This is a genomic window from Kovacikia sp. CALU 1929 (assembly GCF_056784235.1).
Window position 1 is genome coordinate 1 of the sequence record NZ_JBXBCF010000065.1, and the last position, 461,373, is coordinate 461,373.

A 461,373-nucleotide genomic window follows, 5' to 3' on the forward strand; every position below is an offset into this window, starting at 1 on the left:
TGCCATAAGCCAATTTTGCGCCAGTGGTAAAACCGTCCAGAAACAGTTGACCACGACCCCTAGCGACTCGGCAAGTCGCGCCAGGGGGCACCCGTTCTGAGAATCCACAAGATGCCATTGATGATGGTGCGATGGTCTTTGGCAGGACATCCAGTAGGCGGTTTTTGGGGGGCAGCAGGGGTTTGATCTGATTCCACGGCTGATCAGTCATTTCACCCCGACGGATCTGCTTTTGTGGTGGGAGAATCATGGAAATTACTCAGTACATCTGCACTATCTCCATGATGCCAAAAGGTTTTAAAACACGCCCTAGTAGAGCTTGGCGTAAATCTACCTACTATTCCTGACACCTAGCACCTGACACCTTTACAAGAGTTGCCAAACTTACGCCGCAGTACATTACTCCCTATCCCCTAACTCCTGGCTTCTGATACCAATTTGAATTGCAACCACAACAGATCCCGGTACGGGCTTGGCAGTGCCAAGCCCCTCCTGAACTTTGATGTGCCCACCAATCCGTTTAAATCGGTATGACCTTGAGTGGCAGGTTAACCGTAAACGTAGTGCCCGTGTCAACATCGCTCTGCACCGATAGGGTGCCATGATGAATTTGCACCGATTGATAGACGATCGCCAGTCCCAAGCCAGTGCCGGGAATTTTACCCACATTGCTGCCTCGATGGAATGAGTCAAACAGTTGCTCTAAATCGGTTTCAGGAATCCCAATGCCTTGATCCTGGATTTGAATGGTGATCCACTCTTGCTGGCGAGTCAGGGTCAGGTTAACCAACTGATTGTGGGGAGAGTACTTGATGGCATTGGACAATAAATTGATCAGGATGTGCCGTAGCAGGAGTTCATCCATACAAGCAATAATTTCTGGTTCTGGGCAGGCAAACCGGATGGTATGTCCACTATTTGTAGTTGAATGCATTTCCTCAATCAGTTCCCGACAAAACTGAACCAGTTCCATTGACTCCGGCTTAAACTCCTGTTTGCCCATCTCTGTTTTGCCTAAAAATAGAACATCATCCAGGAGCTGGGTCATCCGTTTAGCGGCGGCTTGAATTCGTTCTAAATAGAGGATTCGCTTTTCCTCAGGAGCAACTTTGTGAAAGCGTTCCAACAATCGGGCTGAGAGGACAACCACACTCAGCGGAGTCCGGAACTCATGGGACACCATTGAGACAAACCGAGACTTTAAATCATTCAGTTCTTTCTCTTTTTGCAGTGCTTTGTGGGTTTCTTCTGCCTGCTTGCGATCGGTAATATCCCGCGAATTGACAACCAGGCTGGCACTACCATCCGGTTCTACAAATTGCTTGCCCACGGCTTCTAGTACCCGCCAGGAGCCATCTTGATGGCGAAACTTAAACTCTGCGGTGACAGCTCGCCCTGGACTTTGAATGGTTGCCTGAAAAGCGGCAAGGATAATTTCGACATCGTCGGGATGCACATAGTCAAATGCCACGCTGCCAACCAATGTTTCGGGCGCATAACCTAAAATCCGCTCAATGGAAGGGCTGGCATAGTGGATCGTGCCGGTTTCATTCAACACGGTGATGATATCGAGAGCATTTTCAATCAGCGATCGAAATCGGTTTTCGCTGTCTCGCAGTGCCCGTTCTGCTTCGCGCCGTTTCTGGCGTTCTTCAGCCTCTCGCAGTTCTCGCTCGACTGCCGGAACCAGCCTTGCCAGATTATCCTTCATCAGATAGTCGTGGGCACCTGCTTTCATAGCAGCAACCGCGGTATCTTCCCCAATGCTGCCCGACACAATGATGAAAGGTAAATCCAGCCCTTGTTCTTGCAGTAATTTCAGAGCATCCAGGGCATCAAAGTAGGGCAGGTTGTAATCCGCAATAATCACGTTCCAGGACTGCTTTCCCAGGGCAACCCTCATGTCTTCACGATTATCTACCCGCTCATAGGTCAAAGCATAGCCATTGCGCCGCAGTTCTCTGACAATCAGGATTACGTCATCCTCAGAGTCTTCAATAATTAGAACCGCCAATGCTCGATTGGTGGAGATGGACGCATCAGCGGTTAATGGTTCGTTTGTTGATACGCTCTGCAACGACTGGTGTTCCATCTGAGAAGCCGCAGAGGGTATATCCTTTCCGTGAGACTCTGGAACTGACTGAGACATAGCTAATGAAGTTCTTTAGCTTGATGAAGGGAACCTGATCAGAAAACAGGACCAACGACTGAACGGTCACTCCTTGGATTAAGGATTCACTGAATCAGGTTAAAAATGGCGATCGCAACCCTCCAGCCTCCAGCCTAATCTTTCTCAGCTCTTAGTCAGGCTGATGATTAAGCACTACAGAGTGCTCGCAACAGCACTCTCAGATGAAGCCTGGGAAAGAGTTTGGATTCAACATATAGCGTTTTTGAATCCAGTGAGGTACAGGGGTAGCCGTAGAACCCTTGAATCAAACAGATGAGATGTACCTCACCCAGAAAGGAAACGCTATAGGGTTTCCAATAGACTGTTAACGAGAATACCGTTCAGAAATGAGCGAAGGTGTTGAGAAATGCTGAGTTTTTTGAAGTAGCTTTACACAGTTTCTTCCTGACGCTTCATTTGCTGTTTCCACCATGCCAGCACCAGATGAATTTCGTCGTAACCGTAGCGGGCTTCCAGATGGTCATAAATGGTGCGGCGGGAGGCAGTTCCCACTGCCTGAATGGCTGCCACTATTTTTTCGCGGCGATCGCTTGCCACCAAGTCTTCCAGATCAATGTCATATCCCATTTCCACCAGCTCAACCAGGTGGCTCAAGATCGTGCCAATCCGCAGGTTGCGCTGTTCGGCAATTTCTGCCGGGTTTATCCCTTGCTGGAAGAGTTCTAGAGTTTGGAGTTGGGTGAAAGAGGGGGAGTTGGGGAGGCGAGGAGCAGGGGAGGCAGGGGGAGCGGGGGAAGCAGAGAGACCATGTTCTTCACAGAAGTCGCGGATTTCGGTGAGGAAAATATCTCCGTATTGGGTTAGTTTGCGGCTGCCAACGCCAGTAATTTCGGTAAACTGGGCACGGTTTTGGGGGCGTTTGCGTGCCATTTCACGCAGACTGGCATTGGCAAACACCACATAGGGGGGAACGGATTGTTCATCTGCCAGTCGTTTACGCAATGTTTGCAGACGTTCAAACAGAGCTTCGACTTCTTCAGTGTCCTGACTGGTGGAGGCAGTGGCGGCATCGGGTTTGGTGGTCGTGACCGCGATCGCCACCTGCCGTTGCTTTTTCAAAACTTCCCAGCTTAAGTCATTCAGCTTTAGGACTGAGTAGCCATCACTGGCTTCGTCAATCAAACGTTGATGGATCAGCGATCGCGCCAGCATTCGCCATTCATCTGTACTCCGGTCTTTGCCAATGCCATAGGTAGAAAGCTTGTCATGGCCATTCTTGAGTACCCGCTCGTTTTTAGAACCCCGCAACACGTCAATCGTATGCCCAATGCCAAAATTTTGTCCCCGCTGGGCAAATCGGGCAACACAGGAGAGAAACTTTTGTGCCTCGATCGTCCAGTCTGCAATGGGTTTTGGGTAGCGGCAGTTGTCGCAGCGATCGCAGTTGCCAGGAAACGCTTCCCCAAAGTAGCCAAGCTGAATGATACGGCGACATTCCGTGGCTTCGGCGTAATTCACCACTCGGCGCAACTGTTGGGTGGCAATCCGCTGCTCGTCTTCTAACGGATCATTCGTTGCCGGATCAACTTTCTGGCTGATCAGAAATTCGACGGTTTTAATATCACCGGCACCAAAGTAAAGCGTGCAATGGGCAGGTTCCCCATCCCTCCCGGCTCTGCCCGATTCCTGGTAATAGCCTTCAATGTTGCGTGGCAGATCGTAGTGAATCACGAAGCGAACATCAGGTTTGTTGATGCCCATGCCAAAGGCGATCGTGGCAACCATGACCTGCACATCATCCCGAATAAAGCGTTCCTGGTTTTGTTTACGAACCTCGTTGCTCAGTCCAGCATGGTAAGGCAAGGCTGAAATGTTGTCATGCTGAAACTTGTAGGTCAGTTCATCGACGCGCTTGCGGCTGAGGCAGTAAACAATGCCCGATCCCTTACTCTGGCGGATTTGCTGCACCATTTCGGCATAGGTAGTTTTGCGCTTGGGGCGTACTTCGTAATACAGGTTGGGGCGGTTGAAGCTGGCAAGATGAACCCCCGGATTGCGCAGGTTGAGTTGTTGAATAATGTCCTGGCGTACCCGCTCTGTCGCTGTGGCAGTCAGTGCCAGCACAGGCACATCCTGGCAGTGCTGCCGTAGGTGGCTTAACTGGCGATACTCTGGGCGGAAGTCGTGCCCCCACTCGGAAACACAGTGCGCCTCATCAATTGCGATCGCAGACACTCCCACCCGCTCACACACCTGGGGCAAAAATCCCTGCAAAAATTCTTCACTCAGCAACCGCTCTGGTGCGACATAGAGCAGCTTGATTTTGCCATTCAGCACTGCCTGCGATCGCTCCCGCACCTCCGTCGCCCCTAAACTGCTGTTGAGAAACGTTGCAGAAATTCCATTATCCTGGAGCAACTGCACCTGGTCTTGCATCAGAGCAATTAACGGCGACACCACAATCATCAAACCCGGTTTCAGCAGTGCCGGTAGCTGGAAACAAAGCGACTTACCGCCCCCGGTCGGCATGACCACCAGCAAATCCCGGTTTTGTAGCGCTTCTTCAATAATCTGGCGCTGTCCCAGACGAAAGCTGTCATAGCCAAAGTAATGCTTGAGCGCCTGTTCAAGCGAGTCAAATTGAGTCGTGAGAGAGAGGCTGGCAATCATAGAACTGAAAGTCAAAATGCACTTTCCTTAAAACAATAGTCTGGACACTTTTGCGCCGAACCGCCCTCATCCCCCAACCCCTTTTCCCCAAAAAGGCTACGGTGTATACAGATCTCGGCTTCGTTAGAAACTGGCTCTGGGGGACTTCCCCCCAGTCCCCCGCCTTTTGGGGTCCTAACTCCCCCAAACCCCCCGAAAGGGTCTAGCGTTGGGGCTTCAAGTCTAGCGCGACGAGAATCAGTCAAAAATGCCTCAAACTTCAAAGACAACCGCTCCCCTTGCCACCCGTTTGCCCTTGCTTGAAGACACAGTAGGATGAAGGTTGCCATTCACGCCGGGATTACATCGTTTTGGAGGGGGTGCGGGGGACGCAACCGTCCCCTGCAACGGGGGGTTTGGGGGGCAGCCCCCCAAGCAGGGTTTTGGCATTCACCGTTGACTCTGCGATCACCTACCGATTCAACTTTTACACTTGTGTATACACAGTAGCCCCAAAAAGGAGAAGGGGAGCCGGATTGAAGTCCCTCTCCCAAAACGGGAGAGGGATTAGGGTGAGGGGCAAGGGTTTTCAGCATTTTCACAAAAACTGTCCGAAGTATTGCTAAAAGTTCTCTGAAAGTTTAGCAAGGAAAGGAAATGGAATGGGAAAAGGGGACAGGTGGAGGGGTGGATGAGTTGAGGGGGCTTATTTATGCAAGGGGAAACGGCTGTAAAACTCAAAGCCCTGACGTACCTTTTTCTCCAGGTTCCGCCTGGGAACGAGATCGACGGATCATGGGAACGTGCTATCACTTCTGTGTTTTCAGTGTTATCGGGTTTTAGTTTGGCGGATTTTCTGATTCAATAATTAGTGCAAATGTCCTAGTGGTTAATCATACTTCTTTCGGGCAAACTATAGCAGGTTCTAGAGTAGAGTGCCGGTTATTAGGGTGCCAGCTACGATCAGAATCACCACCACAAATTTGGAAAACCCCTAACTCAAAACTCAAAATTCAAACCTCTCAACTCAAACCTCAAAATTCAAAATCCTCAACTCAAAACCCAGAACCCCTACCTCTCAACTCAAAACTCTCAACTCAAAACTTTTCCCCTCCCCCTCATGGAAATCCTCTCCATTTCGCTGAAAAACTTTAAGCGGCATAGCGATCGCCATTTCACGTTTCAACCGGGCATCAATGCCATCTTTGGCGAAAATGGGGCAGGCAAGTCAAGCATTCTGGAGGCGATCGCCTGGGTAATGTTTGACTATACGGGCGACTACACCAAAGAAGACTTGATTCGGAATGGAGCCTCCAGTGCGCAGGTTTCTGTCGCTTTTATCTCCACACGGGATGGGCGCACTTACGAAGTCCAACGCTGTACCACAAAGGGCTATACCCTCTACGATCCTCAGATCAATGAGCGGCTGTCCTATTCCCGCATTCGTGAAGAGGTATTACCCTGGTTACGGCAACAGTTGGGCGTAGCACCGGGCACCGACCTGGGCAAATTGTTTGCCAGTACGATCGGGGTTCCCCAGGGCACCTTTACCGCTGACTTCTTACTGACAAAGGAAAACCGCAAACCGATCTTTGACAAAATCTTGAAGGTCGAGGAATATCAGCAGACCTGGAAAAAGATGAGTGACCTGGAAAAGTACGCTAAAAGCCAGGTCGAAGGACTGGAACGAAATATTGCTGGATACGATGAAGCGCTGCAAGAACTGGAACCTTTGCTGCAAAAACGGCAACAGCAACAGCAGGAAATTGAGCAAGCAGAGTGGGAATTGCAGCAACTCCAGGCAACCCTTACCCAACTGCAAACCGAGCAAACCGAACTGACTGCCCAGGCAACCCAAATCCAGCAATATGAGTCTCAGGGTGAACGGTTGCAAGAACGAATTCAGGGACAGACTGAAACCATGACCCGGTTACAGGCAGATCTGCAACAGGCAGAGCAGGCAGTAGCGATCTGCACCGGACATCGGGAGTCCTATCAGGCGTATTTGCAGGCAGAGGAAGCATTTCAGCAACTCCAGCAGCAGTGGCAGGTGGAACAACAGTTGCTAAAGCAAAAGCGCCAGTATGAAAAACAGTTGGGCGATCGCCAATCCCAACTCGCAACCCTGACCCGTCAGCTAGAAGAGCTTGCAGCGGCTGAAAAAACAATTGAGCAACTGCAACCCCAGGTGGAGCAGCAGATTGAACTGGAGCAAGCCCAGCAATCGATCAGCCAACAGCTTCAACAGTGCGTGAACTGGCGGCAAACGGTCAAAACCCAGGAAAAGCAGCAGGCAGAACGACAAAAACGGTATGCCCAGCTAGATCAGGATACAACTCGGATTCGTGCCCTGGAATCCTCTGTGCAGCAAATTCCTGCTCTGGAACAACAGCAGCAGCGGTTACAGCAGCAGCTTAATCGAATTGAGGCAGCAACCCAGTTTGAAGCCGATTTACGGCAGATCATGGATCAGGCAAAGGGGCGGGGCGATCGCTACCTGACTCAGGCACAGCAGGCAGAAGACACCCTGCGCCAGTTACAGGAAACCGTTCCCCTGTGGACAGATCCGCTGGATCTCGCCATCCAGGCTCTGCACAACGGCACAGATTGGCAAAAAGAGTTCACCGCAGCCCTGCACGAAATTTTGAGTGACCTGGCAGAACAAACATCCCCTACGAAGCTAGAAAAACAGCTTGAGGCAATTCAACAAACCTTGCAGACTGCCCGCCAGCAGCAGACAGAGTTTTTTACTCTGGCAAGCCTACTGCAAAGACAGCAGGAGTTAGCGACTGAGATCACAGACCTGCAAACCAGCCTGACTGAACTGCAAGCTCAGTTAGCCGCTGAACCCTTGCTAAAAAGCCAGCAGGCGCAGATTCAGCAGGCTGCGCAGGTGCTCAACGATCCGCGTGGTCAAATCCGTTTGCTCGACCAGAAACTTCAACAACAGCCAGACTTGCAGAAGCAGGCTGAAAAAATGCAGGTGGCAATGGTTGAGATTCAGGCACAGGTGGCTGGTATTGATCAGCAACTCGCCCAATTCACAGACCTGACCGACACCATGCAGACCCAGCAAGCTATCAAAGAACAGCATCGAGAGGCATATCAGGAATACCTGGCATACCGGGAACTGGCAAACACCCGTAAGGAACGCCAGAAACAGATTGAGAATGTGACCATCCAATTGCAAGCTCTCGAACAGGAAGCGGCACAGGTTAACCAAGCCCGCGATCGCCTCATCCAGTCCTTTGATCTGGTTCATTTTCAATCCGTTCAGGCTGCCTACCAGCAAGCAAATACTCAGCAAATTGCCCTCAGTGCTCGCCTGCCAGACATGCAGAAATATCAAGCAGAACTGGAGCAACAACTGACGCGATTGCAAGCGATTCAGGAAAAACGCATCCAGGCACAAACAGAACTGGAGCAAAAACGCAAGGTTGAGAAATTTATCAAGTTTGCCCGCAAGGCATACAAAGATGCCGGACCCCGCATCACTGAACGTTATGTACAGAGCATTTCCAAAGAAGCCGATCGCCTCTTTCGGGACTTGCTAAACCGTCCGAATGTCAGCCTTGACTGGACCCGAGACTACGAAATTATTGTTCAGGAAGGTGCCCATTCTCGCCGTTTGATTAATTTATCCGGTGGAGAGCAGATGTGTGCAGCACTGGCAGTCCGACTGGCATTACTCAAGGTTCTGGCAGACATTGATGTGGCATTCTTCGACGAGCCGACCACCAATATGGACAGACCCCGCCGGGAAAGTTTGGCAGACGCGATCGCCAACATCAAAACCTTCCGTCAACTTTTTGTCATCAGCCACGACGATACCTTCGAAAAAGTGACTGAGAATATTATTCTGGTCGAGCGGGAAACGGACGCTTGAAGTAGTTGTTAGTTGATGGTTGTTGGTTGTTAGCGATCCAGGCGCGGGGGTTCCAGTCAGGAAGACCGCAAAAATGTTGCCTGTAGCCATAGCCTTGTCGTTTAGAACGGGGTGCGGGAGATCTATCCGGCTGAGGTCGCAGCCGTTCTGCTCCCGGTGTCCTGCGTCAACGTCAAGCTCAGCCCCCTACTTCCGCCAGACGACGAGAATAACCCCACAAACAATAAAACCTAAACCAATCGCGCGACTGACTGGGATAGATTCTTTAAAGAAGAAGTAACCCATCAGGACTGAAGCAACGTAACCGATAGAAACGGCTGGTCCGGCAACACTGAGATTCACCCGCGTTAGTAGCAGGATATAGAGAATAGCGCTAAAACCATACAGCGAAAGCCCGATCAGGAGTTCTGGCGTGGTTAGCATTGCCACTATGTGGCTGAGGGCATTATTACCAGTCACCCGACCCAGCTTTAGCGCCCCTAGTTTGAGAAGAAACTGCCCTGCCAAAGCGGTAAACACGGATATTAATAGCAGACCAAACTCACGTATAGTCACGAGATCCCCTTAGCATGATTATTTTAGTTCTTCAGTTTACAGCTTAGTCAGACAAATTAAAGGCTAAAATCGACTCGGAACGTGGTGTCAATTGAATGGACTCCAATGACTAACACGACGCAATCTCCCTACACGAACGCCCAAATCTCCGTCTGGTTCCGGGGGCTATTAACCCTTGCCTGGGCAGATGGGCATTTTGATGAGGAAGAGCAAAATCTGATTACGGCTCTAACCCATCAGGACTTAACCGTTACCGATAAGTCAGGTGCTCTAGAACCTGCCTCAGCCGAAGAAATTGCGGTTGCCTTTAAAGATGATCCTGAAGCAGCAGAAAACTTCTTGAGAACCGCTGTCATGGTTGCAGTAGCTGATGGGGCTTACTCATTCTCTGAAGATGAACTTCTCCGAAAGTACTGTCATGCGTTGGGGTTGACACTGGACATCCTGGAGGTGCTGCGCTCAACCCTATGTGATCCCGCTGCTGAGGAAAAAGCGGCTGAAGCAGGAACCTCGGTAGTCGCTCAACCCCCATTGCACCAAGAGCAACCCCCTGATGTGCTTTACCCGGTGCGGGAATGGCTGGAGCAGATGGATATTCACGACCCTAAAGTGGCTCATTTTCTTTGTAAATTGATTCCTGCCCAGTGCCCATTTGAACGGGATATTAATTTATTTGGTCGCAGGGTTGCCCATATTCCGCCGCTATGCAAACTAAATCCCCTGTATGAGCAACTGGTTAGCTTGCGCTTTCGTGCCCTTTCCTATCTGGCAGATGATTGCGGTGAGGACGTTACGCCCTACTGTTAGGTCAGCACCCAGTCTGCCATTCCCCAAATAGTGACAGCGGTTGCTGACAGAAGCAGTAGCCCCATGCCGCCCGCCAATGGTTTTTCAGATAAGCCAGTCATCCATTCGGGGTTGCGTCCGGTGTAGCTCAGAAGTTGGGCTGAGTCCAGGCTTGCCATACCCGCTATCCAGCCTGCGTGTAGCCCGATCGCTAAACCCAGGCTACCGTTGTCAACCCAACGAGCCAGCACCAGCACCATTCCCATTAACCACAATCCCGGTAATTGGGGAGTCGCTTCTTTCCCTTCCCAGACTAGATGGAGCAAAGCAAAAATGAGGCTTGAACCCGTAGCTGCCAGCCATGGTGAGAAATCTAGTTGGAGCTGATTGAGCAGAAAGCCCCGAAACACCAGTTCTTCGATCAAGCTAACCAGTAGCCCTAATAACAATGGGATTGGGAGCGCTGGGATCAACCGTAGCCAACCTCCCGGCTGCCAGGTGACCCAGCCCAACCTTTCTTCCAGGGCAAAGAGCAACCCAACGCCACCACCTCCAAGCAATAAGCCAATTCCCAGGGAAAGCAGAATAGAAAATTTCCCAGGCAACCCATAGGCTGAGAATGGAATCTCTTTCAGGTAGGCAATTCCCCACAAAACCAGGGGAACAAGCGCATATAGTGACAGAACGAGCGGAAGTTTTTGCTCAATGGTTAAGGGCTTGGGAGGATACCACTTGAGGGCGATCGCTAGCGGAATTGCGATCGGCAACCAGAGCAATACCCAAATCAGGAAAAAGATGGCAATGGTGGCGATCGGGGATTGATTTGCCAGAAACTCTATCAGTAAATTAAATGGCTCAGAAATTCCCATAAAACCTGTCGGATAGAGGTGAACAACCCACCTTTGCCCAATTCAGATTCAACCTCTTTATAACGTTTTTGAATCTAGTGAGGTACATGGATAGCCGTAAAGCCCTTGAGTCAAACAGATGAGATGTGCCTCACCAAGAAAGGAAACGCTTTAACAGATTTTGACAAAGCAAATCACATTGAACAGAAATTCATATCGTTAAAAACTTTCTAGCTGGATATTCAAATAGCTTAAGCACCAGATCGATAGCCGGAAGTATCTCTAATGCCATTCCTGCCCTCATGCTTAGCAGAACATCCCAGAGCCATGCTTAAACCGATTCAAGCAGAATATCAGAATAGCTAATAGCACTTACTTTGCTCAATAAACCTCACTGTCTGAAGCAATCCCAGCACTGAAAGAGTAGGCTACTTTAAGAAAAATTTAAAGTGTTTCCAGACCAGCTAGCTTACCTCAACAGTCCTAAATCCAGTCCTAAATCACCTGCATTCCTTATTCGCTCTTAGCGTAGGAACCGTTACTCTCACCCTTGCCCCCATCCAATTGAATCAGATGAATGTGTTTGTAACCAAGCTTAATTTCAAACTCATCCCCAGGCTTCAAGCCCATCGCTTGAGTATAAGCTGCCCCAATGACGATCTGACCATTTCTATGGACACTAACCCGGTAGGTTGGTTCACGCCCACGCCCATCTTTTGAACCCTCAGGGCTAAGCGGAATCCCCCTCGCAGCCAGCACCGCATCATAGAAATCGGTAAGATTAACGCGAGTCTGATTATTTTTTGTAACAGTATAGTAGCCACAGCGCTTTGCTGTTTCACGACGTGGCAAATGGGAAAGTTCTTTGACTTTTTGAAGCAGGGCTTTTCCTGTCAACGGAGATGTGGCGGTATCACTCATCTTGATAACCTGAGAATTCCAGGGAATGAAGGGCGACGAACAAATTTAGGACTGTTGTCTTAGCATTATAAAAAATATATCCTTTAATCCCTCTTGTTTGACAATAATTTTTTGCAGCAATTTCTTGCTGCTTTTTCATTATTTACCAGAAGTCCTATTTCCCCTTTGCTTGGCTTTCTGTTCTTGCCTGATTTGAGAATTGATGAGGGAGAAATATACTTAAACAAACGGGGTAGTTGCGCTATATCATGCTGATTGCCCTTAGACTAGAAATATCAATCTAAGTGCTATTGAGAATGCAAGTTCGCTTCAAAGTTATTCGTCAAGAACAAACCACTTCTCCAAAAGTTCAAACTTATACGCTAAATGTTGACCCCAGTTCCACAATCCTGGACTGTTTAAACCGGATCAAATGGGAGCAGGATGGGACTCTAGCATTCCGCAAAAACTGTCGCAACACAATTTGCGGTAGCTGTTCAATGCGAATTAACGGGCGTTCAGCATTAGCTTGCAAGGAAAATGTAAGAGGAGAACTAACTCGGCTGAACCAGATTTCCTCAGGTGTAATAGCAACTGAAAATTTTCCATCTGAAAATCCTGCTCAAACGGATTCGGATGGGATTCCAGAGATCGTACTGGCACCCATGGGCAATATGCCAGTGGTTAAAGACCTGGTTGTCGATATGCAGAGTTTTTGGGCAAACTTGCAGGCAGTTGATCCCTACGTCAGTACGGCTGGACGACGGGTGCCTGAGCGGGAGTTTTTGCAGACCCCAGAGGAGCGATCGCGACTCAACCAATCAGGCAACTGTATTCTCTGTGGTGCTTGCTATTCCGAGTGCAATGCCCGTGAAGTGGATGCCACTTTTGTAGGCCCCCATGCCTTAGCCAAAGCCTATCGGATGGTTGCGGATTCCCGCGACCAGCAAAAGGAAGAACGCCTGGAAAAATACAATCGAGGCACTGAAGGAGTTTGGGGCTGTACCCGCTGCTACTATTGCAATGCAGTTTGTCCAATGGGAGTAGCACCCCTGGATCAAATTGGCAAGATTAAGGAAGAAATTTTGGATCGCAAGGATGCTCAGACAAGCCGCTCTATCCGCCATCGCAAAGTTCTGATTGAATTGGTCAAGCAGGGAGGCTGGATTGATGAGCGTCAATTTGGGTTGCAGGTGGTGGGAAATTCCTTCCGCGACCTCAAAGGCTTGCTCAGTCTGGGACCGTTAGGGCTGAGAATGGTGGCGAAGGGTAAGTTTCCACTCAGTTTTGAGAAATCCGAGGGAACTGAAACGGTGCGATCGCTGATCGAATCCGTTCAAAACCTCGATCCCGTCCAGCAAGTTGAAGATACGACAACGAGCACTCCCGAACCCGTAGGTGGCTGATTATGAGTTCTGAGACCTCCGAGAAAAAAACCATTGAACCCAGTAACCAACCTGAACCCGCCTTTGGCTGGACTCCCTATGCTGAACAGATCAATGGGCGATTTGCCATGCTTGGGTTTGTTGCCCTGGTGGTACTGGAGTTTTTTACCCATCAGGATTTGATTACCTGGCTGGGGCTGAGATAAGGGAGAGGAGCTATTGGTTGTTGGTTGTTGGTTGTTAGAGGGGTAGGGGAGAGGGTTCAGTAGTCATTGGTCATTGATCTTTGCAGATGACAAATAACCAATGACTAGGGACAAAGGACGAACTATTTCCCACTACCATTTAACCTTCAACTCTCAATTCTTAACTCCTAACTTCCCCCTTACCTCCTCACTCCTTCCAATAAAACATCAGTATCCTGAAGATAGATCGTGAAGACGAAAGTCCAGAGAAACCATGACCACGCAAGCAGAGGTTGTTCGGCAGAGTGAGCTACTCCACCAGCTAGTCATCAACCGCGACAGTATGGAAGAACTGGGGCGGGTTGAGGTGGTATGGATGTATGCCCCATCCCATCGAGTACTGGGGTTCGTCTGCAAATCTGGCTTATTAAACTCCAAGAAAAAGGCGTTCAAACTTTCCCAGGTGACTACGCTGGGAACCAATGGCGTTCTGACCCATTCCCAACCGGAAGAAACCGATGCTAACAAAGTATCTAAGCTTGAAAGTGTAATTAACAGTGAAGTTTGGAGCGATTCCGGCAAGAAAATTGGCAAAATCACTGACTACATTTTCAACCTCAAGACTGGTGAGATTTCTAAATACCTTCTGGTTTCTAGCGGGTTGGGGGGCGTTACGGGGGAAGTTTATGAATTGTTCCCCAGCCAAATTTTAAGTATTGGGCGCAGGCGCGTGCTTGTTCCCGAATATGCCCTGACAAGCCTTTCGATTTACCGGGCTGGGATTAAGCAAAAACTGACGAAAGCCGGAGAGTTTCTCAAAGAAGAGAAGGAACAGGTCACTCAAGAGCTTAGAACACTCACCCAACGCGCCCAGGAAACGACTCAACAGACTAAGGGACGGTTGTGGAATCTGACGGAACAATTGAAAGAACGGGCACAGTCCCTATCCCACGAGGCACAAGAGAAAATTCACGCTCTCAGTGATCAGCTTAAAGAGGAAAGTTACACGCTGGTTGATCAGGCAAAAGAAAAAAGCAATGATTGGCTGGAACAGATGCGAGAGCAGACCCATACATTCAGCGAACAAGTTGAAGACGGGATCCAGACTCTGACCGTTCAAGCCAGAGAAATTCTCGATTCTGATGAAGATGGGGATGAAGATTTTAACCAACCCTCATCTTTTACAGGTACCGATGATCCAGAAGATTTTTTTGATGCCCTCTTCAAAGATGAAGCAGAGGCATCTCCCTCTGTTCCCCCCGCTCCGCCAACTCCATCTCCACGTCCGGAGGTTAGTAGCCCTGCTCCCGCTCCGTCCGATACCGTTACCTCTGATCCCATTCCCGCTTCAACTAATCCCAGGGCGGCGATGGATACTGAGGACGCGATCGACTCCTTCTTTGACGATTTGTGGGATGACCCACCTACGCCTCCTGCTGCGCCGATTGCAACCCCTACTCAACCCGTTCAGCCAAACCCAGAAGTACCCAATACCGCTCCCTCTGAATCTGTCACCCCTGAATCTGTTAATTCAACCGCTGTTGACGATGACGACGAGTTCTGGATTTAGAGCAAAGATTACCAATGCACGCAATGGGCGACAATCTCCAGATTCCCGATGTCTGGGAGATTATGCGGTTAATTCAATTAAGCTCAACGAGACACCAGGAATTTTAGCTACCAAGTTGCACCTGACGCAATGCGCAAATGTTGCTGGTTAGAGCCATCAGTGCTGCCCCATCCCCAACACTTAAAACCTACCACCTGCCCCCTTACCCCCTGAAATGCCCCTCACTGTCGCTACTTTCTACAAATTTGTCCAGTTACCGGACTTTGCTGAGAAACAGCCGTCTTTGCTGGCTTGCTGTCATCAAGCAGGCATTAAAGGCACGATTTTACTGGCAGCAGAAGGGATTAATGGCACGATCGCCGGTTCCCGTGAAGCCATTGCTGCCGTCCTCTCTTTTTTGCGTTCCGATCCCCGATTGGCAGACCTGGACCATCGAGAATCTACGGTTGAGTCTTTTCCGTTCGATCGGATCAAAGTGCGCCTGAAACGGGAAATCGTGACCCTGGGCATGCCCGAAATTGATCCCAGCCAGCAAGTTGGTACCTACGTCAGCCCCCAGGACTGGAATACCCTGATCTCAGACCCGGATGTGGTTATCCTGGATATACGCAATGACTATGAAGTGAGTATTGGCACCTTTCAGGGAGCGCAAAATCCCAAAACGGAGTCATTTCGGCAGTTCCCAGAGTACGTTCGCCATCATTTAGACCCGACGAAACATAAGAAGGTCGCCATGTTTTGCACTGGCGGCATCCGCTGTGAAAAAGCCTCCTCGTTGTTGCTGGCACAGGGGTTTCAGGAGGTGTATCACCTCAAAGGCGGCATTCTCAAGTATCTAGAAGAAGTGCCCGCTACAGAGAGTCTGTGGCAGGGAGAATGTTTTGTGTTTGACCAACGGGTTGCCATCAGCCACGGACTGGAGCCTGGAACCCATGAGATGTGCTTAAGCTGTGGTCATCCCATTTCCGATCAAGCCAAGAATTCGCCCTACTACGAAGCAGAGATTTCCTGCCCCCATTGTTTTGCAGACCTGACTGAAGAAAAGCGCCGCCGCCAACTGGCTAGACAGCAGCATGGAAAGGGAAGGGGAGTTGAGAGTTGAAAGTTAAGCGGTCATGGGGAATAGTTCGTCCTTTGTCATTCGTCCTTTGTCATCTGTAAATACCAATGACCAATAACCAATGACCAATGACTACTGAACCCTCTCCCCTCTCCCTCCTATAACGCCTGAAACCCTTTCTTAGGTTTCTGACCACTCTTGGCTTTCGATTTTGACTTATTCACTTCTGTCAGCGCTTCCTGAAACAGGTCATGCAGATGGACAGGCACACTGGCAATCTCTGGCAGTTCTGGCTCCAGCGGTTTATTGTATTCCTGCAAAAGGGCATCCAGGTCTTGGGAGAGGTTCAGGTCTGGACGGTTCAACACGGTTTGTAGAATCGTCTTTAGCTGGGTGGGATAGTCTGCCACCAGTCGCCGCCAAACAAACGCATTGATAGTCGGGTCTTCCAGATATTTGCGCACCAGGTTGTCTGATCCCTTAACGCTTTGCCAGTCTTCCGTTTCCAGCAGGGTTCTGAACTGGGTGTAGGTGGGCAAAATCATCTGTCCCCAACGGGGATGGGCAAGCACAGTCACGCTTTCCGCTTTCTTCAAGTCTGGTGGCAGTTCCACCTTGGGTGCCACCATTTTGGTCACCGCCTCTTTGCTCTTGAGGGTAGTGGAGAGGGTCTTGCTATCAACCCCCATTGACTCAGCCATCTCCTCAATGTCCTCATCCTCCATCCCGGCTTCGGCTGCCAGATCCGCCATTGATTTAGAGTCATCAATTCCGGCTCTTTCCAGTTGCTTTTTGGTCAGAACTTCCTGAAACTCGGCAATTTTCTTGCCTAGCTGGTAGCCAGACATGGTGATCTCGTCACTTTCAAAGAAGTCGAGAAAGTCCTGGTGGTAACTTTCAACCGAATTCCAGGCTTCTTCTAAGAGGACAGGCGCGTCACTGTAAAGAAAGGAGCGGTACTGATCTTTGAAATTGCCGATCGCCACTGCCAGCTTTGGCTTGCCCAAATTGCCCATCAGGCTGAGGGGACCGGAAAACGTCCAGTATTCCTCTGTCACGGGGGCAATCCGTCCCTGAATAATTTCGCCTAATTTTGCCCGCTCTAGTTCCCTGGCATTGGCGGGATCAGCAGGTCTGACCCTATAGGGTTTTGCCGTCAGCCAGTTCATCACTTCAAACCCGTCTGGCAGAATTTGCTGAACGGCAAACAACCCGATGAAGGTGCGGTGCCAGCTTTGCAAAAGGGCGCGATCGCTCTTGGACAACTCCTTTGAATGGCTATCAATAAACCACTCAATCGGTGATTTGCCGTTTGCCTTTCCTTCAGTGAGAAAGCGATCAATGACCAGGTTTTGCTGCTGAGTGCCCTGCTGGGGTAACTTTGCCAACTGCGCTGCCGAAAAGGTTTCCAGCGCGGTTGCCAGTTCTCCCTCGGCATCCAGCACAAAATCGACGAGGGACTGCTTTAACTCCCTTACCCGGTTTAGGATTGCATCCACGGCTTGTCCTCTATGATTATCCTTGCCAGGATAAGCCTTTGGGAGGGCGATCGGCAAATCCGTCAAGACAGATTTTTAATTAGAATCAGCCTGTGTTTCGCATTCCGGCAGCAATCCCGTTGATAGTGAGCAGCGCCCCCCGCAACAGTTCGCCTTTGCTATAGCGCGATCGCACTGCTCCAGTCAGGGCAGCTTCTGTCTTGTGCTGGCGCAGGCGCTTTAACAACGAGACTTGCAGGAAGCCCAGCGGAACGATGGTGCCGTTCCGGAGTTGAACTGATCGCTGGAGATCGGGATCCCCATCCAGCAATTTCTTGTTCCCTGTAATGGTCAGTACCATTTCGCGGGTCAGGTAATACTCATTGGAAATCTGTTCCATCAACGGCTCAAACCGGGCCCGATCTTCAGGATGCGCCAATTCACTGACATAGTGTCCGGCGATTTGCAGATCGACCTTAGAGACGGTCATCTCAACCTTGGAGATGATGACCTTAAAGAAGGGCCATTTAAAGTAGAAATAGCGCAGTAGCTTCAGATGCTCTTCCGGGTGTTCTTCCAAAAAGTCCCGCAGAGCGGTGCCAACCCCATACCAGGCAGGCAGCAGGAAACGGCTCTGGGTCCAGCTAAACACCCAGGGAATTGCCCGCAGACTGCTGAGATCTTTTTTGCCACTACTACGGCGGGCAGGACGGGAGCTAATTTGAAGCTGACTGATTTCTTCAATCGGTGTGACTTGCAGAAAGAAATCAATAAAGTCTGGTTGCTCATAGATCAGCGCCCGGTAATGGGCACGGGATTTAGCCGCCAGTTCTTCCATAATTTCGTGCCAGGGCTGAATATCATCAAACCCGGTACGCAACAGACTGGTCTGGATGACAGCCGTTGTCACGGTTTCCAGATTATAGAGGGCCAATTCTGGCAGGGAGTACTTCGATGCCAGCACTTCCCCTTGCTCGGTAATTTTAATCCGCCCGTTGACGCTACGCCCCGGTTGCGCCAGGATTGCCTCATAGGCAGGACCGCCCCCGCGACCTACCGAACCACCCCGACCGTGGAAAATTCGCAGCTCGATGCCATAGGTTTCAGCAATACGCTGGAGTGCCTGCTGCGCCTTATGAATTTCCCAATTGCTACTTAGGAAGCCAGAATCCTTGTTGCTATCCGAGTAGCCCAGCATCACTTCCTGGAGATTAGGTGTCAGGGGGGAGGCGGGAGGTGTGGATTCTCCCCGATATGTCTGGTAGCCGCCTGCCAGCATTGCCCGGTAAAGAGGCAGTTCAAACAGATTAGTCAGAACAGAGGGGGCTTTTTGCAGGTCGTCTACTGTCTCAAACAGGGGGACGACATGGAGGGCGCTGATCCCCGTTGCTGGGTCGTAAAGTCCGGCTTCCTTTGCTAATAGCAGCACCTCTAGCAGATCGCTGACATCATGGCTCATGCTGATGATATAGGTGGTGCAGATCTCAGGACCAAATTCCTGCTGGAGTTTCCGCACCGTGCGGAGGGTCTGGATTGCCTCGCGGGTTTTGTCAGAGAAGGGCAGCTCCGCCGGAATCAGGGGACGGCGGGTTTGCAGTTCGGTTGCCAGCCAGAGCGATCGCTCCGCTTCTGAGAGTTCGTTATAGGGTTTGTGCAGAATTTGCAGGTATTCAGCCACTTCATTCAAGGTATCGGAGTGGCGCAAGCTCTCCTGCCGAATATCCAGATGTGCCAGATTGAAGCCAAAGATCTCCACCTGACAGATGAGGGCATCCAGATCGCGGCAGCTTAACCCGGTTTCCTGCAAATTGCGCTGAATCAGCCGCAGTTCCCCCAGAAAGTCTTCGCCAGAGCGGTAGACCGTGGTTGAACTGGGTTCGCTGAAATCCAATTGCAGATGGTCAGTGTTGTAAAGCTGGGAGTTGCGATCGCGGGTATTTTCCAACCGCTGCTGAATATAGGACAACTTCAGCCGATAGGGTTCCTGGCGATAGCGAATGGCGAGGCGATCGTAGACCTCTGGCATTTGTAGCTGATCCTGCTCCAGCGACTCCAGCAGATCGGGCAGAACATCGCTCCAGTGCAGGGAAAGGCTGAGCAAATCTGTCAGGCGATGCACCGAATTCAGGTACTTATCCAGAACTAAACCCCGCTGGTAGCAAGCAGTTTGCCACGTAATTTGGGGCGTAACTGAAGGGTTGCCATCCCGATCGGAGCCAACCCAGGAGCCAAACTTACAGAAGTTATAGCTGGGTGGCTTCATGCCGGGAAACGATGTCTGCATGGACTGCTTCAGGCGATGGTAAAGATGGGGAATAGCATCGAACAACACTTCCTGGAAGTAGTGGAGAGCATAATCCACCTCGTCCAGAACGGTCGGCTTGAACTGGTGTAGTTCATCCGTCCGCCACCAGAGCCGAATCTCTTCCATCAGTTGCTCCCGCAAAACCTCGGCATCCCAGGAGGCAGAGGGTAAGCCCAAAGCAATCAATCGTTCCTCAACCTGATCCAATTGACGCAGAATTTTGGCAATTCGCCGCTGTTTGTCCCGAATGGTGTGGCGAACAATCTCTGTGGGGTGAGCGGTAAAGACGAGACGAATATCCAGTTGGTTGATCAGAGTCTGGATGTGCTGGGGTGGCACATTCAGGCTGCGAAGCTTGGGAAACAGCCAGTGGAAGGTTCCCATTTCTTTGCGGGCTTCTGGGTCTTGCAGACTTTTCTCCAACAGGTCTGCTTCCAGCCTGCCGTGGGGGGTGGAAGATTCGCCGTTGACTTCCATTGGTACCTGGCTGCTTTTCTTGCGGGCGATCGCTGTCGAAGATGCCGTATCCCGCCCCGCCCGGTACTGCTGCTGTTGATCCCGTTGCTCGTAATGCTGTTCAACAATATTGATCAGCTGAAAATAAAGGGCAAAGGCACGGGCAGCCCGAATTGCCTCATTCAAATCCAGCTTTTCAATCACCTTGAGGACTTCTGACTCAATCGATGTGGGAGCCTGCCCCTCCGGAGAACACATGTCCCGCAGGCGGTTGAGAAGATCCACCAGTTCTTGCCCGCACTCCTGCTGCAAAACGGCTTCCCACAGGTCTTCAATAATTTTGAGGCGATGACGCAAAAATAAATCGGAGGTTGTAGACGTGATAGCCATTGCTGCGGATGATCTAGACTCTGTCGCTGTCCCAGAACATAGCCCATCATCTGACGAAGGTCTTGTCGAACTCATGGAGTCTGCTCTTGCCAAAGATATTTCAATAATTCTAGGGGTTAATCTCTTGTTTTGGAGGTTCAGAGCGTACTAATTATTGCGACCAAGTAGCCTTGTCACTAAACTGATTCGGGATTGTCCGGATCAGGTTCCGGATTAACTGGAAAGTTGAGCAGTGGGAGGCGATCGCCCCGAAAGATCTCTTCACTCAACACACCCATCTCTCGAATGGCTTCTGACAAGGCTTTACCGCCGATTAGTCCTAACAAGAGAGGTGCGGTGGCTAAGCTGATCAGGATGTCTGGAGCAATCAGATCCGTCCGCTTTGTCCCCGATTGGGACGCTGATTTTGGGGAAGAATCCATGATTCGTATTTCCTATATTTTTGTGAACGGTCACTGCGAAGCGTAAATGAGGGTAAACGGTTTGAGGCAGGGATTAGCGATTAGAATCGAGGCTCGATCGAAGTTTCAGCATAAACGATGGACTCAACATTTATATGCTCAATATTCCCAGAGTGTGCTATTCCTATGAGGCAATAAATGGCTCAACTTTGTGGTTTGTTTGAAGTTCAGTAGCAAGTGCCAAGGCTCCCATGTCGGATAATCGTGGACATAACCTATCTGCCGCGCCTAAAGTGCCTTCCCATCAGAAGGTCTGTGGGGTATCGCTAAATCAGTGGGTATACCAGAATGTGGGCATTAATCGGGGACGGGTCAGTAGCCGACTGCGGGGGAATAACCTGCACATTCTGATCGAAAGTCCCGCCTGGCCCAATCCATCTACCCTGGTTCCCAAGCTTTCCCAGGCACTGGCAGCGGTTCCCCTGGATCGTCTGTTACCACCCGATGCACCTCAAATCTATCGAGTGATTGTGTATGGTCGGCAGACTGAGCAGGCAAAACCCGCCTGGACACAGTCATTCTATCTCAACCAGTCAGCCCAGGGCAGGCATGGCAAGGGGACATCCGCCAGGCAGGCAGCCCAGGAAACCAGCTCGAAGCCGCTGTCTGACAGTTCTGGTGCGCTGGTGCCACTGGTTGATCTGGCTCGCCTGGGACAGCCGGAGGCGATCGCCCGTTACCTGAGCAGTGGCTTCAGTGAGATAGATGTGGCGGTGCGAGCCAGGGTAGAGATGATTGCCAGGGTTGGCAAAGCTGAGACCGTTGAGGAATCTCCCCTGGCTAAAATCGAACATTCAAAGCCGAAGATTCCTTCCCTCAAGCGCCTTTACGTGATTTGCGAGTCTGCGTATAGCCCTGACTTGCTTGTCCTATCTGAGCCAATTTCCCAGCGGCTACGGCAACTGGAACTTCACGGGTTCCGGGATGCAGTGGTGTTTGGACAGGTCAGCGGTGAGGCAAAACCAGAATGGCTGCTCAGGGTAGACTTAACCCCGGCGGATGAGATTTTGAGGGAGTGGGGGCATTGGGGGGATGTGCAGGCAATCACCTGTCTATTGAACCGAATGCTTGCCCCAGAAAAGATGCAGGTGTCTGCATTGGTCAAAGACTCAACGCTACACCTATCCTGTGAGCACATCCAGTCTACGGTTCCTGATCAGCGGACGGCGATCGCGGCAGTCTCGTCTGCGCTGGCATCCCTTTCACCCCAAGGACTCCAGGCAGCCGCGATCTATGGAATCTCTAAGGAATCGCCTGGAGATTCTGCTCTGCCATTTTCCCCTGCCACTCCGGTGGCTACCGCTGCCGCCTCTCCCCACTGGGTTCACTGGCTGAATCTTCCGGCTAGTGAGCAACCCGATCAGGCAAAGACAGTCCTGGATCTGGCTCAGGCTGGTAATTTGGGTGCCATTTCGTTTTTGCTTACCCGATTGCTGAATCCCAATCTAGAGCGGATGCTGGCAATCGGCGGCATTCGGGTGCAGGTGCGGCAGAAAGAAGACCTGTTGCACATCATGGCAGATGCACCCACCTGCCCCAGCCAGAGTCAGGTTGGTCCTGCGATTAGCCGGTTTCTGAAGCCGTTGTTCATCCCTGGGGTAGCGGGCGTCCGGATTTATGGTCGCCGTGCCGGGCAAAAGCAGCCGTTCTGGAGCTATGGGGTGGATTTCACCTCCCGCGATCGGCTGGTGCCAGAGGCAACTCCAGAGTTTGCGGCTTCTGATATGTACGTGAATGATCTGCTGGAGCCACCGGGGGCACTGGTTCTCCGTTCCGATCTGCCCGCCACAGATCTGCGTTCCGTGCTGGCGCGCTGGCTGGAAGCATCCATTCAAAAGGTGCAGCGATCGCTGGTTCAGTCTCAACTATTTGTACCGCTGGAATCGTTGGCAACTAGCTCAGATCTGATCACGACTACCCCGCCCCTGGTGGCTGACCCAAGTCACTACCGGGGAGCGAAAGTAGCCCTGGTCTGGGGTACCGTCGGACTACTGATGGTGGTTCAGGCGGACTGGTTACTGGGTCAAATGTTGCGTCCCGCTCCCCCCGCAAAACCAGCCCCTGCGTCAGTCGCTTCCCCAGATCCGCTAGCTTCCCCAGTTCCCGCCAAACCCACGCCCCTACCCCAAATTCCCCTTAGCAAAACGCCCACCGCTGATCCCGATGCGTTTAATCCCGGCGGCTTTACCCAACCGGGAACGGTTGTGACAGTTCCTTCTCCCAGGCAGGAGGGCAGTGCCGATGGGGATGATTCCCCTCTCCCTGGTCCGATAGAGTTGCCAGCATCCTCCTTACAGCCCAAAGCATCCCTGCCGACTAACCGCTTCCCGACATTTAATAGCCGCCAGTTAGATGAAAAGATTGCCCTTTACCAGCAGTATGTCACCGATCATGGGGTTCCAGATGTTCTGGTCATTGGTAGTTCTAGAGCCTTACGGGGGGTAGACCCGACCGCTTTACAAAAGCAACTGACCGAACAGGGCTACCCAGGGGTTAAGGTTTTTAATTTTGGTATCAATGGAGCGACCGCCCAGGTCGTTGATCTGATTTTGCACCAGATGATACCCCAGGAGAAAATGCCTAAGATGATCCTGTTTGCAGATGGGGCACGGGCATTTAATAGCGGCCGGTTGGACATTACCTACAACGGGATTGTTGCCTCTGACGGTTATCGAATGCTGGTTGCTGGCAGATCTCCCCTACCAGGTACGACGCTGGCTCAGGCAGCGAAGACAACCCGTGGGCAAAACCAATCGGAGTCTGCGATCGCTATGGGCGAGGGAGCCGGTGCCCCGGTCAATGGCTATCAAGCCGTAAACCGGGTATTAGACCAACGATTGGGTGCGCTTTCCCAGCTTTATGCCCAGCGCGATCGCCTCAAAATTCTTCTCAGCGAACAGGTTTCTTCTTTATTACCAGGAAAGCAGTCCTTTCTTGCCCTGGGAAAAAAAATCTCACCCAATGAGTTGAGCGACGCTACCAGTCCCGCTGCTTCAGCTTTCAATGCGCCCCAATCAGTCTTGACGGAAGGCGGCAGCGTCGATGTGAATGGCTTCTTACCCCTGCCTAATCGGTTCAACCCGGTGACCTACTATCAAAAATATGCCAGGGTTTCCGGTGATTATGACTCTGACTATGATTCATTTAGCCTGGAGGGCAAACAGACGGAGGCAGTGATTGCGATCGCTCAGTTTGCCCAAACCCGGCAGATTCCTTTTGTGTTTGTCAATTTGCCCCTCACTTATGACTACCTCGACCCTATACGCAAGCGCCATGAGGAGGAGTTTCAACAGCAGATGCTGCAACTTTCCACTCAACTTGGGTTTACCTATCGGGATCTGAGTACAGCATTTGCCAGCCAACCTGACTATTTCTCTGACCCCAGTCACCTGAACCGTTACGGGGCATACGAGGTTTCCCGTCGTCTGGCAGACGATGTGATGATTCCCTGGCAGGCGGCGAAGTGAGAGGAAGTTGTTGGTTGTTATTGGTCATTGATCATTGGTCATTGGTACTTACAGGTCAATGACACTGACTTAAAACTGAAAGCCCTCACTTACCTTGTTCTCCAGGCTCAGCCTGGGAACACTGACTGAGAGGCTCTGCCTCTAGCGCTGAGGCAGAGCCTCCAAGGTTGTCGTTCCAAGGCAGAGCCTTGGAACGAGAGGGATGGATGATGGGAACGTGCAGTCACTCGCATGTTTCCGCTTATTTCAGTGCCATTGACTTACAGATGACAAAGGACCAATGACAAAGGACCAATGACAAAGGACGAAACTATTCCCCATTACCGCTTAACTTTCAACTCTCAACTTTCGGTTTCTTTTTGGCGATCGCCATGACCACATAGTAATAGACGGTAAACAGAATTCCTGAAAAAATTTGTCCGCCCCAAACGCCGTGCCAGAAATCGAAAGCAGTCTTACCCCAGCGGGCTTCGGCGATCGCCATTAACATGATGCGTGGAATGTTGAATAGCAACGCCAGCACAACTCCAATCACCATCATTTGCACAATCCTGAACCAGCGTAGTTTCAAAAAAACACCCAGAACCAGACTGGCAACTGCCATAATGGTTGCCATATCAAAACCGCTACATCCCCAGGCAACTTCCACTGTGCCACCGGGCATCGTAATCAAAACGCCATTCAACTCAGCCGACTGACCCACTGCTCGTAACCCTAAAACCCCAGTCCATGCCATCAACCGTTCAAGCCCTTTCGGAGGCATAAACGTTTCCCAGAGGGACTTCCCCACTGCCGTAGGGCTGGGAAAAATTCCCATAAAGATGAGAAATGTAGACAGGGGAAAAGCTCTAAAAAATCCGATTCCCCAGGAACTACACGCAATCCCAACCAGAATAATCATCCAGATCAAGCGCTGTGCCCACTCACCCAGCGTAAACCCGAATGGGCATAGCAGCACTCCGCTCAGAATCAAAACGTGCCCTAGTAGCACATCCTCATCGGAGGCGGTCAGGTCTGCCAACTGCTGCTGTTGTGTCCAAATTCGGTGCAATCCGATGACAATAGCAACCACCATCAGGACACTTGCAGCACCATGCAACGTCCCAAATACCAGGTCACTCACCCAAAATGGCAAATACAACGCACCTGCCAATAAACCACAGGTGACAATCCGGTTGTGGTTGGTTCTCACACTTTCCCTCAGCAGATTATGGGAAATCTGCTTCACCTGTTTCCATTTCATTGCAGCAATCTTTATTTACTCTTGCGTAAACGCATTCCAAACCGACCCAGACTAATCAGACCTAAACCCACGACCACCAGGTTGCCGATGCTGGCAACGCTAGTTTTTAATACCGTCGTCTTTGCTGTTTGCTTCAGCGCATCTGCTTGAGTATTAATTGCTTTAGAAGCTTGCTCTACCCGTTCTGGGCTAATGTTCACTTTAAGTTCTGGATTTTTCTGTGCTCTCTGAATCTGAGTTTGAGCCTGGGATGCCTGGTTGCTGATAGTACTGATTGCCTGCTGCTGGAATGCTAGGCTATCTCGGATAACCACCAAACTAGACAGTAGAAAAACCACGCCAACTAACAGGCTAAGCGTGGAAAGCTGTTTCAATAAGCGACGACTTTCTAGACCAAATAGGGTAGCCGCAGTCCCAATTAGTAGAACAATACTGCGATCGGCAACCTGTTGCATGATCCCAATCCGCCATTCCACACTGCCAAGATTAGGCGGCATCAATCGGACTGACATATCAATTAAAAACCCAGCTAAACAAACAAAACCAACAATCTTGCAAATTGCTTTAGCGCTATAAGCACCAGCAGGACTAGGGGTAGGAGGAGATATAGATGCCATGGGGTTGTTAGTAACAGGTCGTGGACAATAACACCTTTCTGTCGGAAGAAGCAAAACCCGGATTAATCAGGGATTTGGGAAGAGGCATCTTCAGACCCTTGTGCCATAGAAAGATGCGATCGCAGAGAACATTTCAGGATAAAAATGTCTCAGGATCTCTTAGCTTTACGCGGTCCCACCTACGAGTCCCGGATCGCTTGTTTAAAGAGATGATGAGGGTGCGATCTCATTTCCCCTAACTCCCCTACCCCTAACTCCCCTACCCCTAACACCGCACATAAAAAAAGCTTCGGATCAATAAATGACCCGAAGCCCCATCACGTTTTTGTTGACGATAGATGCACGAGGAAACTTAAGACTCAGTCGCTTCTTCAAACTCTTCCGGCTTACGCTTCGTGTTGAACTGGGCAAGCTACCGAAGTCTATGAGGCTCTTAAACTCTTCAGCGTTGGTATTGCCAAACGGATAGTCTGTAATAAAAGTATATACAGACTGGTTGCTTAACTCATGGATCAGGCATCGCCTGTCTTGGTAACTCAGTAATGCACCATCAATAGAAACGAAGAACTCGACATTACTGATTCCAGGGATGAATTAGGAGTTGTATGGATTGAAACCTCTTCCCAATTCATACTGCCATTTAGCATCACCAGAACTGACTCTAAAATTTAATGGTAATGCAATTTCTGGTAATGTAACTGCTTCTAGCAGTAAAGCTTCTCATTTGTACCCATTAGGAAAGCAATCAATCATCTGGAAACTGCCAGCAGGCAATGTACTCCACATCTTTGCTGCCACAGGAACAGGCAGCATGATCGGAAGCGACCCATTCCTGGTTGCAGCGGCGACAATGACAGAAAATGTTGTGTCGGTTTGCTTCTTGAATGCTTGATTGCCATGCCCGTAATTCATCGAGGCTCAATTGAGGGCGGGGGTCTGTCATTGGTTAACAGCTTGATGGGTAATGGGTTGTTACGGGATAGGCAGCGACTTTCAAATTCCCGGTTTCTGGTGATGTCCCTGGTTAGTAGACTGTGGCGGAAGGGCGGCAACCCTGGCTCAGACGGTGCGGAGTGGGGAGTCGGTCAGGGTATCCAGATTTTTGCCTGTGAGTCCTAATCCTGTGCCGCCTGATTTAGGGATGAACTGACCCATCCGGCATTTTAACACCTGCTAACGTTGCTTCCTGTAAATTGGCACAACCATTTAACTTGAAGTTTAGGGTCGCTCCCTTCTCACCAGCGTTGAGGGTAAAGTTCATTTGGGTTTCTCTACTGCTGCCGGTATTGGGTGTGGAGTTGAAGTCAACGCCTATATTGGTATTGTTCTCGTCTGCCCGCAGTTTTAGACTCATCTGGGTGCAACCAAGATCAGCACGGTTAAGATTTGCCCCGGTTAAATTCGCCTGTTTCAAGTTCGCACTTCCCAAATTCGCGCCTTCCAGGTCTGCCCCTTCCAGATTTGCTCCTTCCAGATCGACTCCCTGGAGGTCGAGTTGGCTTAAGTCTGCTCCGCTTAAATTACAGCCCCGGCACTGTCTGGACTCTAGCAATTGTTTGACCGATGCTGGTTTGGCTAATTGGGGGAGGTAGGCGATCGCAGCAGTCCCCAGTACCAGCAAGGCAACGGTAGAAATCACAATCTGGCGTTTCCCCATTTCCCATTCCCCATTCCCGACTAAACCTACAGCGGTTTTCAGACGAGTGCCACACAGACGATGCCTTTAGATGAATGCTAAACAATGGATCGGTGTGGCATACACAAATGAAAATGGCTGTAAATACTTACTCTTGTAAAGTGACGCTCAGAAAACCTGTTTTGTTGCAAAATGCCTGGTTTACGCGGTGTGACAACTCTCAGATCCCCGATTTCTGGGCGGGTGATGGGGTGAATTGAATCAGGTTCAAGAAACCGGGGATCTTGACTATATCGCTTACACTGTGACAGATGGACGACTGACGGTAGCCAATGCCTCAACTAAACTGCGTACCGCTGCAATCATTTCAACTTCACTGTTCAGCTTGTTAATGGCAGAACCCACACCAATACCAGAGGCACCAGCGGCGATCGCCATTGGCGCTGTCACATTGGACAAACCCGAGGCACACAGTACTGGAACTGAAACAGCGCGAGAAATCTCATAAGCCGCTGCCAGGGTAGGAGCCGCCTTTTCAATCAATCCCAGGGTGCCAGAATGAACAGGCTGACTGCTGGTGCCGCCTTCGGTTTGAATCAAGTCTGCCCCAACTTTGACCAGTTCTTCTGCCAGTTGCACTTGCTGATCCAGCGTCAGAATGTGGGGCACCGTCACTGACAGGATGGTGTTGGGTAGAAGGCGACGGGTAGCCTGGGTCAACGCCAGCACTTCATCCGCTTCAAACCGGCGACCCTGGACATAAAAGCTATCAAAGTTGCCAATTTCAATCAGGTCTGCACCAGCTTCTACCGCAGCCACAAACTTCTCTGGCTCAACCGCAGACACACACACCGGCAGATGAATTAAATGCTTGACCATCTGTACCAGTTCAGGGACTGCTGCAATGTCAACGAATGTTGCTCCCCCAAGTTCAGCCGCCCTGGCAACTGCCGCCACTCGATCCGCATCAAAGTTGGTCAAACCGCTGATGACTTTCAGGGCATGTCCCTGGGTCAAGGCATTTTGGAGCGAGGAAAGGATAGTCATGGTGCTTCTCAATTAAAACATAACGTCCATTTTGCCATTCTCAGGGGTAGGGCAAATCAGCAACGTCGAAGCGTGGTGTAGAAAATTCAAGGAAATAGCTGGAATTATCGGGGTGTAGCTAGGTGAATTCGCTTCCGACAGGCTAAAACGGGAGTAGCACTTGCTATCCCCTCTCCCCATGCTTCAGCCAGACCAGATTCTCCAGAATCGTTACCAGATCAAACAGGTACTTGGACACAATGCCGGACGGCAGACCTGGCGGGCAGAAGACCTGAAAGCCCACAAGCCTATAGTTGTTAAGCTGCTGACCTTTAGCGATCGCGTGCAGTGGGATGACCTGCGCCTGTTTGAGCGAGAGGCACAGGTACTCAAACAACTCCACCATCCCCGCATTCCCCAATACCAGGACTATTTCAGCATTGACGATCGCCTGCTCTGGTTTGGGCTGGTGCAGGAGTATATTCCAGGGCGATCGCTCAAATCTGTCTTGACGGACAGTCACCAGATGACTGAAGACGAGGCACACGCGATCGCCAGAAATGTCCTTAAGATCCTGATTTATCTGCATGGGTTGAACCCTCCCGTTCTGCATCGGGACATCAAACCCAGCAATCTGATCTGGGGCAAAGACGATGCTATCTATCTGGTTGATTTTGGCGCTGTGCAGGATCGGGCGGCAAAGGAGGGAGCCACCTTTACCATTGTCGGCACCTATGGCTATGCACCCCTGGAGCAGTTTGGCGGACGGGCAACCCCCGCTTCCGATCTCTATGCCCTGGGTGCCACCCTGATCCACCTGCTGACGGGCATTCCCCCCGCAGACCTGCCCCAACAGGACTCTCGCCTGCAATTTGCCCATCTGGTTAACCTGAATCCTGGCTTTGTCCGCTGGCTGGAATGCCTGACAGAACCCAACCTGGAGCGCCGCTTTTCCAGTGCCCGCGAAGCACTGACCGCCTTAGAGAAGAACGAGGCAACCAGTTCGGCGATCGCACCGTTCAAACCTCTAAAATGCTCAATCCAACTGAGAAAAACCTCGGAACAGCTACAGATTAAAATCCCACCAGGGGCAAACAAACGCTTTACCATTCCTGTTATTTCAGGAATTTTGCTGGTTACGTATTTTTCACTTCTATCCTTGGGATCTCTCAGCTATATCAATTGGCGGAGCCTCATGTGGATGGGAATTGGAGGACTGGTAGCCATCTGGATGATCGTAATTTCTGCCAGTACCACAACCGTTACCTTTAACAGTCAGCAGTTTGAGATCCGCTGGCAACTATTTGGCTTCTGCTTGCAGCACCAGAAAGGACTGGTTTCTGAGATTGACCATGTATTTCAAAATGAAACCCTGGGCGGTTCCTTTTCAGAAATTATTCTGGCGGCGGGAGTGCGGGAATATGGATTCAGACAATTGGGGAAAGCCCTAACCCCGGATGAATGCCAGTGGTTGGTGGGTGAAATCAAAGGCTGGCTGGGTCTTCAGTAATCAGGATGAGGGTAACAACCAATGCCACACACTGAGCAAATTCTGAATCAACGCTATCGGCTCCAAACCCAGCTAGGGCAGGATGCCAGTCGTCAAACCTGGTTAGCAGATGACCTGGAAACGGGGGAGCCGGTTGTCGTCAAACTCCTGGCACTCAGTCCCCAAATGCAATGGGATGAGTGCAAACTGTTTGAGCGAGAGGCACAGGTTCTGCAACACCTGGACCATCCCCGCATCCCCAGATACCGGGACTACTTTACGCTGGAAAATCTATCGGATTCCCGGTTTTCCTGGTTCGGTCTGATCCAGAGTTACATCCCCGGTTCTTCCCTGCAACAACGGCTGGATCAGGGGATTCGCTTTACCCCAGACCAGATTGAAAAAATTGCGATCGAAGTCCTCAGTATTCTGGTTTGTCTGCATGAATTGGAACCACCACTGCTGCACCGGGACATCAAACCCAGCAATCTAATTTGGGGAGAAGATGAACGGGTTTACCTGGTCGATTTTGGCGCAGTGCAGGATCAGGCAATGCTGGAAGGGGCGACCTTTACCGTCGTAGGCACCTATGGCTACGTGCCAATGGAGCAGTTTGGTGGACGGGCAGTACCTGCCTCTGACCTGTATGCCCTGGGCGCAACTCTGATCCACCTGATTACAGGGGTGGCACCAGCAGATTTGCCCCAGCGGGATGCCCGCTTGCAATTTAGCGATCGCACCAGCCTCGACCTGGGATTTATCAACTGGCTTGGCAAACTGACTGAACCCAACGTGGCTGATCGGATCAGTACTGCCCGTGAAGCACTCCAGACGTTAGAAAACCGTCACGCCCTCACGCCACCTATCACCAACCGCCCACCCAATGGCAGCAAAATCCAGGTTAAAAAATCCGCCAATCAACTAAAAATTAGTCTCCCCAGCCGAGGACGGCAGGCATTCCGACTTGTTTACCTGGGAGCCATTCTCATTTCTTCGATCTGGTATCTGCCCAACCTGCTGAATATGCTAATTGATGGGATTGTAGCTGCCTTCACCCAGGGAAGTGTGCTGGGTGGGTTATGGGTCACCTTCTGGGTAATCGGGCTACTGCTGATTATCGGTGTAATTCTTCTGAAGCCCGTTTTTGAATACACGGATTTGTATTTTGATCGGCGGGATGAGGAGCGCGATCGCCAGTATTTTGAAATCCGTCAGAAGCTGTTTGGCATCACTTACAAGCGGCGACGGATCAAACTCTCAAAAATCCAAAGTATTTCCGAAGAAAAGGTAGAGCGTGCTGGCAAACCAAAAGGGGTCTCCTTTGAAATTAGTAAACATGGGCACAAGCTCACAACCAACCCACTTTCTACCGTAGAACGGCACTGGCTGATTGCCGAAGTTGGAGATTGGCTGGGGGTAGAGCCTGACCCAGAACTTGTCTGTGAAACCCTGGCGATTCGTAGTAGCGATCCGTTAACCAGCCCTTAAGGGACTCGCAAATTAATAAAGTCCCAACGTCATTCCCGCGCAGGCGGGAATCCATTGTGGGGCAGATTGTCTAGCGGGTACTTTATTTTGGGGCACATCCCTAAGCTGTGTAAGGATTTAGCAATAAGCATTGGCTGGAAGCGTTACACTGGGATTTTTCACCAGACCAGACCTATGCAATTTGCAAAACGTTTAGCCCCCCTCCGCTCCAATGTGTTTGCAGATATGGATCAGGCGAAAGCCAGAGCCAGAAACGCTGGTCAGGAAATTATTGATTTGTCGCTGGGTTCGTCTGACTTGCCAACCCAACCCCATGTTCTGGAGGCGATCGCCCAGTCTCTGACCGACCCCACCACCCACGGCTACTTGCTGTTTCATGGCACCCGCGCCTTTAGGGAAGCCGCCGCTGCCTGGTATACCAATAAATTTGGGATTGCCGTTGACCCCGAAACTGAAGTGCTACCGCTGATCGGTTCCCAGGAAGGGACGGCTCACCTGCCTCTGGTGGTAATGAATCCGGGTGACTTTGCCCTGCTGTTAGACCCTGGCTATCCGTCTCATGCCGGGGGGGTTTACCTGGCAAGTGGGCAGATTTATCCCATGCCGCTTCTGGCAGAACGGGGGTTCCTGCCCGTGTTTGCTGACATTCCGGCTCCGGTGCTGGCGCAGTCGCGGCTGATGGTCTTGAGCTATCCCCACAATCCCACCACGGCGGTTGCGCCGCTATCGTTTTTCCAGGAAGCCGTTGCCTTTTGTCAGCAGCACAATCTGGTGCTGGTCCATGATTTCCCCTATGCTGATCTGGTCTTTGACGGTAGCCACCCGCCCTCCGTGCTACAAGCCGATCGAGAGAAGCGTGTTTCGATTGAATTCTTTACCCTGTCTAAGTCTTACAACATGGGTGGGTTTCGGGTCGGGTATGCCATTGGCAACCCGGACCTGATCCGGGCATTACGCCAGGTCAAAGCCTCAATTGACTTTAACCAGTACCGAGGGATTCTGAATGGGGCGATCGCGGCACTCGCCGGTCCCCAGGCGGGAGTGCAAACGGTGATCGAAACCTTCCGTCGTCGTCGAGATGCTTTTACTACAGCGCTACATGCCATTGGTTGGGAAGTTCCCGTCCCTGCTGCCACGATGTATATCTGGGCAAAACTGCCCGAACCCTGGAGCCAGCGATCGGTCGAGTTTTGCACCCGTCTGGTGGAGGCAACTGGGGTTGCCGTTTCTCCCGGTGCTGGATTTGGTAAATCCGGTGAAGGCTATGTCCGGTTTGCGTTGGTCCACGAACCGCCTGTGCTGGAAATGGCAGTCAGGAAAATAGCGCAGTTTTTATAGCCGGTGTTAGGGAGAAGCGGGCGGAGTCTGCGACTTGTTCCTCACCCTGCTATAGACCCTGGTGTAATATGATTGACCTGGGATTGCAGGATGGATCGGCACCGCTGCAACCGTTATCATCCTTGTTTTAATCATCAGCACGCTTCATGCTTAATCGCTTCAAAATTGGGACTCGGATTGGTGGAGGGTTTGCGCTAGGGCTGGCAATTTTAACGGCAATTGGCATCGCATCTTACCAGACCACTACCAGTTTGATCGCGAATTCTCAACGGGAAAACCGAACCTATCAAACATTGAGCCAATTAAGCCAACTGGAAGCCGAGCTAGTCAACGCGGAAACTGGACAACGGGGTTATATCATCACCGGGCAACCCCGTTATCTGGATCCCTACGATAGTGCGCTGAAAGTCATCGATCGCAATTACGAACAACTGCGCCAATTGACACGGGATAACCCCGAACACCAGCGCCGCTTAGATAGCTTGCAGCCTGTGATTGAAAGAAGGTTGGCAAGGCTGCGGGAAGGGATTCGACTGCTAGACAGTGAGGGCTTTGCCGCTGCCCAGAAGTTTACCCTGTCAGATGAAGGGCGACGGCTAATGGATCAGATTCGGGCTGTTGCCAAAGCCATGCAAGCAGAAGAGCAGGAGATGCTGCGGCAGCGGACTGAACAGGCACAACTTGCCGCTCAGCAAACCATGAGTACGTTGGTTTATGGGATTCCTGCGGCATTTCTGTTTCTCTCTTTGGTGGGTTTGTGGCTGTCCCGCAATATCTCTATACCGTTGAAACAATTATCCACAACCGCCGAGAGAATTGCCGATGGAGATCTGTCAGCCCGGTTGCCGGAAAGTAATGCTCAAGATGAGACCGGCATACTAACCCGCACCTTTAGCCAAATGGTTGCTAACCTGCGGGAAACGATTCAGACGAATGAAGATCAGCGCTGGTTGAAATCGAACCTGGCAGACCTTTCCCAGTCCCTTCAGGGGCAGCGAAATCTAGAGTTGGTTGCGGAGGATGTGTTAAGCAGACTGGCTCCGTTGGTTGGGGCACAGCAGGGTGTTTTTTACATCCTGGACGCGGCAAGCAACCCGCCCATACTCAAGCTGCTGAGTAGCTACGCCTATCAGGAGCGTAAGCATCTGGCAAACCAGTTTCGGTTAGGAGAAGGCTTAGTCGGGCAGTGTGCTCTGGAGAAACAGTCCATTCTGTTGACGGATGTTCCAGCCGATTACATTCGCATCACTTCTGGACTGGGGGAATCGTCTCCCCTGAATATTGTGGTGGTGCCTTTGTTGTTTGAAACCCAGGTTAAGGGTGTGCTGGAACTGGCTTCCTTACAGCGGTTTAGCCACTTGCAGTTAGCGTTTTTAGAGGAGGCAAGTGGCTTAATTGGGGTGATGGCTAATGCGATCGCTGCCTACAACCAGACCCAGGAATTGCTGGAGCAGTCCCAAATTCTGACGGAAGAGCTGCGCCACCAGCAGGAAGAACTGTTACAAAGCAATCAACTGCTAGAAGAACGGACTCAATCTTTACAGGAGTCGGAATTGCTCCTGCAACAGCAACAGGAGGAATTACAGCAATCGAACGAAGAGTTACAGCAGTTAAATGAGGAATTGGAGGAAAAGGCAGAACTGCTGGAATCCCAAAAACAACAGGTTGAGTATAAGAATGCAGCGATTGAACGGGCGCGGCAGGAGCTAGAAGAACAGGCAGAACAACTGGCGTTGTCATCAAAGTACAAGTCTGAGTTCCTGGCGAATATGTCCCATGAGCTACGCACTCCACTCAACAGCCTGCTAATCCTGGCAAAACTTTTAAGCGAAAACGGCGAAGGTAATTTATCCGATAAGCAAGTGGAGTATAGCCGCACCATCCACTCTGCCGGAACTGACCTGTTGCTGTTAATCAATGACATTCTTGACCTGGCAAAAATTGAGTCGGGGACGATGTCCGTTGATGTTCAACCTGTGTCTCTAACCACCTTGCGAACTGAACTGGAACGGACCTTCCAACCCCTGGCATTCAGCCGCGGGTTGGAGTTTGCGATCGCCTTAGACGAGCAGCTTCCCAGCACTCTCTCCACCGATCCTAAACGGCTCCAACAGATTTTGAAGAATCTTATTTCCAACGCCCTGAAGTTTACCGAACAGGGCGGTGTCACGATTCAGATTCACAACGCACCTTCTGAGCAAATTGCCTTCGTTGTCAGCGACACTGGCATTGGCATCCCAGCAGATAAACAGCAGATTATTTTTGAGGCATTTCAGCAAGTAGATGGTACTACCAGCCGTCGCTATGGCGGCACAGGGCTGGGCTTGTCGATTAGCCTTGAGTTAGCCCGCCTGCTGCAAGGCAGTATTGAGCTGGTCAGTCAACCGGGACAGGGGAGCACCTTCACACTCTATCTGCCTCAGCATTACTCCGGTGTCCCCTCTGCTGAGGTTGAAAGTCGCTCCGTTGCCACCCAACCCCGACAGGCTTTTCCCAGCATCACCTCTGGGGTATTTTCATCTGCGCCAGTAGACAGTCCTCCCGTTCCTCTGCGATCGCTGCCACCACTTCCACCCGGGATTGAAGACGATCGCACCAACCTGCAACCGGGCGATCAGGTGCTGCTGGTCATTGAGGATGACCTCAGCTTTGCCCGAATTCTGCTGGACATGGCTCACAAGCAGGGGTTTAAGGTGCTGATTGCCCTCCAGGGGCAGGCGGGTCTGCTGCTGGCACAGCAATGCCTGCCGAATGCCATTACCCTCGATCTGCATCTACCCGATATGGAAGGGTTAGTCCTCCTGGAGCAGTTAAAACGCACCCCCACGACCCGTCACATTCCCATTCACATTCTGACCGTAGAGGACCAACAGCCGCAGGAGTTTCAAATGGGAGCGATCGCCCATATTCAGAAACCAGTCTCCCCTGAAGTGCTGACCCAAACCCTGGTAGAAATCAAACGCTTTATTGAGCGCGAGGTCAAGCATCTGCTGGTGATTGAAGATGATCGGGTTCAGGCACAAAGCATGATTGACCTGATCGGGGGTGAGGATGTGGAGAGTAGGTCGGTGGACACCGGAGCCGCTGCGCTGAAACTTCTCAAATCCCAATCCTTTGACTGTGTCGTTCTGGATCTGGGACTGCCTGACATGAGTGGCTTTGACCTGATCGAACAGATTAAGCAAGAACCCAATCTGGCAGCACTGCCCATCATTGTTTACACGGGCAAAGAACTGACCGAAGCAGAAGAAACCCGCCTCCGACGGCTGGCAGAAACCATCATTGTCAAAGATGTGCGATCGCCCGAACGATTGCTGGAAGAAACTGCCCTTTTCTTGCACCGGGTTCAGGCAAAACTGCCCCCATCCAAACGCCGGATTCTAGAGCAGTTGCAGCAGACGGATCCTGCCCTGGCTGGCAAAAAAGTGTTGATTGTGGATGACGATGTGCGCAACATCTTTGCCATTACCAGCCTGCTGGAGCAGTATCAGATTGAAGTGTTGTTTGCTGAAAACGGCAGTGCAGGCATTGAAAAGTTGCAAACCTATCCCGACATCGACCTGATTTTGATGGATGTGATGATGCCAGAGATGGACGGCTACGAAACTACCCGTAGCATCCGACAGCAAGAGCGGTTCCGCTCCCTCCCCATCATTGCCCTGACCGCCAAAGCCATGCAGGGCGATCGCGAAAAATGCATCGAAGCCGGAGCCTCTGATTACATCCCCAAACCCGTAGACACCGAGCAATTGCTAACCCTGCTGCGGCTCTGGTTGTACCGCTAAACCCAGACCTATCTTTGGGTTGAACAAAAATCTACTTCCTGAAGGATCTACTCAGCCATTGTGTAGCAGAAAATAAAATTGATAAAAACAGTTGCCCTGGCTAGGGGATGGGTGGATGGCTACTCCCTAACTCCCTGCATTCTCCCCTTTCTCTCCCCCTCTCCCCCCTATGGTTCCGACCACCGCCGTAAATCCTGAGGACATTGAGGTTCAATTGCTCATAGAGGGCATTTATTATCACTATGGCTATGATTTCCGCAACTATGCCCCCGCTTCCTTAAAGCGGCGGATCCGTCACTTTCTCAATTTAGAGGGGTTTTCCACCATCTCTGCTCTGCAAGATCGGATTCTGCGCGATCGCACCTGTGTGGAACGGCTGCTCCTGAGTCTAACCGTGAACACAACGGCGATGTTTCGTGATCCCGGTTTCTACATCGCCTTTCGAGAGCAGGTGGTTCCCATCCTGCGCACCTATCCCTTCATTCGCATCTGGCACGCGGGCTGTTCCACCGGGCAAGAAGTCTATTCAATGGCAATCTTGCTGCAAGAAGCGGGAATTTATCATCGCTGTCGGCTGTATGGCACAGATGCGAATGAACAGGTGTTGCAAGCGGCTCGTACAGGAATTTATCCCTATAAGCAGATGCAGGAATACACCCACCTGTATCTGAAAGCGGGGGGGCAGCGTTCTTTTTCGGAATATTACACAGCCAATCATGGCAGCGCTATTTTTCGTCCCTCGTTGAAGGAGCATATTGTTTTTGGTCAACACAACCTGGTGACCGATCGCTCTTTTAATGAGTTCAATGTCATCATCTGTCGCAATGTGCTGATTTATTTCAACCAGACCTTGCAAAATCAGGTTCATGAGTTGTTCTATAACAGCCTTTGCAATTTTGGCATCTTAGGGCTGGGCAAACAGGAGACGATTCGGTTTACTGCCTATGAAAAATGCTATGAGGAACTCGCCAAATTAGAGAAGCTCTACAGGAGGCGCAGCTAGTGGCATTTGAGCTAGTCGCCATTGGTACTTCTCTGGGAGGATTATCCGCCTTAAAAATTGTGCTAAAAAGTTTAACGGGAGGATTTTCACCCGCCATTGCGATCGCTCAACACCGTCATAAAGAGTCGGATACTACCTTGAGTTCCTTTCTGCAACGATTTACAGAGCTTCCTATCCACGATGTTGAAGATAAGGAGAAAATCCTGCCGGGGCATGTTTATATGGCTCCAGCGGACTATCACTTGCTGGTGGAGCCGGGTCACTTTTCCCTATCGACCGATGAACCCGTTTCCTATGCCCGTCCGTCCATTGATGTTTTGCTGGAATCCGCTGCCGATGTCTATGGCAATCGCATGATTGCCGTGATCTTGACGGGGGCAAACGAGGATGGTGTTCAGGGGTTAGCGGCTGTTAAAGCGCGGGGAGGATTCACCATCGTGCAGGCACCCGAGACTGCCGAAAGTGCCATTCTGCCAAAAGCCGCGATCGCGGCTGTCCAGGTTGATTCTATTCTGCCCCTACCTTCCATTGCTCCCTATTTAGTCCATCTCTGTAATTCGGCTGGCTGGTGATTCATGGTGACTGAGTTTAGCGTCAACATCCTTCTGGTTGATGATCAGCCAGAAAACTTGCTGGCGTTGGAGGCAATCCTGGAGGAGTTGGGCGCAAATCTGATCAAGGCGGTGTCTGGGGAAGAAGCGCTCCGACGTCTGCTCTATCAAGATTTCGCCGTGATTTTGCTGGATGTGCAAATGCCCGAGCTGGATGGGTTTGAGGTTGCCACCCTGATCCGTCAACGCCAGCGATCGCAGGAAACCCCCATCATCTTTCTAACGGCATTTAGCACCAGTGAGCAGTTCATGTTTAAGGGGTATGCCCTGGGTGCGGTGGACTATTTGATGAAGCCGCTCGCAGCGCCCATTTTGAAGTCAAAGATTACCGTTTTTATTGATCTATTTAAGAAAACGGAAGCGTTGAAGCAAAAAACCGAAGCCTTGAAGCAAAAAACCCATGTGTTGCAACAGCAGACCGAACGGCTAGTTGCCCTCAATGCGGAACTCCAGCACAGTGAAGAACGGTTCCGCCTGTTAAGTGATTGTTCGCCCTTAGGGGTGTTTGTGACAAACCCTGACGGACAGTGCGTTTATACCAACCCCCGATTTCTCACGATCTGTGACAGCAACTCGAATTGGCAAGCAGACCAGACCTGGTTACAAGCGGTTCACGCGGCTGACCTCGCCGATGCTGAAACAACCTGGACTGCTTACCTCCAGAACGCGCAGGAATATTCCCAGGAGTTCAGGTTTCAACTCGATGATGGCAGTATCCGTTGGGTTCATATTCGTTCTGCCCGTATGCTGTCTCAGCAGGGCAAATTTCTGGGGCATGTGGGCACCCTGGAAGATGTGACTGGGCGCAGGCAGACAGAAGCCGCCAATGCTCAAATCATCCACGAGCAGTTGGCAAGGCAGGAGGCAGAAGCCGCCAACCGGATGAAAGATGAGTTCATTGCGATTCTGTCCCACGAACTGCGAACTCCGCTCAATTCTATGTTGGGTTGGTCCCGTCTGCTGCGTCACCGCAAATGTGATGAAATGACCACTGCCCGTGCCATTGAAACGATTGAGCGCAATGCCATTTCCCAGGCAAAGCTGATTGAAGACATTCTGGATGTTTCCCAGATTGTCCGAGGTCAGTTGCAACTGACTTGCCTGCCGATTAATTTGCGCCCCATCATTCAAGCGGCGCTGGAAACAGTGCAACCCCTGGCAGACGCAAAGGCGATCGCCCTCAAGGCGTACTTTACGGAGTCCTCAACTTGCCAAGTAATGGGTGATTCTGTCCGCCTGCAACAAGTCATCTGGAACCTTTTGACCAATGCCGTGAAATTCACCCCTGAGCAGGGAGTGGTTGAGGTCCGCCTGTCTGTGGTTGAGAACTTATCCCGCTGTGAGACTAACTGTGAGACTGAACCACCCATTCCTCAGCGCTATGCCCAAATCCAGGTCAGCGATACGGGCATTGGCATCAGTCCCGAATTTCTGCCCCATGTGTTTGACCGCTTTCGTCAGGCAGACAGCACCACCACTCGAACCTACGGAGGGTTGGGATTAGGATTGGCGATCGTCCGTTACCTGGTAGAACAGCTACAGGGAATGGTCAAGGTAGAAAGCCCTGGTGTTGGGCAGGGAACCACTTTCACCCTCAAATTTCCGTTATTGCAGATGGATAGTCAGAAAAGTAAAGGCAACGATACGAATCAGTTGCCCATTCTGCCTGCGACTCTACCGTTGGATCATATCCAGGTACTCATCGTTGATGATGATGAAGATACGCTGGGATTTCTGAGGTTTTTGCTTCAGAATCAAGGCGCGGTGGTCACAACGGCTACTTCTGCGGTTGAAACTTTATCAAAACTAGTCTCGCTCCAACCAGCTATTCTACTTTGCGACATCAGTATGCCGGATATGGATGGCTACACCCTGATGCATAAGATTAGAACGCAGCTACCTGACCCTCAGGCACAAATCCCAGCGATCGCCCTTACCGCCCACGCTGGACTATCTATCCAGGAACAAGCCCTTGCTGCTGGGTTTCAAAAACATTTACCCAAGCCCATTGAGCCAGAAACCTTAATCCAGGAAATCCTTCAATTAGTGACAACTTCAAACGAGTTGATGTCAGGTGTTGGGTGTTAACTTGCCCAGTCCCGCCTCAAACAACGACGGCTTCCCTAACTGCCAATGTCCGCAACTTTTGAGTATTCTCAACCAGACTTTCGGCAAAGGCATCCAATCGCTTAGAAAGATTTTCATCTCGCAGAGTGCCATCTTGCTCAAAGGCATTCCAAGCCTGACCGATCGCGACCTGCTCTGGAATCGTCCAGGCATGAATCCACCGCATAATCGTCCGCAAGTCGTTTAAGGCGTTGCTGTTAGATTGCCCTCCCAGCACACTGATAAAACCAGTCACTTTGCCCGTAAACTCTTCAAATCCCATCAGATCGAGGGCATTCTTCAGCACACCACTGATGCTGCCATGATATTCAGGGGTTGCCAAAATAATTCCATCTGCCCCCAGAACCGTCTGCCGAAGCTTTTCCACATCAGGATAGTCAGGATATTCCTTACTCCCATCACAGAAGGGAAGATTAAGCGTCCGTAAATCCACAATTTCAACCTCCGCTCCCAGCGCTTTAACACGCTCTACGGCTACTTTCAAAGCCTGATAGCTGAAGGAACCTGGTCTCAAGCTTCCAGCAATACCAATAATCTTGATCATAAGTCGAGGTCCTCATTCCGTTGGATTCATCTTGTTTGATCTTAAGTATAACTAATTCGTACCCGTTATGAGTATGACTTAGGTGAGGAGGAGGAGTGAGGAATACGGAGTTAGAATTGGGAGTTCAGGACGAAGGACGAAGGAAGCTGACACCTCACACATGACAACCTCATACCTGACACCTGACACCCGACTCTATGGAGAATCCTGCGACTCCACATTTAGCCGCCCAACGGGCGATTCGACATCAGGACCCGCATTGGGAGCAGCAGGCTTTGAGAACAGACCAAACAGGGGACCTAAGACCGCTCCAAAGGCAAAGCCGCCTGCGTGTGCCCAGTAAGCAATCCCACCCCCTTCCATGCCAACCATCGTCGGGGTGTTGAAGCTGGCGAAACTATAGAGTGCTTGTTGCACAAACCAGATGCCTAGAAAGACAACGGCAGGAACCTGTACGGTGGTAAAGAAAATAAAAATAGGAAGCAAAGTCAGGATTCTAACCTGGGGAAATCTCAGGATGTATGCGCCCATGACCCCTGCGATCGCCCCACTGGCACCTAACGATGGAATATCTGAGTCCGGTGCAATGTACCACTGGGCAAGGGAAGCTAAAACACCGCAGAGTAAGTAGAACAGCAGGTATCGAACTCGCCCCATCTGTTCTTCAACGTTATTGCCAAAGATCCAGAGGTAGAGCATGTTACCGCCCACATGGAGCAACCCTGCATGGAGAAATTGGGCAGTAATCAGGGTGCTGCTCTCTCGCAACACTGAAAATCCTGGATCGCCGTGGAAACTGGCAGTAAGCTGAGCCGGAACCACAGACCAGGTTCGGATAAATTCTTCTAAATGGGACGAACCCATCAAACTGGACTCAAATAGAAAAACTAGAATATTGATAGCAATCAACCCATAAGTCACATAAGGCGTAATCCGGGTTGGGTTGGCATCACGTAAAGGAACCACTGGCGTTCTCTCCGCTAATAGTCATTAACCATACTGAATGGACGGTATCCTATTCCAACCCAACCTTACGTCTGACCTGCGACAGGTTTTGCTCAAAAAAATTAATCGCCCGAATCCTCTGGGCTATTAGGTTGATAGCGAATTTTCAAGATCAGAATGATCAATGCAAAGATAAATGTCACCACATTAGCAAAAATGAGCGGGATATCTTGCTCAATCACTCCGTAAATCAGCCACAAAATGATTCCAATACAAAGGACGATCAACATGCTCCAGGAAAGATCATCGGCTGATTTGGTTTTCCAGGTTTTAATCAATTGCGGCAAATAGGCGATCGTCGTTAAAACGCCTGCGGTCAGCCCCAGCGTGGTGATGAAATTGATTTCCATCTCATAGGTCTCCTATCGGTCCTTCGTTGTCCAGATGTTGGTGAACATCATCAGCATTCCACCAAAGAAAACGGCGATCGCAAGCCCAGCAGGAACCGCCGTCATCCAATCAATGTTCTCCATCGTTCTCCTGAATTTAAATTAGGGACTTTGAATTTGAGGCTTCCATCATGCTATAGCGTTTTTGAATCCAGTGAGATACATGGATAGCCGCAAAACCCTTGAGTCAAATAGATGAGATGTACCTCACCCCGAAAGGAAACGCTACACAGCAACCACATAGAATTATTGCAGTAGCCATAGGCTTGAGATTAGCAATCGCAAAACCTCGTCACGTCTTTCTTTCACCTACTACCTGACCCCTGCTATCTGACACCTACTCATCCAACCACCATCACCAACTTTCCAATCATGCCGCCTGCTTCCAGCGTGCGGTGAGCATTGGCGGCTTCTGCCAGGGGAAAGATCTCGCTAACGTGAATTTTGAGTTCGCCTTTATCAATCAGTTGGGCGCACTGATCTAGGATTTTTGCCTGTGCCTTTTGCGCCTCAACCAAATTTTGCAGCATGGGGGTCAGCATCAATTCCAGGCTGATGCGCTGGTTGCGGGTGCGGGCGACTTTCCAGGGGGTGGATGGGTCCGGTTCCAGGATAGTGACCAGGTCGCCATAAATTTGAGTGGCGGCAAAGGATTTGCTTAAAGTATCACCCCCTACGGTGTCAAAGGTGACGGCAACGCCCTGCCCATTTGTCCAGTCGAGGGTTGCCTGCACAAAGTCAGTGGTTTTGTAGGGAATGGCTAAATCGGCTCCCAAACTGCGGACAAAGCCAACTTTGTCTGGGGTGCTGACGGTGGTACACACAGAGGCTCCCTGCACCTTTGCCAATTGGATAGCGACATGACCAACCCCACCTGACCCTGCATGGATTAGAACCCGCTGTCCGGGTTGAAGGCGGGCGCGATCGTAAAGCGCTTCCCAGGCAGTGATTAAAACTAAAGGCGCGGCGGCTGCCTCTGCAAAACTAATGGATGCCGGTTTACGGGCAGCAAATGCTTCATCCACAATCGCCCACGTCGCATAGTTTCCCGGATGTCCTCCAATACCGCCATTGCAGAAATAGACTTCATCCCCAGGACGAAACTTTTGGACAGCAGAACCCACCGCTTCCACAACACCTGCCCCGTCACAACCCAGGATGGCAGGCATCTGTTCTGGGAAGAAAGTGCCCCTTTGGCGAAGCTTGGTATCAATGGGGTTAATCCCTGCTGCCTTGAGCCGCACCAATACATCCGTGCTCCGACGTAGAACGGGATCTGGCACTTCTGCTATCTGCAAAACCTCTGGACTACCAGTACCCGTCATTAAAACAGCTTTCACAGTAGTTCTCCTGGTGCAGTGGAAGGTGGAGTAGGTGGTAGGGAAGAAGAGGCAAAAGGCAAAAGGCTTTTATTACCCGACCCCTGACCCCTCACTACTCCTGATACCCAATTGTGACAGGTTGATGAGGGTTATGCTCAACAGTCAAGCCCAATTAGAGGGCAACAGTCGTTGATAGGGAGAGCTATCATAGAATGCGCCCGCCGTTGACCGCCTTCTCCAAAAACCCTATCCCCTATCCCTTACCACCTGATACCTGACACCTATTAATGAAACTCCAACGAACTCCCCTAATTCTGCTCCTGGCTGCCCTGATTCTGGGTGGTGGGGTTCTCATTTATGAAACTCAAATTAGCCCGAAGCAGGAGGATGCTAAGGAAAACACGAACAAGTTGTTTTCTTTTAGGGAAGAGGATGTTCAGTCCTTGAGCCTGAAGACCCGCCAACAAACTCTTTCCTTTGAGAAGAAATCGGCGACAGAACTGACGACCAAGCCTAAAGAGTCAAAACCATCTTCCCCAGCGATCGCAAATGCGTTTGTTTGGAAGATGGTTGCACCAACAACTGCAACAGCAAATGATGCCTATGTTTCCTACCTGCTCAACCTGATGGCAACGGGTAGACCGGAACAGGCAATAACAGCCCCAGCGAAACAGAGAGCAGAGTTTGGGTTTGACCAGCCAATGGCGATCGCCGAGGTTAAACTCAAAAACCAGCAAACTCACTCGCTGGTACTGGGCAAACAAAATTTTGATGGTAGCGCTCTGTATGCCCAGGTGGACCCACCGACGGACCCTAATCAAGACCTGTCAGTTGTGCTGGTACCGACTGACTTTGAAAATGCTATCAACCGTCCCCTTTCTGAGTGGCAGGCTCCAGCAACAAAGCCAGACAAGAAGGAGTAATCACTCAACGAGCCGTGTCTCACAATGCCAAGCACAATTTGCCCTCATCTCCACCCCTCTCCCCAAGGAGAAGGGCTTTCAGACATTTACTGTCCCCTCTCCCATTGGGGGAGGGCTAGGGTGTAGCTTGCTTCCTGAAGGGTGGGCAGTTCTTGCAGGCACTTCAGCTAAGTCGCACATCGCATTAATAGCTAATACCAATTCTCTTTGAGGCTGCATAGAAGAAAGCCCGCTTAACAAAGAGTTTAAGTCCCTTGTTGAGTGCAAACTCATATTGAACTGGTATAACTTGCACTGTAGTATCAATTACCTGTAGCCCTATCTGTCAGGAAAAGAGACTTAAGTCCCTGGTTGCCTACGACTGGTTATCATGTTCTAATCTGATTGTCCGTAGCTTCAGTTTGGCTATTTTTTTAGGAATAACAACCCTTCAAATTTTGATTCCAAAAACCTGTAGGAACAAAACTACATGAAAAGTAACAATACAGAGCCAGATTCACTTAAGCAAGTCTTCGGATTAACTACACTCGTAATCTATGGTGTAGGCGATATTCTTGGGGCTGGCATCTATGCCGTAGTCGGTAAAATCGCAGGAATCTCTGGTTCTCTGGTTTGGCTATCTTTTCTGGTTGCTATGGTTGTCGCGGCGCTAACAGCCTTAAGCTATGCCGAACTCGGCAGCCGATTCCCTAAGAGTGGAGGGGTTGCTTACTTTGTGCAGAAAGCCTTCAAAACGGATTGGCTTTCCCTACTCGTTGGCTGGCTGATGTTTTGTACGTGCGTTGTTTCAATGGCAACGCTCTCAAAAGCCTTCGCTGGCTACCTTAATACGTTTGCTCCAGCGCTCCCACCCAATTTAATTGTGATTGCCCTGTTTGCGGCACTGGCATTTGTCAATTTTCGGGGGATGGAGGAATCATCAGCCCTCAACATATTTTGCACGGTACTTGAAGTTTCGGGGTTGCTGATTGTCATATTCGTATCAACTTTCTTCTTGTTAGGGGGCGCAGACTCCAATAATGCTGCAACAATAGCTGCACCCCTGTCTTCCTCAGGAAATGTTTTGCTCCCCGTCCTTCAGGGAGCAGCACTTGCCTTCTACGCATTTATTGGGTTTGAGGACATTGTCAATGTTTCAGAAGAGGTGAAAAACCCTGGGCGCACAGTGCCAAGAGCTATTTTGTTGGCTTTAAGCATTGCTGGAGTAATTTATATTGTGGTTTCCTGGCTGTCAGCTCAGGTGTTAAGTCCTGCTGAACTTCAGGCTTCTCAAGCACCTTTGCTGGATGTGGTAAAGCGTGCCCAACCTAACTTTCCATCCTTGCTCTTCACTCTCATTGCACTGTTTGCAGTCCTCAACACAGCACTGCTCAATTTCGTGACCGCTTCACGCTTACTGTTTGGCATGGCGCGAGAAGGGTTACTACCCGCCTGGTTGGGGAAACTACATGCCCGTCGCGCAACTCCCTACCGTACTTTGCTAGTAATTCTGCCGATTGTTATCTTGCTTGCGCTTTCGGGGACGCTCCAATTTCTTGCAGGGACTACCGCAACTTTGATTCTTTTAATGTTTTGCCTGGTCAATATATCCTTAGTTGTGATTAAGCGCCGAGAACACCAAACGGAAGGGTTTCGTGTTCCTTCTTTTATTCCACTCCTGGCACTTGTTTCTAATCTTACTTTGATGGCGGTTGCTACACGCGAGAGCCATTTACTGGCATCAGGTTTTGTGGGTGTAGGCTTACTTCTTGTCTTAATTCATCAAATATTAAGCAACCGTATGAAAAGAGCTTAAAAGCGTGGTACATCTTGATGCCTTCGCGGTGTCTTCTCAACCAACTCAGTAGCTCGGCGTAAGTTCAGCAACCCTTGTTCAGCCATGCTCAGAGCCATGTTCAGACCGTGAGGAGTATGGAAGAGTAAGTTCGTCCGGGAAATAAGAACAGATGTTTGAACAACTCCCTATTTTCCAACAGGTCTATAATTAGCCCGCCCGCACTAATAGTCTGCCAAGCAGATTTTGAAGGGTTTGCAACCCTTCAAAATCTCGCAAATTGGTTTTTCTAGGTTTAGATTACCTGGTAAAGTTCCTTTGGTGAGCCGCTAGATGAAATCAACTATCCATTAGCTATTATCTAGTTAGCCAACTGAAGCTACTATCCGGGTTTCCTCTTCCTTCGAGATCAGGCGACCTTCATCTTCAAATCCGGTAATCTGGTCAAAGTTGAGGTACCGGTAGAGGTTGGCAGCAAACGGATCAATTTTCCGAGTGACAATCTTCTTATACTCTTCTACTGTGGGAATTCTTCCCAGAAGGGCGCAGACTGCTGCCAGTTCTGCCGAACCCAGATAAACCTGTGCCCCTTTGCCCATACGGTTATTAAAGTTACGGGTCGAAGTTGAGAAAACAGTCACGCCATCTGCGACCCGTGCCTGGTTGCCCATGCAAAGAGAGCATCCTGGCATTTCGGTTCTGGCTCCAGCGGCGGCGAAGATGCCGTAGTAGCCTTCTTCTCGCAGTTGCTTTTCGTCCATCCGGGTGGGGGGACAAATCCACAGACGTACCTTTGCTGGTCCGTCACCCTCCAGCACCTTAGCGGCAGCACGGTAATGCCCAATATTAGTCATGCAGGAACCAATGAAAACTTCATGGATGGGATCCCCGGCACACTCAGACATCAGCTTGATGTTATCTGGATCATTGGGAGCCGCCAGCAGCGGTTCTTTAATCTGATCCAGATCCACTTCAATCACGTCGGCATATTCCGCATCGCGATCGCCAGCCATTAAAGAGGGATTTGCCAACCACTGCTCCATTTTGGCAACCCGACGCAAAATTGTGCGGGCATCCCCATAACCACGGGCAACCATATTTTTTAGCAATGCCACATTAGAGCGCAAATACTCAGCAACGGTGTCAGTGCTGAGTTTGATTGTACATCCCGCTGCCGATCGCTCCGCTGTAGCATCCGTCAATTCAAACGCTTGCTCCAGCTTCAGGTCAGGCAACCCCTCCATCTCAATGATTTTGCCGGAATATACGTTCTGCTTGTTTTCTTTGGCAACCGTCAGCTTGCCCTGCTGCATGGCAACGTAGGGAATTGCATTCACAATATCCCGCAGGGTGACACCCGATTGCAGGCTCCCTTTGAAACGCACCAGCACAGATTCGGGCATATCCAGCGGCATCACACCCAGAGCTGCCGCAAAAGCCACTAAGCCAGAACCAGCCGGAAAAGAGATTCCTAATGGAAAACGGGTATGGGAGTCGCCACCTGTACCGACCGTATCCGGCAGCAGCATCCGGTTAAGCCAGGAGTGGATGATGCCATCTCCAGGGCGGAGGGAAACACCGCCACGGGAATTGATGAAATCAGGAAGATCTTTGTGGGTATTGATATCTACGGGTTTGGGGTATGCCGCTGTGTGGCAGAAGCTTTGCATCACCAGATCGGCACCAAAACCGAGACAGGCAAGTTCCTTCAGTTCGTCGCGGGTCATCGGTCCAGTCGTGTCCTGGGAACCGACGGTAGTCATGACGGGTTCGCAATAAGTTCCAGGACGTACACCCGGTAGACCACAGGCTTTACCCACCATTTTCTGTGCCAGGGTGAAGCCTTTACCCGTATCAACGGGCATCTGAGGACGGGTGAAAATTGGGCTGGGTTCTAAGCCCATGACTGCGCGGGTTTTATCGGTGAGAGTGCGCCCAATCAGCAGGGGAATTCTACCGCCTGCCCGAACTTCATCCAGGATTGTATCTGGCTTCAGCTTGAAGGTGGCAATCACTTCACCAGTTTGATTCGTGATTTCGCCTCTGTAGGGGTAGAGGGTGATCAGGTCCCCCGTCTCCATCTGAGTGACATCACACTCAATTGGTAGAGCACCGGAGTCTTCAGCGGTGTTGAAGAAGATGGGCGCGATTTTACCGCCCAAAATATAACCCCCTGTACGTTTGTTAGGGACGCAGGGAATGTCTTCCCCAATGTGCCAGAGGACTGAGTTAATCGCTGATTTGCGGGAGGATCCAGTTCCTACTACGTCGCCCACATAGGCAACGGGATACCCTTTGGTCTTCAGTTCCGCAATCGTGTCTAGACCTCCCGGCATCCGGGTTTCCAGCATGACGGTTGCGTGGAGGGGAATATCTGGGCGGGTGGTGGCATGGGGAGCAGGGGACAGGTCATCGGTGTTGGTTTCCCCGATCACCTTGAACACTGTGACAGTAATCGATTCGGGTAGTTCGGGGCGACTGGTAAACCATTCCGCCTCTGCCCAGGAATTCATCACCTGTTTGGCGTAGGCATTCCCCTGCTCTGCTAGTTCCTGAACATCGTGGAAGGCATCATAGACTAATAGAGTTTTGCTTAAAGCCGCGATCGCCGTCTCTGCCAGTTCCCCATTCCCAGTCTGAAGCAATTCAATCAGCGCGTGGACGTTGTAGCCACCCATCATGGTGCCCAGGAGTTCAACGGCATATTTAGGGGAAACCATGGGGCTAGTGATTTCACCTTTCGAAATTGCTGTTAAAAACCCTGCCTTCACATAGGCTGCCTGGTCTACGCCGGGGGGGATGCGATCGCACAGTAGCTCAACCAAAAATGCTTCTTCCCCAGAGGGTGGCTGTTTTAGCAACTCACACAGATCAGAAGTTTGCTGGGCGCTGAGGGGAAGGGGGGGAATGCCTAATTGGGCGCGATCGGCAACATGTTGGCGATAGGATTCAAGCATAGTAGGGTCTCGTTTTTGATGGATAGCTTCCAGTTAGAGATGTTAGTGATCGAGCATTTGCATCACCTGCATAAGGTACTTCCGCTGAACCGTGTTTGCGGTTGGGAATGATACCTAATTGACGCAACCTTGAGTTTACAGCGTCAGGCTAATCTGGCAAAACCTCAGCCAAAGCACCTGTTCTGTAGGGTGCATTGATGCCTTTCTGATTGCTCCTTCACCAACTCCAGCCGATCGCCCTAACATCCTGCAATTGCTGGTATCCCTCGATCAGCGATCGCTCTTACTCATTTAACCTCTGCAATTCATCGAAAGCCTCCTGGAGGATAATGCAGCACCAGCGATGTTCCCTAGAGCAGAGTGACTACTTACAGGCGAAAATTGGATAGGCTGACCGACTTTGCCCTCCAAACTCCGCTCTGCCTCAACCAGGGGTGCCAAACTTAATCCCCTGTCCAATAAGGCTTTACCAGGATTAACCAAGACTCAACCCTTAATCGGAAAAGGCTCTGGATAGGCTGTAAGACTAAATCTAAGAGTCATCCCGCTCTGTTAAGGAGTCCTCGTGGTTTGTCCATAACAGCTCATTGTTAGAAGGTTCTGATTCTTCTTCTGGACTGGTATCGAGCGACTGAGTCACAAATGGCAAAAAGGCACCCTTAAGCCCCCGTTTGATGCGATCAGGCGTTCCTTCAAACACAACAAACAGTGGGTAAATGTTGTCTGCTCCTTCACTCAAAATGTGGCGGTAACGCAGAGGCATGTTCCATTCATAGCCTTGACTGAGCGAAACTTGAGTTTGTCTCCATCGCCCTAATAAATCAGAAAAGTCTTCTTCAGGACGATGGATAAAGATAAAAATCTCCACTCCTGTCTTTATCTTCCACTCAGGATCACACATTAAGATGGCAATGTCGCAAGCGAGGCAAAGGCTCTCACTAATCGAAGTACCAGCTCTGCCCTGCCCAGGTTGGGCAACGGAGCTACGGCGCTTGATGATCGGTAGGGGAATCGTGATCAGGCTTTCCCCAGGACGGCGCATACTGGGTAACAATTCCAGATAAGGACGATACCGCTTCAGCAGGGCGATGGCCGCCTCAGCGTTACTGTACTCAGCCAGCAACTCTTCATAGTGGTTTTGCTTGACCGACATGCTTATTAACCCAACTTCTCAAACACAGCGAACATGGGCAGATACATTGACAGCAGAATCGAACCCACCATTCCTCCTAGGAAAATGATCATGATGGGTTCCATAATGCTGGTTAGGGCTTTCACTGCCTGCTCTACTTCATCTTCATAAAAGTCCGCCACTTTCATCAGCATCTTATCGATTTCCCCGGTTTCCTCACCAATGCTAATCATCTGAATCGCCATCAGCGGGAAGACCTGTTCCTTCTGTAGGGCAATACTGATCAAGCCCCCAGTTTGAATTTCGCGCCGCGCTTCATCGACCGCATTCGCAATCACCTGATTACCTGCCGTGTCTCGTACAATTTCCAGACAAGTCAGAATGGGAACCCCCGAACGGGTCAATGCTCCAAAGGTGCGGCAAAAACGAGCAGTTGCTGTTTTTTGAATCAGATCGCCAAACAAAGGCATTTTGAGAAACAGACGATCCATCGTCTCCCTACCCGCTCGCGTTTTGTAGTACTGTCTGTAGGCAAAAATCACAACGGGAATCAGAATAATCAGGATCAGGACATTTGGACTTCGGAGGAATTCACTGATGTTCAACATCATCTGTGTAAATGCCGGAAGTTCCGTCCCAATCTCCTTAAAAATGCCAGCAAAAACGGGCAGCAGAAAGATTGTCATAGCAAGGAAAATAACCGTTGCCAGGAAGCCAACCGTTATTGGGTATGCCATTGCAGACTTGATCTGGTTTTGCAAGCGGGCAATATCTTCCAGTAGTTTTGCCAGACGGTTTAATACTTCATCCAGCACCCCACCCACTTCGCCTGCCTGAATCATGCTGGTGTAAAGGTTGTCAAAGCATTGGGGGTGTTTTCGCATGGCATCGGAAAGGTTCATCCCCTGTTGCACATCAGCACTGATGTCCATCAAGGCATTTTTCAGTTTAGGGTTCTGGCATTGCTCAGAAAGTACCCCTAAACCCCTTACCATAGCCACCCCAGCATTCACCAGTGCGGCGAACTGACGCGAAAAAACGGCTTTATCCTTCACAGTGACCGAAGTCATGGAAGTCTGAAACTTCTTCATATCGAAGTTCATGGACAGACCTTCATCCTGCTTCAGCTCTTGGATAAAAAGCCCTTTCTCGCGCAGAGCAGTCCGTGCGTCCGAAATGGTTTCAGCAACGATTTTCTCTCTCCGGGCATTCCCTTTAGCGTCTTGAACGCGGGCAACGAAGGTAGGCATAGCAGATACCTGGATGGAACGAATGAGTGACCTGGAAGATCCAAAACAAAAGTTAAATGTCAAATAAATGAGGGACTGGGAACGCAATCAATGGTTGGTTATGGGTGCTTAGAGCTTTGACGAATCGCCATTCAATCACGGATTTAAAGAAACTAAATCAGCTCTAAAGGCAACTGTGTCAAAGCAAAGGCGACTCATCAATTGTTCTATCATGCACACTAAAACGGTGTTGGCGAATAGTGTAAAGAATTGTAATCAGACTGGTACTATCGCCTTCTCAAACAATGTTCTTAAGCATCCCCCCGATCTTTCCGCCAGAACCGAATGCTGGGTTAGAAAGATCGGGGGGGATTGCTCTAACGTCTTGCTGCCATACCTGCTTGAGCGGCTCCCGCCGGAGATCCCCCAATCAAGCGCTGGAGTTCATCGGGGCGTGAAGTCTTAGACATGGCTGACTCAAAGGTAATTAGTCCTGCCTTGTATTGGTCAGATAGGACTTTCTCCAAGGTCTGCATCCCTAACTTACCGCCGGTCTGAATAGCAGAATAAATTTGAGCTGTTTTCCCTTCTCGAATCAGGTTAGAGATAGCAGGGGTCACAATCATGATTTCCTGAGCCATAATTCGACCGTACTCACCCGGTTTCGGATTTTTCTTGGAAACCAGGGTTTGGCTGAAGACTGCCACCAGGGAGTTAGAAAGCTGAACCCTTACCTGGGTTTGCCGTTCAGCCGGAAACACATCAATCATCCGGTCTACGGTTTGAGCGGCTGAACTGGTGTGCAATGTACCAAAGACGAGGTGCCCTGTTTCTGCGGCAGAGATTGCCAGTGAAATGGTTTCCAAGTCACGCATCTCACCCACCAGAACGATGTCGGGGTCTTCCCGCAGTGCTGCCCTTAGAGCGTTCGCAAAACTTTTGGTGTCTTCTCCCAGTTGGCGCTGGTGAACCAGGCTTTTGATTGGCTCGTAAACGAACTCAATTGGATCTTCAATTGTGAGGATATGCTCTGCCCGGGTGCGATTGATCAGGTCGATCATGGCAGCCAGGGTTGTAGTTTTACCAGAGCCGGTTGGTCCGGTTACTAGAATCAAGCCTCTCGGTTTTTCAGACATTTCCCGAACCACATCGGGAAGCCCCAGCTTATCGAAGTTAGGAATTTTGGAACTGAGTGCCCGCAGACAAGCAGCATAGGTGCCCCGGTCTTTATAAACGTTGACCCGGAACCGAGCCAAACCTCTGACGCCGTAGGAACAGTCCAGTTCCCAGTTTTGCTCCAGGTTTTTACGCTGGGTATTGTTCAGCATGCTGAAAATGAGTCTCTGGCATTCCTCGGCGGTGAGCGACTGATCGCCGATCGGCTGCAAGTGACCACTGATCCGGAAGTAAGGCGGAAGACCGGCTGTCAGGTGCAGGTCGGAGCCGCCCATTTCAATTAGCTGCTCCATCAGGTCTTCAATCATTAATTCCATGAGGCTTGCTCCTTTGGCGATTGGGTATTCAGAATGCTGTTTTGGCTAATACTGTTTTGGCTAATAGTATAGATAACCGACTACATGATGATGGAGGATTGGCTGCACTGCCGGACTCAGGACTTTAAAACCTTAGTCTACCCAACCGAGCTTGGGTCGTTTCAGGCGGAGCGATCGCCATAAATTCGGGGTCTATTGCCATCTGACTGACGATATACCTGATCCTGCTATGCCTAATCCTGGAAACGGGGTGTCATACAGTAGGGGCAATCTAGCCATTCCTGCTTCAGATCGGCATTGCAGGTTTTGCAGGAAAGAGAGGATTTCCGTTTTGCTCTTAATTCAGATTCCAGTCCAGTATCGGTAAAGGTGACTCGTTCAACCTCCTCCAACGTGCTATAGCCAGTCCGAACCAGGTTCAGACTGTATGCCAGCAGAGTTTGCATTCCTTCCTCAACCGCCACTTCTTTAATATTGTCGGTGGGGGCACCCTGGTTAATCATGGTTTGCAGACGTTCTGTAACGCGCATGACTTCGTAAACCCCACAGCGTCCTTTATAGCCAACTCCGCCACATTTGGGACAAAGCTCGTTTTTAGCTCTTGCTTCTTGAACCTCATTGGGTAAGAGGGTATTGGCTTTGTAAAGCGTGAGTTCACCATCTCTCGCAGCAGACAGTCCAAATCTAGCCAGTTCTTCTCTAGAGGGGCTGTAGGGGATGCGGCACTCATCGCACACCCGCCGCACCAGACGTTGGGCAACTACACCGATCAGCGCCCCGGACACCATGAAGGGTTCAACGCCCATTTCGTCCAGACGGGCGATCGCCCCAGCGGCATCATTTGTGTGCAGGGTCGTCAAAACCAGGTGTCCTGTGAGGGCTGCCTCAATCGCTGTTTTTGCTGTCTCCCGGTCGCGCGTCTCACCCACCAGAATCACATCCGGATCTTGCCGCAGGAAAGCCCTCAAGATAGCCGCAAAGTCCAGTCCCTTTTCCCGGATAACTTGCACCTGGGTCAATCCTGGCAGGGTATATTCAATTGGGTCTTCAGCGGTACTGATGTTGACACCTGGATCATTTCTTTCCGCCAGAGCAGAGTAGAGCGTTGTCGTTTTACCAGACCCTGTTGGACCCGTCACCAGAATCAGTCCAAACGGTCGGCGCACCATTTCTTGAACAATTTGGAGTGATTCTGGGTCTGCAATCAGCTTATCTAAACCAAGCTGAGTCGCTGAGTTATCCAAAATTCGGAGTACCACCTTCTCCCCATAACGGCTGGGAAGGGTGTTAACCCGGAAATCAATTTTGCGTCCGTCGTAAATTCGGCGAATTCGTCCATCCTGGGGCGATCGGCGTTCAGCAATGTCCAGTTGAGCAATGATTTTGAAGCGGGCGGTCACGGCAGGGATGATCTTTTTAGGAAATGGATCAAAGGCTTGTCGCAATACCCCATCTTTGCGGAACCGAACCCGCAGGTACTCTTCTTGAGGTTCAATGTGGATATCGGAAACGCCCTCCTGAAGGGCTTTAATCATAATCTTGTTGACGAGGGCAATCACCGGAGCCGCTTCAGCATCCGCAACATCTAAGTTGGCATCGGCTTCATCAGGGGCATCTTGCAAATCAAGGTAGCCTAGCTCTTCCAGATCCGATTGAACGTCAACCTTCTCCTCCTGCTCTTTTTGTCGCTGGCGCTCAACTTGCTCATCTAGATAGCGGTTAATTAGCCGCTGAAAGTCTTCAGACGTAATCACGAGACGTTGTAGGGATAACCCTTGGGGACGCAGAATCCGATTCAGATCATCCTGTGCCCCCAGGTTATCTGGGTCAACCATTGCGACCAGCACGCTACGGGCTTCATCGTTCTTTGAGAGGGGAACCAGACGATAGCGACGGCACAGATCAATGGAAATCAGGTTATCAATCAACTCACTGACCTGGCTGGTCGAAATTTGACTAATTTCCGGATCGAGCGACTCTACGCCGTAAAGAATTTTGAGTTCAAAAAGTTGTTGCTTCTTGTACTGGCGGAGCAGATCGGGCGGTAGTTGCTGCCCGGTAATAGACTCCAGTACATCAGTCAAAGACTTACCGGTCTTACGACTTTCAATCAGAGCCTGCTGCATCTGCTCGTTATTGACGTAGCCAGACTGAATCAGCTTATTGCCGAACGGAGAAAAATTGTTCTGGACGACAAGAGCGCGACGCGACGATGAGGAGTTAGTCATAGCGGAGGTATAGAGTAATGCCGTTTTACTAGAATATTCCCAAAAAATCCAGAAAGAACCGTCTTGCCTTAGAGAAGCTCAGTACTCTATGGCAGGGTAGCGGATGAAAAGGTCTTAGCCTAAAGGATAGTCGAACTGAAATCACCATGAACGACCAAAACTCTAGCAATTCTCAAGTAAGCGGAGAACAGCCCGGTCAAGTCAAGAAGTAGTGGAAACCAGGGTGTGCCGCCGTTGAGTGAAAACCGCTGTCAATTGGCTAGGCTGTCAATCGCATATTAAAGAATGTTTGAGCTTTTCCCAAGATGATAGCTTCCGAAGACGGCTGCTTCAGGTGTTTGAGATACAAATCGTTGCCTACGGATGGGTTTTAGGAGATGGGCAGAGCTTTAGAATGGCCACCTTTGACGAGTGTTTTGGAGAATTTAAGGTAACCTGAAGGTTAAATGATAAACGATGGCAATTAACTGGCTGAAGCGGGTTTCTTAATCCTTGCGATCGCTTCATTCTGAGAACGTATAGGATAGGTTTGGTAATGCAATCAGCAGATACAGAGTTTGGGAATACATCAGGATGATTGACGAAGAAAACCAATTGGAGAGTACGCAAAATTCAGCCGCAGAATCCCGGGAAGGCATTCAGGAAACGGGAAGCGCCCCCCTGGAAGGGAATACTGGTGTAGAAGCCGTGTCAGAATTCCAGGTTTCAGGAGGAGTAGAGGGAGATGCCTCAGGAGCGGCAGAGGCTATCGAGGCGGATGCGGCTGAATTGGGTGCCGATCAGGTGGATGAGTTTGACTATACCGCTGCGATCACAGAGCTGACCAATGAAATCAAATCCCTCAAGCTTCAGGTAGAAGATCGAACGGGGCAATGTGTTCGGATTGCTGCTGACTTTGATAATTATCGGAAGCGAACTCAGCGAGAACGGGAAGAGCTAGAGCAGCAAATTAAATGCTCCACTATCAATGAATTGCTACCGGTTGTTGATAATTTTGAACGCGCCCGTTCTCAAATTAAGCCACAAACTGAGCAAGAAACGAGCATTCACAAAAGCTATCAAAGTGTTTATAAGCAGTTAGTTGAATGCCTCAAGCGAATTGGGGTTGCCCCCATGCGCTCTGAAGGGAAAGAATTTGACCCCAACCTGCATGAAGCGGTCATGCGCCAGCCCACCGATGAACATCCTGAAGGCACTGTGCTGGAGGAAATGCAGCGGGGCTATATGTTAGGTGAACGGGTTCTACGTCATGCTTTGGTCAAAGTTGCTACGGCTCCAGAGCCAGTGGTAGCTACTGAAGAGGGAAATCAGGGTGGTTCGGAGAGTTAGGTTTTGAGAGCAAAACTTTTTTTGCTGTCTGCCGTTTTTTTATTCAGGTGCGTATGTTTTCTGTTTGAGTTTGGGAACATTGGGGATTAGTTGATTCAATTGGACAATTAATCGTGACCTACTCGCAGTTAGTTTTCTATTGCAACTAGTTACCCCCATCCACTTCATTCACTCACCGCCACTCGCTATGGGAAAAGTCATTGGTATCGACTTAGGGACGACAAATAGCTGTGTTGCTGTCTTAGAAGGCGGCCAACCGATCGTCATCTCCAGTTCGGAGGGCGGACGGACCACCCCCAGTATGGTTGGCTTTGGTAAAGCGGGCGATCGGCTCGTCGGTCAACTGGCTAAACGCCAGGCTGTTACAAACGCTGAAAACACCGTCTTCAGCATCAAACGGTTTATTGGTCGCCGTTGGGACGAGACTGAAACTGAACGCTCCCGTGTTCCCTACAATGCCATCAAGGGTAAAGACGATACGGTGAATGTGCAAATTCGGGGGGATATCTACACTCCTCAAGTAGTCTCTTCCATGATCCTGCAAAAACTGAAGCTGGATGCTGAGAATTATCTGGGTGAACCCGTCCTCAAGGCAGTGATTACCGTACCAGCTTACTTCAGCGATGCCCAGAGACAGGCAACTAAAGACGCGGGCACGATCGCTGGCTTAGAGGTGATGCGTATCATCAACGAGCCAACCGCGGCGGCTCTTGCCTATGGACTGGACAAGCAAGATCAGGAGCAATGCATTCTGGTGTTTGACCTGGGGGGGGGAACCTTCGATGTCTCCATCCTGCAAATGGGAGACGGCGTGTTTGAAGTTAAAGCCACCTCTGGGAATAACCATCTGGGGGGAGACGATTTTGATGCCCGCATTGTTAGCTGGATGATTGATAGCTTCAAGGAGCAGGAAGGAATCGATCTATCGATTGATAAAATGGCACTCCAGCGGCTACGGGAAGCCGCCGAAAAAGCCAAGATCGAACTCTCTGGCACCCTCTCAACTTCCATCAACCTGCCGTTCATTACCGCCGATGAGACAGGACCTAAGCATCTGGAAATGGAACTGACCCGTGCCAAATTTGAGGATCTGGTCAAGAGTCTAGTTGAAAGTACGATTGAACCAACCGAGCAGGCACTAAAAGATGCGGCTCTGACGGTGGAAGATATTGATCGGATCTTATTGGTGGGCGGTTCCACCCGCATTCCAGCCGTCCAAAAGGCAATTACAGACTACTTCAAGGGCAAAGCTCCCGATCGTTCGGTCGATCCGGATGAAGCGGTTGCCCTGGGAGCCGCCATTCAGGCTGGTGTGTTAGGCGGCGAGGTGAAGGACTTGTTGCTGTTGGATGTCACCCCTCTTTCTTTAGGAATTGAAACGTTGGGTGAAGTCTTTACCAGAATCATTGATCGCAATACGACGATTCCCACCAGCAAAACCCAAGTTTTCTCAACAGCCACAGATGGACAGACCTCGGTCGAAATCCATGTTTTGCAGGGTGAGCGGGCAATGGTCAGAGATAATAAGAGCCTGGGTAAGTTTCAGTTAAATGGCATTCCGCCTGCTCCCCGTGGAGTGCCTCAGATTGAAGTGTCGTTTGACATTGATGCTAACGGGATTTTAAAAGTGTCTGCCCGTGATAAAGGAACAGGTCGCGAACAGAGTGTCGCGATCACCAATACAGGCGGTTTAAGCCAGACTGAGATTGAGAGGATGAAGCAAGAAGCAGAGGTCTTCCGGGAAGAAGATCTGCGGCGGCAGAAGCTGGCTGAGCTGAGAAACCAGGCAGATGCTCTGTTTTATAGTTATGAGGACGTGCTCAGGGATAATGGCGAATTCATCCCAGATGAGCTAAAAATTCAGGCGGTGGAAAAAGTTGCTGAATTGAAGGCAGCGATCGCAGACCCGTCGATTTCAGTTGAGGAACTACGGGATCGGCTGGACTCCCTGCAACAAACGTTGTTTACGATGGGCACATCCGTTTATCAACGAGCCGATCAGGACTCGGACGATGAAGACCTGGGTGCCAGTGGGAATGTCGATGTCACAGTACAGTACGACCCAACCGAGCTATCGTCTGAACCTGATGAGACCGAGTACAGTTTTGACAATGATGCGACGGTTACGGCTGATTATGAGGCTGTAGATTAGTTAAGGTATAGGGTGGTAGGCGGTGGGTGAAGATGAGGGCTGATTGTCCAAGTTAAAGCCCTAACATTTAGAATGACCCTAGTGCTCAAAATCCCTTTACCCTTCAAAGTAGCAATCTATGGCTCGTGATTATTACGAAATCCTTGGCGTTTCTCGTGATGCAGACAAAGAGGAAATTAAGCGTGCGTATCGTCGTCTAGCCCGCAAATATCACCCGGATGTGAATAAGGAAGATGGGGCTGAGGAGCGCTTCAAAGAGATTAATCGTGCCTATGAAGTGCTTTCGGAACCGGAAATCCGTGCCCGCTATGACCGATTTGGTGAGGCAGGCGTTAGTTCGGGGGCGGGGGCTGCTGGGTTCCAGGATTTCGGCGATATGGGAGGCTTTGCCGATATCTTTGAAAGTTTCTTCAGTGGTTTTGGCGGAGCACCTGGTCAAGCTACCCGTAGGCGAACGGGTCCAGTGCGGGGAGATGATTTACGCCTGGATCTAAAGCTGGAATTTCGGGAAGCCATTTTTGGTGGTGAGCGTGAGATTCGGATTAATCACTTAGAAACCTGTGCCACCTGTAGCGGAACGGGAGCTAAGCCAGGAACTCGTCCACGGACTTGTTCGACCTGTAGCGGTTCAGGACAGGTGCGGCGGGCAACTCGTACCCCCTTCGGTAGTTTTACTCAAGTTTCGGTCTGCCCTACCTGCAATGGTTCTGGGCAGATGATTGAGGACAAGTGTGAGTCCTGTGGAGGTAACGGTCAGCGCCAGGAAACGAAGAAGCTGAAGATCAATATCCCAGCAGGGGTCGATAATGGAACCCGTCTGCGTGTATCTGGCGAAGGAGATGCTGGTCAGCGGGGAGGTCCAGCAGGGGATCTCTATGTTTACCTGTTTGTCAATGAAGATGCTGAGTTTCGCCGGGAAGGGATTAATGTTTTATCGGAGCTGAAAATTAGCTATCTACAAGCTATTTTAGGTAGCCGTCTGGAAATCAATACCGTAGAAGACCCCGAAGAACTAGTGATCCCACCCGGAACTCAGCCTGGAAAGGTGCTTACCCTGGAAGGGAAAGGGGTGCCCAGGTTAGGGAATCCGGTCAGTCGGGGCGATCATTTGATAACAGTTCAAGTTGATATTCCGACTAAGGTTTCGGCTGAAGAGCGAGAGTTGCTGGAAAAGCTGGCAAAGCTCAGGGGCGATCGCGTCGGTAAAGGCAACATTGAAGGTATTTTTGGCAAGATGTTTGGCGGATGAGTCCATTGAATTCTCCCTCAGTTACTCCAGATGCCCAGCTTGATCTGCGGGGAACTCCCTGCCCGATCAACTTTGTGCGCACAAAGCTACGACTGGAACAGATGGAACCTGGTGCGCTGCTAGAAGTCTGGTTAGATCCGGGTGAACCGATCGAGCAAGTCCCCGATAGTCTGATTATGGAAGGCTATGGCATTGAGCAGATTGAAGACCGCTCTGACTTTTTTGCCGTTAGAGTTCGGTGTCCGGCAGCAAGTGCCGAGTGATGAGTATTGAGTTATGAGTGCTGAGTTACCAGATCTTCTGAAAAACTCAGGCATAACCACTTTGGTTGGAACAGTGCTGGCAATTCAAGCAAACTATTATCAAGTTCGGCTTGAACTACAATCTTCCCCTCTCCCCCTTTCCCCTTCTCCCCCTGCCACGCTCCTCTGCACTCGTCGATCGCGCCTGAAAAAGATTGGACAGCGGGTGATGGTAGGCGATCGGGTGGAGGTGGAGGAGCCTGACTTGGCAGGGGGACGGGGGGCTATTTCCCAGGTCTTTCCGCGCAAGTCGGAACTGGATCGTCCGCCGGTTGCAAATGCAGAGCAGATTCTGCTGGTGTTTGCCTTGACAGAACCTGACCTGGATCCTCATCAGTTAAGTCGGTTTTTGGTGAAAGCAGAATCGACGGAGTTACAGGTGTGCCTGTGTCTCAATAAGAGCGACCTGCTGAGCGAAGCAGACCAGGAACGGTGGTTCAGTCGCCTACAACAATGGGGGTACAATCCTCTTCTGATTAGCGTTCAGACCAGGGTCGGGCTGGATGCCTTGCTAGTTCGTCTCAGCCACCAAATTACGGTTGTTTCGGGTCCATCAGGAGTTGGTAAATCTAGCTTGATTAACTGGCTGATTCCCCAGGCAAATTTACGGGTTGGGGCGGTTTCAGGCAAGTTAGCCAGGGGAAGGCACACCACTCGCCATGTGGAGTTATTTGAACTGCCCCAGGGTGGGCTACTGGCAGATACCCCTGGCTTCAATCAGCCAGAACTGGATTGTGCGCCAGAGGAGTTAGTTGCCTATTTCCCAGAGGCACAGGAGCGTCTGGCAGTTGCTGACTGTCAGTTTAGTGACTGTCTGCACCGGAATGAACCAAATTGTGCGGTGCGGGGAGATTGGGAACGGTATACCCATTATTTGAGCTTTTTGGAGGAAGCGATCGCCCGTCAGGCAAAGCTCGATCACACGGCGGATAGGGAGTCTACCCTGAAACTGAAAACCAAAAGCCACGGTCGTCAGTCTTACGAACCGAAGCTAGAGACCAAAAAGTATCGTCGTCCCTCACGCCGGACTCAACAGCAGGAGTTGCAGGGTTTGACTGAGGAGTTGGAGGAATAGGTGTCTAGTTGAAGGAAATATATTTCAAGAATCTCTTTTTGAAACTATATTGGCACCTTCATTGCAGGTAATTGAAATTAATCCCCCCTTCTCGGATGACCTGAGGTGCAGGATGAATGATAAAGAACGTTCCCAGAAGGGGTCATGAATAATGCAGGTATTGGCGGCAACAGCGGCGATGTCACTATGACAGCGGGAGGGCCCATTTCCACGAAGCAACAATGGAGGGGCGAGATCGGTCGATCGCAACCGAACTGCCGGTTTCAGTCGCCCCATGTTCATATAAGTCCACTGAGGATCAGGTATCGGGTTGCTCGATCGCCCGTACTAATCGCTCTAGCGCATCGCTGACTCTATCCAACCGCTTCAGAGACTCTTGCTGAACTTCTGTAATGGTTTGTACGGCATCAGTCAGGGCAAAATTTTGGTAGCCCTGTTGCTGAACCTGGTTAACCAATGCATCCATGCGATCAGAGAGGCGATCGATGGTGTCTGTAGTTGCCAGAACAGCTTCTCCAATTTGTTGAACAATCGACTCCAGGGAATCTAGACGATCTTGAACGTCCACTCTCGAAACCTTTATTTGAAACTGAAAAGGTGTTAGGTGCCAGGTGCCAGGTGTCAGGGGGTGACTTCTAAAAACCAACCACCAACCAACTCCCTTCTTTACTTCACCTGAATCATGCTTAGCTCGGTGTTCTGGTAGTAGTGCATCAGAATCTGCTTGTAATTGCGCTTCTGCATAGCCAGACTGTAGGCACCCCATTGACTCATTCCCAACCCATGACCAAACCCACGACCTTTGATTTGAAACGCCGTTGGGATTTGAGCTTTTCCTTTTGTAGATCTCTGGACTGTAGGAACCACTTCAAACAGCGTGCTCCTTAAGCCTAAAGCAGTGCGTAGACCCTCACCCGTGATAGTTCGCTTACCGGCATCTCCCGTTACCTGCATGGAAACAATCCGCCCACATTTTGTAGTTGTTTTCTCTGGCGTGAGAGCCAGAATGTTTCCAACTCCTGAAATGCGCTTGCTCAGCTCGCTGCGAGAAAAAGTTTCGGTCCATTGAGCAACAGGTGAACTGGTGTCAAAATCCTGAACGGAGCGCAGATAGGGCAGTGGTTGAGTCCAGACTTCTTCGACATTATCAGTACATCCACCCGCCGATGAATGAAAGACAGCTTCAATAATTTCCCCTTTAAAAGTTAACACCTGACCGGCAGTGGCATTGACTGCGGTTTGGGTTCCGGCAGCCTCAGCCGCAATGCCGGTGTAGACTTGCCACGCCTGGGTATTACCAATATCGAAGGCTTTACCGGCAGCACGGTTACGCTGATAAAGGGCATAGGAGCGGGCTGCCACTGCCTGAGCTTTCAACGCTTCCTGGGGCCAGTTACCATTCATTTCGCTGCCCAGTACGCTGTAGAGGTACTGCTCTAAATTGACGTAGTTGATGGCAGTTAGCCCTTTACCATTGGGTACCACCTGGGTGCGTCCCCGATACCAGCGATCGCCAATAAAAACATAGCCTCCGGCACTCGGCTCAACCCAAAACTGTCCCGCTTGCCAGCGATCCATCGCGATTTTGCCTTTTTGGGGTTGAGCGATGAAGGCGTTCATGGCGGCAATTTCACCCAGGGGACGACCGGCTCCATCTCTTACGACTGCCTGGGTCGAACTCCCCACGGTCACCTGGCTCACACCGTCTTTAACCGCAACCCTTAAGTCTACTGAATTTGACTGAGCAGAAGCGATCCCGGTGAAAAGGTGGGGGAAGACAGCCAAACAAACAGCCAGTCCCATCCACCAACTCCGTCTGCCTGATTGGGATAGGGATTTAAGCTGAGCCAGCAGCGAAAAGGAGAAGCGTTCCAACGACATCTCTAAAAACTCCTCACAGGTTCAATCAATAACAGTTGAAGACATATCTAAAGACAGATCGTAGCGCCGCGATCTGAGGCGATCGCAGTCAGTCGCATTCTCGTATGATTACCGACGCTTAATATAAGTCAAATTTCCCGAAATCAAACCAATCATTTCCTGTCTTCCTTTCTTAATACGCCAGATGTGCTGCTAAAAATAGAAGTAAACGCGCTGTCAACAATGTATGTAGTGTTTTGATGATTTTATTAAGTTTTCTAAAAGACGAACCCAGAAGAACCGACTCCCTCCTCCTCTAGTTTCTTTCCGCTTGTGTCAGTATAGTTTCAGGAGAACGATTAGCTGGGATTGTTGAGTTTTGCAAATCACGTTTCTCGGAACCAGTTCCGGTGTGCCCACTCGGATACGGAATGTCTCAGGGGTTGCCCTGCGCTTACCTCAAAGAGCAGAATTTTGGCTGTTTGACTGCGGGGAAGGCACTCAACACCAAATTCTTCGGAGTGACCTCAAAGTAAGCCAGTTGACCCGCATCTTCATCACTCATATGCATGGAGACCACATTTTTGGGTTAATGGGACTACTGGCAAGCTGTGGACTGGCAGGAAATGTGCAGCGAGTTGACATTTATGGTCCCCCCGATCTAAATGATTACCTGAAGGCGTGTCGTCGTTATTCCCAAACCCATTTTTCCTATCCAGTCAAAGTTCACACGGTTCATCCGGGTTTAGTGTTTGAGGATGAAGAGTTTACCGTTAGCTGTGAGTTGCTAAAGCATCGGGTGCCTGCCTTTGGCTATCGGGTGACCGAAAAAGACCGTCCTGGGCACTTTGATGCCAAACGGGCAGCCGCCATGGGGATTCTACCGGGTCCCATCTATGGCAGGCTAAAGCAAGGTGAGGTGATTGTTCTGCCAGACGGTCGGCGAGTCAATGGGGCAGATTTGTGTGGTCCAATTCAAGTGGGGCGTAAACTGGCATACTGCACAGATACCATCTTCTGCGATGCAGCCGTTGATCTGGCGCAGGATGCAGATGTGCTGATTCATGAAGCAACCTTCGCCCATCAGGATGCAGAATTAGCTTATCAGCGGTTGCATTCTACATCGACAATGGCGGCTCAGGTGGCACTGGCTGCCCAAGCGCAGCAGTTGATTATGACTCACTTTAGTCCCCGCTATGCCCCTGGAAATGACTTAGAAGTCAAGGATTTGCTGGCGGAAGCCCGCGCTATTTTCCCTAAGACCGAGCTTGCGTCGGACTTTTGGACTTACAATATCCCTCGCCGCGAGTTAGCAGAACTGGCGAAGGTTTAGAGAGGGCAATGACTGTCTTCTACTGTCCGCTGGCTTTACGGAGGCGATCGCGAATTTGTAAAAGATGCGCCTGGTTGCTGACCGGAGAACGGGGTTGGGGAATTTCATTATTGGGCCAGCCAGGTAGATCAAAACAGGGGCAGTCGGATGAGTCGGGTACCCCTACGGACCGAATTGGCACTGGCATAGAACAGCGACTACAGGGGAGAACTTCCCAGGCAGGACTGAGCAAGTCGGCGATCGTTTGACTGGTGCCCTCTATGTAACAATCACCGGCATAATGAGAACGAATCTGCTGCCAGCATTCCTCAAACTCCTGGCTGTAGCGATTGCCTTGAATGACGGGAGACGGTAGTAGGGTTTGCTCACCCCCTCGAATCAGAACGCGCTTCCCAAGTTGAAACCAGTAAGCGAGGTACTGTCTAGTCTGTTGTTCAGATGCCATAGTCTTTAAGATTCAGTAACTTCAGAAAGCAACCGTCGCCTTTGGATGAACGAGCGAATTTAGGGATGATCCCCTCTTTGTTAGCTCTATGCTACTGTTTTCATTGCCAGCCCTGGTGAACCCAAATCTGTAACTAAAGTTAAATTCAGTGGAGTCCAGACTCTTATTAACTTTGATTAATCAAACGGGCAGTTGGGCGAACGAAGACAGTAAGGCAATTTTACTTTCAAGGCAAGGGTGTTCCCAGAGCGCTTAGGTTAAGGATGTGCCCAGCGGTGACAAGATAAACCGGATTTGCGATCGCCCCCACTTGACGGGTGAGAGAACCGAGGCGATCGCGAAACGTCCGTCCCAGGGGATAGGCAGGAATAACGCCCCAACCGGTTTCTTCAGTCACAAAAATCACATCACAAACCGTATGTTCCAGGCTTTCCAGAAGCGATTGAACCGTCTTTGCCCAGATAGCATCATCCTGCTCCAGCCCATTTGCCAGCCAGGTGCCAAGGGAATCCACCAGCAGACAACTATTTTTAGATGCCGCCTCTAGCATTTCAGCTAACCCCGTTGGGTTATTGGTTGAAATATCCGATGTTTGCCAGTTAGAAGGACGTCGCCGTTGATGCTGCGCAATCCGAGCCTGCCACTCCACATCCATGGGGTCAACTTGGGCTGTTGCAACGTAAGTTACGGCTTTCCCAGAACGGAGTGCGAGCATTTCAGCCCATTCACTCTTACCACTGCGGGCAGGACCAGTGACCAGAATGATGTTGCTGACAGGTGGTTGGGGTTTCATGTTCCAGAGAACAGATTCAACGTTAAAAATCGAAGCAAAAAATTGTAGCAGAATGGCTATGTCGCAATAGAATACTAGGGCATTCCTGCCGGAAGCAATATGATTAATGCCTTGCTTGACGTTTTGGGGAGTCTAAACTGACGATGAAACGAGAACTGAAGCGGATTGAGGCGGCACTGCACCAGTTAGCGGACCAGCATTCCAGCATATCTACGGTTCCCTTTCCCTCCCGCGAGCTTTCGGCTCAAGCACTAGCCAATTCTCCCGTAGGCTTCTCTGTGCCAGAGGTAGCAAAGGTGAGTTTGCCAGCATTACCCATCTTGCCAATGGTTGAAGCGGACGCTACCGCTACTGAGACTACTACTGATGTCGTTACCGGGGCTGGCACTGAGGCTGAGAATGTTATCCCCAAAGAGGCGATCGTCGAATCCCTATCGACCAGCTTAAACGAAGTTAAAGTGCCAGCTTTGCCCCGGCTTAAAACTCCCAGCTTTAGCAGCCATCGCAATGCCGCCAACCCTACCCTGGCAATGGGGCTTTTGAAGGAAATGGAAACAACGGTTGTAAGCTGGCAAGAGGAGCTACAACAGGTGTTGCGGCAGATTCAAGATCTTTATATCGAGGGGCCGATTGTCGATGGGTGGTTAGAGTCCTATGCCCAGCAAGATGGGGAAGCCCCGCAGTTTCGTCATGCAGATGTCGATTGCCTGATGAACTACGTTGAAAAAATGAAGGCTTCTTCCCAACAAGATTCCCCTCCAGTCCCATCGTTGTCCGAGGCAGCCAAGCTCCCTCAGGACGTGAATGCTGCTGGGTATCGTCTTTGTGGCTTGAATGAGGATGGGCAACTGTGGTTCCGCCATTGTCCTGCTGAACAAGTCCCTGCTGTCGGCATGGCGATCGCCCGTTATCAACGCCTCCGTCTGCTACTTTCCCGCAAGCAATATTTGGAAACCCGGTTGGGGCAACTGGCAGAGACGTTAGTGATGGTGCATGGGCGGCTAAACGCTTAACCAGCCTACCGCTTAACTCCACAGCAAGTCTCGTTTGCAGCCGTTTCCTCTTGCATAAGCCACCCACCCACTCATCCACTCATCCACACGCAATTGTGGTTTACTCATCTGAAAATCGCAGTAAATCCCCATCCGCTTGGTTAAGGTGCGGGCTGTAGTTAATACAGATTGAGTCTGCTGTAAACTCAAATCCTGGTTTGAGACGCTTGCCTGTTATAAAGAATTAATACAGCCATTCGATTAACCAGCGGAATTCCTTGAAGCTCAAGCGTATAGGAATTTATTGTTCACCTACTCCCACTGGTTTCAGTCTATATTTAGATTTTTAGCCCTCCCCAGCTTCTGCTCAGGGATGTAACGCGAGTTAGAGGTAAATTCAGTTGCTCTGGTTTGATTTCTGCCGCTTAATATAGTCATAACTTGGGCGCGAGTTTCTGGAACTGCCTCCAGCTAACCACCTGTCGGATGTAGTGGATTAGTGGATTGAGCGTCTTTACTCTTCCTGTCGCGATTCAAGTTCCTAGTTACTCTGGAAACCATTTTCTATGACCGCCATTAAGGTTTCAGAAGACCACACCGCATTTGATGAGTCTGCGTCGATTCGGTTCATTATCCAGGATGCCTATGATCGGGGCGCAACCGCCCTGTATCTTCAGCCCGGACGACCTCCCTTCTATCGATTGAATGGCAAACTGCTGCCCCAGGATCACATTTCTCCTCTAACACCAGAGCAGTTCCGCCAGTACCTTCAAGAGGTTTTGAACCCAAAGCAACTTAAGTATTACCTGGAGCACCGTAAGCTAGATACCGATGCCCGGATTCCTGGTTTCATGCAGTGTCGGGTTAACTGTGGACCCACTGCCCAGGGAACGGAGGCGATGAGCTTAAACTCAATCGCGATCGATGGTCCTGGACTGGAAATTCAACGTCAGGGAACGGTTCGGGCGTTGGTTGAAGATGCGTTTTCCCAGGGGGCTTCCGACATTCACCTCCAAGTTGGGGAACCTCCGCGTTTCCGCATTCAGGGCAAGATGGCGCAGCAGGACTCCTATGGGCGAATCACAGCTCGCCAGTTTGATGACTTTCTTGCGGAAGTTCTGATGCCGGTTCAACTGGAACAGTTTCGAGCACGGCAAGAATTAGATACCGCCGTTCTCTATGAAGGACTTGTCAGATGTCGAGTGAATTGCGCTCAGTCAATTATGGGCGGGTCAATGGTTCTGCGATTGATTTCGCTCAAGGTGCCAACCCTGGATGAGTTGGGGTTGCCCGATATTTTGGGCTACCTGGCAGAAGAAAAGCAGGGGTTGATTCTGGTGACAGGTCCCGTTAACTCTGGTAAATCAACGACTCTGGCAGCCATGCTGCGATACCTTAACGATACCCTACCCCGTAAAATTGTCACGATTGAAGACCCCATTGAATATGTCCATGTATCCAACCGATGTTTACTGACTCAGCGGGAAGTGGGGCTGCATACCCAGGAGTTTAAAGACGCGCTAAGGGCATCTTTGCGGCAAGATCCGGATGTAATTTTAATTGGGGAAATGCGCGATCGCGAAACCGTAGACACTGCCATCCGTGCCGCAATGACGGGACATCTAGTGCTGGGCACTTTGCACACAAAGGGGGCAGTCAATGCATTCAAACGCCTGCTCAACTTCTACACTCCCGAAGAACAGGACACGATTCGAATTCAGATTGTCGATGCTCTCCGAGCGGTGATTGCCCAAAGCCTGGTCCCAACGGTTTTGGGAGGGCGGACTGCCGCCCTTGAAATTATGCTGAACACCGATGCTATTCGGGATTACCTGCAAAAAGGCAACGCTGAGGACATTTATCTTCTGATGGAAGAAGGCAGTGATGGTAGTCAGACGATGAACCAGGCTTTGTTTGACCTGTATGAAGCGGGGGTGATTAATGCTAATGATGCTCTCACGGCTTCACTGATACCAGAGGATTTGCATTACATGCTGAAAAACCACACCCGCCGCTCCAGTCGTTCTGGTTTAATGTCATCAGAGTATTTTAGTCGGTAGAAGTCTATCCCTAGAACTAAAACCAATGGGGTTTGCTGAGTTAGAATAAAAACCTATTCCAAAAGCCTTACGAGCTAAAGTTAAATCTCAGCTTCCAAAAGCTTTTGAATCGGCTCTTAAAAGCTACCGTCAAAAGCTCCGATCTCAACCCCAGAAGGTTTTGGATAGGCTCTAAAGATAACTTAATCTTCACTTCCTATAGAGCACCTACTTGATGCTGATTTTGTCGTCGCACAAACAAGGAGTTCCCGCCTGAATGCGTGAATCCTTTCGTGTTCTGCATTCACACCTTCCTCAAGACGTCAGGCACTCGCAGACGGTCTACTCATCCGAAAGTCTGCCTCCCAATCGAACTGACTTATCTGAGATGGAGCGCGATCGCGTTTTGCACTGGCTCCGTAAGAACGTACCCGATGCTCGTCTTCAACACATTCTGAGGGTTGAGGAAATGGCATCTAAGCTTGCTCGCCATCACAAGTTAGATGCAAAGAAAGCAGCTCAGGCAGGGCTACTCCACGATCTGGCAAAATTCTTTAAACCCAAGCGGCTTTTAAAAATAGCGAAAGCCAATGAATTGGAGCTAGACCCGGTTGAAGAAGCTAATCCCCATCTGCTCCATGCAGAGGTTGGGGCGATCGTTGCCAGGGAGGAATTTGGCATCCGTGATCAAGCGGTCCTTCAAGCCGTGCGAAATCATACTCTGGGGTGTCCCGGAATGAGTTCTCTTTGTTGTGTCGTCTTTTTAGCGGATAGCCTGGAACCTGGGCGAGGAGACACCACAGAGTTGGAGTATTTGAGACAGTTAAGTTGTCAAAACCTTTACCGGGCAGTTTGGCACACCTGCGACTACTCTCTCCGCCATCTGGTAGCATCCCACCATCTCATCCACCCCCGTGCGGTGCTAACTCGTAACTGGGCAATGGAGATGGCAAAGGGAAAGGATAAAGGAAGGAGAAAAGATGAAGGCTAAAGAAGAAAAAAGAGGATTTTTACTATCTCCCACCTATTTCCTTACCCCGATCCCCCCCTTAATAAGGTAATAAGGTTTTTTCCTGTGTGAGGAGTTTTCCAAATGGATTCGATTTTTTCATTCCCTAACCATTCGAATGCTGGATTAATGACTGTTTATTAAATATGTAAGGAATTAAACACTGCATGCCAAATTCTTCTCAGGTATCATCTTCTACCCCTGTCGTAACTACCGCCAATGGGGGCAATACGCCCATTGACCAGCAAGACCCCAGTTTACGGCTGGCATTGACGATCGCCAATGCTGCTGAAGAGCGAAAAGGAGCTGAGATTGCCCTTCTACGGGTCACAGAGGTTTCCTCCCTGGCAGACTATTTTGTCATTGTGACGGGATTTTCAAAGGTACAGGTGCGGGCGATCGCCCGCTCCATTGAAGAAAAAGTTGAAGAAGAGTTACACCGCCCCCCGACTCGGATTGAAGGTCAGTCAGAAGGCACCTGGATCTTACTGGACTACGGAGATGTCATTGTTCACACCATGTTGCCCCAGGAGCGAGAGTTTTATAGCCTGGAGGCATTCTGGGGGCACGCTGAACGGCTCAATTTGGCAGCTTTTGTACAGTGACTTTTTAACTGTCGGCGTGCCAAATTCTTGTCCTTGGGTTCTAATCCTTATATGACAGTCGCTTCAGCGATTTTCCTCCTTTTTTGGAGGCGCTGTTGTGTAGCGTTCTTGTGACAAATTGGCTAAGAGTATGAGAGGGGGGAGTGAGCTAGGGAAGTAACCAAACCCTTGCTCCGATCGCCCCCTTTCTCATAGAACGATCGCTTACATTCGTAGAAAAACGCTGCCTTTGCGCTAACTGTTGTAATGAAGCAGCCCATCCAAAGCCAGACAAATCCACATTCGACAAGCTGAAGGAACCCTACCAATTTTCATTCTGACGGGAAGTGGAGGGTACGGTCTTTACTGACTGGCAATGAATAATATTCCCAAAGCCCTAATTTCTTTTTGCTTTTCGGCAGCAACAGCAGCATTAACGGGGTTTCGGGAAGGTTGGATCAGCACGATTCAGGAGCGAATGAAAGCGCGGGGACAGGGATCAGCGGAAGCTGCCGATAAGTCCTATTATCTCTAGCTGAGTATTGTTCAGACAATTGTGTGGACAGAATCTCTGAAAGAGTTTCCTGAAGCGTAGTTAAGTGTTTAAAAAAGATAAGCCATCAAAAAGCCTTCTGCCAAATTGGATGTCGCTTTTCCTGCTGCTGTGGTAAATTACTATCACTAAATAGTACTAGAGTACTTACATGCTGGACTCCTCCACTCAAAGTACCCCATTGCCAACTGATTCTACTGCTGCTCTGCTGCAAAAGACTGAGCCGACTGAACCAACAGAATCCGGCACTATTATCAGCGAAATTCCTGCCGAGGCTCAACTCAAGTTAGAGGTCATCCAAACTCTGATTGAACCGTGCGATCGCACCAGTTACGGAGAAAAACTGAGGGATGCCGCCGAAAAATTAGGTATCTCGGTGCGATCGGTGCAGCGATTGGTCAAACGGTGGGACTTCAAAAGATTCCAGACTTCCGGTCTAAACCCGACTATCCCCTTTGGGTCGTATTGCTGCTGGTGATTATGGGAACCATGAGCGGGGACTCAGGCTATCGTCCTTTGGCTGAGTTTGTCAGTCGTCATCAAGCGGAACTGATAGAACTCCTCCAGTTGTCCTCCAAACGACTCCCCAGTTTCTCGACCATCCGCCACATCATGGTTCGGGTTAACTTTGTCGTCTTTGCGGCGGACTTGAATGCGTGGGTCCAGGAGGAATTCGGGCAGTTGACAGTTAGTCCACGCTCAGATGGCGACAGACGCTAAAGGCATCAAAGTCAGTGTGCACGATTACGACCAGTCCTTTCAAGACGTTGTCGCCTTAGTCTAACGACTATCTGATTGCGGTCAAAGGGAACCAACCCAAGTTATTGGAATCTCTCAAGACTCCGTTTGAGCAACAGGCGGCTCACCGTGTACACGACTCGTTCGAGCGCAGTCATGGTCGGACGGTTGAACGACGGGTGAGGGTCTTGGATACGGTGGCGGCGATTGCCCCACACTGGACGGGGTGCAACGGATCCTCCAAGTCAAACGATGGGGCACCCGATGCAATAAACCCTTTCGCGAAACAGTGTTTTACATCAGTTCCTTAACCCTTGATGCGGCGGGTTTTGCCGAGCGGATTGGGCACCACTAGCACATTGAAAATCGGTTGCATTGGGTTAAAGATGTCGTGCTCAAAGAAGACCACACGCCGGTGTGTGATGCAATGCCTTGGTCAATTTTGCCATTGTCCGAATGATCGTCGTCAATCTGTTTTGGCAACCCGGTGGATGACTCGATTACTCAAGTCATCCACCGGGTTGCCCATGATATCCTCGCCTTTTTTCCTTCTTTCAATAGATCCCTGCCCAAGATTGGGGGACTGGGGGGAAGTCCCCCAGAGCCAGTTTCTAACGAAGCCGAGATCTGTATACACCGTAGCCTTGCCAAGGGGAGGTGCCGCAGGCGGTGGGGTCATCTGTAGTGATACGTTTAAATCGGTATGACACCGGACCTGTGAGCATCTGTCCCTGCAATTGGCGCAAAATGACAAGAAAAATCTGCCGATTTTGCTGAAGATAAGGAGCATCCGCGATTACGGATACTCTTAGATCACAGCCATGCTTAGGAACATGGATTAAATAACACCGAATTCTCGATTGAACTGGACTCTCCCCGTGCCGTAGGCAGGATGAAGTTTCTGGAGTGATATCATTCACAATCCTTAGTCAATCTTCCATTTAATGATGGAACTTTATTTATAGCGTTTTTGAATCCAGTGAGGTATATGGATAGTCATAGAACCCTTGAGTCAAACAGATGAGATGTATCTCAGCCAGAAAGGAAACGCTATAGGTTAATTTAGAAATACCCAAAGAAATGAGGGCATCTACTTGATCAATCCTTGCTCAGTAGAAGGGTCTAACTACAGCGATTTTTAGGTGTTTAATGGTAACCATTGACTTAGCACAGGTGTTGTAATGCTTAATACAAGTGTTGTAATGGTGCATGGTTCATAACAAACAAACTGTGAGCTTGCCGATTGTAGATCGAGAAGTTTGTAACTGTGTGAGGCTATAGCAAATGATTAACTTATTGATTCAAAAAAACTGGCTATTCAATTCCGTATTTTGGGGTTCGATTTTATTGGCAGTACCAGCCGCGATCGCGCAAGAAGTTATGCCCTCCCCCAGTTCGCAGAATCTTTTAGAAGCATCTGTTTCAACTGATTTGGGGCTTCCAGACTCTACCCGTGAGTCCGTTACTGATTCGACTTCATCAAGCCTGAAGAGTGAGCAATTCACAACATCTGCATCAGATTTAATCCCCGTTGAGTTAACCACTCAAACATCAAACCTGACTGACGCAACTCTTATAGATGTCCTGAGGGCATCCGAACTTCAAACCAGTCAATTCGCAGCATTAACTGAAGAAACATCAAAAGCAGGAGAATCCCTTAATTCTCTCCTTTCAACGATACCCACTGATTCAGAAGGACAATCAACCTTCCTGATGCCGACCTGGGCTGCGGACGAGAAGCTCAGGAGTTCCGATTCGACTGATTTGGAGCTTGCCCAGGTTCGCCCTGCCGCCAGCGGAGTTTCGGGTCCACCCGTGCCAAGCTACCCTGCCTTAACAGCCCCCAGCACCCCTGGGACACCCACAGAATCTCCCGTCACTACAGAGGAGCCTCAAGCCACTACGCAGGCAAACAAGTGGCATTTCCTGTTTCAACCCTACGTTATTGCCCCCCTGAGTATCTATGGAAATGCAACCGTTAGAGGGTATAGGGCAGATTTCAACGCTGGACCCAGCAGCATCTACTCTAATTTTTTCGATACCTTTCAGTTCGGTTTCTTCGGTCGAGTGGAAGGCTGGACACCCGACTACCATTGGGGGTTTTTGCTAAATGGGGATTACCTGAAGCTAAGACAACAAAATAGCTTTACCCGACCGAATCCCAATCGCCTGCTCAATCTTGCCATTAACCGTGTTGCCAATCGCATTCAGGGGCGGGTTGATGACACTCTCAGGCAACAGATTGCTGACTTTCTTGCAGGGAGACTGGATGGCACCATTAAAGACCAGATTGAGGCTCGTCTGGGTGCAAAGCTTGAAACGATTATTCCATCTTCATTTAAGTCAGATGTCACGATCCAAATCTGGAATGTTGATCTGGCAGGTTCCTATCGTTTCTATAACCAATCTCAGGTCAATCCCAAGGGAGTGGCGACCGAATTTGATTTGGGACCCTACGTACTCGACATCATTGGTGGAGTTCGGATTGCTGGCGTCAGTGCGGATCTGAATGTAACAACCAACCTGGGTGGGGAGGGAGATTTCAGCAGCAGCATTACAACTGCACAACCACTGCTGGGAACTCGCTTTCGGTATAACTTCTCGCCTTATCTGGCTGGGGTGATTGCCGGATCGGTGACTGGCTTCAACATTGGTTCCTTAGGACTGACCTGGCAAGCCTTGGCTGGACTGGACTGGATGTTTTCCGGCAATACCTCCGTTGGGTTGGGTTATCGCTTTGCTTACACCGGCTACAAATCGGGTGATTTTAATGTGAACGTCTATAACAATGGACCCTATCTAACGTTCACGTTCCGCTTTTAGAGCGTGCCAGGTGACGGCTAAAAGCATCCAGCAGACTAAGAATTGTGGATCGGGCAACTTACAGCAGTCTTCAGATGCGTAGACCACAGAAAAGACGGGGAGTACATCGTGTGGCTTAACCAAATGAAAATCGCTGTAAGATGCCTGGATGAACTCTCCAATTAATTTAATCCACAATCTAGGTTTTTGACTCATTTATCCAATTCAAGTAGACATGAAAATAGCCCTGTTGAAGCCATTGCCTAATCATCTTGCTTCATTACAACTGCGTCATCACCTCAAGCGCGGTCAATTGGTAACCTTAGGACTCTTAACGGCTTTGCTGACTGCGATGCCAGTAAGAGCGGCGGAGAAAGTTACTTTTCTCTACGGTCCATTGGTGGAGTCATTACAGGTTAATTCACTCAGAACCTTTGCAAAAGATGGTACGGTTGCACCCGATCTAAGTTTTTATTTCAAACTGGCTAAAGCCAATGGAGAAACCAAGCAAAAATTCCGGGAAGCCTTAACAAAGCGGATAGACATCAATCCAATTCTTCTATCCCGGTTCTTTTATAGCGAACTGGGTGAAGAAATCCTGAATCGCTTTGGATTATATCTTCAGATACCCAACCAGGGGAACGGAATGCATGCCCTGCGCTCTGCTTTGGTTTTGTCAGCATTGGATTCTCAAGGGTTGACGCTGCTCAATTTTTTGGAAAAGTATCCAACCAATCTCAATATTGATGTGGGGTTGTCTCTAAAAGCATTTGAGCATTTGGAAGGGATCATCAAAGCAACCGAATTTTTTGTTGGCAAAATGGGTCAAATTTCTGCTCAGGAAGCAGCAGAAACGAATACGGATTTTTCCGCCATGCCTGATTTGCGCAAACCAGGTTCGTTTAGCACTAAGCAACAACGCTGGACGTTGATGGATGCGAGTCGCGATCGCCCACTCTATGTCATTGTGATCAAGCCTGAGCGGTTAAGGGCTGAGAAAACTCCGGTAATTATTATTTCTCACGGACTGGGATCCAGACCGGAAGATTTTGTGGCAAGAGCGCAACATCTGGCATCCTATGGCTTTGTGGTAGCGCTGCCCCAGCATCCAGGGAGTGACATTGAACAGGTACAGAAGCTTAGGAGCGGCTTGTCTGGCTCCTACTTTCTGACCAGTGAGTTTGTGAATCGCCCACGAGATATCAGCTACACAATTGATGAGTTGGAGCGGCGAAATCAGGCGGAGTTTGGTGGAATGTTAGATCTTCAATCGGTAGGGGTTGTCGGACATTCCTTTGGTGGGTATGGGGTGTTAGCCGTTGCAGGTGCGACCATCGATTTTGAGCATCTTCAGCAAGAATGCGATCGCCCGTTTGCCTATCAGGATGTTTCCCAACTGTTGGAATGTCGGGCATTGGAATTGCCCCGCCAAGCTTATGATTTTCGGGATGAACGAGTCAAGGCTGTGGTTGCTGCCAATCCAGTTAATTACAGCATTTTTGGACCGAAGGGACTGGCTCAAATCCAAATTCCAGTGATCATCGTTGGGGGTAGCGATGACCCGGCAGCACCTGTTGTCTTTGAGCAAGCCCGGTCGTTTCCGGCACTGTCATCACCGACCAAGTACCTTGCCTTAGCAGAAGGGCAAGCACACATTAACCTTGCCAACCTGGATGCAGGGATGACCCGTATGCTGGATTCGATTCCTGGTTTGTCCCTTGCCAGTCCCGATCTGCTTGGGAACTATGCTAATGCAATGTTTCTGGCATTTTTTGAAACTCACCTGGTTGGGAATGAAACCTACCGTCCCTATATGCAATCGTCCTATGGGGCGTATTTGAGCCGGGATCAGAAGTTCAAACTGTTTCTGATCAGCAATAAGTCCGAGGAATCTTTCAATCGGGCGATCGCTGAGTTTAGAGCCAACCAGTAATGAGAAATATCCGAGTTGTATAAAAGAGATGAGGAACGCAGATGCTTAAAAAATTATCCATTGCCGCTCTGGGGTTGTTGATGGCACTTTCTTTGCCCCAGAACGCCAAAGCAGAAACTGTATTTGATAAAGTTGCCCGAACAGGCGTTCTGACCTTTGGCACACGGGCAGACATCATCCCCTATGCCTACGTCAATGATAAAGAGCAACTGGTAGGGTTATCGGCTGATGTGATTGAACTGATTCGGCAGGAACTCCAGCGCAAGCTCAATCGTCCAATCGCTATTGAGTATAAAGTGATTAATGATCCCAATGAACTCATTCAGCAAGTCATTAAGGGAGACATTGACATTAGCTGCACTACCCAATTTACCTGGCAACGAGAAGATTTCGTTGACTTCTCAATCCCTTACAGCTTATCGGGCATTCGGCTACTGACCAAAAACAACAGTAACTTAACCGGCACACCAGAGTCGCTATCGGGTAAACGGGTGGGAGTAGTACCTAACTCAATGGGCGAAGTTACGATGAAAGTGATCCAACCCAAAGCGGTTCTGGTGCCCTTAAAAGGGTCAGAGGAAGGGGTTGTAGCCCTCAAAAATGACAAAATTGATGCGATCGCAGCCGATACCGTTATCCTGGCGGGAACAAGCTTGAAATTCAATCCTGAAGCCTATACGTTAGTACCCGTGCAGCCCTATGCTCGCTATGGAATTGGCTGCATGGTGCCAGAAAACAACTCAATGCTATTGAATTCAGTCAACCGGGCGATCGCCAAAATGATGCAGGGCTATCTCATTGGGGACCAAAAATACGTCAACATAGTGAACCAATGGTTTGGACCAGAGGGACTGGTAGAGCTTCCAGAAGTCATCATTCGTGCCTATTTTGAGTCGGTGATCATCAGCCGTGAGCAGATTCCATTGACAAACACCCCTCAGGCACAAAAACAACCTAAATAGCGGTGGTGCTGAACAGCAGTATGAATTGAAAGTCTTCAATTTATATAACTCTCAATTCATACCCAAAATCAGCCACGCCCAAATAGCTATGTTTGCATTGTGGGATGAGGGATGACCGAATTTTAGTAAAGGTGCGTCTTTTACCTATCCAAACACTTCAGAATTTCATTTGAATTACAGGAGCAAGACCTTTGAATATCACTACACGCACAGGTTTAGTTGGCTTTTTCTTAGCCCTCTCTGCCCTCCAGATCCCAGGCGCAACGGCTGCAACCAACCAACCGGATGCCCCAACCGATCAGCCTCACCAGATTGAAACCCGTTTAGCCCGTCTAACAGCGGCAATTCGGGAACGAGAAAACAATCTTTCCAAGGAGGCATCCCTACCGATAGAAGTGTTAATTGCCAGAGGAGCTTGGGGAAATGGAGGTGGGGGTGGTTTTGCCAATCGTGTGGGCGGCGGCGGATTTGTCAACGGGGGGGGGGGGGGCGGATTTGTGAATGCACGTCCCTGGGTTAACGGGGGCTGGGTCAATGGGGGCGGGTTTTTAAACTACCGATGAGTTCCGTTGCAAATGGGGTGGCTGTTGTCTGTTTCAAATCATGTGATATTTCCTGAGCATCAATTATGACGATTTCTAATGCAGAACCTGTCATACAGGTAAAAGATCCCTTGAAACACAGGACAGAGGTTAAGGATCTTCCTACCTTTGGACCAATCAATCTAATTGTGATTCAACCCACCCCCTTCTGCAACCTGGACTGTGATTACTGCTATCTGCCCGATCGCCAGATCCGACGGCAACTTTCCCTGGACTTAGTAGAACCAATTTTCAAAACTATCTTTACCAGTCAGTTTTTCCGGCAAGATGCGACAGTTTGCTGGCATGCGGGTGAACCTCTTGCAGTTCCAATCTCGTTTTATGAAGCGGTTTTTGAACGAATTGAGGCTATCGATCGCCAATACAATTCAACACCTTACAAACTCAGGCAGTCTATTCAGACCAACGGCACACTGATTAATCAAGCCTGGTGTGATCTGTTTAAGCAATACAATGTCCATGTGGGTGTCAGTATTGATGGTCCAGCCTTTCTGCATGATGCCCATCGCAAAACCCGCAAAGGGCTGGGAACTCATGCCGCAACCATGCGAGGCATCGCCCATCTGCAAAAGAACGGCTTTGAATGTAACGCGATCGCCGTGCTGACCGAAGACTCTCTCGACTACCCCGATGAAATCTTCCACTTTTTCAACGCTAACGGCATTACCAATGTCGGGTTCAACATGGAAGAAACCGAAGGTGTGAATACCACTTCATCCCTGGATCAATCGGGTATAGCAACACGCTATCGTGCATTTATGCAACGGTTTTGGGAACTGGTGGCACAAACCAATGGGGAATTTAAACTACGGGAATTTGAATCAATTTGCAGTCTGATCTATGCCGATACTCGACTGGAACACACCGACCTGAACCACCCATTTGTGATTGTCAACATTGACCATCAAGGAAATTTTGCCACCTTTGATCCAGAGTTGCTGTCAGTGGAAACCGATCGCTATGGAAAGTTCGTTCTGGGAAATGTTCTGAAAGACACTTTTGAATCAGTCTGTCACACCGAAAAGTTTCAGCAGATGCACCAGGACATGACCGGGGGAGTCGAGTTATGTCGTCAAACCTGTGAGTACTTTGGATTGTGTGGAGGTGGAGCGGGAAGTAACAAATATTGGGAAAACGGTACATTTAACTCGGCAGAAACATGGGCTTGCCGTTATCGCATCAAGCTCATGGCAGACGTGGTATTGGAAGGCTTAGAACGCTCAATGGGACTAATGCCGCATGGAAACAACTGCCCTTGACCAGTCAACCTGCACCGTCTGATGCCACTCCGACTGTTTCCTACTCAGCGGTAGAAGACAGTCGGAGTCAGTTAAATCAATACTTCGGACAGCTTTTGTGAAAATGCTGAAAACCCTTGCCACGCCGTCAATTTGCCCCTCACCCTCATCCCTCTCCCTAGGGCTACGGTGTATACAGATCTCGGCTTCGTTTGAAACTGGCTCCGGGGGACTTCCCCCTAGTCCCCCGCCTTTTGGGGTCCTAACTCCCCCAAACCCCCCGCAAGGGTCTAGCGTTGGGGCTTCAAATCTAGCGCGACGAGAATCGGTCAAAAATGCCTCAAACTTAAAGACAACCGCTCCCCTTGCCACCCGTATGCCCTTGCTTGAAGACCCCATGGGATGAAGGTTGCCATTCACGCCGGGATTACATCGTTTTGGAGGGGGTGCGGGGGACGCAACCGTCCCCTGCAACGGGGGGTTTGGGGGGCTGCCCCCCAAGCAGGATTCTGCTACCCACCGTCAACGCTGCGATCGCCTGTCGATTTAACTTTGGGGACTTACGTATATACGGTAGCCCAAAACGGGAGAGGGACTTCAATCCGGCTCCCCTTCTCCTTTTTTGGGAGAAGGGGTTGGGGGATGAGGGCGGTTCGACGCAAAAATGTCCAGGCTATTGTTAAATAGTCCCCTCGGTTAGGTATCCCAGGAGTTTTGTCATGATGGATCATTTTCCCTATCGCCAATTGTTAACAGTGCTGCTGGTTGGAACGACCATGACGACGGCAGGCAGTGCACAGAGTCGGGCGATCGCAACCATGTCACTCTGCTTAACCGAACCCTGTAACCACGGAACCTTCGGGGCATCTTCTCCTGCTAGCAGCATCCTGGCACAGGGAGTACTCCGCCCTCAAATGGACTTTTTTGACATCGGGCAGCGAAAACTGGAGCAAGAAATCCTCCGCATGCAACAGCAACCCCCCAGCCCCGTAGTGACTGTGAGTCCATCAGGTGGTTCCTGGCAGCCCATCATTTCTAAGGCAGGCAATTTCTCGATTTGGATGTCACCCGGAACGCTCTCTGAAGAAACGAAAGAGTTAGACACGACGGTCGGCAAACTTCAATTTAAAGTGCTCGCCTCTAATTCCGGTGGCGATCGCACCGTTGTTGCCTATACAGACCTGCCTCAAAGTGTGATGGCGCAATCACCAGATACGGTATTGATGGCTATTCAGAATCGGCTCAAATCACGCACATCCTATACCCTCAATGGTGAGCAATCGATTTCCCTGGCATCCTATCCTGGTCGGAGCTTAACGTTCAGTGGTTCTGGAGAAATTATCACAGTCCGATACTATCTGGCGAACCAGCGCCTCTATTTGATTGCGGCAAAACACAAAGGCAACGCTGTGAGCCAGTCTGCAACCACATTTCTCAATTCATTCCAATTTTTGGCTCAATGATCCGTTTGACTCAGTGGTCAGGATAAACCTGACCTCCGCTAACCTTTCGCCATCATCGCTATACTCATCATTTGCGCCACTATACAGAACCTCCATGGGCGAACATCCTGGACTCTGGAGTTATCGCATTTGGAAACCCTCTGAATCGGGGTATAGAGCTTGCTTCTGGCGCAAGATGACAAGAAAATCAGGTTTTCCTTGAGTATTATCAGCAGAAGTTTGAGAAGACACCCAGCAATCCTATCTAAATTGTGAAAGTCTGGATTGTGAGAGAGTTTTCCCAACAGGGAAAGGCTTTGGGAGAGTGGAGTAGCTTACAAAGGGTGTGTCTATATAGCCAATCACTGCAATACCCAAAGAGGTAATATCTAGCAATCACAGTTTTGCAAAACAGATTTATGTAAGACAATCGAGGTCATCATTCGAGGAAACCTATGGAAACATTAGCCTACATTTACATTTGCGTTAACTATGAAGATCCCAATCCCGATCCCCAGCTAAAAGTGCTTGAGAATCTGGATACGAGAATTGCGAGTACGGCTATCATGGGAATTGCCAGTGCGGTTGTGGCGGCATCTGTTTTGGGTGGGTCTGCTGAAAAGGGAATGGCTGCAACGCCACTGCTTAGTCCTGGCAGCACAGGAGCAGAAGTGCAAGCGGTTCAGAAAGCCCTGGGAATTCCTGTGAATGGAAAGTACGAATCGAAAACTGAAATTGCCGTTACCGATTTTCAGATCCGCCAGGGTTTAAAAGAAATTGATGGGATCGTAGGTAAGGAAACGGCTAAGGCTCTGGGTTTGGATGAGCAGTATCGCCCCATTGGTTATGTCGATACTTACTACGGTTCTGGTTTAAACATCCGCAGTGGTCCGGGACTTGGCTACTGGAGAATTGGGGCTGCACCAGATGGAGCCTACCTTTACCAAAACTACGAAGTTGTTGCCTACAACGATGGTTATGCCTGGACACCCCTAGCCAGTGGCGGTTGGGTTGCGGCTGATTACACTACCGGGGGTTACTACCCTGTAGGCTACTACGGTGGCTATGGTGGTGGCTATGGTGGCTACCGATCCACTCGCTACTATGGTGGCTATGGCGGTGGCTATGGTGGCTACCGATCCACTCGTTACTACGGTGGTTATGGTGGCGGCTACTACCGACCCACTGGCTACTATGGCGGCTGTGGCGGTGGCTATGGCTACGGTTACTATTAACCCGGATACTGATCCACTGTGAGTTCAGCCATATCTCAGTTTTAAGTGTAGAGACGTAGTATTTGGGCAGACAAATCTTGAGCTTGAGATCGTTGCACAAAAGCTCAAATACTACGTTTCGGTTCTCCTATTACTCCAATTTTTTAATTTAAATAACCTCTTCCTCTTGCACTCTATGCCATCCAAACCCCGCACTTTTTCATTACTGTTGGTTCCGTTATTGGTCACAGGAGCGATCGCGGTTCCATTACAACATTCGGCGATCGCACAAGTTTTTGAACCGGGAGAGACTTCTGCTCAGATTAAAAGTGCTCAAACGGTCACTCAGCAGTTTTTCACATCTCTCGTAGAACAAAAATTTGAACAGTCCCGGCAGTATGCGGCTCCAGGCTTGCGTAATAGTTGGACAGCATCGCAACTGCAACAACAATGGGAAAAACTACTCAAGATTACAGGTCCTTTTGTCCAAGTTCTGGCAATCAATCCTGGAGAAATCATTGGCGGCTATTCAGTCATAGCCACCATCAAGTTTAAGAACTCAACAGAAGATTTTTTACTTATCCTGAATCCTAACCAGCAAATCACAGCGGTCAATTTCCTTTGGTTAGGCAACATTCAAACCAATGCAGAGCAGTTTGTAGGCGCACTCAGCAACGGGAACTACGGGACGGCTAGATCGTACCTGGCTCGTAACTTGAAAGAAACCTTCACGCCAGAAGTACTCAAGCAGCGATGGCAAGCAATCGTGGCAACCATGGGAGGATTTAAGCGACTGGCGGGTTCCCGTGTGGTCAGAGGCTCATCAGGAACCGATGCTGTGATTGTGAACCTTGAGTTTGAGAAGTACACAGGAAACTTCATCATTGTCTTTGATCCTCTATCGCAAATCGTGGGCGTGAATTTACCCAAAAAGCAACCTTAGCCCAGTGCCCTACTCGCACAAGGTAGGAAATAGCCGCTCATGCCTGCCCCTCTGTCTGTGGATTTACGGCAACGAATTCTCGCCGCCTATTATGGTGGTCAAAACTCAAGCCACTGTTGCGCTCAGCGAAGGCTTGAACGCAGGAAGCACTCGATCAAGCTTTAACCAAGATTATCAACGAATCTATTTCCGATGATGATGTGCTTGGTTGGTTCGCTCACTCTGGCTTATTCATCTGAGAATCGCTGGAAATAGCCTATGAATGCTGGCTCTAAAGATGCTTCAGGAAAACATTTCGCTGGAAATTATTGTCCGCATCACTGAATTTGCATAGCTTGCTTCCCGCAGTGCCAAAAGGTTGAGGCAACCGTAAATGCATTAGCTGTAGATAATTTGCCTTCCCATACCCCAGTAAAAAAATTACACTTGGTTAGACTATGTATCATTCTCCCTTTCCATCCAATGCAGACTGCGGATTTCCTTTCTCTTCTCCAGTTTCCCTTTATGCAGCGGGCGATCGCTGCGGGAGTCCTGATGGGACTTCTGTGTGGCTTGCTGGGGAGTTTTGTCACTCTCCGGCAGTTGTCCTTTTTCAGCCATGCGGTGGGTCATGCGGCACTGGTTGGAATTGCAATGGGAGTGTTATTGCAACTGAACCCAACCTGGATGTTGCTGCCGTTTACCCTCCTGTTTGGGGTGGCGGTTCTGTACCTGATTGACCACACAGACCTGTGGAGCGATAGCGTACTCAACATCGTGCTATCGGGGGCATTGGCGATCGGGGTAATTCTCACCAGTTTCATTCAGGGCTATCGGGGAAACCTGATGGGGGTGCTGTTTGGGGATATTCTGGCAGTGAATACAACCGATTTGTGGTTGACCTTTGGACTGCTTTTCGTCAGTGGGAGCATCCTATTTGCAACCCTGCGGCAGCAAATTCTGTTGACCCTGAATCAGGCAGTCGCCAGGGTACAGGGGATAGCTGTGGAATTTCACCGCTATCTGTTTGTCGTCTTACTATCCTTGACCGTAGCCGTCTCCATTAAAGCCGTGGGTATTTTGCTGGTCAACGCCTTTCTGGTGATTCCAGCAGCAACCTCAAAGCTGTTGTGTCACCAGTTCTCTCCCTATCTAGCACTCTCTATGCTGCTGGGGGCACTCAGCAGTATTGCTGGAATGACCGTTTCCGGCATCTTTAACCTCCCTTCGGGTCCCAGTATCGTGCTGGTGCAGTTTGGGCTATTTCTACTGGTCTTTAGTGGAGTTAAGCTTTGGCGATCGCCCTTCAAACAACCGCTAATGCATCCAAATGAGACGAGATAACGTAAAAATACCAATGACCAATGACCCATGACCTGCACCCAAGCCCAACTAAAATGGTCATGAATTATTTGCAGTCTGCTATGTAGCGTTTCCTTTCTGGGTGAGGTACATCTCATCTGTTTGACTCAAGGGTTCTATGACTATCCATGTACCTCACTGGATTCAAAAACGCTATATACTGCTGTCGGTTAGTGAACTAAAAACTATTGGTGTGGGATGTGAGCGGGAATGGACAATGGCAGGTCGCTTCGACTCAAGATTCACTCCTGGCGGATTTGAACATTGCGCTGGTGCATGAGTGGCTGACTCCCCTGGCAACGGGTGGCTCGGAACTCGTGGTGGAAGAAATTTTGCAATGGCTGGATGCCGATCTCTATGCCTTAATTGACTTTGAGTCAACGAATCCAGAAAGTTACCTCTTCAAACGCAACATTGGTACCACATTTTTGCAACATTTCCCCTGGGCGCGAAAAGGGGTACAGAAGTACTTACCATTTTTACCCCTGGCGATCGAGCAGATTGACCTGCGGGGATACGATATCATTCTTTCGTCGTCTCATCTCGTGGCAAAAGGGGTGCTCACTGGAGCACAGCAGCTTCACATTTGCTATTGTCACGCTCCCATGCGCTATGCCTGGGACCTCACCTTTGATTACCTGGCAAATAGCCGCATGGGCAAGGGGCTACCGGGCTGGCTCACCCGCTACCTGCTGCATCGTTTGCGTCAGTGGGATGTACTAACTGCCAATCGAGTCGATTATTTCATTGCCAATTCCAAAAGCACGGCGCGGCGAATCTGGCGCTGTTATCGCCGTTCAGCCGAGGTAATTTACCCCCCCGTAGACATCGATCGCTTTACATTTCAACCCCAAAAACAAGACTTTTATTTGACGGTATCTCGTTTAGTTAGCTACAAAAAGATCTCGCTGATTGTGCAGGCATTCAATCAATTAGGTCTGCCGTTAGTTGTGATTGGAAGTGGTCCAGAGTTGAACCAAATTCGCCAGCTTGCTCGCCCCAATGTTCAGATTTTGGGATGGCAATCAGATGCGGTTGTGGAGCAATATATGGGACAGGCAAAGGCATTTGTTTATGCTGCCTTTGAAGATTTTGGAATTGCTCCAGTAGAGGCACAAGCCTGCGGCACACCCGTGATTGCTTACGGGGCTGGGGGAACCCTAGAAACCATCCGTGACGTTCGTCAGGCGGGTGAGAACGGAACCGGAATCTTGTTCAATCAACAAACAGAACCGGCACTAATTGAAGCCATTAACCTGTTTGAACAGTATCAAAAAGTACTGAATCCAGAGGTGTTGCGATCGCACGCCCTTTCCTTTAGTCCAGAGATCTTTAAAAATCACTATCTCTCCTTCCTAGAACAATGCTATGAAGAGTTTCAGGACACAACTTAAGCATAAGAATTTCTCGCCATTTGACCCATTGCCGATGAAATCTTTGACCAAATTGGAACTAAATCCTGCGTAGAAGTGGTCAGTGGCTTTATGATGAGGACTGTGTGGTGTGGATGTGAAGGAGTAAGATGACTGCCGAAAGCCAACTCATCTCCGGCAAATCTGTTCGTTCGTTTATTCGGCGTGGGCTACTCCCCGCGCTTTCAATTGCTCTAGACGGAGAATTTTCTAAGCGGCTGTTTGATGTTCTGTTTTCATTAACAGTTCTGATCATCTTTTCTCCGGTGTACCTGTTTTTGATGCTGGTGATTGCCTTAAGTTCCCCCGGACCTGTTTTCTATGTCCAGGAACGGATGGGGCAGGACTTTAAACCGTTTGGCTGTATCAAGTTCAGAACAATGGTTCAGAATGCGGATGAAGTTCTGTACGAAATTATGGAAACTTCGCCCCGCCTGCGTCAGGAATTTCGGAAGAACTTCAAGCTGAGGCGTGATCCCAGGATCACCTGGATTGGTCGATTTCTGCGAATTACAAGCCTGGATGAATTTCCCCAATTTCTAAATGTGCTGAAGGGCGACATGAGCGTCGTCGGTCCTCGCCCAGTCGTGTATGAAGAACTAGAACGGTATGGCAAACACGCAGATAGGGTATTCAGCATTCGACCCGGAATTACGGGTCTCTGGCAAGTCTCTGGGCGCAATGATATTCCCTATCCCCGGCGGGTTCAGATCGACATTTACTATGTCAACTTCCGCAGCTTCATGATGGATTTGTGGATTGTCTTTAGAACGATTGGGGTCATTATTTTTCCCAAAGACAACGGTGCCTATTGAGCAATCCTGCTTGTATTTCAGTCCAGTTTTTTAGCTCCAGGTTAGCTTTGGCAGTTTCCCTGACCTCGCCTGCTTTCCTACAATTAGTCGAGGATTAGTTGAGGGCGTAACCAGGAGACGCTGCATCCATGAAGCCCGTAAGCGTTGTCCAGTCGTTTCAGCAGCTTCTGAGTCCCAAGCGACTGGCGATTCTGGAAGCTGTTGTGATTGGGTTTGTGGCGGCGATCGCCGCCGTTTGCCTGAAGCAGGGTGTCGATTGGTTAGGCGCATGGCGGTTGCGGGATTCATTGATTGCCCCCGCCTGGCTTTTGCTGCCAACGGTAGGTTTGATCGGTGGTCTACTGGCAGGGTTTCTAGTTGACCGGACTGCCCCAGAAGCTTGTGGCAGTGGTATACCACAGGTGAAGGCGGCTCTGGCACATGTACCGATCGCCCTCAACCTGCGGGTTGCCCTGGTAAAACTGGTCACTACGCTGTTGACCTTGAGTAGTGGCTTTGTGCTGGGACGGCAGGGCCCCACGGTGCAAATTGGTGCTGCCCTTGCCGCCCAACTTAGTCGGTGGGTACCCGCTTCACCCGATCATCAACGCCAGTTGATAGCGGCTGGAGCCGCCGCTGGCTTAGCGGCTGGGTTTGATGCCCCAATCGCTGGGGTCATGTTTGTGATTGAGGAACTGCTCCAGGATGTTTCTAGCCTGACCCTGGGGACGGCAATCCTGGCATCCTTTACGGGAGGAGTGGTTTCCCGTGTTCTGGGTGGTCCTAGCCTGAGGCTGGGATACAACCCTCTAGAACACAAAACAGTTTTTGCGCCGGAACAGATCCCTTTTCTGCTGCTACTGGGTATTCTGGCAGGCGTTTTTGCTGCCCTGTTTAATCGCGGTATTGTTGCGACTCTGCGGTTTAGTCGGCGGCAGGTGCCCCTCAGTCTACCAGTCAAAATTGGCTTGGCTGGGTTAATTTCTGGGTTGACGGCTGCCCTCTTGCCTGCTGTTTTTCGAGACACAAATCACTTGCAGATGTTCCTGACCGTAGGGGATGCGGACTGGAAGCTGACCGTGGGTGCATTCGTGTTTCAATTCGTTCTAACCCTGGTGGCTTGCAGTGCCGAGACCCCCGGTGGGTTGTTTATCCCCAGCCTGATTTTGGGAGCCGCCCTGGGACATTTGGTTGGTATCGCAGAGGATACCCTCCTGGCAGGACAGGGACAGCCCGTGCTCTATGGGTTGACAGGGATGGGGGCGTTCTTTGGTGCGGTTGCCAAGGTGCCAGTGACGGCAATCGTGATTGTGTTTGAGATGACCACCAATTTCAATATGGTGTTGCCGTTGATGATCGCTTCCGTCACGGCGTATCTGGTGGCAGAGTGGTTGGCTCCGGGTTCCCTGTACACCCATCTGCTGGAACTGAAGGGAATTCACCTGGAACTGGGAACCGTGAGTGATGGGCTATGGGCACGGCTAAAGGCAACCGACGTGATGCAAAAGTCGGTAGAAACCCTTTCCAGCCAGATGAGCCTGAATGAAGCATTACAGGCATTTTCGAGATCGCACCATCGTGGCTTTCCAGTCGTGGATGAGGGCAGGTTAGTAGGCATTGTCACCCAGTCAGACCTAGATAAGGTGGTTCAACGGAAGCTACCAGGGATCGCTCCCCTGGAGGAAATCATGACTCTGCACCCGATTACGGTGCATTCAGGCGACACTTTAAGTCACGTTCTTTACCTGCTATCCCGTTATAAGCTATCCCGGTTACCAGTGGTGGATCACCGTCGGCTGGTGGGGATCATTACCCGCAGCGATATTTTACGGGTAGAGTCTGATAAATTGCGGGGTGGACCGGATCAGATCAAACCACGGGCAGAGCCATCCTATGTGGTCTACCAGACGAGATCGCCTGCCACAGGACAGGGTAAAATTTTGCTCCCCCTCAGTAATCCCCAGACGGCACCAGGCTTGTTAAAGCTGGCGTTAGCGATCGCCCGCGAACGGAACTACGAAGTGGAATGTTTGCAGGTGCTTCTCGTCCCCCGCCACAGTTCTCCCGCCCAGGTCGAAGTGAACACTGCCCTCAGCCGCCGCCTTTTGTCCCACGCTGCCAGACAGGCAAAAACCTGGCGAATTCCCTTCCATACTCAGATCCGGGCAACCCATAGTGTGTCGCAGGCAATTTTAGAAGCCATCCAGGAAGAGCATGTTGATCTCGTGCTGATGGGCTGGAAAGGCAATACTTCCACCCCCGGTCGCATCTTTGGCGATGTGGTAGATACCATCATTCGGCAGGCTGCCTGTGATGTGATCCTGGTGAAGCTGGGAGACGATTGGACAGTGGTTGAGGAACCGTCTGCTGATAAGGATGCTCCATCCCAGGCTTCGGTCCATGCCCTGATGCATTGGATGCGGTTACAGCGCTGGTTGGTTCCAGTTGCCGGTGGACCAAATTCTCAATACGCGATTACGCTCTTACCCGCACTGGTTTCACTCAGCCAAAACCCGGAGATTCGGCTGTGTCAGATATTCCCCCGATCGCAAAATAGGCAAGATATCCATGTTTTAGAGGAAGCTGCCGCTTTTCTGCGCCAGCGACAGCAAACGCCTGTAACTATGATTCCGGTCTGTTCCAACTCCGTCTCAGATGCCGTGATTGACATGGCGCAAAAGGATCAGTGTGATGTAATTGTGCTGGGAGCCAGTCGGGAAGGGATGCTTCAGCAGGCAATTCATGGCAATATCCCAGAGGCGATCGCTCGCCACTCCCAATGCACGGTCATCCTGGTCAGGAAGGCAATTGCTTGATAGTACGCCCTAGCCCATGATGGGACTACCGTGATGATGCACCAGGTACCACTGTTGAGCCATGCACTCAAAAACATTGGTGGCGATCGACAGTGCCTTCACCCGTCTGCCTCCACCGCCTACTTGAAGTACGTTTTCAAGCAAGACGACGTAGGCAAGATTCCCATTCACTTCCGTAGAGATAATTTCCGTATCGATTTCCAGATGGTTGGCATTCCGAAAAATCTTTTCCCAGGAACGGCGAATCTCATCCCATCCTTTAATCGCGTTTCGCCCAGGATGAACGCACAAGCTTCCTGTCCCTTGCGACCAGACCGCTGCCATTGCCTCCATATCTTTTTTCTGAAATGCCTGGTAAAAGGCTGCATTGGCAGCAAGGATCGCTTGTTCGGACATGCCCTGCCCTCCATATTTTTTCTCCCTCTCACAATATCGCATGCGCTCAACGCTTGTCCCTGCTTCAACCGTTATAGGTATCAATGGAACCAGCTCGTTCATCTAAACGGCTGGAATATAGACTTCACCAGGTTCAACCCAAGCTAGTTTGTGGGCGGATCCCTCTGGACATCCCAGAGCGTTTAGTGGGTAGCCATTGATACGCTTTATGGCAACCAGCCTGTTCTATTCTTTAACATCTGATTGTTTGATATCGATTCTTTAGCACCTGAAATAGATTTCCCTTGATATGAGCTTTACCCGCATTCCCGTGATTGATATTGGAGGCTTGCGGTCTAAAAAACTGGAGGAACGGCAGGCAGTTGCCCTTGAAATTCGTCAGGCATCCCATCAGGTAGGTTTTTTCTACATCACAAATCACGGGATTTCGGAGGTGACGATCGCCCAGGTGTTTGCCGAAACCGAACGCTTTTTTAAGCTGCCACCAGAGATGAAAAATCAGGTGGCGATCGCCCACTCCCCTATCTCACGCGGGTATGAACCGATTGGATACCAAACGCTGGATACCAATGCCGCTCCTGACCTGAAAGAAGGCTATTACATTGGGGTTGAACGGGGTGCAGAGGATCCTCTGGTGCAAGCAGGCACCCCCAATCATGGTGCTAACCAGTGGTTATCCGGTTTACCGGGTTGGCAGAGCCAGATGGAGCAATACTTTGCCCTGATGATGAATCTATCTCGGCAATTGCTGCGAGGGCTGGCGCTTTCCCTGACAGTGGAAGAATCCTACTTCGACGCAATGGTGGACAATCCCATGGCAATCTTGCGTCTGCTCCATTACCCCCCCCATCCAGCTAACGCTCAACCCGATCAACTGGGATGTGGCACCCATACGGACTGGGGCGCTCTGACCATTCTTCTGCAAGATCCCGTAGGTGGATTGGAAGTTCGCACAACTGATGGGGACTGGGTGCAAGCCACTCCCATTCCAGGCACATTTGTCATTAATCTGGGGGACATGATGGCGCGGTGGACCAATGACTATTACCAATCCACCCCCCACCGGGTGATCAATCGTTCTGGGAGAGAGCGCTATTCCCTTCCCTTTTTTTTTGATGCCAACTACCATGCCCTGGTGGAATGCATTCCCACTTGCCAAAATCCTGCAAATCCTCCTAAATACCTTCCCATCACTGCCGGAGAACACATCATGGAGATGTATCGCAGAACCTATGGAGTAGTTGTTAGTTGTTAGTGAGGGAGGGGGAGTTGGGGAGCAGAGGGGAGGGGGGAAAGTTGATTCGTGGTTGGTTGTCGTTTCTTGGTTTATAGGTATAAATCTCTGTGGCTACTCTGCTGGTTAAAAACATTCATACTCTGGTAACGATGGACGCTGCCAAGCGGGAAATCCAGAACGGTGCAGTATTCGTGCGTGACCATGTTATTGAGCAGGTGGGGCTGACCGCTGATCTGCCTCAAAGTGCAGATGAAGTGCTGGACTTGCAAAACCACCATATCGTGCTGCCTGGACTGGTCAATACCCATCATCACTTCTACCAAACTCTGACGCGGGTAGTTCCAGCGGCACAGAACTGTGACTTGTTTAATTGGCTGACGACGCTTTACCCAATCTGGGCAAATTTGACCTCAGAGGGAGTTTATATTAGCGCTCAGATGGCGGCGGCAGAGTTAATTCTGTCGGGTTGTACGACTGCCAGCGACCATCTCTACATCTTTCCCAATGACTGCACACTGGACCGTGAAATTGAGGCGCTTCAGGACATTGGGATGCGCTTCCATGCCAGTCGGGGTAGCATGAGTGTCGGCGAAAGCCTGGGAGGTCTTCCCCCAGACTCTCTGGTAGAAAAGGAAAGAGATATCCTGAACGACTCTCAACGGCTGATTGAGCAATATCACGATGACGCTCGCCATGCCATGCTGCGAATGACGCTGGCTCCGTGTTCGCCCTTTTCAGTGTCCCAAGATTTGATGCGAGAGTCCGCTGCAATGGCGCGGGCATATCCAGGTGTGCGGTTGCATACCCATCTGGCAGAAAACAAATCTGATGTGGAGTATAGTCTGGCAACCTTTGGGTTGATTCCGGGGGACTATGCCGAATCAGTAGGCTGGTTAGGGGAGGATGTGTGGCATGCCCACTGTGTTCAACTCAGCGATGATTCCATTGCCAAGTTTGGCAGAACGGGGACCGGGGTAGCCCACTGCCCTTGCAGCAATATGCGACTTGCCAGTGGGATTGCCCCGATCAGAAAAATGCTGAATCATCAAGTCCCTGTGGGTCTGGGGGTAGATGGATCTGCGTCTAACGATGCTGGAAATTTGCTTCAGGAAGCGCGATCGGCGTTTTTGGTTGCCCGTGTGCGAGATTGTGATGCGGCAGCAATGACCGCACGGGATATTTTGGAGTTGGCAACGGTGGGAGGTGCCAGGGTATTGGGGCGAGATGACATTGGAGTTTTGGCTCCGGGAATGTCCGCCGATTTTATTGCCATTAACCTCGATCGCCCTCAGTTTGCCGGTGCCCTGCATGACCCGGTTGCCGCCCTCATCTTTTGCCATATAGACTCCGTTGACTACAGTTTTATCAATGGCAAACGGGTAGTGGATCGGGGACATTTGACCACGGTTGATTTACCCATTCTGGTTGAAAAAGCAAACAAATATGCGCTTCAAATGCTGGATACGCCTACAACGAGGTAGGAAGGTAAGGGGGAAAAGAGGTCAATAATCAGGTGGTAGGTGGTAGATGACCAGTTGTTAGTTTTTAGTGATTAGAGGTTCAATCGAACAACCGTTCGGCTGAGCGCTCACGTCGAAGCCAACAACTCACAATTATTGACTACCCGTATAAACCCAAATGGCTTTAGGTTTCCAGAAAGAATTTGGGTCTTTTTTGTGGCTTTGATGAAGTCGAAGCCTTACCTTTCTGCAAAAGACCCATGAGCCGTTTATGCTCCTAATTATGTCAAACTGTCTCAGAAGATCTTTGACACGCTTCCCCACTAAGACTCCCAATCAGGCTCCTCATGGCTAAACTTTCAACCGAGTTTCACCGCTTCTTCTTTGAAGAGGAGCGATCGCCCCAAGTGACGCTGGCAGATATCCTGTTACTGGCAGAAGAGCGCATCTTTGGTTTTCTGTTTGTCGTACTTTCTTTCCCTTCTGCACTGCCCATACCTGCACCGGGCTATTCCACACCCTTCGGGTTTTGCATATTTCTGCTGGCGGTTCAGATGATCATTGGGTCCAGAGTTCCCTGGTTGCCAAAGCGCTTGATCACCCAACCAATCGAACTGGGGACTGTTCAAGGTGTTTTGAAAGCAGGGTTACCCTGGCTACGGCGGATCGAAACGCTGGCTCGTCCCAGACTCACGCCAATCTGTGTTAGCTTGCCAGGTCGGGTTGGGATTGGGATTGCGATCGCCTTAATGGGCATCTCAATGATGATTCCCATCCCTGGAACGAACACCCTACCAGCCATGGGCATTTTTGTAACCGGGTTTGGATTGATGGAAGACGATGGAGCCATCAGTCTGGCTGGGCTGGTACTTTGCCTGATAGGCGGCATTTTGTCTATTTCCATCCTGCTTGCCGTGCTTTGGGGTGGCTCCAGTCTGCTTGATCTATTAAAGGAATGGCTACGTAGTGTTAAAGGTTAATTTGCGATGCCTTTTACCATTTCTGAGCTAAACCAGATGAGTCAGGAGGCTTTTGCGAAAGCTCTGGGAGCGGTGTTTGAAAGTACGCCAGCGATCGCCCAAAAAGCCTGGAAAGCTCGCCCATTCAACGACATCGCTGACCTGCACCAGAAAATGGTGGATGTCGTCGAGTGGATGCCTCCAGAGGAACAACTGGCGCTGATCCGGGCACACCCTGACCTGGGTAGCAAAGCCAAAATGGCAGATGCTTCTGTTCAGGAACAGGCTGGAGCAGGATTAGACAGCCTGACACCGGAAGAGTATAGCCATTTTCATTCTCTTAACCAGGCGTATCAGGAGCGGTTTGGCTTTCCTTTCATCATTGCCGTTAAAAACCATACGAAAGCCAGTATCCTGGAAGCGTTTAAGCAACGGTCAAAACATACGGTTGAGGTTGAAAGGGAACGGGCAATCACAGAAATTACCCAGATTGCATGGTTCCGCCTGCTCAATTTGATTCAACAGCCATAACCAAAAAAGAACCCGGCAGCCCCCCTGCCGGGTTGAAACATTCGTACTTGAGGAATGTATATCTTCATAAGATACCCAGCGAGAAGGACGCTCTAACTCCCCCGTGTGCGCTATCTTACCAGGTGATTCTTGTGCCACCTGATTGGGTGGTTAGGTAGGGTCAGGACAAGCAGCTTAAGCCTCTTGTTACCATACGGTTGGCTATTGTGTCCTGAGCCGCTTGTTTGTAGCGATCACTTTAATATTGAGGGTTTCCATGCTGATTCCGCCCGGTTTTTGCCAGCGTTCCGTCATCACCCAGCTTGGGAACATGGTTTATTACACGGCTGAGGCAGGATTTTGGTTGGCTGAGATCGATGATGCCTCAAACTCGTTGCCAACCCTGGTATTTCTACATGGCTTTGGTGGTGGCTCCTCTGCCTATGAGTGGTCAAAGGTTTACCCAGCCTTTGCTTCCGAATATCGAATTCTGGCACCCGATCTGATTGGCTGGGGACGCTCCGAGCATCCTGCCCGCAGCTACCAGGTGACCGATTACATTACAACCATCACAGAGTTTCTGGAGAAGACCTGTGGTGAACCCGTTCCTGTCATCGCCTCTTCCCTGACGGCAGCCATTGTGATTCGCGCTGCGATCGCCCGTCCAGACTTGTTCAAATCCCTGATTCTAACCGCCCCTGCCGGACTATCAGACTTTGGCGCAGATAGCCGTAGTTTCTTTGCCCAACTCATCAGCACACCGATTCTGGATCGGTTGCTTTACAGTGTTGGAATTGCTAACCCCGCTGGGATTCGGAGCTTTCTAGAACAGCGTCAGTTTGCCCATCCAGAGCGAGTCTACGCCGAAATTGTCGAGGCATATCTGGAGTCTGCCCAACAGCCCAATGCTGAGTACGCCGCGCTTTCCTTTGTCCGCGGAGATTTATGTTTTGATTTATCGTTTTATATCAACCAGCTAACAATCCCAACCGCGATGATTTGGGGTGAGCGATCGCAATTCACCAGTCCCGAAATTGGTCAGCGACTTGCGACTATGAACCCTGAAGCAATTCGCGCCCTGCAAATCCTGGAAGAGGTCGGCTTAACCCCTCAACTTGAACTGCCAGCCGTCACTATTGGGCTAATCCGAAGATTTCTGGCACAACTGAGTCAGTAGAGACAGGATCCGGGGTATCGGGTATCGGGACCCAACCTACCACCGTATCGCTCGTCAGTTGCCTGCTTTAAAGTAAAAGTGGATCACCCTAGCCACTATGAAACGGTTTACCCAACTTTTCCAGCAGGTTGATGCCACAACCTCCACCAATGAGAAAATCAGAGCGCTCCAGCAATATTTTCAGGAAGAAGAACCTGCCAATTCCGTCTGGGCACTGTATTTGCTATTAGGAAAGACTCGCAGACGGTTGATCACCTCCAAAGTGCTGCGGGATATTTTTCTGCAAATTTATGACATTCCCGAATGGCTGTTTGCTGACTGCTACGCTCACGTAGGTGATTCAGCCGAAGTTATTGCCCTGTTGTTACAGGCGACCCCACTCAAAGCTGAGCAGGCTCCCCCCTATTCCCTGAGGGAATGGATGGAGGATGTTATTCCCCAGGTAAAGGAGGTCAAGTCAGAGGAGGCTCTAAAAGACCGGGTTCTGTCCTGGTGGGCTTCTCTGGAACAGATGGAAGTGTTTGTGCTGAACAAAGTATTGACTGGGGCATTTCGGGTGGGGGTGTCCGAAAAACTGGTGATCAAGGGGCTATCTGCGGCGTGTGGCGTGCCTGAACCCGTGCTGGCGCATCGCTTGATGGGCGACTTTACCCCGACAGAACAGTTCTATACTGCTTTGACTCAATTAGAGCTGGGAGAGCCGCAATCGCCGAGTCAACCCTATCCCTTCTTCCTTGCCTCTCCCATTGAAGAAGAAAAATTTCAGTTAGAAACCTTTTCCCAGTGGCAGGCAGAGTGGAAATGGGACGGCATTCGTGCCCAAGTTATTCGCCGCGCTGGGGAAATCTTCATCTGGTCTCGCGGCGAAGATCGGGTGACAGAGCAATTTCCCGAACTGGCAGAGTATTTTTTGACCATACCCGATGGTCTGGTGTTTGATGGTGAAATTTTGTGCTGGCAGGACAACCGACCTTTGAGCTTTAACCATCTTCAAAAGCGATTAGGGCGAAAACGGGTGCCCCAGAAAATCAGGGAGGAAAACCCGGTTCACTTTATTGCCTATGACCTGCTAGAGCACAATGGGCAGGATATTCGTGAGCAACCTCTGCGCGATCGCCGCACCCACCTGCTCCAGATTGTCAATCAACTCGATTCTACCTACGTCACTGCCTCGACCAGTCTGCCGTTTGAGTCGTTTGAGGACTTGCGATCGCTAAGAGCGCAGTCCCGCCAGCAAGGAGCAGAGGGACTGGTGATTAAGGCAAGTGACAGTCCCTACCTGGTCGGTCGCAAACGGGGCTACTGGTGGAAGTACAAAGTCGATCCCATGACCCTGGATGCCGTACTCATCTACGCTCAAGCAGGCAGCGGCAAACGCGCCAACCTGTTTACCGACTACACGTTTGCCCTGTGGGATGGGGAACAGCTTGTCCCCTTTGCCAAAGCCTATTCCGGCTTAGACAATGACGAAATTAACGAACTGGATAAGTGGATTCGCAAACATACCGTCGAAAAATTTGGTCCTGTGCGTTCCGTTGAACCCTACCACGTTTTTGAAATTGGTTTTGAAGGGATCGCCCAATCCAATCGCCACAAGTCCGGAATTTCAGTCCGGTTCCCTAGAATTCTCCGCTGGCGCAGAGATAAACCCGCGATTGAAGCTGACACACTTCAGAATGCTTTGATGCTGATGGAAGGGGAGGGGGGAGGGGGGAGGGGTGAGGGGTGAGAAGACATTCAATTCGTCGGGTTTAGACCTCGGAGGTTTTGAAAACCTCCGAGGTCTGGCGGCTCTGCCAACAACTAGCAACTAACAACCAACAACCTTCCCTCCGCCCCCCTGACCCTCTCTTCCCGTCCTGGTAAACTTTTGTAAATTTGCTTTGTTCGGCTTGTCCTTTTGCTTCATTCCATCAAACTATGGTAGAAGAACCCTTTTGCAGCAGGCTATGTCGCTTAGACAACCATCCTCTCAGCAATCGTCACTTAAAAATTGCAACGGGAAATTAACTTCAACTGTCGCTGATCAGCCATCCGGGAAAAATCAGTTTCTTTCTCCTATTTTTGAACAGGCGGCTGATGCGATCGCCCTGGTGGATGATCAGGGAGGCTTTATAGAAGCCAATGCTGCTGCTCGTAGGTTTTTTGGGCTAACTCAAGAGACTTTGCTCAAAAAAAACCTGACTGATTTCATAGCCACTCCACTCCACCATCAAAAGTGGCAGGAAGATCGAGCGGGAAATCCACTGCCCCAGGAACTTTTGCTGTCCCGTGCGGATGGGCTTCAACGAAATGTAGAGTACACCCTGACCCCTAACGTAGCTCCTGGCAGGCACCTCCTGATTCTGCGAGACATTACCGAACGCAGAGACCGTATCCAGGACGAACTGAAACAGGAACGGCAGCGAGTTGAGTTAGAAGTGAATCGCACCCTGCAACAGGAAATCAATGACCGGGTTCAGGTAGAAGAAGCTCTGCGCCAAAGTGAAGCACAATTGCGCTTGATCACCAATGCGCTGCCAGTACTGATTGCCTACGTGGATAATCAACAGCAGTATCGATTTAATAACCAGGCTTATCAGGACTGGTTAGGGCAGTCTCCTATTGAGATTAATGGATGCCATCTCCAAACCGTCTGGGGAGAAGACTGCTATCAACGGATACAAACCCATGTAGAGGCAGCTTTAGCGGGGCGGGTTGTCACCTACGAAAATGAAATTATCGTCAAAAACGGTACCCGACGTGCGGTTGATGTCACCTATATTCCTCACTTTGATGAGCAAAAGGCAGTCCAAGGTTTTTTTGCCCTGACCAGCGATATTAGCGATCGCAAAGCAATTGAACGGATGAAAGATGAATTTATCTCCGTTGTCAGCCACGAACTCCGCACTCCCCTGACATCCCTCCACAGTGCTTTGAAAATCCTCGCGACGGGACGACTGGGCACCCTCTCCAGGGATGGCAAGCAAATGCTGGAAATCGCAGACGATAATACAGAACGTTTGGTTCGGCTGGTCAATCACGTACTCGATCTGCAACGGATTGAATCTGGCGATGTCACGATGGAGAAACAAGCCTGCAACGCCGCCAACCTGGTCATCCAGGCAACAGAATCGATGCAGTGGATGGCACAACAACATGAAGTTACCCTTGTAACCAGACTGACCAATATCCAGATCTGGGCAGATTCTGACTCCATCCTGCAAGTATTAACCAATCTGATTAGCAATGCCATCAAGTTTTCACCTGCTGGGGGCAGCATTTGCCTGACTGTAAAACCCCTTGCTTCAACAGCGCTGTTCCAGGTGCGTGACCAGGGACAGGGCATTCCGACGGACAAACTGGAAAGCATTTTTGAGCGGTTTCAACAGGTAGATTCCTCTGACTCACGCCGAAAGGGAGGGACGGGTTTAGGGTTAACGATTTGCCGCAAAATTATCGAGCAACATAACGGCAAAGTTTGGGCAGAAAGTAAGCTGGGGAAAGGAAGTACATTTTGTTTTACCTTACCAGCTTTGAGTACATGAGCCATCGATCCTATGACTACCAGATGCCTTTTAATCATCGATGACGAAGAAACGATTCAAACCGTGGTTCAGTTTGGCATCCGCATGGCAGCCGGTTGGAAAGTGCTCACTGCCAGTTCGGGTTCCAACGGGATTCAAACCGCCCAGGTCGAAAAGCCCGACGTGATTTTGCTGGACGTAGTGATGCCTGACATGGATGGAATCGACACCTTCAGGGCACTTCAATCTCACCCTGAAACCGAGGAGATTCCGGTCATCTTCTTAACGGCAAAGGCACAGGCAACCGAAAAACGCCAGTTCAACGATCTGGGAGTCAGCGGTGTGATTACTAAGCCCTTTAACTCGCTGGACTTGCCGGAGCAAATTTCCAAGATTTTGCATTGGTGACGCGGTTATGAAAATCTTACTGATCGAGGATGATGAAGCCATCATTGCAGCCTTAACCAAGAAACTGACTGACTACAATTTTGTGGTGGATGTAGTCAAAGATGGAGAAAACGGTTGGACTTACAGTTCAACGTTTGAGTATGACCTGATTTTGCTGGATATCATGTTGCCCAAACTGGATGGGATCAGTTTATGCCAGCGCTTACGGGCAGAGGGATATACCACCCCCATTTTGTTCTTGACCGCTGAGGACACCAGCACCGCTAAGGTAAAGGGACTGGATGCCGGAGCCGATGACTATGTGGTAAAACCCTTCGATATGGCGGAGCTAATCGCCCGGATTCGGGCCCTCCTGCGTCGGGGGAGCAACAATCCTTTTCCCTTACTGGTGTGGGGCGATTTGCTGCTCAACCCAAGCACCTGCGAGGTGACTTATAACGGTCAACTCCTGAACGTGACGACTAAGGAATATGAACTGATAGAACTGTTACTAAGAGACAGCCACCATGTCTTTAGTGCCGAAGAGATTTTAGACCGTCTCTGGTCTTCAGAAGATTTTCCAGCGGAAGCCACCGTGAGATCGCACGTCCGGCGGTTACGTCAAAAGCTCCAGGCAGCAGGTGCCCCCCATGATTTCATTACCACTCTGCATGGGCGGGGGTACTATCTCAAAGCACCCATGCAGGAGGCTGTGCCCCAGTCTAAGATGGCGTTTCCCTACAGCACTCTCTCAGGCGATCGCCCCAGCAGCAAGCTTGATCCATCGGGTGCCTCCCTGTCTGGTGACCAGCAAGATGAATACCTGGCATTTCTCAACGAAACCTGGTCAACCACACAAAAAACTAGCCTGGAGCAGTTAGCCACCCTGGCAAAAGTCGTTAAGGATTTAAAGGCGCTATCCCTCAGCCGTCAGCGCCAGGAACAGGCACAGCAAACAGCCCATAAGCTGGCAGGAACGTTGGGTATCTTTGGGTTGGCAAAGGAAATGCAAATGGCACGACATCTGGAGCATTTGCTGAACAGCGCCACTCCCCTACAACCCAAATATGCTCCCCTGATTGAAACGCTGATACAAGACTTGCAGCGAGAGATTCGCAAAACGACTTCAATCCATTCATTCCACCTTATTTCTGAGCATTCAGCACTATTATTGTTGGTTGATGCAGACCCTGGTTTGATCCAAGCCTTGACAGCGGTAGCAGCAAACCGGGGAATTCGCATCGAGATCGCCTCAACCATTCTCGAAGCAGAACAACGACTAATGGAAGAATCTCCTGACGCAATTTTGCTACGCTGGTCTTCTATCCCCTCCCTGGAGTTGTTGCAGACAGTCTCCTCCCATTACCCCACCCTACCGATTCTGGTACTGGGACAGCGGGGCGAGTTTACCGAACGCCTGGAAGTCGCACGGCGGGGAGGCAAGTTTTTGCTGGAAGAGTCTGTTACACCAGAGCAAATCATGGACTGGGTGGTGCGATCGTTCAATAGCCCAGAGGTAGAACCTAAGATCATGGTGGTGGATGACGACCAGGACTGGCTTCAGACCCTACCTGCCCTGCTAAAACCCTGGGGATTTAAGATTACGACCCTGGCTGACCCTGAACAATTCTGGGTGGTTCTGCAAACAGTCATGCCAGATGCCCTGGTGCTGGATGTCAACATGCCCCAAATCAATGGGTTTGAACTTTGCCAGGTCTTGCGTAGCGACCCCCACTGGCAGCGGCTACCTGTATTATTTCTCAGCATTCTGACCGATCCTAAAACCCAGAATCAGGCATTTGCAGTAGGTGCCGATGATTACCTGTGTAAGCCTGTCATGGGCTTCGACCTGGCTAAGCGAATTCTAAATCGCCTCCAGCGCACGAAAGTATGGGCAAGCTAACCCTGCACACGCTTTGCATGGGGCATACACCAATGTAAGATAACGATTCTCTGCCTCAAAATTCCACCTGACTCTCGCCCAACTAGTGTTGCAAACACTAAATTTTGCAACATGGGGGTTTGGGGGCTTCGCCCCCAAGAAGGGGTTCCACCCCTTCACCCCTTACAAAATTTTCGTTTTGCTGTACTAGTGGTCTGTCAAAGGGCGAGGGAACAGGCTTTCTACCTCCCTTCTCCCTGGGGAGAAAGGTTGGGTCTGATCGTTCGGTTGCCCCCTACCACTTACCACCTACCCTCCTACTATGCCTAAATCCCCTGAGACATCCCTACGCGAACAACAACAACCTCTGATTCATAAACTGGCAGACTGCATAGAGGAAACCTGGAAACAGAACCTTGAACTATCTCCCTATGCTGTACCAGAGGGCTTGGGTTACGTTGAGGGTAGCCTGGAAGGCGATCGCCTGGTGATTGAAAACCATTGCTACCAAACTCCTCAATTTCGGAAACTACACCTGGAATTGGCTCAAGTTGGCAATTCCCTAGATATTCTTCACTGCGTCATGTTCCCCAATCCAGAGTATGCCCTACCCATTTTTGGGGCAGACCTTGTGGGTGGACGGGGCACGATTAGTGCCGCCATCGTCGATCTTTCCCCCGTTAACCGCGATCGCGCCTTGCCAGAGAATTATCGTCATTCCCTTTTGGCATTACCAGCGGTGAACTTTTCCCAACCCCGTGATTTACCCCCATGGGGCGACATCTTTTCAGAATTCTGCCTGTTCGTGCGTCCGGTCGGCAGTGAAGAGGAAGAAGCCTTTCTTCAACGGGTTAGGGAGTACGTAACACTTCATTGCCAGATTGCCAGGGCAGAACCCCCCCTCGTTTCTCACCTGGAAGTCGATAAAGTACTGGCAGGACAGCGGTACTACTGCATGAAACAACAACAGAATGACAAAACCCGCCGTGTTCTAGAAAAATCCTTTGGCTCTGAGTGGACTGAGCAGTACATGACAACGATGTTGTTTGATTATGTGGCTTAGAGAAGTTAGGTGTCAGACTTCGCCATGATCTCAGCCGCAAAGAGGCAGGTGCCCTCCCCCTCTCAACCTTATTTTGTAAACATCTCTCAGCAATCTCTCGTTTAATTAGCAACAAGACATTAACAAAATTAAAGATTCGCGTCTTTTGTTAAGAAAAGTAACTCAAAGTAAAGAGAGGTTACAAAGCCAGGAAATTGATAAAAACCTGGAAACGCAATCTGCCAAAGGTTTTTCCTGGGCTTGTAACACTTCTTAATCGACTTTTTTCTAATAGGCTTTTTATTGCACAAGATTTGCACAATTAGGTTGCTTTAATCATGGTGGTTCAAAAGGCACTGGATCCTTGCCTTAAACCCAAGGGTTCAGATTTCTCGAAACTTATTGATGGCTTTTTTATATTGCCAAGCTGATGAGTTTTGGTTCGCTGTTATAGATATTTAATGTCTTGGGCTGTAAATTCACGCTGAACTGGCAAGTAGTATTAGGACTGAAATCCTCTGATACGGAATCAAACGAGAGCTAATCTCATGGTTTTGCTTGTTTGCTTTAGCAACATTTACGGTTCAATGTCTAGGGCAGTGTTCTTCTTTTGAACCAATTATGCTCAACCAAAATGATTAGGAGATTTTGGAATGCTAGACGCGTTTACTAGAGTGGTTTCTCAAGCAGATACCCGTGGCGAATACGTAACCGATTCTCAGATCGATGCGCTGAAAAATATGGTGTCTGAAGGCACCAAGCGCCTGGATGTTGTGAACCGGATTACCGGCAGCGCTTCTGCGATTGTTGCTGATGCCGCACGGGCACTGTTTTCAGAGCAGCCCCAGTTGATCGCACCCGGTGGTAATGCTTACACCAACCGTCGGATGGCTGCTTGCCTGCGCGACATGGAAATCATTCTGCGCTACGTCACCTACGCTATCTTCACTGGCGATGCCAGCGTTCTGGATGATCGCTGCCTCAATGGCTTACGTGAAACCTATGCGGCTCTGGGTGTTCCCGGTGCTTCTGTGGCAACAGGTGTCAACAAGATGAAGGAATCTGCTATCAGCCTCGCCAACGACCCCAACGGTGTTACCCGTGGCGATTGCAGTGCTCTGATGTCTGAACTGGGCAGCTACTTCGATCGTGCTGCTTCAGCCGTCGGTTAAATTCCGATTCGTCATAGTCATTCGTGATTGAGTGTTAACTCCTGACCAATGGCAACTGGCGAGTGACAAATGGCAGATAACACATCCTATTCGTCAACTTTGCACAATCATTGAGGTTCATTCAGTATGAAAACCCCTTTAACAGAGGCCGTCGCAACCGCAGATTCTCAAGGACGTTTCCTCAGCTCTACCGAAATGCAAGTTGCTTTCGGTCGTTTCCGTCAAGCTGCTGCTAGCCTGGATGCTGCTAAGACCCTGAGTTCTAAGGCTCAATCCCTGGCTGACGGAGCCGCTAACGCTGTTTACCAAAAGTTCCCCTACACCACCCAGATGCAGGGCAACAACTACGCTTCTACCCCCGCTGGTAAAGCAAAGTGTGCACGTGACATCGGCTACTACATCCGTATGGTCACCTACTGTCTGGTTGCAGGCGGTACCGGTCCTATCGATGACTACCTGATTTCTGGTCTGGCTGAAATCAACAGCACCTTTGAACTGTCCCCCAGCTGGTACGTTGAAGCGTTGCGTTACGTCAAGGCTAACCACGGTCTGAGTGGTGACCCTGCTGTGGAAGCAAACTCCTACCTCGACTACGCTATCAATGCCCTGAGCTAAGGGTTTCCTTTTGCCCAGAACAGCAGAATCCTGTTAATGCTGTACTTCCTGTATGAGCAGAGTTCTGAAGTTCTGGGCACCGTTTTGTATTGGGCATTATGATCTCAGAAATGGCAAGTTCTATGGCGGATTGGTAGCTAGAATTTGAACCATTTATCCGCGCATACCTTGTCGAAACTATGGGCAAATTGGTGATTAGCTGGAATATTTAAGTAAAGCTTTGGAGAAGCGATCGCTCCCGATTACCAGGAGGGTTGAAAATTTTACCAAGTTCTCAACGTTGGGCGTAGACTGGCTGGCAATACAGGTGATGATCGAGCGTGACTCCATTCGGGTAAGGGGACGCAGGCAGATAGCGGACGGACACCCTTAGATTGGGCGCAGCAAGCTTCAACGGCTTAATCAACGGGGTAGTCGGGTGGTCAACGTTTCTGTGGTTTGATTACGGTAATGGTGCTCCGTCGGGTGAAGTTGTTTAGCCATCAGGCTAAATCTCAGGGCGCTAAAAGCTGCGCTATTGGTGCGTTTATGTCGCGTAATGCACCCTACCTTTTATAGGTAATAAATTTGTTTTGAAGGAGAGTTATTTGTGGCAATAACAACGGAAGCTTCACGTTTGGGAACCGATGCCTTTAGCGATGCCTGCCCAATGGAACTGCGTCCTAACTGGACATCTGATGATGCCAAACAGGTCATTCAGGCGGTCTATCGCCAGGTGTTGGGTAATGACCATTTGATGGCATCGGAGCGCCTCACCAGTCTTGAGTCACTGTTGTGCAGTGGTCAACTTTCTGTGCGCGAATTTGTGCGGGCGGTTGCCAAATCAGAACTGTATAAGACCAAATTCTTTTACCCCAATTTCCAAACGCGGGTCATTGAATTGAACTTTAAGCACCTGTTGGGTCGCGCGCCCTACGACGAGTCTGAAGTGATCGAGCATCTAGATCGCTATCAGAATGCAGGCTTTGAAGCAGATATCGATTCTTACATTGACTCTGCCGAGTATGAGGCAAATTTTGGCGATGCCATTGTGCCCTACTATCGAGGCTTCTCAACTCAAATGGGGCAGAAGACGGTTGGGTTCCCTCGGATGTTCGCGCTCTACCGGGGTTATGCGAATAGCGATCGCTCCCAACTGGCTGGCTCAAAATCTCGCCTTGCGACCTCCCTTGCGAAGAATAGTGCATCGCCTGTAATTGCCCCTTCCGGCGGCAGTGAAGGCTACGGCTACCTGCCATCAGCCAAGGGAACTACCCCCACCCGTGTATTTGGTCGGGCAACCCCTGGAACTTCTGCTCGCTTGTATCGCATTGAGGTGTCCGGTGTTAGCCTACCGAGATATCCCAGAGTTCGCCGCAGCAACCGGGAATTCATTGTTCCCTATGAACAGCTATCCACCACCCTCCAGCAAATCAACAAACTGGGAGGGAAAGTAGCAAGCGTGTCTATTGCCCAGTAACCGAGTTAGAGCGGCGTGATAAGACTTACGCCGCAGTCTACTAGTGGTTTGTCAACTTTGTGTTGGTGAGTCTGGGATAGGAAAGGGGTTATTATTTTGGGGTTTTCAACTCACAAACTAATTCTTGACAGACCACTAGTGCTTGTCTCTGTCCATTTCAGAATTTACGATTCAGACTACTACAGGAGATTTTTTAGCCATGAAAGGACAATCTGCCTTAACAGCAGCATCGGGTTCAGCCTCTAACAACCGTGTCTTCGTCTACGAAGTTTCGGGTCTAAAGCAAAATGACCAAACCGATAAAAACACCTATCCAGTTCGCAACAGCAGCAATCTTTTTTTCCAGGTTCCTTACAGCCGCATGAACTATGAGATGCGCCGCATCACCCAATTAGGCGGCAAGATTGTCAGCATCCATCCTCTCAATGCAAACGGTTCAACCGCTCCTAAACCGACTAAAGCTGAAAGCAGTGATGCTTAGTAGAAGGTGAATAGCAAAAGTCGATCCCAACTGTTGATGCAAATGAACAGGATAGAATTTCATCAAACCCTGAAGTCTATTTAACCCCTGCTTTGGATTGAGTCGCAGATTTGCAGGCGTTTTCCAGATAGGCTTAAAAGCGGGTACACTGTCGTTGAGTATGTCTCAAACAGGTGCCCGCTTTCTGTCGATTACCCGAAACCGCTTTCAACTTCAGCATTCAACCTTTGAGAAGGGCGATCGCCATCCCTCAATAGGTGAGATATCATTCCAGCTATCTAAAAGCCGGTGGGAAATTACAGTTAGCATGACTTTTAAATAAAACCTTGAAATCTGAGAACTTGGGTTAACCCAAGACCCTATACTCAATATTTGGGATGTCAGAAGATCACCCATTTTCTCTCCCTAGCACGACCTAAACTCGTTTAAGAAAATGCAAACCTACCACTATTTGCTTGCCAGCCAACGCTTTTTGACCGAAGAAGAACCCCTGGAAGAAGTTCTGCGAGAGCGTACCCGCTACTATCAGGAGCAGGAAAAAGAAACCGATTTCTGGCTGGTCAACCAGCCTGCTTTTCTAGAAGCGCCAGAAATGAAAGAAGCCAGGGCAAAGTGCCCCCAACCTGCGACTGCAATCATTTCCACCAATGCCCAGTTCATTACCTGGCTCAAATTACGGTTGGAATATGTGATTACCGGCGAATTTCAGGCTCCTTCTGAAACCATTCCTCAACCGTTAGCATCCTTAACAACTGCATCCTGATCGGTTGGGGAAATCTTCAGTAGAATAGTGCTTCAAAACTCTCCAGGAAAAAAGGGCTATCTACTGTCCTCAGACCCTGAAAGGAAGGTCCCATGCACCAAACTACCCAAGCGTTGAAAGGTTTAGTGCGGCTTACACTATTTACAGCCGCAGGGCTATGCTTTGCTCCAGGGGTGGCATCCCAGTTTCCACTCCCCCCTTCTGATCCCAACGATCCTGCCTCTGCCCAAATTTCGCCCTATCCAACCTGTCAACCGCCAAGCCCCGGAGAGTACCTCCTTTTGGTTAAAAGTAGTACCGTGGAGAGCCAGGATCAAGTACGCCGGACCTTGCCAACCAGTGCCCGCTCCAATGTTTGTAACTACCTGGATGATGTAGTGACTCGTGTTAGCGGCTTCACTACGGTCGATACCGCCAACGCCTGGGCGCGTTACTTAAATGAATCGATTGGGTTATCTGCTTTTGTCGCCCGTCCATCAGAAGGGGGACCTGATCATGCCATGCCCGTTTCAGCAATCCCAGTTCAACCAGCGGGCACCGATGCACCGTCTGATGTTGCCCTCTCTAAAACGCCCACTCAGTCCACTGCGGCTTCTCAGTTTTCTCCCAGCTTCACCCCCAGGTCCTTAGGAGCAGGTTATGCGGTTTTAGTGAATTACTTTAACCGCCCAGAATTATCACTTCAGGTCCACCAGATCCTCAGCCAGGATGTTGGATTGGTGTCCTATGGGCAGCGCCCCTATTTACTGGCAATCCATACAACTGACCAGGCTTCTGCAAATGCCATTTTACAAAAGCTTACCGATCGCGGTTTATGGGCAATGGTGGTTGATAGCCGACGAGTCACGCTGCTACGTCAGGCAGTCAATGTGAAGCAGCCAACGGCGCAAAATTGATCCAGTCCTTGTTGTAGACAGCGGCGCAGATGGAAAATGAAACCCTGGGGGATCGATCTTAACCATTTGTAACCCATTCAGTGATAAGCTTGTCTGTGGAATTTCAAGAGCTATCTTGAACTCAAAGCTATCAAGAGTGATCTTGAACTCAAAGCTATCAAGAGTGATCTTGAACTCAAAACCACCATAGCGAATCACAGAGTAGGGCGTGAGCATGGTCACCGCAGAGAAGACAAGTACTGGTTTTGTTACACAAATTATTGGTCCCGTTGTGGATATTAAGTTTCCCAGCGGTAAGATGCCAGAAATTTACGACGCATTGAGGATTGAAGGGATTAACCCAGCAGGGCAACAGGTTGAAGTCACCTGTGAAGTGCAGCAGTTGTTAGGCGATCGCCAGGTGCGAGCAGTCGCCATGAGTTCTACCGATGGCATGGTGCGGGGCATGGAAGTTTCCGGCACAGGTGCTCCCATCAGCGTCCCCGTGGGCACTGCAACTCTCGGTCGGATCTTTAATGTCCTGGGTGAACCTGTGGACAACAAGGGTCCAGTAGACATGTCCAAAACCATGCCTATTCACCGGGAAGCACCCAAGCTGACCGAACTGGAAACCAAGCCCTCCGTGTTTGAGACGGGCATCAAAGTGGTCGATCTGCTCACCCCCTACCGGCGTGGTGGCAAGATTGGTCTGTTTGGTGGGGCAGGAGTTGGCAAGACCGTCATTATGATGGAATTGATTAACAACATTGCGACCCAGCATGGTGGAGTGTCTGTATTCGGCGGAGTGGGTGAGCGTACCCGTGAAGGAAACGACCTCTACAATGAAATGATTGAGTCTGGGGTAATTGATAAGGACAACCCTGGCAACTCTAAGATTGCGCTGGTCTACGGACAGATGAACGAACCCCCCGGTGCCCGGATGCGTGTGGGTCTGTCTGCGCTGACAATGGCAGAATATTTCCGGGATGTAAACAAGCAGGATGTGCTGCTCTTTATCGACAACATCTTCCGGTTTGTGCAAGCGGGTTCTGAGGTGTCTGCGCTACTGGGACGGATGCCTTCTGCGGTAGGATACCAGCCCACTCTGGGTACAGACGTGGGCGACCTGCAAGAGCGGATCACCTCTACCCTGGAAGGTTCCATCACTTCGATTCAGGCTGTCTACGTGCCTGCGGATGACCTGACCGACCCCGCCCCTGCCACTACCTTTGCCCACCTGGATGGAACTACAGTACTATCCCGTGGTCTGGCTTCAAAGGGCATTTATCCGGCGGTTGATCCCCTCGGTTCTACCTCTACCATGCTTCAGCCCAGCATTGTGGGTGACGATCATTACGGTACTGCCCGTTCGGTACAGTCCACTCTTCAGCGCTATAAAGAACTGCAAGACATTATTGCTATCTTGGGACTGGATGAACTGTCTGAGGATGACCGTTTGACCGTTGCCCGCGCCCGCAAGATTGAACGTTTTCTGTCCCAACCGTTCTTTGTGGCAGAGGTGTTTACTGGGTCGCCTGGTAAGTATGTGGCTCTGGACAAAACCATTGAAGGCTTTCAGCGCATTCTTTCCGGCGAACTGGATGATATGCCAGAGCAAGCCTTCTACATGGTGGGCGACATTGATGAGGCGATCGCAAAAGGCGAGAAGCTGAAGGCAGAAGCTAAATAAGGGAATGGGGAATAGGGAATGGGAAATGGGGTTTTCAAAAGTCTACTCCCAATTCCTGACTCCCCATGTAGACAATTCATTTTCCAACGCTCCATTCAAAAACTATGGCTTTAACTGTTCGCGTTATTGCTCCCGACAAGACTGTGTGGGATTCAGAAGCGGAAGAGGTGATTCTTCCCAGCACCACCGGGCAATTGGGCATTTTGTCGGGTCATGCTCCTCTGTTAACGGCTCTTGATACCGGCGTAATGCGGGTTCGCTCTGACAAAAATTGGCTCCCCATTGCGCTGATGGGTGGGTTTGCAGAAATTGAAAATAACGAAGTAACGATTCTGGTTAACGCGGCTGAACGGGGCGAAACTATCAATAAAGAAGAAGCCCGTGCTGCTTTTGCAGAGGCAGAGGCAAGGTTCAACCAGGCGCAGTCTACCGACGATCGCCAGAAGCGAATCCAGGCAACTCAGGCGTATAAGCGTGCCCGTGCCCGTTTTCAGGCAGCCGGTGGCATGGCTTCGTAGATTCTGCAAGCTGGATCTTCAGTAACATTGACGAATGATTTTATGGCGATTGCCTCATATTAAGGGGGCGATCGCTTTTTTATGTCGGAAAGGGCTATCGTGCCTTTAGAGAAGAGGGAAACGCTCAGACTGGTAAACTCAGGAATCGCAAAAACCACTAAGATAGACAGAGCAAGGCTAAATATCAACTCATCAGACCATGAATGACTCCATCCAGAGTGTGAATGTTTCTGAGCAAACCTCCGAATTGCAACAGGCGATCGAACTGGTAGAAACTTTACCCATAGAAGCTCAGGAAGTTCTGGTAAAAATCATTCAAAAGCGACTACACCAGCGGCGAAGAGCAGAGTTGCTACAAACTGTTTTAGAGTCTGAACGAGATTACGCCGAGGGTAATGTTCACCGTGGAACTGTTACAGATCTTATGGCGGAGCTAGATGATTAATGGATTTAGTCTGGACTCCTGCCTTTAGCCGAACCTTTAAGCGGTTGATCCGACAAAACCCACAACTCCGACCTCAAATTGAAGCTGCTCTTGAGCAATTACTTGAAAATCCCTTTCATCCGACTCTAAAAACACACAAACTTAAAGGTGATTTGCAAGGACGGTGGTCATGTTCTATCGATTACAACAATCGGATTGTTTTTGAGTTTGTCACTAATTCTGAGTCTGGTGCAGAAGAAATTTTGCTTTTGGCTCTTGGCTCTCATGATGAAGTTTACTAAGTCATAGGGATCGATTTCTGAGAGAGATCGCCCCTTTTCCACCAGGATCCCCTTTTTCTGCTGGAAAGCGGATCTTGTTACATTTGTCCTCCCTCAAGAATTTCTTAAGGGTTGGGTACCAAGCAAGCGTAAGATAGGGGAGGTGTGACTTAACCACTGAACCGTGAAAGCAATCTCTCTCCTTGGCTCCACCGGGTCGATTGGTACCCAAACATTGGATATTGTGACCCACAATCCTGACCAATTCCGCATTGTGGGACTGGCAGCGGGGAGCAATGTAGAAATGCTGGCACAGCAGATTCGCCAGTTTCGTCCGGAGATCGCGGCAATTTGCGACACCGAAAAACTCTCTGATCTGAAAGCAGCGTTAGCAGATCTGGCTCCCCAACCCACTCTTTTAGCGGGCGAGGAAGGGGTGATTGAGGTTGCCCGTTACAGTGAAGCCAATGTAGTTGTCACCGGGATTGTGGGCTGTGCCGGGTTGTTACCGACGATTGCGGCGATCGAAGCCGGGAAAGATATTGCTCTGGCAAATAAGGAAACCTTGATTGCCGGGGGACCCGTCGTACTGCCCTTGATTCAGAAACATGGCGTTAAGCTTTTACCGGCAGACTCAGAACACTCTGCGATTTTTCAGTGTCTTCAGGGAGTGCCTGAGAAAGGTTTGCGTCGGATTTTGTTAACGGCTTCCGGCGGGGCATTTCGCGATTTACCTGTAGAAAAGTTAGCGCAGGTTACGGTTGCTGATGCACTGAAACATCCTAACTGGTCAATGGGACGCAAAATCACCATTGACTCTGCCACCCTGATGAATAAAGGGTTAGAAGTTATTGAAGCCCACTACCTGTTTGGAGTGGACTATGACCAGATTGAGATTGTGATTCATCCCCAGAGCATCATTCACTCCATGATTGAGTTGCAGGATACTTCTGTCCTGGCACAATTGGGCTGGGCAGATATGCGTCTACCCCTACTCTATGCCCTTTCTTACCCAGAGCGGATTTACACCAATTGGGAACCTCTGGATCTGGTCAAAGTGGGGAGCCTCACCTTTCGTGAACCTGATCATCAGAAATATCCCTGCATGAAACTGGCATACGCAGCGGGTCGCGCAGGAGGCTGTATGCCTGCGGTACTGAACGCCGCCAATGAGCAAGCAGTTGCGCTGTTCCTGGAAGAAAAGATTCAATTTTTAGATATTCCCCGACTAATTGAGCTGGTGTGCGATCGCTACCACTCCCATAATCGTTCCAATCCTTCCCTGGATGACATCATTGCTGCCGATCAGTGGGCACGCCAGGAAGTGCTAACTGCCAGTCAGATGGGTGTAGGGTGTGGGGTATAGGGTGTGGAAATCATTCTATTTCTGGCAGCGATCGCCGTTGCTTTTATCATCTTCACCTGGCTCGTTAAAATTGCCAGAGCAACCATCAGCACAGCGCTGACGATCGCCATCATTGTACTGGTGTTGCTTGCCTTTGGTATTGGTCCCGCCCAGCTCTGGCAAGAACTGACCCAACTATTTCAATCATTCTGGAATTTGATCACAGGCAGCAAATAAATCTTATCCCGCTGCTAATTTTGCCAATGCTTCCCTAACGGGAGGTGGCAATTGACGCAGGATTTTACCTTTTTCCTGGTCCACAGCCACCAGTGAAACCCGTGCAGTGACAAATAGAATTAGCCCATCCAGCGATTGAATCTGGTAGTCCCAGTTGATTCGAACTCCAGTCATTTCTGCTATGCGCGTCTTGACGATCGCACTCATACCCATCAAGACTGCCTGATGGTAACGGATGGAAAGCTCAACCACAGGCATCTCACAACCCATTGTCACCAGGTTTGCGTAATCAACCCCAATCGAACGCAGGCACTCAATCCGCGCCTCCTCCATCCAGGCAACATAAGCCCCATGCCAAACTACGCCAGCATAGTCCGTATGATGGGGATGTGCCGTAACCGGGTATTCAAACCAGTGAATCGAAGAAGCCTGGAGCGCATTTTCGATCGCCACCGTTGGGGGAAGTTGGGGTTGATTCTGGGGATTACTTGCCATGTCATCAATGAATATTAAAAACCGTAACTTTATATTAATGCTTACATTAATGGTTTACTTTATTTAAGTTGCTGAGTGAACTAATTTTAGTCAGGTTTTGAATGGACTATAAAAACAGTAATCTACTGATACAAATTAACCGTTTTCCTGAAATTTAGCTGTCTGACAGAGTTCTATTGAGTGAATGAGTGTAATAAAAATCGTTACAATTCACTTTCGTGGGGGTAATGATTTTAACTGGGAAATATGAGGAAGATGTGAGGAAAATACTGGACATTTTTGTATGATTCTAAATGGAATAAGCAGTATGAAAATATCGTTTGTTGAACACAGGTGAACGTATAATTGCTGATTAGAAACATCTGCTAAGGTATGCGCTGAAATGAGTGGTGTGAGCGACTGTATTGCACATTGAATGTATTACACATCCTAACGTTACTTACTTCGGCAGAAGTTTGAACTCTGAAGTTTGAACTTTAAAATTCAAACCAGTTCGGCTTGTTTTAACGAAACTCAAGAGGCAAAGCGATGATAGAAAAAATTCTTCTGGCTGATTCCGGCACCGGACACTCCGAAGAGATGCTCAAAGCCTTGATGGAAATTCCTTCGATTCAGAGGGCGAACGTCACTGTCCTGCATGTGGTTCCAAGCCAGGTTACTGCGGATGCAATGACAGAAAAATGGGAAGCTGGGGGACGTTTTCTAGCCAACGCGATCCAGTCCCTCCACCTGGATCCCAGTCACGTTAATGCTGTTCTGCGCCAGGGAGAACCCAAAGACATCGTTCTCAAAGTCGCAGATGAGATTGATGCTGACCTGATTATTATGGGTTCCCGGGGTCTGGCTCGTATCGTTTCAATTTTGGAAAACTCCGTCAGCCAGTATGTATTTCAGCTATCTTCTCGCCCCATGTTGCTGGTCAAGGATGATATCTACGTGAAGCGGATCAACCGCATCATGGTGGCAATGGATAAATCTGACTCGGCGAAGGAGTGCCTCAAGCTTGCCCTGTTCATGCTGAGAGATATTAAAGGTGGGCAACTGATTCTGTCGCACGTCGATGCCGATCAGGGGAGTAAGCATCAAGAGCTGGCAGGGGCTGAGGCAGAGCGTGATCCGGTGCTATCAACGGCTGTTGCCGAAGCTAAACGCCTGGGAGTGGGCTACCGTTGCATCAGCAGCACAGGTAGACCCGGTGAAGAAATTTGTCGAATTGCCGAGGAAATGAACGTAGACTTGCTGATGCTGGGTTCTCCCGATCGCCGCCCCTCGATCGCCAAAGTGCTTCCCGACCTGGATCGGTTGTTAGGGGTTTCGCTTTCAGATTATGTGCGAGTCCACGCGAACTGCCCTGTCTTGCTTGCCCGCACAGAAGCCTCATAGGGAGGTGAATAGGTGGATGGGTAGATAAGTAGATGAGTGTTATATCTACCTCCTAGCCCCTGCCCATCCACCCCTTCCTAGTACTCTGTCAAATTCAATTTGGTAGGTAGCGAATACCCAGGAATTCAATGATGTCTAAATTTTGAGGGTCTACGACCCGTCAAATTTTTCCTGACGGAACACTAGTTCCTGGCTTCACAAAAAGTCGTTATGATGAAGCCCGCAAGCTAGGAATTTCTGGTATGTTTCCTTTGATTTCAATCCCCGTTTTAGCTCAAGCTACTCCTGCTCCCACCCCTACTCCCACGCCTACCCCTCAAGAGATTGTGGTTCCCCAAACCGTGCGGGCACTACCGGGACAGTTAGACTCTGTTCTGGTGTTTAATAGCAACAGTCCAGAACTGGTTCAAGAAGAAGGGATTCTGCTTTCGACTTTTCCGGCACAGGGAATGAGCACCCCTTCAGCTCATCTGAATTTGGCGTTTCGTGACCGTTTTGATGTTTTTGCCCACCACATTGCAAAGGCAAAGACCCCGGAGGATTTACGGACTCTCTACCTGGGCATTCTGCTCCACAATCCGGGATCCCAACCCGTTACGGTTGATATTTTGAATGCAGCCAGCTACCTCAGCCAGCCGGATGCACCTTTCATTGAGCTACCAGCTTATGTGAATAACCCGCTGGGTAAGGTTTTTGCTGGACCAGGTAGCCGCGCCACCGATGATGTTCTGCGAGGTAAGCGCCAGTCAGACTTTCCGGCTCAAATTGTGGTTCCACCCGGACAAAGTGCCATGCTGTTGAACCTGCCGATTCCAGTAAAAACGCTAGACCCACCCATTAATGGACGTTCTACTGTAATGCGTCTATGGAGCAGTGGTCCGGTCTATGCTGCCAGCTTGGCAACGTTTGCCGCCCAAAATGCCGATGGGAGTGAACAGGCTCCTACCCTGGAAGCGTGGCAGACCTTGCTGGAAACGGGAAAACTGGCGGGACCCCGCGATAAAGCCCCTACCCCTCCGGAGCAGACCACCGGGCAGATTATTTACGGTCGGGTTGCCGGGGTTTCCAGAGGCTCCCAGTGGCAAACCCAAATTGTGGATAATCCCAAAGCACCCATTTCAGACTGGTATCTCAGCATTCCCAAAGCTGGGCAAGCGTTTTCCTATGGACTCAGTACGCTAGTCGGTGGCAGATTGGGCACGGGGCAAGTGGAAACCGCTCCGATGATTGCCCGTTATCCAGATACGGCTTACCAGGCACACGGAAACTATGCCATAGAGTACAGTCTCACCTTACCCTTGCGGAACACAACGGATCAGACGCGGACCGTTGCGATCGCCCTCGAAACCCCCATCAAGGAAGACCAACTCTCTAAAAATGGACTGCGTTTTTTTGAACCCTTACCCAGGCAGGTGTTTTTCCGGGGGACTGTGCGAGTCCGTTACACCGACGACCAGGGTTTACCCCAGACCCGCCATGTCCATCTGGTGCAACGGCGGGGACAGCAAGGAGAACCCCTGGCATTGATGACCATGCAACCGGGCGATCGACGTCTTGTCCAGTTCAACTTTCTCTACCCACCCGACTCAACTCCGCCGCAGATTTTGACGGTTAGAACGGAAGGATGAAGGATGGAGGATGAAAGTTGAGAGTTGGAAGTTGAGGAATGGGTATTGTTTGTCATTCGTCCTTTGTCATCTGTCATCTGTAAGTACCAGTGACTAATGACCAATGACCAATGACCAATGACCAATGACCAACAGCCCCTCACCCCTCACTCACTTTCAACGCCAGAGTTAATCCATCTCCAATGGATACCTGACTAACCATGACGCGCTGATCTTGATGAAGTTTTTGGTTAAAGGCGCGGATTTTGTTAGTGCGATTGTCCTGGACAGTTGGATCGGCTACACGCCCTGACCAAAGTACGTTATCGATCGCAATCAGCCCCCCTGACCGCACGAGTTGCAGCGATCGCTCGTAGTAATGGTCGTAGTTGCTCTTATCGGCATCAATGAATGCAAAATCAAAAGTGCCAGCCTGCCCAGTTGCCAGCAGCCAATCCAGGGTTTCTAGGGCAGGTGCAAGGTACAGGTCAATTTTGTCGGCGACTCCTGCCTGTTGCCAGTAGCGACGAGCGATCACGGTGTCTTGCTGATTCACGTCACAGGCAATCACTTTGCCATCAAGCGGAAGCGCGATCGCAACTGACAACGTGCTATAGCCTGTAAACACCCCCACTTCCAGCGTTTTTTTGGCTCCCATCAATTGCACCAGTAGTGCCATAAACTGTCCCTGCTCTGGTGCAATCTGCATTCTGGCTTGAGGGTGCCTTGCTGTCTCCTGCCGAAGCTGACTCAGCACTTCCGACTCTCGCAGAGAAATGGACAGCAGGTAATGGTAGAGATTTTGATCCAATCCAATGGTTTGATTTGTCAAGCAGGGAGAGAAGTTTGAGTTAAGAGTTTTGAGTTTTGAGTTGAGAATTAAAGGGGGTGAGTTGGACTTTAGCGATTCAAAAGTTTGCCAGGTTTCAGCCGCATCAAGGTTTCATGGAATGACCAGGAGTTAAAGTCCGATGATGGATTTGAGGTGTCCAGATTTACAGCAATTTTCATTTGTGTATGCAACACAGAACGTTGGTTGTGCCTTAATATAACGGCATTCATTGTGTGGCACTCGTCTAAAAACTGCTGTAATTCAGACCTCCGAGGTTTTTGAAAACCTCGGAGGTCTTGGGTGGTCTGAAAGTTACATTGACTAAAGTCCAGAAGAATCAGAAGTGCAAGGCGACTGAGCATCGTTTCCACTACAGCCCCTTTTCGTCCCTTATCCTAACCCTTCGGGAACGGCAGAGCCGTACATTCTTCATTCTCAACTCTCAACTTTCAACTCCGTCCCTCCCTTCCACAGTAAGCTGATTTAGGTGACTTGAAGCAATCCACTATGGCAACTATCAACGACAACTATCTCAAACTCAAAGCGGGCTATCTGTTTCCCGAAATTGCGCGGCGGGTAAATGCGTTTGCAGAAGCGAACCCCAGTGCCAGCATTATTCGGTTGGGCATTGGAGATGTGACAGAGCCGCTACCGGAAGCTTGCCGCATGGCAATGATCAAAGCGGTGGAAGAAATGGGCGATCGCTCCTCTTTCAAAGGTTACGGTCCAGAGCAGGGGTATGCCTGGTTGCGGGAGAAGATTGCAGCAAGTGATTTTCGGGCAAGAGGCTGCGAAGTGGATGCCTCTGAAATTTTTATCTCCGATGGCTCCAAGTGTGACACGGGTAATATTCTGGATATTTTTGGTGATGACAATACCATTGCGGTGACTGACCCGGTTTATCCCGTTTACGTCGATACCAATGTCATGGCAGGACACACTGGAGATGCCAATGACAAAGGCGAGTATGGCGGCTTGGTCTATTTACCCATCACAGCAGAAAACAACTTTACGGCAACGATTCCCTCCCAAAAAGTCGATCTCATCTACCTTTGTTTTCCAAATAACCCTACTGGCTCCACCGCTTCCAAAGAACACCTCAAGGCGTGGGTAGACTACGCCCGTGCCAATGGTTCCATTATCTTCTTTGATGCGGCTTACGAAGCCTTTATTACCGATCCAGCGATTCCCCATTCCATCTATGAAATTGAGGGTGCGAGGGAGTGTGCGATCGAGTTTCGCTCCTTTTCCAAAAATGCAGGCTTTACCGGCACCCGCTGCGCCCTGACCGTGGTACCCAAAAGCCTGACAGCAAAAGCTGCTGATGGATCTGATGTTGAGCTGTGGAAACTCTGGAACCGTCGCCAGTCCACAAAATTTAATGGCGTATCCTATATTGTGCAACGGGGAGCCGAAGCCGTTTATGCTCCTGAAGGACAGGCACAGACCAGAGCGCTGGTCAGCTTTTATATGGAAAATGCCTGCATTATTCGAGAACAACTAACCGCTGCCGGACTTTCCGTTTACGGTGGCACCAATGCTCCCTACGTCTGGGTAGAAACGCCCAGTGGTCTCTCCAGTTGGGACTTTTTTGATAAGTTGTTGCATACCTGCAACGTGGTGGGAACTCCTGGTTCCGGTTTTGGTGCCGCTGGTGAGGGCTACTTCCGCATTTCTGCCTTCAATAGCCGCGAAAATGTGGAAGAGGCGATGAAACGGATTACGGAAAAGTTCAAAGTGTAGTTCAGAAACCGCAAGATTAAAAGCAAGATAGCGGTTCCAACTCTGCTGAGGGACATCCCATACGCCCCATCCCTGTTTAACAAGACGTATCTCCCTTAGGGATGTGCCCCCAAATAAAGGACCCGCTAGACAATCTGCTCCACGATGGATTCCCGCCTGCGCGGGAATGACGTTGGGACTTTATTAATTTGCGAGTCCCTTAAGCGGGAACTGCGATCGCGATCGCCCTCTAGCGATTCCATACAGATTGTGAGAAAGGATTGCACAGACATCCTTTCTCACAAATTTTCCTGTTCTCACAAAATCATCCAAAATTCCTCGATCAGCAAGAACAATCGGCAAACGCTGACGTTTTAATCAGCAGTCGCGCCCAACCAACCCCTCCCCGATCGCGTTTCCTTGCTGGGTGAGGTCCATCTCATCTGTTTGACTCAAGGATTCTACGGCTACTCATGGACCTGACTGGATTCAAAAACGCTATATCCCAATACGGTAGTGAATTACACCACACGAAAGTAACGAACGTCATTAATTAAGAAAGTATGAGCAGGCTTCCAGGTTTGCTGATTGGGTCAAGCTAAATGGCACTCATTCAAGCATAAAACCTCTGCCGAGATCCCCGAAATGTCCAAGATTCCAGGGATTTAACAGCTTCTTATTTCAGTGACATGGGAGCGTCGGTGAGTTTCCTTGCAGGCATCAGGAGACATGATAAAAACCATTCTGGTGATTGAGGATGAGGCACAGACCCGCGATATTTTTGTGCGATCGCTGGCGTTTGAGGGGTTTCGCGCCCTCAGTGCAGAAAGTGGCTCAATTGGGGTGAAACTGGCTCAGATCCATTTACCCGACCTGATTGTGTGTGACATCATGATGCCGGATCGGGATGGTTATGAGGTGCTTTCCACTTTGCGGCAGAAAAAGGCAACTGCCGCCATTCCCTTCATTTTTCTGACTGCCAAAGTAACCATGACCGACCTGCGGCGAGGAATGGAATTGGGAGCCGATGATTATTTGACTAAACCCTGTACTGTAGAACAATTTTTAGCCGCGATCGCCACCCGTTTAGAACGTCAGCAGACCTTAGAACACTGGTATACCAGCGACTCAAGTAAAGTTAGCCGTGCTGAACCACCAGAACCCCATTCGTCCCTAGATCCAGCCGAAATTTTTCCAGCCTGCCCGAAACTGGAGCCGGTCTTTCACTTTATTGAGACCCACTATCCCCAACCCATTAGCCTGAGAGACGTTGCCCAGGCAGTTGGTTATTCGCCTGCCTACCTGACCAATCTGGTGCAAAACCTGACCGGGCGCACCGTCAAGCAATGGATCACCGAACGCCGCATGGTACAAGCGCGTGAATTGTTGTTGAAATCTGCCCAGTCCATTGGGCAAATTGCCGAAACCGTTGGTTATGCCGATGCCAGCTACTTTATCCGTCAATTTCGCCAATTTCATGGAGTTTCTCCTCAAGTCTGGCGCAATACATCAACGGCAACCGTTGAGTATCAGGCGGGTTAAGGGGAGTGGGGAGTTGAGAATGGGGGACATCTTCCGAAAAAAAGTCCTACTTTATCAAAAACTTCTCTAATGGTTTTCCCGAAAACGCCTGGTACCTTACAAGCAAGCTAAAACTTTCTCCTATGGAATCGTTTAGGGTTTTGAGATTCCACTCATCTAGAAAGGCAACGCGATAGGAGCGATCGCCTCCACCCAATTGCAGCACTTTTAACCTGTTCCACCTGACCTGAATTTGGATTCTTCTATGGCAGTTCAAACGACCGATTCATTCGAGTTAACGCCGACTGAGTTACGCTGTCCATGCGGGGGAAGCCACCTGCCCCAAGATCACTGGCAATTTACAGAAGGGATGCCTTCGGATCCAGTCGATTACATTGATGATCTGGTAAAGATGGGGATCTATAAACCAGATGCCCTCACCCTGGCAAATAGTTTGGCTGGGGCAGAATTTCGGAAAGAGCTATTTTTACAAAACATTTCCGGGGGCAACGAGGTCAGACGCAAGTTCTGCGAAGAATTGATTCAGGAAGCGGGAGGACTGGAAGAGGCATTTACCGCTGCATTTGGACCCCATGCAGCAGAGTTTTTTGGCAACACCATGAAGCGGGGCAGCTACAGCCGCCGCGAATTCATGAAGCGAGTGGTGGTGTCAGCCGCGCTGGTGGGAATGGCAAGCTGTGCCACTAATCAGGAATCTTCGACCACCCAATCTTCTCCAACGGCGGGCGGTGGCAGCGGTTTAGAGAAGCAAGAGTTGACGATCGGGTTTATTCCGATCACCTGTGCCACGCCAATCGTAATGTCTGAACCATTAGGGTTTTACGAGAAGCATGGGCTAAAGGTAATTGTGAAAAAGATGCCTAACTGGGCAGCGGTGCGTGACTCTGCGATCGCCGGGGAACTGGATGCCTACCACATGCTCTCTCCGATGCCGATCGCCATCACCATGGGGCTGGGTTCTGCCGCTTTCCCCATCAAGCTTGCCAGCATTGAAAACATCAACGGGCAGGCAATCACCATTGCGATGAAGCACAAAGATGCGGTGAAAGGACCCGCAGACTTTAAGGGTTTCACGATCGGGGTGCCCTTCCCATTCTCAATGCACAACTTATTGATCCGCTATTACCTGGCAACCGGCGGACTGGACCCCGACAAAGACGTGCAGATCTTCCCGGTTCCCCCGCCAGACAGTGTGGCAAAGATGTCTGCTGGAGACCTCGATGCCATGCTGATGCCCGACCCCTTCAACCAGCGAGCCGTCTACGAAAAGGTTGGGTATATTCACATGCTGACCAAAGACCTGTGGGATGGACATCCCTGCTGCGCCTTTGCCGCCAGCCAACAGTGGATTGATGCCAATCCCAATACCTTCCGGGCAGTCAATAAGGCGATCGTCGATGCCGCAGGTTATGCCAATGACCCCGCAAACCGGCAAAAGATTGCTGCCGCATTGATTGAGCGCAAGTACCTGAACCAGCCCCTCCCCGTTGTGGAAGCGGTTTTGACCGGTAAATTTGAAGATGGACTGGGCAATACCCTGGATGTGCCCGATCGCATCGGTTTTGACCCCTACCCCTGGAAGAGCTTTGCCAAGTGGATTTCCAGTCAACTGGTGCGCTGGGACTTGATGACCAAAGACAAGGCTGACTATGACAAGATCGCCAACGAAATCTTTCTCACGGATGTCGCTGCCGAGTTGCAGAAAGAACTGGGTCAAACACCTCCGACAGAAGTGCAGCGGGTTGAGACCTTGAAATTTGACACCTTCGACCCCCAAAGTCCGACGGCTTATGTCGATGAGCAAATCAAGAAGTTTAAGGTTTGAACCTATGACTGATCACTCCATCCAGCCTGCGATCGCAGCCCGACCCCGATTGGCTGGGCTGACCGTCAATCAGAAAGCGGGTTTGCTATTTGTCCTCATCCTGGCAGTTTTCCTGATCGTATGGGAGGTGGGGGTCAATCTTAAGTTGTTCCTGCCCATCATGCCGTCTGCCAGTCAGACGTTACAGGACTTTTGGTTCTGGGTCACGAACCCCTTCTTTGACTATGGTCCCAACGATCGGGGGATTGGTTGGTTGTTGATGACCAGCCTCCAGCGAGTAATTGTGGGATTTTTAATCGGCTCGGCGATCGCGATTCCGGTCGGAGTTTTAACCGGGCTATCCCCCGTGGTTTCTAAGGCGGTTGACCCATTTATTCAAATACTTCGTCCGGTTTCACCCCTGGCATGGTTGCCGCTGGGGTTGGCACTGATGAAGGATTCTGAAAAGACCGCTCTGTTTGTGATTGCCATTTCCAGCATTTGGCCCACCCTGGCAAACACTAAATTTGGTGTCAGCAATGTCGATCCAGCCTACCTGAACGTTGCCCGAACCCTGGGGGCTTCCCGTTGGCGCACAATTCGTAAGGTGATTTTGCCTGCCGCTGCCCCCAGTATTGTGGCTGGTCTGCGGATCAGCTTTGCGATCGCCTGGTTGGTCATCGTTGCCGCTGAAATCCTACTCAGCGGTGGAATTGGTTACTTCATCTGGAACGAATGGAACAACCTCAAAATCACCAGCATCATCACCGCCATTTTGGTGATTGGCTTGGTTGGCTTAGTTCTGGACTGGTTGTTTGGTCTTTTGCAAAGCTGGGTCTCCTTCGGGCAGAGGTAACGGAAAGAGGTAATCACCATGCAAACTATTAACCCACTCACAAAACCCGTGGAAACAGCAGATCATCTCTCGATCCAGGGCATCTCCAAGGTTTTCCGAGGCAGACAAACCTGGATGGATAAGGTCAGGAAACGAACCTCCCAGGACTTTGTGGCGATCGCAGACATTAACCTGGAAATTGAACCCAATACCTTCGTTTCCATCATCGGTCCTTCCGGCTGTGGCAAATCTACCCTGCTCAATATTATTGCCGGACTGTCCAAGCCCTCTACTGGCTTCATCACTCTTGGTGGAAAACCGATTACCGCACCCGGGCCCGATCGGGGCGTAGTCTTCCAAAGCTATGCCCTCATGCCCTGGATGACAGTTGCCGAGAACGTTCGGTTCGCCCTGGAAACCGTTTACCCCATCATGCCCCTGGCACAGCAAAAGAGTATTGTTCACGAATTCATCGACCTGGTGGGTTTAACCGGAGCCGAACGGAAGCATCCCCATGAGCTTTCGGGTGGCATGAAGCAACGGGTCGGCATTGCCCGCGCCCTGGCAATCAACCCCCAAATCCTGCTAATGGACGAACCATTTGGGGCACTGGATGCCCTCACTCGCGGCTTCCTACAGGATGAAATTGAGCGCATCTGGGAGCAACAGCGCAAAACCGTGGTTCTGATTACCCACAGCATCGAAGAGGCACTCCTGCTTTCCGACAAGATTGTCATGATGACCCGTGGACCCGCCGCCAGAATCGCCCAGGTCCTGGACGTGCCCTTCCCCCGCCCCCGCAAACGCGAAGAACTGGATCGCTACCCCGCTTACCACGAAATCAAAGCAGAGATGGAACATCATCTCTCCCGCGAAACCCGTGCCGTAGAAGAATCGCGGATTCAGCAAACAGTGGTGTGAGGAGTTGAAAGTTGAAAGTTGAGAGTTTTACAGATCGCAGATACCGTGCGAAGGCTCAAGGCTAAGAGGAAAAGGATAATTACTTACTACCCAACTTTCAACTCCTAATTCTCAATTTTCAATTCTCAACTCTCAATTTTCAATTCTCAACTTTCACCTCCCACCTCCCACCTACCCAAGGAGCCACCATGTCAAACGTTGAACTACTTGAAATCACTGAACATCTGTTAGCCGCTAAGAAAGCCAAAGGGGTGAGCTTTAGCGATCTGGAGCAAGCCGTTGGACGAGATGAAATCTGGATTGCAGCCGTTTTCTACCGGCAGGCAAGTGCCTCTGAAGATGAAGCCAGCAAAATTCTTCATGCCCTTGATCTGAGCCAGGATCTAATTCCAGAGTTAACTGCCTATCCTGCCAAAGGATTGGGTCCGCTGGTGCCGACTGACCCGCTAGTCTACCGCTTCTACGAAATTATGCAGGTTTATGGAATGCCGATGAAGGAGATTATTCATGAGAAATTTGGCGATGGCATTATGAGTGCGATCGATTTCACCCTGGATATTGAGAAAGAGGCAGATCCCAAGGGCGATCGCGTCAAGGTCATCATGAACGGCAAGTTTCTGCCCTATAAGAAGTGGTAAGCCATTTCAATAACGGGCACACTTAAACCAGGTTTTGCGTCAGCAGGGAGTAGAATTGTCCGAGGACAAATGCTCCCTGCTTTGCGTTGAGCGGTTCACCAAACTCCTACACGAATGCATCATCACTCCATTGACTGTCCCCACCATGTCCACAGGGATTTGTCTATCGATCCCAAAACCAAGCAGACCCAACTGGCGATCGCCGTCCTGTTAATTGGCACCTTTGCCATCGCAGAATTTGGCATTGGGCTGGTCAGTCATAGTCTGGCACTGGTTGCAGAGTCGGGGCATATGGCATCGGATAGTCTGGCACTGGTGTTGGCACTCCTGGCAACCTGGATGACCCAACTACCCAGACTGGGAGTTGCCAGTAAGCCCGATTGGGAAACGGGGGCAGCCCTGATTAATGGCGTCGCCTTAGTGCTGCTGGCTGGCTGGATTGGGTGGGAAGCGATTGAACATTTGCAACTGCCACCAGCAGAGATCGCCAGTCTGCCGATGTTACTGACTGCCTGTGCTGGAACGGTTATCAACGGTATCAACATCGCGCTTTTGCATCGGGGTAGCCGCCATGATCTGAATCTGAAAGCCGCTTTTCTACACGTTTTAGCTGATACTGTCAGTTCAATTGGAGTTGTGGTGGCAGCGATCTCGATCGCGCTGCTTCACTGGTTTTGGGTAGACGGAGCCATCAGCCTTTTCGTCGCCGGATTAATTTTCTTGAGCGCTGTACCCCTGGTGCTTGAAAGCCTGAAAACCTTACTGCAAACTAGCAAGAAAGAGCGTGAAAAGGAGTTGAGAGTTGAGAGTTGAGAGTTACTAAACTTCATCCCTCATCCTTCATCCTTCTCTCTTCCCCCTCCCATTTTCCCTACAACCGTGCAAAACTTGAGACATCAGGGCACCCTAGCGAAAGAATGCCGCTCCTTCCAAGGTTTATTGTCTAAACCTGCTTAATTTTTATCTAATTTGTTAACCTAAACGCGGTTTTTTCATCCTCACACCTCACACCTCACACCTATCCCTCTTACTTCCCCAACCCGTGCATCTACCAGCGCTGACCTCCCAGGCTGAATCTGAAACGACCTGAACTCTGTTTGCCAGTACAACCCTAATGGAAAACGATCTGCTGTCATCAGAACTAAAGGGACACCGTACACTGGCAACGGTCGTATTTACCGATTGTGTTGGTTTCAGCGCTCGCATGTCAGTCAATGAGGATCACACCCTGGACCTGATTCGGCGTGACCTCAAACTGATGAAACAGGTCTGCGATCAGTATGAGGGGCGTGTCCTCAAATCGACTGGAGATGGCTTGCTGATGTGCTTTATCAGTGCCGTCAAAGCGGTTGAGTACGCCATTGAAATTCAACATCGTCTGATTGAGAAGGCAACCCAACGCCCCCCGGAAGATTCTTTACAGCACCGGATTGGAATTCACCTGGCAGATATCTTCATCAACGAAACGGATGTCATGGGCAATGGTGTCAATATCGCTGCCCGCTTGCAAACCCTGGCAGAACCCAGTGGAATTTGCATTTCCCAAACGGTCTATGATGTCGTGAAGGCTGGGATGACCCTGGAAACCCGGTATCTGGGTCCTCAGGAACTCAAAAACATTCGGGAGGTCGTCCCCACCTACAAGATTATTCTGGACTCCAGTGCCGAGTCTGCCGATCCCTACGCCGACACCATTCGTAGTCTGGAACAGCATAAAGATTTTTTGCGGATCAAAAAATTACTGGTTTATGCCTGCAAAAACGCCTGGGAAGGTGACTCAAACCGTCTGGCAGCCATGAATTTGCGAAACCTGCTGCAAGACGTTCTCAGGCTTGCCCCTACGCCAGAGCGGTTGCAGCATTACCTGGAAGCAGCCGTCAAAACCTTAAGCAAGCCAGCCGAGTATAGTTTGGTTGCGAATACCGTGGTCGAAGAGGTGAGCAAGCTTTATTTCAACTTGCAGCAACAGACGCAGTCGAGCGAGTCTAACTCCCAGCCCGTTACGGATGCGATCGCCCCCCTCGGTCGCCCCAACACCAATCACTTGATTTCCCTTTACGAACGAGTTGCCCAGGAGCTTGAGCAAACGGGCAACCAGCAGCGGATTAAAAAGTTAATTTATTACATCTGCCGTAGACGCTGGGAAAATGACACCGAGCAGTTAGACCGGGTGCGGCTGCAAGACCTGGTTGCCGAACTTTACCAACTCGTTCCGACCGCCGATCAGTTACGCAACACACTCAACGAATTCATCCACACCCTGAGCAAGCAAGCAGAATATACGCTGGTTGGCAATGCAATTACCAGCAAGTTCCAACGCCTTTACCTGGCAACGGAAACCAGTGACCTGACTCAAGCCAATCCCGCTCCCATCCCGTTGACTGAGGAAACCGTTTTCAATATTCCCGATGGAGCCTCAGCACTTCAACCTGCGCAACAGTTAGACTATACCGAAATTGCTGCCAGACTGGAGCAAAACCCCAACGCTATTCGGATTAAGAAGCTGATTCTTTACGTCTGTCGGCGGCAGTGGGAAAGTAATCCAGCAACGCTGAATGGCTATCCCTTCGACGAACTTCTGGAAGAGCTGTTTCATCTAACCCAAACCCGTGAGCAGCTTGTGCTAGCGCTGAATGCGGTTGCCCGCTCACTCAACAAACGGGAAGAATATGCAGTGATCGCCCGGGCGATCGTGCATCAGATGAGCCATCTATATCCTGACCATGAGGAACCCGAACCCGAACCGCTACCAGAATCAGCCCTCATACTTGAACCTGGAACTACGCCCCCTCCTGTAGCAGAAGTCAGTTCCACCACTTCGCCCCCAGTAGACCTGGAAAATCTGGAGGATTTAGCAGGCTTGGGAGAAGGACAAGATGCCATAGAAGGGCAAGATGCAATAGAAGGGCAAGACTCGGAAGATGGGTCAGACTCCCATTCTCCCGATCCCTCGCTTAGTGCGGTCAATTTAGAAAATCCCTTAGACAATCCTCAAAAAACCTTCACTAGCCTGTTTGACTATCGGTTGGGGATTATGAAGTACGCCAACCCGTTACGGGCAAAAATTCTCCTGTTCTCCGCCCTTCATGGCGACTTTGGCTATAGCAATCAGGACTGGCTCAACTTGAAAATGCATGAGTTAGATGGACTCATGCGCCATCTTTTGAGAACCTGCAAATTCTACACAGACCTGGAAGCGGTTCTCTATGGCACTGCCCGACGGCTGAGAGAACCTGAAGAAAACATTCAGACAGCAACCGCAGTCATTCGCTGCCTTCGTCCCCTTTACCTGTTTCGCCATTCAAGCCAGGACATCAATGATCTCACGGATGAAACTGGCATTAGTCTCGATGACTTTGAGGAAACTACGCTGGAAATCGCCCCTGCCAATGATGAGGATGAGTTTACCTGCCAGATACTAACCTCTGCCAATAGTCCAACTCATATTACTGAGTCGCCCAGTGCTGAAACTTCCAAACCACCATTCACCTCAACCAATAAAGCGATCGAGTCCCGTAGTACTCAGTCACCATCCAGCATTAGCCAGCCTGAAAAGGACACCCCAACCCAAACCATTTCCAACTAAGCTTTTCTCCAATCGCCTTCAACTCAGGGAACCACAGATTAAACTTCTTACAGAAGTCAGTTGAGGGAACGAATGGACGCGAGTGAGCTACTGCAACGCTATCAAGCAGGGGAAATCGACTTTCGAGGAATCAACCTCAATGGTGCTGACTTAAGCGGTGCTGACTTGATTGGCGCAGACCTGAGCGGTGCAGATCTGGCAAACGCAACGCTGATCTTTGCTTACCTCAACCGGGCAAACCTGAGCAAGGCAAGCCTGATGGGAACCAGGTTAAGCGGTGCAAACCTGAGTCAGGCAGACTTACTGAATGCCAAGCTGCGAGATGCCGACCTGCACGGTGCAAACCTGTACGGTGCAGATCTGCGGGGAGCCGACATTACTCTGGCAAATCTGCTAGATGCCAATCTGATTACGGCTGACATGAGGAGTGTTAATTTGAGTGGGGCAAACCTGCGGGGTGCCTGCCTGCGAGGGGCAAATCTGCGGTTTGAAAAGCGTTGCTATGCTGGGGCAAACCTGCGCGGCACTGACCTGCGTAAAGCAGACCTGCGGGGCGCAAACCTGACCGGAGCAGACCTGACCAAAGCCGATCTGCGGGGCGCAAATCTGAGTGAAGCCAGCCTGCGGGAAACGAATCTGACGGGGGCAAACCTGACGGGAGCCTTCATGAAAGGAATCTTTTTAACGGATGCGGTATTGACCGAGGCGCACCTGAGGCAGGCAAACCTGGTGGATGCCAAGCTAGAACGGGCAAATCTAACGGAAGCCAATTTGGCAGCCGCTGACTTGACTGGGGCAAACCTGACCAATGCTATTCTCAGCAAGGCAACCCTGACGGAAGCAACCCTCAAACAGGCACGGCTAAACCGGGCAGATCTGAGCCGGACTGACCTGCGACGGACTAATCTGATCAGTGCAACTCTAATTGATGCTTACCTGGGGCGGGCAGATCTGCGGGATGCTGACCTGACAGATGCCAACCTGGCAAAAGCAGAACTCAGCAGCGCCAACCTGAAGGGGGCAATACTTCAGGGGGCGACAATGCCGGATGGATCGATTCATGAATAGGGACAAGTATCGTTGTCGCCGGTCTATAGAACAAAAAAGGAGGCTCCGGGGAGCCTCCTAAAACTCAGGTGAAGAAAAATTAGCGTTGCGATAACCGTTTAAATCGGTTTTAGAATGAAAAAGTTGTCCGAATAACACCAACAAACTGGGTAGCGTTGTCGTTGTTATGTTCTGGATTCAGAAGCACAATGATGCCTGGCGTGATTGCGATATTTGGAGTTACCCGAAAACGATATAAGCCTTCCAGATGGATTGTAGTATCGTTATCCTCACGGGTAGCCAAATCGTTGTCGATGACTTTGGGAGGAACACCCACAATAATGCCGCCCAGGTTGCCCTTCTTACCCAGGTCAGGGAAGGCTAAGAATCCAGCCCCATTTAGGAGCGTTGCGTCATTATTACCATTTTGCTGAGTTGCCCAGGAGTAGCCAAACCAGCCACCTACAATGAACTGGGGACTGAGTTTCCACTGGAGTTGAGCGGAAACGGTATCTGAGGAGGTGGGTCTACGAAGGGTTGCACTTGAACCAAAGGGATTGGCAGCAAATCCGCTACCAGTACTGGACGTAATATTGACCTCGTTGCCAGGGAAGTAGTCGCGGGTATAGGTAAACGCCAGGTCGATGGTTTTGGTCGGCTTGATCACAACCTGTCCGAGAGCTGTAAAGGCACCATTAAACAAACCATCTTTCGGACTGGGTACGTTGCTGTTTGTATCAGCAATGTACCCCCCCTCAAGGGTAAGAAAGCTACCGAACTTATAGGCAAAGGTAAAACCTGCTCCAGCCGCACTGCTCCGGTATATCGGGTTGAAACGCCCAAACCGAGATAACGCACCACTGCCACTGCTTGCAAAGGGGCTGAGCGTGCTAACCAGTCCATTGTAAAACTCGTTCCCGGTCGCATCTACCTGAATCCGAAGATTGTCGCCAACCGGGAAGCGGTAGTAGACCTTGCTAACGTCAACCTGGTTATTATTGTCGCCATCAAACCCCAGGCGGGTCATGTTGGTTCCTGTGAAAGCACCAGAAAAGGGCGTGACATTGCGTGCCTGCATCCGGATTCTTAACGTATCCTTGCCGGTGAAACTGCTATCCAGGTTGAGTCGAACCCGATTAACAAAGATCGGTTCAGTTTGGTCATCGCGTAAGCGTCCTTCGTTACCAGCATTAATTCCACTTAAAAATCCATCGCTACCATTGCGAGTAGCACGATCGCCGAAAGTGTCAGCGACCGCAAACACCACTTCACCCACTAGCTTGGTTGTGGTAGAAAACTGCTGTCTTTCTAGCGTGGCAGTGCGAACTTCCAGTTGATCCACCCGACCGCGCAGGACTGCCAGTTCAGCCGCGAACTCTTCCTGAAGCTTTTGCAATGCCAACAGGTCTTCTTTTCGTACCAGGTCAGCCGTTGCAGCAGTAATCAATTCATTGATCCGGTCGAGGCAGGCATTGACCCCAGCGGCAAACTCGTAGCGGCTGAGGGCACGATTGCCGCGGTAGGTGCGATCGGGATAGCCAACAATACAGCCGTAGCGCTCAACCAGGGATTGTAATGCCTGGAACGCCCAGTCTGTAGGTCTGACATCGGTCAATTGGGAAACAGAGGTGACCTGACCCGATACGGTCTCAAATTCGTCGCTGCTGTAATCGGCAACCTTCTCCAGGGTAGACAGATTGGTGGACAGCGTTGAGGGAGTAGCAGAGTCTTGATTGACCAAACCACTTTCAGCTTGTTGTGCCAAGGCAGAGTTAACAAATACCGTTGCCCCTAAAATTGCCGGAGCAATGAATAAGGTGCTGCGTATTACACGATGCATGTTTCTTTCCTCACATCCAATAACTTCTAATACTGCTTCAATTCGGTAAGCTCTACCAAGTAAAAAGCCTACTTTTCCAGCGATCGAATAGAAAGCTAAAACAACAGAAAAGGGCTAATCAGCCATCTTGTAAATGGATACACTTATAACCCTACAACCAGAGCCGTTAATTGAAAACAAACAGAAAAATAATCAGCCGTTAAGGACAGTTAAAGATAAGGTTAAATCGTAATTTGTGGCTGGATTTTCACAAAGCTATTGGGGATTTTGGAGACACCGACTCTTCCTCTATACTGCCCTGACAATTTTTAGCTAAAGCTGTAACCGACTTCCCCAAGGGAATTAAAGACAAGTCAGGACACTTTGACTTCAGAGAGTTTTGTTATTCAGGTTTTATTTGAAAATCATCACACTTAAATAGGATCTAACTGGATTAGTACATTCAAATAAAAATCCCCTACTAAGATTCGTGCAGACAAAGGGGAGTAGGATGGCTTGAAGTCTAAACCCCTATTTCTTTACCATTTGACGACAATTTGTTAACTAAAGATTAACCTTACTATATTATTTTTACCCCGTATAAGCTTTTACATCACAGACTCTTAACCTTGGGCATGTATCGTAACTAAGTTGACATTTCTTACGCATGTGTAGCTTCACGGAGTAGATGGTTTATGGCAATTAACGCACTGAAATCTAAGCTCAATCGCTTTACGGTTCTGGGTGCGATCGCGGCATCAGCTACGGCAGTTGGTCTTTCTGTACCGGCGGTTCAGTCCCAAAGCATCGTTAAAGTTGACGGCTCCAGCACCGTTTACCCAATTACCGAAAGAATTGCAGAAGGGTTTCAGAAGACCGGAGCAGCGAAAGTTACTGTAGGTGTTTCCGGTACAGGCGGTGGCTTCAAGAAATTCTGTAGTGGGGACACAGATGTTTCCAATGCTTCTCGCCCCATCCTGGCAAAGGAAATGAAGGTGTGTGCCGAGAAAGGCATTAAGTATATTGAACTGCCCGTGGCATACGATGCTCTGACCGTTGTGGTTAACCCCGCGAATACCTGGGCAGGCACCCTGACGATTGCCCAACTGAAGAAAATGTGGGAACCAGCCGCTCAGGGTAAGATCACCCGCTGGAACCAGGTTGAGCCAAACTGGCCCGATGCACCATTAAAACTATTTGGTCCCGGTGCTGATTCTGGAACCTTTGACTATTTCACAGAAGCAGTCAACGGAAAGTCTAAGCAGAGCCGGTCTGACTTTACGGGTAGTGAAGACGATAACGTACTGGTGCAGGGCGTTTCCCGTGACAAGAATGCACTGGGTTACTTTGGTCTGGCTTACTACGAAGCAAACAAGAGCCGTTTGAAAGCTGTGGCAGTGGTTGATCCCAAAACTGGAAAAGCGGTTTTGCCCTCCAAGCAAGCAGTCGAGAATGGCACCTATTCACCCCTGTCTCGTCCTATCTTCATCTATATCAATGCCGAGTCTGCAAAGAAACCCGAAGTCAAGGCATTCGTCGAGTACTACATGAAGAATGCCCAGGCAGCCGTCAATGCGGTTAAGTACGTCCCACTGACCTCTGGAGACTACACCAAAGCATTGGCTCGATTCCAGAATAACCAAGTTGGCACCGTGTTTGGTGGTAAGGAAGAGATTGGAGTGAAGGTAGGAGAAATTTTGAGCCGCACTCCTCAGTAGGGAAGTTTCCGAGCTTGGGCATCAGCTTGGTGCTCAGTCAGTTATCCTCGCACCGATTAGTGTCTGACCCAGAAGTCGGTTTCTGTGACTGGCTTCTGGTTTATTTTCTCAATCCTTACTGCGATCTCAATTACCAGAGTGGTTTACGTCAGTTGGCATCACTGCAATCAATCCCTATAGCTTTCTCATTCCTGACATCTATCATCTGACACCTATCACCTGACACCTCTTCCATGACCGATCCCTCTCTACCCATTGCCCGATCTACCCTGTTCGCTGAACGCAAAGTAAACCGTGAACTGAGGGAACGGGCGATCGCCACTGTCCTGTTCCTTGCCGCTTTCACATCGGTAGCAACGACAGTCGCGATTATGTGGATTCTGGTCAGCGAATCCGTCCAACTGTTCCAGCACATTTCCCTATGGGAATTTCTTACTGGTACCGAGTGGGCACCCCTGTTTGATCCGCCCCGCTACGGCATTTTGCCCCTGGTGTGTGGAACGTTAGTCACCTCTGCGGTCGCGCTGTTTGTTGCCATACCCCTGGGAACGATCGCCGCCCTTTACCTGACGGAATTTGCCTCTCCCAGACTGCGTGAATCCGTTAAACCGATTCTGGAACTATTGGCAGGCATTCCCACCGTGGTCTATGGCTACTTTGCGCTGCTGTTTGTCACCCCCCTGTTGCAAATCCTGCTACCTGAACTGTCGGGCTTCAATATGCTGAGTCCGGGACTGGTCATGGGTGTCATGATTACCCCCTCCATTAGTTCCATCAGCGAAGATGCGATGCGAGCAGTTCCCATTGAGTTGCGCGAAGGCTCCTACGCCACCGGAGCAACCCGATTTCAAACCGCCTGGAAAGTCGTGTTTCCAGCGGCTATTTCGGGCATTTCAGCCTCCTACATTTTGGGTATTTCGCGAGCAGTGGGGGAAACCATGATTGTGGCGATCGCTGCCGGACTACAACCCATCATCACCCTCAATCCCCTCGAATCCGCTGCCACCATCACTGCGTACATCGTCCAGGTCAGCCTGGGTGACACCCCCCACGGCACCATCGCATACCAAACAATTTTTGCCGCCGGTCTAACCCTGGTTTTGATTACCTTGACCTTTAACATCATCGGCTACTTCTTAAGCAGACGTTTTCGAGAGAAGTATTAGAGGGGAATGAGGTATCAGGTGAGCGGATGAGCGGGTGAGCGGGAAATACCATCAACTCAAAACTCAAAATTTTCAACTCTCAACTCTCAACTCTCAATTCTCAACTTTCAACTCTTCTCCCCCATGACCGCAGAGAATTTACAAGAACAAAATCAAGCGCGAGATTTACAGGAACTGCGAGCTGACATTGATCGCCGTAAGTTGTTTAGTGCCCTGTTTGCTGTGGTGGGATTGTTATCCATTCTGGTGGGGTTGATTGTGATCCTGGCACTGGTGCTTCAGTTAGCGGTACAGGGGGTGCCCCGTCTTTCCTGGCAATTTTTTACTTCATTTCCCAGCGGCGACCCGGAGATGGCAGGGATTCTGTCTGCCTGGGTCGGAAGTTTTTTGGTGATGCTGGTGACAACCACGGCGGCAGTGCCCTTAGGAGTGGCAGCGGGTATTTACCTGGAAGAGTATGCCCGTAAGGATTGGTTGTCTGCTCTGATTGAAATCAATGTCACCAATCTGGCAGGGGTGCCCTCGATTGTCTATGGTCTGCTGGCGCTGGGGTTTTTCAACTACATTCTGAACCTGGGTGAGAGTATTCTGACGGCTGGGTTAACCCTGGCGCTGCTGATTCTGCCCGTGGTGATTGTGACCACCCGCGAGGCACTACGGGCAATTCCTGATAGCCTGCGTGAAGCGGCTTATGCATTGGGAGCAAGCAAGTGGCGGATGATTTGGGATCACGTTCTGCCCTACTCGGCTGGCAGCATTCTGACGGGAGTGATTATTGGCGTGTCGCGGGCGATTGGGGAAACCGCTCCCCTAGTGACGATCGGTGCCCTCACCTTTATTGCCTTCCTGCCCCCTGCCCCCGTTCAGCCAGAATTTCCATTCATCTCTCTAGAGTGGTTGAAGTCGCCCTTCACCGTCATGCCGATTCAAATGTTCAACTGGGTCTCTCGCCCTGAAATTGAGTTTCAGGTTAATGCTGCTGCCGCTGGTGTGGTTCTGATTTTTATGACCCTGTCCATGAATGGTCTGGCAATTTACCTCCGCTATCGTTTTCGGAAAGGGATCAAATGGTAGAAGAACTGTCCAAATCGTCACACCGCCTGAGCGCAATTCAACCCAAAGCCCAGGTCAAGGATCTGAGTTTTTACTACGGCGGCTCGGTTGGCATTCTAAAGCACATCAATTTGAAGGTTGCTAACCATCAGGTAACTGCCCTGATTGGACCGTCAGGGTGTGGCAAAACCACACTGCTGCGATGCTTTAACCGGATGCATGACCTCTATCCCGGCAACCGTTACGAAGGGGAAATTCTGCTGGACTCCAATGTCAACATTCTGGATCGACGGGTTGACCCGATTGAAGTCCGGATGCGAATTAGCATGGTGTTTCAGCGTCCAAACCCGTTCCCCAAGTCAATCTATGAAAATGTGGCTTACGGTCTGAGGGTGCGGAATGAGCGCAGACGGGGAGCGATCGACGAAAAGGTGGAACAGTCACTCCGGCTGGCTGCCCTCTGGGATGAAGTCAAAGACCGTTTGAAAGAGCCAGCTTATAACCTGTCTGGGGGGCAACAACAGCGGCTCTGCATTGCCCGTGCCCTGGCAACCGATCCCGAAATGCTCTTGTTTGATGAACCAACCTCGGCGTTAGATCCGATCGCCACTGCCAGCATTGAAGAATTGATGAGCAATCTCAAGCAACACGTCACCATCTTGATTGTGACGCACAGTATGCAGCAGGCGGCGCGGCTTTCAGACTACACCGCATTTATGTTTTTGGGTGAACTGGTGGAGTTCAATGATACGAAGGCTCTGTTTAACCATCCCTTAAAGAAACAGACCGAAGATTACATTAGCGGGCGTTTTGGCTAGAGGTAGGAAGTTGAGTATGGCTAATTTACTGCCTTTAAAAGCCAAAAAACTGCCATTTACCTTTGGTTTTTTATGGCGACCAATGCTGGTTATTGCCCTGGGATGCCATGCCATGCTTCTGTTTGCGCCCCTGGGGGAGCAGAAAAAAGCACCCCCCCAGGCGGATGAGAAAGCGGTTAAAATCACCCGCATTCCCAAAACAAAAACAAATCTGAACCAGCCTCCAAGATCGGCTGCAAAAACCAGACCCGTGGTGAAACGGCGGACAACTCCGGCTCCACCTCCGGCAATTGTAGCCAAACCTTCCCCCACTCCTTCGCCAACCGCTAGCCCAAACCCAACGGGTTCTCCCACCGCCAAGAACGATAAACCTGGTGGAGCGGAAGGACCTAAAGTGGATGAGGTGACGGAAGCATTTACTGAGCCTTTTACCGAATTTGTTGTGATGCGGACTCAGGTTGATGGGAGCGAGATCCCAGAACCCCTCCGTGCCCCAGCCGATGCTCCCGTAACGGCTGAACTGTTCCCCGATCCCAATGCTTTTTTCTCTGATCCGGTCAAATTAACGAAGCGGAAAGGGTTGGTGGCGTTCGATTGGTTCAGTCCAATCAAGCCCGATATCCTTTTCTATGAACATATTGAGCGGATCTATAAGGCGAAAGGGTACACGCTGACGCTGAAGGGAGAGTATGGCGGTGGGGAGGTGTACGAGTTGAAAAAGGGAACCGATGTTCGCTACTTAAACATCGTGCCCACGGGGGACAAAACCGGGACACTGATTATGGTGTGGAAGGATTCACCTGTGCAATGATTTTCACCTGTGGAACTATCAATGATGGATACCCAAATGTCTGTTGCAACCAAGAATCCACCTTCTGCTTTCAGTATCCTCTGGCGACCGATGCTGTTCCTGGCATTGGGTTTGCACGCTTTTTTTCTGTTCGTGCCGCTGGGCGGCGCTCAGAAGGAGTTGCCTCAGGTAACGGAGCAACCCGTTAAATATAATCGGCTACCAGATTTGAAGCCCACAACTCAGAAACCTGCTCAGAAACCCGCCCAGAAAGCGGTCACAAAGACAAGTCCACCCGCTCAGCAGAAAGCGATCGCCCCAGTTCCACCTCCTTTGACACCCCCCAACCCAGCACCCCCCCCGTCCTATCAGGCACCGGCTGCTGAAGCTTCGCCCTCCGTTGAACCAAGTAACTCAACCGATTCAACGAATTCTGAGGAGGCAACTCCTTTGGCACGGGTAGGGTCTACTCCCATACCGGGAAGTTCTCCAACGGCTGAACCAACAGACGCTCCAGACTCTGATGCTTCAAACACTGACTCTACGGTAGCCGCCAGCCAACGCCGAGGTCTTGACTCGGATACTCAAGCGATCGTGGAACGATTGCAAAATCTGGAGAATGGTCGCCAGATTACGGACAAAGATAAGGTTGAGGACTTATTTGCTGATGGGGAAGCAGCCAAATTTTTCACAAATCCGGAGAAAAAAGAAGGTAAACAGGGCTTAATCGGAGTGGAATATTTACTGCCCCAAAATCCCGCTGAGGTAGTTGAGAGCCTGACCCAGCTTTACTCCGATTTCACCTTAAAAAAGGTGGGAGAGTATGGCGGTGGTCCAGTTTATGAAGTCAGGCGGGATGACTACGTGCGATATTTCAATTTGGTCAAAGGTAAGGAAGACAAAAGTACTTTGATTGTTCTGTGGAAGGACTCACCCGCTAAAACTCATAGCAAAAACCCTGCGGCAGGCAATATTTAGGGCAATCAGGCGATCGCACTTTAGGGACTCGCAAATTAATAAAGTCCCAACGTCATTCCCGCGCAGGCGGGAATCCATCGTGGAGCAGCTTGTCTAGCAGGTACTTTATTTTGGGGCACATCCCTTACGACTTTTGCTCTACGGCAAGGGAAACGCTGTCGCCCCCAATGTCTCGCATAATTTCTAGCAGACTGGCAACTTTGGCGTAATCTAGCTTCTGGTCTGCCTTGAGAACAATGATGCCGTTGGGATGGGTATCCAGATAAGCAGACATTTGCTCCGCCAGTTGGTCAATGGTGGCGGGTTGCCCCTGTACCAGAATTTGCCCCTGGCTATCCATCCCGACGATCATCATATCCGTTGCTTTTTGTTCCTTCACGCCCAGTTGGGCAGAGGGTAGGTCAACCTTAACTGCTGACTGCTGCCCGGTGAGGGTCATGGAAATGATGATGAAAAAGGTTAAAACTGTCATCAGCACATCCATCATCGGCACCAGATTAACTTCTGGTATCCCTGCATTGAGTTGCTGTCTTCGCCTCATATAGCGTTTCCTTTCTGGGTGAGGTACATCTCATCTATTTGACTCAAGGGTTTTGCGGCTATCCATGTACCTCACTGGATTCAAAAACGCTATAGCCATGCTTTCAGTCTTTAACCTTCCAGTGCCAGGGAAACGCGATCGCCCCCCACCGTCTGCATTTCACCTAATAATTGAACCACCTGATCATACTTGAGACTGCGAGAGGGCTGTAAAAGTACGGCTCCCTTGGGATTCTTCACCAGATAGTCCTGCATGGCTGCCATTAGTTGATCCCTGGTAACGGGAGTTTGGGCGATCGTAATTTGCCCGCTGGCGTTCAGATCCACAATCAGTGGCTCTGGCAATACTTCCTGGGGAGAAGGACTGACCTGATTGCTGGGAATCGCCACATCAACGGCTTGCAGGTTTCGCAGGGTTGCCGTAATCATGACAAAAAACGCCAGAATCCCCATCATCACGTTCATCATTGGGATCAGGTTGATTTCTGGAATCGCTCCGTACTGTTCTAGCTTTCTTCTGGATGACATCCACTACTCCGGTTCGTACCACACTTGGCGATAGATGAGTTCCAGTTCATTTCCCAGGTCAGAAAAGTAATTCATTTGCTGGGACTGGAGGGTCACAAATAGACGGTAAACCAGCAGTGCAATAATTGCCACAATCATTCCTGCTGCCGTGGTAATCAGCGCTTCACCAATACCGGCTGCTGCTTTGGTTGCCTGTTCACTAGTGCCACCGCCCCCAATGTTGAGATTGCCAAAGGTGGCAATTAGACCCGTTACCGTACCCAGTAGTCCCAACAGTGGTGCCACTGCCACAACAGTTTCCAGGAGCTTGTCGCCCTTCCGCATCTCGACAAATTCCTTGTCCCCCACAGACTCCATCGCCAGTCGAAAGGTTTCAGGATTTGGCTGATTTAACCTCAAAGGGGCAAGCAGGTAGCGCCCAATCGGCAAATCCTGGGCTTGTTCAGCAATCTTGCTAGCTTCATCCAGATCGTAACGAGCGGCTTCCAATACATCGTGGGCAATTTGAGCCTCACTTCTCAACAACCGAATCCAAAAGATTCCCCGTTCCAGGGCACAGGCAACCGTTGCTACGGATAGTCCCACAATCGGAACCATCACCGGACCGCCTTTTAATACGATGTCGAACAGTGTAGACATATCATTCTAAACATTGAGAAGGCTAGAAACACGAACGAGGCTGATGGAGGTGCCTAGACTGGAAAATTTTGCTTGTCCTACTCCCTATACTGCATAGGGAATAGAATTGGACATCCTGCTAGAATACCTGAACCACAAAAGCGATCGGTTAAGAGCAGGTAAGGAAAATTAAATCAAAATATTAAAACCATTCAATTCCTGATTAACCGTTTCCGTTAATCTACCAGGACTTCATCATCACCAGGACGGTTAGGGTCTGGAATATTTTCTGTGGTCACGGTTGGCTTCGGTTTTGGTGGGGCAGCGGCGGCAGGGGAATCATTGGCACTTGCCTTAGTTGCTGCTGGTTGTCCGGTAGGAGCGGATGCGGCTTTGGGATCTGCGCCAGCGAAGACTCGCTGCCAGTTGACATTTCCAACCAGATCAACCATGACCATGATGGTTTCGGGCTGATCCTTTTTAGGGGATGGTTTCGCACTCACCTGAGCCACAGGTTGGTTGCTTGACTTTGGTGGAGAGGGGGTTGCCTTAGCCGTTACCTGGATGCCTCGCTTCAGTACCTTGCATTCAAAGCGATCGCCTGGTTTCGCCGCCCGATAAATGCTCTTGCCACAGTCGATGGTTGCCTGCCCAACCTCTTTTTCCAGCGTTTGTTGCATGGAAGTCTGAAGATCCACCAGGTTGATCAGACCTTTCACACTGGGTACACTCCAGCGAACGGAACCCTGCTCATCCTGTTGGGTGACGGGGATGGCAAAATTGCCCTCAGGGTCTAAAACACCCACACATTCAAAGGTTTGCCCAGCTTCCGATTTAACCCTATCCGGGCATACAACCTGCTTCAGGGAAACTCCACCTTGCTTAATGATGTCATCCTGAACGGTTTCCGCAATTTTGTCAGTGTCCAACCCACGGCTACAGGCGGTTAACATGACCGCACCTGCTATCAGCACCATCTGACGAACCCAGGTTGATGTTTGTCTGCTAACCCCATTCACAGTTATCTTCTCCAGCGATCGCCCCAATCTTAAACTCAGAGCGACTAAAACTAGAGCTACTATCGCATGTTTACCAACGGTGATTAGTAAAGAAGAGGTTAAAGCGATAGGTCTTGAAAGATAATCCGGTCCGCTGCCTGCTCTTCTGGCGGCTTCGCCTTAACGCTTGCCTGGGATCGATGGGGGATCTTACCCGCTGCAACCTGCTGAGTGTAAACCTCAAGGGCACGGGCGATCGCCTTCAGTCTCCGGTGCTGGTCATGCTCAATCTGTGGTTCACTATTGCCCAACCCCGGTGCATTCCACCCATCCAGATCGGGATCCCAGTAGGACTTGACCCGCGCCCACAGCACAGCATCCTCATCTTTCAACCCCATCTCCTGAGCTTTTTTCAACCACTCCATGTATCCCGGTTGTCCCAGTGCAGCCAAAGGAGCCTGGTTTGCCAGATCAATTCCGTTTAGCTCTTCCAGCAGTGTCAGGGTAATCCTCACCGCTTCAGCCCGTTGCCGTAGCGTTTCTGCCTGTCCCTGCAACCGCTGGAGTTGATGGGCATCCGCTTCCTCTGGAGTCGAGCATTGATACTGAGCTTCCCGACAGTGCTGAAAGGAAAAGCTACCCAGGTTCCACACCCCATTACCCGGATCGGAATGTCCATAGTAGGCACTGGTTTTGCTGCCATCAGGGGCACGGGTACCTTCCGCATGTCCGACGGTTCGGGCGACCAGGGAATCGGAGTTGCCGTGGAAGAGAGAGGGAGGAACAGAGGGAGGAGAAGGGGAGATAGGGGAGATAGGGGAGGAAGAGGGAGAGGGAGGGAGGGGAGGGAAGTCGAGAATGGGGGAAGGGGGGAAATTGGGAGCGAGGGCGATCTCGTCGGGAGAGGGGGGAGGCGTTTCAGAAAGAGAATTTTCTGCGGGGGCAGGAGGTTGGCTTGCTTCGGGGTTCGCCAGAAAAGCGAGGGGATTCGCCGGAGAAGCACTTTTGGGAACCGAAAAGTCGATCGCCCCGGTACTGCTGGCGGCATGGGCATTGGATGAGATGCCCAGACTAACGGTAAAGCAGCTTAAAGCAGCCAGAAATTGTGAGACTTTCATGGTTACTGAGGCTTGGTGAGGGTACGACGGAGAATAGCTTTGGCAGGTTCGACGATCGCCCAGGTGCCGTTGGGCTGTTTACGGAGAGCAGCAAATTGCAGCGATCGCCCTCGTCCAATGGCATCCCCCTGCTTGACCATTCCTAGACGAGGACGATTTAGTCCACACAACCGAAACAGGTAGGCGGGCACCTCAGAACTGGAAAACACAATGCAACCGCGCCGCTCTGGCTTTACCTTTCCGTTAAAGGGAGCATAGACACTGCTGCCATCCAGCGCGATAGAAATATCGCCCAGTCCACCCAGTACCAACCGTCCATCAAAGCGATCGCCCGGTTGCAGTTCCCAGGTTTGATACAACTTCAAGTCAACCAGCGGTTCTGGCTTGGAGGTATGGCTACATCCCACCAGCAGTAAAGCAATCACGCCTGTAACCGCCCCTGCCCAATGAGTCGTTTTAGTCATCCACGCTAGAAACCTGTCAACCATTCCTTGACACCTAATACCTAACCCCTGACCCAATCAATGCCGAAAACTAAACGAATAGCCCGCATACTGGTCATCTTCATACAGAACAACCAACCAGGTCTGGGGGTCAAACGCCAGTGGATACGCCTCCCGTTGAGAAACTTCACCAGCTCTTAATTGCAGAGTTTGGAGCTTACAGTAAGGCTCTCTCACCACCTGAAGCACCTGCTCTTTGCCAGAACCTTCCGGGACAGTCAACAATCGGGATAACTGCTCCCTTGATAACACCGTCCGCGACTGCACTATCTCCTGGCAAATATCTTTAGTGGGGGCAACCTGGGGTAGTAGCCCGCTGGGGTCAATCAACATGCCAAAAGCGGCAACCACTGACCCACCTGCCAGCATATATTTAACATTCGCAGGGTGAGATTTACGACGATTCATCATGGCTAATCCTCGAAAAATCACTAAACATTCCAGACTCAAGACAGGGCAAGCCGGGACTGTCCCATGCCCACCAGAAAAGGTCTAACTCCCCAGGCTCTAACGAATTTAAAGGTAGCGATCCGCAGTGTCAGTCAAGCAACTGGGAACCTGACCCATTTAACGAAATCCGCTCCGGTGACAAAGGCATCCGCCGAAGACAGTGAATTTAGGGGAAGAAAATCAATCTATCGATATGGTACACTAGTACTATAAAGTTGGCAAAAAAATCGCCTCTTTTACCTAAAATCTTTCCTACACAACAATCCCTTGTAGAAATACTCAGGCAGAGCATCTTTACAAGGGATTTTTCTCTATACCGATGTTTCTGGAACCTTAGTATGCAGCTTGATACTCAGGGGCGATCGCTGTTTTTTTCTTAGTGTAAATTTCCTTCAAGTGACGCTTCACCGTATTAACTGTAATAAATAGTTCACCCGCAATCTGCTGATAACTAAAACCAGCACGGCGCAGCAACCATACTTCAGCCTGCCGGGGAGTCAAATTGTAGAGGAGTGCTTCCGCCAGTGCCCGATTTTGGGATGATTGGCAACGATCCTCAAGCAAAACAACCAGGTAAGGACGTTGGGGATCTTCCAGCATCAACCATCGGACTCGAATTCGATAAACTCTAGACTGGCTCAGAGTAACCTCAGACTCAATCACAACCGGCTGATCGGAATAAACATCACGGCTGTCAATCAATGCCTGACAGTTCCGCCAAATTTCTGCGGGAATTGCCTGAGCAACAGGTTTACCCGGATTCATTTTTTGGCAAACGCTATGGGCATAGTAGTTGTGATAGACCAACTCACCTTCATCAGAAAGAATCATAATGCCATCGGTCATTCCTTCCAGTACCCCTTGTAGCAACATGGGATTCATTGGGGTGGTGGGTTCAGTTCGCTCTAGTTGACTCAGCATGTTTCCTGGGGGGCTAAACAACAAACCAAGTGATGATCAACTGGGTCGCCAGGTAGGGGATAGCTTCAGCAATCCAGGCAATCAAAGGGAAAAAGAAGAAAAAAACATCCAGGAATGACCTCACAAGTTCTAGTACGTGCAGCAGAAGTTCTTCCTGGATGTGTTGAAACTTTATTAAGTTAATTAGATCGTATAGAGATGGCTCATTTATTTCATCATCCCTCTCTGCAAATTTAATTACCGACAACCGCTAAACAGGATTGCTGTTTTATGCAATCCCCATTGCCATTAGCCCTCTGATGCCACCGCAGACAAAACATTGCCGCAGGCTATAGGCAAGTTCCGTCTGTGTAGTCGCACCTATCCTACGGGAACGCTTTGCCAACAGTCGCCAATACTACCTGGGTCTGAACCTTTAAAGTACGCTCTAGAAATGCTTTAAACGGCTGAAAACTTTCTCAAACAAATCGTTTCAACCGCTGAATCAATTGCTCGGCTGACAGTACGCCCTCAATTCGCTCAACAGCTTGTCCTTGCTTAAACAGAACCAGCGTTGGCAAAGCATGGACCTGATAGGTAGATGCTAATTGGGGATATTTCTCTGTATCGATTTTGACGACCTTTAATTGATTTTTCATCTGGCTGTTTACCTGCTCAAGAATGCTTGCCATCATCTGGCAGGGACCACACCAGGTTGCATAGAAATCAACTAAAACTGGCAAACTAGAACCTGCTAACATTTCCTCAAAGCTGCCAAATTGCTTTTTAATGATCATCTTTGTACCTCTGCTAACGAACCGATTCACCTAATACTCTTATGCTAATCGGAGCTAGATATCTCAGCAGAGGTCGGGGTCAGGGGGCAGAGAATCTTAGATGATAGGCTTTGAGGTAACCACTCAGCCGAACGATAGTAAGTGGTAGGGCGCAAGCCAGTAGTTGAGTGGGCAGTGGCAGTGGTCGGTAATCTACTGTGCTACTTTTGATTTGCCAAAAAATAGCCGCCCTTTTACTAAGGACGGCTACGGTTATCAGTAGTCACAAACGGAAATCTGGATACAGTAACCTACTTTGCACTTCGCACTTCACACTCCGCCCTGTCTGATTAGACATCGTAGTAGAGCGCAAATTCGTAGGGGTGAGGACGAATGCTCATTGGAATCACTTCGTTGTCTAGCTTGTAGCTGATCCAGGTGTTAACGAAGTCCTCAGTGAAAACACCACCAGCGGTCAAGAACTCATGGTCAGCTTCCAGGTTCTTCAGCGCATCCATCAGTGAACCGGGTGTAGAGGGCACTTTTGCCAGTTCTTCAGGGCTGAGATCGTAGATATCTACATCCAATGGAGAACCCGGATCAATCTTGTTTTTGATCCCATCAATACCAGCACACAGCATTGCAGCAAATGCCAGGTAAGGGTTACAGGAAGCATCGGGACAGCGAAACTCTAGACGCTTGGCTTTGGGGTTATCGCCAGAGAGTGGAATCCGGATAGATGCAGAACGGTTGCCTTGAGAGTATGCCAAGTTCACCGGAGCCTCAAACCCAGGAACCAGACGCTTGTAGGAGTTAGTGGTGGGGTTGGTCAGCGCCAGCAATGCCGGAGCGTGCTTCAGCAACCCACCGATGTAGTGCAGGGCTGTTTCGCTTAGATCTGCATAACCGCCTTTGCCATAGAAGGTGGGTTGACCATTGCTCCAAATAGACTGGTGGCAGTGCATGCCGGTACCATTATCGTTAAATAACGGTTTGGGCATGAAAGTTACTGATTTTCCATACTTCTTAGCAACGTTCTTGATGCAGTATTTGTAGGTCATCAGATAGTCAGCAGCATTGACCAGGGAAGCAAACCGGAAACCTAGTTCGCATTGTCCACCAGTGGCTACCTCATGGTGATGCTTCTCAATGGGCACGCCACATTTTGCCATTGTCAGCAACATCTCAGTTCGGATGTCCTGCAAGGTATCGGTGGGTGCCACTGGGAAGTAGCCTTCTTTATACCGGGGTTTGTAGCCCAGGTTGCCACCGGGTTCTTCTCGACCAGAGTTCCACCGTCCTTCAACGCTGTCTACAAAGTAATAGCCTGAACTTTGGGTCTGGTCAAACCGGACATCGTCAAATACGAAAAACTCTGCTTCAGGTCCAAAGTATGCTGTGTCGCCAAGCCCAGTTGTTTTTAGATAATCGAGCGCTTTCTGGGCAATGGAACGGGGGTCACGGCTGTAGGGTTGACCTGTACGTGGCTCTACGATGCTGCAAATCAGGCTCAGAGTTGGCTCTTCCATGAAGGGATCGATCCATGCAGTGTTGGGATCGGGCACCATTGCCATATCTGAGTCATTGATGGCTTTCCAACCCCGGATACTAGATCCATCGAAGGCAACACCATCCGTGAAGCTGCTCTCATCGATCATGTCGTGGTAGAGCGTCAAATGCTGCCAGATCCCTGGCATGTCGATGAACTTCAGATCGATCATCTGGATACTATCTCGCTTGATCCATTCCAGAATTTCCTGCGGGGTTGTCATGAATTACTCCTTGAGTGCTGTACGGTCTCTAGTCTTTAAAACAGGGATAGAGACAGAAGACAATCTTTATCTGAACGCTTTAACCCTGAGGGGATGGCTTGTATTGAGGAATTCACTACCTCAGTAAAAATACCCCTGGGAGTTGCAGTGTGATTGTATCTGAATCATCCTAGAGACAGGTTTAAGCAGATTTTGTATCAAGAACTACAAAATTTCCCTCTGGCAAGCCAGACTTAAACTTAGATTTAGGGTTGGTGCTTGGGTAGATTAGCAGATTCTAAATTTTGGGTTTGCTGCGATCGCCACATCCCCAAATCAGAATTCCAAATTCCAAAACTGTTGACAGATCCATCCATCGCTACGTGGTAAACTGATGCTTGCGACTGGAGGCGACAGATCCCCAACTCTGCGATTTGGATTCGCCTGCAAAGTCAACCAAGATAGCCAAACTGATTTTATAGAGGACTAGTGGGAGAAAAATTCCATGCGGGATGCAGTAACAAGCCTGATTAGAAACTATGACGTTACAGGTCGGTATCTGGACCGTGACGCGATGGATAACCTGAAGTCCTATTTCAATACAGGTATGGCACGGGTTCGTGCTGCCGCCGTTATTAATGCCAATGCAGCGGATATTGTGAAGCGGGCAGGTTTACAACTGTTTGATGAACAGCCTGAATTGATCCGACCGGGCGGTTACGCTTATACCACTCGTCGGTATGCGGCTTGTTTGCGGGATATGGATTACTATCTCCGCTACGCAAGTTATGCCTTGGTAGCTGGGGATACGGATGTTTTAGATGAGCGAGTTTTAGAGGGCTTGCGGGAAACCTACAATTCCTTGGGTGTGCCGATTGGTCCAACCGTTCAAGGCATCCAAATTATGAAGGATATTGTCAAAGAACTGGTGACAGAAGCTGGGATTGACAATGCGGCAATTGTAGATCAGCCGTTTGACTATATGACCCGCGAGTTAAGTGAAAAAGACCTGTAATTGTTTTTGACACAACACTGGAAATAGGTCTTAAAAAACTGAGTGGACAGGGGCGATCGCCCCTGTCCACTTGTTTTTAAGGAATAACCTATTTCTCAAAATATATCGGGAATTCTACCCAACAGGCTGAGCCTCTGCTTCGCGGACCCAGATAGCATCCCCCTTTTGGGTTTTCGTAATAATGGTGGCATCTCCCCGCCGCCCTAACTTAGCGGCAAACTCCAACGCCTGCTGGCGCGTCTCTACCACCTTAAACAAGCCATAGTATTGACCGTCCACTAAAACCGCCTCCAAGCGATCGTCGAGGTCGGGAACACGAATTTCACAAATCTGATAGCGGCTCTGGTCACTCAGAATTCGACAGGTTGGCGGAGTCACGGACTTGTGAACAGGCTGAGCAGAAGCGCCGATTGACATTTCTGGGACAGCCTCTGGTTCAAAAACCCAGATAGCATAGCCTTTTACAATTTTTGTAATCAGAATTTGATGACCTTTCATGATCAACCGCCGAGAGATTTCGAGCGTCTGTTGTCCAGTTTGGGCAACCTTGACCAGGCTGTAGTACTTCCCCTCAACCAAAATGGCAGCCATGCGATGGCTGTCTCCCGGTAAACGGATATGACAGGAACGGTATTGGCTGCGTGATTCTAGAAGCCTGGGATTTAATGAAGATTTTTCGGTTGACTGGGGGAAGGTCGAAGGCAGCATGGGTAACCTCAGAAATAGCAGAGAGACTCAGTTCTTTAGTAGTCAGAGCTGATGCAAAGGATGAAACGAACTGGTAAATGGGTGATTGGTAACAGGTCATTGGTCATTGGTCAAAGCCGCCGTTGACGATAGACCGATGATTGATTACCTGCACCAGCCTTGATTGTTAAAAAACTTAATGTTATCTGTATTCATATTGTCGGAATCTCCTCCTGACTAAATCCGTGATTTCGCGCATTCTGGACGCATTGGTCGTTTAGACTTTAGAAGTTAAGATTAATTCGCTTCAGGAGAAAGGCACAAACACTTTTTCCTGGGATTTCTACTGACCCTTTACCAACCCTTACTTCACCTCAAAATGGCTCATCCCTGTCACATTATTGTCGCAGGCAACCCGGCAATTATCTATGCCAGTAGGGGCGGCACCCCTGACAAGATTCTTCCCACCCTCAGACGATTCCTTGACAAGTTCTGGCAGGAACGTGACACCTCTGGGGAAACTAGCGATACTCCTGATTGCCTGGTTGCTCAAATTATTGTTCGATTTGGCTTTGAAATTTGCGAGGATGACTTTTCTAATTTGAGAGTGGGTGTACGATACGACCCAAATGTGGAATATCTTTACTGGATATCTCCTGAACGTCAGATTAGCGTTTGGGTACCAGGAGATGCCTATCGAAAAAATTCAGACCTGGGGTTGGATGGCTGCCACAATCTAGCAGAGGTGAGGGGTGAAGGGGGGAGTTAGGATGTGAGGTTAAGATTTACAGCAGTTTCCAGATGAGTAAACCACCATTGTCTGTAGATGAGTGGATGAGTGGATGAGATCCCTCCCCTCCCTCTTCCGCTCTCCGCCCCACTCCAGTCAAACCCTTTAGAATGAGATCAGAGGCACTAGGGCACTCAAACATGGATATTTTGTGGTCACGGCTATTGAGAGTGATTTATCGGAAAGAACCTATTGTTGGGTTTGTAGCAACGGTGGGTGTAGTGGATGCGGCGATCGGTGGGTTAACTGAACACTGGTCATTGCTGGCGGTCGGGGTAGGAACTGTAGGAACGGCGATCGCCCTACGGCTATGGCAGATCCAACGTCGTCAGGTAATGGAGACGGTGAGCCAAAACCCCGTTTATATCCTTCCCCCCGAATCATCTCGCCCCAGTTTGCCTACGCTAACGGCGGCTAAGAAAAATCCTCCTAGAAAATTTTAGAGAAACAAGGATCCGCACCCCGTAACACATGATAGAAACCACGATCGCCAAACCCCTGCTAAAGATTGGTGAAGTTTCCAATCACAGCGGATTGCCAGTCAAAACGATTCGCTACTACGAAGAGATTGGGCTGTTAACACCGACAGTGGAGCGATCGCAGACAGGCTACCGCCTGTTCAATGAACAAATCACAAACCGACTGGCGTTTATTAAACGGGCACAGTCCCTTGGTTTAACCCTCAACGAAATTAAAGATATTTTGCATGTGCATGACCGAGGAGAGCTTCCCTGTGGTGAAGTGAAGCAACACCTCCAGGATAAGGTGGGTGCCATCAGCGAGCAGATTAGAGCACTGGAAACCTTACGGTCAGAACTTGAAGGCTTACTTTCTGGCTGGCAGGAAAGTCCTCCTCCGGGACTGATTTCGCAGACCATTTGCCCGAATATTCAGAAAAAGGGATGAAAGGAGAGGAGAGAGAATATAAGAAACGGCTCCAACTGCGCTCTCAATTTTGGCAACGATAGCGTTGTGCCAGCACAGTCGCGCCATGCCCAAGGTTGCACAAACAATCAGGGCTTGCCTGCTCTTCCATTATTGCCAGTTGCAACCTCTGCTAATTCTTTGACTATCTCCTAACTCTCTGTACAAATACGGCTCTCCTGTTTTCTCTTACTAGATGTTCGTATCAATCTTTAACATCTTCTAATCACAGCCAGGGCTAACCTGAGAATCTAAATTTCAAGTTGTAGAGTAAGAAATGCCTTTTGAGCAGCATTTCTTGCGACTTCTAGCCATCGTCTGATCGGATAAAACAACACTTTTGTTCAAGAAATGTATAAGAACTCACAGATCGTTAAATCTGTAAGCTAGACTGAATTTTACCAGGGAAATCTCCACTGAAAGGCGCAATACTCTTTCAGTAGGGTTTCATGAGTTGAGGAGTAAAACTCAACAATAGACGGTAGCCCTGAAAGCTTTAGACAATAGGTCTGCCGTTGATTCATCAAAGGTAAGGAGCAAGGAAAAAACAGAACTCAAATGTTCAGAAGTCGCATCTAAACTGTTTCATGAGTTCTCTGTTAACCTGTTTTGTTTGTCATGTACAACTGGTCATTTAACTATGACTCAAGATAGATGGCAAATATTATTTTCAAGTGTATCCAAAAGAACCTTGGCTGCTGCATTGAATTGCCCCCTTCATTTCAGTGCTTCTGTCAAACCTTTAGTGACTGATGTCTTAGAAAAACCAAAAGGGTTGCTAAAAAGCAGGATGAATTGAAACGAAGTTTCAAGCTTCCAGTAATCTTTTCACCCTCAAAATCAGCAACGCCGAACCAAAAATAAACTATTAGTGAGGAGAAGAGTATTAGCTCTTCTTGAGGAAGATGGTATGGATTGAAAAGACTTACCAGGCTCCCCCGAATTCCGGAGAAATATTTTTAGGGCGAACATTGCCTTCCTTGCTTGATGAAGGATGTAGTGATGCGCCTAATGCCCAGGCATTTAATCAGTGGACTGAAGCAGGCTGGAAGCCCCTTTCCAATCAAATGTTTCAGTCTGCGGTTGAGGCGGTTGCCTTGGGACTGTTGGAACTGGAATTAGAAAGGGGGAGCCGCATCGCATTGTTAATGCACAGCGACACCAGCTTCTGCATTGCAGACATGGCGTGTTTGCTGGCAGGACTGGTCAATGTGCCAATTGATCTAACCCAAACCCTGGAACATATTCTGTTTGTTTTGCAGCACAGTGAAGCGAGGGCGTTAATTATTTCTAATCAGGATTTGCTCGATCAAATTGTGCCATACCTGCACAATGCCCCTGACTTACAGCAGATTATTGTTGTTGAGGTTCCTTCAAACTGGCAGGCGGCGAGTATCTCTGCGTCTTCGCGTCTTGGTGTTTCTTCGCCACTGGAAGTACTTTCCCAACGGGTGAATCCCGCTACCCTTTCGGAGTCTGCTTGCCTGGATATTCCAATGCTGCTCCACCCAGCCCATCCTGAGCATCCCCATTCCCTGCTGCCCCAGTGTGTCCAGATTTTTTCCCTGGATGACATCCGTGCCAGAGGAGAGGTTCGGGTTTCAGAAGCGCGATCGCAGCAACTAAGGACAGCCTTAACACCTGATCAACTCGCTACCCTGATCTATATTCCCGATCAAGCGGGGCAGCTTCAGGGTGTGATGTTGACCCATGAAAACCTCTCAGCCAATGCCCTAGCCTCCTTTTCCTGCATTGAGAATTTGCAAAGAGGCAACCAGGAAGTGGTGCTTTCATTTTTACCGTTGAATCATGTGCTGGCGCGGTGCATGATTTATGGGCATGTGAGTTATGGGCACAGCATCTACTTTTCAACCCCAAATCGCATCACCAAACATTTAAAGGAACTTCAGCCGACTATTCTGACTACAGTGCCGCTGCTGTTGGAGAAGGCATACGGCAAAATTCTAGAAAAAGGCAACAAATTAAGCTTATTGAGTCGCATCATCTTCCGCTGGGCGCTGCATCTTGCCAGTCGATATGAGCTAGGGCGGCCACCCAAAGGGCGATATGCATTGCTGCTAAAGCTGGCAGACTGGTTGGTGCTGTCCAGGTGGCGGGATGCTTTTGGCGGTCGGCTCAAGTATCTGATCTGTGGCGGTGCCGCCTTAAAAGCTGACCTGGCAAATGCTTTGGCTGCCGCGGGTATTATCCCCATGCATGGATATGGTTTGACGCAGGCAAGTGCGGTTGTGTGTTTCAATCGCGGCAATTATAACCGTGCCGGAACTGTGGGAGTTCCTGTTCCAGGGGTTGAGGTGGAGATCGCAGCGGATCAGGAAATCTTGCTGCGGGGTCCCTATATGACTCAGGGCTACTACAAAAACCCTGAAGCAACTCAAGAAATGATTGATGCCCAGGGATGGCTCCACACAGGCGACCTGGGCACTTTCACGGAAGACGGGTTCTTGAAAATCACCGGGCTGAAAAAAGCCCTATTCAAACTCTCCACCGGCAAATATATTACACCGATTCCCATCGAACAGCGGTTGAAACAGTCCCCCCTGATTACGCAGGCGATCGCCGTCGGTTCTGAGCAAAAATTCTGTGCTGCTCTAATTTTCCCCAATCTAGAAGCGCTGCATAGTTATGCTCTAGAAACAGGAATTGATTTACCACCGGATGCTTTACTCAAACACTCCTGCATCACCAATTTATACCGGGCATTAATTGATGCTGCAAACTGCCATCTGCCCTACTGGGCAACGGTAAAAAAATTCCAATTGATTAATACTCCACTAACGCTTGAAAACGAATTGCTAACAGTTACCGGAGAAATAAATCGTAACCAGATGATCAAAGTTTTTGCCCCGGAAATCAAAGCCCTCTTTAGAGACGAAACCCGCAAAGACAAACTCACTCAAGAACGGGAAATTCTCGGAAAAGCGCCTGTCGAATTATGTCCTCCTGTCCCAGTGTCATCCTGCCCCACCTACGCGCGATCGCTAAATCCCCGCCTGACTACACTGGGGCTACTGCTTGCCAGCCATTGGGCGCTAATTGGTAGTCATGTAGGAACGGGGTAAGAGGAAAGGATGAAGGATGAAAGTTTGAGATTCGGAGTCGAGAGTTGAGTGGTAATCGGTAATTAGGTTGTTGTTTGTCATTGGTCATTTGTCATTTGTAAACACCAATGACCAATGACCAATGACCAATACCCCACCCTCCCCTCACCCCTCACCCCTGACACCTCACCCTAATTAACCCAATGGAGAACTTGAACCATGCACAAACCGTTTCGCACAGCCGCTGTTCTGGGTGCTGGAGTGATGGGAACCCAAATCGCTGCACACCTTGCTAATGCTGGTCTTACCGTGCATCTGTTGGATTTAGCTGCTAAAGAAGGTAACAAAAATGATTTCGTTGAAGGCACCTTCAAAAAAGCACTGAAGCAATCGCCGCCGATCTTTTTTACAGAAAAAACTGCTCGTCGTGTGATTCTAGGTAATTTTGATGACCATTTCCATCGGATTGCTGAAGTGGATTGGGTCATTGAGGCAGTAGTCGAAAATTTGGACATCAAAAAGCAATTGATGCAGCGGTTGGAAGAAACTATTCGAGAAGATGCCATTATTTCAACGAATACGAGTGGATTACCGATTCATGCGATCGCCGAAGGTCGTTCAGAAGCCTTCCGCCAGAGGTTTTTAGGAACCCACTTTTTCAATCCTCCCCGTTATCTCAAACTGCTGGAACTGATACCAACCGCCGACACCGATTCACAGGTTTTGGAACAGATACAGTGGTTTGGGGAAATTCATCTGGGTAAGGGAGTGGTGGTGGCAAAAGACACGCCCAACTTCATTGCCAACCGGATTGGCATGTTTGTCACGATGCTGGGGGTTAAAGCCTGGACAGAGCAGGGTTACACCATTGAGGAAATTGATACCCTGACTGGGACGATCGCCGGTAGACCTAAATCAGCTACCTTCCGCACTGCCGATCTGGTAGGGCTGGATACCTTAATGTATGTGGCATACAACCTTTACCCGGCAATTCCCAACGATGAAAGTCGGGAGATGTTCCGCGTTCCTAAAGTGCTGAAGAAATTGGTGGAAACAGGCACCCTGGGCGCAAAAACAGGGCAGGGATTTTACAAAAAACAAAAGGGAGAAATTCTCTCGCTCAACCCAGGAACAATGGCGTATGAGTCTGCCAGACCGATGAATTTGGGGGACATTGAAGCCATTGGAAAGATACCTGATTTGGGCGATCGCCTGCGTGCCCTCTATGCCGATGCCAGTCGTGCTGGCGCATTCTTCCGCCAGTCTACCCTGGCAATTTTGAATTACAGTGCCAACCGGATTCCTGAAATTGCCGACTGTGTCGCTGATGTCGATCGCGCTATGCGCTGGGGCTTTGGTTGGGAAATGGGTCCGTTTGAACTTTGGGATGCCCTGGGGTTTGAAACGGTGCTGGCAGACATGAGATCGGCGGGTATGTCAGTCCCTAAGTGGGTAGAAATCATGCAGCAAATGTGTGCCAAAAGTTTCTACAAAAACCACCATGTCTACAAGCCAGAACTACACTACACACCTCTAGAAATCTCCTCCGACGAAATCGATTTGACCGCTATCAAAGCCGATCCAGAAAGAGTTCTCTGGCACAATCCTGAAGCGGCTCTGCTGGACTTAGGTGATGGCGTGGTTCTGTACGAATTTCGTTCCAAGGGCAATACCCTCAGCTTGAACGTAGTCAGCGGTTTAGAAGAAGTGCTGAACCTGTTGGAAACCCACGCTTTCAAAGGTATGGTCATCGGTAACAGTAGCGCTCACTTTTCCGGTGGCGCAAACCTGGCAGAAATGGGAATGATGGCGCAGTCCGGTAATTTCGATGCCCTGGTGAAACTAATCATCCAGTTTCAAACCCTGATGCAGCGGATTCACTATTTCCCTAAACCGATTGTCGCTGCTATTCAGGGACGGGCATTAGGTGGTGGTTGTGAACTGGTGATGGCGTGTCCCCATGTGGTTGCAGCGGCTGAAACCTACATTGGTCTGGTTGAACTGGGAGTAGGGTTAATTCCCGGAGCCGGTGGCATCATGCGGATGGTGGCACGGGCAACGGAGCGGGCAGCTAATGAAACCTTGAGTCAGATTCAGCCCTTTATTCAGAAAACCTTTGAAACCATTGCCACCGCAAAAGTATCGGGCAGTGCCTACGAAGCACAGGAATTAGGCTACTTGCCCTGCCATGCCCGAATTGTGATGGATGGAGAACGTCGCCTCGCGATCGCCAAAGCCGAAATCCTTCACCTGTCCTACGTCGGCTACACGCCACCGTTCGAGCAAAATTCCATCATGGTGCTGGGTCGTCCCGGCAGGGCAATGCTGGAGCAAGCCGCTTACATCTTCCAACAGGGCGGCTACGCCAGTGAATACGATCGCTACCTCGCTGGTCGCCTTGCCTACGTCATGACCGGCGGCGAACTCACTGCCCCCTCCCTCGTCCACGAAGACTACCTGCTGCAACTGGAGCGGGAAACCTTCATCCCCCTGTTGGGGCAAACCAAAACCCAGGAGCGGATTGCCCATATGTTGAAGACGAAGAAACCGTTGAGGAATTAGGGAAGGCAGAGGGGGAGAGGTCATTAGGTCATTGGTCATTGGTCATTGGTATTTACAGACAACAAAGGACGAATGCCAAATGACCCATTCTCCATTCTCAGTAACAAGACTAAACAGGTTGAAAATTAACTATGAATGAAGCTTACATTGTTAGCAGTGTGCGGACAGCGGTGGGGAAAGCGCCGCGTGGAACCCTTCGCAATATGCGTCCCGATGATATGGGGGCGATCGCGGTTAAAGGTGCGATTGAAAAAGTTAAGGGGCTGGAACCGGAAAAAATTGATGACCTTATCATCGGCTGTGCCTTTCCTGAAGCCGAGCAGGGCTTTAATTTGGGACGGGTGATTGGTCAGCGCGTTGGCTTACCATCAACGGTGGCTGGGGTGACTGTGAATCGGTTTTGTGCCTCTGGTTTGCAAGCGATCGCCATGGCAACCCAGGCAATAATGACCGGACAGGCGGAGGTGATTGTGGCGGGGGGAGCGGAATCTATGAGTCTGATTCCGATGGGGGGAAATGTACTGGCACCGAACCCCGATTTGGTAACAGAATTGCCCCAAGCTTATTGCACGATGGGTCTAACCGCAGAAAATGTTGCCCACCAGTTTCATGTTTCCCGTGAGGACCAGGATGCCTTCGCGTTGCGATCGCACCAGCGGGCGATCGCGGCAATCCAGGCAGGTCGGTTTGACGAAGAAATCATTCCCATCACGGTTCACGAAACCCTCTACCTGGACGGCAAGCCAAAGACGGTTGAAACCTTATTCAAGGTTGATGAAGGACCCCGCCACGATACCAGTCTAGAGGCACTTGCCAAACTACCTGCCGTGTTTCGGGTCGGGGGTAGCGTCACAGCGGGCAACTCCTCCCAAATGTCCGATGGGGCTGCCGCCACCGTTGTGATGGCTAAACGAATGGTGGAGGAATTGGGCATTCAACCCATGGGGAAACTCTTGGGCTTTGCCGTTGCGGGTGTGCCGCCTGAAATTATGGGCATGGGTCCCGTGGAAGCCGTTCCCAAAGTGCTGAAACAGGTTGGGTTAACCCTGAATGACATTGGACTGATTGAACTCAACGAAGCCTTTGCTGCCCAGTCCCTCGCCGTGATTCGTAAGCTCGGTTTGAACGAAGACATCATCAACGTCAACGGTGGCGCGATCGCCCTTGGTCACCCTCTCGGCATGACCGGGGCAAAACTGACGGCAACGATTCTGCACGAAATGAACCGGCGCAACATTCGTTATGGCTTGGTGACGATGTGCGTCGGGGGTGGCATGGGTGCCGCTGGAGTGATTGAGAATTTGATGCTGTAGGTGGCTTGAGGCAGAGCCGAGACTTTCCCAGCCAGAGGCTCCGCCTCCCTTCATGGGGTTAAAAATCATTGCTTTTGGTAAACGATTATGGTTTCAATTCTATTGGCGATCGCCATTCCCAGTTCATTTCTGGCCCTATTGATATTCGGTTATTTGGGCGTACCTTTATGGCTGTGGACAATTGCTTTTGCCGCCATCTTGGGAGTATTTCAGCCACCCATCTGGGTCTGGGTTATCTTCGGTTTTATCGCGGCGGCTCTCAACATTCCCTTTCTCAGGCAGGGAATGATCACAGCCCCTTTGATGAAGGGCATCAAAGCGCTCAATCTGTTGCCGAATATTTCAGACACCGAAAAGGCGGCGATCGAAGCCGGAACCGTTTGGATCGACGGAGAATTCTTCTCCGGATCGCCCAATTTTCAACGGATGAACCAGGAACCCTATCCAGCCACAACCCCCGAAATTCAGGCATTTCTGGATGGACCCGTGGAACAGGTTTGCCGCATGGCAACGGACTGGGAAATCCATCGCCGTAAAGACCTGCCCCCAGAGGTGTGGGACTACCTCAAACAAGAGCGTTTCTTTGGCATGATGATTCCCAAAGAGTACGGCGGCTTAGGCTTCTCTAACCTGACCTATAGTTCCGTCATGGTCAAGCTGGCTTCCCGCTCCTTTACCCATACCGCAACCGTAGGTGTGACCAATTCCCTTGGTCCCGCCAAACTGCTGCTCAACTACGGCACCCAGGCGCAAAAAGACTACTACCTGCCCAGATTAGCCAGGGGCGAAGAAATCCCCTGCTTTGCCCTGACCGAACCCCACGCCGGGTCCGATGCCGCCAGCATCACCTCAGAAGGCGTGGTGTTTAAGGGGGAGGATGATCGGCTGTATATTCGGCTCAACTTCCGCAAGCGGTATATTACCCTGGGGGCGATCGCCACCCTGATTGGGCTTGCCTTCAAATTGCGCGACCCCGAAAACCTGCTGGGTCAAGGGGAAAACGTCGGTATCACCTGTGCTCTGGTGCCTGCCAATACCCCCGGTGTGATTCTCGGCAAACGCCATGATCCGATGGGAGTGCCATTCTACAACTCTCCGGTTGAAGGGCGGGATGTCGTTATTTCCATTGACCAGATCATTGGTGGGGCAGAACAGGCAGGCAATGGCTGGAAAATGCTGATGCAGACCCTTGCCGCGGGTCGGGGAATTAGCTTCCCAGCGACCTGTACTGGCGTTGCCAAACTGGTGGCTCGTGTCACCGGTGCCCATGCCGTTGTGCGGCGGCAGTTTGGGCTTTCCATCGGACGATTTGAAGGGATTGAAGAACCCCTTGCCCGTATCGGTGGCTTAACCTACCTGCTGGATGCCGCTCGCATCTATACCTGTGGTGCCGTTGATAACGGTGAGAAACCCTCCGTCGTTTCTGCGATCGCCAAATACGAATTCACCGAACTTGCCCGCCAGATGATTAACGATGGTATGGATATCGTCGGTGGGGCTGGCATCTGCCGGGGACCGCGAAACCTGCTGGCAAACATTTATACTGCAATTCCCATCCCGGTTACGGTCGAAGGAGCAAACATCCTCACCCGCACTATGATGATCTTTGGTCAGGGTGCGATTCGTTGTCACCCCTATGTTTATCTGGAAGTGGAAGCGCTCAGCCAGGGAGATGTCTCCGCCTTTGATTATGCCCTCTGGCACCATTTAGGTTTGATGGTACGAAATAGCGTTCGTTCCATTCTCCTGAGCCTATCCCGTGGTTATCTTGCCCGTTCGCCTGTCACAGGTCCTACTGCCCGCTACTATCGCAAACTCGCCTGGGCATCTGCCACCTTTGCCACCCTTACTGACCTTGCCCTAATTGGTTTTGGTGGCTCCCTCAAGCGACACGAAAAGTTAACTGGACGGTTTGCCGATGTCCTCTCCTGGATGTACCTGGGGATGGCGACCCTGCGCCGATTTGAAGCAGAAGGACGGCAACCCGAAGATTTGCCCCTGGTTGACTGGGCAATGCAATACACCTTCACCCAAATTCAGCAGGCATTCGAGGGCATCTTCAGTAACTTCAATCTCCCACTGGTAGGAACCATTTTGCGGGCACCTGTTTTAACCTGGTGGCGATTGAATCCCATCGGTGGGATGCCAACGGATGAGTTGGGTAGTCAGGTTGCTCAGCGATTGCAAACCGTTGGCGAAGGGCGCGATCGCCTTACGATCGGTATCTATATCCCCTCCCATCCCGATGAAGCACTGGGTCGGCTGGAACAGGCATTCCGACTTTCCCTCCAAGCAGAGGCAATTTTCAAAACCATCAAAGCTGCCAGCCGCGACGGAAAACTACCCCCAGGGAAACCCGAAAAACTGGTGGATATCGCCCTAATTGCCGGAGTGATTACTCAGGAATCTGCCGAACTGATTCGGGAAGCCGAAGCCGCCCGCAACGAAGCAATCCAGGTCGATGCCTTTACCCTGGAAGAGTACCAGCAGGGTAGCCAATCCACCCCCCACCCCGCTAGGGCACTCATGCAACATCCGACGGTTAATGTTCTTCTTCAGAGCTAAAGAAAATGTAGTGGAATAGCACTGATTTACATCGATTTTTAGATGAGTAAACCACGATGGTGTAAATGAGTGGTTGAGTGGATAAGTACGCCTTTGGCTTAGGCAAGGAGAAATATAGCCATAGCCACCTGATTTAGGACGGGGTGCAGGGGTGGAACCCCTAGCTGGGGGCAGCGCTCCCACACCCCCTTTAACCCCCAATTTACTAAGCAACCTGGCGATAGCTATAGTTGTAAGCAACAAAACCTTTGCCCAGCCGCGCAAATCTTTGAGATTTTGGGGGCTAAAACTTGTTAGTTCAGCGCTGTGCAAATATAGTGTGATTTGGTTTCCCTACTCCCTACTTCCCATTTCCCCATGCGGACTCTCCAACTCCTTTCTGGACAAACCGTTCCCGTTCTTGGTATGGGAACCTGGCGCATGGGCGAGAGTGCCAGGAACCGTCAGACTGAAATTGACGCTCTCCGCCACGGGTTAGATCTGGGTTTATCTCTGATTGATACTGCCGAAATGTATGGGGAGGGTGGAGCAGAGGAAGTCGTAGCGGAAGCGCTTCGACCGGGGAAAAGTTCGACTAGTGCCAATCGTCGTTCAGAAGTTTTTTTGGTCAGTAAGGTCTATCCCCCTAATGCTTCCCAGCGAGGAGCGATCGCTGCCTGTGAACGCAGCCTCAAACGATTGAATACAGACTACCTGGATCTTTATCTGCTGCATTGGCGTGGTTCTGTTCCCTTGGTAGAAACCCTGGAAGCCTTTCAGACGCTTCAAGAAGCAGGCAAAATTCGCAGCTATGGGGTGAGTAACTTCGATGTAAAAGACCTGGAGGAAGCCGCTGCCTTAAAGGGGGGAAATTCTATCGCAACCAATCAGGTGCTCTACAACCTGACCCGCCGGGGGATTGAGTTGAATTTACTTCCCTGGTGTCGGCAACGCAACATTCCCATCATGGCTTATTCCCCGATTGAGCAAGGGCGGTTGCTGAATCACCGGACACTCCAGGCGATCGCTCAAACGCGCGGAGTAACGACGGCTCAAGTTGCGATCGCCTGGTTATTGCATCAACACAATGTCATCGTAATTCCTAAGTCCAGCCACATTAGTCATGTAGAACAGAATCATGCTGCCCTGAATCTAAAATTGAGCGCTGAAGAAATGGCAATTCTGAACGTCGCCTTTCCCCCACCTGCTAAACCGGTCCCTCTAGAAATGTTGTAATTCCTGCCCTCGGTGGGGTGTTCACCGAGCCACCAAGTATTAGCAGTTAGACTGCTAGGGTTGCATCACTTGCCGACTCAGCGGTTGCCCAGAGCGATTGTACAAAACCACATCCCACTGTCCGGCAGCACTGGACTGGAAAGCAATGATATTACCATCGGCGCTGATGGTGGGATGACGGACATCAGCTTTCAGGGTTTGGGTTAGATTGCGAAGTTGGCGGGTATCGCGATCGTGCAGGTAAATATTGGACTGCCCTTCACGGATGCCCATGAAAACAATGAAACGCCCATTCTCAGAAATCGCTGGGGTTGAAGCCAGCATATCAATGGCATTCAGCCCAGGAAGTTCAATCAGAGAATGGGTCACCGTGTCGTACAGGTAAATATCCTGGCTACCCCGGCGATCGGATGAAAAAACCAGATATCGTCCAGACAACCTGGGGTTGGACTCCGAAAAAAGGCTATTAAGGCTACGTCCGCCTGGATCAAAGGGAAAACCGATCAACCGGGGACTGCTACAACCACTCAGCAGGGAAGGGAGGAGAAACAGAGGTAAAAAACGGCGGTGGGACACGGTAAGACCTCTCAAGGAGATGCCCCCGGAGCAGGACGAGATCGCTGAAAGTCGGGAATATCGAGTTCCACATTAGGTCCCCGATCTAGCACCTCAATATCCCACTGTCCACGAGTGCTGGTTTCAAACACAATATAGCGCCCATCAGGACTAATGCTGGGGTTACGAAACCAACCCCGGTAGCCGATGGTAAGAATCTGGGGTCGCTGGGTTGCGCGATCGTAAATTTCAATTTCGGGTCGAGCGCTATCGCTGGCAATATAAACAATGTAGCGTCCAGTGTAACTGAGGCTGGGAGACTCGGCGATTGCATCGCGACGATTTAACCGAGGCAAATTTACAAACTGCCGTTGCCTCAGGTCATACACCAAAATACTACGGCTCCCATCCCGATTGGAAACGAAAGCGACATAGCGACCATCTCCGCTCAATGCTGGCTGTTCATCGTTGTAACGGCTATCCAGTTCAGTCGAAGTTGTCGGAACCTCTGGCTGGCTACAAGCTGTAATCAACCCTACTAAGCCAAAACCAGCAACCCAACCCAACCATTGCCAGTTTCTCTGCCAGCTTGAATGGGTAGAGGTTGGCATCAATCTGCCTTGTCTACCATCCTTCATAGCTTATCCCTGCCCCTCGCCATCTGGAATCGTTAGCAATTACGCTAAACCAATTGCAAACTAATATTCGCTCCAGTTATCGTCCTCGTTGTCTACCGGACGGTAATCAACGTACTCAGAAGAAGACACTTCGGCATCCATGCCGCGATTACGGGATGGAGCAGACTCTTCATTAGGGGATGGGCGAGAACGTCGGGGGCGGCTAGAACTAATGGATGGATCACTTGAACGAGGAGAACTACTACGGGGACGAGGGGGTCTGTCCTCTCTAAAGTCAATCTCATCAGGAATGTCAGAATATCCTGTCGAACGCTCAGGGCGGGGACGGGGTCTACTGTTATTACGACGGGAACGCTGGCGCAGCCTATCCTCTGAAGATTCGGCTGGTCCTAATCGTTCTTCACCACTACGACTAGAGCGCCGGGGGCGAACATCTTCGTCATACTCATCTCGTCTGGGGCGTGGCTCACGACTACCGGGAATCCGGCGTGTCACTGGACGCTCATCATAGGGGTTCAATTCTTCAAATTCTGCCTGATAGCGATAAACCTGGCTCACCGGGCGTTCATCATCCACAACGGGAGCACTGCGTTTTGCCTGTTGAGTGGTAACACTCCGCAAACGGATGCCATCGTAGGCGTAAAAAATAGCCGAGCCAGCTAGCAGATATTGCAAGAATTGCAGAATGGGGTCAAGCCGCCATCCCTGAAAAAACAGGATGCCACCACTCAGTAATGAAATAGCTGCAAAGAAAATGTCGTGGTCCCGAGCAAGCGCTGGACGCTGAGATCTTAATAGATAAAGGGCAGCGCCTGCCACTGCAAGCACAATCCCCAAAAAGCTGCCCGGATTCAGCGCGAAGTTTACCATCCCATCTCTCCCCTTAAGTACTTCCTATAGTAACGAGTGAAGCCCCGAATCTCCAAGTCTATACAGGCATACACTCGCAAAACTGACTGGGTACTGCCTTCCCTTTATACCCAATAAACAGACTGACAGAAAAAGGATAACCCATCCATTTCAGACTTTTACTCAAAGCATTCCCAAAATAAGCCATTCGATAATACAAAAACCTCAGCCAGATGCTTTAAAGATAGACGAAGCCATCTTTTGCCCGACTGAGGTTTCACGCATAAATTGATTATCGAGAGTTGGAGCATCAGTAATAAATCCCATCCAAGTTGAGAACTGGAGATTTTTCCCAGGAAAACCTACAGGTTTCTAAATTGGTGAGGTTTAAGTCCATCGAGATGAACCTACTGAGGCTTAAAGTCCATGTAAAAAGCCTTAATCGTCAAAACCTGGTTTATTGAACCCAATCAACTGAACCCAACGAAGTTTTCAGATAAGGCTCTTAGAGAGAACGTCTAACTTTATCCTTCTGGCTGATAAATACCAGCGCGGTCACAATTGGTCCAACCACAATCACGAACCCTAAAAGCAGGCTCCACAAGAAATTTGCTAAAGACGGAGTCATGGATTCCTTTGCCTCTATCAACAACCGTTTGTCCTCATAATTTTAACGGTCTGTTACGCACTTGAGAAGCGGGGAGGCAAAGGATTTTAGAAAGGGGGGGAGGGGAGGGGGGAAGAGGGTTGTTAGTTGTTGGTTGTTACTGGTTAGGGAGGGAGGCGAGAAGGGCAGAAGAAGGGAGAGGGAGAAGATGAAGGGAGGTAGAATAGGTAGGGTAGACCTGTTTACATGACTTAAAGATTGAGGGATTGGTTATGGATGTTCTGGCGATCGCTTCCTGGACGTTGGGTCCCTTGCTTGCACTGATGACACTACTCTTCATCTTTCGGATTGTGCTGGCATGGTATCCCCAGATCGACCTGGCGCAATTTCCCTTCAACCTGATTGCGATCCTAACGGAGCCTTTACTAGCACCTTCTCGAAAAGTCATTCCTCCCCTGGGTGGAGTGGATATCACCCCTATCATCTGGGTTGGCATTGTCAGCTTGCTGCGGGAGATTTTGCTAGGGCAACAGGGGTTACTAAAGATGATGTTTTAGCCTCTGGTTTACTATGCTCAAAGCTCCCCAGACCTCCGAGGTTTTGAAAATCTCGGAGGTCTAAGCTTGCTATATTCTTCTAGCAACTAAAACCCAACAACCAATAACTAACAACCCCTTCCCCCTACTCCTCCTGCTTCATCATCTGCTCGACAAAGTTCGTATACACGTCTCCTCTTTGAAAGTCTGGGTTTTCCAGGATCTTTTGATGGAAGGCAATGGTGGTCGGTAAGCCAGTGATGGCACATTCGCGCAGGGCGCGGCGCATGCGACGAAGGGCGGCAGGGCGATCGCTGCCCCAAACGATCAGTTTGCCGATCAGGGAGTCGTAGTAGGGGGGAATTTCGTAATCCGTATATACATGGGAGTCCATTCTGACACCGGGGCCACTGGGTGGCAGATAGCCGCTGATCCGACCAGGATTTGGGCGAAAGTTGTGGTCGGGATCTTCAGCGTTAATGCGGCATTCAATTGCATGCCCCCGAAGCACGACTTGATCCTGAGTCAGGCTCAATCGTTCTCCCTGAGCAATCCGAATTTGCTCGGCAATCAGATCTAAGCCAGTGATCATCTCGGTAACGGGATGCTCAACCTGAATGCGAGTATTCATTTCCATAAAGTAAAATTCACCAGATTGATCCAGCAAAAATTCGACGGTTCCCGCACCGACATAGCTGATTGCCTTTGCCGCCAGCACAGCAGCAGTGCCCATCTTCTCCCGCAGGATTGGGGTCAGGGCTGGGCTAGGGGCTTCTTCCAGTAACTTCTGATGCCGCCGCTGAATCGAACATTCCCGCTCACCCAGGTGAATGACGTTGCCGTAACTATCTGCAAGGATTTGAAACTCGATGTGACGTGGTTTCTGGACAAACTTCTCCAGGTAAACACCGGGATTACCAAAGGCGGCTTCTGCCTCTCCCTGGGCAGCGGCAAACAGTTTGCTCAGATCCCCCTCTTCATGCACCAGGCGCATCCCCCGTCCGCCGCCGCCAGCAGTTGCTTTGATGATGATGGGGTAACCAATTTTATCGGCGATCGCCCGTGCCTCTGCTTCATCGGTCAGCAATCCAGCACTACCGGGCACGGTAGGCACGCCCACTCGCTGCATCGTTTTTTTCGCCGTGGATTTGTCACCCATAGCGCGAATTGCCTCAGGGGAGGGACCAATAAAAACGATTTGATGATCCGCGCAAATCTCGGCAAAGCGGGCGTTTTCTGCCAGGAATCCATAACCTGGATGGATAGCGGTAGCATTGCGAGTCAGGGCAGCCGCAATAATGTTTGGGATGTTGAGGTAACTTTTGCTACTGGGAGGTTCACCAATACAAACCGCTTCATCTGCCAGTTCTACATGAAGGGAATGGCGGTCAATGGTCGAATGGACAGCAACGGTAGCGATCCCCATCTCCTCACAGGTACGGAGAATCCTTAAAGCTATCTCTCCGCGATTCGCAATCAAGATTTTTGAAAATTGCATCTTTTATTCATTCATTCCGTATTCAGTAGAATAGACGGTTCCGAGGATCGCTTGGAAGGGGATTGGGCAAAATGATGCGGGATCAGGGGTGAGAAGGTGGTGTAGGGGTGAGGGGTGTTAGGCTTCGACGTAAGCGCTCAGCCGAACGGGGTGAGGAGGGGGACTAAAACTCAAAACTCTTAACTCTAAAACTCCTTTGCCCCTCTGCTCTCTCCTGCCTAAAGTTCTACTCTTCACATTGACAGTCATCCTGTAGGTGAAACATAACGGCAGGCGCGAGTCCGCCCCAGAGGGGGGTATTCACATTTGCAGTTCTGAGGGCATCAGCGGTCCAGGAGTTGCAGGTCTTAAACATGGAGTATTTGCCGTTGGCGGCATAGAAGCCGCTCTCACCATCCTGTCCGTTTCCCAGGCGGAGCTTTTTACCCTGGGAATCTGCTTCAAAGGAAGCCTCTATATATTTCATGAGTGCCAGGTAGTCAGTCTGGCTGAGGCTGAGACATTTGAGCTTTTCACCGGCATAGTGGGGAACAGTGGAATGACCTTTAACGAACATGGCGGAAGGATTTTGCAACAACAATGCTCGGAGGGCGCTGGTGTAATTCATTTCTGACCAGGAAGGCGTTTCCATGTAAAAGATACGATCGCCCCATCCAAATTGGAGATAACGGTAATCTCTGGCTGAACGATTACCCACGTTGTCCAGATCCAGGTGTTTACGCCAATCGAAGGCATTAGAGGACACCGGGACAATCAGGTTTGTATGCATCACATCGCCGGAGACGTAGATTTTAAGTCCGCAGTCTCCTTGGGGTGGAAGGCTACCCCACTTGCGGGGGGTGATGGCTGCGATCGCCAGCACAACCAAAACCGTCAAAATGCTACCAGACACGTACAAACCAAACCGCCTTAGAACAACTGCGTAGTCCATCCACAAATTCTTTTACATGAATCCATCATGCAGCCTGAAAAGTTGATTTCTGCATTACATAAAATTAACTTCTGTATAAAGCTTTTGAGGTGAATGGAACAGAGACGCAGAGTTCTATGTGCTGATAAGGGTCAAATTCAGCACTTACCAGACTAAGTAATAGTGGTGCGAAAGCCAAATTTGCCCTCTCGCTGCCCTCTACCAAGGGGACAAGAAGCAAGAGTTGTAGCTCACTTTTTCTACAAAAAAAGAAGTCAGTTTAAAAATCCCTCTCCTGTGGGAGAAGGATTTGGAGTGAGGATAAACTGATTCACAAGGGTTGCAATGCTAATCAAGAGGCAAATCTACAGCAAGCAAATTTAATTGGAGCAAACCTCCAGTCAGTCAGATCTGTGTGGAACATTTGAGCCAAGAATTCTGCTGGAAATGGCGCTTGCCCTCACTAACTAACAATTCGACGCTCAAGATACTGCCCAATCATTTGCTCTTCACCGGCACGGGAAATGATTGTCTGTCGAGTTCGGTATTTGGTACCTATTAGCTTAATCTCTTCTTCAAATGTCGATCCGCTGTACTCGGTTCTTAAGCGCATGGTGTTTTGATCGGGGAAGGTGAATAGGGCAGTGATGGGTTTAGTGGTTGCAAAGCCGCGATCGCGATACAGCTTCTCACCCAGCACTCCAAACACCGTAGAACCCGTCAGTTGCTTCTTGCTAGGTCCGGCATAGTTACTTTCCCAGGTGGTTAATGCTCCGCAGACCATTGCCGCCTGGTCAGTTAGCTCGTGCACTTGAGCAAGACGTATTAATTCAGCGTTTCCCTGCTCCAGGAAGCGAACAGTCAACGAGCTTACAACTTCCTGGGTTTCGCCATTATGCAAGGTGTAATAACGCCGCTCAGAATGCCAGTCACCCTCCGATCGCCGGAAAAAATCATTTACCAGAGCTTCTAAAGATGTCTGTGTAGGCTGAATCGGGAAAGACATGGACATGAACCTCATGAGAGTAGTAGTGACATATCAATCAATGCACCTAGTCAAGCTGGGTACAAAAAACGTTACATTTCCGATACCATACTACCTTTTTTCCAGGAATTGAGAAGACTATACCGCCTGTCTTTATTCTAAAGAAGGCGCAATAGGTTGCACACCCTTGGAGATCTTGAGTGGATCCGGCAGAATAGATTCTGGAAACTCCATACTCTGGAAACCGCAGACGCTGGAAATTTCACCATTCAATTTAGGATCGCTATAGCGCCTGCTCAAGTAAACACTCTGGAGGTCTTGATGGACTCCATTCAACAGTTTCAGCAATTTTTTGATGCCTGCGTGGGTACCTGGATTACCGAACGTACTTACCACTACTTGACCGATCAAGTGGTTGAGCGATCGCATACCGAGTTTGTGATTCAAGCGATTACTTCAGACATTAAAACAAAAGTTTTGTCAGATAACGGGTACGCGATGCCTGCCAAAATTGATAGTCTGCCAGGGTATCACCTCGCCTTTGAAACGGTATCCGAAAAGGGTGAAAAAGCTGCCCATGCGCTGAACATGCTATTTGTTTACCAGCCGTCTGGTTCCCTGATTTTAGAAGGGGACTATCTGCGCGATCGCGCCTATGAAGAATCTCGACCGATGATTGCCCGGTTTCGTTTCGATCCAGAAAAGCGAGAATTGCTGATGACCACAACTTACACCCGTGTGGTGTCAGTAGACTCTATTACTCTGATTAATCCCCATTTACGTATCCGCCGAATCCTCAACTACCGTCGTCCAGATACCGGGCAACCATTAGAGGAAGTTGTTCTGGTAGGCTTTGGAGTTGAACAAAAAGCAGCCTGAAAGCGCCTGATCACCCATTTTCAAATAGCTATGGTTGGGGCGTATTGATTTGATCAGATAGCTCCTCAATCATAGAATGAAACGTTACTCTACTGGTCTTGCCTGATGCGTAAGGTGATTCTTTTCATTGCCTGTAGTTTAGATGGCTACATTGCCAGAACTTCCGGTGAAGTAGATTGGCTGTTTACAGATCAGGACTACGGGTATAACGAATTTCTCAAGCGGATTGATACAGTCATCATGGGACGACTCACCTACGAACAGGTGTTAACCTTTCGTGAGTATCCCTATAAGGATGCTGAAGGATGGGTCTTTTCCCGATCGCGCAACGGAGGAAATCGGGATGAACACGTACAGTTTACCTCAGACAATCCGACGCAGTTGATCACTCAGTTGAAGCAACAACCGGGAAAAGACATCTGGCTAGTCGGTGGGGCTGAACTAATTCAGTCCTTTCTGCAACAGAATTTGATTGATGAGTTTATCATTTCAATTCTCCCCATCATCCTGGGTGACGGTATTCCATTGTTCCGTGCGCCTCTACCAACCCTGAACCTGAACTTTCAGCAAGCTGAAACTTTTGATACTGGACTAATCCAGCTTACTTATCACAATAGTCCCAAGCGCTACACGGCTAAATAACGACGCAGGAAGCTTTCCAAGGTTTCTAGCTGGAAGCCAAAAACAGACTCTAAATGCTCAGTCTCTGCCGCTGAACAGAAAAACTCATTTGCCAGTAAAGTCCGCAGGGTGCCTAAGGATGTCCGTAATTTGGGATTAAACCATCCGATCGTTCCCCGCACTCCATCAAATGCCAACAGGGGCGGATTTAGAATCAGCGGATCCCGATTAAACACCCGGCTAAAGATTTTCGGAATTTCTCCCCGTTTTAAGATTTCAGGACCCCCTACGGGCAAAATTTGGTTTCGTGCGCCTTCCTTATAAACTGAATCGATCGCAATTCGTGCCAGATCGTCAGTGCTAACAATGGATGAACGGTTCTGCGGATCGCCAATCAACAGATAGATACCCGTCTGCCGGAAGCGCTCCGCCAGCGGCAGCAGGTTAGAAGCAAACCCAGAGGGACGCAAAATCGTATAGTTCAAGCCACTGGCTTGCAAATACTTTTCCACTGCCCGCTTTGCTTTAAACACTGGGGCATCCTCGTATCCTCGATCGGCTCCTAGAACAGAGATAAACACAAAGTGCTGCACCCCTGCCGCTTTCGCCTGGTCAATCAACTCAATATTTGCCTGGTAGTCGAGCGATTCCGCATCGCCGCCAGAGGTCTCATTAGAGCCGTGGGCACTGATGACATATTGCACACCCTGGCAGGCTTTTTCGATATCGCGATCGCGAAGCAAATCCCCAATAAAAATCTCTGCGCCCCGATGCTCCAGTTCTGCGTGATGAGATGTAAGCCGGACAAACGCCCTTACCGGCAATTCCCGCTCACGCAGTAACCGCACCATTCGACGACCCAGCCCTCCGGTTGCTCCAGTAACTAAAAACATGGTTGTTAGTTGTTGTTGATTGTTGGCTGCTATCTAAAGCTAACAATTAACTCCCACAGATTGCACAAAAGTTAGTACTTGAGATGTAGGTTTAGGTGGGGCAACAGAATAAGTGTGATATAAAAAGAAATTCTTCCATTTCAACTCCAATCGAGGAGTTCATTTCGTACCAGGAACTATCGTTCCGATACTCATCTTTTTCCCATCTCTGTTTCCATGCCGGAAATCCGCTTTCAAATTTAGTGGCCCGACGGGTCCTCAGGACATCTGCTATTCGCCTTCCCTAGTGGTTGAAGAATATTTCACACCGGGCAATCAGTATGCATTAGAGGATTTCGTCGAGCGATCGCAGGCAGCACTCCGCATTGCCAGCGATCGGGTTCAGGCAAAGTATGAATTTCCCTGTGGATTGGCGTTAGGGCAGTGACAGACAATTGAGGCAAAAGCAACCCAATATCGCCAATTCTCCCAACCCGTTGTGCAGTTTATCCATTTTCTTAAATAGGCACAAGCCTTCAATCTTAAGAAAAAGCCTCGCTCTACGGAGTTCTAACCACCAGCGGACAGTCTCTCTTCCAATCCAGATAGGAACGCTAGGTACATCTGCATAGATAGCAATTCTTATTCAAATGAGGCAAAGCCCGTTGGCAGAGGATCGGGAATGTACCTCATACCTGGGAAAACCACTTTACAGCAGTTTGGGGAAATTCTTCAGGTTGTTTGATTGCCCTTAATAGAGCGGTGAATAAGCCGGCAGGGCCACAGGAACGCCCCACAAAGACTAACTCCTGCAATGACGGCAACCACTTGCCATTCCCCAGGGGATGGTTCATCCGCGGATGAAGAATGCGCCTCTGCATTGTCATCTAATTCTGATACAGAACGAGATAGCTGACTGGCAGCATTCACCCCCTCAATCACGGCTCCGATGAAATACGCTATCAGGGCAATGCCTAGCCAGTGGTTCATGATGAGGTTAGCATCCGGGGGGAAATCTGGGAAAGGGCGATCGCTGACTATATATTAACGACTGCCCTGCTCAATGGTTAGTTTCCCTTCAGCAATATCACGAATCAAAGGAAGTTTTGCATGGATGTAACGATCAAGGCTATGGGCAGCCTGGGCATCAATCGCCTGCTGAGTTTTGAACCGATTGAGAAGCAATTGGACTAAGGCAGAGTCATCAAACTGAAGCAGGGTGCTGACTTGTGTAGACTCGATTACAGCCCAAAGCTGTTGCATCATTCTGGCAGTCACCATGAGTCTTTCCTCTTAAGGATTTCTTTATATTCCCATCCTTCCCCAAATTAGGATTAATTTCTGTCCTATCTGTTATGAATCAACACACTCTTTCAGACCATTAGATTCAGACCATTAGATACTCACGCACTTGACCCCGGTTTCGACGCAGGCGAGTCAAAGCTTGATTCTCAATCTGGCGTACCCGCTCACGGCTCAACCCCAGGCGTTGACCAATTTCCTGTAAACTTTGTGCCTCGTTGCCCGCCAACCCAAAACGTAACGTAATCACTTCCTGCTGACGCTGGGGTAACTCTGCCAGTAATTTTTGGATATCCTGGCGGAGTGCCTCAGTCGTTGTGTAATCCTCAGGGGTGGGGCTGTCATCTTTCAACCATTCCACCAACTCTGTTTCCTGATTCTCCCCAAATCGAATCTCCAGCGAAATGGGTTGGCGGGTCAGGACCAAACATTCTCTAACCTTAGAGATCTCCAACTCTAAAGCCGTAGCAATTTCTAATGAGGTTGCCTTCCGCCCAAATTGTTGAGACAGGTGTCTTTGAGTCTGCCGAATTTTGCTCAGCCGATCATAAACATGGATGGGGATACGGATGGTTCGACCCTGTTGGGCGATCGCGCGGGTTATTCCCTGACGAATCCACCAGTAAACATAAGTCGATAATTTATAACCTTGTAGAGGATCAAACTTTTCGATACCCCGCTCCAAACCCAGGGTTCCTTCCTGAATTAAATCCAAAAGCTCAACACCTCGTCTCTGGTACTTTTTGGCGACAGAAACTACCAGGCGCAGGTTTGCTTCAACCATTTTGCGTTTTGCCCGCTGTCCACTCGTCAGAACGGAGGTTAACTCCTGCTCCTCCAGGTTAGCTTCCTGTGCCCATACAGCAGTGCTGGGTTCACAACCCGCTGTTTCTGTCAGGGTGTCGCGCATCCCCCTTAAAGCCATCATTTGCTGAACTTGCTTACCATAGGTAACTTCCTGGTCTTTGGTCAGTAAAGGGATTTGAGCAATTTCAAGCAGATAGGTTCGGACCATATCTTGGCTTACATTCACAGTCCAACCTCTCTTCTTTGAAGGAACTTTTCTCAAAAATGGGAGCTTGCTAGGCAGACAGTCCCTCGATCCACTCGGCATCTAGATTCACTACCCCAAACAGAAAGCGTGAATACATTGAGCAGGTGCCTTCATTATGAGCGATATTGCAGCAATTCAATCGATCGCCGATCTCGACGGTAGTCTTTCATAGATCCTGTGCTAGGCTACTATCACAGATTATTTTCGGCTGTGTAATTCGTTTTTTAAGCGTTTCTCCGAATCTAACTCTCTGCACGCTCTGATTCTGGAGATAATTCATGTCTATTTACGTCGGAAATCTGTCCTATGAGGTCACCCAGGATGATCTCACCCAAGCTTTTGGAGAATACGGAACCGTTAAGCGGATTCAATTGCCTACTGATCGGGAGACAGGGCGTTTGAGAGGGTTTGCTTTTGTAGAAATGGAGACTGAGGCAGAGGAAGAATCTGCGATCGAAGCCTTAGACGGAGCCGAATGGATGGGGCGTGACCTGAAAGTGAACAAAGCCAGACCCCGCGAAGAGAGAAAGCCTTCAGGCGGTGGGAACTGGTCAAACAATAATCGATCTTCTCGGCGTTACTAGCGGCTGGAATCTAAGGATTGTAACTCTGTAGTCTTGGAGGGCAGGCGAAGAGTCTGCCCTTTTTTTAGGGTTTGCACAACCCTTATTAATGCGATCGAAGTTCAGTTCATTGACGAGGAAACAGGATGGCTCAAGTAATTCTGGGCGAAGACGAAGGAATTGAGTCAGCTTTACGGCGGTTCAAGCGAGTCGTTTCTAAAGCGGGGATTTTTCCAGACATGAGGAAGCATCGCCATTTTGAAACACCAATTGAAAAGCGCAAGCGAAAAGCCATTGCCAAGCATAAGCAGCGCCGGAGGCGGTCTTAATGAATATCCAGGAGCTTCTGAGTCGGTATGCTGCTGGGCAAAGAGATTTTAGAAATCTGAATCTGATGGCTGCCAATTTGAGGAATATGAATTTAAGGGGTGCCAACCTGAGCGGTGCCAACTTGACTAAGGCAAACTTGACTCGCACCAATCTGGCAAATGCAAATTTGACCGAAGCGAACCTAACCGGAGCAAACTTAACCACCACCAATTTGAGTGGGGCAAATTTAACCAAGGCGAACTTAAGCGAGGCGAACCTGGATGAAGCGATCCTGAAGCACGCCTATCTACAAGGAGCGATTTTACCAGACGGGATCAATTATGCTGCCATCTCCGATCGCCTCAGAACGTCTTCTTGAAAACCAGGGAACCAAATTGGTTCTTCCAGCCAGGGGCAGCTCTGCCATCGCGGCGGCTTCAATTGTCAGAGCAACCAGGTCTTCCCGCTCCAGGTGGTGAACGTTTTGTTTTCCGCAAGCGCGAGTGATGGTCGTCAGTTCCATCGTTAAGGTCTGCAAATAGATTTTGAGATGGCGAGCACCTACTTCGGGGATCAAACGCTGCTCCAGTATGGGATCTGGGTAGTGATTCCGACCGGGCATTTGTCCGCGTGGCAAGGGTGACAGTAACCCGGTGCCGTTGCGATCGCGGCATAATCCTCAATCGCAGAATGGTACGCACCATCCTTTAAGTGGGGAAGTTTTTTCTTGGCACCCAGTCCACGAATTTCATAGAAACTGTGGGCAGCAGCGTTGTGGATGTAGTTGAGGATGGAGCGATCGTAACCAGCCGATTCTTCGAAAGAAAGGGATTGATTGGGTTGAGGATTGTGTGTACTCATAAACAGATGCAAACCAGAACTTTTATTCAGCCAACCAGCACAACTCTTCGCCGATTCCCTGTTCCTTGCTGTATAAAACGTCTCAAAACCTTCTGCCACTGGCAGGGTTTCACGATATTCTTGACTTAAAGCCTATCGAAACCTTCCTGGGTTCAGTTCTAGTAGTCTGCCAAGCAGATTTTGAAGGGTTGCAAACCCTTCAAACCACCGCAAATCGGTTTTTCTGGGTTTAGATTACCAGGCAAAGTTCCTTTGGTGAACCACTGGGCTTTGACCGTTAAGGATTTTTAGATAGGCTTTTAGCCTGTCCCTAGCAGCGTATGGAGAAAGCAAATGCAGACAACGGCAGAAGAGAAAACGAATCCTCTTGCTGGCAAACCTGCTCCTGAGAATATCCTGATTGACGTTGAGAAGCTTTTAGACGAGTATTACACGATTCATCCCGATCCTGAGAATCCCCTCCAGCAAGTTAGTTTTGGCACCTCAGGACATCGTGGCTCATCTGCCAATGGAACATTCAATGAAGATCATATTCTGGCAGTTTCTCAGGCGGTGGCAGAATATCGCAAAAGCAAGGGGATTGATGGTCCGCTCTATATGGGAATCGATACCCATGCCCTCTCCATCCCTGCTCAAAAGTCAGCTTTAGAGGTTCTGGCAGCTAATGAGGTCGAGGTCTACATTGCCGCTGGGGAAGGGAACGCTCAGTTTACCCCTACGCCAACCGTGTCCCATGCAATTCTGACCTATAACCGAGGTAGAGTGGATGGTTTAGCCGATGGCATCATCATCACTCCTTCCCACAACCCCCCGGCTGATGGTGGCTTCAAGTATAATCCTCCCTCTGGGGGACCCGCGGGGACAGAGATTACCAAATGGGTACAGGCTCGTGCCAACGAGTTGATGGCAGCCAAAAACCGGGATGTCAAACGCATTCCCTATGAGCAAGCGCTCAAGGCTTCCACCACCCATCGGTTTGACTTTATTACGCCCTACGTCAACGATCTGGAAACGGTTGTGGACATGGAAGCCATTCGTGCAGCGGGGATTCGGATTGGGGTTGACCCCTTGGGTGGCTCCAATATCGGTTACTGGGAGCCGATCTCCGAACGTTATGGCTTAAACATTACCGTTGTCAACCAGGTCGTTGACCCCACTTTTCGCTTCATGACCGTTGATTGGGACGGCAAAATTCGGATGGACTGCTCTTCTCCCTACGCGATGGCAAGCCTGGTGAAGATTAAAGATGAGTATGATATTGCGTTTGGTAACGATACGGATTCCGATCGCCACGGCATTGTCACCCCTAGTGTGGGCTTGATGAACCCCAACCACTTTCTCTCTGTTGCCATCTGGTATCTGTTTACTAACCGCAGCGGCTGGTCATCCACTAGCGCGATCGGTAAAACCCTGGTCAGTAGTAATATGATTGACCGGGTTGCGAAGGAGATTGGGCGGCAAGTCTGTGAGGTGCCGGTTGGCTTTAAGTGGTTTGTCGAGGGGCTGCTGGATGGCTCCTTTGGATTTGGTGGTGAAGAAAGTGCCGGGGCTTCCTTCCTGCGTATGAATGGCACCGTCTGGACAACCGATAAAGATGGTCCAATTATGGATCTGCTGGCAGCCGAGATTACCGCCCGAACCGACAAAGATCCTGGTTTGCACTACCAGGACTTAACAGCAAAACTGGGCAAGCCGTTTTACAAACGTATTGATTCTCCAGCAACCCCTGAACAAAAATCTCGTCTGGGTAAACTGTCCCCAGAGGATGTCAAAGCAGTGACCCTGGCGGGGGATTCGATTACTGCTCGGTTAACCAATGCACCTGGCAATCAGGCGGCGATCGGAGGCTTAAAAGTAACCACAGAAAACGGCTGGTTTGCCGCCCGCCCATCGGGTACAGAAAATGTGTGCAAGGTCTATGCCGAAAGCTTCAAGAGTGAAGATCATCTGGAGCAGATTTTGCAAGAGGCACAGGAGATTGTTGCGAATGTGGTTTAGTTGGAAGGAGTCATTGGTCATTGGTCACTGGTAGAGCAATCTAGAAGTTTCGCAACGTAGATTGGGTAGAGCACCAGCGAAACCTAACGCTTCCAATGCCTTGATGTTGCAAAATTAAATGTCCACTACAACTAGTGGTCTGTCAAGAATTACTTTGGGGGTTGAAAACCTCCAAAGTAATAACTTCTTTCTAAATCCCAGACTCAGAAATTCAAGGCTGACAAGCCACCAGTCAGTAGTCGTGCGAATTTTAAGGAGTTAGAAGCCCTAAGGTTGCTTATCTTACGGGGTTTTTGACTCCTTTTTCAGGGATTGAATCTATTTACGATTCCTGCTCCCTATGCTCTACCACCCTCCGCCCAATTCCTGACACGATCCCCTTCGCTACAAACCATTAAAAACCTTAAGGAAACATAAAAATCCTGGAGAAAACCTGAAATTTTGTTACTTTCCTTAACAGGAAAGGTTATAATTGTTAGATATCCTTAATATATTTTTTGGGCATATGTCCCAGCAGATTGTTCTTGAAAAAGTTCCTTCGACGACCTTGCAACAGTTGCAGGCTGAAAACCTTGAGCTTCAGAAATATTCTTCTGCTCAAAGGTCTGTGATTGAATCCCTGGAACGCCGAGTGGGGCGATCGCTGCAAGCTATTAAAAATCACCTCAGCCCAATTGGCGGTTCGCTACAAGACTATGCTGGTTGGGATACGCATTTGGGTTTGATGCAGCATGAAATCAATAGTTTGTGCGATCTGATTGCAGATGCGATGCTATTGCAAAAGCTAGAAGCTGGCAGAGTAGACGTTCGGCTTGAACCGATTGATCTTTATCCCTTGCTAGAATCCGTCACCCGCCATTTACTTGACTCAAGGAATGGCAGCACAACGCGGCTCATTTGTGAAATTGCTCCAATATTGCCCTTCATCCTCACCGACTGGGAATTGACCGAAGCCGTTTTAACCGAGCTGTTAGCCAGAAGTCTGAAATATTCCGATTCCGACTCTCTGGTGGTATTAGCAGTAGACTCGGCTGAGGAACAGGTACTTTTGCGTGTTACGGCTCAAAGATTTGCGCCCCAGGGCGATCGCGACTTTGCAACCGAAGTGCTTCTCTGCTGTCGCCAGATTGAAATCCAGAACGGGCAAGTTACCTGTCAACATCATGCCAATGGTTTACAAACGGTTGTTGTGACTCTCCCAGCCGCTTGATAGGTGATAGATTACACCTATCACCTATCAAGACTACCTAAATTTTCACCCCTTCCACCACACTGACAAAAGTTGCTGTTGGTACAATGCGCGTCAAGCGGAATCCAGCAGCCTTAAACAGTTCTTGATATTCGGCTTTGGTACGTTCTTTGCCGCCTGGACACATGACCAACATATTCACATCCAGCAGCTTGCCCATAAATGGGGTGTTGCCAGGGGGAATTACCTGTTCAACCACCAGTACTCTGCCGTTTTCGGTCATTGCCCGGTGACAATTTTTCAGGATGGTGATGGAACGCTCATCATCCCAGTCGTGAATGATGTGCTTCAGCAGATAGGCATCAGCTCCAGCAGGCAACGATTCAAAGAAACTGCCGGTTACCAGTTGGCAACGATTTGCCACACTCTGCCCAGCAATCATGGGCTTGGCTCTTGCAATCACCTCCGGCAGATCAAACAAAACGCCTTCCATGTGAGGATTGGCTGCCAAAATAGCGGTTAACAAACTACCATGCCCACCTGCAACATCAACGAGCTGAGTAATTGAAGAGAAATCATAACCAGCAACCACAGCGGCAATTTCTGTACTGGAAAAGCTGGTCATTGCCCGGTCAAAAACCATTGCTGGCTCAGGATTTTGAGCGTAATACTCAAATATATTCATGCCAAACAGGTTTTCAAAACCGCTTGCTCCAGTCTGAATGCTGTGCAAAATATTGCCCCAGCTATTGTAATGTTCGCGATCGCCCATCATGATGGACGCATCCTTGACGGAATCGGGAACATCGCTCCGCAAGCAGTTAGCCAATGGGGTCAGCTCAAACTGCCCGGTTTCGGTTTCCGCAAAAACGCCCACACTGGCAAGCGCACGCAACAGACGGTAGAGAGCTTGAGGATTCGTTCCAGACTCAGATGCCAGTTGATTGCAGCTTTTGGCACCATCCTTTAACAAATCGGCAATTTCCAACCTGGCAGCCGCATAAATCGATTGGGCAACCCAATAACTGGTGATCATCTGCATCATCACCATTGGAGGTGGTGGCATATCCACAGGTGGGAGATTCGCAGACATCGTTTCAAGTTCAGGAAAGCTGGTGTGCATAGGGTAATTTGAGTGGTTAATTTGAGGCTGATATGAAGGTGATGAGACAAGAATGAAGCGAAATGATGGGTTATTGAGCCGGAATCACAGTTTGAGTTTGGTATTCTCGAATGATGCGATCGCGTTCTGACAATCGGTTTTGAATATTTGCGTCCGTCCTACGAGCCTGCTGATTGGTTGGGGCTGGCTGGGTCTGATTGCCATCTTTGGCGGCAGGTTGTGTCGAATCGTTAGTCGTTAGTTGGTTTGATTGAGTTAGCTGCAACTGTGCCTCAATGCGGGTTTTGGCGGTTGCATTGGGAGCAATCAGTGCCGATACGAGCAGAATAGAAAGTCCGGTAACAAGTGTGCGTTCCATGATTTGATCTCCTGATTGGTGGCGAATGAGTGGTGATGTATGCAGGTAAACCGCGCTCATCCAGAAAGCCGTCTTTGTTGCGCCCTATCCCTTAATCTCCAGGGATTGTGAGGTGAGGCTGATAGTTTTAAGAGTAGAAATCAATCGGGAACAAATCGGGAAGAGAAGGTCATCCCATCGGGTGAAAAAAGCCGAAAGCCCCAGCTTCTTTAAAGAAGCTGGGGCTTTGAATCGGGGAACCAGGGATTTGAGCGAGTTTTAGATCAATGATTACATTCGCAGCCAGTATGCCCACAGCCCTGTCCATTGGGATGTCCATTGGCACAGGCTTCCCCACAGTATGCCTTCCCCTCTTTCATCACGGCATCCGCCACAGAAACTACACACAAACAAGATTCACAAGCGCATTTCATTTGAGTCACGGTAGTCATAGGTTTTATCCTCATTCTCTATTATTCACATTAACATATGAACAGCTATTCATATATTGACAGGCAAAATTCTTAAGGATCATCGGCGAAAGGCTGCTTCAAAAGTGTTTGAAGTCCTCAACGATAAGCAAGCCTTTAACTGGCTACCGATCGCCAAGACTCCCCAGGCGATCGCATCGGGCGATCGTGGAAAATTCAGCCCCAGTGCGTTGCAACTATGTCGATCGGAAAACGATCCACCAGTGCTTTGAGCATGGCAGTTCGGCTCTGGGAGTGCCAGGTGTCAGATAGCGAGTTCTGATGCAGTTGCAGCGGGAGGGCGGTGCATGTCAATCAGTACGGCGAACAAGGATAAACATGAAAAGAAGCTGATTTATCAGAGTCGGATGCGGGTACCGGAATATTTCTGGTATGACCCGTTTAATACTGAGGATTGGGCAGGGTTTCGCCTGCGGGGGGGAACCTATCAGTCCATTCCACTTAATCCTCAAGGAGTACTGGACAGCGAGTTGTTGGGGTTGACTCTGGTTCGCTGGCAGGGAACTTTTAAGACCGTTGAGGCGACATGGCTGCGCTGGACATATCCAAATGGCACCCTGTTGCTGACGGCTGAGGAACAGGAACGCCAGCGGGCTGAACAGGCGGAGAACCAGGTACAGCAAATTGCCCGAAATTTGTTGCAAACTGGATTTCCCATAGAGCAGATTGCCCAGATTACCGGGTTAGCGATCGCCCAAATCGATCTACTCAACGAATAGGGTTGTTGCTAACGATAAAATATAGCCAACATCATAGGTGGACACGTTTGAGCATCACCTGATGACTCAATCTAAACAGCGCTTTCTTAGCTTTGACGAGTGTCTGTCCTTATACCCCAGCCCAAATTTTTGCCGCAGCCGGGTAGTCAATTGTTTCATGCTTAGCAGTGCATAATCCAGTGAAATACAAATGGCTGTGGAAAATTCTTACTGTTGCCACGATCTACTTCTATTGCTTCGCGGCTCAGGCATATCCCCTCCCTGCCCCTCCTGTTAACCCATCCAACTTAGGGGCTAACATCCAGCGCACAATGGCACTGATGGCAAATAGCAGCCCTCACCATCGAAATACAGTCCGCATCCTTTTTTATGGACAATCGATTACGAAAGATGAATGGTCACGGGTAGTCGCTGATGATTTACGTGCCCGGTTTCCCCAGACTAATTTCGTGATTAAAAATCGGGCGATCGGAGGGTGTGCTTCCCAATGCCTGATCGCTCCAGCAGAGCATGACCTTTATCCCTTTTACCCCGACCTGCTCATCTTCCATGTCTACGGCTCCCATATTGATTACGAGAAGATTATTCGTAAAGTCCGTGAAACGACTACCGCCGAAGTCATGCTGATGACGGATCATTACACAGGACCCGATGCCTGGAGCGATCGCATGTCCTATGAATTCATTCCTAAATTTGCAGCAGACTATGGGTGTGGTTTGGTGGATATTCGGCGTTCCTGGCTGCAATATCTGCGTGACCATTCCTATGTGCCAGGCAAGTTGCTGGTGGATGAAGGACACTTGAATGCCCACGGTAACTTTCTGATGGCTGAGTTGGTTAAGCAGTATCTCATCTACAAACCAACTGAGGAATCCGACCCCAATCAACTTGTCAAAACCTACCTGATTGGTCAGGATATCTCCTTTGAGCACGGGAACCTGACATTGCCATTTACGGGCAATCGCATCGATATCATTTCGTCTTCCTCAAATCCGACTGGTGCAACCGGCACAGTTCGCATTGATGGACGCAAACCCTCTGAGTTTCCAGAGCTTTACAGCATCACCCGTCCCAATGGTCAGTTGGCTGCCGATTGGATTGAGTCGCCGGATACAGGGAAGGACTGGCCCTGGGAAGTGGGAGCAATTATGCGAGTTCGTTCTCAAGCAAAATTGCAGGTAGAGGATTGGACTGTAACCCTGACTAATGTTCGATCTGGTACTGACTTCGATTTCACGGTGGCAGGCAGTGTTACTGGAGAAGACGGTTCCGGTTCCTATGCAGATAACCCATTTGTTTCTCGGTCTGAACGAGTTGTCATCGATCAGGCTGACTGGTGGCTTGCCTCACTCAAGAATGTTTCTATTACCAACGGATTTAAGATTACCTGGTCCGTTGTGCCAAATTTCGTCGATACCTATGTCCCCCACCGCAACCCAGACCCAACGATTGAACAAACAACCACTCTGGCTCAGGGATTAACCAATGGCAGGCATACGCTTGAATTGATTTCGAGTGATGGACGCCCCTTACCAATCCAAGGAATTCGAGTTTATCATCCGGCGATCTGGCGATCGCTAAAAGGTGACCCCAGGGCAACCGAATAATTGCAACCGTTGCGCTCAAAAAAATTTCGGATTCAGTTCAGCCCCGATCAGTTGCGCTATTGCTACTTTTTTCTTTCTTCACTCTCAACTCAAAACTCTTCACTCTCAACGCTCAACTCCATCTCACCATGCATCGAGTGTTGTCATCCAGAACCTGAGTTACAACGACCTGGACCCATAGGCTAAACTTGTCTCATCCTTCTACTGTTGGGTCTGTAATGACAACAACCCAAGAAAAACTAGCATCCATTGCCGCAGACTCGGATGTGGTTCTGCCGCCAACCGATTTATGGAGTGACGAACCCACGTTGGAATCGGACTTTCATCGTGATCAAATCGATTTACTGATCCGGTTGCTCAAGCGTTATTGGGCTTCCCGCAATGATTTCTATGTCACAGGTAACTTAACGATTTATTACAACGAAAAGCAGCTTAAATCCCAAGACTTCCGTGGTCCTGATTTTTTTGTGGTGTTGGACACAGCGCTAAAGGAACGCAAAAGCTGGGTGGTTTGGGGTGAGGGTGGCAAATATCCTAATTTAATTGTGGAGATTTTGTCCAAAAGCACCGCCAGGGTGGACAAGGGCGAAAAGAAAGCACTCTACCAAAACACATTCCGCACTCCAGAATATTTTTGGCTCGATCCAGACACGTTGGAGTTGACTGGCTTTCGGTTAATGGGCAAGGCTTACCAGCCCATTGCTCCCTCCCCAGAAGGGAGGTTGTGGAGCGAACAGTTGGAACTATATTTGGGCATCGCTAACCAGCGGCTCCGGTTTTTTACCCCTGATGAAGCTTTGATTCTCACCGCGGAAGAAGCAGAACTGCAAGAACGGCAACGGGCTGAACAAGAACGGCAACGGGCTGAACGTCTGGCAGCAAAGTTGCAAGAGCTAGGGATTGACCCATCAGACATCTAACACGCTGGTGCTTGCTGCGCCCGGAGTGCGATCGCCCCATTGGCGCAGCATATAAACGGCTGCATTTTAGCCAAATTGCTTGTTCGATGACGATTCCAGGTTGAACAGCATGGAAAGAGTTTGCATGGCTGCACGTCGGGCTTCAATGTCCTGCTGGGTGCGGAGTTGCACCATTGGATCATGCAGAATCTTGTTAACAATGCCGCGAGTCAGCGCTTCAATTACTTCCTGATGCTTCTCGGCAAACTCAGACCCCAAACGGGAAAGGGCTTTTTCAAGTTCCTGGGTGCGAATCGTTTCTACTTTATCCCGCAGGCTGTTGATCGTGGAAACGGTTTCCAGCGATCGCCACCACAAATCAAAGGTCTCAACTTCTTCATCCAGTAGCGCTTCGGCTTCCATTGCCATCTGGCGGCGGGCTTCCTGGTTTTGCGCCACCACTGCCTTCAGGTCATCCACATTGAACACATGCACATGGGGGAGGTCATTGACATCCGCATCCACATTTCGGGGGACTGAAATATCAAATAGCATCAAGTGTTGACCGGGAGCCAGAACCATTTCGAGTTTGGCGCGATCGAGTAAGGGTTCAGTGGACGCTGTGCTGGTGAATACTAGATCAGAGTTGGCAATTACTGTCATCATGTCTGACAGGGGATGCAGGTGCAATTCAGCATCAGGGAACTGCTTTGCCAATTCCTTAGACCGCTCCTGCGATCGATTCAGGATAGAAATGTGGGTAGCGCCTTTGGCTAGTAAGTGCTGCACCAATAGACGGGACATTTTGCCAGCCCCAACGATCGCGACCCGGTAGGCTGCTAAATTCTGAACCTTGATTTGTGCCAGTTCTACGGCAGCGGAGCTAATTGAAACCGCTCCAGTTCCGATACTGGTTTCCGTCCGTACCCGCTTACCGGCACTGATGGCTTGCTTAAACAGTTGATTTAGAATCCGGCTTACTCCCTGATGCTGCTGCCCCAGCTTGTGGCAGTTCTTCACCTGCGCTAGAATTTGCCCCTCGCCCAGCACCAGACTGTCCAACCCAGCCGATACGCGCATCAGATGCATCACAGCATCCTGGTGCAACAGCGTAAACAGATAGGGACGCAGACTAGAGACAGGTAGTTTACTATGGTCGGACAAAAACTGGCAAACTTCGCGCACCCCATGCTCGGTTTCGGTGGTGACCAGATAGATCTCTAATCGGTTGCAGGTGCTAAGGATAGAAACTTCTTCAATGTGGGGGTAGCTACAAAGCTGGGCGATCGCCTGATCGCAAATATTTTCAGGAATACTCAGCTTTTCTCGAACGTCAACCGGCGCAGTTTTGTGGCTTAACCCGACAACGGCAATGTTCATATCTGACAATCTAAATGGAGGTTTCTTAAACAAAGGATGAAGCAGAAACCGTCAGCGATCAGCCCTCAAAAGGCTAATTTTAGTTGCCGATCGCTGACAGGCGAGAATTTAGTGCAACTGAATGCTCTTGGGCTTGTCAGTCATGTGGATGGTATCCACAAACCGAGCCGTCTTGGATTGGGTGGAAATAACCAGGGTTTGAGTTCTCGCTCCACCACTGAAGAAACGGACTCCCTGAAGCAGGTTGCCTGTGGTAATTCCTGTGGCAGCGAATAGCACCGTTTGACCGGATGCTAATTCATTGGTTTCATAGACCTTATTGCCATCGGTAATATTCATTTCCTTCAAACGAGCCAGGTTTTCTTCCTTGGTCTTGTTTGCCCATTCCTTTGTCTGAACAACTTCGGGATCATAAACCAATTGACCCTGGAAGTGCCCGCCCAGTGCCCGCATGGCAGCAGCAGTAATGACCCCTTCGGGTGCAGCACCAATTCCCATGAGAGCGTGGATGTTGGTTCCAGCGAAGGCGCAGTTGAGAGCAGCACCCACGTCTCCATCAGTAATCAGCGCCACTCTAGCACCCGCTTCCCGGATTTCTTTGATCAATTCATTGTGGCGATCGCGCTTCATCACCACCACGACCAGTTCCCCAATCCCCCGACCTAAACATTCAGATAAAATCTTAAGATTTTCAGTCGCAGATTTATTGATATCAACTTTGCCCTTAGCAGCCGGTGGAGCTGCCAGCTTCTTCATATAGAAGTCGGGAGCGTTAAACAACCCGCCTTTTTCAGAGATTGCCAGCACTGCCATAGAACCAGGCTGACCATAGGCAACCAGGTTGGTGCCTTCACACGGATCCACTGCAATATCAATCTCAACCAGCTCATCTGGGTTGCAGTAAGTTTTAGCATCTTCACGAGTACAAATACCCACTTCTTCACCGATGTAGAGCATGGGAGCTTCGTCCCGCTCCCCTTCTCCAATCACAATCCGACCCCGCATGTAGATGTTGTTCATGCGTTCCCGCATTGCCTCTACAGCAACCTGGTCAGCGGCGTTCTTGTCGCCCTTGCCCATCCAATGAGCAGACGCAATTGCAGCTTGTTCAACAACCTCAATAATCTCTAGACCAAGCGTGTTTTCCACGAAGCAAGACCTCCCAACTGCTGATTTGCGCGATTTCTGAAATATTGAACCTCAGTGCTAAGTCTACCAAAAGGCGGAGCCGCCCTTGAAGACGATTGCGGATTTCGGTCGTGTTAAGTTTTACTGAGAGCCAGACTGTCCGGGGGGACACCTTGAGATCTTGAGGATACTTCCACGGTTCACTTCTATGTACCAGATTTTATGGATTGCGATCGCCTGGGTCGCTGGCACCTGGGCAATTTTGGGTAGTCTCATGGCACTGGGTAGCCTGTTGCTCTGGCTAGCGCCTGCCCAATCTGCTAGATCCCAAAAACCCAGGGAGCAGCCTAAAGCCGTGAATGTTCTTTCATTCTGGCAGAATCGCCTGAAGTTATTGACATTTTCGGTTGCGATCGCCCTTCTCGGAGGCGGTCTATTAATTCTGATTCCCTTTCCCCAATTAGGATCGGGCTGACCAATCGGGACGAACGATTGATGATAGTCATGGGAAGTTGGTACTCAAAGGGATTGGATCCACCAGCCAAGTAGAAGCGGATCCCCACACTAAGGCGATTTCCAAGAAAAACCTGCCCATACAGCGGAAGGGCAAAGGGCTTGGCACGGGTTCATCGCAAGCATTGCTCAGGTATCGTCTACGAGAAGGCTTTGCGAATAACAGCCGCCAATGCTCCGGGACTTCCAAAACACCCTCTCACCCCTCACTCCTCACCCCACCCTGCGGGAACGCCAAAGGCGAACACTCCTCACCCCCCTAATCCCACTAAATCGGTCAAGATACAGGGGATTTTTGCTTGCTTTTTACAGAACAGGTCTGTAGAATCGGAAGTCAGTCATAAATACGGTATTCCTACTGCTATACCGTAAATTAGCGGAGTCAAGGACATGAAACTGTGGCAGTCTGTCGGGAAACTTGGGGATCGTGCGATTCGACAGGTCGCGATCGGGCTTAGGTTAAATTCGTTTAACGGGTTCATTTCGCTATTTTTAGTGGGAGCCTCACTCACTCTGGCAGTGGCTGCCTGCTCCCCAGGAAACAATACCGCTTCAACCGATGCCAGCCCAACCGGGGGAGCCAGTCCCGCATCCGCGCAGAAGCAAGACGTAGAGCTAACCCTGGTTGGCTATGCAATTCCTAAGGCGGCTCATGATGCAATCATCCCCAAATTCCAGGAGCAGTGGAAGAAAGAGCATGGGCAAACTGTCAGGTTTAGTCAGAGTTATGGCGGCTCAGGGACCCAAACCCGTGCCATTATTGATGGGTTGGAAGCCGATGTGGTTCACCTGGCAGTAGGCGTGGATGTGAACAAGCTGGTGTCTGCCGGATTTGTGAATGAAGATTGGCAGAAGCGAGTGCCTAACAATGGCACCGTGGGCGCAACCACCGTGGCAATTGTTACCCGTGTAGGGAACCCGAAAAACATTAAATCCTTTCAAGATCTGGTGCGGGACGATGTCAAGTGGGTCACGGCTGACCCGAAGACTTCTGGTGGTGCCCGCTGGAACTTCCTGGCACTGTGGGATCATACCCTTAAAACAGGGGGCGATGATGCCAAGGCACAGGATTTTGTCACCCGGGCATATCAAAATGTTGCGGTTCTGGCGAAGGATGCACGGGAATCCACCGATGCTTTTAACAAACAGGGACAGGGAGATGCGCTGCTGAACTACGAAAACGAGGTGATTCTGGCAAAGCAAAAGGGCGAAAAGCTGGATTATGTGGTGCCTGAAATTAACTTTGCAATTGATACTCCAGTGGCTGTAGTAGACAAAAACGTGGACAAGCATGGCACCCGCGAGGCGGCTGAGGGCTTTGTCAAATTTCTTTTTACTCCAGAAGCGCAGGAAGAATTTATTAAACTGGGTTACCGACCTTTAGAAAATGATGCTGCCAAGTTGAAAGAGCTAAATTTCCCTGCTGTAAAGACCCTGGGTAATGTTGAAGAATTTGGCGGTTGGAATCAGGCTCAAGAAAGATTCTTCGCGGATGGTGCAATCTTTGACGAAATCCGCTCCAAGCTCGGCAGGTAACTTACGACAAGAAATAGATTTCAGGTGAACGTTGCAATGAATAGGTAACTAAGGAGATTTCCACCAAACAAAATACCCCACCGCCTACGGCACCTCCCCTTGGTAAGAGGAGGCTGGGAGGGGTTCAACGGGGTAAAAATATTCCTGGAAAGCACCTGACATCCTGCTATGGGTGGGCATTGCCCACCCTACGACTTCTGTTTCTGAACCACAACCTTTCTAGTATTTCAATTCAATGGCTGTTTCCCCTCCTATTCAAACGACTCCCCAAGGTGCTTCCTGGTGGAAGATTTTTCTGCATTCCATCATCCACATGCCGTGGACGTGGCGGATCATGCTGGGCTACCTGTTCTTCATGCTGTTTCTGCCGGTATCCGCCATGCTTGTGAAGTCAAGCACGTTAGGTCCAGGCGAGTTTTGGCGGATTGCCACCAGTCCCATTGCGCTGTCTACCTATGATGTCACCTTCACAACCGCTCTGATTGCCGCTCTGATTAATGGGGTATTTGGGGTTCTCATTGCCTGGGTACTGGTCCGGTATGACTTTCCCTTCAAACGCATCATTGATGCCACCATCGACCTTCCCTTTGCTTTGCCAACGGCGGTTGCTGGTTTAACCCTGGCAACGGTTTACAGCGAGGTTGGCTGGATTGGCTCTCTATTCGCTCCGTTTGGCATCAAGCTTGCCTTCAATCGCTTTGGGGTTGGCATTGCAATGATGTTTATTTCACTGCCGTTTGTGGTGCGAACCGTGCAGCCGGTGTTGATGCAAATGGAGAAAGAAACCGAAGAAGCTGCCTGGTGTCTGGGAGCCTCTTCCGGGCAGACGTTCTGGCGCGTGGTTTTACCCCCTTTATTTCCGGCAATTTTGACTGGGGTTGCCTTGGGTTTCTCTCGGGCTGTGGGTGAGTACGGTTCAACGGTCATTATTGCCTCCAACACCCCGTTTAGAGATTTGATTGCACCAATCCTGATATTTCAGCGCCTAGAGCAGTATGACTATGCTGGGGCCACGGTGATTGGCATGGTGCTATTGATTATCTCACTGCTGATGCTGCTGGTGATTAACTTCATTCAAGCCTGGGGGAAACGCTATGACTGACAACATTATTGGACCCTCGTTGCAAACCTCCGAAAACCCAGTCCCAAAGCCTGCCGTAGAAAAGAAGAGTTGGGTGCCTGCGGTATTAATTGGGATTGCGATCGCTTTTTTGGGTTTGGTGCTCTATATCCCAGCCATCAATGTTTTCTATGTGGCATTTCATCGAGGCTTTGGTCCTTTTCTGCATAACCTGACTGAGCCAAATTTCATTGCCGCCGTTAAGATGACCGTGTCACTGGCAGCGATCGCCGTTCCCCTCAATGTCATTTTTGGATTGGCAACTGCCTGGGCACTGGCAAACAAACGGTTTCGGGGACGCACCCTACTCCTAAGTATTGTGGATCTGCCCTTTGCCATCTCACCCGTGGTTGCGGGTTTGATGATTGTGCTGCTCTACGGGCGGCTGGGGTGGTTTGGTCCTTTTCTACAAGAGCGTGGGATTCAAATTGTGTTTGCTTTTCCGGCAATGGTACTGGCAACGCTGTTTGTCAGCATGCCCTTTGTTGCCCGTGAGGTCATTCCGGTACTGGAAGAAGAAGGGATTGATCAGGAGGAAGCAGCCTATACGCTGGGAGCAACCCAGTGGCAAACTTTCTGGCGCGTGACCGTGCCCAATATTCGCTGGGGCTTGCTCTACGGTGTGCTGTTGACAAACGCCAGGGCAATGGGTGAGTTTGGGGCAGTTTCGGTGGTGTCTGGCAACATTGCTGGTAAAACTCAGAGCTTACCCCTGTTTGTAGAAGAAGCTTACAAGGGCTATGACACCGAAGCGGCTTACTCTGCGGCGGTATTACTCGCCCTTTTAGCCGTGGTCACGCTGGTGTTGAAGGAAATTCTGGAACGAAGAACCGGTGGACATCGCAAGAAAGTGCATTAACTGGGCAAACTATTGGAGCAAACTATCATGGCTACAACCAATCGGCTCACCCTGAGGCGCATCCGGCTCCGAATTCCCAAGTCCTATCATCAAGAACCAGTTATTTCCCATCTGGTGTCCCATTATCAAGTCACCGTCAATATTACGGCGGCGATTCTGGGTGCAAATGCCAATGGCGATGGCTGGTTCGACCTGGAACTGCGGGGGACGGAAGACCACATTCACCATGCCCTGGAATATTTGAATGACCTGGGATTAGAGATCTGGCAGGAAACTGATGCCGATGGCTGGTGATGTGCCGCTGTAAGTTGAGCTTGTTTCAGAGCCATTCTGCTACAGGTAAATCTGAGTGACTGCGATGCGTCCGGAGAAACAAACTTCTACATCACTGCCGGGATCACGGCGACGCTTCTGGTACTCACCGGCATAACGAAAATAGTCTCCTTCCACCTGGTAGTCAGCGGGTAGGGGTTGAGTACAGGGTTTACAAAAGACAATTTCGGGCATAGGTGCTTCTGGCTCCAGGTGGGGCAGGTTGACATTCCAAAAAGCTGCCGGTTCAACTGGACGGGCAACTAGATCTTGCAGCACTTTTGCCGTCAAGTAAGCTGCCAGGTTCCAGTCAATTTCCCGTTGCCTTTGCTTGTAATGGGAGATGGCGATCGCCGGAATCCGGTGTAAAGCGGCCTCCCGCACCGCTGCCACGGTTCCAGAAATGTAAACATCCGAGCCTAAATTACCTCCCGCATTGATACCAGACAGCACCCAGCCCACCTCAGAGCAGAGGTGGCTGAGCGCTATTCGGACACAGTCTACGGGCGTGCCTGCAATGGCATATTCCAATTCAGACCGCTTTTGCACCAGGATTGGGGCAGTGGTTGTCACCTGATGCCCACAACCGGACTGATGCTCCAGTGGAGCTGCAATCATTGGTTTGGTGTCAAATGCGCTGACTGCCTCCAGTAATGCCCGAATTCCTGGTGCTTCGATGCCATCGTCGTTAGTAAGCAGTAAGGTCATGGTCTCCCAGGTAAATGCCCAGTCCCTTTGCAGTTTTGACCAGAACGCCTTGAGGATTGACCGCAGCATACCCCGCGATCGCCTCACTAATAGGCACACTGACTACCTGGCGATTCTGCCAGGTCACCACATGGTCATATTTGCCCTCGGCAATCAAGTCCACCGCTGCCACACCAAAAGTCGCCCCCAGCAGGCGATCAAGGTAGGAAGGGGCACCTCCCCGTTGGGTGTACCCCAGCACTGTGACGCGGGTTTCTGCTCCGATGCGATCGCAAATTTGTTGAGCCAGGTATTGCCCAATCCCGCCTAACCTGCACTGTTCCAGCCCTTTAGAGATGGAAATGGTGCTGCCTGCTTCCGTTCGCACTGCCTCTGCCACAATCACCAGGCAGTAATTTTTGCCTTGCTCCTGATGTTGTTTAATCGTGCGGCAAATTCCGTCAATCGAGTAGGGAATTTCTGGAATCAAAATCACGTCTGCGCCACCGGCAATTCCGGCAGTAATGGCAATGTGTCCCGCATCTCGCCCCATCACTTCCAAAATCATTACCCGGCTATGGCTGGCAGCCGTAAAATGCAGGCTATCAAGGGCTTCGGTGGCAATCCTGACGGCACTGTCAAAGCCGATGGACATTTCCGTAACGCCCACATCGTTGTCAATGGTTTTGGGAATCCCCACCAGTCTCAGGTTTCCTTGCGATGCCAACCGTTGAAGAATCGCTAAACTACCGTCGCCACCAATTCCAATCAGCGCATCCAGACCCAGCAGATGATATCCGTCAATAATTTCGTTGGAGCGATCGCGCAAACTGCCATCCGACATGGGAAAAGCAAACGGGTCCCCCTTATTAGTGGTTCCTAGAAATGTGCCGCCTGCGGTCAGGTAGAAGTTGACCTTATCTGGGGTCAGGTTACTGGCTGCCGGGGGGCGCACCATTAACCCATGAGTCGCCTGATGGATGCCAAAAACTTCCCATCCATAGGTGTTGACCGCACGGTGAACCACAGCGCGGATGGCAGCATTCAGACCAGCGCAATCTCCACCACTGGTCAAAATACCAATTCGTTTGATTTCTCCCATAGCAAGTGCCTGTTAACTATACGGTGGCTATCCCCCTGCAACGCCCTTTTGTTTCCCAGTAAGCTAGAGTGTTTTGGAGGCTGTTCTGACTTTAATCTGTTCGGGGTACCAGAATAGCTTAAGCAGGGTTAAAGGATATTGCGAATAGATCCCATGAGCGACATTGAAGATCATCTCTCTCCTCCAGTTGACATTGGGATCATCCCCCATTCCCCAGAGGGGTTTCGCTCTGGTTTTGTGGGCATCATCGGGCGTCCCAATGTCGGTAAATCAACCTTGATGAACCAACTGGTGGGTCAGAAAATCGCCATCACTTCACCCGTTGCCCAAACCACCCGTAACCGTTTGCGGGGAATTTTGACCACCTCAACCGCTCAGTTAATTTTTGTAGACACCCCCGGTATTCATAAGCCGCATCACCAACTGGGTGAAGTACTCGTTAAAAACGCCCGGATTGCCATTCGGTCAGTCGATGTTTTGCTGTTTGTGGTGGATGGTTCTGTAGAAGCCGGGGGTGGCGATCGCTTCATCGCTGACCTGCTGAAAGACATAGAAATCCCTGTGATCCTGGGTATCAATAAAGCTGACCAACAGACTGAGGCAGAAGGACAGAGGGGCAGAGGGGCAGAGGGGCAGAGGGACAGGGGGAGTAGAGGAGTAGAGGGAGTAGAGGGAAATTCCTCACCAACAACCAACAGCCAAAAACTAATAACTAATAACTCCACCCCCCTCCACCCCCTCGACCAGAATTATCAAGCCCTGGCGAAAGAACACGGTTGGGCGATCGCCAAGTTTTCTGCCCTTACGGGTGAAGGACTGGAACCTCTACAGGAACTTCTAATTCAAAACCTGGAAGCCGGTCCCTATTACTATCCACCCGATCTGGTAACAGACCAACCCGAACGGTTCATCATGGGCGAACTCATCCGAGAGCAGATTTTGCTGCTGACCCGTGAGGAAGTGCCCCACTCCGTCGCCATCACCATTGACAAGGTAGAAGAAGCGCCCACCATTACCCATGTCTGGGCAACCATTTCGGTGGAGCGGGACTCGCAAAAGGGCATTGTGATTGGCAAAAAGGGCGCGATGCTGAAGGAAATTGGCACTGCTGCCCGGCAGCAAATTCAAAAACTGGTGATGGGAAATGTCTACCTGGAACTGTTTGTCAAAGTGCAACCCAAGTGGCGACAGTCTCGCACCCGACTGGCAGACTTAGGCTATCGGGTTGAGGAATGACAAGGTTTGGGTTGGAATACGGAATTCATTGCAGGCTCTTACAGCGATTTTCATTTGGTTAAGCTATGCGATTCCCTACTCCCCACTCCCTACTCCCCGTTTTTGCTGTGGTCTACGCATCTGAAAGCTGCTGTAAATCAGGCGAACCCAAGTTCTATTAGTTTATCTCTGCGCTCTTCAAGTTGTTGCCGCCGTTTCTCGATTCTACCAAAACCTTTACCCATCAATGGACCTCTCTACCCAGACCACCTCTAGCTTGAAACAGTTCTTGCCGGATCCTCCCATTTGACATGAATTCTTTCTATGTTTCGAGGTGCTCAGTAGAGAATTGCTATAATTCGCTGACAATCCCAAAATTAGGTTGAAATGCAACTTATGGAAGCATTATTTGGCATTCTTGGAACACTTCTTGGTTCGTTCATTGCATGGTTAACTTCTGATAGAAACGCCAAGATGCAACTGACGCTTGAGCTACACCGAGAATTTAATTCAGGTGAAGTGCTCAAATCTAGAAGACCTGCCGATAGAGTTTTTGCTCAATACATGGATAAAACCTATGACCAGTTTTCTTCATTGCTAGATGCAGATGAGTATTCCCATATTTGGAATGTGATTAATTTTTATCAACGACTTTGGATTGCACTTAAGCATAAACAACTGGTTAATAACATGATTCCCGATCTGTTTGGAGAGGTTTTTATGCGATGGTATATTCCATACTTTGAGAAGATGATTGTTCCCTATCCCCAGGGTTGGAGTACGGGAAATAATATCAAAGAATTAAAGAATTGGTTTGAGAGCCACTCTGACAAAACCAGCTTTGAGAAATGGGTTGAGTTGGGGCGGCAAGATCGGGAAAATATTATGAAACGTGTGGGATTAATTCTGGATTAAACTGCCAGGTTCTTAGCTTTACTCCAGAAACTCGGTTTAATCCTTACCCTATAGCAAAATTGAGTTTGCAATCCTGATTAAGCTGGGTTGAGGTGTTTGGTCAGGCGATCTCAATCAAACCATTGCAGTGATGAAAGTAGTTTATAAAGTTACCTATCCTAATGGGAAAATTTACATTGGACAGGATTTAACAGATAGCATTAATTACTTTGGAAGTGCCGACAGTAAGCTTATTGAAAAAGATTTTACTAGAGAGCAGAGAAGAGACTTTACAATCAGGAAGCAAATTCTTTGGGAGTCTGAAACAGCTTCTAATCAGGAAGTTAATCTTAGGGAGGTTGAGTATATTCTTTTGTTTAAGTCAAATGATCCTTCCATTGGCTATAATCGACGCCCAAAATTCAATGAATAAGGCTCATTTCAATGTTTCTTACTGAGTTACATGATGTACGACAATCTTCACATCTCCGGTGTCTGGAAGGATTATGCAGTAATTTAGTGAATCTCAACTAGATACTGGGGATTTGGCTTCCAGATTATGTGTTGCGTTAGTTAATCGAGTCATCAGTTCAGTTCATGAAAATCTTGATGGGTTTCAATTATTAGGAGGCTTTAGCTGAGAATTTTAGCGGTGAACCGTAGCCAGGTTTACAGTAAGACCAATAACGAGGTTTAGGTGGAGCAGCGTATCCAATGGGGAAAACATCTCAATACGTGTTTAGTGGTACTCAATATTTCAGTGAACTTGAACGATTGCAAGCGATCGAGCAAGTATTTGATCCAGCAAGTCATCAGCGAATTCAATCAACTGGAATTGCAAGGGGTTGGCGGTGTCTGGAAGTAGGCGCAGGGGCAGGTTCGATTACGCGATGGTTAGCAGAAACGGTTGGGGATAGCGGCAAAGTAATTGCGATCGATCTGGACACTCGGTTTGTCGCTAGCCTCAGCCTGTCAAATGTAGAGGTGCTGGAGGCAGATATTCGGCATCTCCCCCTTGAAAATGGCTCCTTCGATCTGATTCATGCCCGTTACGTTCTCATCCATATTGCAGACTTCCAAGTCGCGTTAACCAGAATGATAAAGTTACTCAAACCTGGTGGGTGGCTAGTGCTGGAAGAGCCTGATTTTTCGGCTGCAAGAGCAGTTGTTGGAGAAACAGCAGCCTGTCAGTCAATGGATCGGGTCAATCAAGCTATTTTGCAAATGTTTGAAAACCGGGGGATGGACTACGCACTAGGAATTAAATTGCCTGCTATCCTTCAAGAATTTGGTTTGCAGCAGCTATCTGTAGAGAATGATACCCCCTTATCCAATGGTGGTTCAGGTGTAGCAACTGTAATGAAGATGTCTGCTTTGCAACTGGCAGAGAAATATATCGCAACCGGTAGAGTAACGGAAGAGGACATTAAAAACTATTGCCTGTTTGCCAATGATGAACGGGCATGGGCTATCTACTATGCAACGGTGGGAGTAATCGCTCAGAAAGCAGCTACATAATCGCCATCTGTAAATTTTCCATTGCTAGCCTAAAGTATTCGAAACGGGACAAAGTATAGAGTAGAAGTAGGGGTCTGTATGAAACCAAAATTGAGGTAATTATTCGCGATTACCAAAAGCTTATTTGAGCAAATAACCAACGGCTAGTGCTCGATAGGTTGCCAGTTGCTTCTGTTGCCAGTCTTCGCTGAAACCCAACTCTTCCGCCAGGATAGTTGCAACTCTGGGGGCAGCTTCCATGCTGGCGGCGGCATCGAGCAGGAGCGATCGCGTTCTGCGGGATAACACATCTTCTACGGTACGAGCCATTTCATAGCGTGCTGCCCAGCGCACTTCTGCTTCTGTATAGGGCAAGCGGGAGTGCAGCAAACAATCAGCCCCAGGGATCTGCTGAATCCTGCTTGCGTCGCTGCCATAGACATCCAGCGGTGCAGCAGCCGGAGTTTGAGTCCAGCCATGCAGTTTCAGGGTTGCGGTTACGGAGGGTTGCAGGGGAAGTTTGCCTTGTTGTATTGCCTGGGCGATCGCATCTTCGCCCATCTTGCGGTAGGTTGTCCATTTACCACCTGTAATGGTGAGTAAACCAGAGTCAGAGATCCGAATCGTGTGTTCGCGGGAAAGGTTAGCGGTTGAGGTCGTGCGATTTGTTTTGACCAGCGGACGTTGTCCCACAAACACACTCAGCACATCTGCACGGGTGGGGGCAGGGCTGAGACATTGGGCGGCGGTTTGGAGAATGAACTCAATTTCTGCTTCCAGGGGACGAGGCTCGTAGTCTGGATGATCTACAGGCGTGTCAGTGGTACCCAGCAGTGTCTTACCATGCCAGGGCAGGGCAAACAGTACCCGCCCATCTTCCGTTTTGGGAATCATCATGGCACTGCCGCCAGGAAGAAACCGCTGGTCTACCACCACATGCACACCCTGACTGGGAGAAAGCATATTTTGAGCAGAGCGATCGTCCATCCGCCGCACAGCATCGACAAAAACCCCCGTGGCATTGATCACGACCTGACCTCTAAGGTCAAACGTTTCCGCCGTTTCACCATCCTCTGTCCAAACTCCAGCCACTTTCCCATCCGTCTTAATTAAACCAGTGACGGCAGCATAGTTAAGAGCAACGCCACCCTGAGCAATCAGGGTTCGCATCAAGGTTATGGCTAAACGGGCATCATCAAACTGACCATCGTGGTAGAGAATGCCACCCCGCAGACCTTGCCGCTTTAGAGTCGGCACCTGCTCCAGGGTAGCCTGTTCATTCAGAAACCGACTATGACCAAAACTTAGCCGCCCAGACAGTAGATCATAAAGCTTTAGCCCCACTCCGTAGTAAAGCTGGGACCACCAGGCATAGCCAGGCACAACAAAGGTCAGATCTTTAACCAGATGGGGCGCGTTGCGGCGCAACAGTCCCCGCTCATGCAAGGATTCTCGGACTAAAGGCAGATTGCCCTGTGCCAGGTACCGTACCCCACCATGAATCAGCTTCGTTGATCGGCTGGAGGTACCTTTAGCAAAGTCGTACTTCTCCAGCAACAGGGTTTTATAGCCTCGACTGGCAGCTTCAACAGCCGTCCCTAATCCAGTGGCACCGCCCCCAATGACAATCACATCCCATTCTTTGGACTGACGCAGTGTATTCAGGATGTTTTCTCGAATCAAAAATGTATTCATTAGGTATTCATAGAAACTCCTGAGGCAATTTCGGCTTCAGGTTGTGGGATGTCCCCCATGCCTAACGCCGAGCTTGAGATACAGCTCGTTTCCAGGCATTTCGTAAAGTTTGCCGCTGATCAGCACTGATAGCTGGCTCAAAGCGCCTATCCATCTGCCACAGTTGGATAATTTCCTGTTCGCTTTCCCAGTAGCCTACCGCCAGACCTGCCAAATAAGCGGCTCCCAGGGCAGTGGTTTCAGTCACCCTGGGTCGCACGACGGGTACGCCTAACATATCTGCCTGAAACTGCATCAGCAGATCATTACGGGATGCACCCCCATCTACCCGCAGTTCCGAAAGGTTAAGTTTGGAATCCTGATGCATGGCATCAATCACATCGGCAGTCTGGTAGGCAATACTTTCCAGCGCGGCGCGGGCGATATGGGCAGCGGTTGAACCGCGAGAGAGTCCCACGATCGCCCCACGAGCGTAGCTGTCCCAGTAGGGCGCACCCAGCCCGACAAAGGCAGGCACAAAGTACACACCACCGTTATCGGGCACACTGCAAGCTAGAGGTTCTACGTCTTCACTGCGTTTGATCATTCCTAACCCATCCCGCAGCCATTGCACCACGGCTCCTGCGATAAAAACGCTCCCTTCTAAGGCGTAGTAGGTGTGCTGCTTAATTCGCCAAGCTACGGTGGTTAGTAGCTTGTGGTGAGAGGTCGTTGGCTTTTCGCCTGTGTTGAGCAGCATGAAGCAGCCGGTGCCGTAGGTGTTTTTTGCCATACCCGTTTGCAGACAAGCCTGCCCAAAGGTGGCTGCCTGCTGGTCTCCGGCAATGCTTGCGATCGCAATCTGAGCACCAAACAACCCTTCGGTGGTGCTTCCGTAGACTTCAGAGGAACTGCGAACTTCTGGTAGCAGGCTAGGGGGAATGTGCAACAGGTTCAGGAGTTCCCCATCCCAGCCGCCTGTATGAATGTTGTAAAGCATGGTGCGGCAGGCATTGGTCACATCAGTAATGTGGAGTGCCCCATTGGTCAGCTTCCAGACCAGCCAGCTATCGACGGTACCAAAGGCAAGTTCCCCGCGATCGGCTTTTTCCCTGGCACCCGGAACATGGTCCAGCAACCACTTCAGTTTAGTGCCGCTAAAGTAGGCATCAATCACCAGTCCCGTCTTACTTTGAAACAGTGACTCATGACCGGCTGCTTTCAGTGCATCGGCAAAGTCTGTAGTGCGGCGATCCTGCCAGACGATCGCATTGTGAATCGGGCGACCTGTTTTTCGATCCCAAACAATGGTGGTTTCTCGTTGGTTTGTAATGCCAATCGCCGCAATATCACGGGCAGCAATCCCAATGCGGGCAAGCGCTTCATTCGCAACCCCAATTTGAGACGACCAGATCTCATCCGCATCATGCTCAACCCAACCTGACTGGGGAAAGATTTGCTGAAATTCTTTCTGAGCAAGGGAGAGAATGGTGCCCTGGCGATCAAAAACGATCGCGCGGGAACTCGTGGTACCTTGATCAAAGGCAAGAATATATTGAGTCATGGGATTGTCCTGAGTGACATTGGCTGAAGTTGGGGAGATGGGGGAGACGGGAGCGAGGGAAAGGGGAGCAGAGGGGATTTGTCCCTACTCTCCCATCCTACGGGGCTAGTTGAGCTTGGCGTAAATCTGCCTCATATTCCTGACTGCCTACTATACTTGGCACCATTCGGCTGCGCGCTCAGGTCGAAAGCTCACGTCGAAGCCTGACACCTAACACCTGACACTTGCTATATGAACTTCAATCAGGCTGAGTTTGATGTGCGGTGTGAGTGGGGCGAGAAGGGCGTTTTACAGTTGGCTCCCATTAGTGATGTGATTGTTATCGTCGATGTACTTTCATTTTCGACTTGTATTGATATTGTGAATAGTCGAGGAGCGATCGCCTTTCCCTATCCCTGGCAAGACGAATCTGCTAGAGCCTTTGCCCAGTCCATTGGTGCGGAACTGGCAGACAAGCGTGGGGTGAGCCGTTATTCCCTATCTCCTGCTTCATTGCTCTCTATTCACCCGGGAACACGGTTAGTCCTGCCCTCCCCCAATGGTTCAACGCTAAGTCTGGCAACAGCAGGAACCCCCACTTTAACTGGCTGTTTAAGAAATTGCAGAGCCGTTGCTTTAGCGGCTATGACCTATGGACGGCGCATTGCTGTGGTTCCTGCTGGGGAGAGATGGAAAGATGGGAGTCTGCGTCCCGCCTTTGAGGATTTTGTGGGAGCAGGGGCAATTCTCAGGCATCTTGAAGGCAACTTCTCACCGGAAGCGCAGTTGGCAGTTGCAGCTTTTCAGGGTGCTGGTCAATTTCTAGCCCAGTTATTGAGGCAATGTAATTCTGGTAAAGAATTGATTGAGCGAGGTTTTGAACAGGATGTTGATCTGGCATCAAAGATAGATATCAGTGACACCATACCAACACTGATTGATAATGCCTACACAAATCAAGCAAGATAAAAGGGATTGCTGCTTTCAGAATGAATTTAGCGTTGGATAAACTGAAGTTTCATTTTCGTCGCCATCTACCGCTCTGGGTCACTCTGGGAATGGGCGTGGGACTGTCGGTGGCGGCGGCAGTTTTTGTTCAACGCTGGGAATTTGCCAGTAACCAGACCCGGTTTCAGAAGCAGATTGAAAACCTGACGACCGTGCTTCAGCGCAGCCTGAATCGGTACACGGATGTCCTGGTATCAATCAGTGACTACTACGCAGCAAACCAGTTGCAGGTGGGGCGGCAGGAGTTTGGACGGTTTGTGCAGCGATCACTCCGGTCCTACCCCGGTATTCGGGCGCTGGAATGGGCACCACTGGTGCAACGTTCTGCCCGCTCTGCCTATGAAAGCGAGATGCGCTCGGCAGGCTATCCTAATTTCCGAATTCAGGAATTAACCAGCAAAAACCAACTGATCACAGCTGGCGATCGCCCCTTCTATGTACCCGTGACTTACATTGAACCCTTTATTAGCAATGAAAAAGCATTAGGGTATGACTTGAATTCCGATCCAACGCGATCCTCTGCAATTCAAATTGCTCAAGATACGGGTGAAAGTACCGCAACGGGACGCATCCGACTGGTTCAGGAAAACCAAGACCAGTTTGGCTTTCTGGTCTTTTTACCCGTATATCAGCCCAAGCCGACCAGTTCCCCCAGTCTCACCAGTCAGCCGATGGCGGGATTTTTACTGGGGGTCTTTCGGGTGGCAGATGTGGTAGAGGAATCCTTGCAGAGTTTGAGCAATGAAATAAACTTTGCTGTCTATGACCAGAATGCAGAACCAGAGAAGCAGTTTCTGGGATTTTATGATGCAACCCGGAAACGGGTATTCGTAAAGGGAGAACAGGTCAACTCTGTAGAACACGGGCTGGTCAAATGTGCTCAAAGCGATGACTGCACCCGTCGTCTGGAAGTGGGGCAACGGCAGTGGCGAATTGTGTTTTTTCCTGCCCCAACTTCAGCCAGTAGAGCCAGCTATGGCGCGATCGCCACGCTACTGATCGGACTGTTACTCACAGGTAGTCTGGTGCTGTTTCTGCACACCCTGAATCAGGAGCTAGCCAGAACCAAAGGACTGAGTGAACTCAAGTTACGCCTGTTCTCAATGGCATCCCACGAACTGCGTACTCCACTGAGTACTATCCTGTTGTCTTCGGAATCGATGCAGGTCAACCGTGATTATTTGACGGAAGAACAGAAGCAGAAAAATATCCAGCGTATCTATCTCACTGCAAAACGGATGAGTCAACAAATCACGGATATTTTGACCTTAACCAGAGCAGAGGTTGGCAAACTGGAATTTAGCCCAGAACCATTTGAACTGGAAGCCTTTTGTGAGCAACTGATAGAGGAGATGCAATCGACGAGCAGGCGGACGTTGATTTTTGACAGCAATGGTCAACCTCAACAGGTCTCGATGGATAAAAAGTTGCTGCGATCGCTACTAACCAATCTCCTCTCTAATTCAATCAAATATTCCCTGGACGATACTCCAATCCATTTTCGATTGAGTTGTGATGATAGTGCAGTCATATTTCAAATTCGTGATCAGGGAATTGGCATTCCGGTGGAAGATCAATCCCGCATCTATGAGACATTCTACCGAGCGCAGAACGTGGGTGACATCACGGGTACAGGCTTAGGTTTGGCAGTGGTAAAAACCTGTGTTGATTTGCATCAAGGCGACATTATGATCGACAGTGAACTGGGAAAAGGGGCGATCTTCACTGTCAAAATACCCTATACGGAAACCAGTATTTGACTAATTTAGTCGTTGGCAATTCCACCCATCCACCCATCCACCCATCCACCCATCCACACGCAATTGTGGTCTACTCATCTGAAAATCGCTGTAATCGGATCAGATGGCTGCGATGAAATAGCGAATGAAATTGGATAAAGTTATAATTTGAGGCAATCGGTTTTGATCTAGAAGTATGATTACAGTAACAATTTTGCCTATCTCTGATGCGAACGGTGAAAAATTCTATCGTGCGATCGCAGGAGATAAACACTCTGTTGGTACAACAGCAGGACAAGCCTTAGATGCATTAACTGTCCAGTTGGGGGAGGTCGCTCCTGCAATCTCCGTAAAGGAACTCATATCAGCGGAACGTTGCCTGATTTCAATACCGAAGTTCGACTCTTTCAGCCCAGAGAAGATCAGTGGCGTGCGCATTTTCAGGTTGATGCTGAATCTGGAAGGATTGTGGGAGTAACGGTGATTGGAGTAGTCACCGTAGAACAATTGAAGATGAACAACCCTGCTCAGGTAGAAGCACGGCAATTATGGATTCGCTTGGGTTTGTTTCCATAACCGTCTTTTTCGGGCATTGCTGGATTGAAGTATGAATCATGGCGGAACCGGAACATCCCAGAATTTCAGATAGTGAAGTAGCAATCGAACTGAGCGTCCTAGCATCTTCACTAACTTTGAATAACCCAACGTCTTACAATGCAGTCGAGCCAGATCATGTCTGAATCGAGTGTTTTCTCCTTCCACCCAAATCATGTAGGTCTGACTGACCAGATGGTCTTCGTCTGGGATAAACAGAAGATAGACCCGGTTTCCATCTGTGACATAGAAGAAGCAAGTCCATAGCAAGACTAGATTCCATCAGGGTTCAAACGTCTGAGCACTATGATCTCCAATCACCCAGCCTAAAATTCCTCGTCTGAAGGGGTCAACCGCTGTCCACAGCCAGATTTTGTTTTTTTGAGCCGACAAACGTTTCTAACTCATCGAGTTCGCCAACCTCAGGAATGGTTTCAGGGGCGTAGGCACCCGGCAGAGGTTGCCCCCCTTGCTCAACCCAATCGAGCACCGTTGTGGGATGCCCTCCCTTAACCCGTTCGATCGCTCGAAACCCTGAACCATTGACACCCACTTTGAGGCATTCTCGCTGGAACTCATCTGGGTATCCTTTCGGAGGGTTATAGAGGACAATCAATTGGCGACCACAATCAACACAGATGTGAATTTGCTGACCTCTTTTCTTGCCATTCTTACGGATATGAGTGGAGCCGCATTCAGGACATTGCATGAAAATTTCCCCTATTCATACCCCTATTCTGCAACGCCGATGATCGAGTCATTCTGGAATGGGCGGCACAACAGTGTCGAATTCTATTAACCCATGATGTAGAAACAATGACTCGATATGCTTATGAGCGCGTACAGACAGGGTTAGAAATGCCAGGAGTCTTTGAGATTAGTCGCAGCGTCCAGTTAGGCTGGAGATCGAAGAAATCATATTGACCACGGAGGGGAGTTTTGAGGGCGAATGGGAAGGACAAGTGCAATATCTACCGCTCCGTTAAATTCCTAGCTCAATCTAACGACTCAAATGCAGCGGACAGGAGAGATCTCAATTTTTCAGAGCTTAGAGATCCCTTAGAATTGTCTAGCCAGTCGGGACCACTTCATTCTGAGGAGGTTGTAAAACCCAGTTTGAGCCTGCTGTACTCCAGGATTAACCGCTTAGGTATTCCCATAGGGAACACAGCACGGCAAAGGACTGAAGAATGGGCGCACTGTGTTGAGGCTTCCCAATATTGGCATTCCCGCGAGGTTCACGATACCATCTATGATCTCTGAATCGAGGATTCGGTTCAGCAACGCGCTGATGAGCCGAATTGATAGACCGAAGCTACCAAATAAAAAGAGGAAGAAAGAATTTAAACTCCTCTCCCTTTGTAATTCGTTAATACCCCCAGGGGAATTCGAATCCCCGTCGCCTCCGTGAAAGGGAGGTGTCCTAGGCCTCTAGACGATGGGGGCGTATCAACCAGCCGGGCTTATTAGCCAGACCTTTATTAAGGTAACTAACGGTGTTGCACCTTGTCAACTTAAATTTCTGGAAACTTTTACGATGGGGAAGCGCTCTCCCAGTGTGGCGATTACCGACACTGGGAGATAGCAGTTATGCCAGTTCCCTTGAATTCCTCAGTCGAATCAGGCGACGGCGCATTTGGGGCGACGCTTGCACCTCAGGCACTTCCTGTGCCTGTACCTCAATTTGAAGCGGTTCCATGTACTCATCGGAACCACAGGCAAAGGCTTCAATTAGCATTTCCAGGAGTTTATCGCGATCGCTCAATACTCCCTTCTCCTCAATCAGCCTGAACTTGAGATGAATCTCACATTCGTAAATGCCCACCTCCGCATTTGTGGGCTGATACTCGATGTCGTGTTTCATTGGTGGAAGCAGACCTACCTGCGCTATGAGAGAATCAAATCTGAGGAGTTAACACCAGGATGGTTCAAAAAAATCCAAAGAAGCTGGATTAAATGGAAACTCCCCATCACATTTCAAACCTAACATTCCCACAAATTAAATCAGATCCGCTAAATAGCTGAACCTGAAAACGAGTCATTTTGAAAACTGATACCTTTGGATTGAATTCGATTTCTAATGTTTCGCAGATACCCATTCTAATGTCTTCTATTGATACACAGAGCTAATGAATACTACTGATTTTTCAGGGTTGTAAGGTGGAACCACATGAATTTTTCATGAGGGCAGTTGAGCATTGTTTAAAGCAAAATTGAAGAGTCTCGATTTAATTTACAGGAGGAAAAGCAAGCCCTTGAAAAATCAGCGATGCTACTGAATAGGCAGATTGATTAAAACGAAGTTTCAATTCATACAACTTCTAATTGATTCTCAGAATCAACCACACAAATCAGCACTAACCAAAAAAATACTTTATACAACAGGTATTATTTTCCGGATCAAGGTTTTCTTCTTTACCCTTGTAGATGAATACTTAGATTTTTGTTGACAGTCACACTGTCAGGAACGAATTTGCTTGTGAGGCTTGAGCGAATCATGCCGATAGAAATTGATTGTTTTCACCAGTAAACCAGACCATTTCAGCAACAAATTCTGTCCCTTGTGTCGGTTTTTCCAGAAAATCTACTGAACTTTTCTTGATTCTTGATACATGAAGCCCTATTACGTGTTGAATCATGCCAAAGTTTTGCCATTGGTAACAATTAAATCCAAATACGCCTGAACTACGGATCTTTTATGCTTTGGTGAGCCACGCCATTTTTCACAAGGCTCAACAGCCGTAGTTAATACTGCCAGCCCCTACTAAGAAGCCTATCCGAGTAGCCTTTACGACCGAAGCAAAGCGGCTGTAAGTTAGCTAGGGTTGAGTTACAGTAAACCACTGTAGAGTAAACATGGAGCGTCAATATTGTGGATCGCGATCGCCCATTTGTCCCAGAACTGAATCTGCTATCCTCCCACAAACCCGATCTGCCTTTGCAACCATCCCCTGCCGAGACCGACGAGGTCTCTACTTTTCGCATTTCCCCGCTGATCCGTTTCACGCTTCTGAGTTTATACCTCGCGTTAACCGTAACGTTGCCCTTTTTAGCTCAGGTTGCCAGATCGGGCATTTCTCCCTATCTCCTTGGGTTGGGCGTTGGACTGGGAGGAGTGGCGTTGTATGCGGTTCTTTGTGAGCGGGTTGTGTTGGATGGGACAGGGATTCAAGTCACCTACCCCAATTGGGTTCCTGGGTTCTTCCGGCGAGGTTGGTCGCTGCCCTGGACAGAAATTAAAGCTCTGAAACCTCGTTCCACAGGTCAGGGTGGGCTGGTTTACTATTTTCTGAGCGCTTCAGGTCAAGCCTATCTACTGCCCATGCGTGTTGCTGGGTTTGCGCAACTGGTTCGTCAGGTGCAAGCTCATACAGGGATTGACACAGCGGATGTGCGCCCACTTGCCCAACCCTGGATGTATTTCATTTTGCTGGGATTTACGTGGCTGCTGTTGGCAGTGGATGGCTGGGCGATTTGGACAGCCTTGACCTAGGCGATTTAAGCCACTGGGTGAAATGGCGCAGGGATGACAAGCTTGTAAACTGAAGAAGAGTTTTGCAGTCATTGAGGGCAGCAGTTTGAACACGGCTCATTCTCACCTGCGAGTTGAGGGAGTCAGTTTTGCTCCCAGGCTGCTTTTATCTGGAAAAGCGGCGGCTAAAGTTGGGTTAGGGGCGAGTGAGTTACTGAAAAATATTTCGTTTGAAGTGTTTCGGGGCGATCGCGTTGTTCTGGTGGGGGCTTCTGGGGCGGGAAAAACATCGTTGTTACGCCTGCTGAATCGGTTGAGTGAGCCATCTGGCGGAACGATTTATCTCAACAATCAACCGCTGAACCACATTCCGGTGACCCAACTGCGTCGGCAGGTTGTGCTGGTGTTGCAGGAGTCGAAGTTGCTAGGGATGACGGCAAGAGAAGCGTTGGAGTACCCCCTGGTACTTCAGGGATTGCCGAAAAGAGTCATTCACCAGCGGGTAAATGAGTGGCTGGAGCGGCTACATATTCCATCGGAATGGCTGGAACGGACGGAGCTTCAGCTTTCGGTAGGACAACGGCAGTGGGTCGCGATCGCCCGTGCGCTGGTGCTTCAGCCTGAAATTTTGTTACTGGATGAGCCAACCTCTGCCCTGGATGTGGGACGGGGTGAGTTTTTGATGAAATTGTTGTTCGATCTAAACCAGCAAAGTCAAACGACTATCCTGATGGCAAACCATCAGCTAGACCTGGCAGCCCAGTTTTGCGATCGAGTATTGCATCTGAGTCAGGGAACACTGATTCAGAATTTGTCTACAGAGCAAATCGACTGGCATGAGCTGCGCCAGAGCCTTTTACAGTCAGAGGCGCAACAAATTGAGGAGTGGGGGTAGTCAACCCTACAACCCGTGGAGATGCCGTTATTAAATAATTGCTGCGGTACAAAAAGAGGCACCCTTGAAAATTTCGGGGAGCCTCAATGCCAATCTGGAATTTTGCATAAATCAAGTTTTTAGAGAAATTAGGAGAAAGCAAAAAGCTTACCCAAAATGCTCTGACGGCTAAATAAAGGATTCAAACCAGAAAGTTTTCGGGCAAACTTTAAATTGCCTCCAGATTTTTCTCTCCGGTCCGGATGCGGATGATTTGTTCAACTGGGCTGATAAAGATTTTGCCATCTCCAATTTCACCCGTGCGAGCAGCCACAATGATTTTTTCAACGACCATATCAACCTGCTCGTCTTCAACCACAATCTCGATTTTGAGCTTCTGCAAAAACTCAACGGTGTACTCTGAACCCCGGTAGCGTTCAGTTTGTCCCTTTTGTCGCCCGAACCCTCTTACCTCAGAAACCGTCATGCCGACGATACCAGCGTTGACCAGGGCAATCTTGACTTCATCGAGCTTAAATGGGCGGATAATTGCTTCTACTTTTTTCAAGTTCCACACTCCTTACCTTACATATTGGATGCCACACTGCTATCTAGCATGACACTTTCTACCACCGTCAAAAGCGAATCTTTTGTAGACAAAGATACACTTTTTCTATGACGCGATCGCCCCTTCCGTCAATAGGCGACCGAGACCTTGCTTGACGGATCCGTTAGCGGGGTTTTCTTCAGCTTACCGGCTAGGTAGAAGCGGACGAACAATCAAGAAGCCTGTGCCAAAAGCAGTAACCACAATGACCACAACTGCCAACACCAGCCACCAGCCTCCAACATCGGAGGAGCGAGGCGAATCGGGCTTACGCCTGGGCAGAGACGCTTGCTCTGTAAACAATGGTTTTTGTGAAGGCTTTTGTGAAGCAGGGGGTTCCGGGTGCTCACTTTTTCCCGTCTTTGGTGCAGTAGGCTGCGGCACGGGAGCGGAGGGGGCTTCAAAGTAAACTTCCAAATCTGGCTGGGGTGTATCGGATGTAGCCAGATGACCTGCGTGGTGAGCATCCGCAACCTGGCGCAGTTGCAGAGCCGATTGAACAACCCGCTCAATCTCAACCCGCAGTTGCTGGTTCTGCTGGGTTAGCTCCTGGTTTTGCAGCCTCAATGACTCCACGTTGGTCTTGACGGACTGCAACTCAGTTGCCACTTCCCGATAGATTGAAATTGGAACTGAAGGTGAATAGGGGTTGCTGGTGGAGGGTGCAGGGGATTCCGGCACTTTGGCGCTGGGTTTAGCGTTAGTTCTAGGTGTCATAGCTCGAAGGGTAGTTAGTCGGGCACAATTATGCATGAAATTGAACCGAATGGAACATTCTTCTTGTATTTAGTCAAAAAAATTACTGAAAGTTCCTGCTTCTACTGATGTTGAGTCTGAAATACTAATGGCTTCCAATAGAAATGGGGCAGGCTGTTTCAATCGCCTTGCCCCATTCTTATCAAACTATTGCAGGTAATAGTAGGTGTCAGGTGTCAGATGTCAGATGTCAGGTGTCATAAGGGAAAGGGGACGATTTGACCATATTTTGCGCTGGCTAATCGTCGTTCGCCTAATGGCTATCCCTACATGTACGCCAAACGAATCCCTAATGGATGAATTAGCGGGATGCACCGACTGGCTCTTTTCTAGTGCCGCCATCTTCTGGCTGAACAGACTCACCCTCCAGGAAGGAGCGCAGCATCCACGCCATTTCTTCATGACCTTCCATTAGCCCGGTCAAAAAGTCAGCCGTTCCTTCATCATGAAATTCCTCAGAACACTGGTCGATGTGTTCACGCAAATTGCGAATGATCAGTTCGTGGTCATAGACCAGCTTTTCGACCATGGCAGTTGCGTTCGGAATTTCTTTGGTTTCTTCTTTAAGCGTTGCTCTTTCCAGAAAACCTTGGGCACTGCCAATCGGGTAGAAGCCCAGCATCCGAACGCGCTCTGCGATCGCATCAATAGTTTCAGTCAATGCTTCGTAGTGCTCTTCCCACAGTTCATGTAGAGTGCGAAACTGGGGACCAATCACATCCCAGTGAAACTTTTTGGTTTTAATCAATAGCAAATAGGCATTTGCCAGATCGCTGTTCAACAAATCAGAAACACCTTTGCGCTGCTTATCAGAAAGCCCAATGTTTATCTTATGCATAATCTAGTTTTGGTTCATGGTACGACTCCATCTAATAGTTCAACAAATCAATAACGAATAAGCATCAACCACACGGGAGATATTTAAAACCATAGAAGGATAGAGGACAGAATCAGCCAAATTACCCAAGATGTATAGTTACAAATTGATGATTACACGACTGCTGGGGGTTGGATATGTTTGACGTGGTAGCAGCTTCTGTGAAGCCTCTTATGCTGAACTACAAAGTTCTGGAGTCAGCTTATGAGCTATACCTCTTAGCACCCCAAGGGAGCCATCCTATTATTTCCTTGAGGGAGCTATCCCGTAGAACTGGAAAAAGCTTACTAGAGTGCCGCAACGCGATCGTCGAAGCAAATCAGCTAGGGCGATTTCCGGATTGTGCATTGGAGTCTTGAGCTAACTCAACGATCGCCACCGATTGATCGCGGCTACCAGCTCAAACCGACGGAACATCGCAAAATCGCCTTCTGGTAGAAAGGTAAGTGGGTCGAATCCTTGAGTATCAATCGTTGCCATGATGCGATTGAGGATATCTGGTAGGGCTTGTTTACCGTCTATATCATGCTGCTGAAGGTGGAGCATAGTTGCTGCGATCGCCCGTAGTTGAGCGGTTTCCACAATTTGCTCTACGGCAGACAGGTCGATTTCTTCCTTTCCCAAAACGATAGTGTCAAGATCGCGCACTTTCCGTTTGGGTGGACGGTCATCTTCAGAGAAGGAATTACCCAGGCTCAGGATCCGGGGGGCAAGAGAACCAAATTGTTTCCCGCCTTCGGATACGCGCTCGGTGCTGTATTGTTGGGCGATCGCCTTTGCCTGTGCGGTCACATCCTGGGGTTGAAAGTCCTGCATGGCAATGACGATGTCAGCGACATCGAAATAATCGCCGCTACCACCCATGACCAGAATGGTTGAGATCTGGTGCTCCGTATAAAGCTGGCGCACCTTGTCGATAAAGGGTGTGATCGGTTCTTTATCTTTAGCGACCAGGGCTTGCATCCGGCGATCGCGGATCATGAAATTGGTGGCGGCGGTATCTTCATCGACCAGCAACAGTGATGCTCCCGCTTCCAGCGCTTCCACAATGTTGGCTGCCTGGGAAGTGCTGCCGCTGGCATTTTGAGTTGAAAATCGGGTAGTCGAACGTTCCTGGGGCAGATGGTTAATAAAGGGCGAAATATCGACCCCCGCAATGCTCCGTCCATCTTCTGCCCGGATCTTGACTGCCGCTGGATCAGTCAGGACAAACTCCCTGCCATCACCGGGAATGTGGTTATAGACCCCCAATTCGATCGCCCTCAGCAGTGTAGATTTACCGTGGTAACCGCCACCCACAATCAGCGTTACTCCCGCTGGAATGCCCATCCCCGTAATCTTGCCCCGATTGGGACAGGTGAACTCGGTCCTAAGCGATTCCGGTGACTGAAATGGAATACTTTCCTCTTGCAACGGACGCTTATCCACCCCACTTTGGCGGGGCAGAATCGAACCATCTGCTACAAACGCAACCAGCTTTTTTTCTACCAAATGGTCACGAATCCAGTCAGCATCTTCAGCCGTTTCAACATGGTGCTGGAGGGCTTTGGCATTGAGAGAGGCATATTTAAGAGTGCGATCGACTAGTTCTGGTAAATCATCACACAGCATTTCTGCGGCCTGAAACCCCGCAACCCGCCGTCCAAATGCGGGCAGTCCCACGACAAACCGCACTTCGACCTCTGCCTCACTGATAAAGATGGAGGTCCGCTCCAGAACAGTTTGCCCTGGTTGGGTAATGGCAATTAACCCGCTGCTGCCACTGCCACGACGTTGACGCACTGTATGGGCTGCCTGGTCAAACTGGCGGTTCAGGTAGTCGCGTAAAGCAATTTCTCGACTGCGGTTGCTGTAAAGGGGTTCAGGAAAACCGGACTCAGCCTGCCGAATTTTGACCCGGCACTGACTTGGCGATGCAAAAGGATCTCCCTGTACCCGGTCAATGATTAGCGTAAAATCAGGAAATTCGTAGCGTCCCTTCAGGTCTTTGTATGCCTTGTAGTTTTGCTGGTCAAGTTGCTGGAGGAGGAGGCGTAGGTCTGTGTGGTTCATTGGTCATTGGTCATTGGTCATCAGTCATTGGTCAGGGGATTAGGTGCAGGTCTAAGGGAAGAAAGGTGCCAGGTGTCAGGCTTCGACGTGAGCGATCAACCGAACGGTGCCGGGTGGTAGGGTTAGGGTGTACGTCAATTGGTAAACTGTTAGACCGCATAATCCCAACCTCTAAAACCTTAACGGCTGCTCCCAATTCCCACATGGCTCTAATTTACTAAACCGGTCCCCGCGCTCTTCTCCCCTTATTCTTTACCACTTTCCATGCCTAAGACTGACATCATCAAATTGGAACAATTTTTGAAACTGCTTGGAGTGGTCCAGACAGGAGGACAGGCAAAGCTGCTGATTCAAGCGGGTGAAGTGAAGGTCAATGGCGTGGTGGAGACTCGGCGGGGGCGAAAGTTGGTGACGGGCGATCGCGTTTCTACCCTGGGGGAGACCTTTCCCGTCAATCTCGCAGAATTGTAGAGTTAGGTATTGCATATCGGGTACTGGGATATTTTCTGTAAACTCTCAACTTTTAACTCTCAACTCCCAACTCTCCCCTCAAAACTCCCAACTCTCAAATCCCAACTCTCAACTCTCAACTTCCCCCTCGCTCTCCCCTTTCTCTCTTCCTGCCAGTTCTAAAATTGCCGTCACTAATGAAGTGGGTTCGATGGGTTTGGAAAGGTACATTTGAAACCCTTCTTGTAATGCCTTTTCATAGTCTTCCCGGCGGGCGTAAGCCGTGAGGGCGAGGGCGGGGGTGAAGGTGCCACGGTCTGCCTGGAGGTGGCGGACTCTGCGGATAAAGGAATATCCGTCTTCATGGGGCATGGCAATATCGCTGAGCAGAACATCAAGTTTTGGGGATTCTGGTAGATCCTGGTCTGTTACCGCCAGGATCAGGCTAAATGCCTCTGCTGCCGATGCTGCAACCGTGATGGTTGCTCCATACTGTTCCAATACGGCTTTTAGGAAGTCGCGGGCATCGGCTTCGTCATCCACCAGAAGAATGTGCAGACCCGCCAACGGTTCTGATGCCATCTGTCCCGCTGGAAATAGATTGGAACTGTCTGATGCCAGGGTGGAGTTGAGGGCAGAGTAGTCCTGATCTTGCAGCGCGGGGTGAATGTCGCTCAGGGCTTGTCGGTCAGAAACGATGCCTGCCAGGTCGGGTTGGCGATCGCCCAACAGGGGAAGTCTAACGGTAAATGTGGATCCCTGCCCTAACCCTGGACTGTCAGCCCGAACAGTGCCTCCGTGTAGCTCAACCAGATGACGCACGATCGCCAGCCCCAGCCCCAAGCCGCCATCGGCACGGGTCATGGAGGAATCGGCTTGCCGGAAGCGATCAAACACAAAGGGTAGAAAATCTGGGCTAATACCTTTACCAGAGTCAATCACCTGAACCTGGGCATACTCTACGGGCACATGGTTCTGAAGGGTGCTTTCCACGGCTTCATTGCTTCGCACCTTCGATAACCAGATTTCGACCTGCCCGCCTTCAGGGGTGAATTTAATCGCATTGGATAGCAAATTCCAAAAGACCTGTTGCAGGCGATCGGGATCCCCTAACAGTCTGCCAATTTCAGAATTCAACAGGCATTTGATTTCGACCTCTTTGGCTTCTGCTGCCGGACGCATGGCATCTATTGCGGCTTCAAGCACAGGCTCCAACTCAGTCAGGCGTGGTTTTAAACGCAGCTTGCCGCGAATTAATTTAGAGACATCCAAAATATCTTCAATTAACTGAGCTTGCAGGCGAGCGTTGCGCTCAATGGTTTCAAGCGCACGGGCAGTCATTTCGCTATCCAGTTGACGGATGCGCAACAGGCGCGACCAACCCAGCATCGAGTTGAGCGGTGTCCTTAGCTCATGGGAAAGGACGGCAAGAAACTCATCTTTCATCCGGTTGGCTTCTGCTAATTCTTCTGCCTGCCGCCGCAGAGTATGCTCCAACCGCTTACGTTCTGTTAAGTCCAGGACGAAAGCAATGAACTCCTGTCGATCGTCTCCCAGCAGTGTAAAACCCAATAAAACAGGAACCCGCCCCCCATGCTTGCGAATATATTCTTTCTCGAAGGGAGTGCAGGCACCGCTGACTCTAGCTTCAGCGATGCATTGTTGATCCATTTCGTGGTACTCGACCGGGGTAATGGTGATCCAGGATAAATGACCCGCTTCCAGGTCTTGGCGGGTGTAGCCGATCATTTCCAGGAAGGCATCATTTGCCTGCTCAATCCTGCCATCGAGATAGCCAAACACAATGCCAATGATATTTCCTTCAAAAAAGCTGGTCAGACGTTCCTGGCTCAGTTTGAGGGCGGCTTCTGCCCGTTTGCGATCGCTCAGGTCTGCCATGATTGCCATAATGCTATCGTCTTCAGCACTGCTACCGCGCAACACAGCCGTCCAAAGTCCAATCTCGATTGGGCTACCATCACGCCGTTGACGGCAAATTTCCAGCCCGTTTAATACCTCTCCCCGTAAGGTAGAAGCGAGATTTACTTGAAATTCTGCCCAGCGATCGCTGGAAACCGTGGGCATCACCTGCCCCTGTACCTCGTCCTGGTGCCAGCCAAACATCCGCTCTGCCATCGGATTCCATAGCTTCACCCGACCGACTCGATCCAAAACCGCGATCGCCAGGGGGGATGCCTGAATCAGTGCTTGTAGTGCCTGGTTAGTTTCTTGCAGCCGATTTTCTGCCTGTTTCCGCTCTGTGATATCAATGCCAGCGCTAATCACAAATCGAACAAATCCTTCTTCATCCAGTAAAACGGTATTAGACCAGGCAATCAAACGGCGATCGCCCGTGTGAGTCATCCAGGTGCCTTCGTACTCACTCGGAAAAATGCCCGCCCGCAACTTGCGAAAGGTTTCCTGGACAGGTTCTACTTCTTCAACGGGCAGAAACAAATCCCACGGGTGTTTTCCCCGCACAAGTTCAAATGAATACCCGGTTGCCTGTTCGCACGCCCGGTTAAATTCGACAATCCTGCCCTGGCGATCCAGCACCACAATCAAATTACCCGCCGTGCTGACCACCGCCGCTACCAGGTCACGCTCTGTTTGCAGCGCTTTGACTAGTCGCCGCCGCACGGCACTAAGAGAGCAAAGCAACAACGATACGAGAACAAAAATCACCAGCCGCAGTAAACCGGCAGGATCTTCAAACTGCCAGGATCCGGTCGAGGGAATAAACCAATATTTTGCTGCCACCGCACTCAGACAGATAGCAACCATACCAGGACCCAAGCCTCCATACCAGGCACTCGCCATCACAGACGCAAAAAAAATCAGAAAGGGCGATTGACCCATTGGGATCCAGGAGTTTAGCGTCAGCATCATTAGCAGCCCCAGGAGAACTGCAAGAATTGCGACCCCATACCGAACCCAGCGGGAATGCTGAGGCTTGGTCATTATTCGGGGCGCTGCATGATAGGACAGGCGTGGAAAGCGGGCGTTGCTCCAGGATGGCACTGACGACAACTCCTCTGGATGGTTTTTCCCAGTCTACAGGTGGGCACAATCGGTTGGGGATAGGAGTTGCCCAGTCGGGCAGATTGGCATAAATGATGGGAAATTTTGCATGAAAAACTTAGGTTGGCATCTACGTGGATTAGCCGGACTGGTTCTAGAAGCCCAATGTCCGCTCTGCCAGCGTTCGGCAGATCAGGTGTTTTGTCAATACTGTTTGCGTCAGGTACAAAGGGGTCAATTGGCTGAGACGGAGCAGTTACAGCCAGGGACACTACCAGTCTTTGCCTGGGGTGGCTATAGCGGAAGCTTAAAACGGGCGATCGCCGCTCTCAAATATGAAAACAGTCCCCAGATTGCCCGTCCTTTAGCTGGCTGGCTGGCACAGTCCTGGCTCTCTAGCAACTCGTTTCCCAGTCGGTTAACCGTTGTCCCCATTCCGATGCATGCCACTAAACGAAAGCAGCGGGGCTATAACCAGGCAGATCTGTTAGCAGAAAGTTTCTGTGAATTGACTCGCCTGCCCTTGGAACGTCAAGGCTTGGAGCGATCGCAGGAAACCATTGCCCAGTTCGCTCTCTCTGCCACCGAACGGGAAGAGAACCTGACAGAAGCCTTCACCCCCGGCAAAGCCTTCTGCAAGAAACAGCCCACCAGCCCCGTTCTGCTGCTGGACGATATCTACACCACCGGAGCCACTGCCCGCTCCGCTGCTCGAACCCTGAGGCGACATGGGATTCGAGTGTATGGAATGGCAGTCGTGGCGAGGGCGTTGAGGGAGAGGGGGTAGAATGAATGCAATGGTTCACCCTGGTACTCTCTTCATGAGCGAAGTTACTCAGTCCTCCGAAGGGGCAGTCGAGTCGTCTGATTCTGGTTCTAAGCTGCCGGGTCCCTGGCGTTGTTTGCTGGGGGCGATCGTGGCGGGAGTGCTGGCGATCGCGCTTTACAAGATGACCTTATCGATTGCCCATAGCTTTGCCACTAAACCGATTCACAGCGATAACTACATCGTTCACCGGATTTCCGCTGCGGTGCGTACCCTCGTCGTTGGCATGAGCGCCCTGGGAACTGGAGTGTTTGGGTTTGCCTCCCTGGGTTTATTGGGGTTAGGCATTCAGGTTGGGATTCAACGCTTAAAAAATGGCTCAGTTCCACCTGCTTCTGACAACTAAAAAATAACAACTGAAAAGTATTGAGCAATACAGCTTTTATTTCAAAGAACTAATTTTTTTATCGTTCTGTCAGCAGTTCTTAACCCAGCGATTGAATCATGCAAAAGTGAGGATGGGGCTGTTGAAATCTATGAATAGGAAAAGACGATGAATACGAATGAACAAGCCAGAGAACTAGCAACGGAAGCTCGACAACATGCAGAAAACCTTCAAGAAAATGTTTTGAATCGAGCATCTGAAGCGCTGCATTCTTCAGCCGCAACCATTCGGGAAGAAGCTCGCGAACTAGCAGCGGAGGGGCGGCAACAGGCAGAGACCCTACACGAAAACGTATTAAGTCGGGCGGCTGAGGCGTTGCAAAATACCGCAGATGATATCAAAGAAGAAGCCAGGAAGTTGGCCGCTGAGGGGCGACAACACGCCGAACACCTCCAGGAAACCGTTCATCAGCGGGTTAGTGACGAGGTGAACGATTAATTTATAGGCAGGTGGCAAGTGTTAGATGTTAGGTGTCAGGGGAGAAAGGACGGTGTGTCAAGCATTTGCGCTTCTTAGGGACTCGCAAATTAATAAAGTCCCAACGTCATTCCCGCGCAGGCGGGAATCCATCGTGGAGCAGCTTGTCTAGTGAGTACTTTATTTTGGGGCACATCCCTTAATGCAGTTTCAACCAACCGATTGTGCATAATTTGACTCTGTCTCTACCCCAACTCCTTCTCCAACAGGAGAGGGACTTTGAAAATCACTCCCTTCTCCCCAGGGAGAAGGGTTGGGGATGAGGGCTGAATGGTAGGTTGCATAACAGATTTCCTGAATATGCATTAATTTGTCTTCATCCGGATGGTTACAGCTATATCGCCAGTTCTGCGGTCAAAAAGTCTACGAACTGGCGGGCAGATCGCCCAGAACGTCCATTATGGCGGGTTGCCCACTGGAGGGCGCGGTGTTCCAGATCCGCTGTATCCAGGGAGATACCCGCCTGGGTTGCCAGGTGATGAACAATTTTGAGGTAGGTTGTCTGATCGGCTGGTTCAAAGGTCAGAGTTAAGCCAAACCGATCGCTAAAGGATAACTTTTCCTGTACCGTGTCCCAGGCGTGGATTTCTTCGCTGTCGCTGGGACGGGGGCGATCGCCAAAAAACTCCCGAATCAGGTGGCGGCGGTTAGAAGTGGCATAGACCACGACATTTTGCGGTCTTGCCGTTAAACCACCTTCCAACACCACTTTCAATGCTTTGAAGGCATCCTCATCTTCCTCAAAGGATAGGTCATCCACAAAAATAATGAATTTCTGGGGTAGGTTTCGGAGCCGTTCGGCGATCGCCGCCAGATCCTTCAGATCAGACTTAGCAACCTCAACTAATCTCAGAGGGCTGGTTCCATACTCATGCACCAGTCCCTTGACCAGGGACGACTTCCCAGAACCCCGACTGCCGTAGAGCAGCACATTCAGTGCCGGATAACCACCTAGCAAAAACTCCGTATTCTTTAACAGGGCTTGCTTCTGAGACTCGTATCCTTCCAGATCAGCCACTCTCACTGGGTCAGGATAGGCAACTCCTACCATCTCACCAGCCTGCCAGCGAAACGCTCGATACTCCCCAAACAAGCCTACGCCGTATTGACGGTAGAAACCTGCCAGCAACTCCACGGCTTCTGCCCAATCCTTTTTTGTCTCTAAGGTAGACCTTAGCTCATCCAGTACGGACGCATCCTGATGGTTCCAGGCGACAGGTGCAACCGCCAGATGGGATGCAGCTTTGACCCAATGACTAAGCTGCTCTCCACTGCATTCATACAGATTTTGCAAAATTTGAAGATCATGCTGAACTGCCGTTATCAGTGACGGAGATAGGTTGCTCCAATCGCCTTGCTGCACCTGACAGGTAAACGGATTTTCATCCCGCAAAACCCTTTGCAGCAGATAGTCCTGCCAGCTTTGTTGCGTGCTGGCTAATATCCGAAACCAGTGACCATAGGCATGGAGACAATCCAGACTTTCCGCAGCCACATTTCGCTCTGAATAGCGAATTGCTTGCAAAAGATCCAGAAACGCCCGTCCAGCGGCTCCATCCAGTACCGATTGATAAATCAGCAAAGAGGCTGCCTGACGCAGCAGGGTTTGTACCGAATTGACAATGTGAGCATCCATTGGGTTGATTAGTTTGCAGGGTCGGTGGCAGTATTCGCTGTCTGGCACTGGGTACACAACCCAAAAAATTCCAGCATGTGGTAATAAATTTTGAACTGGTAAGACTGATTTAGTTGAGCTTCCAGCTCATGCACCGGACAGCCATCGATCGGAATGGTTCCACCGCATTGCAGGCAGGTCAGGTGATGCCGATCTTCCTGTGCCAGACTGTAAAGCGCCTCTCCCCCTCCCGACACCGTCCGCATCTGCACAACTCCCTCCAACTTCAGCGCCTCTAGCGCCCGGTAGACCGTTGCCAGCCCCATACTCTGATCACGGTTTCGCAACTCCACATAGAGATCCTGTGCCGAAATCGATCGCTTCAGCGTCTTCAACACATTGAGAATTCTCTCCTGACTGCGGGTACGGTGGGTTTTCATAGCGACTGCTCCCTACCCCCTGTTAAGCTAGTTTTGCCAGGTTTCACCATCATTTGAGAATATGACTCTATCTCGTAAGTATCAGGCTCACATCTATGTTACTCTTCGACCGTCTGTTCTTGACCCTGCGGGAACGGCGGTGCAGTCTGGGCTAAAACACATGGGCTATGAAAATATCGACCAGGTCAGAATTGGTAAGTTTATTGAGATGACATTGAGTGCAGATAATGAAGAGACTGCCCGTGAGCAGCTTAACCATGCCTGTGATCAGCTTCTGGCAAACCCTGTGATTGAAAATTATCGGTTTGAGCTGCGCGAGTTGTCTACAGTAATGGGTCCAGGGGCGTAGGGGGAAGGGAGAAGGGGTGAGGTGGTGAAGAGGAGGGGTCTGAATAAAAAAGCGTTGGCTGTTGGTGTTGTCTAGGGGGTTGGGACTGTGGGGTTTAAGATTGGGTTGTTGGGGCTGGGAACGGTTGGTACAGGTACAGTGGAGATTTTGCTGAACCCGGCGCAGCGGCATCCACTGGTGCAAGAGTTAGAACTTTATCGGGTGGGGGTGCGATCGCTCGACAAACCCCGTTCTGTCGATCTACCTTCTGACCTGTTCACCACGGATCTAGAGGCGATTGTGACGGATCCCAACGTCGATATTGTCGTTGAGGTAATTGGTGGGTTAGAACCGGCGCGATCGCTCATCCTGAAGGCAATTGCCCACGGTAAGCATGTGGTGACAGCAAATAAGGCGGCGATCGCCCGGTTTGGCGAAGAAATCTTTGAAGCCGCAGCAGAAGCGGGGGTCTATGTCTTACTAGAAGCTGCTGTGGGTGGCGGTATTCCCGTCGTTGAACCACTGAAGCAGTCCCTCTGTTCTAACCGCATTCATACGGTTACAGGCATCATCAACGGCACGACCAACTACATCCTGACTCGGATGCAGCAAGAGGGAGCCGATTTTTCTGAGGTGCTTGCCGATGCCCAGCGTCTAGGCTACGCCGAAGCTGACCCCACCGCCGATGTGGATGGGTTAGATGCGGCAGATAAAATTGCCATCCTGGCATCCCTGGCATTTGGGGGACGCATCAAGCTACCAGAAGTTCACTGTGAAGGGATTCGTCAGGTGAGCGCCGCAGATATTACCTACGCAGAGAAGCTGGGATTTGTGATCAAGCTATTGGCAACGGCAAAACGAACACCACAGTCCTCACTGGATGAGCCAGAACAATTACAGGTGAGAGTCCACCCTACGCTAGTGCCCAAAGCCCATCCCCTTGCCAGTGTGAATGATGTTTACAACGCCATTCTGGTCGAGGGAGAACCCGTTGGTCAGGTGATGTTCTTCGGTCCCGGTGCAGGTTCAGGTCCAACTGCTAGTGCGGTCGTTTCGGATATTTTGAATATTGCCGCGCTGTTAAAAGTCGAACGAGGGCGGCTTACTAAGTCCGACGGAACACCGCTGCTCGATCCCTTACTTGCCTGTTCCCATCAGCACTATTGCTCCATTGCCCCGATGGAAGACCTGACTACTCGTTTCTATGCCCGCTTCCTGACCCAAGACACGCCTGGAGTTATCGGCAAACTGGGGACCTGTTTCGGCGATCACCAGGTTAGTTTGGAATCGGTTGTGCAAACTGATGTCAACGGCAATCAGGCAGAAATTGTGGTCGTTACCCATGATGTCCGTGAGGGCAACTTCCGCAAGGCTTTAGACGAGATTCGCTCAATGGACTCGGTGAGCAGTGTTGCCAGTATGCTCAGAGTTCTCTGATCAGTAGGTAATGGTGGGAGAAACCGAGGTATGTAACCGAATGTAAAGATTTCTGCTGTTCTAAAATCGAAATCGCTCAACGCTATACCGTCCTTGCTGTGTTCTTGACTCGCTTTTGCCAGCGATTGAGAGTGGCACACACTGTTTCAACATTCCAGGCAAAGCTAAACACTGACTGGCATTACTGGGTGAATCAGGGCTATGAGTTTGGGTAGGGCTTAGTGCCCGGTAGCTTTAGCCTATGCCCCAGCATGGCTCGCCTGACGGTGAGAATATTGATTTGCTGGTATGTAGAGAATGAGGTACTGATCCATTGGGAGACTACGTAATTCAGGTAAATTTCGTTGTGCTGTAGCCCGATATTGGGAAATTGAGCGATTTTGGAACATTTTGCATTCAGTTTAGAGAGAAACCGATCTGCTTGCTCCAAACCAGATTCACGGGCGATGTAATCTGCAATTTGCTCAATATCTCGGATTGCAGGTTCGGTGAGGCGAAACTGTGGAGTCATGACTCGGCAGCATGACGAGAATGTAAGTTAGAACGAATCTGCGCCATCGCCGTGGAGCCATCGACAAGTTCACCACGCTGGGCGGCTTCCCATCCAATCCGGGCTTCCTGTTGGAGTTCTTGCAGCCGCCCCTGGTAAATGCCTTCCTGCTGTTCGAGGAGTTTTGCGCCTGCGATAAGAACATCGATCGCAGTCTGATATTTACCGCTAGCCAGTTGGCGTTGCACTAACTCTTCAAGTTCGGGGGGAGAACAATTTGCATAGCACTGCATGACAGAAGTAGCTGTTTTAATTGTAGCGATCGCACTTTGGCACAGTTTTGAGCGGAAATCGCATTCACCCAATTCTCTGGAGTTGTGGGCGATCGCACTTCTGTCAGCATCTCGCCTGAGACTACAACCCAAATGTCAGGGGTCACTTTCGGCGCTAGATACCGTTCTCATCCAGATAGGCTTTAATTCCTGCTTCTAGATCCTGGAGCGCTGCTTCCAGGCTGGGGTAGCTGTCTTCGCCCTCATAAACGGTGCCGCCTAGATCGTAGGCTCGGACAAAAGCAGAAATCATCTCATCTTGTCCAATTTCAATCCGCCCAATTTCTTCAACAAAGCGATGGATGGTTGGGTATTGCTCTGCAAAAGTTTTCGCCTTTGGCATTGGTGTTTTCTGACTTGAGCGCACTGCACAATTCTACAGGGTGAAGGGCGATAGCATATTGACCAGATTTAACCTGTTTGAAACACTACCGTAGCCAGATCTGAGAAGCCGCGCGGAGGAAAAAACTGCTGGAAGCTTTACACAGCCTCTTTTTCTTGATGGCTCAGGCGGGATTTGAACCTGCGACCTTGGGCTTATGAGTCCCCTGCTCTAACCACTGAGCTACTGAGCCTTAAATATTCAGCTTTATTAAGATAGCATAACAAGCCACATCAGAGCTATTATTCATTCCCTTTAAAGCTTTTTATCCAGAGAAATGCAGCAAAATGCAGCCATTTGAGAATTGCGATAGCCGAAAAAGGGAGCCATATGGCTCCCTAAAAGCATTTAGACCAAAGATACTTAAATGGTGCTATGCCCCTGGTCTGGACAGATAAGCCATCGGGTTAACCGCTCCGTGCCCAGGTAAATGAACCTCAAAGTGGCAGTGAGGACCCGTGCTGTACCCAGTGCTACCCATTTCAGCGATTTGCTGACCTTGTTCAACTTCCTGACCCTGCCGTACCAAGATCCGGTTGTTGTGGGCATAGAGGGTGACGCTACCGTCAGCATGTTTGATTTCCACCAGGTTGCCATAGCCACCAGAGTTCCAACCTGCTGTAATGACTACACCAGGGGCTGCTGCCATGATCGGGGTGCCTGTTGGTGCCGCAATGTCGATCCCTTTGTGCATCCGTCCCCATCGCCAGCCATATCCAGAGGACAAAACACCTTTGGTGGGCCAAATGTAACCATTAAATCTGCCAGAAGCTCCGGGTAAGTAAGAATCTACAGAACCCAAAGGAGGAAGATCGGGAGAAACCATCTTACCCACGGAGGAGGGTAACAGGGGTTCATAGTTTTCGGAACCCAGAGGTGCTGCTGCCACTACTTGGGGCTGAGATGTTGCCAGAGCCGGTCTCGCAGAAGCCGATTCGGATGCATCAACCTCACGAGTTTGAACCTTGGTTTGCAGTTTGCGAACCTGCGATCTCACCGACTCCATAGGCGTAGGTGAACTGAATTCAGGATTCACTCGCGTCGAAACGGCTTCACCTCCTGTTGCAGAACCGGATGGTAAAGAAACCGCAGCAACCCGAGTACCAGACTGGGTTGTAATCTGAGAACTTACAGACGAATCTCTGTACTTCTCCCGTAATCTGACGATTTCCAAGCGCAGGTTTTCAACATAGTCATACTGCTGATCCGCAGTAGATTGGCCAGATTGAGCAGGTTGATTCCGAACAAAAGGTGCGGTGGCAACCTGAATATCGTCCTTGGCAACACTGACTGGGGTAGAAACCGTAGAAACGCCTTCGCTTGCAGAAGCTGGTGGGGCGGGTAACGAAGCAATTTTTCCTTGAAATTCGGGACCTGCTGCGGGCTGGAACCGAGATTGAGAAGCCGGAACAGAGGAGATCTCAGATCCACTATCAACGGTGATAATAGGCAACTCTGACTGGTCAGCTTGGGGCTTCAACGCGACAAGGTTTGGAACAGCAAGGGATTTATTGGCTGAACTGGTCTGCTGAGTTAGAGAAGTAGTCCCATCTTGGGGAATGACCAGCACTTGATTGACTCGAATCACATCAGGATTGGTGATGCCGTTCGCCTGTGCCAACTTTCTTTGGGAAATTCCATGTGCCCGGGCGATCGCACTCAGAGTATCACCGATGGCAACCCGATGAGTTCCTGAACCTTCAGTCAGTTGAGACTGAGGCTCTGTGGATTGGTTTAAAACTTGTGGCTCCTGATGAACAGCCTTCATCCTTGAAAGGCTGACCCGAAGGTCTTCACGCTTTTGCTTCAGTTCATCCAGGGCTTCATCCTGCCGAAGCTTCAGAGTTGCATCGCTAGGCGCAACTTCAGCGGTAGTAGCTTCAGACGTATCAGACATAACAGACGGTTTGACTTCAACTTTCTCAATCAACCCGTAATAGCTGGGAATTGGGCGCTCCGCAACTTCTGGCGTAACCGCGCTGGCTACCCGGGTATCGACTGGAAACCTCAAAACCTGACCCACACGAAGCACCGTATTAAGCGGAACCCCATTCAGAGTTGCAACGGTGACAGCGTCAACTTTGTAGGACTGAGCCAATTGCCAGAGAGTTTCACCCTCTTGAACAATATGCTCAATCAATCTAGCGCCTGCCAAACCAGAAAATTGAGCAGGGGAAGCCGCATCTTCGCCAGAGGATAAGGCGGCCAGATCAAAAGTCGAGGGGGTTGCCGCTGCGGGTTCGCTTGGTAGCGGTTCTGCTGCGATCGCCTCATCTCCTTGATGAACTAACAATAGGCTTTGAGCACCCATTGAAATTGCCGCTAATCCAATCATTGCGGCAGAGGTACGAGAGCGACGGCTGCCCTCTGAGAGAGCCTGCTTAGATTGATCTACCACCCCATCATTTTCAGTGACGTAGGGAAGAACAGGCTTAACCTTCTGCGGAAATGCTCGTTTCAAAAAACGACCTCCTAAATGTCCAGCGTTTAACTGTCCTCGAGTCATTCAAACGATTCACCTGTCAATGATATGGATCGCATGAAAAAGAGGATCCGAATCACCGAGGGTAAACACACTTAGGCAAGATTACCCTGCTTTTTCGATTTAGACAAGTTTACATAAGCGGGAAAAATCGATACCAAGCTTTAGAAAAGTCTGTGGTTGATTTTTCCTATCTCTGGTTCGCTTGCTAAATGCTTGCAGACCTAGCCCATGGCATCCGGCTGAGCATTTAACCGAAAGAGGCTGGTTAGCTTCAGTCGGGTTAAAAATCAAACCTGATAAATAGGCTGGTTGCTGCTTGGAAAAAAGCATGAGGTAAACCTGCTGGGGACAGGGTTGAAACGTCCAATCAGCCACGTTTAGCACAGCTTTATGAACGGTCCTAAGGCTGATGTAATTAAACAACTGCCTTAAGGTGGTGAAATGTAGCACAGATCTGAACGAAAGGTAAAGATTGACAGAAAGCTTAAAGAGTGCGCAGTTACTTTCTCAACGTTTCTACCGCCCATCAGGCAAAAGGGTTTGAATTTATGCAACAGCCCTGATGGGATGACCACCCACTTCTTCATCGTCTATAGGAATTTCTTATTGCAAGTTAGGATTCTGGTATCCTGGGTAACGATACTGTACTTGCCTATCAGCTATCCCCCAATCCTAAAGCTGACTGGCTCTTGACTCCTTCTTTACTCCTATTTAGGGGACGAATTGAGCCAATGAATCGTTAAAGCATTTAGAGCTATTTTTAGATGCATATATATAGATATAGTGTTCCTTCGCAGAAGCCGGAGTACTCCAACCCAACCTATACAAGTCTTAAATTGACTTAGTCCCACCTGCTTATAGCGACTATATAGATAAGGCAAATGAAAGTCGCTATAGATAGCCAAGCTGGCGGTGGGCTTCAAAAAGTCCTATGGCAACGCTGACAGAAAGGTTAAGGCTACGGACTCCAGGTTGGTTCATGGGAATGTGGACTGTGGCAGCACAGGTATGGAGTACATTCGATGAAAGCCCCGTGGTTTCACTGCCAAATAACAGCCAATCATCTGGAAGAAAGTCAAATTTTATATAGCTACAGCTTCCAGAAGTGCTGAAACCAATCCAGCGACCAGACTGAGCTTCTGAAAATGTCTGAAAGTCCTCAATGGAGTTGTGATAGCGCAGTTTAACGTAGCTCCAGTAGTCCAGTCCTGCCCGCTTGAGGTAGCGATCGCTGATTTCAAATCCCAGTGGCCCAACCAGGTGTAACTCGGTGCCAGTTGCAGCGCAGGTGCGGGCAATATTGCCGGTGTTGGGCGGAATTTGGGGATGAACAAGAACAACTCTGAGCATATTTTTTTAGACTCAATCCCGGTTAAAACGATGCCATCACCTCGACGGTCAATCCCAATAAATTGATAGTTTTTTTTAATACCCAAGGCTTCCTGGACAGACTGATTAAATATTCTGAACTTTTTTAGCCCGTTTTGCCAGAATTAGGCAAAAGGATCGAGAGGCAGGTGTCAAGTGCCAGATGATAGGTGATAGGTGCATTCACCCACAAACTCTCAACTCTCAACCCCTACGCCACCAAGGGCTGACAAAGGCTATCTTGCAGAGCTAATTCCTGTGCTTCCGTTTCCCGAATCGCTTGCTGAACGACCTGACGAACGTCCAGCCCCTGGTGATAGAGCTTGAGCCAGCGTTGAGCCTCATTTCCTTCCCTTAGAGTTTTTTTCAGTGGTAATAAGAAACAACTGAATCCTTGCTTTTTGGCAACGTCCCAGACCTCCTGGTAAAGCTGCTCAATCCATTCCCGTGCATGGATTGGACTGCCATCCTTCCAGTGGTTCAGTTTTGCATCCAGGCTGAATCGGGCAGCGGCGATTTCATTGGCATCCGTGAGGGCGATTAAGTCTTCTGAACGGGTCTCCGCTGAAAGCTGGCTCATTTGCAACGGATCGAGTTCTGGGTTCTCGATCAGTTGCAATAACCGCGCTTCTAGCAATGCAGCGATCGCCAGCAGGGAAATGGGGTCAGAGACCAGGTCACAGATTCTCAGTTCCAGGCGGTTGAGGTTATAGGGGCGGTGATCGCCATTGGGGCGCACGGAAGACCAGAGATGACGAACATTTTGCATGGTTCCCAAGGTCAACTGCTGCTCAGTCCACTGAATAAAGTGGGCATGGCTTTCAAACAGGGGAACATGGGCAGGCGTTTTAGGAAATAGCCCCCAACGAGTGGAGTGATATCCGGTTACCTCTCCATTTAAGAAGGGAGAAGACGCACTGAGTGCCAGAAATAGGGGAGCTTCGACCCGGATCAACCGACACGCCCGCAGCAGTAGCTCTGGGTCAGCAATGCCAATATTAATATGGACACTGGCGGTCACCACTTTTGTGCCGTAGGTCTGCTCAATATAGCTGTGATAGGGGTTGCCAGGATCGGAGCGATGAAAGCGATCGGTTCCTGCCAGGGCAAGGGTGCTACCAGGGGTGAGGGTAAAGTCGCCCAAATGCTTCAGATATTCCCGTAAACGAGTGCGGGGACGCACCAGGTCGCACAACAGTCGCTCATAGCGGTAGCAGGGAGGGGTTGTATATTCCACATTGCGACTATCGGGTTCCCGCACAAAGCCATCCAGCGCCGCCACAATTTTGTCAGAAAGCCCAACAATGTCGCCCTCAGGGGTGCTGGTATAGATCTCAATTTCAAACCCTTTCGACAGCATGATCTGGTCTCCCTGGAAGCGTCTTGTCGATCCTTATTTCATCATCCAGTATCAGGGATAAGTAGGGTGATCCATCTTCCCCCGGCAGGACGAGAAAGCAAATTTTTTCCATATTTCAAGGCATCGCTCCCATGAGGGCACTGGCAATCTATACTGTTTTGACCTGGAACCTTCCCAGGTTGCCTGTGTGATCGCCTGTGTCATGAGGGAGTCTTGTAATGATGGCTAAACTGACGCTTCCCAAAAAGTTAGGGAGTAGACCCCGACACCATTCTGGTTCTGCCACCCGGTGGTGGGGTGCTGGGCGGCAAAGCCCTTTCAAGCTCATGGGTAGAGAACAGAGAAAAGGACAAACTCAGCCATTGCCTCGGTTGATCCTGGCATTTAGTTTGCCGTTGATAGCAATCGGGATCAGCACTCTGCTGATCGGTTTAATGGGGGAAACCGCGATCGCCCAGGAAGTTGCCCCAGATATATCCCCAATTGATTCAGGTAATACTGCCTGGATGCTGATTGCATCGGCGCTAGTGCTACTGATGACACCGGGACTGGGGTTTTTCTATGGTGGGTTGGTGCGATCGCGCAATGTGCTCAACACAATGATGATGAGCTTGACAGCGATGGCAATTGTCGGAGTCACCTGGATTCTCTGGGGCTATAGTCTTAGTTTTTCTACCCCCCTGTCAGAGGGGCAAGCTTTTGCCTCCGGGATCTGGCAATTCATCGGTAACCTGGATTGGGTTGGACTTAATGGGGTGGCATTTGATGCACCCGACCCGATTGGCTACGCCGGAACCATTCCCCATCAGCTCTTCATGTTCTACCAGATGACCTTTGCCATTATCACCGTGGCGCTGGTTTCGGGGGCAATTGTGGAGCGCACTTCCTTTAAGGCGTTTTTCTGGTTCATCCTTCTGTGGTCTACTCTGGTTTACATTCCACTGGTACACATGGTTTGGGGCAGGGGGCTGCTGGCTTCAATCGGGGTGTTGGACTTTGCCGGTGGGACTGTGGTGCATATTGGTGCGGGCGTTTCGGCACTGGTGGCTGCCTGGGTCCTGGGTCCCCGCAAGGACTGGATGGTGAAGCCAATGATTCCCCACAATGTGCCCTACGTGCTGTTAGGGGTTGGCATCCTCTGGTTTGGCTGGTTTGGTTTAAGTGGTGGTCATGCGATGGGGGCGGGAGCGCTGACAACGGTGGCAGTGGTGGCGACAACGGTGGCGGCGGCGGCAGGGGGACTGGCATGGGCGATCGCTGAATGGCTACTAAAGAGCAAACCGACGGCGATCGGTATGGGTAGCGGTTTTGTCACCGGGCTAGTCGGTATCACGCCAGCGGCAGGTTTTGTCACCCCCCTCTCTGCCATCCTGATTGGAGCCGCCACCGCGCTTGCCAGTTACTTTGCCATCCACTTGAAAGTAAAGCTCCAGTTTGACGACTCCCTCGATACCTTCCCCATCCACGGCATTGGAGGAACGGTGGGAATCATTCTGACCGGGGTGTTTGCCACCAGAGCCGTCAATCCTGCTGGAAGTGACGGCTTGCTGTTTAATCATCCTCGTCTGGTTGCGATCCAGATTGTCGCGGCATTAGTTACCTGGTTGGTTGCCGGGGCAGGAACCTGGCTGATCCTCAAAGGATTGTCCTATTTGATAGATTTGCGCGTTTCCTATCAGGTCGAAGAGGAAGGTTTGGATATCCACTTACATGGTGAAGAGGCATATGGAGAAGACCTGGCAGGGGAGATTACTTTCTCAAAACGTCCTCTAGATTAGGAGCGGGTAAGCAGTTGTTAGTTGTTAATTGTTAGTTGCTGGTGATACTTGTGGACTCTCGGCACCCTGTCACCTTCACCCAGATCCCGGTGTCGGGAAGTACTTTACAGATGGGGAAATCGCTGTATTGTTCTACTCAAGTTTTGTCAAAGACCTTTATCAACCTCATCTCTGTAAGGGCCATAGTTTGCTCCTTATCCAAAGGCTCTCTCCTGCCCAGTTCCCCTTTCCCTGCTATAAAATCTGAGTCAAACTACGCTAGATCTAAGACGTGTACAGGCGTTTTTCTTTTCCAGGTTGGGCAATTTTGTTAGCAACTGGCAGTGGACTGTCAGCTCTATTTCTGTCAGCATTTCTGTTTTACCGCTCCAGCTTACCGGCATCTTCCCAGGTTGATGCTGCATCTCTTCAGCCAGAGTCCAGGCAGGCATCCACCCCGCCAGAACTGGGACCGCGTCATCAACTTACCTATGAACAATGGGTTGATTTGCTGCGGCGAGAGGCGAAAGTGGCAGCAGAACAGCGACCTGAGCATTTGATCATTTTGGCGGGAGATTCACTTAGCCTCTGGTTTCCTCAAGAATTGCTCTCAACTGAATCTACCTGGCTCAACCAGGGCATCTCAGGAGAGACTTCCTATGGTTTACTACGACGGTTGCGGTTGTTTGATCACACCCAACCCGCTGCCATTTTTGTGATGATTGGGATTAATGACTTGATTCAGGGCGTTCGGGAAGAAACGCTATTAGCCAACCAGCGCGAGATTGTACGCCATTTGAAAGCGGCTCATCCCCAAGCCAGAATTGTATTGCAATCGATTCTGCCCTATGGAAGTAGTTGGCTGCTCCAGCATCAGGCTCGTCTGGCAGTTCAGCAAAACCGCCAACCGCCCCTCTGGGTCGATCGCCTCAACGGTTTACCCGAACACTACATTCAAGAACTCAACGCAAAGCTGGTGGCGATCGCAAAGGACGAGAACGTGGAATACCTGGATCTGTACTCTCACTTCACCAATGCTGAAGGGGCAATGCTGCCCAACCTGACAACCGATGGCTTACATCTGAGTCACGAAGGGTATCAGGTATGGAAATCCCATTTGGATAACTATCGCTTGTCCAGGTTCCGGGGTCCAGGGTAGGGGTACGGGGGAGGCGTTTATAGTGCCCCGACCCCTGCTCCCTGAGTAGCACTTTCAAGCCGGACAGTGCCAAGATTAAAGCGAACCCTCCTTTAGATGCGCTATGCCAGAACCGACGGCATCGATCGCCCAGCACTATCACGAGCGCACCAAGTACGCTCCACAGACCATCAACGCTAAAAGTAAATCGCTGGACTGGAGCCAGCAACCGATCCCGTTCAAGGAATATAAAATTGGTCAGTCCTTTGACCTGAAGCCTTATTTGCAAGAGGAGACGGGGAAGCAGAGGCGCAGAGAGGCAGAGCGGCAAAGCGCTATCCCAGCTTCTATGTCGCCTGACCCACCCGCGTCCTCAGCGGATGCCTGGTGGCACCGGCTGTCCTGGCTACTCTACAGCAGCTATGGGCTGACCGGGATGATCCCGTTGCCCGATAATCCTCAATACCTGCGGGCGGCTCCCTCAGCAGGGGGGCTGTACCCGGCTGAGGTTTACCTGATGTCACGCGGAACCCCCCTCCTACCGGCTGGACTCTATAACTACCAGGCACGCAGCCACTCCCTGGTACATTTTTGGGAAAATGATGTCTGGACAAAGCTACAAACCGCCTGCTTTTGGCATCCAATTCTGGAAAATACCCAACTGGCATTGGTGATTACGGCTGTTTTCCTGCGTTCTGCGTGGCGTTACCAGGATCGTGCCTACCGTCGGATTTGCTTAGACAGTGGTCATTTACTGGGCAACATTGAACTGGCGTGCGCCATGAATGACTATCGCCCACACCTGATTGGCAGCTTTATGGATGAAGCGCTCAACCAACTACTGTACCTGGATGCAGACCAGGAGGGGGCGATCGCAGTCATTCCCCTGGCAGATCTACTAGAAGTCAAGCAAAATTTACCTCTGGCACGAACCATTCAACCCGCTGCCATCCACACAAGTTACCCCCGTATCCCGGACGGGCAACTTCTTAGCTATTTCCATCAGGCAACCCAGATGCCCCTGGATCCTGGTGTAAAAGTAAATTGGAAACCTCCAGCGGTGGAAGGTCAACGAGCAGACAAGTATAACTTTCCTTTCTGCCTCAAAGTCTCAACCGCGACTTCACCCATTGCCTGGGGAGATAATCTGGAAGGACTGCAAAACACCATCCTGCGGCGACGCTCTACCCGTACTTACACAGGTGAAGACCTCAGCCTGGATGAACTGAAAGCCCTGCTTGACTTTACTTACCACCCCCAGCACTACACTGACCAGAGCTTAGATGGAACGCCCGATTATTTCGACCTGAATCTCGTTGAAACTTTTATCGCCGTCTCCTCTGTAACTGGGTTGGAAGAAGGTTGCTACTACTACGCCCCCAAAGCTCAGGAACTCCGCCAGATCCGCTTCAAAAATTTTCGTAAAGAGCTACACTTTCTCTGCCTCTGGCAAGAACTGGGACGCGATGCAGCCGCCGTGCTGTTCCACACTGCCGACTTAAAAGCGGCGATCGAGGAATATGGCGATCGGGTATATCGTTACCTCCACATGGATGCTGGTCATTTAGGACAACGACTGAATCTGGCTGCCATCTATCTAGGCTTAGGAGTCAGCGGTATTGGCGGCTTCTTTGATGACGAGGTTAACGAAGTCCTGGGCATCCCTGCCGATGAAGCCGTTCTTTATATCACCACCCTGGGACGAGTACGACAAAATTGAACCTTCTTCCAGCCACTTCTGTCTAAAAAGATACGACTGATTGATTACAGTCGTTTACTAACCTAGGACATTTGATGGGTTCAACCATGACAAAAAACCTCTCTCTGATAGTGCCTGGAGCGATCGCGCTGATTCTTACCGCAACACCGATCCTCCCTTCCTTTTCTCAATCAACGGCTCCTGTTCCGGGTACTCGGACAGAGAAAACGGGTCCTCGGATGGGTAAGTGGGGTGCGAATCTGAATCTCACAGAAACCCAAAAAGCCCAAATGAAGCAAATTCGTGAATCTACCCGTGCCCAGATTGAAGCCGTATTAACTGAAGAGCAAAAGGCTCAAATGCAAGCAGCCAAACAACAGCGGCAAGCAAACCGACAACAGAGGCAGGCGGCAGGACAACAGGGGCAAACTAACCGACAACCAGGGCAAAGACGGGGCAGAATGTTTGCTTCCCTAAATCTGACTGAGGAGCAACAAGCCAGAATGAAATCCATTTGGGAAGAATCCAGACAGCAGATGGATGCCGTCTTGACTGCCGAACAGCGCCAAACACTTCAGGAAAAACGGCAACAAATGCGCCAGCGTCGTCAAGCGCAACCAGATTCGCAGCCAGGTAACTAATTGTTGTCTGAATGCAAGTGAATAGCTTTTGTTCAAAAGTTCCGAATCTGTGATGGGGCATCGTGGCGATGCCCCTTATTTTTTTAGAACCTAATATTCCTGATGCAGATCTGTTTGATCCAATATCGCGATCGCCAGCACTGGGATAGGAGCATCCGACCATCCGTGTGGCGCGTCAGTGTGAATGGCTCGAGTTAGCTCACTCCACACGGTAGCGGACGGTGGCAAGCCGTGGGCTGAGTTACAGTTATCTGCCGCCGCTGCGTTTTGCCGTTATCTGGAAAGTTTCAGTTTAATTCCCGGTTTAAGGCAATTGAACCGAAGACACCTCCAGATAACGCTATATCCGCCTCTTAACCCTTCTTAAAGGTTGACCAGCCTGCGTACTCGGCTCTGCCGCCCAATTCTTCCTCAATCCGAATCAGTTGGTTGTATTTAGCAAGCCGTTCTCCCCGGCAGGGAGCACCTGTCTTGATCTGTCCTGAACGGGTTGCAACGGCTAAATCGGCAATAAAATCGTCGGGGGTTTCACCGGAACGGTGGCTGACCATGCAGGTGTAGCCTGCACTGTAGGAAATATTGATGGCATCAATGGTTTCGGTGACGGAGCCAATCTGGTTCACCTTAATCAGGGAAGAGTTGCCTACGCCATCCGCGATCGCCTGCTTAATAATCTTGGGATTGGTAACAAACACATCATCCCCTACAAGCTGAATCCGGTTTCCCAACCGGCGGGTCAGTTCCTGCCAGCCTTCCCAGTCTTTCTCTCCCAATCCATCTTCAATTGAGACAATGGGGAACTGGTTGACCCAGCTTTCCCACAGGTCAATCATTTCTCCAGTGGTCTTGTGGCTCTTATCAGATTTGTAGAACTCGTAATAGCCCCCTTCTTCTCGATAGAGTTCGCTGGTTGCAGGGTCGAGGGCTATCACCATATCGGTTCCCGGTTTCAAGCCTGCTTTCTCAATCCCTGCCAGGATCAACTCAACGGCTTCTACATTTGCCTTCAAGCTAGGCGCAAAACCACCTTCATCACCTACGCCAGTGCTGTAACCTTTCTGCTTCAGAATGGACTTCAGGGCATGGTAAACATCTGCACCCATCCGCAGGGACTCACTAAACGTTGGTGCCCCGGTGGGAACGATCATAAACTCCTGAAAGTCCACAACATTGTCGGCGTGCGCCCCCCCATTCAAAATGTTGAAGCAGGGTGCGGGGAGTAACGTAGCGCCGTCTCCGCCCAGATATTGGTATAGCGGGGTTCCGGCTGAGGTTGCAGCCGCACGGGCGATCGCCATTGACACGCCCAAAATAGCGTTTGCGCCCAGGTTGGACTTGTACTCGGTGCCATCCAGTTCCAGCATTTTCTGGTCGATCGCCGCCTGGTCTGAAGCATCATCTCCCTTCAGCGCAGATGCGATCGCTCCCTTCACATTTTCAACTGCCTTCAAGACTCCCTTGCCACCATAACGCTTGGAGTCTCCATCTCTCATTTCCAGTGCCTCTCGACTGCCGGTAGACGCGCCCGAAGGAACGGCTGCCCGTCCCTTACTGCCATCAGTCAAAACGACATCGACTTCAACGGTGGGGTTGCCACGGGAGTCGAGAATTTCTCTGGCGGTAATGGATGCAATGGCTGCCATACGATTAGTTCCTGTGATTGAGCGTGATTCCGACAACAAATTATCCGACAATCATTGAACCAGAAGACCTTTAAAGTTTCTTGTCAAATATGAACTCTTTTAACATTTGATTGAGTAAGCGTAGTCCGGCAAAAATCTGTAACCCTTGTCTCGTAAAGGTTTTAACCAATTTTCTGGGATTCTACGTCTTTTGACGGTCAGCGCTAATTCCACCGAAAATAAATAGGTGTTCTCATCATCTGCAAGAGGATGAAGTTTGAGAACACTGCATTCGCTGTAGGCGATCGCGATAATGAAGCCATGATTGAGTAAGTTCTATTGGCTTTGCTGAGCGATCGCTTTCCCATTATTATCGTGGCTGAGAGGATTTCGGGAACACGGGGGGTGTGGGTTGATGGGTTCCAAGATGCCAGCATTCTCTGCTCTCGGTCGCCTATTTAGCGCGATCGCTCACTGTTCCGGCTAAATTTGGTGTCCTGGAGGGCATTGCCAATCCCTTTGACAATCCCGCGTCCAATTAAACCAATGCCCCGCCCCACCACATCTGTGAGCAGGTAAACCACCCCACTACCCAGAAATGAGATCGCAGACCGAAACCGGGGAGCGATCGCATCCCGTGCCTCCAGAGCCAGCGTGACCACGAGTGGAATACCTGAAAGTTCTGCCAGTTCCCCATTACGTGGGGCATAAATTGAAGCCTTAGTGATTCCTCCCTCGGTTAAAGCAAAGAGGTTAAAGCGACTCTCAAAAATCGCAGTAGGTTCACTAAAATATCGCTCCATCCGATAGCGCCAGGAGAGATCGTTACGAAACCGCTCAACTTCCCGGGTTGAGAGAAGCCGTTTGTCATAAAAGGAGCGCTTGATCGTTTCAATGTTGCCAAACCGATTCAAGACTGGCTGCATAACCGCATTGGCAAGCTGAACGGTCAGATTTTGCAATAATATTTCCATCCGCACCATTGCTTCTACTGTGCCAACGGCATAGGAGTCATCATCAATGGTTAACGGCGTTTGAAACAGTAAGTGGGTCAAAAACTCCGGCACCAAGGGAATTTTACTCAAAATTCCTGCTTGCACAATCTCAGCATCTTGAAGCAGAAAATCGACGATTTCAACGGGTTGATTATTGACTGGAATCGTGAAGTATTTACCAAAAAAATCAGTGGTTGCCGCCTGCCACAAATCCAGTAAAATAGCCACCTGCTTTCCTTCCAGGTGTTCTGGTTGAACCTGGGAAAAGCGCAAATCGTCCAGGGTTTCTTCTAGCTTACGCAGAATGCTATAAAGCAACTCCCGCTTCTTTTCCTCCTTGAGAATGTCAGTTTCCAAAGGAATGCTGGTCAGGTTGTGCAGACTGGTTTGTAAGCGGGCAGAGGTCATGTCAAACAAAGCTGCCCGCAGGGAGCGCAGAGCAGCGGGCGTAGGAGGGGCAAGGGATGCGGCAGGCGGGGAAGTCTCCTGTGCTGGTTCGGAGGAAGTGGGATCAGAGGAGCGGACGGGCAGGGGGGCATTCCTCTGTATTTGTTGAGCAGGGGGAGTACCTTCTACCTGCCTGGGGGGTGGGGGAGCAGCGGAGGGCAGGGATGCGGGGGGAATGCCTGTGGCTGATTGAGGGGGTGCCAGAAGGCGGTTGACCAACCAGCGGGCGGTACGAAGTTCGCGGTGGCGACCTGTTAAAACCAATTCTTCCAAAAGGGTCAGATTAGGGTGCTGAAGTTGAGCTTCAAGCAGGGCGATCGCCGTCTCAATCTGCTGAATTCCCGATACCCGCAGATTACGCCGCAAAACTGACAGCGGCGTTGCGGTCTCAGACAGGGCAGGCGTAGAAGGGGGTCTGGTTGGGCGGCTGGGCGGAGTCGCAGTCAAGAAACCCCCTGGCATTGCAGTTTCCCCAGACGTGCCCCCAGACGGAGATGATTGCAACGCCTGGGTAATGGTTTGCATTGCCTGGTTCCAGTAGGGCTGACCCGATGCAATCTGCCGGATAGCCGTGACTAATTCTGCAATATCAATGCCCTTGGGACAGTAACCCTCAACTCCAGCCTGCAACGCTGTGGCTAACTGGAGCGGATCAGGTCGTGAGCTGAGCAACAGGATGGGCAGTTGGGGATGGATGGTCTTAATTTGCTGGCAGACCGCTAATCCCGTATTCTGTCCGGTTCGGTACTGCCCCAGATCCAGGCTGAGGAGTACCAGGTCGGGGGCGATCGCTTCCTGCCCCCCTGCCGTTGACTCCGCAGAACGACCCGCCAGCCAATCCTGTAATACCCGCAGGGCGGAAGCTCCTGTGTCTGCTTCAAACACGACCCCCACATTAGGAACTGGCTCCAGCGCGGTGATCAGCCCCAATCGAAAAACCGGGTCATCCTCAATGAGCATCAGCCGGACTGCACGGCTACGTTGGCGGTTTGTTTCCGGTGAATTGCTCATACTCAGTTGGTGGTTCCCTGAGATATAGGGTACAGGGGGAGAGTGGGAAAGGGGAAGAATGAAGGCGAGACGGAGGCAGAAGGCGAAAGGATAAAACCGAACGGGGGAAGGAGGGAGGGAATTAAAGGATAGGTTGCATTGTAAGCTTAGTAACTCCTGGGGCAATCTGGCTTACCTCCGGAGTTACGGAATATTCTTATTGGACTTCAGTCATGTTTTCCGGATAGTCTTCATTGTTACCCGCAATTAAATTGTTAGAACTCTGGCTATTTTAGGGAAATCTAGGCTTCAAGTCTTTCCAAAGATTTTTGTGAATCAGCCGGTTGTTTTATGTCCCCCGGTTCCGCGATTCTTTTTGCCCTGTTGCCTCTCCTCCATGCGGTTGGAGATCAAAACGATTAGGAATTTTTAAACGGAGCACCTGATTATGTATCTTTCAATTCAACGATTGGGTATCGGTATTCTAGCCGTTTCTGCCCTAGAGGCTGCGATTGGTTTCGCTCAACCTTTACCCGCCAGAGCCGCAACCATTACGCTGGATGATGGAGCAACCTGCGAAGGAAACTTTAGTGGACGGAATGGAACCGGCATTTGTGTGTTTTCAGACGTTAAGCCCGGCAATCCCTACAACTACTACCGGGGACAGATCCGGAATGGCTTACCCAACGGGTCTGGAATGTTTGTTTACCAAAATGACGAGCGCTATGAAGGATCCGTCCGTAACGGGTTACCCAATGGCAGGGGCATGTATTTGTTTAACAACGGCGATCGCTACGAAGGGGGCTTTGCAAACGGTCGATTTAGTGGGCAAGGCACACTCACCTATCAAAATGGCGGGCGCTATATAGGCACCTTTAGGGGAGGCGAGTTCTCTGGCAAAGGGGCACTGTCCATGCCGAATGGGATGACCTACTCCGGTGGCGTTCGTGAGGGGCAACCCCACGGCAAGGGCACGATGAAGTTTGGTGGCAGCACCTATTCTGGAGACTTTTATCTGGGTCAGGTGAATGGGCAGGGTACTCTGGTGGATGCTGAAGGAATCCGCTGCCAGGGAGTTTTCTTTAACAGCCAGTTGAGTGGTAAGGGAACCTGCACTTACCCATCGGGCAATCCGTTTAGAAGCTACACCGGAGAACTACGGGGTGGTAAGCCTGATGGTAAAGGCGTTGTAGTTTACTCCAATGGCAAGCGATTTTCTGGGCAGTTTCGGGGTGGGCAGCCGGTTGGTCAGTAGATAGACAAGGGGCTTAAGCCCCTTGTTAAGTGCAAACTCATATTGAACTGGTTTAACAACTAACAACTAACATCCCCCCATTACCTGGTATATAGATACCTGTTAGCTGCGACCACAAAAAGGCTTATGCGTGAATTCGATGCCGATGTACTGGTGGTGGGGGGGGGCACCGGTGGAACGGCTGCTGCCCTGCAAGCCGCCCGTCGCGGTGCAAAGACGATTCTGGTCAGCGAATTTTCCTGGCTGGGAGGAATGTTGACCAGTGCGGGGGTATCGGCTCCTGATGGGAATGAGCTAATTCCCTTTCAAACCGGGATCTGGGGAGCGTTTCTGCGAGAGTTACAGCACCGCCAACCAGAAGGGTTAGATCATGGCTGGGTAAGTTTTTTTACCTACGATCCTCGTGTGGGTGCTCGAATCTTTGCTGATTGGGTGATGGAACTCCCCAATTTAGAATGGATTTCGGAGCAGGTACCTTTGGAGGTTTTGCGGCAGGGAAATCGGGTTACGGGGGTTCGGTTTGCTGAATGCACAGTTCATGCCAGTATCATCCTGGATGGAACAGAGTTGGGGGATCTGCTGGCACTGGGAGAGATTCCCTGCCGGTGGGGCTGGGAGCTAAGTACAGAATGGGCTGAACCCAGTGCGCCCTCCGCTCCCAGCCTTTTGATGCAGCAGTATCCTATTCAGGTACCTACATGGGTTGTCGTCATGCAGGACTATGGCGAGGGCACAATCGCGCCAGAAATTCCTGTGCCGCCCAATTACGCTCCAGAAAGATTTCTAGGAGCATGGGAACAGCATGGAGCGGCAGCTTTTTTGAACTATGGACGCTTACCCCGCAACCAATTCATGATCAACTGGCCCCGCCGGGGTAATGATTATGGCGAGGGGATTGGACGGTTAGTTGAATCGGAATCTGCTCGTCGTCAGTTTCTTCAGGAAGCTCGCTGGCATTCCCAGGGGTTTGCTCACTTTATTCAAACACACCTCGATCACCGGTACGGTCTGGCTGAGGATATGTTTCCGGCAGGCGCAAATTCCTTAGGTGGGGGTGGCTATGCGCTGCACCCTTATTACCGGGAAAGCCGCCGTTTAAAGGGGCTAACAACGGTTAGGGAACAGAATATTCTGCCCATCCCAGGGGGATCGGTCGCATCCTTACCCATCAGGGTTGTTGGGCAGGGTTGCACGGTAGCAGAAACGGTGTGTGAGGCGATCGCGATCGGAAACTATCCCAATGACCACCATTACCCTAGTGGTGACATTGAACTGCAACCCAAATCGATGCGCTGGGGTGGACGCTGGACGGGGACTCCGTTTACGGTTCCCTATGGCTGTCTGGTGCCGGAAACCATTGACGGTCTACTGGTTTGCGAGAAAAATATTTCAGTTTCGCACATTGCCAATGGAGCAACTCGCCTTCAGCCGATCGTTTTGGGAATTGGGCAGGCAGCAGGAATGGCAGCCGCACTCTGTATTGAGATGGGATGTCAACCGAGGGAACTAGAGGTGAGATCGCTTCAGACAGCCCTGTTAAGCGATCCATTAGCCCCGGCTGCGGTGATTCCGCTGCTCAACCTTCCTGCCAGTCATCCTGATTGGTACCAGTGGCAAAGCTACTATCTGGATCACCCGGAGGCTTATCCATCGGGGGGAAACTGCCCAGCCAGACGAGTTAATGCTGGGTCTAAATCGTCCCCCAGCCCTCTTCAACCCGGTTCTCAAAGTATTTCAGGCAAAATTGAGCAAACCGACAAGCTCAATTGCAAGCTTGTGGTAAGAGAACCAGCGGAACTGAAGGGGCAGTCGTTCCAACTTGTAACGGTGCATCCTTATGTGAATAAGGAAATGATGAAGATTCGCCAGGGAGAATCTATTACTGCCATCGGTCGGCTAAATCGAGCGGGCAACTGGGTGTTGGTTGAAAAAATCGTGCTACAGAATCACTGACTGGATTACTGAAGTTGGCTACTGAAGGCACGAGAAATACCCTGGCTACCTTGCTCCCCCAGGTCATCAGAGACCGTCAGTTTTACAGGTTTACAACGCTTCACTGAAACACTAATACCCTGTGCTCCTTCCTGTTCCAAATCGGCTAGGTATCCTGCTTTCGACGCTTCAGCGGCTTTGGCTCCCCCAAAAGGTCCGAAATAGTAAGTGCAGTGAGGTGTTTCGGTTTTAACTTCAACCCACCAGGCTAGTCCGACCAAATTTAACAGACTTGTAAAAAGTTCTTTCATGGGTCTTTGCCAATTACCAATGGTTTACTCGATCTTTAACCACGTTGCAGTTGAATTATCGGTGGTAACACTTCAAATTTTGTTATATTTCGCTACTTTTTTTCAAGATTATTGCGTTTTCTAATGAATTGAGGTGCCAGGTATTAGACCAACGTTGACGAAAAATTTCGTAAAGCGCCATCCCCGATGCAACTGAGGCATTCAAGCTGGGGGTATTGCCATGCAGCGGAATCGAAACCAGATGGTCACAGGTTCGCTGAACCAATAAACTAAGTCCTTCTCCTTCGGATCCTACGACCAGGGCGATCGCGCCCGAAAACTGGATGGTATGTAACGGCTGACTGGCATTTGCAGCCGTACCGTAGATCCAGAATCCTGCCGCTTTCAGGTCTTCCAGGGCACGGCTGAGATTGACAACCCTGGCTACGGGAAACGTTTCCAGAGCGCCTGCGGCTACTTTCATCACCGTCGATGTCACCCCTACCGCCCGCCGTTGTGGGATCACAAGCCCATGCGCCCCTAGAGCTTCCGCTGTCCGAATAATGGCACCCAAATTATGGGGATCGGTAATGCTATCAGCAATGACCAGGACAGGCTGATCAGAAGCAGCTTTAGCCCGCTCCAGCAAGTCTGAAAGTTCAAGGTAGTCATAGGGAGCAACCTGAGCAGCCACACCCTGATGATTTGCTCGGTGAGTTATCTGATCCAGACGTTGAGGCTCCACCTCATCAATGACAGTCCCGTTTGCCTTTGCTTGAATTAGTAATGAATGGAACCGGGGATCGTACCGGAGTCGAGATGTAATCCAGACTCGATTGAGATTGCGCTGATTTTCCAGGGCAGTCAGCACCGGATGACGACCATAAATCAGGTCTGCATCCTCATGATCATCTGCGCTATTGAAAGGTGCATTGTGTGCAGGCGTATAACTTGCAGGCGCATGATTTGCAGGCGCATGACTTGCAGGATTTGGCGGGCTTGAGGTGGGTGACTCAATCACCCTTGCCTGTCCATCTGATTTCTTGACCGGAGGTTTAACTGGAGAGGATGCTTTTCCTAAGCGGAGCTTGGGGCGACGGCTGCGAGAATCTGCCTGCTTTGGTTTAGGTTTTGCTGGACGATCTGGCTGGGATCGCTTATTGAAGTCGCGATTGGGTTTTCTAGGGGTCATAAAGCTCCAGTTGGGTCAGCAGTTGGTCAAGGCGCTGGGGATTGGTGAGGTACAAGTAACCAATTACAGTCTCCAAGCTAGTTGCCTGCTGGTAAGTTTCCAGATCAACTCGTTTAGGGCGTCCCGTTGCTGCATTGCGTCCTCGTCTGACAACTTCCAATTCAGCATCGGTCAGATGGGGAATCAGCGATCGCAGGTAACTTGCCTGGCTTTCTGCCCTGACCTGAGCAACAACTTGGTGATGATAGGTTTGAATACGCTTGGGTGGCAATAAATAGCGCTGGCGGACATAAAGTTCGTAAACTGCATCTCCCAGGTATGCCAGAGCTGCTGGGGAAACCTGTTGGATCTGTGCCGCTGAAAGCGTCTGCACTGTAGGCAGAACAGCCCTATCTTGACTTAGCTCCATCCCAGAATAGAGCCTCTGGCGCTCCAATGATGCATACAACTATCTGCTTGCGTGAATTGCCTGCACAACTTAATATCTCACGACTTAAATATCTTATGAGCTGTGTTTATGAACTGTAAAATCTATAAGCGACAAAAGTTAGAACCTGAAACTACTATAACGGCGATGTCACTATCGCTGATGGTTAACACAATGGCTGATGGTTAACACAATGGCTGATGTCCAACACAATGGCTGATGGTTAACACAATGGCTGATGTCCAACACAATGGCTGATGTCCAACACAATGGCTGTTGACTCAATCGAAATTGACACATTCCCCACATACCTGCAATATTGTAGCGATATTCTTTGGCTGTCACCCACTCAATTTCAGGTTGTTTGTCCAGACTGTTTGGAATCATCAATGGTGGTAGGGGCAATCAAAGCAAATATTTTTGAAAAATCAGGATGGTTTTACTCTCTCATACCAATTCTCTTTGAAGCTGAAGCTGCACAGAAGAATGCTTGGTAGACGAGGGGCTGAAGCCCTTTGTTAAGTGCAAACTCATGTTGAACTGATATAAGCTCCTGATTAGGGGAAAACCCATGTTGAACTGGTGTCAATAGGATCTCTCTTAAGAAGGAAGTAAAATTACTCGCTGTCCTGTAAACTTTCATTTCGGTAATCAAAACTATTTATATGTGAGTTAGATGAGTTCATCTTTATATCCCCATCCAGTTAACATGCATCAATCTTCCCCGTCACGGCAGCCTAAGCGCGATCGCATTCTGGTTGTAGATGACTTACCAGATAATTGTTTCCTGATTCAAACACTGTTACAGGAGGAGGGGTATCACATTGACGTTACCAATAGCGGTCGTGAAGCCCTGGCTTACATTGAAAAATCTCCTCCCGATCTATTGCTGCTGGATGTGATGATGCCAGAGATGGATGGTTTTGAGGTGACTCGGCGCATTCGCCAGAATCCCAATCTGCCATTCCTCCCGATTTTGTTGATTACAGCCTACGACCAGCCCAGCGTTGCTAAAGGGCTGGATACTGGTGCTGATGAGTTCATTCGGAAGCCGGTCGAATTTGACGAATTGGTAGCGCGGGTACGATCGCTCCTGCGGCTTAAGCATAGTGTGGATGAGCGAGATCAAATTGCCCGCCAACGGGAAGATTTTGTCTCTCGTCTAACCCATGACCTGCGCACTCCCCTAGTTGCGGCTGATCGCATGTTAAGTCTGTTTCAGCAGGGAGCTTTGGGAGAGTTACCTCCCGCGATGGGAGAAGCGGTTGCCACGATGATACGCAGCAACCAAAATTTGCTGGTCATGGTCAATACCTTGCTCGAAGTTTACCGCTACGAGGCAGGGCGTAAAAAATTGACTTTTTCTCCCGTCAATTTAGCGGAGCTGATTTATCAAGTTGTGGAAGAGTTAGCCCCTCTGGCAATGGAACAGGGACTGACTGTAACCTTTGAAAATCCTGCCCAGTCTGATGGACAGCCCGAAATGATCGTGATGGGCGATCGCCTGGAATTACGTCGGGTGATTACTAATTTGATCGGCAACGCGATTAAATTTACCGACACTGGGTTTGTCAAAGCTCGGTTATCTGTTACGTCCGCTTCGTCCAAGACCGCTGTTTTGGAGATAGAAGATTCTGGACCAGGCATCCCAGCAGAGGAACAATCCACTTTATTTGAAAGCTTTATACAAGGGAGCCACCGCAGGGGTGGAAGCGGCTTAGGGCTGCATCTCTCTCGCCGAATTGTAGAGGCCCATGACGGAGTGATTGAAGTTCAGTCAGAGGTGGGGAAAGGCAGTACCTTTACCGTTCGCATCCCAGTCAACCCAGTGGGTTAAAGGTTGGGGATGGCTTACCCTATAGCGTGCTATAGCGCTCTTCAGCCCAGGGTTCGCCCCGGTGGTGGTAGCCATTGCGCTCCCAAAAACCCAAATCCATGCGGCTAAGGAATTCCAGACCATTAATCCATTTGGCGCTTTTCCAGGCGTAAAGGTGGGGCACGATCAAACGCATCGGACCGCCGTGCTCTACAGGTAAAGGGTCGCCAAATAGGGTGTGGGCAAAAAAGTTTTCCTCGCGGAGAAAATCATTCATCGAAAGGTTGGTTGTATAGCCACCGTAGCAATGCTCCATCACATGCATCGCTTTGGGATCAACGTCCAGTGCCTTCATAAAGTCAGGCACACGCACCCCTATCCACTGCACATCCAGTTTTGACCAGGTCGTGACGCAGTGAAAGTCAGCCGTAAAATTAGTCTGGGGCATTGCCATAAAGTCTTCCCAAGTAAAGGCTTTTTCCTCCTTTACCAAACCCCAGACTTTGAATTGCCAATCTTCCTGTGTGACCTGAGGAGTTTCACCGTAAGTCAACACAGGAAACCCTTTTGCCAGATGTTGACCAGGGGGAACGCGATCGCGTAAGTCATCCCCTGGCTTTTCGAAGAATTTACCTTGCATTGTTCCCTTGCATTATTCTTCGTCTTCTGCGTCTTCGTCATCTTGAGGGTAAACAAACCCTTCCGCCCGCCCAGTCAGAATAGACTTGCCGAGGGAAAGTGCTTTTTGAGCCTGGAAGTCTGCTTTCCGCTTCCAGGTTGCCTTACGCTTATCGCGTTTAGACTTTGACGTTTTCTTCTTAGGGACTGCCATTGTAGTGGATTGGTGGATAGTTTTTAGACAACCTTCCTATTCTAAGGCATTCCTTTCATAACAGATGGATTGCCCCTGCGTAAAACCGCTGTAAATCCTGGCGGATCAAGAGTATGATTTGGTTGGCATAGACCTCCAAAGTCTTGAAGACTTCCAAGGTCTGGGTAGAGTCGCCATTGCTTGAATGCAGCGATTCAAGCGATTCAACAGATAAACCTCACCCACTTAGAAACCCGTAGCTTTTCCTGGAGAAAATCTCCAGTTCTCAATTTGGATCAGGTTTATTCAAAGATTTCTAGATAGATTAAATACTTCTCTGTGGTGTAAACTACAGTAAACCTATCGGAAAATTGGTGTTTGTGATGGGTATCGTCGTAGACAACGTATCGAAGCAGTTTGGCACATTTAAGGCGGTAGCCAATGTCAGCCTGGAAATCGGCAGTGGTTCGCTGGTGGCATTGTTGGGACCCTCTGGGTCTGGCAAATCGACGCTGCTTCGTTTAATTGCCGGGTTAGAAACTCCCGATGAGGGACGGATTTTATTAATCGGTGAGGATGCGACCTATCGCAGTGTGCAAGACCGCAGCATTGGGTTTGTGTTTCAGCACTATGCCCTGTTTAAGCACATGACCGTGCGCAAGAATATTGCATTTGCCTTAGAGCTTCGTAAAGTGCCGCCCGCGAAGGTAAAAGCGCGGGTGGAAGAGTTATTGGAACTGGTCCAACTTCAGGGATTGGGCGATCGCTACCCCTCGCAGCTTTCCGGTGGGCAACGGCAGCGGGTCGCTTTGGCGCGATCGCTGGCAGTAGAGCCTAAGGTGTTGCTCTTGGATGAGCCGTTTGGTGCCTTGGATGCCAAAGTGCGGAAAGACTTACGTGCCTGGTTACGCCGTCTGCACGATGAGGTTCATGTAACGACTGTGTTTGTCACCCATGACCAGGAAGAGGCGATGGAAGTTGCCGATGAGATTGTGGTGATGAATAAGGGCATGGTGGAGCAAATTGGCACCCCTGCGGAAATTTATGACCATCCTGCCAGTGCATTTGTGATGAGTTTCATTGGTCCGGTGAACGTGTTGCCCAGCAGTTCCCGCATCTTTGAAGCGCATGGTTTTGAATCAACCCATCCAGAGATATTTTTGCGTCCTCAAGATATTCTGGTGGAGACTTCTCCCAATGGGGCATCGGTGTCTGCTAGAGTCAGCCGAATTATTCATTTAGGCTGGGAAATTCAGGCAGAGTTGACATTGGATGACGGGCAGGTACTCACCGCCCATCTCACCCGCGATCGCTTTGATGAATTGAACCTGAAACCTCAGCAAAAAGTCTTTGTCAAACCAAAGGATGCTAAGGCTTTTCCGCTCTACTATTCGATTTAGGTGAAGGGTGAGGTGGTAAAGGTTGTTGGTTGGCAGTCAGTAGTCGGTGGTTCTCAGTCATTGGTCATTTAGTCATTGGTCATTGGTATTTACAGATAACAAATGACCAATGACGAGTGACAAACAACTCTCAACGTCTCCTTCTGCCCCCTCTGCTAAAGCTTTTTGGGCAATGCCGGGAGGGGTTCTTGGGGAGAGGGTGAGGCTGGTGGAGCGTCGATGACTTTGGGGCGAGTGGTTGAAAGGGTGGCTGAGACCAGGGCAAAGCCTAAGTAGGCAGGCAGAAGCAGCGCGACAAAAAACGCGATCGCAACTAAAAACTTGGTCCAGTCTGAGGTGGGGCCAAAGTGGGTGCGATAAGGATCGTGGGGCAGAAATTCGGGTTTAATAATATCGCGTAGGGCGATGGGGCGCTTGAAGCGGGCGCGACGATCGTCTAGCTTCTCCAACAAAATCCAGCCAGCCTGAGATTCCTCATCGCATAACCGCTTAAACACCCTGGGATCCCGAAACAGGTCTTGATTTGCCCGTACAATCTTGAACTCCCACCCAGCCAACCGCGGATCCTTAGGTGATGTTCCATACCCGTTGGGCTGAACCTCAGGGGAAGAATGGGTTTCCTTAGATTCGTAGGGAGTCAACGTTTCCTCCTCTGCCTCATGCTGTCGCTCTAAAACCACCTGTTGCCATCGTAACCAACCACTGGCAAACATTGCCTGCAAACCAAGACTGCCAGCAAACAGACTTAAGAGCTTGATTTCCACCATGCATCGGTACAGAGGGATTAGGTGAGGAGGGACGAGGAGATAGGGGAGCGATCAATTAAAAATAGGGAATCCAGGCTGAAACGGTGACATTCCTTGAGACAAGCCTTGATAGCGCGAATATAACAGGGATTTAGAGAAATGCACGGATATTTTGGTGAAAATCTTTCATTGACTACATCTCTCCTGCCTCCCTCTCACCTCTCATCCCTAGATATCCCTCCACCAAGAGATCCGAACCAACGGATCGCCACTTAACCCGCTCCAATGGCAAAGCGTGAGTCATGGCTGTTAGTCCTAAATCGCCGACAGGGCTAGGAGCAGTGCTGCCCCCGATAATTTTAGGGGCAATGAAAGCCAGAACTTTTTGAATGGAGCCATCGGCGATCGCCTGGGCTGCCAGGGTTCCCCCGCATTCCCACAGAACACTCATAAAGCCGCGTTCATACAAAAAGGTCATCAACGCATAGGGGGTGAGGGGAATCAGTTCAATCACTTCTACTCCCCGTTCCACCAGAAAAGTGCGGAATTCTGGGTTAGGGCCGGGTTCAGTCACAACCAGGGTGGGGGCAGTCGTTGTGTCCCAGAGTTGAGCGTTGGTTGGCAGGTTGAGCGATCGACTCATGACAATCCGCAGGGGGGTATGAAGTGCCTGCCGACTGGTCAGCAATGGATTGTCCTGGCGAACGGTATTGCCACCAATCACGATCGCATCACATCCGACGCGCAACTGGTGAACCTCACTCCGGGCAGCAGAACCCGTAACCCAGCTACTATGCCCGGTTGTGGCTGCAATTTTCCCATCCAAAGTCATGGCATATTTCAAGATACCGAATGGGCGATGGTGCGTGACCCGATAAACAAAGGCTTCGTTTAATGCCTGACAAGCCGCTGCTTCTACACCCACCACCACTTCAATCCCTGCCCGCTGTAACCGGGCAATCCCACTGCCAGCCACTCTTGAGTCGGGATCTATCATGCCAACCACTACTTTTTTAATCCCTGCCTCAATCACTGCCTCTGCACAGGGAGGGGTGCGCCCGAAGTGGTTGCAGGGTTCCAGGTTGACATAAATGGTTGCGCCTCTGGCGCGTTCTCCTGCCTGACGCAGGGCAAACACCTCTGCGTGGGGTTGTCCAGCAGCGGGGTGAAATCCCTCCCCTATAATTTCATCATCCTGAACCACGACCGCTCCTACTAAGGGATTGGGGGCAGTTTTCCCCAATGCCTGTCGAGCCAGTTCCAGGCATCGCTCCATCATTTTCTGGTCCGGCGATCGCCCAGTAGCCGATTTGTTCTCTGTAGAATCAGATGAAAAATTATGGGAAGAATAGTCCATAGTTGTGTAACTCTTCTTATGACTAATACCCTACAAAAATTCTGCTGCATTATTGGGATTGCAGGTTGTCTTTTAGGAACAGCCAGCGTTGGAGAAGCCGCTCCAGCTAAACAAGGCTGGGTCGAGGTCTTAACCGATCAGCGAGACAAAACCTGGTACGTGGACAGTGGCTCAATCCAGGGCAAGGGGCGCTTTCGTTATTTCTGGTCCTACATGACTGGGGGAACCCCCTATCCCGAAAATGGCAAATTAGTTCACAGTATGGCTTTCTATCTATCCGTAGACTGTCAACAAAAGCAGTTCCGTCTTCGTTATGCTCGCTCTATGGATGAGAATGCCAAAACCATTAAAGAGTTCGACTTTGGCGAAAGCCAGTCCTTAGGAAGCCCCAGATCTGGCTCTGGGGAAGCGGCTTCGATTAATTTCGTCTGTTCTCAAAGATGAGGGGAGGGGGAGAAGTTGAAAGTTGAAAGTTGAGAGTGCGAAGTTGACAATGACCAGTGACCAATGACCAATAACTGAGAACCACCGACTACTGACTGCCAACTAACAACCAACAACCTTTACCTCATCACCCCTCACTTCTTCCGCACCCACTCAGCAACGCCATCGGCGATCGCGATCGCCAGCCGTTTTTGCTCCCCTGGGTTGACGATCCACTCGTATTCCACTGGATTGATCATAAAACCCAGTTCTAGCAGAACGGTGGGAGCAACCGCCGGACGGGTGAGAGCCAGGTTGTTCCAGAAAACCCCATAGGATGGGCGCTTAAGCGTCTTAACCAGATAGTTATGCAGAAACACCGCTAGACTGTGCGCTTGGGTGTTGTACCAGAAGGTGGAGATGCCTTTGGTATTAGCAGCATCACCACTGTCAGGCAGGGCGTTGTAATGCAGACTGAGTGCAAGGGTAGGCTGAGTTTTGTTAATCAGGGTAATCCGGTCTTGCAAGGATACGTCTTTATCCTGTTCGCGGGTCATCACCACCTTTGCCCCCCGCTGGACTAACTGCTCCCGCAGCAGTTTAGAGATGGCGAGAACAACGGTCTTCTCTCGCAACCCGGTCGGTCCAACGGCACCCAAATCTTCTGGTCCGCCATGTCCGGGGTCGAGCAGGATGGTCGTCCCAGCCAGGGAGGACGATGGGGAAGTGGACTGCCTGCTGGCTGGGGGATGCCTCAAGGACAGCACCAGGCTAGTTCCCTCATAGCGGAGTTTGTAACCCCATTGCTGGCGAGTCTTCAGATTGAAGGTGTACTGCACCTGACCGGGAACCGTTTGCTGCCAGTCGAGGCGTTCAATCAGGGGGTCATCGTCCAGGCGAATAATGTCGGTCTGAGCGGTGGTGTTGTGGAGGGTGAGGGTGAAGGTGCGATCGCCCTGGTGCACACTCAGCGGCACAGGCAATTGCAGGGGAAAGATCACTTCTGTCCAACCATCCACCTGTCGCGCTCTGATACTGCGAATCAAGGAAGTAGAAGGGGCAACGCTTTTTTGGATCTGTACTTCCTGACGATTAATCCATGCGCCATAATCCAGCCTGACCCAATCGCCCTCGTAGCCAGTGACGGTTGCCTGGGTTCCTTTGGGCAGAGGCGTGAGACGCGAATAGTCGGTGCTGGGACCTGTACGAGCAGCCCCATTCTCTGCAATCACCTCAGCTACTTCTAGCTGGATCGGTGACAGAATGCGGATACTGCCAGGAGCTTTCTGGCTGACCGTTTGCCCGTCTAGGGCAAGTTGAAATTCTGGTTGTCCCAGATCCCCCAGCAGAACCGAGCGAGTACAGCCTTTGTAGTGACTGATAGTACGGGTGACGGGCTGGTTTTGCTGGGTTAAAACAGCGGCGTTGTCTGGCAGGTCTACGGTTTGAGTCGGGGAGGTGAGAGGAATGGTTTGCCCTGCCAGTTGGACAGAGACTTTGGCATTGGCAGGGGCGATCGCCCCAAAACAGAGCCACTCATCCGGTAAGCGAGCAATGTTTACCGCTGGAGCCAGCGAATCTTTAGCAAAGGCAACTCCTGAGGGAATTTCCGGTTCCGTCGTCAACCGCGTCACCGTTACATTCAATTCCTGCTGGTTATAGCGCAAGGTAAATCGATTGTCGCCCACTTTCAGCGGCAAGCTAGGGGCAAAGTGACCCGCAGGGCTGCGCGGAATGGATTTTCCGTTGATCAGCACCGTTCCTTTAGGGGGAGCCGTTCCAATCAAGAAAATCTGATGGGCACTCGTCTGATGGTTCGCCGGAGGGTAAGCCAGGTAAAGTGCCTTTTGTGCCTGAACTGGCGAAGAAAGCAAGCTGATACAGGTAGCAGCACCCAGAGCCGAGATTGGATAGAGCTTCGCCAAAGGAAAAGTCAATTGCGAGCGATCGCCCATCCTCCCTTGCTCCAGCCTGAGCCACAAACCCATACACCCGCTCACCCACTTTCCTCCAACCATCTCCCTCGCCTCCCTCATTCCCTCTCCCCTTCACCCCCTCACCCATCCACTCCACCACTCCTCCCCATCCCCCATGCCCAAACCATGTGGCAGAATGAACTGGTTACACCAGGGATTCCAGCTTCTCACACTATGACTAAGTTTGTATTTGTAACGGGTGGTGTTGTTTCGAGTATTGGCAAGGGCATTGTAGCAGCCAGCCTGGGACGGTTACTGAAATCACGGAACTACTCAGTTTCTATCCTCAAGCTAGACCCTTACATCAATGTTGATCCAGGCACAATGAGTCCTTTTCAGCACGGGGAAGTCTTCGTTACAGAAGATGGTGCAGAAACAGACCTGGATTTGGGACACTATGAGCGTTTTACAGACACTTCTATGTCTCGTCTCAACAGCGTCACAACGGGTTCCATTTACCAGGCAGTGCTGAACAAGGAGCGTCGGGGAGATTATCATGGCGGCACGGTGCAGGTGATTCCCCATATCACCAATGAGATTAAGGAACGAATTTTGCGGGTGGCTAAAAACACAAACCCGGATGTCGTCATCACCGAAATTGGCGGCACGGTGGGGGATATTGAATCACTGCCATTTTTGGAGGCAATTCGTCAATTTCGTAAGGATGTAGGAGGACGGCGCAATGTGCTCTATATGCATGTCACCCTGATTCCATTTATTCCCTCTGCCGGGGAGATGAAGACCAAGCCAACACAGCATTCGGTGAAAGAACTCCGTTCAATTGGGATTCAACCCGATATTTTGGTCTGCCGCAGCGATCGCCCCCTGCCCGCCGGATTGAAGGACAAAATCTCTAACTTTTGTGATGTTCCTGTGGAGTGTGTCATCACTTCCCAGGATGCCAGAAGCATTTATGAAGTACCCCTCACCCTGGAACAGGAGGGATTAGCCTATCAAACGATTGATCTCCTGGGGCTAGAGCAGCGAACCCCCAACCTGACCCAGTGGGCAACCCTGGTCGATCGCCTGTATGGTCCCAGCAAGCATTTAGAGATTGCCCTGGTGGGTAAGTATGTGCGGTTAAACGATGCCTACCTGTCGGTCATGGAGGCATTGCGCCACGCGGCGATCTCTTTGGATAGTGAACTCAAAATCCGCTGGATCAATTCTGAAGATATCCAGGAGCATGGTGCCGAGCGGTATTTAGAGGATGTCAACGGGGTGATTGTTCCGGGTGGTTTTGGCATTCGGGGAGTCGATGGCAAAATTGCAGCCATCAACTATGCCCGCACCCATGCACTGCCGTTTTTGGGACTCTGTTTGGGAATGCAATGTTCGGTGATTGAATGGGCCCGTCATGTTGCGAATTTAGAGGATGCCAACAGTGCTGAATTTGTCCCGGAAGCCCGCAACCCCGTGATTAACCTGCTACCGGAGCAACAGGATGTGGTAGACCTGGGTGGCACAATGCGGCTAGGGCTATATCCCTGTCGGTTAGCTCCCAACACCCTGGCATTTAAGCTCTATCAGGAGGAAGTCATCTACGAACGCCACCGTCATCGGTATGAGTTCAATAATGCTTACCGTAGTCTATTTACCGAGACGGGCTATGTCGTTAGTGGATCTTCACCCGATGGTCGATTGGTCGAAATTATCGAATTACCCAATCATCCATTTTTCCTGGCAACTCAGTTCCATCCAGAGTTTCAGTCCCGTCCCAGCAGTCCCCATCCCCTATTTCAAGGCTTTGTTGAAGCAGCATTGCAAATTCAAACAGGGCATAAAATCCCAGGTAGGGAGACAGAATTTATACCGAGCTATTTAGATGCCCACGCCAAAGAGGTTCCTCCGGTTGAAGTGCCGTAAGGGTGGAATAGGATAGAAAGCGGTAGCACCTGAATGACAGCATTTGAGGAAGGTTTGTGGCTTACTGGATCAAAATCACGTATGACCGGAACACGTATGTGATCGACCTGGACCGTGTCACCGCCTTCTGCTACGTGCCCAATGGCAGAATCTCCTTTGCCTTAATTGATGGGAATACGACGATTGTAGTGAACCAGCAAAATGATCCATCCGGGTATCAAACCATTCTGGACTACATTGAGAAGCGTACCGGGCAAAGTTTTCCCTAATGAGAAGACTCAGTGGCGAACCCAACCATTGCTACAATGACCGTTGAGGATGAAAGCTGCCTGCTGAGGGTGATGGTCATCGTTATGTCTTCAGAATGAGTTGAAAATCTAATTTCTGGCAGACGAGCAGGGTCAAGATTTTGCCTAAAACTTTGTTATAGCGTTTTTGAATCCAGTGAGGTAGATGGATAGCCGTAAAGCCCTTGAGTCAAACAGATGAGATGTACCTCACCAAGAAAGGAAACGCTATATAAATCTCACCAACTTAAAAACCTATAGTTTTTCTGGAAAAAATCTTTAGCTCTCAACCTGGATGAGGTTTAAAAGCAGGTTTCTCCTAAAAGGAGCAATAACACTTATGCCGTGGACTTATCAAGACTATCCGGCTTCGATGAAAAACCTCAGGGCAGAAGTACGACGGAAGGCGATCGACATTGCCAATGCCTTACTGGATGATGATTACGAAGAAGGAAGGGCGATTGCCATTGCGACTGCCCAGGCTGAAAAGTGGGCAAAACGGCGAGATAAACCGATCGCCAAGAAAAACTCGACGGGCACAACTGGAAAAGCGGTAGAGTCTGATACTGAGTAGGGGAGAGTCTGATACTGAGTAGGGGAATCGGGTGTGAGGTGTGAGGTGTGAGGTGTGAGGTGTGAGGGACTCGCAAATTAATAAAGTCCCAAAGTCATTCCCGCGCAGGCGGGAATCCATCGTGGAGTAGCTTGTCTAGCGGGTACTTTATTTGGGGGCACATCCCTTAGGTGTCAGGAAGGATTGATAGAGTAATGCCAGATAGTACTTACTTTTGAGCCATTTTCAAGATTTTCTTTGCTACCTCCTCTGCCACGGGCATCACGGACAGTCGGTTTCCCTGCTTGACGACGAGCAGTTCTTCTGGGCTAAAGGTTTGGCGCAGGGTATCTAAAGAAATGATTTCAGCAAATGCTTCGACAAACTCAACTTCCACGGTTTGCCAGCGGGGATTCTCTTGAGGTGATTTTGCGTCGTAGTACTTACTTTTAGAATCAAACTGAGTCGGGTCTACAATATCCGGTTGAGAAACTTTCATTAATCCGGCAATACCCAGCGGTTCTGCATTGGAGTGATAAAAAAATGCCAGATCACCGATCTGCATTGAACGCAGAAAGTTGCGTGCCTGATAATTGCGCACTCCATCCCAAATCGTAGTGCGATCGCGCTGCAAGTCTTCAATCCCGTAAGTACTCGGTTCAGACTTCATCAGCCAGTAATTCATACCTCTCCTCACTATTGCAGCAATTGATTAAATTTCCAGTCAGCATCAGCAACCAAACTCAGGCGCTGTTTACTGACTTCCTAATAACGGATGCGGGGATCAATGTAGGCATTGAGAATATCGATCGCAATACTGGCAAGTGCCACGATCGCCGCAAAAAACACAACAATTCCCTGCACGGTTGGATAATCGCGTTGGGCGATCGCCCGGTACAGTCGGTTTGCCAGTCCGGGCCACGAAAAGGTAACTTCCGTTAAAATTGCCCCGCCCAACAATGCCGCAAAGGTCAGCCCCAGAATGGTGACCACCGGAATCAAGGCATTTCTCAGGGCGTGATTCAGCAAAATTTTTGATTCGGGAATTCCTCTGGCTCTAGCGGCTTCCACGTAATCCGACTGGAGCGTTTGCTTCAAATTGACTCGCACAATTCGCTCAAAAATGCCGCTGATCAAAATTCCCAGGCTCAGACAAGGGAGGGTCAGGTAATACAGTGCCATGAAAAACTGGCTCAGGTTGCCGTGCAACAAACTATCAACCGTGTACAGCCCCGTCGGACCGTCGGGAGCCGGAAGCGTGATGGGAAAGCGCGTCCCCAAAGGAAACCAGCCTAACTGAACCGAAAAAATTAACTGCAACAACATCCCAAACCAGAACAAAGGCACCGAATAGGTAATAATGCCAAACAACCTGCCCCCGGCATCCAGCGGCGTATCTGGGTTAGAGGCAGACAGGATACCGACGGAAATTCCAACCACAAGGGCGATCGCCATACTGAAAAGCGCCAGTTCCACCGTTGCTGGAAAAAAATCCTGGATAATTTGCCACACAGATTGTCCCTGGCTGATCAGGGATTTACCCAAATCCAGCCGCAGCAACGCTCCCATATAGTCTAAATACTGCAACCAGAGGGATTTTCCCAGCCCCAACTGTTGCCTGATTTCGTCCTTAGCTGCCTGGGGTGCCCGGGGACCCAACAACGCATCTACGGGATCACCTGGCGTTGCCCGCAACAACAAAAAAACGACGGTTGTAATCACCCATAGCATCAAAGGAGCCAGAAGCAAGCGGGCAGTAATGTAGTAACGCAGGGAACTGGAGCGGGACATGCAGCAGGTGTTAGGGGAGGGAAGAGAAATCAATGGTCGGGGGTTAGCACACAGAACAGAGGAGGTTTGGCGGGGTTGTGCAGAAATAAGCCGTATTCCAGCCCTTCTACCACTGCCAGGTAGGACGCCTCCAGAATGTTGCCGGAAACGCCTACCGTTGTCCAGCGTTGGTGACCGTTGCTCGATTCTACCAGGACGCGGGTTTTGGCAGCGGTTCCGGCTTTGCCATCTAGAATCCGGACTTTGTAATCGGTCAGGTAAAAGGTTTCAATCTCCGGGTAAAAGTTGATCAATGCTTTCCGGAGTGCGGCATCCAGCGCTGAAACTGGACCATTTCCCTCAGCCGCTTCTAGAATATCTTTTCCATCGACTGCCACTTTAACGGTTGCCAGCGAGGTTGCCTGGTTTGCATCCTTTCCAGGCACCATATCGTAGTGAACCTGAAAACCTTTAATTTCAAAGGGTGCCTGCCGTTGACCTAAAGCTTCCCGCATGAGTAGCTCAAAGCTGGCTTCCGCTGCCTCAAACTGATAGCCTTCACTTTCCAGGCTTTTGAGCCGCTGTAAGATCTGGCGACAGGTGGGGTCTTGCTTGTCCAGTTCAATCCCAAAGGTGCGTGCTTTGGCGAGAATGTTACTCAAGCCGGACTGGTCTGAAATCACAATCCGGCGGCGATTACCGACCTGCTCTGGCTGAAGGTGTTCGTAGGTTAAGGGATTGCGCTCAACGGCGCTGACGTGGATACCTCCTTTGTGGGCAAAGGCAGACAGTCCGACAAAGGGCGCATGGTCATCGGGAGCCAGGTTAACCACTTCACTAACAAAACGGCTGGTTTCAGTCAATTGTGCCAGTTGTTCATCGTTGATACAGGCAAACCCCAGCTTCGCTTGCAAGTTAGGGATTAAGGAGCACAGGTTGGCATTACCACAACGTTCGCCATAGCCGTTGATGGTGCCCTGTACCATGCTCACGCCCTGCATCACCGCTGCCAGGGCATTAGCGACAGCCGTGTCAGAGTCGTTGTGGGTGTGGATACCAAGTCGGGGATGGGGGTTGAGGTTGGTTTTTGGTTTTTGGTGGTTCGTGGCTAGTTGATTTGGGCGGCTGGCGACTGGCTCTTCGCCAAAAAATTCAAAGTGGGTGACGACCTGACTTACAATCTGGCTGATTTCGTGGGGTAGGGTGCCGCCATTGGTGTCGCAGAAGACCAGCCATTCAGCTCCGGCGGCGATCGCCACTTGCAAGGTCGCCAGCGCATAGTCGGGATTGCGCTTGTAGCCATCAAACCAGTGCTCGGCATCATAAATGACTCGGCGACCCTGGGATCGCAGGTACTCAATGGTGTCGCGGATCATTTCCAGGTTTTCATCCAGGGTGGTTTTCAAGCCTTCCGTGACGTGCAAATCCCAGGATTTACCAAAAATAGTGACCCATCGGGTTCCGGCTGCCAGAATCGGTTGCAGCATCGGGTCTTGGGCAGCGGCAGTGCCCGGTCGGCGGGTAGAGCAAAAGGCGACCAGTTCTGCCTGGGTCAGCGGTTCTTCCTGAAGTTGCCAAAAAAACTGCACATCTTTCGGATTTGCTCCGGGCCAACCTCCTTCAATAAAAGGCACTCCTAGCTTATCGAGCTGGCGGGCGATTCGTAATTTGTCTTCAATGGAAAGGGACAAACCCTCCCGTTGAGCACCATCACGCAGCGTTGTGTCATAGATCCAGATTGGGCGGCTAGTATTTGCGATCATGGAGGTGAGGAATGGAAAAAAATTCAGATCAACGAAGGCAGTAAACTTTAATTGTAGGGAAAGGCTTGCAGCCTTCAGCGAAAGAAATCCTGCGATCGCTCAGAACGGCATACATCGTTTCCTTTCTGGGTGAGGTACATCTCATCTGTTTGATTTAAGGGTCCTAAAACTATCCATGTACCTCACTGGATTCAAAAACGCTATAAACGGATTTCACAGTGCAATCATCAACCAGGTGATGAATTGGTCAGCCCACCCTGCCCCAATCCTTAAGTTAAGTGAATTCCTACGTCTGACCATAACCCGTACTATGGATGAACCCCAATCAAAATAAAGTCTGTCAAAATTAAACGTAACCGTTAGGTCACCTGGTTGCTAAAAAATTAGGGCTAACTCCAGCAGGGGAAAACCGATGAACCGATTAGTGCTTGCGATTCTAATCTTGATTGCCGTCTTAGGAGGGTTACAAGTCGTCAATACATCTGCATTTCGGCAGTGGATTGCAAACCGGACAGGCAGTACTCCCCCAACCCAGACGACAGGTTTCAATGCCAATGCCCCAAAAGATATTACCCAGGATACGCCGCTCGTACCTACCTTGCCCCAGTTGCCTTCCAATCCCTCCCCTGACAATGGTGGCTCTGGGCAAAATAATGAAACGCCAACCCAACCGCTGCAACCCATCCCAGGTGGTTGGTAAAGCTGACATTCCAGCCAATATTTTCTGTCGCAGCCGTTAAGAAATAACTGCAATAGGCTATTAGCGAATAGCCAGTCAAATTTGTGAAGTTGTTTTTTACAAGCTCGTAGTAACTTCGTGCTACTTTTACAGGCATATCTACTATTCTGTCGCACGAGGGAATAGCTCAACCTTAATATTAGCCATACTTTGGACCATCAAAAGTCCATCTCAAGTTATACGGTTTTCCCTTCCCAAGTATAGATTAGCTTAGCCTGACCCACCGTTATACTGAGAGCATAAGTTGAACAAAGTATGACCTCACCGACATAGATGCAAGCAAGCGTCAAGGGTCGAAGCAAACCAACTATATGAAACATAAGCCCTGGGTCAGTCTGGCTCAGGGCTTTAGGCTGAATGCTTACAGCTATTTTCATTTGTGTAGGCTATACCGATCCACTGTTTCGCATTCATCTAAAAGGCATCGCCTGCGTGGCACTCGTCTGAAAACCGCTGTAAGGGCGAATAGGAGGCATTTCTGTGATTCGGCAATCTGGAGTGATTCCCTTTCGTGTCAGAAATGGGGAAGTTGAAGTTCTGCTCGTCACCTCCTCAAGTGGCAAACGCTGGGTCATTCCAAAGGGTTGGATCTCCCCATTCATGACACCAGAAGATTCTGCTGCGAAGGAAGCCTGGGAAGAGGCAGGAATTACGGGAAAGGTATACACGCCGATGCTCGGTGACTACAACACGCGCAAATGGAGTTATCCCTGCCAGGTGGAGGTCTTTTTGATGGCAGTCGAGACGGAGTCAACCGATTATCCGGAGGTCAGGCGCAGAAAGCGCCAATGGATGAGCATCGCCAAAGCAACTAAATGTGTGCGAGAAGCAGACTTGAAAAAACTATTGAAGTCGTTATTAAACTCAGAAAATGAAGCCTTCGCTGACATTTTGCACGCTTTGTATCTTCCACCTGGCACAATTCAATAGATAAACTTGCAATCGATAACTTGTTGCCCCCAGGGTTTTGCCATGTCCCTGGCATATCTTCTATTTTGATGTTTTCTTCTCTATTCCCTTTTCCCTATGCACCCTCCTAACCCCCTTCTGACCCTCAGCTACGAACCAGTGGTGGAATGGTTGGGAGATGATTACTACGATCGCGTAACGGCGGCTGAATTCCCCAACCATATTTTGCGGTTTCGCAATAATGATCTGTTGTCAAAGTTAGGGCTTGACCCACAGGCAGTCAGCGACGGGCATTTTATCGAAGCCTTTGGTCAGTTTCAAAACGCCCCCCATCCTTTTCTGGCGCTACGCTATCACGGCTACCAGTTTGGTGAATATAACCCGGCACTGGGGGATGGCAGAGGCTTCCTGTATGGACAGGTGCGGGGGCAGGATGGCGAACTGTATGACCTGGGTACCAAAGGCTCTGGCACAACCCCCTACTCTAGGGGTGGCGATGGCAGACTAACCCTAAAAGGGGGTGTGCGGGAGGTGATTGCCGCAGAAGCGTTACACCGGGCAGGGGTACGAACGTCTCGCTGCTTTTGCCTGGTTGAAACGGGGGAATCCCTCTGGCGGGGGGATGAGCCATCACCAACCAGATCATCCGTGATGGTGCGGTTTAGCCGTTCTCACATTCGGTTTGGCACTTTTGAGCGGCTGCATTACTTTAAGCGCAAAGATCTGATCGCCATTCTATTGGACCATGTAGTTGAACATTACTATCCCCACCTGGCAAACCAGAGCGATCGCTACACCCGTTTTTATGCAGAGTTGGTACAACGAGTCGCAGAGTTAGCGGCTCAATGGATGGCGGCTGGGTTTTGTCATGGCGTGCTGAACACCGACAATATGTCCATTAGCGGGGAAAGTTTTGATTACGGTCCCTATGCCTTCATTCCAACCTATAACCCCAGCTTCACCGCTGCCTATTTTGACCATTTTGGGCTTTACAGCTACGCCAACCAACCCGAAATCTGCCACCAAAACTTAGAGAAACTGCAACGCCCCTTGGGGTTGGTGGTTTCTCAGTCAGACTTAGATGCCGGATTGGCAAGCTTTTGGGAGACCTATCAGCAAGCCTATCAGCAACGGATGTTGAGCAAGTTGGGGTTTGAATCAACCGTAGATCCCAAATGGCAGGAACTTCTGAACCTGACGCTTCAACTTTTGCGAGAAACCCAGGTCAGCTATCATGACTTCTTTGCCGCGCTGGCTCAGCAGTTTTCACAGGACTGGCGAGAAGATGCCAGCCAGATCTTCAGAGATGCTACGCTGTCTAACGATGAACTGGCAACCCTCTGGAACCATTGGAAAATCTTTTATTTCAATCAATTGTTGGGCGTATCGGATAGTGAAATGATGCAGATCAAAAACCGATTACAAATCAATAATCCAACCACGGTTCCAGTGCGATCGCTGATTGAAGCCGTCTGGAAACCGATTACCGAAGCAGATGACTGGTCAACATTCTATGATTTGCTTGAGCGAATTCGTGCGACATGACGCAATCAGACTATGGAGTGCAGGGGTTTCCTCGCCTATCGACCCCAAGGCTGGTGATTCGCATGGCGGACTATCGGGATGCCAGCGAAATCGCCCGCTACTATAGCCACAACCGAGCATTTTTACAGTCATTTGAGCCAACTCGCCCAGAGGAGTTTTTTAGTGAAGCCTTCTGGAGATCGCAAACAGAGCATAACCTGATCGAGTTCACCCACGACCATTCCCTCAGGTTGTTTGTGTTTGAGCAAAAACATCCGAAAACCGTTGTTGGCGTTGTCAATTTCTCTCAAATCTTTAGAGACCCCTTTCATGCCTGTGTTTTGGGCTACAGTCTTGCCGAAGTCAAACAGGGGCAGGGGTACATGTACGAAACGCTCAGTGCCGCCATTGACTATATGTTTGCAGAGCAAAACTTTCACCGGATCATGGCAAACTACATGCCCCGTAACCAGCGAAGCGGCAATCTGCTGAGAAGGTTAGGCTTTACAGTCGAAGGCTATGCCAGAGATTACCTGCAAATTAACGGCACATGGGAAGACCATATCCTGACCAGTCTGACCAACCTTAACTGGAAACCCAACCCCTAACCCCTGACCCCTGACCCCTGACCCCTACTTCCACCCATCCGTCGCAATCCGCTCCTCGCCAGCATACACATTGAACCGTTCTCCTCGGAGAAACCCAATCAAAGTCATGCCAAACTCTTGGGCAAGCGCAACCGCCAAGCTACTAGGAGCGGATACGGCACAAACGATAGGCACTCTAGCCGCCAAACACTTCTGCATAATTTCAAAACTTGCCCGTCCGCTGACCAGCACAATACTCTGATTCAGCGGTAGATTGCCAGCTAACAAAGCAGAACCGATCAGTTTATCCAGAGCATTGTGCCGTCCCACATCTTCCTGGAGCGATCGCCGTTTACCCAAACAATCAAACAGTGCGGCAGCGTGCAGCCCCCCGGTTGCCTTGAACAGTCCCTGCATTTCCTGTAACTGGTCAGGCAGGGCGTAAAGGACTTCTGCCGTCACAATGGGTTGGGCATCCGGGATTTTTGCTGAGCGAACTTTCAGCGCTTCCAGGCTGGTTTTGCCACACACGCCGCAGGCACTGGTGGTGTAAAAGTGCCGCTCCAATGGTTGCAGATCAGGAGCCAGATCTGACCGCAGTTCCACATTCACAATGTTGTAGCGCTGCTGACCATCCAGATCAGGATCCACACAATAGCTGATGCGATCAATATCTTCCCGTTGCTGAATAACCCCTTCACCGTAGAGAAACCCTGCTGCCAGCTCAAAGTCGGCTCCGGGGGTGCGCATGGTGATTGCAACCGTGCGCTGGGGATGGGTTAACCGGATCTCTAAGGGTTCTTCCGTTGCCACCTGGTCAGAGCGCGATCGCCCCTGCCCCCGCTCTACAACCCAAACCCTTGTCCTAATCTTGCTCCGCTCCATCTCTGTTAGTACCCTTTTCAGTGTTCTATCCCTCGAACCCAACCTTCACAGTTGATCATTTTTAAGCCATCTGAAAGCAGCTACTTTCTCATCTTTGTTATGAAACGTAGTATTCTCTAAGTACGTTTTCCAAATAGTTCCTATGAAACGGCTCTTCACCACACTTCCTAACTGGATAAACACCCTCCAACGTCTGCTCCTGGCGATCGCTGTCCTGTTGCTGACCAGTCAGGTTTTTCCCCCCCCTGCCCAGGCAACCAGTGTTTATGAGCTTCCTGTCGCTATGCCCGAAACGTGGGTACTTGACAAAGCAGAAATTTTGAGTCGCCTCAGCGAAGGCAAAATTAGTTCAAGTTTGGATGAACTGGCAAAGAAAACGGGTTACGAGGTCCGGTTTGTCACGATCCACCGTCTTGATTATGACGAAACTGCCCAGAGCTTTGCTGACCAATTGTTTGAGCGCTGGTTTCCAACTCCAGAGGAGCAAGCGAATCAAACGATTTTGGTCATCGATAATCTGACCAACAATACCGGCATTCGCACTGGCGAGAAGGTGAAGGAAATTTTGCCGGATGACATTGCTCAAAGCGTTGCCCATGAGACTATTCTGGTGCCTTTGAAGCAGGGCAACAAGTATAATCAGGCGTTTCTGGGAGCCAGCGATCGCCTGGTTGCAGTACTCTCCGGTAGACCCGATCCCGGTCCCCCCCAGGTGCAAGATAACATCCAGGTGGAAGGAACCTTCGCCACACCGGAAGATACCAAAGCCAGCAATGCCACATTTTGGGTCGTCACTTTCCTGGTCGTTGCCACGGTTGTCCCTATGGCAACCTATTACTTTTACCTCTACATGCAGGGACGGTGAAACGACTCCGTCATCCCTTCCACGGTGGCGTTGCTGATTTTAGGTATGAATTGAGAGTTGTATGAATTGAAACTTCGTTCCAATTCATACTGCTATTCAGCACCACCCATCAATCTTGGACGTACTCCTGTCCGCTGAAAAGATCCCTTTCCGCCCGCTGGAATTCACGCCCCAAGTAGGCAGCATGATCCAGCATCGTCACCGGACAGGGCTTCACCTTTTCAAATAACTCCACACAAATCTCTTTAGCGGTTCTGCCTGTGTAGGTTCTGGTAGAAAGCCGTTCAACTTTTCGATCGCAGGAAAAGGGTTTCCCAGTTTCCGGATCACAGGCAAGACCCCGATGATCAATCACATTGGTATAGTGCTTCGCACAAATCAACCCCTCATCTCGATTCAGGTAAATAATAAAGTACCCACTCGGATCAAGGTCGATATGGCGATTTGAAAGTTTGTCATCAAGGGCAGTTGCATCTGCAATAGCCTGGTTCATAGCATGTAACTAGTTCTGATTAGATTTAGTCAACCTTCATACATATTAGACCCTTGATTAAGCTCTCACAATCAGCGGGGGCTGATGAAGGTGAAACTTGGGGTAAATCCCCTCCTATTCCTCGCACCTAACACCTATCACCTGTTACCCCCTGACTCCTTTTTAGTGGAATGATTGTAAATTGTTTGAGTGGTGTAATAACCTTTGGAACAGCAAATGGTCATACGGCAGCGCGGAACAACGGCTAGACAATGGACAGTGAGGGCAGTTTTTGTTCGTTTATGTTTGATTGGGTTGGGGGCGCTACCAGTTGCACTCAGATCCGCCCCAGCGGTCAGTGCGGAATGGCTTTACCTGCGGGCGGGACCATTAAAGCTGTCACTGCCCGTCGATTCCCTGGAACATTTTGCAGAAACGGGTGAAATTGATCGAGAACTTCAGTTTTATGCCCGCTTTGCTGGGGATGAAGCAATGGCGCAGCTACGTCCAGCGCTGAAACAGCGTTTCCGGTTAAGCTCGGTTGTGGTTTCCCGGTTGAGCTACTCTCCTTTGGGAGAAGAGGCGATTCGGCAACTGGGTGAGTTGATTCAAACTGAAGCGGGGCTGAATGGATTTTATGCCATGCGCTCAAGCTGGATTTTGTCAGCCACCAATCCGGAGGGTTTTACGCTGATTGATCTGATCCGCCGCTTTCCGACGAAGGGAATTTTATTTGATGCGAGTCGGCTACTATCGGTTCAAAGGTTGTTCACCGCACTAAGTAGTTATACCGATGCAACGGTGGCAGCGATCGCCGAGGAAGCTCAAAATGAAGCAGGTTCCAGTCCTGTCGTCGATACTAACCTGCCTGACCCCCAACAACCGGGACCGTTTAAGGTGGCTCGGCGCACCTGGCAACTAGAGCGGCAAACGTTATCAATCGCAGGAACACCTGTTCAACGCCAGTTTTATGTCGATGTTTACTTGCCAGAAGACAAGCCCCAACCCGCCCCAGTAGTGGTCATTTCCCACGGGCTGGGGTCTTCTCCTGTCGGATTTGCCTACCTGGGAACTCACCTGGCATCGCATGGGTTTGTCACAGTACTGCCAGAGCATATTGGCAGCGGTCAACGCCAGCGAGAGGATCTATTCAATGGGTTGACGGGTAGCAATGTCACCCTGACGGAGTTTGTTGAACGACCTCTGGATGTTAAGCAGGCATTGGATGAACTGGAGCGTCAGTCCCAGTCTGAGCTTGCAGGTAGACTTAATCTGCAACAAATTGGGATTATTGGGCACTCCTTTGGAGGCTATACGGCACTGGTTACAGCGGGGGCAACGTTCAACCTGTCTCGCCTATTTCAACAATGCCCAACGGCTCTGAGATTCAATTCCTCCATTGCCTTGCAGTGTTTAAACCAGAAGTTACCCTTTTTTGATGTCAACGTGCTTAAGGACTCTCGCATCAAAGCCGCGATCGCGATGAACCCCCTGAGCAGCCTGGTTTTTGGACCAGAGGGAATGGGCACAATTCAGGTGCCTACCATGCTCCTAGGCAGTTCCCGTGACATCATCACTCCCCTGGTATTAGAACAGGCGCATCCTTTTCTGTGGTTGAAAACCCCTCAAAAATATCTGGTCAATATTGCTCCTGCTGGTCATGCGGCGGTGGATGGAACGGAGGGAGAGGCAACGTCAGAACCCGGTACCGCTGGGTTTCTCCTGTCTGGAGCGGAACCAACTCTGGCGCGGGAATATGCAAAGGCATTGAGTGTGGCATTTATGCAGGTTTATGTCGGCGATCGCCCGGAATATCTTACCTACCTGAATGCGGGCTATGCCCGGGCGATCGCCCGTCCCCCGCTTCAATTAGATCTGGTCAATTCTCTTACCCCTGAGCAACTGCAACAGACCTATGGCGGTCCACCACCCGTTCCTTTCTTCCCCAATCCCATTCCAACCTCCGTGGTTGGAGACTAGTACATGCAAAACTTTCGTTTTGTAAGGGGGTGAAGGGGTTCCACCCCTTCTTGGGGGCTTCGCCCCTTCACTCCCATGTTGCAAAATTTAGTGTTTGCAACACTAGTACAGTGAGTATTTAATTTTGCAACACCTGAGCGTTGAAAATGTTGGGTTTCGCTGGCGTTCTACCCAGCCTATCATTGCAGAAATTTTAGATTGCTCTACTATAGGAGTCCTAAATCATTTGTGAAAAAGAAGAGTTGTGAAAGTCTTGCTCTGACGGGAAAGTCCGTTCACAATCCAAATAGGATCGCTATAGTTCGTAGATGCGTTAGCTATTGAAGCCTTCGTGCTATGACTCAACCATTTGCATTGCTACTCGCACAACACATTTCCCAATAAATCAATAGCGAATTATTTCACTGTACTTTGCTCGCACTATTATCTTCAAATCGAGTTTGAGCCTTAAACATTTGCTCAGTATACAGCCTTTCAATCTCTCAAGCCAGCACAGGCAAACTTGATTCATGTCATCGCGGTTTTAACCGTCAGAGGCTTTTCAAGCACCCCCTGAAACTTTTGTGAAAAAGGAGAGTTGTGAAAGTCTTGCTCTGACTGGAAAGTCCGTTCACGATCCAAATAGGTTCACTATAGTGGCGCAAAATGACAAGAATAGGAACCTTATTTATTGGAAAATCATTGGTGTTTCCCTTTTAGTGGTTACTTTCATGGGCAGCTAAGTAGGTGGAGCTAATTAAGGTTCAATAGCACTCAACAAATAAGGATTGCCTATCGCCGAGGGTATGTGTACTGATGTCTGAAATTTTATCTGAACTCTTGGGCGGAAAATTGACAGGTGGAAAACGTTTAGTATCTAAAAAGGCAACAACAATGAAAAAGAGATATATTGCACTCGCTGGCATCACCATGGCACTCATGCCGATCGCTCTGGTAGCAAACGTTCAAGATGCACAGGCGCAGCCTAAAAACTGTGTCTATCTTCGTGAAGTCAGCAGCGGGCAAATCTCGATTGAAAAGAAAGTTTCAATCAGAGCGTTGGGCAACAATGACTGGAATACGGATTTTGCAGTGCCCACAGGTACCCGGTACCGTTACTTTATGGGTCATATTTATCCCCAAAACAATGCCAACTACCAGGTCACAGTAAGTCTTAAATACAACGACAATACCTCTTCACAGGTCTACAAAAAAAGCATTCCGATGCAGCGATATGAACTTTATAGCGGCACATTTCGTCCTCCCACGGCAAAACAGCCCTATCAGGTCAACGTGAATGTAGGTAGCGATGTGAATAATGTCTATTCGGTTGCGGTTCTTGCCTGTCAATAGGGGAATTTCAGTGAGTATTTTGGGTTAAGAATCCATCAACCTGTAATTTCCGGTGGTGCTGAATAGCAGTATGAATTGAAACTTCGTTCCAATTCATACAACTCTCGATTCATACCCAAAATCAGCAACGCCTAATTTCCTGATAAAGGCACGGTCTGGTTGACTCTTGAGCCCTTACCGATTGTCGATTAGCTTCTGGATTCCTTCAACTCTCGCAGTTGTAGTAAGACAGTTTTATGTACCTCATGAGTGATTGGGTAGTGGTAGGTCAGAAACAGGGCTAGCATCATGACCATCGCTGGAATCAAGCCAATCTCTAACCGAATTGAAACCAAAACAGACGGCGGCTGAACGGGCATTGGACTTCCACCCGTAGTAGAAATAAAACCCGTCCAATTTAAGCCCTGGCTCAGGAGAAATAGGGCGATCGCCAAGCCAAACTTCTGCATTTGCATCAACAGGGAATAGAATAAGCCCTCCCGTCGTTGTCCATTTCGCAACTCATCCAGATCAATCACATCCGGCAACATTGCCCAGGGAACCAGATAAATGGTTGATAGTCCAATCCCAATTCCGATCGCGCAGCTATACATCAACCCAATTTGACCAGAATGTAACAGCGACAAACCAAGCTGTCCCCCAATTAATGCTGGAATACCCAGCAGGAATACCCCTTTTTTGCCCACCCGTTGACTCAGCGATCGCCACAGGGGAATTGACACCAATGCAGCTATTTGCATCAACACGACCATTTGAGTCACGTGCTGGACGGGTAAATTCATCCAGTTCTGAATAAAGTAAGGCAGAATCGCAATCATCCCTTGAACGGACACCCAGGACAGGACATAAATCCCCGTCACCAGTTGAAACTCGCGTTGCTTGAAGACGGTGGATACCTGGGACCAAAACAGAGGTTTGGCAGAAGATTCCCTATCATTCCTTGCCAATCGAGAGGATGCGGTTTGGCGGTAGGTTCCCCAAACACTCAGAAAGATTGCCAAAACGACGAGTGTGGAACAAACACCGGCTAAGATGAGAAACCTTTGATTTAGGTTGGGAACCCAGCCAAAGATGAGTTGAGCCAGCAGTAACACGCCAATTCCCCCTGTGATCGAGAATCCCATCTGAAAACTGGTTAAACTGGTGCGTTCATCATAGGTCTGGGCGAGATCGGGAGCCAGGGCTGAATAGGGGACAATTACAGCGGTAAAAGCCGTATCAAACAATAAGGCAATCAAGGTGTAATAAACAAAAAGGCTGAGTTGATCCAGGCGATCGCTGAAGTTGAAATCAGGCACCACCCACTGCAAAAAACTAAACACAGCCAGCGGAATGACACCGATCATCATCCACGGGTAGCGTTTGCCCCACCGGGAACGGGTGCGATCGCTCATCAAGCCCACAAGCGGATCGTTGACCCCATCCCAAATCCGGCTAATCAAAAGTACGGAACCTGCCAGGGCTGCATTTAATCCGGCAACATTGGTCAGGAAATACAGTAGAAAAACAACCCGGATGTTTTGGATGGCAGCCCTTGAAACCTCGCCCACCCCATAGGCAAGTTTAGTGCGGCGAGGCAGCCTGTCTGCGATCGGTTCTGAATTGGTGATGGACAGCATAGAAGTGACAAAGGCTGGTTAATAACTATAGAAATTAGAAATTAGGGGAATCCCTGATCTAGTTAGCAGTGGCTCATTTGGAGTACGCTGCCATTCAACTCTTTGCGATTACTTTAAAACCTATGCATTTTGACCAAAACCTCGGAGGTTTAAGCCCCGACGCTGGTCAATACTTGACTCTTGGTTAAAACCTCCGAGGTTTGCGTAAGTCCTGTACTTAAGGCTCGAAACTGGCTAGGCGTTTTCCCTGTCCACCGCCGAAAAGCGCGGGTAAAATTAGCCGCATCTGTATAGCCAAGCTCAAATGCAATTTCAAGCAAGTGAGTCGATGGCTCTTTAAGCAGGTCAGCCGCCAGATTGAAACGAACTTGATCAACCAGACGAGAATAACTGAGTCCCTCTTCAGCTAACCGTCGCTGTAAACTGCGCGTACTGGTTCCTACAATCTCAGCAGCGATTTCTACATCGGAATATCCATCTCGCAGCAATGACTGAAGCAATTGCCGCAGCGAAACTGTAAAATTTAGATCTGGGGCTGATGCTTTTAATAACTCACAATCTTGTTGCCGTTGTAATAAGTCGCATTCTCCTGAATGCTTTAGCCGCCGAATTAATAGAGCTTTAGGAAAGCAGATCGCGTTATTGGGCTGATTGAAGGAAATCTTGGTGCCAGAAAACAATTCCAGATTGACTAAGCTCTTTAGTTTACCCGCCTGGACGTGAAGTTCAGTCGGATGCCAGTCTGGACCGGTGGCTAACTGAATCGTTTTGGCATACATCATGCAGGCAAAATATTGTGACTGCTGATTTTCATAGTTAGAAGGGTTGATGAACTGGTGATGGAGCCAAATCTGATTGTTCTCCTCCGTGACCCATATCCGCAAGCCAGAGTTGTGAGTTGAGACCATCAATACCATCGTGTTGAGCAGATCGTACAACGTCAGCGATTGGCTTAGGATCTTGCCAAATAGACCCGTATCAGTATGGTGAGTTCTTTGCCCCACCACCACACCCAGGTCATCGATTCCTTCGGTTCGTGCTGCCTTTACTCCAAAGTCAAACGTTTGATACAGCGGGATCAGCGCTTGCGGGTTTTCTAAGGCAAAGATGGGTACTTTGGTCTGTTTCAGAAGCCGCTCAGTGGGAGCCCCAATTTGATTGAGAAAATTTACAAATGGTAGGACTGCGCTAGCTCGAATTAAAGGAATCGCATTCATACAGGAAAAAAAACAACGAATGAATAACGTTAAGCAGGCAATCAAGTTTTAAATTTTTGAATCGTTGGCGCAAAGGGACAAGAAATATCGATTTATGAAACAGTGTAGAGACACCCAAGACACAGTAATTAAATAGGCAAAACCATCAGAAGATGGGTTAGACGTAGGGCATGAAACTCATGTCCTACGTCTAACCTACAGTCGTTTCATCGTTAATTTGTTCCGCCTACTTAGTCCCAACTGGATTGGCTCTCTTAATCGGCACCAAAGTAAGCAGCAATCACGCAAAAGCGGATAGCGATAATAAATTAGAACCTTTGTTTTGACAACAAATCGTGATCTGTAACTGCTGGATTTTAATACAACTGGCGTTAAATGACAAGAGAACTCAAGTGTGTAAAGAATCACAGTCCAACAGTCATAGGATTTTGTACACCGATTAATCCGAGTCGTATTAGCTTGAACATGGCGATTCCGTATCAAGTGGCGATCGCCCCCCTGAGACACGTCTCTATCGCAAACTCCGAAAGTTACTGGGTGAAATCCCTGCCCAACGCCTGAAGGCGCGGGTAAAGTTAGCCGCATCTTTGTAACCGATTTCAGCCGCTATATCTGCCAGCTTATTGGTAGACTCTCTCAGCAACTGCACCGATCGCTCAAATCGAACCTGTTCAACCAGGTGAGAATAGGTGAGTCCAGCTTCACTCAATTGCCGTTGAAAGCTACGAACACTCATTCCAGCGATTTGTGCGACCGATTGAATATTGGGATAGCCCTGTCGTAAAAGGAATTTCATCGTTTGCTGTAGGGATCCAGAGAACGTTTTCACAGGAGCAGATGACCGCAAAGTTTCATAATCCTGATCCCGTTGGGCATTGCTATAGGTCTCTGAACTCTGTAACGGTAAACTCAGGAGCGATCGGGGTAAAACAATGGCAGTTGCGTCTTGGTTAAACCGAATTTTCACATCCGATAGCCACTCAACCTGTTCCAATCCATGCGAATCATTGGTTTCCAGGTGAATTTCCGTTGGCTTCCACTGAGAACCTGCCGCCAACTGAACCAGATGAATCATGATCATGATGGAATAATGAGCGGCATGGTGACGACCCACATCAAGACCACCAATAAACTTTTGGCATAGCCAGACCTTCTCCTCTCGTTCAGCCAGCCAAATTTGCTCACCAGAATTGTAGCTGGGGATTAAATGAGTCCAGGTCTGAATGGCATTGTAAAGGGTAGGAGAATGACTGAGTAATCGCCCTAAAGCACCCAGATCAGAAATTTGAGTCCGTTGCCCAACTAACAGCCCAAAATATTCAATCCCTTCTGCAAAGGCAGTCTGCTCAAAAAACTCAAAAACATACCTGAGTGGAATCAAGGCTTCTGGTTCATGCAGTAGGGAGCGGGATAGTTTTGCTTCTGTCAGCAGGCGTTCGGCTGGGGCTTCTATCTCTTCGATAAAAGCGATGGCACTATTCATGACATTCGCCCGGATTAAGGGAATGTGAGCCATGCCAAGTTACTGTGTTATGAATGTAGCTATGACTTAATTGGAGCAAAGCTACATGCTTTTTTCTGGTCATAACACGCCAGAAGGTAAAACTTTTCTATGCAAGTAACGAAATTCGCGGGGTGACACACCTGTCCAGCGCTTGAAGGCACGTGAAAAATTTGCCGCATCGGTGTAGCCCAGATCAAAAGCAATATCAATGATCTTTAGGTTTGATTCTTGCAACAAACGCACCGCTTGATCAAATCGCACTTGCTCAATCAGTAGGGAGTAGTTGAGATGGATTTCAGTCAGTCGGCGTTGCAAGCTGCGAACACTCATCCCGGCGGCATTAGCGGACAGAATCACATCTGGATACCCATCCTGCAAATGGGACTGAAGCATCTGTTGCAGCGCAGCAGCAAAGTCAGACGCACAGTCCTTTAACGGTAAGGTTGCTTCCGTTTGAGGTGAATCATCCAGGTAAAGTTTCATCATTATGGTTTAGTGGCATCCTCAATAGGGATCAGAGAAAAGCCGCGTACATGGTGTAATTGCTTGCCTGACACAGCCAAACGCCCTCTTTAAAGAAGAGAGGGTGATGCAACCTGATGATCGGGTTGAACAGTTTGGATTAAATGAGCGATCAACAAACTTGCCTCAGTTGGCTCACTAGGGGCAGCGTTGCTGATGGTGGGTATGAATTGAGAGTTGTATGAATTGAAACTTCGTCCCAGTTCATCTTGCTATTCAGCACTACCCTAAAGGCACTTGATTGACGATGATATAGCGTTTCCTTTCTTGGTGAGGTAATCTCATCTGTTTGACTCAAGGGCTTTACGGCTATCCATGTATCTCACTGGATTCAAAAACGCTATACCGAGGTTTTTAATCTCTTTATGTATACAGCCCGCTTTGCAAAAGCAAACCGCAACAGAGCGAAATTAATGCTGTTAGATCGTTGAGTTAGTTTTCCTTACATTAAATTTTGTATTCAAACGAATGGTAGATTGCTTGTTTGATTTGAGGTTTTCCAGTCTGATTATCTAGTCTGATTTGGTCTGATTGATTGAGTTTCTGTTATCTATTGTTTGTATATACTCATTGTCATGGAATGACAAGAGTGTTGACATGATTCGTTAGACAATTATCAACATTATCGAGCGGTGCAGATTGGCGGGTCACACCTGTAGTAGATGGAGGTGACATTGCCCACTTCCACTAAAATTGACCGGGGCGGCTGCCCAATCGTCTGAGGAGATTTTAGAATTTGGAATTGCTGGAATGGCGTAAGATGACAAGAAAAAAAAGTTTCTTGAGTTGATACTTAAGCCAGTTTCAAATGTTTCAGGGCGTAGTAGGGCGCATTCTCGGTTTTCGCAGCAATTTTCATTTGAATTAATCGGGTTCCTGAGGATACGCTGACCAATTGGCGATCGATGTTTGTTGACTACCTGTTTCTGTCCTACACGACCTCTACGGTGTTTAGCCCCACTGAAGCCGCGCTGCTGAAAGTTTGCGCCAAGGTGCTGATGATGCTTGAAAGCACGATCTCACTGACAACAATTGTGGTCGTCGCGTCGCGCACGATCAACCTTCTCGGTAGTTAGAAAAGGACATGCCACCATGCAAGACTTTAAACGAGATTTAAGCTCCAGACACAGGTTGTTTCTGCTGATAGGCAGTGTTATCGGTGGAGCCATCACCCTGGTCATCATCACAATCCTACCGCTGACTCAGGCATCTCTGGTGAGTGCGATCCTGTTGGCTAGCTTAATTGTGACTTGTTCATTCCTTTCAAAACCCGTGTATTGGTGGGTGTGCGTAGGGGCGATCGCGGGGATGATCGTTGGGATTGGAGGCGTGATGGCAAGCAATCTGGCTGAGGCTAAGAACCCGCTGGAAAACGAGCGGCTTGTCTTTGTGGTAGTTCAGGGCATAGCCGGGGTTATCTCAGGGGTGTTCTTGGCTCGAAGAGTCAAGAAACCTCATATGCCCAGTTTAAAGGAATTTACCTCCAGCCTCAGCGCGATAACCGCCGGGATATTTGCGGTAGTTGTGACCCACCGCTTTATCGCAGACGGACTCGAACCGGCCCGATCTCTGTCGAGCCGACTCAGTGCCAGCATCACCATTTTGATTACGATAGTTGCCATCCCCGGTGCGATCGCCTATCTTCTCGCTGAGCGCCGGACAAAAGTAGCAAATCTCAACCAATCAGATATCAGCGGAACATAAGACTCGATCTAAGGAATGGTTTTAGGCATTATACAAACCTCGGAAGTTTCAACCAAGCATCAAGCATTGTGACCAATCATCGTGGCTTAAACCTCCGAGGTTTTGGTCAAAATGCGTCAGCTCTGGCGTTTAGGAATGCGGCTGGTAACAAATATATATGCAACAACACCCTAACTCGCCATGATCTGGTTACTTGGCGCAGAATGACAAGAAAGATTTGTTTCTTAGATCGACACTGAATACAGCTTCAATGTTTCAGCGTTTAGTAGGGTGCGTTCTCAGTTTTTACAGCTATTTTCATTTGAATTAACCACACCCTACACCGCATACCCTGCCTCAATCACTATGGCTTAACCATCTGAAAACTGCCGTAAGTTCTCTCCTGGATTGCTTATTTTAGTTTCGTCCTGTTATGTCAAATGGCAATCCAAAGAAAACAGCAAACAAATCAAATTAGAAGGAGAGCAACCTTATGAGTCAGGACAATTAAGAGGTTGTTTTTGGATCCGCTCTCAGGGTGAAGGCAAAGAAGAGATTCCATCCTCCTACTCGGACCAAGCCCGGGCAGGAGAGCAAAAGGGGAGAAAGGAGGTGTTGCGACACCCCGATCAACCAGTCGCAAAATGTGAAATTGCAACCTCATTCAAGACTACCAAATAGGAGAATCATATGAGTAAAAGTACAGTGACTAAAGATGCGTTCGTTCCCCACAAAAACGCACCCGGGCCAGCCCGGTTAGAGATGGCGGTGGCTGATAACTCGGGCACCGTCAATGCCGATCCACAGTTCGTGGCAGACCGGCAGGCGATCATCAACCACGTCACTGCCTATTCGTACCTGATCGATGAAGGCCGTTGGGATGAATGGTTCGCGTTGTTCTCAGACGACGTTGCTTTCGAGAATTCCACGCCGGAACTAGGCACAGTCCTCATCAAAGGCATAGCGGCCTTCAAGGATCTGGTGGATCACCGGTACATCATACCTGGGAAGAATTCGAAAAAGGTGCGACGTCACACCCAGGGCAACGTTCACGTGGCCGAGCAAACCGCCACGACGGCGAAGGTGCGCACGTACATGCTGATATCGAGCGTACCTGCGGCAGACCATCTGCATATTCTGACCACGGGCACCTACAATGCCGAACTGGAAAAGCGCAATGGCAAGTGGATCATCACTCGCTGGTACATTGAAGCTGATGCTCCTCTGTCGCCAAGCGCATTGCCGGAAGGGTTCAGCGAGGAAGAGTTTAAATGGATCCCGGATCCGACCTTTGAACTCCCAGGCGTCGGACCTGTCGCAACTCCGGTTGAGGGGCAGGTCACGCTGGAAAACCTCCCGTTCGCCATGGGTGATCTTTACCAGAATGCCCCCGAGTGGCATTGGCGCAACATTGACGTGGTCATCATCGACCACCTGACCACTAACGACGCCGCAGCCGCATTGCTACCGGCGCATTTGACTACGCTCCCGATCCCGGAACTGCCTGGATATTCGGCTGTCAAGCAGGTATGGGCGCATTACCGCGACACCAGTTTCGGTCCATACGACGAGTTCATTCTGACGATTCCATGTCTACACAACGGCGAGCTGTATCTCTACGTGCCCTTTATCTATGTCGACAACGACGCCGCAATGGTAGGTGGCCGTGAGATCGGCGGGTGGCCGAAGAAATACGGCAAAATCAGCATGGAACGGGTTGGAGATGATTACAGCTGCACGCTGGATCGGCACGGCGAGCGGATCGCGTCGGCTAAAATGCAGGTCGGTGGCAAGCTCTTCTCAACGCCGCTGCCCGCAGACAAGCCGGTGTCTCTGCCGTACCCGTACAACATGACGATGCCGCTTCCGGCACCAACCGGAAAAGAGCAGGAAACGGTTCCGTTCCCGACATCGACCCTTAAGTGGGTTCCGGGTGTCGGCGGCAACGGTAAGGGCAATCCGACCCCTTCGTTAGCTCAGCTTATCGGTGCCCCGTGGTACATGAAGGGCACCTTCCACAGCGGCGACGGAGCCTCGACTACATACGGCAAGTCGGATCTTGATCCGATGTACAAGCTACCGAACTTAAAGACTCTCGGAGCCATGTACTTCTCGGGTGAAATGACGCTCAAGTTCAGTGATATGGTCGTTCTCGACGACCTGCTGAAAAAGTAGGCGGCAATCCTGATGGCCCTCCTCCGAAATGGCGGAGGGCCAATTCCCATCAAGATGTTCTCAACGAAACGATGGAATTATCGGAGGCAGATCATGCGAATAGTATTTGACTTGAATCGGTGCCTGGGATACGCACAGTGCATACCGCTTGCGCCGGACGACCTGAAACTGAGCGGCGAGGAGGCGGTTATGTACAACCCTAACCCCGACGACTCGCGGCGGCAACAAATCCTAAGAGCCGCGGCGTCCTGCCCGGTACAGGCGATCATAGTGGACTATGAAGATCGAGCACAGGCGCAGGAAGAGGAGGGAAAATCGTGAGCCTAGAAACCCTTGCCGAAGAAATTAAATCGTCTTTTAAGTCCACGGGCCGGATCGTCATCGTCGGAGCCTCACTTGCCGGGCTCCGTGCTGCCGAAGCCATACGCGATGAGGGCTTTAACGGCTCGCTGACCATCATAGGCGACGAGGTCCACGAACCGTACGATCGCCCGCCGCTCTCGAAGCAGATCTTAAAGGGCTGGGTGCCAGCCGAAAACACAAAGCTGCCGCGTTTGCGGCCCGTGGATGCCGATTGGCGTCTCGGCGTCGCTGCGACCAAGCTTGACCGGAAAACCAAGACCGTTCACCTGGCCAATGGCGACAAGGTGCCCTATGACCGTTTGCTGATAGCGACCGGCGTCCGCTCTCGGCCATGGTTCAACAAGGAAGAGGCCAAGCTGGACGGCCTGTTTACCGTCAGAACAGTCGAGGATGCAGGTCGCTTGCAGGCGGCGCTCGCCGCAAAGCCGCGGCGTGTCCTGATCGTCGGAGCGGGTTTTATCGGGTCCGAGATGGCATCGGTCTGCCGTGAACTCGGCCTCGATGTGACCGTCGCCGAGCGTGCCGGTGGCCCGCTTATCGGGGCACTCGGCGGTGTACTCTCCAGGGTCGCCAAGGAAATGCAGCTCGAAGCCGGGGTCGATCTCCGCACCGGAGTCGCCGTCGAGAAGTTGATAGGCGATGATGCGGGACATGTACGCCAGGCAAAGCTCTCTGACGGGACCATACTCGATGTCGATGTCGTGGTGGCGTCGCTGGGGTCGATTCGCAACGTCGAATGGCTCGAGGGTGCCGGTCTCGCCAGCGGATTTTGGGGCGTCGGCTGCGATGCCGGCTGCCGTGCCTTTGACGTCAACGGCGTGGTGACCGACAGCATCTTTGTTGCGGGCGACATCGCGCGGTTGCCGCAGGTTTTGTACGGGTACCAGTTTATCTCGATCGAGCACTGGGAGAACGCTGTCGTGGGCGCTCAGATGGCCGGACGCAACATGGTCTGCCTCGAGCCCGAACGCCTGCCGTACCTGCCCCTACCACGCTACTGGTCGGGCCAGTTCGGCGTCAACATCAGAGGCGTCGGACTGCCGTCGTTTGGCGACGAAATGATCATTACCCAGGGATCGCTCAAGGAACGCCGCTTTGCCGCCGCCTTTGGCAAGAACGGACGCATCGTCGGTGCGGTCACGTTCAATCACGGCAAATGGCTGGAGTTTTACGAACGGCTGATCAACCGATCTGCTCCGTTTCCGCCGCCGGAGCCCGGCACCGACAGGCCCGAGGAATGGAAGGTCATTTCGCCCGAATTCGGAGATCCACGCAAGGCGACGGCTCTGCCCACGGTCGTATTGACAGGCAACGACCCGACATCACGCGGAGCGGAGTTCACGTAAATCGCTGAAAGGTGGACAGAGCATCAAAAAGGAACTGCTCCAAAGCGGAAGGAATATTGCGTAAGAAATTAGGAGATGACATGACACCAGAAGAAGCCTGGGCAGGCGCTATGGCCTTTGAAAATCGCCCCAATCCATACCCATTCTTTGACGAGCTGAGAAAAACTCCGGTAGTGCACGTGGGTGACGGCGTTTATGTCGTCACGGGTTACCAGGAATTACTGGAACTCGCACATGACCCACGGATCAGTTCCGACACACGCCGCCTGAAGGCCAAAGCTTCCGGCACGGGCGGGGATGAATTGTCCGCGTATGGCGAGCACGGGACGATGATCAACTCCGACCCGCCGGAACATGACAACATGCGCCGCCAAGCAATGCGCCACTTTGGACCGCCGCATTCGCCGGACGTCATTCCGGGGTTTGTACCGGTTATTGAGGACCTTTGCAATGCCTCGCTCGACAGGATCAAGGCTACCGGCAAGACCAGGTTCGACGTCGTCGACGATTACGCCTATCCGGTGCCCGTCGCCGTGATCTGCAAACTCCTGGGCGTACCGCTCGAGGACGAAGCCCAATTTCATCTCTGGATCCACGATGCTATGGCCGGCGTGCTCACCGTGACTGCGGGCAAGAAAACGGATGAGGAGAAGGCGCTCGCGGAGAAGGGAATGGCGGGCTTTGCAGCGTTAGCGCAGTACAACGGTCGCCTGATAAAGAAGTACCTTCAGGAACCCGCCGACTGCATGTTCTCGAAGCTCGTGAACGATGACAGCGGGCCGGATGGAGCTATGTCGGAGAGAGAGGCCGCAATGAATGCGAATTTGCTCCTTGTAGCTGGTCACGACTCTACGGTCAACACCATAGCCCATTCAGTGCTGTGCATCCTGCGAAACCCCGGGACCTTTGAGCTTCTGCGGAGTCGCCCAGAATTGATTCCCGGCACCGTCGAGGAAACGCTGCGTTGCGAGTCGGCGGTCCAGTTCTTCCCGAGCCGGAGCGCCACCGACGACATCGAGATCGCCGGGGTCACGATACCAAAGGGATCCGCGGTCCATCTCATGTATGGTGCTGCGAATCGCGATCCGAAGAAGTTTCCCGACCCGAACACATTCGATCCGGCCCGTCGGAACAACGAACACATGGGCTGGGGCAGCGGCATTCACACCTGCTTCGGTGGTCCCCTAGCGCGTCTTGAGGTTAACATCGCGATCGAGACGTTTCTTGACCGCGTCGAGAACCCAAGGCTCGTCATCGACCCGCCACCGTACCGCACAAGCAGCGTCTTTCGCGGTCCGCTACATCTGGAGATCGATTGCGACGGTATCAAAGACTAGAGAAGTTAAAAGGAGACAATAATGAGTAGTATGCAAGCATTTCAATTCGTTGCAGCACAGAAACCAGCCGAGCTTCGAGAGGTGCCGGTTCCCGATCCGGGCCCCGGCGAGGTCCTGATCAAGATCGGGGGCGCCGGTGCCTGCCACTCCGACCTGCACATACTTGAAGCCCCTCCGAAGCCAGGGCCAGCCGCAGCTCCGTTCACCCTCGGTCATGAGAACGCCGGGTGGGTCGAGAAGCTGGGGCCGGGTGCGACGGGGTTCGCAAAGGGCGACCCGGTGATCGTCTACGGCCCGTGGGGGTGCGGGCTGTGCATGAACTGCCGGGTGGGTAGAGAGAACTATTGTCAGAACCCCGGAGACATCAAAGCCGGCGGGCTGGGTGCAAACGGTGGTATGGCTCCCTACTTTGTTGTCCCGTCAACGCGCTTTCTGATTCCGTTGGGGACCCTAGATCCCCGCGAGGCCGCACCGCTCAGCGATGCTGCGCTCACCAGCTACCACGCCGTCAAGCGGTCACTCGACCTACTTGGCCCCGGCTCGACCGCCGTGGTGATCGGGGCCGGCGGGCTCGGACAGATGGCCATCCAGATTTTGCGAGTGCTCAGCGGGGCAACGACCATCGTTGCCGTAGACACCTCGGCCGACAAGCTCGAGATTGCCAAGCGCATGGGCGCCGACGAGGCGCTGCTCTCGGGCGATGCGGCGGTCACCCGCATCAAGGACATGACGCGGGGACAGGGCGCTGAGCTCGTGCTCGACATGGTGGGCATAAAGCCGACCCTCGCGATGGCCGCGCAGGTAGCCCGGGTGCTGGGACACCTGACGATTGTCGGTCTCGGTAGTGAAGCCGTGCCCGTGAACTTCCACGGACCGGCGAAGGAGTGCTCGGTTGCGGCGCCTTATTGGGGATACATCCCCGAGCTGATGGAGGTGGTCAGCCTCGCCCAGGCGGGGAAAATCAAAATGCTGGTCGAGCACTTCCCGCTGGAGCGCGTGAGCGAAGCCTACGAGCTCCTGCACGATGGCAAGATTCAGGGACGCGCCGTTATCACCCCAAACGGGTGAGCCAGACTCTACCCACAGACAGTCATCAGAAGAGAGAAAAAGACTGCTCATGCGTAATTGGAGCAGATGCGCGCCGACGCTGCCCCGGATGCTCTTGAGCATTATCGTAGCGTTCGTAGCGTGCTTTCCCGTGACGACGAGGTCTCAAGGCGTGCGCGAATATCTCAACACGCCTGTAAAACAATTGAACCAACACGTGAACCAACACGGAGAGTAACCATGAAAGAGTTAGTAAATCTTCAACGAAGTTACTTCAACAGCAATGTCACTAAACCAGTTGCGTTCAGGCTGGCGCAGTTAAATAAGCTCAAAGGCATTCTTGAGTCCAACGAAGGACTGGTTCAAGAGGCCATCTATCAGGATATTGGAAAAGGTGCCTTTGAGACCTTCCTCACCGAATTCTATTTCGTCCGTGATGAACTGAAGACCGCTATTGAGGGTTTGCAGGAATGGGCGCGGGCCAAACCGGTCGACACAGATATGCTCAATGCCCCGGCGAAGAGTTATGTAATCCCGGAACCATTGGGTGTAAGCCTGGTCATTGCTCCATGGAACTATCCTTATCAGCTAGCGCTGAGTCCCGTGATCGCGGCCATCGCCGCAGGTTGCACGATTGTCCTGAAGCCGAGTGAACTCACAGCCAATTGCAGCCGTGTGCTCGCCAACCTGATCACCGAGAATTTCGACCGCGAGTATTTTGCAGTTGTCGAGGGAGCGATTCCGGAAACCACCGAATTGCTGGCCCAAAAATTCGACGTCATCTTTTTTACCGGAAGCGTTCCCGTGGGGAAGGTAGTATACGAGGCTGCGGCCAAACATCTGACGCCTGTAATACTCGAATTGGGAGGCAAGAGCCCGGCAATAATCGCGGCTGATACCAACCTGGACATAGCGGTAAGAAGGTTAATCTGGGCCAAGTTCGTGAATGCGGGGCAAACATGCATCGCTCCGGACTACGTCTGCGTGCATAAGAGCATTGAGCAGCAGTTCCTGGAAACAGTTGCCAGCGAGATCAAGAACGCCGATTACAAATTAGAGAACGGCAACTATGTGAACATTATTAATGAAAAGAATGCATCTCGGGTGGCAGGATTGATTGACGCGGATAAAGTTTATCTGGGCGGCATCTATGATATCAAAAAGCGTTTCATCGAACCCACCGTCATGACTAACGTTACCTGGGATGACAAGGTGATGCAGGATGAAATATTCGGCCCGGTTCTGCCCGTAATAGCCTACGACGATCTGGACGAAGTTATCAGGCAGATTAAGGAACGGCCCAAACCTTTGGCACTCTACGTGTTCACCGAGGATGAAAGTATTAAGGAAAAGGTTCTCCACGAGGTATCGTTCGGTGGAGGCTGTGTTAACGAAGCGGTGATGCACATTGCCAATAGCGAACTTCCGTTTGGCGGCGTCGGGGACAGTGGCACGGGGAATTACCACGGGGAGGCGGGCTTCAGAGCGTTCTCTCACTATAAGAGCATTCTGGATAAGGAGGTCACACCGGATCCGGATGTGAAGTATTCCCCTTATTCTGAAGAGAAGTTGAACATGTTGAAATCGATTGCTGGAGTCGAGTAGGCGAGGCCGCTTACTTTGAAAACCGCCGACTGAATAAAGTATCAGGCTTTGATTCGGTCATCAACACGCTCGCGAGAACCACATCGGAAACCATCTCCGTCAGTATTAACGAGTCGAATTACGGGTCAGCGGAGATGAATCACAACATCGGATGCTCAAAGTTATGCGCGGCACCGCGATCCGAAGGCAACGCGGCTAGCTGAAATAGGTCCAGCGCAGCGCTGCCAGTTCGTTTCAAACATGCAGACGTAAGCGAGGTGATTGTGATGAAGGACATAGAGTTTACGAGCCACGGGGTGACCTGCCGCGCTTGGCTCTGCCCGCCGGAGTCCGAGGAGATGTGCAACGAGCGGGGATCTCCCGCGTTGGTGATGGCTCATGGCACATCGGGGGTTCGTGAACAGCTCAAGCACTACATCCCGCGCTTCACTGCGGCGGGAATGTACGTACTCCTCTTTGACTATCGCCATTTTGGCACCAGCGACGGCGAGCCGCGCCAGCTCCTGTCCATCCGGCGGCAGTTGCAGGACTATGCCGCCGCGCTGGAGGTCATCCGCAAAGTGCCCGGCGTCGATCCTGAGCGCATAGGCGTTTGGGGCAGCTCATTGGCGGGCGGACATGTAGTGGATGTCGCAGTGACTGACGGGCAGGTGGCAGCGGTCGTCGCCCAGGCGGCGGCGATGGACAATATCGCCACGGTGCGAAGACTTGTGGAGTACGCTGGGTTCGACCAACTGTTGAAACTCACCGGGTTGGGGATCGTGGATGTTGTTCGCAGCGTCTTCGGAATGTCGCCCAAGCTCGTCCCGGTCGGAGCCGCGCCGGGTGAAGTGGGGATGATGACGACACCGGACACGCTTCCCGGGCTGAAGGCGATTGAGGCTCCGGGCTGGCGGAATGAGCTGTGTGGCCGACTCTCCCTGACGCTGGCGTTACATCGCCCGGGTCTCAAAGCGGACCGATTGCCGTGCCCCATCCTGATCGCTATCTGTGACCAGGATGCGCTCGTAGTCCCCGCAGCCGCCGAAGCGACCGCGCGCCGGGCGGGCAAGTGCGCCACGGTCAAGCATTACCCGATCGGACATTTCGACATTTATCTGGGAGAGTGGTTTGAGCGATCGGTCACGGATCAGGTGGCTTTCCTGCACGAAGTCTTCACATTAAAGAGATAGACGGGAAAACATAAAAGTGAGGAGCCTCGACACCGATGAAGAAATCATCTCCAGCAGTCCGGATCGAACCACGCTGTCCGGTTGCCCTCACGATAATCGTCGTGCTTTTTTTGCTGGCGGTATTACCCGATCGCGTCAGATTGTTCCCTGCTTAGTTTGTCTACGTCAGCGCGATCGCGGTGCTGGCGGCGATAGCTGCTGTCCATCTGACTAGCGCAACAGCACGGTGGCAGCGTGTCGAGCGCATGGTCAATCCTGTGCTTGTGAGCAATACTGTCTACTTTGGGGAGGAACCTGTAGTGAATATGGCTTGGTATAGACGGCCAATGATTCTGGCGGCACCGTTGGTACTTCTAAGCAAATTGGTAAGTCAAACTCAAGCAGCCCCAATCAGTATTCAGGCGGTAACAGAGCATCGTGATCAGGCAACGGCTCTTCAAGCCACTCCGTTGGCATCTATACCTTTGATAACTGCTGAACCTTCTATTTCTATAACTCCCCGATTTACTTTTGATAGCAACCTGAAACTAACAGGTTCAACCCCATTCCCGCCTGCACGGGATGAATGGGTGCCGCAGCAGAAAGATGCGATCGCTCAAGTCGATCCTCCAGTTTCCAGACAACCACCGATCCCTCGTTCAAAGGTTAGTCAGGCTGCCCAAGATCTATTGCCAATTAGTCAGCCACCCGATGATGCGATCACCGCTCAAGCAGAACCAACCCCTTCCGCAACCCCCACGACTCCTTCAGAAGCTGGGGCAGACGTTGCAAATCTGGCAAAAGCGGCGCAGAACCCGATCGCCAATTTGATCAGTGTGCCGTTTCAAAATAACTGGAACTTTGGCATTGGACCCTTCGATCGCACCCAGTATTTGCTCAACGTCCAGCCAGTGATTCCGGTTTCGTTGGGTCCCGGCTGGCTAGTAGTCAACCGGATTATCACGCCCATTCTGGATCAACCAGACTTGCTATCGCCTGATGGTTCGACGTTTGGTTTGGGAGATATTAACCCCCAAGTCTTCTTCGTTCCCAAAGGTACTGGCAATATTACCTTGGGGTTTGGACCCCAATTTGTGTTTCCAACCGCAACCGCCAGTGACCTCGGTGCCGGGAAGTGGAGCATCGGACCCACGGGGGCCATTGTCTGGATGACAAGCAAGTGGGTGATCGGTGCGCTCGCAAACCAGACATGGTCATTTGCAGGCGATAGCGATCGCAAAGCCGTGAGCCAATTTTTAATCCAACCTCTTGTCAACTACAACCTGCCAAAAGGCTGGTATCTCACAGCGAGTCCCGCGATTACTGCTAACTGGATGGCAGAGGATGGTAATAAGTGGACCGTTCCCTTAGGAGGGGGGATTGGTAAACTGTTCAAAATTGGTAAGCAACCGATCAATGCATCGCTCCAAGCCTACGGATATGTCGTCAAACCAGAGGGAGGACCCGATTGGTTGCTGCGGTTCCAGGTTCAACTTCTGTTTCCAACGGGAGGCAAATAGTACTGACTGCTGCAAACTCAACTAGAAAACGCTTTTATATTGTTCCATTGATGGTTTGGATCGACCAATTTCTTTATGCATCAATCCCTTTCCCGATGGCTATTGGCGATGAATGCACGCCAATACCTGCCGATCATGGCTGTTATTTTTCTGGTCGTGTTCCTATTATTGCCGGGTGGGCTGCATTGGAGCACCCGGAGCCTGATTGGCTGGGATAGCAGCATCGTTGCGCTGCTAGTTTTAGTATGGGGCAAGATTCTGATCGCAGACCCTAAGCAAGTTCAACGATTTGCCCAAACTAGACAGGTCAAATATGGGGTCAAAATCCTGATCATTTTGTTCATCGTATTTTCCAGTCTGTTTATTGTCCTCTATCTCATCGGGGTGGGCGAAAACATCCCGGTTTGGGAGAAGAAAACGGCTTTGAGGTTGGGGTTGACCGGCGTGGTAGGTTCCTGGTTAACGCTTCACTCTGCCTTTGGGATACAATACGCCCATCATTATTATCAATTGCAAAACCCCCAGATCCCCGACAGCTTTTTGAGAGGTTTAGAGTTCCCGAATGAACCAGAACCTGATTATCTGGATTTTGTTTACGTAGCGTTTGGGGTTGGGATGTCCACCCAGGTTGCTGATGTCAGTGTCTCATCGCGGTCAATGCGCCATTGGGTAACGTTTCATGGGTTGCTTTCATTTATGTTCAACACCATCATCGTGGCGCTGACGATTAATGCCGTATCGCAGTTAATTTAGCTTCTGTTGGTTTCTGGTTCAAACCCTTGGGGTAATAACTGAAGTAAATCCCATGTTCAAGATTTTTATGTTGATGGCTTTCCTATGGAAATAGCCCCTCAATCACTATTGGTATGTCAATCAATGATTGACGGGTAACCAAATTCCAGGTTATTGATTGGGGTTAAATTTTGCGGGTCTTCGACCCGTTAAAATTTTCCTGACGGAACACTATGGTTAGATTTGGCATGGGATGACAAGAAATTCATTCAAGTAGAATGGGCAAAGCTATGACTACCCATCATCATTAGAATCCTCAAACCCGATGACGATATTTGCTGACGTTTCAGCCATTGCACAGGTTCAACCAACACTACCCGCCAATCCCTTGATTGATCAATCTGGGGAAGATGCTATTTACATCGGACTTGGCATCATGGCGGTTACCATCGTGATCATTATTGGGCTATTTAGCCGCCGCCTTAGAACTGCAATTATCTTTGCTCTGTGCTTGAGTCTTCTCATTGCGGTTCTGGTCATTGCTACTTGAGCATGCGCCATTGGGTGAGGTTTCATGGCTTGCTTTCATTTATGTTCAACACCATCATCGTGGTGCTGACGATTAATGCTGTATCGCAGTTAAGAAAGTTACATGCATTAAGTAGGTGGGTGGAATCAAACGTAGGTGTTGGGTTACCCTGCGGGAACCAAGCTACGTGCCTCAACCCAACCTTGTATCTTGAGATTTAGGCAAGGTGTCCCAACCGCCCCTTGGCAAGCTACCGTGTACACACATCTCGACAACCTTGTATCTTGAGATTTAGGCAAGGTGTCCCAACCGCCCCTTGGCAAGCTACCGTGTACACACATCTCGACTCGGATACCAAAACTCTGCAAGATCCCCCTCAATCCCCCTTAAAAAGGGGAACTTCCGATCCGCTTCCCTCCTTTTTAAGGAGGGTTAGGGAGGATCAAGCCGAGCATTGGCTAGATTTGACACTTGTGTGTACACAGTAGCCTTGCCAAGAGGAGGTACCGCAGGCGGTGTGGTCATCTGTAGCGATAATCGTTTAAATCGGTATTAGAACTTAAACGTCATTCTGATTGTGGCAATAAAATCGTCAGGATTATCGTTGTCCTGGTTGGGGGCGGTTAGCCAGATCAAACCAGGTGTGAGCGAAATGTTATTGTTAATTTGATAGCGGTAAAACGCCTCAATATGGAAGGGAATGTCCGTTTCAAATGTCTGGGGATTGCCTCCCGTAAACTCAGTTAAATAGGGTTCTGCGCCAACGACCAGTCCGAGCAGATTCCCCTTCTTGAACAGATCGGGAAAGGCAAAGGTGAGGGCGTAGTTAAGGATTGTGCCATCGCCTTCGCCAATCAAACGGGCAAAGGTGGCACCAAACCAACCACTGATCACAAAACTAGGACTGAACTGGTAGGTTGCCTGCATGCCGTAGGAGTTCGTGATCACAGGTTCGGTGTCAAACAGGATTCCTGCTGTCAGTCGGCTCTGCCCTGCAAGTGTATTTGCCACGGCGGTTCCGGCAACAGCCAGCGTGTTGTAGTTGAACCCAAACCGTCCGGGTGGGAAGTAGGCATTGATGTAAGTTCCTGCGATGCTGAATTGCTGACTCGGAGTCCAGGTTAATTGGGCGAGTGCAGAATACCCGCCAGTGAACAACCCCCGGTCTGGATTGTTGGCAAACAGGGGATCTGCCAAATACGCCGCAGAAAATCTGAGCTGCGGACTGAAGAAGTAATTCAATCCAATCCCACTGCCCGATCCCAAGGCATAAATTGCGTTGCGTTCACCAAAGACAGACACTGCCCCGGTGCCCCCGTCATTGTCATCTAAAGCCGGGTTGAGGGTCGGGGCGATCGCATACAGGGTGTAACCCGTTGCTGCGACAGAAATCAGCAGCTTTTCAGTGGCGAAAAAGTTATATCCGAGTAACAGAACAGAAAACTGGCTATTCAGGTTAGCACCAAATTGGGATGCTAGCGTTCCTTCTGCACTGGGAACCTCAATCAATCCGGTGCGGGTTCCTGGGAGATCAAAACCGACTCCAAGGGAAGGAACGTTGCCTGTCCACAAACTGGTGATCAACAGATCTGTGCCGGTAAAGCTGGTCTTAAAGTCCAGGTTTGTCCGGTATTGAAACACGGTGTTGGTGTCACTGCCACTACCGCCAAACACATCTGCAATGGAGAAGATGGCAGTACCCGAAAGCTTGGTGGTGGTGGAAAATTGTTGTTTCTCCAGGGTGGCGGTGCGAACTTCCAACTGGTCCACTCGACCACGCAGAACAGCAAGCTCTGCGGCAAACTCCTCCTGTAGCTTTTGCAGGGCAATCAAATCTTCCTTTCTCACCAGATCTGCCGTCGCTGCTGCCAGCAATTCATTGATCCGATCGAGACAGGCATTCACGCCCGCCGCAAACTCGTAGCGAGACAAGGCGCGGTTGCCCCGATAGGTTTTGTCAGGATAACCTACGATACACCCGTAGCGCTCAACTAACGATTGCAGGGCTTGAAATGCCCAGTCGGTTGGCTTCACGTCTGTGAGTTGGGAAACAGACGTCACCTGACCCATGCCATCAACTGACGATACTTCGACCTCTGCATCAGGCAGCGTGCTGTCCAACGGGTCTGCTGCGTTTGCCGATGGCACAATTGCACTCAAACTACCTGCGATCGACAGTGCAAGCAACAGAGGTTTCCAAAAATATTTCAGCATGGGGCTAACAGACTCCTCACATTTCAAATGCTAAGTACAGAATAGCGGGAGTGAGAAGTCAGAATATATAAACTTATCTGAATTCTGAATTCTGACTCCCTTTGCTGTGTTTCGCTGAGTCATGATCCTTATTTCTTACCACAGACTTCTTTGAATTTGATACGAAACATCTTCTTCCTATCTGTTTCATATTTTTTGTGATATTGTCTTTGGGCGATCGCCAGATCCCCGACTTTTTTGAAAAAGCCGGGGATCTCAAGGCAGAGGTTGGTGAATTGAAATAAAAACTCGAACTACGCAATCAAAGAATTGTGATTGGATTGACTTTCTGTTCCCGCTTGAATGCGATTACTGGTGCTGCGGCGAATTCGTTCGCTTTTCCGCACACCGTCTGCCATTTTACATTCACGACTGTCTTTCCCATATCGAAAGGCAACCCCAGTTAACCTCTGATCCATCAACTCACCGATTGCTTTCTCTAACAGGGCGATTTCAGTGCCTCAATCCTGACTGACAGTATCCATCCTGCTGCCCTGATGCAGCAACCTTGTTTAGCCCTGTAACTTTGGCAACGGATGGCGTGAAATGACAAGAAAGTCTGGCTTCCAGTAGCGAGAATTGGGAGGGCATGAGGTGCGGTACCAACACTGGCTTACCGCTTTAGAACAACTATCAGCCACTGTTCAAGCCTACGGCATACTCTACGGAGCGATCGGAGACTTGAGCGAGATCATGACTTCCAAAGGCTAGTACGCCGCATTCCCGATTTTTTACGCTCTAAACGGAGATTCACTATGCCTCAGTCTCAAAGTGACGGAGTTCAACGTCAGATTCTCCCGATGCCTGATCAGACGCCTGTGGGTCTAACTACTTACGATGCCAAAGATCCAGACACCCAATATCCGCCGATCCGGGATGTGCGTCCGCCAGCGGGTGCGCCCAACGTGCTCATCGTGCTGCTTGACGATGTGGGCTTCGCCGCGTCGAGCGCGTTCGGCGGCGTAATCAACACGCCGACCGCTGAGCGGCTGGCGAAGAACGGTCTCAAGTTCAACCGCTTTCACACGACTGCGCTGTGCTCTCCCACCCGCCAAGCGCTGTTGACGGGCCGCAATCATCACTCGGTTAACATGGGCGGTATTGGCGAGATCGCAACGTCGGCTCCGGGCTACACCTCAGTGTTGCCCAAAAACAAAGCGCCGCTCCCCATGACACTCAAGCTCAATGGTTACTCGACAGCGCAGTTTGGCAAGTGTCACGAGGTTCCGGTCTGGCAGACAAGCCCGATGGGGCCGTTCGATCAATGGCCGACGGGCGGCGGCGGTTTCGAATATTTCTATGGGTTCATCGGTGCCGAAACCAACCAGTGGTACCCGGCCATCTACGAGGGTACGACGCCGGTCGAGCCGGAGAAGACTCCCGATCAGGGCTACCACTTCACTGAGGATCTAACGAACAAGGCGATCAAGTGGACGCGCCAGCAAAAGGCACTGATGCCCGACAAGCCGTTCTTTATGTACTTTGCACCCGGTGCCTGCCATGCGCCGCACCACGTGCCGAAGGAATGGGCGGACAAATACAAGGGCAAGTTCGATCAGGGCTGGGACAAACTGCGCGAGGAAATCTTCGCCCGACAAAAGGAGCTGGGGGTTATCCCGGCGATCGCCGAACTGACCGTGCGGCCTGATGAAATCCCGGCATGGGATGAGACGCCGGAAGAAATGCGCCCCGTCTACGCCCGCGAGATGGAAGTCTATGCCGGATTCCTGGAGCATGTCGATCATCACCTCGGGCGGCTGGTCGATGCGCTTCAGGATCTGGAAGTGCTTGACGACACGCTGATTTACTACATTATCGGCGACAACGGCGCGTCTGCCGAAGGCACGCTCAACGGTGCCTTCAATGAAATCTCCGAGCTGAACGGACTGTCTTCCGTCGAGACGCCCGAGTTCCTGCTGGAGAGATTAGACGACTTCGGCGGGCCGAAGGCCTACAACCACTATGCGGTCGGCTGGGCGCACGCGATGGACACGCCCTATCAGTGGACCAAGCAGGTGGCGTCGCACTTCGGCGGCACCCGCAACGGCACGATCGTGCATTGGCCCAACGGCATCAAAGCGAAGGGAGAGATTCGCAGCCAGTTCCATCATGTAATTGATGTCGCTGCAACAGTCCTCGAAGCGGCTGGGCTGCCGCATCCAACAGTCGTCAACAGCGTGCAGCAGGCCCCGTTGGAAGGTGTCAGCATGGTCTATGCCTTCAACGATGCCAAGGCCGCCGATCGGCATGAGACGCAGTACTTCGAAGTCTTCTGCAACCGTGGCATCTACCATAAGGGCTGGACAGCCGTGACCCGGCATAGCGTGCCGTGGATCGGTGCCTACGATCGCACCTTCGACGAGGATGTCTGGGAACTGTACGACACCAACACCGACTGGACGCAGGCGCACGATCTCGCGAACGAGAACCCCACGAAGCTTGCTGAGCTGCAAAAACTCTTCATGCTCGAAGCGACCAAGTACGGCGTCTTCCCGCTCGACGATCGCAGGTACGAACGGTTCAACCCAGACATCGCTGGTCGCCCGCAGTTGATCAAGGGCAACTCGCAGATTCTCTTCAGCGGCATGGGACGCCTGACCGAGAACTCGATCGTCTCGATCAAGAACAAGTCCTACTCGGTCACTGCCGATGTCGATGTGCCGGAATCGGGTGCCGAGGGTGTCATTATCGCCCAGGGCGGCAGCGTCAACGGCTGGAGTCTCTACGCTCAGGGCGGCAAGCTCAAGTATTGCTACAACCTCCTTGGCATCACCCTGACCTTTGTTGAGGCGACGCAACCAATCCCGGTGGGTCATCATCAGGTGCGCATGGAGTTTAAGTACGATGGCGGCGGACTCGGCAAGGGCGGCGACGCTACGCTCTATGTAGACGGCGGCGAGGTAGGCAAGGGCCGCGTCGAACAGACAGTAGCCATGATTTTCTCTGGTGACGAGACCTGCGATGTTGGCAAGGAGTCTGGCTCGCCTGTGTCGCCGGACTACGGTCCGACCGGCAACGAGTTCAGCGGCGAGGTGAACTGGGTGCAGATCGACCTGGAGGGTGAGGATCACGATCACCTGATTTCGCCAGAAGAACGCTTCCGCGTCGCGATGGCGCGGCAGTAAGGTGTCGCTTCGAAGCATCAGATCGCCTGATCGTGCAAGCCACTGGTGTGGCTCGCGATCAGGCGCTTGGAAAGTCATTAGTTTGAGAAAGGGTAACCTGTGAAATCATGAACAAACCAAACCTCGTCTTCATCGTGGGCGATAACGTTGGTTGGGGAGACATTGGCTGCTATGGCGGCTTGGCACCCACGCCATGCATCGATGCCCTGGCAAGCCAGGGGCTGCGCTTCAAGAACTACAACGTCGAAGCCCAGTGTACACCGACACGCTCGGCGATCCTGACTGGTCGTCTGCCGATTCGAACGGGCAATTGCAGCGTACCGCTGCCGGGGCAGGGCCACTACGGGCTTGCTCCGTGGGAGTACACCCTCGGCGAGCTATTCTCTGATGCTGGTTACGCCACCGCAGCCTACGGCAAGTGGCACGTCGGCGACATCAAGGGCAGGCTACCGACCGATCAGGGCTTCGACGAGTGGTTTGGCATCAAAAACACCTCAGACGAGTCCGGCTACAGCGCCTACCCCCTGTTTGCTGAGTCCGGTATGCCCGTACCGCAGATCTGGGAGGGGGTGAAAGGCTCATCCGTTACACCAGTAGCGGACTTCAACCTGGAAACGCGGCCGCTCCTCGACGAACAGATCGCGGCACGGGCAACTGCTTTCATCAAACGCAACGCCGAGGCTGGCAAGCCATTTTTTACCTATGTCTGCTTCACGCAGATGCACCCACCCCTGATCCACCATCCGGAGTTTAAAGGCAGGTCTGGCGGTGGCGTCTACTCGGACACCCTGGCAGAGTTAGACTATCGCACTGGACAGGTGCTGGACGCGATCGAACAGGCAGGGATTGCCGAAAACACCATCGTCGTCTGGAGCAGTGACAACCCGGCGGGCCGATCGACCTCGATCGGCGGCTCCAACGGACCGTGGCGCGGTCATTTCGGGTCTGGCTTTGAAGGCGGTATGCGTACTCCCGCGATCGTCCGCTGGCCCGGCAAGGTGAAAGCTGGCACTGTCAGCGACGAGATTCTCACCGCTGTCGATTGGCTGCCAACGCTGGCATCCCTGGTTGGAGAGAGTCAGCGCGTGCCCACCGATCGCCCGATCGACGGCGTCGATGCCTCGACGTTCCTGCTTGGGCAGAGCCAGACAACCGGACGAGATCATGTCATTTACTATGGTTCCGATGCTGGGGTGATGTCGGTCAAATGGCGAACGATGAAGGTCGTGTTTCGCTATAGCGAGAGCGCCAGCGGTCCGATCATCAAGCCCCAGTGGCCGTTGGTGTTCGACCTGATCGACGATCCGGTGGAGGAGTGGGATCTGATCGAGAAGCGTCTGGACTGTGCCTGGGTGTTTGCGCCAGTCGCCAAGTGCCTGGGTGCGCTTCAGCAAAGCGTCGTCCGCTACCCCAACGTCCAGCCCGGTGAAGAGTTCACGGGATATGCATGAATTCTGAGGGAGTGCCTGCGAGAGAGGTTGGGGTCATACTTCAACTAAGCGGATGAGAGAACCTGCGTCGCCCCAGAGCTGCGCAGATGGGTATTGCCGTCGGGGTTTGTGTCGTTACGACAACTTGTCGCGCACGCCCTGCCGAAATTCCTTGGCTGCTGCCAGCGGATTGGGGTTGCGAACACACACAGCCAGCAAACTCATATCCAGATCAGGGAGAACTTCACTGTAATTGATTGCTTCATAACCGAAGGTCTGAGCAAACTGATTGGGCACTTCTTCGCGCAGATGATCGATCGAAAACTGGTTATTTTGCCAAAACCAAACTTCGCGGACTCCCAACCGTCGATAGAGATCTAATCGATTAATGCCACCGCTGGTCACGACAACTTCAATCGCCAGATCGGGAAACTCCCGATCGGTGCCAATGCAATAGCTCTCATCAGGTTCTGTACCTGCCTGCCCTGCCTGCTTACGAAAGGTCGTGGAGCCTGTTGGAAAGTACTCGGTGTCAGTTTCTAAAAAATAAATCAGTAACAAATCACTGATGCGACTCTTCCCACTTTCATGCCGACGACTGGGAGACACAACTTCTAACACTCCATCTAAATACGTGACCCGATAGTGAGCCATGTCTCCCAAATCACAAAGCAAAGCTTCGTATTGTGACCAACTGACATTGCTGATCGTTCGCCGTTCTTCCGGATCATCAATTTGCAGACGTTGGGTTAAATCGTCAAGCAGTACCATATGCCCTCAATTCTCCTACTTGAAACCATTGTAGAGCGATCGCAAAACAGCTCTGAGGAGGACGCATCGATATTTTGTTGGTTGGGCTGCGTAACCTCCAACCCAATCCTGACTGGTAGTATCCATCCTGCTGCCCCGATTCAGCCACCTGATTGAAATATGTAATCGTGGGAACGGATGGCGTGAAATGACAAGAAAGTTTGGCTTCCAGTAGCGAGAATTGGGAGGGCATGAGGTGCCCCAGTCTACTAGTCAGCCGCCTTTCCGATTTTTTCAGTTCCTTAAACGGAGATTAACTATGTCTCAGCCTCAAGGTGACAGAGTTCAACGTCAGATCCTGCCAATTCCTGATCAGGCTCATATTGGTCTCACCACGTATGATGCTAAAAATCCGGACACCCACTATCCCCCGATCCGAGATCTGCGTCCGCCAGTGGGTGCGCCCAACGTGCTGGTTGTTTTGATTGACGATGTGGGCTTTGGGGCTTCCAGTGCCTTTGGCGGACCCTGCAACACGCCAGTCTTCGAGAAGCTAGCGGCAGGGGGACTAAAATATACTCGCTTTCATACCACGGCACTTTGTTCCCCCACCCGGCAGGCGCTCCTGACGGGGCGCAACCATCACTCGGTGGGGATGGGCGGCATCACCGAGATCGCCACGGCTGCTCCCGGTTATAACTCCCTGTGCCCCAACACCAAGGCTCCGCTGGCGGTGACGCTCAAGCTCAACGGGTATTCAACGGCACAGTTCGGCAAATGTCATGAGGTGCCAGTCTGGCAGACGAGTCCGGCAGGTCCATTCGACAAGTGGCCCTCTGGTGGCGGTGGTTTCGAATACTTCTACGGGTTTATCGGCGGGGAGAACAACCAGTGGGACCCAGCTTTGTATGAAGGGACAACGCCAATCGAGCCGCCTAAGACCCCAGCGGAAGGCTACCACCTGACTGAGGATCTGGCGGATAAAGCGATCGCCTGGGTCAGCCAGCAAAAAGCGCTCATGCCCGATAAGCCCTTCTTTATGTACTTTGCGCCCGGTGCGACCCATGCGCCGCACCACGTTCCCAAGGAGTGGATCGACAAGTACAAAGGCAAGTTTGCCCACGGCTGGGACCGACAGCGGGAAATCACCTTTGCCAAACAAAAGGAATTGGGAGTGATTGCACCCGATGCCGTGCTCACCCCGCGCCACGCCGAGATCCCGGCATGGGATGAAATGGACCCCAGGTTGAAACCCGTGCTGGAGCGCGAGATGGAAGTCTACGCCGCGTTTATGGAGCACACCGACTACCATGTTGGACGGCTAATCGATACACTGGCAGACCTGGAAATTCTGGACGATACGCTAGTCTACGTGATTGTCGGCGACAACGGGGCTTCGGCGGAAGGCACCCTGAATGGCTGCTACAACGAGATGGCAAACTTCAACGGCATGGCGGACATCGAAACCCCGGAATTCCTGATGTCTAAGCTGGATGAATTCGGCGGCGAAGGCTCCTACGGGCACTATGCCGTGGGTTGGGCTTGGGCAATGGATGCCCCCTATCAATGGACCAAGCAGGTGGCATCCCACTGGGGCGGCACGCGCAACGGCACGATCATTCACTATCCCAAGGGCATCCAGGAAAAAGGCGGCATCCGCAACCAGTTCTGCCACGTCATCGATCTGGCCCCAACCATACTGGAGGCGGCAGGCATCCCTGAACCAATGATTGTCAACAGCGTGCAGCAAAGCCCCTACGAGGGCACCAGCATGATGTACAGCTTCAATGACGCTGCCGCTCCGGAGCAGCACGAGACCCAGTACTTTGAGATGTTTTGCAATCGCGGCATTTACCACAAGGGCTGGAGCGCCGTCACCAAGCACCGTACCCCGTGGGAGATGGGGGGGCAAGTGATGCCGGCTTACGATGATGACGTTTGGGAACTCTACGACGGCAGCAAGGACTGGACCCAGGCACACGATCTCTCAAAAGAGATGCCGGAGAAGCTGCACGAGTTGCAGCGGCTGTGGTTGATCGAAGCGACTAAGTACAATGTGCTGCCGCTGGACGATCGCCAGATTGAGCGCATCAACCCCGATATGGCGGGCCGCCCCTCGCTGATCAAGGGCAACAAGCAATTGCTGTTTGCAGGCATGGGGCGACTTTCGGAAAACAGTGTCGTCAATATTAAGAACAAGTCCTTTGCGGTGACGGCGGATATTGTGGCACCAGAGCAAGACACCCACGGGGTGATGATCGCCCAGGGCGGTCGGTTCGGCGGCTGGAGCCTCTATGCCAAGGATGGCAAGGCGAAGTTCCTCTACAACGTGCTGGGCATTAAGGAGTTTGAGATCGAGGCCACCCAGCCGATTCCTGCTGGACAGCACCAGGTGCGGATGGAGTTTGCCTATGATGGCGGCGGTGTGAACAAGGGCGGCAACGTTACGCTCTACTACGATGGCAAGGAAGTGGGCAAAGGTCGGGTTGAACAAACGCAGGGATTCATCTTCTCGGCGGATGAAACCACGGACGTGGGCTATGAGTCTGGCACGACCGTGTCCCCTGATTACACCGCCCATACAAGTCGGTTCAACGGCAAGCTCAACTGGGTGCAAATTGACCTGGGTGAGGATGCCAAAGATGCCGACCACTTCATCGATCATGAGGAACGACTGCGGGTGGTAATGGCAAGGCAGTAGGGCGAAATACACCTGATAGGAGATGGAGGTGGGCATTGCCCGCTTCCACGTCCTATCAGGCGATCGGGCGAATGCCCAATTGGCTGAAGAGCGATCGCCTTTGCCCTGTTTACGACCTCATTTGTTGTTTCGGAGATCCCATTTGTTATCTCGAAGACCTCAATTACTATTTCGAAGATTCCATTTATTAGAATAATTTTTCCTGGAGCAAGCCATGAATCAAGTAGAATCTTTGCCTCCTGTCCACTTAGCAGCTCCAAAACCCGCCGCCATTGCAGGTATCGTGTTTTCGGTTTTGCTGATCACGAGCTTGACACTACTTTTAAGAACCATCCCTGCCAATCTTCGTGATGGTGGAGAGTGGCTCATCACCCATCGAGCTACGATCCTTCTGGCGCTCAACCTGGTGCCCTTCTCAGGTATTGCCTTCCTCTGGTTTATGGGAGTGGTGCGCGATCGCATTGGAGAACGGGAAGACCAGTTCCTGTCTACGGTCTTTTTCGGTAGCGGGCTGTTGTTCCTTGCCATGCTGTTCTCGTTTGCGGCGATGACGGGGAGCATCCTTCTGGTATACCAGGCTCTCTCTGACCGGGGTCTGGCGGCTAGCTATTACACCTTCGGTTACACGGTTGCCCATGAAATTATGAACTCCTACGCCATCAAAATGGAGGGGGTGTTTATGATGTCAACTTCCACCCTCTTCATCAAAACCCGCGTTATTCCCCGCTGGATGGGGTTTCTGGGCTATGCATTAGCAGGGCTGATGCTGATCAGAATCGGTCAACTCGATCGGATTACCTGGGTTTCCCTGCTGTTTCCCGTGTGGGTGCTCCTGATTAGCATTTATATCCTGATTGATAACTACCGCAGAAAGCCAGCGGCTTCGCCAGCATCGCTGTGATGGTGTCGCTTTCATCAACCCCTGAACCGTAGCGGTAACACTTAACAGACGAGGATGCCTTTGTCTGGCGCACAATGACAAGAAACTTTCGTTCTCTGAATTGATACTAAAAGCATGTTCAAGTATTTCCTGGGGATGATCCGTGACATCCTCCATTTTTAATTTGATTTAGGGAAATCGTTTAGAACCCAACTTTGTCCTTCCACAAATTTACAAAGAGTGGGTAGACCGAGCCAGGGGCAAAACCAGATTAGTGTCAATCCATCCAGCACTCATAAAATAGGACAATCATCATGACGCTTAAAGAATACAAACCTGGAACTGCCTTTACTGGGGTGATCGGGCGCACGTTTGATGTCTCCAGCCCAGCCTGGCCCGAACCGCTACGGGCGAAAGCAGGAGCACCCAACATTTTGTTTATCGTGCAGGATGACACGGGTTTTGGACAGATGGGCTGTTACGGTAGCCCGATCGAAACCCCCAACATTGATGCCCTGGCTAAAAGCGGTCTGCTTTTCAACAATATGCACACCACGGCGCTTTGTTCGCCGACGCGATCGTGCATCCTGACCGGGCGTAACCATCACTCCAACGCCATGTCCTGCATCACGGAGGGGTCTACTGGCTATCCTGGCGGCAATGGCAATATTCCGTTCGAGAATGGGATGCTCTCCGAGATGCTACTCCAGCATGGCTACAACACCTATGCGATCGGCAAGTGGCACCTGACCCCTGCCGATCAAATCTCGGCGGCTGGACCCTACGATCGCTGGCCCTTGGGGCGTGGCTTTGAGCGCTTCTATGGCTTTCTGGGTGGGGATACGCACCAGTATTACCCGGAGTTGGTGTACGACAACCACGGCGTTGAACCGGAGAAAACCCCCGAAGAAGGCTACCACCTGACTGAGGACTTGGTGGATAAGGCAATTAGCTTCATTGCCGATGCCAAACAGGTAGCCCCCAACAAGCCCTTCTTCATGTACTTCTGCCCGGGGGCGATGCATGCCCCCCATCACGTGCCAAAAGAGTGGGCAGACAAATACAAGGGCAAGTTTGATGACGGCTGGGATGCCTATCGCGAAAAGACCTTTGCACGGCAAAAGGAACTGGGCATCGTGCCGCCGGATGCCGAACTCTCACGCCACGATCCCGACGTGCCGGACTGGGACACCCTCTCGGACGGTGAGAAGAAGCTCTATGCGCGCATGATGGAGGTGTTTGCCGGGTTCCTGACTCACACCGATTACCACTACGGTCGTCTGTTCAACTTCCTGAAGACGATCGACGAGTGGGAAAACACGATCATTATGTTCATCTCCGACAACGGAGCCAGCTCGGAAGGTGGCCCAACCGGATCGGTGAACGAAAACAAGTTCTTCAATAACGTACCGGACTCGCTAGAACAGAACCTGAAGATGATCGATGAGTTGGGCGGTCCCAATACCTTTAATCACTATGCCTGGGGCTGGACCTTTGCGGGGAATACACCGTTCCGTCGCTGGAAGCGGGAGACCTACCGAGGCGGCATCAGCGATCCATTTATCGTTCACTGGCCGCAGGGCATCAAAGCGAAGGGGGAAGTGCGGACGCAGTACGCCCACGCCATTGATATGGTGCCGACGATACTCGAAGCACTGGGACTCGAAGCCCCAACCACCATCAAGGGTGTGACCCAATCGCCGATCGAGGGGCACAGCTTTGCCCATGCCCTGGATGATGCGAACGCGCCCACAAACCACATCACCCAGTACTTTGAGATGATGGGGCATCGATCGATCTACCACGACGGCTGGCGTGCAGTGTGCCCGTGGCCAGGGACATCCTTCACGGAAGCAGGTCTGTTCTTTGGTGCGCCCATTGATAAAGACAAGCTGACCGAACTGGATGCTAAGGGTTGGGAGTTGTATCACATTGAAAAAGACTTCGCCGAAAACCATAACATTGCGGCGGAAAATCGCCCGAAACTGATCGAGATGATCGCCACCTGGTACGTCGAGGCGGGCAAGTACAATGTCTTGCCAGTGGACAGTCGCGGCACGCTGAGATTTGCCGATGAACGACCGCAGCTTGCGATCGCCCGTACCAGCTACACCTACTATCCCGGCACCCAGACGGTACCAATTAACGCCGGACCGACGGTGCTGAACCGTCCCCACAGCATCACGGCGGATGTCGAAATTCCCCCAGGTGGCGCAGAAGGAGCGTTGCTCTCTGCGGGTGATGTTCAGGGTGGCTTTGCCTTCTACGTGCAGGGTGGCAAGCTCCACTATGTCTACAACTACGTCGGCGACCAGTTCTTCCATGTTGAGTCAAACGTCCCCGTGCCGGAGGGTCATCACGCCCTGCGGTTTGAGTTTGAGGTAACTGGCAACCCCGACATCAAGAACGGCAAGGGTGCGCCAGGTCGCGGGCAGCTTTACATCGATGGCAAGCTGGTCGGGCAGGTCGAGATTCCGCTCACAATGCCGCTGTCCATTGGGTTGGGTGGGGGCATTGTGTGCGGTGCCGATACAGGCTCGCCTGTTTGGGACAAGTATCAGCCCCCATTCAGGTTCACGGGTACCCTCTACAACACGATCGTGGATGTCAGCGGCGACCTGATTCAAGATACAGAAGCCGAAATGCGGATGGTAATGGCACGACAGTAAGTCCATTTAGAGATCGGCAGCCTCAACTGGGCTGCTGGTCATGGGTCTGGTTAAACCAGATTCAACACAGCTTAGAAAGATAAAAGGTCATGACAACTACAACCCTAGCAATCAGCTCCACAGAAGTCCGCGCGATCGCTAAAGAAGCCTATATCTATGGCTTCCCAATGGTGGACAGCTACCGCATCCAGTACGCCTACTTCGTTGATACCAACAATCCCGAATACAAAGCACCCTGGAATCAGATCCGCAACATTCCTCGCGTCTATACGCCAGATGATAAAGCGGTACAGACTCCCAACTCAGACACGCCCTACTCCATGATCGGAATGGATTTGCGGGCGGAGCCGATCGTGCTCACCGTGCCACAAATTGAAAAGGAACGTTATTTCAGCATCCAACTGATTGATCTCTACACCTTCAACTTTGACTACATTGGTAGTCGCGCTACGGGTAACGATGGCGGTAGCTTTCTGATTGCAGGTCCCAGTTGGCAGGGTGACATCCCTCGTGGGATTACGAAAGTAATTCGATCGGAAACTGAATTAGTGATCGGTGCCTATCGCACCCAGCTATTTAACCCTGCCGATTTGGATAACGTGAAGCAGATCCAGGCGGGATATCAGGCGCAGCCGCTCTCGGTCTTCCTTGGTCAACCGTCACCGCAAGCCGCCGCCGCGATCGATTTCATCCAACCGCTGACACCTGAAACCCAAAAGACTTCCCTAGAGTTCTTCAACCTCTTAAATTTCGTATTGCAGTTTTGCCCAACCCATCCATCAGAGAAAGCCCTGAGGTCGCGATTTGCCAAGATCAATGTTGGCGCGGGGATGACCTTAGACGCGGACGCTCTCTCAACTGAGTTGAAAGCCGCGATCGCGCAGGGCATGGCGGATGCCTGGGGAGAATTTGCAACGCTGAAGAAACAGGCCGATGCGGGGCAAGTGACCTCTGGCGATCTGTTCGGCACCCGGGAGTATTTGCAGAATAACTACCTCTATCGGATGGCTGCCGCAGTTCTCGGCATCTATGGCAATTCTAAACAAGAAGCCATGTATCCCTTCTATTCTGTGGATGCCGATAAACAACCACTGAATGGAACAAACCGTTATACCTTGCACTTTACTCCGGATCAATTGCCGCCCGTCAATGCGTTTTGGTCACTGACCATGTATGAACTGCCCACAAGTTTGCTGGTGGCAAACTCGCTGAACCGATACCTGCTGAACTCACCGATGTTGCCACAGTTCAAACGCGATGCTGATGGGGGCATTACATTCTACATTCAACACGAGTCACCCAATACCGATCTGGAATCGAACTGGCTACCCGCACCTAAGGGACCATTCTTCTGCGCCTTGCGCTTGTATTGGCCCAAGCCTGAAGCGCTCGAAGGGAACTGGCAACCGCCATCAATGCAGCGGGTGAAATAGGAAAACGGACATGAATGAACAAACCATCTCATTCCGTAACTAAGGTTTTACTTTAAGAGACTAATGATGAAAAAAACAAGATTGACGGCCCGAACTAGGGGGCTTTGGCTGGTATCGGCGATCGCGCTCAGTATTGGTTTAACCACTAATCCGGTTAGTAGTGCGGATAACATTGATCCTGAGGCGACCAAAATCCTACAATCTATGTCCTCGTATCTGGCGCAGACGAAGACATTCAGCGTCAACGCGGATATCGATTGGGAGGTGGTTGCCAAAAGTGGTCAGAAGTTACAACTCAGCAGCTTTGCCGCCGTTGTCTTGCAACGACCCGCGCAATTTTATATCCAGCGAAGAGGTCCCATCGCAAACGCTGAGTTTATTTTTGATGGCAAAACACTGACCCTGTATGGCAAGAAAAGCAATGCCTATGCCCAGATGAATGTTCCGGGCACCATTGATGATGCTATCCGGGCGTTTGAGATGGAAACCGGGTTTCCGGCACCTGGCGGTGATCTATTATTTGCCGATCCCTATGCCATTCTCTCGACGGGAGTTGAGAGCAGCACCTATCTCGGCACCGCTTATGTCAACGGCATCGAATGCCACCACCTGGCATTTCGGGAAGAGGAGGTGGATTGGCAAATCTGGGTTCAGACCGGCGATCGACCGTTGCCCATGAAATATGTCATTACCAGCAAATGGCAAACGGCGGCTCCCCAATACGAAATCAGGCTGCGGGACTGGGTGACCAATCCCCCGATCAAGGCGAACCAGTTCACATTTTCAGCACCGCAGGGAGCCACGAAGCTGCAAACCCTGCCCGCTAGCGCATTGGATGAATTTACATCTACAGAGGAGGGACAGCGATGAAATCAATGGCTCGGATCGTCGTCACAGCCTGTGCGCTGCTGGCGGCTGGCACGGTAATGGATGGTTTATGCAACAGCGGCATCGTGACCCAGCAAGCGGCAGCGGTATTTGGCAGACCCTTGACCCCAATCAGTGGAGCTGGGGTTGCTCGCCGCACCACTCGCCGGGTGATTCGCCGATCGACCATTTATGCTGCCACCTTGCCCGTGGGGTACACGACCGTCGTTGTCGAGGGACAGAATCTTTACTACTACGGCGGTACCTATTACCAACCCTACGGCAACCAGTACGTGGTTGTGTACATCGATTGATCCGATTGAAACCCTATTTATTTTAGGAGCTGAATGATGAGTGAGAAGATTAATCAATTTTGCGAATCCTTACGCCAGCAATTGACCGAAATTGAAACGAAGTTGAACCATGCCAAAACGGATTTGGAGACGGCTCCCCAGGAAACCCGGCATCTGCTTCAGTCCAAACTGGAAGATGCCAAAGCTCAGCTAGCCACAAACAAGCAGAAGGCAGAAGACGCGAAAGCCAATGTGCAGCAATGGCTGGAAGCCAAGAAATTTGAGCTTAAGTCTCAAGTAGATGAATGGAAAGCCCAACGCGAAGTCGAAAAACTGGTTTCGCGGGCGGAGCGGACGGAAGAATATGCTGCCAGCGCGATTATCTTTGCTGCCGCAGCGATGCAAGAGGCTCAGATTGCAGTATTGGAAGCGGTTGAAGCACGTCTAGCTGCCGACGAGGCAGTCTCTTGATTTCCTCAGAATCACACAGTTTTCTCCGGTAATACCGTTTCAGTTTCTGTCATTGTGAAATTTGTTTATTTCCACAGATCCAGCAAACTCCAGTACGGAGTGATCAGCCTGATGACCTGCATGTGGTTGTTGCTCAGCCCCATGTCGATCGCATGGACACAAGACCTGGAAGACCCCCTCGGCTGGAGACCCTATGGGCTGGTCGGAGATGTGGTCTATGCCCCAGTTCGCCTGGATGGGCATCCACTCTTTGCGATCGCCACTCAGCGAAGTCAAGAGTCTGGTCAATGGGGATTTGGGACACTCCAGATCCGGCGCAAGCGGATTGAAAGTCGCTTGAATTCCCAGGTGCAATCTCTGATCGAGAATCGGATTGACTCAGGGGCATTGCAAGTTATTACAACTCAGTTGAATCAACAGACGGCGGTTCAGGTGGTATTAGATGGCAAAGCGGGCAAACCCATTTTGACCGTCACTGCCCTGGATGCTGAAATCTATGGATTGACAGAAACCGAACTAGCTGAGGAGTACGCCGGACGAATGCGGCAGGGGTTGATCCGGGCAGTGCAAGAACGGCACCCAGTTGTCCAGCGCTCGCAGCTTCAAGCTGCGAGCATTGGAGGCGTGATTGCAACCCTATTCATCGCGATCTTGTTTTGGTGGCAAAGAAGGATTAACCAGGTTCGGCGGCAATTGCGTCAGGAGTACCATAATCAGCAAGCGTTACTAACCCAGGAACAGAGCCTGATTGGAATGGATGGAGATACGCCCCAGGATGTTTCTGAGCAAGAGCAACAGCTATTTAACCTGAAACGCCAAATTGATCGCAAGACCTGGCAGAAACGGATTTTACAACTGTTGCTGGGTGTAGCTGGGGTGGTTGGTCTAGCCTGGGTGCTGCAACGCTTTCCCCAAACGCGATCGCTGGGAATCCTGCTGTTCAGACATCCGATCGGACTGTTACTGATTGGACTTAGCATTACGCTGGCAATTATCGTCAGCCATCTCTTCATCGATTGGCTATTAATCAAATGGGTCGGCACAGAAGATCAGCTTCCGCCAGCTCAGATTGCACGCCGCCGCAGGCGATTACCCATCCTTTCTCCGGTTTGGAAGAGAGTCACTACAATCCTTTTGGTAGTTGTGGCGCTGATTCTAGCCTACAGTTTGTTCTCGCTCTCCACCGGGCTGACCCTATTTACGGAAATTGGCGTTCTGGGACTTGCCGCTTCCCTGGCTTTCCAGTCGTCTATCAAAGATGCCCTGGCTGGGTGGATGTTGCTGACGCAGGATGCCTTGACGATGGGAGATATCGTCTCGGTAAAAGAGGTGTCTGGAGTAGTAGAAAACATGGGACTGTTAATGACTCAGATTCGCAGTTCTCCGGGAGAATTGATCACCCTTCGCAATGGTGAAATCACCAGTGTCACCAACCGTTCAAAAGACTGGTCCCGTATGGATTTCACCGTACTGGTTGACTACGGCACTGACGTTAAACAAGCCATGACCATCATGCGGGAAGTCTTTCAGACCCTACAAACCGCTCCGGTGTGGGGCATGCAACTGATCGGCAAACCCGATATTTTAGGGGTCGAACAGTTTGACCAGAATGGCATTTTGCTCAAAATTCGCGCTCAAACCCAGCCTGGACAGCAGTTCAGTATCGCCCGTGAGTTCCGGTTGCGTTTGAATCAAGCCTTTAAAAACGCAAACATTACAATTCCCATTCCCCAACGGGAAGTTCGCTATCGCACTTCAACATCGATGCCTTCCAGTAGACAAGATCAATCCACTCATGGTGATGAAGGTTAGGAGGAAACCGTCCCCCATTTAGGCGGTTGCCGATCGCTGGCAATTTAGCAAGTCCCCTTAGAAAAACCCGTCCTTCAATGGCGAATCTCACTCCCCTTTCCCGTCCGCGATCGCAACCAGGTGCTTTACAGAAGTTCCTGCCGATCGCGGCATGGTTACCCCACTATCCCCGTGCGGGGCTGCGATCGGACTTAATCGCTGGGTTGGCAATCTGGGCGTTGACTGTGCCGCAAGCCCTGGCTTACGCCGGAATTGCGGGGGTACCTGCGGTAGCCGGACTCTATGGCATCCCGCTGGCGATGATTGCCTACGCTTTTCTGGGCACCTCCCGGACGTTGAGCGTGGGTCCCGACTCCGCCACGGCTTTACTCTCTGCCACCACGATCGCCGCCTTGGCTGCCGCCAATACGAGTGAGCATGTCAGATTGACAGCAGTGCTGGCGATGCTGGTGGGGGGATTCTTTGTACTGTTTGGGCTGCTGCGGCTGGGCTGGGTAGCTAACTTTCTGGCAACCCCCGTACTGAAGGGATTCACTCAGGGATTAGCCGTCATCATCATTCTGGGACAGATCCCGAAACTGCTGGGCATTGAAGGGGGCAAAGGCTATTTTTTCCGGCAACTCTGGGCGATTTTGACCCGCTTGCCCCAATCCCAGCCGATGACGGTAATGGTCGGGGCGCTCAGTTTGCTGCTGTTGTTTGGCTTGCCACGGTTTGCACCAAAAGTCCCGGCTTCCCTTGTGACCGTGATTGTGGCAATTGTAGGGGTGTCTCTGTTTGATTTGGAAACAAAAGGCGTGAGCGTCGTCGGTACACTCCAAACCGGATTACCACCTCTGACGCTGCCAAACATTTCCCTGGCGCAACTGCAAATGCTAATTCCCGGTGCATTAGCGATCGCCCTCGTCGGCTATGCCGAATCAATTGCCGTCGCAAAAACCTCCGCCGAAACCACAGGGGAAGAGATCAATTCCAATCAAGAACTGATCGCGTTGGGCGCGGCGAATCTGGGGGCTGGCTTGAGTTCCGGCTTTGTCGGTATGGGTAGCCTGTCGAGGGGTTCGGTGATTTTGGCAGCAGGGGGGCGCAGTCAGGTGGTGTCGCTGGTCAATGCGGTGCTGGTACTCTTGACGCTGCTGGTGCTGATGCCACTGTTTCGCAACCTGCCCCAGGCAACCTTAGGCGCACTGGTGATTGCTGCGATGGTGCGATCGCTCAAGCCCGCCTATGTCCAGCAGTTACGGCGCATCCGGGTGGAAGAGTTTCGGCTGTTTCTAACGGCTTTTCTGGGGCAGTTGTTCCTGGGTGTGTTTCCGGGCATTGCCCTGGCTGTGATTTTGTCTTTACTCCAGCTCATCCGGCACGGCAGCTATCCCCCTACTGCCGTATTGGGCAAAATGCCTGGAAAAGAAGTCTATCTGGATCGAACCCAGCATCCCGATGTCGAAACCATTCCCGGTCTGCTGATCTATCGCTTTGATGCTCAACTGGCGTTTGCCAACGCGCCCCATTTTGTTGATCAACTCCGAAGCTACATTGCCGAGTCTGATTCTCTGGTGCAACAGGTGCTCATCAGTGCCGAAACGATGAACGATATCGACACGACGGGCATTGAGCAGGTAATCAAATTGCATCAGGAATTGAACAAACAAGGAATCAGGCTGACATTTGCCCGTGTGCATAGTCGAGTCCGGGGCATGCTGAAACGGTCGGGAGCGGAAGCGGCGATCGGCACTGACCATTTCTATGAATCGATCGCTGATGGAATTGATGCCTTTTTGCGTCGAGAGGAAGAATCGTGATCAAAACACTGCTCAGTCTGGCATCTGCCATCGAAATTCTCACCGGTTTAGCCTTGATCATCGTTCCTTCCGATGTCGCTTGGCTACTGCTAGGCGATGGAGCTTCTGGCACCGGGATCGAGTTGGGTCGGGTAGCTGGCTGTGGTTTGCTGGCGTTGGGATTGGCTTGTTATCCGCGATCGTCCGACATTAAAAGTTTTGCTTCAGCCGTTGTAGGAATACTCACTTACAACATCCTGATCGCGATCTACCTCATTTACTTAGGAATCGACGGTGTAGGGGTCGGCATATTGTTGTGGCCAGCGGCGATTTTCCACACAGTCTTGCCCCTCCTTCTCATCTATGCCTGGTTCAAGGGTAAGTCTCCATTGACCTTTAATCAGTAATCCCCGTTCCACAAACACCTACGCAAGATTCGCCATGCTTACACTCCCTAAAAACGCACCGCCCGCCTTTCACCTCCTGGCAAAACCCACCGGAGCGATCTGCAACCTGGACTGCCAGTATTGCTTTTTCCTGTCCAAAGAGCAGCTCTATCCTGGCAGTAAGTTCCGAATGGCAGATGACGTGCTGGAGACGTATATTCAGCAACTTTTAGCCTCCCACCAAACGCCTGAAGTAACCGTGGCATGGCAGGGTGGAGAACCGACACTGATGGGATTGGAGTTTTTTCAGCGTTCTATTGCCCTGGTAGAAAAGCACAAAAAACCAGGTCAGAAAGTCACTCATACGTTGCAAACCAACGGCACCAAACTTGATGATGACTGGGGACGTTTCTTTAAACAACACAATTTTTTAATTGGCTTAAGTGTCGATGGTCCCCAACCGTTGCATGATACCTACCGGGTTGATAAACGTGGCAGAGGTAGCTTTGAGCAGGTGATGCAGGGCTGGAAAATCCTGAAAAAGTACCAGGTCGATTTCAATATTTTGTGTACGGTGAATGCGGCAAATGGCGATCGCCCCTTAGAGATCTACCGCTTTTTTCGGGATGAATTAGGGGCTGAATTTATTCAGTTTATTCCCATCATCGAACGGGTGAATGATGATGGTTCCACCTTGATCCAATCGGGTAAGCGGGTGACGGAGCGATCGGTGAAACCAGAGCAGTTTGGTCAGTTTTTGATCGGTGTGTTTGATGAGTGGGTACGGCGGGATGTGGGCAAGGTTTTCATTCAACATTTTGATGCGGCATTGGCAAATTGGGTCGGCGTGCAACCCGGTGTATGCATCTTCTCTAAGACCTGTGGTAACGCCTTAGCCTTGGAACATAACGGCGATCTCTATGCCTGCGATCACTTCGTGGAACCCGACTATAAATTGGGCAATATCCAAGAAACTCCCATGATCGAGTTAATCGCCAGCGATCGCCAGCGTCAGTTTGGTCAAGCGAAGTTAGATACCCTGCCCCAGTATTGCCTGGACTGTGAGGTACGGTTTGCCTGCAATGGCGGTTGTCCTAAAAATCGCTTCATCGAAACCCCCACCGGAGAACCCGGTTTGAACTACCTGTGCGTCGGATACAAAGCCTTCTTCACTCATATTGATCAACCGATGCGCATGATGGCAGAACTGCTGCGCCAGGGACGCTATGCTGATGAGGTTATGCCCCAATTGGCTAAAAAAGAACGGCAGGCTAAACAACCTGCTGGCTTTGGCAAAGTTCCGGCGTCGCAATGAATACAGTTGGCTCAAAAATGGATAATTTATGGAATATTTGGAACATCTTCTAGCTAATTTGGCAGGGGGCTTAAAGTTAATTCTGGAGAGCATCTCCATTCTCTGCGTTCTGGTTGGTCTGCTCAAAACCGGGCAGTTAGTCTTGAGACAAAATCAGCGACGGTTTTCGTTCGATCGCAGATTACCCCAAAACCTTTCCCCCGATCTGGCAAACATCAGACTCAACTTTGGTCGTTGGTTATCTTTAGCATTAGAATTTCAACTTGGGTCGGATATTGTTAATACAACGGTTGCACCATCCTTTGAGGCATTAGGAAAATTGGGAGCAACCGCACTCATTCGGACTTTCCTAAACTTCTTTCTCTCCAGAGAACTGGCTGAAGAAATGGCAACGACGAAGCAAATCGATCAGGTGCCACTCATCAACCCAAAAGAGAATTAATCAAAAAACCTTGGTGAATCCTATGCAACCACTCCCTGAAGACTCTGCTGAACGAGAACCCTATAACCTCAACAATGAATTGGCAAAGGAACGGACCCGTGCCGCCGCCGATCGTACTTTAATGGCATGGATTCGTACATCCCTTTCCCTGATTGGGTTTGGGTTTGGTATCCCAACGATTGTGAAGGCGATTGAGGCGACCCGTGCTGGACAGTATATTGACCCCCACCGCTTTTCTACCATTGTGGGGTTAGCCTTCATTAGTGTGGGGATGTTTGGCATGGCTGCGGCATTAAAAGGACATCGCCACATGCTGAGACGACTCCAGGGCGATCGCTATACCTACGAAAGCTCAAATACGGCTGAGATCGTCAGTATCGCTCTGATCTTAATTGGTTTTGTGAGTTTTATGGGAGTTTTAGTCAGGGCACTCAATCTTTAAGGATTGTGGATTAAACAACTCCGAATTCTTAGGTGCCTCGAATGATTGGTGCGTACTGGACGGGTTACCTATCCAGCGAACTTCTGACTACATCTACAGGCAAGGTCAGCCACACGATTCCCTACTCCCCACTCCCTACTCCCCGTCTTTGCTGTGGTCTACGCATTTAAAGACTGCTGTAATACTCCCGATGCAGATCTGTTTGATTCAATATCGCGATCGCCAGCACTGGGATAGGAGCATCCGGACATCCGCGTGGCGGGTCAGTGTGAATGGCTCGATTTAGCTCGCTCCAGTTGGTATTACACGTCACGGTAACGGACGGTCAAAAGCTGCTGGTGCTGAGTTCGAGGTTGTCTGCCGTCGCTGATTGGGGTCGTTAGCTGGCTCCGCATCCAGACCTTGCATCGTCCTTCAAGGTTATTTGCAAGTCCGAAATCGCCCAGCAGATTGTTGGTTAAGGCAGTGGTTTGAGTGTTATTTGCAATTGCGAAAGCACCCAGAAAGTAGTCAGTGAGGGCAATGGTTTGAGTTTGGCCTGTTGATTGCGAAAGCAACCAGAAGGGTGTCGGTGAGGCGTACTGGGGGCGATCTGTGCGCCCCTCAGCTAACCCGTCATGGCAGCGGATTGACGGGCGATCGTTGGGGCGTTTCGAGTCGTCTGCAACCGCTGACCTTAGTCGTTAGACCTTATCTTTTTTGATAAAAACGTTATTATGGCTGATTCTTGACCTCCTCTGCTTCTTCGGGCGTTGCAACAGACGAGAAAATGACGCTCTTGGCAGCACTGCCTGCTTCTTTCAGAAAGAGTGGTGCAACAGCCTCACGAGACTTCTGCTCGATTTGTTGTTGTAGCTTGGACACTAGCTCGGGTTGCTGATCCGCAAGGTTATTCTTCTCTGAAGGATCTTTTGCCAGATTGAAGAGTTGCACCTGGGAGGGCAGCACAACTCGCCACACCAGTTTCCAATCGCCCTGACGCAGAGCCGCACGGAAAGGCTCGATGCCGTAAACAACCTCATTGCGGATAGCGATCTTACCTCCAGTTAGAGCAGTCCAGATGTTCATGCCATCGAGTGGTTTCTTCGGATCAGACTTTGCGCCCGCAAGACTTGTCAGCGTCGGATACCAATCGACAATGTGCATCGGTTGGTTGACCACGGAAGCGGGCTTGATGCGTCCTCGCCAGTTCGCCAGGGCAACTACGCGAGTGCCGCCTTCATAGTTGGATGCTTTGCCATCGCGGAACGGACCATTGTCAGCAGGAATCGTGCCACCAGAGGTATCCACTTCGCCTGTGAATTTTGCCGATCGCGGTCCACCATTGTCGCTCTGGAACACAATCAGGGTATTGTCCCGCATCCCGCGTTTGTCCAGGGCTGCCAACACCCGTCCAATCTCGTCATCCATTGCCGTAATCATAGCGGCGTAGGCACGACGATTGGGATCGGTGATGGATTTGTAGCGATCGAGATACTCCTGTGGGGCTTGATAGGGCGCATGGGGGGCGGTAAATGCCAGGTACAGAAACATGGGTGTTTGGGGATCATGCTCCTGGATTAACTTAGCTGCATCTTGCCCCAATAGGGTGGTGACATAGCCCTCTTCCTTGACGAGTTGGTTATTGCGATACCAGTCTACTGTTCCATGCGCCGAATGGGTAAAGTAGTCAATTTCGCCCAGAATCGGACCGTACTGGTGATCAAACCCACGTTGAAGGGGCCAGTATTTGCGCTCGGCATGTCCCAGGTGCCATTTACCCACGATCGCAGTCTGGTAGCCTACTTCTTTCAACGCCTGGGGCAACAACCATTCGTCGGTTGCCAAGCCATAAGTACCCGCTGAGGGAATCACGGCAGTTTGGAGTCCGTAGCGGTAGGGATATCGCCCCGTCATGAGTGCGGCTCTGGAAGGTGTACACATGGGATGGGCATAGTATTGTTCTAGGCGTGCTCCGGTTTGTGCCAGGAGATCGAGGTTGGGTGTTTTGATATCAGAGCCGTGGAACCCGACATCTTTCCAGCCCTGGTCATCCGACAAAATGTAGAGGATGTGAGGACGAGGTGGTTTCTGCTGCGCGATCGCAAATGGCATCCATCCACGCATCCCTAAAAACAGCACCACAATGAAGGTAATCAAAATTCCTACGCCTTTAGTCATCAGACGTTTTTCAGGAATTGCAGTGAGGAAGAATTTCATGGTTATTTTTGAGCACTATATTGAATGGCACAAATGACAGATCTGGGGATGGCTGACTTGGTCTTTGGCAAACTGTCACCTGAGCCGGGGAATTGCTAAAACTTAAATGTCATGCGAAGGGTCGCAATCACTTCATCTGGATTGCTGTTGTCCTGATTCGGCGCGGTTAACCAAATCAGACCGGGTGTAATCGAGATATTGTCATTCAATCGCCAACGGTAGAAGGCTTCGATATGAAAGGGGATATCTGTTTCAAATGATTGAGGATTGCCATCTTCATAGTCATTCAAGTATGGTTCAGCCCCCACGACAAGTCCCAGTAGATTGCCTTTGCGACCCAGATCTGGAAAGGCAAAGGTCAGCGCATAGTTGAAGATCTCACCTTCGCCATCGTTGATTAAGCGGGCATAGGTGGCTCCAAACCAACCACTCAGGACAAAGCGGGGACTGAATTGATAAGTCGCCTGCACCCCATATGAATTACTAATCACAGGTTCGGTGTCAAATAGCCGTCCAGTGGTGAACCGAGTTTGCCCCGCTAATGTGTTGGCAACGGCAGTTCCCGCTACGCCAAGAGCATTGTAGTTAAAGCCAAACCGTCCCGGAGGAAAGTAAGCGTTGATGTAGGTTCCGGCAAGGCTGAACTGCTGACTCGGACTCCAAGTGAGTTGCGTGATCGCCGAATACCCGCCACTAAACAAGCCGCGTTCTGGATTACTGACTCCAAACCCGTCAGCCAAATAACCCGCCGAAAGCCGCAATTGGGGACTGAAGAAGTAATTTAAACCAATTCCACTACCTGCACCCAAAGCATAGATCGCATTGCGTTCACCAAACACAGAAATCGCCCCGGTGCCGCCATCATTATCGTCCAGCAGTGGGTTCAGGGTGGGCGCGATCGCGTACAACGGTAAGAACCCACCCCCTGCCACCGAAACCAACAACTTGGGGCTGACAAACACGTTATAGGCGATCGCCAATGCCGTGAGTTGACTGCCAGTATTTGCCCCAAACTGAGAGGCTAGGGTTCCCTCTGCACTGGGAATCGTAATCCCGCCAACCGAAGTACCTGGCAGGGGAAAACCAACGCCCAGTGTTGGCACATTTCCGGCAATGAGACTCGTGACCAGCAGATCACGACCTGTGAAACTGGTTTTCAAGTCCAGATTGGTGCGATACTGCAACACAGGTTCCACATTTCCGCCACTGCCACCAAACACATCAGATACCGCAAAGATCGCAGTACCGCTCAGCTTGGTTGTCATCGAAAACTGTTGTTTCTCCAATGTTGCCGTCCGCACCTCTAGTGCACCGACGCGACCCCGCAGGGATGCCAACTCAGCGGCAAACTCTTCTTGTAGCCTTTTAACAACTTCTAAATCTTCTTTTTTGACAAAATCAGCAGTTGCAGCAGCAATGAGTTCTCGAATCTTATCCAAACACGCATTCAATCCAGCTACGAATTCATACCGAGTCAGCGATCGATTACCGCGATAGGTTTTATCTGGGTAACCCACAATGCAAGCGTACCGTTCGACTAATGACTGTAAGGCTTGAAACGCCCAGTCAGTTGGCTGCACATCCGTCAACTGAGAAACAGATGTGATTTGGCTCATCTCGTCAGAAGTGGCATTTAAAGACTGGAAATCGGTAAACGTGTTCTCTAGAGCCAACGATTGCGCCGGGGGTGTAGATGCAGTGAACTTGCTGTTCTCTGAAGTTAACTCAGATGCTTGGGTCGGGAATAGGGCGATCGCGCTACACCCAAGCATCATTGAGCCAAAAAACACTAAGCTCCAGTATCGAGTCCACACGTTCTTCCACTCCTCATTTGCAAAAGGCTCCATCTCAACCAAGATTGATCCGGATAATTCCCTATTTGGAAAGAGTAGAGGTAAATTAGAACATTGAATATCCAAGGATTGCAAGTTTACAAAATTTAGCTATCAAGGGTCGCTTACATAAGTTCAACAATAGTAAGAATTGAAAACATTCTCGCTGGAAAGACTGTCAGAAATACTTTCGTCTGGTGATGTCTATGGACTCCGCTGAGCCTTTAAGCATAGAACCTCTCAATGCCTCCTCAGCAGGTATCATCAACTGTCGCAGCTTTGGTGATATCGATGAGTTTGCAGAATTTCTACCAGAGGATGTCAGGCTGACTCAGTTGGAAGCTCAACCTTTTGCTTGCAATTCGAGAGTTCTTTGCTTTGAGACAATGCAGTTTAACTTCAATCATGTTAACAGCAGGTTGTATGCATTTGGAGGCAAATGCTCAGGCTTTTTAACGTTTACCTTGATCCTGCATGGGCAGGGACAACCAGCGATTGCAAATAACCGTTTGGTGACTGAAGATTTTTTATTTGGGTTTGATCCACATCGAGAAGCAAATTTGGTATTTCCAGGAAACTCTACCCATTGCGCTATTCATGTTCGGCAAGATGTGTTTGAAGCCTGTGCCGAAGCGATGGATCGATTGGATTTAAACACAAAGTTTTTGGTAATGAATTATGTCTACATACCTGAGTCTCTATCACCTTTGCGAACGTATTTGAATCAACTGCATGATTTGTTGCACCAGCAGTCCTCATTACTCTACAAGCTAAGTTTTCAACAACTGATTTTCCGAGATTTTTTGCCTCTACTCATCACCGCACTACCTGCACAGCAAGAACCGTTGAAGTCCTCTGCCAAAGTTTTTCGGCGATCACACCTGGTTAAACAAGCCAATGACTATATGCAAACCCACATCGACCAACCACTGACGCTTATGGATTTGTGTCAAGCTCTGGGAACGAGTAGTCGTGCCCTCTGCTATGGGTTTCAGGAAATTTTCGGGACCAGTCCAATGTCTTACTTGAAAACGCTACGGCTGCAAAGTGTCTCCCGTGCTTTGAAAGCGGCTAACCCAAGCCAAAAAACTGTTACAGACATTGCATCTCAGTTTGGCTTTTATCACCTGGGATACTTTGCTCATGATTATCATCAGATGTTTGGCGAACTACCCTCAGCAACGTTGAAACGGAACAAGTAGATTCTACTTTTCAGGTCTAACAAAGCCCACACACACTGACCGCCAAGCAGTCATCTGTTGGAATCCACAGGTTATCTGTCAGGCACTACCAGGGCTTTTCGTTCTTCAGTCCCAACGGTGCTGACCGGCTGGCTAAAAAATCCCGTTCTACCTTCAATTGCCCAATCTGCCGATACAACTCATTGATTTGGGCTAGCTCTCTCATTGGCTTTCGTCGACTCGCTCCCCTTCTCAAACAGACGGCTGGCTTCCTCCAACACCTGTCGGTTCCCGTTGTTGATCATCGTCGGCTCCACTTCGTACTAGCTGGTCAACTCCGCCACCGTTTTCTCGCCTCGGATGGCTTCTACGGCGACTTTGGCTTTGAATTGAGTGCTGTATTGTTTACGTTTGTGACTCATGAACTCCTCCTACCAGCTTGAGGGCTGTTCAGAGCTTAACCTCCTGTCCAATTTTTGAGGACCACCTCAGTTCATCAACTTGGAGAAGAACATCCTCTAAAACTAGAGGGTAAAAATGTCCTGCAATCTTCAAATTTGCAGGTACATAAAAATATCCAACTGAGGATGGGTGTTTTTCTCTAGAATGCAGGGGAGTATCAGTATACTTATCCTGCTGAATGGCTATGAAATCAGATACACAAACTTCTAGTGTTGGAACCCTATTGGCGATCGCCACTCCCATCGTTGTCATTGCCACGATTGTATTTAACACCCTATTTAATTTGAATCCCCCAGGCGGGGCGAATGTGGGTGAACTTGCCAATACCCTGCTTCAAGGGGTGCAAATCATTCCTGCAAACTATGCCTTTTCAATTTGGGGCTTGATCTATGTTGGCTTGATTGCCTACAGCATTTATCAGTTTCGCCCTGTGCGCGAAGGAGACAGAATCCTACGAAAAGTAGATATTCTGTTGATTATCGCTTCCATTGCTCAAATTGCCTGGATTTATTTATTTACCCTGCGTCAGTTTTGGGAATCCGTCTTTGCAATGCTGGCGATTTTGTTTCCACTGATCTGGATTTATCTACTACTGGATATTGGCAGAACGCGGATAACGCGATCGCAGAAATGGTTTGTCCATATTCCCTTTAGCGTTTACCTGGGCTGGATTTCGGTGGCAACGATCGTCAATGTTGCGGCGGCTCTATACCGCACAGACTGGGATCGGGCGGGTATCAGTCCAGAGGCTTGGACAGCCGGGATGATTGTGGTGAGTGCAATTATTGCGGCGATCGCCACCTTTCAACGGCTGGATCTTGCCTTCACGCTGGTCTTTGTCTGGGCATATGTGGCGATCGCCATTCGCCAATTTGATGAGCCTGCCATCTGGATGACGGCGGCGGTAGCAGCGATCGCCTTACTGGCATTCCTGGTATTCAGCAGCATCAGACGAAGACCACTGCGGGCGAGAACGTCTAATCCTTCAGACGATGAGCGAGTGCGATCCACTCATTGAAGCGTTCACAGTCCACCGCTTCAAATCCGGCTTCGGTGAAAGCGTTATTTAGTTCGGTTTCGTAGTCAGTGGTGAACCCGGAGGTGATTAACAGTCCGGTACTGGAATCTGTCTGACGCAACGCTTTTCGGTAGTCCTGGGCAAGGGTCATGTGCATTCGTCCCAAAATGTTGGCAGCAATCACATCAAAGGTGGCAGTGGGTTCAATTGTAGGCACCGCCTCGATCGTGTTCAATCCCATCCAGTGCCCCATTCCGCTTCCCTGTCCCAGGCTCCCTTCCATCACCGTTACTGGCTGATCAACCCCATTTCTGACAAGGGCATCTTGGGTTGCCTCTACCGCGAGGCGATCGTTGTCGAGGGCAAGGACGGTTGCCCCCAGTTTTGCCATTGCCACACTCAAAATTCCAGAACCACAGCCCAGATCCAGGGCATGCATTGGGGCTGCCACGTATCGTTCAATCAGCTTCAGGATCAGGACGGTTGCCGGATGTAAGCCACTGCCAAAGGAAAGCGTTTTCCCTAGCTGGATAGGAATTTCGGTCGATGACTCTGATGGGTAGGACATGTCAGGGGGCAGTATCGCAAATCGGTTGCCAATCCGATGAATCAGAGGAACTGCTGAATCGGTGGGTTTCTCTTCTACAACCGCGATTTGCAGGGCAGAGGTCAAGCCAGTGCGGCATAGGGAAGAAAGCAGATTGGACACATTGTTCAGGCGAGTATTTGCCTCTGCATCATCTGGTAAGTAGAACCGCAGGGTAAATGCCCATACTTCATCCAGATGGGGCGAGGAAACTGGTTCCGCAGGAGAGTAAGCAGTTACTTCAATCGCGTGAATGTAATCCGTTGCAGAAAGTTGAGTTTTGACCCAATCCACTGCCTCGTGGGTGGCATTCAGACTCAGTTCTAACCATGCCATGATCCAATTCCTTGAAGCGGATTACCTTGTTCCCACGCTTTGCCTGGGAATGCTGTTTGGGAGGTTCTGCCTCCTTGCCCTACCTTACCGTAGGGCGTTGCTGATTTTGGGTATGAATTAGGAGTTGTATGAACTGAAATTCCGTTCCAATTCATATTGCTATTCAGCACCACTTACCTTAGAGGCAGAGCCTCCTGGCTTGCGTTACAAGGTAGAGTCTTGTAACGAGGAAAACGAGGGAATGATTCAATGGCTTAGAAGGGGGTTGCTGTTTTGAGATGGAGCCATTGGTTGGATTGGGGATGGGCAATCCAGAGTTCCCTGGCGTGTAGATGCAATCGGTTGGTTGCGCCCTTACCTCCATACAGGCGATCGCCCAAAATGGGAGTTCCTAATCCCTGCTCAGCCGCCGCATGAACTCGAATCTGGTGGGTTCTTCCCGTTAACGGAACCCATTCCACGCGAGTCAAACTAGCTTCCCTGGCAAGCACCTGAAACTGGGTCGTGCTAGGCTTGCCACGCTGCCAGTCCACTTTCTGGTAAGGGCGATCGCTGGGGTCTGCCCAGAGCGGCAGTTCAATCACCCCCGATTCTGGTTCAACCACCCCGGTAACCATTGCCTCGTAGACCTTGCGCACCTGCCGCGCCTGAAACTGGTGGCTGAGCTGGCGATAGGTCTGCAAGTCACGGGCAAACAGGAGAATCCCAGAGGTGTCCTGATCCAGCCGATGCACTGCCATCAGCTTTATGCCATCGGGGAGGAGAGCGCGTAACCGATTCAGGGCACTGTCCTGGCGATCGCGGTAACGACCGGGCACCGAAAGCAACCCGGGGGGCTTCTCAATCGCAATCAACCATTCATCTTGATAGACGATGGGAAGGGCGATCGGAGTAACCGTCTGGTCACTCCGATCCACCAATCCTGACAGCAGGAATCCCATCAATGGCTGACACCGTTCTGCACACGCCCCGTAGAATTCTCCCGGCACCTTATCACCCCTAACACCGGGCGGTCCCCACCAAAACTCTGCCATTGCCAACGGTTTAAGGTGATGGGTTGCGGCATAGTGGAGTAACTTGGGGGCACAACAGTCGCCAGTCCCCGTCGGCATCGCTCCTCCGATCAATTGCTGCAACGGAAGGGACAACCCGGCAAAATTGGTCAACCAGTAGTGGGCGTGCATTTCAGCCTGAAGTTGGCGGGATGCCTGTTGGCGCTGTTGCTTTAAATCCCGCATACGTCCATCTGCCTGGTCAATCACCTGTTTCAGCGGTTGCAATACCTGATCTCGCTGCCGCTTCAAGTCTCGCCGTTCCATACCATCCCGGCGGCTCTGGTCGTCAAGTGACGCAAGCGCGGTTGCTAAAGCTTCTCCAGTCAGGGTGGAAAGTAACGTCTGACGTTGGTGCTGGCGTTCCTGTTTGCGTTGAGAGTGCTGGGTAGAAAGCTGCTGTAGGTGAACTTCAGACTCCCTGGACAGATCGGCATAGCGCGATCGCTCTGGAATTTTCTGCAATACCATCAGTTCTTGCTTAAGTTCCTCCAACCGTGCCAGAGTGCGGGTTTCTTCCTGCTCAATCTGTTCCCGTCCCGGAATCGGCGGCACCCATCCCTCAACCTGACTCTTGCCCTGTAAAAGTCCAGAAAACGCCTTCAGAACTTCCTTCTCACCCGATGCCGTTTCTACCAGCAACACCCCATACATCTTGCCTTCAGCAGCATACTGCCCATCCGCTGCCAGGTCTTGCATCAGAGCCTCTGCGATCGCCTCTACGAACCGAGTCCGAGGCAACTGAACCCACTCACCCGTTCGAGGACAGCGCCCCCTATACCAGTAAGTAGGCGGTGAATCCAATGACACTCCACCAATTATCGACACTCCACCAATCATCGTCACATTCTTGCTCTGTCCATCTGGACGGTTTCCATCGGCGCGAGTGCCTTGTAATGAGTGAGCATAATGACTGTTTTCGCGTCAGTCGCCGCCGTTGAGTCAGTCTTCCCATCCTGGCACGACTGACTCGCCCCCACTTGTGGCTCTTTCATAGTCGGTGATCGGGTAACCAGTCTTGGACAACCACCCTACTGTATTCCATCCAACTGAGAACCGCATAACAAGGATAATCATCAACCAGGCACACCTGCTACACAGTCTGTAAAACCTGGAATTGTGCCCCATTTCTGTAAGAGTCTACTAAAGTAAAAGAATGTAAATAATTCTCAGGAAGGGGCTTCGACATCCATGCGCGTAATTTTGATGACGGGAAAAGGAGGCGTTGGAAAAACCTCTGTTGCTGCCGCCACGGGACTGCGTTGTGCCGAGCTGGGCTACAGAACCCTCGTCCTGAGCACAGACCCTGCCCACTCTCTGGCAGACAGTTTTGACATGGAACTGGGGCACGACCCCAAACCCGTTCGCCCCAACCTGTGGGGAGCCGAACTTGACGCGCTGATGGAACTGGAAGGCAACTGGGGTGCCGTCAAACGCTACATTACCCAGGTTTTGCAGGCACGCGGTTTAGAAGGAGTCCAGGCAGAAGAACTGGCAATCCTGCCCGGTATGGATGAGATCTTTGGTCTAGTCCGGATGAAGCGCCATTACGACGAAGGCGAATATGATGTGCTGATTATTGACTCTGCCCCCACTGGCACTGCCCTGCGTCTGTTAAGCATTCCGGAAGTAGGGGGCTGGTACATGCGCCGCTTCTACAAACCATTTCAAGGGATTTCTGTTGCCCTGCGTCCTCTGGTAGAACCAATTTTTAGACCGATCGCCGGTTTTTCCCTACCCGACAAAGAGGTAATGGACGCTCCCTATGAGTTTTATGAGCAGATTGAGGCGCTGGAAAAGATCCTGACCGACCCGACCCAGACCTCTGTGCGGCTGGTCATGAATCCAGAAAAAATGGTGATCAAAGAATCCCTCCGTGCCCACGCCTACCTCAGCCTTTACAACGTCGGAACTGACCTGGTGATTGCCAACCGGATTATTCCCGATGTCGTCACCGACCCCTTCTTCAAGCGCTGGAAGGAATCGCAGCAACAGCATAAGCAGGAGATTTACGATAATTTCTCACCGCTGCCGATCAAAGAAGTGCCTCTGTATTCCGAAGAAATGTGCGGTCTAGAGGCACTCGATCGGCTGAAAGAAACCCTCTATGCCAACGGTGAAGATCCGTCCCAGGTTTATTATAAGGAAACAACCTTACGGGTGATTCAGGAGCAACAGCATTACAGCCTGGAGCTTTACCTGCCCGGAATTGCCAAAAACCAGATTGAGTTGAGCAAGACTGGGGATGAACTTAATATTCGCATTGGTAACCACCGGCGCAACCTGGTTCTACCGCAGGCACTAGCAGCCCTTCAACCCTCCGGCGCGAGAATGGAGGAAGATTACCTCAAAATTCGCTTTGCCAATGGTGCACCGGCATAGCACTAAGCCGACAGAAGGGTCTGATACTCCAATTCAAGGCTCTGACATTCGCTGGAAATGGTTTTCTCCATGCTCTGTAGACGGTTGAGTTCGGCAGTGCGGTTGATTTCCTGGGACTCTTTTTGCTTCAGCAGGTTATCCAGTTCGCTTTTGCGCCCCTGGATATCATCGTTGACGCGATTGACCACTTCCCGCTCGTAGGTGTCAAAGCATTCTTGAACGGCACTGTAGATAGGTTGCCACTGGTCCTGAGCGACCTGGGGTAAATGTTTGACCAGTTCATTCTTGATTGCTTTAGTGAAGTGTTTACGGGCATGGTCGGCTTGCAATGCGCCAACGCCTAACCCTATCAGGGCGAAAGTAATAGGTCCCATCATCACACCAAAAATGGAGGCAGCCATCAGGGAAACCCCCGCAGCCGTGAAAAAGTTGAGCATGATGCTCTTAAAGTCAAAGCCTGAAGCTGCCAACGCTACACCAGCAAAGTTACCAGCAGCCAGGGAGAATAATCCCATCGCCCACTTTGCCCAGCCAGGGGTGCCATCATCTTCGGCTCCCAGGTTTGCCCGTGTCTGGATTTTCTGCCCGGTTAGTTTTTCGGTAATCTGGTCAGTGACTTCAACGTAGGATGCGCCATATTTGGCGGCACTGGTCGAGAGTTGGAAAAAGGCATCGTTCAGTTCCTTCTCAGCCGTGACCGTCCAGGCAAAGAACTTGTCGTTCACGTATTGCTGGAATGCTTCTTGCGCAGCAGCCCCGAACTGTTCCCGTTTAGTTTCGCTGAAGAAATCGAGGAACTGGAGATCGGGGGGTTGATAACGGAGAAAGTCTTGCTCAAAGGTGTTTTCCAGATTAAGGACGTAGGTGCGGAAGGAATCGGCGATCGCCCTTGCTTTCCGGTCCCGCATCTTGCGGATTTCATCCCGAAACTCATCCCGAATCTCGCTTAACTGGCTGAACTGGGGTTCCACTGAACTAATTCGCTGCTTCAGTTCTTCCACATCTTGATCCAGTAAAGGAATACGCCGTTCGATCGCTTCCCGGACACGGGTAAATGCCTGACGGGCAAGGGTTCTGGCTTGGCGAAGTTCAGCGATCGCCCGTTCCTGAGTCAGAAACGTATTCAAGGCTCCCATGAATTCTGGAAAACCGGTTCCCTCCAGGGAGGCTGCCGGATCTTTGACTCGACGGCGCAGTGCTTGAATTGCCGAGATGCCAAACACCCGTTCATCATACATATCCCCACCATCCACAATGCAGTACTCTGCCAGATTGGTGTGGAAGACCTTCCGCAGTTTCCCTTCCGCCTCTGCCAGTTCCTTTGGATCATCCGGGTCAATCAGTCCCTCTTTCACCTGATCCCAGGCGTTAATCAAGAAGAAAATCGACAAGCCCCGGTCTTTGATGTAATTCTCCAGGTAACGGCGCTCTGCCAGGGTGCAGGGTTGGGATGCCCGCAGGACAAACAGAATAGCATGGCAGTTAATAATGTAGCCCAGGGAAAGCTCGTTTCGGGCTTCCGTATCATTCAATCCGGGGCTGTCCACAATCTCAATTCCCTTCTCCAACAAGGGCAGGGGATACTCTACCACCGCATGACTGACATCGGGAAATGCCTGCTGTTTCTGCTGCTCTAGTTGCTTGGCTTCCTCTGGATCAATCGTGTAACGCTGCTTGAAGCTCTTAAAATCAATCTGCTCTGGTGGTTTTCCATCATTAAAGTGAACCGTTACCGTCTTTTCTGGACCGTACCGAAGAATCGTCAGCAATGCCGTACAGGGGTTCACATCGCTGGGCAACAGATTTTCACCCAGAAGTGCATTTAGCAGCGTGCTTTTGCCCCGTTTCATATCCCCCAGGATCAGCAGACGAAACACACCCTGCCGCAGATTTTTACTGGCAGTGGCAATGTCTTCAATCTCCCGTTCCAAACCCAACTGTCCGGATGCCTTTGCTCCATCCAGTTCAGCCTGAGTCAGTGTTTCTGCAATCTTGCCAAGATGATCGGCAATCCGCTGGCGTGCCCGGGCAACGCGATCGAGGTCATTCAGGAAGCTGGTGGTTTCGACTTTCATGGAGGAGAGGGGTGAGGGGAGGGAAAGAGTTAAGAGTTAAGAGTTTTGAGGGTGAGGGTGAGGGGTAGTCGGTCATTGGTCATTGGTCATTGGTCATTTATTGCCTAATCCCTTCTTCCACTGGCGATTAAATGTTGCTGGAAGTTGTATGCGAACTGGTAGAACAAGGCAGCAAAGATAATTTGGAGCAGGAGTGTGATGATAAAAAATGGTTTTACCTGGTTCAGGAGGTTGGTGAGGCTCCAGGGGCTGAATTGCAGGACGGACGTAGTGCTGGGGAAGGGTAGAAAGATACCTAATACTACCCAGCTAAAAATGATGGATAGGTGGTTCACCAGCCAGCCGTAAAGACCTTCCCACCAGCTCATCAGTCCGGGAAAACCACCCGTTGCGGTTTCTCGATTGGGCAGGCGGCTCTCCGGGAAAAACTGATCTAGCAACTGGTGGAGCCAGTGGTGGAGGCAGGCAATCAGCACGATGGGGCTGAAGGTGATCAGAAGATAAAGGATATAGATAAACCTGGGGAAAATGGTGATCAACCAACTGATCAGCCACCAGAGATAGCCTAAAAGATGCTGAAAGCCAGCCATGAGAAGAATGACGGCGATCGCAATCACCCAGGAACGGGGCACGGGAATCCAGGACCAATTCTGCATGGGGGTTTGACTCGTGGAGGTCTTGTTAAGAGGTGATCTCAAGTCAGAAGCGTGCGCTCTATGGACATGAATCACTCCCTAAGTGGAAAATTCCGGTCAGTGTTTGGAACGTTCTTTCTCAAATAAGAGCTTATAGGCTACCCAGGCAATGCCCCCTACCAGAACCGCTCCGGCAAGCCATTTGGCAATTTGGAGAGCGATCACCACGGCGACCACAATGCCCAAAAATTTGACAACCTTGATGACCTGGCTAAAGCGTGGGTTTAGGGCACGTTCCGACGAATGTTTTTGGGTGGGGGAAATGGGTGGTTCGGTTGCCTGGGGCTGTTGGTAAAGTTCTGCTTCCAGTTCACGCAGACGCAGGGCATGTTCCCGTTCTTGCAGTTCTTTCTCTCGCCGCCGGATCTCTTGTGCTTGAGTGTTTTGAGAATCCATATCAGTTGATGGTCGTATAGGGTAATGAAAGGGCAATGAACCCAATCAGCGTAACGATTCAAGATTGCAACCGGAAATTTTTGATCGCCGCTCTAATTTAGCTTTCTATTTTTGGCAATGCCTATATCAGCACAAAGAACTTTACCGACCGTCTATACCTATGGAACTCAAACTTTGTCGTCAAGGTATAAATCACTGGTGCTTTATACCCATCTCCGTAACCAGTAAACCCCAATACCGACATATTCTTTCAGGGCGCGGGTTGTACGGAGCAACCACTCCGCATCAGGCAGCAGATTCAAAATGACGGCTTCAGGGCTAGTGCCGAGTTCCGATGAATCTTGCTGAGAGGTAAAAAAATCAGTTGGGGCGGAGATCGCCTCAATTCCCAGTTTCTTAAAAACCATCAGCGATCGCGGCATGTGCATGGCGGAAGTCACCAGCAGAATCCGGCGAATTCCTTTCGACTCCATCATCTGCTTCACATTGACAGCATTCTCGCGGGTGTTGTGGGAGTTGGGTTCTTGCAAAATGGCAGATTTGGGCACCCCCATTCCCTGAACCAGCTCTGCCATATCAGCAGATTCAGAGCGACCACCGCCCCGCCAATCAATCCGACCACCGCTCAGAATCATTAAGGGAGCTTTGCCATCCCGGTAAAGTTTTGCGCCGTAGAGAACGCGATCGCCCGCTTCCCCGACCTCTACCCAGGGGCGGGGTGGAGACTGGGGTTTTGTGCCACCGCCAAGAACAACAATCGCCTCTGCTGTGGGTACTTCGGTCGTAGGAAGGTTTTGGAATTCGAGCGATCGCACCAGCCAGTTACTGACCCAGGCGTTACTTCCTGCCAACAAAATGACTAATCCCAGTCCAATGGGCAGCGCTGCCAGTCGAGGACGCTTCCAGACTATGACCAGTCCCAGGAATAGTAGCAGGCAGGTCAACCCCAATGGGTAGAGAAAAAGTGGCAGCAGTTTTGAAAGAAAGAGAAACATACTCTAAACTACGGGCAAAATCATCCCTTCCCTTGCCAGGATGCTGTTTAGGAACACTGACTGCACCTGTGCTTCCACCTCGTCCAGAAAGTCGTCAGTGTGATTAGGGTCGTGGTGAAAGATGACGGCTTTTTTGACGTTTGCTGCCTTTGCCAGTTTGACGGCTTCCTGCCACGTTGAATGCCCCCAGCCAACCTTGGAAGATTTAGGGTCGTGATATTCCTCATCGGTGTAGCAGGCATCGTAGATCAAAACATTGGCATCGCGGGCGAGATAGCGTAAATTCTCATCCATCCGATCAGGAAAATGCTCCGTATCCGTTGCATAAACAACTGTGCGTCCCTGCCAGGTGACGCGGTAGCCCATTGCCGTATTTGGATGGTTGAGGGGTCCGGTTTCGATTGTAATGTCGTCGATTTTCATCACATCGCCGGGGAACAAATCATAGAATTTGAGGTCAGATTGCATAACCTGCATCGGCACCGGAAAGTTAGGATGCAACATCTGGTCATGCAACCGTTGCTTCATCGTGGCACCATTGGGTGCGATCGCCCCATAGATATGAAAGCAGTTGCCCTTGATAAAGGCTGGTTTGAAGAAGGGAAAGCCTTGAATATGGTCCCAATGGGAATGAGTGAAGAACATATATGCCTCTACTGGCATCTGCTTAATCAGATGTTCTCCCAAAACCCGCAGTCCGGTGCCGCCATCAAAGATCAGCCGTTTCCCTGCTGCCCGCATCTCAACGCAGGAAGTATTGCCGCCGTAGCGCACCGTTTTGCTGCTAGGAGCGGGAATACTGCCACGGACGCCCCAAAACTGAACTACAAAGTCTGGATGCTGGCTCATATCTTCCATTTCTCCAGATTTAGCCTGGGTGTTCTGTGCTGGTGAGTCAAGGTTTGCCATTGTTGGTCAGGTGCTTTTCATTTAACAGGTCGGTGTACTGTCGGACTTCTACCAAGCAGTTATGGCTGTCTACCAGGACAACTTTGGGAGAATGGGTTTTTAGTTCTTCCGAAGAAAGCTGGGCGTAGGTCATGATGATGATGCGATCACCGGGCATTCCCAGGCGAGCCGCTGCCCCATTTAGCTCTACTGCCCCCGACCTGGCGGGAGCAGCGATCGCATAGGTGATCAGGCGTTCACCATTTGCCACGTTCACGACTTGAACTTGTTCATAGGGAAGGATTCCCGCTGCGTTCAATATCGTCTCATCAACACTAATGCTACCCACATAGTTCAAGTTGGCAGCAGTTAGGGTGCAATTATGTATCTTTGATAGGAGGATCGTTCGTTGCATGGTAGGGAGAGGTGTCGGGCAGAAGGATGCACAAACCTATTCTTCTATGTTCGCCCATGAGTGGGTTGACGTGACTTGCTAATTTGTGTATACCAGGCTTTTTTGCAATAGTCAGGAATAGTTATGAATTTATGACGTTGTAAAGAAGCTCTTTTAAAGCCTATCCGAAAGCTTCCTGGGTTAGGGCTAGGCTTTAACAAAAGGCTGTTTAAACAGGCTTTTATACCAATTTATCGAGTAGAAGCTGAAAATGAAAAGAATAAGCCCGTAGCCAATTGGGTCGGCGGCAGAAGCACAGCGGACGGCTGACTACGGACAGAGAATGAAAAGGAGAGATTGTGAATGGTGAGCAGTGGGCAAAAACCTACTGTCCCATTACTTACTACCTGCTTTAATACATTCCTCTACCAGGGGCATAACCAGGTCTACATCTTTCCAGCCCAGAATTTCGGTTACTTTTTTCTCCAAGTTTTTATAAGACCTGAAAAATTCCGCAATTTCATCCAGGCGGTGGGGGGCAACGTCATTCAGCGACTTGACCTGGACATAGCGGGGGTCTTTAGCGGGAACACAGAGAATCTTTTCGTCGCGATCGCCGCCATCAATCATTTCCAACATGCCAATGGGGCGAGCAGGGATGACACAGCCTGGAAAGGTGGGCTGGTCAATCAGCACCATCCCATCCAGGGGATCACCATCATCCGCCAGGGTATTGGGCACAAAGCCGTAGTCATAGGGATATTGCACAGAGGAGTAAAGAACGCGATCGAGGGCAAAAGCGTTCAGATCCTTATCGAACTCATATTTATTTTTACTCCCGGCAGGAATCTCGATCAGGACATTTATCAAACCGGGTTTCGGTTGGGCAGGAATACGGGTTAAGTCCACAGCAGTTCTCCAAACTAGCGAGCTATTAGGGTATAGGTTACAGGGTATAGGGTGTAGGGTACAGGGTGCCAGACTCAAACATTCAGCCTTTAGTCTTTAAGCCTACCCTTCGGGAACGGCGAAGCCGTATATCCTTCACCCTTTTCAGTCAACTCTGCTCCCCGAATAGCATTTTACGGGAAGAGGGAAAAGGAAGGGAGATATAGAGGTGTCAGGTGCAGGCTTAGACCTCGGAGGTTTTGAAAACCTCCGAGGTATGCTCTCACGCCAGCAGATGTCAAGGCAGCCGTAGTAGTTAAATAGGGGCGTTCAATTCCTGGACAAAGGGCAGGAATGTTGGCACAAGTTCGGGTTTACTGACCACCAGGGTTGGATAAGCGCGGCGGCTATAGTTCTGACCGGGTTTGAGCGGAAAAATTGGGTCAGGTTCTAAGGGAGTCCAGACAGCACCGGCAGCCTGGGTGATTGCCCAGACGGCTGCGATATCCCAGATTTTGGGAGTGGCTTCCACGCCCCCCAGAGACCAACCCGCGGCAACGGAGAGTAGGTTGAAGGTGGCTACGCCTAGCATTCGGATTTTGGCAGGTAAGGGATTTTTCAGAACCGAGGTGCTGCGGGCACAGATGTTGAAGAAGTGGTTAGGGGAAACGTCGTCTGCACTGGTCTGAATCGGGCGATGGTTAAGGAATGCTCCGGTGGGTCCTGCCAGTCCAGAGTTGCCATACCAGTAGCCGTGAAAGGACTGGTTCAAGGGAGGCAGGTGGACATAGCCAAAAACGGGGGTGCCCCGGTAAAGCAATCCTAAAGAGATGCCCCAGAGGGGTAAGCCTCTGGCAAAGTTGGTGGTGCCGTCTACAGGGTCAATTACCCAGCACCAGTCGTTATCGGGGAAGATATGTTCCGCTTCTTCGCTGAGAACGCCGTGGGCGGGAAAGGCTTGGGCGATCGCCCGTCTTAACTCCTCATCTGACCAGCGATCCGCCTGAGTAACTAGACTGCCATCTGCCTTTTGGGCTGCCTGCACCTGGCTAAAGTCTTGTAAAAGCCGATTTCCGACCTGATGCGTGGTGGTTTCGGCAAAGTTCAGCACCTGGTTCCAAAAGTCGTTCATGTAGAATCACCAACGTAGAATGGGCAAAGGGTTTTACCCGTGCCTATCGCAAGGAGCCATGGCAGATGGGCATGTCTAGCTTTGCCTATCCTACATTGGTAGTTTTTTAAAAGATCATCTTAGGCGATTTCCAGGGAAGAAACCACCCAGCCATTGTAGGATGGGCAAACGGCTTTACCCGTGCCCATCCGCTTCAACGTTTGGTGATGGGGACGCACACTCTGCCCATCCTACGCTGGCTTCGGTATAGTCTTTATCGGAAATCTCCTTAGAGATCGTTTTCGCTGATCTCGCGTACTACATAGTCAAATGGTTCATCCACAAAGGTCGTGTCCTTAACACCGGCTGCGGTTAATTTCTCCTTGACAATATTTTTCATCAGTTCAATACTGCGAGCGGTGGGTCCAAGTGGAATTCCCAAAGAGTTGAACATATCCCGTAAACCAGCCAACAGTCGCTCATCGAGAACACTATTGTCTCCTACCACTAATGCATAGCTGCAATAGCGCAGGAAATAGCCCATATCTCGCAAATACATCGAATGACGACGGGTTGTATAGGCATTGCCGCCCGGTTTCAACAATTCAGGCTGTTCTTCAAATAATTGACTGGCTGCTTTTTTGACAATTTCAGCAGCATTAGAACTAATCAAGGTTGATGCCTGTACTCGGTCTGCTCCGCTGCTGAGAAAGTCCTTTAGAGAACTCATCCCATCCCCATTCAAAAACTGACCCGTGAGATCATATTGTTCAACGATGCTAGTTAGTTTGTCCTGCATAAGATTCTTCTACCTACCAACAATAGGGTGTGTTTGGGCAATCAATCTACACGCCATTTGAGTCAATGGACAAAATCTAAGCCCGTAGGCTTACAGAATGCCTGAATAAGGAAGCTGCTCTGAAAATCGTTGCCTTACAACTTCAGGCATCTGCCCAAATGGCTTTGCTCTAACTGTTTTCACTTTAATCAGGGAAGCAACCCAAACGCGATGAGTTCATATTTTTTAGTGCTTAACAATTCTTGACACGATTTCACCTTATTTGCGCCAGTTTGGTAAAGAAATCGTAATTTCAGTGCGATTCAATTTGCCTTATTTGGATGATTCTGCTGAGCGCTGAAGGTTTTGCAGGTGATGTTGGGCGGTTTCGCAATTGGGATCAAACGACAGTGCCAGTTCAAAGGCGGCGATCGCTTGTTCCCGCTGGTTCAGTTGCAGGTAAGCAAGACCCAGACCACAGGCAGGATCGACATCAAGCAGGCTGCGTTCAAAGGGTTCGCTGTTGTAGAAATGGGTAGTTTGTGCCAGGTGGAGGCAGTGTTCAAAGTAGGCAACGGCACCCAGGGGAAAGCCTAAATCGAGTAGTAAATGCCCTGCCAGGTAGTTGAACGGCATATGATTGGGGCACCACTCTAACCCGCGCTGGTTAAGCATTCGAGCAGTTTCTACATCACTGCGATCTAATGCCTGGAGTGCCATAAAGTGCATCAAGGTGGGCAACCAGTAAAACTCATCTGGTTTCTCGCCACTGAGCAGGTGAGGTAGGAGCCGATCAAAGGCTTCCTGGTAGCAGGCTTCGGCTTTGTCGAGTTGATCGGTACGCAGATAATTGCGGGCAAGGCAGTCCAGTAGCCAGAAGTTTAAACCTTCCTGCTGGCGAATCGATTCCAGGATGGGGATTTCGCGGGTGAGGGTTTTCTGACGCAACTCAACTGCATCGCTGTTACCGTGGTGGAGGATTTTGATCCCCTGGAGGTATTGGTAAATCAGTGGGCGATCGCCTCCATATTGAAGCTGCTCATGGTAACGGTTAACGTAGCGAAACTCCGGTAGATTGCGAAATAGACGGACATGAAACCCACCCAGAAACGCCGCTTCTGGTACATTGACATCGTTGCGGGAGATGGCAAATGCCAGCGTGTCTGGCTGGTTAATTAGTTGCTGGCGAAAGTCAGGGTCTTCAACAACCAGTTCCTCATCGGCATCCAGGTGCAAAATCCACTCACCCGAAACTTGGGTCAGGGAATAGTTTCGCGCTGCCGCAAAGTCATCGCACCATTCAAAATAGTCCAGCTTTGCTCCAAACTGAGCTGCAATTTCCAGCGTGTTGTCCTGGGAACCTGTGTCAACAACCACTATCTCATCTACATAGGGTTGGGCGCTAGACAAGCACCGCGCCAGGTTTTTGCTCTCATTTCTGACGATCATGCACAATGATAAAACTGGCTGGGAGGGATGATCGGTCATTCTGGACTTACCGGGTACAGGTCGATGCAATGGCGAGTGCTTCACTTTAATACTAAAGCCGTCCAATTAATTTGCATGCCAATCATTGTTCTAACAACCAACCGATCCATGAAACTCTTTAGCTCACAGGGCTTTTGCTCACCAGGATGATCCCCAAAGCTTAAAAATAAAGCCGTTCTTCGAGCCAGATTAAAACTTCTTCTTCCGAGTCCAGATAGGTGGTTTGCCCGGTCAGCGGATCGTATGCCTGCCACCAGGTATGACCATCCTGATCTGAAATCTGCTTGACATCGGGTTCTGGATGCGTATCCAGCGATCGCCCACTTCCCAATGGTTGATTCAGCACATTCCAGACACGCTGCCAGAAATCCGGATAGGCAGTGGAATCGGAGTAGTCCAGGTCGAAGCACTGCTCTAGATGCTCAACCTGCTTCTCGATTGCAAAGTGATCAATCAGGTAACTTAGCAAAGACCTCCAGGGATGCTCCAGCCAGTCCAAGTATCCTCTCTCAGTGATTTGTGGAGCCTGAATTGAATTGGGAATTAATTCTAGTTCTTTATAGGTTTGCCATTGAGTTTTCATATAAAACACCACCACGCAAAAAAAGATAGCTGCGCCTGTCTTGCTCCTCAATTAACAATGTTTCGGTTAAAGTCAGAGAAAAAACAAAGGACACGACTTTATTTCTGTATCTATTTTTACAGAAATAAAATATAGTTGACAATTTTTCTGTGTTGGATTCCTGACATTTTTCCAGGATAGGAGGCAAGCTGCTCTGGCTTTGCTGCTCGTTTAGGGTGAACCTGGTAAGTTATATCCGGTGAAGACAAAATTCTGAATTCAAAGAGGTCTCAGCAATGACAGTGGACTACCCTCGGAATATGGTTGGTTATGGACGAAATTCGATTGATCCGAAATGGCGGAATCAAGCCCGTGTTGCTGTCCAGTTTGTGATCAACTACGAAGAGGGGGGTGAAACCTGCACTTTGCACGGAGATCAAACGTCTGAAGTTTTTCTGTCCGAAATTGTGGGAGCCGTTCCACTGCATGGACTTCGACATATGAATATGGAGTCCTGTTATGAGTACGGTAGTCGGGCAGGCTTTTGGCGGTTGCATCGACTGTTTACCGAGCGGGGCATTCCAGTGACGGTCTACGGTGTAGCTATGGCATTAGAACGTAACCCGGAAGCGGTGGCTGCCATGATTGAAGCGGATTGGGAAATTGCCAGTCATGGCTACCGCTGGATTGACTACAAGTATTTTGGTGAAAAGCAGGAATGGGAACACCTGCAAACGGCGATCGCCATCCACACGCGAGTGACCGGCAGCCCTCCCCTGGGTTGGTACACCGGACGCACCAGTCCTTTCACGCGCAAATTGGTTGTCGAGGCAGGCGGGTTTCTCTACGATGCCGACAGTTACGCCGACGATCTGCCCTACTGGGTGTTTGACTACGGTAAGCCCCACCTGGTCATTCCGTACACCCTGGACAACAACGACATGCGGTTTGCCACCCCCCAGGGCTTCAATTCTGGCGACCAGTTCTTTGCTTACCTGCGAGATGCCTTCGATGTTCTCTACGCCGAAGGCGAGACTGCGCCCAAAATGATGAGTGTGGGTCTACATTGTCGTCTGGTAGGCAGACCGGGACGAGCAGCGGCGCTGGCAAGATTCCTTGACTATGTGCAGAAACATGACCGGGTATGGCTCTGCCGCCGAGTTGATATTGCCCGTCATTGGCATCAACACCATCAGCCATAATGCGACAACCAATCACTACAGAGGTTGGTTGATCTCTGGGATCTCTGACACCTGATACCTGACATCTCTGACAAAACTCCTTACTTCAATCTTTCCCAACCACTTACCTGGGTGGGAATTGGGGACTGGTTTGCCATTGCTGCACTTTGAGATACCTTGACCGTGCCCCAAGCCAGGACGGTTAAGCTTAAGAACAACAGCACTACGGTCGCTACAAAGGTGATCGCTAAAGCATCTGAAGTCTTTGCAGAGATTTCATCTCGATAATAATTGCTGGGTCGATCCTGCTCACGGAAAAGAAATATCCAGTCTGGATTGGCGGCTAAAACCTCGACTCTTTCATATTCATGAAGCATAGTTTTTGCTCCGGGGCATTTTCGGAATGTGTGTAGATAATTTATTTATAGAAGTTGCCCTGGCAAGGTTCAATGTAGAAAAGTTAGGAAGCGTTAAGTTCAAATAACGGTTTGTTTTCTCACGAAATTGCTCAAATACTGGCAGGAAAGGTAACCATCAAGAGTCAATCCCTATTGCCAAGCCGTAGACAATGTAAATTTTTATTGATTGACTCCCCTTTTGACTCTGGTGGTTAAACCCACACAAGCCGTTGTCTATCCATTCATCCTGCTATCCAGCAGCCCGTTTCCTTGACTCCCCTGTCCCCGCTGTCCCAAACAATTTCCCATTCCATGCGTCATCCTGTAGAATGGCGTGGAAATTTGCCAATCTCCAACGCTAGGGATGGTGGTTAAATGCAATATAGGCAATTGGGCGATCGATGGCTGAAAACTCAGAGGCAACCTTGGTGGTTAGGGGGATTGGTTGGTTTTGTGCTGGTTGGTAACGGCTTGCTGATCCTCCCTACCCCTGGGTTGGCGTTGCCAACAAGCAATTCAATCCAGCTTGCTCAGGCAACCCCATCAGCAGAGGCAGAGATTAATCAGGGGTTGCAATATATCCAGCAAGGAAATCTGGATCAGGCGATCGGGTCGTTTCAACGGGCAACCCAGATCAACCCCAGTCTGGCAGCCGCCCACTACAATCTGGGTTTAGCGCTCCGTCAAAAGGGGCAACTCCAGGCATCAGCCAGCGCCTTTTATCAGGCAACCCAAGCTGATCCTAAATTTGCCCTAGCCTTTGCCAATTTAGGAGCCGCGCTGTTGGAAGGGAACAACCTGCAACAGGCAAAAGATTATTTGCAGCGGGCAATTCAGCTTGACCCCAAAATGGGGTTGGCGCATTACAATCTGGGATTAGTCTATGAAAATCAACGCGCCTATGATCAGGCAGTGGAAGCCTTTAAAAAGGCGATGCAGTTGACTCCCAATGCGCCTGAACCCGCTTACCACATGGGCATGGTTTATTTGCAGCAGGGCAAAACCAAAGAGGCGCGGGCTGCCTTTGAGCAGGCAATTAAAATCACTCCCAAATATCCGGAGGCTCACTACAATATTGGCTCTATCCAGTTTCGCGACGGTGACTTAGACGGGGCACTCGCCTCATTTCGGCGATCGGCGGAAGCCAACTCTAATTATGCCAACGCTTATTACGCGGCTGGATTAGTTTTCATGCGTCAGGGGAAATTTAAGGATGCGCAACAGGTCTTGAAGTACGCCAGTGAGCTTTACTCGAAACAGGGAAATGGACCGTGGGCGCAAAAAGCGAGTCAGCAGTTGCAAAAAGCTCAATCTGGTCAGCGTCAGTAAAGTTCCACCATGAGCAGAAAAATTCTTCTGACTTCCTTTGATATCTGGATGCCTCACCACGTCTCCAACGCCTCCGATGACCTGCTGGCAGAAATGTTGAGTCAAAGACTGCTACCCGAAAACACCCATTGCCTGCGCAAGTTGCCGGTAGATTTTCACCAGGCTCCCGTAAAAGTCATTTCTGAAATTGACAGCTTGCAACCAGATATGGTTATTTGCTGTGGAATGGCAGAAACACGGGAGATTCTAACCGTTGAATCGAATGGTTGTTATGAAGGTGAAACCCTCAAAACCGCGATCGCCGTTGAACAATTAGTGGAGACTCTGGTGGCAACTCAAGTCAGCCATGATGCTGGACAGTTTGTTTGCAATTTTCTTTACTACTCCATCCTGAAATATTTGATTCAGAACCAAATGAATAGCTTGTGTCTGTTTGTCCATGTGCCCCTTCTGACACCATCCAATCGAACTGTAATTCTGAACGATTTTGCCGCCATCTTAGCGGGGGTTGCTGATCTGAAGTTCTTGAATATTCCACAAGCCCCAACTGGGTAAACCTGTATACTTCAAACCTTCCACCTTATTGCGGGCTGCCATCAGAGCAGAGTCATTTACCAGCAACAGAATCGGGAGTTGTTCCTGGACGAGACGTTGAAACTCGGCGTAAATCGCCTTTCGTTTTGATTCGTCTAATTCCCTGGCTCCAGCAATAAAGAGGCGATCGATGGCTTCTTCGTAGTCAGTGGCTTGCCAATTTTGAATCGGGGGTTGCTGTCCAGGTTGGGGTTCCAGATTGAAATAGTGAGAAGCCCCATTGCTCATCCAGAAGTTGGCAGAACTGTGGGGTTCAATACCGCCGGTAAAGCCGATGATGTGCGCATCCCAATCTCGTGTAGTGGAAAGTTTGTCACCCAGGGTGTTGAAGTTGATGGCATTGAAGTCTACCTGGATGCCAATCTTACCCAGGTCTTGCCGAATCTGGGCACCCATTGCCACCCGCACCAAATTATTGGCATTGGTCAGCAAGGTAAACCGCACCCGATTGCCCTCTGCATCCAATAATTGCCCCTGGGAGTTGTATTGAAAACCTGCTCCCAATAGCAATTCTTTGGCTTTTTCTGGATTGTATTCATAGACCTTCAATCCCTCCTTGGGGGACAGAAAGTAAGGACTTTGCACCGAGATAGGAGAGTTCTGAATCACACCCAACCCCCGAAATAGGTTAACGTTGATGCGATCGCGGTTTATGGCATACGCCACTGCCTGACGAAATGCCAGGGTATTGAACCAGCGCGACTTGATTGGATCGACAATGGGCTTGCCAGCGGCATCCTGTGCCTGATTCAGGTTAAACGCCATGTAGAGGATGCCTGACCAGGGACCGCCATGATAGACCTGAAAGTTACCGCGCTTTTCTTCTCGCTTCAGCAGCGAGTAATATTCTGGACGCAGAGGGCGGGAGTCGCCCATGATATCTAGCTCGCCGGAACGAAAGCGGAGAAGCTGGGTATCCGTACTTTCAACGAATTGCCAGACAATCCGATCCACCTTCGGCAGTGGGTTGCCCTGGTCATCTCTGCGCCAGTAGTAGGGATTCTTACGAAATACCATCCGTTGACCAGCGGTGTAACTGTCCAGCAAAAAGGGACCGTTGACGATGATCTGGTCGGGGGGCGTGTCGGTGTTCCAGGTAGAGATGAACTTCAAATTGCCGTCCGCGCCCTTGGTTCGCAAGGTTTCCTCCAGGGCGTGTTTGGGCATGATCAGGATGCCATCGGGGGCGGCGGTTGCCCGGAGGAGGGGGGCAAACGGTTCTGGCAGCAGAAATTCGACCTGGCGATCGCTCAACTGACGCACCTGCGGGAACAAGCCCTCAGTCCCAATCCGCAGACTGTCTTTGCCATCGGTTGGAATCTGTGGATTGGCAATAATGTCTCGATAGGTAAAGACCACGTCATCTGCCGTTAAGGGATGACCATCCGACCATTTCAATCCTTGCCGCAGGGTAAACACGATTCGCTTTTTATCAGGAGAGATTTCCCAGGATTCTGCCAGGGCTGGCTCAATCTCTCCCGTGACTCCGTTTTCACGGGTCAACCCTTCATAGGCAAACAGGAAAATGTTGGGAAAGGATTGGTTGTTGGCATAGTTAAAGGTTTTGGGGTCGGTTAGGGCGCTCAGAACAAGCTGGGAACCCTGTGCTGCCTGGGAACGAAAATCCGTGGGGTGGCACCCTGTCAGCAACAGGAGCAGCGGGAGCAGGCAGAAAAATATTGCTGTCAGGAGGAACAGCGATCGCCGGAACCAATTTTGGATGTTCCCGGTAAGCATCAGATAAGAGCTAATCTCTAATGGTTTACTTTAGCAATTATGGTAAGAACTGGTCTAGATCGTAGTTTCCACTATTAAATCTAACTAATTCAGCCCAGTTAATTGCTCCTGTTTGATCACAAAACTCATCAATAAACTGCTTTGTCAACCGATTTATCAACCGACCCCTTTCTTCTAGAAATGCTTCATTATGTTCTTCTGCTTTATAGCCTATTGGCTCAATAATTTCTGCATATAAATCGATGTTTTCACTAATTAAATACCAGAAATTTTGTCCAACGACCTTCAAGTATCCTCTGACATAGCTTGTCTTCGTTTTCCCGTAGCATATACCTAAAACAGCTTGAACATTAATTCCACGCCTGGATTGTTTTAGTCTAGTAACAGCATCTCTCAAGTCCTGCTCTAAACTCTTTTGCTGACTACTGTTTCCCCAATTAGTCCCTGATTTAACTGAGACGACATAATGAATACCATTATTAAAAAACTCAAGATCGGCACCCGCTGCACTTGACTTATGACCATTACAGGTTTGCTCAGCTACAAATATCGCCAGATCCTCGAGAAAACTACCAAAGTGTTTCTCCTCGGAAGAAGAAAGAAAAGCCTCTAATAAGCTCGTTATTAAATCATTGGCTGTTGTTAAATTTTTCGCCTTGAGAAGGTAAGGATTTTTAGCCAGCAACTTTCTAAGTTTAAGCTCTCTCAAGCACTTGATTCTCAAATTATGAAAATTATCTATATTTTCATTTACATATTGCCGAACCTCATCAAAATTCAGAGAATTCATATGACTTGAGCCTTAACTTCAGCATTTTTCTGTGCAATTGAGTAGGTTGTACGAGCTTCAGCAATACCAGGCAGCTTTACCTGAACCTGGGCTATACGTTTCTCAGATAACTCTATATATGCTTTGTTGATGTCAATCCCAACATATTTTCTTCCGAGTTGAATTGCTGCAAGGGCAGTTGTACCTGAACCAACAAATGGGTCGAGGACAACATCTCCTACATCTGTGAAAAGTTTAATAAACCATAGGGGTAAGTCAACCGGGAAAGTTGCACTATGATTTTTATTTGAGCATTCAGTTGCCATGTGTAGAACATTGGTCGGATAAACCATTTCGCGATTTAACCAGTTAGACACATTTTTACCGAATCCACTTCCAGCTTTTGACTCATCCCTGGTCATATCTGTTTTGCTTAATTTTGCCAACCGATCTTTAGACCAATCACCCACAGGAACCATGACTGCTTCCTGATTCATCTTGAATTTCTTTTGCTTGTTAAATTGAATCAATCTTTCCCAATTATCTCTAAAACGATTGGGCCACTTTCCTGGATAGGAGTTTTTCTTGTGCCATAAAAATTCCTCAGTCCAAAGCCATCCCTGTTCTCTCATTTTCAGAATTAACTCAATCACATATGTATGTCTTTCTCCATTCACTACACGCTCTTTTATATTTAGAACAAAAGTGCCATTTGGTTTTAGTACTCGAAAAAACTGTTCGGCTTTCGGCAAAAACCAATCAACATAGTTATCTGGAGCCACTCCGCCATAGGTTTTACTTCTTTGATCAGCGTAAGGGGGCGAAGTAAAAATCAAATCGATTGAGTTGTCAGGAATTTTCTTGAGAATCTCTTCGCAGTCGCCTTGAATTAGTTGATTAACAAACTCCACAACACCCTCCGGCGGATAGAACATGTGTTCTTAAAATCGTAATATAACTTGCAGTATTGATCAAACTTGTTTATACACCAAGACTCTCAGTTTGAAAGTATAGCGATCTTACCTGGATTATGAGAAAGGATTCACCAGCATCATAAGTAGCCTGTAGGTGGGCACTGCTTACAACACTATATTTCCTGGTCCACGAGTATTTGGGGCAGTGCCCACCCTACGAGAACAATTCGATTTCCGTAATAGAGCTGGTAGATGATTCTGGGGATTTGAAACCGATTATTTCAGTGTCATTTAATCGACAATCTGCCCAGGGTAAATCAAAATTTTGTAGGTTTCGGGCGTGGGTGAAACTGCCTGTTCCACAGCCGTTGCCAGATCCTTGAGGGGATAGCGATCGCTCACCAGCTTATCTACATCAATACGTTTGTGGAACACAATCTCTGCTGCCAGTTGTTGCACCCGGAAGGAAGAACTGTAACTACCCATCAGGTCAATTTCCCGGCGATAGAGAATATTGGGATTGATCGGGATTTCAACCTCATCCGGAAACTCGGCAAAGAAGAGGATTTTGCCCCCTTTACGGGTGCAATCCAGTGCCTGAAAAAAGGCTTTGTCACTGGGTACCGCCAGCAGGCTGGTGTCTGCACCAATCCCACCCGTGAGGGCATAAACCTTTGCCTGTAAATCTGGATCACGGGCATCGAAAGCGGCATCAGCCCCGACTTCCAACGCTTTATCGATGCGGCTGGGAATCAGGTCGGTGGCGATCGCCCGTGCCCCAAAGTACTTCACCAGCATAATGAACATCAACCCGATCGGTCCGGCTCCAGTAATCAACACCGTCTGACCTGGCTGCACCTGCGCTTTTTTGACCGCTTTCAGGCAGCAGTTGGTTGGCTCTACGAAGCTGGCTTGCTCAAAGGTCACATCCTGGGGGATGGTCATCAAACCGCCATGACGAACGATATGCCCTGGAACTTTGACGTACTCGGCAAAGCCGCCACCACTGGGGGCAAATCCGGCGGTCGTGGTGATGTTTTTGTAGACATCACACATGGAGAAGTTGTCATTCAGGCAGTAAGCGCAGTGCATACAGGGAATGTGGTGCAGGACGATGACGCGATCGCCCACCTGCCAGCCAGTCACCTCAGAACCGACAGCGGCGATCGTGCCTGCGGTTTCATGCCCAAAGATGCGGGGTGGTTCGTAGAGCGGATAGCGAATTTTTTTAATATCCGACTGGCACAGCCCTACCACCTTTACTTGCACCAGCACCTCATCTGGCGCAATCTCCGGTGTCGGAATCTCTTCGTAACTTAATTGGTTAACTCCACGAAACACCTGCGCTTTCATAGCAATTCCTCAAGAGCCTCTGAGGTAGACTCTATCATTCCAGGGGCAAAGGTGGGGAGAAGCCATTGTCTCGCTATGGTTCCTGGCACCAGAGCGATCGCACAAGCTGGGCGGCAAATTCAGCTCCAAAAACCTTTGCTGCCATAGCGTTACCAGGGTCGCGTTCTGCAACCGTTCGCCGCAGCCTTAAATCCCGTTCTGCCAGGGCTGTCTGGGCATCTGCCGAGACAGGGGTTGCTTGATCTACCCAGGTTAGCCAACGAGAGCACATCTCATGGGCAATCCTGCCAATCAGGGAGAGAGAGTCTTCCGTTCGTGGGCAGATGAAGTAAAGATGGGCAGGAGATTGGAACTGCCTCAGGTATAGTCCCTTACTCACAAATAAAGATAAATCGGGATTATTTCTCAATTCTAGATAGGTTGAGTTGAGCGGTTCATAGTACTGCTCTGTATAACTTACGTCAGTCCACAAATCGACCCTGGGAATATAGTCCATATAGAAGTAAAGATCTGGCATCGTACCAAAATTAAATGCCAGGTGTGGAACCTGAATCTGGGGACTTAGCCAAAGGGTTAGGCGCATGGTGCTAAATTTCAACTGGGCACCGTTGAGCCAGGAATAGACCAACTTGTCTATCTCTTGTCCAGTAAAGGTTAGAAGTGAAGCAGTTACATTACCATCAAGACTGGTGAAGGTTTGAAAAGGTTGATCAGGTTGAGGGAAGATGGTCAGATGATGGGTTACTTCCTCATACAATTCATTCAAAATCGCTTGCAAGCGGTCAAACAAAATCGCTTGATCGAGATCTATCTGTGAATACATTTTCGCCCCTGTTGCAATCTCGCGAATTTTTATCATCTTTCTACTCACAATCTACACCAAGGTATTCTGAGAAGCTAATAAGTTTAGGGTGAGAAGTTTAGCAGGATAAATTCAGGAAATACTGAGTTTTGTTTCAGAAAGGTTTCAGTGCTGCCTGAGATGCTTTGACCAGTGAGCCAATTCGGTTCATCTGAAAAAAATTGCGTCACCGTTCAATGTCGTCAGGAGTAATCCATGAAAGTAGCTTCTCTGCTTACAGGTATTGCAATGGTTGGGTTAGTCACATGGGGAGATGCATCCCTGAAGGCATTCAATCCTTCACTGGTTGGGGTTGCTACCGCTGCTGAAACAAAACAGTCTGGACCTTCTCCTCAAGAGAAAATTACCCTAATTACCAAGAATAAAGGTCAGATTGGCAGTGGCGATCAATTACGGCGGTTCTTCTATGGTGATTTGGAACCGATCGCGGTTCAGCCTGGTGGTGCTGGGATGGTTGTGAATCTATATAACAAAGCCAATGATGTCACTTTCGCCTATTGCGCCACCTATGATGTAGTGGTTGCCGTGAAAAAAGGTAAAGTAAACTCATTTCTTGCAAGTGAAGTGAAGTAAGAATTTCTGGAATCTATAGCGGTTGCCATTCAGCCTTGGGTAGCTCTCCCGTTTTCACGTACCAGATTGAACCTTTATGAATGCCTCGATTTCCCCAAAACGGAAAGTGCAGCTACCCAATCAGGCTTTTTTGGCGAAAACGTTTCACTGGGTCAACATTATCAGTCTGATTTTGATGATTAGCAGTGGATTGCAAATTTACAATGCTAATCCAGTATTTGGTGGGCGGGCGGGCTGGTATTTCCCAAAACTCTTGCTGTTGGGCGGGTGGTTGGCAGGTGGACGAGACTGGCATTTTGCCATCATGTGGATTTATTCACTAAACCTATTTTGTTACGGAATTTACATCTTGATTAGTCGTCGATGGCAGCATCGGTTTGCCAGTAGTAACGACTTCAATGCTGTGCGAGTCAGCCAAAATGAAAAACGCAAGAATTATGCATGGCATCGGTTGGTGTATACGGCGATCGTGCCTGCTTTGTTGTTGGCGATCGCCAGTGGTTTAGCCATGTACAAACCGGCTCAACTGCATTGGTTAGCTGCCCTATTTGGCAATTGGCAAACTCTGCGCACTGTTCACTTTATCACTGTTCCAACCGTTTTGCTGTTTACGCTGGTTCACTCCCTACTTGCTTTCCAGGTGGGGAGTGTTCGCTTAATTAAATCCATGTTTTTCTGACTGTGGACCCCCTGCTATATGAGCCTGATTCTTCCCCAACGATCCATTTCCCGTCGCCAATTGCTGCAATGGTCTGGCATGTCGATAGCAGGTTCGCTGTTAAGTGGCTGTGGGTCAAGGTTGTTTTCAGAACAGATGGGTCAGACTTTTGAGCCACTAAATCAGAAGCTTGAGGCTTTGATGTTGTCTCAGAAGCCAGTGCCTGAGTTTCGATTGAGTGCGATCGAACCAGATAAGCTGTTGATCAACACGTTTGATTTAACACCTCAGATTGATCCAGCAACGTTTCGTCTGGTCATTGATGGTGAGGTGAATCATCCAATGCAATTGAGCATGGCAGATATTCAATCCCTACCATTGACTTCAATGGTGATTCGGCATGTGTGTGTGGAAGGTTGGGCAGCGATCGTTCAGTGGGGTGGAGTACGCTTACAAGAGTTGGCAAAACTGGTACAGCCAAAACCCGATGCACGCTACGTCTACTTTAAATCAGCGGATTTCTACTACGAAAGTTGGGACATTGCCTCTGTGTTGCATCCTCAGACATTGATGGCATATCAGAAAAACGGACAACCCCTATCTGTCGATAATGGTGCCCCCTTGCGTCTGGCATCCCCAATCAAACTGGGCTACAAGCAGAGTAAGTGGGTGACTCAAATAACGTTCCTGAACCGTTTGCCTAAGGATTCGGGTTACTGGGAAGTTCAGGGCTATGAGTGGTTTGCAGGGTTGTAAGGCTAAGCCATTTCTGCTTTCAGGGTTGCCAGCATTTGTCGCAGGCTTGTGCGCCAGTGGGGCGGGTGAGTTCCCAACAGGGCAGTGGTTTTCTTGAGCGAGAGGACAGAGAACGCTGGACGACGGGCGGGTAAGGGATACTCTGCTGTCGTGATTGGAATTACCCGCTGCACCTTGAGGGGAAACCCAAGCAGGCTGGCTTCTTCAAAGATAGCGATCGCAAAGTCGTACCAGCTACATACGCCGCTGTTGGTGTAGTGGTAAATGCCTGTTGTCTCAGCCGAAAGCTGGGGCACCATTTGGGCGATCGCGCCTGCCAGATCCCAGGACCAGGTGGGCGCACCAATCTGATCCGTCACCACGCGCAATTCCTCCCGCTCTGCCCCTACGCGCAGCATCGTTTTGACAAAGTTGCCTTTGCCACCAACGCCATAGACCCAGGCAGTCCGAACAATCATATGCCGTTCGCAGGCAGACAGAACTGCTTCCTCGCCCATCCGCTTCGATGTCCCATAGACACCCAGGGGAGCGGTGGGGTCTGTTTCCAGGTAAGGGCTACTCTGGCTGCCGTCAAACACGTAGTCAGTGGAAATGTGGATGATTCCAGCCCCAACTGCCTCAGCCGCTTTTGCCAAAATGCCGGGAGCCACGCCATTAACCTGCATTGCCAGTTCAGGCTCACTCTCTGCCTTATCGACCGCCGTGTATGCCGCAGGATTAACCACCACCTCTGGCTTAACCGTCTCCATGATCTGCCGGACGGCTTCTGGATTGGCAAAGTCTACCTGGTCACGCCCCACACTAATCACTTTGCCTAGCGATGCTAGTGTTCGTTGTAAATCCTGACCAACCTGTCCAGTAATACCAGTTAATAGAATCCGTTTCATTTTTTAGGGTTAGGAATAACGAAGGGCAGAAATCTCCAAAATTATCGTCTGTGAGTGCCTGGTTTACCAGTCTTAAGGTAAAGGAGCGATCAAAATTTTATTTTTCTAAAGACTTTGTGAATGGTTTGTAAGGCAGTGTTTTGTAACCGTGCAAAAGTTGTTGATTCATCCGGTTCAAGCTGCCATTCAAAGCTGCTTTCGTCCCTATCTGCGGCTGCATCCCTACGGGTATTGTGATATCCCGCTTGTTTGTCACCGTCTGGTGGAATTACTCATCCTGCAATGGTCTGTCGGTTCAGAATCTAAACCCCATAGTCACTAGCGAAATTGCCTTAGCAGGGGCAGTTCTGATTCAGGCACATCGCCAGGTAGGTAATCGGGATGGGGCACACCAACTTTCCACTCAATTAAAAAAACAGTTAAAGGGGTATGCCTTGAGTGCTTTAGCGCAAGCGGTTTTCTCAAACCTTGAAGTTTGTGGGACCTCGGAGTTGAAAACCTCGGAGGTCTAGGGAATGGCTTTCTGTTGGCTGCAATACTTCACTAGCAAGACAAACAGCCCAGTCCCAATCAGGTATTTGAACAGACTGGGAACGGTAGGATTGGGAGAAATAAATCCCTCGATCGCCCCAGCAATCACCAACAATGGCACAATTCCATATACCAGTTGGGCTGCCTGCAAGCCGTAGAATTTGAGCGCATCTCCCCGACTGTACTGACCGGGAAATAGAATCCCTCGGGCAATCAACAACCCCGCCCCCCCAGCAAGGAAAATAGCAGGCAACTCCAACGAACCGTGGGGAAATACAAATGCCCAGAAAGGGAATGCCAGATTGTTTTGACCAACCAGAGTTGCAATTGTGCCAATCAGCAGACCATTGAAGAGCAGGATGTAAACCGTTAGCAGACCCAGGGTGATGCCTCCAGCGATCGCCCGGAAGCACACCGAGAGGTTATTGATCATAATCCCGCTGGAAGCGATAGGCTCAACCCCCAAAATGGATCCCATCCAGAGTTCTCCCTTATCCCGGACTTTCACAATCAACTCTTCTGGCACCATCAAGGACATAAACGCCGGATCGTGCCAGCCAAACCACCAGCCAATCAGTCCACCGACGGCAAAAATGGTGGTTGCAATGGCAATGTATACCCAGGTTTGCTGTACAACCGCCGGGAACCCCCAACGGTAAAATTCGATCGCTTTGTGCCATTCCTGGCGACGAGATCCCTGATAAATTTGGCTGTAGCTGCGGGAAGTCAGGGTTTGTAGGCTCTGAATCAAGGTATTCCCCACCTGGTTGGTTCGTGCCCGTGCCAGATCGGCTGAAACGGAACGGTATAAACTGGCTAACTGTTTGATTTCCTCAGTCTTCAATGATTTCAGCCCCCGTTTTTCAATCCGGGTCAACAGGCTATCCAACTGTTTCCAATTAGGTTCTCGTCGCGCAATCCAACGTTTAACATTCATAAAATTTTCCGAATCTGGCTTGAGCCTCGCCTAAGATAGCAACATTCAATGTCGGTCTGGTTCTGTCCCCAATAGGGAGTTTTATGTCCACCACAAGTTCAAATCCTGCGGGTCCTCTCAGCGTTGGTAACGTCGTCAGTGCTGGTGTAAGAATTTACCGTTCCCATTTTCAACAATACTTCACCCAAGCTTTGATTGCCTATTTGTGGATCTTTGTGCCAGTCTACGGTTGGGCAAAATATTCAGCTATTGCCGGTTTGATTTCACGGTTGGCGTTTGGTGAGCTAACGAACCAGCCAGAAACCCTCACAGAAGCCCGCAAACATACCCAGCCTCGAATGTGGAGTTTTCTGGGGGCTGGCATTTTGCTGAGTCTTATTTTTATTGGCTTGTACATTGGGGCTTTGATTATATTTGGGATTCTGCTGTTTGCTAGTTTTGCAGTTGCCCAGTCCAGTCCAGGAGGGGGAATCATCCTGCCGCTGTTAGGGTTGGTGGCTTTGATCTTTTTTATTGTTGTTCTAATTCGAGTCTTTTCGCGCTTGATGATTGTAGAAGTACCGCTGGCGATGGAACCTAATATGAATGCTTCTGGCAGCATTAGCCGCAGTTGGGAATTGACCAAGGGATCGGTAGGGCGGATTCAATGGATTGCGCTAGTTGCATTTTTGATTACCCTGCTGGTCAGCATCCCGGTTCAAATTGTCAGTGTCCTGCTGCAACCGGCAACAGAAGCTGCCACCACCAGAGGAGATAGCGGCACTGCCCTGTTTCTGACGCTGATTAATCTGGTGGTCACGTTTGGTGTCAGCATCCTGATTATGCCTTTCTGGCAGGTGATCAAGGCAGTCATCTATTACGATTTGCGGACTCGCCGGGAAGGTTTAGGGTTAGGATTGCGTAGTCGTTAGAAACTCCTTTTAATAGGACTTCTTTTAACCGTAAGCAGATCATTATCTGTATGAGCTTATTTAATCGAGTCACCCTGCAAACGCCCGAAAGTGTCGAGTTGGAGTTCACGCTGGCAGGAATTGGCAATCGGGTGCAAGCTCTATTGATCGATTATTTGATCTGGGGGAGCAGCCTGTTTTTGCTCCTGCTGATCTGGGGGGTGTTGTCGGTTCAACTGTCAGCCTACCTGGTGCAGTTTGCCAGCGATCGCGCAGCGCGGCTTTGGTTGACTGCCATTTCCGTGTTGCTAGTATTTTCAATCTACGTCGGTTACTTTGTCTTTTTTGAAACCATCTGGCGGGGGCAAACGCCCGGCAAACGCCATGCCAAAATCCGCGTGATTCGGGAGAATGGGCAACCTGCTGGACTGTCACAAGCCACCCTCAGAGCACTCCTGCGTCCCGTAGATGATGTTATGTTCATTGGGGCACTGCTGATCATTCTGACCAACCGGGAAAAACGGCTGGGGGATTGGGTCGCGGGAACGCTTGTAGTGCAGGAAGAGCGTCCTACCGTCGTAGGGCAAATCACTGTTTCGGACGAAACCCAGACTCTGGCAACCAAGCTGTTAGACATTGCCGATATAGGTGAACTACTTCCCGATGATTTTGCAGTAGTGCGGGATTATCTTCAGCGGCGATCGCACATGGAACCGGATGCCAGGGCAAAGGTGAGCCTAGAGTTAGCCCGCCAAATTCGAGAAATTATTCATCTGCAAGAATTACCCTTCAAAATGACTCCAGATTCGTTTTTAGAGGGTATTTACCTAGCGTATCAACAAAGCTGAATACTACTTCAACCCGATTGAAAGCTGGTTAGACCGGGTGGGTTGGGCATCAACTTCGTCCAATCCACATACTTGGACTGGGAGGATGGGCAGAGCCTACGTCAATGGTCAAGCCTACCCCTCTCCCCAGGACCTACCGTGTACACACATCTCGACTCGGATACCAAAACTCTGCAAGATCCCTCTCAATCCCCCTTAAAAAGGGGGACTTCCGATCCGGTTCCCTCCTTTTTAAGGAGGGTTAGGGAGGATCAAGCCCAAGCATTGGCTAGATCAGATAGCTTGTGTTTACACAGTAGCCCCATGACTGTGGGTGTGGAAGCCCCTTTAGTTCCGTACCAGCCATTTCTGGGCATTCAGGCGTTGCAACGCACCAAACACCAGTAGAGGCAGGGTAATCTTACGCTCGTCAATCAAAAAGGACTCCAGGGTACTGGGCTTGCCCCCGCTTTCGGCATAAGAGAAAGCTTTAGCTCCTTGAAGCTCGTCCTTCAGGAAATAGATATTGAACTGTCTGGGCTGGTTGGGACTGCTGGTCCAGTGTCCAATCACCTGCCAGCAATCCGGTGCATCACTAAAGCCTTGAACGAAAATCTTTTGCTTCTCAAACGAAAGATCTACATCCTCAACGCCCTGCTTTGCCAGTGCTTCCTTCAGAGCGGGCAAATAGTCTTGCTGAATGAAATCAGTAAAGGGCTTATCTTCAACCGCAGGAGGTTTTTCCTTTTTGGCAGCCTTAGCTGGCTTCTCTCCCTCAGCAGCCTCTCCTGCTTCAGCCGCTTTAGGGGATTTTTTAGCCGCCGCAGGTTTTTTGGCTGGCTTTTCATCCGCCGCCGGAGCCGCTGCCGCTGCATCTGGAGTTTGGGGTTCAGCAGGGCTGGGCGCGTTTTCTCCAGTTCCATTGGGAGTCGTTTCTTCTGCCATGCCTCAAATCAATCCTTTCATCAATGGGTGGGCGTTGCTGATTCTGGGTATAAAGTAGGGGTTGTACAAATTGCAACTTCGTTCCAACTTATACAACTATCCAGCACCACAGTGGGCGCACTTTGAGAAACATGTTCCTCTGTGAGATCTTAATCGGAATCAGGCTTTTGGGACTAGGGGCAGACAAACAATCGGTAGCATAGGATGGGGTGGATTCCCTGGCGAGGATAGTCAAATTGTGGATCAAACTGCTGCAAATGCCTTGAGTCTCAAGGTTCTAGAGAGAGGAAAGGGATTTCCCATCCTCTGTTTACATGGTCATCCGGGTTCTGGACACAGTCTGTCTGTGTTTACCAATCATCTATCACAGCGGTTCAAAACGTTGGCACCCGACCTGCGCGGGTATGGGAGGAGTCAAACCAGGCTCGATTTCTCAATGATGAGCCACCTGACCGATCTGGAGGCACTACTCGATCGCCATCAGGTCGATCGCTGTTTGATTCTGGGCTGGTCGTTAGGGGGAATCCTGGCGCTGGAACTGGCACTAAGACAGTTGGAGCGGGTAAGTGGGTTAATTTTAGTGGCAACCGCCGCCCGCCCCTGGAGTAACCATCCGCCCATTACCTGGCAGGATAATCTTTATACTGGGTTGGCTTCGATCGCGAATCGTCTCAATCCTGGCTGGCAATGGAATATTGATGCTTTAGGACGGCGATCGCTCTACCGCTATCTGATCCAGCAACATACCCCAGCCGCCTATCAATACCTGGCAGCGGAAGCGATGCCTGCCTACCTGCAAACCTCCCGTCAGGCAACCCGTGCTCTCTCAAGCGCGCTCAAAGAGGGTTATAACCGCCTGCCAGAATTGCCCCAGATCCAGTGTCCCTGTCTGGTGCTGGCAGGCTCAGAAGACCGCCATATCACTGCTGCATCGAGTCAGGAAACCGCCGAGCACTTGCCCCAGGCTGAGTGGCGGTGCTACTCAAACACGGCACATTTGTTTCCCTGGGAGGTGCCTGAACGAGTCCTGGGTGATATTGACGAGTGGCTTGAGCGTAATCCCCAGGTCGTTGAGGGGGGAAGGGGATGAAAGGGGGAGTGGGGGAGTCGCCATAGATCCCCTCACCCCTTCACCCCATATCCCATCACTAACCACCAATTTGAGACATGGTACGGTTGTATGCCCCACTGTGGTTGCCAGATTCCCGGAGCTTGAAGTTAATTTCAGGCTTGATGGCTAACAAATCGTGTACTTGCTGGCGCAGTTCATGAACAGGAATGCCCGATCGCAACCCTGTTTTCAAATCAAGCTGTCCAGTTTCATTCAATAAACAGGGTCTGAGCCAACCATCCGCCGAGAGGCGCATTCGGTTACAGCGATCGCAAAAACACTCCGACATCTGGCTAATGAAGCCTAGGGTTCCCCTGGCACCGGGAATTTGAAACACATCCGCAGGACCATTGCCCCGCACCTGCCCTTCCGTTAATCCCCACTTTGCCCGAATGCGCTGCCGCAGTTCCTCCGAACTGATCCAACCCCGATTTTGAAACAAATCATCATTGCCAATCGGCATGAACTCAATAAACCGAACGTGCCACTCCCGGTCAATGCTCAAGGCTGCCAGATCCAGCACTTCCTGATCGTTCACCCCAGGAACGACGACGACATTCAATTTCAAAGGATTGAAACCAACCTGATAGGCTGTTTGGATTCCATCCCAGACCTGCTGCCAGCGAGTTCGTCCCCGGTTACCGATGATTTGATCGAAAACTTCTGGGTTGAGGGAGTCCAGGCTAATATTGACCCGCCGCAACCCGGCATCATAGAGGTCTTGTGCCAGAGGCTTGAGCAAAAACCCATTGGTGGTCATGGATAGGTCGCGGGTTTCCGGGAAAGCGGCGATCGCCTGCACAATATTCACGACCCCTGGATGAATTAGCGGTTCACCACCAGTCAACCGAAACCGGGTAAACCCGACGGGAATCAATACCTGATGCAGCAATGTCAGCAATTCTGCCTGAGTCATCAAATTTTGCTGCAAAATATAATCAATCTCTGCGCCCTCGGGCATACAGTACTGACAGCGGAAATTACAGCGATCGACAAGACTAATGCGGAGGTAATCAACCTGATTCATGCTTCTATTGTGACGGATCTTCCAACTCAGAATCAATCTGCACAGATTGGGCAGTTTCCACGACAACTGCTACGTTTCTGGGAGGAAACAAAAGCCGCATCATTTGCCTAAGGGACTGCCCCCGCTGCTCATGGACAAATACGAGGGGCAGTAACGCCACCAACCGTACTACCGCCGACAGCGCAAACAAGCCCGGAATACCTCCATAGTCTGCAAACTCTGCCAAAAAACCGCCAGCCGTTGTACCCAGGGCACCACTCACCCCGGCTACTGCGGCTGCAACAGCAAAATAGGTCGCTTGATGCCGAACTGGCGCAACCCCCAATTGCAGGTTGTTATTGCACAGGTCGATCGCTGCCCACGTTATCCCTGCCAGCACATGCAGCAGGGGCAACCAAAGCCAGATAGATAGGGAATTAACTCCAGTTCCTAACCAGAACAAAGGTGTGACAGCAACTAGAATGCCTACTGTAATCAAGATAATCCGGTTCCCTACCCGGTCTGCCAGCTTTCCCCACAGCACCAGCATCAGCATGTTTGCCCCTGCCTGCACACTGTTGTAAAGGGTCACCCAGCGCACATCAATCGAAAGATTATCCAGCATGTAAAGGTTGAAAAACGGCGCACTGAGGTTCACCGCAAACATCCACAGGCTGAAGTAGAGCAGAAAGGAAAGAAAGTTTTTGTCTTGGAGCAGGGAGGGGTTGGGGGTTGGGATGGAGTGGTTAGTGGTTGGGGGTTGGTTATTAGTCAGTTTGGCACTGCCTTGCTCCTCTGCCCCTCCGCCCCTCTGCTCCTCCGCCCCTGTGCTGCTCTGCCCCTCGGTTCCCTGCTCCTGAACCTGAGGGTTGACATCTACCATGAGATACTGGAACCCCAGGCTAATTAAGCCAGCCACGACTCCCAGCACGACAACCAACCCGTAGCCTTGAATGGAACCGCCTGGGTAGGTGGCAACCATCCAACCCAGGACTGGAACGCTGAGTAAATTGGTCAAACTGGCGGCACTGTTGCGAACACCAAAGTAACGTCCGCGCAGACGGCGGGGCACCAGAACTGCGAGCCAGCTTAACCAGGCGGCACTGCCTAAGGCACCAAAAAAGTGGGTAATAAAGACGATCGCCAGGGTCCAGGTCACTAACATTGGTGGGGTGACCGTGTGCCATCTGGCAAGGGCAATACTGGCTGCCAGGATTAGCCAGAGCAGACGCGAAGGACCGTAAATCCAGAGGCAATAATAATGGCGGCTGGTGGTGCGATCGCCCAGAAATGCGCCCAAGGGCTGAATCAAATTTGCCAGCATGGGAATGGATGCCAGCAGCCCGATTTGAGTCGGTGTCGCATCCAACTCTACCAGAAAGTTGCTGAGCAGAACCCCCCCGGTCACATTTGAAAAAACCGTCGCAAACATGCCATCAAACGTGGATGCCTGCAAACTCCTGCGAATTGTGTTTTTAGCCGCAACCGGTGAAGGCAACGGGTCAACAGGCAACCGCTCTGGCACAGGTAGCCCCGTTTCTACCGAACTGCAAGATATCTCAGATTTAACCACTTCAGCGTTCACAGTTTTCAAATGCCAAGAAGGTAGCCTAAAACTTGCTTCCCATGTTAGGCGAACACCCTACTCTAAATAGTGCCCCTCAGAAATATAGTGCCCACCAGGAAAGGTTAGTTGTCTTAGTAAGTTTTCCTCCTAAGGAAATACCAGATCCCCGGCAGAGAAATCTTGCGCCGGATAGAATTTCCAGCGATCGCTCCCCTTTAAACCTTGTCCACATTGAAACCTGTAGTTTCTGACATCTAAACTGAGCGAACCCTACGCAATGCCATAGGTGAGTCCCAATTGTTTCAGCCATTTACGGTACATTAACGAGGAGCGATCGCTCGGCACATGAAACTCAGCCCATGAATCTAAGGGCAGTTTTTTAGGCGTGTGAGACTCCAAATTGCCTAAATCTTGCAAAACAATTTCATCCTGAAATGCCCGGATTTCCTCATCCGAAATGTTATGAGCATAGTTCAAACCACCACTCATCCAGGCAACACATTCCTCCTCACTTACAGGGGTAACATTGTAAAGCAACGTGAGGCATTCCCCAGTGGGGCTATATTTGCGTAGATATGCCGTTAATGGACGAAAAGCCCAGTAGTCATAGCTAACATAGTCTCCCTGTCCCGTGCCGTAGGGATCAGGCTGCCAAACTCGAATATCTTTGGCAAATACACCGTCATCGTTAATCACCACCTCATAGTCCTCGATCTCCGGCTTATCCAGATCGCCCAGGATACCGCCGTGAATGAAGGGAAAGTGAGCAACATCGAGAAAGTTTTCGATCGCCCGATACCCATTGGAACGGATGAAGTAAGGTCCAGACAAATAGCAGCGGTAGGTTGGTTCATCCCACTCTGGAAACATCACAATGTCTTGTTCCGGCTCACCCAAACAAACATAAATCAACCCATAGCGCTCCTTTGCTTGAAAGGTATGGGCACAGGCTTGTTTAGGTGGCACAAAACCCGGATGGGCAGGCACGTTAACACATTGCCCCGCCGAGTTGTAAGACATACCGTGATAGGAGCAAACCAGGGTATTCCCAACCACCTTTCCAGCAGAGAGGCGCACACTGCGATGGGGGCAGCGATCCTGCCAAACTTGCACCTGCCCATCTTCTCCCCGCCAGATTACCAGGTCGGTATCCAACAACCGGAATTTCATTAATGTTCCCGGTTGCAAATCCTGCGATCTAGCAACTACATGCCAGTCATTCAGCAAAACCGGATCTTTTCCTTTTTCACCCATCCCATTCTCAACGGAGATAGTGGGATGGGAATCAGAAATCATTTGAGTCATCAGGGAATTTCCAACGCTTAAGAATTACTACCTAACACCTGTCAGACCTCTAACTCAAAACTCTCAACTCAAAACTCTTAACTCTCAACTCAAAACTTCTGCCCCCAACTACTTCGGCACAAACGGCACCTTCAGTTCACCCGATGCAATTTGGCTACGAGTTTTTTCGATCGCCTGGATGGTGTCTGCACCCACCTGGTCTTTGAATGCCGCTGGAACATCGACGCGAATGACCTCTTCAGGGACTGCCATTTCATAGAATTGATTGGCAAAGGTTCCAGCGGCGGTATCTGCCAGCATCTTGCTGAATAGTGGCTCCATGTTCCAGATCAGGTTTGCCGCCACTACCTTGGGTCCCTGGGAAGACATGTCACCCACATAGCTAGTCACATAACCTCCTTTGGTGTTGGCGGCTTGAATCGCTCCCAGGACAGGACCAATGCCACAACCGATCCAAAAGTCTACGCCAGTATCTGCCTGGGCGATCGCCGCTTCCTTGCTTTTGGTCACATCGTACCAGTCCCCTGCTGCTGAAGCGACCAGTTGGACATCCGGGCGAGTGGTTTTGGCTCCCGCTAACAGGGCTTCTCCCATCGCATGGCAGACGGGAATGTCAAATCCATGAATGGCACCCAATTTACCAGTTTTGCTCAGCTTAGCGGCAACCAGTCCCACCATGTAAGCGCCCTGGTAAAAAGGCTGGTCGTAATCTGCCACGTTCTGCCCGGTCTTATTAATCCCCCCTGCCCAGGCAAAATTCACCTTGGGATAGTCTTTCGCCACCTGAAAAACGGCATCTTGAAAGTTGAAAGAGTGGGCAATGATGGTGGTGTAGCCTGCATCTGCAAACTGGCGCAGAATTCTGGGGGCATCGGCGGGAGAAACCGATTCAGCGATCGCCACATCTACCCCTTTCGCTTTTAATGATTGGGCTGCCTCATACGCTGCCTGGTCCCAGGACTGGTCATTGGGAAGACCAGGTAAAACGACTGCCAGCTTTCCCTGCTTGGCTTCAGGAGAAGAACCCGTTTCGCCCGGTGTGGGTGAAGTGGTTGTTTGAGTCGGTTGTTGAGTATCACAGCCTCCCAGCACCGCGATTGGGATGACCAGGGCAAAACTCAGAGCCGCACACTTTAAGCGCCTTGAAGAAATCGAAAAACTCATAGCAAAACTCCTTCACCGGACAAAAAATCCTCTCCCAGGGGGATGCATTCAAGCATACCCGTATTGAGGATATAGCCAGAATATGTTGACTGATTTAAGCATTGAATTCTGTAACTTGTTTCTCCATCCTTTGGAATTTTGTCAGGAATGAGATTCAGTCCGTTCTAGATTTGGGGGAGGGGGGTTTAGAGTACTGAGCATCGCCTTGAATGGGATTTTATTCACTGTAATTAGGTAGATGGAATCAACTGTAGGATGGGTTAGCGTTAGCGTAATCCATGCGGGCGTTGGGTTATCCTGCGGGAAGCAAGCTACGTGCCTCAACCCAATCTACACAGTCTTATATTTAATTAGTCTCACCTGCTCAATGTTTTTTAAAGCCTAAGGAAAATCAACGATGGAAACCAAAACTTTAGGACATACAGATTTGGTAGTCAGCGCCATTGGGTTAGGCGGGATGCCGATGTCCCTCAGTAGCAGACCACCGGAAGCGCAGGCGATCGCGACCATCCATCGCGCCCTCGACCTGGGGGTTACTCTAATCGATACGGCTGACTCTTACTGTAAAGATGAGTCGGACAAACATCACAACGAACGGCTGATCTCCAAAGCCCTCCAGCAGTACAGCGGCGATACCAGCCAGGTGGTAATTGCAACCAAAGGCGGATTGATGCGTCCCGACGGCTCTTGGACTCGTAATGGGAGTCCCAAACACCTGCGAGAAACTATCCAGACTAGCTTTGAAGCTCTGGGGGGCAAAAAGCCAATTGATTTGTGGCAGTATCACGCGCCCGACCCTGACTACACCATTGAGGAATCTTTAGCCCCTGCCAAGGAAGCCGTTGAGCAGGGTATCGTTCGGTTTGTGGGGGTTTCTAACTTCTCAGTCGAACAGATCAAGCGTGCCCGGAATGTCGTGGACATTGTTTCCGTACAGAACCAGTACAACCCCTGGCAGCGCCAGCCAGAAATTGATGGGGTGCTGGAGCATTGTGAACGCGAAAAGTTAACGTTTTTCCCCTGGAGTCCCTTAGGCGGCAGTCGCCGGGTCGGGCAGTTGCTAGAAATAGAAGCGATCGCCCAACTCGCTCAAGCAAAAGGTGTGTCTGTGTACTGTATTGTGCTGGCATGGCTACGGGCAAAGTCCCCCTGGGTTTTGCCCATTCCTGGAGCCAGCAAACCAACCAGCATTGAGGACTCGCTCAAGGCGATCGAGGTCAAGCTTTCAAATACTGAAGTGAGTCAGATTGATCAGGCAACCGAGGTGTGAATAGATGTCAGGTGTTAGATGTCAAATGTCAAATGTCAGGTGAACAGGGTTGGTGGTTAGTTTTTAGTGATTAGAGGGGCAATCCACAACCAACCACTAGCCCCCAATTACCTATAGCGTTTCTGCTTCTAGTGAGGTAAAGACAAGGGGCTTAAGCCCCTTGTTACAAGGCATAGGGCGTACTTCATTTGTTCGAGAATTGCTATAGTACCGATCTCCCATTACCTACCTTCAAAACTCTCAACTCAAAACTCAAAACTCTCAACTCACTGTGATACTTATCATGCCAATAACCAGCAGGCATCACAGGCGGAGCAAACTGCTATCACCGTTTTTTGGGAGGGCAATCACCCAATTCAAGCCGCAATATCACCTCAACCTCTAAAAACACGCGGCATAGTAGACATATGGGAGTTGTTGTGCGGGATGAAAAGGGTGCTGGATTGAAACTTCGTTTTAGTGCATCCTGCATTTCAGCAATGCCGAATTGTGAATTGTGAGCCGATAATCCGCTTTGACGGATTGCATGGAGTACCTGAAAATGTTCAACGCTACGGAAATTCTAATCAGCGCTTTTGTTGAACAACTCAAAGCAGGCTATTGCCGCACCTATGGTAGCCTCAAGGCTGACTATGCTGAGATCATTGCCTGGGCGGGTAATATGGCGCTGGAAAATATCGCCAATAGTGATGCCCTCTATCATGACGTTGAGCATTCCATCCTGGTGACTTTGGTTGGGCAGGAGGTGTTGCATGGCAAACACATTCGTGAGGGCGGGGTTAGCCCGGAAGACTGGTTGCATTTCATCATTTCTTTGGTGTGCCACGATATTGGCTATGTGCGGGGGGTTTGCAAAGAAGATCGGGGCAACTTCTGTGCCACTGGCATGGATGGGGCAATGATTTCTATGCCTCTTGGTTCAACGGATGCCAGTCTGACCCCTTACCACGTCGATCGCGGCAAATTATTCATTGAAGAGCGCTTCGGTGGACACAAGCTGATTGATCCAGACATCATCAAACAAAACATTGAATTGACGCGCTTCCCGGTCCCTGCGGTAGAAGACCACCAGGACACGATGAATTTTCCAGGATTGGTAAGAGCCTCTGACTTGATTGGTCAACTGAGTGACCTACGCTATCTCAGAAAAATCCCAGCCCTATTCTACGAATTTGAGGAAACTGGAGTTAACAAAGCTTTGGGATACCGCACGCCTGGAGACTTACGCCGCAACTATCCCCAGTTCTACTGGAAAGGCGTGTATCCCTATATTCAGGATGCGTTGCGTTATTTGTCTTTGACGCAGCAGGGGCAACAAATTACTGCCAATCTCTACGCCAATGTGTTTATGGTGGAGCATGAGAGTCCGGTGACTTGAAAGCTGTTATTTTCGGGGTGGCTCTAGATCCCGAAGATAACAAGGCTGTGATTAACCGTATCTACGTTGTGGATGGCACAAATCTGAAGCCGGTGCCTCAACGATGACCGAGCGATCGCAGACATCAATCACTTTCAACAAATGTCCATTCCAGAAGCTTGATGGGAGCTTCCAGGAGGGCTTTGACCAGGGCATCATTGTCGGCAAATTTGAGTTCCGTCAGGCAACTGGCTTCTACATTCACGGTAAATTCATCCTCTTCAAAGGGCCAGGGTTCTACGGTTAGGCGTTCGTCACTCAGTTCCCGCACGTCGTAGCGTTGACCATCAATCCCACTGGTAATTTCAAGGGATCTTCCAGCGGCGGGAACCTGTTTTTGAGCCAGGATGAGCGACAGGCGATCGCACCAGCGCATGAACTGGTAAGCCCGCTCCGTATCTTCCTTTTCAATCCCCAGGTCCTGTCGCCATTGCTCCTGATTTTGTATCTGTTCGTTGAGGAAGGCATCCCATTCCTGAGAGGTGCCCCATTTATCCTGATTCAAAAAACAAACGTGTTTAGAGATTAATAGCGTCACCCAACGCCCCCGGTAACGGGCATTGGCAATGTGCTGTTTTAAGGGTTCAATCTCAGCGCTGTGGTTGAGGGTGAAGTCTAACGGTGCCCCAGCTTCGGTTAGTTCGTTGCCTTCCCACTCCTGTTCCAGATCATCATGGTGAGAAATGGCTGCCAGGGTTTCATACCACCGCTCCGGAGCATCGGCTCTACGCCAGTGACCCGCCATTTGAGCTGCAAGTAGGGCATGGGCACGGTGGTAAATGATTTCCCAACCGTTTTCGACGAGATTGACGATCATGATTTAAGGGGGAGGGGGAGAGTTTTGAGTTGAGAGTTTTGAGTTGAGAGTTTTGAAGTTTATGGTCATTGGTCAATAACTACTGAATAATGACTACTCCATTACATATGCAATTACTAATGGAGTTAGTTTTGCCTCAACCTGGGCAATGATGGAGCGATCGCGTTCAGTCCAGGTGCGGGGATGTTCAAAGATGCAGGGTTGCAAAACTCCCCAGAGCAGACCGTTCTGGCGCAGGTGGGCGTGAATGAGTGCCCGGTGCCCAAAGTTTTGATGCTCGAAGGTACGGTTAACGACCTGGGGACTGGCAGTTTCAACATCCTCTACGAAAATGGCAGGCTCGGCTCGCAGGGCAGCGGCAAAGAGGGGATCTTCGTCCGGTAGCGACTTGGGTTCTGGTTTCCAGTCGGGATCCATCACTTCAGGGAATTGGGAATTGCGCCGCCAGCAGTGGGTCACTTTGCCCATTTGGGTGTGGGGGTTACGCAGGTATAGAAAGCAGCGATCGCATCCTAATCCTTCACCCAGTACCGGCAGTAAAGCAGAAAACACGCTATCCGGTGGGTCGCTAGTTTCTAAAATTTGTTGCAGGTTTGCAAGAATCTGGTTTGCCATTCGTTTTCCTGGAAAACCCCTTCTCCCAGCAATGGAAGAAGGGGAATTGAGTTGCTGGACGTGTTGTATGGGCATTGCTGAATGTATGATTTACCCTCATCCCCAACCCTTCTCCCTGGGGAGAAGGGAGCTAGAAATCTTGTTCCTTCGCCTTTGGGCTACCGTGTATACACAAGGGTGAAAGTTGAATCGGTAGGTGATCGCAGAGTCAACGGTGAATGCCAAAACCCTGCTTGGGGGGCTGCCCCCCAACCCCCCCGTGGCGGGTGACGGTTGCGTCCCCCGCACCCCCTCCAAAACGATGCGATCTCGGCGTCAATCGCAACCTTCATCCTACTGGGTCTTCAAGCAAGGGCAAACGGGTGGCAAGGGGAGCGGTTGGTTTTTGAAGTTTGAGGCAATGTTTGAGCCATTCTCGTCGCCCTAGGCTTGAAGCCCCAACGCTAGACCCTTGCGGGGGGTTTGGGGGAGTTAGGACCCCAAAAGGCGGGGGACTGGGGGGAAGTCCCCCAGAGCCAGTTTCTAACGAAGCCGAGATCTGTATACACCGTAGCCCAAAACGGGTGAGGGCTAGGGTGAGGGCAGGTTTTCCGGTTCATATCTCGATTCAGCAATACTCGACGTTAGGGAGGGAGAGATGAGTGAAGCCAGGTTGGACATCTGCCATTGCTCCTAATCCTCGGCGACAGCTATCAGGTGGATTAACCAGCGGCGATCGCCCCAGCTCCAGCGGCTGCAATGGCGGAAACTAATGCTGTGATAAACAACCACCAGGAAGCCGCAGCGGCTGCTTTGCGAGTCTCTTCCATCTGGCGTTGGGCTTGCAGTTTCACTTCTTCCACTCGCCGTTGGGCTTCCGTTTGAATGCGTTCAGCCCGTTGTAACACACTGTTCCGTGCCGACTCGATTTGATCAATCACCCGATTGGCATCAGCTTCGGAAATGTCGCGGCGAGAACTGATAATGGCAACTAAAGTTCCCCGGTCAAAATCACTGAGCCGCGATCGCAGGGCTTCAAAACCGGCTTGGGGATCGTCAAACAGAGTGCGCACATCCTGTTGAATGCCCTCATAGTTCAGTTCTGGTCGATTCAGAGAGTTGAGGTAATTCCGAATGCGAGCAAAGATCCGGTCAATCACTTCCTGAATCTTGTACTGAACCTGCCGCATTTGATCAACCACCTGGTTACGGACTGCTTCGATTTGATCGACAATGCGATTTGCTTCTGCTTCTGTCATGTCCTTACGCTGGGACAGTAGGGCAACCAGGGTCGAACGGTCGAAACGAGAGAGGCGATCGCCCAGGTTTTGTAATCCGTATTTGGGAGACTGAACCAGCATTCCCAGATCGCGTTTAATTCCTTCGGGATTCAGTTCTTCCTTGTCCGTGTTCCGCAGGTAATCCTCAATGCTGGCTTCAAAATCTATCACCGATTGCTGAGTGCGCAACGCCAACCGCCGGGGAGAACGCACAATCTGACGAATGGCTTCCAAGGTTTGATCGATGGTTCGGTTGACCTGTGCCTCACTTAGATCGTCTCGCTGACTGAGCAGCCGCACCAGGGTTTCCCGGTCAATCCTGGACAAGCGCCGCCGCAGGGCATAGGTACCCTGTTTGGGATCTTCCAGCAGGGTTTTCAGGTCACGCTGAATGCCGTCGGGGTTAAGCTCTTCCAGATTGGTACGACGGAGATAGTCTGAGATCGAATGCAAGGTTTGGTCGTACTGGTCTTTCGCTGCATCAACAATGGCGCGAGGGGAATGAACAAACCCATACCAGCTTGATTCGACATCATCCAGAATGCGATTTGCCTCTGCTTCACTGATATCGTCCCGCTGGCGCAGGAGTTGCACCAGGGTACTGCGGTCAAAGTGAGAAGCCCGGTACCGGAGCGCCTGTAAGCCCAATTGGGGATCATTCAACAATAGTTGTAGATCTTTCTTAATCCCTTCTGGGTTCAGTTCTGCTTTGCCAGTGTTGCGCAGATATGATTGCAACCGTCCCTGAAATTCGGTTAATTTCTGACTGGCTTGCTCGTTCAGGGAGCGGGAATCTAGCAGGACGCGATCGCGGGTAGTTTCCAGTGCCTTGAGAATCCCTTCCGCCTCAATCGGAGTGATATCCGATCGCCGCATCAGAATTTCCCGCAAGGTTTCCCGATTGTAGGGCTGCAACCGACGACTCAATGCGTCATAGTTCACTTCATCATCTTCCAATAATGCCTTAAAGGCTGGAAGTGTATCCTCAGAGAACAGTTGCTCCTTCGGTGTCAGCGTCAGATAAATTTCAATCCGTTGCTTCAAGTCTACTTCTGCTTCAATTTCCCTGGCAGCAATTGCCCCTGAAAAAACATCCCGCCGAATCGATTCCAACTGATCCGCAATTTGTTGGATCTTTGCCTCTGTAAAAACGCCTCTAGAAGCCAGTAATTCAACAAAATAGGAGCGATTCAGTTGGGACAACTGCTGCGCGATTGCGCCTGGATCGGCGTTGGGATCATACAAAACCTCACGAAACTCCCGATTAACCATCGTCGGGTTCATCTGCCAGGAGTGTTTGTTGAGTAAGTATTGCTCCACATCATTGCGAATGGGGCTATAAGCAGGCGTACCGGCAGTGTCGCCCTTGAGTTGAGCAACTACTTTGTTCGTTTGTTCTGAAACTCTGTCGGGAGCACCCTTTAAGCGATCGATGACTTTCTCAACATCCAGATCAGAAAGATCGGTACGCCCAATCAGCATCCCAATCATGGAATTCATGCCCAGTTGAACCGTTTGCTGCAAAAAGCCAGGAGAGTCGCCTTGATCCTTGCCTGATGGCTGCGATCTCGATCGTTCTGCCAGGAGTCGATCTAGCTTGGCATTCAGTTCTTGAACTTGCAGATCTCCGGGCTTAGTTGATTGCAGGTAATCAGCAATTTCTGTCATGGAATCACGCTGAGGTTTGCGACCTAAGGTTTGCCGCCAAACGCCTTCCAGCAAATCAGCAATCCGATTCACTTCTGCTTGATTGAAATCAGTCCGATTACTGACCAGATCGACAAAGGTTTGGCGATCGATGTGACGCAGGCGATCCTGATCTGCTAATTCAGCAACTTCGGGATCATTCAGTAAGACTTCAAAATCTCTACGAATTTGAGACAAGTCAAAATTCGGTAGCTGAATCCGGTGAACATAATCCTCAATCGAGTCGCGAATGCTGGACGGATCAATGGCTGAACCCATTTCGTGGCGAACGGCTGAGGCAACGGCTTCCGCTGTTGAAATAACCTGATTCTTGGCGGCTCTGCTACCAATCGCAGCGGTCGCGGCACCAAAGATTGCTTGAAAACCGGAAGTCGCCGCATTGACCACTGAGCCAATTAAAGAGCCAACAGTGCTTGAACTGACCCAGACTAAAAGCGTAAAGTAAGCTGCCCAAATGACCAGACCAACAATGGCACCCAAAATAGAATTTGACAAAAGGCTTAACTGCACCGCAAGATAACAGGCAAAAAATAGCGCGATCGATACCGTGACCAGTGTCCAAATCCCAACACCTGTGCCGATTTTGCGGATTGTTGCTCCCATATCCTCGCCATCGGAATCGCGATCGTCCGAATCAGAAGAACGCCCCAGAAAAGAAATGCCTGCGGCGACAGACAAGTTGGTCAGCAAAAGCTGCATCGCAAATGCCAGCAAAATGCCCGAAATTAAGGCAATGAAAAATTGAGGTCCTGAAAATAATACCGATGCAGCTTCTGGTGTTACAGGTTCTGGTGCAACTGGCACTTGTGCAACCCAAAACTGATTTATCCATTGCTGCATTGGCAAAAACGTAGTGTAAACCATATGCTCTCCTAACGTGGGCCTAAGCTTGTGTACAAGCTGCCAGTTTCCGAAATAACACGCGACTATAGCGATCCCATTTGGTTTGTGAGAAAAGATTCCCAGGATATCCTTTCTCGCAAAGCCTCTCATTCTCACAAATGAGATAGGACTGCTATAGGAAGCTGATATAGAACCGCTCTAGCTTTTAAGATCTCGTTTAAGGCAGGGATGTGCATCTCCCTTTAGTCGGAACATCGGTCATTATCCTAATAACTTCAAAGCTTTTAGCCATAGGGGCGACGTTTCTTAAACGTAGCTTGGGGATTGCCAACCTTACTTGCTCAGGTCAGTAGAAGCGGGATCTTGCCTCGCGAGACGTATAGCGATAACAATCGCGAAGACGAAAGAGTTGCAGGCTGTGTCCGATAAAGAACCTCTTAAACCCGCAGTGAATCTGGATTTTGCAAATTTTGATGGAAAAATCAACCGCGCCATTGCAGCCAGATTCCAGAAGGTGGTGCTAATAGCAGTATGAATTGGAACTTCGTTCCAACTCATACTACTCTCAATTCATACCCAAAATCAGCAACGCCGATTCCCGAAAGAGTTGCAGGACGTTGAGAATGAGGAGGTCAAGGTAGCTCAAGGCGCAAAAACTCTTTTCCCCGCCTTTCAATCAAGCTTGAAAGATTTGTACTTCTCATCCTCTTGTGTTTGAGTACCTTCATTGGCTATCAGCAATCGCAGCAATCGCAGCAAATCAATGACTTAGTCAAACAATCTCAGCAAACCAGCAGCTTAGTCAAACAAGCTGCTCCAGCAAGTCAAACCAATTCTGGTACTAAGGTACCTCGTTAAGTTTATTAAGTGATGTTGGCGTTGCTGAAAAGCTAAATGCTTGAAACGAGGTTTCAAGCATTTAGCAACTTTTTCCATGTCCAGAATCAGCAATGCTAATTTTTCAGACCCAGATTCAGATTTACCAGAGTGCTCTAACGGCTCCAGGTTCATCATCCCCGTTGATTGTATCCGTTGTCCCAGTGGTAGCAGGCGCAGTTGTATTGGGAGTGGTGGTAGCCGGAGCCGGAGCTACCGTCCCCGGAGCAGTGGTCCCAGGGGTTACGGTGCCGGGAGTCGTAGTCCCCGGAGTTGTTGTGCCTTGGGCAGCAGTTCCCGGTGCAGCCGTACCGGGAGCCGCCGCACCAGGAGTTACTGTGCCAGGAGCCGCCGTACCGGGAGCCACCGTACCAGGAGCCGCCGTGCCAGCAGGTGTTTCAACAGTGTTTGTGCCGGGAGAGACGAAACCAGGAACAGTTTCAACCCCAGTCGCGCCGGGAACCGCTGTGCCAGGAGTTGCTGTGCCAGGAGCCGCCGTACCAGGAGCCACTGTACCCGGAGTGCCGTCAAAGTTTGTGCCAGATGGACTGTTAAACGTACCAGGGGTAACAGAACCGGGCGTTTGAAAGGTTCCCGTTCCCGTAGTGCTGCCACCCCCATTGGTTGCATCGGGGCTGATGTATGTACCGGGAGTAACAGAACCAGGCGTTGGGTAAGTGCCGGTGCCAGCGGAACCTGTACCAGGCGTTGCACCATTACCAGGAGCCCCTACCTGCCCAGTGCCGGTTTGCTGAGCCAGCGCAAGTTGAGAATGAAACAATGCTGGAATTGAATAGCCTACCAAGGTCGTTACACCTGCAAGCCCAACGATTCCAAGGATTCTTTTAAATCTATTCTGATCACCTTTGTGCATAGTTATCTCCTGAAATTTGTTAAAGATTGAGCGGAACTCTACAAGTCTTGTAGATTGTTTCAGATATGTGTGGTTTAGCAGAAGGTCGCCACAGAAACGGGTGTTTGTCGGCGTTGCTGAATCTAAATATGAACCAAAAAATCTGCCCTCACCCTAGTCTTAGCCCTTTGGGCTAGGGAACAAAATTTCTAATTGCTTTCTTTCTTCCTGGGGAGAAGGATTGGGGGATGTAGCTTGCTTCCCGCAAGGTAGGCTCAATCATCCATACATTCAGCAATGCCTTGCTTATCTCCTGCCAGGGCGCACTGCCATTCCCCGAATTTAAAGTTATAAAAGCTATTAAATTTGCAGAAATACCTCGTTGATATTTGAACAGCCATCAATAAATTTTACTAATTGTTAAAGATTAACTGGTCTGTCACAGGGCGGGTTCGGTGTCTGTCAAAAGACAGGTTTAGTGCCTACATTGCTTGTAAGTGTAAATACAAAAAATATGCTTAATCAGTAGTAGAGAAGCTTTTGCCCTATCCCTGCGGCGAATGGGACAAGAATTCTAGCTCCCCTCTCCCCCCAGGGCTGATTCATTGGGCGTAGGAAATAGGAAATGGAGAAAGCGACCACTCCATTTCTCAATCATGAAGCTCATTGAGCACCTTCAACAGATTCCAGACTTCCGGTCTAAACCCGAGTATCCCCTTTGGGTCGTTATGCTGCTGGTGATTATAGGAACCATGAGCGGTGACTCAGGCTATCTGAGATCTTGCAGCATTCTCAGTAAGAGTTGCCAAAAGAGACAAAATCTGAAAGAAGGGGTATACCAAAAAAACAGAAGACGGTCATGGAAACCATTCTTCAACACGTCCAAGGGTTAGTGGAAGGCTCCTCTGCCTGATGCCTAGTGCTGATCAAAAAGCCAGTCTCAAGGCTCTATTGGGGTTGTTCCTAGACGCTCAAGGTCATGCCTTACCCTCCCATACCGCAGTCAAATCCGCCAGTTCGTTAAGTCGATTTCTCAATCACTATACCTGGTCTACTCGGAGTGGGATTGGCACGACTCGTCAGGGGATATTACAGCAGATTGCCACTCATCTGCCTCATGTCAAAATACCGATCCGCATTTTGATTGACTTAACGACCTTAGAAAAAAGCGGCAAGTTCTGGCATTTGAGTACCCTGACGGCAGATCCCCATCAACCCGACCCTTGGGTGCGCTTTCTTAACGGTAAACGAGGTTTGCCGAGTTGTCCTCTATCTGGTCGTATAACCTGGAACACAATTTTGGGCACGGAAAGCAGCATCTCGCCTCGTTCCTGGCGACCCTCAACATCCTGTCTCTCCTATTTCATACGTTGCTAGAGTTGCTCGACCAGAAGTACAAGCTATTACGAGCGCACCTGCCCACGTGCAAGACCTTCTTTGATGATTTGCGGGCTTTAACCCGCTACATATATTTCGATAGTTGGGATCATCTGCTCACCTTCTTGCTGGAAGAGCTAGAGCTAAATATCCCACCGAATACCAGTTGAATTTCCATAATGAGAATTGCTGCGGAAAATTGAATGCATGAAGTCAGTACCCTACCAGCAGTGAGAATGACTGCTGGTAGGGTACAGTTGCTAGCAAGCTGTGTTTGTTTGGTGAGCCAATAATTTGCATTCTTTAATATCTCTGAAGCAGTTGCTCTAGCATCACGAGCTAGATCGCCAGAAGTAGGTTTATAAGCAATTTCAAGATAATGTTCTTTCTTGAGTGAAGCCTCAAAATGCAGAGCTACCACCGACAAATCCGAATCGCTTTTAGAGTTATATACTTCAACCAAAAAATCATCTGAATTTTGAGTTGAAGCAACTCCTCAAAAAGCTCTTTCAAAGTGTACAAAAGTGCGATCGCCGATCTTATAGGTTGGGTTGACGACAGGAACCCCAACCTACGAGGCGGACTAGTCCTGATTTCCTTTCATTTTCCCTCTTCTAGCCCTGCAACAATTGCGCCAAATTTGTAAGTTGAGGGCAAGATAGAAACACCCCACTTGTGCTGTCCATGCTCGGAAAGGAGCCAGAAGTATGCGTCTATCCAACTCATTTCAAGGCACAATTCAAATCGCTAGTCAGTATTGGCTGAAAAGAAAGGCGGCTCCCATAGGAGTTGCCGCTTTATTGAGCCTGACGGGTGGCTGGTTGGTTGTTGGAGCGATCGCACCTGTTCCTGTCCAGGCATACACCGGACGGCTCTCCATTACACTCAGCGTGGAGCAAGGAGAGTCTTTTGAAGCCTTACTACGTCGGGCAGAAGCCGTCGCCAGAGCCGGTGCCCAACGCAATTTTGACCGGGATATTTTGGTCAGCGATGTACTGATCATTGTCTCTGCCGAACACCTTTCTAGAATTGCCCCAGTTCTTTCTCTGGAAGCCACCCGTACCCAATGGAGCCGGTTCCCAGATCCTCGGCGTTGGGCAGTCTACTACAAGAATGCTAAAACTCTGCTCGGTTTCACCCCTACTCCCTCTACCACTGCCACCACCCCACGCCCTGCCGCTCCCCCTGTAGTCACTCCCTCCCAGCCCATTCCTGCGGCTCCAAGCGGGGTGACTGCCCAACCTCTCGCCCCCACCCAGCCATCAACCGATGGGACTGGCGGTTCAATCGAAGTCCCCTTAGATGCCACGCCCGAAACCACCCCTACCGTTAGACCTCAAATTCTTCCAGACCGAATTCCATCGCCGGTCAGGTAAAAGGGAAGTGAGGGAAAATACCTATCCTTCTAACCCTTACACTCTCAACTCTCAACTTCTCCCCCTTCCCTTTCTTCCCCATTACCCCCATCTGCCATCCCCTTTCCTCCGGTAAACTGAGTGAGGACTAATGGAAGGGAAGTGACATGGCGCGACTGGCTCTACTGAGCGTATCGGATAAAGTGGGATTAATTGAGCTAGCACAGAGTTTAGTCAATGAATTTGGGTTTGATTTAATCAGTAGTGGCGGTACGGCAACGGTGCTGAAACAGGTGGGGTTACCAGTCACAAAGGTTTCGGACTATACAGGTTCACCAGAAATTCTGGGCGGACGGGTGAAGACGTTGCATCCCCGGATTCATGGTGGGATTTTAGCCCGCAGGGATTTGCCAGCGGATCTTGCCGATCTGGAAGCGCAGCAGATCCGCCCGATTGATCTGGTTGTGGTCAATCTCTATCCGTTTGAGCAGACGATCGCCAAACCCGATGTATCCCTGACAGAGGCAATTGAGCAAATTGACATCGGCGGTCCGGCAATGCTGCGGGCATCGGCAAAAAACTTTGCCCACCTTACGGTGCTGTGTCATCCGGCTCAGTATGGGGAATACCTGCAAGAACTGCGGCAGAACCAGGGAGAGGCGTCCTTACTTTTCCGACAAACGTGTGCCCTGGCAGCCTTTCGGCATACGGGGGACTATGATCGGGCGATCGCAGCTTATTTGGCAGGTCAGGAGTCGGCAGCCAGCAGCCAGCAGCCAGCAGAGAATCCGCTACCAGCAAGCTATGCTCTACAGGGACAGCAGATCCAGGCGTTGCGCTATGGAGAGAACCCTCATCAGCCTGCTGCCTGGTACCAAACCGGAAGCACGGCTACTGGCTGGGCGGCGGCAACGAAACTTCAGGGCAAAGAACTGAGCTATAACAACCTGGTAGATCTGGAAGCTGCCCGACGCATTATGACGGAGTTTGCCGATTCTGACAGTTCCCCAGCGGCGGCAATTCTGAAGCATACCAATCCCTGCGGAGCCGCCTTAGGCGATACCCTGGCAGAGGCTTACAGCAAGGCGTACAACGCCGATCCAGTCTCTGCCTTTGGGGGCATTGTGGCGTTGAATCGTCCAATTGACGGGGCAACGGCAACGGCACTAACCCAGATCTTTCTGGAATGTGTAGTTGCGCCTGATTGTGAGCCGGAAGCTCAGGAAATTTTGAGTGCCAAGTCAAAGGTGCGGGTGCTGTTGTTGCCCGATCTAAGAAAGGGACCAGCAGAAACTGTGAAGGTGATTGCTGGTGGGCTGCTGGTACAAACCTCCGACGATATGATTGCGAATCCAAACGACTGGAAAGTTGTGACGGAAAAGCAACCCACCCCAGCACAGTTAGAGGAACTGCTGTTTGCCTGGAAGATCTGTAAGCATGTGAAGTCGAATGCAATTGTGGTCACGCGCGATCGCACCACCCTGGGAGTCGGTGCCGGACAAATGAACCGGGTAGGCTCAGTCAAAATTGCTTTGGAGCAGGCAGGCGAAAAGGCAGAGGGAGCCATTCTTGCCAGTGATGGGTTTTTCCCGTTTGACGATTCTGTCCGCACGGCAGCCGCGGCAGGCATCGGGGCGATCGTCCAACCCGGTGGTAGCTTGCGCGATCAGGACTCCATTAACGCCGCCAACGAATTGGGCGTTGTGATGGTGTTGACTGGCATCCGGCACTTCCTGCATTAGGCAGTGTAGGAAGTAAGGAGTGAGGAGTGAGGGGTGTTCGCCTTTGGCGTTCCCGTAGGGTGGGGTGAGGGTACTAACACCTGACACCTGCCATATGCTAATTTTTATAAAGTTCCTCTGACATTTCCAATCCGATCCTATGAGCTTTGAAATCCCAGAATCTGTTAAGGTTTATAGCCAATTTTTCCATCCGCTAATGATGTGGGCACTGTTTGCGCTCACCTGTTATGCTCTCTACCTGGGTCTAAAAGTCCGTCGTACCCGTTCGGCTGAAGGGGATGAAAAGAAGGCGCTGGTAAAAGGAAAATACAATGTCAAGCATTTCCAGATCGGTTCTCTGGTGCTGGCGCTGATGGTGATCGGTTGCATTGGCGGTATGGGAGTGACCTATCTCAACAATGGCAAGCTGTTTGTCGGTCCCCACCTGCTGGCTGGTTTGGGTATGACGGGATTGATTGCCGTTTCGGCATCCCTGTCGCCTTTGATGCAGAAGGGCGCAGACTGGGCACGCTACAGCCACATTTTTTTGAATGTGGTCATCCTGGGACTGTTTGGCTGGCAGGCGTTGACGGGTGTAGAAATTGTGCAACGGATTATCAGCAAAATGTAATAGCTACACACGCAGGTCGGCAAATCTTCTGAAGCCCCTTTCCCATCGGAGAGGGGTTTTGTTCTTTAGTGTCCTTTCCCTTGAGCCACCCTTTCTATCCCTGACACCTGGCACCTATGCCTTATTTCTTAACCCTTTCATTACCCGTTTCGACATCATCAAACCGGGTAATGTCATCCTCGCCAAGATATTCTCCGTTTTGCACTTCAATCATGACCAGCGGAATGACACCTGGGTTTTCAACTCGATGGGGTGTACAGGTGGGCACATAGGTTGACTGCTTTTGTACCAGGACGTTTTCTTTGCCATCACAGATAACTTTTGCCGTACCCGAAACCACAATCCAGTGTTCGCTCCGGTGATAGTGCATTTGAGTACTGATGTGATGTCCTGGCAATAGCTCAATCCGGTTTATCCGGTAATGGAAGCCTTCCTCTAGGAGCGTCACTGTACCCCAGGGGCGAACTCTGATGGTATCTGAGTCGAGGGGTTGGGTATGGGGAATGTCGCGATCGTTGATTGAGTTACCCATTGTTTCATCTGCCAGCACTGCTGTCTCTATCATGCAGGATCTAGTTCCAGCATAATCCAGGAATTTTAGGTGGCAACCTTTTAATCCTATTCCGATGATGTTACTCAGATCCGGAACGATTTTTTGGTTCCCGCATAAAAGTGGCAATTAACAGGCAGCCAATGCCCACATTAATGAAGGCATCTGCCAGGTTAAACACTGGAAATTGAACCAGACGAAAATCTAAAAAGTCCACAACGCTGCCTAGAACAAAGCGATCGATGCCATTGCCCAGTGCCCCTGACAAAATAAACCCGTATCCCATCTGCTCCCAACGGTTGAGGATGGGACCAAACCACGCCAGCAGCATGAGTCCCACGCTAACGCCTAAAGACAGCCACCGGAGCCAGGTTACACCCTGGGGAAAAAGACTGAAGGCTGCACCTGTATTGACCACATAGGTCAGGTGAAACACACCCGGAATAATTGGCAACGTATGGGGAGGAATGGTTAAGGGAAAGGTGTAGACAACCAAAAATTTGGTTAATCGATCCAGCACGAGGGCAACCAGGGCTGTAACCCAGAAATAGCGATTTTTGAACATCATTGCAGACTAGTACAGCAAAACGAAAGTTTTGAAAGGGGTGAAGGGGTTCCACCCCTTCTTAGGGGCGAAGCCCCCAAACCCCCATGTTGCAAAATTTAGTGTTTGCAACACTAATAGAACATGGCATGGCGCAGGGTAAAGGCAATCAATGTCACCGCACAAATGAGGGCAAACTGCCCTGGCAGGGGGTAAAAGGAATATTTCAACAACGCTTCATGCAAGGGCACCTGAACCTTGTCTAACCACCCGGAAGAATAGGACACCACTAAATACACGATGCCAGTGAAGTGGATACTCAACAACCCACAGAGGCAACTAAATGCTAGAGACTCCAGCCGGGGCAGGGCTTTAAATGCAAGGAATCCACAGACCCATGCCGCAGGAACAAATCCAAGGATGTAGCCAAAGCTGGGTTCCTTGATATAGCTCATGCCACCTCCCTGAGCAAAAATAGGAAACCAGGTGAGTCCTAACAGCAGGTAGGCAATTTGGGAAAGCACTGCCGCATTTTTGCCCCCCAGGCAACCGACTAAGAGAACGGCTCCAATTTGGTAAGTTACTCCCAGAGAGTGAGTCTGAACGCTGTTCGTTCCCCATTGCCAGGTAGGGGTTGCCACAAAGGCTTCCAGAAAGGTGCCGCCGATGGTCAGCAGCAAACCGATGAAAGCCCACAGCAGTTCAGTGGAAATCCCCATTGCCCGACGATTCCAGTAAACAGTTGAAAGTGTAGAGAGGGAAGGATCTCTTATTTTCACGCTTTACCTTTGGCTTTTCACCTCTCACACTTTACCTCCAGACGCAAGGGGTGCCCCCATCATATCTGCCCTGTTTGGCAGTGGGTTACCTTGTCAAGTTAGCCAGTATAAGTCAACTTGCAGGCATAAAATCACAGTGGAGGAAGGTTATTTCAACTGGAATTCAACCTTTGAAGCGATCGCCGTTAAAGTGATGGCATTTTATCACCCGCCTCAGATACCCGCCCACGGCTATAGGGAACTATTGAAGGATGAATATTTCTCTTGATTTCAATCTGTACTGGCAATACCTGCATAGTGCTGACCTGCAACTGGGGCAGGAGGAGCATTCTCACCTGACTGCCATCATCGAACAAACGAACTGGGATGATCCCACTTCTGACCTGGACTGGAATAACCGGGCAGTGCTGGCACTGGTGCAGGCATCCCTGAGCGCCGATCAGAAGCAGCGGTTTGACTACCTGAGTCTGGCATCCGATTGGCTCATCCTGGGCAACGGACACCCCCTCTGTGGGGCACACCTGGCATTGATTTCCTGTATGACGGGAGAGGCAGTTAACCTGAGCCAGTATACCTACTCCAGTTTGATTGAGACGTTTCACCTCGCCTACCAGGGGGAGCCAGTTTTACCGGCGGGATTAATTTATCTGCCGTTACATAGCGATCTCGTTGGAGCGGGTGATCTGCTTCAACAGATGCTTAAAGCGGAGGGTAGCTATCAACAGGCACTGCTTTTACTGAATGAAGTATTTTGTCGTTCAAATCTTGTGTTTTACAGCAGTATCGGGATGCGATCGCTCTCGCTCACCGTCCAGCTTGCGCCGGAGTCTGCCCATACCCATCTCAAACTGGGTGTTGCCCATTTGCTGAATGGGCAGTTGGAGGGCGTTTTTAACCTGCAACAAGCCAATAAACTGGCTCCGCATACCCCTTCCATTTTGCAAGCCCTTGATCTGGCTTATCGCCAGCTAGGGCAGGAGTCAGTGGTGCAATACTGGCTCAAAGCTGCCCGCGATCGAGCACGGTTTGAACCGGATGCTTTGAACTGGCAATGGACGACTCTGGACACCGATAGCCCGTTCACCTACCTCCCCTATGACCAGGGGGTGTTACTGGCAGTAGAACCCAGTTTTGCCAGTATTGTGACGGGCGTGCTACTGGCTGAGGGAGACTGGTTTGAGCAAGAAATGGAATTCTGGCGCAGCCAGGTTCAACCCGGGATGACCGTCATTGATGTGGGAGCAAATGTCGGAGTTTACACCTTTAGCGCAGCTAAACGGGTCGGCAGCACAGGTCGGGTGCTGGCAGTTGAACCATTTAGGGGCTGTGTGCAGTGCCTGACCGAAACCTGTCGGGTTAACCAGATGGAGTGGGTGACCATCTGTTCTGGAGCTGCCAGTGATCGCAATGATTTCCTGCAACTCAACCTCAGCGGCTCCAGTGAGTTAAACCGGGTTGTCCAAGCCGAAGACACCGCGCCTGAATGGGGTGTGGTTGAGGAAGTCCCCTGCTTTACACTCGATAGCCTGGTGGAACGGGAAAACCTGGATCGGGTCGATTTTCTTAAAATTGATGCGGAAGGGCATGAACTCCAGGTATTAACTGGCAGTGAAAAACTGCTGGAAACCTTCGCGCCAACAATCCTTTACGAAAACATGGTGAGCCAGGAAACCGTGAATCTGCCCGTGGCTGACTTTCTGCTGGAAAGAGGATACCGTCTATTTCGCTATCTGCCCTTCATTCAACAGCTTGCCCCGGTTCTCTCCCGTGAAGAGATTCAGGGAAATTTGAATATCATTGCAATCCATCCCACAAACCAGGACATCTGAAACCTTTAAGTTCGGACAGGATAGCTGAAGTTCCAGGATACAAGTTGGGCATTTTAGGAGTGACTGAAAGACAGGGTAAACTATGAGGCGTTTGAAATTGGGGCATCTATCTCGACCCGACCAAGAGAAAAGGGCATTTGCCTGGAAATCACGGCGATCGCTCTCTTATTTACTGTTAGGCTCTGCTTTGGCGACCGTTGGTGCGGCGGCATTCACAAGCTATTGGGTCGTTCGCAATCTAATTCTGAGCGATTTGAAATCGAATGCCCAATTTCAGGTGCAGCAGTCGAGGGATGAAATTGACCAGTGGTTTTCCGTTTTACTGGAGCAGATGCAAAACGTGGCAAACAGCTCAGCCGCTCGTTCAATGAACTGGTCCGTTGCCAAACCCCATTTACAGCTAGAGCTTGACCGCTTAACTGAGTTTCATCTGCTGGCTCTGGTGAAGCCAGACGGGTCATACTACAACACTCAGGTAGACCGGGCAAATGCAAATCTGCAAGACCGGCAGGAATTTCAGCGGGCGATCGCAGGTAAGGCAACGGTGGGCAATCCAGTGGTGTCTAAGACCCTGGGAATCCGTCAGGTCAACATCATCGTTCCCATCTGGTCTGTGCCGCCGCTGAACCGATCATTTCTTTCGCCTCAGCAAGCGACGGCTCGCGCCCACAACCTGGCAGCTCTCAAGCTACCTGCCAATCCCAACCCACCCCCTAAGCCGATTGGAACGATGCTGGGTTCAGTCCGAATTGAGCGCGTTTTAGAAGTGGTGACAAAAACCACGATGGGAGAGGGGAGCTATGCCTTTGCCCTGGATTCTAAAGGTGTGCCTATTGCCCACCCCAATCAAGCGCTGGGAGAGGGAGCGCAACCAATTTTTCATGGATCTGATCCCGATCTGGGGCTGGTTTCCAAAGCCATGTTGGAAGGGCAACAGGGTGTTGAGTTGGTTCAAATGGGGAAAGAACAGGTTTACATTGCCTATACACCACTTCGGCAGGCAAACTGGTCCCTGGCGTTGGTGATTCCCCATGCGAATTTAGAACATCATCTCCAGGCACTTAACCTGCTGGCGGCTGTTTTTGGGGCGCTTCTGGTGGCGGCTGCGATCGTGGCAATTCGTCAAATCCGCCTATTAGAACATGCCCACCAACATACTGAACAACTGAACCAAACCCTAACCGAACTGAAAAAGACACAGTCCCAACTAATTCAAACTGAGAAAATGTCCAGTCTGGGGCAAATGGTTGCCGGTATTGCCCATGAAATTAACAATCCCATCAACTTTATCAATGGCAACATTACCCATGCCAGTGATTACGTGCAAGAGTTGCTGGACTTAGTGGAACTCTATCAGAGGCATTATCCCAATCCCACCAATGAAATTCAGGCTCAGATTAAGGCGATCGACCTGGATTTTTTGACTGAAGATCTGGTTAAACTACTGAGTTCGATGAAGGTTGGAGCCGATCGCATTCGCGAGATTGTACTGTCATTGCGAAACTTTTCGCGGCTGGATGAGGCGGACATGAAACCGATTGAGATTCACGAAGGGATCGACAGCACCCTGCTCATTCTGCAAAATCGGTTGAAGGAAACTCCAACTCACCCAGGGATTCGGGTGGTTAAAGAGTATGGAAATTTGCCTTTGGTAGAGTGCTATGCCGGTCAATTGAATCAGGTATTCATGAACATTTTGAGTAATGCAATTGACATCCTGGAGGAGAATTTTGAGTTAAGAGTAAAAGGAGCTGGGCTGGGTAGAAAAACGGCGGCTCAAACGACCCTGCCGGAAAAGCCAGATTTGACAGAACCCGAATCTGTACCAGTTCCAACCATTACCATTCGGACTCAACTTGGAGATGACGGTAATGTCGTCATTCGTATAGCAGATAATGGTCCCGGCATGGTTGAGGAGGTTAGAAACCGACTATTCGATCCCTTTTTCACGACAAAACCTGTCGGTAAGGGGACGGGATTGGGCTTGTCCATTAGCTACCAGATTGTGGTTGATAAGCATGGTGGTAGCCTCAAGTGTTTCTCAGAACCGGGACAGGGCGCAGAGTTCTGGATTGAAATCCCCATCTGCCAGGACCAGCCAGACCCTCCAGCAATTCTGGTTGAGCCAAAGCCAGAAAAGATGCTGGTTCCTTAAGGAGGCAAATAGTGGCAACAAAAGGATTGGCGGCGCTGACTGGGGCTGCTCTGGAGCGGTGGGCTGCTGAAGCCAGGGTACAGACCTTTAAGGGACACTTGCCAGATTATATTCCCTTGCTAGCAACGGTCAATTCTGAATGGGTAGCGGTGCAGGTTCAGAAAAACGATGGGCAAACCTGGGCAGCCGGAGAAATTTATCAGCCGTTTGTGCTGATGAGCGTGGTGAAGCCACTGTTGCTGCTGTTTTTGCTAGAGCAGTTGGGGCATGAGGAAGTGTTTGCCCATGTGGGGATGGATCCGTCGGATCAGTCCTTTCACTCGCTGACCCAATTGCGGCAAGACCGGGGGTTTCCGCGCAATCCCATGATCAATAGTGGGGCGATCGCCCTCGCGGCTCGCTTACCTGGCAAGGACGGAACCGCCCGCTGTGAAGCTTTGCGGCAGTGGCTCAACCACATCTCTGGTAGCCAACTTGTTCTGGATCAGCAGGTTCTGGCATCGGTGCGATCGCTACCCAATCAGGTGAACCGGGCGATCGCCCATTTGCTGGCTGAATCTGGGCACCTGGACTTGACGGAAACTGCTCTGGATACCTACAACCAGATTTGCTGCCTGTCGGGAACCGTGGCAGATCTGGCAAAGTTAGGTGTGGTGCTGGCAGGGAGAGGGGCAGAGGAGCGGAGGAGCAGAGGAGCAGAGGAGCAGGGGAGAGCAGACAGGGTCAGGAACGCCAAAGACGAACATCCCTTACCGCTAGCTAACAACCAGCCTCACCCTGTGGGAACGCCAAGGGCGAACACGCCTCACCCAACCCTACGGGAACGCCAAGGGCGAACACCCCTCCCTCCTTCCCCCTCCCCCCTCTCCCCTCTCCCCTCCCCCAACACCCTTCGCACCGTCAACGCCCTCATGCTCACCTGTGGACTGTACGAAGTGTCTGGGCGGTTGGCAGTCCAGTTGGGATTGCCAACGAAGTCGGGGGTAAGTGGGGCATTGCTGGCGGTGGTACCAGGACAGGGGGCGATCGCTTGCTACAGTCCGGCGATCGACTCGGCAGGAAACTCGGTTGCGGGTTTGTTTTTGTTAGAACGATTGACTCAAACCCTGAATTTAAGCATTTTTGGGTAAAAATAAAACTCCCGGTAGAGTTGCAAAAAGTTTGGATTCAGTAAAAAGGCTGTATCTCTCCTGGTATCGACTTATGCAATCCAGCACGCTCGATTTCTTTACCCGTCAACGATTAGTTGACTTCATCGGGGTTTATCAGAAACGCATCTCTCCTAAAAAGGGCTTTTCCTGCCCCCACCGATTGCTGTATGGGGAACAATCATGCTCAGAACACATTAAGGGATTACTGTCTGAGCAAAGTCTGGTGTCTGCCATGCCCCAAATTTACCAGCGCTTTCAGGCATGTACATTGGCGGGTCAAACGCTGAAACTGACCCGGTCAAGTGGAGGCTGTATTATCATCCCCTGCTGTGTGCCTATTTAGTGGGTGCCTACTTTAAATAGGATAGTGACCTCAGGCACTCGTCAATGATGAGGCTCTTGCCTGAAATCCGGCTTTTACCAGGGCATTGACGGCAGTTTCGTAGTTCTGTACCCGAAACTGGGAGCCAAAGCGAACGAAGTGGCGGCGATCGCAACTACTCACGATCGCCACGATGGGTACCTTTGCCTTATCCCGTTCGCCCTGGTTGTCCAGAATCACTTCTTTCAGCCGTTGGCGCTCGGCAATGTCACTGGCGAGATCCGGGCTGAGTTCTACCATGACCATGCGAACAGAATCAACTGGCTCTGCATCTTCCACAATGAACTGCACCTGGTCATCCCGCCGATCGACCTTGCCCCAGACCATCAGGCGGGCATCGGGCTGGATATGCTGACCAATGCGCTCATAGGATTTGGGAAAGACTACCGCTTCGGTTTGTCCCGTCAGATCTTCGATCTGGATAATTGCCATGCGATCGCCCTTCTTCGTTGTCACTGGCTTCGTCGTGGTAATCATCACAATCGCACTAACCGATGCCCCTTCACTGTATTCCGCCAGGTCACTCAGATTTATCGGAGCCAGAATTCGGGCAGACTCCCGCAGGGTCTTCAACGGGTGGTCTGAGATGTAGAATCCGAGGATATCTTTTTCCAGCTTCAGCTTTTCCTGCTGGGGCAGGTCTGGAACAGGGAGTGCTTTCGGAGCCGTATCAAAACTGGCAGCCGCTTCTTGCACGGAGGAACCACCCCCTAGCAGATCAAACAGATTACCCTGCCCGCTGGCTTTTTCCTTTGCCCGCGACTGTGCCCAGTCCAGCACCAGTTCCAGGTCGTGTAGGGACTGGTTGCGATTCGGTTCCAGGTAATCAAACGCGCCGCAGTGAATCAACGCCTCCAAGGCGCGGCGGTTCAGGGCACGGGAGTCAATCCGACGGTCTTCTGAACAGGCAATCCGTTCACACAGGTCTGCCAGCGACTTGAATGAACCTTTCTGATCCCGCACTAGCAGAATGGCTTCGATCACCCCCATTCCTACGTTGCGGACTGCCGATAGCCCAAACAAAATGCTTTCCCCAGTGGGGGTAAAGTCTACTCCAGAGCGGTTTACATCCGGTGGCAAGACCTCAATACCCATTGCCAGACAGGTAGCAATGTATTTCTGTACCTTGTCCTGGTCGCCACTGTTCGCGGTCAGCAGCGCTGCCATGTACTCAACCGGATAGTTTGCCTTCAAATAAGCGGTTTGATAGGTGACATACCCGTAGGCGCAGGAGTGGGATTTGTTGAAGCAATATTCGGCAAACTTGACCATTTGCTCAAATAGGGCAGTCGCCACCTTTTCCGGGACATGCCGCTCTTTTGCGCCCTTGACAAACAACTCTTGATGTTTCTCCATCTCAGACTTTTTCTTCTTACCCATTGCCCGCCGCAACAGGTCTGCCTGACCCAGGGAGTAACCCGCCATATCCTGGGCAATTTTCATGATCTGCTCCTGGTAGACCATGATGCCGTAGGTTTCGTTCAGGATGGGTTTAAGAATATCGTGCTCATAGGAAATCGTTTCCCGTCCGTGTTTACGGTTGATGAATTTGGGAATCAGTCCGGCATCCAGGGGACCGGGACGGTAGAGGGCAAGCACGGAGGAGATGTCCTCCAGCCCAGAGGGTTTCAGGTCGCGCACAATCTGGCGCATTCCAGAAGATTCCAACTGAAACACCCCTTCCAGTTCTCCCCGCGCCAGCAGTTTGTAGGTTTCTGGGTCTTCCAGGGTGAGGCGATCGAGGTCAATTTTGACCCCCCGTGTTTGCTCGATCAGATCCACTGACTTTTGAATCATGGTGAGATTCTTCAGTCCCAGAAAGTCCATTTTGAGCAGCCCCAGTGCTTCAATGTCCTCCATGTAGTACTGGGTGAACACGTTGCCATCGGCGTTGCGTTGCAGCGGCACAATCTCATCCAGCGGTTGGGCTGAGATCACCACTCCGGCAGCGTGGATGCCCACACTCTTGTTGGTGCCTTCAATTCGCACTGCCATATCAATCCAGCGGCGGTAACTGATCGGGGGATCGGTACCGGGAACGGTCAAATCCTCGGCGTAGCGCTTTTTGAATTCCGGTTCCGGCGTTTCATCGGACACCATTACCTTCAGTTTCGTCGGTTTGCCGCGTACCACCGGAATCATTTTGGTCATCCGGTCTGACTCGCCGTAGGGGACGTTCAGCACCCGTGCTACGTCTTTCAGCACCGCCCTGGAAGTCATCCGGTTATAGGTGATGATCTGGGCGACTCGCTCCGTCCCATACTTCTCGGTAACGTACTGGATCACCTCGTCCCGTCGGTCAATGCAGAAGTCGGTATCAATATCTGGCATCGACTTCCGTTCTGGGTTGAGGAAGCGCTCGAACAGTAAGCCGTGATATACCGGATCAATGTTGGTAATGCCCATCGCGTAGGCAACCAGGGAACCAGCGGCAGAACCCCGTCCAGGTCCAACCGGGATGCCGCGATCGCGGGCAAACTTAATGTAGTCCCACACCACCAGAAAGTAGGTAGCAAACCCCATCTGCTGCATCATCTGGAGTTCATAGTCGAGACGCTCCAGATACTCTGGCTCAACCTCGTCCAGGCGGGTATAGCCGCGCCGTTTGACCAACCCCGCTCTGGCAATTTCTTCCATATAGGTTGCCGCCGTGTAGCCATCGGGTACGGGATAGTCAGGAATCCGGGGTTCTCCCAGAATGTCATACGGCTCAATTTTTTCGGCGACTTCCAGGGTAGTGGCGATCGCCTGCTCAACCACATCCTCGGTTAAATGATCGCGGAACAGCCGACGCATTTCATCAACCGATTTGAGATATTCCGTTCCCGTGTAGCGCAACCGCTTGTCTTCCGTAATCAGCTTGCCAGTCTGAATGCAGAGTAAGGCATCATGCGCCTCTACGTCATAGCAGGAGATGTAGTGAGAGTCATTCGTACAGACGATCTTAATATTCAGTTCCCGGGCAATTTTGACAATTTCGGGATTGACGATCCGTTCTTCAATCAATCCGTGATCTTGAATTTCCAGGTAATAGTCATCCCCAAACACGTCTTTGTACCACTGGGCAACCCGTCGGGCGATTTCGGGTCGTCCTTGCAAAATTGCCTGGGGCACTTCCCCACCCAGGCAAGCAGAGGTGACAATCAGCCCCTCATGGTACTGCTCTAGTAAGTCCTTGTTGATGCAGGGACGGGCGAAAATCCCCTTCCCCTGATAACCTTTCAGATTAGAAATGGTCGTCAGTTTGACCAGATTTTTATAACCCAGGGTGTTTTTCGCCAGCACCACCTGATGGTAGCGAGGACGACGCTCCTGCTTCTCCACATCGCCATTGATGACGTACATTTCATTGCCAATGATGGGCTTGATTACCCCACCTTTGTTCTTACAGACCTTCAATAGCTCGATCGCCCCATACATGACCCCGTGATCCGTCAGGGCGATCGCAGGCATGTTGAGATCGATGGCGCGATCGATCAGTTCGGGTAGCTGACTGGCACCATCGAGCAAACTGTAATCACTATGAATATGCAAACCAACAAAGGACATAGGGAGTCTACCCACTCAGGACGAGTTAAGGGTACCACCATATCTAGCGGTTGAATCAGGAATTTAACCTATACATGGAGGGATGGCGATCGCTTAGGCGGCATTTTCCTTGGGAGCTTAGTATAAATGTATCAAGTCTTATGCGCCTGTGCCGCTATTCTATCCCTTCTATTGCAAGCGTTACACTGAGTTTGTGCTAACCATTATCTCCCTGCAATTTCCTGATGGGTCTATTCAGGTCAGAGATCTGCTGCATCAACTTAAACAGAGCAGTCCGAAATGATTTGTGAGCATAAGGGGCTTTCTGAGAAAGGATTCCTGCGGAATCCTTTCTCACAATCCAGATAGGATCGCTATAGAGTGATTGAAGCCGATGATTCAACGATTGGAGGATTTTGATGCGGTTTGCGGTTTCAAGCGGCTCTGGTCAGGTGTTGGCAATGGGGCAATTGTTTATCCAGGAAGATGCCGATGGCGATCTGCGGCTCAGCTTTCGCACCGACCGGGGCAGAGTGATTGAAGGCGGCAAAATTGATGCCGATGGCAGTTTAGCTAGTGCCAGTCAAGAGCTTTTTCGCCAGTTCTTCCTGGCTTGGGGGGTGATGGGAATTACGTTGACGGCGGAGGGGAGATAGGACGGGCAGCAGAGGAGCAGAGGGGAGGGGGGAGTTGATGGTTTAGTACAAAAGTACTATACTTGATGTAGAAGGAACCCCATTTAACCACCCTCAATTCAGGTTCTTGTCCTATGACCAAGCACTATATTCTTAACCTTGACCCTAACGCCCGCTATGAGTGGGATCGGCGCACGCTAAGAGATCCGATTACAGCCGATCATCCAGCTCTTGCAGATTTGATTGCAGAAGCGATCGGTGAAGAGGCAGGTTCTTACCTGGTTTCAGTCCAGATTGATGTAAAGGTTTTGGAGAAGGCGGCTGCCATTGAGAGTCATCAAACCGCTCTGGTGGAAGTGCCCCATCGATCGCAAATTCCTCAATTGGCTGAAGTGGCCTGAGTGAAATTTTGAATTTTAGATTTTGGATTTGAGATAGCGCTATGAAGATCAGTCTTAGTCAGTATCCTGAGGCGATCGCCCAGGCATCTCAGCTTGTGAACGAAATTGAATATCGGCTGACGGAAGCTCGCCTGCATCTTGCTCATCTGGAAGGAAATGCTGACAAGATCGTGGCGTTTGAAACCAATTTGAAAAACGACAACCAGCGGAAAGCCCGTCGCTTTGAAATTCTCCAGATGAACCTGGAATACAAACATGCCCTGGATGCCCTCAACCGGATCACGGTTGAAAAGGCAAATGCAGTGGCTCGGTTAGAGCACTTGCGGAATGAATTCAGTGTCGCCAAGCTGGACAAGCAAATGGCGATCGCCCTCAAGCTCACCGGGTTGGAAACACGGGAACTAGTAGGGCTTTAGTTTTCAGATTGCTTCAATGCTACGATTGCCTTAACTTACGGTTATGGCAGCTATGTCCCTCATAGTTACGGTAGAAGAAATCGAGCAGTTCCGAGCACTTGTGGCAGATTATCCAGATGCTCTTGCAGCATTGGATGAAATCGAGGTCTGTGATGGGGACTTAGAGGATGCCGCGATCAACTTGGGGATCCAGGTCGGGCAGGAGCCAGATACCAGCGATCGCTGGATTGAGGGACTGGCAAAACGCTGGCGGCATATTCTGTGTCAGGCAGACCTGAAAGAAAGCCTGGATAGCGGGCTGACAGGCAATGCCTTACTGCTGATCAGTGAACACACCACCCTTCCCCTCAAATTAGCCACTCCCGTTGCCATTTACATTCTGAAGAAAGGGATACAGGAATTCTGTGAACCGCTGGAGACAAAGATTCGGTGATTGGGTCAGTGGTCATTCGTCATTGGAATCTTGCGCCGAGGCTATGAATTCAAAACTCAAAACTCTCAACTTCCCCCATCCCCCCTCACCTTTCTGGAAATTTTCCTTCCCGAACTTCAGTTCCATACTGCTGTACTGCCTGAGTAATCACCTCGCGCAGATTGGCATAGACTTTGGCAAAGGGGGGTTGGCGAGTAGAAAGCCCTAACAGATCAGCCGTGACAAGCACCTGACCATCACAGTGGGGACCGGCTCCAATTCCAATGGTAGGAATGGTCAACTTTTGGGTGATCTGAAGTGCCAGGTCGCCGGGAATGTGTTCTAGAACGATGGAGAAAGCCCCTGCCTGTTCCAGAGCGATCGCTTCCTGCAAAATGCGTTCCCCCGCCTCCGGGGTTTTTCCCTGCTGTCGATACCCTAATCGATGAACCGATTGTGGGGTTAACCCGACATGTCCCATCACGGGAATACCTGCCTGAACAATGTGAGCGACCGTTTCAATCGCTGCTGAATGCCCCCCTTCTAGCTTGACTGCCTGCATTCCAGCTTCCTTCAGTGCCCGTCCCGCCGAATGCACCGCCTGCTGTGGGCTTTCCTGATAGCTCAGAAAGGGCAAATCACAGACCAGCAAGGCTCGTTGCACCCCCCGCTGGACAGCTTTTGCATGATGTAACATTTCATCGAGCGTGACGGGCAACGTCGTTTGATGCCCCAGAGCAACCATCGCCAGAGAATCTCCTACCAGGATCAGGTCAGCACCAGCCTGATCGAGGACCTGAGCGATCGCAAAATCCCAGGCAGTCACCGCTACAATCGGTCGTCCTTCCTGCTTCCAGTGGGTTAGTTGGTGAGTCGTAATCATATAAGCGAAAGGGGTGTTAGTTGTGGGCTGTTAGTTGTGAGAGGGAAAAAAGCGGTCATTGGTTATTTTCAACTCTTAACTCTCAACTCTTCACTTCAGCCCTCATCCTTCATCCTTCATCCCTACTTACACCCTACACCCTACACCCCATCTCCTGCCTATTCCTTACTGGCGGCGAAATGTGTTGTGTATCCCAATCCGAAAGGTTTGCATACTGACCCATGCCAATCCTTCACTGGTACCGACCCACAACTTACCGCCTGCATCTGGGAAGAGGGAAACAATCCGACTGGAGGGAAGTTGGGCTGTAATTTCTCCATCAACTTGCCCATTGGTTGGATTGACTCTCAACAAACCATTGGAAGTCCCTGTCCAGAGACGATCGGTTCTATCAAATCTGAGCGCAGTAACATTTCGTCCCTGTAGGGATGCAATGGTTTGCCGGATCTGTCCTGTTTCAGCATCCACTTCCACCAACCCCGTAGGCGTACCCGCCCAAAGAGTCGTCTTGAGAATAGGCGGAGGTGGCGGGGGTGGCTTGACTGGCTTTTGGCTGGCGGCTGGCTTGCGAGCATTACCAGATGAGCGCTGTGGTTGACGAGTAGCCGGTTTTGCGACAGGCGGTGGTGCCGGTCGGGGAATGGCGATCGTGCGTGAGGTCAGAGCCTGCACCGAACTTCCAGGAAGATTAGTGATTTGACGCATAATCAGGGCACTGGCAGTATTGACCTGCACCAGCCCGTCTAGAGTGCCAACCCAGAGGTTTCCCTGGGCATCAATGCTGAGCGCATTGGCACTCACCCCTGGCAGATTTTTCAGCGTGGTCATGATCAGCCCCTGATCTGGACTGATCATGACCAGTCCACTATCTGTGCCAACCCAGAGGTAGCCCCGTTTATCAATCAGTAGAGCCAGCACCCGGTTAGAAGGCAGCGCAAAGTTTTGAGCAGTAATGCTACCAGTGCGGGGGTCTACCCGAACCAGCCCTTCATAGGTTCCCACCCAGATACGTCCTACCCGGTCCTGTGCCAATGCCCCAATAGTGGCGTTGGGCAGGCTGACACGGGAATAGATTTGCCCGGTTCTGGGGTCAATTCGTGCCAATCCCTGCCAGGAACCCACCCACAGCCCCCCACGATAGTCCGGTTGAAGGGCGCTCGTCCGGTAATCTACCCCAATGTTGCTTTCCTCTTGCTGCTGCCGGCGATCGGGCAAAGGCGATTTTCGCGGCGGCGGCGCAGTCGGCGGGTAGATCGGGGTTGATTGCCGGGGGGTGGTTAGTTGAGCCAGAACTTTAGCAGCAGGGACAGGGAACCGATCTATCGGAACCGTTGCCTGAGCTGACAGTCCATCCAAACTCAACACCAGTAATAGGGAACCCATCCACAATTTAGGGGCGTTGACGCAAGCCATCGTAGCCATCTCCGAATGGTAGTCTGAGCGATTCCACAAAAGGCTATTTCACCCTCAGAATCACCCGTTGCGCCCCATCATACTCGCACTTTGAATGGATGCTTCTCTTAAATGCACAGGTAAATAGATAGGTGGCTATGCGATCGCTCGTCCGCAGACAATCTTTTTAAGCAATGACTCTTTTCAAGGGCACTTTATAGGAACCGACAAACCGTAAGGGATGTGCCCCAAAATAAAGTACCCGCTAGACAAGCTGCTCCACGATGGATTCCCGCCTGCGCGGGAATGACGTTGGGACTTTATTAATTTGCGAGTCTCTACGCCAGTAGGCGTAGAGACTTTACAAAATCTTGTCGAAATTTTAGGTTGCCTAGAGAGTAAGTGAAAATACTGTGATTGTCTTGCACGAAGCTCTTGACTTAATTGATTAAACTGGTAACGCTAGTCTAGATGCATCCGTGCCCCATGACTTTCCCAGTTGAGCAGTTTATACTTGTCAATCGGGCTTTGTTTAAGTTCGTGGTTTTCCTTAAAGGATGGTTCCCATCGATTAGACTCTTTCCTCCCCACAACGTTTGTTTTTCCCATCAATTTTACACTTTTGAGGTTGTAAATTCATGACTGTAACTCCCGTTCGTCCAACCGAACTCAAATACGAAGTGAAAGATCTGGCTCTTGCACCAAAAGGCAAGCAGCGGATTGAATGGGCTGGGCGGGAAATGCCAGTCCTGCGCCAAATTCAAGATCGGTTTGCGGCAGAAAAACCACTGGCGGGTATTCGCCTGATTGCCTGCTGCCATGTCACCACTGAGACCGCACACCTGGCGATCGCCCTCAAAAATGGGGGGGCCGACTCGCTGCTGATTGCCAGCAATCCCCTCTCAACCCAGGATGATGTGGCTGCCAGCCTGGTTGCCGACTATGGTATTCCCGTGTTCGCCCAGAAGGGAGAAGACAACGAAACCTATCATCGCCATGTCGAAATCGCACTCGATCACCGTCCTAACATCATCATTGATGACGGTTGCGATGTGGTAGCCACACTGGTCAAAGAACGGCAACCCCAACTGGCAGACCTGATCGGCACGACAGAAGAAACGACCACTGGAATCGTCCGTCTGCAAGCCATGTTCAAAGCTGGAGTGCTGACTTTCCCTGCTATGAACGTCAATGATGCAGATACCAAACACTTCTTTGACAACCGCTACGGTACAGGTCAGTCCACCCTGGACGGTATTATCCGGGCAACGAACATCCTGCTGGCGGGTAAAAACCTGGTGGTAGCAGGCTATGGCTGGTGTGGTAAGGGCACCGCTTTGCGGGCACGCGGCATGGGTGCCAATGTCATCGTGACTGAGATTGACCCGGTGAAGGCGATCGAAGCGGTGATGGATGGTTTCCGTGTGATGCCAATGGTAGAAGCAGCCCCTCTTGGCGATATTTTTGTTACTGTTACGGGCAATAAACATGTCATTCGTGGCGAACATTTTGCTGTGATGAAGGATGGCGCAATTGTTTGTAACTCTGGTCACTTCGATATTGAAATTGACCTGAAGGCGCTGGGTGCTGAAGCAACCGAGGTCAAGGAAGTCCGTGGATTTACTGAGCAGTATCGATTGAAGAATGGTAAATCTGTGATTGTTTTGGGTGAAGGTCGTTTGATCAACCTGGCAGCGGCTGAAGGACACCCTAGCGCAGTCATGGATATGAGCTTTGCGAACCAGGCACTGGCTACCGAGTATCTGGTTAAGAACAAAGGGTCGTTGCAACCCGGCATTCACTCGATTCCGACTGAGGTTGATAAGGAAATTGCCCGGCTGAAGCTTCAGGCGATGGGAATTCAGATCGATTCTCTAACCCCAGCACAGGTTGAGTATATTAACTCCTGGACTTCTGGAACCTGATTTTTGCAGGCATAGATAGATGAAAGGCACGGAATTTAATCCGTGCCTTTTTTGATTGGCAACACAATTTATAGTGATTCTCAGACGAGGGCGGTACAAACTAATGCCAAAAAAACTTTACTGAATCAGCAGTTTGACCATACACACAATTGGGAATGGTTATATTCAGAGATCGTTCTTCCCCTGATCTTTGCTTAACCAAGCCCTAAGCTTGAACCGTAACAGCATTATCCTGCGCTGTGTATTCATCTACGATTTTACGGAAATCATCCCCCTCAATCGTCTCCTGGTCCAGCAGAATATCCACCAATTTATCAACCAGGGTACGGTTTTCCCGGATGATACGCCGGGCTTCCTGGTAGCAACGGAGAGCAATTTCCCGAATCTGGCGATCGATCTGGGTTGAGACTTCTTCTGAATACTCAGCGCGCGGAATCCAATTGCGACCAAGAAATACTTCGTTGCCGCCTGACCCTTCCAGGGCAACCAAACCCAGATCAGACATCCCGTAGCGCGTTACCATCTCCCGTGCCAGGTCAGCCACGGCTTTGATATCGCTACTGGCTCCAGCCGTAATTTCCGAATCGCCAAACACCTCCTGCTCCGCTGCTCGTCCACCTAACGCCATCGTAATCCGGTCAGTCAACCATCCTTTTGTGTACAAACCACTATCAATCATTTCCTCGTTGAATGCCTGCTGAGCAAAACCACCAACTCCCCCAGAACGGGGAATAATTGTAACCTTGTTCAGGGGATCTGAATGTTTCAGCATAGTCATTAAGAGAGCGTGCCCAACCTCGTGGTAAGCAATCAGGCGCTTCTTTTTACTGTCCAGCAGTGGGGTGAGGGAAAGACCGATTGTGACTCGATCAACCGCATCATCAATCTCCAGCATTGAAATCGCATCTTTGCGACGACGGGCAGTAAGAATCGCTGCTTCATTTAGCAGATTTGCCAGGTCCGCACCAGAAAAACCAGGAGTGCGGCGGGCGATCGCATCCAGAGACACATCAGAGTCTAGCTTTTTATTACGGGCATGAACTTCCAGAATTCCTAGCCGCCCTTTAAAGCTGGGCAGATCAACCGTGACCTGCCGGTCAAACCGACCGGGACGTAGCAAAGCTGAGTCCAGCACATCGGGACGGTTCGTAGCAGCAATGATGATGATACCCGTGTTGCCCTCAAATCCATCCATTTCTGTCAATAACTGGTTGAGGGTCTGTTCCCGTTCGTCATTGCCGCCACCAATGCCCGCACCCCGTTGCCGACCCACGGCATCAATTTCATCAATAAAGACCAGACAGGGTGCATTTTCCTTCGCTTTCTTAAACAAGTCACGAACGCGAGACGCACCCACCCCGACAAACATTTCCACAAACTCAGAACCAGAGATGCTAAAGAACGGAACCCCAGCTTCTCCTGCGATCGCCTTTGCCAGCAGCGTTTTTCCCGTCCCTGGAGGACCAATCAACAGCACTCCTTTAGGAATGCGGGCACCCACCGCTGTAAAGCGCTCTGGCTTTTTGAGAAAAGTCACTACTTCCTGGAGTTCTTCCTTGGCTTCTGCAATCCCGGCAACGTCATCAAACATAATGCCCGTCTTGGCTTCCATCTGAAAGCGGGCACGAGACTTACCAAAATTCATTGCCTGCCCAGGACCACCGGGAGCATTGCTAGAACGCCGAATAATCAACAACAACCCACCAATCAGCAGGAAAAACAGGAGTAAGTTTGCCAGAACTCCCATGACTGCTCCGTTATCTGGCGAAGGCTGGTTATCAAACTCAACCTTATTCGCCCGCAGTTTTTCAATCAGTTCAGGATTGCCCCCCTCAAAGATGGGCACCTCCTTCAAAGGCTCCTTTTCCTTACCATCCAAGGCAACTTCAGCAATCCGCCGGGTTGGGTCAATCCTGACTTTCGCCACCTGTCCGGCATCAATCCTATCCAACAGTTCGGTGTAGGTCATGGTGTTGCGATTGTTCTCTGCCAGCGCTGGCAAAGCTACTGTTGCCACCATGAAACCTTGAGCAATCACCCAAACAGCAGCAATGAACCCTCTGGCGGTTGGTCGATTTCGTGGCTGTCGCCTTTGCATTGCATTTGTCCAGGAAGATTTCATACCGAATGCCCTTTACTGCTACACTATCGCTACATTGAATGGCTGCCTGGAATGCCCAATTCAGCCATGTGAAGTTGGAGGTCTTTTCAAAAGTCTATCGTAACCTCCTCCTATCCTAGCGAACACGTAAAGCTTTTAAGCGCAACCGATCAGCGATTTATGAAGACAGGAGCCAGAAGCTAGACTACGAGATTTTTCCCGTCTCCTGGCTTCTGGCTCCCCTAGTCCAATGCATTAATACCAATGTTTGGATATAAGGAAGTTAGCTCAACCTATACTTAACTTCTATATTTACTTAACTTCTACATTGGTCAAAATTTAGTCAAAGTCATTGGTCAAAATGTCACAGTCTTTTGTGTAGCCTGTGACTGCTCAAAACTGAATATGCGGTCAAATGGTTGGATACCATTGACTATCACAGATTGCTGCTGGGAATCGAGTAACCCACTATCCAGCAAGGACTGGAGCAAGGTGCGAAATGGCACATAGTGCTGACGGGTTGTTTCTTGAACATAGGTTACTCTGCGGGAACTGTCACTGGTTCCTCGAATAAATTCCTCCAACGGAGGCACGTCATACTCCCATCCAGATGGATCGTAGGCATCAATCAGCAATCTAACCAAAAGCAACCGGAAGTATATATCTTCAAACGGTCCTTTGGTCATCTGAAAGCGACGATAGTTACCAGTGACGTAATTGAAGTGAATGAATCCGACCTCTTTCGGTTCGCAACCAATCTTTGCGGCTGGAGTTTGGCACTGTGCCCAGTAAGTAGCGTCACAAGAGTGGGGTTTACCTGCCACCATGACATCACGACCCCGCTGCTCCCACGGGCGGAAACTGCGGAACCAACCCATATCAAAAAACGACTCCCAGGTGGCTACGACATGGTCAATTCCCTGTTCCATAAACCAGGGATCCCATGCTCTGCTCACTCCACGAATGGACTGATTTTCGGCAACACAGGCTTCGTAGTGCTTCCGCAAAAAATCAGATTCTTGGATATAGAGATCCACATCATGGAAAAGAACATGGGTGGTCTTGACCGCATTAATTCCCCTGACGACTTGCAGCCAGTAATTGTTGTGGTAGTGATTGTAATGGCGTGTCAGCAAGTTTTCCAGCGGATTTTGACGCACTAACCGCACAGGTCCAGCAGGATAATCCTTGGTCCACTCCTTTAGACGTTCTGCAAACCTAGACTGAAACCGATTATCTGGAACAACGATCGTTTCAACGAGATCCTTTGGGTCCTGCCTGGCACAGGTTTCCAGGGCGATTTTGAGGAAAAAGGGCAGATCACCTGGAACCAGGATCATGATGGTGTAGCCCGGAACAGGTTCTGTTTCAAGCTTTTTCCAACTGGGATATAGCAGCCTCCAAATGTTGTTTAGAGCCATAGTGCAAAAGCCTCAGGTAAGTAAGCTGAACGTTTAGATTTGGTCAAAAAAACTGGCTAGAAAATAGGAAGAACAGTGGTTGTCCTGCCGTTCTACCTAACCTCAATAGATTGAAGGTCATGAATAAAATAAGGGTTAGAAGTTTGCAAGTAACAGAACCTCTGCCCTGACCTCCGAAATTTCTAAGATTGCGGAGGTCTAAAATTCGTTAGTTCAGTGATAGGTTGCAAAGCTTTTAGGTTGATCGCCCAGTTCGGTCTGAGGCTCAGACTTAGCCACAGTCTCGTGGAAGATTTCAATGACCCGCTCCACCTTAGAATCCCAGTCAAAATAACTGGTACGCACCCGCTCTATACTTGCCTTGCTCATCTGCTGGCGTAACTCCGGTGACTCTGCCAGACGAATCATCGCCTCTGCCAGTCCATTGACAAATTCTTCTTTCGAGGTCACATCCACCCGAATACCACAGCTATCATCCGCGTAGTCCCCCGGACCTGCCCAATTGGCTGCGATCACGGGCATTCCAATTGCCATTGCTTCTAACATGGCGCATCCCCCACAATCACGAATTGCGGGAACCATGTAGACATCACATTCACGAATCAGATCGGCGGCATCCTTAAGCGCTACCCAGCCATAAAAGTTGACCCTATCCTGAAGATTAAGCGAAGCGACCTGAGCTTTGGTTGCCTCCATTAACTCACCACTGCCAATGAGTTCCAGCACAGAGTTTGTCCGCTCTGCCACCTGCTTAAAGGCTTCCACCAGAAACGGGATTCCTTTCTGGTCTACAAATCGTGCCATATACACAAATCGGGTGGGACGGTCTGGATGGAATGCTGGACGGTCTGATGGTTGCCAGAGGGAGAGGTCTACCCCACTTTCCACCACCTCATAAACTTTACCTGTATACCCCTTGGGCAATGCTTTGGCTGTCCGATCATTGGCAACCAGCAAAGCTTCTGCCTGTAACTTACCAGGAATGAGCCAGTTCAATACCTGGGCAGAGATGCGCCCCAGATAAGTAGAAAGACGAGTACCGAGGGATTCCAGATAACGAAAGGCAGGTGGAAAGTCCAAGCCGCCACACATGGGACCAATCACAACGGGTGCCCCTACCCCATACATAAAACTGGGCGCTTTTGAAGAAATGGGTGTAGGCGAATAAACGAGCTGAATTTCAAACTTTTCAACCAGTTGTTTGACAATCTTACGTGCCTGACTTTGGGTAATCAGATGAATTAATTGTCCCAGAATCATATCTCTAATCCGAAACGGTACCCATGCACCTGCTTTGAAGATTAAGACCTGTAGCCAAGAGTCTTTGATAAAGTAAATTTTTTGAAAAATCCGATCATCGGGATAACGTTCGCGTAATTCCTCACGTACCCGTTCATGGCAAACCATCCAAACATCTACATTTCGCTCTCGCAGGCGATCAAAGTAGTAGAGCGGTAATCCAGCTTCTCCACTCATTGCCAATGATGCGTTTTCAGTAGCGATCGCGATCCTCATTGATTTCACCTTCTTGTCAAATCACCTTAAAACCCATCCAAACAGCCTTAACCACCCAAAAACTAGAACGTTCTCGGATCGAATCGGCTTTTGGAGAAAAATATGAATTCAAAAACTTTCCATGAATACCGTAGGGCAGGAGTTACCAAATCAGAAGAGACTGAAGCAGTTAATAAACCCGCCCCTACAGCATTTCCTTCGTGTCCTACTGGGCTGAGACAGAACCAGATGCTAAGGACTGTCGGACAGACTTGAACACTCCCTGAGTTGAAATGGGAAGATTGCCCGCCCCTCTTTCCTGATGCCATTGCACAATCGCCTCAACGGTTCGCTGCACTTCTTCAGCCGTCAGGAAAGGATGCATCGGCAAGCTCAGGATTTCGCCACAGAGTTGTTCAGTGACGGGCAACCCCCGTTTACCCAGCGGTACTCTAGCTTGATATGCCGGTTGCAGGTGAACCGGAGCCGGGTAGTGGATTGCAGTTCCAATCTTGTAGCTATCTAGAAAATTCTTGAGGCTGTTCCGCTCCTGTCCGCGAACGACGTATTGATGGTAAACGTGGGTTACATTTCCCTGAAGTTCAGGCAGTTGCAGGGGTAAGCCAATCAAGTAGTCGTTGTATTGTTGGGCAACGGATTGTCGAGCAGCGTTATCCTCGTCGAGATGGCGCAGCTTGACCCGTAGGATAGCTGCTTGCAAGGGATCCAGACGAGAATTTGTACCGGGAATGTCACTGATGTACCGTTTGCGCCAACCATACTGACGTAATACCGAAACAGCCTCTGCCAGACGGGCATCATTGGTGACTACAATGCCTGCATCACCCAATGCACCTAAATTTTTGGTGGGATATAGACTGAACGCTGCCATGTGCCCCCAGGTGCCAATCTTGCGTCCATCTAAAATTGCACCATGAGCCTGGGCACAGTCCTCAATCACAAACAGTTCATAGCGTCTGGCAAGTTCCATGATGGCAGGCATATTTGCCGGATGCCCATACAAATGAACTGGCACAATTGCCTTAAGCTGACCAATTGAGGGATTTTGATGAACCTCGGCGATCGCTTCTTCCAGGCAATCTACATCCATTGTGTAGGTGACGGGATCAACATCTACCAGAAGTGGAGTTGCACCCACCCGTTCAACTGCTGAAACTGTGGCAACTGCTGTATGTGAGACTGTGATGACCACATCCCCAACTCCAACGTCGCAGGCACGCAAAGCCATCTCAATGGCATCGGTACCGTTCGCAACACCGATTCCATAGTTAGCACCAATATAGGCAGCAAATTCCTGTTCAAAGGCTTCCATTTCCTGTCCAAGAATATAGAAGCCACCCTCTAAAACTTGCTGCATTGCCGCATCGATTTCTGCCTTATGGGCAAGGTATCCAGCTTTTGGATTGGTTTGAAGAATTGGCTCTTGTTGACCCACCATATTCATAGATAATGCTCCAGGTTTTCTCGATAATATTTCAGTGTTTTGGATAAACCATCTAACAAAGAGACTTGAGGCTGCCATCCAAGCTCTGCCTGAATCAGGCTGTAATCGCTATAGTAGTCCCCAATATCAATGCGCTTGCGTTCTGCAGGGAACTCGCGAACAGTAAATTCCCCTCCCCCGTTCGCCTCAATCATGGACTTTGCCGTGTCTCGCAAACTAACGACACAGTCCCCACCTAAGTTGAAAATTTTGCCTTCAGCCTGATAATTGACGGCGGCTATCAGCAGTGCATTCACCACATCATCTACATAGGTGTAATCCCTTAATTGCTCACCACCCCAAACTTCAAAGGGTTTTCCTTCAATTAACAGTCGAATCCAAATCCCTAAAAAGGTTTGACGAGTATCCTTGATTCGCATACCCGGACCGTAGGTGTTAGTGAGTCTTAGAGCACTGGCTCGAATCCCGTAGACATTGTTGTAAAGAATGTGGTACCACTCCCCAGCCATTTTATTGATGCCATTCACATCCACTGGGCGCAGAAGGTGCTTTTCGTCTACGGGAAGATAGTCAGGCTTGCCATAAAGCTGACGGGTGCTAGTAAATACCACCCGAATATCGGGATTGTACTTTCTGCAAGCCTCAAGAATAGAAAGTTGTGCTCTACAATTGATTTCCAGATCGGTGTAAGGATCCTTCATTGAGTCCAGATGACTGGTCTGCCCTGCCAGATTAAACAGGAAGTCCTTTCCCTGCACCAGATAACGCATACTGTGCTCATCTCGAACATCCGAGATATTGATCGTTACCTGATCTTGAATATCTGAAACATTAAAAAGGTTTCCTCCATATTCTGGAATCAGACTATCTACGATCTGCACCTCTGCTCCCAATGCAATTAAACGCCTTGCAAGGTTGCTACCAATAAAACCCAATCCACCCGTAATGAGAACTTTGCGTCCTCTGAAATCCTCTTCTTTCATGGTTTTCCCAAACTTACATTGATTGAGGGAAAGAATTAAATTTTTCCTGGAACTCAAATGCCTTAAGCAAGCTTGAAGCTTAAACAATTTGAACGCCTAAAAATAGTTCAATAACATCGACAGGAAATCACTTAGATGCAAGTATTCAAGCTTTACGAACTATTTTTGCCAAGCGGAAAACTACATAGTCTGCTTTACTCTAATCATTACTTCATTTGAGAATAACCTTATTTCCTGACGTAGAAGATGCAAATTCAGTGAAGCTTTGGTGAAAAATCCGTATCTTTATTAACGGTTAAAGTTTCACCCTTGAGAAATTACATAGATCATCAGTAGTCAAACAAATCAGTGAAAACAATGGGAATTGAGCTGATTAAGACGATTAAATCCCTTCATGCCTAGTGCGTTAGACTCCACAAGGTGCTGAAAAGTTTCTCAACCTTTTCAGCGCTGATGTAGAACTCATGGCAGCAACGAGCAAACCCGTTTGTGGACTCAATCGCGTTACGTTTAGTAATCCCTACGGAAGGACAAAAGTAACAGCGTAGAAGGCAGCAATCTCTGGTGCTATATTTTCTGTGAATTATTCCTCAATCACTTCTTCCAGCAAAGAAGCGAGTTCCTGGTTAAGCCGCCCTGTTTGGACAAACTCGGCATAGGTATTAGCTTCAATCGCCAGAAGTTCATTCCGCAGTTGTTCAGTGGCAAAGCCTCTCAAACTAGGATACTGGTCTTGAAGTTTGTCGATTTCTTCGCCTAAACGGCTGAGTTCTCCCCGAACCAGTGCCTTCTGATAGCCATAAAAGTCAGGTTCAACCCCAGGACGATCGTCTATTTCTTCTAAATATTGCTCTACCCGTTTAAGCGCAACCTGTCGGGCAACCACTTCTGAAAACTGCTGCCGCAGTGGCTCATCTCCTAGCAAGTTAAGCATTTGTAGCAGGGGTCGAATTAGCAAGCCCTGGAACAGCAATGTAAACAAGACCGTGCCAAACACTGTCGCAATGACCGTTTCCCGTTCTTGCAGAACAACAGGAACACTGAGCGCCAGCGCAATGGAGACAGAACCGCGCAAGCCTCCCCACCAGAGCAGCGTTTGCCCCGCCAGGGAAATGGGAGTTGCCGAAAAGCGGTTGCTAAACAGACTCAGGGTATAGATTGAGATCGCCCGCATCAGGAGCATAGCCAGTACTGTGATGGCGATCGCAGGCAGATTCTGCTCTAAAAACTCAAAGTGAATTTGATCACCAATTAGCAGAAACACAATCGAGTTGACAAAAAATGCCAGGAAGTCCCAGAACTCAGTCACAATTACGCGGGTGCGGGGGTTCATGCCAATACGAGAACCAAAATTCCCCAGAATTAAGCCAATCGTCACCACTCCGATCACCCCAGAGCCACCCAGATCTTCAGCTACCAGGTAAGTGCCGTAGGCAGAAACTAGGGTGAGCGATTGCTCTACCAGGGGCAGGTCAAAGCGCTGGGTCAGGTAGGAAATTGAAAATCCAATCAATGCTCCTACCCCTACCCCTACCCCTACCACTTTGAATAAATCCAGCACTATTGGTTGGACGGACAGTTCTGTAGTGCCGAGGGAAAAGCCGAGGATAAAGCTGAAAGCAACCACCGCCATGCCGTCGTTGAACAGGCTTTCGCCTTCCATCAGGGTGAGGAGTTGTTTCCCAACCCCCAACTCACGGAACAATGCCACCACCGAAACTGGATCGGTGGCAGACAAACAAACGCCTATCAGCAAAGCAGTGGTGAGGGAAAGTCCGGCGAACTGAGTTAACCCAAAAGCAATGCCAGCAATGGAAATAATGACCCCAATAATCGCAAATAGACTAACGGGCAAAAACTCTTGTTTCAGATTTGACCACTTGAGATTCCAGGCAGCTTCAAACAGTAAAGGTGGCAAGAAGATGGTCAGAATTAAGCCCGGTGAGAGGTTGACTAATCGCACGTTGACCAGTGCCAGCACAAGCCCAACAATGACCAGCAGCAGAGTATAGGGGATGCGGCGAAACCAGCCAAAGATGTTTGGCAGGGTTGCAACGCTAAGGGATACGCAGAGTACTAATAGAAAAGGCTTAAGATTCGCCTCAATTGTTGCTGTTTCGCCCATCCCCAACTCAGCCACCATAGACATCCTCAGTTAGATTCCTGTCTATGATAGGTAGAGTTGCTCCATTGCGTACAGTATTTAGGTAGGTTTGAACGTTTGAGACGTTCCGGCTGAAGCCTGTTACCCGTTCCAAAGAATTTGGTATAAGTCTCTTTAGCGGTGCAGGTGGTCTTCCATGAGCGCCTGTGCCCGTGGTTTGTAGAGTAGGTAGAAGAGTGCTTCGATATAGCGAATCATGTCTTCTCGCCCTTCAGAAGAGGTGTAGTTCCAGAATCCGTAAATTTTTGCTAACGAAAGCAACCGCGTGGTGTGGATCTTCCAGGTATAGGTACTGTAAACCCGTTCGATCGCCCGGTTAGAAATCTCATTCCAGTAGTTCGGGTTCTGGTCACATTTGGAGATAAACTCCAGGATGATACTTGCCATCTCTTCCAGATGAGTAGGATTGATTAGAAATCCGTTGACCTTATCCTGGATGATTTCCAGGGGACCTCCGAACCGGGTCGCAAAGGTGGGGAGTCCGGTGATCATGGATTCCAGAATTGTTAAGCCAAAGGCTTCAAACAAAGCTGGTTGAACAAAGATACCCTGGCGATCGGCAATGATGCGGTAGATTTCGCCCGAGTCGCCCTTGGGGAGACGGACACCGAGCCAACGGATCTTGCCGTGTAGATTGTATTCGTCGATGATGCGATATAGTTTCTCAATTTCATCGATCTCTTCGTGGTCAGTGGATTCTTCCGTGCGGAGTTTTCCGGCAATCAGGATCAGGTTGCAGTGCTCCTGAAGTTCCTCATTCTTGGCAAAACATTCTGCCAAACCTGTCAGGTTTTTGATCCGGTCTAACCGTGCCATAGAAAACAGGGGGCGTTTTGCAGGGTCATCCAGGGTACCGTATACCTGGGCAGGATCGTCCAGGGTAAAGAGTAGTTCTTCCAGGCGATCGCGGCTTTCTAGCAGCCGATCATCCATGCGTGTGTAAGGGAAGAAAACGTTTTCATTGACACCAGGCGGCACTACATTGAACTTGGGGCTGAACAGTTCAATCCCGCTGGTGACATGGTATAGATCGGGCATCGTGAAGGATTTGTAGGACTCATACTGCCCCACACTCTCATGGGTTCCGACAATTTCCTGATAGGTGCTGCTGACGACAAAGTTGGCAGCATTCATGGCAATCAGGTCTGCCGTGAATTGCAGGGAAAAGTGATACTTGTCTTCCAAATCTTGCCAGTAGAGATTACTGAATAGATATTTCGATTTTTCCAGGGCATGGGCAATGTTACATTGGGTTACTTTTAACTGCCGTGCCAGGAGGAATGCCACCAAATTGCCATCGGAGTAATTGCCCACAATCAGATCGGGTTTGCCACCAAACTCTGCCCGTAGTTCTTTTTCAGAATCGATCGCAAATGTTTCCAGGTAGGGCCAAATCTCGAAACGGGAGATCCAGTTCTGGGTCAGTTTCGGGTTGAACTCACGGAAGGGAACCCGCAAAATCCAGCCATCTTCAGTCCCGTGAATCTTTTCGAGTCGTTGGTTACAGAGGGTACCATCGCTGTTGGGAATCAGCCGGGTCAACACAACTACCTTGGGATGAAAGTTCAGGACATCCAGCCCTGCCAGTTCAATGTCTTCCTGGAGCTGCTTTTCCAGACTTTTGACCTGATCCAAAATGTAGACCACCTGTCCGCCTGTGTCAGGACGACCCAACACCCCTTCCTGCCCAAACCAGCCATGGGGTGAAATAATCGCAATCCGAAACAGCATGGGAATCCGGGAAATGAAAGACTCCAACGCCTGGTGGTCGGGAGAATCAATCAACTGATCCATCATTTCCAGGGTTTCCCGTACTCGATGAGCAGTATTGCCCCATCCCGGTTCAAACCCCAGGTTTTGCAGATCGAAGCGGAAGGACTCATAGGGCTGGTTGCCGGGGCGATCGCCCAGCAGTTGCAAGACTGACTTAATCTGGTCAGATAATTGCTGCTGAGACTGGATGCGTTCATTAATCAGCAATTGGGAACCCTCATGACTGTGCAACCGCAGGAAGTTGAACAGCGCGTTCTGCCACTGGCTGGGATCTTGAAACAACTTACTGGAGAGATAGCGGTTTAAGAATTCAACCCCCTTGCCAATATTTTTGGGGTCCCGAATGCTGGGGGAATAATCATAGAAAGGATCAAAATCAATTTCCAACACGTCCCCTTCCTGGGGATGGAAGCGGTTGACCAGGCGATCGCGCAGATCCAATAACTCCTGAGTGCTCATGGGTTCAATCGTCAAGTCTTCCAGCAAGCGGTAAGCTTCCTGTCGGGCAATGCGAGGACGAATAACCACGCAAAGACTTTCGACATCAAAAATAATTTCCTGCACATAGGAAATTAGTTTACTCAAACGGGAAGACGTACAGAAGCGTTCAGATTTTTCATAGTTCCGACAGTAATCATCGAAAGCGGTCAAAATTTCGTTACGCAAAAGATAACGTTTATCCGATGCGCGTAGTAAACTGGCGAATTGGCGCAGATTTGTTTTTTCATCACTATTTAGAACCGCCTGAATCAAATCGGACATCAGAACTTCTCCCTTCGTACCCGGTAATGGTTGGATAATTTTTTCCAGTCTTCCTAACTTGAGTCAGCAACCTGCCAAACCCGAACACCAAACTTTCTGAGACTAAAATTGATCTTTGCAATCAAACATCTCTTTTCAGGACGAAAAAAATGGGTTTCAAGGGGGTTATACAGAGCAACCGTGAATCACGCGAAGAGGTCATGCCAACTTGCTATAGTTTGTAGATACTAACCAACTGCTGCCAGCTACAAACCTATAATTCACAGTCTCGATTCACACCTTCAATTATTAGCGTATATCTACCCAATAAAATCAAATTTGCTTGCCAAATAGAATACTTTATCAAGATAAGAAATAAATGATACCGATTAAAAAATCAGAAAGCAGGATTAACCCCCCCTAAAATTAACCATAGCCGTAAATTCACTGATGAATCTATAAAGCTATTCATTGCATATTTTAAGTTCAGATGAAGATTTCGTGCATCGTTATCTGCACTACCCTTGTCAGCGCCCACCCGTAAGCCTCATTGCTTCAGTGTTTGGCATAGAGAGAATTTTTACTGAAAGCAGGGCGGAGTTTCGAGTGCAAAGCAGTCCAGCGTATCCAGATTTTTGCCCGTGAGGATTAGAAAGATTTGGTAAATAAAACAGGTGCTAGACGAAAAATGATTTGAACCCTGGAGCCAAACACAACCGTATCTTCTGGTTGTAGTTCCCAGTCACGCAGCTTCTGCCCATTGACGAGTAAGCCATTTGTACTGGGTTTGCCATCGGGGCTACCGTCATTAATCCGGTAGGTGTAAGTATTGTTTGCTTTCGGAACTTTAGTCAAAAAAGCGTGCTGGCGAGACGTAAAGCGAGAGTGCAGGCAAATGTCATTCCGGGGATCGCGCCCAATTAGATAGTGATCATTTTCTAAAATAATTTCGCGCCTGCCCAGGTCATCCTCAATAACCAAAAAGGGTTGCCCTTGAGTTCTCTGCGATCGTTCGTCTGAAGGGGAAAACCCTGAGGCTGATTTACCGTCTAAACTGATTTCTCCCTCAACAAACGTCGGACTTCCATATTCAGTGTTGTACCAGACAGGGGTGGTCGTGGGTTGTTGATCGCTGAGACCCGTCTTTTCGGAAGCCAGGTTGCGAGCCTGCCAGGAAACTTCATCATCCGGCTTGATGGAAAGGGCACGATCGTAGCTGGCGATCGCCTCTGTATTCCGCCCTAGCTCAACCAGGGCATTTCCCCGATTACGCCATGCCAGATGACTATCGGGATTAATGTGCAATGCTCGGTCATAGCAAGCAAGGGCTTCCTCTGCCACATCTAGCCCATACAGCAATACATTCCCCCGGTTTTGCCATGCCATTTCATCATTGGGTTTGATTTTTAATGCTTGGTCGTAGCAAGCAATGGCACCAATATAGTCTCCCAATCCGTACTGAAGCGCATTTCCCCGATCATGCCAGATCTGGAAAGCTGCATCAGCCTTGGGGCGGAGGGCTAGGGCACGATCAAAGCTGGAGATCGCATCTGTATAATCACCACAGTTTTCTAAAGCCAAACCACGCTCATACCAGGCTTCGTAGAAGTCGGGGCGAACTTCTAGAACGCGATCAAAACAAAAAACCGCTCGTTCAAATTCTTCAGCCACTAATGCCGAAAGCCCCTGTCGAAAACACTGAAGGGTTTCGCCGCTGAGTGGCAGTTGACCTGTGTCTAGCATCTGGTAACGTCCTGAAGGGGGGCTAATGTCGGCTACCAACTGGAAAAGTCAAGACTAAACCCTGATCACACCCTACTTCTACAATATTTACGTAAATTTTACCGAATCTCCATAAAGTTCGTATTAAGTCAGGTGATTTTCAACCAATTCTTTAAAGTCAGAATTCTCTATTGGCGTTTTTTGATAACCTCTGATACAAATTCGCGTGGTCATTGCCTAAGCTCAAGACCTGTTAATCAATATTAGTTATACTAATTATTTTCCTCTAATTCGATATTTTTATTTTATAGGAAAAGCAGCAAAGTCGTGTCTGATTTGCTACCAGGAAAGCTGAAAGTTTACCAGAGGTTTCCGGCCAAAGTATTTTTTGCCCCCATCTCTTTATGCCTGGTAACAGAGGGTTTTGGATGGATAGGGTATTCAGTTTCCTTGACTTAAAACCCATACTCAGGGCAATGTTTCACGACAGCGATTGATACCAGCACGTAGTTCTGATGCGTGCAGGAGATGCCATCATGAACTTTTGCAATTACTAACTTATGCTACAGTTCAATTTCAAGTAGCGGAAGATTATTGATTGAAGACAGGTGTATCCTGTGCGATCGCAGGCAATATTGCGTCTGTGGTTCGTATTAAAAAATATCCAGTTAGATTGCATTGATTGCTTCAAGTCCCACATTTTTGTGAGCTAAATCATCGTTAAACCACTTAAGTGCAACCTTGTCTGGAAGATTGATGGTGTAGTCTTTTGGAGGCATAGTTTGACTATTTGCTGGTACGTTATGGTTCAGAATTGGACTTCGGTATGATTCAGGTTCTACCCTCAGAGGGATGGAGACCGATCGGAAAAAACTTCACTTTAGCTGTGCAGCTCTGAAATTATTTCTATTGAGCGATGCACTTTCCTCATCACATCTGTATTCTGAGAGTCGTCATTCTAGAATCGTCACAAATTTCTTTAAGCTTATTTTCCCTGTTGAGTTTGCTGACTTTTTTGTTCAACTTTAGTAGAAATCTCACAAAGCCATGTTTTTCTCAGACAGAAAGCGTATTGCTCTGATCTCCGTTCATGGCGATCCAGCCATCGAAATTGGGAAGGAAGAAGCAGGAGGACAAAATGTCTACGTGCGTCAGGTTGGTGAAGCTTTAGCACGCCAGGGCTGGCAGGTGGATATGTTCACTCGCCGGGTTAGCCCCGATCAATCTAAGTTCGTTGAGCATAGTCCCCACTGCCGCACAATCCGCCTGAAGGCAGGACCGCAGGAGTTTGTTCCACGGGATGAACTGTTTGACTTCTTGCCAGAGTTTGTGCAAGCGTTCCTGGATTTTAAGCAGCAGGAGGGAATTACTTACTCCCTTGTTCATACGAACTACTGGCTTTCGTCCTGGGTTGGCATGGAGTTGAGAAAAAAGCTTCCGGCATTGAAGCAGGTGCATACTTATCATTCGCTGGGGGCGATAAAGTATAAGTCGATTCCAACCATTCCACTGATTGCAAAAACCCGACTTGATGTTGAAAAGGCGATCCTGGAAACTGCCGATCGCATTGTAGCGACCAGCCCCCAGGAAAAAGAACATATGCGATCGCTTGTTTCTACAAAGGGCGCGATCGATATTATTCCGTGCGGTACGGATATAGAGCATTTTGGTGGAGTAGACCGGCAAGCGGCACGACAGGCGTTGGGGATTGCTCCAGATGAAAAACTAATCCTCTACGTGGGGCGGTTTGATCCCCGGAAAGGGATTGAAACCCTGGTACGCGCAGTCCATCGTTCGTGTTTGCGAGATTCGGGTAAGTTGAAGCTATTTATAGGAGGTGGTAGCCGCCCCGGTCATAGTGATGAGCGAGAGCGCGATCGGATTGAAGGGATTGTGGCTGAACTGGGTTTGAGCCAGCTTACCTATTTCCCCGGTCGGCTAAGTCGGGAGCAGTTGCCAACCTATTATACAGCAGCGGATGTCTCTGTGGTGCCTAGCCATTACGAACCCTTTGGTTTGGTTACGATTGAAGCCATGGCGGCGGGTACACCTGTAGTAGGTAGTGATGTAGGTGGCTTACAATTTACTGTCGTTTCAGAGGAAACCGGACTATTAGTCCCTCCCAAAGAGGATGCCGCATTTGCGATCGCCCTGGACCGCATTCTGACCAATCCAGAGTGGCGCGATCAGTTAGGACAGGCAGCCAGGAAACGGGTGAGAGCTAAGTTTAGCTGGGATGGGATTGCGATGCAGCTCAATCAGATGTACACACAGCTACTAGAACCAGCTTCTATTCACAAAACAGTTTCTTCTGTCAGCGCCTAGTGGTCTGTCAAATTTAATTTGACAGGTAGCGAACACCCAAAAAGTAAACGATAGCTAAATTTTGAGGGTCTACGACCCTCAAAATTTTCTTGACGGGATATTAGTGATTTGTCAACTTGGTGTTTGTCAGTCTTGAATAGGAAAAGGATTATTTTGGGGGCTGAAAACCCCCAAAATAATCCTCAACAGACCGCGGTGGTCTAGCGCAGGCTTTCACGAGGACTTTCCTTTGGCAAGGGCGTTCTAACGAACATCTCTGTTTTTTTATGGCTTGCCCGGTGTAATCACTCCACAGCCAATCCGTCCCCCCGCATTGCCAGTTGGCTGCCCAAAATCATCTGCTTGAGCATGGAGAATAATGGCACGGTTGGCGATCGCATATTTGCCATCCGTCAGGGTCAGTCCCGGCACTGATTGAGTCAGTGAGCCAGTACCATCTGCTGCAATCAAAATATTGCCCAGGTCTCCCGCGTGGGCATTGGCAAACCCATCCACAATTAACTTGCCATGCTTAACCTGGTCTGGGTTAAAATGCCCACCCGCTGCATTGCCATTATTTTTGCAACTGCCGGTTTCATGGATGTGAAAGCCATGCAACCCCGATGGGGCATTACTCACGCTTGCCTGAATCAACACCCCTTTAGCTGTTTTAAATAAGAAAACTTGCCCACCTAGTTTAGACTTTCCAGAAGGGTCGCTGAGAGATACTTTTGCCACTTCAGCACTGGTTGCGATCGTAGACATAGGCTTTGCCAGCGCTTCTCCCTGCACTCCAACATAAAGAAAAGCCAGCAGACCCAGGCAAAAAGCAAATACAAGACCCCGAACAATCCGGTGAGTGAGGTTCATAACCATCCCTCTGAACTCCACTCCAATTCTAGGGGTTCATCTGCTCGGAGGTTTATAAATTTGTTAAGTAACGGTATCCGAATTCTAGGAATGTAGCTGATTCAGTCTGAACATTGCCGTAATTCAGATATGTTCCACTCAATTGAAAATTGTTGTAGCTAGAACTGGACATTAATCAAAATGAATAGAGGATGGTGTGGGTTGTTCACAACGGGTGCCACCACCCACCCGTCGTCCTGGAACTCCTTTTCTAGCAGCAAGCGCAAATTCGTTTGCACTCAACAGAAATATCATGCAGACAATTAACACGGTTACAGGAGACATGGCAATCGTTTCACCCTAACGACTTCAGAATTTTATATTTCCTTTAAATTCTCAGTGGAAACGATTGTGACAGTCATCAGGTCGTCATCGGCGCGATCTTAATGGTGTGGGGTGTGAGGTGTACTGCCTAACAACAAAAAACAGTATAGACTGACCAAGAATGCATATTAGCTATAGAAAAACAACGGTGTTTAATGGACTGAATATATTGTCACAGAGCAAAATTTGTCATCCAATATAAGGGTATAGGGTTGGGATGTGGGGTGGAGAAAGTGAGTTTTTGGCTCCTAATAGCAGATTTCATGGATGCTTTATTCTGTTTTCACCATTACTGAACGTAACTGTGTGTGATAACAGTCATGCTGAGTGTGGAAAGATCCAATAGTTAGCTGCGTTTGTGGGAACCCTAAGTGTAGTTGCGAGCAAACCTCAAGACAATGATTGACTCCTTCATCCCAACTGAACTGGCGGTTGCTCCTAACCCTTTAGGGTTAGCACCCCATCTCAGGCTGACGACAATTCCAATTGATGCGTCTACCTGTTTTGAGCTTTGGATGCCAATAACCAATTCAGCTCTTTTGCCTGAGGAGGCAATGCTGCTCAGGGGCGATCGCTCTCGTCTGGAAGAGATTTGTGCCCGGCTCACCTGGTTTTTGGGTGCCCAGTTTATCGGTTGTGAAGCCGAAGCCTGTCAAAGCTTGATTTATGACTGGCGAGAAGTTCAACGGCTGCTAAGGCAATCTGACGTAAGGTTTAATGTGCTTGGCGTGACCTATACTCCCCAAGCAATTTACCCAGACGAGAGGATGAGAGCATGGACATTTCGTCCGGCAAGTTGGAAAGTCTCCTTACTCGACCTGAAATCGATTGCAACCGGGTTTGAAATTGAAATATTGCCCATGAGCCTGTCGATCTCCTTGGGGCAGAGTGTGATTCGGTATGAACAGGGGGTTGCGATCGCGGCGGATTAAAGTCAGAAATATGGCGAGGCTCAGACGAGTGCGGTCCAAACTAAGGCTAAAAACCCTACTGAATCAGCCGTTTGACCGTACACACAAATGGGAATTGCTACAGGCAACTCATTAGACTGGCTTCAAAAAACGGTATTTCTGAATCCATTTCCTCCCAGGTGCAGTTTTACGCAGGTATAGTAGCAGCAAACCAGCCATAGCGCCCAGAGAAGCGATTGTAGCCGCGATCAAATAGGGTTGTTGCCGAGGAACCATACCCTTTTCTGGCAGGTTAGGATCGGCAATCATCTGTATGGGTGGGTAAGAACCCAAAACATCCCGATTGCCTGCATTTAACTCCTTCAACTGGGCAGCGAAAACGGCTTCCGCAATCTGCATGTCTCGATTTAGGGCATCCAGGGTTGAATTGCGCTGTGCTAAAACATTGAGACGCTGTTCTAACTGGTAAAGCTGGCGATCAAGTTCGATCACGCGGACAGCCATCCCCTGACGTTCTAAATTGTTAGTCACCACATCTTTGAACAAACTTTCCCGGGGAGTCGTCGATTGGGAATCCCCTGACAGATTGAGTCGGGCGATCGCTACCATATCTACTGGATGTCCCAGCAAAGCTTCTCCCCGCTCCACCAATGCAGCTTGAGCGGCTGACTTACGGGCAGCTTCTCGTAGAACAACCGGATGGTTTGGACCAAATTTGGTTGAAATATTGGTCAGATTGGTGGTTGCCTCGCTATAGTCTCGTAAATACTGCTGAAATAGGGAATCTGCCCGTAAAGTAAACGCCTCTGAAGCCTGATTAGAAGATAGATTTAAATCAGCCGCTAGCTGTCGCGACCGGATACTGGCATCCTGCTGCTGAGCCGCTGCTTCTGCCCGGAGTCGTCTTAGTGTCTCAATATTGCTGGCAAGCTGGTCAATCTGGTCCTTAGAAGCCAACCCTGCCCGCACCTTGTAGTCAGAAAGTCGAAGTTGGGCAGCCTCCAACCGTTTTTTGGCAATGCTAAGGGCATTTTCAAACTCAGCCTCCTGGTGTTCTGCCTGCTGCATTCTTAATTGGTTCAGTCGCTCCTGAAACGCTTCATTCAAGGCATAGGCTTTCTTCTGTGCCTCCTCACGAGTAGAACCAGTCATCGTAAAACGAATCAATTCAGTACTCGGAGTGACTTCAACTTCAGGTTTGCCAAATTGCTCAGTGGTCATACCCAGCTTTGCTGCCGCCGTTCTACGAACCAGATCGGTCGTTGCAATTACCTGATAGGTTGCTTTGGGATCAGAGTGATTACTGGAAGAAGTAGCTGCCTGGTCTCCACCCAAACCACTATCACCACCTGCTTTGGGGACTCTATCCAAAAGCATAACCGTCCATTGGCTGGCGTAGGAACGAGGCGAATCCTTGATCAACCACAAAACCATGCCCCAGATTGAGACATTTGCCGCCAGAGCTAAAGCCAAATAGCGTAATCTTCGCTGCCGGTCAGCCGAAGCCGCTAGGGTAGAAGGCGAAATGGGTGGATACTCATTCGTCATGCCTGAACAACCCCGGAATCAGGAAGAATGGGCTAAAGATGGTGCCAACCGTGCGGATAATACTGGCAATGTTGGTGACTCTTGAATCGTAACAAACGACTCCATCCTGGGGCATCAGAAATGGGTTTTCCTGATCGTTAGAGGCATTTTTCAGCAACCGTTCCACTGGACGGTCCATGACCACGGTTGCGCCGGTCAACCGATCAGTTCGAATCAGGGCAACTTTGCGGCGAGCATTTGTGGCACGGGTTCCACCAGCACAGCCAGCAGTGACGACGACTTGAGAAAGGCGGGTGCCATACTCCAGTTCTACAATCTGCCCACCCCTACCCTGATTGGGCGTATGGGGAACCGTCAGGTTTGACAGCAGAACTGGAATCTCATTCGGGGTTAATTGAGAGGGACGGACTAGTTCATTTTGGGCGATCGCCTGTTTTGGCACGATCACTTGATCATCTGCTATCAGGGGCACATCTGGAACAGGTTGCCCGGTGATAACCCCCGACAGGTCAAATACTCTTTCCTGCTTTCTCCGAACCAGGCGAATTTGGCGAATGTCGGCAGTTGGCTTCAGCCCCCCCGCTTGACGGATGGCAGCCGTTAGATAGCGTCCTGGAGGATTATCGCCTGTGATCGCCGTTTCTCTAGATTGCCGTGAGTTAGCCTCCTCCGTCCCTTCTGAGAGGTCGTTTACCAGCACCCGACCTGGACGAAAAATTTCCCCCGATACCGTAACCTGGACAGGTGCCCAGCGGGCAACTTTGACACTTAATTCCAAAAAATCAGGTCGGAAATAGCCTTTCTTGACCAGTGCCTCCGCTAGATTCTTTTCGACCTGGGCAGGTTCAAGTCCAACCGCAGATTGTGGCTCTAAAAAGGGAATCTGGAGGGTGCCATCGAGGTTAACTTCATATAAACCGCTCAGGCGAAAACGGCTATCGGGTGGCAGTTCATCGTCGAGGGGAGTGAACACTCGGACGAGATCGCCTGGAGAGAGTGGCAATGTCCAACCGGGAAACGCTGTACCCGTTGAAGCCATCGCTGCTACAAGCACTGAGATAGTGAGTCTTCTAGCCAGCATTACGGTATTTTTTTGGGGATTTTTAACGTTGCAGGACTGGAGCCACCCTAATTTCGCCGTTGTCAGCTCATAAAATGCGCCAACCAAACCAAAAGATTAATATTTATTCCTCCAATATTTATAAAGCCAATGTGAAGAATTTAGCGATGCTTATGAAGTGATTGTGAAGCTGGTAGTAGTCCATTGGTTACGCGGGTAATCGATAATCGGTAATGGTCAATAGCTGTTTTAGTCCATTACCGATTACTTATGACCAGTCCTTCCAACCCTTTTACCTGATACCTGAACTCATTTAGATATTGATACTATTTGGAATCCTTGAAGGCAGCAGGTAAGGGTAATCAACCCCATGATCTGCCAAACGTTGCTGGTTGCGGGTTTTGATTTTGGCTTCCACTTCTGATAGCTCAAACTGGAACTGTTCCAGCACCTGGCGATCGCTCCTATCCGGGAATTTGATCAGGTCAGAGCTGCCCAACCTTCCCCACACAATGCCGCTTAGCGCAAACGCCAGTCTCATCTGTCCAAGCTCCTGGGTGGGAGAAGGTAGTAAGTCTTCCAGGGTTGCAGGCGTATCGGGGCGACCATAAAGGGCAAAGGGGGCATTGGGCATGTAGCCCACGTAGTCAAATTGGCTGAAATTGACCGCTGCGTGCTGGGGACCACAGGTAAAGATTACTTGAGTCACAATCTCAATCAGTTGTTGCAGGCTAGTGATTTTCCCCAACATTTGACCAACCTCCATTGAAGGGAAGTCTGGTACACGAGCGTGGGATGGTAGCTGTTCTAAATCCAACCCCAATTCGATAGACCACTCTTTGGGAAGCCAGACAGGTGCCTGGGGAAATTCGCTACGAGGACGGGTATGCAAAGGGGCACCCAATTCTTCTGCCCAGGCTTGCAGGTAAGTGTCTTGTTCCACTGCCTGGTCATCTGGGTAATAACGGTGCAGGAATCGGGTGACATACCAGGCGATCGCCTCCCATAGCAGTAACGCATCATCCCGATAGGGAAACTCTGGCAAAAACTCTGGCTCAATTCCCTGATGCTGAATGTAATTAGGCAACGAATGGAACTGAAATGGTTTTTGGTACGCTCGATTGATCAAGGCGAGGGATGCAGCACGGGTAGGTGCCATGAGCGTATCAATGGCGGCTCCCTCTCCTAGCAGCATGGCATTACCACGAGTGTTGATTGCCAGCAGAAACTGAAAGTGGGGACGTAAAAGCTGATAAATCGGATGATTGGAAGGCAATTGGCGCGGCGTGGCGATCGCAAATGCCTCCATCCTCAAATGGGTGTAGCAGAGGTGAGAAATTAACTCGTGGTGGGTAACATCTGCCGTTTGCACGCAGAGCTTAGCGCGCATCCAGGCATCGGCTTCTGGGCTATCGGGAGTAACCACCCGTCCTTTTTCTACCTGAATTAGCACTGGGGTCAGCCCTTGCTCAGTTCGGTAAAACAGAGCAACAGGACTCCCAACATACCGACCGCGTTGTAAATCTGCGGGAGTTAACGATGCCAATAGAGGATAGTCGGCAACAAAGAGGCGCTTGGACTCTGCCGCCTGCACCAGGTCAATTGTGCTGCCATCACCCAGTTGGTAAGACTGCTCTGCCCAGGACTGGAGTGCGTGATGGTCTTTATCTGGAAAGCTAACTTGCCAGCGGCGCAGCACAATTGGATTTTGTCCCGCAATACGCTGACGAGCAAATTCACGATCGCTCAAGCCGCCATCTCGCTCATGGATCTGGCTTAGTACTGGGCGAGACCGTCCATTTGCCTCTAGTTCCTGGTAAAAACGCGATCGCATCAAAAAGCTATCGGTCTTGGCTGCCTCCGCTGCCTTAAGTGCCGATTGTAAAATCCCCCCCATTTCACGCCGTAATTGCATGAAATTACTATCAAACTGCTCATCTGGCGGTAATGTGAGATTAAACCAGTTTGAGTGAAAGACCGGGAAATCTGCCAGTATCGTTAAAAGCGTCGTCCATCCCTCTTCTAGTGTCCCGCTAGCCTTTTCAAACTGTTCCAACAGCAGACTCAACGGTTGAGAAAGCTGCCCTCGGTCTAGCAAATTCTGGCGGAGTTTGGTCAAAACATAGCGGATAACACCATCCTCTCCGGCATAGGGAAAAATTCGTGCAGGTCCTTTCTGGTCCAGATGCGTGGGGTCGTAGCGGTACTGCCCCTGCTGTTCAGTCGGAGTCACATGCAAGCCCATAATCTGCTCCAAAGCAATGTTTGGCTATGAGGAATCATAACCTGCCTGTCTCGACTACGGCACCTTTTGGAAGGAAGCAACCCTTGTCATAAACTAAACAGCATCCGGTTTGTCTAAGATCCTGATGGGGCTTCCCCTTTAGGCTCGGAAGAGTCAGATGGAGTGGTCGAAGCGGCTGCATTCGCTTTCTCACGATCCTCCCGCTTTTTGCGATCGGCTTTCAGCACATCTTCCATCACAAGCCGTGCCTGAGCCATCTTCTCCAGATTGCTGCGGTAAAGTTCCAAATCTTTCTGAATCTTTTCTTCAGGTAGATTAAGGGCCGTAGAAATTTGTTTCAGCGCTTCAGTGCGCCGAGATTCATCTTTTACCAGGTCAGGGTCTGCCAGTTCTAACAATGTGAACAGACCGATCGCAAACAGGCGGCTGTATTTGAACTTAGGGTTGTGGGCGATCGCTCGAATCTGATCTTGCATATCCGTGGCATCAGCCACCGGCAAAGAAAATTCTAACCACTGAATCATTTCCTGGGCAGATAAGCGTTTAGCCAAAGCTTCTAACCGCTCAGCATCGTAGCGATAACGACCAGGATCATCTTGAAGCGCTTTACACAGCCCATCAAAAATTGAAGCAATATCTTGCTCTGGGCGATATCCTTGCATAAAGCGGTTGTAGGAAGTGACCACACCCAGGGCATAGATTGGGCCATAGTTAAAGTCCACATTGACTGCCAGCAAATGCATCTCTACCATCAATTCCTCCACCACTCGACGGTAGATCGAGTTAATGGGGCGGGTGTGAGTGGTGTAGAAGGCTCGTTTAGTATCAGAAACCGTGCGGACGTTGTTCACAGTAAAGAATTAATGGGTGGGCGATACTCCCCATTTTCGCGCTTGACGGCGAGTTTGCCAAGTTTTGTCAGATGGGTCGAGTTATGACTTAATGAAGAATAAACCCACGACTTAAAATAATCTCTCTCCAGCTTATTGCTCCCTTCCTAAGCGATGTCTTCATTTGCCACCCTACTTACCCTGGCTCATTATCTAGCGGGTGAGTTTGACAATCGAGAACAGGCGATCGCTGATCCAGTCTGGTATGTTCACCTGCGGCTCTGGCAGCGTCCAGTCTCTTTATTTACAGAAGGCAGCCTCACCCTATTTGCCGAACAGGCAAATATACTCCAGCCAGAACAACCTTATCGTCAGCGACTCCTCCAGTTGAAGCAAACCGATACAAGCCAGGATGCTCTTCAGGTGCAGTACTATGCCTTTAAAGACCCGAACGCCTTCAAGGGAGCCGGGGTTAACCCAGAAATTCTAAAATCCTTAACTCTGGAGCAGATTGAATTGCTACCTGGTTGCGTCTTAAATATTGGGCAACCACAACCTTCGGTATTTGTTGCTTCTCCTCCGCCAGAAACTCCCTGCTATTTCAATTACAACGGCGAAATTCGCCAGGTTTCCCTTGGGTTTGAGGTGAGATCGGGAGAGTTTATGAGCTACGACAAAGGAATCGACATTGAAACAGGCAGAGCTATCTGGGGAGCAACGATGGGACCCTATCGGTTTACCAAACGACGGGATTATCCACTTGAGTTAAAAGTTGAGAGTTAAGAATTACAGCGATTTTCATTTGGTTAAGCTACACAATTCCCTACTCCCCACTCCCCATCTTTGCTGTGGTTTACGCATCTAAAAACTGCTGTAAGGGACTCGCAAATTAATAAAGTCCCAACGTCATTCCCGCGCAGGCGGGAATCCATCGTGGAGCAGATTGTCTAGCGGGTACTTTATTTGGGGGCACATCCCTAAGAGGTAACAGTTCAAGCACACAGATTAGCGAATCTGAGTATGGTGATGTATTCTTACTATTCAAAAACCCCTTCAAAACTCAATATGCCAATAGGAGCGGCAGAGCCGTACACACCTTTTGCAACGATTTTTAGAAGAGTCAACCACAACCAAGTGTGGATGAATGGATGAGGCTTGTGCAAGGAGAAATAGTTGTAACTCTTAACTTGCGATACCACGGGGTACACCTTCGAGAGCTTCTTCCTCGGTCTCAAAAATTTCAAAGACTGAATCCATCATGGTAACTTCAAACACGAGTTTGGCTTCGGGGTGAACATTACAAATCCGAAAACTGCCCCTTACCTTATCGGCATCTCGCATGCCTGCCACTAGAGAGGTCAAACCAGAACTGTCGATGAAGTTGACCTGCCCTAAGTTGACAACAACATGGTGACTCAGCTTGGAGATGCATTCTTGGAGTTTGAGGCGAAACTGCCATGCGGTAGTAATATCCAAACGTCCAGTGGGAGTCAGCACAATCACCGTCTTCCCGTCCTGGGTCGTATGGGTTCGTTGCTCCATGTGAATTGATTTCTGCTCCATAGGGATCGCCTTACCCTCTCCTAAAAACTGTGGATGCTTGGGTGATTCTAAACATAGATCTGCATCACGCCTCAACTATGTGAAACAAATTGGGCAACTCTTCACAAAGCAACCCTGGGTTCAGAACCGAGTTCTGAAAGTTTTCAGACGTGACTAAATAGGCTGCGACTAAGGGAAAGCCGAACCTTCACCCAATCTAGTTTTGACAAAATTTGAAAAATTCAAACACTGTTTCAAAAAAACATCCATCTCTCAGTAGTCTACCTTAGACTTCGGAACCTGGCAGAATCCAGTTCACCCAATCTTGAGGTTTCAGGAAAGTTTCATAGAGTTCTGCTTCGCGAGTATGGGGTTCTGGCTGATAGCCATATTCCCAGCGCACCATTGGCGGTAGGGACATAAGAATGGACTCAGTACGTCCATTGGTTTGTAAGCCAAAGATAGTACCCCGGTCATAAACCAGGTTGAACTCAACGTAGCGTCCCCGACGATAAAGCTGAAAATTACGTTCCAGATCGCCATACTCCAGCGATCGCCGCCGTTCAATAATAGGCAGGTAAGCGGGTAAAAAGGCGTTACCACAGTCCTGCACAAAAGCGAACAATTGTTCCCAGGTACGGGTACCGACTTCTCCAATCTGCTCGCTATGCTTGGCGGCTGAACCTTTGGGATCAGGACCGTGATATAGTAAGCCACGGCTATCTTGATAGTCAAAGAAAATACCACCCACACCGCGAGTTTCCTGCCGATGTTTTAAATAAAAATATTCGTCGCACCAGCGCTTAAACGTGGGGTAATACTCAGCGTGATGGGAGTCGCAAGCTTGTTTTAGCGTCCGGTGGAAGTGAACCACATCCTCTGCAAAGGGATAGTAGGGAGTCAGATCAATGCCGCCACCAAACCACCAAACGGGACCCGCTTCAAAATAGCGGTAGTTGAGGTGAATGGTGGGTATATAGGGGTTGCGTGGATGCAGCACCATTGAAGTGCCCGTCGCATAAAAACCATGCCCTGCGGCTTCTGGGCGTTGTACCAGGATCGAAGAGGGCAAATTTTCGCCCCACACTTCTGAAAAGTTAACGCCACCCTGTTCAAAGACACCGCCTTCGCGGATCACCCGCGATCGCCCACCCCCCCCTTCCGGTCGTTCCCAGGAGTCTTCACGAAATTCAGCCTGCCCATCTGCCTGTTGCAACGCCTGACAAATGTTGTCTTGAAAGTCCTTAAGAAACTGGCTGGTACGCTGGCGCGAGTCGGCAGGGGGAAGAGTATTGGATGCGATCGCTTCAGAGGTAGAAAACGCTGTCATAGTCTCTATCAAAAATTTTTTGTGGGAACGCCATTTGGTCAACCGTGCGCCGTCAAGTCCTGGAGTTCAAGCGATATCCGGCATCTAGTCTAATAGTATTTGGTTCAGGTTGACTGACCTTAGCGCTTCCTTAGCCTATCGTGAATTGGGAACGGAACAAACTATTAGAGGGCTTTCGTTAACTTTTGTTCAAAAGACCGTGATGCAAAAGACATGACATCTGACGATGGGCTGCGCCATGATGGCGACTCGCTCCTGGCAACGCCCAATAATACCTTATTACTGCCAGATTGCTTAGGACGTTGGGGGTGTAGAGGGGTTGTGGGGGCGATGCCCCCAGCCAGGGGTTCCACCCCTGCACCCCGTCCTAAATCAGGTGGCTATGGCTATAAACGCTCTGGTTTAGCCATTGAGCTTATACCCATTCTTTTTGAAGCTGCGCAGAAGAAAGCATGGTGGGCAGAGGCTTAAGCCCCTTGTTAAGGGCAAACTCATATTGAACTGGTATTAGTCATTTAGCTGAGCCAGGTTAAGGTTGCTGTAAGTGAGTACGGAAGTATTGGGCGTATAACTGGCAACTGGGTTTCACCTGTTTGCCGCGCAACTCTACAAGCCCCATGCCTTGTAGCTTAACAGCCTGTACCAGGTCAAGCTTAATCGGGTTGTCTGTCGTCAAAATTTGGTCCAGTGCCTTCTCCAACATCGGATCTTGCTGTAAAGTCCAGAGTTGTCGTTGGAGATGATTAGTGTAAATCCCGTCATCTGCTAGAGAGGATATGATCATCTGTTCTAAAGCGATATCATGCTGCCAGATGTGATACAGGGCTAGCTGCACTAAGTAAGGCTGACCACCCACTAAGTCAAGGAGTTGCTGAATAGGTTCATCTGACCAATCGAACCCATACTTGCTGGCAAGCTCCTGGACCTGTTCAACGGTAAATGGCGGTAAATCGACTGGGAGTCCTACATTAAATGGAGATTTATGAGTGCTTAACGGGATGTAAACCTCTGTAGAATGGGTGACTATCAAGCGGAGTTTCTTCCAAATCTCCTGGTTCTTTGCCTCTTCATGCCAGGTTCGCAACAGCCCAAAAAAATCATCAGCCAGGTCTGGATACTGGAATAACTGATCAACATCATCTAATGCCAGCACAATTGGCATCGGCATTTCAACCAGTAAGTATTGCTCGAAATAAATTTTGCAGCTCACTTTGCTCCCAAAAAGGGGATCCCAGTAGTCTCCCAAACGGTTGGGCAACTGGAGACCCAATCCCACGCTGGCACAAAACCACTGCAAAAACCGATCTAAGTTTTGAAATACTGCTTTTTCAGCTAACTGAAAGTTTAAGGAGACAGTACGGTAACCCAAATTTGCTGCTTGATGAAGAGTTCTTACCACCAGCGAAGTTTTTCCACTACGTCGGGGTGCTTTAACTCGAATCAAGGCTCCCGGTTGGGCGATCGCCTTATAGCAAATGGCTTCTATGGAGATATAGAGCGCATCTCCAAGGGGAACCCGCTCTATATAAAAGCTAGAATCCAGGGGCACTTGCCCACCCGGCAGATCGGGTTCTAAGTCAGGAGGGAGGGTTACCTCATCCAGATCTTGTGTAGATTCGGTTGGAAGCTCTGGTACACCATAATCATCCAGTTCCAGGACCAAGCCAAAGGTGCTAAAGCAGCTTTTTAGGGTTTGACGATCCACTCTGGTTTCACGACCGAATACCTTCATCAGCGTATCTACAGACAATCCGGTGCGATCGCTGAGCGCCTCAAGCGTATAACGATTACCCAGGTTTTGCTCACCTTCTACTCTAGACTTTGCTTCCTGAAGTTTATGCAACCCTTTTGGTGTCAGTACCACACCCCGCCGTCGTTTTTGTGCTGGTTGATTCATCTCCCCTAACAACAGAATGGGCACACACTTAAATATCCCCAGAATGGGATCTTGAAGATAAGAGATCTCTTTCCGAAGATAAGCCGTCTCCTTCCAAAGATAAGAGCTTTTCCAATTTTAAGCGAGTTGATTCCTGTACGCATATTTCGGCACATAAGAACCGGACTCTTTACTGAGAGAGGTTTTGCAAATTTGTACTTAGATCCCTTTAAGTTCTTCCTTAGAAGCCTTAACTGCGATTGTTAAGGGAAAAATCGAATGTCAAACTAGATACATCCCCTGATTTAATCCGCCCCCATTCCATCAATTACGACTGTCTTCTAACTTTCCGTATTTGAGCAATTTCCTGTTGATTCTGATCTGTACCGTTAATCTGGTTTTCTAAAACGTTGTAATTGATACGAAAGTCTCCCATCTGTTTATGCTGCTACACTGCACCTGCCATTCAACTTTCAGTGGGCACCAGGGAAGTTGACAAATGATTTGTTTATCTTGACTATCTTTCTGAATTCAATCAAGCGGTAGAGAATCTAAAGTCAATGTTTACAGTCTATTTTCTTGAAGATGCAATTGAACTACGTATAGGGCGGGATGAGGGCTTGCAAGGGCAAATTTATTGCAGTTCTCTACTCTACGAAAGTGCCCTAAAAATTGCTCAGATTCTGGCAAATCAGCATAGGTTACCTCTTAAAATCTATACTTCAGAGCCACCCTTGCCGTCACTGGCGCAGAATTAACACTATGATTGCAACGGGCAAATAAGAAGCTCAGTCATGCTTGCGGTTTTTCCTGAGAAATCGATTATGTCTATACCGAATGCTTTATGTATTCTAGATGGAGGATATCTTTCTGCTGCTTGCGCTGCGGTAACGGCGCAACAGTTTGCTCAGGTTCATGCCGTGACTTGTAACGTTGGGCGGCGGAGCCAGATTGAGCTGGAAAGCGCGATCGCTATAGCAGATATGCTTAAATTAGCAAGTCACGAAGTGATTGATCTCAGCCCTATTTTTTCCAAACCCGTTCCGCTGACATTGGGGCAGTTGCACAATCAAGATCGTTTAGTGCTGGGATCTACAGACGGGGGCGACTCTACGATCTCCTCAGCCAGCAGCCTTTTGATCTTGACCATGGCGACTAATAACGCCGCCGAAAAAGGGATTAACAATATTATTGTCAGCGGTTGTAGAGAAGATTTTGCCCATAATGGTGCTCATCTCCAGACCATTCTTGAGTCAATGAGTCAACTATTGGGTGAAGGACTCTGGCGTGATTCAAAAGCCGTGACTATTCACACACCCCTTAAGGAATTCTCCAAGGCAGAGTGTATCCATCTCGCGAATGAAGTGTTGGGTGAGCGATTCCAGGAATTTTTTGAATTAACCCATGATTGTAGCTTTGGCGTTGAGGGGGGGTGTGGACAATGCCCTAGCTGTTGGAGCCGCGATCGCGCTTTTCAGGAAGCTGACCTAGAGGATCCAATTTGGAAATTTAGACACCCCGAATTTGGTAACTCCATTTCCCAGGGGTACCAATCTCTCCCAGGAATTCGGTAACTTCCTGATTGCTCTAAGTCTGATTGCTCTAAGTCTGCCAAGCAGTTTTAAGGGGTTTGTAACCCCTTAAAACCCCGCAAATTGGTTTTTCTAGGGATTAGATTACCAGGCAAATGCCCTTTGGTAAACCACTAGGAGACTGCGGCGTAAGTTTGGTACTCCTTGTTCAGCCAGCAGAGCAAAATTCGGATCATGAGAACATTTCCAGATTGATCATTCTGGAAACCTACAAACCTCACCAACTTAGAAACCCGTGGTTTTCCCTGGGAAAATCTCCAGTTCTCAATTTGGATGAGGTTTAAAATTGCCCTTTAAAAGCCCTTATTCAGCAAAAGCTGAATTTTTGCGTTCAGCCATATACCGATCCCAAAGTTGAGCCAGATCTTCGACCTGACTTTGGGCATCGGGGAGAATCTGAAACATGCGTCGAGGTCTTCCGCGCCCTTCTAACTTTTTCCAGTAACTTGAAACCAACTCTTTATCCAGCAGAAAAGTCAGCGCATTGTAAAGGACGGTATCTGAAAGACGATAGGTTGGGTATTGACTCTCAAGTAACTGAATTAACTCCGTTCCATAGGAGTCACCCTTCAATAGAACGGAGAGTACATAGCAAATGGTTAACTCTTCATTGAGATAGGTAGGGGGCGGGCTTTGGAAGAAGCGATAAATATTGTCAAGCTGCATATCAAGGTTTACTCATCAACGCCTACCTGTTTGAACCTTTGTTATAGCAGTTCTCAACCAGAGATGACACACCTTTAAGAAATAAAAACCAGCGAGAGGTTTTGTTTGCTAACCAACGACCCGATCAGATTCAGGTTTCCCCAGCTAAGGACGGCTATGTTTGGCTCAAATAATTGTAGATAGCATATGCCAAAAACTGTACATTCACGTCAACTAGTTTTTTACCCCCGTAACAAAGATACGTATTTATGCTCAATGTCTTATTTTGTAATAATTTTTTGCAAAAAAAGCAATGGGTAACTGTAGCAAGTCTCATTTGTGTGCGGTTCAACGGCGGAGATGGCAAGAATTTCGGCATTGCATAATAGAGCTATGAAATCAGGGACGAAACGATGCAGTGTTCAGAATGTGGCTCGACTGATATCAGTAAAAACGGGGAACAGAAAGGTAAACAAAATCACATCTGCAAGAAGTGCAGACGGTAGTTCTTTGATACCTATTCTCCGCCTGCTGGATACTCGGATGAGTTTAAGCGGGAGTGCCTCAGAATGTACGTCAATGGCTTAGGATTTCGAGCGATTGAACGGGTCAAAGGGGTGCATCATACGACCGTGATTACCTGGCTCAAGCCAGTGGGGGAATGACTTCCCGATGCTTATGAGCCTGAGACAGTTCCTGAAGTCGGTGAACTCGATGTAGCTTGCTTTCCGCCAGGTAACCCAACATTTACAGGGTTGCAACTATTAGCGACTGCATCAATAAGAATGTAATCATACAGTTGAATCACACCCTTTCGCCTGGTCTGGTTATGTTGGGTTTTCTGCTGTCAACCCAACTTACGGCGAGGGGCGATCGCACTAAATATTACCTACAAGTACTCCGTACAAAACATGAAGATTTGCTGAAGCCTGTCGGATAAAATGCTCTGACGCAGCTAATAGTACGACTCAAAGGCTAGATAAAAGGCGGTTCAGGCGTATTATCCAGTACCAAGTACCAAAGCTGTCTAATCCCCCGATTTGGGTAAATAGTCTGCACGGGTGCCGGATAATATACCAATCCGGGTGGTTATACAACATTTTTGCAGGCTATCTATTTGCAGGCTATCTAGCTATTGGGAAATAGATAGCTGACTTGGACGTTGGATAAATATTCCTCTGGAGAGTGTTAGTCTGCCTGAAGGGGAGAATGCCGCTCAAATAATAGTTAGGCACTAGGAAAAGTGGACATCGTTAACAACCTTACAATTGAGCCTGATCATATTGGTCTCTACCCAAGAAAGGGCAATGCCGAAAAAGATGGCAATGTTCCTCTTCTTTATATTCTTACCATTCCGGAGGGGGATGGCACATTTAGTATCCCGACCGACCATCCACTGACTGCACCAATAAAAAAGCAACTAAATGATGGTTCACCTGGGGGGAATTGGCGCTACCTCGCAGCAAAAAAGGGTGACTCACATTTCATATTTGGTGCTTTAACTATCTCAGCAGGCAAAAGGCTTCTATTTTTTCCGAGCAATTATAATGTTCACATTTCAGTTGAAAACGAAACAAAAAACCTAGATCACATTAGCCTAGAGTCAAAATCTAAACTACGTAGTCACTATACATTTAGAGATGGCAGTCACTTATCAAACGGGCCAGTCAAGGAAATAAGTAATAATTTTTTCCTCTGGTTTAGCATTTTTATAGGTAACCTTAACCAATATGTTCCGTTGCCAAATAAGATCCAGGTGTCTATTGACTGTCCATCTTCCGATATCTCAAGGTTCTCAAAGGAAGGCGTGTTGGCCAACTACAATACCAAATCAATAGTTGAAGTACCTTCAATAGTTGGTGGTAATCCCTTGCATCAAATCGATTTTATATTGGCTACATCTGACGGAGATATCAGTAATATTCCAAATGTAATTTTTGAGGACATACATTCTTTGGATCAACCGACACCTACTCAAAGCGGAGTAGCGAAAATTGATGTCCTTGAAGAATATTCGTTGTACATCAGAATTACAGAAAGAAAAGGGCAACTAGCAGGAGACACGCTAATAATGAGCACGGATTTAGAGTGCGATCGCTCATCGCCGTAGGCTGGGTTGACGCAAGGAAACCCGACATTGCCTTCTGCACTGTATCTTTCAAATTTGCTATGCCGCCTCACTATCCGATTGCACCCGATGGAACAAACATTATCCCCGCTATTGCTGAAAGATTATTTGCTAAGGTGAATCGGGACGTTATACTGCCTTAAATTGTTCGATGGGCATTGTCCGAGTTACTTCTGAACTGCTCATAGCTGATATCTTGATAACCAGAATAATTGAAGTGGAAGCATGAAAATACTGGTTACAGGCAACGCAGGAATGATTGGAATAGCTGTTGAGCAAGTTTTACGCGATTCTGGGCATGAAATTATCGGTTTTGATGTCAAGAATGGACAAGACATTCTAAATCAACAGCAGGTTCGAGATCATATCCAAGGTTGCGATGCCGTTGTACATCTAGCAGCATTGCTTGGGCATTCGGAGGATAGTGCTAATGATATTATGGCTGTCAATCTTCTCGGCACATGGCATATTCTGACAGCGGCACTGGAGGCAAAAACCAAACGTATTGTGTTCTTCAGTAGCGTGGATGCGTTGGGAGTGTTTAAAGGTGAAAGACCACCAGATTACCTTCCACTGGATGATGCTCATCATTGCTATCCAATGACTCCTTACGCCATCTCCAAAAAACTAGGTGAAGAAATGTGTCGATTCTTCACAAACAGCACAGGTATTCCGACAATCTGTCTCAGACCTCCTGGTGTGTTTGACGTAGAGACCTACTACTTTATCATTTCTAACAGACGTGCTGACCCCGAATTTGAGTGGAACCCATTTTGGGAGTATGGTGCATTTCTAGATGTGCGGGATGCAGCAGATGCAGCAAAATGCGCGTTAGATTGTCCCGATCCTGGTCATGTTACGTTGCTACTCTGTGCAGATGATATTTCTTCAGCATCTCGCACAAGTCGGGAAATGGCTCAATCCATTCATCCGAATGTAGCGTGGCGAGGTGGACAGGAGTATGAAGACCAGCCTTATAAAGCTCTTGTTGATACGAAATTGGCTAAAGAAGTGTTGCAATGGAATCCTCGTCACAAATGGCGCTCTGATGATTCACAGACTTTTACTGTAGATGAGGAAAGTGACAGCAATATAACAGGTCGATGAAGCGGACAGGTGCAAAGATTGTGGTGAGGTTACTGATGTTATTGCTGCCACTTATCTTAGTCGTTAGACCACTAAGCAACAGTTGAGATTGTGTTCTGATCCGACTAACAGAAATCCGTAAGCTAAGCATGCCAGAGTATCTTTTGTAGTAATTAGCTAGACTATTTATACCCGAGCAACTAGGTAATGTAGGCAATGTACGATGGTTTAAGGAATTTCTTCGTTGAGTGTGTTCTTGCTGACCATGATGCTTATCGTGAAGCACGAAATATTAAGATTGCCGGATTAAGCATTGATTTGCGTCTAGCAGTTCATGCATGTTCATCAATGTTTCACCTTGCCGATCATGTTTTTGAAGAGTTTAGAGGTACTGGCTCTACTTTCCCTTTTAGCTCTTTAGGGAACTACCAGGCTCATTTGGTTAGTCTATGTCCTGACTTCGCAATCATAAGAGATTGTGCAAACGTTCATAAGCATCGCCGTCTTACGCGGCATACCCCATTACTTAGCTCTGCTGAGTCGCTGGAGGAAGTTGTAATTATGACCGAATATCAGGATGATAAAGGTTTATATTGTATTGCCGAGAAGGAAATTCACGTTAAGCTAGATAATGGTATTGACAGAATCCTGCATGAGTGCTTAGACTCTGTAAGAGCTATGTGGTGGGATGAATTAATCTGCTTAAATGTGATCAGTCCTCCTCGATCAATACCCAAGGAAGCACAAATTTATCCACCCCTGCGCGAGCATGAAGGTGAAACTGCATTACTTGATTTGCGTCTAAGGCAAGGCGAAAGATTTAAACAGTCAATGATCTTTCGGCGTTTTAATTATGAAACGATGACGACAGAGCCTATTGATTTAACAGGTTATCAAGTAAACAGTAGAATTTACAAGCCAAATCATGTAATTGACTTTAGTCTTAAAAACGAAATAACAGGAGAAGTTTTGACGAAGACAATTGAATTGACAGAAGAGGAGAACCAGAAACTGTTTGAGCTTAAATCCGAAGATGAAATTCAATCTTTTCTTGAACAGGTTGCTCATAGTAAAGGCGTATTTGCTGAAATACTAGAAGCAGTGGACTTGCAATAAGTAAGTGCGATCGCCCGCCTCGTAGGTTAGGTTGAGGCAACGAAACCCAACATTGGTTAAACGAGATCACCCTTAGCCGTGCTAGAACAATCGCTGGCATCGAACTAATGATTCACCAAAGGAACTCTGCGTGGTGATCTAATGCTCATGACCCCGGTCGAATCACCACTGCGCCGTATGCATCTGGTGATAGATATTGGCAGGCGGCGGCTCTCAGTTGCTCAGCATCCAGAGCCTGGATTAATTCAGGATAGGTCAGAGCAGCGGACAAATCACCTATCAGTGACTGGTAATAACCATAAATACCGGAGCGATCGCTGGGTGTTTCATTGCCAAAGATAAAATGGTTAGCGACGCGAGTTCGGACGCGGGCAATTTCCCACTCGGTAATCAAGTCTTCCTGAAGAGCACGAATTTGTTGAACAATCGCCGCTTCTACGACTTCCAAATTTTCTTCTGGCAGATGGGTTGAGACATAAAATGCTCCCTGATGTTGGTAGTTCATGTTACTGGCAGAAATGCTGGAGACCAGTCCACGCTGTTCTCGCAAATCCTGGACCAAACGGGAAGTGCGCCCGTGACCCAACACTGATGCCAGCACATCCAGAGCATAGGTTTGGGGCAGATCGTTCAATCCCGGCACCCGCCAGGTCATGACCAACCGTGCCTGCTGTAAGCTGGGATCGGTTAATTCGCGACGAACTATCTGCTGAAACGGAGCCTCTTGTAGAAAAGGGGTCGGGGACAAGGGGTAGGGAGTCACCATTGTCCGTTGTTGATTGCCAGTTGCTTCTGCAAAGCCATCCTCGACAATTTGGATCAACTTTTCGACAGGCAAATTGCCCACCGCAACGGCTGTCATTGACTGGGGCTGATACCAATGGGTGTGAAAGTCTCGCATTTGTTGTGGCACGAGTCCTTCAACGACAGAGGCAGGTCCAAGTACCTGACGACGGTAGGGCAGACGCTCAAACGTGACTTCTGTAGAGTGCTGAAAGGTGCGACGACGGGGGTTGTCCTGCGATCGCCGAATTTCCTCCAATACCACATGGCGCTCTCGCTCAAACCCCTCATCCGGGATGCTGGCATTCATGACCACATCGATTTGGAGGGGTGCCAGATCTGCAAAATGTTGAGGAGCCGTGGTGATGTAGTAGTGGGTATAGTCATGACTGGTTGCTGCATTGGTGACCGCTCCCCGTTCCTCAATCCGCCGCTCAAACTCACCACTCTGAAGTTTTTGCGTTCCCTTAAAGATCATATGTTCCAGAAAATGCGCCATTCCGTTAATGGCATCTGGCTCCACCGCTGACCCAATATTGAGCCAGATATTCAGGTTGACTGCCTCAACGGGAATCTGTTCAGCCACAATGGTCAAACCATTGGACAGACGATGGACAGTCGGTGCGTTGAGTGCCTGAACAGATGGAAGCTTAAGCAGGGTTGAAGTCATGAAATGCCCTTGCAGCGACGGTATCTTTACTTATCTTAAACTGCTAAATCTGCCAATTGCCGATTCCTTCATGATTTTGAGGAGAAGAGAAGCGCAGAGTGTAAAGTTAATTGACCTTCACCCAGCTTTCAGTCTGGTGAGATCGATGGGTCAAATCCATTAACTGCTGGGAATACAACCCTTCTGGCAGGGAGGGTGCCAGTGCCTTACCCTGTTCAATGCCCTGCACCCAGCGATCCACAATTCGGAGCAAGGGGGCAATCCGCCCATCCTCAAAAGTGCGGGGAAATTCCAGTCGTTCAGGAATCGCCATTTCGGTTAACGGTTCTCCGTTCTGACTGCCCCAGAGCTTAAAGCCATGCACATAGTCTTTCTGATTGCTGCTGCCCAAAACCAGGGTGCCGCGATCGCCATACACTTCTACCCAATGCCCCCGTCCCTGGTAGGTGGCAGCGCTCAGGCTCATCTGGCAGGGCGTTCCATCGTCTAACTCCAGCAAAAGGGTACAGACATCATCGGCATCCACCGGCTTTAATTGCCCAGTTTCAGAATCAGGACGTTCTGGCACAGAAACATGCAACCGGGCACAGAGTTGCCGCACGGGGCCAAACAACCAGGCGATGTAGTCAAACGCATGGGAGCCGATCGCCCCCAGTGCGCCACCGCCCTGGTCTTTACGGGCATACCAATTCCAGGGACGGGACGCATCTGCCCGACTCGACACCAGCCAGTCAATTTTGATCAACCGGGTCTTGCCCACATAACCTTCTGCTAGCAGTTCTGCCAGTCGCAGCCAGGTGGGAATGCAGCGAAACTCAAAGTTAATCGCTGTAATTAATCCCTTTGCATCTGCCAGATCCAACAGCTCCCTGGCTTCCATAGCATTGAGCGTGACAGGCTTTTCCAGTAACAAATGTTTCCCTGCATTCAGCACTGTTTTTGCCATCCCATAGTGCAGAAAGGGAGGTGTCGAGATACTGACTCCCTCTACATCGGGCAGCGCGACGATTTCCTCCACCGTCTGGCAGGCATGGGGAATATTGTGAGCCTGGGCGATCGCCTGTGCTTTTGCCAGATCCCGGTGATAAACCGCGACAATGCGGGTTCGGTGGTGCACCTGAAAGGCAGGAATGTGAACCTTCTGACCAAAGCCTGTGCCAACGATGGCAACCCCAATTTCGGGCTGATTCATGACGGGAAATAGAAACGTGCTGCCAATAGGGTACAAGGTATCGGGTACAGGGTACAGGGCGTGGGGTTCCAGGGGCAAGGTAGAGTAGTGATCGGTCTTTGTCCCTTGTACAGGAATTGCGAATTGATTTTTCAAGACTTTCAGCCCATCGCCGCGATCGCCACGACTCCCACGGGCATTCACCAGCTTCAACCCCTGCTCCAGACCCACACGGCAACCCTCTGGCTTCCCGCCTCCCTGCTCCAGAAAACCTCGCCTCTCCCCTCTGCTCCCTCCCCCCTCCCCTACTCCGGTTCCCTCAAAGACCACATTGCCACCCTCTGGAATTCCCACCGCAGTTTTATTTTCTGCCTCGCCACCGGAGCCGTTGTCCGGCTGATTGCACCATTACTGCAAAACAAGTCCTCTGACCCAGCCGTGGTTGTGGTGGACGAGTCAGGACAGTTTGTGATCAGTCTGTGTGGGGGACACCAGGGAGGTGCCGATCAATTGGCGCGTTTAGTCGCAGTTCAGATTGGCGCAACCCCGGTACTGACTGGGGCTGCCAATCGGGCAGGTCTACCGGGTATCGACGTACTGGGGATTCCCTTTGGCTGGCAGAAAGGAGATGGGGACTGGACTGGAGTGAGTGCCGCGATCGCCCGTCATGAACCTGTACAAGTGATTCAAGATGCCGGTTCTACCCTCTGGCAAAACCATCTACCGGCAGGACATCCATTTGAGTTGAGCAAATCGGGTACTGAAGACGGGATATCGGGTATCGGGGCAACCGTATGGATCAGTCCCGCTCTCCCCACTCCCCACTCCCCACTCCCCACTCCCCCCCTCCCCCAAGTCCACTGGCATCCACGAGTCCTCTGGATCGGGATTGGCTGTGAGCGAGGAAGCTCAAAAACGTTGATTGAACACGCCGTTCGAGAGGTTTTGAGAACCCATCAACTATCAGAAAAGGCAATCGCCGGAATTGCCTCCATTGACCTGAAAGCAGACGAGGTGGGATTGGTAGAATACTGCCGCGATCGCCAACTACCTCTCCGGTGCTTCCCGGCTGACATTTTACGCTCAGTTGCCATTCCTAATCCGTCTGTGATTGTCGAAGCGGAAGTGGGCACTCCCAGTGTGGCTGAAGCGGCTGCCCTTGTGGGGGCAGATCTGAGGTCTGCGGCTCCTACCGAACCATTAGGACAGTCCCAGGAGCCGCTGCTCAAGGTTCCCAAACAAATCATTCGCCTGGATGGAGAACCGGGAGCCGTCACCATTGCGGTTGCTCAGTCCGAGCAGGAATATATCGGACGCAGTGGCAAGCTCTGGCTCATAGGCACCGGACCCGGACAGCTTGACCAGATTACCCCTGCTGCCCAAACCGCGATCGCCCAGGCAGATGTTCTAATTGGCTATGCCCTATACATTGACCTGATTAAGCCATTGCTGCGCCCCGGTCAAATGGTAGAAGGATCTCCCATTACCCAGGAACGACAGCGGGCAGAACGGGCGATCGCCCTGGCAACCTGGGGGTTAACGGTTGCGGTCATCTCATCGGGCGACTGCGGCATCTATGGCATGGCAGGGCTGGTGTTGGAGCAATTACAGGCGCAAGGGTGGGATGGTCAAGCCCCATCTGTCCAGGTGTTTCCCGGCATTACGGCTTTACAAGCGGCTGCCTCGCGGGTTGGCGCACCCCTGATGCACGATTTCTGTGCCATCAGCCTCAGTGATCTCTTAACGCCCTGGGAAGTGATTGAAAAACGCCTGACTGCGGCAGCCCAGGCAGATTTTGTTGTGGCGCTATATAATCCGAAATCCCAGACTCGTACTCAGCAAATTGGGATCGCTCAGAATATTTTGCTCCATTACCGGTGGGCTGAAACACCCGTTGCGATCGTCCATTCTGTCTATCGAGCCGATGAACAGATCACCCTCACTACCCTGGCTGATTTTTTAGACTTTCCGATTGATATGCTGACTGTAGTTCTGATCGGTAATCAAAGCAGCCGCATCCATGCCAACTGGTTTGTGACTCCGCGGGGTTACCTGGGGTTTAATGCGGAATAAGCTCGTCTCATTAAACTGGAAAGGGTGAATCATTCAGGCAATACTTATGCTTTCTATAAAATTTGTCTCTCATTTTTTTATCTCACAACTTATCGCTCTTCTGGGAAGGGTTCCCAAGTTCTACCTGACAATCGGGCGCAGGGAGTTTCAACCCAATTCATCCAGGGAAAAAATCAGTCTAAAATTAGCTTCCATCGGGTTGCTTTTGCTAGTGTTGCTGGGGTTTCCCCTGCCAGTCCAGGCAGAAACTCAGTCAGGGCTACCCTATGCCAAACAATATGCTCCGCCACTGTCCTACAGTAATGCGGCATTGCAGGGGAAAGATTTCTCCGGTCAAATGTTGCAGGTGGCAGAGTTTTCAAATGCCAATTTAAATCGAACTAATTTTGCCAATGCCAACCTGCGGGGAGCGGTGCTAAGTGCCTCAACCATGACCGAGACCAACTTGCAGGGAGCTGATTTAACCCAGTCGTTGATGGACCAAATCCAGTTCACCCGCACCGATTTAAGGGATGCAATTTTAGAGAATGCCATTTTGTTGCGATCGACCTTTAATGAGGTCACTATTGCTGGAGCAGATTTCACCAATGCCATGCTGGATGGGCTTCAGGTCAAGCAGTTGTGCGCGGTTGCGAGTGGAACAAATTCTAAAACGGGGGTTGATACGAGGGAGTCGTTGGGGTGTAAGTAGGGAAAAAGGTGAGGGGTGAGGTTGTCAGGTGATGGGCAATCAATGGGCATGGATGAACGGTGGTAGAGAAAGGAGATGGCGGTTGTGAAACGGGTTGGGGTGATTGGCGGGGGGCAGCTTGCCTGGATGATGGCAGGGGGGGCTGAGAAATTAGGCGTGGAATTAATGGTGCAAACACCTTCCCCATCTGACCCAGCGGTGGCGATCTCATCCCATGTTATTTTTGCTCCGGTGGGGGATGCCTCGGCGACCGCTCAACTGGCTGCCCAGTGTGATGTGATTACGTTTGAGAATGAGTTTGTTGACCTGAAAGCGCTCTCTTTACTAGAACATCAGGGGGTTTGTTTTCGTCCTGGGCTACAAGCTTTAGAACCACTGCTGGATAAGTATGTTCAGCGCTCGTACTTGCAATCTCTGGGCTTACCCGTGCCCCAATTTACGCCCTTACTGGCAGAACAGATCACTGAAATCCTTGATCCTCAATCCGCAGAAGCTGGAAAGCTGGAATTTCCCCTGGTCCTGAAAACTCGTCGGCATGGGTATGACGGGCAAGGTACATTCATCATCAAGGATCGGTCAGCTTTGCTGGCAACGCTGGCAGAGTTGAACAATGTGCCGCTGTTGCTGGAAGAATTTGTTCCGTTTGAACGAGAGTTAGCCGCGATCGCTGCCCGTTCTCTCAACGGAGATATTTCTCTGTTTCCGATTGTCGAAACTCAACAGGTGCAGCAAGTTTGCCGTCGAGTGTTCGCCCCGGCAAACATTAGTCAGGCGGTCAGGGCGACCGTCGAAGCGATCGCCCGCACGCTGTTGAACGATTTGCAAGTGGTGGGAGTCTTCGGCATCGAATTGTTCCTGACCAGAGATGAAAAAGTGCTGGTCAACGAAATTGCTCCCCGTGTGCACAACTCCGGTCACTTTACCCTGGATGCCTGTGAAACATCCCAATTTGAGCAGCACTTAAGGGCAGTCTGTGGGTTGCCGTTAGCCAGTCCTGGGATGACCTGTCCTGGGGCTGTGATGGTTAACCTTCTGGGATATGAGCATTCCACCAGTGATTATACTGCCAAGCGTCAGCAACTCGCTGCTATTCCCCATGCTCAGGTTCACTGGTACGGCAAAACCGAATCCCGCCCTGGGCGAAAGTTGGGGCATGTAACGGTTCTGCTGCAAGAACCTGGGCAACCTCAGCGGGAACGGGCGATCGCTGAGGCGGTGGAAGCAATCTGGTATGGCAAAGAGAGGTAGGTTTATGTTCCAGTGGGATCGGATTGCAGCACACATTCGTCAGGTCACCGGCAAGCCATTTGAACCGAGCGATCGCCGCTCGGTGGGAGGAGGCTGCATCAACCAGGGCTATCGCCTGTCGGATGGGGAGCGTGCCTATTTCGTGAAGCTGAACCAGGCGAGTCAAATTGCCATGTTCGAGGCAGAAGCCAGCGGACTAGGCGACATGGAAAAAACAGGCACAATTCGTGTGCCTGAGCCGATTTGTTATGGCACCGAGGGTTCCACTGGCTATTTAGTGCTGGAGTGGATTGACCTGGGACGGGGCGGCAGTCAAGCCTGGGCAGCAATGGGACGGCAGCTTGCAGCCATGCACAGGGCAATGCATAACCGTGGGTTTGGCTGGAACCGCCCTAATACTATCGGTTCCACACCACAACTAAATACCTGGACTACTGACTGGGTAGAGTTTTGGGTGCAACATCGAATTGGCTTTCAACTCAACCTGGCAAAACGACGCGGTGGACATTTTCCCCAGTCAGAACGGCTGCTAAAAACCATTCCTGCCCTGCTAGCTGACCACAAACCTCAACCTTCTCTGGTGCATGGGGATCTATGGTCAGGCAATGCCGCCATCAGCCAGGAAGGAGAACCCGTTATTTTTGACCCGGCGACCTATTACGGCGATCGCGAAGTGGACATCGCCATGACCGAGTTGTTTGGTGGCTTCCCATCAGAGTTTTACCAGGGCTACCGCCAGACCTGGGCACTGGAACCGGGCTATCAGCAGCGCAAACCGCTCTATAACCTCTATCACATCCTTAACCACTTCAATCTGTTTGGTAGTGGCTATGAGTCCCAGGCAAATCGGATGATTGAGCAGATAGTTGGAGAGTTTTGAGTTTTGAGTTGAGAGCAACGTAAATTGGGTAGAGCAACCGGGAAACCCAACATTTTCAACGGTCAAATGTTGCAAAATGAATGACTCATAGGACTAGGGGTTAATGGTCAGTGGCTAGGAAAACTCTCAACGCTCAACGCTTAATTCTCAACCGATTGCAGCACTTTCTCCTGAATAAAATTTTCAGGTCGGCTGAGTAAAAGCCCCTGAGTGAGCAGGCTAAATTGTTCGGGATCATTCTGGTAATCAGCCAGGAGTTCCTTGTCGAAGTTGCTTAAGTCGGGATCGCGATCGCTGTCTATTTCGTCTAAGGTGACATCAATTAGCTCCATTTGTTCTTCAGCTTCGCATAGGGCTGCTTGAAAATCGGGTTGCAGGAAGATTTCTAGTGGCTTCAGTTCCTCATACTTCAGCGTCATCTGATCCAGCTTTTCCTCCAGGGTCTGTTTCTCCTGGCTCAGATCCTCTATGAGTTGCTTATAGGTTTTCAGTGCCTGAATCAAAGGCACAATCCGACTTCTCAGAGTCATATGATCCACATCAAGTTTCTGAAACTTATCAGACAACTTGATATAAGCATGGCAAAGACGGGCATAGCGATCGGCAAGATGACTCATAACGGGTTCTCAGCGGTGGTTTTCAAAAAGGTGATCGCAGTCCAAGCTATCAGACACTCAAAGAAATTACATTTCAATATTCATATTAGAAAATGACCTAGCATTTAAGTTGTAGTCAAAATCACATTAGAAAAGCAAATCAAGAAGATTGTCTGGGGATCACCAAAAAGATCATTGAAGCGACTCTTAAGCGACCTAAAACTATCTGAAATTAAGACCCCGACTTTTCCAAAAAAGTCGGGGTCTAGGGATCCGTTATGCTGTAGCAATCTTTAGACTTAACTTTGTTTTGTACCAACAGCCGTTGTCATGTATGTAGCCATTCTGGCTCAAGTGGGGTACATTCCGTGTACAGTGAGTTTTGAGGCAAATGCCCTCCGTGTCCCCAGTCACGCTGACCTTCTATTCCTCCATTTTCTTCCCTGATCATGTCTCTCCAAGTCTACGGAATCCCCAACTGCGGCACCTGCAAAAAAGCATTCTCCTGGCTAGGGGGTAATGCTGTTGAGTATCAATTTATTAATACCAGGGAAAACCCGCCCAGCAATGAGGAAATACGAGCCTGGGTAAAATCGTTGGGTGCCAAACCGATGCGTAACACCTCTGGGCAGTCTTACCGTGCCCTGGGAAGTGAAAAAGACGCCTGGGGCGATGAAGAATGGATTGATGCCTTTGCCAATGATGCAATGCTGCTCAAACGCCCTCTATTCGTAAAGGATGGAATAGCTGTGCTGGTAGGATTTAAGGATAAAGATGAGGTCATTCGGCAGAAATTGGGGATCTAACACGTTTTATTTCATTGCCGTTTTTAGAATCTTTTCAGCAGCGCTCTCAAACCTTTCCATTGTTTAATTCAATAAACCGCGATCGCCTGAATCAGCAGCCGAAATTCACCCGGTTTGAAATGGGGATTGAGTGCGCCATCGTATTCAAATTTACTGAGCATCAGTTGCAGCGATCGAATTTGGGCTGAATTCAACCCAGAAGCGGTGGGCACGGTTTTTGCCCGAAACACTGGAACCGCTTCAGCAAAGGGGATCCGTACTCTAATCCACTCATTGGCAACCGTGTCAAAGGAGGAGGAATAGGCAACGCTGTCCCAGGAATCTTGATCCCGGATCAGAAACTTATAGCGCTGTCCATCTCCTTTAACCTGGAGTTCCAACCCAGAGTAGGAGGACAGGTTTAACGGCGGCTCAAAATTGCGGGTGCGGACTGAAGCAAAGCCGCCTGAGTTTGCCGTTGACACATTGCCTGCGAATAATGCCGCCCCTGACTCAGCCTGTAACCCACTCTCGCTAATCCCACCCATGACCACATCATCTAAAGCACCCCAGGTTTGACTTAATCCCTGAGTGGGCTGGCTGAAGTCAAATAGAATTCCTGCTTGAGGTTGGGGTGGAGAGGGTGGTGTAGAGCCAAACATCATCTTTTGTAACCAACTAATAACAGGGATCGTCTCAAAGAATGTCAGCGTTTGCAGAAAACGACCTGCATCCCAGAATTGATTAGGTTGAGCCATCAATAACCTTTCAAGATAAAAAACCGTTGAGTTCCCAATTAGGAGTCTATCTCTAGTGTAGGGTTGCGGTATCCTGCCCGCGATCGCCCCTCAGGCAGAAGTTATGATTATCCGCTCGATAAGTATTTGAACTGATGATGAGGTTAGATTCCAAAAAAAAGATGCCAAAATCCAATACTGGCTTGACAGAATGCACCACCTTCTGCGATTATGATGATCGTCCGAATTTCGCGGGTATAGCTCAGTGGTAGAGCGTCACCTTGCCAAGGTGAATGTCGCGCGTTCGAATCGCGTTACCCGCTTTCAGTAAGCTAGGATGTTCGCAGTAGAACGTTTGTATATGGATTTGATTTGGGGTTTTGAGAAAGACTTCTCTTAAAATTTCTTCTCAAAAAGCCTCTTAGTTCAATCAATTCTTTGGGATTACCTTATACTCGGTGGTGAGGTTCACTTCTGGGGTGGGAATGGTAAAATTTCCATTAGCTGTAAGTAACCCTAATGCCATTTACGATGGCAAGTTTGGGCTTCTTGAAAGTTAGATTTCTCCTCTAATCGTTTCCCTCCTTAAAAAGAGTGCTAGTCCACTTACCTGGCTAGTGTCTATTGTGAAGTAAATATTAGATGAACCAGCCCTGTTCTAGCCTAGATATCTGTGATGATCTTTGCAATAAGTTTCAGTTCTATTGCCGCCTGTGCAACCTCAAAAATCCCAAAAAATTGATTTAACTCAGGAGTACCCCTGTCCCTGTCGCCGTCGGGGACACCTGACCCAAATTGCGCTCACAGAAGCATTTGGCTGTGGCCGATGCCAGCAGATTTTTGTGGTGGAAGAGAGCGGCTATGTGCTAGAACAGCTTTCCACCAGCTACCCTTACAAGCGTGCGTGGCGCTGGAATGGACATCAGTGGAGCATTGCCAATGCTGGTTTAGGTGAAAGCTACCTGCCCGTAGCAATGGGGATTATTTTGGTGATGTTGAGCATTGGGCTGCCTCTGGCTCTCAGTTCACCCTCAAGTTCTAATACTTTCCTCTGGGCAGTTGTGCTATTGCTACTGGCATTGCTTCCGGCACTGATGATCTTGCTTGCTTACAGACGGTAGCCTAATGACACCCGATACATTTAGTCCCTCTTCCGATTCTGTTGCTGCGGTCCAACTGGCATATCGGGCATCCATTGAACTATCAACGACAAAGGGCACCCTACGCAGTCGGGCAGTACAGGAAATGGCAAAGGCGCTCAAGCGCCAGCAGGACGAAATTTTGGAGGCAAATACTCTAGATTTGGAAGCCAGCCGAGAAATGGCGGTTCCCGATCTGCTGTTGGAGTGGTTAAAGCTAACCCGTGAACGCATTCAGTCAACCATTCAGCTATTGGAGCGGCTAAGTGAACTGCCCGATCCGATTGGTCGGGTGATGAATGCTATGCATCAGGTAGACCAGTGTCAGGCTCATTCCCAACTGATGCCCTTAGGCGTAATTGCTCTGATTTATGAGGCATTTCCCGAACTGGGAGCGATCGCCGCCGGACTTTGCATCAAAACCGGAAATAGCCTGATTCTTAAGGGCGGCACCGAAGCCAGTAATTCAAATCTGGTGATTGCACAGGCAATCTCTTCTGCCCTGGACGAGGTTGGGGTGCCAACCGACTGCTTTCATCTGCTGTCATCTGACCAGGGAGCCTCTGTGCGCGATTTGATTGTGCAGGATCAATACCTGAATTTGGTGATTCCCTACGGTCGTCCTAGCCTGGTACAGCAAATTGTCCGGCAGGCGAATGCTCCGGTGCTAAAAACAACGATGGGAAACTGCTACCTGTACTGGTCACCCTCTGGTAGCCTCGAAGCTGTTCGCTGGATTATTCTGGATAGCCACCAGAGTGAACCTGACCCAGTCAATGCGATCGAAAAAGTACTAATCCATCGCCATCAGAACCCTTCTTCCCTGGGAATGCTGTGGAATAGCCTGCGGGAGAAAGGGTTTCAACTGAAGGGAGAGGCTGAACTCGTTGCCGAGTTCCCTGACCTGAAGCTGGCTGAAGAATCTGAGTGGCGGCACGCCTATTTATCCAAAACCATTGCTTTTAAAGTGGTCGATAATTTGGAAGCTGCGATCTCATTTATCAACCTGCACAGCAATGGACATGCGGATTGTCTGGTAACAGAGTCTTACCAGGAAAGCCGACAATTTGCCCTGGGTATTAACAGTGCGTCTGCCTATATCAACGCTTCTCCCCGCTTTTCTCGTAACCCCCAACGGGGTAACTCGATCTTTTTAGGAATGTCTAGCCAGAAGGGACATCGTCGCGGGCTGATCAGCCTGGAAACCTTGACGACAGTAAAACATATTATCCAAGGAACAGGGCAATTTTAAAGTTTGAAGGATAAAGGATGAAACTTAAGGCAATGGCCCTTTACCCTTTATCCTTCACCTTTCCTTTACCCTTCTTTCTCAGAAGCCAGTTTTACCTTTGTCGCCAAGCCCAGCGTTTGCAGGAGCCAAATAGTCATCCAGGTCATATCAATCTCCCACCACCTCAAACCATGACGGGCAGAGTGCTGGAATGCGTGGTGGTTGTTGTGCCAGCCCTCCCCGTAGGTAAGCAAGGCAACCCACCAGCAATTCGTGGAGCGATCGCCGGATTCATAACTGCGGTAACCAAACAAGTGCGTAGCACTGTTTACCAGCCAGGTACAGTGGAAGACTGCCACAATCCGAACGAAAATACCCCATACCACAAAGGGCCAACCGCCAAGGTAATAGAGCAAAAGCCCCAGCACGATCTGAATGGGGATGAAAGCAACATTCAAGAAGCGGTAAACTGGGTCGCTGCTAATATCACGGGTGAACCGGGGAACCTCGTCTCTAATTGGGAGTTCGCAAAGCATCCAGCCCATATGACTCCACCAAAAGCCCTTTGTAGAGTCATGCGGATCCTTGGTTTGATCGGAATAAAGGTGGTGAATTCGGTGCATCCCAATCCAGTCAATGGGTCCACCTTCACAGGAAAGGGTGCCGCAGAACACAAAAAAGTATTCCAGGAGTTTGGGAACCTGAAAGCTGCGATGAGTCACCAGGCGGTGAAACCCTAACGTAATGCCCAAGCCTCCCGTTACCCAATGAAGCAACAGCATTACACCAACGGCTTGCCAGCTAAAGGTTCCTGGCAAAAACGCTGCCAGAGCTCCCAAATGAAGGATTGCCATGTAGGCAACAATGCTCCAGTCCAGTTTTAATTTTTCAGAAGTTGCAACAGTCATTCATTAATCTCGATGTGGATTGTGGTAACCGGTCTGCGCGACAATAGACCTCGATTATGTTGATTAAAGTCACACACATACGCGAAGCTTGCATGTAACCACGGTAGCGCATGAGATACACATGCCGTGTATCTCCAAAGTAACAAGGACTATGGACGGCTCTAGTTTAATAAAGGAAGCAGAAAATGCGCTATTCCAGATTTTTTCTGGAATTGACGCTCAGGTCAAGAAAAATTTGCAACGGATTTTAGTTTCTTTTCGCAACCATCGGGTCGGGTCACACCATTTTGCCGGAGTCACCGGGTACGGTCATGATGACATGGGACGGCAGGTTCTAGACCAGGTGTTTGCTGAGGTTATGGGAGCAGAAGCCGCCGCCGTTCGGGTTCAATTGGTTTCAGGGACCCATGCGATCGCCTGCGCTCTATACGGGGTTCTGCGTCCTGGCGATGAGCTATTGGCAGTTGCCGGTGCCCCCTATGACACATTAGAAGAAGTGATTGGTATTAGGGGGATCAATCAGGGATCGTTAGCAGACTTTGGAATTTCCTATCGCCAACTTCCTCTGACGGAACTGGGGACAATCGATTGGCATACTTTAGAACACGCAATTCAGCCAGAAACCAAGATGGTGCTGATTCAACGCTCCTGTGGGTATTCCTGGCGACCCAGTTTAGCGATCGCAGACATTGAAAAAATCATCCACCTGGTGAAGCAGCAAAACCCGAACACAGTCTGCTTTGTAGATAATTGCTACGGCGAATTTACGAGCGATCGCGAACCTACGGCTGTCGGGGCGGATCTGATGGCGGGTTCTTTGATTAAGAACCCTGGGGGTACGATTGTAACCGCAGGCGGATACATTGCCGGACGGGCTGACCTGGTAGAAGCTGCCACCTGCCGTCTGACCGCTCCCGGGATCGGGAGTTCCGGTGGAGCTACCTTTGACCAGAACCGGCTCCTATTCCAGGGGTTATTTCTGGCTCCTCAAATGGTCGGCGAAGCCATGAAGGGCAATCATTTGACTGCCTATGTATTCGATCAACTAGGCTACCCGGTCAACCCCCTCCCTTTTGCCCCGCGACAGGATGTTATCCAGGCAATTCAGTTGGGTTCACCTGAAAAACTGATAGCCTTCTGTCGGGCGATTCAAGCCCATTCCCCCGTGGGTTCCTACCTTGACCCCATTCCAGCGGAAATGCCTGGCTACGAGAGCCAGCTAGTGATGGCAGGTGGAACATTTATTGATGGCAGCACCTCCGAGTTTTCAGCCGATGGACCTCTGCGGGAGCCTTACATCGTCTTTTGTCAGGGTGGGACTCACTGGACCCATGTGGCGATCGCCCTGGAAGCAGCGATTGAAGTGATCGGGGCAGGTAGCTGACGGGTTCTATTTCTGTCCACCAGACTCATCAACCCGGATGTTGATAAATGGCAACGCTCCGTTTCCACCCATCACCGTGGGGAACCGTCCATCCCATTTTTCGATCGCCTGCTTCTGCAACAAGTCTGGAGTCAGAGTTTGCCGTTGTAGGCGTTGAGCTTCTGCCTGTCCTCTGGCACGGTTGATTTCTGCTGCTGCTTCCTGCTTCGCCTTCAAAGCAATAAATTCTGCCTGCTTCGCCTCCTGTTCAGCGATTTGTTTGGACTCAATTGCCTTATTAAACTCCGGTGAAAAACCAAAATTGACCAGTGAAATATCATCGACAATCAGCCCATAAGCTGCCAGTCGAGTTTTTAACTGAGCGTCAATTTCATCCTTCAGTTCAGTCCGCCGAATCAGGATTTCCTCCACATTCTTTTTAGCGGTTGCTGCCTTTAAAACTTCAGAAACCGCCGGAGTCAGAATTCCATTCACAATCTGTTCCTGATCGCCGACCTGCTGATAAACCTTATTTGCTTTCGTCGGATCAATGTGCCAATTAATTGCCAGCTCTGTTGTCACATCTTGCAGGTCTTTAGAAGCAGCCCTGGCATTGATGTCGTTCTTTTGGACGCGCACATTCAACCGTTTAACTGAAGTGACAATCGGCAGAATTGGATGAATCCCTTCGTCCAGAATAGTGTCCTGGACTTTGCCAAAGCTCATCACAACCCCCCGTTCTCCAGCGTTCACAATCGTAAACGGCTTAAACAGAATCGCTCCCACGAGCAGGGTCACCCCACCGATTATGTAAAGAGCGAAATTCGTGGATTTCATACTCAATGTCCTGTGAACAATTTATGCGAATAGCTACACCCCAGATTCCCGTGGTTCCGTGGGGAGAGGAGAGGGAGTCGAGGGAATCAGGGTTTCAAAGGGGCGTGGCACTCTTTCCAGTCCATAGCCCATTCCGAACTCCCATTGCGCATTACCCAACTCAAAACTCTCAATTTCATCCTTCATCCTTCATCCCTTTATCTTTCCCTAACGCTTCCATTACCCGACAATGTGCTTTGTGATATCGCTGTAACCGCTCTAAATCTTTTTCTCCCAGCGCTTTCATGCGGGTCAGGGTCATGTTGTCTTCCAGGTCATAGCGTTTGATGCGGGTTGCCAGGGGGTTAAGCAGAACTCGGTCAATCGATTCGTCGTAGGTCTCATCAGGACGGTGGGTGAGACAGTCGATCGCGGCGATCGCCTCATCCGGGAATCCTTCTTCTGCCAATTGTTCTAAGGTCCAACCAGAGTCTTCAACAACATCGTGCAAAATCGCAACGATCTGCTCCAAGATCGTTTGGCAGCGCATCATGATCCGAAGAGGATGCATGATGTAAGGGGCGTTGGCTTTGTCAAGCTGTCCCTGATGGGCGGTTGCAGCAATGGCAACTGCGCGTCCTAACAAGTCTGTTAAAGGTAGATTCATGCCGACCTTCCTGTAGCTTCCAAGTCAGCAGAATTCACTGGAACGGATGCGATCGCCGTTCTGGGGCTGAACTACCTCCAGTATAAACTCCATCGCCTTTGCAGCTCTATCACCCAATTCTAGAAGCAGAGAAGGAACCGCAATCTCTTCCTGGCTCTGTATCTGTAAATTCTGGTGGACTGGCATCCCGTCCGTGTAGCCGTACTCCCGATGCACCTGAGAAAGCAACAATGGTAGATCCTTCCTAACTTCTGCCCAATATATCTGGGGAAATTTCACATAGTCAAAATGACAACTGCGAAACACTCGCTCAATTCGGCGGTAACGATAGAATGACCAGTCTCGCCAAATTCTCCACGAGGGGTGCAAATCTCTGGCAGCTAAGAGTTTATCCACCTTGTAGTGGAACGTTGGCAAATACTCATCGAGCCAAAACTCCATCATTTTCGAGTAATTGGGATTTTGGCACGCCGTTAGCTGGAGGATTTCTTCCCGGCTAACACCAAACCGCTCCAGCAGTTCGGCTGGTAAGTAGCAAATACCTTGTTCGGCATCTTCCCGCATGTCACGCAGGTTGTTGAAGAACTGGTCCAGTGCCCCAAAGGAATAGGCAGCTTGCCAATACTTTTCTGCTAAGAACGGTAAAATCTGAAAGCAAGAACCTGAGAGGGTTTCTATCATTTCCTGGTATTGCTCTAGCGTGTCAATGACCAGGCTGGGCTTGTGATAGCGGGCAGTGGCTACCAGAAAACGATCCCACGATTGGATGGAGAGGCGATCGCCAAATGGGGCAACGGACCCAAAGCAGACGCTATAGATGCTAATTAACACTTCCCGGTAGGGATGGGCAGGGTCAATCCATCCCTGGTTTAGCAACTTTTTCCAACCATCATAAAATTTGTGGAACTCTGAACTATCCGAATTGACCAGCTCATTCTCTGCTAACCGATCAACTAGGCGAATCCAGCTAATCCGTTCAATCCACTCAGTCTGCTCATAAGGATCGAGTGTCATCACCCAGGCAGCATTGTCCTCATCTTTGAGGGAGTCATCTGCAACCGCTTCGTACTGTGAAGAACCCACTAAGTCTGAAATCGTCAGTGTATCCATGAGCCTTATGCACCCTACGCCTAAATTCAAGGGTTCCCCCCTTTTGGTAAAATTAACTTTGGTGTTGCGCGATTACACTAAAAGTCATCTGAAAAGCACCAACCGTTGAAGCCCAGCCTCCACAATCCAGAAAGTTTTCGGATAGGCGTTAAGTAACGACTAGCCTCCGTTATCAAGCTGCGATCGTGCAGCCAGTGTTAGCGTCCCACCAGATACAAGTGCGGGTTGTTATCTGGATTTGATGTCCCAGGTGGGAGCGTGTAGTCTTGCCGTGCTTCAAGCTGATTCAGAAGTCAATTGACGAGCGTGCGGATCCTGCTAAGCCCACCAGGGAGAAAATTAAGGCGGTAGCGGAAGCATAAATTTGTATGTATCCAGGCAAAGGTGCTGTGCTTTGGGGTCTAAAAGATCGTCTAATGAGAATGGATGTTTTAGGCGTAAAGTATCTGAGCAGAGAATAGAGCTTGCAGTTATTGAGTTAGCCAGAGGCGTTGTTCTACAGAATCTTGATAGTTCCATCGAAGCCGTAAAATGATTGAAGCCTTATGAATTTCCATTTTCAGGAGCGAGAGGTTTCTGGAGTCAGGAAATCAGGCAAGTTAGGGGAGATACACTGCACTTATGTCTTTATTTGATTGGTTTGCAAATCGACGGAAATCAGATCCCATCAGCCAGGAACGGCAAGAACGAGAAATTGCGGATGGGCTGTGGTCTAAGTGCGAAAAGTGTGCGGTTCTGGCTTACACGAAAGATCTGCGGGCAAATCAGATGGTTTGTCTGGAGTGTGGGCACCATGCACGGGTTTATAGCGACGAGCGGATTCGCCAACTGATTGACCCCAATAGCTGGAAACCTCTAGATGAGAAGCTGATTGCGACAGACCCGCTGAAGTTTCGCGATCGCAAACCCTACAGCGATCGCCTGCGGGAAATGCAAGAAAAAACCAAGCTGTTGGATGCCGTCCAAACTGGGATTGGACAATTGGATGGGTTACCCATAGCCCTGGGAGTGATGGACTTCCGCTTTATGGGCGGCAGCATGGGTTCAGTGGTGGGTGAAAAGCTGACCCGTCTGATTGAACGGGCGACGAGAGAACGGTTACCTGTGGTGATTGTCTGCGCTTCCGGGGGTGCCCGGATGCAGGAAGGGATGTTGAGCCTGGTGCAGATGGCGAAAATTTCAGGCGCGCTTGAGCGTCACCGGGATGCTCGCTTACTCTACGTTCCTGTGCTAACCCATCCCACCACGGGCGGGGTGACTGCCAGTTTTGCCATGCTGGGAGACCTGATTCTGGCAGAACCGAAGGCGACCATTGGCTTTGCAGGTCGGCGTGTGGTGGAACAAACCCTGCGAGAAAAATTACCCGATGATTTCCAGAAGGCGGAGTATTTGCTACAACATGGCTTTGTTGATGCGATCGTGCCCCGCACTCAGTTGAAGAAAACCCTGGCACAACTGATTCGGTTACACCAACCCGTCGCTGCACCCCCTCCCCTCCCCCTGCATCATCTTCCAGATCCAAGGTTTCTGAGCAAAACGACCTCAGAGTGAGGAAAGTAGCGCTATCAGAACTTGAAAGCGCCTGTTAGATCAATAGCACTGAGCTAAGACTGAGAGCACTGACGTACCTTGTTCTCCAGGTTCAGCCTGGGAACGAAAAGGAAATAACATCACTAATGAAAACGGCTTTTTGCTGTGTCTAACTCTTCTAATTCTAAGTAGCAGCAGGTTTGAGCAATACAGATTAATGACAACACTAAAATATGTTCGTTAGCAGTTCGGCTTCCTTCTGCTAATGTGAAATCTACTTGAGTAGAGTATATGTGTTTAGCTTCTAAAAAAACGGTCAAGGGCTTTTAGCGCTTAACGGAACGTACGAATGGGTGATGAATAGCTCATCCATTCTCCTTTTATCCCATCTCTTCACTTCTTCTATTCCCAACCTAAATGTTGGCGCAGCGATCGCCGCATTACATCCACTGGAACCTCCTGTTGCAGCCAGAGCCGGAGGGCGGCGGCTCCCTGTTGAATGAGCATTTCTAGCCCATCCAGGGCGATCGCGCCTTTTGCCTGTGTCTGTTGGAGGAACAGGGTTGGGTTGGGCGTATAAATCAGATCGTAGGCAATCAGGTTGCTGGAGAGCAGGTCTACTTCGGTTGGGCTGAGGGGCGATCGCTCACCGTGGGGAGCCATGCCAACGGGGGTTGTATTGACTAATAAATCTGCGTTCGGCAACAATTCTGGCAAATTTCTCCAGGTATGAACTTTCAAATTTACATTCAGGGAAGAGTTCATCCAGCTTTTTAAGAATTCCTCCAGTTTCTCCGGATTTCGACCAACGACATGAATTTCGGCACAGCCCAACTGATGGCACCCGGCAACCACTGCCCTAGAAGCTCCCCCATTCCCTAGAATGACCGCAATCGATTGGGACCAGTCCCGCTGCAATTCTTTCAGGGGCGCGAGAAAGCCTTCCACATCCGTATTGGTGCCACTCCAACCCTGAGCGCTCCGCCAAACCGTGTTGACGGCTCTAATTGCCTTTCCCATATCCGTGACATCAGCCAGCAGCGGCAAAATTGCCTGTTTGTGGGGAATGGTAATACTAAATCCTTGCACCCCGATCGCCTCAAATCCTTTCACCGCCTGTTCCAGTTGTTCTGGGCTGATTGGGAACGGCAGGTAAATGTAATCAACATTCAGATGGGCGATCGCCGCATTGTGCATGATGGGCGACAGAGAATGCTCGATCGGATACCCGATCACACCCAGAAGCTTTGTTTTGCCGGTAATCACGGGAGATGGGTATAGAGTACAGGGAGAAGAGTCGCTAACAAAATTCTATTCAAGCGAAATAGATTCAGGGGAAGGAGGAGTGGGTTCAGAATCGCCGGACTTGACATCCTTTGTTTCAGAGAGCTTATCTTCCAGATCCAATTCAAAATCCAGCGGTTCAATGTCTATTTCTGGAATTTGCAGTTGAGTAGACTCCGTAACTTCAGGTTCCGGTTTGGAATGCACCCGACGAATCGGTAGATTCGCAATTAACGCCGTTGCCCGTTGATTGCTTTCCAGCGAAAACTCCATCGCTTCCGTGTCTAGCTCCACATAGCGGGAAACCACTGCCAAAATTTCCTTTCGCATTGCATCCAAAGCCTCTGGTGCAATATCAGTGCGATCGTGAGCTAGAACCAGCTTGAGACGGTTTTTTACCTGCTGGCGACTGGTGGCATCAGAGCGAGAAAACAAGCGTTCAAGAAAATCAAGCAACATGGGGCAGGTGAATGGAGTGGAGGGCAGGAAGCAGAGGGGAGGAGGGGCAGGGGGAAAGGGGAGAATTTTGAATCAGGAATTAAAGGTTATTAGGTGATTTCCAGGAATATTTTTACCCCGTTGAACCCCTCCCAGCCTCTGCTTATCAAGGGGAGGTGCCGTAGGCGGTGGGGTATTTTGTTGGGTGAAAATCTCCTTATTTTTACCCCTTCATCCTTCATCCTTCTAAAACAGCTTGGTATTTAGCATCTTTTTGAGCTTTGAGAACAGCCCGTCATTCGGGGGGGTGAGATCGAGAAAATCCACCTTTTCGCCTTCCAGACGACGGGCGATATTGTTCAAAGCAGTGCCTGCCATTGAGGGAGTTTCTGCCAGTACCACGGGTTCGCCTTTGTTGGTTGAAACGATGACTTTCTCATCGTCGGGAATCACCCCAATCAGGGGAACGGCTAAAATTTCCTTCACATCCTCGATCGACATCATGTCGTTTGCCTGCACCATTGCCGGACGGATGCGGTTGACAATCAGGTGGATTTTGCGAATGCCATTTGCCTCAAGCAGTCCTACAACCCGGTCTGCGTCACGCACAGCCGCGATTTCGGGCGTGGTGACGATCAGGGCTTCCTGGGCAGCCGCGATCGCATTCTGAAACCCAGACTCAATCCCTGCCGGACAGTCCACTAAAACATATTGATAAACCTTAGTCAGTGCCAGCGCCAGCTTCTTCATCTGGTCAGGCTTGACGGCATCCTTGGTGCGGTTCTGGGCAGCAGGTAATAGAACCAGGTTTGGGTAGCGCTTATCTTTGACCAGGGCCTGCTCCAACCGGCACTGTCCTGCGAGGACATCCACCGCGGTATAAACCACCCGGTTTTCCAGTCCCAGCAACAAATCCAGGTTCCGTAGACCAAAATCTGCATCAATAACAGCAACCTTGTGGTTACGCTTTGCCAGCGCCATGCCAAGGTTGGCAGTGGTGGTGGTCTTACCCACCCCTCCTTTTCCAGAGGTGACGACAATAATCCGGCTCATGCAATGGGGGATGAATAACTCGTTGATTAATGGTACCTCGATCGCGAGAAATCATACGCCCTGACAATTTGAATGGTGCCTTGAGGAGTAACATAGGCAACTTCAGGATAGTAATCGGTCAGGGTTGACTCTGGCGCTCTGGCAACAAAATCGGCAATGCGAAGCTGGGTGGGTTCCATTTGCAGAGCCATGATCAGACAGCGGGTATTTCCTTTGCTACCCGCGTGTGCCAGTCCCCGCAATCTGCCCCACACCAGAATATCGCCTTCAGCGGTGATTGTGCCGCCGGGGTTCACGTCACCTAGCACAACGACAGTACCGTTGTGCTGGATATCCGCACCGGAGCGGAGGGTGGTTTCAACATAAAGGGGATCTGCCATCACCTGCCCCGACTCTGGGGAGGGTTGACTCAGGTGGGTGATAGAAGATTGCTGCTCAACGGAATAGCCTGCGGTTGCTGCTGCCACAGCCGTCTGGCGGCGACTGGTGTAGACGCGCTTGAGCTGAAGTTGGGAGTCAGTCAGGGCATCGGCGATCGCTTGCAACTGGCGGCCATCCAACAACCGATCCCTAGCGATCAAATGGACAGTGGTATCTGGTTGCCAGAAACGCGCTCCGGCATCCAACCGCTGCTTAAGCTGCTGCCAGATCTCTTCCCAGTTAAAAACCGCTGAAGGGTTCTCTTCGCTACCCTCACCTTCTGGCGGCAACAGTAGCAGTAACTTTCCTCCCTCGCTCTTGAGCCGAACCTGCTGATCTCGGTCTATGTCTGCTGAGTCCTGGGCAACAATGGGGACCGAGGGGGACGATGAATCAGTCATGGGAACTAACCCCGGAACTTTAACGGATTCACTATAAGCCGAAAATCGGCGAATGGATCAGTCAGGTTCAGGACTGAAAGGCTGCCAAACAGTCTTATTCACCGTCCTTGAGTATCAGGATTCAGTCTGGTAATCAGGATCCTTCCAGCAACGAGGCAAAGTTTCATCGGAAGGAAATGACAGGATATCTTTAGAAAAAGCCTCTGGGTCCTGTTCTTCCTGCCCTGACTGAACTCGACCTGTAATTTCACCATGTAGAGGATTGATTAAATCTTCAACATTTGAAACTTCTACCAATACCCCAGTCTGTTGATTTTTAAGAAACATAATTCACCACAAAATAGAAATCTATCTTCGAGCTTTCTCCCAACACTTACAGGTTATTTGATTCAAAAAAATTTACGCTCTATCCAGGGTAATAATTTAGCGATCGGTAGTCGGCAATTGAGCATTGGAAATGGCTGAAGGCTATAGTGGCTATCCATTTCCACAGAATAGATGGAAGACAGCTACCCCCTGCGAACTGACACCGCTTACTGCAAGTTATTTCCTTCCTTTAGGTGGAAGAAGAGCGGATTGAGCCTGGTTAACCTTGGTTTAGTAATGACTTTTATGATGTTGTTCAAAAGTAGGATTATTTCAGAAATTTCAAGCAGCAGTAAGTTTTTCCATCCTAAAAATAGCAACGTCACTTTTTTGAATTGAAGAAAAAGAGCGAGGTTAACCAATGGCTAAAGATAAAGATTTAGAACAATTGAAGCAACCAGATGCAGATGCAAATCGTGATCCCATTACAGGTCAACCTGGCGCACACCCCGTTGGCACTGGGATTGGAGCAGCCGCAGCAGGGGCAGTAGGCGCAGCCATCGGGGCAGCAGGTGGTCCCATTGGTGCGGCTGTCGGTGCGGTAGTGGGTAGTGTTGCCGGAGGACTAGTTGGCAAAGGAGCCGCAGAAATTTTTGATCCCACGGTTGAAGAGGCTTACTGGCAAGAGAATTATCATTCTCGCCCCTACGCTAAGCGAGAGTTGACCTACCAGGACTATCAGCCTGCCTATCGCCTGGGTTACGAGGGGTATCACCGCTATCGGAATGAAGGAAAAACCTACGAAGAACTTGAACCGGAACTACGGCAAGGTTATGAGCGGGACTACACCACTTCCAGGGTTGGTTGGGAAGATGCTAAACACGCTGTCCAGGATGCCTGGGACCGAGTGAAGTACACTTCCCTATCCCACGATGAAGATAACTACTGGCGGCAACACTACGCTTCTCGCCCGTACTATGAGCAAGGGCTGACCTACGATGCCTATCAACCCGCTTATCACACCGGTTATGAGGGTTATGTGCGGCATTGGAACTCTGGGAAATCCTTTGCTGAAGTTGAGCCAGAGTTGCGGCGGGAGTACGAGCAGAACTATGGTGCTTTAGGCATGGGCTGGGAGAAAGCCAAGCATGCGGTTCGTGATGCCTGGGAACGAGTGGAGCAGATTTACAAGCGCGATCGCTGAGGAGAATGACAGTTGTTTTTACCTCCTTTGGGTGGTGTTTGTGGTGCAAGCAAGATGAATCGCTGAACCGTAGATGCCAGTTTCTTTGGTGCGGCAGGCGCACGGTTTAATCCGAATCACGTTGCACACCTAAACCAGTAGATTCTCAGGCGCACTAACGGGATGTGTAACCAATTTACCCATCCCCACCCTTTTCCTCAAGGAGAAGGGCTTTCAGACATCTCCTGCCCCTTCTGCGACCGGAAGAGGGATAGGGTGTAGCTTGCTTCCCGCAGGGTGGGCAGTTCTTGCAAGCATTTTGGCAAAGTCCCCCATCGCATCACTGATGGTTTCATATACCAACTCTAGGCATATCAGGTAGCAAATACAATCCTCAAATGCAAGTCTACTACTTGAGGAAGTTCGGCAAATACACCGAGCTTTGCCATCTATTTTTTTAGAGAAGGTTATTATGCTTCTTTAGAGAAGGTTATTGTGCAGCATAGTGACAGCCTACTCATAAATTTGGTATAGATCGGCAGCAAGGCTGCTGCGTGTTTACCTGGATTGGATGAAATAGACAGCAAAGCTCTGTCCATTAATATTGTTCTGCTAAATCATATGCGTTGGACAGAGCGAGTTATTGCAGCACATAAGCACCGCCTTTCGGAGCGACCTCCCGACCGGCGCAAGGAGCTAATCAAGTGCTGGGAGCTTTCGCGGAGTGGCGATAGCCCAGAACCTGCCATTGAAAAAGTGTTCGAGCTCGTGGCGGACGGCAATGCCAATGAGAGGGAACTGGGGTTTTACGTCCTCATGGACTTGGCGCTTAATCACCCTTCGCTTAGCACCCATGTTAGCCAATTAGCCCACCATCGGTCTGCGGCTGTTCGGCGTGGCTTGGCATTTTATCTGTCCCGTTCGTTTCCGCTAGAGTTTCAGATTGCTCTCTACAGGACGCTACTTCAGGACAAGGCGGCGTCTGTTCGCATATCAACCATTACGTCGATCGGCATGCTCTATCTTAAAGATCTGTTGCCAGAATTACGCACGCTACGATCCACCGAGCGGAACATTAAGGTGATCGAGTCCTTGGATTACTGGGTTCCGCTACTTGAGACCGGCTACCGAGTTGAACTGTCGCAGACTCCCGGCACGCTTCTGGTCACGGCTTTGACAGGAAACGGGATCGCCTCAAAATATGTGAAAACAACAGACCCAAACGATCCGCTAATTCTCCACGCCGTTGAGGAACTCCGGAGCCGCCCGTGAGAGGCAGTACCGAACAATTCGGAGCAGCGGAGTAAGGAAGCCGTTGGCGCTGAGTTCAAAGGGTATGGCAACCGCTGACCGCAACCGTTAGGCTGTTTGTTGGGACGTAGTTCCAGCCTTATCTGTTAGTATTCCTCTTCTTTTCGTCATACCCCAATTCCAGAGTAGATTTCTGTGCCTCGTAACGATATTGACCACATCAGAGAGAAAATTCGGCTCCGCCAGTACGATATGTCAGCCCACGCAATGGAAGAGATGGCTGAAGATTTGCTGACTATCCTGGATATAGAGGAAGCGGTTCGTCATATTATCCGAATTGAAAGAGACGACCCCAGAGGCACAAAATTTATAGTAGTAGGAACTGCATTGGATCGGCAGACACCTGTTGGAGTGGTTGGACGTTTCGCTAACAATGGACGTTATCTAATCATTACAGTTTATGAAGTCACTGAACTTAAGGGCTGACGATATGTATGGATACAAATGCGAATATTGTGAAGGAACCGTTCAACCACGCCTGGTTAAACGTGAGGCATTCAAGCACAGAGATGGGTTCGTCATTCTAGAAGATGTGACAATTGGTGTCTGTAATACCTGCGGCAATCGGTACTACTCAGCCGATATTCTCCATGCAGTTCATGCGGTTGCAACTGGAGCAAAAGCACCAGAAAGAACCGAACAGATTCCTGTGGCTCATTTGGAATCCGCGTAGACAGCGCACCTCCCATAAAGTTGTTGGAGCCGACCACCGAGAGGCTATTTGTGAGAATCAAAGCCTGTCTGCCGTCGCACAACTTAATCGTTAGAACCAGGATTGCTTAAGCCATTACGTTGCAGAGGGGCGCAAAAGATTACTACCTTAAATTTTTATTCCTAACAACGAACAATGGTTGCCTCCTGACCCCTGCTCTCCGCTATGGCTGAGATTCTCTAAAACAGTAATGTTGCCGCGATCGCAATGCGCTCAAGCGGAGACACCGATCGCGGCAGCCTTGGTAGGTGAACCATCGTCTGGGTAGAAAAGTTTGAGATCATCTGCTGCTGGTCAACCTTTGGCTCAAAACGATTGTGAACAATATAGCGCTGGGCAATTCCCATATGGCTCAGCGCATCACTCAATCGTTGGGCTTCGGCAATCACCGCCGCTTCTGCCAGCACAACACCAATAAACTCCGTGTGGTGTGGGTCTTTCAGCTTTTTCTGTGCCTGCACCACCCGCTGCCTTAACGTCCGCAGCCGCCCCATAAAATCCGTCCGTCCCAGCATATCCTGGTACTTGATCCAGAGCTTAAAAATCCAGGCAAGCCAGTCACTCATTGCTGCTGGCATCTCCAGAAATCGCAATAAATGTCCTGTTGGCGCAGTATCCAGCACTACCAGATCTTGTGTACCCGACTCCAGCAGATCCATCACGGTTATCAGGGACAACATTTCATCAATGCCTGGAAGTGCCTGTGTCACAATTTTGCGCCACGCCTCAGGACCATAGGCAATTTTGAGGGTGACCTCCCCGTCACTGGTTTCACCACTCATCATCTCTGCCAGTTCCCACAGGTACTCAGATCGGAACTGATCGAGTACTGCCTCTGCATCCACTTCCTGCCCGGTCAGGTTTGGGCGAATTTGAGCAGCTAGATGTCCCAAGGGTTGCCCAAATGCATCTCCCAGGGAATGGGCAGGGTCAATCGACACCACCCGGATTGCCCGATCGCCATATTTTTCTGCCATCCCCCAGGCGATCGCCGCTGCCACCGTTGTTTTTCCCACGCCGCCTTTGCCACCCACAATCAGCAGTCGTCTGCCCTCCGCAACAAAATCGCTCAAGCCAGGCAACACCTTCTCTGGAATGGGGATTGGAGCCACTTCAGACAGAATAGGGGGTTTGCTAATTTCAAACACTTGAGCCATCAGGTTATCCAGCGCGATCGCCCCAATCGGCTCCCTATCTTGCTGCGGTACGCCAAACATAGGCTTTTCCTCTGCCAGGTTGAGCAAATTAGAGAGAACCTTTTGCTGCTCACCAAATCGATCCAGAAAAGGCAAAGAATCATCCTTCTTCTCACCCCTGCCCCCTGCCCCCTGCCCCCTCTCGCCCAGCACCCGATTCACAACCATGCCAGCCGTTGGAATGCCCAACTGTTCCAGAGCGGCTAAAAACCGCTCCGTTTCCAGCAGACTCATCGGTTCGGCGATCGCTACCACCAGACACCCGGTAAAGTCCCCATCCTGAAGCAGTTGTCGCCCCCCAGCCAGTTCAGCCCCCATCGTTTGCAGAAAATCATCCGCCGCATCTGCTGTATATCGTCCAGTAAAGGTTTGGCTGATGACCCGATGCTTCTCCTGAAACAACTCCAGCGCCCTCAAAAACTCTTCCAAAAAATTCATTAAGCCAAACAGATTGAGCGTATGCCCACTGGGAGCCATATCCACCACAATTCGATCCGCTTCCCTGTCTTGCAAAATCCGCTGGATTTCCAGAATACTCATCAGCTCATCCAGCCCTGGAAACCCCAGATCCCATACCGGAGTCAGGTCATCATTCTGGACAAAACTCCCCCGTTCCACCAGAAGCTCTAAAACCTTGCCATATTTTGCTTTAAAGTCTTTCAACAAACTTCCCGCATCCAGCGCCCTCACCCGCAGGTTCGGCAGATCCCCAACTCTTTGAGCCGAATCTGCAACCGCCATCTGCAACACATCCCCCAACGAATGCGCCGGGTCCGTTGATAGCAGCAATATTTCTTCATCTGGAAACCGACGCGCCCAACGACGCGCAAACCCGCAGGCAAGCGTTGTTTTACCCACCCCTCCCTTACCGCTAAACATCGCCAACCGAAGCACGTCGAATTGATTCATCGTTTTGGGAACACTCACTCTTTAATACCCTGCCTTCTTAGCGATAGCTGGGCAGTCAGTCAGGTAAAGGCTACAGGATGGCTTGTTAGAGAAGTGTGAGGTGTGAGGTTTCAGTAGCTTAACTCTCAACTCCCAATTTTCAACTCTCAACTCCCAACTCCCAATTCCCATCCCGATACCCGACATCTACCACGTACCACCTACCACCTGTTCCCTCCCATGAGTGATTTCTTCAAAGGCTTTGAACAACTGCTGGAACTTGCCAAAACGCTGGAAGAAAAGGCAGAGAAAGGAGAATTGAAAACGGATATCCAGATCAACTCCCGTTCTTTTAGCAGTATTCCCAGGCAGGGCAATATTCCAGGCGGAATTGGAGTTAGTCGAGTACGCCCAAATCCAGGGGGAGGAGCAGAGGGGCAGGGAAGCAGTCCTGATCCGGAGGCAATTGTAACCCCTCCTCCCGCCGATACTGGAGATTCGGCTGTGTCTTTAAAGGAAGTGGGTGGACTGGCAGAAGTCGTTAAAGAGTTGCGGGAACTGGTGGAGATTCCCCTCAAACGCCCAGACTTGCTGGCAAAACTTGGGTTGGAACCGCCACGGGGAGTATTGCTGGTTGGTCCTCCGGGTACCGGGAAGACCTTGACTGCCAGGGGGTTAGCGGAGGAACTGGGGGTAAATTACATCGCGATCGTCGGTCCCGAAATCATGGGCAAATATTACGGGGAAGCCGAAGGACGGCTGCGCGGCATTTTTGAGAAAGCGGCAAAAGCGGCTCCCTGCATTGTGTTTATTGATGAAATTGATAGCCTTGCGCCCGATCGCAGCAAAGTCGAAGGCGAAGTCGAAAAACGGCTGGTTGCCCAATTGTTGGGGTTAATGGATGGTTTTGCCAAAACCCAGGGAGTGATTGTTCTGGCAGCAACCAATCGTCCCAATCACCTGGATCCGGCTTTGCGTCGTCCGGGTCGGTTTGACCGAGAAGTGCAGTTTCGCGTTCCCGATCGCAACGGACGGCTGGAAATTTTCACTATCCTTACCCGCTCAATGCCATTGGATGGAACCGTCGATTTAGGGGCGATCGCTGACCTGACAGTAGGCATGGTTGGGGCTGACCTGAAGGCAGTCTGTCAAAAAGCCGCCTATACTGCCCTACGTCGCCAGGTGTCTTCCTTGCAAGACCCGTTACCCGACACCATGACCGTCAACCGGGAAGATTTTGTCCAGGCGCTCAAGGAAGTCAAGCCCTCGGTGCTGAGATCGGTGGAAGTAGAAGCGCCCAATGTGCCCTGGGAGCAAATTGGCGGGCTGGAAGAAATCAAATCCACTCTCCAAGAATCGGTTGAAGGTGCCCTGCTCTACCCTGAGCTGTACGAACGCACCGGGGCAAAAGCGCCTAGAGGGATTCTGCTTTGGGGTCCGCCTGGAACCGGAAAAACTCTGCTGGCAAAGGCAGTGGCTTCCCAGGCACGGGCAAACTTCATTGCGGTCAATGGTCCCGAACTGTTGAGCCGTTGGGTCGGTGCTGCCGAACAGGAAGTGCGAGAACTGTTTACCAAAGCAAGGCAGGCGGCTCCCTGCGTCGTGTTTATTGATGAGATTGACACCCTGGCTCCCGCCCGAGGACGGTTTCAAGGAGATTCGGGGGTGAGCGATCGCGTCGTTGGGCAACTCCTGACTGAACTGGATGGGCTTCAGGAATGTCTCAATGTCCTGTTGATTGGTGCCACCAACCGTCCCGATGCGCTTGACCCGGCACTCCTACGAGCTGGACGACTTGACTTTCAACTCAAAGTAGACCTTCCAGACCAGCATAGCCGTCTGGCAATTCTGCAAGTTCATAATGGCGATCGCCCCCTGGCAGCTAACGTTGATCTGGCAGAGTGGTCAACCCTGACCGAAGGTTGGAATGGGGCTGATCTGGCACTCCTCAGTAACCAGGCTGCCCTGGAAGCCATCCGACGCTACCGTGCCCAGGGTCAAACCGACCCCACCACAATCCAGATTTCTACGGATGACTTCACTGCCGCTTACCAATTACTTTCAACACAGCGTCAGTCTGTGTAGTTCCCTGTTGATGACTTTTCCTCCTATGAAAACCGACCCCATTCGCCAACATGCCCTGGAAGCCCTGACCGCTGCGTTTGTCACCCAAGGGCATCCCACAGAGTACGCGACCCATATGGCAACCGCTGCGATTTTTCAGGCAGATCTGGAGCTAAGAAATGCCCAGTTAACCCGGTTGTTGGCATGGTTGAAGCAGGAACACAGTGAGATTTACCAGGATGTCCTGGATTTAGTAGAGACAACCCGTGAGGAATTTGAAAAGCGCGTGCAACTCAGTTAGAACGGTTGCTATAGCCATAGTCACCTGATTTAGTCCGGGGTGCAGGGGTGGAACCCCTGGCTGGGGGCAGTGCCCACACACACCCTTTACCCCCCCCATGTACTAACAAACCTGGCGACAGCTATAAATCGCAGGATGAATTGCAGCTTCGTTTCTGAGCCAACAAAAAAGCCTCTGAATCTCAGGGGCTTTTTAGGGAAAGTCTCACTTTAGCGGCGAAAGACATTACTGGTTTTTGGGAAGAGCAACCACTTGTTCGTGTAGTTCAACGCCACGATAGCGGCCGACCACTTTACCAGGAACCGTTGCGATCGCTGATTTTGCGTTGTAGGTTGTACCCCGATAGCTTAGTTTCATTGTTTATTTCCTCGATTTAACGTCCCAAACTATCTTTACTGTACGCTCCGAAAAGACTAGACACTTCGCCATTGCAGTTCATCCACTTGGGTGAAAAAACAGTGTTCTGACTTAATCCCAAGCGCAGCCGCTTTAATTACAAACCAAACCAAGAACTTCCTTTAGCCAGAGAGTTTTTATATATTTGTGTACAGTCGTACCAAAACTGGTGCAAAAGAACCATTATTGTTTAGTAGAGAAAATCGTCACTGAAACAACATTATGATTCCTGGATTGATTGTTTTTTCCACCCTGACCGCTTTGCTGTTAGCTGACTTTTTTGTGCCAAAGCCACAGAAAACACCGGAAGAGAAATTGGGTGAAGCCTTGACAGATTATTTAAAAGCTGGTGCCAAATTACGTGAGGAGAGCAAAACCCAAAAATAGGTGATGCCGCGAGTGAGTAGTGTTCTAAATTTGTTGTTTACGTTCCGTAGGGGCATTGCATTGCAATGCCCCTAGCAGAAACCGACCACATATTTGAAACACCACCGATTTCAAACCTCGGCAGCTTGCGATCGCCCCGCGATCCCGTTAAGCTACCGGATGAAAGGCTAGGATTCGGAGTATAGGGTTATGTCGCAATCTAGCAATGTCCTGGGCACACCCCTGGAAACTTGCTGTACTTCTCCCATAACAGGTTTTTATCGGGATGGCAAGTGCAGTACTGGCGCAGGGGATGTTGGTGCCCATGTAGTCTGCGCCCAGGTAACAGAAGAGTTTCTGAAATACACGAAATCCCAGGGCAATGATTTGAGTACCCCAGTTCCAGCGTTTTCGTTTCCGGGTTTAAAGCCAGGCGATCGCTGGTGTCTCTGTGCCTCCCGCTGGAAAGAAGCGCTGGATGATGGGGTTGCTCCCCCGGTTGTCCTGACCGCTACCCATGCCTCCGCCCTGGAATACGTTTCCCTAAACGACCTCAAGCAACATGCGATCGATTAAACTCCGTAATCTCAACTTTCAGCCCAGACCTCGAAGGTCTAAGCCCAAAGCTTTGAGGTTTGAGTGAGGGATAGAAAAGCTGGTAGGTGGTAGGAATTACCATTCTTTCTTCCCTTGCCCATACCCATACACCCATCCTCACCCCATCGCCCCATCCTCCCGCTGCTGCCACATTGGCAATTCCACCATAAACGTGGTGCCGCCGCTGGGGGCAGAACAACAAAAAATTCGTCCCTGGTGGTTTTCGGTCACGATCTGGTAGGAGATGGATAACCCTAAGCCAGTGCCGATACCCATTGGTTTGGTAGTGAAGAATGGCTCAAACAGGCGTTCCTGGACTTCAAGGGGGATGCCGGGTCCATTGTCAGTGATACTAACAGCGAGGCGATCGCTCCCCAGTTTTTCAGTTTTAATGACAATCTGCTTTGTAGTTTTGTCATTGGTTGAATTGACTAATCGGTCAGGTGATTGTTCTAGCAAAGCATCGATCGCATTGCTTAATAGGTTCATAAACACTTGATTAAGCTGATTAATATGACACTCAATCAGTGGGATATCACCAAACTCTTTGACAATTTCAACTTCTTGTTTGTAGCGATGTTGCAACAGCAGGAGTGTATTGTTGATTCCTTCATGTAAATCCGCGGGCTTCATCTCTGGTTCATCTAACCGATAAAAATTGCGCAAGGTGAGAACCAGTTCTCGAATGCGATCTGTCCCCAGTTTCATTGAACTGACAATCCGAGGTAAATCCTCCAACAAAAAGTCTAATTCCACTTCTTCCAGGACTGCTTGCACTGCTTGGGTTATATGAGGATTACTAGATTGATACGCCTGCAATACTCTTAGCAAGTCTTCAACGTGTGCCTCTACATAAGGCAGGTTGCCGTAGAGAAAGTTGATTGGATTGTTAATTTCATGGGAAATTCCAGCTACCATTTGCCCCAGCATTGCCATTTTTTCCATTTGGACTAAATGGCGTTGCATTCGATGGGAGTCGTTCAACACATTCTTAAGATGCTGGCTGCATCGTTCCAATTCCTGCGTTTGCTGGTTAACTTTTTGTTGGAGCTTGGCGTTAGACTGTTCCAGTTGTTTAACCCAATCCATCACTTCACTCAATGCTTTAGACTGGGAATTTGCCAGAGAATAAACTAATTTTAAGGAATACGAACCAGCCATTTGATTGTGCAATTTTTATCATGATCAAATCGATCCTACGGAACTCTAACTCCAAAGCTCCTGAGCGTGTTGGCTGAATAGCACCCTGTAGAAACGTTGATTTTTCCAGTAAAGCATCTGATCTTTAACACCTGTCAGAATATAACCAGGATGTTACCAAAACAGGAGAACTCCCTTGCCTCGTTCGATTCAGCAAGCTCAACCCCCTTTAGAATTCATCCCGCCCGCCTTGAGTCCAAAGGTTGTGCAAACCTTGCAAGCACTTTTACCGCTGATCATCCAGTCCAGGACAGCCATTAGTGATATTCAGGCAGAAAACGTTGAGGTTCTGGTCGATCTGTACCGCCAATTTCAAGCCGGTAAAGTCCGGTTTCTGATCGCATTTCGCCATCCCAGTGCCGATGACCCCCTGTGTCTGGCATACCTCCTGTCTCGTCTGGTGCCCCAGGTCGCCAGAGAACAAGGTGTGCCGTTGCCGGGTCTGATTCATGCCCACTTTATGTATGATCGCGGCATTCCCCTCTGGGCAGGTAAGTTCATGGGCTGGCTGTACGCTCGTCTGGGGGGGACTCCCATTCATCGCGGCAAGATTGATTTGTTGGGCTTGCGCTCTGCCCGAAACCTATTTGCCAATGGCACCCTGCCACTGGCGGCGGCACCCGAAGGCGCAACCAATGGTCACACGGAAATTGTCAGTCCTCTGGAGCCAGGAATCAGTCAGCTTGGTTTCTGGTGTCTGGAAGACTTGCAGAAAGCCGGACGGTCTGAAGATGTGCTGATGCTTCCCCTGGGTATTCGTTATTGTTACGTGACTCCACCCTGGAAGGCGATCGATGATTTGTTGACCACGTTAGAAATCGATGCTGGGTTAGCTGAAATGCAACCCTCCACTGGAGAGACGCTGGAAGCATTGCGTTACAAGCGGCTGTACCGTTTGGGCGAACACTTACTGGGCATCATGGAAGACTATTACACGCGCTTTTACCATCAAGTGTTACCAACGGTAAAGCCGATCAAAGCAAAACCAGTTAAGGCCACGGAACCCTACGTTCCCATCCCAAATGAGGAGTTTGCAGCCCGCTTAAGTGCCCTGCTTGATGCTGCCCTGAAGGTGGCAGAGCAGTTTTTTAACCTACAGCCGAAGGGGACGCTGATCGATCGCTGCCGTCGATTAGAACAGGCTGCCTGGGATTACATCTACCGGGAAGATTTCAAACAAGTCGAGAATCTGTCTCCGTTGGAGCGAGGACTGGCTGACCGGGTGGCTGAAGAAGCGGATCTGCGGGCATGGCACATGCGGATCGTCGAAAGTTTTGTCGCGGTGACCGGCAAATACGTCTTAGAAAAGCCAACCGCTGAACGGTTTGCCGAAACGACGCTGCTGATGTGGGATATGTTTGCCAGACTCAAGGGAAGAAGCCCCTTTAACCGTCCCAAGTTGGGTAAGCAGGTGGCTCTCCTAACGGTCGGTCAGCCTATCTCCGTTTCACAACGTTGGGATGCTTACAAGGAAAATCGGAAAGGGGCAAAGCAAGCGATCGCCGACCTGACCCAGGAACTCCAGACAGCGTTGGAAGCAATGGCGGTCAGTGAATAACCATCGTTTTAAGTAATGTCCACCCCATGCGAATCATCCATCAATTCATTGCGTTCCTGCTGGCGCTTTTAGTCACAGTCGGATCGGGTCTCCCGGCTCAGGGGCAAACCCCAGTGCATCCGTTCGTTGCTGATGCGAGTGCAATTACAACTCAAATCCCCATCGTTTCGGTCACTCGGCTACCCCCAGAGGTCAAAACCACTATTCGCCTCATCCAGCAGGGTGGTCCCTTTCCTTATGCCAAAGATGGAACCATTTTCAATAACCGTGAAAGGCTTTTACCGCCTGCTGCCAGGGGTTATTACCGCGAGTACACGGTTCCGACTCCAGGAAGTCGCGATCGCGGGGCACGCAGGATTGTCGCCAGCAAACGCTACGACTATTACTACACTGCCAACCACTATCGAAGTTTCGTCAAAGTCAAGCTTTGAACGTTCAGGGGAGAATCCATGATGAATCCAGTCATTGCTGCGTTGGACGGTAAATATCCACCTGGGCTATACAAAGTTCAACCAGAAACCAACATCAATGAGCTATCTTTCCTCTGCGAACAAAAAGGTTGGCGGTTTTTTGACCTGGACGGAACAGCCATTTCTAACAAAGCAGAGTTTCTTCAGCGCTGTGCGGAGACAATGAACTTCCCTGCCTACTTTGGGCAAAATTGGGATGCATTGGAGGAATGTATCCGGTATCTGGATGAGGCTTTAGGTCGCCGATCAGGTACCAAATTCGTTCTGCTATATAGCTATCCAGAAAATTTTGCCCAACGGAGTCCCGCTCAATGGGCGACGGCGATCGAAATTTTGCAAGAAGCTGCCGAATTCTGGCAGGCAACGGATACTCCCCTGTATGTTTTATTCAGAACCAACACTTCACTTCTAAACCAGTTAGAGGTTCTGTAACTTTGCTTGACTACCGCCCTTGATGGGTAACTCCTCCACCAAAAAATTTTTACCCTATACTGTTACCTGCTACAGCAGCTAACAGTCACCTTGGGACATTCAAGATAGAAGAGGTGGGGCGCAATCCCTAGCCAGGGATTCCAGCCTTGCACCCCGTCCTAATCAAGAAGCCTATGATTAGACCTGCTCTACTAATTGATTTCGTGTCCGGCAGCGACGATCAATTGCTTAAAGGTTTCTTCTGAGGCTTTTGCTTCTACGGTGACAGTTTTAGCCTGGAGATCAATATCTATCTTTGCATCTGGTTCAGACGTGAGGATGACTTCCTTCAACTCTTGCGCCGATTCAGAGCTATTTAGAGTGGGGACGCTTAACTTTAATGCCATAGGGGTTTGAGGGAATAAACTTCTATCCCAATCCTCACCTCTGTCCTCAAAATTTTCATTTGACTGAAGATAGATCTCTTCTAACCTTGGGGAAGATTGTGCCAGGTGTCAGGTGTAAGTCCTATAGGCTAGAAAATGCCAACTTCTCGATCGAAGCGGAGCATTTCCAGGCTGCGATCGCCATACACACCCTCAATTTGCTGGCGGCAGCAGTCGATCGCAAAGTCATTTAAGTCTTCCGGCTCAACGCCATACATTTCCTGAAACACATCGGACTGCACTCGACAGAACCGGGGACGGTTTGAATAAATACTGCACTCACGCGCCTCATGGTCAAAGTGAACGCACCATCCCCCCTCGCCTACCATACTCAGATAAAGCTCCAATTCTTCTGGGGAGAGGTACTCTGCCAATTCAGGGCGATCGGCGGGTTCCAGGTGACAACAGGCACCGCAATTTTTCACACACTGCCACGTCGCCATGACTCAAATCCACAGGTAAAACGCTTTGTTAAACCAGCTTAACCTTTCTGCCAAACGAACCACATATTATTTGCTTATAGTGCAAGAAATGCCTTAGGCGTAAGGGAATGGAGGTTCGTATACTTTTATTAACTTTCTTAAAAGTGAGACACTAGACCGATAAAATAGACTCCGTCGCAGAAATTTCAACTGGCTTTTCTGTTCACTGACTTTTCTGTTCACTGGCTATTGACGTAGGACTCGGAGGGGTAATGGGTTTTCTTAATGACCTGCTCAATGTATTCGGTGGGATTAATTTTGAGGCGATCGCCCAGCTAACCATGTTAGCTGCAATTGTGATTGCCGGACCTGCTGTGATTTTCCTCCTTGCTGCACGCGGTGGGGATCTGTAGGCAGTTGATCGGTAAGCAACAGGATATTTGGATCTACTGCTTTTTTTAAAGGGGCAGATCAAATCTAAAAGTTTTTTCAAGTATGAGAGAGTAGTGACCAGCCTGGCGAAAGTCAGGCTTTTTATTTGGGGAAAGGGGAGAAAAGTTGTTGATTATTATACCGGCGTTGCTGATTTTGGGTATGAATTGAGAGTGGTATGAATTGAAGACTTTCAATTCATGCTGCTATTCAGCACCACCTTCATGTTCAAACCTCCCCCTCTCCCCCCTTATCGCTTTTGCCTAACTCCAATCCTCCCGCTGGGAGCCGCGCCCTTTGTAAACCTGTGCCTCTGCATGGATTTGGCGGGTTTTTTCGTGGAGGGTGTCTTCGGATAGGTTCCACTGGCTAAGCACTTTATCCAGGTCTGCCTGAATGTCTCTGGCTCCGGGAAAGCCGTGGTAGCGAATTCGCAAACGTGCCAGTTCTGCCAGGTTATAGTCGGTTGGCTCTCCGGCTAGAAGAGTATTGACAATCTGGCGATCGTTGCCCCAGAGGGGATGCTGCTGGTCTTTCTGTTCAATTTCCTTTGCCATACGGATACCGTTTTGAGCAACCTGTTTGAAATGATTCTGAAACGATGGGCTGAACTTCGGCTAGTATCCTAGCAGTCAGTGGTCAACCCTGTTCAGATAGCAGCGATTTCAAAGGAGTATTTTTAATCAAAGGGGGCTGTTAGACAAAACGACTGCTTTTGGTCAACGGGAATGGAGCTTGCAAAATCCGTAATTTTTGTTTACGAACTGGATATTTTTGCGAACTACTGATATTTTTTCCACTGGGCAATCTAGAGATAAACCTCATCCAAGTTGGGAAGTAGATATTTTTACCAGGAAAAACTATAGGTTTCTAAGTTGGTGAGGTTTAGGAATTTGTTTACAAATTAACCGATATAGTTCTAAAGTCCTGGTGAATTCCAACCGTCCGCTTACAGCAATCTAGGTATGCTTGGGGTAGGAGTGATAGAGTCAATGCCTGGTCGGCAGGCAAAATGAGAGGAGTGGTGAGCAGCACAATGTCTAATGCGTATCGAACATCGACCCGCCCCCGGCGACCTTCATCCCGGCGACCTCCGGTGTATCCCCTACCCACCCGGGTAAACTCGTTTTCTAATATCCAGCCTTCTCCCAGAGCACCGATCCCATTTCCAACGGGTTCGTTTGCTGGAGGTCGATCAGGGACGAATGTTCGTCGTCTGCCGGTCACTCGACCAATGCCTCTGTGGCTGCGATGGCTAATTCGATTGGAGCGCGGTTCGGTGCTGGTCGTGTTTTTGCTGGCGATCGCCACGCTGATTGTCTATAGCGGTACGGTCTACACTCAACACCTCTGGAGTACCGAATACCGCAAGCTTAAAACCCTCCAGCGCAGTGAGCGGGAAATTACCGCTGCTGGTGAAACGATGCGAAACTACATTGCCAAGCAAGCGGAACGACCGGGTGCCGGATTGATTACCAAAACTCCCGACAGCACAATCTTTTTACAACCTGCTGCCAAACGGCAACAACCAGCCGTGATACCACCACAACCTCCGGTCGAAACCAAGACTCAAAAACCCTTAGGCTATTAGCGATCCTCCGTTCTCCTTCGCCTCAATTATGGGCAGTCATCCCCGTACCCTCCGCTCTCACCGTCCTCGTCGCCTTTCTGTTGTGGGAGGGCGTTCTTTGCGATCGCCTCTGATCTCGAAAGCAGAACCTTCCCCTTTCCGCCTGTTTCTCGTCTGGGGTGTTTTGCTGGTCAGTGCCGGGGGGCTGGCGTTGAATCTATTCCGGCTGCAAGTGGTGCAGGCTCCTGAACTACAGAAACGGGCACAGGAGCAGCAAATGGTTTATCTGCGACCGTTTGTTCCCCGTCGCCAGGTGATTGACCGCACGGGAACTGTTCTAGCGCTCGATCGTCCGGTTTATACTCTTTTCGCCCATCCAACGCTGTTCAAGCAATCAAAACAGGAAATTGCCGACCAACTGGCTCCCATTCTCAATGTATCGGCAGCGGCTCTGGTGCGGAAGTTTGACGAGACTGAAAGTGGCATTCGTATCCGCAATTCTTTGTCCGAAAATATCCATGACCGCATCACCAGCCTCCGATTGGATGGGCTGGAATTGATTCAGTACCAACAGCGCTTTTATCCCCAACAGGATTTAGCGGCAGACGTGGTTGGTTATGTGAACGATGACCAGAAAGGGCAGGCGGGAATTGAATTGAGCCAGCAGAGCGTACTGGAGCGCACCGCCAAAGACGCAGTACTGCGACGTACCGGAGATGGTTCCTTCCTGCCTGACAATGTGCCCTCCGGCTTTCATAGCCTGGATGCGTTACAGCTTCAGCTAACGATAGATACCCGTTTGCAACGGGTGGCTTTAAACGCTCTGCGGCAACAGATGAAGCCGTTTAATGCCAAGCGTGGTGCTGTCGTGGTGATGGATGTGCGGGATGGTTCCCTGCTATCCCTGGTGACGGCTCCTTCCTATGACCCCAACTGGTATTACAAATATCCTGTAGAGCGGTTTAAGAATTGGGCGATCGCTGATCTGTATGAGCCGGGATCAACCTTTAAGCCCATCAATGTGGCGATCGCGTTGGAAAACGGTTCGATCAAATCCAACAGCTACTTCATGGACGAAGGACGAATTACAATAGGTGGTTGGCCCATCCAAAACTATGACTTTTCCAGTTCAGGTGGTAGGGGAACGGTATCAGTTACGGACATCATCAAATACTCTAGTAACGTGGGGATGGTCCATATTGTTCAGCAGATTAAGCCCGAAGCCTACTACCGCTGGCTAAAACGATTGGGCATTGGCGAAGCTACTGGCATCGATCTACCCTCGGAGTCACCCGGTCAATTTAAAGACCAGGACACCTTCGTCAACTCTTCGGTAGAGCGGGCAACGACATCCTTTGGGCAGGGATTTTCGCTGACTCCCATCCAACTCGCTCAACTGCATGCCACTCTGGCAAATGGAGGCAAACTGGTCACGCCTCATGTGGTTCGAGGGTTGTTTGATGTCAGTGGACAGCCCTACTGGCGACCAAATTTGCCTGCCCCCCGCGTGCTTTTCTCAAAAGGAACCACCGAAGCCATTCTGTCTATGATGGAAACGGTTGTCTCAGAAGGCACCGGCAAAAGTGCCACTGTACCGGGATACCGGATTGGCGGCAAAACGGGAACCGCCCAAAAAGCCAATCCCAATGGCGGCTATTTTGAGAATGCCAAAATCACGAGCTTTGTCGGGATTTTTCCGATCGAAGCCCCCCGGTATGTGGTCGTTGCAGTTATTGATGAACCCCAGGGATCAGATGCCTTTGGCTCTACGGTTGCTGCCCCTGTCGTCAAATCTGTTATTGAAGCCCTAATTTCCCTGGAAGAAATTTCCCCCAGCAGCAAAATCACTTCCACCCCTTCACCTTCACCCAGTCCACCGGAGGAGACGGAGGAAGAAGAGCCTTGAGGAGAGGGAGAAGGAGTTTTGAGTTGAGAGTTAAAAATCTTGGACTACTGACCAATGACCAATGACTACTGACTAATGACCACTGACTAAAACTAACCAACATTTCCTGCCCCCTCACCTCTCCACTATCCGAATAAACTCTAACGGCAATCCATCCACATCTGCAATGAAGGCAACTTCGTAAACGCGATCGCCAATCATCTGTTGTTCTGGTTCCAAAAGTACTTTGAGCGGCTTTACCTGATCCGGTTGCTTCTGGTTGGCTTGGGCGAAATGGTGTTTGAGGGTTTCTAGCCAGGTGGGTAGGTCATCCGTTATTGTGGTCAGGTCAAAGGAGAGGTGGTAGTAGCCCACGTAATGCTCATCCCCAAAGGCATCGTGAGCAGGTTTGGGTTGGGGGATCTGGATTAACTCAATCCGCCCATTCAAACCTTCCATCCAACAGGCTAATGTATAACCTGTCGTAAACCGTTCTCGTACTTCAAATCCGAGCTGCTCATAGAAAGCGATCGCCCGGTGAATATTAGCCGTCCGAATTGAAGCGTGATGCATAGGAGTGACTAATCCGGCTTAAATTTTAGTGCTACTTCTTTCGTGCTATTACAATCGTGCTATTACAAGGTCAGTAGTAACTATGGGATCAATGGCACTGACTTACAGCGATTTTCAGATGAGTAAACCACAATTACGTGTGGATGCGTGGATGAGTGAAGGTGTCTTACATAAGGGGAAACGGCTGTAAATTTTGTGGTTACATTTGCTTCAGTGAGTTGATCTTCATATCAATAGCGGTGCCTGACGAGAAACATTTTCTATTGATCTAACTTCTCAAAGAGTTTAGTTACCACATCTCTTTAAATTGTTTGGACAGATGCAAACTCAGTGCGATATATAACAGCATAGATTGGCGTATGAATTGCATTGATCGCCTCGTCAATTTTCTGTTGTAGATTGCGTGGGTAGATGAGATCACCGACTTAACTAACAACCATCATCAATAGCCCTTCTGTTGCTCATCTACAAAACACCACAACCATTGTTCTCCTAATTCTGCTGAACTGATTACAGGATGCCCAGTCTCCTCATAGTGGTGGCGTGCATGTTGATTTTTAGAAGAGTCACAGCACAGCATCTTGCCACAGGTTTGGCAAATCCGGAGATGTACCCAGCGATCGTTGATCCGAATACACTCTTCACACCGAAATACGGGATAGTTAGCTTTCGGAATCAAGTTTTCTAACGTCAGTGGATTTAGATGTTGGCAGGGCATAGGATTTCCCCCTAAATGGATGAGCGCGATCGCCCACTCTGCTGTAAAAAAGCGTTAGCACCAGCGTAACGCATCGCTTCAATTAAGTAAGTTTCATCCCTACTATTCGGCGACGCCGGATTGAAAATTAGAGTTACAGCAGTTTTTAGACGAGTGCCACACAATGAATGCCGTTGTATTAAGGCACAACCAGGATTCTGTGTGGCATACACAAATGAAAATTGCTGTATTACAAAGTCGAATCTACAGCAAGGGGGATGATCTCATTACTTTGCGGTATCTGAAGGACGTAAATGTAACGTGGAATACGATTCAGCCTGGAGAGAATGTGCTAAAGATTACAGCGAAGATTTAAATCACGCATTCGATCGCCTATGCTCCAACGCACTACCCATCAATTGTCGGAGGTTCGCAATGGGACGGTATGTTAACGCGGAACCCTATCCCTATCCGTTTAACGGAGATTTACGCCCAGAGAACACAGCGCTGATCGTGATCGATATGCAGATCGATTTCTGTGGCAAAGGCGGCTATGTAGACAAAATGGGCTACGACTTGTCTCTGACGCAAGCACCGATCGCACCCATTCAACGCCTCCTGGGGGTCATGCGATCACTCTCTTGTCTGATCCTTCATACCCGCGAAGGGCATCGTCCAGATTTGTCGGATTTGCCTGAGAATAAACGCTGGCGATCGCAGCGAATTGGGGCAGGAATTGGCGATCCGGGTCCCTGTGGTCGGATTCTTGTGCGGGGCGAACCGGGATGGGAAATCATTCCAGAACTAGCTCCCTTACCCGGAGAGGTGATTATCGACAAACCCGGAAAAGGCTCCTTTTACGCCACTGATTTGGATTTAATTTTGAACCGTAACGGTATTCAAAACCTGATTCTGACAGGCATTACAACGGATGTGTGTGTCCATACCACCATGCGAGATGCCAACGATCGCGGCTACGAATGCTTGCTATTGTCCGACTGTACCGGCGCAACCGATTACGGGAATCACCTTGCTGCTTTAAACATGATCAAAATGCAGGGTGGCGTATTTGGAGCAGTGGCAGACTCCGAGGCATTAATCACAGCCTTAAAAGTGGAATCGGAAACGGGAGGATTTGAAAGCTGAGCGTTGAGGTTTTGGAGGTAATTGGTGATCGGGCATAGTATCGTTGTTTGTCCTTATGTCATTCGTCCTTTGTCGTCTGTAAATACCAATGACGAATGATCAATGACCAATGACTAACCATATCAACCAACAACCCCCCATTCACTACTCCCTATGTATATCTTGTGTGAGGAAAACCTATGAGCAATCGTCGTCAAATTATTCGAGGGTTATTAGCTGTAGGGGCTTTTGGTGCAACTTCCCGGCTGTGGACAGGCTGCACCCCTACGACGAACACCACAACGGGCAATCCGGCATCCAGCCCAGTTGCTAATCAAGCGTTAGAGATGGGTTTTATTTATGTGGGACCCAAAGATGACTTTGGTTACAACCAAGCGCACTTCCAGGGCAAGGAAGGCTTAAAGAGTGTGGCAGGGGTTGAAACGATCGATCAAGCGGGTGTTCCTGAAACAACAGAGGTTCAGGAAGTGATGCAGACCATGATCGAGCAAGATAAAGTGGCTGCGGTGTTTCCAACCTCGTTTGGATATTTTGATCCGCACATTCTAAAGTTGGCAGCCGCCTATCCAGAGGTCCAGTTTTTCCACTGCGGCGGGTTATACGAGGAAGGGAAACACCCGAAGAATGTAGGCAGCTACTTCGGTTACATTGATGAAGCTCAGTATATAGCGGGCATTGTGGCAGGTTATATGACCCAATCGGGGAAATTGGGATTTGTGGCAGCAAAACCTATCCCCCAAGTGCTTCGCAATATCAACAGTTTTACGCTGGGGGCACGCAGTATTAAACCGACGATCACAACTCAAGTCATCTTTACAGGTGATTGGTCACAGCCTGTGAAGGAGGCAGAGGCAACCAACAGTCTGGTTGATCAGGGAATTGATGTGGTGACCTGTCACGTAGACAGCCCCAAAGTTGTGATTGAAACGGCCGAGAAGCGTGGGATTTTTAGTTCGGGCTACCATGCCAACCAGTCATCCCTGGCTCCCAAGGGTTACCTGACTGGAGCAGAGTGGGACTGGACAACGGTCTACACTGAGTATGCCAAACAGATTCAAGCAGGCAAAACGCTCATGAATGATGGGATCCCCCATGTGTTGCGAGGCGGCTACAAAGAGGGTTTTGTGAAACTTTCTGACTATGGATCTGCTGTATCCCCAGAGGCAACCAAGGCGGCTGATGCCGCAAAGGCAAAACTGCAAGATGGGTCACTCATCATTTACACAGCCGGACTAAAGGACAATACCGGGAAAACGGTGGTTCCTAAAGATTACGGGCAAACTGCGATCGAGCTAGAGTCAATGAACTGGCTGGTAGAAGGTGTGCTCGGGAAAATTAGCTAGGGAAGACTGGCTCCTGACCCCTCATTCCTCACTCCTCACCCCTAACCCCTCACTTGCCCACATAGCCTGATAAATTGCCCAAATCGCCGTTGCCCGCAGATAATGACAGGCGCGAAAGGTACCGCTGGCAGTAATTGCCTCTGGAGTGCGGAACTGAAGCCCATGAGTGTAAATCTGTTGCACCACCGCTTCCGTCAACTGAAACGCTTCCGCTTGCATCCCCATCTGTACCAGGAAGGCTGCCAATCCAAAGTTAATCCCTGTCCACACTTCCAGGGGATGGGTGGCATTGGGATTTTCCGGTGAACCATCGGGTTGGACACCGTTAGCGGCACCGAGGGGGGTTGGGAGTTGAGAGTTGAGAGTTGAGAGTTGAGAATTCTCCTCTGCTCCTCTGCTCCTCTGCTCCTCTGCTCCCTCCATCCTCTCTTCAGCGGCTCTGGCTTCCTGAACCGATGTAAAACGTTGAGTTTTGAGTGCGCCGGATGCTAAGTGCTGGTTGAATTTGACGAAGCAGGAGTCGTAAACCGTTTTAAGGGCAGTCTGGGCGCAGTCATGCGGCACAATATCCGGGAGATTGAGCAGGCGGGCATAGAACTGTCCACATAGTTGGTCTGCCATCACGACATTGGAACCGCTGTTGCTGTCGAGCCGATAGTATTGCCCATTCCAGAGCTTTTCTTGATAGATGGGACGGGATTGGTCTAACCAGGACTGGAATTGGGATAGGGAGTTTTGAGGGTTGAGGGTTGAGGGTTGAATGGGATTGTCCAGTTCAGCATTCAAACCTGAGAACTGAACATCTGAGAACTGAGCACTTTCCAAGACCTGCCCGATCGCGATCGCTGCTTCTAACGCCGCTATCCACAGCCCCCCACAGTAGGCACTGATTCCCTGTAATTTCCAGTCGTCAAAGGTTTGGTCGGGTGCGCCGGAGTTTTCCGGAATGCCATCACCATCATGATCGAAGGTTTTGAGGTAGACGAGGGTTTGGACGATCGCACCCCAGCACTCTGCCAGGAACTCTACATCGGCTGCGCCGGTTAGCAGGTAATCTCGATAGACTTGCAGAACAAAATCGCAGGGCAGGTCTTTCCACAGGTTGCAGTCCTGGTAACTGGTGTAATTGGTCTTTTCCCAGACATGTTCGTTGGGTGCGCCCAGGTCGTGGGGAGTTGCCCCAGCCGCTTTGCGGACTGCCATTGGACTGTCTGCCCCTATGGTGTAGTAGTAGCCGATGATGCGGGTGCGATCGTCCCTGGCAGGAATTGCCCGGGCAAAGGCACGCATAATGGCTTTTTCCAGTTTGGGAAACAGATGTAGCAGGGCAAAGGAAGCATACAGCCGCACATCCAGGCTTTCGTACCAGCGGTAGTCAATACATTCCAGTACCGCAAACTGACCTACCGAGTCGCGTTCATCCGCTGCACTCCAGAGGGTGCCACCATCCGTCAGGTTGTAAAGTTCGTTGAATAGCGCCATTTTGAACCAGTCAGGTAGGTCCTGCTGGTCTAAAATCGGTTGCTGCCAGGTCTGAATCTTTTCACGCCAGGTGGGATAGTGCTTCAGGGCAGTCCGGGCAATACTCCAGGCGTTCTGTCCGTTGCGACCAAAAAAATCGGTATAGCGTCGGAAGTACTCCACGCCCTGGGCAAACTCAGTGACCGGAAAATCCCAACTCAGGACAAAGGGAAGTTTGCGGGTTTGTCCAGGTTGGAGGGTAAAGCGAACGGCGATCGCCCCTCCAATCTGCTCTCCCTCCTCGGCTGGAGTTTCATCATCCACATCTGGCAGGGAACCATCCCTGGCAAATGCCTGCCACAGATCAGACCCATCCCCAGCAGGGTTCCAGCGCGTGTGGTAGAAGACTTCAAACAGGGTGGGATTGAGGAAGGTGGCGATCGCCCACTGTCCATTACCTTCGGCGGGGAGTGGGGAGTGGGGAGTAGGGATTTGAGAGTTAACAGTTGAGAGTTGAGAGTTCCCCTCTGCCCCTTGGCTCCCCTGCCACTCGGCTCCCCTGCCCCCCGGCTCCCTTCCCATGACAATTCCAATCCGCTGCTCATCCCCTGTGAGTCGATTGAAGTTGCCAGCACTTTCTCCTAAACGGGGCTGATACTCGTACACTGGGCTGCCATCATCCCGGATTTTCACTTCTGAGGATTTGAGGGCATTGGTGAACCAGCCCACCATGTTTTGCCAGGTCAGCATGATGCTGAGGGTGATTGGCTGGTCAGTGGGGTTGTGTGCCGTCCACTCAAAAATGGCAACGGGGTAGCTGGTTTCCTGGTAGTTCTGGGCAATGATGGGTGAAAACTGTTCACAGGTCAGGTCTGCCTGGAAGACATTTTCATAAACAAACCAACTGCGGGGGTAAAGGGCGTGGTAAGTGCCTGTGGAGGAGTTGTTAGTTGTTGGTTGTTGGTTGTTAGAGTCGGGTGCTGAGTCTGGCTCCCGTGCCCCTCCGCCCCTCTGCTCCTGTTCCCCTCGCTCCCCTGCCCCCCTGCGCCTGCCTCCTGCCGCTGGATACCAATTCCATTGGCTCAGGCTGCCATCTTCTGGTGGTTCGGTGCAGAGGGCGGATGCCTGGGTTTGGGAGCCGCTTTGCTCAAAGATGCTGAACTGGCAGGCGGGCATGGGTTTGAAGATGTGTTCGCCGCCGTCGATGTGCCAGAGGTTAAAGTCGCCCCGATGCGATCGCCCAATGCACCCGGCACCAAAGCCACCCAGCGGCATTCCATGAAACGGACCGTCATCCAGATTACTGGTATAGCGGACGGTGTAGGGTTTCTCCCAGCCCAGACCGATGGGACGGCTCCAGGTACAGGAGGGAATTGGGGGGAATGGGTTCTGATGTTGCATTTCCTGATTTTAAGGGGGTGAGGGGACTGTGGTGCGATCGCCCTTTCCCGGCATGGATCCTTACCTTGAAAGCTACCTCTGTCAGGATGTGCATTAAGCGCGGCAAACAAGGGTCGCTAATTAGCCCCAAAACTGCGTCCCCGCTACACCATTGATTATGGGGTTGAGCGAAAAGATGCCCCTTTCACCACCCAGCAGTAAAACGTGGGTTCCTCCTCGGTTTGCAAGTGCAGGGTGCGATCGGGTTTCCAGTCCCCCAGGTCAAAATCCCGCGACACAATCCGGGCACCGGCGGTCAACTGCCGCAGCAATGATGGCAATAGCCGCAGGTTGAGGTGAGGCAGCAGGTAGAGAAAAACCACCGTCGCATCCCCAAAATCGGCTGCAAATAAATCTTGCTGACGAAACTCAACCAGATGGCTGACTCCGGCATTCTGGGCATTCGCTTGTGCCGTCTCCACCCGTTCCGGGTCAATGTCAATTCCCACTCCACGGGTACCAAACTGCTGGGCAGCGGCAATCAAAACCCGCCCATCTCCACAGCCCAGGTCATACAGCCTGTCTGATTGGTTCACGTCTGCCAGGGTTAGTACTGGGATGATTGCCTCCGGTTCCGTCGGAATATAGCCAATGTCCGGTTTCCGTTGAAAACTCTGCATACTTCCCGCCTGACTCCGCCATACTTGATAGCAATGCTTAGAAACTACTCCATTGTCAGCAAAAAAGCGATCGCTGGGTTCCCGTGTGAGGAGCGATCGCAACTTAGAATGACTCGTACAGTTAAACTGTTCAATCATCCAGTCTGCCCACTCTTAACCAAAAAGTTTCTGCGGCTTGGCAAATCGTGGATATCGGGTGGGCGGTAAATTTTGAGTTTTGAGTAGGATGGGCAAAGGGCTTTGATTCCCCTCTTCCTCTTCAACCATTTCTTTTTTCTTGAGTAATCGCGAATCAAAAATCATTGACCTTTAGGAGGATGTTGGTTGGATTTTCTGACATGTAGGGTAG

Annotated in this window: 425 protein-coding genes, 3 tRNA genes and 4 pseudogenes; 240 read left to right on the forward strand and 192 right to left on the reverse strand. The window is 50.1% G+C overall.

The window, feature by feature from the left end; all coding sequences use genetic code 11:
• Nucleotides 1-62: 62 nt before the first annotated feature.
• The 3 genes and pseudogenes from AC1S52_RS11705 to recQ all read right to left on the reverse strand — a co-directional run.
• A pseudogene (locus AC1S52_RS11705) lies at nt 63-226 on the reverse strand (transposase); the annotation flags it as partial.
• 294 nt (nt 227-520) lie between these two features.
• Complete coding sequence (locus tag AC1S52_RS11710; RefSeq protein ID WP_482029185.1) at nt 521-2,149, reverse strand: sensor histidine kinase; 1,629 nt, start codon at nt 2,147-2,149, stop codon at nt 521-523.
• 411 nt (nt 2,150-2,560) lie between these two features.
• Nucleotides 2,561-4,816, reverse strand: a complete 2,256-nt coding sequence (gene recQ / locus AC1S52_RS11715) for a DNA helicase RecQ (protein ID WP_482029186.1) — start codon at nt 4,814-4,816, stop codon at nt 2,561-2,563.
• Nucleotides 4,817-5,900: 1,084 nt separating this feature from the next.
• Here recQ and AC1S52_RS11720 point away from each other — a divergent pair.
• Nucleotides 5,901-8,666, forward strand: coding sequence for an AAA family ATPase (locus AC1S52_RS11720; protein ID WP_482029187.1), 2,766 nt, complete (start codon nt 5,901-5,903; stop codon nt 8,664-8,666).
• A 186-nt stretch (nt 8,667-8,852) separates the two neighbouring features.
• Here AC1S52_RS11720 and AC1S52_RS11725 read toward each other — a convergent pair whose 3' ends face one another.
• Nucleotides 8,853-9,221: an EamA family transporter gene (locus tag AC1S52_RS11725; protein ID WP_482029188.1), complete on the reverse strand. Its 369-nt coding sequence runs from the start codon at nt 9,219-9,221 to the stop codon at nt 8,853-8,855.
• Between the two features lie 105 nt (nt 9,222-9,326).
• On the opposite strand from AC1S52_RS11725, the gene AC1S52_RS11730 reads away from it, so the two are divergent.
• Complete coding sequence (locus AC1S52_RS11730; protein ID WP_482029189.1) at nt 9,327-10,028, forward strand: Mo-dependent nitrogenase C-terminal domain-containing protein; 702 nt, start codon at nt 9,327-9,329, stop codon at nt 10,026-10,028.
• On the opposite strand, the gene AC1S52_RS11735 is transcribed toward AC1S52_RS11730, so the two are convergent.
• Together AC1S52_RS11735 and AC1S52_RS11740 are read right to left on the reverse strand one after the other, a co-directional pair.
• A complete protein-coding gene (locus AC1S52_RS11735) occupies nt 10,025-10,876 on the reverse strand; it encodes a CPBP family intramembrane glutamic endopeptidase (protein ID WP_482029190.1) in 852 nt (283 codons plus the stop codon). The two genes, AC1S52_RS11730 and AC1S52_RS11735, sit on opposite strands and share 4 nt — an antisense overlap.
• 492 nt (nt 10,877-11,368) lie before the next feature.
• Complete coding sequence (locus AC1S52_RS11740) at nt 11,369-11,776, reverse strand: AbrB family transcriptional regulator (RefSeq protein WP_482029191.1); 408 nt, start codon at nt 11,774-11,776, stop codon at nt 11,369-11,371.
• 296 nt (nt 11,777-12,072) lie between these two features.
• On the opposite strand from AC1S52_RS11740, the gene AC1S52_RS11745 reads away from it, so the two are divergent.
• The 4 genes from AC1S52_RS11745 to trhO all read left to right on the forward strand — a co-directional run bounded on the left by AC1S52_RS11745 (nt 12,073) and on the right by trhO (nt 15,997).
• Nucleotides 12,073-13,161, forward strand: a complete 1,089-nt coding sequence (locus AC1S52_RS11745) for a succinate dehydrogenase/fumarate reductase iron-sulfur subunit (RefSeq protein ID WP_482029192.1) — start codon at nt 12,073-12,075, stop codon at nt 13,159-13,161.
• Between the two features lie 2 nt (nt 13,162-13,163).
• The gene (locus tag AC1S52_RS11750; RefSeq protein ID WP_482029193.1) at nt 13,164-13,346 is read left to right on the forward strand and encodes a chlorophyll a/b-binding protein; all 183 of its coding nucleotides are present in this window, start codon (nt 13,164-13,166) and stop codon (nt 13,344-13,346) included.
• Nucleotides 13,347-13,599: 253 nt separating this feature from the next.
• Entirely contained in the window at nt 13,600-14,895 is a 1,296-nt protein-coding gene (locus tag AC1S52_RS11755) for a PRC-barrel domain-containing protein (protein ID WP_482029194.1), read from the forward strand.
• 214 nt (nt 14,896-15,109) lie between these two features.
• Nucleotides 15,110-15,997 carry an oxygen-dependent tRNA uridine(34) hydroxylase TrhO gene (trhO, locus tag AC1S52_RS11760; RefSeq protein WP_482029195.1) on the forward strand — a complete coding sequence of 296 codons (888 nt, stop codon included), beginning with the start codon at nt 15,110-15,112 and terminating at the stop codon, nt 15,995-15,997.
• 116 nt (nt 15,998-16,113) lie between these two features.
• Here the strand turns inward: trhO and AC1S52_RS11765 are convergent, their stop codons facing one another.
• The 3 genes from AC1S52_RS11765 to AC1S52_RS11775 all read right to left on the reverse strand — a co-directional run bounded on the left by AC1S52_RS11765 (nt 16,114) and on the right by AC1S52_RS11775 (nt 21,006).
• Nucleotides 16,114-17,520, reverse strand: a complete 1,407-nt coding sequence (locus AC1S52_RS11765; protein ID WP_482029196.1) for a hypothetical protein — start codon at nt 17,518-17,520, stop codon at nt 16,114-16,116.
• A 19-nt stretch (nt 17,521-17,539) separates the two neighbouring features.
• Nucleotides 17,540-20,584 (reverse strand): phosphoenolpyruvate carboxylase, encoded by a 3,045-nt coding sequence (gene ppc, locus AC1S52_RS11770; protein ID WP_482029197.1) that lies wholly within the window; start codon nt 20,582-20,584, stop codon nt 17,540-17,542.
• Between the two features lie 176 nt (nt 20,585-20,760).
• A complete protein-coding gene (locus AC1S52_RS11775; protein ID WP_482029198.1) occupies nt 20,761-21,006 on the reverse strand; it encodes a hypothetical protein in 246 nt (81 codons plus the stop codon).
• Between the two features lie 230 nt (nt 21,007-21,236).
• Here AC1S52_RS11775 and AC1S52_RS11780 point away from each other — a divergent pair, with 230 nt between their 5' ends.
• Nucleotides 21,237-24,512, forward strand: a complete 3,276-nt coding sequence (locus AC1S52_RS11780) for a hypothetical protein (RefSeq protein WP_482029199.1) — start codon at nt 21,237-21,239, stop codon at nt 24,510-24,512.
• A 334-nt stretch (nt 24,513-24,846) separates the two neighbouring features.
• On the opposite strand, the gene crtC is transcribed toward AC1S52_RS11780, so the two are convergent.
• The 3 genes from crtC to AC1S52_RS11795 form a co-directional block, all read right to left on the reverse strand.
• Complete coding sequence (crtC, locus tag AC1S52_RS11785; RefSeq protein ID WP_482029200.1) at nt 24,847-25,755, reverse strand: cyanoexosortase C; 909 nt, start codon at nt 25,753-25,755, stop codon at nt 24,847-24,849.
• An 11-nt stretch (nt 25,756-25,766) separates the two neighbouring features.
• Entirely contained in the window at nt 25,767-26,372 is a 606-nt protein-coding gene (hpsJ-C, locus tag AC1S52_RS11790; protein ID WP_482029201.1) for an HpsJ-like protein, cyanoexosortase C-associated, read from the reverse strand.
• Nucleotides 26,373-27,117: 745 nt separating this feature from the next.
• On the reverse strand, nt 27,118-27,315 hold the full coding sequence (locus AC1S52_RS11795) for a hypothetical protein (protein ID WP_482029202.1): 198 nt from the start codon (nt 27,313-27,315) through the stop codon (nt 27,118-27,120).
• Between AC1S52_RS11795 and AC1S52_RS11800 the strand changes: the two genes are divergently transcribed.
• Complete coding sequence (locus AC1S52_RS11800) at nt 27,315-27,491, forward strand: hypothetical protein (RefSeq protein WP_482029203.1); 177 nt, start codon at nt 27,315-27,317, stop codon at nt 27,489-27,491. The genes AC1S52_RS11795 and AC1S52_RS11800 overlap by 1 nt on opposite strands.
• A 16-nt stretch (nt 27,492-27,507) precedes the next feature.
• Here AC1S52_RS11800 and AC1S52_RS11805 read toward each other — a convergent pair whose 3' ends face one another.
• Both AC1S52_RS11805 and AC1S52_RS11810 read right to left on the reverse strand, forming a co-directional pair.
• Nucleotides 27,508-28,029: a pentapeptide repeat-containing protein gene (locus AC1S52_RS11805; protein ID WP_482029204.1), complete on the reverse strand. Its 522-nt coding sequence runs from the start codon at nt 28,027-28,029 to the stop codon at nt 27,508-27,510.
• Nucleotides 28,030-28,305: 276 nt separating this feature from the next.
• Nucleotides 28,306-29,055, reverse strand: coding sequence for a DUF561 domain-containing protein (locus AC1S52_RS11810; protein WP_482029205.1), 750 nt, complete (start codon nt 29,053-29,055; stop codon nt 28,306-28,308).
• A gap of 178 nt (nt 29,056-29,233) precedes the next feature.
• On the opposite strand from AC1S52_RS11810, the gene AC1S52_RS11815 reads away from it, so the two are divergent.
• The 7 genes from AC1S52_RS11815 to AC1S52_RS11845 all read left to right on the forward strand — a co-directional run bounded on the left by AC1S52_RS11815 (nt 29,234) and on the right by AC1S52_RS11845 (nt 40,836).
• Nucleotides 29,234-30,544 carry a serine/threonine protein kinase gene (locus tag AC1S52_RS11815; RefSeq protein ID WP_482029206.1) on the forward strand — a complete coding sequence of 437 codons (1,311 nt, stop codon included), beginning with the start codon at nt 29,234-29,236 and terminating at the stop codon, nt 30,542-30,544.
• 21 nt (nt 30,545-30,565) lie between these two features.
• Nucleotides 30,566-32,011, forward strand: a complete 1,446-nt coding sequence (locus AC1S52_RS11820) for a serine/threonine protein kinase (RefSeq protein ID WP_482029207.1) — start codon at nt 30,566-30,568, stop codon at nt 32,009-32,011.
• A gap of 174 nt (nt 32,012-32,185) precedes the next feature.
• A complete protein-coding gene (locus AC1S52_RS11825; RefSeq protein WP_482029208.1) occupies nt 32,186-33,349 on the forward strand; it encodes an LL-diaminopimelate aminotransferase in 1,164 nt (387 codons plus the stop codon).
• Between the two features lie 146 nt (nt 33,350-33,495).
• Entirely contained in the window at nt 33,496-37,134 is a 3,639-nt protein-coding gene (locus tag AC1S52_RS11830; protein ID WP_482029209.1) for a response regulator, read from the forward strand.
• Nucleotides 37,135-37,303: 169 nt separating this feature from the next.
• Nucleotides 37,304-38,137: a CheR family methyltransferase gene (locus AC1S52_RS11835; RefSeq protein WP_482029210.1), complete on the forward strand. Its 834-nt coding sequence runs from the start codon at nt 37,304-37,306 to the stop codon at nt 38,135-38,137.
• Complete coding sequence (locus AC1S52_RS11840) at nt 38,137-38,709, forward strand: chemotaxis protein CheB (protein WP_482029211.1); 573 nt, start codon at nt 38,137-38,139, stop codon at nt 38,707-38,709. Before AC1S52_RS11835 ends, AC1S52_RS11840 begins: the two co-directional genes overlap by 1 nt.
• Before the next feature lie 3 nt (nt 38,710-38,712).
• The gene (locus AC1S52_RS11845) at nt 38,713-40,836 is read left to right on the forward strand and encodes a hybrid sensor histidine kinase/response regulator (protein ID WP_482029212.1); all 2,124 of its coding nucleotides are present in this window, start codon (nt 38,713-38,715) and stop codon (nt 40,834-40,836) included.
• 16 nt (nt 40,837-40,852) lie between these two features.
• Here AC1S52_RS11845 and AC1S52_RS11850 read toward each other — a convergent pair whose 3' ends face one another.
• The 4 genes from AC1S52_RS11850 to AC1S52_RS11865 all read right to left on the reverse strand — a co-directional run bounded on the left by AC1S52_RS11850 (nt 40,853) and on the right by AC1S52_RS11865 (nt 44,153).
• Entirely contained in the window at nt 40,853-41,419 is a 567-nt protein-coding gene (locus AC1S52_RS11850) for an NADPH-dependent FMN reductase (protein WP_482029213.1), read from the reverse strand.
• A gap of 195 nt (nt 41,420-41,614) precedes the next feature.
• Nucleotides 41,615-42,385, reverse strand: coding sequence for a rhomboid family intramembrane serine protease (locus AC1S52_RS11855; RefSeq protein ID WP_482029214.1), 771 nt, complete (start codon nt 42,383-42,385; stop codon nt 41,615-41,617).
• Nucleotides 42,386-42,486: 101 nt separating this feature from the next.
• Complete coding sequence (locus AC1S52_RS11860) at nt 42,487-42,774, reverse strand: SemiSWEET family sugar transporter (RefSeq protein WP_482029215.1); 288 nt, start codon at nt 42,772-42,774, stop codon at nt 42,487-42,489.
• Nucleotides 42,775-43,154: 380 nt separating this feature from the next.
• Complete coding sequence (locus AC1S52_RS11865; RefSeq protein ID WP_482029216.1) at nt 43,155-44,153, reverse strand: zinc-dependent alcohol dehydrogenase family protein; 999 nt, start codon at nt 44,151-44,153, stop codon at nt 43,155-43,157.
• A gap of 269 nt (nt 44,154-44,422) precedes the next feature.
• Here AC1S52_RS11865 and AC1S52_RS11870 point away from each other — a divergent pair, with 269 nt between their 5' ends.
• Together AC1S52_RS11870 and AC1S52_RS11875 are read left to right on the forward strand one after the other, a co-directional pair.
• Nucleotides 44,423-45,058, forward strand: a complete 636-nt coding sequence (locus AC1S52_RS11870) for a DUF4340 domain-containing protein (RefSeq protein WP_482029217.1) — start codon at nt 44,423-44,425, stop codon at nt 45,056-45,058.
• 469 nt (nt 45,059-45,527) lie between these two features.
• Nucleotides 45,528-46,853: an APC family permease gene (locus AC1S52_RS11875; protein ID WP_482029218.1), complete on the forward strand. Its 1,326-nt coding sequence runs from the start codon at nt 45,528-45,530 to the stop codon at nt 46,851-46,853.
• Between the two features lie 344 nt (nt 46,854-47,197).
• On the opposite strand, the gene acnB is transcribed toward AC1S52_RS11875, so the two are convergent.
• From acnB to AC1S52_RS11900, 5 genes are all read right to left on the reverse strand, one after another.
• A complete protein-coding gene (gene acnB, locus AC1S52_RS11880; RefSeq protein WP_482029219.1) occupies nt 47,198-49,789 on the reverse strand; it encodes a bifunctional aconitate hydratase 2/2-methylisocitrate dehydratase in 2,592 nt (863 codons plus the stop codon).
• A gap of 532 nt (nt 49,790-50,321) precedes the next feature.
• Nucleotides 50,322-50,942 carry a hypothetical protein gene (locus AC1S52_RS11885; RefSeq protein WP_482029220.1) on the reverse strand — a complete coding sequence of 207 codons (621 nt, stop codon included), beginning with the start codon at nt 50,940-50,942 and terminating at the stop codon, nt 50,322-50,324.
• 5 nt (nt 50,943-50,947) lie between these two features.
• On the reverse strand, nt 50,948-52,171 hold the full coding sequence (locus AC1S52_RS11890) for a type II secretion system F family protein (RefSeq protein WP_482029221.1): 1,224 nt from the start codon (nt 52,169-52,171) through the stop codon (nt 50,948-50,950).
• 356 nt (nt 52,172-52,527) lie between these two features.
• Nucleotides 52,528-53,643 (reverse strand): type IV pilus twitching motility protein PilT, encoded by a 1,116-nt coding sequence (locus AC1S52_RS11895; RefSeq protein ID WP_482029222.1) that lies wholly within the window; start codon nt 53,641-53,643, stop codon nt 52,528-52,530.
• Nucleotides 53,644-53,876: 233 nt separating this feature from the next.
• Nucleotides 53,877-55,871, reverse strand: a complete 1,995-nt coding sequence (locus tag AC1S52_RS11900; protein ID WP_482029223.1) for a GspE/PulE family protein — start codon at nt 55,869-55,871, stop codon at nt 53,877-53,879.
• A 573-nt stretch (nt 55,872-56,444) separates the two neighbouring features.
• Here AC1S52_RS11900 and grpE point away from each other — a divergent pair.
• The 5 genes from grpE to rsgA all read left to right on the forward strand — a co-directional run bounded on the left by grpE (nt 56,445) and on the right by rsgA (nt 61,978).
• Entirely contained in the window at nt 56,445-57,200 is a 756-nt protein-coding gene (gene grpE / locus AC1S52_RS11905; RefSeq protein ID WP_482029224.1) for a nucleotide exchange factor GrpE, read from the forward strand.
• Between the two features lie 187 nt (nt 57,201-57,387).
• Nucleotides 57,388-59,352, forward strand: a complete 1,965-nt coding sequence (gene dnaK / locus AC1S52_RS11910) for a molecular chaperone DnaK (RefSeq protein WP_482029225.1) — start codon at nt 57,388-57,390, stop codon at nt 59,350-59,352.
• A gap of 118 nt (nt 59,353-59,470) precedes the next feature.
• Entirely contained in the window at nt 59,471-60,601 is a 1,131-nt protein-coding gene (gene dnaJ, locus AC1S52_RS11915; RefSeq protein WP_482029226.1) for a molecular chaperone DnaJ, read from the forward strand.
• Between the two features lie 5 nt (nt 60,602-60,606).
• Nucleotides 60,607-60,864, forward strand: coding sequence for a sulfurtransferase TusA family protein (locus AC1S52_RS11920; protein WP_482029227.1), 258 nt, complete (start codon nt 60,607-60,609; stop codon nt 60,862-60,864).
• Nucleotides 60,865-60,877: 13 nt separating this feature from the next.
• A complete protein-coding gene (gene rsgA / locus AC1S52_RS11925) occupies nt 60,878-61,978 on the forward strand; it encodes a small ribosomal subunit biogenesis GTPase RsgA (RefSeq protein WP_482029228.1) in 1,101 nt (366 codons plus the stop codon).
• 298 nt (nt 61,979-62,276) lie between these two features.
• Here rsgA and AC1S52_RS11930 read toward each other — a convergent pair whose 3' ends face one another.
• Both AC1S52_RS11930 and AC1S52_RS11935 read right to left on the reverse strand, forming a co-directional pair.
• Entirely contained in the window at nt 62,277-62,546 is a 270-nt protein-coding gene (locus AC1S52_RS11930) for a hypothetical protein (RefSeq protein WP_482029229.1), read from the reverse strand.
• Between the two features lie 98 nt (nt 62,547-62,644).
• Nucleotides 62,645-63,859: a SpoIID/LytB domain-containing protein gene (locus tag AC1S52_RS11935; RefSeq protein WP_482029230.1), complete on the reverse strand. Its 1,215-nt coding sequence runs from the start codon at nt 63,857-63,859 to the stop codon at nt 62,645-62,647.
• Between the two features lie 358 nt (nt 63,860-64,217).
• On the opposite strand from AC1S52_RS11935, the gene AC1S52_RS11940 reads away from it, so the two are divergent.
• Nucleotides 64,218-65,171, forward strand: coding sequence for a ribonuclease Z (locus AC1S52_RS11940; RefSeq protein WP_482029231.1), 954 nt, complete (start codon nt 64,218-64,220; stop codon nt 65,169-65,171).
• A 19-nt stretch (nt 65,172-65,190) separates the two neighbouring features.
• Here AC1S52_RS11940 and AC1S52_RS11945 read toward each other — a convergent pair whose 3' ends face one another.
• Both AC1S52_RS11945 and cobU read right to left on the reverse strand, forming a co-directional pair.
• Nucleotides 65,191-65,616 carry a hypothetical protein gene (locus AC1S52_RS11945; RefSeq protein WP_482029232.1) on the reverse strand — a complete coding sequence of 142 codons (426 nt, stop codon included), beginning with the start codon at nt 65,614-65,616 and terminating at the stop codon, nt 65,191-65,193.
• Between the two features lie 226 nt (nt 65,617-65,842).
• The gene (gene cobU, locus AC1S52_RS11950; protein WP_482029233.1) at nt 65,843-66,409 is read right to left on the reverse strand and encodes a bifunctional adenosylcobinamide kinase/adenosylcobinamide-phosphate guanylyltransferase; all 567 of its coding nucleotides are present in this window, start codon (nt 66,407-66,409) and stop codon (nt 65,843-65,845) included.
• Between the two features lie 143 nt (nt 66,410-66,552).
• Between cobU and AC1S52_RS11955 the strand changes: the two genes are divergently transcribed.
• The 7 genes from AC1S52_RS11955 to AC1S52_RS11985 all read left to right on the forward strand — a co-directional run bounded on the left by AC1S52_RS11955 (nt 66,553) and on the right by AC1S52_RS11985 (nt 72,306).
• Nucleotides 66,553-67,422 (forward strand): hypothetical protein, encoded by an 870-nt coding sequence (locus AC1S52_RS11955; RefSeq protein WP_482029234.1) that lies wholly within the window; start codon nt 66,553-66,555, stop codon nt 67,420-67,422.
• A gap of 545 nt (nt 67,423-67,967) precedes the next feature.
• Nucleotides 67,968-69,461, forward strand: coding sequence for a type IV pilus twitching motility protein PilT (locus tag AC1S52_RS11960; RefSeq protein ID WP_482029235.1), 1,494 nt, complete (start codon nt 67,968-67,970; stop codon nt 69,459-69,461).
• A gap of 256 nt (nt 69,462-69,717) precedes the next feature.
• The gene (gene yqeK / locus AC1S52_RS11965; protein ID WP_482029236.1) at nt 69,718-70,431 is read left to right on the forward strand and encodes a bis(5'-nucleosyl)-tetraphosphatase (symmetrical) YqeK; all 714 of its coding nucleotides are present in this window, start codon (nt 69,718-69,720) and stop codon (nt 70,429-70,431) included.
• 185 nt (nt 70,432-70,616) lie between these two features.
• Nucleotides 70,617-71,054: a ribosome silencing factor gene (gene rsfS / locus AC1S52_RS11970; RefSeq protein WP_482029237.1), complete on the forward strand. Its 438-nt coding sequence runs from the start codon at nt 70,617-70,619 to the stop codon at nt 71,052-71,054.
• A gap of 355 nt (nt 71,055-71,409) precedes the next feature.
• Nucleotides 71,410-71,568, forward strand: a complete 159-nt coding sequence (locus AC1S52_RS11975; protein WP_482029238.1) for a hypothetical protein — start codon at nt 71,410-71,412, stop codon at nt 71,566-71,568.
• Nucleotides 71,569-71,737: 169 nt separating this feature from the next.
• Nucleotides 71,738-72,064 (forward strand): helix-turn-helix domain-containing protein, encoded by a 327-nt coding sequence (locus tag AC1S52_RS11980; RefSeq protein ID WP_482027397.1) that lies wholly within the window; start codon nt 71,738-71,740, stop codon nt 72,062-72,064.
• Nucleotides 71,992-72,306, forward strand: a complete 315-nt coding sequence (locus AC1S52_RS11985; RefSeq protein ID WP_482027396.1) for a transposase family protein — start codon at nt 71,992-71,994, stop codon at nt 72,304-72,306. The genes AC1S52_RS11980 and AC1S52_RS11985 overlap by 73 nt, the downstream gene beginning before the upstream one ends.
• A gap of 484 nt (nt 72,307-72,790) precedes the next feature.
• On the opposite strand, the gene AC1S52_RS11990 is transcribed toward AC1S52_RS11985, so the two are convergent.
• Nucleotides 72,791-73,003: a hypothetical protein gene (locus AC1S52_RS11990; protein WP_482029239.1), complete on the reverse strand. Its 213-nt coding sequence runs from the start codon at nt 73,001-73,003 to the stop codon at nt 72,791-72,793.
• 605 nt (nt 73,004-73,608) lie between these two features.
• Between AC1S52_RS11990 and AC1S52_RS11995 the strand changes: the two genes are divergently transcribed.
• The 12 genes from AC1S52_RS11995 (at nt 73,609) to AC1S52_RS12050 (ending at nt 89,823) form a co-directional block, all read left to right on the forward strand.
• On the forward strand, nt 73,609-75,147 hold the full coding sequence (locus tag AC1S52_RS11995) for an outer membrane protein (protein WP_482029240.1): 1,539 nt from the start codon (nt 73,609-73,611) through the stop codon (nt 75,145-75,147).
• A 214-nt stretch (nt 75,148-75,361) separates the two neighbouring features.
• On the forward strand, nt 75,362-77,059 hold the full coding sequence (locus AC1S52_RS12000) for an alpha/beta hydrolase (protein WP_482029241.1): 1,698 nt from the start codon (nt 75,362-75,364) through the stop codon (nt 77,057-77,059).
• Between the two features lie 41 nt (nt 77,060-77,100).
• Nucleotides 77,101-78,021: an extracellular substrate binding-like orphan protein GrrP gene (gene grrP / locus AC1S52_RS12005; protein ID WP_482029242.1), complete on the forward strand. Its 921-nt coding sequence runs from the start codon at nt 77,101-77,103 to the stop codon at nt 78,019-78,021.
• Between the two features lie 191 nt (nt 78,022-78,212).
• On the forward strand, nt 78,213-78,584 hold the full coding sequence (gene grrA, locus AC1S52_RS12010; protein ID WP_482029243.1) for a GrrA/OscA1 family cyclophane-containing rSAM-modified RiPP: 372 nt from the start codon (nt 78,213-78,215) through the stop codon (nt 78,582-78,584).
• Nucleotides 78,585-78,649: 65 nt separating this feature from the next.
• Entirely contained in the window at nt 78,650-79,882 is a 1,233-nt protein-coding gene (gene grrM, locus AC1S52_RS12015; RefSeq protein ID WP_482029244.1) for a cyclophane-forming radical SAM/SPASM peptide maturase GrrM/OscB, read from the forward strand.
• 698 nt (nt 79,883-80,580) lie between these two features.
• Nucleotides 80,581-81,324, forward strand: coding sequence for a hypothetical protein (locus AC1S52_RS12020; protein ID WP_482029245.1), 744 nt, complete (start codon nt 80,581-80,583; stop codon nt 81,322-81,324).
• A gap of 434 nt (nt 81,325-81,758) precedes the next feature.
• Nucleotides 81,759-82,538: a peptidoglycan-binding protein gene (locus tag AC1S52_RS12025; RefSeq protein ID WP_482029246.1), complete on the forward strand. Its 780-nt coding sequence runs from the start codon at nt 81,759-81,761 to the stop codon at nt 82,536-82,538.
• Nucleotides 82,539-82,713: 175 nt separating this feature from the next.
• Nucleotides 82,714-83,460, forward strand: a complete 747-nt coding sequence (locus AC1S52_RS12030; protein ID WP_482029247.1) for a DUF3887 domain-containing protein — start codon at nt 82,714-82,716, stop codon at nt 83,458-83,460.
• Between the two features lie 462 nt (nt 83,461-83,922).
• Nucleotides 83,923-84,783 carry a metal ABC transporter permease gene (locus tag AC1S52_RS12035; RefSeq protein WP_482029248.1) on the forward strand — a complete coding sequence of 287 codons (861 nt, stop codon included), beginning with the start codon at nt 83,923-83,925 and terminating at the stop codon, nt 84,781-84,783.
• Nucleotides 84,784-85,001: 218 nt separating this feature from the next.
• On the forward strand, nt 85,002-86,195 hold the full coding sequence (locus AC1S52_RS12040) for a glycosyltransferase (RefSeq protein WP_482029249.1): 1,194 nt from the start codon (nt 85,002-85,004) through the stop codon (nt 86,193-86,195).
• 128 nt (nt 86,196-86,323) lie between these two features.
• The gene (locus AC1S52_RS12045; protein WP_482029250.1) at nt 86,324-87,028 is read left to right on the forward strand and encodes an undecaprenyl-phosphate galactose phosphotransferase family protein; all 705 of its coding nucleotides are present in this window, start codon (nt 86,324-86,326) and stop codon (nt 87,026-87,028) included.
• Nucleotides 87,029-87,156: 128 nt separating this feature from the next.
• Nucleotides 87,157-89,823: a chloride channel protein gene (locus AC1S52_RS12050; protein WP_482029251.1), complete on the forward strand. Its 2,667-nt coding sequence runs from the start codon at nt 87,157-87,159 to the stop codon at nt 89,821-89,823.
• Nucleotides 89,824-89,832: 9 nt separating this feature from the next.
• Here the strand turns inward: AC1S52_RS12050 and AC1S52_RS12055 are convergent, their stop codons facing one another.
• Complete coding sequence (locus AC1S52_RS12055) at nt 89,833-90,219, reverse strand: YybH family protein (RefSeq protein WP_482029252.1); 387 nt, start codon at nt 90,217-90,219, stop codon at nt 89,833-89,835.
• A 289-nt stretch (nt 90,220-90,508) separates the two neighbouring features.
• Between AC1S52_RS12055 and AC1S52_RS12060 the strand changes: the two genes are divergently transcribed.
• The 23 genes from AC1S52_RS12060 to AC1S52_RS12170 all read left to right on the forward strand — a co-directional run bounded on the left by AC1S52_RS12060 (nt 90,509) and on the right by AC1S52_RS12170 (nt 112,239).
• Nucleotides 90,509-91,474, forward strand: a complete 966-nt coding sequence (locus AC1S52_RS12060) for an isopenicillin N synthase family dioxygenase (RefSeq protein WP_482029253.1) — start codon at nt 90,509-90,511, stop codon at nt 91,472-91,474.
• 89 nt (nt 91,475-91,563) lie between these two features.
• Nucleotides 91,564-92,937 (forward strand): 8-oxoguanine deaminase, encoded by a 1,374-nt coding sequence (locus AC1S52_RS12065; RefSeq protein ID WP_482029254.1) that lies wholly within the window; start codon nt 91,564-91,566, stop codon nt 92,935-92,937.
• 326 nt (nt 92,938-93,263) lie between these two features.
• Complete coding sequence (locus AC1S52_RS12070) at nt 93,264-93,896, forward strand: exopolysaccharide biosynthesis protein (RefSeq protein ID WP_482029255.1); 633 nt, start codon at nt 93,264-93,266, stop codon at nt 93,894-93,896.
• 6 nt (nt 93,897-93,902) lie between these two features.
• Nucleotides 93,903-94,406: a 2-oxo-4-hydroxy-4-carboxy-5-ureidoimidazoline decarboxylase gene (uraD, locus tag AC1S52_RS12075; protein WP_482029256.1), complete on the forward strand. Its 504-nt coding sequence runs from the start codon at nt 93,903-93,905 to the stop codon at nt 94,404-94,406.
• 256 nt (nt 94,407-94,662) lie between these two features.
• The gene (locus AC1S52_RS12080) at nt 94,663-95,562 is read left to right on the forward strand and encodes an alpha/beta fold hydrolase (protein WP_482029257.1); all 900 of its coding nucleotides are present in this window, start codon (nt 94,663-94,665) and stop codon (nt 95,560-95,562) included.
• Between the two features lie 97 nt (nt 95,563-95,659).
• A complete protein-coding gene (locus AC1S52_RS12085; RefSeq protein WP_482029258.1) occupies nt 95,660-97,291 on the forward strand; it encodes an ATP-dependent DNA ligase in 1,632 nt (543 codons plus the stop codon).
• A 220-nt stretch (nt 97,292-97,511) separates the two neighbouring features.
• Nucleotides 97,512-99,089 (forward strand): PAS domain-containing protein, encoded by a 1,578-nt coding sequence (locus AC1S52_RS12090; protein ID WP_482029259.1) that lies wholly within the window; start codon nt 97,512-97,514, stop codon nt 99,087-99,089.
• Nucleotides 99,090-99,101: 12 nt separating this feature from the next.
• Nucleotides 99,102-99,476, forward strand: coding sequence for a response regulator (locus AC1S52_RS12095; protein ID WP_482029260.1), 375 nt, complete (start codon nt 99,102-99,104; stop codon nt 99,474-99,476).
• A 7-nt stretch (nt 99,477-99,483) separates the two neighbouring features.
• A complete protein-coding gene (locus AC1S52_RS12100) occupies nt 99,484-101,358 on the forward strand; it encodes a response regulator (RefSeq protein ID WP_482029261.1) in 1,875 nt (624 codons plus the stop codon).
• 301 nt (nt 101,359-101,659) lie between these two features.
• Nucleotides 101,660-102,400, forward strand: coding sequence for a phycocyanobilin:ferredoxin oxidoreductase (locus tag AC1S52_RS12105; protein ID WP_482029262.1), 741 nt, complete (start codon nt 101,660-101,662; stop codon nt 102,398-102,400).
• A 632-nt stretch (nt 102,401-103,032) separates the two neighbouring features.
• Entirely contained in the window at nt 103,033-103,551 is a 519-nt protein-coding gene (locus AC1S52_RS12110; RefSeq protein ID WP_482029263.1) for a phycocyanin subunit beta, read from the forward strand.
• A 126-nt stretch (nt 103,552-103,677) separates the two neighbouring features.
• Nucleotides 103,678-104,166, forward strand: coding sequence for a phycocyanin subunit alpha (gene cpcA, locus AC1S52_RS12115; protein WP_482029264.1), 489 nt, complete (start codon nt 103,678-103,680; stop codon nt 104,164-104,166).
• Between the two features lie 589 nt (nt 104,167-104,755).
• Nucleotides 104,756-105,625 (forward strand): phycobilisome rod-core linker polypeptide, encoded by an 870-nt coding sequence (locus AC1S52_RS12120; RefSeq protein ID WP_482029265.1) that lies wholly within the window; start codon nt 104,756-104,758, stop codon nt 105,623-105,625.
• 199 nt (nt 105,626-105,824) lie between these two features.
• Nucleotides 105,825-106,106, forward strand: a complete 282-nt coding sequence (locus AC1S52_RS12125; protein ID WP_482029266.1) for a phycobilisome linker polypeptide — start codon at nt 105,825-105,827, stop codon at nt 106,104-106,106.
• Nucleotides 106,107-106,203: 97 nt separating this feature from the next.
• Nucleotides 106,204-106,428 (forward strand): hypothetical protein, encoded by a 225-nt coding sequence (locus tag AC1S52_RS12130; RefSeq protein WP_482029267.1) that lies wholly within the window; start codon nt 106,204-106,206, stop codon nt 106,426-106,428.
• Nucleotides 106,429-106,539: 111 nt separating this feature from the next.
• A complete protein-coding gene (locus tag AC1S52_RS12135; RefSeq protein WP_482029268.1) occupies nt 106,540-106,869 on the forward strand; it encodes an MgPME-cyclase complex family protein in 330 nt (109 codons plus the stop codon).
• 92 nt (nt 106,870-106,961) lie between these two features.
• On the forward strand, nt 106,962-107,765 hold the full coding sequence (locus tag AC1S52_RS12140) for a hypothetical protein (protein WP_482029269.1): 804 nt from the start codon (nt 106,962-106,964) through the stop codon (nt 107,763-107,765).
• Nucleotides 107,766-107,979: 214 nt separating this feature from the next.
• Nucleotides 107,980-109,434 carry a F0F1 ATP synthase subunit beta gene (atpD, locus tag AC1S52_RS12145; RefSeq protein ID WP_482029270.1) on the forward strand — a complete coding sequence of 485 codons (1,455 nt, stop codon included), beginning with the start codon at nt 107,980-107,982 and terminating at the stop codon, nt 109,432-109,434.
• Between the two features lie 104 nt (nt 109,435-109,538).
• Nucleotides 109,539-109,952: an ATP synthase F1 subunit epsilon gene (atpC, locus tag AC1S52_RS12150; protein WP_482029271.1), complete on the forward strand. Its 414-nt coding sequence runs from the start codon at nt 109,539-109,541 to the stop codon at nt 109,950-109,952.
• A 199-nt stretch (nt 109,953-110,151) separates the two neighbouring features.
• Nucleotides 110,152-110,397, forward strand: coding sequence for a hypothetical protein (locus AC1S52_RS12155; RefSeq protein WP_482029272.1), 246 nt, complete (start codon nt 110,152-110,154; stop codon nt 110,395-110,397).
• Entirely contained in the window at nt 110,397-110,678 is a 282-nt protein-coding gene (locus AC1S52_RS12160; protein ID WP_482029273.1) for a type II toxin-antitoxin system RelE/ParE family toxin, read from the forward strand. The genes AC1S52_RS12155 and AC1S52_RS12160 overlap by 1 nt, the downstream gene beginning before the upstream one ends.
• A gap of 163 nt (nt 110,679-110,841) precedes the next feature.
• Nucleotides 110,842-112,023 (forward strand): 1-deoxy-D-xylulose-5-phosphate reductoisomerase, encoded by a 1,182-nt coding sequence (dxr, locus tag AC1S52_RS12165; RefSeq protein WP_482029274.1) that lies wholly within the window; start codon nt 110,842-110,844, stop codon nt 112,021-112,023.
• Between the two features lie 3 nt (nt 112,024-112,026).
• Entirely contained in the window at nt 112,027-112,239 is a 213-nt protein-coding gene (locus AC1S52_RS12170; RefSeq protein ID WP_482029275.1) for a hypothetical protein, read from the forward strand.
• 3 nt (nt 112,240-112,242) lie between these two features.
• Here the strand turns inward: AC1S52_RS12170 and AC1S52_RS12175 are convergent, their stop codons facing one another.
• Nucleotides 112,243-112,734, reverse strand: coding sequence for an acyl-CoA thioesterase (locus AC1S52_RS12175; protein WP_482029276.1), 492 nt, complete (start codon nt 112,732-112,734; stop codon nt 112,243-112,245).
• A gap of 528 nt (nt 112,735-113,262) precedes the next feature.
• Between AC1S52_RS12175 and AC1S52_RS12180 the strand changes: the two genes are divergently transcribed.
• Complete coding sequence (locus AC1S52_RS12180) at nt 113,263-114,117, forward strand: universal stress protein (RefSeq protein WP_482029277.1); 855 nt, start codon at nt 113,263-113,265, stop codon at nt 114,115-114,117.
• Nucleotides 114,118-114,359: 242 nt separating this feature from the next.
• Complete coding sequence (locus AC1S52_RS12185) at nt 114,360-115,745, forward strand: DUF3370 domain-containing protein (protein ID WP_482029278.1); 1,386 nt, start codon at nt 114,360-114,362, stop codon at nt 115,743-115,745.
• 139 nt (nt 115,746-115,884) lie between these two features.
• On the opposite strand, the gene AC1S52_RS12190 is transcribed toward AC1S52_RS12185, so the two are convergent.
• Nucleotides 115,885-116,556 (reverse strand): class I SAM-dependent methyltransferase, encoded by a 672-nt coding sequence (locus tag AC1S52_RS12190; protein ID WP_482029279.1) that lies wholly within the window; start codon nt 116,554-116,556, stop codon nt 115,885-115,887.
• 507 nt (nt 116,557-117,063) lie between these two features.
• On the opposite strand from AC1S52_RS12190, the gene AC1S52_RS12195 reads away from it, so the two are divergent.
• Nucleotides 117,064-118,299, forward strand: coding sequence for an LL-diaminopimelate aminotransferase (locus AC1S52_RS12195; RefSeq protein WP_482029280.1), 1,236 nt, complete (start codon nt 117,064-117,066; stop codon nt 118,297-118,299).
• A gap of 125 nt (nt 118,300-118,424) precedes the next feature.
• On the opposite strand, the gene AC1S52_RS12200 is transcribed toward AC1S52_RS12195, so the two are convergent.
• Complete coding sequence (locus tag AC1S52_RS12200) at nt 118,425-118,571, reverse strand: hypothetical protein (RefSeq protein WP_482029281.1); 147 nt, start codon at nt 118,569-118,571, stop codon at nt 118,425-118,427.
• 436 nt (nt 118,572-119,007) lie between these two features.
• On the opposite strand from AC1S52_RS12200, the gene AC1S52_RS12205 reads away from it, so the two are divergent.
• The 8 genes from AC1S52_RS12205 (at nt 119,008) to AC1S52_RS12240 (ending at nt 128,672) form a co-directional block, all read left to right on the forward strand.
• Nucleotides 119,008-119,820: a response regulator transcription factor gene (locus AC1S52_RS12205; protein ID WP_482029282.1), complete on the forward strand. Its 813-nt coding sequence runs from the start codon at nt 119,008-119,010 to the stop codon at nt 119,818-119,820.
• A gap of 244 nt (nt 119,821-120,064) precedes the next feature.
• Nucleotides 120,065-121,645: a CmpA/NrtA family ABC transporter substrate-binding protein gene (locus AC1S52_RS12210; protein WP_482029283.1), complete on the forward strand. Its 1,581-nt coding sequence runs from the start codon at nt 120,065-120,067 to the stop codon at nt 121,643-121,645.
• A 4-nt stretch (nt 121,646-121,649) separates the two neighbouring features.
• Nucleotides 121,650-122,480: an ABC transporter permease gene (locus AC1S52_RS12215; RefSeq protein ID WP_482029284.1), complete on the forward strand. Its 831-nt coding sequence runs from the start codon at nt 121,650-121,652 to the stop codon at nt 122,478-122,480.
• Nucleotides 122,481-122,498: 18 nt separating this feature from the next.
• Nucleotides 122,499-123,380, forward strand: coding sequence for an ABC transporter ATP-binding protein (locus tag AC1S52_RS12220; protein ID WP_482029285.1), 882 nt, complete (start codon nt 122,499-122,501; stop codon nt 123,378-123,380).
• A 188-nt stretch (nt 123,381-123,568) separates the two neighbouring features.
• Nucleotides 123,569-124,018, forward strand: coding sequence for a cyanase (cynS, locus tag AC1S52_RS12225; RefSeq protein ID WP_482029286.1), 450 nt, complete (start codon nt 123,569-123,571; stop codon nt 124,016-124,018).
• A 114-nt stretch (nt 124,019-124,132) separates the two neighbouring features.
• Nucleotides 124,133-124,831 (forward strand): cation diffusion facilitator family transporter, encoded by a 699-nt coding sequence (locus AC1S52_RS12230; RefSeq protein WP_482029287.1) that lies wholly within the window; start codon nt 124,133-124,135, stop codon nt 124,829-124,831.
• Between the two features lie 301 nt (nt 124,832-125,132).
• Nucleotides 125,133-127,604 carry an adenylate/guanylate cyclase domain-containing protein gene (locus AC1S52_RS12235; protein WP_482029288.1) on the forward strand — a complete coding sequence of 824 codons (2,472 nt, stop codon included), beginning with the start codon at nt 125,133-125,135 and terminating at the stop codon, nt 127,602-127,604.
• Between the two features lie 72 nt (nt 127,605-127,676).
• Nucleotides 127,677-128,672 carry a pentapeptide repeat-containing protein gene (locus AC1S52_RS12240; RefSeq protein WP_482029289.1) on the forward strand — a complete coding sequence of 332 codons (996 nt, stop codon included), beginning with the start codon at nt 127,677-127,679 and terminating at the stop codon, nt 128,670-128,672.
• A 109-nt stretch (nt 128,673-128,781) separates the two neighbouring features.
• Here the strand turns inward: AC1S52_RS12240 and AC1S52_RS12245 are convergent, their stop codons facing one another.
• Nucleotides 128,782-130,491 (reverse strand): iron uptake porin, encoded by a 1,710-nt coding sequence (locus AC1S52_RS12245; protein WP_482029290.1) that lies wholly within the window; start codon nt 130,489-130,491, stop codon nt 128,782-128,784.
• A gap of 674 nt (nt 130,492-131,165) precedes the next feature.
• Here AC1S52_RS12245 and AC1S52_RS12250 point away from each other — a divergent pair.
• The 6 genes from AC1S52_RS12250 to AC1S52_RS12275 all read left to right on the forward strand — a co-directional run bounded on the left by AC1S52_RS12250 (nt 131,166) and on the right by AC1S52_RS12275 (nt 136,993).
• Complete coding sequence (locus AC1S52_RS12250) at nt 131,166-132,188, forward strand: PstS family phosphate ABC transporter substrate-binding protein (protein ID WP_482029291.1); 1,023 nt, start codon at nt 131,166-131,168, stop codon at nt 132,186-132,188.
• 233 nt (nt 132,189-132,421) lie between these two features.
• Complete coding sequence (gene pstC / locus AC1S52_RS12255) at nt 132,422-133,354, forward strand: phosphate ABC transporter permease subunit PstC (protein ID WP_482029292.1); 933 nt, start codon at nt 132,422-132,424, stop codon at nt 133,352-133,354.
• Between the two features lie 123 nt (nt 133,355-133,477).
• On the forward strand, nt 133,478-134,428 hold the full coding sequence (gene pstA / locus AC1S52_RS12260; protein WP_482029293.1) for a phosphate ABC transporter permease PstA: 951 nt from the start codon (nt 133,478-133,480) through the stop codon (nt 134,426-134,428).
• Nucleotides 134,422-135,225, forward strand: a complete 804-nt coding sequence (pstB, locus tag AC1S52_RS12265; protein ID WP_482029294.1) for a phosphate ABC transporter ATP-binding protein PstB — start codon at nt 134,422-134,424, stop codon at nt 135,223-135,225. Before pstA ends, pstB begins: the two co-directional genes overlap by 7 nt.
• A gap of 16 nt (nt 135,226-135,241) precedes the next feature.
• On the forward strand, nt 135,242-136,036 hold the full coding sequence (locus tag AC1S52_RS12270) for a hypothetical protein (RefSeq protein ID WP_482029295.1): 795 nt from the start codon (nt 135,242-135,244) through the stop codon (nt 136,034-136,036).
• 36 nt (nt 136,037-136,072) lie between these two features.
• Nucleotides 136,073-136,993: a hypothetical protein gene (locus AC1S52_RS12275; protein WP_482029296.1), complete on the forward strand. Its 921-nt coding sequence runs from the start codon at nt 136,073-136,075 to the stop codon at nt 136,991-136,993.
• 124 nt (nt 136,994-137,117) lie between these two features.
• Here the strand turns inward: AC1S52_RS12275 and AC1S52_RS12280 are convergent, their stop codons facing one another.
• The 10 genes from AC1S52_RS12280 to glnA all read right to left on the reverse strand — a co-directional run bounded on the left by AC1S52_RS12280 (nt 137,118) and on the right by glnA (nt 145,196).
• Nucleotides 137,118-137,534: an ExbD/TolR family protein gene (locus AC1S52_RS12280; RefSeq protein WP_482029297.1), complete on the reverse strand. Its 417-nt coding sequence runs from the start codon at nt 137,532-137,534 to the stop codon at nt 137,118-137,120.
• A 110-nt stretch (nt 137,535-137,644) separates the two neighbouring features.
• Nucleotides 137,645-138,061 carry an ExbD/TolR family protein gene (locus AC1S52_RS12285; RefSeq protein ID WP_482029298.1) on the reverse strand — a complete coding sequence of 139 codons (417 nt, stop codon included), beginning with the start codon at nt 138,059-138,061 and terminating at the stop codon, nt 137,645-137,647.
• 3 nt (nt 138,062-138,064) lie between these two features.
• Nucleotides 138,065-138,700, reverse strand: coding sequence for a MotA/TolQ/ExbB proton channel family protein (locus tag AC1S52_RS12290; RefSeq protein WP_482029299.1), 636 nt, complete (start codon nt 138,698-138,700; stop codon nt 138,065-138,067).
• Nucleotides 138,701-138,915: 215 nt separating this feature from the next.
• Nucleotides 138,916-139,698, reverse strand: coding sequence for a DUF4333 domain-containing protein (locus AC1S52_RS12295; RefSeq protein WP_482029300.1), 783 nt, complete (start codon nt 139,696-139,698; stop codon nt 138,916-138,918).
• 98 nt (nt 139,699-139,796) lie between these two features.
• Nucleotides 139,797-140,795 carry a hypothetical protein gene (locus AC1S52_RS12300; protein ID WP_482029301.1) on the reverse strand — a complete coding sequence of 333 codons (999 nt, stop codon included), beginning with the start codon at nt 140,793-140,795 and terminating at the stop codon, nt 139,797-139,799.
• Between the two features lie 2 nt (nt 140,796-140,797).
• The gene (locus AC1S52_RS12305) at nt 140,798-141,259 is read right to left on the reverse strand and encodes a hypothetical protein (protein WP_482029302.1); all 462 of its coding nucleotides are present in this window, start codon (nt 141,257-141,259) and stop codon (nt 140,798-140,800) included.
• A 57-nt stretch (nt 141,260-141,316) separates the two neighbouring features.
• Nucleotides 141,317-141,709, reverse strand: coding sequence for a hypothetical protein (locus AC1S52_RS12310; RefSeq protein ID WP_482029303.1), 393 nt, complete (start codon nt 141,707-141,709; stop codon nt 141,317-141,319).
• Nucleotides 141,710-142,081: 372 nt separating this feature from the next.
• Nucleotides 142,082-142,669, reverse strand: a complete 588-nt coding sequence (locus AC1S52_RS12315; RefSeq protein WP_482029304.1) for a helix-turn-helix transcriptional regulator — start codon at nt 142,667-142,669, stop codon at nt 142,082-142,084.
• A gap of 458 nt (nt 142,670-143,127) precedes the next feature.
• A complete protein-coding gene (gene trxA / locus AC1S52_RS12320; protein WP_482029305.1) occupies nt 143,128-143,445 on the reverse strand; it encodes a thioredoxin in 318 nt (105 codons plus the stop codon).
• 329 nt (nt 143,446-143,774) lie between these two features.
• A complete protein-coding gene (gene glnA / locus AC1S52_RS12325) occupies nt 143,775-145,196 on the reverse strand; it encodes a type I glutamate--ammonia ligase (protein WP_482029306.1) in 1,422 nt (473 codons plus the stop codon).
• Between the two features lie 484 nt (nt 145,197-145,680).
• Between glnA and apcB the strand changes: the two genes are divergently transcribed.
• Nucleotides 145,681-146,190, forward strand: a complete 510-nt coding sequence (apcB, locus tag AC1S52_RS12330) for an allophycocyanin subunit beta (protein WP_482029307.1) — start codon at nt 145,681-145,683, stop codon at nt 146,188-146,190.
• A gap of 114 nt (nt 146,191-146,304) precedes the next feature.
• Here the strand turns inward: apcB and AC1S52_RS12335 are convergent, their stop codons facing one another.
• The gene (locus AC1S52_RS12335; RefSeq protein ID WP_482029308.1) at nt 146,305-146,898 is read right to left on the reverse strand and encodes a hypothetical protein; all 594 of its coding nucleotides are present in this window, start codon (nt 146,896-146,898) and stop codon (nt 146,305-146,307) included.
• Nucleotides 146,899-147,256: 358 nt separating this feature from the next.
• On the opposite strand from AC1S52_RS12335, the gene AC1S52_RS12340 reads away from it, so the two are divergent.
• The 8 genes from AC1S52_RS12340 to AC1S52_RS12375 all read left to right on the forward strand — a co-directional run bounded on the left by AC1S52_RS12340 (nt 147,257) and on the right by AC1S52_RS12375 (nt 159,308).
• Nucleotides 147,257-147,646, forward strand: a complete 390-nt coding sequence (locus AC1S52_RS12340; RefSeq protein ID WP_482029309.1) for a histidine kinase — start codon at nt 147,257-147,259, stop codon at nt 147,644-147,646.
• 161 nt (nt 147,647-147,807) lie between these two features.
• Nucleotides 147,808-148,110, forward strand: coding sequence for a hypothetical protein (locus AC1S52_RS12345; protein ID WP_482029310.1), 303 nt, complete (start codon nt 147,808-147,810; stop codon nt 148,108-148,110).
• Between the two features lie 28 nt (nt 148,111-148,138).
• Nucleotides 148,139-148,573, forward strand: coding sequence for a heavy metal-responsive transcriptional regulator (locus AC1S52_RS12350; RefSeq protein ID WP_482029311.1), 435 nt, complete (start codon nt 148,139-148,141; stop codon nt 148,571-148,573).
• 923 nt (nt 148,574-149,496) lie between these two features.
• The gene (locus tag AC1S52_RS12355; RefSeq protein WP_482029312.1) at nt 149,497-151,674 is read left to right on the forward strand and encodes an AMP-dependent synthetase/ligase; all 2,178 of its coding nucleotides are present in this window, start codon (nt 149,497-149,499) and stop codon (nt 151,672-151,674) included.
• Nucleotides 151,675-151,872: 198 nt separating this feature from the next.
• Nucleotides 151,873-154,215, forward strand: coding sequence for a 3-hydroxyacyl-CoA dehydrogenase NAD-binding domain-containing protein (locus AC1S52_RS12360; RefSeq protein WP_482029313.1), 2,343 nt, complete (start codon nt 151,873-151,875; stop codon nt 154,213-154,215).
• Between the two features lie 131 nt (nt 154,216-154,346).
• Nucleotides 154,347-155,528 (forward strand): thiolase family protein, encoded by a 1,182-nt coding sequence (locus AC1S52_RS12365; protein WP_482029314.1) that lies wholly within the window; start codon nt 154,347-154,349, stop codon nt 155,526-155,528.
• 87 nt (nt 155,529-155,615) lie between these two features.
• Entirely contained in the window at nt 155,616-158,093 is a 2,478-nt protein-coding gene (locus tag AC1S52_RS12370) for an acyl-CoA dehydrogenase (protein WP_482029315.1), read from the forward strand.
• A 357-nt stretch (nt 158,094-158,450) separates the two neighbouring features.
• The gene (locus AC1S52_RS12375; protein ID WP_482029316.1) at nt 158,451-159,308 is read left to right on the forward strand and encodes an aldo/keto reductase; all 858 of its coding nucleotides are present in this window, start codon (nt 158,451-158,453) and stop codon (nt 159,306-159,308) included.
• Between the two features lie 54 nt (nt 159,309-159,362).
• Here AC1S52_RS12375 and AC1S52_RS12380 read toward each other — a convergent pair whose 3' ends face one another.
• From AC1S52_RS12380 to psbX, 4 genes are all read right to left on the reverse strand, one after another.
• Complete coding sequence (locus AC1S52_RS12380) at nt 159,363-159,884, reverse strand: TolB family protein (protein WP_482029317.1); 522 nt, start codon at nt 159,882-159,884, stop codon at nt 159,363-159,365.
• Between the two features lie 11 nt (nt 159,885-159,895).
• A complete protein-coding gene (locus tag AC1S52_RS12385; RefSeq protein WP_482029318.1) occupies nt 159,896-160,474 on the reverse strand; it encodes a TolB family protein in 579 nt (192 codons plus the stop codon).
• An 87-nt stretch (nt 160,475-160,561) separates the two neighbouring features.
• On the reverse strand, nt 160,562-161,371 hold the full coding sequence (locus AC1S52_RS12390; protein WP_482029319.1) for a Ycf66 family protein: 810 nt from the start codon (nt 161,369-161,371) through the stop codon (nt 160,562-160,564).
• Between the two features lie 484 nt (nt 161,372-161,855).
• Nucleotides 161,856-161,978: a photosystem II reaction center protein PsbX gene (gene psbX / locus AC1S52_RS12395; protein WP_482029320.1), complete on the reverse strand. Its 123-nt coding sequence runs from the start codon at nt 161,976-161,978 to the stop codon at nt 161,856-161,858.
• Between the two features lie 251 nt (nt 161,979-162,229).
• Between psbX and AC1S52_RS12400 the strand changes: the two genes are divergently transcribed.
• Nucleotides 162,230-162,514: a YggT family protein gene (locus AC1S52_RS12400; RefSeq protein ID WP_482029321.1), complete on the forward strand. Its 285-nt coding sequence runs from the start codon at nt 162,230-162,232 to the stop codon at nt 162,512-162,514.
• Between the two features lie 124 nt (nt 162,515-162,638).
• Here the strand turns inward: AC1S52_RS12400 and accC are convergent, their stop codons facing one another.
• The 3 genes from accC to AC1S52_RS12415 all read right to left on the reverse strand — a co-directional run bounded on the left by accC (nt 162,639) and on the right by AC1S52_RS12415 (nt 165,907).
• Complete coding sequence (accC, locus tag AC1S52_RS12405) at nt 162,639-163,991, reverse strand: acetyl-CoA carboxylase biotin carboxylase subunit (protein ID WP_482029322.1); 1,353 nt, start codon at nt 163,989-163,991, stop codon at nt 162,639-162,641.
• 226 nt (nt 163,992-164,217) lie between these two features.
• Complete coding sequence (locus AC1S52_RS12410; protein WP_482029323.1) at nt 164,218-164,922, reverse strand: TIGR02117 family protein; 705 nt, start codon at nt 164,920-164,922, stop codon at nt 164,218-164,220.
• 442 nt (nt 164,923-165,364) lie between these two features.
• The gene (locus AC1S52_RS12415) at nt 165,365-165,907 is read right to left on the reverse strand and encodes a phycobiliprotein lyase (RefSeq protein WP_482029324.1); all 543 of its coding nucleotides are present in this window, start codon (nt 165,905-165,907) and stop codon (nt 165,365-165,367) included.
• A 300-nt stretch (nt 165,908-166,207) separates the two neighbouring features.
• Here AC1S52_RS12415 and AC1S52_RS12420 point away from each other — a divergent pair, with 300 nt between their 5' ends.
• Complete coding sequence (locus tag AC1S52_RS12420; RefSeq protein WP_482029325.1) at nt 166,208-166,765, forward strand: phycobiliprotein lyase; 558 nt, start codon at nt 166,208-166,210, stop codon at nt 166,763-166,765.
• Between the two features lie 105 nt (nt 166,766-166,870).
• Nucleotides 166,871-167,407, forward strand: a complete 537-nt coding sequence (locus AC1S52_RS12425) for a dihydrofolate reductase family protein (protein ID WP_482029326.1) — start codon at nt 166,871-166,873, stop codon at nt 167,405-167,407.
• Here the strand turns inward: AC1S52_RS12425 and AC1S52_RS12430 are convergent.
• Nucleotides 167,392-168,279 (reverse strand): SDR family oxidoreductase, encoded by an 888-nt coding sequence (locus AC1S52_RS12430; protein WP_482029327.1) that lies wholly within the window; start codon nt 168,277-168,279, stop codon nt 167,392-167,394. The two genes, AC1S52_RS12425 and AC1S52_RS12430, sit on opposite strands and share 16 nt — an antisense overlap.
• Before the next feature lie 286 nt (nt 168,280-168,565).
• Here AC1S52_RS12430 and AC1S52_RS12435 point away from each other — a divergent pair, with 286 nt between their 5' ends.
• The gene (locus tag AC1S52_RS12435; RefSeq protein ID WP_482029328.1) at nt 168,566-168,706 is read left to right on the forward strand and encodes a hypothetical protein; all 141 of its coding nucleotides are present in this window, start codon (nt 168,566-168,568) and stop codon (nt 168,704-168,706) included.
• A gap of 284 nt (nt 168,707-168,990) precedes the next feature.
• On the opposite strand, the gene AC1S52_RS12440 is transcribed toward AC1S52_RS12435, so the two are convergent.
• From AC1S52_RS12440 to AC1S52_RS12450, 3 genes are all read right to left on the reverse strand, one after another.
• Nucleotides 168,991-169,248 carry a hypothetical protein gene (locus tag AC1S52_RS12440; protein ID WP_482029329.1) on the reverse strand — a complete coding sequence of 86 codons (258 nt, stop codon included), beginning with the start codon at nt 169,246-169,248 and terminating at the stop codon, nt 168,991-168,993.
• A 54-nt stretch (nt 169,249-169,302) separates the two neighbouring features.
• Nucleotides 169,303-169,539, reverse strand: a complete 237-nt coding sequence (locus tag AC1S52_RS12445; protein ID WP_482029330.1) for a hypothetical protein — start codon at nt 169,537-169,539, stop codon at nt 169,303-169,305.
• 106 nt (nt 169,540-169,645) lie between these two features.
• Nucleotides 169,646-170,593: an RNA polymerase sigma factor, RpoD/SigA family gene (locus AC1S52_RS12450; RefSeq protein ID WP_482029331.1), complete on the reverse strand. Its 948-nt coding sequence runs from the start codon at nt 170,591-170,593 to the stop codon at nt 169,646-169,648.
• A gap of 299 nt (nt 170,594-170,892) precedes the next feature.
• On the opposite strand from AC1S52_RS12450, the gene AC1S52_RS12455 reads away from it, so the two are divergent.
• The 3 genes from AC1S52_RS12455 (at nt 170,893) to AC1S52_RS12465 (ending at nt 171,865) form a co-directional block, all read left to right on the forward strand.
• Nucleotides 170,893-171,198 carry an RNA recognition motif domain-containing protein gene (locus AC1S52_RS12455; protein ID WP_482029332.1) on the forward strand — a complete coding sequence of 102 codons (306 nt, stop codon included), beginning with the start codon at nt 170,893-170,895 and terminating at the stop codon, nt 171,196-171,198.
• 125 nt (nt 171,199-171,323) lie between these two features.
• Nucleotides 171,324-171,506 (forward strand): 30S ribosomal protein S21, encoded by a 183-nt coding sequence (gene rpsU, locus AC1S52_RS12460; protein ID WP_482029333.1) that lies wholly within the window; start codon nt 171,324-171,326, stop codon nt 171,504-171,506.
• Complete coding sequence (locus AC1S52_RS12465) at nt 171,506-171,865, forward strand: pentapeptide repeat-containing protein (protein WP_482029334.1); 360 nt, start codon at nt 171,506-171,508, stop codon at nt 171,863-171,865. The genes rpsU and AC1S52_RS12465 overlap by 1 nt, the downstream gene beginning before the upstream one ends.
• On the opposite strand, the gene AC1S52_RS12470 is transcribed toward AC1S52_RS12465, so the two are convergent.
• The gene (locus AC1S52_RS12470; protein ID WP_482029335.1) at nt 171,809-172,063 is read right to left on the reverse strand and encodes a hypothetical protein; all 255 of its coding nucleotides are present in this window, start codon (nt 172,061-172,063) and stop codon (nt 171,809-171,811) included. The two genes, AC1S52_RS12465 and AC1S52_RS12470, sit on opposite strands and share 57 nt — an antisense overlap.
• Complete coding sequence (locus AC1S52_RS12475; RefSeq protein WP_482029336.1) at nt 172,060-172,347, reverse strand: hypothetical protein; 288 nt, start codon at nt 172,345-172,347, stop codon at nt 172,060-172,062. The genes AC1S52_RS12470 and AC1S52_RS12475 overlap by 4 nt, the downstream gene beginning before the upstream one ends.
• Nucleotides 172,348-172,680: 333 nt before the next feature.
• On the opposite strand from AC1S52_RS12475, the gene pgm reads away from it, so the two are divergent.
• Together pgm and AC1S52_RS12485 are read left to right on the forward strand one after the other, a co-directional pair.
• Nucleotides 172,681-174,345 carry a phosphoglucomutase (alpha-D-glucose-1,6-bisphosphate-dependent) gene (gene pgm, locus AC1S52_RS12480; RefSeq protein ID WP_482029337.1) on the forward strand — a complete coding sequence of 555 codons (1,665 nt, stop codon included), beginning with the start codon at nt 172,681-172,683 and terminating at the stop codon, nt 174,343-174,345.
• 505 nt (nt 174,346-174,850) lie between these two features.
• The gene (locus tag AC1S52_RS12485; RefSeq protein ID WP_482029338.1) at nt 174,851-175,555 is read left to right on the forward strand and encodes a sensor histidine kinase; all 705 of its coding nucleotides are present in this window, start codon (nt 174,851-174,853) and stop codon (nt 175,553-175,555) included.
• 37 nt (nt 175,556-175,592) lie between these two features.
• Here AC1S52_RS12485 and AC1S52_RS12490 read toward each other — a convergent pair whose 3' ends face one another.
• From AC1S52_RS12490 to AC1S52_RS12500, 3 genes are all read right to left on the reverse strand, one after another.
• Nucleotides 175,593-176,627: a methyltransferase gene (locus tag AC1S52_RS12490; protein ID WP_482029339.1), complete on the reverse strand. Its 1,035-nt coding sequence runs from the start codon at nt 176,625-176,627 to the stop codon at nt 175,593-175,595.
• Nucleotides 176,628-176,727: 100 nt separating this feature from the next.
• Nucleotides 176,728-177,015, reverse strand: a complete 288-nt coding sequence (locus tag AC1S52_RS12495; RefSeq protein ID WP_482029340.1) for a hypothetical protein — start codon at nt 177,013-177,015, stop codon at nt 176,728-176,730.
• Nucleotides 177,016-177,278: 263 nt separating this feature from the next.
• Nucleotides 177,279-177,446, reverse strand: a complete 168-nt coding sequence (locus tag AC1S52_RS12500) for a metallothionein (RefSeq protein ID WP_482029341.1) — start codon at nt 177,444-177,446, stop codon at nt 177,279-177,281.
• Between the two features lie 56 nt (nt 177,447-177,502).
• Here AC1S52_RS12500 and AC1S52_RS12505 point away from each other — a divergent pair, with 56 nt between their 5' ends.
• The 4 genes from AC1S52_RS12505 (at nt 177,503) to AC1S52_RS12520 (ending at nt 180,731) form a co-directional block, all read left to right on the forward strand.
• Nucleotides 177,503-177,697, forward strand: coding sequence for a hypothetical protein (locus tag AC1S52_RS12505; protein WP_482029342.1), 195 nt, complete (start codon nt 177,503-177,505; stop codon nt 177,695-177,697).
• Nucleotides 177,698-177,772: 75 nt separating this feature from the next.
• Entirely contained in the window at nt 177,773-178,204 is a 432-nt protein-coding gene (locus AC1S52_RS12510; protein ID WP_482029343.1) for a hypothetical protein, read from the forward strand.
• A gap of 179 nt (nt 178,205-178,383) precedes the next feature.
• Nucleotides 178,384-179,811 carry an SGNH/GDSL hydrolase family protein gene (locus tag AC1S52_RS12515; protein WP_482029344.1) on the forward strand — a complete coding sequence of 476 codons (1,428 nt, stop codon included), beginning with the start codon at nt 178,384-178,386 and terminating at the stop codon, nt 179,809-179,811.
• Nucleotides 179,812-180,029: 218 nt separating this feature from the next.
• On the forward strand, nt 180,030-180,731 hold the full coding sequence (locus AC1S52_RS12520; protein ID WP_482029345.1) for a Uma2 family endonuclease: 702 nt from the start codon (nt 180,030-180,032) through the stop codon (nt 180,729-180,731).
• Between the two features lie 66 nt (nt 180,732-180,797).
• Here the strand turns inward: AC1S52_RS12520 and AC1S52_RS12525 are convergent, their stop codons facing one another.
• Nucleotides 180,798-182,090, reverse strand: a complete 1,293-nt coding sequence (locus tag AC1S52_RS12525; protein WP_482029346.1) for a glutamyl-tRNA reductase — start codon at nt 182,088-182,090, stop codon at nt 180,798-180,800.
• A gap of 108 nt (nt 182,091-182,198) precedes the next feature.
• Nucleotides 182,199-183,239, reverse strand: coding sequence for a class II fructose-bisphosphatase (gene glpX, locus AC1S52_RS12530; RefSeq protein ID WP_482029347.1), 1,041 nt, complete (start codon nt 183,237-183,239; stop codon nt 182,199-182,201).
• 187 nt (nt 183,240-183,426) lie between these two features.
• Here glpX and AC1S52_RS12535 point away from each other — a divergent pair, with 187 nt between their 5' ends.
• The 5 genes from AC1S52_RS12535 (at nt 183,427) to AC1S52_RS12555 (ending at nt 187,540) form a co-directional block, all read left to right on the forward strand.
• The gene (locus tag AC1S52_RS12535) at nt 183,427-183,693 is read left to right on the forward strand and encodes a hypothetical protein (RefSeq protein WP_482029348.1); all 267 of its coding nucleotides are present in this window, start codon (nt 183,427-183,429) and stop codon (nt 183,691-183,693) included.
• A 428-nt stretch (nt 183,694-184,121) separates the two neighbouring features.
• Nucleotides 184,122-185,267: a sulfate ABC transporter substrate-binding protein gene (locus tag AC1S52_RS12540; protein ID WP_482029349.1), complete on the forward strand. Its 1,146-nt coding sequence runs from the start codon at nt 184,122-184,124 to the stop codon at nt 185,265-185,267.
• 235 nt (nt 185,268-185,502) lie between these two features.
• Entirely contained in the window at nt 185,503-186,369 is an 867-nt protein-coding gene (gene cysT / locus AC1S52_RS12545) for a sulfate ABC transporter permease subunit CysT (RefSeq protein ID WP_482029350.1), read from the forward strand.
• A complete protein-coding gene (cysW, locus tag AC1S52_RS12550; protein WP_482029351.1) occupies nt 186,362-187,246 on the forward strand; it encodes a sulfate ABC transporter permease subunit CysW in 885 nt (294 codons plus the stop codon). The genes cysT and cysW overlap by 8 nt, the downstream gene beginning before the upstream one ends.
• 27 nt (nt 187,247-187,273) lie before the next feature.
• Nucleotides 187,274-187,540 (forward strand): NIL domain-containing protein, encoded by a 267-nt coding sequence (locus AC1S52_RS12555; protein WP_482029352.1) that lies wholly within the window; start codon nt 187,274-187,276, stop codon nt 187,538-187,540.
• A 39-nt stretch (nt 187,541-187,579) separates the two neighbouring features.
• Here AC1S52_RS12555 and surE read toward each other — a convergent pair whose 3' ends face one another.
• Complete coding sequence (surE, locus tag AC1S52_RS12560; protein ID WP_482029353.1) at nt 187,580-188,266, reverse strand: 5'/3'-nucleotidase SurE; 687 nt, start codon at nt 188,264-188,266, stop codon at nt 187,580-187,582.
• Nucleotides 188,247-189,347 carry an ATP-dependent 6-phosphofructokinase gene (locus AC1S52_RS12565; RefSeq protein WP_482029354.1) on the reverse strand — a complete coding sequence of 367 codons (1,101 nt, stop codon included), beginning with the start codon at nt 189,345-189,347 and terminating at the stop codon, nt 188,247-188,249. Before AC1S52_RS12565 ends, surE begins: the two co-directional genes overlap by 20 nt.
• Before the next feature lie 153 nt (nt 189,348-189,500).
• On the opposite strand from AC1S52_RS12565, the gene era reads away from it, so the two are divergent.
• The 4 genes from era (at nt 189,501) to AC1S52_RS12585 (ending at nt 192,974) form a co-directional block, all read left to right on the forward strand.
• A complete protein-coding gene (era, locus tag AC1S52_RS12570) occupies nt 189,501-190,583 on the forward strand; it encodes a GTPase Era (protein WP_482029355.1) in 1,083 nt (360 codons plus the stop codon).
• 375 nt (nt 190,584-190,958) lie between these two features.
• Complete coding sequence (locus AC1S52_RS12575) at nt 190,959-191,477, forward strand: hypothetical protein (RefSeq protein ID WP_482029356.1); 519 nt, start codon at nt 190,959-190,961, stop codon at nt 191,475-191,477.
• 130 nt (nt 191,478-191,607) lie between these two features.
• Nucleotides 191,608-191,889: a GIY-YIG nuclease family protein gene (locus tag AC1S52_RS12580; RefSeq protein ID WP_482029357.1), complete on the forward strand. Its 282-nt coding sequence runs from the start codon at nt 191,608-191,610 to the stop codon at nt 191,887-191,889.
• A 281-nt stretch (nt 191,890-192,170) separates the two neighbouring features.
• Nucleotides 192,171-192,974, forward strand: coding sequence for a class I SAM-dependent methyltransferase (locus AC1S52_RS12585; protein WP_482029358.1), 804 nt, complete (start codon nt 192,171-192,173; stop codon nt 192,972-192,974).
• A gap of 120 nt (nt 192,975-193,094) precedes the next feature.
• Here the strand turns inward: AC1S52_RS12585 and AC1S52_RS12590 are convergent, their stop codons facing one another.
• Entirely contained in the window at nt 193,095-194,648 is a 1,554-nt protein-coding gene (locus AC1S52_RS12590; protein WP_482029359.1) for a glycerol-3-phosphate dehydrogenase/oxidase, read from the reverse strand.
• Between the two features lie 61 nt (nt 194,649-194,709).
• The gene (glpK, locus tag AC1S52_RS12595) at nt 194,710-196,191 is read right to left on the reverse strand and encodes a glycerol kinase GlpK (protein ID WP_482029360.1); all 1,482 of its coding nucleotides are present in this window, start codon (nt 196,189-196,191) and stop codon (nt 194,710-194,712) included.
• Nucleotides 196,192-196,422: 231 nt separating this feature from the next.
• On the opposite strand from glpK, the gene AC1S52_RS12600 reads away from it, so the two are divergent.
• The 3 genes from AC1S52_RS12600 to AC1S52_RS12610 all read left to right on the forward strand — a co-directional run bounded on the left by AC1S52_RS12600 (nt 196,423) and on the right by AC1S52_RS12610 (nt 199,395).
• Nucleotides 196,423-197,139, forward strand: a complete 717-nt coding sequence (locus AC1S52_RS12600) for a 2-phosphosulfolactate phosphatase (protein WP_482029361.1) — start codon at nt 196,423-196,425, stop codon at nt 197,137-197,139.
• A gap of 20 nt (nt 197,140-197,159) precedes the next feature.
• On the forward strand, nt 197,160-198,938 hold the full coding sequence (locus AC1S52_RS12605; protein ID WP_482029362.1) for a CHASE domain-containing sensor histidine kinase: 1,779 nt from the start codon (nt 197,160-197,162) through the stop codon (nt 198,936-198,938).
• A 175-nt stretch (nt 198,939-199,113) separates the two neighbouring features.
• The gene (locus AC1S52_RS12610; RefSeq protein ID WP_482029363.1) at nt 199,114-199,395 is read left to right on the forward strand and encodes a hypothetical protein; all 282 of its coding nucleotides are present in this window, start codon (nt 199,114-199,116) and stop codon (nt 199,393-199,395) included.
• 134 nt (nt 199,396-199,529) lie between these two features.
• Here the strand turns inward: AC1S52_RS12610 and AC1S52_RS12615 are convergent.
• The 3 genes and pseudogenes from AC1S52_RS12615 to AC1S52_RS12625 all read right to left on the reverse strand — a co-directional run bounded on the left by AC1S52_RS12615 (nt 199,530) and on the right by AC1S52_RS12625 (nt 201,375).
• A pseudogene (locus tag AC1S52_RS12615) lies at nt 199,530-200,220 on the reverse strand (IS1 family transposase).
• A 664-nt stretch (nt 200,221-200,884) separates the two neighbouring features.
• Nucleotides 200,885-200,957 (reverse strand) — tRNA-Glu (locus AC1S52_RS12620).
• A 142-nt stretch (nt 200,958-201,099) separates the two neighbouring features.
• Nucleotides 201,100-201,375 (reverse strand): Npun_R1517 family heterocyst differentiation transcriptional regulator, encoded by a 276-nt coding sequence (locus AC1S52_RS12625; RefSeq protein WP_482029364.1) that lies wholly within the window; start codon nt 201,373-201,375, stop codon nt 201,100-201,102.
• A gap of 1,008 nt (nt 201,376-202,383) precedes the next feature.
• On the opposite strand from AC1S52_RS12625, the gene AC1S52_RS12630 reads away from it, so the two are divergent.
• Together AC1S52_RS12630 and AC1S52_RS12635 are read left to right on the forward strand one after the other, a co-directional pair.
• Nucleotides 202,384-203,004: a hypothetical protein gene (locus AC1S52_RS12630; protein WP_482029365.1), complete on the forward strand. Its 621-nt coding sequence runs from the start codon at nt 202,384-202,386 to the stop codon at nt 203,002-203,004.
• A gap of 85 nt (nt 203,005-203,089) precedes the next feature.
• The gene (locus AC1S52_RS12635) at nt 203,090-203,878 is read left to right on the forward strand and encodes an ABC transporter ATP-binding protein (RefSeq protein ID WP_482029366.1); all 789 of its coding nucleotides are present in this window, start codon (nt 203,090-203,092) and stop codon (nt 203,876-203,878) included.
• 208 nt (nt 203,879-204,086) lie between these two features.
• Here the strand turns inward: AC1S52_RS12635 and AC1S52_RS12640 are convergent, their stop codons facing one another.
• The 4 genes from AC1S52_RS12640 to AC1S52_RS12655 all read right to left on the reverse strand — a co-directional run bounded on the left by AC1S52_RS12640 (nt 204,087) and on the right by AC1S52_RS12655 (nt 208,149).
• Complete coding sequence (locus tag AC1S52_RS12640) at nt 204,087-204,434, reverse strand: P-II family nitrogen regulator (protein WP_482029367.1); 348 nt, start codon at nt 204,432-204,434, stop codon at nt 204,087-204,089.
• A 174-nt stretch (nt 204,435-204,608) separates the two neighbouring features.
• Complete coding sequence (locus AC1S52_RS12645; RefSeq protein ID WP_482029368.1) at nt 204,609-205,181, reverse strand: coiled-coil domain-containing protein; 573 nt, start codon at nt 205,179-205,181, stop codon at nt 204,609-204,611.
• 340 nt (nt 205,182-205,521) lie between these two features.
• A complete protein-coding gene (locus AC1S52_RS12650) occupies nt 205,522-206,058 on the reverse strand; it encodes a Dps family protein (protein WP_482029369.1) in 537 nt (178 codons plus the stop codon).
• A 399-nt stretch (nt 206,059-206,457) separates the two neighbouring features.
• Nucleotides 206,458-208,149, reverse strand: a complete 1,692-nt coding sequence (locus AC1S52_RS12655; protein ID WP_482029370.1) for an ABC-ATPase domain-containing protein — start codon at nt 208,147-208,149, stop codon at nt 206,458-206,460.
• 264 nt (nt 208,150-208,413) lie between these two features.
• Between AC1S52_RS12655 and AC1S52_RS12660 the strand changes: the two genes are divergently transcribed.
• Nucleotides 208,414-208,620, forward strand: a complete 207-nt coding sequence (locus AC1S52_RS12660) for an RNA-binding S4 domain-containing protein (protein WP_482029371.1) — start codon at nt 208,414-208,416, stop codon at nt 208,618-208,620.
• Nucleotides 208,621-208,728: 108 nt separating this feature from the next.
• On the opposite strand, the gene AC1S52_RS12665 is transcribed toward AC1S52_RS12660, so the two are convergent.
• The gene (locus AC1S52_RS12665) at nt 208,729-211,560 is read right to left on the reverse strand and encodes a PAS domain S-box protein (protein ID WP_482029372.1); all 2,832 of its coding nucleotides are present in this window, start codon (nt 211,558-211,560) and stop codon (nt 208,729-208,731) included.
• A gap of 169 nt (nt 211,561-211,729) precedes the next feature.
• Between AC1S52_RS12665 and AC1S52_RS12670 the strand changes: the two genes are divergently transcribed.
• The 3 genes from AC1S52_RS12670 (at nt 211,730) to AC1S52_RS12680 (ending at nt 213,269) form a co-directional block, all read left to right on the forward strand.
• Nucleotides 211,730-212,407, forward strand: coding sequence for a ComF family protein (locus tag AC1S52_RS12670; protein WP_482029373.1), 678 nt, complete (start codon nt 211,730-211,732; stop codon nt 212,405-212,407).
• Nucleotides 212,408-212,441: 34 nt separating this feature from the next.
• On the forward strand, nt 212,442-212,792 hold the full coding sequence (locus AC1S52_RS12675) for a DUF3082 domain-containing protein (protein WP_482029374.1): 351 nt from the start codon (nt 212,442-212,444) through the stop codon (nt 212,790-212,792).
• 147 nt (nt 212,793-212,939) lie between these two features.
• Nucleotides 212,940-213,269 (forward strand): hypothetical protein, encoded by a 330-nt coding sequence (locus tag AC1S52_RS12680; protein WP_482029375.1) that lies wholly within the window; start codon nt 212,940-212,942, stop codon nt 213,267-213,269.
• Between the two features lie 373 nt (nt 213,270-213,642).
• Here AC1S52_RS12680 and AC1S52_RS12685 read toward each other — a convergent pair whose 3' ends face one another.
• Together AC1S52_RS12685 and AC1S52_RS12690 are read right to left on the reverse strand one after the other, a co-directional pair.
• Nucleotides 213,643-214,944: an ATP-binding protein gene (locus AC1S52_RS12685; protein ID WP_482029376.1), complete on the reverse strand. Its 1,302-nt coding sequence runs from the start codon at nt 214,942-214,944 to the stop codon at nt 213,643-213,645.
• Between the two features lie 8 nt (nt 214,945-214,952).
• A complete protein-coding gene (locus tag AC1S52_RS12690; RefSeq protein ID WP_482029377.1) occupies nt 214,953-215,363 on the reverse strand; it encodes a Fur family transcriptional regulator in 411 nt (136 codons plus the stop codon).
• Nucleotides 215,364-215,424: 61 nt separating this feature from the next.
• On the opposite strand from AC1S52_RS12690, the gene purS reads away from it, so the two are divergent.
• Together purS and AC1S52_RS12700 are read left to right on the forward strand one after the other, a co-directional pair.
• A complete protein-coding gene (gene purS / locus AC1S52_RS12695; RefSeq protein ID WP_482029378.1) occupies nt 215,425-215,712 on the forward strand; it encodes a phosphoribosylformylglycinamidine synthase subunit PurS in 288 nt (95 codons plus the stop codon).
• 87 nt (nt 215,713-215,799) lie between these two features.
• Nucleotides 215,800-217,128 carry a homoserine dehydrogenase gene (locus tag AC1S52_RS12700; protein ID WP_482029379.1) on the forward strand — a complete coding sequence of 443 codons (1,329 nt, stop codon included), beginning with the start codon at nt 215,800-215,802 and terminating at the stop codon, nt 217,126-217,128.
• A gap of 199 nt (nt 217,129-217,327) precedes the next feature.
• On the opposite strand, the gene AC1S52_RS12705 is transcribed toward AC1S52_RS12700, so the two are convergent.
• The 7 genes from AC1S52_RS12705 to gshA form a co-directional block, all read right to left on the reverse strand.
• Nucleotides 217,328-217,639 (reverse strand): type II toxin-antitoxin system RelE/ParE family toxin, encoded by a 312-nt coding sequence (locus AC1S52_RS12705; RefSeq protein ID WP_482029380.1) that lies wholly within the window; start codon nt 217,637-217,639, stop codon nt 217,328-217,330.
• Nucleotides 217,636-218,043, reverse strand: coding sequence for a ribbon-helix-helix domain-containing protein (locus AC1S52_RS12710; RefSeq protein ID WP_482029381.1), 408 nt, complete (start codon nt 218,041-218,043; stop codon nt 217,636-217,638). Before AC1S52_RS12710 ends, AC1S52_RS12705 begins: the two co-directional genes overlap by 4 nt.
• 22 nt (nt 218,044-218,065) lie before the next feature.
• Nucleotides 218,066-218,293 (reverse strand): hypothetical protein, encoded by a 228-nt coding sequence (locus tag AC1S52_RS12715; RefSeq protein ID WP_482029382.1) that lies wholly within the window; start codon nt 218,291-218,293, stop codon nt 218,066-218,068.
• A 159-nt stretch (nt 218,294-218,452) separates the two neighbouring features.
• Nucleotides 218,453-218,525, reverse strand: a tRNA-Met gene (locus AC1S52_RS12720).
• A gap of 180 nt (nt 218,526-218,705) precedes the next feature.
• Nucleotides 218,706-220,838 (reverse strand): peptidoglycan DD-metalloendopeptidase family protein, encoded by a 2,133-nt coding sequence (locus tag AC1S52_RS12725; protein WP_482029383.1) that lies wholly within the window; start codon nt 220,836-220,838, stop codon nt 218,706-218,708.
• Nucleotides 220,839-221,708: 870 nt separating this feature from the next.
• The gene (locus AC1S52_RS12730) at nt 221,709-222,167 is read right to left on the reverse strand and encodes a tRNA (cytidine(34)-2'-O)-methyltransferase (protein WP_482029384.1); all 459 of its coding nucleotides are present in this window, start codon (nt 222,165-222,167) and stop codon (nt 221,709-221,711) included.
• Between the two features lie 229 nt (nt 222,168-222,396).
• On the reverse strand, nt 222,397-223,545 hold the full coding sequence (gene gshA, locus AC1S52_RS12735) for a glutamate--cysteine ligase (protein ID WP_482029385.1): 1,149 nt from the start codon (nt 223,543-223,545) through the stop codon (nt 222,397-222,399).
• Between the two features lie 218 nt (nt 223,546-223,763).
• Here gshA and AC1S52_RS12740 point away from each other — a divergent pair, with 218 nt between their 5' ends.
• The 5 genes from AC1S52_RS12740 to AC1S52_RS12760 all read left to right on the forward strand — a co-directional run bounded on the left by AC1S52_RS12740 (nt 223,764) and on the right by AC1S52_RS12760 (nt 229,147).
• Nucleotides 223,764-225,323: an ammonium transporter gene (locus AC1S52_RS12740; protein WP_482029386.1), complete on the forward strand. Its 1,560-nt coding sequence runs from the start codon at nt 223,764-223,766 to the stop codon at nt 225,321-225,323.
• 271 nt (nt 225,324-225,594) lie between these two features.
• Nucleotides 225,595-226,461 (forward strand): GDSL-type esterase/lipase family protein, encoded by an 867-nt coding sequence (locus AC1S52_RS12745; RefSeq protein WP_482029387.1) that lies wholly within the window; start codon nt 225,595-225,597, stop codon nt 226,459-226,461.
• A 103-nt stretch (nt 226,462-226,564) separates the two neighbouring features.
• On the forward strand, nt 226,565-228,160 hold the full coding sequence (locus AC1S52_RS12750; RefSeq protein WP_482029388.1) for a SagB/ThcOx family dehydrogenase: 1,596 nt from the start codon (nt 226,565-226,567) through the stop codon (nt 228,158-228,160).
• Nucleotides 228,161-228,246: 86 nt separating this feature from the next.
• On the forward strand, nt 228,247-228,780 hold the full coding sequence (locus AC1S52_RS12755; RefSeq protein ID WP_482029389.1) for a hypothetical protein: 534 nt from the start codon (nt 228,247-228,249) through the stop codon (nt 228,778-228,780).
• A 184-nt stretch (nt 228,781-228,964) separates the two neighbouring features.
• Nucleotides 228,965-229,147 carry a hypothetical protein gene (locus tag AC1S52_RS12760; RefSeq protein ID WP_482029390.1) on the forward strand — a complete coding sequence of 61 codons (183 nt, stop codon included), beginning with the start codon at nt 228,965-228,967 and terminating at the stop codon, nt 229,145-229,147.
• On the opposite strand, the gene eno is transcribed toward AC1S52_RS12760, so the two are convergent.
• Nucleotides 229,134-230,423, reverse strand: coding sequence for a phosphopyruvate hydratase (gene eno / locus AC1S52_RS12765; protein WP_482029391.1), 1,290 nt, complete (start codon nt 230,421-230,423; stop codon nt 229,134-229,136). The two genes, AC1S52_RS12760 and eno, sit on opposite strands and share 14 nt — an antisense overlap.
• Nucleotides 230,424-230,860: 437 nt before the next feature.
• Nucleotides 230,861-232,855, reverse strand: a complete 1,995-nt coding sequence (locus AC1S52_RS12770; RefSeq protein WP_482029392.1) for a DUF3685 domain-containing protein — start codon at nt 232,853-232,855, stop codon at nt 230,861-230,863.
• A gap of 427 nt (nt 232,856-233,282) precedes the next feature.
• Between AC1S52_RS12770 and AC1S52_RS12775 the strand changes: the two genes are divergently transcribed.
• Both AC1S52_RS12775 and AC1S52_RS12780 read left to right on the forward strand, forming a co-directional pair.
• Nucleotides 233,283-234,089, forward strand: coding sequence for an MORN repeat-containing protein (locus tag AC1S52_RS12775; protein ID WP_482029393.1), 807 nt, complete (start codon nt 233,283-233,285; stop codon nt 234,087-234,089).
• Between the two features lie 126 nt (nt 234,090-234,215).
• On the forward strand, nt 234,216-236,042 hold the full coding sequence (locus tag AC1S52_RS12780; protein WP_482029394.1) for an FAD-dependent oxidoreductase: 1,827 nt from the start codon (nt 234,216-234,218) through the stop codon (nt 236,040-236,042).
• 5 nt (nt 236,043-236,047) lie between these two features.
• Here AC1S52_RS12780 and AC1S52_RS12785 read toward each other — a convergent pair whose 3' ends face one another.
• The 4 genes from AC1S52_RS12785 to AC1S52_RS12800 all read right to left on the reverse strand — a co-directional run bounded on the left by AC1S52_RS12785 (nt 236,048) and on the right by AC1S52_RS12800 (nt 238,317).
• The gene (locus AC1S52_RS12785) at nt 236,048-236,332 is read right to left on the reverse strand and encodes a DUF1816 domain-containing protein (RefSeq protein WP_482029395.1); all 285 of its coding nucleotides are present in this window, start codon (nt 236,330-236,332) and stop codon (nt 236,048-236,050) included.
• 82 nt (nt 236,333-236,414) lie between these two features.
• Nucleotides 236,415-237,503, reverse strand: a complete 1,089-nt coding sequence (rlmB, locus tag AC1S52_RS12790; RefSeq protein WP_482029396.1) for a 23S rRNA (guanosine(2251)-2'-O)-methyltransferase RlmB — start codon at nt 237,501-237,503, stop codon at nt 236,415-236,417.
• Nucleotides 237,493-237,876, reverse strand: coding sequence for a Mini-ribonuclease 3 (locus AC1S52_RS12795; RefSeq protein WP_482029397.1), 384 nt, complete (start codon nt 237,874-237,876; stop codon nt 237,493-237,495). The genes rlmB and AC1S52_RS12795 overlap by 11 nt, the downstream gene beginning before the upstream one ends.
• Before the next feature lie 207 nt (nt 237,877-238,083).
• Entirely contained in the window at nt 238,084-238,317 is a 234-nt protein-coding gene (locus tag AC1S52_RS12800; protein ID WP_482029398.1) for a hypothetical protein, read from the reverse strand.
• Nucleotides 238,318-238,606: 289 nt separating this feature from the next.
• Between AC1S52_RS12800 and AC1S52_RS12805 the strand changes: the two genes are divergently transcribed.
• Nucleotides 238,607-239,767 carry a sensor histidine kinase gene (locus AC1S52_RS12805; protein WP_482029399.1) on the forward strand — a complete coding sequence of 387 codons (1,161 nt, stop codon included), beginning with the start codon at nt 238,607-238,609 and terminating at the stop codon, nt 239,765-239,767.
• Between the two features lie 19 nt (nt 239,768-239,786).
• On the opposite strand, the gene AC1S52_RS12810 is transcribed toward AC1S52_RS12805, so the two are convergent.
• Both AC1S52_RS12810 and rpmF read right to left on the reverse strand, forming a co-directional pair.
• Nucleotides 239,787-240,386, reverse strand: coding sequence for a sulfite oxidase-like oxidoreductase (locus AC1S52_RS12810; RefSeq protein ID WP_482029400.1), 600 nt, complete (start codon nt 240,384-240,386; stop codon nt 239,787-239,789).
• Nucleotides 240,387-240,398: 12 nt separating this feature from the next.
• A complete protein-coding gene (gene rpmF, locus AC1S52_RS12815) occupies nt 240,399-240,578 on the reverse strand; it encodes a 50S ribosomal protein L32 (protein ID WP_482029401.1) in 180 nt (59 codons plus the stop codon).
• A 362-nt stretch (nt 240,579-240,940) separates the two neighbouring features.
• Here rpmF and AC1S52_RS12820 point away from each other — a divergent pair, with 362 nt between their 5' ends.
• On the forward strand, nt 240,941-241,957 hold the full coding sequence (locus tag AC1S52_RS12820) for a sulfate/molybdate ABC transporter ATP-binding protein (RefSeq protein WP_482029402.1): 1,017 nt from the start codon (nt 240,941-240,943) through the stop codon (nt 241,955-241,957).
• Nucleotides 241,958-242,112: 155 nt separating this feature from the next.
• Here AC1S52_RS12820 and AC1S52_RS12825 read toward each other — a convergent pair whose 3' ends face one another.
• Both AC1S52_RS12825 and ribD read right to left on the reverse strand, forming a co-directional pair.
• Nucleotides 242,113-242,724, reverse strand: a complete 612-nt coding sequence (locus AC1S52_RS12825) for a hypothetical protein (RefSeq protein ID WP_482029403.1) — start codon at nt 242,722-242,724, stop codon at nt 242,113-242,115.
• 172 nt (nt 242,725-242,896) lie between these two features.
• A complete protein-coding gene (gene ribD / locus AC1S52_RS12830) occupies nt 242,897-244,060 on the reverse strand; it encodes a bifunctional diaminohydroxyphosphoribosylaminopyrimidine deaminase/5-amino-6-(5-phosphoribosylamino)uracil reductase RibD (RefSeq protein ID WP_482029404.1) in 1,164 nt (387 codons plus the stop codon).
• A gap of 18 nt (nt 244,061-244,078) precedes the next feature.
• Here ribD and AC1S52_RS12835 point away from each other — a divergent pair, with 18 nt between their 5' ends.
• On the forward strand, nt 244,079-244,504 hold the full coding sequence (locus AC1S52_RS12835) for a surface-adhesin E family protein (RefSeq protein ID WP_482029405.1): 426 nt from the start codon (nt 244,079-244,081) through the stop codon (nt 244,502-244,504).
• Nucleotides 244,505-244,638: 134 nt separating this feature from the next.
• Here the strand turns inward: AC1S52_RS12835 and AC1S52_RS12840 are convergent, their stop codons facing one another.
• A complete protein-coding gene (locus tag AC1S52_RS12840) occupies nt 244,639-246,471 on the reverse strand; it encodes an N-acetylmuramoyl-L-alanine amidase family protein (protein ID WP_482029406.1) in 1,833 nt (610 codons plus the stop codon).
• Nucleotides 246,472-246,633: 162 nt separating this feature from the next.
• Between AC1S52_RS12840 and AC1S52_RS12845 the strand changes: the two genes are divergently transcribed.
• The 3 genes from AC1S52_RS12845 (at nt 246,634) to AC1S52_RS12855 (ending at nt 249,186) form a co-directional block, all read left to right on the forward strand.
• Nucleotides 246,634-248,325: a CTP synthase gene (locus AC1S52_RS12845; protein WP_482029407.1), complete on the forward strand. Its 1,692-nt coding sequence runs from the start codon at nt 246,634-246,636 to the stop codon at nt 248,323-248,325.
• Between the two features lie 56 nt (nt 248,326-248,381).
• Nucleotides 248,382-248,594: a hypothetical protein gene (locus tag AC1S52_RS12850; protein WP_482029408.1), complete on the forward strand. Its 213-nt coding sequence runs from the start codon at nt 248,382-248,384 to the stop codon at nt 248,592-248,594.
• Between the two features lie 358 nt (nt 248,595-248,952).
• The gene (locus AC1S52_RS12855) at nt 248,953-249,186 is read left to right on the forward strand and encodes a DUF2188 domain-containing protein (protein WP_482029409.1); all 234 of its coding nucleotides are present in this window, start codon (nt 248,953-248,955) and stop codon (nt 249,184-249,186) included.
• A 208-nt stretch (nt 249,187-249,394) separates the two neighbouring features.
• On the opposite strand, the gene AC1S52_RS12860 is transcribed toward AC1S52_RS12855, so the two are convergent.
• From AC1S52_RS12860 to cimA, 3 genes are all read right to left on the reverse strand, one after another.
• Nucleotides 249,395-249,850 carry an EVE domain-containing protein gene (locus AC1S52_RS12860; protein ID WP_482029410.1) on the reverse strand — a complete coding sequence of 152 codons (456 nt, stop codon included), beginning with the start codon at nt 249,848-249,850 and terminating at the stop codon, nt 249,395-249,397.
• Nucleotides 249,851-249,930: 80 nt separating this feature from the next.
• Nucleotides 249,931-250,956, reverse strand: coding sequence for an ABC transporter permease (locus AC1S52_RS12865; RefSeq protein ID WP_482029411.1), 1,026 nt, complete (start codon nt 250,954-250,956; stop codon nt 249,931-249,933).
• A gap of 29 nt (nt 250,957-250,985) precedes the next feature.
• Nucleotides 250,986-252,698, reverse strand: a complete 1,713-nt coding sequence (cimA, locus tag AC1S52_RS12870) for a citramalate synthase (RefSeq protein WP_482029412.1) — start codon at nt 252,696-252,698, stop codon at nt 250,986-250,988.
• A 412-nt stretch (nt 252,699-253,110) separates the two neighbouring features.
• Between cimA and AC1S52_RS12875 the strand changes: the two genes are divergently transcribed.
• The 4 genes from AC1S52_RS12875 to rimJ all read left to right on the forward strand — a co-directional run bounded on the left by AC1S52_RS12875 (nt 253,111) and on the right by rimJ (nt 256,478).
• Nucleotides 253,111-253,398 (forward strand): hypothetical protein, encoded by a 288-nt coding sequence (locus AC1S52_RS12875; RefSeq protein ID WP_482029413.1) that lies wholly within the window; start codon nt 253,111-253,113, stop codon nt 253,396-253,398.
• Nucleotides 253,399-253,917: 519 nt separating this feature from the next.
• On the forward strand, nt 253,918-254,367 hold the full coding sequence (locus AC1S52_RS12880) for an NUDIX hydrolase (RefSeq protein ID WP_482029414.1): 450 nt from the start codon (nt 253,918-253,920) through the stop codon (nt 254,365-254,367).
• Nucleotides 254,368-254,463: 96 nt separating this feature from the next.
• Nucleotides 254,464-255,891, forward strand: a complete 1,428-nt coding sequence (locus tag AC1S52_RS12885; protein WP_482029415.1) for a protein adenylyltransferase SelO — start codon at nt 254,464-254,466, stop codon at nt 255,889-255,891.
• Entirely contained in the window at nt 255,888-256,478 is a 591-nt protein-coding gene (rimJ, locus tag AC1S52_RS12890) for a ribosomal protein S5-alanine N-acetyltransferase (protein ID WP_482029416.1), read from the forward strand. Before AC1S52_RS12885 ends, rimJ begins: the two co-directional genes overlap by 4 nt.
• A gap of 24 nt (nt 256,479-256,502) precedes the next feature.
• On the opposite strand, the gene fdhD is transcribed toward rimJ, so the two are convergent.
• Entirely contained in the window at nt 256,503-257,342 is an 840-nt protein-coding gene (gene fdhD, locus AC1S52_RS12895) for a formate dehydrogenase accessory sulfurtransferase FdhD (protein WP_482029417.1), read from the reverse strand.
• Between the two features lie 142 nt (nt 257,343-257,484).
• On the opposite strand from fdhD, the gene psb32 reads away from it, so the two are divergent.
• Entirely contained in the window at nt 257,485-258,207 is a 723-nt protein-coding gene (gene psb32, locus AC1S52_RS12900; RefSeq protein ID WP_482029418.1) for a photosystem II repair protein Psb32, read from the forward strand.
• A gap of 109 nt (nt 258,208-258,316) precedes the next feature.
• Here psb32 and AC1S52_RS12905 read toward each other — a convergent pair whose 3' ends face one another.
• A complete protein-coding gene (locus AC1S52_RS12905) occupies nt 258,317-258,700 on the reverse strand; it encodes a DUF4346 domain-containing protein (protein ID WP_482029419.1) in 384 nt (127 codons plus the stop codon).
• Between the two features lie 204 nt (nt 258,701-258,904).
• Here AC1S52_RS12905 and AC1S52_RS12910 point away from each other — a divergent pair, with 204 nt between their 5' ends.
• A complete protein-coding gene (locus AC1S52_RS12910) occupies nt 258,905-260,659 on the forward strand; it encodes an alpha/beta hydrolase (RefSeq protein WP_482029420.1) in 1,755 nt (584 codons plus the stop codon).
• An 873-nt stretch (nt 260,660-261,532) separates the two neighbouring features.
• Nucleotides 261,533-261,991, forward strand: a complete 459-nt coding sequence (locus AC1S52_RS12915) for a hypothetical protein (protein ID WP_482029421.1) — start codon at nt 261,533-261,535, stop codon at nt 261,989-261,991.
• Between the two features lie 188 nt (nt 261,992-262,179).
• Here AC1S52_RS12915 and AC1S52_RS12920 read toward each other — a convergent pair whose 3' ends face one another.
• The 4 genes from AC1S52_RS12920 to AC1S52_RS12935 all read right to left on the reverse strand — a co-directional run bounded on the left by AC1S52_RS12920 (nt 262,180) and on the right by AC1S52_RS12935 (nt 266,817).
• Nucleotides 262,180-263,610, reverse strand: coding sequence for an MFS transporter (locus AC1S52_RS12920; protein WP_482029422.1), 1,431 nt, complete (start codon nt 263,608-263,610; stop codon nt 262,180-262,182).
• Nucleotides 263,611-263,759: 149 nt separating this feature from the next.
• A complete protein-coding gene (locus tag AC1S52_RS12925) occupies nt 263,760-264,827 on the reverse strand; it encodes an AraC family transcriptional regulator (RefSeq protein ID WP_482029423.1) in 1,068 nt (355 codons plus the stop codon).
• Between the two features lie 511 nt (nt 264,828-265,338).
• Nucleotides 265,339-266,343 (reverse strand): AraC family transcriptional regulator, encoded by a 1,005-nt coding sequence (locus AC1S52_RS12930; protein ID WP_482029424.1) that lies wholly within the window; start codon nt 266,341-266,343, stop codon nt 265,339-265,341.
• A 66-nt stretch (nt 266,344-266,409) separates the two neighbouring features.
• On the reverse strand, nt 266,410-266,817 hold the full coding sequence (locus AC1S52_RS12935) for a helix-turn-helix transcriptional regulator (RefSeq protein WP_482029425.1): 408 nt from the start codon (nt 266,815-266,817) through the stop codon (nt 266,410-266,412).
• Between the two features lie 941 nt (nt 266,818-267,758).
• Here AC1S52_RS12935 and AC1S52_RS12940 point away from each other — a divergent pair.
• The 13 genes from AC1S52_RS12940 (at nt 267,759) to AC1S52_RS13000 (ending at nt 280,362) form a co-directional block, all read left to right on the forward strand.
• Nucleotides 267,759-267,929, forward strand: a complete 171-nt coding sequence (locus tag AC1S52_RS12940) for a hypothetical protein (RefSeq protein ID WP_482029426.1) — start codon at nt 267,759-267,761, stop codon at nt 267,927-267,929.
• Nucleotides 267,930-267,945: 16 nt separating this feature from the next.
• Nucleotides 267,946-268,557, forward strand: coding sequence for a hypothetical protein (locus AC1S52_RS12945; RefSeq protein ID WP_482029427.1), 612 nt, complete (start codon nt 267,946-267,948; stop codon nt 268,555-268,557).
• Between the two features lie 669 nt (nt 268,558-269,226).
• Nucleotides 269,227-270,711, forward strand: a complete 1,485-nt coding sequence (locus AC1S52_RS12950; protein WP_482029428.1) for an acetoacetate decarboxylase family protein — start codon at nt 269,227-269,229, stop codon at nt 270,709-270,711.
• Nucleotides 270,712-270,804: 93 nt separating this feature from the next.
• Nucleotides 270,805-271,032 carry a ferredoxin gene (locus AC1S52_RS12955; RefSeq protein WP_482029429.1) on the forward strand — a complete coding sequence of 76 codons (228 nt, stop codon included), beginning with the start codon at nt 270,805-270,807 and terminating at the stop codon, nt 271,030-271,032.
• Complete coding sequence (locus tag AC1S52_RS12960; RefSeq protein WP_482029430.1) at nt 271,029-272,420, forward strand: NAD(P)/FAD-dependent oxidoreductase; 1,392 nt, start codon at nt 271,029-271,031, stop codon at nt 272,418-272,420. Before AC1S52_RS12955 ends, AC1S52_RS12960 begins: the two co-directional genes overlap by 4 nt.
• A gap of 80 nt (nt 272,421-272,500) precedes the next feature.
• Nucleotides 272,501-273,757: a cytochrome P450 gene (locus AC1S52_RS12965; RefSeq protein WP_482029431.1), complete on the forward strand. Its 1,257-nt coding sequence runs from the start codon at nt 272,501-272,503 to the stop codon at nt 273,755-273,757.
• 30 nt (nt 273,758-273,787) lie between these two features.
• A complete protein-coding gene (locus AC1S52_RS12970; protein ID WP_482029432.1) occupies nt 273,788-274,825 on the forward strand; it encodes an NAD(P)-dependent alcohol dehydrogenase in 1,038 nt (345 codons plus the stop codon).
• Between the two features lie 219 nt (nt 274,826-275,044).
• Nucleotides 275,045-276,409, forward strand: a complete 1,365-nt coding sequence (locus AC1S52_RS12975; protein ID WP_482029433.1) for an aldehyde dehydrogenase — start codon at nt 275,045-275,047, stop codon at nt 276,407-276,409.
• Nucleotides 276,410-276,675: 266 nt separating this feature from the next.
• Nucleotides 276,676-277,581 (forward strand): alpha/beta hydrolase, encoded by a 906-nt coding sequence (locus tag AC1S52_RS12980; protein ID WP_482029434.1) that lies wholly within the window; start codon nt 276,676-276,678, stop codon nt 277,579-277,581.
• A 16-nt stretch (nt 277,582-277,597) separates the two neighbouring features.
• Entirely contained in the window at nt 277,598-277,795 is a 198-nt protein-coding gene (locus AC1S52_RS12985; RefSeq protein ID WP_482029435.1) for a hypothetical protein, read from the forward strand.
• A gap of 148 nt (nt 277,796-277,943) precedes the next feature.
• A complete protein-coding gene (locus AC1S52_RS12990; RefSeq protein WP_482029436.1) occupies nt 277,944-279,080 on the forward strand; it encodes a transporter family protein in 1,137 nt (378 codons plus the stop codon).
• Nucleotides 279,081-279,155: 75 nt separating this feature from the next.
• Nucleotides 279,156-279,833, forward strand: a complete 678-nt coding sequence (locus tag AC1S52_RS12995) for a DUF1345 domain-containing protein (protein ID WP_482029437.1) — start codon at nt 279,156-279,158, stop codon at nt 279,831-279,833.
• Nucleotides 279,834-280,137: 304 nt separating this feature from the next.
• The gene (locus AC1S52_RS13000; RefSeq protein ID WP_482029438.1) at nt 280,138-280,362 is read left to right on the forward strand and encodes a hypothetical protein; all 225 of its coding nucleotides are present in this window, start codon (nt 280,138-280,140) and stop codon (nt 280,360-280,362) included.
• A gap of 531 nt (nt 280,363-280,893) precedes the next feature.
• Here the strand turns inward: AC1S52_RS13000 and AC1S52_RS13005 are convergent.
• Nucleotides 280,894-282,555: an iron uptake porin gene (locus AC1S52_RS13005; RefSeq protein WP_482029439.1), complete on the reverse strand. Its 1,662-nt coding sequence runs from the start codon at nt 282,553-282,555 to the stop codon at nt 280,894-280,896.
• Between the two features lie 293 nt (nt 282,556-282,848).
• On the reverse strand, nt 282,849-283,013 hold the full coding sequence (locus AC1S52_RS13010) for a hypothetical protein (RefSeq protein WP_482029440.1): 165 nt from the start codon (nt 283,011-283,013) through the stop codon (nt 282,849-282,851).
• Between the two features lie 336 nt (nt 283,014-283,349).
• On the opposite strand from AC1S52_RS13010, the gene AC1S52_RS13015 reads away from it, so the two are divergent.
• Entirely contained in the window at nt 283,350-285,719 is a 2,370-nt protein-coding gene (locus AC1S52_RS13015; protein ID WP_482029441.1) for an arylsulfatase, read from the forward strand.
• A 107-nt stretch (nt 285,720-285,826) separates the two neighbouring features.
• Nucleotides 285,827-287,170, forward strand: a complete 1,344-nt coding sequence (locus AC1S52_RS13020) for an arylsulfatase (RefSeq protein WP_482029442.1) — start codon at nt 285,827-285,829, stop codon at nt 287,168-287,170.
• A 114-nt stretch (nt 287,171-287,284) separates the two neighbouring features.
• Here AC1S52_RS13020 and AC1S52_RS13025 read toward each other — a convergent pair whose 3' ends face one another.
• Together AC1S52_RS13025 and AC1S52_RS13030 are read right to left on the reverse strand one after the other, a co-directional pair.
• On the reverse strand, nt 287,285-287,920 hold the full coding sequence (locus AC1S52_RS13025; protein ID WP_482029443.1) for a Uma2 family endonuclease: 636 nt from the start codon (nt 287,918-287,920) through the stop codon (nt 287,285-287,287).
• Complete coding sequence (locus tag AC1S52_RS13030) at nt 287,907-288,152, reverse strand: hypothetical protein (protein WP_482029444.1); 246 nt, start codon at nt 288,150-288,152, stop codon at nt 287,907-287,909. Before AC1S52_RS13030 ends, AC1S52_RS13025 begins: the two co-directional genes overlap by 14 nt.
• 66 nt (nt 288,153-288,218) lie before the next feature.
• On the opposite strand from AC1S52_RS13030, the gene AC1S52_RS13035 reads away from it, so the two are divergent.
• The 13 genes from AC1S52_RS13035 (at nt 288,219) to AC1S52_RS13095 (ending at nt 303,391) form a co-directional block, all read left to right on the forward strand.
• A complete protein-coding gene (locus tag AC1S52_RS13035; RefSeq protein ID WP_482029445.1) occupies nt 288,219-290,600 on the forward strand; it encodes an arylsulfatase in 2,382 nt (793 codons plus the stop codon).
• Nucleotides 290,601-290,814: 214 nt separating this feature from the next.
• Nucleotides 290,815-291,501, forward strand: a complete 687-nt coding sequence (locus AC1S52_RS13040; RefSeq protein ID WP_482029446.1) for a hypothetical protein — start codon at nt 290,815-290,817, stop codon at nt 291,499-291,501.
• Between the two features lie 293 nt (nt 291,502-291,794).
• Nucleotides 291,795-294,149 (forward strand): arylsulfatase, encoded by a 2,355-nt coding sequence (locus AC1S52_RS13045; RefSeq protein ID WP_482029447.1) that lies wholly within the window; start codon nt 291,795-291,797, stop codon nt 294,147-294,149.
• Between the two features lie 89 nt (nt 294,150-294,238).
• Nucleotides 294,239-295,582 carry a DUF1254 domain-containing protein gene (locus AC1S52_RS13050; protein ID WP_482029448.1) on the forward strand — a complete coding sequence of 448 codons (1,344 nt, stop codon included), beginning with the start codon at nt 294,239-294,241 and terminating at the stop codon, nt 295,580-295,582.
• Nucleotides 295,583-295,663: 81 nt separating this feature from the next.
• Nucleotides 295,664-296,452, forward strand: coding sequence for a DUF2092 domain-containing protein (locus tag AC1S52_RS13055; RefSeq protein ID WP_482029449.1), 789 nt, complete (start codon nt 295,664-295,666; stop codon nt 296,450-296,452).
• Complete coding sequence (locus AC1S52_RS13060; protein ID WP_482029450.1) at nt 296,449-296,763, forward strand: DUF6515 family protein; 315 nt, start codon at nt 296,449-296,451, stop codon at nt 296,761-296,763. Before AC1S52_RS13055 ends, AC1S52_RS13060 begins: the two co-directional genes overlap by 4 nt.
• A 36-nt stretch (nt 296,764-296,799) precedes the next feature.
• Nucleotides 296,800-297,213 (forward strand): hypothetical protein, encoded by a 414-nt coding sequence (locus tag AC1S52_RS13065; RefSeq protein WP_482029451.1) that lies wholly within the window; start codon nt 296,800-296,802, stop codon nt 297,211-297,213.
• Nucleotides 297,214-297,324: 111 nt separating this feature from the next.
• Nucleotides 297,325-299,025, forward strand: coding sequence for a mechanosensitive ion channel family protein (locus AC1S52_RS13070; RefSeq protein ID WP_482029452.1), 1,701 nt, complete (start codon nt 297,325-297,327; stop codon nt 299,023-299,025).
• A gap of 77 nt (nt 299,026-299,102) precedes the next feature.
• Nucleotides 299,103-300,827, forward strand: coding sequence for a SulP family inorganic anion transporter (locus tag AC1S52_RS13075; protein WP_482029453.1), 1,725 nt, complete (start codon nt 299,103-299,105; stop codon nt 300,825-300,827).
• Nucleotides 300,824-301,213 (forward strand): hypothetical protein, encoded by a 390-nt coding sequence (locus AC1S52_RS13080; protein WP_482029454.1) that lies wholly within the window; start codon nt 300,824-300,826, stop codon nt 301,211-301,213. The genes AC1S52_RS13075 and AC1S52_RS13080 overlap by 4 nt, the downstream gene beginning before the upstream one ends.
• 34 nt (nt 301,214-301,247) lie before the next feature.
• On the forward strand, nt 301,248-302,507 hold the full coding sequence (locus tag AC1S52_RS13085) for an anaerobic sulfatase maturase (protein ID WP_482029455.1): 1,260 nt from the start codon (nt 301,248-301,250) through the stop codon (nt 302,505-302,507).
• Between the two features lie 28 nt (nt 302,508-302,535).
• The gene (locus AC1S52_RS13090) at nt 302,536-302,949 is read left to right on the forward strand and encodes a DUF1622 domain-containing protein (RefSeq protein WP_482029456.1); all 414 of its coding nucleotides are present in this window, start codon (nt 302,536-302,538) and stop codon (nt 302,947-302,949) included.
• 22 nt (nt 302,950-302,971) lie between these two features.
• Nucleotides 302,972-303,391: a YidH family protein gene (locus AC1S52_RS13095; RefSeq protein WP_482029457.1), complete on the forward strand. Its 420-nt coding sequence runs from the start codon at nt 302,972-302,974 to the stop codon at nt 303,389-303,391.
• Nucleotides 303,392-303,557: 166 nt separating this feature from the next.
• Here AC1S52_RS13095 and AC1S52_RS13100 read toward each other — a convergent pair whose 3' ends face one another.
• Nucleotides 303,558-303,704: a hypothetical protein gene (locus AC1S52_RS13100; RefSeq protein ID WP_482029458.1), complete on the reverse strand. Its 147-nt coding sequence runs from the start codon at nt 303,702-303,704 to the stop codon at nt 303,558-303,560.
• A 228-nt stretch (nt 303,705-303,932) separates the two neighbouring features.
• Here AC1S52_RS13100 and AC1S52_RS13105 point away from each other — a divergent pair, with 228 nt between their 5' ends.
• Complete coding sequence (locus AC1S52_RS13105; RefSeq protein ID WP_482029459.1) at nt 303,933-304,094, forward strand: hypothetical protein; 162 nt, start codon at nt 303,933-303,935, stop codon at nt 304,092-304,094.
• 11 nt (nt 304,095-304,105) lie between these two features.
• Here AC1S52_RS13105 and AC1S52_RS13110 read toward each other — a convergent pair whose 3' ends face one another.
• Nucleotides 304,106-305,590, reverse strand: a complete 1,485-nt coding sequence (locus tag AC1S52_RS13110) for an arylsulfatase B (RefSeq protein ID WP_482029460.1) — start codon at nt 305,588-305,590, stop codon at nt 304,106-304,108.
• A gap of 95 nt (nt 305,591-305,685) precedes the next feature.
• A complete protein-coding gene (locus AC1S52_RS13115) occupies nt 305,686-307,365 on the reverse strand; it encodes an iron uptake porin (protein ID WP_482029461.1) in 1,680 nt (559 codons plus the stop codon).
• 263 nt (nt 307,366-307,628) lie between these two features.
• Between AC1S52_RS13115 and AC1S52_RS13120 the strand changes: the two genes are divergently transcribed.
• Complete coding sequence (locus tag AC1S52_RS13120; protein ID WP_482029462.1) at nt 307,629-308,624, forward strand: helix-turn-helix domain-containing protein; 996 nt, start codon at nt 307,629-307,631, stop codon at nt 308,622-308,624.
• A gap of 625 nt (nt 308,625-309,249) precedes the next feature.
• The gene (locus AC1S52_RS13125) at nt 309,250-310,083 is read left to right on the forward strand and encodes a tryptophan-rich sensory protein (RefSeq protein WP_482029463.1); all 834 of its coding nucleotides are present in this window, start codon (nt 309,250-309,252) and stop codon (nt 310,081-310,083) included.
• On the opposite strand, the gene AC1S52_RS13130 is transcribed toward AC1S52_RS13125, so the two are convergent.
• The 3 genes from AC1S52_RS13130 to AC1S52_RS13140 all read right to left on the reverse strand — a co-directional run bounded on the left by AC1S52_RS13130 (nt 310,043) and on the right by AC1S52_RS13140 (nt 313,052).
• The gene (locus AC1S52_RS13130) at nt 310,043-311,005 is read right to left on the reverse strand and encodes a 50S ribosomal protein L11 methyltransferase (RefSeq protein WP_482029464.1); all 963 of its coding nucleotides are present in this window, start codon (nt 311,003-311,005) and stop codon (nt 310,043-310,045) included. The two genes, AC1S52_RS13125 and AC1S52_RS13130, sit on opposite strands and share 41 nt — an antisense overlap.
• A gap of 254 nt (nt 311,006-311,259) precedes the next feature.
• Nucleotides 311,260-312,861 (reverse strand): RluA family pseudouridine synthase, encoded by a 1,602-nt coding sequence (locus AC1S52_RS13135; RefSeq protein WP_482029465.1) that lies wholly within the window; start codon nt 312,859-312,861, stop codon nt 311,260-311,262.
• A gap of 38 nt (nt 312,862-312,899) precedes the next feature.
• A complete protein-coding gene (locus AC1S52_RS13140) occupies nt 312,900-313,052 on the reverse strand; it encodes a hypothetical protein (RefSeq protein WP_482029466.1) in 153 nt (50 codons plus the stop codon).
• Nucleotides 313,053-313,248: 196 nt separating this feature from the next.
• On the opposite strand from AC1S52_RS13140, the gene AC1S52_RS13145 reads away from it, so the two are divergent.
• Nucleotides 313,249-314,439 carry a TRC40/GET3/ArsA family transport-energizing ATPase gene (locus tag AC1S52_RS13145; protein ID WP_482029467.1) on the forward strand — a complete coding sequence of 397 codons (1,191 nt, stop codon included), beginning with the start codon at nt 313,249-313,251 and terminating at the stop codon, nt 314,437-314,439.
• Between the two features lie 2 nt (nt 314,440-314,441).
• Here AC1S52_RS13145 and AC1S52_RS13150 read toward each other — a convergent pair whose 3' ends face one another.
• The 11 genes from AC1S52_RS13150 to AC1S52_RS13200 form a co-directional block, all read right to left on the reverse strand.
• A complete protein-coding gene (locus tag AC1S52_RS13150; protein ID WP_482029468.1) occupies nt 314,442-316,514 on the reverse strand; it encodes a dynamin family protein in 2,073 nt (690 codons plus the stop codon).
• A 104-nt stretch (nt 316,515-316,618) separates the two neighbouring features.
• Complete coding sequence (locus AC1S52_RS13155; RefSeq protein ID WP_482029469.1) at nt 316,619-317,170, reverse strand: hypothetical protein; 552 nt, start codon at nt 317,168-317,170, stop codon at nt 316,619-316,621.
• A 96-nt stretch (nt 317,171-317,266) separates the two neighbouring features.
• On the reverse strand, nt 317,267-317,605 hold the full coding sequence (locus AC1S52_RS13160) for a hypothetical protein (protein ID WP_482029470.1): 339 nt from the start codon (nt 317,603-317,605) through the stop codon (nt 317,267-317,269).
• Nucleotides 317,606-317,808: 203 nt separating this feature from the next.
• Nucleotides 317,809-318,600, reverse strand: coding sequence for a YdcF family protein (locus tag AC1S52_RS13165; RefSeq protein WP_482029471.1), 792 nt, complete (start codon nt 318,598-318,600; stop codon nt 317,809-317,811).
• 3 nt (nt 318,601-318,603) lie between these two features.
• The gene (locus AC1S52_RS13170) at nt 318,604-319,509 is read right to left on the reverse strand and encodes an MBL fold metallo-hydrolase (RefSeq protein ID WP_482029472.1); all 906 of its coding nucleotides are present in this window, start codon (nt 319,507-319,509) and stop codon (nt 318,604-318,606) included.
• Nucleotides 319,496-319,903 carry an aspartate 1-decarboxylase gene (gene panD, locus AC1S52_RS13175; protein ID WP_482029473.1) on the reverse strand — a complete coding sequence of 136 codons (408 nt, stop codon included), beginning with the start codon at nt 319,901-319,903 and terminating at the stop codon, nt 319,496-319,498. The genes AC1S52_RS13170 and panD overlap by 14 nt, the downstream gene beginning before the upstream one ends.
• Before the next feature lie 375 nt (nt 319,904-320,278).
• Nucleotides 320,279-320,791 (reverse strand): inorganic diphosphatase, encoded by a 513-nt coding sequence (locus AC1S52_RS13180; RefSeq protein WP_482029474.1) that lies wholly within the window; start codon nt 320,789-320,791, stop codon nt 320,279-320,281.
• 295 nt (nt 320,792-321,086) lie between these two features.
• Nucleotides 321,087-321,902, reverse strand: a complete 816-nt coding sequence (locus AC1S52_RS13185; RefSeq protein ID WP_482029475.1) for an inositol monophosphatase family protein — start codon at nt 321,900-321,902, stop codon at nt 321,087-321,089.
• 268 nt (nt 321,903-322,170) lie between these two features.
• The gene (locus AC1S52_RS13190) at nt 322,171-322,680 is read right to left on the reverse strand and encodes an allophycocyanin subunit beta (protein ID WP_482029476.1); all 510 of its coding nucleotides are present in this window, start codon (nt 322,678-322,680) and stop codon (nt 322,171-322,173) included.
• Between the two features lie 312 nt (nt 322,681-322,992).
• A complete protein-coding gene (locus AC1S52_RS13195) occupies nt 322,993-324,147 on the reverse strand; it encodes a glycosyltransferase family 2 protein (RefSeq protein WP_482029477.1) in 1,155 nt (384 codons plus the stop codon).
• Nucleotides 324,148-324,307: 160 nt separating this feature from the next.
• Entirely contained in the window at nt 324,308-324,730 is a 423-nt protein-coding gene (locus tag AC1S52_RS13200; RefSeq protein WP_482029478.1) for a hypothetical protein, read from the reverse strand.
• Nucleotides 324,731-325,005: 275 nt separating this feature from the next.
• Between AC1S52_RS13200 and puuE the strand changes: the two genes are divergently transcribed.
• Nucleotides 325,006-325,911 (forward strand): allantoinase PuuE, encoded by a 906-nt coding sequence (puuE, locus tag AC1S52_RS13205; protein ID WP_482029479.1) that lies wholly within the window; start codon nt 325,006-325,008, stop codon nt 325,909-325,911.
• Between the two features lie 80 nt (nt 325,912-325,991).
• Here the strand turns inward: puuE and AC1S52_RS13210 are convergent, their stop codons facing one another.
• Complete coding sequence (locus AC1S52_RS13210) at nt 325,992-326,267, reverse strand: hypothetical protein (protein WP_482029480.1); 276 nt, start codon at nt 326,265-326,267, stop codon at nt 325,992-325,994.
• Nucleotides 326,268-326,663: 396 nt separating this feature from the next.
• Between AC1S52_RS13210 and AC1S52_RS13215 the strand changes: the two genes are divergently transcribed.
• Nucleotides 326,664-327,617 (forward strand): tetratricopeptide repeat protein, encoded by a 954-nt coding sequence (locus AC1S52_RS13215; protein WP_482029481.1) that lies wholly within the window; start codon nt 326,664-326,666, stop codon nt 327,615-327,617.
• Nucleotides 327,618-327,626: 9 nt separating this feature from the next.
• A complete protein-coding gene (locus AC1S52_RS13220; RefSeq protein WP_482029482.1) occupies nt 327,627-328,172 on the forward strand; it encodes a pyroglutamyl-peptidase I family protein in 546 nt (181 codons plus the stop codon).
• On the opposite strand, the gene AC1S52_RS13225 is transcribed toward AC1S52_RS13220, so the two are convergent.
• The 5 genes from AC1S52_RS13225 to AC1S52_RS13245 form a co-directional block, all read right to left on the reverse strand.
• Entirely contained in the window at nt 328,116-329,948 is a 1,833-nt protein-coding gene (locus AC1S52_RS13225) for an ABC transporter substrate-binding protein (RefSeq protein ID WP_482029483.1), read from the reverse strand. The two genes, AC1S52_RS13220 and AC1S52_RS13225, sit on opposite strands and share 57 nt — an antisense overlap.
• 37 nt (nt 329,949-329,985) lie before the next feature.
• A complete protein-coding gene (locus AC1S52_RS13230) occupies nt 329,986-330,738 on the reverse strand; it encodes a PmeII family type II restriction endonuclease (protein WP_482029484.1) in 753 nt (250 codons plus the stop codon).
• The gene (locus AC1S52_RS13235; RefSeq protein WP_482029485.1) at nt 330,735-331,628 is read right to left on the reverse strand and encodes a DNA-methyltransferase; all 894 of its coding nucleotides are present in this window, start codon (nt 331,626-331,628) and stop codon (nt 330,735-330,737) included. The genes AC1S52_RS13230 and AC1S52_RS13235 overlap by 4 nt, the downstream gene beginning before the upstream one ends.
• 294 nt (nt 331,629-331,922) lie before the next feature.
• Nucleotides 331,923-332,984, reverse strand: a complete 1,062-nt coding sequence (locus AC1S52_RS13240; RefSeq protein WP_482029486.1) for a zinc-dependent dehydrogenase — start codon at nt 332,982-332,984, stop codon at nt 331,923-331,925.
• A 73-nt stretch (nt 332,985-333,057) separates the two neighbouring features.
• Entirely contained in the window at nt 333,058-333,807 is a 750-nt protein-coding gene (locus tag AC1S52_RS13245) for a hypothetical protein (RefSeq protein WP_482029487.1), read from the reverse strand.
• A gap of 234 nt (nt 333,808-334,041) precedes the next feature.
• On the opposite strand from AC1S52_RS13245, the gene AC1S52_RS13250 reads away from it, so the two are divergent.
• The 3 genes from AC1S52_RS13250 to AC1S52_RS13260 all read left to right on the forward strand — a co-directional run bounded on the left by AC1S52_RS13250 (nt 334,042) and on the right by AC1S52_RS13260 (nt 335,833).
• The gene (locus AC1S52_RS13250) at nt 334,042-334,419 is read left to right on the forward strand and encodes a hypothetical protein (RefSeq protein WP_482029488.1); all 378 of its coding nucleotides are present in this window, start codon (nt 334,042-334,044) and stop codon (nt 334,417-334,419) included.
• A 76-nt stretch (nt 334,420-334,495) separates the two neighbouring features.
• Nucleotides 334,496-335,098, forward strand: a complete 603-nt coding sequence (locus tag AC1S52_RS13255; protein ID WP_482029489.1) for a cytochrome b/b6 domain-containing protein — start codon at nt 334,496-334,498, stop codon at nt 335,096-335,098.
• Nucleotides 335,099-335,116: 18 nt separating this feature from the next.
• Entirely contained in the window at nt 335,117-335,833 is a 717-nt protein-coding gene (locus tag AC1S52_RS13260) for a molybdopterin-dependent oxidoreductase (protein WP_482029490.1), read from the forward strand.
• A gap of 2 nt (nt 335,834-335,835) precedes the next feature.
• Here the strand turns inward: AC1S52_RS13260 and rfbD are convergent, their stop codons facing one another.
• Nucleotides 335,836-336,720, reverse strand: coding sequence for a dTDP-4-dehydrorhamnose reductase (gene rfbD, locus AC1S52_RS13265; protein ID WP_482029491.1), 885 nt, complete (start codon nt 336,718-336,720; stop codon nt 335,836-335,838).
• Between the two features lie 148 nt (nt 336,721-336,868).
• Here rfbD and AC1S52_RS13270 point away from each other — a divergent pair, with 148 nt between their 5' ends.
• On the forward strand, nt 336,869-337,042 hold the full coding sequence (locus AC1S52_RS13270; protein ID WP_482029492.1) for a hypothetical protein: 174 nt from the start codon (nt 336,869-336,871) through the stop codon (nt 337,040-337,042).
• A 186-nt stretch (nt 337,043-337,228) separates the two neighbouring features.
• Here AC1S52_RS13270 and AC1S52_RS13275 read toward each other — a convergent pair whose 3' ends face one another.
• Nucleotides 337,229-338,188 (reverse strand): stage II sporulation protein M, encoded by a 960-nt coding sequence (locus AC1S52_RS13275; protein ID WP_482029493.1) that lies wholly within the window; start codon nt 338,186-338,188, stop codon nt 337,229-337,231.
• A gap of 83 nt (nt 338,189-338,271) precedes the next feature.
• Here AC1S52_RS13275 and AC1S52_RS13280 point away from each other — a divergent pair, with 83 nt between their 5' ends.
• Complete coding sequence (locus AC1S52_RS13280; RefSeq protein ID WP_482029494.1) at nt 338,272-339,099, forward strand: DUF7847 domain-containing protein; 828 nt, start codon at nt 338,272-338,274, stop codon at nt 339,097-339,099.
• A 50-nt stretch (nt 339,100-339,149) separates the two neighbouring features.
• Nucleotides 339,150-339,926 (forward strand): RDD family protein, encoded by a 777-nt coding sequence (locus tag AC1S52_RS13285; protein WP_482029495.1) that lies wholly within the window; start codon nt 339,150-339,152, stop codon nt 339,924-339,926.
• A 327-nt stretch (nt 339,927-340,253) separates the two neighbouring features.
• Here the strand turns inward: AC1S52_RS13285 and AC1S52_RS13290 are convergent, their stop codons facing one another.
• Nucleotides 340,254-340,850 carry a DUF2996 domain-containing protein gene (locus tag AC1S52_RS13290; protein WP_482029496.1) on the reverse strand — a complete coding sequence of 199 codons (597 nt, stop codon included), beginning with the start codon at nt 340,848-340,850 and terminating at the stop codon, nt 340,254-340,256.
• Between the two features lie 238 nt (nt 340,851-341,088).
• On the opposite strand from AC1S52_RS13290, the gene AC1S52_RS13295 reads away from it, so the two are divergent.
• Nucleotides 341,089-341,940, forward strand: a complete 852-nt coding sequence (locus AC1S52_RS13295; RefSeq protein ID WP_482029497.1) for an alpha/beta fold hydrolase — start codon at nt 341,089-341,091, stop codon at nt 341,938-341,940.
• Nucleotides 341,941-341,998: 58 nt separating this feature from the next.
• Here AC1S52_RS13295 and moaA read toward each other — a convergent pair whose 3' ends face one another.
• From moaA to AC1S52_RS13315, 4 genes are all read right to left on the reverse strand, one after another.
• Nucleotides 341,999-342,988: a GTP 3',8-cyclase MoaA gene (moaA, locus tag AC1S52_RS13300; protein WP_482029498.1), complete on the reverse strand. Its 990-nt coding sequence runs from the start codon at nt 342,986-342,988 to the stop codon at nt 341,999-342,001.
• A gap of 4 nt (nt 342,989-342,992) precedes the next feature.
• Nucleotides 342,993-344,552, reverse strand: coding sequence for an MFS transporter (locus AC1S52_RS13305; RefSeq protein WP_482029499.1), 1,560 nt, complete (start codon nt 344,550-344,552; stop codon nt 342,993-342,995).
• A 252-nt stretch (nt 344,553-344,804) separates the two neighbouring features.
• Nucleotides 344,805-345,839, reverse strand: coding sequence for an aromatic ring-hydroxylating dioxygenase subunit alpha (locus tag AC1S52_RS13310; protein ID WP_482029500.1), 1,035 nt, complete (start codon nt 345,837-345,839; stop codon nt 344,805-344,807).
• A gap of 108 nt (nt 345,840-345,947) precedes the next feature.
• Nucleotides 345,948-347,003, reverse strand: coding sequence for a BMP family protein (locus tag AC1S52_RS13315; protein WP_482029501.1), 1,056 nt, complete (start codon nt 347,001-347,003; stop codon nt 345,948-345,950).
• A 397-nt stretch (nt 347,004-347,400) separates the two neighbouring features.
• Between AC1S52_RS13315 and AC1S52_RS13320 the strand changes: the two genes are divergently transcribed.
• Nucleotides 347,401-348,273, forward strand: coding sequence for an aldo/keto reductase (locus AC1S52_RS13320; protein WP_482029502.1), 873 nt, complete (start codon nt 347,401-347,403; stop codon nt 348,271-348,273).
• A gap of 541 nt (nt 348,274-348,814) precedes the next feature.
• Nucleotides 348,815-349,651, forward strand: a complete 837-nt coding sequence (locus tag AC1S52_RS13325) for an Npun_R2479 family HD domain-containing metalloprotein (protein WP_482029503.1) — start codon at nt 348,815-348,817, stop codon at nt 349,649-349,651.
• Between the two features lie 124 nt (nt 349,652-349,775).
• On the opposite strand, the gene AC1S52_RS13330 is transcribed toward AC1S52_RS13325, so the two are convergent.
• Both AC1S52_RS13330 and AC1S52_RS13335 read right to left on the reverse strand, forming a co-directional pair.
• Nucleotides 349,776-350,507, reverse strand: a complete 732-nt coding sequence (locus AC1S52_RS13330) for a DUF3891 family protein (RefSeq protein ID WP_482029504.1) — start codon at nt 350,505-350,507, stop codon at nt 349,776-349,778.
• Nucleotides 350,508-350,600: 93 nt separating this feature from the next.
• Entirely contained in the window at nt 350,601-351,122 is a 522-nt protein-coding gene (locus AC1S52_RS13335) for a GAF domain-containing protein (protein WP_482029505.1), read from the reverse strand.
• Between the two features lie 196 nt (nt 351,123-351,318).
• Here AC1S52_RS13335 and AC1S52_RS13340 point away from each other — a divergent pair, with 196 nt between their 5' ends.
• Nucleotides 351,319-351,549 (forward strand): hypothetical protein, encoded by a 231-nt coding sequence (locus AC1S52_RS13340; protein ID WP_482029506.1) that lies wholly within the window; start codon nt 351,319-351,321, stop codon nt 351,547-351,549.
• 274 nt (nt 351,550-351,823) lie between these two features.
• On the opposite strand, the gene AC1S52_RS13345 is transcribed toward AC1S52_RS13340, so the two are convergent.
• Nucleotides 351,824-354,952, reverse strand: a complete 3,129-nt coding sequence (locus AC1S52_RS13345) for an MFS transporter (RefSeq protein ID WP_482029507.1) — start codon at nt 354,950-354,952, stop codon at nt 351,824-351,826.
• Between the two features lie 958 nt (nt 354,953-355,910).
• On the reverse strand, nt 355,911-356,612 hold the full coding sequence (locus AC1S52_RS13350) for a hypothetical protein (RefSeq protein WP_482029508.1): 702 nt from the start codon (nt 356,610-356,612) through the stop codon (nt 355,911-355,913).
• 960 nt (nt 356,613-357,572) lie between these two features.
• On the opposite strand from AC1S52_RS13350, the gene AC1S52_RS13355 reads away from it, so the two are divergent.
• On the forward strand, nt 357,573-358,037 hold the full coding sequence (locus tag AC1S52_RS13355) for a hypothetical protein (RefSeq protein ID WP_482029666.1): 465 nt from the start codon (nt 357,573-357,575) through the stop codon (nt 358,035-358,037).
• Nucleotides 357,941-358,207: pseudogene (locus tag AC1S52_RS13360) on the forward strand (ISNCY family transposase); the annotation flags it as partial. The gene AC1S52_RS13355 and the pseudogene AC1S52_RS13360, both read left to right, overlap by 97 nt.
• Here the strand turns inward: AC1S52_RS13360 and AC1S52_RS13365 are convergent.
• Entirely contained in the window at nt 358,147-358,500 is a 354-nt protein-coding gene (locus AC1S52_RS13365) for a hypothetical protein (protein ID WP_482029667.1), read from the reverse strand. The pseudogene AC1S52_RS13360 and the gene AC1S52_RS13365 overlap by 61 nt on opposite strands.
• Before the next feature lie 244 nt (nt 358,501-358,744).
• On the opposite strand from AC1S52_RS13365, the gene AC1S52_RS13370 reads away from it, so the two are divergent.
• The 3 genes from AC1S52_RS13370 (at nt 358,745) to AC1S52_RS13380 (ending at nt 361,744) form a co-directional block, all read left to right on the forward strand.
• A complete protein-coding gene (locus AC1S52_RS13370; RefSeq protein ID WP_482029509.1) occupies nt 358,745-359,413 on the forward strand; it encodes a hypothetical protein in 669 nt (222 codons plus the stop codon).
• A gap of 146 nt (nt 359,414-359,559) precedes the next feature.
• Entirely contained in the window at nt 359,560-361,134 is a 1,575-nt protein-coding gene (gene purH / locus AC1S52_RS13375) for a bifunctional phosphoribosylaminoimidazolecarboxamide formyltransferase/IMP cyclohydrolase (RefSeq protein ID WP_482029510.1), read from the forward strand.
• A gap of 139 nt (nt 361,135-361,273) precedes the next feature.
• Nucleotides 361,274-361,744 carry a DUF4079 domain-containing protein gene (locus AC1S52_RS13380; protein ID WP_482029511.1) on the forward strand — a complete coding sequence of 157 codons (471 nt, stop codon included), beginning with the start codon at nt 361,274-361,276 and terminating at the stop codon, nt 361,742-361,744.
• A gap of 121 nt (nt 361,745-361,865) precedes the next feature.
• On the opposite strand, the gene AC1S52_RS13385 is transcribed toward AC1S52_RS13380, so the two are convergent.
• From AC1S52_RS13385 to AC1S52_RS13395, 3 genes are all read right to left on the reverse strand, one after another.
• Nucleotides 361,866-362,309 (reverse strand): phosphomannose isomerase type II C-terminal cupin domain, encoded by a 444-nt coding sequence (locus AC1S52_RS13385; protein WP_482029512.1) that lies wholly within the window; start codon nt 362,307-362,309, stop codon nt 361,866-361,868.
• A gap of 67 nt (nt 362,310-362,376) precedes the next feature.
• A complete protein-coding gene (lspA, locus tag AC1S52_RS13390) occupies nt 362,377-362,862 on the reverse strand; it encodes a signal peptidase II (RefSeq protein ID WP_482029513.1) in 486 nt (161 codons plus the stop codon).
• Nucleotides 362,863-362,972: 110 nt separating this feature from the next.
• The gene (locus AC1S52_RS13395) at nt 362,973-363,617 is read right to left on the reverse strand and encodes a biotin transporter BioY (protein ID WP_482029514.1); all 645 of its coding nucleotides are present in this window, start codon (nt 363,615-363,617) and stop codon (nt 362,973-362,975) included.
• Nucleotides 363,618-363,753: 136 nt separating this feature from the next.
• On the opposite strand from AC1S52_RS13395, the gene AC1S52_RS13400 reads away from it, so the two are divergent.
• From AC1S52_RS13400 to yidD, 5 genes are all read left to right on the forward strand, one after another.
• Complete coding sequence (locus tag AC1S52_RS13400) at nt 363,754-363,885, forward strand: hypothetical protein (protein ID WP_482029515.1); 132 nt, start codon at nt 363,754-363,756, stop codon at nt 363,883-363,885.
• Nucleotides 363,869-365,446, forward strand: coding sequence for an FkbM family methyltransferase (locus AC1S52_RS13405; RefSeq protein WP_482029516.1), 1,578 nt, complete (start codon nt 363,869-363,871; stop codon nt 365,444-365,446). The genes AC1S52_RS13400 and AC1S52_RS13405 overlap by 17 nt, the downstream gene beginning before the upstream one ends.
• A gap of 82 nt (nt 365,447-365,528) precedes the next feature.
• Nucleotides 365,529-367,601: a sensor histidine kinase gene (locus AC1S52_RS13410; RefSeq protein WP_482029517.1), complete on the forward strand. Its 2,073-nt coding sequence runs from the start codon at nt 365,529-365,531 to the stop codon at nt 367,599-367,601.
• A gap of 11 nt (nt 367,602-367,612) precedes the next feature.
• Nucleotides 367,613-368,731: a glutaminase gene (locus tag AC1S52_RS13415; protein WP_482029518.1), complete on the forward strand. Its 1,119-nt coding sequence runs from the start codon at nt 367,613-367,615 to the stop codon at nt 368,729-368,731.
• A 73-nt stretch (nt 368,732-368,804) separates the two neighbouring features.
• The gene (yidD, locus tag AC1S52_RS13420; RefSeq protein ID WP_482029519.1) at nt 368,805-369,095 is read left to right on the forward strand and encodes a membrane protein insertion efficiency factor YidD; all 291 of its coding nucleotides are present in this window, start codon (nt 368,805-368,807) and stop codon (nt 369,093-369,095) included.
• A gap of 30 nt (nt 369,096-369,125) precedes the next feature.
• On the opposite strand, the gene AC1S52_RS13425 is transcribed toward yidD, so the two are convergent.
• Entirely contained in the window at nt 369,126-372,683 is a 3,558-nt protein-coding gene (locus tag AC1S52_RS13425; RefSeq protein ID WP_482029520.1) for a DNA polymerase III subunit alpha, read from the reverse strand.
• A 398-nt stretch (nt 372,684-373,081) separates the two neighbouring features.
• Here AC1S52_RS13425 and AC1S52_RS13430 point away from each other — a divergent pair, with 398 nt between their 5' ends.
• From AC1S52_RS13430 to AC1S52_RS13445, 4 genes are all read left to right on the forward strand, one after another.
• Complete coding sequence (locus AC1S52_RS13430; RefSeq protein WP_482029521.1) at nt 373,082-373,318, forward strand: hypothetical protein; 237 nt, start codon at nt 373,082-373,084, stop codon at nt 373,316-373,318.
• A gap of 113 nt (nt 373,319-373,431) precedes the next feature.
• Complete coding sequence (locus AC1S52_RS13435) at nt 373,432-373,698, forward strand: hypothetical protein (protein ID WP_482029522.1); 267 nt, start codon at nt 373,432-373,434, stop codon at nt 373,696-373,698.
• Between the two features lie 41 nt (nt 373,699-373,739).
• The gene (locus tag AC1S52_RS13440) at nt 373,740-374,114 is read left to right on the forward strand and encodes a hypothetical protein (protein WP_482029523.1); all 375 of its coding nucleotides are present in this window, start codon (nt 373,740-373,742) and stop codon (nt 374,112-374,114) included.
• A 52-nt stretch (nt 374,115-374,166) separates the two neighbouring features.
• Entirely contained in the window at nt 374,167-374,547 is a 381-nt protein-coding gene (locus tag AC1S52_RS13445; RefSeq protein WP_482029524.1) for a hypothetical protein, read from the forward strand.
• An 85-nt stretch (nt 374,548-374,632) separates the two neighbouring features.
• Here AC1S52_RS13445 and panB read toward each other — a convergent pair whose 3' ends face one another.
• Nucleotides 374,633-375,409 (reverse strand): 3-methyl-2-oxobutanoate hydroxymethyltransferase, encoded by a 777-nt coding sequence (panB, locus tag AC1S52_RS13450; protein WP_482029525.1) that lies wholly within the window; start codon nt 375,407-375,409, stop codon nt 374,633-374,635.
• 165 nt (nt 375,410-375,574) lie between these two features.
• On the reverse strand, nt 375,575-376,822 hold the full coding sequence (locus AC1S52_RS13455; protein ID WP_482029526.1) for a ligand-binding sensor domain-containing protein: 1,248 nt from the start codon (nt 376,820-376,822) through the stop codon (nt 375,575-375,577).
• Nucleotides 376,823-377,439: 617 nt separating this feature from the next.
• Between AC1S52_RS13455 and ahcY the strand changes: the two genes are divergently transcribed.
• Nucleotides 377,440-378,726, forward strand: a complete 1,287-nt coding sequence (gene ahcY / locus AC1S52_RS13460) for an adenosylhomocysteinase (protein WP_482029527.1) — start codon at nt 377,440-377,442, stop codon at nt 378,724-378,726.
• Between the two features lie 205 nt (nt 378,727-378,931).
• Here ahcY and ftsH read toward each other — a convergent pair whose 3' ends face one another.
• The 8 genes from ftsH to AC1S52_RS13500 form a co-directional block, all read right to left on the reverse strand.
• Nucleotides 378,932-380,824: an ATP-dependent zinc metalloprotease FtsH gene (ftsH, locus tag AC1S52_RS13465; protein ID WP_482029528.1), complete on the reverse strand. Its 1,893-nt coding sequence runs from the start codon at nt 380,822-380,824 to the stop codon at nt 378,932-378,934.
• 359 nt (nt 380,825-381,183) lie between these two features.
• Nucleotides 381,184-382,248 (reverse strand): hypothetical protein, encoded by a 1,065-nt coding sequence (locus AC1S52_RS13470; RefSeq protein ID WP_482029529.1) that lies wholly within the window; start codon nt 382,246-382,248, stop codon nt 381,184-381,186.
• Nucleotides 382,249-382,461: 213 nt separating this feature from the next.
• A complete protein-coding gene (locus AC1S52_RS13475) occupies nt 382,462-383,763 on the reverse strand; it encodes a glycosyltransferase family 4 protein (RefSeq protein WP_482029664.1) in 1,302 nt (433 codons plus the stop codon).
• Nucleotides 383,764-383,968: 205 nt separating this feature from the next.
• On the reverse strand, nt 383,969-385,207 hold the full coding sequence (locus tag AC1S52_RS13480; protein ID WP_482029530.1) for a DegT/DnrJ/EryC1/StrS family aminotransferase: 1,239 nt from the start codon (nt 385,205-385,207) through the stop codon (nt 383,969-383,971).
• Nucleotides 385,204-386,190: an NAD-dependent epimerase/dehydratase family protein gene (locus tag AC1S52_RS13485; protein WP_482029531.1), complete on the reverse strand. Its 987-nt coding sequence runs from the start codon at nt 386,188-386,190 to the stop codon at nt 385,204-385,206. Before AC1S52_RS13485 ends, AC1S52_RS13480 begins: the two co-directional genes overlap by 4 nt.
• Before the next feature lie 583 nt (nt 386,191-386,773).
• On the reverse strand, nt 386,774-388,333 hold the full coding sequence (locus AC1S52_RS13490; RefSeq protein ID WP_482029532.1) for a cation:proton antiporter: 1,560 nt from the start codon (nt 388,331-388,333) through the stop codon (nt 386,774-386,776).
• Nucleotides 388,334-388,468: 135 nt separating this feature from the next.
• Nucleotides 388,469-390,889: a sucrose synthase gene (locus AC1S52_RS13495; protein WP_482029533.1), complete on the reverse strand. Its 2,421-nt coding sequence runs from the start codon at nt 390,887-390,889 to the stop codon at nt 388,469-388,471.
• Between the two features lie 627 nt (nt 390,890-391,516).
• Nucleotides 391,517-392,611, reverse strand: a complete 1,095-nt coding sequence (locus AC1S52_RS13500; protein ID WP_482029534.1) for a tetratricopeptide repeat protein — start codon at nt 392,609-392,611, stop codon at nt 391,517-391,519.
• Nucleotides 392,612-393,637: 1,026 nt separating this feature from the next.
• Here AC1S52_RS13500 and AC1S52_RS13505 point away from each other — a divergent pair.
• Nucleotides 393,638-394,915, forward strand: a complete 1,278-nt coding sequence (locus AC1S52_RS13505) for a glycosyltransferase family 4 protein (RefSeq protein ID WP_482029535.1) — start codon at nt 393,638-393,640, stop codon at nt 394,913-394,915.
• Nucleotides 394,916-395,179: 264 nt separating this feature from the next.
• Here AC1S52_RS13505 and AC1S52_RS13510 read toward each other — a convergent pair whose 3' ends face one another.
• The gene (locus tag AC1S52_RS13510) at nt 395,180-395,770 is read right to left on the reverse strand and encodes a superoxide dismutase family protein (RefSeq protein ID WP_482029536.1); all 591 of its coding nucleotides are present in this window, start codon (nt 395,768-395,770) and stop codon (nt 395,180-395,182) included.
• Nucleotides 395,771-395,935: 165 nt separating this feature from the next.
• Nucleotides 395,936-396,088 carry a hypothetical protein gene (locus AC1S52_RS13515; RefSeq protein ID WP_482029537.1) on the reverse strand — a complete coding sequence of 51 codons (153 nt, stop codon included), beginning with the start codon at nt 396,086-396,088 and terminating at the stop codon, nt 395,936-395,938.
• Between the two features lie 437 nt (nt 396,089-396,525).
• Between AC1S52_RS13515 and AC1S52_RS13520 the strand changes: the two genes are divergently transcribed.
• Complete coding sequence (locus AC1S52_RS13520) at nt 396,526-397,059, forward strand: hypothetical protein (RefSeq protein ID WP_482029538.1); 534 nt, start codon at nt 396,526-396,528, stop codon at nt 397,057-397,059.
• 111 nt (nt 397,060-397,170) lie between these two features.
• On the opposite strand, the gene AC1S52_RS13525 is transcribed toward AC1S52_RS13520, so the two are convergent.
• The 4 genes from AC1S52_RS13525 to psb29 all read right to left on the reverse strand — a co-directional run bounded on the left by AC1S52_RS13525 (nt 397,171) and on the right by psb29 (nt 402,742).
• Complete coding sequence (locus tag AC1S52_RS13525) at nt 397,171-398,586, reverse strand: GumC domain-containing protein (protein ID WP_482029539.1); 1,416 nt, start codon at nt 398,584-398,586, stop codon at nt 397,171-397,173.
• Nucleotides 398,576-399,625, reverse strand: coding sequence for a polysaccharide biosynthesis/export family protein (locus AC1S52_RS13530; RefSeq protein WP_482029540.1), 1,050 nt, complete (start codon nt 399,623-399,625; stop codon nt 398,576-398,578). The genes AC1S52_RS13525 and AC1S52_RS13530 overlap by 11 nt, the downstream gene beginning before the upstream one ends.
• A gap of 334 nt (nt 399,626-399,959) precedes the next feature.
• Nucleotides 399,960-401,891: a lipoxygenase family protein gene (locus AC1S52_RS13535; protein WP_482029541.1), complete on the reverse strand. Its 1,932-nt coding sequence runs from the start codon at nt 401,889-401,891 to the stop codon at nt 399,960-399,962.
• 113 nt (nt 401,892-402,004) lie between these two features.
• Nucleotides 402,005-402,742, reverse strand: a complete 738-nt coding sequence (gene psb29 / locus AC1S52_RS13540; protein ID WP_482029542.1) for a photosystem II biogenesis protein Psp29 — start codon at nt 402,740-402,742, stop codon at nt 402,005-402,007.
• A 153-nt stretch (nt 402,743-402,895) separates the two neighbouring features.
• Between psb29 and AC1S52_RS13545 the strand changes: the two genes are divergently transcribed.
• Nucleotides 402,896-403,504, forward strand: coding sequence for a CpcT/CpeT family chromophore lyase (locus tag AC1S52_RS13545; RefSeq protein ID WP_482029543.1), 609 nt, complete (start codon nt 402,896-402,898; stop codon nt 403,502-403,504).
• 399 nt (nt 403,505-403,903) lie between these two features.
• Here the strand turns inward: AC1S52_RS13545 and AC1S52_RS13550 are convergent, their stop codons facing one another.
• Nucleotides 403,904-404,284, reverse strand: a complete 381-nt coding sequence (locus tag AC1S52_RS13550) for an STAS domain-containing protein (protein WP_482029544.1) — start codon at nt 404,282-404,284, stop codon at nt 403,904-403,906.
• Nucleotides 404,285-404,549: 265 nt separating this feature from the next.
• Nucleotides 404,550-405,593, reverse strand: coding sequence for an oxygen-dependent coproporphyrinogen oxidase (gene hemF, locus AC1S52_RS13555; RefSeq protein WP_482029545.1), 1,044 nt, complete (start codon nt 405,591-405,593; stop codon nt 404,550-404,552).
• A gap of 213 nt (nt 405,594-405,806) precedes the next feature.
• Between hemF and AC1S52_RS13560 the strand changes: the two genes are divergently transcribed.
• Nucleotides 405,807-406,064 (forward strand): hypothetical protein, encoded by a 258-nt coding sequence (locus tag AC1S52_RS13560; protein WP_482029546.1) that lies wholly within the window; start codon nt 405,807-405,809, stop codon nt 406,062-406,064.
• Between the two features lie 58 nt (nt 406,065-406,122).
• On the opposite strand, the gene AC1S52_RS13565 is transcribed toward AC1S52_RS13560, so the two are convergent.
• Entirely contained in the window at nt 406,123-407,490 is a 1,368-nt protein-coding gene (locus AC1S52_RS13565) for an AAA-like domain-containing protein (RefSeq protein WP_482029547.1), read from the reverse strand.
• An 803-nt stretch (nt 407,491-408,293) separates the two neighbouring features.
• Here AC1S52_RS13565 and AC1S52_RS13570 point away from each other — a divergent pair.
• The gene (locus tag AC1S52_RS13570) at nt 408,294-409,043 is read left to right on the forward strand and encodes a 7-cyano-7-deazaguanine synthase (protein ID WP_482029548.1); all 750 of its coding nucleotides are present in this window, start codon (nt 408,294-408,296) and stop codon (nt 409,041-409,043) included.
• A gap of 321 nt (nt 409,044-409,364) precedes the next feature.
• Here the strand turns inward: AC1S52_RS13570 and AC1S52_RS13575 are convergent, their stop codons facing one another.
• Complete coding sequence (locus AC1S52_RS13575; protein ID WP_482029549.1) at nt 409,365-409,727, reverse strand: PadR family transcriptional regulator; 363 nt, start codon at nt 409,725-409,727, stop codon at nt 409,365-409,367.
• A gap of 392 nt (nt 409,728-410,119) precedes the next feature.
• On the opposite strand from AC1S52_RS13575, the pseudogene AC1S52_RS13580 reads away from it, so the two are divergent.
• From AC1S52_RS13580 to AC1S52_RS13595, 4 genes and pseudogenes are all read left to right on the forward strand, one after another.
• Nucleotides 410,120-410,368: pseudogene (locus AC1S52_RS13580) on the forward strand (IS1/IS1595 family N-terminal zinc-binding domain-containing protein); the annotation flags it as partial.
• Nucleotides 410,369-410,949: 581 nt separating this feature from the next.
• On the forward strand, nt 410,950-411,816 hold the full coding sequence (locus AC1S52_RS13585; protein WP_482029550.1) for a hypothetical protein: 867 nt from the start codon (nt 410,950-410,952) through the stop codon (nt 411,814-411,816).
• 243 nt (nt 411,817-412,059) lie between these two features.
• Nucleotides 412,060-412,941, forward strand: coding sequence for an NAD-dependent epimerase/dehydratase family protein (locus AC1S52_RS13590; RefSeq protein WP_482029551.1), 882 nt, complete (start codon nt 412,060-412,062; stop codon nt 412,939-412,941).
• A 195-nt stretch (nt 412,942-413,136) separates the two neighbouring features.
• Nucleotides 413,137-414,036 (forward strand): hypothetical protein, encoded by a 900-nt coding sequence (locus AC1S52_RS13595; protein WP_482029552.1) that lies wholly within the window; start codon nt 413,137-413,139, stop codon nt 414,034-414,036.
• A 145-nt stretch (nt 414,037-414,181) separates the two neighbouring features.
• Here the strand turns inward: AC1S52_RS13595 and AC1S52_RS13600 are convergent, their stop codons facing one another.
• Nucleotides 414,182-415,489, reverse strand: a complete 1,308-nt coding sequence (locus tag AC1S52_RS13600; RefSeq protein WP_482029553.1) for a M16 family metallopeptidase — start codon at nt 415,487-415,489, stop codon at nt 414,182-414,184.
• Nucleotides 415,490-415,595: 106 nt separating this feature from the next.
• Entirely contained in the window at nt 415,596-416,864 is a 1,269-nt protein-coding gene (locus tag AC1S52_RS13605) for a Gfo/Idh/MocA family protein (protein ID WP_482029554.1), read from the reverse strand.
• Between AC1S52_RS13605 and cobJ the strand changes: the two genes are divergently transcribed.
• The 4 genes from cobJ to AC1S52_RS13625 all read left to right on the forward strand — a co-directional run bounded on the left by cobJ (nt 416,805) and on the right by AC1S52_RS13625 (nt 421,552).
• Nucleotides 416,805-418,733, forward strand: coding sequence for a precorrin-3B C(17)-methyltransferase (cobJ, locus tag AC1S52_RS13610; protein ID WP_482029555.1), 1,929 nt, complete (start codon nt 416,805-416,807; stop codon nt 418,731-418,733). The genes AC1S52_RS13605 and cobJ overlap by 60 nt on opposite strands.
• A gap of 46 nt (nt 418,734-418,779) precedes the next feature.
• Nucleotides 418,780-419,424: a pentapeptide repeat-containing protein gene (locus tag AC1S52_RS13615; protein ID WP_482029556.1), complete on the forward strand. Its 645-nt coding sequence runs from the start codon at nt 418,780-418,782 to the stop codon at nt 419,422-419,424.
• Nucleotides 419,425-419,499: 75 nt separating this feature from the next.
• On the forward strand, nt 419,500-420,672 hold the full coding sequence (locus AC1S52_RS13620) for a 5-(carboxyamino)imidazole ribonucleotide synthase (protein WP_482029557.1): 1,173 nt from the start codon (nt 419,500-419,502) through the stop codon (nt 420,670-420,672).
• Nucleotides 420,673-420,676: 4 nt separating this feature from the next.
• Entirely contained in the window at nt 420,677-421,552 is an 876-nt protein-coding gene (locus AC1S52_RS13625; protein ID WP_482029558.1) for a fructosamine kinase family protein, read from the forward strand.
• Nucleotides 421,553-421,692: 140 nt separating this feature from the next.
• Here AC1S52_RS13625 and AC1S52_RS13630 read toward each other — a convergent pair whose 3' ends face one another.
• The gene (locus AC1S52_RS13630) at nt 421,693-422,169 is read right to left on the reverse strand and encodes a hypothetical protein (protein ID WP_482029559.1); all 477 of its coding nucleotides are present in this window, start codon (nt 422,167-422,169) and stop codon (nt 421,693-421,695) included.
• Nucleotides 422,170-422,597: 428 nt separating this feature from the next.
• On the opposite strand from AC1S52_RS13630, the gene AC1S52_RS13635 reads away from it, so the two are divergent.
• Entirely contained in the window at nt 422,598-422,954 is a 357-nt protein-coding gene (locus tag AC1S52_RS13635) for a Spx/MgsR family RNA polymerase-binding regulatory protein (RefSeq protein WP_482029560.1), read from the forward strand.
• A gap of 68 nt (nt 422,955-423,022) precedes the next feature.
• Here the strand turns inward: AC1S52_RS13635 and AC1S52_RS13640 are convergent, their stop codons facing one another.
• Nucleotides 423,023-423,691, reverse strand: a complete 669-nt coding sequence (locus tag AC1S52_RS13640; RefSeq protein WP_482029561.1) for a CIA30 family protein — start codon at nt 423,689-423,691, stop codon at nt 423,023-423,025.
• Between the two features lie 230 nt (nt 423,692-423,921).
• On the opposite strand from AC1S52_RS13640, the gene AC1S52_RS13645 reads away from it, so the two are divergent.
• The 3 genes from AC1S52_RS13645 (at nt 423,922) to AC1S52_RS13655 (ending at nt 426,061) form a co-directional block, all read left to right on the forward strand.
• Nucleotides 423,922-423,993: transfer RNA gene (locus AC1S52_RS13645), tRNA-Gly, on the forward strand.
• Nucleotides 423,994-424,383: 390 nt separating this feature from the next.
• Complete coding sequence (locus AC1S52_RS13650) at nt 424,384-424,791, forward strand: hypothetical protein (RefSeq protein WP_482029562.1); 408 nt, start codon at nt 424,384-424,386, stop codon at nt 424,789-424,791.
• A gap of 4 nt (nt 424,792-424,795) precedes the next feature.
• Nucleotides 424,796-426,061, forward strand: coding sequence for a glutamate-5-semialdehyde dehydrogenase (locus tag AC1S52_RS13655; RefSeq protein WP_482029563.1), 1,266 nt, complete (start codon nt 424,796-424,798; stop codon nt 426,059-426,061).
• Nucleotides 426,062-426,126: 65 nt separating this feature from the next.
• Here the strand turns inward: AC1S52_RS13655 and AC1S52_RS13660 are convergent, their stop codons facing one another.
• Complete coding sequence (locus tag AC1S52_RS13660) at nt 426,127-426,948, reverse strand: acyl-CoA desaturase (RefSeq protein ID WP_482029564.1); 822 nt, start codon at nt 426,946-426,948, stop codon at nt 426,127-426,129.
• Nucleotides 426,949-427,099: 151 nt separating this feature from the next.
• Here AC1S52_RS13660 and AC1S52_RS13665 point away from each other — a divergent pair, with 151 nt between their 5' ends.
• Nucleotides 427,100-428,332 (forward strand): methionine gamma-lyase family protein, encoded by a 1,233-nt coding sequence (locus AC1S52_RS13665; RefSeq protein ID WP_482029565.1) that lies wholly within the window; start codon nt 427,100-427,102, stop codon nt 428,330-428,332.
• A 6-nt stretch (nt 428,333-428,338) separates the two neighbouring features.
• Here AC1S52_RS13665 and AC1S52_RS13670 read toward each other — a convergent pair whose 3' ends face one another.
• From AC1S52_RS13670 to AC1S52_RS13685, 4 genes are read right to left on the reverse strand one after another with little or no spacing between them, the layout of a single operon-like run.
• A complete protein-coding gene (locus AC1S52_RS13670; protein WP_482029566.1) occupies nt 428,339-429,148 on the reverse strand; it encodes a prohibitin family protein in 810 nt (269 codons plus the stop codon).
• A gap of 33 nt (nt 429,149-429,181) precedes the next feature.
• Nucleotides 429,182-429,334 (reverse strand): hypothetical protein, encoded by a 153-nt coding sequence (locus AC1S52_RS13675; RefSeq protein ID WP_482029567.1) that lies wholly within the window; start codon nt 429,332-429,334, stop codon nt 429,182-429,184.
• Complete coding sequence (locus AC1S52_RS13680; protein WP_482029568.1) at nt 429,324-429,794, reverse strand: phosphohydrolase; 471 nt, start codon at nt 429,792-429,794, stop codon at nt 429,324-429,326. Before AC1S52_RS13680 ends, AC1S52_RS13675 begins: the two co-directional genes overlap by 11 nt.
• Before the next feature lie 24 nt (nt 429,795-429,818).
• Nucleotides 429,819-430,904, reverse strand: a complete 1,086-nt coding sequence (locus AC1S52_RS13685) for a squalene/phytoene synthase family protein (RefSeq protein ID WP_482029569.1) — start codon at nt 430,902-430,904, stop codon at nt 429,819-429,821.
• Nucleotides 430,905-431,525: 621 nt separating this feature from the next.
• On the opposite strand from AC1S52_RS13685, the gene accD reads away from it, so the two are divergent.
• Complete coding sequence (gene accD, locus AC1S52_RS13690) at nt 431,526-432,455, forward strand: acetyl-CoA carboxylase, carboxyltransferase subunit beta (RefSeq protein ID WP_482029570.1); 930 nt, start codon at nt 431,526-431,528, stop codon at nt 432,453-432,455.
• Nucleotides 432,456-432,836: 381 nt separating this feature from the next.
• Here accD and AC1S52_RS13695 read toward each other — a convergent pair whose 3' ends face one another.
• From AC1S52_RS13695 to AC1S52_RS13715, 5 genes are all read right to left on the reverse strand, one after another.
• Nucleotides 432,837-433,700 (reverse strand): shikimate dehydrogenase, encoded by an 864-nt coding sequence (locus tag AC1S52_RS13695; RefSeq protein ID WP_482029571.1) that lies wholly within the window; start codon nt 433,698-433,700, stop codon nt 432,837-432,839.
• A 45-nt stretch (nt 433,701-433,745) separates the two neighbouring features.
• Nucleotides 433,746-434,177: a cell division topological specificity factor MinE gene (gene minE, locus AC1S52_RS13700; protein ID WP_482029572.1), complete on the reverse strand. Its 432-nt coding sequence runs from the start codon at nt 434,175-434,177 to the stop codon at nt 433,746-433,748.
• Between the two features lie 225 nt (nt 434,178-434,402).
• Nucleotides 434,403-435,209 (reverse strand): septum site-determining protein MinD, encoded by an 807-nt coding sequence (gene minD / locus AC1S52_RS13705; RefSeq protein ID WP_482029573.1) that lies wholly within the window; start codon nt 435,207-435,209, stop codon nt 434,403-434,405.
• A 26-nt stretch (nt 435,210-435,235) separates the two neighbouring features.
• Nucleotides 435,236-436,030, reverse strand: a complete 795-nt coding sequence (gene minC, locus AC1S52_RS13710) for a septum site-determining protein MinC (RefSeq protein ID WP_482029574.1) — start codon at nt 436,028-436,030, stop codon at nt 435,236-435,238.
• A 114-nt stretch (nt 436,031-436,144) separates the two neighbouring features.
• Nucleotides 436,145-436,357: an acetyltransferase gene (locus AC1S52_RS13715; protein ID WP_482029575.1), complete on the reverse strand. Its 213-nt coding sequence runs from the start codon at nt 436,355-436,357 to the stop codon at nt 436,145-436,147.
• A 400-nt stretch (nt 436,358-436,757) separates the two neighbouring features.
• Between AC1S52_RS13715 and AC1S52_RS13720 the strand changes: the two genes are divergently transcribed.
• Nucleotides 436,758-437,540 carry a hypothetical protein gene (locus AC1S52_RS13720; protein WP_482029576.1) on the forward strand — a complete coding sequence of 261 codons (783 nt, stop codon included), beginning with the start codon at nt 436,758-436,760 and terminating at the stop codon, nt 437,538-437,540.
• Between the two features lie 197 nt (nt 437,541-437,737).
• Here the strand turns inward: AC1S52_RS13720 and AC1S52_RS13725 are convergent, their stop codons facing one another.
• The gene (locus tag AC1S52_RS13725) at nt 437,738-437,875 is read right to left on the reverse strand and encodes a hypothetical protein (RefSeq protein ID WP_482029577.1); all 138 of its coding nucleotides are present in this window, start codon (nt 437,873-437,875) and stop codon (nt 437,738-437,740) included.
• A gap of 460 nt (nt 437,876-438,335) precedes the next feature.
• Between AC1S52_RS13725 and AC1S52_RS13730 the strand changes: the two genes are divergently transcribed.
• The 3 genes from AC1S52_RS13730 (at nt 438,336) to AC1S52_RS13740 (ending at nt 439,503) form a co-directional block, all read left to right on the forward strand.
• Complete coding sequence (locus tag AC1S52_RS13730) at nt 438,336-438,791, forward strand: hypothetical protein (RefSeq protein WP_482029578.1); 456 nt, start codon at nt 438,336-438,338, stop codon at nt 438,789-438,791.
• 174 nt (nt 438,792-438,965) lie between these two features.
• Nucleotides 438,966-439,256, forward strand: coding sequence for a DUF4258 domain-containing protein (locus tag AC1S52_RS13735; RefSeq protein ID WP_482029579.1), 291 nt, complete (start codon nt 438,966-438,968; stop codon nt 439,254-439,256).
• A gap of 4 nt (nt 439,257-439,260) precedes the next feature.
• Nucleotides 439,261-439,503: a YgiT-type zinc finger protein gene (locus tag AC1S52_RS13740; protein WP_482029580.1), complete on the forward strand. Its 243-nt coding sequence runs from the start codon at nt 439,261-439,263 to the stop codon at nt 439,501-439,503.
• A 218-nt stretch (nt 439,504-439,721) separates the two neighbouring features.
• Here AC1S52_RS13740 and AC1S52_RS13745 read toward each other — a convergent pair whose 3' ends face one another.
• Nucleotides 439,722-441,647, reverse strand: a complete 1,926-nt coding sequence (locus tag AC1S52_RS13745; protein WP_482029581.1) for an ArsA family ATPase — start codon at nt 441,645-441,647, stop codon at nt 439,722-439,724.
• A 219-nt stretch (nt 441,648-441,866) separates the two neighbouring features.
• Between AC1S52_RS13745 and AC1S52_RS13750 the strand changes: the two genes are divergently transcribed.
• Both AC1S52_RS13750 and AC1S52_RS13755 read left to right on the forward strand, forming a co-directional pair.
• On the forward strand, nt 441,867-443,711 hold the full coding sequence (locus tag AC1S52_RS13750) for an AAA family ATPase (protein ID WP_482029582.1): 1,845 nt from the start codon (nt 441,867-441,869) through the stop codon (nt 443,709-443,711).
• A 10-nt stretch (nt 443,712-443,721) separates the two neighbouring features.
• Entirely contained in the window at nt 443,722-443,991 is a 270-nt protein-coding gene (locus AC1S52_RS13755) for a hypothetical protein (RefSeq protein WP_482029583.1), read from the forward strand.
• A 225-nt stretch (nt 443,992-444,216) separates the two neighbouring features.
• Here AC1S52_RS13755 and AC1S52_RS13760 read toward each other — a convergent pair whose 3' ends face one another.
• A complete protein-coding gene (locus AC1S52_RS13760; RefSeq protein WP_482029584.1) occupies nt 444,217-444,348 on the reverse strand; it encodes a DUF4278 domain-containing protein in 132 nt (43 codons plus the stop codon).
• A 261-nt stretch (nt 444,349-444,609) separates the two neighbouring features.
• Here AC1S52_RS13760 and AC1S52_RS13765 point away from each other — a divergent pair, with 261 nt between their 5' ends.
• Together AC1S52_RS13765 and AC1S52_RS13770 are read left to right on the forward strand one after the other, a co-directional pair.
• The gene (locus AC1S52_RS13765) at nt 444,610-444,774 is read left to right on the forward strand and encodes a hypothetical protein (RefSeq protein WP_482029585.1); all 165 of its coding nucleotides are present in this window, start codon (nt 444,610-444,612) and stop codon (nt 444,772-444,774) included.
• A gap of 189 nt (nt 444,775-444,963) precedes the next feature.
• Complete coding sequence (locus AC1S52_RS13770) at nt 444,964-445,329, forward strand: DUF2237 family protein (RefSeq protein WP_482029586.1); 366 nt, start codon at nt 444,964-444,966, stop codon at nt 445,327-445,329.
• Between the two features lie 138 nt (nt 445,330-445,467).
• Here the strand turns inward: AC1S52_RS13770 and AC1S52_RS13775 are convergent, their stop codons facing one another.
• A complete protein-coding gene (locus tag AC1S52_RS13775) occupies nt 445,468-446,511 on the reverse strand; it encodes a sensor histidine kinase (RefSeq protein ID WP_482029587.1) in 1,044 nt (347 codons plus the stop codon).
• Between the two features lie 175 nt (nt 446,512-446,686).
• On the opposite strand from AC1S52_RS13775, the gene AC1S52_RS13780 reads away from it, so the two are divergent.
• From AC1S52_RS13780 to AC1S52_RS13790, 3 genes are read left to right on the forward strand one after another with little or no spacing between them, the layout of a single operon-like run.
• Nucleotides 446,687-448,108: a 1-acyl-sn-glycerol-3-phosphate acyltransferase gene (locus AC1S52_RS13780; RefSeq protein ID WP_482029588.1), complete on the forward strand. Its 1,422-nt coding sequence runs from the start codon at nt 446,687-446,689 to the stop codon at nt 448,106-448,108.
• A 26-nt stretch (nt 448,109-448,134) separates the two neighbouring features.
• A complete protein-coding gene (locus tag AC1S52_RS13785) occupies nt 448,135-448,539 on the forward strand; it encodes a guanyl-specific ribonuclease (RefSeq protein ID WP_482029589.1) in 405 nt (134 codons plus the stop codon).
• Nucleotides 448,540-448,557: 18 nt separating this feature from the next.
• Nucleotides 448,558-449,010: a barstar family protein gene (locus tag AC1S52_RS13790; protein WP_482029590.1), complete on the forward strand. Its 453-nt coding sequence runs from the start codon at nt 448,558-448,560 to the stop codon at nt 449,008-449,010.
• 191 nt (nt 449,011-449,201) lie between these two features.
• Here AC1S52_RS13790 and AC1S52_RS13795 read toward each other — a convergent pair whose 3' ends face one another.
• Both AC1S52_RS13795 and AC1S52_RS13800 read right to left on the reverse strand, forming a co-directional pair.
• On the reverse strand, nt 449,202-449,396 hold the full coding sequence (locus AC1S52_RS13795; RefSeq protein ID WP_482029591.1) for a cation transporter: 195 nt from the start codon (nt 449,394-449,396) through the stop codon (nt 449,202-449,204).
• Between the two features lie 128 nt (nt 449,397-449,524).
• Complete coding sequence (locus tag AC1S52_RS13800; RefSeq protein ID WP_482029592.1) at nt 449,525-449,878, reverse strand: YkgJ family cysteine cluster protein; 354 nt, start codon at nt 449,876-449,878, stop codon at nt 449,525-449,527.
• A gap of 251 nt (nt 449,879-450,129) precedes the next feature.
• Between AC1S52_RS13800 and psb30 the strand changes: the two genes are divergently transcribed.
• Complete coding sequence (gene psb30, locus AC1S52_RS13805; protein ID WP_482029593.1) at nt 450,130-450,270, forward strand: photosystem II reaction center protein Ycf12/Psb30; 141 nt, start codon at nt 450,130-450,132, stop codon at nt 450,268-450,270.
• A gap of 282 nt (nt 450,271-450,552) precedes the next feature.
• Here psb30 and AC1S52_RS13810 read toward each other — a convergent pair whose 3' ends face one another.
• A complete protein-coding gene (locus tag AC1S52_RS13810; protein ID WP_482029594.1) occupies nt 450,553-450,846 on the reverse strand; it encodes a DUF3288 family protein in 294 nt (97 codons plus the stop codon).
• A gap of 340 nt (nt 450,847-451,186) precedes the next feature.
• On the reverse strand, nt 451,187-451,516 hold the full coding sequence (locus AC1S52_RS13815) for a hypothetical protein (protein WP_482029595.1): 330 nt from the start codon (nt 451,514-451,516) through the stop codon (nt 451,187-451,189).
• Between the two features lie 7 nt (nt 451,517-451,523).
• Here AC1S52_RS13815 and AC1S52_RS13820 point away from each other — a divergent pair, with 7 nt between their 5' ends.
• Together AC1S52_RS13820 and AC1S52_RS13825 are read left to right on the forward strand one after the other, a co-directional pair.
• The gene (locus tag AC1S52_RS13820) at nt 451,524-451,880 is read left to right on the forward strand and encodes a hypothetical protein (RefSeq protein WP_482029596.1); all 357 of its coding nucleotides are present in this window, start codon (nt 451,524-451,526) and stop codon (nt 451,878-451,880) included.
• A gap of 28 nt (nt 451,881-451,908) precedes the next feature.
• Complete coding sequence (locus AC1S52_RS13825; protein WP_482029597.1) at nt 451,909-453,765, forward strand: peptidoglycan D,D-transpeptidase FtsI family protein; 1,857 nt, start codon at nt 451,909-451,911, stop codon at nt 453,763-453,765.
• Between the two features lie 114 nt (nt 453,766-453,879).
• Here the strand turns inward: AC1S52_RS13825 and AC1S52_RS13830 are convergent, their stop codons facing one another.
• Together AC1S52_RS13830 and AC1S52_RS13835 are read right to left on the reverse strand one after the other, a co-directional pair.
• A complete protein-coding gene (locus AC1S52_RS13830) occupies nt 453,880-454,317 on the reverse strand; it encodes a VOC family protein (RefSeq protein ID WP_482029598.1) in 438 nt (145 codons plus the stop codon).
• A gap of 442 nt (nt 454,318-454,759) precedes the next feature.
• Nucleotides 454,760-455,035: a UBP-type zinc finger domain-containing protein gene (locus AC1S52_RS13835; RefSeq protein WP_482029599.1), complete on the reverse strand. Its 276-nt coding sequence runs from the start codon at nt 455,033-455,035 to the stop codon at nt 454,760-454,762.
• Nucleotides 455,036-455,449: 414 nt separating this feature from the next.
• Between AC1S52_RS13835 and biuH the strand changes: the two genes are divergently transcribed.
• Nucleotides 455,450-456,160: a biuret amidohydrolase gene (gene biuH / locus AC1S52_RS13840; RefSeq protein WP_482029600.1), complete on the forward strand. Its 711-nt coding sequence runs from the start codon at nt 455,450-455,452 to the stop codon at nt 456,158-456,160.
• 179 nt (nt 456,161-456,339) lie between these two features.
• Entirely contained in the window at nt 456,340-457,503 is a 1,164-nt protein-coding gene (locus AC1S52_RS13845) for a BMP family ABC transporter substrate-binding protein (protein ID WP_482029601.1), read from the forward strand.
• A 21-nt stretch (nt 457,504-457,524) separates the two neighbouring features.
• Here the strand turns inward: AC1S52_RS13845 and AC1S52_RS13850 are convergent, their stop codons facing one another.
• Nucleotides 457,525-460,365 carry a GH116 family glycosyl hydrolase gene (locus AC1S52_RS13850; protein ID WP_482029602.1) on the reverse strand — a complete coding sequence of 947 codons (2,841 nt, stop codon included), beginning with the start codon at nt 460,363-460,365 and terminating at the stop codon, nt 457,525-457,527.
• A 31-nt stretch (nt 460,366-460,396) separates the two neighbouring features.
• Between AC1S52_RS13850 and AC1S52_RS13855 the strand changes: the two genes are divergently transcribed.
• Nucleotides 460,397-460,462, forward strand: coding sequence for a DUF4058 family protein (locus AC1S52_RS13855; RefSeq protein ID WP_482029665.1), 66 nt, complete (start codon nt 460,397-460,399; stop codon nt 460,460-460,462).
• A 58-nt stretch (nt 460,463-460,520) separates the two neighbouring features.
• Here the strand turns inward: AC1S52_RS13855 and AC1S52_RS13860 are convergent, their stop codons facing one another.
• Nucleotides 460,521-461,162, reverse strand: a complete 642-nt coding sequence (locus AC1S52_RS13860; protein WP_482029603.1) for an SAM-dependent methyltransferase — start codon at nt 461,160-461,162, stop codon at nt 460,521-460,523.
• Nucleotides 461,163-461,373: the final 211 nt, after the last annotated feature.

Bases quoted from the DNA above. Each gene is read 5' to 3' on its own strand.
- AC1S52_RS12420 (WP_482029325.1), top strand. From the start codon at position 166,208: ATGGACTCCATTCAACAGTTTCAGCAATTTTTTGATGCCTGCGTGGGT.
- AC1S52_RS12780 (WP_482029394.1), top strand. From the start codon at position 234,216: ATGCGTGAATTCGATGCCGATGTACTGGTGGTGGGGGGGGGCACCGGT.
- AC1S52_RS13220 (WP_482029482.1), top strand. From the start codon at position 327,627: ATGAGCAGAAAAATTCTTCTGACTTCCTTTGATATCTGGATGCCTCAC.
- AC1S52_RS12725 (WP_482029383.1), bottom strand. From the start codon at position 220,838: ATGACTCGAGGACAGTTAAACGCTGGACATTTAGGAGGTCGTTTTTTG.
- AC1S52_RS13150 (WP_482029468.1), bottom strand. From the start codon at position 316,514: ATGAAAGTCGAAACCACCAGCTTCCTGAATGACCTCGATCGCGTTGCC.
- AC1S52_RS13140 (WP_482029466.1), bottom strand. From the start codon at position 313,052: ATGAAAGAGCCACAAGTGGGGGCGAGTCAGTCGTGCCAGGATGGGAAG.
- AC1S52_RS12080 (WP_482029257.1), top strand. From the start codon at position 94,663: ATGCTGATTCCGCCCGGTTTTTGCCAGCGTTCCGTCATCACCCAGCTT.
- AC1S52_RS13775 (WP_482029587.1), bottom strand. From the start codon at position 446,511: ATGGCTGGTTCGTATTCCTTAAAATTAGTTTATTCTCTGGCAAATTCC.
- AC1S52_RS13310 (WP_482029500.1), bottom strand. From the start codon at position 345,839: ATGACTCAAATGATTTCTGATTCCCATCCCACTATCTCCGTTGAGAAT.
- AC1S52_RS13640 (WP_482029561.1), bottom strand. From the start codon at position 423,691: ATGGCTCAACCTAATCAATTCTGGGATGCAGGTCGTTTTCTGCAAACG.
- yidD (WP_482029519.1), top strand. From the start codon at position 368,805: ATGCAATCCAGCACGCTCGATTTCTTTACCCGTCAACGATTAGTTGAC.
- AC1S52_RS13820 (WP_482029596.1), top strand. From the start codon at position 451,524: ATGCCTCTGTGGCTGCGATGGCTAATTCGATTGGAGCGCGGTTCGGTG.
- AC1S52_RS12650 (WP_482029369.1), bottom strand. From the start codon at position 206,058: ATGCATAAGATAAACATTGGGCTTTCTGATAAGCAGCGCAAAGGTGTT.
- AC1S52_RS13230 (WP_482029484.1), bottom strand. From the start codon at position 330,738: ATGAATTCTCTGAATTTTGATGAGGTTCGGCAATATGTAAATGAAAAT.
- AC1S52_RS13075 (WP_482029453.1), top strand. From the start codon at position 299,103: ATGGCGAATCTCACTCCCCTTTCCCGTCCGCGATCGCAACCAGGTGCT.
- AC1S52_RS12585 (WP_482029358.1), top strand. From the start codon at position 192,171: ATGGGGAAAACATCTCAATACGTGTTTAGTGGTACTCAATATTTCAGT.
- AC1S52_RS13215 (WP_482029481.1), top strand. From the start codon at position 326,664: ATGCAATATAGGCAATTGGGCGATCGATGGCTGAAAACTCAGAGGCAA.
- AC1S52_RS12410 (WP_482029323.1), bottom strand. From the start codon at position 164,922: ATGGACTACGCAGTTGTTCTAAGGCGGTTTGGTTTGTACGTGTCTGGT.
- AC1S52_RS13410 (WP_482029517.1), top strand. From the start codon at position 365,529: ATGAGGCGTTTGAAATTGGGGCATCTATCTCGACCCGACCAAGAGAAA.
- AC1S52_RS12280 (WP_482029297.1), bottom strand. From the start codon at position 137,534: ATGAGGCGAAGACAGCAACTCAATGCAGGGATACCAGAAGTTAATCTG.
- AC1S52_RS13635 (WP_482029560.1), top strand. From the start codon at position 422,598: ATGTCTCTCCAAGTCTACGGAATCCCCAACTGCGGCACCTGCAAAAAA.
- AC1S52_RS11980 (WP_482027397.1), top strand. From the start codon at position 71,738: ATGCTGGACTCCTCCACTCAAAGTACCCCATTGCCAACTGATTCTACT.
- AC1S52_RS12000 (WP_482029241.1), top strand. From the start codon at position 75,362: ATGAAAATAGCCCTGTTGAAGCCATTGCCTAATCATCTTGCTTCATTA.
- AC1S52_RS13445 (WP_482029524.1), top strand. From the start codon at position 374,167: ATGTCCCTCATAGTTACGGTAGAAGAAATCGAGCAGTTCCGAGCACTT.
- AC1S52_RS13795 (WP_482029591.1), bottom strand. From the start codon at position 449,396: ATGGCATTAAAGTTAAGCGTCCCCACTCTAAATAGCTCTGAATCGGCG.
- AC1S52_RS12945 (WP_482029427.1), top strand. From the start codon at position 267,946: ATGCAAGACTTTAAACGAGATTTAAGCTCCAGACACAGGTTGTTTCTG.
- AC1S52_RS12685 (WP_482029376.1), bottom strand. From the start codon at position 214,944: ATGGATGCTCACATTGTCAATTCGGTACAAACCCTGCTGCGTCAGGCA.
- dnaJ (WP_482029226.1), top strand. From the start codon at position 59,471: ATGGCTCGTGATTATTACGAAATCCTTGGCGTTTCTCGTGATGCAGAC.
- AC1S52_RS13210 (WP_482029480.1), bottom strand. From the start codon at position 326,267: ATGCTTCATGAATATGAAAGAGTCGAGGTTTTAGCCGCCAATCCAGAC.
- AC1S52_RS12525 (WP_482029346.1), bottom strand. From the start codon at position 182,090: ATGAACATTGCCGTTGTCGGGTTAAGCCACAAAACTGCGCCGGTTGAC.
- rsfS (WP_482029237.1), top strand. From the start codon at position 70,617: ATGCCAAATTCTTCTCAGGTATCATCTTCTACCCCTGTCGTAACTACC.
- dnaK (WP_482029225.1), top strand. From the start codon at position 57,388: ATGGGAAAAGTCATTGGTATCGACTTAGGGACGACAAATAGCTGTGTT.
- AC1S52_RS12440 (WP_482029329.1), bottom strand. From the start codon at position 169,248: ATGAACCACTGGCTAGGCATTGCCCTGATAGCGTATTTCATCGGAGCC.
- AC1S52_RS12290 (WP_482029299.1), bottom strand. From the start codon at position 138,700: ATGTCTACACTGTTCGACATCGTATTAAAAGGCGGTCCGGTGATGGTT.
- psb30 (WP_482029593.1), top strand. From the start codon at position 450,130: ATGGGTTTTCTTAATGACCTGCTCAATGTATTCGGTGGGATTAATTTT.
- AC1S52_RS12200 (WP_482029281.1), bottom strand. From the start codon at position 118,571: ATGTCTGTGCAATCCTTTCTCACAATCTGTATGGAATCGCTAGAGGGC.
- AC1S52_RS12555 (WP_482029352.1), top strand. From the start codon at position 187,274: ATGGCTACAACCAATCGGCTCACCCTGAGGCGCATCCGGCTCCGAATT.
- AC1S52_RS12950 (WP_482029428.1), top strand. From the start codon at position 269,227: ATGAGTAAAAGTACAGTGACTAAAGATGCGTTCGTTCCCCACAAAAAC.
- AC1S52_RS12310 (WP_482029303.1), bottom strand. From the start codon at position 141,709: ATGATGAATCGTCGTAAATCTCACCCTGCGAATGTTAAATATATGCTG.
- hemF (WP_482029545.1), bottom strand. From the start codon at position 405,593: ATGACAGCGTTTTCTACCTCTGAAGCGATCGCATCCAATACTCTTCCC.
- AC1S52_RS13315 (WP_482029501.1), bottom strand. From the start codon at position 347,003: ATGAGTTTTTCGATTTCTTCAAGGCGCTTAAAGTGTGCGGCTCTGAGT.
- AC1S52_RS13520 (WP_482029538.1), top strand. From the start codon at position 396,526: ATGATTGACTCCTTCATCCCAACTGAACTGGCGGTTGCTCCTAACCCT.
- AC1S52_RS13110 (WP_482029460.1), bottom strand. From the start codon at position 305,590: ATGAAATTCTTCCTCACTGCAATTCCTGAAAAACGTCTGATGACTAAA.
- acnB (WP_482029219.1), bottom strand. From the start codon at position 49,789: ATGCTTGAATCCTATCGCCAACATGTTGCCGATCGCGCCCAATTAGGC.
- AC1S52_RS12820 (WP_482029402.1), top strand. From the start codon at position 240,941: ATGGGTATCGTCGTAGACAACGTATCGAAGCAGTTTGGCACATTTAAG.
- AC1S52_RS12020 (WP_482029245.1), top strand. From the start codon at position 80,581: ATGATGGATCATTTTCCCTATCGCCAATTGTTAACAGTGCTGCTGGTT.
- AC1S52_RS12305 (WP_482029302.1), bottom strand. From the start codon at position 141,259: ATGACTAAAACGACTCATTGGGCAGGGGCGGTTACAGGCGTGATTGCT.
- panD (WP_482029473.1), bottom strand. From the start codon at position 319,903: ATGCAACGAACGATCCTCCTATCAAAGATACATAATTGCACCCTAACT.
- AC1S52_RS13785 (WP_482029589.1), top strand. From the start codon at position 448,135: ATGCGAATCATCCATCAATTCATTGCGTTCCTGCTGGCGCTTTTAGTC.
- AC1S52_RS11885 (WP_482029220.1), bottom strand. From the start codon at position 50,942: ATGTCGGTCAAGCAAAACCACTATGAAGAGTTGCTGGCTGAGTACAGT.
- AC1S52_RS13760 (WP_482029584.1), bottom strand. From the start codon at position 444,348: ATGAAACTAAGCTATCGGGGTACAACCTACAACGCAAAATCAGCGATC.
- ribD (WP_482029404.1), bottom strand. From the start codon at position 244,060: ATGGACTATTCTTCCCATAATTTTTCATCTGATTCTACAGAGAACAAA.
- AC1S52_RS13070 (WP_482029452.1), top strand. From the start codon at position 297,325: ATGACCTGCATGTGGTTGTTGCTCAGCCCCATGTCGATCGCATGGACA.
- AC1S52_RS11975 (WP_482029238.1), top strand. From the start codon at position 71,410: ATGAATAATATTCCCAAAGCCCTAATTTCTTTTTGCTTTTCGGCAGCA.
- AC1S52_RS13050 (WP_482029448.1), top strand. From the start codon at position 294,239: ATGACAACTACAACCCTAGCAATCAGCTCCACAGAAGTCCGCGCGATC.
- AC1S52_RS12840 (WP_482029406.1), bottom strand. From the start codon at position 246,471: ATGGGTTTGTGGCTCAGGCTGGAGCAAGGGAGGATGGGCGATCGCTCG.
- AC1S52_RS13015 (WP_482029441.1), top strand. From the start codon at position 283,350: ATGCCTCAGTCTCAAAGTGACGGAGTTCAACGTCAGATTCTCCCGATG.
- AC1S52_RS13320 (WP_482029502.1), top strand. From the start codon at position 347,401: ATGGAAACCAAAACTTTAGGACATACAGATTTGGTAGTCAGCGCCATT.
- AC1S52_RS13280 (WP_482029494.1), top strand. From the start codon at position 338,272: ATGTCCACCACAAGTTCAAATCCTGCGGGTCCTCTCAGCGTTGGTAAC.
- AC1S52_RS12680 (WP_482029375.1), top strand. From the start codon at position 212,940: ATGAATACGAATGAACAAGCCAGAGAACTAGCAACGGAAGCTCGACAA.
- AC1S52_RS11735 (WP_482029190.1), bottom strand. From the start codon at position 10,876: ATGGGAATTTCTGAGCCATTTAATTTACTGATAGAGTTTCTGGCAAAT.
- pstB (WP_482029294.1), top strand. From the start codon at position 134,422: ATGGTAGAAGAACTGTCCAAATCGTCACACCGCCTGAGCGCAATTCAA.
- AC1S52_RS12185 (WP_482029278.1), top strand. From the start codon at position 114,360: ATGTTTCCTTTGATTTCAATCCCCGTTTTAGCTCAAGCTACTCCTGCT.
- AC1S52_RS11960 (WP_482029235.1), top strand. From the start codon at position 67,968: ATGACCGCCATTAAGGTTTCAGAAGACCACACCGCATTTGATGAGTCT.
- AC1S52_RS13825 (WP_482029597.1), top strand. From the start codon at position 451,909: ATGGGCAGTCATCCCCGTACCCTCCGCTCTCACCGTCCTCGTCGCCTT.
- AC1S52_RS13090 (WP_482029456.1), top strand. From the start codon at position 302,536: ATGGAATATTTGGAACATCTTCTAGCTAATTTGGCAGGGGGCTTAAAG.
- AC1S52_RS13515 (WP_482029537.1), bottom strand. From the start codon at position 396,088: ATGTCTCCTGTAACCGTGTTAATTGTCTGCATGATATTTCTGTTGAGT.
- AC1S52_RS12180 (WP_482029277.1), top strand. From the start codon at position 113,263: ATGATAGAAAAAATTCTTCTGGCTGATTCCGGCACCGGACACTCCGAA.
- AC1S52_RS13185 (WP_482029475.1), bottom strand. From the start codon at position 321,902: ATGAACGACTTTTGGAACCAGGTGCTGAACTTTGCCGAAACCACCACG.
- cysT (WP_482029350.1), top strand. From the start codon at position 185,503: ATGGCTGTTTCCCCTCCTATTCAAACGACTCCCCAAGGTGCTTCCTGG.
- AC1S52_RS11740 (WP_482029191.1), bottom strand. From the start codon at position 11,776: ATGAGTGATACCGCCACATCTCCGTTGACAGGAAAAGCCCTGCTTCAA.
- lspA (WP_482029513.1), bottom strand. From the start codon at position 362,862: ATGATGTTCAAAAATCGCTATTTCTGGGTTACAGCCCTGGTTGCCCTC.
- AC1S52_RS13560 (WP_482029546.1), top strand. From the start codon at position 405,807: ATGACATCTGACGATGGGCTGCGCCATGATGGCGACTCGCTCCTGGCA.
- rpmF (WP_482029401.1), bottom strand. From the start codon at position 240,578: ATGGCAGTCCCTAAGAAGAAAACGTCAAAGTCTAAACGCGATAAGCGT.
- AC1S52_RS11875 (WP_482029218.1), top strand. From the start codon at position 45,528: ATGAAAAGTAACAATACAGAGCCAGATTCACTTAAGCAAGTCTTCGGA.
- AC1S52_RS13130 (WP_482029464.1), bottom strand. From the start codon at position 311,005: ATGGCATGGTTAGAACTGAGTCTGAATGCCACCCACGAGGCAGTGGAT.
- AC1S52_RS13685 (WP_482029569.1), bottom strand. From the start codon at position 430,904: ATGGATACACTGACGATTTCAGACTTAGTGGGTTCTTCACAGTACGAA.
- cynS (WP_482029286.1), top strand. From the start codon at position 123,569: ATGTCAAACGTTGAACTACTTGAAATCACTGAACATCTGTTAGCCGCT.
- AC1S52_RS12215 (WP_482029284.1), top strand. From the start codon at position 121,650: ATGACTGATCACTCCATCCAGCCTGCGATCGCAGCCCGACCCCGATTG.
- AC1S52_RS12370 (WP_482029315.1), top strand. From the start codon at position 155,616: ATGGTTTCAATTCTATTGGCGATCGCCATTCCCAGTTCATTTCTGGCC.
- AC1S52_RS13845 (WP_482029601.1), top strand. From the start codon at position 456,340: ATGAGCAATCGTCGTCAAATTATTCGAGGGTTATTAGCTGTAGGGGCT.
- AC1S52_RS13860 (WP_482029603.1), bottom strand. From the start codon at position 461,162: ATGATTGAACAGTTTAACTGTACGAGTCATTCTAAGTTGCGATCGCTC.
- AC1S52_RS11815 (WP_482029206.1), top strand. From the start codon at position 29,234: ATGCTTCAGCCAGACCAGATTCTCCAGAATCGTTACCAGATCAAACAG.
- AC1S52_RS12510 (WP_482029343.1), top strand. From the start codon at position 177,773: ATGTCAATCAGTACGGCGAACAAGGATAAACATGAAAAGAAGCTGATT.
- AC1S52_RS13755 (WP_482029583.1), top strand. From the start codon at position 443,722: ATGACTTTTCCTCCTATGAAAACCGACCCCATTCGCCAACATGCCCTG.
- AC1S52_RS12785 (WP_482029395.1), bottom strand. From the start codon at position 236,332: ATGAAAGAACTTTTTACAAGTCTGTTAAATTTGGTCGGACTAGCCTGG.
- AC1S52_RS11780 (WP_482029199.1), top strand. From the start codon at position 21,237: ATGTCGGATAATCGTGGACATAACCTATCTGCCGCGCCTAAAGTGCCT.
- AC1S52_RS12940 (WP_482029426.1), top strand. From the start codon at position 267,759: ATGTTTGTTGACTACCTGTTTCTGTCCTACACGACCTCTACGGTGTTT.
- AC1S52_RS12590 (WP_482029359.1), bottom strand. From the start codon at position 194,648: ATGAATACATTTTTGATTCGAGAAAACATCCTGAATACACTGCGTCAG.
- AC1S52_RS13160 (WP_482029470.1), bottom strand. From the start codon at position 317,605: ATGGATTCTCAAAACACTCAAGCACAAGAGATCCGGCGGCGAGAGAAA.
- AC1S52_RS12520 (WP_482029345.1), top strand. From the start codon at position 180,030: ATGACAACAACCCAAGAAAAACTAGCATCCATTGCCGCAGACTCGGAT.
- AC1S52_RS13060 (WP_482029450.1), top strand. From the start codon at position 296,449: ATGAAATCAATGGCTCGGATCGTCGTCACAGCCTGTGCGCTGCTGGCG.
- AC1S52_RS12240 (WP_482029289.1), top strand. From the start codon at position 127,677: ATGGACGCGAGTGAGCTACTGCAACGCTATCAAGCAGGGGAAATCGAC.
- AC1S52_RS13665 (WP_482029565.1), top strand. From the start codon at position 427,100: ATGGACGGCTCTAGTTTAATAAAGGAAGCAGAAAATGCGCTATTCCAG.
- AC1S52_RS13000 (WP_482029438.1), top strand. From the start codon at position 280,138: ATGACGATATTTGCTGACGTTTCAGCCATTGCACAGGTTCAACCAACA.
- yqeK (WP_482029236.1), top strand. From the start codon at position 69,718: ATGCGTGAATCCTTTCGTGTTCTGCATTCACACCTTCCTCAAGACGTC.
- AC1S52_RS12740 (WP_482029386.1), top strand. From the start codon at position 223,764: ATGATGGCTAAACTGACGCTTCCCAAAAAGTTAGGGAGTAGACCCCGA.
- AC1S52_RS13530 (WP_482029540.1), bottom strand. From the start codon at position 399,625: ATGGCTTCAACGGGTACAGCGTTTCCCGGTTGGACATTGCCACTCTCT.
- AC1S52_RS12825 (WP_482029403.1), bottom strand. From the start codon at position 242,724: ATGGTGGAAATCAAGCTCTTAAGTCTGTTTGCTGGCAGTCTTGGTTTG.
- AC1S52_RS13850 (WP_482029602.1), bottom strand. From the start codon at position 460,365: ATGCAACATCAGAACCCATTCCCCCCAATTCCCTCCTGTACCTGGAGC.
- atpD (WP_482029270.1), top strand. From the start codon at position 107,980: ATGGTCACCGCAGAGAAGACAAGTACTGGTTTTGTTACACAAATTATT.
- eno (WP_482029391.1), bottom strand. From the start codon at position 230,423: ATGGCAGCCATTGCATCCATTACCGCCAGAGAAATTCTCGACTCCCGT.
- biuH (WP_482029600.1), top strand. From the start codon at position 455,450: ATGGGACGGTATGTTAACGCGGAACCCTATCCCTATCCGTTTAACGGA.
- AC1S52_RS11945 (WP_482029232.1), bottom strand. From the start codon at position 65,616: ATGGCATCTGAACAACAGACTAGACAGTACCTCGCTTACTGGTTTCAA.
- AC1S52_RS12250 (WP_482029291.1), top strand. From the start codon at position 131,166: ATGGCAATTAACGCACTGAAATCTAAGCTCAATCGCTTTACGGTTCTG.
- AC1S52_RS12645 (WP_482029368.1), bottom strand. From the start codon at position 205,181: ATGACACCTAGAACTAACGCTAAACCCAGCGCCAAAGTGCCGGAATCC.
- AC1S52_RS13550 (WP_482029544.1), bottom strand. From the start codon at position 404,284: ATGGAGCAGAAATCAATTCACATGGAGCAACGAACCCATACGACCCAG.
- surE (WP_482029353.1), bottom strand. From the start codon at position 188,266: ATGACCTTACTGCTTACTAACGACGATGGCATCGAAGCACCAGGAATT.
- AC1S52_RS13765 (WP_482029585.1), top strand. From the start codon at position 444,610: ATGATTCCTGGATTGATTGTTTTTTCCACCCTGACCGCTTTGCTGTTA.
- AC1S52_RS13490 (WP_482029532.1), bottom strand. From the start codon at position 388,333: ATGGTGGCTGAGTTGGGGATGGGCGAAACAGCAACAATTGAGGCGAAT.
- AC1S52_RS13615 (WP_482029556.1), top strand. From the start codon at position 418,780: ATGCTTTCTATAAAATTTGTCTCTCATTTTTTTATCTCACAACTTATC.
- AC1S52_RS12385 (WP_482029318.1), bottom strand. From the start codon at position 160,474: ATGCCAACCTCTACCCATTCAAGCTGGCAGAGAAACTGGCAATGGTTG.
- AC1S52_RS12995 (WP_482029437.1), top strand. From the start codon at position 279,156: ATGCATCAATCCCTTTCCCGATGGCTATTGGCGATGAATGCACGCCAA.
- AC1S52_RS11860 (WP_482029215.1), bottom strand. From the start codon at position 42,774: ATGGAAATCAATTTCATCACCACGCTGGGGCTGACCGCAGGCGTTTTA.
- AC1S52_RS13045 (WP_482029447.1), top strand. From the start codon at position 291,795: ATGACGCTTAAAGAATACAAACCTGGAACTGCCTTTACTGGGGTGATC.
- AC1S52_RS13575 (WP_482029549.1), bottom strand. From the start codon at position 409,727: ATGCAGCTTGACAATATTTATCGCTTCTTCCAAAGCCCGCCCCCTACC.
- AC1S52_RS13020 (WP_482029442.1), top strand. From the start codon at position 285,827: ATGAACAAACCAAACCTCGTCTTCATCGTGGGCGATAACGTTGGTTGG.
- AC1S52_RS13835 (WP_482029599.1), bottom strand. From the start codon at position 455,035: ATGCCCTGCCAACATCTAAATCCACTGACGTTAGAAAACTTGATTCCG.
- AC1S52_RS13030 (WP_482029444.1), bottom strand. From the start codon at position 288,152: ATGCCCTCCCAATTCTCGCTACTGGAAGCCAAACTTTCTTGTCATTTC.
- AC1S52_RS13010 (WP_482029440.1), bottom strand. From the start codon at position 283,013: ATGGATCAGAGGTTAACTGGGGTTGCCTTTCGATATGGGAAAGACAGT.
- accC (WP_482029322.1), bottom strand. From the start codon at position 163,991: ATGCAATTTTCAAAAATCTTGATTGCGAATCGCGGAGAGATAGCTTTA.
- purS (WP_482029378.1), top strand. From the start codon at position 215,425: ATGACTCTATCTCGTAAGTATCAGGCTCACATCTATGTTACTCTTCGA.
- AC1S52_RS11955 (WP_482029234.1), top strand. From the start codon at position 66,553: ATGAAACGAGAACTGAAGCGGATTGAGGCGGCACTGCACCAGTTAGCG.
- AC1S52_RS11820 (WP_482029207.1), top strand. From the start codon at position 30,566: ATGCCACACACTGAGCAAATTCTGAATCAACGCTATCGGCTCCAAACC.
- AC1S52_RS13725 (WP_482029577.1), bottom strand. From the start codon at position 437,875: ATGAAACCATCAGTGATGCGATGGGGGACTTTGCCAAAATGCTTGCAA.
- AC1S52_RS11825 (WP_482029208.1), top strand. From the start codon at position 32,186: ATGCAATTTGCAAAACGTTTAGCCCCCCTCCGCTCCAATGTGTTTGCA.
- AC1S52_RS11990 (WP_482029239.1), bottom strand. From the start codon at position 73,003: ATGACCCCACCGCCTGCGGCACCTCCCCTTGGCAAGGCTACGGTGTAT.
- AC1S52_RS13790 (WP_482029590.1), top strand. From the start codon at position 448,558: ATGATGAATCCAGTCATTGCTGCGTTGGACGGTAAATATCCACCTGGG.
- AC1S52_RS12875 (WP_482029413.1), top strand. From the start codon at position 253,111: ATGAACCGATTAGTGCTTGCGATTCTAATCTTGATTGCCGTCTTAGGA.
- AC1S52_RS11830 (WP_482029209.1), top strand. From the start codon at position 33,496: ATGCTTAATCGCTTCAAAATTGGGACTCGGATTGGTGGAGGGTTTGCG.
- trhO (WP_482029195.1), top strand. From the start codon at position 15,110: ATGCCCCTCACTGTCGCTACTTTCTACAAATTTGTCCAGTTACCGGAC.
- AC1S52_RS13290 (WP_482029496.1), bottom strand. From the start codon at position 340,850: ATGGCAGAAGAAACGACTCCCAATGGAACTGGAGAAAACGCGCCCAGC.
- AC1S52_RS12565 (WP_482029354.1), bottom strand. From the start codon at position 189,347: ATGGGAGAAATCAAACGAATTGGTATTTTGACCAGTGGTGGAGATTGC.
- AC1S52_RS11900 (WP_482029223.1), bottom strand. From the start codon at position 55,871: ATGACTAACTCCTCATCGTCGCGTCGCGCTCTTGTCGTCCAGAACAAT.
- AC1S52_RS12690 (WP_482029377.1), bottom strand. From the start codon at position 215,363: ATGAAAACCCACCGTACCCGCAGTCAGGAGAGAATTCTCAATGTGTTG.
- AC1S52_RS11935 (WP_482029230.1), bottom strand. From the start codon at position 63,859: ATGTCGTTGGAACGCTTCTCCTTTTCGCTGCTGGCTCAGCTTAAATCC.
- AC1S52_RS12235 (WP_482029288.1), top strand. From the start codon at position 125,133: ATGGAAAACGATCTGCTGTCATCAGAACTAAAGGGACACCGTACACTG.
- crtC (WP_482029200.1), bottom strand. From the start codon at position 25,755: ATGAAATGGAAACAGGTGAAGCAGATTTCCCATAATCTGCTGAGGGAA.
- era (WP_482029355.1), top strand. From the start codon at position 189,501: ATGAGCGACATTGAAGATCATCTCTCTCCTCCAGTTGACATTGGGATC.
- AC1S52_RS13355 (WP_482029666.1), top strand. From the start codon at position 357,573: ATGCCTAGTGCTGATCAAAAAGCCAGTCTCAAGGCTCTATTGGGGTTG.
- AC1S52_RS12845 (WP_482029407.1), top strand. From the start codon at position 246,634: ATGACTAAGTTTGTATTTGTAACGGGTGGTGTTGTTTCGAGTATTGGC.
- ahcY (WP_482029527.1), top strand. From the start codon at position 377,440: ATGACTGTAACTCCCGTTCGTCCAACCGAACTCAAATACGAAGTGAAA.
- AC1S52_RS13510 (WP_482029536.1), bottom strand. From the start codon at position 395,770: ATGGTTATGAACCTCACTCACCGGATTGTTCGGGGTCTTGTATTTGCT.
- apcB (WP_482029307.1), top strand. From the start codon at position 145,681: ATGCGGGATGCAGTAACAAGCCTGATTAGAAACTATGACGTTACAGGT.
- AC1S52_RS12390 (WP_482029319.1), bottom strand. From the start codon at position 161,371: ATGGTAAACTTCGCGCTGAATCCGGGCAGCTTTTTGGGGATTGTGCTT.
- AC1S52_RS12860 (WP_482029410.1), bottom strand. From the start codon at position 249,850: ATGAATTACTGGCTGATGAAGTCTGAACCGAGTACTTACGGGATTGAA.
- AC1S52_RS13745 (WP_482029581.1), bottom strand. From the start codon at position 441,647: ATGAATCAATTCGACGTGCTTCGGTTGGCGATGTTTAGCGGTAAGGGA.
- AC1S52_RS12365 (WP_482029314.1), top strand. From the start codon at position 154,347: ATGAATGAAGCTTACATTGTTAGCAGTGTGCGGACAGCGGTGGGGAAA.
- AC1S52_RS12610 (WP_482029363.1), top strand. From the start codon at position 199,114: ATGATTACAGTAACAATTTTGCCTATCTCTGATGCGAACGGTGAAAAA.
- AC1S52_RS12055 (WP_482029252.1), bottom strand. From the start codon at position 90,219: ATGTCCGAACAAGCGATCCTTGCTGCCAATGCAGCCTTTTACCAGGCA.
- grrP (WP_482029242.1), top strand. From the start codon at position 77,101: ATGCTTAAAAAATTATCCATTGCCGCTCTGGGGTTGTTGATGGCACTT.
- AC1S52_RS12930 (WP_482029424.1), bottom strand. From the start codon at position 266,343: ATGGCTCACATTCCCTTAATCCGGGCGAATGTCATGAATAGTGCCATC.
- AC1S52_RS13720 (WP_482029576.1), top strand. From the start codon at position 436,758: ATGGCTAAAGATAAAGATTTAGAACAATTGAAGCAACCAGATGCAGAT.
- AC1S52_RS13040 (WP_482029446.1), top strand. From the start codon at position 290,815: ATGAATCAAGTAGAATCTTTGCCTCCTGTCCACTTAGCAGCTCCAAAA.
- AC1S52_RS13325 (WP_482029503.1), top strand. From the start codon at position 348,815: ATGTTCAACGCTACGGAAATTCTAATCAGCGCTTTTGTTGAACAACTC.
- AC1S52_RS12300 (WP_482029301.1), bottom strand. From the start codon at position 140,795: ATGAAAGTCTCACAATTTCTGGCTGCTTTAAGCTGCTTTACCGTTAGT.
- AC1S52_RS12935 (WP_482029425.1), bottom strand. From the start codon at position 266,817: ATGATGAAACTTTACCTGGATGATTCACCTCAAACGGAAGCAACCTTA.
- AC1S52_RS12885 (WP_482029415.1), top strand. From the start codon at position 254,464: ATGCACCCTCCTAACCCCCTTCTGACCCTCAGCTACGAACCAGTGGTG.
- AC1S52_RS13715 (WP_482029575.1), bottom strand. From the start codon at position 436,357: ATGTTTCTTAAAAATCAACAGACTGGGGTATTGGTAGAAGTTTCAAAT.
- AC1S52_RS13675 (WP_482029567.1), bottom strand. From the start codon at position 429,334: ATGAAGGATGAAATTGAGAGTTTTGAGTTGGGTAATGCGCAATGGGAG.
- AC1S52_RS13380 (WP_482029511.1), top strand. From the start codon at position 361,274: ATGAGCTTTGAAATCCCAGAATCTGTTAAGGTTTATAGCCAATTTTTC.
- AC1S52_RS12920 (WP_482029422.1), bottom strand. From the start codon at position 263,610: ATGCTGTCCATCACCAATTCAGAACCGATCGCAGACAGGCTGCCTCGC.
- rfbD (WP_482029491.1), bottom strand. From the start codon at position 336,720: ATGAAACGGATTCTATTAACTGGTATTACTGGACAGGTTGGTCAGGAT.
- AC1S52_RS13330 (WP_482029504.1), bottom strand. From the start codon at position 350,507: ATGATCGTCAATCTCGTCGAAAACGGTTGGGAAATCATTTACCACCGT.
- AC1S52_RS13240 (WP_482029486.1), bottom strand. From the start codon at position 332,984: ATGAAAGCGCAGGTGTTTCGTGGAGTTAACCAATTAAGTTACGAAGAG.
- AC1S52_RS12535 (WP_482029348.1), top strand. From the start codon at position 183,427: ATGTACCAGATTTTATGGATTGCGATCGCCTGGGTCGCTGGCACCTGG.
- AC1S52_RS12475 (WP_482029336.1), bottom strand. From the start codon at position 172,347: ATGAGTACACACAATCCTCAACCCAATCAATCCCTTTCTTTCGAAGAA.
- AC1S52_RS12665 (WP_482029372.1), bottom strand. From the start codon at position 211,560: ATGACCAAGCCTCAGCATTCCCGCTGGGTTCGGTATGGGGTCGCAATT.
- AC1S52_RS13620 (WP_482029557.1), top strand. From the start codon at position 419,500: ATGGCGGTTGTGAAACGGGTTGGGGTGATTGGCGGGGGGCAGCTTGCC.
- AC1S52_RS13385 (WP_482029512.1), bottom strand. From the start codon at position 362,309: ATGATAGAGACAGCAGTGCTGGCAGATGAAACAATGGGTAACTCAATC.
- moaA (WP_482029498.1), bottom strand. From the start codon at position 342,988: ATGAATCAGGTTGATTACCTCCGCATTAGTCTTGTCGATCGCTGTAAT.
- uraD (WP_482029256.1), top strand. From the start codon at position 93,903: ATGCCTTTTACCATTTCTGAGCTAAACCAGATGAGTCAGGAGGCTTTT.
- AC1S52_RS12770 (WP_482029392.1), bottom strand. From the start codon at position 232,855: ATGAGCAATTCACCGGAAACAAACCGCCAACGTAGCCGTGCAGTCCGG.
- AC1S52_RS12175 (WP_482029276.1), bottom strand. From the start codon at position 112,734: ATGGCAAGTAATCCCCAGAATCAACCCCAACTTCCCCCAACGGTGGCG.
- rimJ (WP_482029416.1), top strand. From the start codon at position 255,888: ATGACGCAATCAGACTATGGAGTGCAGGGGTTTCCTCGCCTATCGACC.
- AC1S52_RS13590 (WP_482029551.1), top strand. From the start codon at position 412,060: ATGAAAATACTGGTTACAGGCAACGCAGGAATGATTGGAATAGCTGTT.
- AC1S52_RS12095 (WP_482029260.1), top strand. From the start codon at position 99,102: ATGACTACCAGATGCCTTTTAATCATCGATGACGAAGAAACGATTCAA.
- AC1S52_RS11745 (WP_482029192.1), top strand. From the start codon at position 12,073: ATGCAAGTTCGCTTCAAAGTTATTCGTCAAGAACAAACCACTTCTCCA.
- AC1S52_RS12775 (WP_482029393.1), top strand. From the start codon at position 233,283: ATGTATCTTTCAATTCAACGATTGGGTATCGGTATTCTAGCCGTTTCT.
- AC1S52_RS12495 (WP_482029340.1), bottom strand. From the start codon at position 177,015: ATGGAACGCACACTTGTTACCGGACTTTCTATTCTGCTCGTATCGGCA.
- AC1S52_RS12675 (WP_482029374.1), top strand. From the start codon at position 212,442: ATGAGCGAAGTTACTCAGTCCTCCGAAGGGGCAGTCGAGTCGTCTGAT.
- AC1S52_RS13470 (WP_482029529.1), bottom strand. From the start codon at position 382,248: ATGGCTCTAAACAACATTTGGAGGCTGCTATATCCCAGTTGGAAAAAG.
- AC1S52_RS13145 (WP_482029467.1), top strand. From the start codon at position 313,249: ATGCGCGTAATTTTGATGACGGGAAAAGGAGGCGTTGGAAAAACCTCT.
- AC1S52_RS11890 (WP_482029221.1), bottom strand. From the start codon at position 52,171: ATGCCTACCTTCGTTGCCCGCGTTCAAGACGCTAAAGGGAATGCCCGG.
- AC1S52_RS13655 (WP_482029563.1), top strand. From the start codon at position 424,796: ATGACACCCGATACATTTAGTCCCTCTTCCGATTCTGTTGCTGCGGTC.
- AC1S52_RS12085 (WP_482029258.1), top strand. From the start codon at position 95,660: ATGAAACGGTTTACCCAACTTTTCCAGCAGGTTGATGCCACAACCTCC.
- AC1S52_RS12855 (WP_482029409.1), top strand. From the start codon at position 248,953: ATGCCGTGGACTTATCAAGACTATCCGGCTTCGATGAAAAACCTCAGG.
- AC1S52_RS11775 (WP_482029198.1), bottom strand. From the start codon at position 21,006: ATGGATTCTTCCCCAAAATCAGCGTCCCAATCGGGGACAAAGCGGACG.
- AC1S52_RS12415 (WP_482029324.1), bottom strand. From the start codon at position 165,907: ATGTCTTTCCCGATTCAGCCTACACAGACATCTTTAGAAGCTCTGGTA.
- AC1S52_RS12750 (WP_482029388.1), top strand. From the start codon at position 226,565: ATGCCAGAACCGACGGCATCGATCGCCCAGCACTATCACGAGCGCACC.
- AC1S52_RS12605 (WP_482029362.1), top strand. From the start codon at position 197,160: ATGAATTTAGCGTTGGATAAACTGAAGTTTCATTTTCGTCGCCATCTA.
- pstA (WP_482029293.1), top strand. From the start codon at position 133,478: ATGACCGCAGAGAATTTACAAGAACAAAATCAAGCGCGAGATTTACAG.
- AC1S52_RS12050 (WP_482029251.1), top strand. From the start codon at position 87,157: ATGAAGCCCGTAAGCGTTGTCCAGTCGTTTCAGCAGCTTCTGAGTCCC.
- cimA (WP_482029412.1), bottom strand. From the start codon at position 252,698: ATGATCGCAAATACTAGCCGCCCAATCTGGATCTATGACACAACGCTG.
- AC1S52_RS12315 (WP_482029304.1), bottom strand. From the start codon at position 142,669: ATGCTGAGTCAACTAGAGCGAACTGAACCCACCACCCCAATGAATCCC.
- AC1S52_RS13750 (WP_482029582.1), top strand. From the start codon at position 441,867: ATGAGTGATTTCTTCAAAGGCTTTGAACAACTGCTGGAACTTGCCAAA.
- AC1S52_RS11720 (WP_482029187.1), top strand. From the start codon at position 5,901: ATGGAAATCCTCTCCATTTCGCTGAAAAACTTTAAGCGGCATAGCGAT.
- AC1S52_RS13085 (WP_482029455.1), top strand. From the start codon at position 301,248: ATGCTTACACTCCCTAAAAACGCACCGCCCGCCTTTCACCTCCTGGCA.
- AC1S52_RS12285 (WP_482029298.1), bottom strand. From the start codon at position 138,061: ATGTCATCCAGAAGAAAGCTAGAACAGTACGGAGCGATTCCAGAAATC.
- AC1S52_RS12360 (WP_482029313.1), top strand. From the start codon at position 151,873: ATGCACAAACCGTTTCGCACAGCCGCTGTTCTGGGTGCTGGAGTGATG.
- AC1S52_RS12580 (WP_482029357.1), top strand. From the start codon at position 191,608: ATGAAAGTAGTTTATAAAGTTACCTATCCTAATGGGAAAATTTACATT.
- AC1S52_RS12245 (WP_482029290.1), bottom strand. From the start codon at position 130,491: ATGCATCGTGTAATACGCAGCACCTTATTCATTGCTCCGGCAATTTTA.
- AC1S52_RS13005 (WP_482029439.1), bottom strand. From the start codon at position 282,555: ATGCTGAAATATTTTTGGAAACCTCTGTTGCTTGCACTGTCGATCGCA.
- AC1S52_RS13480 (WP_482029530.1), bottom strand. From the start codon at position 385,207: ATGAATATGGTGGGTCAACAAGAGCCAATTCTTCAAACCAATCCAAAA.
- AC1S52_RS11750 (WP_482029193.1), top strand. From the start codon at position 13,164: ATGAGTTCTGAGACCTCCGAGAAAAAAACCATTGAACCCAGTAACCAA.
- AC1S52_RS12035 (WP_482029248.1), top strand. From the start codon at position 83,923: ATGCAGACTGCGGATTTCCTTTCTCTTCTCCAGTTTCCCTTTATGCAG.
- AC1S52_RS12155 (WP_482029272.1), top strand. From the start codon at position 110,152: ATGAATGACTCCATCCAGAGTGTGAATGTTTCTGAGCAAACCTCCGAA.
- AC1S52_RS12335 (WP_482029308.1), bottom strand. From the start codon at position 146,898: ATGCTGCCTTCGACCTTCCCCCAGTCAACCGAAAAATCTTCATTAAAT.
- AC1S52_RS11850 (WP_482029213.1), bottom strand. From the start codon at position 41,419: ATGATCAAGATTATTGGTATTGCTGGAAGCTTGAGACCAGGTTCCTTC.
- AC1S52_RS13285 (WP_482029495.1), top strand. From the start codon at position 339,150: ATGAGCTTATTTAATCGAGTCACCCTGCAAACGCCCGAAAGTGTCGAG.
- AC1S52_RS12210 (WP_482029283.1), top strand. From the start codon at position 120,065: ATGGCAGTTCAAACGACCGATTCATTCGAGTTAACGCCGACTGAGTTA.
- AC1S52_RS13250 (WP_482029488.1), top strand. From the start codon at position 334,042: ATGAAAGTAGCTTCTCTGCTTACAGGTATTGCAATGGTTGGGTTAGTC.
- cobU (WP_482029233.1), bottom strand. From the start codon at position 66,409: ATGAAACCCCAACCACCTGTCAGCAACATCATTCTGGTCACTGGTCCT.
- AC1S52_RS13435 (WP_482029522.1), top strand. From the start codon at position 373,432: ATGACCAAGCACTATATTCTTAACCTTGACCCTAACGCCCGCTATGAG.
- AC1S52_RS13345 (WP_482029507.1), bottom strand. From the start codon at position 354,952: ATGGTTTACACTACGTTTTTGCCAATGCAGCAATGGATAAATCAGTTT.
- AC1S52_RS13475 (WP_482029664.1), bottom strand. From the start codon at position 383,763: ATGAGGATCGCGATCGCTACTGAAAACGCATCATTGGCAATGAGTGGA.
- AC1S52_RS12125 (WP_482029266.1), top strand. From the start codon at position 105,825: ATGAAAGGACAATCTGCCTTAACAGCAGCATCGGGTTCAGCCTCTAAC.
- cysW (WP_482029351.1), top strand. From the start codon at position 186,362: ATGACTGACAACATTATTGGACCCTCGTTGCAAACCTCCGAAAACCCA.
- AC1S52_RS13440 (WP_482029523.1), top strand. From the start codon at position 373,740: ATGAAGATCAGTCTTAGTCAGTATCCTGAGGCGATCGCCCAGGCATCT.
- accD (WP_482029570.1), top strand. From the start codon at position 431,526: ATGTCTTTATTTGATTGGTTTGCAAATCGACGGAAATCAGATCCCATC.
- AC1S52_RS12490 (WP_482029339.1), bottom strand. From the start codon at position 176,627: ATGTCTGCGAATCTCCCACCTGTGGATATGCCACCACCTCCAATGGTG.
- AC1S52_RS12835 (WP_482029405.1), top strand. From the start codon at position 244,079: ATGACTAATACCCTACAAAAATTCTGCTGCATTATTGGGATTGCAGGT.
- AC1S52_RS12140 (WP_482029269.1), top strand. From the start codon at position 106,962: ATGCACCAAACTACCCAAGCGTTGAAAGGTTTAGTGCGGCTTACACTA.
- AC1S52_RS13600 (WP_482029553.1), bottom strand. From the start codon at position 415,489: ATGACTTCAACCCTGCTTAAGCTTCCATCTGTTCAGGCACTCAACGCA.
- pstC (WP_482029292.1), top strand. From the start codon at position 132,422: ATGACCGATCCCTCTCTACCCATTGCCCGATCTACCCTGTTCGCTGAA.
- AC1S52_RS12980 (WP_482029434.1), top strand. From the start codon at position 276,676: ATGAAGGACATAGAGTTTACGAGCCACGGGGTGACCTGCCGCGCTTGG.
- AC1S52_RS12105 (WP_482029262.1), top strand. From the start codon at position 101,660: ATGCCTAAATCCCCTGAGACATCCCTACGCGAACAACAACAACCTCTG.
- AC1S52_RS12045 (WP_482029250.1), top strand. From the start codon at position 86,324: ATGACTGCCGAAAGCCAACTCATCTCCGGCAAATCTGTTCGTTCGTTT.
- puuE (WP_482029479.1), top strand. From the start codon at position 325,006: ATGACAGTGGACTACCCTCGGAATATGGTTGGTTATGGACGAAATTCG.
- rpsU (WP_482029333.1), top strand. From the start codon at position 171,324: ATGGCTCAAGTAATTCTGGGCGAAGACGAAGGAATTGAGTCAGCTTTA.
- AC1S52_RS13190 (WP_482029476.1), bottom strand. From the start codon at position 322,680: ATGCAGGACAAACTAACTAGCATCGTTGAACAATATGATCTCACGGGT.
- AC1S52_RS12425 (WP_482029326.1), top strand. From the start codon at position 166,871: ATGCGTAAGGTGATTCTTTTCATTGCCTGTAGTTTAGATGGCTACATT.
- AC1S52_RS12355 (WP_482029312.1), top strand. From the start codon at position 149,497: ATGGTATGGATTGAAAAGACTTACCAGGCTCCCCCGAATTCCGGAGAA.
- AC1S52_RS13630 (WP_482029559.1), bottom strand. From the start codon at position 422,169: ATGAGTCATCTTGCCGATCGCTATGCCCGTCTTTGCCATGCTTATATC.
- grpE (WP_482029224.1), top strand. From the start codon at position 56,445: ATGATTGACGAAGAAAACCAATTGGAGAGTACGCAAAATTCAGCCGCA.
- AC1S52_RS12705 (WP_482029380.1), bottom strand. From the start codon at position 217,639: ATGACTCCACAGTTTCGCCTCACCGAACCTGCAATCCGAGATATTGAG.
- AC1S52_RS13430 (WP_482029521.1), top strand. From the start codon at position 373,082: ATGCGGTTTGCGGTTTCAAGCGGCTCTGGTCAGGTGTTGGCAATGGGG.
- AC1S52_RS13495 (WP_482029533.1), bottom strand. From the start codon at position 390,889: ATGTCCGATTTGATTCAGGCGGTTCTAAATAGTGATGAAAAAACAAAT.
- rlmB (WP_482029396.1), bottom strand. From the start codon at position 237,503: ATGACCCCTAGAAAACCCAATCGCGACTTCAATAAGCGATCCCAGCCA.
- AC1S52_RS13545 (WP_482029543.1), top strand. From the start codon at position 402,896: ATGTCTTCATTTGCCACCCTACTTACCCTGGCTCATTATCTAGCGGGT.
- AC1S52_RS12715 (WP_482029382.1), bottom strand. From the start codon at position 218,293: ATGCCAAAGGCGAAAACTTTTGCAGAGCAATACCCAACCATCCATCGC.
- AC1S52_RS12955 (WP_482029429.1), top strand. From the start codon at position 270,805: ATGCGAATAGTATTTGACTTGAATCGGTGCCTGGGATACGCACAGTGC.
- AC1S52_RS12755 (WP_482029389.1), top strand. From the start codon at position 228,247: ATGACAAAAAACCTCTCTCTGATAGTGCCTGGAGCGATCGCGCTGATT.
- AC1S52_RS12110 (WP_482029263.1), top strand. From the start codon at position 103,033: ATGCTAGACGCGTTTACTAGAGTGGTTTCTCAAGCAGATACCCGTGGC.
- AC1S52_RS13595 (WP_482029552.1), top strand. From the start codon at position 413,137: ATGTACGATGGTTTAAGGAATTTCTTCGTTGAGTGTGTTCTTGCTGAC.
- minC (WP_482029574.1), bottom strand. From the start codon at position 436,030: ATGACTGATTCATCGTCCCCCTCGGTCCCCATTGTTGCCCAGGACTCA.
- AC1S52_RS12540 (WP_482029349.1), top strand. From the start codon at position 184,122: ATGAAACTGTGGCAGTCTGTCGGGAAACTTGGGGATCGTGCGATTCGA.
- AC1S52_RS13370 (WP_482029509.1), top strand. From the start codon at position 358,745: ATGCGTCTATCCAACTCATTTCAAGGCACAATTCAAATCGCTAGTCAG.
- gshA (WP_482029385.1), bottom strand. From the start codon at position 223,545: ATGCTGTCGAAAGGGTTTGAAATTGAGATCTATACCAGCACCCCTGAG.
- AC1S52_RS11835 (WP_482029210.1), top strand. From the start codon at position 37,304: ATGGTTCCGACCACCGCCGTAAATCCTGAGGACATTGAGGTTCAATTG.
- AC1S52_RS13260 (WP_482029490.1), top strand. From the start codon at position 335,117: ATGAGCCTGATTCTTCCCCAACGATCCATTTCCCGTCGCCAATTGCTG.
- AC1S52_RS13455 (WP_482029526.1), bottom strand. From the start codon at position 376,822: ATGGCTTGCGTCAACGCCCCTAAATTGTGGATGGGTTCCCTATTACTG.
- AC1S52_RS13405 (WP_482029516.1), top strand. From the start codon at position 363,869: ATGAATATTTCTCTTGATTTCAATCTGTACTGGCAATACCTGCATAGT.
- AC1S52_RS13065 (WP_482029451.1), top strand. From the start codon at position 296,800: ATGAGTGAGAAGATTAATCAATTTTGCGAATCCTTACGCCAGCAATTG.
- AC1S52_RS12270 (WP_482029295.1), top strand. From the start codon at position 135,242: ATGGCTAATTTACTGCCTTTAAAAGCCAAAAAACTGCCATTTACCTTT.
- AC1S52_RS13505 (WP_482029535.1), top strand. From the start codon at position 393,638: ATGTTTTTCTCAGACAGAAAGCGTATTGCTCTGATCTCCGTTCATGGC.
- AC1S52_RS13425 (WP_482029520.1), bottom strand. From the start codon at position 372,683: ATGTCCTTTGTTGGTTTGCATATTCATAGTGATTACAGTTTGCTCGAT.
- AC1S52_RS12195 (WP_482029280.1), top strand. From the start codon at position 117,064: ATGGCAACTATCAACGACAACTATCTCAAACTCAAAGCGGGCTATCTG.
- AC1S52_RS13680 (WP_482029568.1), bottom strand. From the start codon at position 429,794: ATGAATCTACCTTTAACAGACTTGTTAGGACGCGCAGTTGCCATTGCT.
- AC1S52_RS13195 (WP_482029477.1), bottom strand. From the start codon at position 324,147: ATGACCGATCATCCCTCCCAGCCAGTTTTATCATTGTGCATGATCGTC.
- AC1S52_RS11895 (WP_482029222.1), bottom strand. From the start codon at position 53,643: ATGGAATTAATGATTGAAGACCTGATGGAGCAGCTAATTGAAATGGGC.
- AC1S52_RS13170 (WP_482029472.1), bottom strand. From the start codon at position 319,509: ATGGCAAACCTTGACTCACCAGCACAGAACACCCAGGCTAAATCTGGA.
- AC1S52_RS13125 (WP_482029463.1), top strand. From the start codon at position 309,250: ATGAAATCAGATACACAAACTTCTAGTGTTGGAACCCTATTGGCGATC.
- AC1S52_RS12865 (WP_482029411.1), bottom strand. From the start codon at position 250,956: ATGTCCCGCTCCAGTTCCCTGCGTTACTACATTACTGCCCGCTTGCTT.
- hpsJ-C (WP_482029201.1), bottom strand. From the start codon at position 26,372: ATGGCATCTATATCTCCTCCTACCCCTAGTCCTGCTGGTGCTTATAGC.
- AC1S52_RS12030 (WP_482029247.1), top strand. From the start codon at position 82,714: ATGCCATCCAAACCCCGCACTTTTTCATTACTGTTGGTTCCGTTATTG.
- atpC (WP_482029271.1), top strand. From the start codon at position 109,539: ATGGCTTTAACTGTTCGCGTTATTGCTCCCGACAAGACTGTGTGGGAT.
- AC1S52_RS13025 (WP_482029443.1), bottom strand. From the start codon at position 287,920: ATGGTACTGCTTGACGATTTAACCCAACGTCTGCAAATTGATGATCCG.
- rsgA (WP_482029228.1), top strand. From the start codon at position 60,878: ATGAGTGCTGAGTTACCAGATCTTCTGAAAAACTCAGGCATAACCACT.
- AC1S52_RS13225 (WP_482029483.1), bottom strand. From the start codon at position 329,948: ATGCTTACCGGGAACATCCAAAATTGGTTCCGGCGATCGCTGTTCCTC.
- AC1S52_RS12060 (WP_482029253.1), top strand. From the start codon at position 90,509: ATGAGCTTTACCCGCATTCCCGTGATTGATATTGGAGGCTTGCGGTCT.
- AC1S52_RS12905 (WP_482029419.1), bottom strand. From the start codon at position 258,700: ATGAACCAGGCTATTGCAGATGCAACTGCCCTTGATGACAAACTTTCA.
- pgm (WP_482029337.1), top strand. From the start codon at position 172,681: ATGCAGACAACGGCAGAAGAGAAAACGAATCCTCTTGCTGGCAAACCT.
- AC1S52_RS11845 (WP_482029212.1), top strand. From the start codon at position 38,713: ATGGTGACTGAGTTTAGCGTCAACATCCTTCTGGTTGATGATCAGCCA.
- AC1S52_RS13500 (WP_482029534.1), bottom strand. From the start codon at position 392,611: ATGCTAGACACAGGTCAACTGCCACTCAGCGGCGAAACCCTTCAGTGT.
- AC1S52_RS13625 (WP_482029558.1), top strand. From the start codon at position 420,677: ATGTTCCAGTGGGATCGGATTGCAGCACACATTCGTCAGGTCACCGGC.
- glnA (WP_482029306.1), bottom strand. From the start codon at position 145,196: ATGACAACCCCGCAGGAAATTCTGGAATGGATCAAGCGAGATAGTATC.
- AC1S52_RS12205 (WP_482029282.1), top strand. From the start codon at position 119,008: ATGATAAAAACCATTCTGGTGATTGAGGATGAGGCACAGACCCGCGAT.
- AC1S52_RS12575 (WP_482029356.1), top strand. From the start codon at position 190,959: ATGGAAGCATTATTTGGCATTCTTGGAACACTTCTTGGTTCGTTCATT.
- panB (WP_482029525.1), bottom strand. From the start codon at position 375,409: ATGATTACGACTCACCAACTAACCCACTGGAAGCAGGAAGGACGACCG.
- AC1S52_RS11995 (WP_482029240.1), top strand. From the start codon at position 73,609: ATGATTAACTTATTGATTCAAAAAAACTGGCTATTCAATTCCGTATTT.
- AC1S52_RS13255 (WP_482029489.1), top strand. From the start codon at position 334,496: ATGAATGCCTCGATTTCCCCAAAACGGAAAGTGCAGCTACCCAATCAG.
- AC1S52_RS12220 (WP_482029285.1), top strand. From the start codon at position 122,499: ATGCAAACTATTAACCCACTCACAAAACCCGTGGAAACAGCAGATCAT.
- AC1S52_RS12230 (WP_482029287.1), top strand. From the start codon at position 124,133: ATGCATCATCACTCCATTGACTGTCCCCACCATGTCCACAGGGATTTG.
- AC1S52_RS12805 (WP_482029399.1), top strand. From the start codon at position 238,607: ATGAGTTCATCTTTATATCCCCATCCAGTTAACATGCATCAATCTTCC.
- AC1S52_RS12500 (WP_482029341.1), bottom strand. From the start codon at position 177,446: ATGACTACCGTGACTCAAATGAAATGCGCTTGTGAATCTTGTTTGTGT.
- AC1S52_RS12430 (WP_482029327.1), bottom strand. From the start codon at position 168,279: ATGTTTTTAGTTACTGGAGCAACCGGAGGGCTGGGTCGTCGAATGGTG.
- AC1S52_RS12465 (WP_482029334.1), top strand. From the start codon at position 171,506: ATGAATATCCAGGAGCTTCTGAGTCGGTATGCTGCTGGGCAAAGAGAT.
- cpcA (WP_482029264.1), top strand. From the start codon at position 103,678: ATGAAAACCCCTTTAACAGAGGCCGTCGCAACCGCAGATTCTCAAGGA.
- AC1S52_RS13770 (WP_482029586.1), top strand. From the start codon at position 444,964: ATGTCGCAATCTAGCAATGTCCTGGGCACACCCCTGGAAACTTGCTGT.
- AC1S52_RS12975 (WP_482029433.1), top strand. From the start codon at position 275,045: ATGAAAGAGTTAGTAAATCTTCAACGAAGTTACTTCAACAGCAATGTC.
- AC1S52_RS13830 (WP_482029598.1), bottom strand. From the start codon at position 454,317: ATGCATCACGCTTCAATTCGGACGGCTAATATTCACCGGGCGATCGCT.
- AC1S52_RS13570 (WP_482029548.1), top strand. From the start codon at position 408,294: ATGTCTATACCGAATGCTTTATGTATTCTAGATGGAGGATATCTTTCT.
- AC1S52_RS12970 (WP_482029432.1), top strand. From the start codon at position 273,788: ATGCAAGCATTTCAATTCGTTGCAGCACAGAAACCAGCCGAGCTTCGA.
- glpK (WP_482029360.1), bottom strand. From the start codon at position 196,191: ATGACTCAATATATTCTTGCCTTTGATCAAGGTACCACGAGTTCCCGC.
- ftsH (WP_482029528.1), bottom strand. From the start codon at position 380,824: ATGCAAAGGCGACAGCCACGAAATCGACCAACCGCCAGAGGGTTCATT.
- AC1S52_RS11870 (WP_482029217.1), top strand. From the start codon at position 44,423: ATGAAACTCCAACGAACTCCCCTAATTCTGCTCCTGGCTGCCCTGATT.
- AC1S52_RS13730 (WP_482029578.1), top strand. From the start codon at position 438,336: ATGGACTTGGCGCTTAATCACCCTTCGCTTAGCACCCATGTTAGCCAA.
- AC1S52_RS12350 (WP_482029311.1), top strand. From the start codon at position 148,139: ATGATAGAAACCACGATCGCCAAACCCCTGCTAAAGATTGGTGAAGTT.
- AC1S52_RS13535 (WP_482029541.1), bottom strand. From the start codon at position 401,891: ATGGGCTTGCATGTGACTCCGACTGAACAGCAGGGGCAGTACCGCTAC.
- AC1S52_RS11810 (WP_482029205.1), bottom strand. From the start codon at position 29,055: ATGACTATCCTTTCCTCGCTCCAAAATGCCTTGACCCAGGGACATGCC.
- AC1S52_RS13115 (WP_482029461.1), bottom strand. From the start codon at position 307,365: ATGATGCTTGGGTGTAGCGCGATCGCCCTATTCCCGACCCAAGCATCT.
- AC1S52_RS13565 (WP_482029547.1), bottom strand. From the start codon at position 407,490: ATGAATCAACCAGCACAAAAACGACGGCGGGGTGTGGTACTGACACCA.
- AC1S52_RS11795 (WP_482029202.1), bottom strand. From the start codon at position 27,315: ATGACAGACCCCCGCCCTCAATTGAGCCTCGATGAATTACGGGCATGG.
- AC1S52_RS11730 (WP_482029189.1), top strand. From the start codon at position 9,327: ATGACTAACACGACGCAATCTCCCTACACGAACGCCCAAATCTCCGTC.
- AC1S52_RS13335 (WP_482029505.1), bottom strand. From the start codon at position 351,122: ATGGCAAACCAGATTCTTGCAAACCTGCAACAAATTTTAGAAACTAGC.
- AC1S52_RS13660 (WP_482029564.1), bottom strand. From the start codon at position 426,948: ATGACTGTTGCAACTTCTGAAAAATTAAAACTGGACTGGAGCATTGTT.
- AC1S52_RS12345 (WP_482029310.1), top strand. From the start codon at position 147,808: ATGGATATTTTGTGGTCACGGCTATTGAGAGTGATTTATCGGAAAGAA.
- AC1S52_RS11805 (WP_482029204.1), bottom strand. From the start codon at position 28,029: ATGGGGAAACGCCAGATTGTGATTTCTACCGTTGCCTTGCTGGTACTG.
- AC1S52_RS12340 (WP_482029309.1), top strand. From the start codon at position 147,257: ATGGCTCATCCCTGTCACATTATTGTCGCAGGCAACCCGGCAATTATC.
- minE (WP_482029572.1), bottom strand. From the start codon at position 434,177: ATGTTGCTTGATTTTCTTGAACGCTTGTTTTCTCGCTCTGATGCCACC.
- AC1S52_RS13485 (WP_482029531.1), bottom strand. From the start codon at position 386,190: ATGAAAGAAGAGGATTTCAGAGGACGCAAAGTTCTCATTACGGGTGGA.
- AC1S52_RS12670 (WP_482029373.1), top strand. From the start codon at position 211,730: ATGAAAAACTTAGGTTGGCATCTACGTGGATTAGCCGGACTGGTTCTA.
- AC1S52_RS13525 (WP_482029539.1), bottom strand. From the start codon at position 398,586: ATGACGAATGAGTATCCACCCATTTCGCCTTCTACCCTAGCGGCTTCG.
- AC1S52_RS12090 (WP_482029259.1), top strand. From the start codon at position 97,512: ATGTCGCTTAGACAACCATCCTCTCAGCAATCGTCACTTAAAAATTGC.
- grrM (WP_482029244.1), top strand. From the start codon at position 78,650: ATGACGATTTCTAATGCAGAACCTGTCATACAGGTAAAAGATCCCTTG.
- AC1S52_RS12915 (WP_482029421.1), top strand. From the start codon at position 261,533: ATGAAAAAGAGATATATTGCACTCGCTGGCATCACCATGGCACTCATG.
- AC1S52_RS12375 (WP_482029316.1), top strand. From the start codon at position 158,451: ATGCGGACTCTCCAACTCCTTTCTGGACAAACCGTTCCCGTTCTTGGT.
- psb32 (WP_482029418.1), top strand. From the start codon at position 257,485: ATGAAACGGCTCTTCACCACACTTCCTAACTGGATAAACACCCTCCAA.
- minD (WP_482029573.1), bottom strand. From the start codon at position 435,209: ATGAGCCGGATTATTGTCGTCACCTCTGGAAAAGGAGGGGTGGGTAAG.
- AC1S52_RS12760 (WP_482029390.1), top strand. From the start codon at position 228,965: ATGGCTCGAGTTAGCTCACTCCACACGGTAGCGGACGGTGGCAAGCCG.
- AC1S52_RS12625 (WP_482029364.1), bottom strand. From the start codon at position 201,375: ATGAAACACGACATCGAGTATCAGCCCACAAATGCGGAGGTGGGCATT.
- AC1S52_RS12600 (WP_482029361.1), top strand. From the start codon at position 196,423: ATGAACTTCAATCAGGCTGAGTTTGATGTGCGGTGTGAGTGGGGCGAG.
- AC1S52_RS13810 (WP_482029594.1), bottom strand. From the start codon at position 450,846: ATGGCAAAGGAAATTGAACAGAAAGACCAGCAGCATCCCCTCTGGGGC.
- AC1S52_RS12925 (WP_482029423.1), bottom strand. From the start codon at position 264,827: ATGAATGCGATTCCTTTAATTCGAGCTAGCGCAGTCCTACCATTTGTA.
- AC1S52_RS13670 (WP_482029566.1), bottom strand. From the start codon at position 429,148: ATGAAATCCACGAATTTCGCTCTTTACATAATCGGTGGGGTGACCCTG.
- AC1S52_RS11710 (WP_482029185.1), bottom strand. From the start codon at position 2,149: ATGTCTCAGTCAGTTCCAGAGTCTCACGGAAAGGATATACCCTCTGCG.
- purH (WP_482029510.1), top strand. From the start codon at position 359,560: ATGGCGCGACTGGCTCTACTGAGCGTATCGGATAAAGTGGGATTAATT.
- ppc (WP_482029197.1), bottom strand. From the start codon at position 20,584: ATGGCTATCACGTCTACAACCTCCGATTTATTTTTGCGTCATCGCCTC.
- AC1S52_RS12810 (WP_482029400.1), bottom strand. From the start codon at position 240,386: ATGCAAGGTAAATTCTTCGAAAAGCCAGGGGATGACTTACGCGATCGC.
- fdhD (WP_482029417.1), bottom strand. From the start codon at position 257,342: ATGGAGCGGAGCAAGATTAGGACAAGGGTTTGGGTTGTAGAGCGGGGG.
- AC1S52_RS13740 (WP_482029580.1), top strand. From the start codon at position 439,261: ATGTATGGATACAAATGCGAATATTGTGAAGGAACCGTTCAACCACGC.
- psbX (WP_482029320.1), bottom strand. From the start codon at position 161,978: ATGACTCCGTCTTTAGCAAATTTCTTGTGGAGCCTGCTTTTAGGGTTC.
- AC1S52_RS13120 (WP_482029462.1), top strand. From the start codon at position 307,629: ATGGACTCCGCTGAGCCTTTAAGCATAGAACCTCTCAATGCCTCCTCA.
- AC1S52_RS12135 (WP_482029268.1), top strand. From the start codon at position 106,540: ATGCAAACCTACCACTATTTGCTTGCCAGCCAACGCTTTTTGACCGAA.
- AC1S52_RS12070 (WP_482029255.1), top strand. From the start codon at position 93,264: ATGGCTAAACTTTCAACCGAGTTTCACCGCTTCTTCTTTGAAGAGGAG.
- AC1S52_RS12160 (WP_482029273.1), top strand. From the start codon at position 110,397: ATGGATTTAGTCTGGACTCCTGCCTTTAGCCGAACCTTTAAGCGGTTG.
- AC1S52_RS13800 (WP_482029592.1), bottom strand. From the start codon at position 449,878: ATGGCGACGTGGCAGTGTGTGAAAAATTGCGGTGCCTGTTGTCACCTG.
- AC1S52_RS13245 (WP_482029487.1), bottom strand. From the start codon at position 333,807: ATGTATTCACAGATAGATCTCGATCAAGCGATTTTGTTTGACCGCTTG.
- AC1S52_RS12455 (WP_482029332.1), top strand. From the start codon at position 170,893: ATGTCTATTTACGTCGGAAATCTGTCCTATGAGGTCACCCAGGATGAT.
- trxA (WP_482029305.1), bottom strand. From the start codon at position 143,445: ATGATCATTAAAAAGCAATTTGGCAGCTTTGAGGAAATGTTAGCAGGT.
- AC1S52_RS12660 (WP_482029371.1), top strand. From the start codon at position 208,414: ATGCCTAAGACTGACATCATCAAATTGGAACAATTTTTGAAACTGCTT.
- AC1S52_RS13095 (WP_482029457.1), top strand. From the start codon at position 302,972: ATGCAACCACTCCCTGAAGACTCTGCTGAACGAGAACCCTATAACCTC.
- AC1S52_RS12445 (WP_482029330.1), bottom strand. From the start codon at position 169,539: ATGGTGACTGCCAGAATGATGCAACAGCTTTGGGCTGTAATCGAGTCT.
- AC1S52_RS13165 (WP_482029471.1), bottom strand. From the start codon at position 318,600: ATGTTTCTCTTTCTTTCAAAACTGCTGCCACTTTTTCTCTACCCATTG.
- AC1S52_RS12965 (WP_482029431.1), top strand. From the start codon at position 272,501: ATGACACCAGAAGAAGCCTGGGCAGGCGCTATGGCCTTTGAAAATCGC.
- AC1S52_RS12400 (WP_482029321.1), top strand. From the start codon at position 162,230: ATGGATGTTCTGGCGATCGCTTCCTGGACGTTGGGTCCCTTGCTTGCA.
- AC1S52_RS12275 (WP_482029296.1), top strand. From the start codon at position 136,073: ATGTCTGTTGCAACCAAGAATCCACCTTCTGCTTTCAGTATCCTCTGG.
- AC1S52_RS11755 (WP_482029194.1), top strand. From the start codon at position 13,600: ATGACCACGCAAGCAGAGGTTGTTCGGCAGAGTGAGCTACTCCACCAG.
- AC1S52_RS13035 (WP_482029445.1), top strand. From the start codon at position 288,219: ATGTCTCAGCCTCAAGGTGACAGAGTTCAACGTCAGATCCTGCCAATT.
- AC1S52_RS12100 (WP_482029261.1), top strand. From the start codon at position 99,484: ATGAAAATCTTACTGATCGAGGATGATGAAGCCATCATTGCAGCCTTA.
- AC1S52_RS12025 (WP_482029246.1), top strand. From the start codon at position 81,759: ATGGAAACATTAGCCTACATTTACATTTGCGTTAACTATGAAGATCCC.
- AC1S52_RS12485 (WP_482029338.1), top strand. From the start codon at position 174,851: ATGTCCCAGCAGATTGTTCTTGAAAAAGTTCCTTCGACGACCTTGCAA.
- AC1S52_RS13155 (WP_482029469.1), bottom strand. From the start codon at position 317,170: ATGCAGAATTGGTCCTGGATTCCCGTGCCCCGTTCCTGGGTGATTGCG.
- AC1S52_RS13275 (WP_482029493.1), bottom strand. From the start codon at position 338,188: ATGAATGTTAAACGTTGGATTGCGCGACGAGAACCTAATTGGAAACAG.
- AC1S52_RS12655 (WP_482029370.1), bottom strand. From the start codon at position 208,149: ATGAACCACACAGACCTACGCCTCCTCCTCCAGCAACTTGACCAGCAA.
- AC1S52_RS12730 (WP_482029384.1), bottom strand. From the start codon at position 222,167: ATGCTCAGAGTTGTTCTTGTTCATCCCCAAATTCCGCCCAACACCGGC.
- AC1S52_RS13200 (WP_482029478.1), bottom strand. From the start codon at position 324,730: ATGAAAACTCAATGGCAAACCTATAAAGAACTAGAATTAATTCCCAAT.
- AC1S52_RS12800 (WP_482029398.1), bottom strand. From the start codon at position 238,317: ATGATTCCAAACAGTCTGGACAAACAACCTGAAATTGAGTGGGTGACA.